Origin of the sequence: Shewanella sp. ENK2 (genome assembly GCF_043568515.1) — a bacterium.
Classification (GTDB): Bacteria; Pseudomonadota; Gammaproteobacteria; order Enterobacterales; family Shewanellaceae; genus Shewanella; species Shewanella japonica.
Map to the genome: position 1 here is coordinate 173,015 of NZ_CP171406.1, position 461,373 is coordinate 634,387.

Consider the following 461,373-nt stretch of genomic DNA (forward strand, 5'->3'; position numbering starts at 1 on the left):
AAAATTATCAGTCCATTTCTGCACTTCAATGCCATTAAAAGCGGCGCCAAATATCTCAATCAATAGTAAATATATAAAAGCCCAAATTAGACCTAATAGTAAAAATATACAGATAGAACCTATAATCTGATTCGTGGATATTTTGCCGCTGAACAATACTTGTTTTGCTGCGCGATAGGTTGCAACGACGAGAAAGGCCAAAATTGTTAATAAGCCAACAATATCAAGGTTAAGTAATTCAAAAACCGAGCCAATACTGGCAAATAACAACGTCGTGATCATTAAGCCAAAGGTTGATCGAATCCAGCGTTTATTCTCGCCTAGACCGATAACAGCAATAGACAAGCTCATGACTGTGGTACCAACAATAATCATTTGCCCAGCTTCAAAAAACTGCTCAACCAAAGCTGCACTTAACAGCACTAATATTAACGAGCCAAGAAGGTAAATAAAGTTATCTTCTTGGGACATATGTTTATTCATTAAGCTTTACCTTTACTCTTTTTCTGCATCTGGTAACACAGATTCACTATCAAGCTCAGCCGTTTCAACCACAAGCCAAGCTGAGAAAAGTTTGTAACTCAATGCAAGAACAACGGCTCCAACAAATAAGCCAACAATGCCAGATAGAATCATCCCACCAATTGCACCTAGCAATATCACTAACATAGGAATATCAACGCCGCGCCCCATTAACATAGGTTTTAAAAATGCGTCACTGGCACTCACCAAAATACTCCAAATCATGAACATAATGGCTACCGTTGAAGATTCCACGGTAAATACATACGCAATAATGGGGCCCAAAATTAAAATAGGCGGCAGCTGAATAATGGCTAAAATAAGAACCAGTAACATCCAAATACCCGTACCCGGTACACCTGCTAAACCTAAGCCAATACCCGCTAAAATGGATTGAATAAATGCCACGCCAATAACGCCTTGCACCACACTACGAACCGTAGCGACTGCAAGTTCAGAAAACTCTTCACCATGTTTACCAGCAAGCCTTACCGAAACCTTATGAAACATCTGGTTTGAGCCTTGGGCCCGAGACATGAATACACCTGCAATAATTATCGAAATCAGAAACTGTAAGACGGTCATCCCAAAACTGCCGAATATACTTGCAGCCTTAGACGAGAACCCTTTGATTTCATCAGCGTAGGTTCTGACAACTTTTTCTAGGTCAGAAGAAACCGAAGACCAAAAGTTATACAGCTTTTCACCAACTAGCGGTAGATCAGCTACAGATTCTTTGGGCGCTGGAATCACTAAAGTACCGTCATGGACTTCAGCGATAAAATCTTGAGTGCCTGACACTATCGCGCCAGAAAAAAGGAAAGTTGGAACTAGTAGTAATGACAGAGCAAGTAACGTGACCAGCAAGCTAGACTTACCCACTGATAGTTTTACTTTTTTGCTGAGTAATATCACCACTGGATAGAGTGCAATAGCAATAATACCACCCCATAGAATCGGCATGATAAACGGCTGAATAATTTTAAAACACCAAATCACCATAATGAAAATCAGTGCAATTTTAATCGCAGCATCAACTGCTGCATGAGTAAATCCTGCAGGCGTTGAAATGTTCTTGTCACTCATAAATTGTCTATCCCTGGTTTAGTGGCATTCCATTGAATGAAAGGTAACGCCACAAGATGTCATCAATGTGTCGCTAACTCGCTTAAACAAAAGTAATTTCAATAATATTTAGTTTAAAAATATAGCTTATGTTTGTTAACTTTTCACCTGTTACAAATTAAAAACAATGATTACACTCAGTAACAGGAAATAACCTGTATTTTCTACTAAACAAGTAAAATTTTACGATATAAAACCTGCATTTAACTTATAGCAGTTGCCGTTTATATTTTCGCACAAACATGCACGATTAAACCTTAGTAATTAATTGGCAGTACTAGTGCTCAATTAAACTGTTGCGAAACGCCCTTGGTGACATACCAGACATACGTTTAAAAGCACGAGAAAAGTGTGCAACATCAGCATATCCCAAGGTTGCTGACACTTGGGTCACTGCAATGTGACTATCAGCCAACATTGTTTTGGCTTGTTGAAAGTAAATATCATCCACCATTTGCCTGTAACTCATGCCTTCTTCAGATAGCCTACGTTGTAATGTGCGCACACTTAACCCCAATAAATCGGCTGCTGTCGTAACGGATAAGCGACCAAGCGACATGTAAGGTTGTAAAGCAAACTGCAAGCTGGCTACAAAACCTTGAGGGCTTTCTATTGCAAGCTTAATAGTGGGATCCCAGCCTTCTTTCAGTTTCACTTTACAATTTAACACTTCATCAGAAATGCTTAATGCTGTGACACGTCTAGAGTAATAAACCTGTGGCTCATCAAGCTTTAACACTTTCAAATATTCGGCTTCACGAGATGACTGTAATCCGATATCAATTGGTTGCCAGTGAGTTTGAGTCACGGCTCGTACTAACTCGACCATCATGGTTAGCGCAAATTGTTCTGAAAGGTCTATTTCAATGGGATCATCTTTTTGACGAAAACGGGCAAACCATACCTTACCTAAAGCAGTTTTCAATTGAACATGGGTTTGTTTAGACTCCAAGTTAACCACATGAGTAAAGTCAGTTAATGCTTGTCTTACGGTACCTTTTAGGGAGATTTTAGCTAAATGCTGAGGAATAAATATTGAGCGAGCCACCTGAAATAACCACTCGGAAAAACGCTCTTTTCCAAGCCTCTCTGCCATGAGTTTAAGTAAATTCATAACAGCTTGTTCAGATACGTAATCATATTTATCAGTTAACAAACTTTCAGGTAAGCCAGCTTGTTCAATAATGGGGTAAATGTTGTTTTCGAAATCTTTTAAGCGCGCCACAAATGGAGCAATATATTCTGCTCTAAGCAGAGGAATAAAGGGACTTTGATTGTCGATATCTTCAATCTGCGAATCATTAGTTACCGCAGCCACATTATGTGAATTGCTACTGGTATTTTCGATATCGTTATAAGACTTCTGTGACGGCATTTCTCACCCTCAATTTCTCATCATGTATTCCCATGACGCTCAATTTAGATTGCGGTTCTTTTTTGTAAAAATTTCCAATTACGGGTTTCAAGATAAAAAGAAGCCACCACCATATACACTCCAACCATAAATAACTGCGTAATACGAATATAGAAGTTGGTAGCAACATCTGCATCTGTAGATGATGCCGTAGAACCCACAACCACTAACAAAGCTGAAAATATACCCGCAAAAATGGGCGCTTTAACTGGATCAGCATAGATTTTTTGACTAAATAGCAAAGCACAAATCATCGCAAGGCCAACGTAAAATGTTAGCTCTGGCACGATGACCAGCAAGTTATAAAATACAATGGCTAATACCCCGCCTATGCCATTGGTTATTAATAAAAACAGGCTGACTTTTACACTTTTACTTCCAGCTGATTGCAACGATAAAATTGCAATAAAAATCATCGTGAGCAGCGCACCTGTAATTTCGAATAAAAAGAAAAAAGTAATCACAGGAAAAGCGATAATTAACGCACGAACAGACTCATATAAGCGCTCATCTGTAGTTAATCCTGCAGCGACATGGGTTTCGCGGTTTGGCGATAAATCAGGTAGTAAAATATGAAGTAAAGCGAAAATCAGCACAGCCACTAAGCCTGAAAAGCTTAAGCCGACACCAACAAAAATCGCAGCGCCAGGGTGTAAAATTCCAAGATATGGAAGTACCAATGTTGAAATAATCAACATCGTGGCAAAAAAGTTCCACTTAGGATCTGAAAACAGGTAATAAGCCCATAGCATCATCACAGCTAGCAGTGGTAACAGCACCATAGGATATTGTACTGGGCCGAAGCTCACTATCCATGCAATTGCGATCGTCACTACCATCGAAATCAGAAGCTCATACACTGTTTGAACCGTTGGCTCGGTTCTGTCGACTAAAAATTTAGCCACAAAAACAGGAACAATAAAAGCTAATTGCCAAGCAAAGATAGCAGCAATAGCCACCGCCAGCCCCACACCTAACGTAAAACGTAATACCCTGCGGGTAAAAATCGCTTCCTCAAGCTCTGGGTCGATGGCTTGGCTAGTGTTATCTGACATAAGAAAACCAGCTAACTAAGCGGATCCAGAATTTACCAAACAAGTTCATGATTGAACTTTCTTGGGTATACACCATGACATCAACTTGACCACCAACACGTCGTAAGCCTTGAGCCTCTTCTTTTTCAAAAACAATGGTGACAGGGAAACGTTGTGACTGTCTTAACCAACCTGTTTGACCTGTAGTTTGGGCAAGCTTACCTGTTTGTTCATTTTGGCCCCAATCTACACCGTAATCGATGTAAGCGACTTTGCCAGTGAAGACTTCACCAGGTGCATAATCCAATGCAAATTCCACTTTATCGCCAGGTTTCATATTACCAATACTGTTTTCTCTGAAGTTAGCTTCAATCCATACATCTTCAGAAGAAATAAACGTCATGACAGGCTGACCGGCACTGGCATAAAAGCCTTCTTTTAAACGAAAGTTAGAGGCAACACCATCAGTTGGCGCTTTGATTTCGGTTCTCGCTAAATTTAGCTCCGCCTGTTCCAGCGCTAACAGGGCTGATTTTACAGCAGTATTATTCTCACCTTCTGAGCCTAAACGTTCTTCAGCCTTGGCTAAGTCGGCATTGGCTGCTGCAACACCCGCTTCAGCACTGGCTAATTCAGCACGAGCATTATCAGCATCAGCTTTAGACATAACATTTTGGTCAACCATGGTAAAAATACGCTTTGATTGAACTTGAGCATTGGTGTAGTTAGCTTCAGCATTCGCCACTTTTGCTTGTGCCGCAGTGACATTGGCTGTTAACGCCCCCATGTTTTGACCTGCTTGGGTCACATTCTGCTGCGCAGTAAATAGTGCGATTTCGTAATCACGTGGGTTAATGCGCGCCAATACCTCGCCTTCTCGTATTAAGGTGTTAGGCGTAGCTAAAATTTCAATCACCTCACCAGAAACCTGCGGCGTTATTGGCACCACAAAGCCTCGAATTCGGCCTAAATCTGTAGAAGGGATATATCGGTCGGCAAATAAATGAAAGACAAACAAAAAGCACACCACAAGCAAAATGATATTGGTCACTTTTCGAATCTTTTGATTTTTGGCTTTATCTGCAGCCGTATCAGCTGCGGGAGCTTGGTCCACTTTAGCCTCTTCAGCTTGAACGGCTACCTCTGTTGAAGACACTTCTTTACTCTTATCAGTCATAACCTTCCCTTGAATCGACAAATATTCAGCTGCTAAATAGCACCGTTAACTTGGCAGAATGTTAACAGCAAATTAGAGACTTGTTAGTATAAATGCAGTATAGAATTAATTTGATATGGAACTCAAATATAACCATGAAATTAGCAAGTTATATTATGAATCTTGGATTAAGCGGATATATGATTAATTAACAGCAAACAGATTATTATGCGGAAAAACAACAATGTGAATAGCATAATAATCCAAAAGTATTCATTAGCTATGCTTTAAAAGAGTAAAACTAAATCACAACGCAGAAAACTCGTTTAAGGCTGACATTGCAAGTGATGCTTTATCTACAGGCACAAAAATATGGTCATGATAATAAGCAGCGATAACATTGGCACTGATGCCATTATCAGTCAACTTTTGAGCAACGGCAGCGGTGAGTCCTACCGCTTCTAAGCTAGAATGCACAGTTAAGGTAATTTGTTTAAACCTCGCCTCAAATGGTAAATAAGCTTGAATAGCTGATTCAGCTGCAAGTACTAATGTGAGCCCTTCTTGCTCTTGAAAAAAGCATAAGGGATTTAAATGAGCATAATCAGCTATGCGCCCTTTAACACTGCAAAAGACAAATTCTCCTGCTTGTAGCTCTGGTGACATACTTGATAGTAGCTTTGATAAATCCGTTATGCCTGACATCTTAATTCCTTGGTTGCTCTTAGCTTATTTAGCACTTTACTTAGCTTTCTACTTAGCTCTTTACTTAGAATAATGCCTAATCACTGACACCTTGCCATTGTCGATTTCAAGCACTTCAAATGAACCATTATCATGATGGGTAACTTGGCCATTATCTGGGTGTACTCCTTTGGCAACGGTATGAAACTCAATCATAATCACATTATGTCCATAAGCTTGATTAGTGAGTTTGGCTGAATACTCATCGTGTGATGCTAAGTAGTAAGTCATTCCTTTACGCAGTGCAGCTTTGCCATCTGGCTGACGACTATCATCATCACTCCAAGGTAAATGTTGATAACCCACATCATCAGTTAAAAAAGATAAATAATGTTCTAAATCTTCTTTGGTGGCATCAGGTTTTTGTGAACCCTTCCATGCTTCAAAGTAATCTTGAGTAAACGCTTGATAGTCAAACTCAACTGCAGCCGGTTTATCTTCAGCCAGTGCTTTAAACGGTGTAATAGCAAGTAAAGACAAAGCCAACAACATCTGCAGCGATACACGTAATTGAGCCATAATTGAGCCATATTAGTTAAAAAATTCCAGTTAAAAAATTCCATTTCATCATATTTTCCTTAACGCTAAGAACCATTACATCTGATTTCACTAATTTAAGTCTGTAACTTACTGAATAAAAAACTGAACTGCAACGGCTGTTAGCTAAGGTCGTCACAAAGGTCATTACTAAGAGCGTAAACCAAGGCTAAAACGAAGGGATAATCAAGGTAGATAAGCGGAGCAATTAAACTAAGGAATGAAAAATGAAGAAAGATGTGTAATTAAATCGTTTTTTGGTACTCAAACAACCAAAAGTTTTCATTGGGTTCTGGTTGAATTTCACCGACCTTTTTATAACCTAATTTTTGATAAAAATGGTGATTACGAAAGGCTTTATAGGGAGTCACTAGTGACCAATTAAGCACATCAGGATAGCGTTTTTCCAGTAAAGCAATAGTGCCAGAGCCTATGCGTTTATCCTGAAATGCTGGCGTAATAAAGAAGTACTTCACTTCAATGTCTGTCAGGCTTTTTGGTACCAATAAAATGCCACCAGCAGTCTGACTATCATGCTTAATAATATAATAGTGACCAGACTCAATACTTTGCTGATGCCAAGGTGTAGATTCAATATGCGGCGGAAAACTACCGTACTGTTCAAAGTCAGCTTGAAACGCTTTAACTACCAGTGCTTTTAATAAAGAGGCATGTTGAGCCTTCGCTAACTCTAAGGTCACTTTTGACATATTCACAATTCTTAATTAAGTAGAAATGATTGAAGGTGCAGGATAAATCCAGCACCTTCAACTAACTCAGCAGTTTTAGTTTATAACGATTTATTTACTGTGATTTAATCGCTGAAATAATTGGATCTTCGTTACTTGCCATGATTTTGGGATTCACACCGTAATGACGAGTAGTAAAGGTAAAGTCAGTTCCATTGGTATCGATATTATTGCTTGCCGAATCGCCGCAATTAAATGAAATGGTGATTGTACCGTCCTCATTCTTATCCCAAGAATGAGAGTTGATATTACGAACACCTTCCATCAAGTATTTATCCTTATCATAAGCAGTGATAGAGGTAAAAAAGGTATTCTCAGGGTCTTCAAACGTTGTCGAATAACATACACTCGCATCCATTTGAGGACTGTTTGAGTACTTGTTACCAACATTTGCTTCAGGGCTCGCCCCGCCCCACCCCGCTGCATTCTCTAAATTCCATTGATGAAGGTCAGTTACCTTGTCAGATGTTCGAGGGAAAGTATAAGTAAACTTATCCATGCTATTCACTTCTTGGGTAAACTTTTTCACCCATGCTTCAACTTCAGCGTAATCATAAGGCTGGACTTGGTAATCAACTGCAAAATTGAAGTCCGTCGAGTCAACTTTATCCAGAGCAACTTTAGCAGCATCTATCCCATTTTCTGTGCCTGAACGATAAATAAGCAAAGCAAACTCAGACTCTACAGGGAGGTTATATTGACCATCTTCAACAACGTAATGTTGACCATGACCACGCTCAGTTACAACCTGCACAGCCATGTAGTTTTTAGTCTCTGGTATAGAAAAACTAGCCTTACCATCTACAGTTTTAACGATGGCGACACCATATAAAGTATCGTCATTCATTTGCACTGTTGGAGCAGCTTTACCACGAGGAGGTAAATCACTCATTTTGAAAAACTCTTGAGTAGCCCCTTTGCTCCCCCAGTTACGGTAATTACGAGCAGTTTCAGCATGAGTAAAATTTTCATTTGTCACAGAAATAGTTTCAGGTGCTTGTGCAGCAATCGTTCCACCAGAAATTAATGTACTTGTAATCAGAGCTAGTGTGGTTAAATTTAAATTTTTCATACAGCCTCTTTTTAAGTCTATGTAACGAAGGGAAATCCTTTTCAACGCTATTACAATTAGTTAATAGTATTATTAGCGTATAGACAGTTTTCTAGGCTAGTGAATTTAAAAACTAAATTCAACCTTTCGCTAATATTCTAAAGTTAAATATACAGACCTTTTTCCATATCAATAAATCATTAATTGTAATTACTGATATACCAAAAACGCATATCAATATACACACAACAAATCCAGTGATATTCATCTTGGGCATATCAGACATTAAAAAACATCATTTGCTGTTATGGGAAATTAGAAATACATTATTTAGCACTTAGCATGTTAAGTTGATGATTCAATAACATCACAGCTATCTAATTTGTCTTAATTACATTGAGGTTTAAATGAAAAAACTGATTCTTGCTGCAATTGTTTCTTCACTTGCTGCGCCTACATTTGCAGCCCCTGAATATAGCGCTCAGGTTCCTAGTGAAGTGATTACACCAGATAAAGTTCAATCAAAATATCTGGGTGAACTGAATTACACTTTTGGCGCTCCCAACCAAGATACCTTCAATAAGACTAGAGACTTTATCGATACCGCCACAGCTGTTCGAGTATTCTTATCTGGAATTCAAGTCGCATCAATGCAAGGAATGTTTGCAGGTCACGAAAGTGTTGGCATGAAACCCAATCATACTGTTGGGATTTCTGAAGGAATGCTCAATGCCCGCAGCATTTGGTTAACCCCCAATACAACCACTCCTTATGTCACCAGTGAAGTAGATGTAAAAGATGGTCCTGTCATATTGGAACTAAGCACTCCAGTGTTAGGTTTACTTGATAATGCAGCCTTCAACTTTGCCGGGAAAGTGGGTGTAACCCACCCTGAGGATCAAGGAAAGGGTGGGAAATACTTTATTTATCATCAATCTTACAAAGGCGATATTCCTCAAGGATACATTCCAATTGAAACAGAAGGTTTTCAACACTGGTTGTTGTTACGTATCGTCGGTGATAAGTCAGCAGCTAAAACTAATATTGCAGAGCTAAAAGATACTTTAAAGCTGTACCCGTACGGTAAAAGGAAGCTACTGAATTCATTGACTTAACGGATCTAAAATACAATACAGTTCATGCAATGAATCATAAATTTTATGATGAAGTCAACGCATTGATTCAATATGAGCCTAGCTATATTTGGGATAAAGAATGGATAGCAATGGCTAAAGATCTTGGAATAGAAAAAGGCAAACCATTTTCACCAGATCCACGTATGAAGAATATTTTTGATGAAGCTTCAAAAATAGCATCAGTTGAAGCTAGAGCAACTTACTTCTATCCAGAAGAAAGTATGAAAGTTTACGATGATCGCTATTGGTTTACCTCCCTAATATCAGGCCATGAATTTAAAGATGACAATGGTGTTGTCTCAATTGACGGACGAACGTCTTTTCACTTTATGGCAACAGGGATCACTCCTGACATGGTTGCAAATAAAATCGGTCAAGGCTCCGCTTATTTACTAGGAACCCGAGATAACAAAGAACAATTATTAGATGGCGGCGAGCATTACACCGTAACTTTACCTAAAGATATACCAGTAGCCTCATTTTGGTCATTTATGGTTTACGACAACCAAACACGCTCTATGCTAGAAACAGATCAAAAGTCAGCTGGAGTAGATGGCTTAGGAGAAAATATACGCAAGAATGAAGATGGCTCAATAACCATTCACTTTTCACCAACACCACCAAAAGGCTGGGAGAATAACTGGGTGCAAACAATGCCAAATAAAGGCTTCAATGTGATATTTAGAGCTTACGGACCTACAGAAGCTTGGTTCGATAAATCATGGAGACCTAGCGACCTTCAAAAGAAATAGCCGTTAAAATCTATTGAAATGCAGATAAACCTCAAAGCTCGCTAACCAGCGAGCTTTTCTTTTGGAACTAGCTTCTTTTTAATAGCGACGCCTAGGGGCAAATCCATCATTAAATATATGAGTAAAATGCCACGAAATATGAAGAAGAGATAGGGATTTGAACGTTACATTGATGCGCAACAAACCTTTTACTCTTTGGCCGAACTAACTCAAATTCCAGAAAGCAAAAAGCCCACTATAAAATAGCGGGCTTTTCTAAATATGGCGGAGAGATAGGGATTTGAACCCTACATTGACGCGCTACAAACCTATTCATCGACTTTTCTTTAAATTTCAAAATCCAGACACAAAAAAGCCCGCTACTGCTAGCGGGCTCTTTCGATAAATATGGCGGAGAGATAGGGATTTGAACCCTAGATGGGCTACAAACCCATGCCGGTTTTCAAGACCGGTGCATTCGACCACTCTGCCATCTCTCCGAACGAGCGAGATAATAGCTATCTCCCTCGCTGGTGTAAAGTAGAAATTGAAATAATTTGTTCATTTGGCTATTTGAGCAGCAATCTCGGCTTTAATGCCTAAAATTAACACTATTTATCCATTTTTACTGGCGTTAAACCTTTTGCTCTATCTTCAACTGCATCATCTAATTCAAAGCCTGCTTGCTTCCAGGTTCCGGCTTCTTCTGGATTAAATTTCTCTTTTGACCAATCCGATGCTGACTCGACATCAAAACTGGCTGCACTCCACTGCTGGGATTGCTCGGCATTAAAACCACTTTTACTCCATGTTTGCGCTTTGGCGGCATCAAACCCAATGGCTTTCCAATCAGCAATTTCTCGCTCGGACATACCTTTCCATGACGGTGCAGATGCGCAGCTAAACAATAAACCAGCAAGTGCTACAACAAGTAACTTTTTCATTTAATACTCCTTCAACAGTAAACTTATGTAACTGATTAAAAAAACACCAAACAAACTATAGTTAGCGATATGCTCAGTTTCAAGAAAGCGGCAAGTAAATCTGAGTAACCCTAACTAGCATTCACAATGACATGCAATGAAGTAATAAAAAGGCCACCTTAGGTGACCTTTCTGATTCGTGAGTTTAGTTGACTTGTATCACGTTGAATAATGATGCTTAACTACGTTGACGAGTCGATTTAGGACGCGCGGCAGTTGTTTTGTGCTTTCGTACTGCTCGGCGAATTTTCGCACCTTTAACTTTAGCACGTGCAACACTGTGCTTATCAGTACCTAATAAAGTACGTGTTTCTGGCTCTAATCCCGCAAGCTGGCGTAAGTAGTTAACCTGTTCCATATCCAGCTCTGTCCAACCACCACGTGGTAAGGCTTTTGGTAACTCAACCATGCCATAACGCACACGAATAAGTCGGCTTACCTGAACCTCTTGAGATTCCCATAAACGACGGACTTCACGGTTGCGCCCCTCTTTAAGAGTCACATGCCACCATTTATTGAGTCCTTCACCACCAGCAGGTTTGATACTGTCAAAGTTTGCTGGCCCATCTTCAAGAGTCACCCCTTTACGAAGACGTTGCACAGCGGCTTCTGGCACATCGCCAAAGGTACGCACTGCATATTCACGGTCGACTTCATTTGAAGGGTGCATTAGACGGTTAGCTAATTCACCATCAGATGTGAATAATAATAGACCTGAGGTATTGATATCCAAACGCCCTACCGCAACCCAACGTGAATCACGTATTTTAGGTAAACGATCAAAGACGGTTGGTCTGCCTTCTGGATCTTTTCGACTACAAATCTCGCCTTCTGGCTTATGGTAAGCCAACACGCGACAAATAATATCATCTTCAGTTTTGATAACGATGGCACGGCCATCAATGCGTATTTTAGCATCTGCTTCAACGCGATCACCTAAACTGGCAATTTCTCCGTCTACACTAATACGGCCTGCAGCAATCCATGCCTCCATCTCACGACGGGAGCCATGGCCTGCACGGGCCAAGACTTTCTGCAATTTTTCGCTCATCTAGTTCGACTCTTCTGTTTGTTGTGGCGCTAATGAAACCTTTTCAAACAACGCCTGCAATGACTCATCATCCGTTAGCGACGGTAAGTCTGCTAAGGTTTTTAAGCCAAAATAAGATAAAAACTCTGTCGTGGTTGCATATAATGCAGGTCGCCCTGGCACTTCTTTATGACCAACGGTTTTTACCCAATGTCTATCAGCTAAACTCTTTATTATGTGGCTGCTGACGGCCACACCTCTTACATGTTCAATATCACCGCGCGTTACTGGCTGCTTATAAGCAATCACCGCTAGGGTTTCTAACGTCGCACGTGAGTATTTAGGGGATTTCTCTTGCCACAAAGGTTGTAAGAATTCACTCAACAACTCTTGGGTTTGAAAGCGATAACCACTGGCAACTTCAACCAGTTGTACCCCACGCTCTTGATAATCTTGCTGTAACTCATCAAGACAGCTTTTAATTCTGACTCGTGATACATCAAATTTGACTAAAACGGTTTCTTTAATCGCTTTAATACTTAACGGTTTACCCATCACAAACAAACTGGCTTCGATTAATTGCTTTAATTGAATATCATTTATTTGCATGATGTCCTTTCTCATATCAACACTTGGTTGTTAAAACGCTTTAACGTAAATCGGTGCTAACGGTTCGTTTTGCACTAAATCAACCAACAACTCTTTGACCAATTCCATTAACGCTAAAAAACTCACTACCACACCAGCCTTTCCTTCACTGACATCAAATAAATCAGTAAATGGCACAAAATGTTCTGTTGAAAGTTTAGCTAATATTTGGCTCATTCTCTCGCGTGTCGATAACGCTTCACGCTTAACATGATGATGTTCGTTCGCATCAATGCGTTTTAACACTTCCGAAAACGCTTGAGCAATATCAACTAGCGATACTTCTGGCGGCATGATGACTGGCTTGATATTCGGTGCTGTTTTAGCTTGTGCTAAAAACACATCTCGTTCCAATCGCGGCAAACCGTCTAAGTCAGCAGCTGCCTGCTTTATCACTTCATAAGCTTTAAGTTGGCGGATAAGTACCACGCGAGGATCTTCTTCATCTTCCTCTGCGGTCGCGACTTTAGGTAACAGGAGTCGAGACTTAATTTCTGCCAAGGTTGCTGCCATAACTAAATAATCAGCAGCGAGCTCTATGCGTGCTTCAGTCAAAATATCAATATAAACTAAATATTGAGTCGTAATTTTTTCAATTGGCAGGTCAACAACATCCAGTTTTTGCTTGCGAATTAAGTACAATAATAAATCGAGAGGACCTTCAAAGGTCTCCAAAAACACTTCCAGTGCTTCTGGCGGAATAAACAAATCGGTCGGCATTGCATCAATTGCTTCGCCGCGTACAATCGCAAGAGGTAAACTTTTTTGTATCCCCTGCATTGAACAATTCCTTTATTAATATTCTCAATGTAATAAGTTTCAGCGAGTTACATAAAAACAGCTAAGCTATTTAAAAGTAAACTTGCCGCTGCGACTCTTACTACTAGCGCATATTGTTGAAGCTAGAAATTACCAAACGCGCGATTATACGCACTATTGGCAAGGGTTGAAACAACTATCCATTAATCTTGTGGCTAAAATCTAACACTTGTCGGTGGCATTACACCAAGCATCAAGCGCAGGCATCTATCAACACCTGCAACAAAGACTTACTCAAATAAACTCGTATCACCCGCACCTTCACGGATAATATCAATGTCACCTTCTGACATATCAATCACGGTGGTTTGGTTTTCAGCTAAATAACCCCCATGAATAATTGCGTCTACGCTGTGTTCTAATATATCTCGGATATGTTCAGGATCTGACTCTGCAAACTCTTCATCAGGCATCACTAAACTGGTCGACATAATTGGTGCTTCAAGCGCCTCTAATAAAGCCAAGGCAATTAAGTTATTTGGCACACGAATACCAATGGTTTTCTTTTTATCGCACTGTAAACGGCGCGGCACTTCCTTACTCGCTTTGAAGATAAAGGTATATGGACCTGGCGTGCAGCTTTTCAGTAATCGGTAAGCTTGATTGTCCACACGAGCAAAATTAGCCAATTCAGATAAATCTCGGCACATTAGTGAGAAGTTATTATCATTTTCAATTTTACGAATACGCACCATACGGGTCATGGCATCTTTTTCGCCAATCATACAACCCAGTGCATAACCTGAATCTGTCGGGTAAACAATTACCCCACCTTGCTTTAAAATGTTCACCGCTTGGCTAATTAATCTTGCTTGCGGGTTTTCGTCATGTATATAAAAAAATTGGCTCATGTTCGCTCCGTCCAAGATTCTGTTTGCCACACCCACTGCACACCAGCAGGTTGGAATAAATTTTTGCCTAACTCAATCCAATTGCTTGGGAAATGAAAATCACTGCCAATTGAACCCGCTAGGTTGTTCAAATGACTTAAAGCGACTAAGTTAGCGCGATCATCAATGCTCTGTTGGCCTAATACCACTTCCATGGCATCGCCACCAGCCTCTTTATACTCACGTACTAAGCGCTTTAACCATTTAGCTGAAAGCTTGTAACCACTGGGGTGTGCCAATACCGCTACGCCACCAGTTTGATGAATAATGTCAATCGCATTGGCCATGTCAGCCCAATTATTGGGGACATAACCTGTTTTACCTCGCGCTAAATAGCGCTTAAAAACACTCGGCATATCTTTAGCATAGCCGTTTTCTGCTAACCAACGAGCATAATGACCGCGACTAATAGCTGCGCCTGCGGCAGACTTTTTAGCGCCATCATAGGCACCTTCAATTCCGGCTTTGGCTAAACGGTTACCAATTTCTTGGGCTCGTTCTTCACGTAATTCACGTTGACGAGTTAAAAATTTCAGTAAAATTGAGTTTTCTTTATCCATATTTAAGCCAACAATATGAATATCGAAGTTGTTCCATCGAGTAGAAATTTCAACACCATCAATTAATTGTAGTGGTGTTTCATGTTGTTGGTTAAATTGATGCGCTTCAGCAAGTCCTGCCACAGTATCGTGATCTGTGATGGCGAGCATTTGAACGCCCTTTTCGATGGCACGTTCAACGAGTTCAGAAGGAGTAAGTACGCCGTCAGATGCGGTCGTATGGCTATGAAGATCGGCCAAGAGTGTGTCTGTTATCATAACGTTATTGTACTTTAATCTTTGTTGAAAAGCTTAACCCTATCGTGATTATTTGCTACATATTCAGCAAATTGATGGCCCTTTAACCTCAATGAATAAAAAAAGCTAAATTTGAGAAATATTCAATTGACATTAAACGCCAGCTAAGGTCTTCTATAAGGCATACGTTAGCCAAAGGCATTTTGCTAACTTTTTAGATAACGACTACATTCAAGAGAATTAATTTACATGACCAACTTTAACGCACGTAACATCAATTGGTGGTGGCACTTCCCAAATTAACGGGTGGTGTGAAGCGTTGTGGTTATTTAAATAACACAAGATTTTACTAGAAAGCCCGCAGAGATGTGGGCTTTCTTGCTATTTACGGCTTGCACTCTGAAATAAAAACTAACGCAAACCAAGCACGAAATTGCTTTAAAAAGAGTATCGAGTATGAAGAATCAATATCAGAGAGAGGCGCAATAAGCATTATGGAACATCAGTTTGCCCATGTCGTCACACAAAAACAATCGTTAGCATATCATGCTGATCCGCTTAGTCTTTATCAACATGTTACTGCCAATGCGCCGCACACCATGTTACTTGAGTCGGCTGAAATCGACAGCAAAGATCACTTAAAAAGTATCGTGCTCACTCACGCTGCAATGATGGTGAGATGTGACGGTTATAAGCTTACATTCAGCGCGTTAACCGATAATGGTGCTAGCTTACTTTCTCCTATCAGTGCCTTTTTCAAATCAAGTGAGCAGCAACAGCAAGACAAGGTACTCACCGTACATCTTGCCAAGGCTCAAGAGCGACAGGATGAAGACGCACGATTAAAGTCTACCTCGCCGCTTGATGGGTTAAGAATGTTTATTCAGCACATTCAGACCGACAAAAAAGATGCTTTTGAAGATTTATTTTTAGGCGGAGTCTTAGCTTACGATTTAATCGATACCGTTGAACCTTTGCCTGAAGTCCCCAATGCCGATAACGATTGTCCTGATTACTTATTTTATCTCGCAGAAACCTTGATATTGGTTGATCATCAGCAACAAGATGCAGAAATCATTACTCACCAATTTTCAACCGATACTCAATTCGCTAAAACTCTTGCTCAGCGGGCAATCGATGTTAAACAGCAGTGCCAAAAACTTGCCCCCGTTCAACCATTAGTTGCCATCGACGCTGAAACTCACGTCAATATCAGTGACGATACTTTCAAGCAAACGGTTGTGGATTTAAAAGAGCACATTGTTGCAGGCGATATTTTTCAAGTTGTTCCCTCAAGAAGCTTTAGTTTACCTTGCCCAAATACTTTAGGGGCATACCGAGCGCTTCGTTTGACCAACCCTAGTCCATATATGTTTTATTTCCGTGGGCCTGATTTCACTTTATTTGGCGCTTCGCCTGAAAGCGCACTTAAATATGATGCCGCCAGTAATCAAGTTGAAGTTTACCCTATTGCAGGTACCCGTAAGCGCGGTAAAACTGTCGATGGCCAAATTGACTATGATCTAGACAGTCGTATTGAACTTGAGTTGCGTCTTGATAAAAAAGAGCTCTCAGAGCATTTAATGTTGGTTGATTTAGCCCGAAACGACATTGCACGAATTAGCCAAAGTGGCAGTCGTAAAGTGGCAGAGTTGCTTAAAGTCGACCGATACTCACATGTTATGCATTTAGTTAGCCGTGTGACTGGGCAATTACGAGAAGATTTAGATGCTCTACATGCTTATCAAGCTTGTATGAACATGGGCACCTTAGTAGGCGCCCCTAAAGTGCGTGCATCCCAACTTGTGCGAGAAGCAGAGCAAGCTCGCCGCGGCAGTTATGGTGGTGCTGTGGGATACATTAACGGTCTAGGTGATATGGATACCTGTATCGTAATTCGCTCTGCTTTCGTTAAAAATGAAGTGGCCTTTATTCAAGCTGGTGCTGGTGTGGTATTTGATTCCGACCCACAAGCCGAAGCTGACGAAACCCGCCAAAAAGCACAAGCCGTGATTTCAGCGATAAAAATGGGCGGTGGACTATGAGCACTCAACAAGCAAACGCTAATATGATGAACACGAATAATATGAGCATTAGCAATATGAAACTGTATCTATTAGATAACTTTGACTCATTCACCTACAACTTAGTGGATCAATTTCGTAGTTTAGGATTTGAAGTACTCATTTACCGTAATGATGTCAGTGCCGATTATTTAGCTGAAAAACTGATAGCAGAGCAAGGCCAAGCAGCATTAGTATTATCACCTGGCCCTGGCGCACCACATGAAGCTGGCTGCATGATGGAGTTAATTGCAAAAGTCGCTGGTAAAGTACCTATGTTAGGCATTTGTTTAGGGCATCAAGCTATGGTCGAATATTATGGCGGTAAAGTTGAGCGTGCGCCATTTGTCGTTCACGGTAAAGCCAGCCCTACAATTCATAATGGCGAAGGTGTATTTGCAAACTTGCCTTCTCCACTACCAGTGGCTCGTTACCATAGCCTAGTAGCTACCCAAGTCCCTGATTGTTTGTCTGTCATTGCGACCACTGAAGACATGCCAATGGCTGTGATTCACCCACAAGATAAAGCGGTTGGTTTTCAGTTTCATCCTGAATCAATTTTAACCACGCTTGGCAGTACGCTACTGACGCAAACCCTGACTTACCTCACCCATGCAATTGCAAGCCACAATAACCCCAAAGGAGCCTTATAATGTCTCAGCTTCAACCACTATTAGACTCTCTTTATCAAGGTAACGCCCTTACCCGTGAACAAAGTGCACAATTATTCAGTGCTATTGTCGAAGGTGAAATGGATCCTGTTGCCATGGCAGGTATGCTAGTTGCCCTTAAAATGCGCGGCGAAACGATTGAAGAAATAACAGGCGCTGCAGATGCCCTTCGTCAAGCTGCAAAACCATTTCCTCGTAGCGCAAAGTCGCTCGCTACTGGGGTGGTTGATATTGTTGGTACGGGGGGGACGGTCATAACACCATTAATATCTCAACAACGGCCTCTTTCGTCGCAGCTGCAGCTGGCGCCAAAGTCGCTAAGCATGGTAATCGTGGCGTATCCAGTAAATCTGGCGCATCGGATGTGTTGTCACATTGCGGCATCGGCTTAACCATGACACCAGAAGCCGCCAGTCAATGTATCGAAGACTTCGGCCTATGTTTCTTATTCGCGCCACACTACCATGCAGGCGTACGTCATGCTGTTCCAGTAAGACAAGCTCTGAAAACCCGTACTATCTTTAATATCCTTGGCCCGTTAATCAATCCAGCCAAGCCAGAGTCAATGCTGCTGGGCGTATACTCACCTAAATTAATCGCTCCGATCGTGAACGTGCTTAATGCACTCGGTGTTAAACGTGCCATGGTAGTTTACGGAAGTGGCCTTGATGAAGTCGCCCTGCACGGTGAAACCCAAGTGGCGGAGCTTAACGACGGCAACATTCGTTTTTATAAGTTAACCCCGCAAGAGTTAGGGGTAGAGCCTGCTGAAATTTCAGCCCTTGAAGGCGGTGAGCCAAGTGATAATGCGCTGATTACACAAGCGATATTAAAAGGTGAAGGTCAACCAGCCCATCGAGATGCTGTTGCCATTAACGCAGGTTGTGCGCTTTATGTCAGCAGAGTGTGTGACACAGTGCAGCAAGGCACTCAACTTGCCCTTGAAACCATCAATAGCGGCAAAGCTTACGCCGTATTAACGCAACTTGCTGAAGCAAGCCAGCAAGAGGAATCTTAATCATGCCTGAAGTTGCTAATCGCACAGCGAAAGAATCCAATGTATTAACCAAAATTGTTGATACTAAAGTCGCGCATATTGCTTCATTAAAGCAGCGTTACCCAGAAGCGACTCTGCAGCCTAAAATATCAGACCGCAGTCTATTTGACGCCCTTAAAGCCCCTAATGCGGGATACATTTTTGAATGCAAAAAAGCCAGCCCATCAAAAGGGCTTATTCGCCCAGATTTTGATGTCGAAGCCATCGCTGATATTTATGGTAAGTACGCTGCTGGGATTTCTGTGTTAACTGACGAGCAGTTCTTTCAAGGCGATATTGATTACATTCCACTTGTGCGGGCTCGAGTCTCTCAGCCTATCTTGTGTAAAGACTTCTTTGTCGACCCATATCAAATCAAACTGGCAGCCCATCAAGGCGCCGATGCTGTATTGTTGATGCTGTCTGTCCTTGATGATGAGCAATACAAATTACTGTCTGCAGAGGCGGCTAAATACAATTTAGATGCCTTAACCGAAGTCAGTAACCAAGCAGAACTTGAACGTGCCATTGATCTTAATGCGCGGATTGTAGGTATTAACAACCGTAACTTACGTGATTTAAGTACCGATTTAGCCACCACTGAAGCTTTAGCACCGCAAATACCTAACGATAGAGTCATTATTAGCGAGTCAGGTATCTATACCAACCAACAAGTGAAACGACTCAATCCATTGGTAGACGGTTACCTTGTTGGCAGCTCTATCATGGCGCAAGACAATATTGACCTTGCCTGTCGACAGCTCATTTTTGGCAATAACAAAGTGTGCGGTTTAACCCGTCTTGAAGACATCAAAACCGTCACCCAAGCTGGCGCAGTGTTCGGTGGATTAATCTTCCACCCTAAATCACCTCGTAGCGTAACTGTTGAGCAAGCAGCTTCATTAGTTGAGCAAAGCCGACAAGCACTAACAGAATCAGAAGCGAAAACAAGTTTGAACTTTGTTGGTGTATTCGTCAACAAGCCTAACCCAGAAATCGTAGCAACCGTTAAGGCTGTTGGTTTAGCTGTAGTGCAGCTTCATGGCAGCGAAACCAGTGAAGACATTAGCGAGCTAAAACAGTTACTGGCTGAAGCTGAACTTGATTGCCAAATCTGGAAAGCGGTCAGCGTCGATACTGCAGCCGACGCTAATTCTGTAAGCGCCAATAATGCATTAGGCGATAAGCCACAAGGCTGCGATCGATTCCTTTTCGATAGCAAAAATATCACTGGATTTGGCGGCACAGGCGAAACCTTTAACTGGCAATCGTTACTCGACACTTCTGCTATGACTTCTTCAGAACGAGAAAACAGCATGCTTGCAGGTGGGCTAACACCTGAAAACGCATTTGATGCTAACCAGCAAGGTTTTTACGGATTAGATCTCAACTCTGGTGTTGAGTCAGCACCAGGCATTAAAGATGCGCAAAAAGTTGCTTTGGCATTTGCCGCAATCAGAAAAAATTAATCACCATGGCTCAGAAGTAGCCCTGGCATCAAACAGTTAACAATATTACGAAATAGCCAATATGGATATTTCACCTAAATTTGATAAGGAAGACCCAATGACAAAGCTTAAGCTTGACCCTTATTTTGGCGAATATGGCGGCATGTATGTACCGCAAATTTTAGTTCCAGCGTTAAAGCAGCTAGAAACCGCATTTGTTGACGCCCAAGAAGATCCTGAGTTTCAAAAAGAATTTACTGAGTTACTGAAAAACTATGCCGGTCGCCCTACCGCATTAACCTTAACCCGTAACTTAAGCCCTAACCCTATGGTTAAAATCTATCTAAAACGTGAAGATTTACTCCATGGTGGCGCGCACAAAACTAACCAAGTGTTAGGTCAAGCATTGCTGGCTAAGCGTATGGGCAAAAAAGAAATCATTGCTGAAACAGGCGCTGGACAGCACGGCGTTGCAACGGCACTAGCCTGTGCACTGCTAGACCTTAAATGTAAGGTTTACATGGGCGCCAAAGATGTAGAGCGTCAATCGCCAAACGTATTCAGAATGAAGCTAATGGGCGCTGAAGTGATCCCTGTTACATCAGGTTCTGCCACACTGAAAGATGCCTGTAACGAAGCCATGCGTGACTGGTCAGCAAGTTATGACAAAGCGCATTACCTGCTTGGCACAGCCGCTGGGCCGCATCCATTTCCGACAATAGTGCGTGAATTTCAACGCATGATTGGTGAAGAAACTAAAAAGCAAATTCTTGAAAAAGAAGGCCGCTTACCAGATGCGGTTATCGCATGTGTTGGTGGTGGTTCAAACGCTATTGGTATGTTTGCTGATTTCATCGATGAAAAAGAGGTTGAACTTATCGGCGTTGAACCTTCAGGTAAAGGCATTGATACGCCAATGCACGGCGCACCGCTTAAGCACGGTAAAACGGGTATATTCTTTGGTATGAAAGCGCCATTGATGCAAGATAGCGACGGTCAAATTGAAGAGTCATATTCTGTGTCAGCGGGTCTTGATTTTCCGTCTGTTGGCCCGCAGCATGCTTACCTTAATGCCACTGGTCGCGCACGATATGAATCAGCAACCGATGATGAAGCCTTAGAGTGCTTCCAACTGCTTGCTCGCTCAGAAGGGATTATTCCTGCGCTTGAATCTGCCCATGCCATTGCTTATGCAGTGAAAATGGCAAAAGAAGCCACTAAAGAAACAATTCTGGTGGTTAACTTATCAGGGCGTGGCGATAAAGATATCTTTACCGTCTCTGACATCTTAGAACAACAAGCGTCAGCAGAAGCGGCGAAATAAGGACTTATTATGACTACTCGTTATCAAGCCGCTTTTGACGAATTAGCGCAAAAACAACAAGGTGCATTTGTACCGTTTGTCACCTTAGGCGACCCAAGTGTTGGCCTATCTTTAAAGATCATTAAAACCCTAGTGGATAATGGCGCAGATGCCCTTGAACTTGGCTTCCCGTTTTCAGATCCACTAGCTGATGGCCCTGTTATTCAAGGTGCTAACTTACGTGCGTTAGATTCTGGCACCACAGTTGCCGATTGTTTCTCGCTGCTTTCACAAGTACGTGAATTATACCCTGAGATGCCTATTGGCTTATTGCTTTATGCTAACCTAGTGTTCGCCAATGGCGTTCATGAGTTTTATGCAAAAGCCAAACAAGCGGGTGTAGATTCAGTATTGATTGCTGATGTGCCTGTTGAAGAGTCTGCGCCATTTAGCGAAGCAGCGCATAAACATGGGGTTGCTCCAATCTTCATTGCGCCGCCGAATGCGGACAGCGACACCTTAAAAATGGTGAGTGAGCATGGCCAAGGTTATACCTACTTGTTGTCACGTGCAGGTGTAACAGGTACGGAGTCAAAAGCAGGTCAGCCAATTAATGAAATCCTTGCCAAGCTTGCCGAGTTTAATGCGCCGCCTCCGTTATTAGGTTTTGGTATCGCCGAACCACAACAAGTAAGCGAAGCCATTAAAGCGGGGGCAGCAGGTGCAATTTCAGGCTCTGCAGTGGTTAAAATCATCGAGCGCAATAAAGACGATGAAAAAGCCTTACTTAGCGCGCTAGCTGAGTTTACCCGCAACATGAAAGCGGCGACGTTTAAATAACAGCTTTTAAGTAACGGCTTATAAGTACCAGTTTTAAGAGCCGCTCAAAAATAGCGAATAAAATAGTGGGTTATACCGCTCATTATTAAGCTTGATTTAAGACTATCAATGCCACTCATTCGAGTGGCATTTTGTTATCGCCTTTATGAATTTTTATTAACCCTTATTACGACTAAATCCAATAAACAAGCCTCTACTGCCCTTCATATCAACCTAGCTGCCATGCTAGACTCTGAGCCTACTATTTCCATCATGATTAATACCCAAGCCAAGCTCAATAAGGCAAGAATGGCTATTAATCAGTAAATTGACTTTTTTATTTAGGCTGTCGCATCATATGAAACAATTGCTCGATTTTCTTCCATTGGTCATCTTTTTTGCCATATACAAGTTTTACGACATTTATACCGCCACAGGTGCATTAATTGCCGCCACAGCGGTGCAATTAATCGTCACTTATATTCTGTACAAGCAAGTTGAAAAAATGCACCTCATCACTTTTGCAATGGTGACATTTTTCGGTACCTTAACGCTTATCTTCCATGACGATGCCTTTATCAAATGGAAAGTCACCATTGTTTATGCCTTCTTTGCTATCGCGCTGCTAGTTAGCCAATTGATTGGCAAGCCAATCCTTAAAAGCATGCTGGGTAAAGAGATGAAATGCCCTGACAAAGTTTGGGCTAATGTCACTTGGTATTGGGTCGCCTTCTTTGTTGCTTGTGGTTTAGGCAACATCTATATCGCCTTTAGCATGCCGTTAGAAACCTGGGTAAACTTTAAAGTATTTGGTTTAACCGCCCTTACCCTAGTGAATACTGTTATTACCGTTATGTACCTGTATAAACATATGGAACATGATGAATCGGAACAAATAAAATAATTCAAGGAACCTATCTATGTGGTACATGATTTCGTCACAAGATGTTGAAAACAGTCTAGAAAAACGCTTGAGTGCCCGCCCTGCTCATTTAGCAAGGTTAGAAGCCTTAGCCGCTGAAGGCCGCTTATTGGTTGCAGGTCCACACCCAGCGATTGATAACGAAAACCCAGCAGAAGCAGGGTTTACCGGTTCACTTGTAGTTGCCGAGTTTGAGTCATTAATTGCCGCGCAAGCATGGGCAGACCAAGACCCATACATCGATGCTGGCGTATACGCTAGTGTGATTGTTAAGCCATTTAAGCGAGTACTTGTCTAATGAAAATTGTCTCATTCAACATCAATGGTATTCGCGCGCGCTTACATCAACTGCAAGCACTTATCGACAGCCACCAACCTGACGTTATCGGTTTGCAAGAAACTAAGGTTCACGACGAAGCATTTCCAGTAGCAGACGTTGAAGCTATGGGTTATCACGTGCATTACCATGGCGGCAAAGCCCATTACGGCGTTGCTATGCTGTCAAAAGCTGAACCAATCGAAATCATCAAAGGTTTTAAAGATGATGCTGAAGATGCACAGCGCCGAATGATCATGGGTAAATTCACCCAAGCAAATGGCCGCGTCATTACCGTGATGAATGGCTATTTCCCACAAGGTGAAAACATCAACCATGAAACCAAATACCCAGCTAAGCGTAAGTTCTACCAAGACCTAATGCAGCACCTGGCTGACAACCACACCCCAGATGAAGACATCGCCATTATTGGTGACATCAACATCTCACCAGTGGATTTAGACATTGGTATTGGTGATGTGAACGCTAAGCGCTGGCTTAAAACCGGTAAATGTAGCTTTCAGCCAGAAGAGCGTGAATGGCTGCAGCGTCTAAAAGACTGGGGCTTAGTCGATAGCTTCCGTGAATTACACCCTGAGCGCACTGAACGTTACTCGTGGTTTGACTACCGCAGTAAAGGTTTTGTCGATAACCGCGGCCTGCGTATTGATGTGGTGATGATAACCAAGTCATTATTACCACGCCTGACTGAATCAGACGTAGATTACGATTTACGTGGCATTGAAAAGCCATCTGATCATGCGCCGATTTGGAGCACCTTCTCTGACTAGAAATGAGTAATTAGTTGAGAGTGACAGCTCGATATGAGCTGCAAACCCCAAAAGCCTAACGTTAATCCGTTAGGCTTTTTGTTTTGAGGCGAGACAGAATACCTCTCAGAGTATATTTTCACGCACTTCCCTATCTTGTAAGGTTGATTGGCTAAACCTATGCAAATAGTATTTATGCTATTATGTTTTACATTAGGAAGTGGTTATATAGCTAGTTTAGCTGTGAATGGAGCCACAACTATAAAAGGACTTTATAAGTTGAAGCATATCAAATACCCCAAAGCCTCAAAAACTAAGCATGTATTTGTTAGCTTATTCATCTATGTGACGCTTATATTTACAAGTCAGCCCATTCTCGCATCTGAAGAAAAAGCCATCCACTTTACCACCAGTAATAGCATCGAACCCTACTTTTTTGTTGATAAGAAAAAGCGGCCTGCAATATGACTTATTAGATGCGGCTTTAACTACGAGCAGTTTGCAGCTTGGAGAAATTACCTTTGCGACCAACCTCAGGGCTTTGCGATTAGTCAAAACCCAAAAAGTCGACTGCATTATCAACTCCCCTTCAAATAGCGACGGATTATTTTTAACCCAAAGCTTATTAGAGTATCAAAACAGTGTTTATTTTCTTTCTAAAAACAAGCTTAAAATAGACACGATTCAAGACCTTAAAAACTACTCTTTGGTTGGGTTTCAAAATGCCAATCAATACTTAGGGGCAGAGTTTTCAGAGTTATCGAAAACACATAAGAGTTATCATGAAATTGCCAGTCAAAAAAACCAAATCTTGATGCTATTCAGTGAGCGTATTCAAGCTATCATTCTTGAACAACGGATTTTCGACTATTATCGCAATCAAATCGACGAGCGAATCAAAGCACCTTTTGAAGTCACTAAGGTCAAATTATTCGACCAAGCGCCTCGCTATATTGCTTGCCATGATCCCCATACCGCTATGCTAGTCAATGAGGCTATTTCGCAATTAAAACAAACCAACTTATATCAAGATATTTTGCTCAATGCGGAGCGGAGCTATTACAAGGTGACTGAATTAACGAAGTAAACTTTAAACTAGGGGCTGATATTGAAACTATTCAAAAATTAAATGTCTTTATAAATAGTTGGTAGTTGGTGCAGTGCCAAAATGAATAACAAAAGCGGCGCCTCAAAAGCAAACGCAGCTTTCATTCAAGGATTGAGGCTAGCAACGTTTCGTTGCTGCTAGAAAAACCAAAGAAAGTAGCTATTTACGCCATAGTTTCATGTTAGATTTATTTACCAAATACGCCACCATGGCTTTTTAATACCATCATGTTTAACTGTTAAAAACTGAGGTTCGCTTTCAGCTCCTGATGCAGAAACACCAATAATTTTAACTTTAATGTTAAAAGCCTCTTGTTCGTAGCTGTTTCCATCGAACCAAATAAATGAAAAATCCTTTTTATTTTCTACGTATTCAGAAGGTGTTACAACTTCGCCAGTAAATAAACTATCTTCAAAGTATCCTTCACTGACTTCAAATTTATAACCTTGCTTTTTCGCCGGCATATTCTGTAATTTTAAAGTGAGAATACCCGCATCTGATGTCGAATAGGAATTACCATCGTCAGTACCTCTTTGAATTGTCTTAACTACGAATGTTGGTTTTTCTGCTGCGATAATTTCTTTTGAATCAACTACAAATGTATCAAGTAGTGGAATGAAAGAACCTGAATAGGAAAGGCTACTAACGAATAGTAATGATAATATTGCAAACCTCAAAATATACTCCAATTTGAATGCAGCTAACGAATGATATGGACTCCCCTTACCAATTGGCCGCTATGTGCCATATTGAAAGTGCAAATATTCAATCAAGGAGAGTCCATATGTCCTTAATTAAAGCAATTGGCATCACTCTTTATTAAATCAAAAGCGCCAAATTAGTTTTTAGCATTCATGGTGTAGACGAATACGGTAAAACCAAACTAAAGCAAACAGTTAAAAGAAACAAGTTATTAGAGAAAATCGCTAACATTCCACCTTGTATCATTGGAATGGAAGCTTGTTCTGGTGCGCATTATTGGGCAAGGGAATTTACTAAATACGGTCACGATGTACGTATCATGGCATCTAAATTTGTTATCCCTTATCGCCAAAGTGAAAAGAACGATGCCAATGACGCTGAAGCAATTTGTGAAGCAGTTACAAGACCTAAAACACGCTTTGTCAGCATTAAAAGCGAAGAACAACAAGCCGTGCTATGTCTACACCGCATTAGGCAAGGTCAAATCAAAGACCGTACAGCCATGATTAATCGGCTTCGTGGTCTATTATCTGAGTTCGGTATTATTATGCCTAAAGGCCGTTATCCCGCTCAAAAACACATTGTTGGCATTCTTGAAGATACTAACAACGCTTTACCTGCTTTAGCACGCCAATTACTCGATGACCTATGGCAAAGCATCAAATTACAAAATCAAGACATATTGAAATCTGATAGAAAGCTTTATGCCCTTGCTAATCAAATGAAAGATGCCAAGCGATTAATGACTATTCCAGGCATCGGCGAAGTCACTGCTACAGCAGTTGTAGCCACAGTCAGCGATGCAAAACACTTTTCAACTAGTCGCCAATTTGCAGCGTGGATAGGCTTGGTACCTAAGCAGTATTCAACAGGCGGAAAGCCTACGTTAGGCAGAATAAGTAAACGCGGTGAGAAGCATATCCGCACCTCCTTAATACATGCTGCTCGCGCTGTCATCGCAAACTGTACTAATAAAATGGATAGAACCAGTTTATGGATTAAAGCCATTATTGAACGAAGAGGTTTTAAACGAGCCGTAGTCGCTTTAGCGGCTAAAAATGCACGATTAATTTGGTCTCTGCTCCAGTCAGGTCAAGAATACCAAGTTAACTATGTAAAAACGTAAAAGGTTTAACCAAAACGGTTAACCCCACCGAGTCGACGCATTAGCAATTGACGATAACACGGTCAGACCGAGAGTAATTGAATCTGGTTAGTTGGGAAGTACATCTTGCTTGAAAAAGTCAGTAATACTGTTTAACGAATGAGATCTTTGCTCAAGCGCAAATCATCAGGGCTATAGCCAAAAGCTGTTTAGGCAGCAAGCTAAACAAACGCCGAATGTAGAGCTGCTGTCAGATCCACTGTTGTTGTCGGATTACTATTGCTTGACAAAGGGGAGTCCATGTAGCCAATCTAAGCGAAAAATTACAGTTAGGCTAAACTGCGCGGAGCGCGAGCCAACTGTAATTTTTCCGTTTGAACGCCTTGTTATAATTCACTTATCGCATGTAGCTTACTAATAAAGTCTTTATCAGTTCCTAAAGTAAAACACTTAGATAGTTCCTTGTTAACATTATTCTTAGTCGAGACGTCAGGAGAGTACCCCTTTACTAAAAAAGCTACTTTTTGAAACTTATCAGCTGAGTATGTACTCATTTCAACAACACCTGTAGTGACCTTTCGAATCTCGGTGGTATCTATACCCTGTGATTTAAAATACCAAAAAAAACAGTTTGATTTAGCAAACTTAATTAGATCATCTTCACCCTTAATTTGCTTTGTGGCACAAGAAGAAAGACTTAAGATCATACTAAAAGCAGCAATTAAATTTATGTACTTCATTATGATGCTTCCCAAAAAAGTACTTTATGTGAAACACTGCCGTAACCTTTATATACACATTTTGTTCCATCCCAAAGGTCAGCATGACCTGTAGCATCAGAACCAACCATGCACCTCATAAATAACGATCCCCTTACGGCCATTCAGTTTATTTGTATGCTCAGCAGGTGAATAAACCTCAGGCTTGCCATATTTTTCTGTTAAATATTTGTTTAAAATTTTAACTCTGAAAATATACCAATGTTTATTTTTGCCGGATGATACTTGACCTTCATACTTTCCATTTGGGCCAACTGCTTTATAAAAAGGAATTAAATGTGTTCCCCCTGACATGTTTAGAGCTTTAGAGACCCTTGTAGCACAAGCATTTCCAAAGATTCCCATATCAAAATTAAGCTCAACTTTACCACCGATTTGTTTGAAGACAACTGGTGCAGGAAGTGCGGGATAATGAGATTGTAACGTATTCCATTCTGGTAATTTATTCAAAACTTACTCCTTAAGTTTGTGTGAATTATAACGCCCGCTTAAGCGGACGGAAATAGTTGGCTAAAATGGTGAGCGATAGCGAAACAGCCAACTGTTTTTGTTCCGTTTAAAGCGTTTGTTAAATTACTTTTCCATCACGGAAGCTAGACAACTCACAAGCTTTTTCTAGCTCATCAGGTGATGCATTAGAGCCACTAAATTGAAGCACCACTTTTTTGCCTGCCAATTGTTCCCTTAACTTCCATGCAGCCATAATTGTTGAACTTCCAGCGCCCTCCACTAAGTTTTTCGTGTGATGAGCTGCTAAAGCTATGCCTTGTAAAATTTCTTGCTCTGAAAGAAGGACAAAGTCATCTAATTTGTCACGATAAATATTAAATGTAGTGTCATAAGCTGTTCCAGTAGCAAAGCCACCTGCAAAGGTTTGATTACTGCTTTCAATAATTTTTTTACTACTCCATGACTGATAAGCAGCTGACGATAGCTCAGCTTGAACAGCGTAGACGCTAATTTGAGGTGATATTGATTTTAAAACACTAATCCCTGAAGCAACTTCACTACCACCACCTAACGGTAAAATTACAACATCAACGTCTGGAATATCTTCGATAATTTCAAGAAACTCAGTACCAACACCATTTACTACAAGGGGTTCATTAGCAGGGTGAATGTAGTAATAACCTTTCGTTTCATTAATATCAGCCACAACCTTAGCCGCCTCATCGAAGTTTTCACCAGCTTCAATGACTTCAGCACCTGCACGTTTTATCAACTCAATTTTCACAGGGTTAGAGCCAATTGGCACTACTACAATTGCTGGCATATCAAATAGTTTTGCTGACGTGGCAACAGATAAGCCATGATTACCTGTTGAAAACGTAACAACACCATTCACTTTAGCTTTTTTGAGATGTGACATAATATTTATACCACCTCTGATTTTGAAACTTCCCGTAATGTTTTGATTCTCATGCTTCACGTAAACCTCACAACCAAGTAATCGGGATAAACCATCATACTTAATTAGAGGTGATGGCTTCATGTATGCTGAAACCACCTTTTTAGCCTTATATATCTCATGAAGTGAGATAGGATATTCCTTTAAACTTTCCACGATACCTCCTTGTAATTTAACGCCCGGTTATGGGGCGGATAATGCTTGGCTAAAATTAGCGAAGAATGAGCGCCAGCCAAACATTAAGACGTCCCATCCATAAACCGCTTGTATGGATAATAAACCCACCTAATTTACAAATACTTCCCTGTTTCGGGTAATGTGAGACCCAGGCTTTAGCTGCAACTAAAGCTTTCCTTGTCGTAGTTCGATTGAGCGATGGTTCCTCTATTGAGAGACCGATAACAAGAAAGAACGCGACAAAGGACTCCAAGCAAAACACTCGAATAGTCTACTGGGTCTCGAACCCGCATTTGCAAGCAAGAGTTAGCTTATTATGAATTCAAAAACTAATCAAAACATTAACATCGGTGTCGATACGGGTAAGTTTCAGCTCGATATATATATTCGACCACTCGATATCTTTTTCACCGTCAAAAACGATGAGAAAGGAATTAAAGAAGCTGTTAACTTAATCAAGAAACACCATCCTGAACGTATCGTTATTGAAGCAACAGGTCGCTTAGAAATGCCATTTATTATGGCCTGCGCTGAAGCAAACCTTCCCTTCGTTATTGCGAACCCAATACACATAAAACGCTTTGCAGGTGCCATTGGTCAAAAAGCTAAAACAGACAAGCTCGATGCGCAGCTCATCGCCCACTATGGCGATGCGATTAAGCCTAAGCTATCTACTTTAAAGCCTGACATCATGCAGGCTATGAGCGATTTAGTCTCAAGACGTAATCAAATTATGGCAATGCAAACGATGGAGAAGAACAGGCTGCAAATTCTGCCGAAAGAGCTTGCGATGACCATCAAACCTATCTTAACTGTATTTAAAAATCAGATAGAAAAGATAGAAGCAAAAATAGTTAAACTCATCGAGTCCAACCCAGCCTCTCGTAATAAATCAGCCAAGCCAAAAATATCATTCTACAAAGCATGAAAGGAATAGGTAAAATCGCCGCTGCTTCAATCATCAGTAACCTGCCTGAACTTGGATATATTAATAATAAAGAAGCGAGTTCATTAGTTGGTGTTGCACCAATGAATAAAGAAAGTGGTCGCTTCAAAGGCCAACGAAAAATTCAAGGTGGACGGCATCAGGTCAGGACTGTTTTGTATATGGCAATGATGTCAGCCATACAATCAAACCCTGTTTTTAAAGAAACTTACCAACGCTTAGTCGCAGCCGGAAAACCAAAGAAAGTAGCTATTATTGCCTGTATTAGAAAGATGGTCGTGACGCTTAATTCAATGCTAAGAGATGGTGTGATGTGGGAAGCGCCAAAAGCTTGAAATTAGCTATTGACGCCATAGTCTCTTGTTAGCTTTTTAACTGATATTTACGACGAACTTCATTTACCAAACGATGACGAGAGCTTTTGAGCCTTTCGTGTGGTGCAAATAATGAACTAGCTGAATCTAAGAGATCAACAGCTAGAGTTAGCTTATTAAGTTGCTCAGGAGTTAACTCATTATGCTCTGACAACTCATTTATTACGAGAATTGATAACTCCTTAGCAGCTATATCCTCTGGTAATCCCGATTTAGTACATAAACCATAAATTCCATTTAAAAAATGGCTCCATTCTTCTTTAATATGTTCATTAAGTTCTGAGGTGACTTTAGAATTGGTTGAATAATATCCTTGCTCTTTAAGGCGTTCGATAGCAACTTTATAACGGTTAGCAAATACTGAATAAATCGCTTCTGTTGAATTAAGTGATTGAATTATAGCTAACCAAGAAGAATAACCTTTGGCGTAATATTCAATTTCTTGTTCATCATCGTGCAAGCCGAAAAATGAATCACTTTTAATATTTAGGCTCAACTTATAAGAGCATTTGGGCATCAGTCCATCTTCTTGATATTTCAATAAGTCTTGTTCTGTGATTTTTGTAATATCAAGAAGTTCTTGCTGAGTAAAAAAATATTTATTTAGATATTTGATTAATTCCACTTACTTTGAATCTCCATAGCTTAAAAGTTGTGCACTTGGAACGTGAATTCAGCTTGTGCATGCTAACGCAGCATTAAGGTGTGAGCAACGCAACCACGAAACCCAAACCATACCACCATAAACACAAAACCCAACGATGGAATGAAAAATGCCAAGCGTTGGGAATCACTCTTAAATGCTTTGTTATATTTCTGTACTCATTACGAATCTTTCTTTTTTGCAGCCTCTCTAACAGATATTCGCGTTGCTTCATCAAGCGCAGCATTTTTTATAACTTCTTTTTCTTTTCGATGCTTCATTGAGTTAGATGCTACGACTAGAGCTCGTTTTGACTTTTCTTTTGCAACTTTGAACTTCCGTACAAAAAACTTTATTGCAAAGAATATTGCGATTAATCCACCAATCACTGATGCTGCAATACCTAGTTTCTCAAGCAATTCTCTTTGCTCGATCTCAGCCATTTGAGAGTGATACTTGTTTTTACATCTCTCTATTTCAAGAGACTCAGACTTGATTAAGTTTTGGATCGGTACTAGATCGATTTTTCCCTTAAATTTGTCGTCGTAATCATACAAAGACACATATTTAGAGTTCATAAAATCATCGAACGATGCTGTATCTCGGTAACGTGCAATAGACTCTTCGAATGAAAACTTACTAAAGTTACTACCATAAAACCGCACATTTTCGACAAGTCTATCGTATGAATAAATTGCGTGGCAATTATAAGAAACTTGAACGGTACCCTGCTCATATTGATCACGAACATGTAAATGCCAACCACTACTTGCATCAATGGTCAACTTTGCTGATACACTTGGTGCGATAAGTATAAAAGATAATAACAATAATAATCTGTACATCGTAAAAAGCCGAAACTGAGTAAATATCAAATTTTACCAGATGTCATTTTAAAAAACACGTTTCCAATAGAAACATGATGAGTTGCATGATGTTAATTTGAAATATAACGCCTCACTAAGAGGCAAATAATAGTTGGTTAAAATACGCGACGAAGGAGCAAAAACCAACTGTTATTTGTCCTTTTAAGTGACTTGTTAGCGGTTTAAGCCCTCAAGCCAATATTCACCCGAATAATAGTGAGGAAAAGGGTTAATATTGCCCTTTTTAAATATTCCATCACATTACTTAAAGTCGTAATGCAAAGGTTCTCGATAAACTTAGTAGGATAAACCAATTCAACTTTTGTTGGCTGGAACCCATCACTATCGGTAAATTTATTTATAACTTGATAAAACGGCTCCTGAGGAAGATATACGCCTAACTCAGTACCTTTAGATTGAAATTGATGTACAAGTGAGTTTCTAAGTTTGTAAAGTAAGGCTGAATATTTAAAATCATCAAGTTGATATTCGATTTTTGAATTTTTAGTTGGCTGTGACCAATAGTCTTTTACTTCATTAGAGTTTGGTAGCTGTTCTAAGGTAATACAGCCTTTCCCATCTTTTTTACTTAATAGAAGCTCAACTTGTTCATGGGAATATAATCTGATTTTTTCTAATGCAGGATCTGAATTCAAAGAGCAAAACTTAGCTAAATGCAGTAAACAAATATCATTTCGTTTGTCCCAATTAGAAAATCGGTCGATTAAAGCAATAAAGCGATCTTTATTGCCTCTATTAGGAAAAACTGAAGCTGCTAAAGAATCAAGAAAAGTGACGAATAATATTTTTTAAATAGTCGGCTATCATCTGACTCAATTGAGCAAATATTTCTTAATTTTTCGTTAAGAAATTGATTAAAACTTTCAATTTTTTCTTCGTTATTCTGAATAATCATACTCAATCCGAGAGAAACCGCTAACAGCTTATTAGCGAGAATTCCGATAAACACTCTTGGGAGCTTTACCAAACTTTAATCGCATAAAGCTTTATTTATTAATAATTTTAATAACTTAACAGCCACCATTAACTAAATCAACCAGCTTAACTATGGATAAAAGCGAGAATTGAGTTAACCGAGAATTATTTGGGGTCGTTATGTAAACAATTATGATAAAAATTCTTTTTATTTTCATATACTTAATATGTGATAAAAATTTAAAATGAGAATTTGGTTATTTACATAACGAGAAGCAAAGTTTGCATTTAAGCAATATTGACATATAACTGTATATACATACAGCACTATACCAGTAAGGGATTTATGTCTTCGTCGCCATTTATTGAATCTGTTAGAAAAGAATTACGTACTCGACGCTACAGTATAAAAACTGAGAAGGTTTACTTATTTTGGATTAAGGCATTTATTATATTTAACGATAAGAGACATCCGAATATCATGGGAAACCAAGAGATTGAGAGGTTTTTAAATCACTTAGCTGTCAATAAACAAGTTAGTGGCTCATCTCAAAATCAAGCATTATGCGCCATCATTTTTTTATATAGATATATTGTTCAAAGAGAAATTGTCGACTTAAGGTATTCATTCACTAAACGCGAAAAGGCAATGCCAACGGTACTTACTCATGATGAAGCCAAACTAATCATCTCTCAATTAGCTGGCAAATATTGGCTTGTAGCATCACTTTTATATGGTTGTGGGCTAAGAATAAATGAAGCACTACAACTAAGAATAAAAGACATTAATTTAGACGATAACACTCTGTTCATTTATAGAGGTAAAGGTAAGAAAGACCGTTACACACTATTGCCTAAAACATTGAAACTTCATATATCAGAACAAATTAGCCAAGTGAAAACCAAACACTCGCAAGATTTGTCTCAAGGGTTTGGGTTAACTTCTCTACCTCCAGCTTTATTGAGAAAGTATGGAAGTGCAGCTAAAGATATTTCATGGCAGTATTTATTTCCCTCCTCTACTCGATGTACTCACCCCTATGATGGGTATATTTGTCGACATCACATTCATGAAACATCCTTTAGAAAACAGCTTAGAAAAGCTGTAATGAATGCTAAGGTAGAAAAACAAGTCAAAGCACATACCTTTAGGCACACATTTGCCACTCAATTATTACTTCAAGGTACAGATATTAGAACTGTTCAAGAGCTATTAGGCCATACAGATCTAAAAACAACTGAGTTATACACCCACGTTATTGGAAGTCGCTTTAGCCATACGGTAAGTCCTGTTGATAGATAGGCTATTAGGTAGATAAGTAACGACCTAAAATCACCCATTTCATTTACCTCCCACCTAATTATTTTCCAAAAAATGCCCAAGCTATTGCTAACTTGGGCATTGATATCATTCTCTAGAATTAAGCTACATCTTCAACACTTTACTCAGTGGTAAATCGCGATAACGTTTACCTGAGGCGGCAAATATTGCATTGGTTAAACTCGGTGCCACTGGCGGCACGCCGGGTTCACCTACGCCTGCAGGTTTGGCATCTGACTCAACAATAATGGTTTCAATTTCTGGTGACTGACCGATGCGTAGCAGCGGATAGTTATGGAAATTTGACTGCTCAACTTTACCGTCTTTGTAACTAATTTCGCCCATCATTGCGAGGCTTAACCCAAATATGATCGCGCCTTCCGTTTGCGAGTGCACTCTATCAGGGTTCACCACTGTGCCTGCATCAATGGCGGCGATACTCTTCAGAACCTTTAGCTTATCGCCATCCATTTCAACTAATGTGGCGACAGCAACATAACTGACGAAGCTGCGATGCACGGCAAAACCCCAGCCTTGATTAGCTTTGATTTTAGGCTGTTTAGCCATAGCCTTTTCAACGGCATCAATCACATCTAAATAGCGGCCAATATCAATGGGGAAGTCCTCTAGCGTCTCACCATAGTTTCCGTATTTAACCAGTTGGTTTTCAAGCTTTTCTTGTCGCGGTTTGCCCAATAGCTCACGCCACATGCTAATACAGGGTTTACCTGCATTAACAGCAAGTTCATCGACAAAGCTGCCGACACCAAAACCATGCTGAATATTACACACTGAACGCATCCAACCGATACGGGAATGCGCAGTAGCTTTGACTGATTCCAATTGAATTTGGCTTAAGTTAAACGGCATATCCGAAAAACCAAGATCTAACTCCCCTGCTGATGGCATATCGACGCCTTCTGCAAAGGTTGAGCTAATTGATGGAAAACCTGTACGGGCAAGTAACGCCGTTGGGGCGTTATTGCCATCTAACTTAGCTTGATAATGCTGCGCACTAATCGCATGGTAATACCCGTTTTGAATTTCATCTTCACGGCTCCATAACAGCTTTACAGGTTTGGCGATTTTTTGTGATAACCACGCGGCCTCGGCGCTAAAGTCAGGTTTTGATTTACGGCCAAAACCACCACCGAGTAAAGTGACATTCACTTTAACTTGTTCATCTTTTAAGCCTAAAACGCCAGCGACATTCTTTTGAGTACTTTGCGGCGTTTGTGTCGATGCCCACAACTCACAGCCGTCTTCGGTGACAGATGCCGCAGCCGCTGGCGGCTCCATCATGGCATGAGTTAAATACGGCACGGTATAAACCGCTGACAAGCTATTATCATCGCTCCAATCGGTCACTGAGTCACCTAACTGTCGAATCACAGCTCCAGGCTCACCGACCCGTTTAACAAGCTCTGCTAAATCGGCATCCGAGTCATATTGGCTGTTTGCTGATTCTGTCCATGTGATGTTTAAGGCTTTTCGTCCTTGCAGCGCACTCCAGCTATTGGTTGCGATAACGGCAACGCCCCCTAATGGCTGAAATAACGGTGCACCTTTTGATATCGGGATTTGAATCACATCCAACACCCCAGCGACTTGACGGGCGGCGCTATCATCTAAAGTAGCCACATCACTACCTAATACTGGCGGGCGAGTAATTGAGGCGTGCACCATTCCTGCTACTTTGACATCAAAACCATATTCAGCTTGGCCGTTAAGCATATCGTCCATATCAACAATCGTGGGCGATTTTCCGATATGGGTAAATTTCGACGCAGGCTTTAATGTGACACTATCAAGTGCGGGTGTTGGCAAAGCGGACGCTGTAATCGCGAGCTCACCAAATGATAAGCTTTTACCATTGGTTTTGTGATGCACTTTACCCGCTTTTGCATACACATCTGATGGGGAGACTTGCCATTGGTTAGCGGCAGCTTGCTCTAGCATACTTCTTGCTGTTGCGCCCATTTGGCGCATTCTTTGATAATGCTTTCGAATACTGCGGCTGCCATCGGTGTTTTGACTACCAAACTCTTCATCTGCCAGGCCTTGTACGACAACTATTTGATCCCAATCCGCTTCTAATTCATCAGCTAATACTTGCGGTACGCCAGTTCTAATTCCTTGTCCCATTTCGGAGCGATGACAGGTTAAATATACTTTATTGTCTTCACCAATGGCGATGAAGATATTTAATTGCGCTTGTTTGCCTTGTGCAATAGCACCTTGAGCGATAGCCATAGGGCTCCAAGCTAAACCTGATGCCCCTAATGCTAAACCGCCTCCTACTGCACCAAACAGCTTTAACACATTACGGCGACTAATATTCTCTACTGCGGTAAATGTGGTCATGGTTATGCCTCCACTTTACTATTGTCTGCAGCGGTATTGATCGCAGCTTTAATACGGGGATAAGTGCCGCAGCGACAAATGTTGCCTGACATCGCATCATCGATTTGAGCGTCAGAAGGTTTGGCTGTGGTACTAAGTAATGCAGCAGCAGACATCAGTTGCCCAGCTTGGCAATAACCACATTGCGGCACATTGTGTTTCTCCCATGCCGCTTTTAACTTGTCAGCTTCAAGTCCTTCAATGGTCGTTACAGACTTACCTGCGGCCTGCTTAATGCTGGTTAAACAACCGCGAACAGGTTTACCATCAACATGCACAGTACAAGCCCCACATAGACCGGCACCGCACCCATATTTAGTACCAGTTAATCCTAAGATATCTCGTAGTGCCCACAATATCGGCATATTCGGATCTGCATCTAAGGTGAAGCTCTTTCCATTAATTTCAAGTGTTTGCATCTCTTGTGACATCACTTACTCCTTGTTAGCCAACCACCAATTAAGATCGGCTTTAGTATCAATATCAATGGCAGCTTGCTCTAACGGTAGTACTGCCAAGCTTTGATTTGATAAATGTTGTAATAATAATTTTTTAGCACCAGCATCACCTGGTAATTGTTGTAGTTGTTGAAAATCTTCAGACAAAAATATCGCAGGAACTCCAGGGTTTTGTTGGTAATACGCTGCTGTGGTTTGACCAAAAAGGCAAAACACACGAAAAAGGCTCATATAGTGTTGATGAGTGATAGCAACTTGATCAGCCAGCGATAGCAATAAAGCATCGGCATGTTGTGCTTGGGCATATTCCGCCGCCATCGCAACTGAACTGCCAATACCTGTCTGCCAATCTGGGTTGACTAGGTACTCAGTGTTACTTGGTAATAAAGGAAGCAAAGTATCTTTATGACCACCGAGCATCACAGCTGGTTTATCCATGCCCATCTGCTCAGTTGCTTGCGTCAGTTCATCTAAGCTGTGAGCTAGCAAACTTTGGTTTTTAGCCTTGATATCAGGATCGTTCACTTCTGGACCTGACACCAAAGCAGCAAGCTTAGCACCATCAAATCGGCTGCTTTGTCCTGCCGCTAACATTACTGTGGTAATTTTGGGAATAGAAGACAAAAAAGTCATCAGTCCATCACCCTATCAAGTCTACTGACATCATCTTGTTGCGCAAAATGATGATGAAGTACCCCATGACACTGAGATAAAATACTCAAAGCGACTGAGCTCGGTAGCTCGCCACCAATCGCTAATCCGGCTGGTGCTGAGATAAATCCACTAAAATCTTGTGGGCGTAAACCTGCCATGGCAAACACTTTGTCACGTCGATGACCAGGTCCAAGTAATGCAATATATCTGATTGCTGTCGGCAGTAACGCCGTTAATGCATCGCTATCTAGCTCAAGATTATGGTTCATCACAACGGCAGCATCTAAGTGAGAAAAATCACTCTGCTGGCATTGTGTTAATGGGGTTTTATTAATTTTGGCAGTTGGAAAGTCATAACTTCTTGCATAGGCCGTGCGGCTATCAAATACGGTAACTTTCCAGTCTAACTGATTTGCCATGGCTGCTAATGGTTGCGCATCTAATCCACCACCAAAAATACCAAGATGAAAAGGTGCTCTAACTGGCACTTGTAGAAGTTCACCTTGCTCGTTTGTTATTTGGGTTGTTTTAGTTAACGAAGAGGATTGTAACTGCACTGCAGGAATAAACTTCCCTCGAGTATTTGCGGCATGGGAACCGTCGTCATTCAGTGATAATTGATAATAGCCCTGTTGGCCGACAGTGAGTTGCTGATGTAGCTCATGCAAACCTAGGTATTGGTTATCAGCCAGTAAAGGAACCATCATAATGTGCACAATGCCGCCACAGCCTAACTGATAGCTGGTGTCATTTTCATCGGTAGCATCATAGGTAAGTTGCAATACTTGTTGTGATTGAATCGCATGTTGGGCATGACGACGTAAATCAGCTTCTAAACATCCACCGCTGAGCATTCCTAATGTTTTACCCAAAGGATCGAATAACATCATTGCCCCAGGCTTACGGTAAGATGAACCTTCAACAGAGGTAATAATGGCTAATGCCCAATCTAGTTGCGGCTTTTCAGCCCAAGTATCTAACAATGATAATAAGTGATGTGCCATAAATCCTTGCCTATCATTTTAATTCCTTTTCGCACTTATTGCGCTAACCTCAAAAGGCAGCTGGCAGCATAACGCTGCCAAAGCGAACTGACCTTTGCACCTCAAGTCATTGGATATAGACAAACGAAAATGAGCATACTGCAAAGCGAGTCTGTATAAGCTAACAAAGGATTGGCATAAAGCAAAGATTAGTAACGCCTAATAAAAATACCGTTTACGATTTAGTCGGCGTATTACCAGCAAGACGGGGCTCTTGCTGGCTTATGAAGTAGAAGTAAAAGCGTAATAAAATGTAACAATAACTGAATCAATGACCCATTAATTATTGATAACGGTTTAACCAAGCAGCTGATCTGCTACAAACGGGTTATGCTGACGTTCTTCTTCAAATGTTGACATCGGCCCATGGCCCGGAATAAAGCTGACTTTATCGCCTAATAGCCAAAGCTTTTGAGTAATTGAATGAATTAATTGCTTATGGTCAGATTGCGGAAAATCAGTGCGACCAATAGAGCTTCTAAATAACACATCGCCAACCCAAGCTAAATGCGACTCTGCAGAGTGAAATACAATATGGCCAGGTGTATGGCCGGGACAATGCAATACCGATAAGGTTTGTTCGCCGATTGTCACCTTATCACCTTCATTGAGGTATTGTGTCGGCTCAAAGGGGTCGATATGCGGAAAACCAAAGTTTTGACTCTGTTTAGCTAGATTATCAAACCAAAACTTGTCGGCACTATGTGGGCCAACAATATCAATATTTAATTGATTAGATAACATTTTGGCGCCGCCAACATGGTCAATATGCCCATGTGTTAATAATATTTTCTCTAAAGTGAGTCCAAGTTTTTCAACTTCAGTGACGATGCGGTCAATGTCACCACCAGGATCAACGACTGCAGCGAGTTTGGTTTTTTCACACCAAATCACACTACAATTTTGCTGGAACGGGGTCACTGGAATGATTTGGTATTTCATGTCTTACATCCTCACTTTAGCAGGCGTTTGCTTTGTCGCTATTATGCGTTAAGTGGCGCAAAAAAGTTTGATCTATCTTTGCAATCAACAAAATAAATTGACGAAAAATGATATTCAAAAGCCACTTGAATTAAATCACTCGGTTATTAACACGTGAAAAGCGATTAAAAGGTCAAATAATCAACAAGTTAAAAACGCTGTAAATGATAACAAACATAAATCAGTAAAAGCGAAAGGTAAATTACTAATATACCCTCAGTTTTTGATTGTGATTGATAGTTAAGCTTTCTACAATACTACCTTTCTCTAGCCTTTATTCACAGGTACAGCATGCAAATGGATAGCATACTTTCAGGTATTGTTTCAAAGAAACATTTTTTCTCGGTTCCCTTAAATTATCAACAACCTGAAGGCGAGAAAATTACTGTATTCGCCCGTGAAATTGTTAGCACTGAAAACCAGCATAAAGACTTACCTTATTTGGTTTATTTTCAAGGTGGGCCGGGCTTTGGCGCTGTAAGACCTGTTGAAAACAGCGGCTGGATTAAACGTGCATTGCAAGAGTTTCGTGTTATTTTACTCGATCAGCGTGGCACTGGCTTATCAACCTTATTAAATCATGTCACCCTGAGCCATTTATCCCCTGAAGCACAAGTTGAATATGTCAGCCAGTTTCGCGCCGACAATATTATTCGGGATGCTGAAACGATTCGATTGCAGCTAACTAACAATACCCAATGGAGTATTTTAGGCCAAAGTTTTGGTGGTTTCTGTGTGCTGCAATATTTATCAGCGGCGCCAGATTCAATTAAAGAAGCCTATATTACTGGCGGCATTCCTTCATTAACGCGCCAAGCTGACGATGTCTACCAAGCCACTTATAAGCGAGTGATTAAAAAGAACAATGATTTTTATCGCCGCTTCGGTGACGCTGCCAAACTGACTGCCGAATTAGCTGAATTTATTGAAAACAACAACGTTATATTAGCCACGGGTGAGCAGTTAACGGTTGAGATGTTGCAGTTATTAGGCGTTAACCTTGGTATGGAACAAGGGCCTGAAGCAGTTTATTACTTGTTGGAACAAGCCTTAATCGACACCGCAAACGGTAAACAAATAAACCCTTTATTCTTGCATCAATTTTGCCAATTGTTAGATTTTAACACCAATCCAATTTTTGCTTTAATGCATGAATCAATCTATTGCCAGCAGTTCCATCAACGTGGCGCAAATTGGTCAGCACATCGTGTGCGAGAACAATTTCAGCAATTTAACTATCAAAAAGGTCAACGATTACTCTTTACTGGTGAAATGATATATCCATGGATGTTTGAACAATTTAATCAGCTTAAGCCTCTTAAAGACTTAGCTGATGCTGTTGCAGCTAAATCTGATTGGACTAATTTATATGACGTCGATATTTTGATGCAAAATACGGTGCCGGTAGCTGCAGCTATTTATAGCGAAGATATGTACGTTGATATGAACTACAGCCTTGAAACAGCGGCATTAGTCGATAACTTACAGTATTGGGTGACTTCGGAATATGAGCATAATGGGATCCGCATCGATGGCGAGCACATTCTAGATAAATTGATTTCATTAAATCGCTCTAAGAGCCTGAGATAAATACTTTTAAGCTGAAAGCAGCGTCAGATCACACTATTGAACGCTAAATTAATCTTCAGTTAAGTAAGTGCATCCATACTCAAACCTGTTCCGCCCTTTATGTTGTGAACTAGTGAATTTTATGAGTAGGTTCTTAATGAGCTTACTCATTTTTTTGCCTTCAATTTATTGAATTTAAAAATAAAGATTATAAAGCAATAGGTTGGATTAACCTTGCACTGTAAACACAAATAAAAAAGCCAAAGCAAACTCAGCTTGCTTTGGCTAATCAGAAAATACCTTATCTAGCTGTCATCAGTTATCAAATCAACTAAGTTGATTTTACCTAGGCAATATCGCTCTTTATGCAGTGGTCTCTAATTCGTTGTCACTCGGCTTATCACGCAATGAAAAGTATATTTTTGACACAATAAATTCAGCAATCAAAATACCAAAGACCAGAACAAAGAACGCAACCAAGCCATCAACAGGCCCCGTAAAGGTAATGGCATCACCAAATGCTAAGTTAATTGCTTCAAGCATGATTATTTTTGAAAAGAACAAAATCGCCCAAGTGCTTAAAGCGCGATAAACTTTTGGTGCAGTTCCTGGTTTACTTTTAAAGTAATCAGCTAACTTATGTTCAAAAGCAATAGTGAGCTTAAGTAATAATTGCAGCAAAATAGCCACAAGTAATGAAATCGAAAATGATGACACGTTAATGTGTTGCCAAAACTCATCAAGTAGGTTCAATACCGTTAAATCGACTAAAACGGCGAGAGTGTAACCCACGAAGTACCGTTGAGGACTATTAAAACCATGTAAGGGTCTTGCTAAAGTTGTTTGCTCTTCAGACATCATAAACCTCTAATATTTAATCAAATAACACCACTTACATCACCCTAACAAGTTGACAACAATTTTCAATCTAAAATTCCGTTTATATTGGGCTATATTGGTTTCTTTTTACTGCAAACTCGAAGCTGATTAGAATGCGCCAAAGTAACTCTTCATAGCTTTCAGTCTTAATGATGATTAGAATGCGCCAAAATAACTCTTCATGGCTTTTAGTCTTAAGGTTGCTGCGCCTAACATGTCAATCGGTCCAAGTAACGAAAAAGGTTTCTCAGTTGATATCCAAGCAGACCCTCGGGCGCCTATTGGAATTTCAATGCCCTCTGGATCAGTAAACTCAATTAGCACTGTGCGGCCAATATTTTTAGCGTTACTCACTAACTGCTGTGCTACGCCTTGCTCTTGGCTACTATGACTGCCTCGTGCTTCACCTGTTGCCAATGACACAGAATGGACTCGTCCTCTAAAAATATGGCCTGGATACGCATCGACATAAAACTCTGTAAATTGACCTTGTTTGACTCTGCTCCATAGCTGATCTGGAATACGCATTTCTAAAATTTTTGTTTCAGTATTCCACAGTTGGATGTTACCAACCCTTGACCCTGCAGCGGTATCAAGGCGGGTGACTGCACCATCAAATGGAGCTCTGATTTCAAGTTGGCTTGCTTCGAATTCCACTTGTTGTTTTTGAGCAACTAAAGACTCTCGATCAAATTTCAAAGCATTCAGTCTTGACTGATACTGGTCAATATCGCGCTTAGCAACTACGTGTTCAACTTGCGTTAATCTAGCTAAATCTTGCTCAGTTTGGCTGATTTCAGTATTTAAACTGTTAATTTCAGCCTCTATTTTGCGCAAGTTATTCGTTTCTTCATTGTTGACCAATGTATAAAGCAACTGATCTTTTTTAACCTTCTGATTATGCTGCACATAATATTGGTCAATCGACTCTGTAATTGGGCTTAACACTGCCGTTTGCGCCCGAACAACCGATGAGTCAGTTAAGTCGACTGGTGAATAAAAGCGATGCGCAAAAAACACAGCAAGGTTAATAAGTACACCTACCACTACCATTGAAATGTAGTTAGCAGTGGTTTTTTTCACTAAACCGGTTTTTATTAAAATCCAGCAAATTAAAATGTATGGGTAAAGTAATTCTTTCATTATGCTTGTCTCGCTTTTATTACTGCAGAAATTTTCTTCCAATCTGTCACCACGATAAGGATGGCCGCTATCCATAACTCGTTATAAAAAAAGCCGATCGTACATAGCCAGAACACTAACTTGGCTTGCCCTGTATGTGCCGCATATTTTTTAGGCAGTGAGTGCAATTTCCAATACCCCCAAATCGCTAAGCAAATTGTCACTATTAACATCATTGTTAATGCGCCAATAAAGACTTCAGTGTCTAAGAACTTGTCTTTAAGTGCTGATGTTGTTGTCCAGTAATCAGCTGGAATATCTTGATGATGGACAGTAAAGCCACTGGCCAAAAATACCGAACCAAGAGCCACTGTGATTAATGCCAATAAGATAAAAAACTTAGCTTTATGACGAGCAAAAAAGCCGTTAGCTGACTGAGTGTTAGGATGCGTTGTAGTAACTGTATCTGTCATAACCTGCCTTAACGTAATGTGAATGAATCATCGGGTATGGCAGAAATTATAGGGAGTGCACGCGTGCTAAACTTACCATTATGCGCCACAATTTTTTACTGGATAAAATCGGTCGTAATACATTGGAGCAAAAAAAGCGCAATAGTAAGACTATTGCGCTTATCGATTGTAGCTATTGGCTATTCAGGACTGAGCTGGATTTAATTACTTTTAGTCTCACGAATATCCATAATAGGCATGACCCCCTCACCCATCATGGTGCTAGGCAACTTACCATCCCATGCTTGGGCTTCTGTTAACTTCACAATTAGTGGATTGTTTTTAAGAGCTTTCGCCTTTGCTTCAATGGCTTGTGCTTCTGCTTTACCTCTTAACAGAATTGATTGCGCCTCAGCTTCGGCTATTTTTAAAATACCTTTTGCTTTAGCATCTGCGGTATTCACCGCACGTAATGCTTCTAGACGCTGTCTTTCAAGCTTATGCTCTTCAGCTGCAGCTAAGTTCTTCTCAGTTTGTTTAATCTCAATCGAGTTAATGTATTTTTGCGGAAGAATAATATTCTCGATTTGAATGTTATCTACAACCACTGGGAAGTTTGCCATTTCTTCTGATAAACGACGCTCAATCCCTTGTATTGCACTGGCCCTATCTTGAATTAACTGCTCAGCTTCAAACTGTGGGATCGTATCTTTGGTCGCAGAACGAAAACGAGGATCTAAAATACGCTGTTCAAATTGACTTAAGCCGCCATAACTTTTAAACAAATCTAAAGCGGCTTCTTTATTGACAGTCCAGTTAACCGATACTTCGATGGTTACAGGCATTTGCTCTTTAGTGCTTGAAGCCATTTTTTCCGCATTTTTACGGGTTCTAACTTCAATGACTTCGACAGTTTCAATAAATGGGATTTTAAAATGTAATCCAGGGTTTTGTTGATCCATTGCTTCGCCAAAGCGTTTAACAACCCCTACATGCCCCTCGATAACGATGTAGTAAGAGTTAAAAACTGCAATGATTAATAATAAAAAAGGCAAGGCTTTAAATAACGAACCTGTGCTAAAAACATCCTTGATATTCATAAACTTCCTTTTGATTTAATGACGTAGTTAAATTAAAGGCGCTAGATTACCTAAAACAAACAAAATCGCAACATCAAATCAAAAAGAACCTTGTAAAGCTTGTATTCGCACGCACGTTACTCAGTGACAGTAACGCTATTCGATCAACACTAAGCTAATCAATAGCCATACCTTTATATTGCTTGGCTTATTCCATAAAACCAATTAACTCGTCGTCTTCTTAGGTAGCCTTTTCTTAGAGGCCGATTTTGCACCCGTTGTGGACTTGCGTTTATAACCCGTTTTAGCGCCGCTTCGGCGTTTTTTGTAACCAGGACCTGTCACACCCGCTAAGGCATTAGGTAACTGATTAGCAGCTTGAGTAACCAACTCATTGAGCTGGGTAATTAACGGAGACATAAATGCGTCGTAACGTAATTGCTTTTGGCTAATGGCATCTAAACTACTTTCCCATAATGCGGTCATATCAGGTGTGGTCGCACTTTCTGGTAGTGAATGAACGAGTCCGACTCCGACTTGGGTTGCCACAATTGACTTCCCTTGACGCTGCAAATAACCTCGTTTAAATAATAATTCAATAATGCCTGCACGAGTCGCTTCAGTGCCGAGTCCATCGGTATCTTTAAGGATTTTTTTACTTCGCTATTGCTCACAAAACGATTAATCCCTGTCATGGCGCCAAGTAATGTCGCATCAGTAAAATGCTTCGGTGGTTGGGTGGTTTTCTCAAGCAGTTCACCACGAGAGCAATGTAATTGCTGACCATTTACGAGCGGAGGTAAGGTGCTGAGTTCCTCTTCATCTTTATGCCCACTTGGGCCATTTATATTACTCATGCTTGTTTTGCTCGATTGGCTTGAAACAAATAGTTGTTTCCACCCCATTGCAGTTTCTTGTTTCGCTTTAGTGGTAAAGAGTCCTCCAGCGATGGTCACTTCCACTTGGGTTTCATCATAAAGATAAGCTGGATAAAACTGGGCTAAATATTGCCTCGCAATGTGCGAGTACAATTTCGCTTCTTTGCTCGACAAAGAGGTTAAATTAGCCATTTTTTCAGTGGGAATGATGGCATGGTGAGCGTCGACTTTTTTATCATCCCAAGCTTTAGATTTAAGCTTAGCGTTTGGCGAATCAATTTTTGCAATTAACGTCGCGTCATTACTGACAATTGCTTTTATCACCTGCGGTGCGAGGCCGTGTTGTTCAGCAGGTAAATAACGACTATCTGAGCGCGGATAAGTAATCAGTTTATGGCGCTCGTATAAGCTTTGACAAGTATCTAAGACGTCTTTTGCGCTCATACCGAAACGTTTAGCTGCATCAATTTGCAGTGACGACAAGCTATAGGGCAAAGGTGGATTTTGGCGTTTACTTTTAGCTTCAAGCTTAGTCACTTGTGCAGGCTGTTCAGTAATTCGACCAACAACATTTTCAGCTAAGCCCTTTGCTAACACGCGACCTTCTTCATCCATATATGGCTGGCACGCTTCACTTGGCTTCCATTTAGCGGAGAATGATTCATTTTTGTCAGTTAATAAATGCGCAAGTACTTCATAAAAAGGTTTAGGGACAAAATTGGCGATTTCCTCATCACGCCTCACGACCAAACCTAAAACCGGTGTTTGTACTCGGCCAACCGACAATACCCCCTGATAACCCACTTTTTTGCCTTGAATGGTATAGGCTCGGGTCATATTCATGCCATATAGCCAATCAGCACGGCTGCGAGCTAATGCTGATGTTGAAAGCGGAACGAACTCTTTATTGCTGCGCATTTGTCCTAGTGCTCTTTTGACAGCGCTAGGGTTCAAGTCGCTAATCAGCAAACGTTGGGTTTGGGCAAGTTTGTCGGCTTTTACACCCGCATGTGCTATCACTTCATCAACCAGCAATTGCCCTTCTCTATCTGGATCGCCCGCATTAACAAGACTTGAGGCTTGTTTTATCAATTTTTTAAGGGTGGATAACTGCGAACGCGTTTTAGATTTAGGCTTAAGCTTCCAACTGTCAGGTACAATCGGTAAATGTGCCATTTGCCAGGACTTGTAGGCTGGATCGTAAGCGTCTGGCTCAGCTTGCTCCAGCAAGTGCCCGACACACCAAGAAACATAGTTGCCATTAGCATCCATGATATAACCGTCGCCTTTTTTATGGGGCTTTGGCAATACATCGGCAATAGCGCGACCTAAGCTGGGTTTCTCGGCAATATACAGGATCATTCAATTCAAACCGTTTAAATCAGTTAAGCCTTTTAATGCAGGCTTTTTAATATCATGCTGATACTGTATATAATTACAGTGGACAATTACAGTAATTATTTAAAGTTTTTTTACTTTATCCATAAAAAATTTAGTTTGGTAATCGATGGCAATAAATGACGCCTGTACGACAAAATATTACCTTCAAGCATGTTAACGAACTAGAATTGGCGAGTTTTACTGTTTTTTTTGTAGTTTATTTTCATAACCGAAACATAAAGAATATGAAATCGCCCCAACTGCCATATAATTGACTTTTTACACCGCAAAAAACAAACGTTTCTTCTAAATTAAGATGATTAAAGCTGAAATAAAGTTGATCTGGATCATCATTGTTAATGAATTCTTGGGATAGGTTTAGTTATCGCAAATTTTGAGCTCAGGAGCCCGTTATGGAATTGAAACAATGTGAGAAGTGTTACACAGACGTCTGCGTTAACGGGAAATGGTTTCATCATGATCATTTGACTACAAGTGCTTACATGTTAAATGGTGGCTCACCAGAAATGGTTGAACTTGAAAAAATGCCAACCACTGAAACTGAGTTAATCGATATGCTGACCAGCACTTTCTAAGTAAAGTTTGCTGATTTTATAAAGCTAAAAGTGGCAACAAAGCCCTATGAATTTTGATAAAAGAGCAGTGCTAACACTGCTTTTTTTATGGCTGCTATTTAAGCTCCTAACCAGAGTGTATTTTGGCTTTAGTGCTATTTTTAATGATAAATTAAGTGCAATGTCGTAAAGAACGATGTGCAAACTATTTATCCCCTAATCTGCATTGTCGGCCATTTGCTGCGCTTTCATAGTACGTACCATTAAAATAACAATAGCGGTGACAGCAGGACTCAATATCGTCAGTGCAGTTTTAGTTGACCATACCATTATCAGTACGTCGAGATCGTTATGAGATGTGTAATCATTGACAGGAAAATAGAAAATCAGCAACCACAATGGTATTGAGCTTAAGACAATATGAAGTATGTACTTGCTGTTGACCTCTCGCTGCTTAGCTTTTTTATTGCACAGATGAATAACCCCTATAGTGATAGCAGAAAAAACTACTGTCACACCCCATAAAATAAAAGCAATCACCATTCCCATTCATTACCTCAATAAACGAATATTAAACTTAACCACTGCATTTAACGCAGCTTAGAATAGGACTGTTATCGCTTTATTAAACAGGCTTATTCAACACGCTTAGTCAACTTACGAATTCAACTGCAGTAAGTCCCATTTATTGCCGTATAAATCTTGAAACACCACGACTGTGCCATAGTCTTCTACCCTAGGTTCTTCATTGAATACCACTTCATTGGCCTGCATTAACTTATAGTCACGCCAAAAGTCGTTGGTTTGCAGAAACAAAAATACCCGCCCACCAGTTTGATTACCTACCGATTGCTGTTGAGTTTCATTGCTGGCTTGGGCTAATAGCAACTTGGTGCCATTACCATTTGGCGGTGACACTAACACCCAACGTTTGCCATCGCCTAAATCGGTATCTTCTACCAAGGTAAATTGTAGTTTTTGGGTGTAGAAGGCAATAGCGTCATCATAATCGTCAACGACTAATGCAATCATTCCGATTTGCTGTTGAGTGGAAGTCGACATGCAATGTCCTTTTAATTGAATGTGAAATTATCACTAAGATTGTACGGCTTTAATTAGAAAAAATCTGATTTATTTTATTGATATAAAACAAGTTAAATAAAAACTGGCAGGCCTAAGTTCAATGCAGAATAAAATAAGCCACTCATTGATGAGTGGCTTATTTTGAATTAATTGGTCAACAAATAGTAAAGTGGTTTAGCGACTATTTAGCCCTTTCAACCACTTTTAACTACTGACGAGAGAATGGAAAAACCTATCTTGTCTCGGTAAGTAGTAATTATCATAATTAAAAGACATCACAACAGTCCTTGTACGTCCAATGATTTCATTACGAGGGACAAACCCAATCACTCGTGAATCGGCACTGTTATCCCGATTATCCCCCAATACGAGATAATAACCCGATGGAACAGTAACCTCATTAAAGTTTGAGCGTGTTGAGCCAAATTTATTCACTCTAATTGAATGCGCCACGCCGAGTAAATCTTCAATCTTATCCTGCGAATCATGGCTGCTTATTATTTGGCTTTCTTGCTCAGTATCGAATTCAAGATTTTGAGAAGCTTTACCTGTTAGTGCTAAATCATCTTGATAGCTAATGCTTTGATTATTGATAACCAGTTGATTGTTGTTTAGCGAAACTGTGTCACCAGGGACTCCAACGACACGCTTTACCAGTCTATTTCCAGCAGCCTCGGAGTCAAAAATAATGATATCACCACGAACTGGATCGCCAGTTTTATATAAAGAAACATGAGTAAAAGGAATGCGAACATCGTACGCCATTTTGTTTGCAAGAATCCTGTCACCAATTAATATGCTTGGCTTCATTGAGCTTGTCGGCACGGTATACCAATCAGCAACTGCACTTCTAAATACACTCATTAACGCAATAAAAATTAACAGTGATTTATACTCTTTTAGCAACTTTGTGAGTTTGTTTATCATCATAATCCCTTATGTTTAGCGATGAACCTAGTGCTAACGCTAAGCTTGCGGCTTTACGCTTACCGTTTAATGTAATGCACTTTTTGTAATGCACTTTATGTAATAATTTGAGCACTTGGTTAAAGCAATTATAAGGCCACTATTATTTACTAATAAAATCAGTAGTTTAATATTTTTAGGGTTAACTAAAATGAGTAATATCACCACCTTTTAGTCTTTTAACCTAAACAAGTGATACGTCGTAATATGAAAATGAGTTAAACAAACCACTCGTTCAAAATTTTCGCATTAAAAAGGAAGCCGAAGCTTCCTGTTATTGTGGCACCATCAATGACGAGTCGTTAACTTAATTTCTCTGTAAAAAAGCTAATGGTACGATCCCATGCCAGTTTAGCGTTGGCTTCATCATAGCGACCTGTCGAATCGTTATGAAAACCATGCTTGGCGCCTTTATACATATGCATTTGATAAGGCACTTTATAACGCTTTAAATCAGCTTCGTAGTCAGACCATGATTTATTAACCCGTTCATCTTCTTCACCAAGTTGTACCATTAATGACGCTTTAATATTTTCTCGAAGCTCTTTCTTAGCGGGTGTCCCGTAAAAAGGCACCCCTGCGGTAAGCAAGTCAGATTCGACTGCAGCAAGATAATTGACGATATAGCCGCCGAAACAAAAACCTACCGCGCCTAGTTTTCCATTACTGTTTTCATGGGATTTTAAGAACTTGGCTGCGGCAATAAAGTCCTGCTGAATTTTATCGCGATCCATTGATCGTTGCATCGCACGGCCTTCGTCATCATTACCAGGATAGCCACCAAGTGGATACAGCGCATCAGGTGCGAATGCAATAAAACCTGCCTTAGCTAGGCGGCGAGCGACATCTTTAACATAAGGATTTAAGCCACGATTTTCGTGAATCACTAATACAACAGGTAATGGACCTGTTTTATTCGCAGGTACCACAAAATAACCTTGACCTTTACCGTGGCCCTGTGGCGAGTCAAATGTCTCATAAGTCGCTTTAATATCTGCATCATTAAATGATATTTGCTCAGCAAGAGCATAATTAGGTAAAAGCGCAGATGTCAGAACACTCATGGAGTATCCCACAGCGACTAAAGTGCCCAGCTTCTTCATGAAGGTTCGACGGTCCATACCACCGTGGGCATATTCATCATACCAATCAAACGCTTCTTGCGGGATATCATCTCTTTTGGGTTGAGACATTGTTTTTCCTCCATCAAAATAATGATACACAGATCACGATTTATCTAACCTAGTGGAGTGAAGGAAAAAAGTAAATAGCGATTCCCATTTCAGTTAGTTGACGTCTTTTTCAATACCATAAATGTCTTCATCAATTGTTTCTATACGAGCCTCAAAAATAGTCCTTGCATCGTGTAAACCTTGGTTGTAAAAATACGCGCCAATATTTTTGCCTAAAAAATCTAACAAGAACTCTGCTTCAAATTGACCTAAGTCTTGGTCTAGCTCATCTTCAAAATAACGTTGAAGCTTATTCACCATCACTTCTCTTTGTTCTGCTGTCAGTTCAATTTTAGACATTAAGCCCTTCTCCTAAACCACAATATTGTGGGGGTAACGATGTAAAAACAGGTTGTATTTAATCTTATATCATAAATGTTTGATTGGGTTTCAGATACAAAAAAGCCAGCTTTCGCTGGCTTTTCAAATGCAATGACGTCACGTCAAATTAAGGATGACAAACGTTGTGCATCTCTAAGTTAGTACCAATGTCTTTGCTATTTGCTTTAGCATCGTCATTACGCAACTGTGTTAGGTGATCTAAGTAAGCTTGGTCAACATCGTTAGTGATGTATTGACCATCAAATACTGAGGTTTCAAAACGTTTAATTTCTGGATTTTCCATGCCAACTGCATCAACTAAGTCAGTTAAGTCTTGGAAGATAATACCGTCAGCGCCAATGATTTTAGCAATTTCATCAGCATCACGGCCATGAGCAATAAGCTCATTAGTGGTTGGCATATCAATACCATAAACGTTAGGGAAACGGATTTCAGGAGCAGCAGAAGCAAAGTAAACTTTCTTTGCGCCAGCTTCACGAGCCATTTCAATAATTTGCTCAGAAGTGGTACCACGTACAATAGAGTCATCCACTAACAATACGTTTTTGCCTTTAAACTCAGTGTTAATAGCATTGAGTTTACGACGAACAGACTTCTTACGCTCTTGCTGACCTGGCATGATGAACGTACGGCCAATATAACGGTTTTTAACGAAACCTTGACGGTAAGGAAGATCCATACAACGTGCTATTTCTAACGCGATATCACATGAGGTTTCAGGAATTGGAATAACAACATCAATGTCGTGATCTTCCCATTCTTTTTGAATTTTAGCGCCCAACTTTGCGCCCATATTTACACGGCTACCGTAAACAGAGATTTTATCCATTGACGAATCAGGACGTGCAAAATAAACAAATTCGAAAATACATGGTGCATAGCTTGGTTCAACTGCACATTGGCGAGTAAATAGCTGACCATCTAATGAGATATAAATCGCTTCACCTGGCGCAACATCACGCATCACTTCAAAGCCTACGGCATCTAATGCAACGCTTTCAGAAGCGACCATATACTCAGTACCCGTTGGGGTTTCGTGCTTACCAAGCACTAACGGACGGATACCAAACGGGTCACGAAATGCAACTAGGCCCTGACCGATAATCATCGCTGCAACAGCGTAAGCACCACGAGTTTGTGCATGAACTTTAGCCACAGCATCAAACACTTCATCAGCGCTTAACGTTAAGCTTCTTGTTTCTTGTAGTTCGTCTGCTAACAGGTTTAACAACACTTCAGAATCTGATGTGGTGTTAACGTGGCGACGTTTTTTCACTAGGCCTTCAGCCAACTCAACTGTATTGGTTAAGTTACCATTGTGAGCCAATGAAATACCAAACGGTGAGTTAACATAAAACGGCTGTGCTTCTGAAGCACTTGAGCTACCTGCGGTTGGGTAACGCACGTGTCCAATACCGGCTTTACCTTGTAGGCGTTGCATATGTTTTACTTCGAAAACGTCTTTAACTAGTCCATTTGCCTTACGTAAACGAAACGCGTTCTTGTCAACAGTCACAATACCTGCTGCGTCTTGACCACGGTGCTGAAGCACGGTCAATGCATCATAAATGGTTTGATTAACCGATGACTGACCAACTATTCCGACGATACCACACATGGGTAAGCTTCCTCATTGTAAGATGTTTTATATTTATATTTTGGGTACAAAGCTGGAGGTATTTTCCAGATAGTCAAAAAACCACTGAATAACCACACCAAATTGGGGTACAAGTTCTGATTCTTTCCACCAGTCCTGATTTGGCGAACCGGTAAAAGCATCAAGAAAAATAATATCGCGCTGACAATTAATGCCCCGCGTAATGCACCAAAACACAAGCCTAAGACTCGGTCGGTGCCTGATAAACCGGTTTTAGAAACCAGTTGACCAAGTAAATAGTTAACTAACGCGCCAATGATTAGTGTGGCGATAAATAAGATGGCAATGGCTACGCCATTTCGCATAGTTTCGTCGCTCATTTGAGTCAAATGAACGGCTAAATCTTGATAAAATTGGCTAGCAATAAAGAAGGCAGCAAACCATACCACTAAAGACATGGCTTCTTTGGCAAATCCGCGAACCAAACTGATGACAGTTGATATGCCGATGACGATGAGAATAGCGTAATCAATCCAAACCATTGAGATGGGGATCCGGTATAGATGTTAAGACGGCGCGATTCTAACAGAGACAGAAAACTTTCTCACCCACTGCTAGATAAATTGACTTTGCGCTGTACCAAACAATAGTGAATAGTTAGTTTTCTAGGGGATTGTATTTAACAATTTTACCTTGAAGACCCGTTATTTTTTTAATTTTCTGTTGCTGAGTTTTTAGCTTGTCGGCCGATAAATCTGGGCCAACAAACACCTTTGTGAGCGAGCCATCAATTGGTTTTGCAGGTAAGGTATAAGCGGTAAACCCATTTTGTCGCAGTTGTTTTACTAACCCTTCAACATTTTTGGCATTATTAAAACCACCGAGTTGTAGCGTATAACCCGCTTTAATTGGGGTCGCTTTTTTCTCTACAGGCTCAGATTTAGCCACTTGCTTCGTTTGAGTATTCGTTGGTTTTTTAGCAGGTTCAGTTTGAGCTTGCTCCACAGTCTCTTCTTCAGAAGAGCTAACCAAATCTTGAGTCTGCGCTATTTCTTCGACTTCAAAAGTCTCAGGTTTATACCCTTCACCGATATCATCTTTAGCTTGTTCAGTGATAACAGGGCGAAGTGGGATCTCGGTAAATTGTTCGACTTCTCGTTGTTTTTTCCCATCGAGCAAATCAGGTAAAAAAATCACCCCGAGCGCCACAATTACGACAGTTCCAACTAAACGATTTTGAAATTGAGCAGACAATGTGTATTCCCTTTTATAATAATTCGCTAAAGCCAGCCACAGTGTAAAATGAGCCAAAAACAATTACCACATCATCAGTGGTAATATTTACATTAAGACTTTGCCATGCTTGATTTATCGAAGAAAAATGTGATGATTTTAGCGGTGGTTCATGTTGTGCAAGCATACCAGCTAATGCAGTGGCCTCTAACCCTCGTTCCACTGGTAAATCGGTAAAGTACCATTCATCAATAACGCCTTTCAGTTCAGACAAGACTGCGGCTGCATCTTTGTCTTTTAACATGCCACATAAAGCAATAATACGTGCAGGTTTATATTGCTGTAACTGAGAAGCCAAATATTTTGCTGCATGTGGGTTATGCGCCACATCGACTAACACTTTTGGGCTGTCTTGTACTTGCTCTAAACGCCCAGCTAATGATGCTCTAGCAATACCCGTCATAATATCTTTAGGGCTAATGCTTGGCCAAGTTTGCTCTATTACTGCAACAGCTGTGGCGGCATTGGCAAGCGGCAGTTTTGGTAAAAGCAACTTATGAAAGACACAATTAGCACCAATGTACTGCCAAGTGTCACCATTAAGGTGGTAATTAAAGTCATGGTTAACACAATAAACATTCGCATTAATTTCTGCTGCGTAATCTAACACCGTGTGAGGCAGGTCAGGCTCGCCGATAATGGCTAGGCATTCAGGACGAAACACGCCTGCTTTTTCACGCCCGACTAGCTCGCGGGTATCACCTAAGTATTCTTGATGGTCAATATCAATCGAGGTGATCACACTGACATCAGCATCAATAATATTGGTGGCATCTAAGCGCCCACCTAGCCCAACTTCCAATAGCACTACATCAGGCTTTTCAATATTAAATAAGTACAGGCCAGCTAAGGTTGCATATTCAAAGAAACTCAAGGATATAGTGGCACTATCTGGCAAAGTTCTCGCTGTTTCGATTGCATTAAATGCTGCTATTAATGCGCTGTCAGAAACATCTTGCTGATTAATCCGCACTCGCTCATTAAATTTTAACAAATGCGGTGAGCTATAAACGCCAACGGTAAAGCCAGCTTGCATTAATACTGACTCAATCATGGCGCAGGTTGTCCCTTTACCATTTGTGCCAGCGACAGTAATCACTTTTGATTGAAGGGATAGTACATTTAATCGCTTAGCGACCTCCGTTACACGCGTTAACCCCATTTCAATTTCGGTTGGATGAATAGATAAAAGATAATCCAACCACTGAGACAAGCTTGCCGAATCTGTCGGTGCTGAACAAGGTTGATTGTCACTAACTGAACTCATGTTATTCCTTAACTCAATGTCATTGATTAGCGGATGGATTAATCAATCCAACATAAATAATGGCCCCATAGGTGGCTTAGGTAACTCATAATGCTCAGGGTAAGTTACATCCACTAAATATAGACCATTAGGCTTAGATGTTGGTGCGGCAAACTTGCGATCTTTTAGCGCCAAAAGCTCATTGACCCACTCGACTTTTTGATTAGATTGTCCAATCTCGATGAGTGTACCAACAATATTTCGCACCATATGATGTAAAAAAGCATTCGCTTTAATATCCACAATAATGAATGCGCCTTGGCGAGTGACATTCACAAATTCTATCGTTCTTACTGGACTACGAGCTTGGCACTGTAACGCGCGAAAACTAGTAAAGTCATGTTCGCCAACAAAAAGTTGCGCCGCTTGATGCATTAATTGATGGTCAAGTGCGTAATGATAGTGACTTAATCCGTGACGTAATATACCAGGCCTAAATTCACTATTATCAATAATATAACGATATCGACGCGCCGTGGCAGAAAAGCGAGCATGAAATGTATCATCGACTTCTTTTGCCCATCGAATGGCAATATCATCTGGTAATTTGGCATTGACCCCTAAGGTCCACGCCGACATTTGACGTGTAGATTGGGTATCAAAATGGACCACTTGTCCAGTACCGTGCACACCTGAGTCTGTTCGACCTGCACAAATAATTTCAATGGATTCATTGGCTATTGATGATAAAGCGGCTTCGATTTTTTCTTGCACAGACACAACTTCTTTTGTCTTTGCCAACCGAAATATTGACTACCATCGTATTCGACACCTAACGCCACTCGCATTGAAATTACCCTCAGATTTAAAGAGCGCGCATTTTAGCACAAAAAAACGGCGCATGCATTTAGCGCCGTTTGTTCGTGATGAAATAGGAAATTATAATCGAATGAATGATGGTTAATTAATTTCCAGCTTAACTCATCTCGTCAAGTAGTTTGCCAGCTTCAGTTTGCTGGCGTTCATTACCATCAATTTGAACTTCTTTTAAGATTGCTTTTGCTGCATCTTCATCTTCAATTTCAATGTAGGCTCTAGCTAAGTCTAACTTAGCGTTCACTGAGTTTTCTTCATCGTCAACATCAATCATTTCAGCATTACCAATGAGTGAGTTCACTTCGCCCATTTCAACAGCAACATCTTTATATTGATCGCTAATTTCGACATCTTCATCAGCATCATTTAACAATTTATCTATGTCGATAAAGCCATTTTCTTGCTCGAAGGTATTTAGCGCAGTATCTGAAACCATGTCAGATGGCTCATCAGAATCTAACCTAACATCCTGATTATTACTTTCTTCTGCATCAAGGGCTGCTAGCGCTTCATCAACCGTTAAATTGTCATCGGTTAATTGGAAGGTCTCATCATCGATATCATCAACTTGCGCTTCCGATGCTGGATGATTTGACGCTTGTTGGAATAAATCAGCTTCCCAATCAAGACTCGCTGCATCCGCTTTTTTAGATTTTAAATCGTCGAAAAAGCCTGACTCTTTCGACAATGCCTCTGTATCAGGTTGTTGTTCGATGATGGTATCTGGCTCATCGGCAGATAATCCCGCTAACATGGCATCAAAATCTTGTTCTGAGATGCTGTCCTGCTCATTTATTTCTTCATCAGATACAAATAATGGAACGTCATCTTGTTCATTAAGTTCAAGCTCATGAAGATCAGTCTCAAGTGTGTCGGCCACCTTTGGAGCAGTAACTTCACTGTTGCTATTATCTAACTCACTTTTGTCTGAATCACTCTTATCAATATCAAAGTCTTCAACATTGAAATCAGCCAATAATGCATCCAATTCATCAATATCAGAGTCTTGCTCATCATGACTTTGCTGCACTTGTTGATCGGCATGCTCAGCTGCTAATAACTCAGCAACTAAAGGATCCTCTTGCTGCTCACCGGTCTGTATATCATCTTGAATATTCAGTGTTGATTCATCACCCGGTGCAAATTTCAACTCACCTGAAGATTCGGTATTATTTACCGAAACTGGCTCTATTGCTTCAACATCGGCTAGCAACTCATCTAAATCTAATTCAGACACCGCAGTGCTTTCTTCTAACGTTTCAGCAAACTGATTTTGAGCTTCATTTGCAGAGTCCGTTTCTAAATCAGAAATAAGCGAGTCAATATCATCATTATCAGTGTCAATGGCTAACTCAGATTCAATTTGCTCAAGCTCTGCTGTCAAAACTTGTTCAACATCCAATCCGTCGTTGTTTAATGGAGCAAACTCTTTCTCTGTATCAACATCAGCAAGGAGGTCATCAATATCGGACGATTCATCCAAACTGACAGCAACATCCTCTTCGAGCTCTGCGGCAATCTCTGCAGTGAAATCTTGCTCTTGTTCTGCAGGTACATCTATTGAAGCAAGTAAGCTGTCGATATCATCTTCTGCACCACTTTGAGTATCTATTTCAGCTGACTCTTCTTCGGCAGGCTCATCAAAGCCAGCCAGTAAGCTGTCGATGTCATCTTGCGCATCACTTTTACTATCTATTTGAGCAGGCTCTTCTGCGACAGACTCATTAACCGCTGGTTCATCAATTGCTGGTTCATCAAAGCCTGCTAGTAAATTGTCGATGTCATCTTGTGCATCACTTTGACTATCTATTTGAGCAAGCTCTTCGGCGACAGACTCATTAACCGCTGGTTCTTCAATTGCTGGTTCATCATTTGCTGATTCATCAAAGCCAGCCACTAAGCTGTCGATGTCATCTTGCGCATCACTTTTACTATCTATTTGAGCAGGCTCTTCTGCGACAAACTCATTAACCGCTGGTTCATCAATTGCTGGTTCATCAAAGCCTGCTAGTAAATTGTCGATGTCATCTTGCGCATCACTTTGACTATCTATTTGAGCAGGCTCTTCTGCGACAGACTCATTAACCGCGGGCTCTTCAATTGCTGGTTCATCAAAGCCTGCTAGTAAGCTGTCGATGTCATCTTGTGTATCACTTTTACTATCTATTTGTACTGGCTCTTCTGCGGTTGACTCATTAACTGCGGGCTCTTCAAAGCCTGCGAGTAAGCTATCAATATCATCTTCTGCAGCACTTTCATCTGAGTCACTGTCGGCAGGAACACTGTCAACAGGTAATGGTTCTTCCAATGAAGTCTCAATGACATCATCATTGGTATCGAGCCCTTCAAGAAGACTATCTAAGTCATCCTCATCCGCTTCAAGCGGCTGCATGTCCTCTTCTTGCTCTTCCATCGCCTCAGCCCAAAGATCATCTAAAGAAGTGCCTTCATCAGATTCTTCCGCTGGTTCTTCTTCGGTGATATACATATCAGCATCAGATTCACCATCGAGAGTGAGCTCTCCTGTATCTTGGTTATCTAGATCTAATAAGTCTTCAATGTTTTCTGGCGATTTCTCATCTTCATCTAAGTGAACCGCTAAATTATCAATATCATCGACTTCTGATACGGTCTCTTCACCAGCTTGATCAATCACAGGCTCTGTTTGAGCTGCAGACTCAGGTTCTGTTTTATTTTTACGACGCATGAGCCAGAAGATAGCGAGGAAAATAATAATCAGTGGTAATGCTGCAACAATTGCTAGCAAAATCATATTATCTGACAATGAGCGCCAAAAATCTGTTGGCTCTTCAATAACCTGAGGCTGATTATTTTTTCAACTAATGCCTGATGTTCTGTATCTAATGCTTGATACTTCTCGGTAAGTAATTGCAAATCCTCTTGCATTGCAGATAACTGCAAAGTGAGCTCTTGGATTTTTGCTTTCAATGCATTGTTATCTGCATCTTTGACTAATAATGTATCCTCAGCGCGAGCAAGTTCATCAGTCAGTGACAATGCTTTGGTTTGCGCGTCTTCTAATTTCGCTGTTAGCTCGTCAATTTCAGGCTGCGCTAATAAAGCCGCTTGCTGAGCCAATTCTTCAGCTGTCGGTTGCTTGGCAACAATTTGTAATGGTTTTTTACCCGTAGCAGGCACTGATGTTTCAACGGCAGTAGTAATGTTCGTTGCAGGTTTAGCCGGATTAGCGTTGGGTAATCTCTTGTCATTATTTTCGGCGCGTAACTTAGCATCTGCAGCACTGATCTGTGCCATCACATCAGCCGATGGCACGAGTAGGGTCATGCCACGTTCAAGTGAGTTGTAATTATTACTACTGAACGCATGAGGGTTAGCATCAAATAATGCCGCCATCACTTGATAAACAGAGACGTTCTGGTTTGGCCTAACTTTTTGGGCAATACTCCAAAACGTATCCGAAGAAGTCGTTGGCCCATATTGACGGGTTGGAGCGTTGACAACTTCTCCATTGGGGCCGGTAATTTTGAGCGTTTCTGCGTGGGCAGGCTCGATAATTTGAGATGCAGAAACAGCGGCCAATGCACAGGCCATCATGCCAACAAAATAAGAGGTTCGAAAAATCATCAATCTTTCCCTTTGAGCGCGATCGGGTTGTCTTCATGACAACTGGCTTTAGGTAATTGTTTTTATTAATTACGACTATAAACCAGAATTAGTCACCCTGCTACTGCTGACAGCGGTAAAACGAAAAAAGCCTGCAGGCTGCAGGCTTTTTAGTCTAAATAACTCTATTCATAGTAGATTAATAATAATCTCTGATCAGAACTTCAGCTATTTGAACACTGTTTAAAGCAGCACCTTTACGGATGTTATCGGCCGTAACCCATAAATTTATACCGTAATCGTGAGAAATATCTTTTCTTACTCGGCCAACAAATACAGGGTCGGTACCTGCTGAGTCAGTTACGACAGTAGGATAGTCTTCATCATTCTCGAAAAGCACCACACCTTCAGCGTCACGTAAAACCGCTTTAATTTGTTCAGCTTCAACAGGTTGACGAGTTTCTAAGTGGACTGCTTCTGAGTGACCATAGAACACAGGAACACGAACAGCAGTTGGATTAACAACGATATCGTGGTCACCAAAAATCTTTTGAGTTTCCCACACCATTTTCATTTCTTCTTTGGTGTAACCGTTTTCCATAAACACATCGATTTGTGGTAACACATTGAAAGCGATTTGCTTTGGATAAACTTTATTTTCAGCAGGTAAGCCTTGTAACAATTTAGCGCATTGCCCTGCTAATTCATCAATAGCTTGTTTACCTGAGCCAGACACTGATTGGTAAGTTGCCACGTTAATACGTGAGATACCAAATGCATCATAAATAGGTTTTAATGCCACTAACATTTGAATGGTTGAGCAATTAGGGTTTGCGATAATGTTTCGATTACGGAAGTCAGCAATCGCTTGTGGATTAACTTCTGGCACAACTAACGGTACGTCAATGTCGTAGCGGAAATGTGAAGTATTGTCGATGACCACACAACCATGCTCCGCTGCTATTGGCGCCCATTTAGCTGAAACGTCACCACCAGCTGAGAAGAAACCAATTTGTGCTTGGCTCCAATCAAACGTGTCCACATCAAGAATTTCTACTTGTTTACCATTAAAGCTTACGGTTTCGCCAGCACTGCGGCTACTCGCTAATGGGTATAAGTTTGCGACTGGGAATTTTCGCTCTTCAAGGATCTCAATCATAGTTTGACCCACTGCGCCCGACGCACCTAAAACAACAACATTAAATTCCTGTGACATAATTAACGCTCGACTCCTGAAAAACCTAATTTAAACATCCAATCTACCTCACAATGCCCCGTGTTGACTAGCGACAATGCACTAAATTCACGCCGATGAGTGTGATTTTTTCTCATATGGTCAAACCCATGGTTATTAAGGAAGCTATTTCTAAACAAATAGTCGTCATCTGCGAGGTTGTAGACCAATCTTGCTAGCGTGAGTAATTGAGTTTCAGATACCTTGTCAGTGATGTGTAATTGACTAATGTTAAATTTAGGCAGTAAGTTCAACAGCGATTTTTGGTGTTCAAGACCAAAGATTTCACACAGTTTTTCGAACAACATATAAGTGCCGCGAGCTTTACCTTCTAAGCTGTATCCTGCGATATGTGGCGTCGCAAACTCAACAAGTGGCACTAATTCTGGCATAGGGTTAGGCTCGCCTTCCCACACATCGAGTACCAGTTTGAGATCATCCCGTTGTTGTTTCACCTTAATCAAAGCGCGATTGTCAATAACCTCACCACGGCAACAATTCAGTAACCAAGCATGCGGTTTTAATTGATTCAATTTAGCTTCATCAAACAAGTACCAGGTTTTGTGTGGTCCAGTTTTAGTGATAGGCACATGTAAGCTAATTATGTCAGCTTGCTCAATAATGGTGTCTAACGACACAAACTGACGGGAATTTTTGTCGCTGATATTAGTCGCGCTGCGGTTCGCTAACTGCTGTTCCTCAAGTAATGGATCGCACAACAAGACCTTCATACCATAAGCATTAAGACAATGCTCAAGTGCGCTACCTGTGTTACCCGCGCCAACAATTCCTACCACTTTGTCTTTTAAAGGCTGTTTGAATCGTTTAGCTAATTCCAGCATAGCAATAAAGGCAAACTCCCCCACTGCTGCTGCGTTACAGCCAGGTGCATTAGTAAAAGGGATATGACGTTGTTCTAGTAAGGCTAAATCAATATGATCAGTACCGATGGTGGCACTACCAACAAATTTAAGTTTATTGGCTTGTGATAACAACTCTGCATTCACTTTAGTGACAGAACGGACTAGAAGAACATCAACATCAATAAGCTGCTCTGGCGTTAACTGGCGACCATTTATACGGGTAATCTCTCCGATTTCACCAAATAACGCTTCGACGTACGGCATATTCTCGTCTGCAACTATGTTCATTCTAATGTTTGACCTTATTTATGTGAGTTATCCGATCATTCTATCAACTAATGACACTCAGCAGTTATCTACAAAAAGAAATAAAGTGTTCTTAATTGGTAATTTGACTGACTGTCAAAGTGGGTTAATTGCAATAAAAAAGCCTTTAGCATTCAGCTAAAGGCTTTATCGATATCAAAACACTAACCTACGCCAGCGATGAGATAATATATTACTTCATTTTACGCATAACTAATGTGGCATTAGTTCCGCCAAAGCCAAAACTGTTACTCATTACAGTCGTCAGTTCTGCATCACGATATTCTGTAACCAATGGGATGCCAGCCGCTTTTTCATCTGGAGTATCAATATTGATGCTAGGTGCAATAAAGCTGTTTTCCATCATTAATAAGCTGTAGATGGCTTCATGAACACCTGCAGCGCCCAAGGCATGACCAGTCATAGACTTAGTCGACGCTACTGGTGGAATATTGTCTTGGAAAACTTCATGAATCGCTTCAAGTTCACGAACATCACCTACAGGAGTCGATGTGCCATGAGTGTTGACGTAATCAATCGGAGTATCGACATCAGCAAGTGCCATTTGCATACAACGCACAGCGCCTTCACCAGAAGGTGCCACCATATCGTAGCCATCTGATGATGCACCATAACCAATGATTTCAGCATAAATTTTAGCGCCACGAGCTAATGCATGCTCAAGCTCTTCAACAACAACGATTCCGCCGCCACCAGAGATAACAAAACCATCTCGGTCTGCATCATAAGTACGCGATGCTTTTTCTGGGGTTTCGTTATATTTAGTTGATAATGCACCCATTGCATCGAAGCCCATTGTTAGGGTCCAATCCAATTCTTCTGCACCACCAGCAAACACCATATCTTGCTTACCCATTTGGATAAGCTCAGCTGCATGACCAATACAATGCGCAGAAGTTGCACAAGCAGAACTGATTGAATAGTTCATACCTTTAATTTTAAATGGTGTGGCTAAACATGCACTTGCCGTACTCGCCATAATACGAGGAACAATGTAAGGACCAACACGTTTTACGCTTTTTTCACGTAACGTATCTGCCGCTTGAACTTGGTTTTTAGACGAAGCACCACCTGTACCAACAACTAAGCCAACACGATGATGAGAATATTGTTCTTCTGTTAAGTTGGCATCACTGATCGCTTCTTGCATTGCAATGTATGCATAAGCGGCAGCATCACCCATAAAGCGTAACGCTTTACGATCAATGTGGTCCGCTGGGTTTAATTTAATATCACCCCACACATGACTGCGTAATTTCATTTCTTCGAATTGGTCAGAATGGGTAATACCACTGCGTCCAGCTTTTAGTGAATCTGTCACTTCTTGCTTGTTATTACCGATGCTAGAAACAACACCTAAACCTGTTATTACGACTCTTTTCATTATTTGCTATCCATTTTGTACATGTCAGTACCTAATTTTGCTGCCGCAATGATATCCGCTTTAGACGAATAAAGTGGTCAGCTTTCAATAAACATAGGTAAAATAATCTCAATTGAACCACATTGAGTAATGAGCTTTGACCCAAATAACCACTGACTTCCCTATAGTTACCCGAGATTGTGCAACAATATCGACTAATTTTCCAAGTAGTTACTGTCAAAACCCTAATTATGCAGCAAGCATAAGGCATTATTATGAAACTGTCTTGTCCAACAAGGCAAACTCAACTAAAAGCTGCTCGATTGGGCAAATTGGCTTCGGTAACGCCATGGAAATCATGTTGTTGTGGCAATTATCTCAACAATTAAAACGTCCTGTAAGGCTGAGTGTTTTTGACCCCTATTCAATTAACAGCATTGAGTTAGGTCAATTTTTAGCAATGCCGCAAAATCAAGCAACGATTAATTCACAGCACTTAGCGGAATTTTCACAGCAGTTACAGACTGCTTGCATTGCCAATATTCAAGGTTGTCAGCGGCTCATATTTGATCATGGTCAATTCATTGTTGATATTTTTTTGGTGATATTGAGCATAACCTTAAAGGTATTCAAAGTGTCGAAGCTGATGCCGTTGAGTATTGGCATTGCCTTCCTCATACGAGCTCAAATGAGTATATAGATCACCATATTTCAGAAAAATTGTTTTGGCAGATGGGAAGGTTAAGTAAAGATAATGCATGCTTTTATGCTTATCCGCAGAAAATTGACCGTGTTGAATGTTCAGCGATAACAGTATTAGCGAGTCAATCAGGCTTTATCATCAATGCGCAAAGTGGCAATAGAGATGACATTAGCAATACCAGTGAACGCTCAAGTACGCCAGATTGCGACATTCCTGCAGCTGAAAGAAAAGCATTAAGGTATTCCCATCAGCGCCAGTACACTTATTGCTTACCCAGTGCAAGCGCTCAACCTACGAATACATCGACTTCAAAAGAGAGTGTGGCCATTATCGGCGGTGGTATTGCAGCGGCTCACCTTGCACTATCGCTCGTAGAAAAAGGCAAAAACGTCACGATTTATTGCAAAGACAGTATGCTTGCTGATGGAGCTTCAGGTAATAAACAAGGCGCTATTTATCCGCTTTTAACGCCTGATAACAACTTAATGAGCCAATACTTTCAGCAGGCTTTTTTATTCAGTCGACGTAGGCTTAAGCAACTTGAAAATGCAGGTTACGCTGTTGAGCACCAGTTTTGTGGCGTGTTACAAACGGGGTTTGATGAGCGTAGCGATGCAAGATTAACTAAAATCATCCAAGGACAAGCTTGGCCAAGTGAAGTTGCAGCCCAAGTGTCACCAAGTGAAGCTAATATGCTCGCTGGTATCACCATAGATAAGCCTGCCTTTTACTACCCTTGGGCTGGTTGGATTTGTCCGCATCAATTCGCTCAATCGGCCGTAGACTATGCGCAAGCTATTGCGAAAAACAAAGGGCTTACAGTCGAGATCAGACTTGATACCCCAATTAGTGAACTAACTCGTCAAGGAACCCTTTGGCAGTTAAACACGACTGAGCAAACCTCAGACTTACACCCTAAATGCCCCCCTAACTCGAACAAAAACTCTGCGGTACAATCATTTATTCATTCTGAGGTCGTTGTTGCATCAGGGGCGCAACTCACTGAGTATCAACAAACAAAACAACTACAAGTCACAGGCTTTAGAGGGCAAGTAAGCCATATTCCGTCAAAAGGACAATTAACTAAACTTAATAGCGTTATTTGTGCTCATGGTTATTTAACCCCTGAAAATAATCAACACCATTGTGTTGGCGCTAGTTATGTAAAATCGCCTGATGACTTACGTTTTTGTCCTAGCGAGCAACAAGAAAATGCGCAAAAAATGCATCATAGTTTTCCACAAAGAGACTGGGTTAGTGATATTGATGTATCAGACAACAACGCCAGAGTGGGTGTCAGAATGGTCACAAGAGACCACTGTCCTATGATGGGGCTTGCACCAGATATTGACGCCATATTAAATCAATATAATACCGAGCCTTTGGATCAACATCAGCTCACTGTAGCCAGTCGTGACTTTTGGCGTCATCACTCCGCACCAGTATATAGCGGACTTTATGTTTTAGGTGGGCTCGGCTCAAGAGGACTAAGTTCAGGACCTTTGGCTGCAGAAGCTTTAGCTGCAATGATTTGTCATCAAACCCCACCGATCAGCTATGACATGTTTGCAATGCTAAACCCAAATAGAATGTGGTTAAGAAAACTATTGAAAGGTAAATCTTTGCTTAGCTAAAACCCCGATAAAGGAATAACAATGAATCAGCAAATACATCAAGCGTATCTAGGCGAACTGTATGGCATTGCCTTTTTTACGTTATTTAAAAATATTGAAGAAGACGCCACGCGTATTGCGTTGTGGGATAAATTAATTGAAGTTGAAAGCATCACTGCGGAGATACTGTTGTCTCACTTATTAAAACAACCTGAGACATATCCCTTTGACGTGGTAACCATGACTGAAAAAGGTCAGCAAGATGCACGCAAATGGCTACACCTTCCCTGGGAAGAGTTATTAAAAACACTTTATGATTGGGCTAAACCCTACGAGCAAGAATACCGTAACTGGCAAGCCTCTGCGACTGAGCATCAATCAATCATGACTATCATCGCACAACATGAAACAGCCATTTTGAACTGTTTTTCAGCTGAATTACAACAAAAAAATGGCCAAGCATATCTTGACCATTATTTAGAAAACACCCAATTATTATCTAGCATCAAAAGAGGCTGAAGTTACTTCAACCATTTTTTGACTTTAGTTCGATTATTGTTATCTCGGCTTTCTTTGATCAGTTCATCATCTGCTGTCACTTGAGCACTTTTCGATAAACGATCATAAAGCAACACATTGACTGAGGCCGCAAGGTTCATACAACCAACAGTTGGCACATAAACCACCTCATCCGCAGCATCAATAATTTGCTGCGGTATGGTGCCATCCTCAGGACCAAAAATATAAAAGGCATTTTGAGGATGTTCAAATAAAGGCAATGGCGTTGCGCCAACAACAAGATCAACACAGACCAACTTACTGTCTTCAGGTACTTGTTCCAGCAATGATTCAACGCGAGTTAATGGAATGGTTTTAGCTGCATTTTTAGTATCAACGTCATACTGAGCCTCACCTGAACGGGCCGCTAATTCATATCTATTTCCGGTATAGAAAACTGAATTAGCTTGATAACAACCAGCCGCGCGCATGATGCCACCTACATTTACTGGCGTTTTAGGGTTAACGAGGCCAATCATGGCACTGTGCTTTTGAATAGATTCAGTCATGCCATTTTACTTATTTAATTTCATGCTTATTTAATTTCACTGATAATTTGACGCAATTGTTGCCAAGCCGATTTTACCAGTTCAAAGTCAGCGGTTTCTAATTCATCATCAGCCAATCCCAAGCAATCTACCATTTTTTCGTCAAGCGACTCTATGTTTGTAGATTGTTCCTGTTCCAGTTGAGACAAGACGACAGCGATGTGACCTTGTAGGTATCCACAGGCAAATAAGGCATCATCATCGCCATTAGCAACCGTATTTTCAATCCACCCTTCTAATGCTGCATCATACTTCTCTAACATGGTCTAACTCTCCAATAAATCTGGGTTGGCAACTTGGTACATCACGTAATCATGATATCCAGTGGTAATTTTATAATAACCACTTAATGCACTATCTAATTCTGGGTCGCCACTATCCACAATTAATGGCCTTCCTTCAAGTGCTTTTAACTTAGTTTTTGTCGCAAGAATAATTATATTGTCTTTTCCTATCCGTTTTATCAGTTCAGGAGACAATTGCTGATTACCCCGTCCTAGAATATGTCCTTGCCCACCGATCAAGGTGATCACTAATTTCGTCGGCTTATTTTGGGTCAGCTCGAGTAATTGGTTTGCAGTAACATCACTGGCAACGATCTGCTGCTCATGAATAACATCAACACCCAATAAGGTGTTATCTAAATTAAGCTCTTCCATCACTGCTGCAACAGTGGAGCCACTGCCGATGATATATAACTCATCTTCCATTTGGTTTATAACATCTGCTGCGATATCAGCTAATACAAGCTCATCGACTTCTTTGCCGCCCATTTTTACCGCTTGGATATATCGTGGCTCTGCAGGAACAAGCATTTCACCAAATCGTTTGGCTTTTACCGTTCCTTTTCTGAATGCTTCTTCGTCAATATCCATCACATCAGCGGTCATCAAACTCACTAACTCACCTTGAAGTAGCATGCTCACGACAACCCCTGCAGCGTTAGGGGTAATTGCGTACACACCGGAATGGATTTTTACTCCAGCAGGCACGCCTAAAACAGGTAATGAGTCATCAACGACTGAATAAATATCTCTAGCAGTGCCATCGCCACCAGCAAACAGTAACAAGTCGAGTGATTCATCTTGCAACGCTTTTACAGTTTGCTTGGTATCCGTTGCAGAGGTGTTGTTATTACTTCCCCTGGTGATATCTGATGAACACACTTGACCGAAAAGCCTAATTCAAGCGCTAAAGTTTCGCCCATATCACCACTGGCGGTCACAATATCAATTTGTTCGCTAAAGGGCTTTATGACAGTTAATGCTTGCTTCATTCTCAATCCGGCTTTAGCTTCAGCCCCTCTTGAGATCGCCAGCTCTGCCACATTATCAGACCCCTTTAACCCAACACTGCCGCCTAAACCTGCTAAAGGGTTAATAATTAAACCTAACCTAAAACGCTTCACTGCATACAATCCTTTCATTTATATCTAAGCTGGGCGATAAAGCCCTTTCTTTGTCACCCTTTGCCCATCACTTTCTATGGGCTAATACTGTCACTTTTTATAATGGGTTTTGGCTCAGTAATCGCTAACGCTGCAATGAGTGATAATCCTGCACACGCTGCGGCAAAAAACCAAGTATGGGTTGAGCCTGAGCCATCCCCCCAAATAACGCCACTTATCCAAGTGCCAATTGCGCCACCTAAACCAAAACTCAAACTGGCATATAGCGCTTGGCCTTTACTGCGGTGGGCAATGTCAAAATTGCGATGAATAAACTGGATTGAGGCCGCATGGGTTAACCCAAATGTAAAGGCATGCAACGCCTGACTCAATGAGAGTAAAGCAATATTATCCACACCATATGCTAACAAAACCCATCTTAATACCGTTAACAAGATACTGACTAGTAGAAGTAATTTAACCCCAAATCGACCTAATAACCTCGGCGCCAACATGAACATTAAAATTTCAACGACAACACCTAAAGCAACAAATAAACCGGCAACGCCCTCTGAATAACCAGCCTGTTTTAAATACAATACAAAAAAGCCATAAAATGGCCCGACACTCATTTGAAGTAAAATGGCTGAAATAAGAAACCATACAACTGCAGAAGATAATTTAAGTGGCGGTCTTGGTGCTGAACTTGACAGTTTGACGCGATTACTCGGCAGAGCCATGGCACAAATAAACATGCCGATAAATAATACCATTCCAAGCGCTGGCACAATCTCAGCGCCAAATTCACCAATAGCAAATCCTGCTGCAATCACCAAGCATATATAACCGACACTTCCCCAACTTCTAATTGCACCGTAACGATGGGATTCATCGCCTAACGACTCTAATGTAATCACCTCTAGCTGAGCTAAAATTGCATTCCAAAAAAGTATAAATCATCAAACTGATGGCAAGGTAAGTCAAACTGCCATCAAAGAAAAAACTGACATAAGTGATAGCAGCTGCCGCTGAACCAAACTTGACTAGCTCTGAACGCATTCCAGTTCTGTCAGCAACCATTGCCCAAACATTAGGTGCAACAATCCGAGTTCCCATCAATATCGCCATAAGAAAGCCGATTTCTTGCGCATTAAAGCCACGGTTATCAAAAAAGACACCGAGATATGGAACCATTAAACCGAGAATTGAAAAAAGAAAAAGTAACAAGCGCTGAGCCAACGGGCGTTGGGCTCAGCAGATACAGCCTTGGGCATTTATTTCATACCAATAACAGGAGTTTGTGAAACAACATCTTGGTTTTGAGCGCGATGACGAAGTAAATGATCCATTAACACAATTGCTAACATGGCTTCAGCAATAGGCACAGCGCGAATACCGACGCATGGGTCATGACGACCTTTGGTAACAACATCAGCAGTTGTGCCTTGTGCAGTCATGCTTTGTCCCGGCACTGAAATACTGGAAGTCGGTTTAAGAGCAATATGCGCCACTATCGGCTGACCTGAAGAAATACCGCCTAATACTCCACCAGCATGATTTGACTCAAACCCTGCAGGTGACATTAAATCACGTCCTTCAGACCCTTTTTGGGTTACCACACCAAAACCATCACCAATCTCAACGCCTTTAACTGCATTAATCCCCATTAGAGCATGAGCTATATCGGCATCCAGTCTATCGAATACCGGCTCACCTAAACCTACTGGTACACCTGTCGCTGCAACAGTGATTTTAGCCCCAACAGAGTCACCTGACTTTTTCAAATCACGCATATATTCATCAAGTTGCTCTAATTTTGATGCATCAGGGAAAAAGAATGCGTTTTGTTCTACTTCGTTAAGATCAACCGATTCTGCACTGATTGGGCCCAGTTGCGACATATAACCATTAATCTCAATGCCATGAACCTGCTTGAGGTATTTTTTCGCAACCGCACCAGCAGCAACCCGCATGGCTGTTTCACGGGCTGAAGAGCGCCCACCACCACGGTAATCACGTAAACCATACTTTTGTTGGTAGGTATAATCTGCGTGACCTGGGCGGAACAGATCTTTAATGTTTGAATAATCTTGACTACGTTGATCGGTATTTTCAATCAATAAACCAATGGATGTCCCCGTGGTTTTGTCTTCAAATACCCCAGACAAAATACGCACTTCATCAGGTTCACGTCTTGCGGTTGTATAACGAGAGGTACCAGGGCGACGACGGTCTAGATCGCGTTGCATGTCTTCAACAGTTAATTCAAGACCTGGTGGGCAACCATCAATAATACAACCTAATGCAACACCATGACTTTCACCGAAAGTCGTTACGACAAAATTCTGACCTATGCTATTTCCTGACATGCTATCTGCTTACCTCAACGTAATTCATTTAATCGTTATTATTCACTATCTTTATAGATGGCGAAAAGTGATTCATTTTCAACTAGCTGGTCGTAGGTGAGAACAAATACGCCATCGCCGCCAAATTCAAATTCAACCCAAGTGAAAGGAACATCAGGGAATTGCTCAATTAAATGAACCATTGAGTTACCCACTTCGACTACTAATAACCCATCTGGAGTCAAATAGTCAGCCGCGTTCGCTAAAATACGCTTAGTTAAATCTAAACCATCACGGCCAGATGCTAACCCAATAGCAGGCTCATGGTGGTACTCATCAGGCATATCACCAATATCTTGTTCATCTACGTATGGTGGATTAGATACGATCAAATCGTATTGTGGCCCTTTAGGAATCGCTGAGAAAATATCTGATTGAATCGGGAATACGCGGTCAAGTACATTTAACGATTCAATATTAATTTGCGCAACTTCTAAGGCATCTTCACTAATATCAAGTGCATCCACCTCAGCATCTTCAAATGCATAAGCACAAGCTATCGCAATACAGCCGCTTCCAGTACATAAATCCATCACACGATTAACAGGTTTATTGTATAACCAAGGACTAAAGCCATTGTTGATCATTTCAGCAATGGGTGAACGAGGCACTAATACTCGTTCATCGACATAGAACTCTAAATCAGCAAAACGCGCTTTATTCGTTAGGTATGGCACAGGTAAGCGCTCACGAACACGACGAATAATTAATTCAACGATTTTGTGTTTTTCGCTACTGGTTAAATTTGAATTTACCACCTGTTGGCCAATCTCTTCAGGAAGGTGTAATGCATGAAAAACCAAAGAAATCGCTTCATCCCACGCGTTATCAGTTCCGTGCCCATAATAAATGTTCGCATCATTAAAACGGCTAACAGCCCAACGCAACATATCGCCAACGGTTCTTAATTCGGTGACAGCTTCATCTACAAAGATTTTATCCAAAACATAACTCCTGAAAAATTGTTCCTGACCATTGTAACTGAAGTCTATTAAGATGACCTAGAATTCAATACAATAGCGCCATGAATAAAGAAAATAATCCCGACTTTGCACTGTTTTCAGAGCAATTTGGCGGTATTAAGCCGTTAAATCAAGACAAACATCATTTTAAACAGTCGGTCAAATCCAAACAACAAGTCGAAGTAAAAGAACAGCAGGTTTATGCTGACAGTTACTTTTCGGATAATTATCAACCTATTTTGCCTGTTGAAGGTCCAATGCGTTGGCTAAACGACAACGTGGATAAAATTGAGCTCAAGCGTTTAAGACGTGGAGATTATCAACCGGACCTGCTACTAGACTTACATGGTATGCGCCAAGCAGAAGCCAAACTTGAACTAGCTGCATTATTGCAAGCTTGTGTCAAACAGCGCGTGCTTTGCTGTTGTGTTATGCATGGTTATGGCTCGGGTATTTTAAAACAACAACTGCCGATGTGGTTGGCTCAACATCCTAAAGTCAGCGCCTTTCATCAAGCACCTAAAGAATGGGGAGCAGACGCAGCATTATTGGTCTTAGTGGATATTGATGACAATACCAAAGGGTAATCAAACGAATCTGAAAGATTGGCTGTGCAAACATTAGTGACGGCATGTAACAAAAATGGCAACGGTCGCTGCCATTATTTATGATAACTCAGTTTAAGCACTCATTTGCGCAGGTGTTTGCATTAAATCAAAGTGACCACCATGCTCATTACGCTCAATAGATGCTATCGCTGAAGTCGCAAAAATGGGCGGTTCCATACCAGCAACTAGCTCGCTAACCATATAACCTAAAATAGGCATGTGAGCGATAACTAACACTTTTTTTGCTTGGTAATGTTCAGCATAAGCCAAAATCGCATCAACGGCAATTTGCGGGCTACCCGAAGGGGTAATGTCGTCCAGTACTAACCATTTGTTTGGCTCAGGCAAATGTTTTGCCACCTCTTGCCACGTTTGTTGTGCTCGTAGATAAGGGCTAACAATAACTAAGTCCACACTGCTGACTTTTTCCGTTAACCAATTCGCCATTGCGTTAGATTGAGTTCGACCAAGTTGTGATAGCATTCTTTCTCTATCGGACGGTGCATCGAAACCCGCTTCACCATGTCGCATTAAAAATAGCTGCATACTTCTCTCGCTACTCATTATTATTGTGTTTATAGGTTAATTGTAGCCTTAAATAACTCATCCACAAAGAAACAATGAAGGATATTTAATTAGTCTTTAGTCGATATTTTCATTAGTTATTTGCTAAAAAGCCGCAACGAGATCAATATATAGCTAGCCTTCTTATCTGGAGCATCATCTTGACCATAAAACCAGACATCGAATTAAAAACTGTAGACAACATAATAACAAGTCCAAATGACCATCGACACTATCGTCATGTCGTGTTATCGAATGGATTAAAAGTCTTACTTGTAGAAGATAAAACAGCAACCCAAGCTGCTGCTTCGATGACCGTGTCTGTCGGCCACTTTGACGATCCTGTTTCACGCCCTGGTATGGCACATTTTCTTGAGCACATGTTATTTTTAGGCACTGAAAAATTTCCTGATTCAGGTGAATACCATCAATTCATCAATCAGCATGGTGGTTCAAACAACGCATGGACTGGCACAGAACAAACAAACTTTTTTACAGTATCGACGCAGAGCATTTCGAAGAATCTCTTGATAGATTCAGCCAGTTTTTTATCGCACCCAAGTTTGATTTAGAACTAGTCGACAGAGAAAGGCATGCCATAGATTCAGAATACAGTCTTAAATTAAAAGATGACATTAGACGGGTTTATCAAGTTCAAAAAGAGTCTATTAATCCTCAGCATCCATTCAGTAAATTCTCCGTGGGGAATTTACAAACCTTAGCAGGCGATGAAGCAGAAGTGCGTCAAGAGTTACTCGACTTTTACCGTTCTAAATACAGCGCCAACATCATGACCTTATGCTTGGTATCTCCACACTCTCTTGATCAACAAGCACAATATGCGCAACATTTTTTTGCCAGCATTGTAAACCGTAACCTTACATCCAGTTATCCAGATACCGCATATTTAACTGATAATCAGCGCCTTACCCATATCAACATTTCCCCGGTAAAAGACCAGAAAAGGCTGAACATCAGTTTTGCGCTACCCTCAATTGAGCAATTTTATAAGCGTAAACCACTCACTTTTATAAGTCATTTACTGGGTAATGAAAGCCCTGGAAGTTTGTTGTCATATTTAAAAGAGCAAGGTTTTGCTAATAACTTGTCTGCTGGAGGTGGCGTCAATGGCTATAACTTCAAAGATTACAGCATTAGTATCCAACTCACTGATAAAGGTTTAGAACAACTCGATACCATTATCGAGTGCACGTTTGAATATATAAAACTAATCACTACTGATGGAATTGAATCATGGCGTTATCAAGAGCGAGCCAGCTTGTTAGCCACAGCATTTAAATATCAAGAACAAATCAAGGCGCTCGATCTGGCCAGTCATTTAAGCATCAATATGCAGCACTATGATATCGAAGACGTCGTATACGGCGATTATCGTATGGATGCAATGCATGCAGACGAGACTCTCGCGCTATTGGCATTGTTATCTCCTGACAACATGAGAACACAATTAGTTTCCAAAGAAGTAAGCACTAACCAGCAAGCACAATGGTACTTTACTCCCTACTCTGTTGAAAAAATTCCAGCAGAAAAAATTGCACAATGGGGAAAAGTAACCCCAAGGAAAGCGCTAACGCTTCCCACTAAAAATCCATTCATAGTCGATAACCCAACATCAAGAGTAGAGCACAGTGAAAGTGATGTACCACTAGTGGTTGCAGAAGATGCAGGATACAGAATTTGGCACCGAAAGGACGATGAATTTAATGTCCCCAAAGGCCATATCTTTTTGTCATTAGATTCTGAAAATGCAAGCCCAACACCTAAACACGCAGCATTAACCAGACTTTATGTTGAAATGGTATTGGACTACATGACTGAGGCCACTTACCAAGCTGAGGTCGCAGGACTAAATTACAATATTTACCCTCACCAAGGAGGGATCACTCTGCACTTAACAGGTTTCACCGGTAACCAAGAAACACTACTAGCATTGGTTATTGAAAAGGCTAGAGAAAGAAACTTCACACAAGATCGGTTTAAGCTAATTAAAAAACAACTACTCAGAAGCTGGACTAACGCCTCACAAGCTAAGCCGATAGCGCAATTATTTACCAGCTTAACGGTCACCTTACAAAAACGTTCCTATGAGCCTGCTCGCATGGCAGAGATGCTTGAGGACGTCACTCTCGATGAGCTTCACAACCACGTCAGCGCGTTTTACGAGAAAATATACGTAGAAGGTCTTGTTTACGGTGACTGGTTAGTTAACGAAGCCCAACAACTCGCTAAACGGTTAAAACAAGTCTTGTCACTTGTCACTAAACCCAGTTCAGAATCGAGTAGAGAACTAATAAATATTGCAGGGCAAGGGACGTTATTACGTGAACTATCGGTTGAACATCAAGACAGTGCCATTATTGTTTATTACCAATCTAGTGACACTTCTGCTCATAAAGTAGGCTTATTTAGTTTGCTTAACCACACAATGTCGTCTACTTTTTTCCATGAGCTTCGTACAGAAAAGCAACTCGGTTATATGGTCGGAACGGGATATCTGCCACTCAATCGCCATCCAGGGATGATATTCTACATACAATCACCAACCACAGGTCCAAGAAACCTGCTTGAAGCCATTGATGAGTTTATTGCAGACTTTAATTATGCAGTGATGCAGATAACGAAAGAGCAATGGGAAGCGACAAAGCTTGGCTTAATCAATCAAATACTTGAAAAAGATGCCAACTTAAAAAGTCGCAGCCAACGTTATTGGGTCTGCTTGGGCAATCGAGATTACGACTTTAAGCAAAGGGAAAGAGTCGTTGAAGAGATTAAAAAGTTCACCCGAGCAGATCTCATCAAGTTTATTGTTACCAATATGCGCAGCAAGCATAGCGATAGATTAGTGATGTTCAATGCTGGAGAACAACATGATCATCTTGACCCCTTGCCTACAGCGACGAAAATTACTGACTTAAAAGGTTTTAAAGCGCAAGCAAATAAATTTGAGTTTTAGAGGGGCGACTGTCGAGCTTAAATTTTATTACAACTTTTACAAAGTATTTAAATCGACAGATAAAACAGCGAAAAAAACCGATTTTTAGCAGTAAAACAGTGATAATTGCGTAAAAGTTAAACGAGCAAGCACTTACGTAGTATAAAAAAAGTACAACCGTAAAAAATATTTATTTTATTTACACTTACGATTTTTTGACAAAGTATTAACTTTCTGAAAAAGTGGAGTATTACCTTGAATAATTCTCGAATACAAAAGACAAAAGTATACTTTATATGCAATTACTAAGACGGTTGTTAATTTGTACAACTCTTTTAATCCAAAGCTTTTTGGGTTTAGCTTTGGCTGATTCAGGGACAAATTATGACCTTACACTCAGTACAGAAGTATACAATACTGAGGATGGCCTCTCTCAAGTAACAGTTACAAGTATTGCAGAAGATGCAGAAGGCTTTGTCTGGCTAGGGACTGTTAATGGTTTAAACAGGTTTGACGGCACAAATTTCAAACACTTTTTCGCTGAAGATTTGAATTCCAAATTGCCTAGCTCATTCATAAAAAGTCTCTTTATTGATAAGAATAACCGCCTAATAGTAGGTACTGATTCAGGCTTAGCATTGTACCGTGGAGATAAAGAAACATTCGAACCTGTTATTATTGATAACCAACCCATTACCCAATCAATATGGTCAATATCAGCCTTATCAAAAGGATTAGTCGTTGGTCTCGATAATAAGATAATTATACTTAATGAAGATTTAACTCGAGCCATGTGGGACTTCCAAAGTGAAGTTTTACAAGAAGTCAAAAAAGTAATAGAAGTTAATGGATCACTATATATTAGAAACTACAATGGTATCGTTTTTAAACTTGAAGAAGACCAACTTACAACAGTTGCCTTCGAATCTAATGATATTGGTATAATTTCTGATAAATTAATTATTTCCACTCAGGAAGGCCTGTTTAGTATCATTAATAACAAGAAGGAAAAAATTTCTGATGAAATTATGACCTACCTTGAGCCTTCAATATCAGGAAATGAACTAACATCAATTATTGACTCGGATATTGTTAGAATAAACTCTGAAAACGTGATCAAAAAAATTGGATTTATAGAGCAAGATGCAGCTAGAAAACGTCCATATATTAAAGAGACTAAATCTTCAATTTTCATTACTGATGTGAATTTAGGTGTTATTAAAATTGATCGTAATAGAAACTTAATTAAAAGCTCTAAATTCATAACAGACAATATTTGGGCAATAACACAAACTGAAGAAAATATATATTTAGCAACTGATTCTTTTGAAATCAGAGTTTTGGATAAATCACTTCAATATTCCCACTCTATTTCAATTAAAAATGCTTCAGGCCCAAAATCAATCAAGGTTCTCAACAAACATTTATATACTGGTAATATAACTGGTTTAACAATTACTGACCTCGAAACCTTAGAAACTAGCAAGATACTTGAGCGTCATATAAGTAATGTACAACTAAGTGAAGATAAAACTAAACTCTATGCCTCTACAATCAATGGGAAAATATTCGTCATTGAAGGTGATGAGGTTATTGAAACACTTACTACGGGTGAACGTTATCCAATTTTTGATCTCGTTGAGAGAGATAGTGCCCTATGGGTCGCAACTCAAGGTGGCCTATTTAAAATAACTAATGGGAATTCTGAAAAAATTTACTCAGAAAGCATGGTGACAACATTAAAATTTGACGAGAATTACCTTTATTTTGGTACAAGAAATTCATTATTACAGTTAGAAATAATATCAAACCAACTCAAAGAAATTTTCAAACATAATAAATTAGTTTACTCAATAGAGTTATTTAATAACTTTTTAGTTTCATCATCAGCAATGGAACTCAACATTACAAATAAAACAAACTTTAAAAATTTGAAATTGTCATCTAGAAATGGAGCTCAAGGTGACTACAACTCCCTAGCTTCAATTCGTTTGGATGATTACTCTTTATTTGGTGGTGCTAAGGGACTAAGTATTGTTAACCCCAATGAAATCTATAATGAAATACTTATTTCTGGAAGTACAGATGTTGCTTTAATAGATTTTTCATTATTTAACGTTTCTGAAAAAGTTGGCGGGGACATCCTGCAGCAACCGATTAATAAACAAGAAAATATTACTTTAAAATATTCTGACTACCCTTTCACATTTACTTTTGTAACTCCTGGTCAAGACTTAGATGAATTTGAGTTTTTCTATCAAATGCAAGGCCTAAACGATAGCTGGCTTCCATCTCAATATATTAACTCAGCAACTTATACCAACTTATCAGCTGGTGTTTATCAATTTAATGTTTATGCAATTAATAAACTTTCAGGTAAGCAAGGTAAAACGAAGTCTATAACAGTGACTGTTACACCACCGTGGTATTACTCTTTTGAAGCTAAACTAACCTATACACTTCTGTTTTTACTATTTTTATTAGTCGTATCTAAAATTCTTTTACGTCGTCGAGAAATTCAAAAGCAGATAGCTCTCAGTGAAGAACGACTAAAACTGTCTCTGTGGGGAAGCGGCGATGAAATGTGGGATTGGGATATTGAAACGGGCGAAATCTACCGCTCTAACATTTGGGGAACGCTTGAGTTTCCGCAAGATGGTCGACGCTCAGGCAAACCCGGTGAAGAAAGTAATATCCACCCTCTTGATCAACATCGCGTCAAAACTGCGTTAAATGATCACTTCAAAGGGCTTACAGATCACTTCGAAGTCACTTACCGAGTTAAAAGTCGCGAAGATTTATGGATGTGGATTCTTGATAGAGCCAAGATTGTTGAAAGAGACCACAAAGAAAACCCTGTTCGAATGACAGGTACGATTAAAAACATCAATAATTTAAAACAAACCGAAGAACAATTACGTTTATTTGAGCGAGCCATTGAAAACATCTCCGAAGGCATGTTTATTCTTGATGAAAAGTACCGTTTTGTCGAAGTTAACGATGCCTGTTGTGTATTAACAGCACAGCCTCGAGAAGAGTTTATAGGCCAGCTATTTACCTTCGGTCGTTACCCAGAATCATACTCTAATCAAGTGCACGCCTCATTGTCCCAGCAAGGTTGCTGGAGTAATGAATTAGAAGCAGATAGAGGAGACGGTAGTCACTTCTTAATGGAGCTTACCGTTGATGCGATTTATAACGAGCAAGGTGAAACAACTCATTATGTTGGAGTGTTCTCTGATATTACTCGTCGTAAACAACAGGAAGAAGAGCTACGTAAATTAACCAATAGTGACTTACTAACTGGGTTGCCAAATCGTTCAAGCCTGCAAGTTACACTGAATAATTTGGTTAAGAAAGATATCCATCACACGTTAATGGTTTTAGATTTGGATAACTTTAAGCGAATAAACGACTCGTTAGGGCATCAGATCGGTGATGAGTTGTTAGTTGATGTCGCCAAGCGTATTCAAAACAATGTTCCTAAGCACGTTAGTCTTTATCGACTTGGTGGTGATGAATTTGCAATATTAGTTGATCAAAACCCTGATATCGGCTCTTGTGCTGCTATAGCATCAAGAATAATAGATTCATTAAAAGAAGAATTTAAAATTGATAGAGAGTCCTTAGTTGTTGGCCTCAGTATTGGTATTGTGCTGTATCCAGAAGATGAGCAAAATGAGCAAGCACTATTAAGAAAAGCCGATATTGCGATGTACCACGCGAAATCTGGCGGCGGCAATCGTTATCAGTTTTACTCAGAGTCTTTAAACCAAAATGCACTTCGTCAGTTAGAAGTTGAAAATCTCATTCGCGAAGGCTTAAAAGAAGACCTATTTGAGGTTTACTATCAACCCAAGGTCGATTTGAAAAATGATAACCTTGTTGGAATGGAAGCACTGGTTCGCTTAGTTCACCCAGACTTTGGCGTTATCTCTCCCAACGAATTTATTCCATTAGCAGAAGAAAATGGGTTGATTGTTGAGATTGGTGACTTAGTGCTCAGAAAAGCCTGCTTTGCAGCTCAAAAATGGCGTGAACAAGGCATCTTCACAGGCCGTGTCGCAATTAATCTATCTTCTAGGCAGTTTGCCCTACCAGATCTGCAACAACGCATTTCAACAGTATTACAGCTAACTAAATTACCCGCTTGTCATTTAGAGCTAGAGATCACTGAAAGCACCATTATCAAAAACCCTGAAAATGCTATCAAAGTCATGAATCAACTTTCTAAAATGGGCGTGACCTTGGCACTTGATGATTTTGGTACTGGTTATTCCTCTTTGTCTTATTTAAAACGATTCCCGATCCACTGTCTAAAAATTGACAAGTCATTTGTCGATGATATTAGTAAATCAGATCGAGATCTTAAAATGGTCGACAGTATTATTACCATTGCTCATAACATGGGGCTATCAGTCGTTGGTGAAGGTGTCGAGGACGATGCCCAACTCAATATACTCAAAGCACTAAAGTGTGAAGAGATACAAGGCTACATATTCAGTAAACCTGTTCCAGAAAAAGATTTTACTGAATTACTCAATATCAATTTCGATAAACAGGAATTAAAAGCACTACAAAGTTGACATTGGCACAACAAGTGCAACTAGCAGTTCAGACGTCAAATAAAAAACTTTTTTATTAACCCTGAACTGAGAGATTAATACAATGATTAACGGAATTATCATAGCTGCACTTTTAACTTCTACTTCTACTGCCGCTAATATGACAATGGAAGTTTCACAGTCAATTGAGTCAAATAACAATTACATTGTTGGTCTACCTAATATCAAGTTTATTGACACGCAAGTCGCTGGCCTACCGAATATTAAGTTTGTAGACACACAAGTTGCTGGTTTACCAAACATCAAGTTTGTTGATACCCAAGTCGCTGGTCTGCCAAACATCAAGTTTGTAGACACACAAGTCGCTGGCCTACCAAACATCAAGTTTGTTGATACCCAAGTCGCTGGTCTGCCAAACATCAAGTTTGTAGACACACAAGTCGCTGGCCTACCGAACATCAAGTTTGTAGATACACAAGTTGCTGGTTTACCAAACATTAAGTTTGTTGATACCCAAGTTGCTGGTTTACCAAACATCAAGTTTGTTGATACCCAAGTTGCTGGTCTACCAAACATCAAGTTTGTTGATACCCAAGTTGCTGGTTTACCAAACATCAAGTTTTTTGATACCCAAGTTGCTGGTCTACCAAACATCAAGTTTGTTGATACACAAGTTGCTGGTCTACCAAACATCAAGTTTGTAGATACCCAAGTTGCTGGTTTACCAAACATCAAGTTTGTTGATACTCAAGTTGCTGGTCTACCAAACATCAAGTTTGTAGATACACAAGTCGCTGGCCTGCCAAACATCAAGTTTGTTGATACCCAAGTTGCTGGTCTACCAAACATCAAGTTTGTTGATACCCAAGTCGCTGGCCTACCGAACATCAAGTTTACTGAAACACAAGTTGCTGGCCTGCCAAACATCAAGTTTGTAGACACACAAGTCGCTGGCCTACCGAACATCAAGTTTGTAGACACACAAGTTGCTGGTCTACCAAACATCAAGTTTGTAGTCACACAAGTCGCTGGCCTACCGAACATCAAGTTTACTGAAACACAAGTTGCTGGCCTGCCAAACATCAAGTTTTTAGACACACAAGTCGCTGGCCTACCGAACATCAAGTTTGTAGACACACAAGTCGCTGGCCTGCCAAACATCAAGTTTGTAGACACACAAGTCGCAGGCCTACCAAATATCAAGTTTACTGAAACACAAGTCGCAGGCCTACCAAACATCAAGTTTACTGAAACACAAGTCGCTGGCCTGCCAAACATTAAGTTCAGCAACTCAAGCATCGCTTAGGAGATTCATTATGTTTAATTCTTTAAAGAAAGTACTTGGCATTGCGAAACCACAACGTAAAAGAGTTAAGTTGCCAGAAGGGCTAGAGCACTTAGAAGTGATTCCAGCAAAAGCTTGGTGGAGCTAATACTGCAATTAGCCACTTCATACAGACAATAAAAAAGGAGCTTACGCTCCTTTTTTTAGATCTACATCTATTTAAAATGAACGTTTATGTTCATTTGGGTTAGATATCTTCTTCGTTAATAAATACTTATGACTATTAAATAATGGATAAGCAAGCGGTCCCATAAGCATTCCAGCTACAGACCATCTTTTAACAGCCATCCCATTTACAAAAGCTTGATTACCCAGAAAATATCCTGATAAACACGAAATCAACAAGAGTAGAAATATCACTGAAACCTCAATAATTTATTCAGTTAACAACATTCCATTTTTTTAATTCTTTATCAGCTATCTCACCCTGCTAATAACGGCGATATTATAACCAAGAACTAAGCTGTTAGCTATAAGAGTAGCAAATAAGACTATTATACTGGAAAGTAAAAAATAGACATATAGACTATTTATTAGGCTAAAACATGCCACTTTAGAATGAAAAAGCGGCAACATGTTGCCGCTTTGTTAATTTAAATCAACCATAAAGTATGACTTATGGCTAATAGAAAGTGCTGCCTGACTCAGCCATGTTGACCAACCTTTCACAAGGTTCAAATCTATCGCCATGTTGTTGTTGATACTGACGTAATTTTGACACTAAGTTAGCGATTCCCATACTGTCCATGTATTTAAATGGACCGCCTAAGAAAGGTGGGAATCCAATCCCGAAGATTGCGCCAATATCACCATCACGAGCACTGGCAATAATACCCTCATCTAAACAGCGAACGGCCTCATTGAGCATTTGGACCACGCAGCGCATGGCAATATCACTACCCGAACCAGTAGATTGATTATTGACACCAAGTACCTGATAAACGGACTCATCAACCAATTTAGCTTTAGACTTCTTATTACCATATTGATAAAAGCCCTTGCCATTTTTACGACCTTTTCGATCGTCTCCTAACAACTTGTCAAACGCATCTGGGGCTTTGAACCTTTCACCTAACTCTTGGGTTAAGATCGGCGCAATTTTAGCTCCAACATCTATTCCGACTTCATCTAATAATGTAATGGGTCCCACAGGGAAACCAAATTTTACGAGGGCTTTATCTAAACTTTCTACTTTTTCGCCAGACAATAAAACTTGAGCGGCTTCATTCATGTATAAAGCAAGAATACGGTTCACATAGAAACCCGCACCGTCTTGAACAACAATCGGAGTTTTGCCTTGCTTACGCGCAAATGCAACCGTAGTTGCAATCGTCTCTGGTGATGTCGTTTTATGGGCAATCACCTCGACCAGCGGCATTTTTTCAACAGGTGAAAAATAATGAAGACCAATCACGTTTTCAGGACGGGAAGCTGCCTCTGCAATCTGTCCAATCGGTAACGAAGACGTATTTGAAGCGAAAATAGTATTTTTATGACATTCACGCTCAACATCTTTTACCATTTGATGCTTAAGAGCTAAATCTTCAAAAACGGCTTCAACGACAATATCGGCATCCTTAACACCTTTATATTCAGTCGTTGTCGTCATCAATGCCATTAAATTATCTCTAACAGCTGGAGTCATATGACGACGTTTAACGCCTTTAGCCAATAATTTATAAGCATAAGCTAACGCGTTACTTAACCCTTTTTCATTAATGTCTTTCACACGTGCAGGGATTTTAGCTTTAGTCGTTGTCACAGAAGCAATACCGCCTCCCATCAAACCACCACCGATAACTAAGGCTTTATTAACCTTACGCGGCTCAGCTCCATCGGCACCTGTTTCTTTTTTCATTTCTGTCGTAGCAAAGAAAATGCTGCGAAGTGCTTCTGACTCAGACGACATGACTAATTCGGCAAAATGACTGGCTTCAACTTCAAGCCCTTTAATCATGCCTTTGTTCATGCCTTGTTTAACACAGTCAATAATTTTGGCTGGCGCTGGGTAATTACCTTGAGTCTTTTTAAGGACTTGTTTTGCAGCTTGATCAAAAATGATATCGCGAGTTGCGCTTGTTGATTCAAGCACCTTATTTAATGCACTTTTTTAGCGACTTTTGCTGCTGACTTACCTTTTTTAGCCATTGAAATAGCAGTTTCTAATAAAATAGACTCAGGTACTACGTCATCAACCAGTGCCATTTTAAGCGCTTGTTTAGGGCGAATTTGTTTGCCTGTTAGCATCATATCAAGTGCAGTGGTAATACCGACTTTTCTCGGTAAACGTTGTGTTCCCCCCACCAGGTAGTAAACCAAGTTGCACTTCCGGCACACCCATGATGGTTTTTTTGTCATCAGTACAAACACGTAAATGACACGCTAACGCTAACTCTAAACCGCCACCTAGACATGCACCATTGATAGCTGCTACGACAGGAATCGATAAATTTTCAAGCTCATTGAATACAACATGCCCTTGCTGAGACAGCTCTTTAGCAGCTGCAACGCTCGTGCATGCATCTAACATGCTGATATCTGCACCAGCAACAAATGAGTCAGCTTTACCCGAGATAACCACAAGCCCTTTCACACTGGCATCATGTTTGATTTCAGCTAGTATTTCGCTGATTTCTGGACCAAATTCTGCTTTTAAGGTGTTCATGGTTTCACCAGGAACATCCATTGTTAACACTGCAATTCCGTCTTCGCGGCGAGATAAATTAAATGTCTTTTCCATCAGAATTACTCCACTTCTACAATCATTGCTGCGCCAAGACCACCAGCAGCACATGCTGTAGCCAAACCAGTACCACCGCCACGACGTTTAAGTTCACGACATACTTGGGTAATTAAACGTGTTCCAGTTGCTGCAAATGGATGTCCATAAGCAAGAGAACCACCTAATACATTAAACTTGCTCATATCAATCTCACCAATGGCGCGATTTCTACCTAGCTTTTCTTCCGCAAATTTCTTAGAACCAAACATTTGCATATTGGCTAATGTTTGTGCTGCAAATGCTTCATGCATTTCAATTAATGTTAAATCTTCTAACTCCATGCCAGCACGCTTTAGTGCTAATGGTGTTGCGTATGAAGGTCCCATCAACATGTCTTGCCACACATCAATTGCAGTAAATGCATAACTTTTAATATAACCGATAGGCTCGTAACCCAATGCTTTAGCACGGCCTTCGCTCATTAGAATAACGGCAGAAGCGCCGTCGGTTAATGGTGTACTGTTTGCAGCTGTTACAGAGCCGTGTTTACGGTCAAAGGCTGGACGTAATTTGGCATAAGACTCTAATACTGAGTTTTCACGAATATTATTATCACGATCAATAAACTGCTTGTAAGGAGGAACATGGGCTGTAATTACCTCATCAGCAAGATTACCTGAATTCCATGTTTCAGTTGCAAGCGTATGAGAACGGTGTGCTAGCGCATCTTGATCAGCTCGGCTAATACCGTATGTTTTTGCCATTTGTTCAGCTGTTTGGCCCATTGATAACCCAGTTGAGTACTCAGCAACCGCCGGAGGTACTGGCATTAAGTCTTTTAAACCGAGTCGACGTGCAATGGCAAACTTTTGTTTAAAAGTACGTGCTTTATTTAAATCAACTAAGGCATGTGCCAGTTTTTTTGAAACGCCAATAGGTAAAACAGACGAGGAGTCTGCACCGCCAGCAATACCGATTTCAACATTACCAGTCATAATTGATTCAGCAACATTGACCGCTGATTGAAAACTTGTGGCACAAGCTCTAGTCACACTGTATGCATCTGTTGAGACATCCATACCCGTTCCCAGTACAATCTCACGTGCTATATTTGGCGCTGCAGGCATTTGAACAACCTGACCATATACCAGTTGCTCAATTGTTTTAGGGTCAAGTTCTGAACGAGACAGCAATTCATTAACCACCATTTTGCCCATATCCAGTGCTGATACACCGTGAAAAGCAGTTGCTTGCTTTGCAAACGGGGTTCGAAGACCCGCCACAATAGCGATACGCTCCCCACGAGCGTTGGTTACTTGTTGTCTATCACTCATTGTTCACCCTCTTTTAATTGTTTAGCCTTATCTGGCTTGTCAGTGAATACTTAAATTATGTCAGACAGATCTGGTCTGACCATAAAAGTGTGATCTGATTCTAACTTTTAATTGCGAAGTTTTAAACATCCGTATGAAAAATAGCAGTAATTATCATCAAAATCACTGACCGAACCAATAAATAATCATTAATAATCATACAATTAAAATATAGAGCATTAACTTTAAAATATTCCTAATTTCGCTATATTTGCTCTTTCCCAATGAATAAATTCACAAAATATCACTCAGAATTAATTAAAAATGAAAATCTGTTAATGCTACTAGCCAAAGGCTAATGAAATTCATTAACATAGGTTTAATTAGATAAATTTCTGAAATTAATTGAGTATCATCATGCCTTTGAGTCGATTTCATTCTTTACGTGCCTATTTAGACAACGTCATTTTGGGACAACCTGTATTAACTGAAAACCTACTGATTGCATTGATTGCAGATGGACACTTATTAGTTGAGGGCCCGCCAGGTCTTGCAAAAACACGTGCTGTGAAAGCGTTATGTGATGGCGTTGAAGGTGATTTCCACCGTATTCAGTTTACTCCGGACTTATTACCTGCAGATTTAACCGGTACCGATATTTACCGTGCGCAAACAGCCACATTTGAATTTGAAGCAGGGCCTATATTCCATAACCTCATTTTGGCTGACGAAATTAACCGTGCGCCAGCAAAAGTGCAATCGGCGTTACTTGAGGCAATGGCAGAAGGCCAAGTTACGGTGGGTAAAAACAGTTACCCCCTACCAAATTTGTTTTTAGTCATGGCAACGCAAAACCCACTCGAAAACGAAGGGACTTACCCACTTCCTGAAGCACAACTTGATCGCTTCTTGATGCATTTAAATCTGGATTATCCAAGTGCCGATACTGAGCGTGAAATTTTAAGACAATCGCGCAAAGAAGCGATTACTCAAACATTACCGACTATTGAGCCTGTCGCCCAGTCAGATGTATTTGCCGCACGCGATCAAGCCATGGAGCTTTATCTAGCAGAGCCTCTAGAAAGTTACATTGTTGAGATAATTATGGCGACACGCCAACCTGAGCGCTACAGTCCAGAGCTAGCTAAATGGTTAGAATATGGCGTCAGCCCTCGTGCTTCAATATCATTAGAGCGATGTGCTCGAGCTAGAGCGTGGCTACAAGAACGTGATTATGTCTCACCAGAGGATATCCAAGCAGTTGCTCCGAATGTGCTAAGACACCGTTTATTATTAAGTTATCAAGCACAAGCTGAAGGAATTAATGCAGATCATGTCATTAGCCATATTTTAAGCCAAGTGGCTGTACCTTAAATCCGGACTGCAAAGATGCCATTTGAACAAGCACAAGTTTCCCCGTTACCGTTATTCAGTAATGGGGTCAATTTGACCGAGCAAGAGCTATTCAGCTGTCAAAGCACAGCTCGTGCAATGCCCGATAAACGCAGCCGTGCTAAAGCAAGTCAAGCAGGACACAGAAGTAGCTTGATAAAAGGTCGCGGAATGGAGTTTGCTGAAGTTCGTCATTATCAAAATGGCGATGACGTCAGAACCATTGACTGGCGAGTAACGGCAAGGACAGGAAAAGCGCACACAAAACTTTTTGTAGAAGAACGTGAACGCCCTATTATTCTCTTCATTGACCTTAGTCATAGCTTGTTTTTTGGTTCACGCCTATTAATGCAATCAGTACAAGCTGCACATGTGGCAGCAACACTAGGTTGGAATGCAATTAATCATGGCGATCGACTAGGTGCATTCATAGCCAGTGAAACTGAACATCTCGAGCTCAAGCCTCGAAGCCGTCGACAAGGTATATTGCAGTTAACATCAGCCTTAATGAAGGTACATGGTAATCAGTTAAATCATTTTGATGAGCTACCCCATGATCCTCAACACATACTCCGTGCTTGCCAACGCTTGCAACGTATCGCTAAACCAGGCTCATTAGTATGGATTATTACCGATGGCCAACATTTTACTCAAGAATGTTTAGCCGCATTAACTGAACTCAAACGCCATTGCGATGTCGGAGCATTTGTCATTAGTGATCCATTAAGGCAAGGCACGTTAGCACTTCCAAAGCGCTTTTCATTGCCAGTACGTGATGGGAAGCAGCAACTAACATTAACTCGTCATAGTTATGATACTTGGCTTGAAAACCAACTTAAAAATCAACAACAATTTATTGATTTAATGAAGATGATTAAAGTACCCACACGATTTATTGACGCAGGGAAACGATTAAGTGACCAATTGGAAGTACTACGCTAAATGAATTCAGCTCAAGCAAATCCAGCTTTAATGCAATTAGAAGATATCGTGCTGCCTCAGCAAATTTCTCAATGGCCAATGGCGCCAGGTTATTGGATACTTGCCGCACTCGTCATCGGTATCACCATAGCAATGGTGGTTAAGCTTAAACGAGATAAAAAGTACCATGCTCCAAGAAAAGCGGCTTTAGATGTATTAAACCAATTAGATATTGCCAGCCCACAGTATGCAACTGAAGTGAATAGCCTTCTTAAACGAACAGCGATGAGTTATTTCCCACGACAAGATTTTGCCAAACTTGACGGCAACCACTGGTTTGCTTGGCTAGAACTACGCTTACCAAAACAGCATCACGGTCAAATTGGATTATTGCTCAATAAACGATACCAATCGCAAGGCTTATCCCAAGAAGAAACGAAGCAATTGCAACAGCTTGCTCATGTTTTTCTTGCCAAATCAGCCCGCTTAACAGCGTTTAACCCTAACGAATTACCGCCATCTATGATAGCAAAGCAAAATGACAAGGAGGACTCATGTTCTCAATAACATGGCCTTGGTTGTTATTGCTTTTACCATTACCGTTTTTTATTAAATCTAAACAAGTTAGCAAGAATACTGGTGGTCATTTACAACTTCCCGGAATCAGTGAAGCTCAAATATCGGTATCTAGCACGCCTAAAAAACCTAATAGAAAAGCCTATTGGTTCATGTGGTTATGTTTAATTTGCGCATTAATTAGACCACAATGGCTCGGTGAGCCAATCGAGCTGCCCTCTGAGGGGCGAGATGTCATGCTGGCAGTGGACTTATCTGGCAGTATGCAAATTGAAGATATGGTGATTAATGGTAAAACAGTCGATCGACTCACCTTAATAAAACATGTTATTGGTGACTTTATTGAACGTCGTAATGGCGATCGACTCGGCCTCATTTTGTTTGCCGATCATGCATACTTACAAGCGCCGCTGACTCAAGATAGACGCTCTGTTGCACAATTCCTCGCTGACAGCGAAATTGGCCTCGTGGGCAAACAAACTGCCATTGGCGAATCAATTGCTTTAGCTGTAAGACGTTTTGATATGGTCAACGATAGTAACCGTGTGTTAATTCTCCTCACCGATGGTTCAAATAATGCTGGCAACATCGAACCTGAAGTCGCAGCAAGAATAGCGGCAAAACGAAACGTTACCATCTATACCGTCGGTGTCGGTGCTGAAGTATTAGAGCGTCGCAGCATTTTTGGTACCGAACGAGTTAATCCTTCACTTGATTTAGATGAAGAACAACTACAAAACTTAGCTGACATGACCAACGGCCACTACTTCCGCGCAAGAAATAGTGAAGAGCTGGCTCAGATTTATCAAAAAATTGATGAACTAGAACCCGTAAGCCGCGATCAACTCACCTATCGCCCTAAAAGTGAATTATTTTATTGGCCATTACTATTCGCTATTTTAATGAGTGTCGTAATAAGTATTCACAGCCAATTCTCATTTAGCAAAATATCATCACGAGGGGGCAAATAATGGAATTACACTTCATTCGTCCTGAGTGGTTACTATTACTTATCCCATTATTAGTGCTTGGGCTGCTCCTATGGCGTAGCCAAAAACAAAATCTAGCTTGGCAGCAATATATTGCGCCACATTTGGCCAAAACACTGATTACAGAGGCTGCTCAGGTTAAAAAGCAGCCTAAGTGGGGATTAATTATCTGTTGGATAATTGCAGTCGTGGCACTTTCGGGGCCAGCTGTGAACAAACAGAGTTTACCTGTTTATAGTAATGAACAAGGCCGAGTATTAATCATGGATATGTCTTTATCCATGTATGCCACAGATCAAAAACCTAACCGCTTATCTCAAGCCAAATACCGTGCAACGGACTTTATTGGTAGTTTAACTGAAGGTGAAACAGGCTTAATCGCATTTGCTGGCGACGCATTTACCATTAGCCCGTTGACTCGTGATAATGCAACTTTACTCAACCTGCTTCCAACACTTTCTCCAGATATCATGCCAGTGAGAGGCTCAGATTTATCTTCTGCACTCGCGCTAGCACAGCAATTGCTAGCCCAGGGTGGGCATATCAGTGGCGATATTATTGTAATGACAGATGGGGTGAATCCTAGGCAATATGCCGATGCAGCTAATGCACTAGAAGGCAGTCGATATCGAGTTTCTGTGATGGCATTTGGTACTGCACAAGGTGCGGCTATTCAATTACCTGATGGTCAACTTTTACGAAATAATAGCGGTGACGTGGTTATCGACAAAACTGACTTTTCATTACTGGAAAAACTCGCTAAACCTACTGGTGGGATTATGATCCCGGCGACTGCAGATGGACGTTCGTTAACTCAGTTGCAAGATTGGTTAGCTAATGACGGCGATGCCAAAGCCACTGAGTTAGAAGGTGAAGCTTGGCAAGATTTAGGGCCTTATATTGCATTATTGTTGCTTATCCCTGTGTTATTAAGCTTTAGGTTTACCCTATTACCCATTATGTCGTTTTTCACATTAGGTATGATGCTGCAACCGGCGCCAGCACAAGCTAATACTTGGGATGATTTATGGAAAACCTCTGATCAGCAAGCTAGCGAGCAATTTATGCAAGCGCAATCTGCAGAAGATTTTGCCCAAGCCGCTAAAAAGTTTAATCAGCCTCAATGGCAAGCCAGTGCCCAATATAAAGCTGGGGATTATGAAAACGCCCTCGCAGGGTTTGAGCAAGATAGCACAGCACAGGGGCTATATAATCAAGGCAATAGCCTGATGCAACTCAATCAACTAGATGAAGCTATTGCGCGCTATCAAAAAGCATTGACTCAACAACCGGACTTCCCACAAGCGCAGAAAAACCTGCAAATTGCTGAGCAAATGAAACAGCAGCAAGAGCAGCAAGAGCAGCAAAATAGTAATAATGAAAATAATGATGACAGCCAGTCTGACAATAAATCAGATGGTTCTGATGCTAATAATCAACAGAATCAATCCAACGATTCTGAACAAAATCAGATCGATGATAGTCAATCAAATGACCAATCACAGCAGAACTCAGACGACAGCGCATCAAAAGACCAGTCTTCACAAGAGCAGTCCCAAAATGAGCAAGACGACCAAGATGCCGATTCATCTGAATCAGATCAGGCTCAACCAGACAACGCCCAAGAACAAGAAGATGCACAGAGCAATGCTACTGAGGATCCCAAGCAGGCTGCGAATAATGATGCAAAAATGGAAGCTAAATCAACTTCAGAGCCAGAACCGACTTCAGAAGATGCGTCAAATGAATCGACAAATAACGCTTCACAGCAAACGTCAACCACAACAGAACCTGAGCCTACTGAAGATTCCCCTAGTCAAACTCAATCTGTTGCAGCCAGTGAGCTTACAGAAGAACCGTTACCAGCAGATTTAGAGAGAGCATTGCGTGCCGTTAGTGAAGATCCGCAAGTGCTTATCAGAAATAAAATGCTATTAGAATATCAAAAGCGTCGCCAAAGCGGCCAATTGCCTAAGGATACACAACAGTGGTAAACAGAATCGTTTTCGCCCTTCTTACTATTCTTTTTACGGGGCAAGTTTTTGCAGTCAGTCAAATTCAAGCAACAGTTGATCGAAACCCTGTCATGCAGGGTGAGTATTTTGTTTTAAATGTCACTGCTGATGCTGATTTAAACGCAGGCTCATTAGACACGTCTGTGTTACTAAAAGACTTTGTTGTCGGCCGAACAAGCGTTGGCCGCAGTACAAAGATGGTTAATTTTGACACAACAAAAGAAACCCGCTGGCAAGTGTTATTGTCCGCTAAAAATGCAGGCATTGTGACCATTCCGCCATTTACAATGGAAGGTGTAACATCTAACCCCATTACGTTAACCGTCGCCAAAGCGGGCAGCCAACCGCAACAAATGCGTAATTTGTTTATTGAAGGCGAATTAAGCACACAAGAAGCCTATGTTGGTCAACTTGTGACATACCAAGTAAAACTATTTTTAGCCGCTGAACTTCAACGAGGCGTCATCAGTTCACCTGAAATATCTGGCGCTGAAATAAAACAAATCGGTGAAGATAAAGATTCAGTTGAAATAGTTGATGGGCGTCGATTTCGAGTTATCGAACGTACTTACTCAATCATCGCTGACACACCTGGTACTTTGGCTATAAAAGGTGCTGGGTTTTCAGGAGATATTTTAGTTGAAGCTCCAAGGCGTGGCGGGATGTTTGGTTTTAATGAAAGCCGCCCAATGCAAGCGAGTGCAGAAAACACTCAAATTGTCATTAACCCTATTCCTCAGCAATATCAAGGTGACTGGTTAGTCAGTGATTTATTAATTGCTAAAGAAGTATGGCCTGAAGAAAATGATAATAATGCGTTTGAAATTGGAACTCCAATCACCAGAACCATTAATATTGTCGCCTCTAATGCTGACAGTAACAGCTTACCAGATATAAAAATTACGATGCCTGAAGGCTTGAAAGCCTACCCAGAAAAACCAGTCAGACAAACCGTTGTACGTGAGAATCAAGTCATAGCTCAATACAGTTTAACCACTGCAATAGTGCCAACCCAACCTGGTACTTTTACCTTGCCTGAAATTTCAGTGCCGTGGTGGAATCCACACTTACGTCAGCAGCAGTATGCCACTATCCCCGCAAGAACTGTCACCATCACAGGTTCAGCCCCTATCAATCCTGTTCAACCTACAGTGGCAGAACAGCCACAAGCGACCTCCTCAACAGCAGGATTATGGCCTTGGTTAACCTTGTTATTTGCGACACTATGGCTATTAACCTTGGCGCTTTGGTTAACAGCCAGACGTCAAAAGCCGTCCCAAATAGCCGATACCACCTCAGTACAAAGCGCTGTAAAAGCGGCAATTAGTTTACAAGATATAGAAGATGCTTGTGATAATAATGATGTATCGAAAGTGATTGCTTTACTACAAAAATGGTATGGTTCTCAGTTCAATAAACCGATAAATTTATCTGCTATAGCAAAATTATCGCCTGAGTTATCAGCGGCAATTGAACAATTTCAACAAGCCAAATATAGCCAAAACAGTGTCGTGATAGATAAACAGAAACTGATTAATGCGATAAAGAAAACTCAGTTAAATCAAACACAAAGCGATGCTTCACCTTTAAGTAGCTTGAACCCATAGCAGTAAATAAGCTTGCTATTCACAGCCAACCTTTTAAGCTATCGAACATAATATTTAACAATAAGTCATAAAATGTTCGATAGCTTGCGAAATAAAAAGTCCGAACCCACGGTCTTATCTGACATGCTAACTAAACAGCGACGATACGACAGCCTCGTCAGGGCACTTCATACTGATATCTACCGATATGCCTATTGGTTAATCGGCGATAAACATGTAGCTGAAGACGTCACTCAAGAAACGTTTCTACGCGCTTGGCGTGCTTTAGACTCTTTAAAGGATGATAAGGCGGCAAAAGCTTGGCTCATTACGATTTTACGCCGTGAAAATGCTCGCCGCTTTGAACGCAAGCAGTTTGATTACAGTGACGTAGAACAAGAGTTGCTAGAAGATGAAAAGTCTTCCACAACCGAAGAGCAGACCGAACAATATTGGTTACGCAAGCAAATAGGTCAATTAGAAGTCGAGTATAGAGAGCCACTATTACTGCAACTTATCGGTGGATTTAGTGGTGAAGAGATTGCTGATTTATTAGAGCTCAACAGAAACACAGTTATGACGCGACTATTTCGCGCCCGGAATCAATTAAAAGACGCCTTAGAGTCTCCTGAAGTTAGAGGTCAATCAAATGGATGATCTAAAATTTCGTCGCCATGCCTATGGTGACCCAAATAGCCAAGATGAAGAATTTTTGGCCCAGATTGAAGCGTCTGAGTCTGATGCCAAACTCGTCAACGACTTGAAAGCATTAGACAGTAAGCTTACCAGCGCACTGAATATCGATGTGCCTGATGATCTGGCAGAGAAACTGATTTTACGCCAACAATTAGGTAAACATCAGCAGCAGAAAAAGCAAACACGTTATTTAATGGCGATGGCAGCATCCGTTGCGCTCGTCATTGGCTTAAGTGTTAGCATGCTTAGATTTACGCCTGTTGCCTTAGCAGAGCATGCATTAGAGCATGTATACCATGAGCCTAAAGCATTATCAGTAGATCAAAATGTTGGCTTTGAAGACGTTAATTTTAAACTGGCAGGTATTCGCGGTTTAGAGAATGCGAAATTTATCCAACAACCAGGTAAAGTGTATTACACCTCTTACTGTGACTTCCAAGGCGTTAAAAGCTTACATTTAGTCATGGAAGGCGAACAAGGTAAGGTGACACTCTTCATTGTCCCCGCTGAAAACCGTATGGTTACGGAAGAATCGTTCGCTGACAAAAACTATCAAGGTTTAGGTTTTCAAACTGCAGACACCTTCATGTTACTCGTTGGTGAACAGGATGCTGATTTGCAATTTGTGAAAAATGAAATCGAGCAAACTTTCATTTAACATTCACTCTTTTAAGTAACAAAACGGCTAGTGAATTTTCACTAGCCGGTCAATAACTCTTCACACTTCCTTTCAAAATTGTGCACTAGGTCAAACATCTGTTAGCATGTCGCACAATAATCAGAACAATACGGAAGTAGCATGGCAATTGAAGCTCCAATCCTCATTACCTTTATTGGTTATCTCGCACTTATGATGGGCATAGGCTATTGGGCCTACCGCAAAACAGACACCGTTGACGATTATATTCTGGGCGGCCGAAAAATGGGTCCAGCAGTGACAGCATTAAGTGTCGGTGCATCAGATATGTCAGGCTGGTTGTTATTAGGTTTACCTGGGGCTGTTTATTTAGGTGGCTTAGGTGAAGCTTGGATTGGCATTGGTTTAGTTTTCGGTGCTTGGTTAAATTGGCTATTCGTCGCTCGACGTCTTCGTATCTATACTCAAGCAGCTGATAATGCACTTACCCTACCCGACTTTTTTGAAAAACGCTTTGAAGATAAAAAAGGCATTTTGAAATTAGTCTCTGCGTTTACTATCTTAATATTTTTCACCTTCTATACCTCTTCAGGCATGGTCGGTGGTGCCATTTTATTTGAACAAATATTTGGCCTTGATTACACCATCGCCTTAATGATTGGTTCGATTATTATCGTGGCCTACACGTTTGTTGGTGGTTTTTTTGCTGTAAGTTGGACTGATTTTTTCCAGGGTTGTTTAATGTTACTTGCATTATTAATTGTCCCTGTCGCCATTTTCAGCAAACCAGATACGCAAGTCGCATTAGAAACCTTAGACCCTAAAATGCTGTCGCTGCTACACAGCAACATGACCACTATAGGTTTAGTGTCATTGCTTGCGTGGGGCTTAGGTTACTTTGGTCAGCCACATATTCTGTCACGCTTTATGGCCATTGGTAGCCCTGATGACATTCCTTTGTCACGTCGAATCGCCATGAGTTGGATGCTAGTAGCTTTAGTTGGTGCGTTAGCGACTGGTATTGCCGGCACTATCTATTTTGCCGATGCTCCTTTAGCTAATTCAGAAACCGTATTTATCCATTTAGCACAAGTGGCATTCAACCCTTGGATTGGTGGTATTTTAATTGCGGCAATTCTGTCAGCCATTATGAGTACTATCGATTCTCAATTACTTGTATGCTCAAGTGTTATTACAGAAGACTTCTATCGTAAATGGTTACGCCCCGAAGCATCGGATAAGGAGCTCATGTTAGTTGGTCGTTTTGGTGTTCTTGCCATTGCAATAATTGCTATCGTCATCGCCTTAAATCCTGACAGTAAAGTTCTCGATTTAGTCAGTTATGCTTGGGCTGGTTTCGGTGCGGCATTTGGACCGGTCGTATTGCTAGCATTATTCTGGAAAGGCTTTAGCCGAAATGGCGCAATTGCGACAATCGTAGTCGGTGCGTTAACTGTTGTGATATGGAAGCAACTGTCAGGCGGATTGTTCGATTTATATGAAATTCTACCTGGATTCTTATTTGCTAGCATCGCTGGCTTTGTATTCAGTAAGTTGTCGCCTCCAACCGACAACATTAAGACTCAATTCGATAATTTCAAAGCTTCTCTTTAATCTTCAATAGACCCAATTATTGTGAATTTTCAATAATTGGGTCTTTCAGCATACACCCGTACCATTTTTTAAAAATAACCTTGCTGCCCACTTGTTGCAAAATTAACCAGCTAGCAACATTTTAATTTATCAATAAAATCATAGAACCCATACAGTTCAGGCGTTATAGAGTATTTACTCAAATTCTATAAAATACTCGACTATGCACAATTAACTTAAAGTTAACAATAACTAGCAACTGGTCGGAGTTGCAGGGATGACAACTGTTACCTAATATGCCCGCATTATTAAAGTTGGTGTTAATTGGGGACTTAAACGGCAGCGTTTAGGAAATTAATAAACTGACGTACAACGATGAGAAAAAATGATGACTAAATTCAACAAGACCTTGCTTGCGATGGCAGTGACATTAGCTAGCACACAAACCATGGCAGCTGGATTCCAACTTAATAGCCAATCAGCTACAGGTATTGGCCGTGCAATGGCTGGTGATGCAATCATTGCAGATAATGCATCAGTTTTAGCACGTAACCCGGCAGCAATGGCATTATTTGATGAAACAGCAATTTCTGTAGGCATGACCTATGCTGACATCAATGTTGAAGTTAGCGATGTTCAATATGACACTATACTCGGTGGCACGAACCACTTAGGTAGCTTAGATAATGCTGCTGAAAATAAAGTTATCCCTAACTTTTACTACATCAATCCAGTAAATGACAAAATCGCTTTCGGTTTTGCCGCATTCAGCAACTACGGTACAGGCACGGATCTTGGTGAGTTAAATAATAACCAAGACTTCAACACCCCTATTGATTTGTTAGGTAACACCGAAGTTGTCACTATCAACTTAAATGCAAGCATGTCATACCGTATCAACGATTCTTTAAGCTTAGGTTTAGGTTTAGATATCATCCAAGGTTCTGGTACGTTAACCCGTTCAGGTGATTTAACTCTGGCTCCAGGAATGGATCCTATTGCTTTAAACCTTGTTGATGTAGATGCTGATGGCTGGGCTGTAGGTGGCATCATTGGTTTAGCTTACGAAATTAATGAAAACCACAGATTTGGCTTTAGCTACCGTTTCAGCCCTGAGATGAAAGCTTCTGGTGACATCTCTTACAATGCGAACCCACTAACACCTGCTGAAAATTTTGATGAGATTGAAATCCCAATGGCTGACATTGCTCAGTTCGCTGGTTTCCATCAGTTAACTGAAAAATTTGCTGTTCACTATACAGCGCAATGGACTCAATGGAGCACATTCGACCACATCGGTTTAGTTGATGGTGATGCAGGCTCAAGTGAAGCAATCTTAAAAGAATACAACTGGAAAGACTCGTGGTTCTTAAGCTTTGGTGCAACTTACGATATCAATGAGAATTGGACAGTAAGAGCGGGTATCGCAAATGACCAAGGGGTAGTGGGCGAAGTATCATCATTATCAATTCCTGATTCAGATCGTATCTGGTATTCAGCTGGTTTTACTTACAACATCAACCAAAACTCTAGCCTAGACTTTGGTTACACCTTAGTTGACGGTGAGAAAGTTCATGTTCTTGAGCAAAGTGCATTAGTTGGACAAGTCAGTGCTTATACTGAATCAGGTGCTAACTACTTCTCTTTGCAATACAACTACAACTTCTAAATTTAACGATTCGATCGTTAACATGAATGCGATGAAAACGCCTAAGTTTACTTAGGCGTTTTTTTACGTTTAATTTGTACCATTGACACCTTCCATTAGATTTTTCTCATAAAGTGATTGCCACAGCATAAAAAGTCCATTAGAATTTTCTTATAGATAATTATTAATGGTGTCATCATGCTTTTAAAATGGGTTTTCTTTATTGGGCTATTTATAGGTAACGCTTCACTGTCCCCTGCGCAAGCGAGCGATGATATCAGTACAGAGCGCCATCCTAATCAATCCAGCATGCAGACATTAACAATAAGAACTGTTGAACAGGCTCAGCAGCTATATTTTGATGGTCAAATTGAAGCGGTAAAAGCCGCAACAGTATCAGCTCAAACGGCAGGACGAATACTTGCGCTTCATTACGATATTAACGATTTAGTGCCTGCGGGTTCACCATTATTAGAAATCACCAGTAAAGAACAAGGTGCGAGTTTTGCTGCTGCTGAAGCTGAATTAGCAAGAGCGGAAGCTAAAAACATTGAAGCACAAGCCCAGTTCACTCGTTATCAGGCCCTTTTCCCCAAAGGAGCCATATCTAAAGGCGCAATGGATGAAGCCACCGCCAATGCTACTGCCAGCTTTCAAGCAGTTTCCGCAGCAAAAGCTCAATTAATTACCGCCAAAGAAACCTTAAATTACACCACTGTGAGCGCGCCATTTAGTGGACGAGTAACACAACGCTTTGTCGAGCAAGGCGAAACCGTTACTGTTGGTCAGCCACTTTATGCAGGCTACGCTATCGACGATATGCGCGCAGTATTTCAGCTTCCGCAGCAATATAAATCATATGTCACAACTGATACTAAGGTTACTATCGAGCTAGCTTCAGGCGTTATCATTCAATCAAGTGATATTATTCCATTCTCATTTTTGCAGTCGCCAAGTCAAACCTACCAGATCAGAGTAAATTTACCTGTTAGAGAAACAGAATACACAGCGGGTGAATGGGTAAAAGTCGCGATTTCAGGCAAAAAGCAACCACACATTGTCGTTCCAGAATCGGCCATCTTTAGACGGGGTGACTACACTGCAGTCTTTATGAAACAAGCTGACAACTTTGTGCAGACTCAAGTCAGGGTCAGAACTATGGCTAATAGTAGCGATAAGCCAAGCGTAATTATTGATGCTGGATTGATGGATGGCGATATTATTCTTGCTCAAGCAAGCCAGTTCATACTCCAGTCTACCAACAACGATAAATAAGCCAGGAAGTAGTTATGACCAAATCACAGACTCTTGGTATTTCTGGAAAAATCGCTCAGGCTTTTCAGTCAAGCGCGATGACCCCATTAATTGCATTACTGGCAATATTACTGGGCTTATTCGCTATTGTTGTCACACCAAAAGAAGAAGAACCGCAGATTGATGTGACCTTTGCTGATGTCTACATTCCTTACCAAGGTGCCACTCCAGATGAAGTAGCAAGGCAAGTCACCTTACCGGCTGAAAAAATCATCTCTGAATTAAAAGGCATCGATACCCTTTATTCTTTTTCAATGAATGATGGCGCATTAATTATCGCTGTATTTGATGTCGGAGTACCTAGAGATCACGCTATTGTCAATTTATACAACCAGCTCCAATCAAACCAAGATAAGTTCAATCAAGCGGCAGGAATTGGTTCACCATTGATTAAACCGCGTGGAATCGATGATGTTCCGATTGTCGGATTAACGTTATGGTCGAAAGATGAAAATGTAACACCAGAGTCTCTTACCATTGTGGCAACTGAGCTTGAAAATGAATTTAAGCGCATTAAAGGCACACGCGAAATTTACTCAATGGGCCGCCAAGAGCTAGCAGTCAATGTCAGGCTTGATCCCATTAAAATGAATCATTATGGCATTAGTTTTTCCCAGTTAAGGCAAGTTATTACCAGCAATAATTATATTTCATCGCCAAGCGACTTAATCCAAAATAATCAACTTATTAAAGTACAAACGGGGCAGTTTTTACAAAGTGCTGACGATGTTAGAAATTTGGTTATTAAGGTGGCTAATCAAGAAGAACATCAAAGCCCGGTGTATTTATCTGACATTGCCGAGGTTAATTTAGCAACTGATATTGCAACTCAACATGTCCTGCATCTAGATAAGTCAGGTGTTTACCCTGCAGTAACTATCGCTATCGGTAAACAAAGTGGCGAGAATGCCGTCGATATAACCGCTCAAGTTCTTGAACGTTTGAATAAAGTCGACAACCTGCTGATACCAAATAATGTCGAAGTCACGGTTTCAAGAAATTACGGAGAAACTGCAGGTAATAAAGCCAATACTCTGATACTGAAGTTAGTCTTTGCTACCTTAGCGGTTGTCATATTGGTGCTGATAACAATGGGAAGGCGTGAAGCAATGGTTGTCGGCATTGCTATTATTATCACCTTAGCCATGACCTTATTTGCTTCTTGGGCATGGGGGTTCACCCTCAATCGAATCTCGCTTTTTGCTTTAATTTTTTCTATCGGAATATTGGTCGATGACGCCATTGTCGTTGTTGAAAATATTCACCGTCATATGGCGTTAGACAATAAAGACTTCAAAAACCTTATCCCTTTAGCTGTCGATGAGGTTGGCGGTCCGACAATTCTAGCAACGTTTACCGTAATAGCGGCACTTATGCCAATGGCGTTTGTTTCTGGCCTTATGGGGCCTTATATGAGCCCAATTCCGATAAATTCCAGTATGGGGATGCTTATTTCGTTAGTCGTTGCATTTGTTGTAACCCCTTGGCTGAGTTTAAAACTATTAAGGCATGGAGCAAACCATCGCCAAAATCTGAGTGAAAACCTTAGCCCAAATAACAGTCATTCAGAGCCGACTAACCTTACTTCAGAACAGCCTGTGGCGAACAAGTTCGCAGACCAACAGCCGTTATCCACTAAAGGTAGTCAATTACAGCGTCTATTTACCTGGCTGATGACACCGTTTTTAATCGGCGAAAAAGCAAGGTTAGCCCGCTTAGGACTCACTGGTGCCATCATCTTTTTAATTGCTATAGCGGTTGCATTACCTATTGGACAAGCAGTTATTTTAAAAATGCTGCCATTTGATAATAAATCAGAGTTTCAAGTATTAGTCGATATGCCTGAAGGGACGCCTGTGGAACAAACACAGCGAGTACTAAAAGCATTGGGTGATCACTTGCTCACAGTTGATGAAGTTGACCACCTTCAGCTTTACGCTGGTACGCATGCACCAATTAACTTCAACGGCCTTGTAAGGCATTACTTTATGCGCCAAAGCCAAGAGTTAGGTGATATTCAAGTCAACTTGGTCGATAAAGCTCATCGAACCCGAGATAGCCACCAAATTGCCACAGCCGTACGCAGCCAATTACAACACATTGGTGCCCCTTACCAAGCCAATATCAAAATTGTTGAAGTCCCTCCAGGTCCACCAGTTTGGTCACCAATACTGGCTGAGGTTTACGCACCCACAACCGCACTGCGTGAACAAACAGCCAACAAGCTTAAACAGCGATTTGAACAAACTGAGCATGTGGTCGATGTGGATATTTACCTTCCTGCTCAGGCATCTCAATGGCGAGTGTATATTGACAGAAGTAAGGCGCAATTAATGGGATTACAGTATCAAGATATTGTAACCACCCTTGCGAGTGCAATAGAAGGTGAGCATGTTAGTTACATTCGAAACCAAGACTTTCAGGTGCCCGTTCCCATTAAGCTGCAAGCTTCTGAGCAAGCTAAAATTAATTTACAACAGCTTCTTCAATTAACACTTAACAATAGTCACGGAGAACCCGTTCGCCTTAATGACGTAGTTAAGGTCGAGCACGGTAATATCAATACCCCTATTATCCATAAAAACATGCTGCCAATGATCATGGTTGTGGCTGATATGGCAGGCCCTACAGACAGCCCGCTATATGGCATGTTTTCTATGTATGCCGATATTGAAAAAGACAATCTAAGTGGCGTGAACCCTATCCCTGTACAGCAACATTTGATCAATCAACCAGATGGATTAGACACCGTAGCCATTTTGTGGGATGGCGAATGGAAGATTACTTATGAAACCTTCAGAGACATGGGAATTGCCTATGCCATTGGCATGATTGCAATCTATTTGCTTGTTGTAGGACATTTTAAATCTTACTTAGTGCCTTTGGTCATCATGGCACCTATTCCACTGACCATCATAGGTGTTATGCCAGGGCATGCGCTGCTTGGTGCTCACTTCACAGCCCCATCGATGATAGGCATGATTGCACTTGCAGGCATTATTGTCCGTAACTCAATCCTATTAGTGGACTTTATCAAACTAGAAACGGCTAAAGGTGTACCACTTGAGCAAGCGGTTATTCAATCTGGTGCGGTCAGAGCGAAACCGATTATGCTCACCGCTTTTGCTGCGATGATTGGGGCTTTATTCATTATTGATGACCCCATTTTTAATGGATTAGCTATTAGCTTAATTTTTGGCATTTTTATATCCAGTTTGCTCACGCTGGTTGTTATCCCGATTTTGTATTACAGCGTAATGAAAAATCGACCATCAAACTAAGGAGATAAGCATGTCTTTGGAACGCATAATTATGGCTTTTGCAGGCTTTATGGTATTGCTATCAATGGCGTTAACAGCTTGGATAAATCATAATTTTATCTGGCTAACGGTATTTGTAGGCGCTAATCTATTACAAAGTGCTTTTACTGGTTTTTGCCCTGCAGCAATATTATTTAAAAAACTCGGCGCTAAGCCTGCTGCAGAGTTGGCAATGACCGACAAACCATAGAGGATTCATTGTGCAACAACACCCTACACGCTTTTTAAATCAAGTCGCTTTACTCCTATTCGCTGGCTTAGCACTGGTGCTGTCGACAGTATCTATTGCTGATGAAATGCCTCCAGCGGTCGCTTGGGATAAAATTAATAATGGCGCCATGATCATTGACGTGCGTACAGAGCAAGAGTTTGCAGCTGATCATTTAGATGGAGCGATTAACATTCCTTTTGAATTGGTACTAAAGCAATTAACCAAACAAAAGCTTGATAAAGATACGGCGATTGTATTGTATTGCAGAAGTGGAAGAAGAAGCGGTATTGCCAATAACGACCTTGTGGAAGCAGGTTTTACCCAAACCTATAATGGCGGGGGCTTTGAACAGCTTATCGCACATCAGTAAAATAATAATATGGCCACAACAAAAAAGCCTCACTAAGAGGCTTTTTTTGTTTTGGGTTAATGATGAGTATACAGGCTGCTTCATAAGACTGTTTCATCACAGCGCTTCATCACAAGAGCGCTTTCGTCATAGGTAAGCAAGTTAATTCAATGCCTCTAGGCGAGTAAAAAATAGCCTCTCGCTGTCCTTCAAAACCGCAAGCACGATAAAAGTCGACAGCGTTGAGTGACGCATCCAAAGATAATTTTTTGCATTGTGCTTTGCGTGCTTGTAATTCAAGGTACTGAATCATCTGTTTTCCAAATCCTTGACCAATATACTCTGGCTGCACAAACATAGCATCGACAATACCAGTGGTTAGGTTTATCATCCCCACACCCACAATATTGTCATTCATAATGGAAACATAGCCATTAGCGGCAAAGTCTGTCACAAAGTGTGCGGGAAGGCTGCCTTCGGTCCACTTTTGTAAAGTTTCATCCTCATAGTGGCCTTTACATTGAGCTAAAATCGCAAGTTTACGAATTTCAAATGCAACGGCAGCATCATCCTTGGTCGCTTTTCTAATGTGCATAAATCATTTATTTAGAGGGCTTTATAATACGATATTATTTTTGCTCATTAAAAACAATACGTTGCTGATTAACTGGCAAGTTTAACTTTTTCAATGCTATCGAATATTTCCATAAAGCTTGGGTTTTGATTTACATCGATAGAAAGCTTGAGCTTTCTGACAATGTCATTTGCAGAAATAAGCCCTCTAATCACATTCAACTTATTATCAACCACCAAACAATGTTGATGTTGAGAGCGTTTCAGCGTCTCGACCACATCACTGATTCTCGCATTAAGAAGATCTTCAAAATGGATCGCTTTAAGCGCACTTTTGGGCAACATAAAGTCAGAAAGTAATAATTGCTCGCGTGGGAAGCCTTGAGCCACATGTTTTTGCATTTCTTGACTATGGAGCATTTGTAAACTTACTAAGCCCATAAAGTGCCCTCTTTCATCGATAACAATTTTAAGCCTGACATGGGACTGCTTCATTAAGTGTTCAACATCTACTGCAGCAGTGTTTAACTTAATAACCAATGGTTTGAGTAATTTAAAATCAGTAAATACAGAGGTTGCTGCGGAAAATAAATTAATATGTTCTGAGACTTCTGGTTGGGCAAGAAGATCGATTTTATCGACCCCATGTAATGATAACGTCTTCATCGTCACTTCCTTAATAGACTGAACTAATACAAATTCCAATTCGTTATCGAGTCTTTTAGGTTGTTTCAATGTAAGTTAGCCTGAATCAGGTGATATAGATATGGTTGCAATATGCCTTTAATCAGTTAGTTAACGCTATCACAGTTATCATTAAACAATCACTTACTTCGATTGGTAGGCCATCGATGAATAATCCGAACTAACCTAGATTAAGATAAATCTAGGTTATTATTAAATCGGTGCTCGTCGTTTTACAAAGACTTGGTAACCTACAAATTATAGTCCAAATTTGCTGCGATATTATTTAAGCCGTTGTGGCAGGATCATCAGACTATTACTGTCATCAGATAGCCAAATTTCGCCATCACTGATACTGACTTGTAACTTCATATTGCGATTAACAAAAACTGCCATCGCTTTAACGGCTTCTTCGTCAATATTAAACACTGACAGATTTTTATAACGTTGTAATGCTTGCTCATTTTGCTGCCACCAAATCGGTACGCTGCGGCCAGCATAAGTAATTAACTGAACCTGTTTTGAGCGACCACATGCTTTACGCAGCCACTTTTCATCAGCCTGGCCAAACTCAATCCACAGGTTAATTTCATCAGATAAACTTTTTTCCCATAACTCAGGTTCATCATCAACACACAAACCTTTACTGAATTGCAGCGAGTCCGACGCATTCATAATGAAAGCCAAAATACGTACCATCATTCTGCTGTCAGTTTCAGAAGGGTGTTGTGCAATCGTCAACTGGTGGTCAGCATAATAATGTCTGTCCATATCAGCAATTTGAAGAGCGGCTTTATAAACGGTAGCTTTGGGCGCCATGGGGATTCCAATAAAATAAAAAAACCGAGTTTATACTGTTTAACTTCAGTATGAAACTCGGCTTGAACTTATCTCTGACTCGATCACCTAGCGTGTTAACATGGTCAGTTATCGTCAGCGCTAAATAATTGGCAAGTTGTGATTAAAGAGCGCCTGGTTGCAGGTGTTTTGCCATAGGAAAATGCGCCTTTAATTTGTTTAACATACTGTCGTCTACCACCAGTAAGACTTTATCACCATGATTATACTGTTCAGCTAATTGGCTTAAACTGGGAATGATTTCTCGACTTGCATCTCGACGAACAAGCTCGTTAATTGTATTTGTCGACTCGTCTCGCTCTGCTTCGGTATAAAAAATGTCAATTTTTTGCAGTAATGGCATGGCCGCTATAGGCAGCAAATTGGCATCATCATGTTTATTGAACAGTAGAATTTCACCTTGATGAGATATTTGAGAAAACGCTTCTTGATAGTGACTTTCGGTGACGGTGTCATACCTATCATTATTTTGCTGAAAAAAACGTTCCCAAAACAAGCGCCTCTCTTTACCTGATGTAATTCGCTGCTGCACTTCTACCCGCTTTGAGGCAACAAAATCAAATAAAGGGTTCAATGATTGCGGCAACATAGTTTCAAGGCGAGAGCGAATGGTACGAGCAAATACAGGAGCAGCCCCTGCAGTACTAATAGCAACGACTAATCGGCCTCTGTCGACAATCGATGGGGTGATAAAACGGCAATAGCTTGGATTATCAACAACATTTACCCAAATGCCTTTTTCACGGGCAATAACGGCATAATCCATATTCAGCTGTGCATTAGCTGTAGCCATGTAAAGTAAATCATAACCTGTCATATCATCCGTATTGACACTTCGCTGAAATAATGAAATTCGACCTCGCTTTTGATAGGCCTTGACCTCATCAGCAATTTCAGGGGCAATAACGTCAATATGGGCTTCGGTGCGTGAGAGTAAATCTAATTTACGAGTAGCGACTTCACCAGCGCCAACCACTAACACTTTTAATTCTTTTGTATCCACAAACAATGGAAAGTATTGCATTTATCACTCTCAAAAAAATCACAATGACTGAAAACAGTCGTGAACAATATCACTCACTATCCCATTAACTGACTCAGTTGTCCTAGTCAATTTTGCTATCAAGAATAATGATTGATTATAGATTAATTATGAGGAGTACTTTGTGGGGAGCTGCATTGCCAGCATAATTCAAAACTGCCCTCATTCATTTCATGGCATTGTAAGCATTGCCATTGTGGACGTTCCATATCATGGGACTCTAATAAGTTACGGGCTTTTTCAACTTGATGTTGATTCACCCATAAATCGACAGTTTGCATTTCGGTTGGTAACTCACCAACACCGCCGACAAGCGCTTCACCCGTGAGTTCAACCATAATGCCATGGGTCTCGAGTAAGCCTTTCCACGTATGGGCTTGAAGTAAGTTTCCACCGGTGAGTAATACTTTTCTATCTTCCATTATTATTCCTACAGCTATTGCTCTGCTGGCAAATTTTTAATCATCCTACTTGTAAATGGTTCTTAATGTCGAGCATTGATTAAACTTTATACTCAATATATGCTCAACAAGGTACTTAAAGGAGTGCACTCAAAGGAGATTGGTATGACACTTCATATATCAGGCATTTTTCAAATAACCAGTTGGGATGAAACCACTGATATTCAGCACCCAGATGGAGCAAAGCAAACATCAGCCAGTATAACCCAAATGTATTCTGGTGATCTTGAGGGCGTCAGTCAGCCCAAGTACATTATGTGTTATACAACCGATGCCCAAGCGGTATTTTGTGGCTATGAAAATGTCGAAGTCACTATCAACGGCAAGTCTGGTAGTTTCGTATTGCAGCATAACGGTAAGTTTGAGCAAGGCGTCGCAATCAGTAGTTTTATCATCGTGCCGAATTCAGGACAAGGAGAGCTAGCGAATATTGACGGCAAAGGCAGGTTTACCTCTGGTGAAAAGGGGCAAGCTAACTACCAAATGGAAATAACCTCACTGTGATACCTTTCAATATCAGTCGATTGCACACAGAAGTCGGAATTGTGCAATTAAACGGACATTGGGTGCCAAACTCAGATTACGAACAAAAGACCGCCTTACACATAAATCTTTTATCACAACTTTCAACAGACGGTTGGGTAGAACTTGATATCAACCACAACGACAACATAAAATTCATTCAACAGCTACAGCCGTTTGTCGTGCAGCACTTATTAGCGCAACTGCAGTGCTAATTGAGCGCTAATTGCAGAACATAAATGGCATACAGCAACACACTTTAGCCATCAAAAACCTTAATTTATATACAAAAAAGCCACTCAATAGAGTGGCTTTTCTAGATTAATACTGTTTACGGCATCATTGAAGGTTGGTCAGCACCTTCTTTTTCAATCTCAACAGGCATCATGTGCTCACGACAGATACCCAGTTTAATTGCAAGGTAACTTGCCACATAGATTGAAGAATATGTACCAACGAAAATACCGCATAATAACGCTGTCGCAAATCCGTGGATCATACTACCGCCCTTTAGGAACAAGGCGATGACAACAACCAGCGTAGTACCTGTTGTGATAATGGTACGGCTCATTGTTTGGGTAATAGACGTATTTACCACTTCATTTGGTCCGCCTTTACGCATCTTAAGGAAGTTCTCACGGATACGGTCATAAACAACAATAGTATCGTTTAATGAGTAACCAACAACGGTCAATAAGCCAGCTAGAACTGTCAAATCAAACTCAAGTTGTAAAATTGAGAAAATACCTAATGTTACGATAACGTCATGGGCAAGTGCGGCTACAGAGCCCATTGCCAAACGCCATTCGAAACGGAAAGATACATAAATAAGAATACAGATTAATGCTACGATAACCGCAAGGCCACCCTGCTCTGCAAGCTCTTTACCCACTTGTGGACCAACAAACTCAACTCGCTTTTGAATAACACCAGCATCGATAGTTTGTGCGCCATCCATTACAGCTGCAACTTGAACTTCACTTTTCAGATCCTCAAGTACAGGTAAACGGATTAACACATCTCGGCTTGAACCAAAGTTTTGAACCACGGCACCACTTGCGGCATCAGTTTCGTACTGAGCACGAAGTTCAAGTAGATCAACAGGTTTCGAAAACTCAAGTTCTACGACAGTACCGCCAGTAAAATCAAGTCCCCAGTTAATCCCTTTTACACCTAAAGAGGTTAAAGAGGCGATAACCAAAAACATTGAAAAAATACTGATGACTTTCGCATGCTTTAGGAAGTCGATCATTTTGGTAACTGAAAATATTTGTAACATGGTCAACTCCTCCCTTAGATAGATAGTTTCTTAACGCGTTTACCACCCCACATGAGATTCACAATTACGCGAGTTCCCACAATAGAAGTAAACATAGACGTTGCGATACCAATCATTAGAGTTACAGCGAAACCTTTTACAGCACCCGTACCCACAGCAAACAAAATCAAGGCTGTCATAAAGGTGGTAATGTTCGCATCAGCAATAGTAGAAAATGCGTTACCGTAACCTTCATGAATCGCTTGTTGCACACTACGGCCTGCCAGTAATTCTTCACGAATACGTTCGAAAATAAGGACGTTACCATCAACCGCCATACCGACAGTCAGTACCATACCAGCAATACCAGGAAGCGTTAGTACCGCTCCAGGAATCATTGACATCACACCAACAACCATCACTAAGTTAGCAGTAAGCGCTAAGTTAGCAATAACACCAAATGCACGGTAATAAACCAGCATGAAGATAAGTACGATTGCCATACCCCAAATCATTGCCATTTTACCGTTTTCGATGTTTTCAGCGCCTAGACTTGGACCAATTGTACGTTCTTCAACAATCGTCACAGGCGCAATCAAGGCACCGGCACGTAACAATAATGCCAGGCTTTGTGCTTCGGCATGATCAAGGCCATTAATCACAAAGTTACGACCAAGACGCGCCTGAATCGTAGCAACAGAAATGACTTCTTCAATCTTAGTCATTTTTACCGTGCCGTCAGGGTTACGTTGCCCGCTATCTTTATATTCAATGAACAACGTTGCCATTGGCTTGCCAATGTTATCTTTGGTCACGTTAGAGAAAATATTACCGCCTTTCGCATCTAAGTTAATAGACACTTGAGGACGACTGTATTCATCAAAAGAAGGTTGTGCACCGGTAATATGATCACCCGTTAACATGACTTCTTTTTCAATACAGCAATACCGCCAGAGCGACGAGGGTATACTTCAGAAGATGCTGGTACTCGACCGTTTGCAGCTGCGGCTTGATCCGCATTTTCGTCAACCATACGAAATTCAATCGATGCTGTTGCACCAAGAATTTCTTTTGCACGAGCAGTATCTTGAACACCAGGAAGCTGCACAATGATGCGCTCTGCACCTTGACGCTGTACCACGGGCTCAGCTACACCTAGCTCATTAACACGGTTACGGATAGTCGTAATGTTTTGCTGAAGAGCTTCTTCCTTAATTTGCTTAAGGTATACATCACTCATATTTGCGTGAAGCATATAGTTTTCACCAACACTATTGTCGGTAAATACCATGTCGTTACTTAATGATTTTAAGTAGCGCTCAGCTTTTGCCAAGTTATCAGCATCACGGAACTTAATTTCCAATCCTTTTACTGTTTTTCTAACACCAGCATAACGAATCTTTTGCTCACGTAATTGACTTCTAAAGTCAGCAATTTTGGCTTCTTCCATCTTACGGATGGCTTCCCCCATGTCCACTTCCATTAAAAAGTGAACACCGCCACGTAAATCTAGACCTAGCTTCATTGGCGTTCCGCCAACAGCTTCAAGCCACTCTGGAGTAGCAGGCGCTAGATTTAACGCAACGGTATATTTATCACCTAAACTTTCAGCAATGGCTTCTCTTGCTAACAATTGCTGTTCAGCATTTTGAACACGGACAATTAATTGCCCGTCTTCGAGCTCAGCGCGCTTAACCGCAATGCCTTTACTCTCAAGTAATCCATTTACTGACGATAGTGTTGAAGCCGTGACTTCCGCGCCACGAGTCGCTACGACTTGTACCGCATGGTCCTCACCAAAAAGGTTTGGAATTGCATAGAAACCACCAATGGTGATGACAAGCAACACCATGATGTTTTTCCACATTGGGTATTTATTTAACACACCTGAGCCCTCTTGGCTTACAACGACTGGATAGAGCCTTTAGGCAATACCGCTGCAACATAATCCTTTTTAATAGTGATTTGGCTAGTTTCATTAATGCTTAATAAAACGTAATCACTGTCGTCACTGATTTTAGCAATCTTGCCTAAAATGCCGCCGCTTGTTAGCACTTCATCACCTTTACTTAATGCTGACATTAGGTTTTTGTGCTCTTTAACGCGCTTAGACTGAGGACGGAAAATCATGAAGTAGAAGATCAAGCCAAAAACTACTAGCATGAAAATCAGTTCCATAGTGCCGCCACCTTGTGGAGTGCCTGCTGCGTTTGCGTATGCATTTGAAATAAACATATTACTCTCTTCTTGTTTTCTAAATTAAAAATCAGTCTTTTAACTCTGGTACAGGTGGAACTTCACGACCTAACTTGGTGTAGAAATCTGTCACGAAGGCGTCTAATGTACCCGTCTGAATAGCACCACGCAAACCTTCCATCAAAATTTGATAGTAACGTAGGTTGTGAATGGTGTTTAAACGAGCACCTAGAATCTCATTACAGCGATCTAAGTGATACAGGTAAGCACGTGAGTAGTTCTTACAAGTATAACAATCACAGCTTTCATCTAATGGCGATGTATCATCACGATGGCGAGCGTTTCGAATTTTAATCACGCCTTCTGATGTAAATAAATGGCCATTACGGGCATTACGTGTAGGCATTACACAATCGAACATATCAACGCCACGACGAACACCTTCAACTAAATCTTCAGGTTTACCTACGCCCATTAAATAACGAGGTTTATCTTGTGGTAACTGAGGACATACATGCTCAAGGATGCGGTGCATATCTTCTTTAGGCTCACCAACGGCTAACCCACCAACAGCATAACCATCAAAGCCAATGTCTGTTAGCCCTTTAACGCTTTCATCACGTAAATCTTCGTAAACGCCACCTTGAACGATGCCGAACAGCGAATTAGGATTTTCTAAGCGATTAAACTCGTCACGTGAACGTTGTGCCCAGCGCAAAGACATTTGCATCGATTTACGCGCTTCATCATGTGTTGCTGGGTAAGGAGTACATTCATCAAAAATCATCACAACATCACTGCCTAATGAGTTTTGAATTTGCATCGACTTTTCTGGATCTAAAAAATCTTCTCACCATTAATCGGAGAACGAAAGTGCACGCCTTCTTCGGTGATTTTACGAATATCACCCAAACTGAATACTTGGAACCCACCCGAGTCGGTTAAAATAGGACGTTGCCAATTCATAAAGTCATGTAAATCACCATGCTTACGCATGATTTCTTCACCAGGACGTAGCCACAAATGGAACGTGTTGCCCAATAGAATATCAGCACCCGTTGCACGGACTTCTTCTGGTGTCATACCCTTTACAGTACCGTATGTACCAACTGGCATAAATGCTGGGGTTTCAACCGTACCACGTTCAAAAACTAAACGACCGCGACGTGCGCGTCCGTCTGTTGTGTCAAGTTCAAAATTCATATTTCACCTTGCCAGATAAACAGTCTGACTCGTTGTTGTTGCATAAGACATAAGGGCATTAGAGATAACTTCAAGGTTAAAGCTAAAATTAACCCAAAAAATACCCACCTCTGTGGGCGGGTATTTTAGATCAAAATCAAACGTTACGGGGCTTTTTTAGTTAAAAACATGGCATCGCCATAGCTAAAAAAGCGGTATTTTTGTTCGATCGCGTGTTGATAGGCATTCATCACATTGTCAAAACCCGAAAATGCACTAATTAACATAATCAACGTCGACTCGGGTAAATGGAAATTGGTCACCATTGCGTCAATCACTTTAAATTCGTATCCAGGAAAAATGAAAATATCCGTATCGCCTTTGAACGCGGCAAGAGGAGCCTCCCCACTTGCTTTAGCTGCACTTTCAAGTGAACGAACCGAAGTGGTTCCTACGGCAATCACGCGATTACCCGCTGCTTTGGTTTCAGCGATTAAACCGACAACTTCTTGCGAGACTTCAGCCCACTCAGAATGCATCACGTGCTCGTCAATCGTATCAACTCGAACAGGTTGAAAGGTGCCAGCACCGACATGCAAAGTAACAAAAGCAATGTTAACCCCTTTATCTTTTAACGCCGCAAGCATGGCATCATCAAAATGCAAGCCTGCAGTTGGCGCTGCGACTGCACCTGGGGTTTGATTATAAACCGTTTGATAGCGCTCTTTGTCTGCATCTTCATCAGGGCGGTCGATGTATGGCGGAAGCGGCATGTGGCCCACTTCTTCTAACACTTCTAAGATTGTCTTATCAGCGTCTAATTCAAGTTCGAATAATGCGTCATGACGCTTGAGCATTGTCATTTCATAACCGCCATCTAAGATAACGATTGAATCAACTTTTGGGGATTTTGAGCAACGCACATGGGCTAAAATACGCTTATCATCCAACATTCTTTCGACAAGTATTTCTAACTTTCCACCTGACGCTTTTTGGCCAAACAAACGTGCAGGAATAACGCGAGTGTTATTAAACACCATTAAATCGCCACGATTAACCTTTGATAATACGTCAGTAAATTGCTGATCCTCTAATGCACCGCTATTTCCATCAAGCGTTAGTAATCTTGATGCATTACGTTCTGCCATTGGGTAACGAGCAATAAGTTCATCAGGTAAATCAAAAGAAAAGTCAGCAACGCGCATATCTATACTCTATTCAAAGGACAATAAAAACGGGCGCTAGTCTAGGACTACCAGCCGTTAATATCAAGTTTCTCGCAATAAATAGTGCTTGAAGATTACACAGTAAATCCGATGCCCGAATATTAATCATCGGCTTGAGTGAAAAGCGAGTAACAGCCAAAGTCGTTAATACAATGAAGTCTACTATCTATGAGTAAATCGTTATTTGGAATTAGGTGATTTAAATTGACTCACATTACTGTCTAAATCAGGGATACCGGAATGGGTTTTAATTGAATCGTTTTCTTCGGCAAGCGCTTGGGGTTCAGGGCGAAAGGATTGCTTTTCAAAGCGGAGATCAATTTCGATTTTTGTGCGTTTACGATTAGGTTGCTGTCCCAATACTGACATTATCCAGTTTTTCATCATCCGTGATCCTTAAACCGATTATTTATTATGTCGCAACGTCCCTCAGAAATAATAGCAATGACATTTGAGTAGAAATCTATATGATTGATTCTAGACTTATAAAAAATGCTAATTGATGGTTAATTTCTGTCTGCGTGATTTAGCATCATACTGAAAAACTCAAAAATTAAAAGTACAAAATATGAACTTTCTTGCACACCTACATCTAGCCGATATTAGTGATACTCATTTGGCAGCCAATCTCGCTGGTGACTTTGCAAAAGGCGATATAAAACACTTCCCAAAACATCTTCAACAAGGAATTTGGCTACATAGACAAATTGATAAAATTACCGATAGCCATGAAATAATTGTGGATTTAATTAAATTGTTCCCTAAATCCTCTAAAAGAGTTGCTCCCATCCTTATCGATTTAGCATTTGATCATTACTTGGCTTTTTATTGGGAAGAATACCATCAAGACTCACTTGCCGATTTTACTAAGAAGGCATATCACAGTTTAGACACCACAGAAGAACTGCCTGAAAAGCTGCAACTTATTGCTCCTAGCATTATCGAACAAGACTGGTTATCCGCCTACCAAACTAAACAAGGGATGAATAAAGCCATCGAAGGGGTTAGCCGACGTATATCAAAGCCAGAACTCTTCAAAACGGCCATTAAAGATGTCGATAAGTTGTATGTTGATATTGAAATCGCATTTAGAACCTTCTACCCGCAGTTAATGGCATACAGCCGTATTTACAGTCGAAAAACACCAGAACAATACCTGCCATAAATACCCACCTCACCTCTAAGTTGCAATTATTACCCACATGCTGTGTGTTTAAGCGTTACTGCACAGCTAAAAGTTTGCTAAAATAGCCGATTATTCTTGTAAACCGATGCCACTTAATGCAAATTTTTGATTACCAACCACCTAGTATCCCTTGGCTTGATATTCGCTACAAAGACCGCGATATCATTGTGATTAATAAGCCAGCTGGGTTACTTGCTAATCCAGGTAAAGCACTAGCAACCCACGATTGTGCTATCACACGTGTTCAAAAGCTGTTCCCCGAGGCTATTTTAGTACACCGCTTAGACTGCGATACTTCAGGCATTATGGTGTTTGCACGTAATAAAAAAGCAGAATCTCATTTAAAAACCCAATTCCAAGACCGTAAAACTAAGAAGGTCTACATCGCTGAGGTGAAAGGACGAATTGAAAATGATTCAGGTACAGTCGATTTAGCATTAGCTGCAGACAAAAGTAATCCGCCATATCAGGTTGTTTCAGAAGCTGGCAAGGCCGCAATTACCCATTACGAAGTCATTGAAAGACATCCAGAACATACCCTAGTTAAATTAATACCGGAAACGGGTAGAACTCACCAGCTGCGTGTTCATATGCTTGCACTCAACCACGTGATCCTTGGTGATGCGTTTTATGCAGATGAGCAAACTATCGCACTAAGGGATAGGTTAAGTTTGCATGCGCAAATGCTAACCATAACCCATCCGTACACCCAAAAGCAGCGCACCTTTTTCAGTAAGCACCCTTTTAGCGACTAAGTTTATTCTTAGATGTACTGACTAAGCTGTAGAAAAACTGTAAATTCAAAACAAAAAAACCGCTCATACGAGCGGTTTTTTAATGCTTACAATAAGCTTTAGCTGTTTTCTTTTGCTTCAGCAGCTTCACATGCAGCAGCAGTGAATACCACGTCAGTAGAACTATTAAGCGCGGTTTCAGCTGAGTCTTGAACCACACCAATAATGAAGCCCACTGCAACCACTTGCATTGCAACGTCGTTCGAGATACCGAATAAACCACATGCTAATGGGATCAGTAGTAATGAACCACCTGCAACACCTGAAGCGCCACATGCAGAAACTGCCGCAACTACACTCAATAACACAGCAGTTAGAAAGTCTACTTGAATACCTAAGGTATTTGCAGCAGCTAATGTCAGCACTGTAATCGTGATTGCCGCACCGCCCATGTTAATGGTTGCACCTAACGGAATTGATACTGAATAAGTGTCTTTATGAAGCTTTAACTCTTCACATAAGGCCATGTTGACAGGAATGTTTGCCGCACTTGAACGAGTGAAGAATGCCGTCACACCACTTTCGCGTAAACACTTTAATACTAATGGGTAAGGATTACGGCGAATTTTCAGGTACACAATAATTGGGTTAACGACTAATGCAATAAACAACATCGCGCCAACGAGTACGGCTAATAACTGTGCGTAACCTGCTAATGCATCAAATCCCGTTTCTGCGATAGTGCCTGAGACTAAACCAAAAATACCAATTGGGGCGAAACGAATAACAAAGCGAACAATCTTAGTCACACCGTCACTTAAATCCGACACGATTTTTTTAGTTGATTCACTAGCATGATGTAACGTGATCCCCAGCCCCACTGCCCATGCCAAAATACCAATGTAGTTGCCTGTTAATAATGCATTGACTGGATTATCAACAATTTTAAATAACAATGTATTTAATACTTCGGCAATGCCTTGTGGCGGATTAGAACCTTCAACACCGCCAGCCAACAGTAACGTTGTTGGAAATGCAAAACTAAATGCCACAGCCGTTAATGCCGCCGCTAAAGTACCGACTAAATATAAGCCAATAATAGGGCGCATATTAGTTTGGGTATTTTTCTTTTGATTTGCTATCGATGAAGCAACGAGAATAAAGACTAAAATAGGTGCAACCGCTTTCAGTGCTTCAACAAACAAACTTCCTAAAAAAGAAACTTGTGTGGCTGCTGAAGTTGAGAAAGTAGCTAAAATAACACCCAGAATAATACCGGCGAGAATTTGTAGCACTAAGCTACCGCTAGCGACCCGCGCTAACAGAGATGGATTTTGATTCATTGCTTGACCTATGATTATTATATTTATGGCTTTTAGTAAGCTCTAATATTTGTGCGGCTTTTAATAAGCTCTGATAGGTATATATCGGATGAATTGGCTAAAGTCTAGTCTAGAGAAGAAATGATGCGCTAATATTACTCGCTATTACCAAACAAACCACATTTAGCCAACATGTGACTAATTATGATGCAGTGGGTTAAATCATTTAAAAATTGTTATTTCGCCCCTCGTAGCATGGCTTCGATTAATTCATGGGCATCAAATTTGGTTAAGGCTTCGTTGGCGCCAACTTGATGTGCCTGACTCACACTTATCTCACTCGATAATGACGTGTGTAAAATGATATAGGCATCAGCCAAATCAGGATTGTTTTTAACTTCAAATGCCAACTCGTATCCATCAAGCCCCGGCATTTCAATGTCACTAACTAAGATATTAATTGGTTTTTGTTGGTTGGCCGCTTCTTGCATAATGGTCAATGCATCATGACCATCAGCGGTAACGTCATAAGCAATGTTGATTGAATCAAGGGCGTCAGATAATTGCTTTCTAGCGACTTTTGAGTCATCGACAAGCAAAATCCGCATAGGCTTTAATCGCTCACGCTGAACATCGGTGAGCATTGCGCGACTTGTTGCTGGATCTTGTGGGAATAGTTTTGCCATAAGCAACTCAACATCCAGCAACTGCACTAGCTTATCATCCACTCGGGTTACCCCGGTTAAAAAGCGGAATGACCTAAATTAGCCGCTGGCGCTTCAATATCACGCCAATTACATTCAATGATCTTATCGATGCCACGAACCAGAAAACCAATCACCATACGCTGACAATCAGTAATAATTACATAACACTTTTCTTGTTCATATTTAGCGATCGGTTTAAATCCAATTGCACCTGCCATATCAATAATGGCAATGGTTTTACCACGCACAGTTAATGTGCCAAGAATATAAGGATGAGACTGAGGGATTTTCGATAACGCGCTAAAAGGCACTATTTCACGAATTTTTAAAGTACCGAGGGCAAACTGCTGCATTTGGGTTAAATGAAAAAGGAGTAACCCTTGTGACTGGCCTGCTTTGCTCTTCATAAACCATCCAATAAAAGCTGTGCTAAGTTTACAGCAACACTAACATAATCATTCGCAGGTAGCTGATACAAAAAACGGGTGCTCATGAACAAGTATTCTGCTAAAAACAGTAACACTCAGCACCATGTCGAATTGAGTTAATCACAACCTAAATGGCATAGCAAATCACAGTTTAGGTTTATGATTGAGAAAAGTTAAAGTTGTGACTCTATTGGCAACAATGATAAAAAATCTGCCATAAACTTACGCCAAAAACCCGCACCAGGCTCAGCATAAATCACTTTATCATTGAGGTTATCAAGCCAGACTAAGTCACCTTCTTCAATACTGAGTTCGTAAGCTTTTTCATCTGCAGTAATGGCTATCCCATTTAATATATCTTGAGCGAATTGCGCGTTCTCGATAACTAAGCCCATTTCTGTATTAATTAAAGCCGAACGAGGGTCGAAATTAAACGAACCGACAAAAATTATCTCTTCATCTATGACAAAGGTTTTAGCATGTAAGCTGGTTTTACTGCTCCTTTCCAGCTCGATTTTTTCTCAGTTGCATCGCCTCGAACTTCATAAATTTTAACGCCACCTTCTACTAATTTTTGACGATATTGTTGATAACCAGCATGAACAGCAAGGACATCGGTCGCGGCAAGGCTATTGGTGACAATGGTAATTTTTTTACCTTCTTTGACCGCACTAATTAGTCCATTTGTGGCTTCATCACCAGGAACAAAGTAAGGCGATACTATTAACAACTTATGCTGAGTTTGATTAAAAAAGAAAGCTAAATCATCAAGTAAAATGCCATCTTCACGGCCTTGTTCAAGCTTATTTGGCGGGTCGAACACCACATGAGCTTCTCCCCAATACCAATCTAACGTTTTATTTTTAAGCCTCTCAATCAAGCTACTGTTTTCAAGGCGTTTGACGTACTCACCTTGGGTTAATGTGGCTTCAAACTCTGCAGCCTTTACCTTTAGCATCTCAAGATCAGAATTAAGCTCATTTGCATCAGCAAGCTGCTGAATGCTTTGTACCTGTTCAGAGTTCCAATAGGTATCGAACTGATTTGAGACTTCATCAACAGCTTCGCCTACAGCCAGCACATCTAAGTCACCAAACTCAACATTCTCATTGGCGGAAAAGTACTCACCACCAATATTTCGACCACCAACAATGGTTACGAGGTTATCAATGGTCAATGATTTGTTATGCATCCGATGGTTCATGCGGCCAAAATCACTTAAGAATGCTAAACCACGATACTGACGTTCGTATGAGGGATTAAATAACCTGATAGAAATATTAGGGTGATTTGCAACAGCCAATAACCCATCGTCATGGTTAGCAGTCGTCAGATCATCAAGAAGGATACGAACTCGAACTCCACGCTCAGCTGCATTATATAAAAACAAGGTAAGTATTTTCCCAGTTTCATCATTTCGATAAATGTAATATTGCAGATCAATACTCTTTTGCGCGCTATCTATCATCGCCAGCCTTGCGATAAAGGCATCAATACCATCTGATAAAGCTTTTATACCTGTTAAGTTTGGCTTTTTCTGAGAGTTTATATAGTTAGCGAGGGATGTATCGGTTGGCGGGTTAAACTTATACTGCTTTTCAAGGGGGCAAAATCGACCTTGGAGGCACAGCCGGACACAATAAAAGCAAACACATAGCAAAGCAGTAATATGTATTTATTTTTAAGCATCAAGTTTCCCTTTCTCGATTATTTTATATTCGATTTATAACGCTTCGAATAACAGCAGTTTATTGTTGAGGGCTATATTAACGTCAACTAGCCCTCACTTAATTTAATCTTGCAGCGCGTATAGCACATCAAACACCAGTTGGTCCCAGCCTTCAGCGCTAAATGCAATATCACGAACACTGCGAACTTGGCTGACGGCATGAACTGGCGCTGCGCCATTATCCATTAAATAATATGCCATCATTATCCCAGTTCTGTCTTTACCTGAGCGACAATGGATCATCACGGCGACATTGTCAGCTTCACATTGCCTGATAAACGCTAGCGCTTTTCTTGCTTGGCTAACACAAATCGCCACATCTTCCTCTTGTGGAGGAATGTTGCGTGAAAAAGGAGTACACAAATAGCGTAAACCTTGTTTCTCAATCTCATCAGTATCAACATTATCCCCGTTATTGACCGATAAAACTGCGCCCACTCCGGCGGCTTTTAATTCTGCTAAATCCCATTCATCCTTATTAGGGCCACTACGACCGGCAATCACGCCGTCAACTAACCAAAATAACTGCTTCATATTTAATGGTTGCTCTTATTTCATAGGTAGGATGTAAAACCCTGACAGCCTCATTGAACAGATACATCACGCATTCTGCCCATTAAGTCGCCAGTATTATTGTTTATCTTTTGCAGCTGAATGCCAAATATCAACATTCACTGGTACTTTGTTTTTTTCTTCTTTTTGCCTGTTCCTGCAGGTTTTGCCATAGGCTTAGTAACGTCTTCATCTTCAGGCGCCTCTTCGTCAGGTTCAAATCCAACAAAGGTTTCACGTTCTAAACGAATTTTGTTTTTCTTTTCAATCACACTAAAGTGATGGAAGTCAGCGTGTGCAATTAACGAAATGGCCAAGCCGACTTCACCAGCACGACCACTTCGACCAATGCGATGCATGTAATCAGCGGGGCTTCGAGGTAAATCAAAATTAATGACCACTGGAAGTTTTTCGATATCGAGTCCACGAGCGGCAATATCGGTAGCAATTAACACTTCAATATCGCCCGCTTTAAACCCATCAAGAACTCGATTACGTGCACCTTGGCCTTTATCCCCGTGGAACACTTCTGCAGTAATCCCCCGCTTAGAGAGTTTTTCAGCTAAGTGTTTACAACTGTTTTTAGCATTGACGAAAATCAGTGCTTGGCGCCATTGATTTTGTTTAATCAATTCGGCCAGTAATGCGGTTTTCTTTTCACGGTTTACGGCAAAAACACGCTGAACTAACGTGCTTGCGTCGGCGCTTTGTAATTGAATTTCTACTGGCGTGGTGAGCAAGCTATCTGTAAGGGTGCGTACTTCTTCAGGGAACGTTGCCGAAAACAATAACGTTTGTTTTTTATGAGGCATTAAGGCTAACAGAGCGGCTAACTCTTCAGTAAAGCCTAGACTCAGCATTCTATCTGCTTCATCAAGCACTAAGGTATCAACGTTATCGAGCTTGATAGCATTACTAGAAATCAAATCTAGCAATCGCCCTGGTGTTGCAACTAATACATCAGTGCCGCCACGCAATGACAGCATTTGAGTATTGGCTGATACGCCACCAAAAACTGCGGTTGATTTAATAGCACCATTAAAATACACAGCATAAGATTTAACGCTATCAGCGACTTGCTTAGCAAGCTCACGAGTAGGAACTAGCACTAATGCTGAAACAAAGTTACCTTTGTCTTTTTTCTCCGTTTGTTGTGCTTGATGAATTTTTTGCAAAATGGGTAAAACAAATGTGGCCGTTTTGCCTGAGCCAGTGTTGGCACCCGCTAATATATCTTTTCCTGCAATCACACTTGGAATAGCTTGCGCCTGGATCGGCGTTGGCGTTCTATATTCCATTTCCTTTAGACGATTGGTAATGGGTGCAATTAGGCCAAGTTCGGCAAAGTTGGCTGCACTGTTGTGTAAAGCTTCAGGAGAATGATTAGCTGATGTCATTAAATTAGGGTGCTCAAATATAAATATAAATCGAATAAAACAGTAAGGTTTATTTTAGCTTATTTGAGCCGGTTAAGTTAGCGATATTGCGCAAGTTATGAGTAATTAATAACCTTAATCGGTATTAGATACAGATATTTCCCATCAAAAAGCCAAACACCCAATTTAAACTCATATGCAAACCGTCTTGAGCGATAACAGTGTATCAGTATCATCGGTGGTCAAATAAGCGGTTAAACGGCCACCAGTTTATCATTCGAAAAGTTTGACTGAATACCAATCGTTTAGCTCTAATTGAGAACTAACGACTTTCAAGATTTAATAAAAATTGCTTCATCTCAAGTCCATAAGCATAACCAGTTAAGGTACCATTCTTACCGATAACTCGATGACAAGGCACGATAATAGCTATTGGGTTTGCCCCATTTGCAGCGCCAACAGCACGCACCGCTCTAGGGCGCTCAATTTTATTGGCAATATCACCATAACTGCAGACTTTGCCAAATGGTAAATCAACTAGCGCTTGCCAAACCTGTTGTTGAAACTCTGTCCCCTTGGCAGCAAGTGGCACATCAAAGTGAACTCTTTGGCCTGAAAAATACTCTTCGAGCTCGTGAATAGCTTGTTCAATCCATTGTTTAGCTTGGCTAATGTCTGCGCCAGTCGCTGCTTTTATTTCAGAGGATAATGAATAATTTGCGGCAGGTGAGTCTTTATCAATCACTTGCAAATGCGTTAAACCTGCCACTGAAGCTTGCAGCATTAAATCGCCAACAGGACTTTTAAAAATAGATTGATGCAAGGGGGTAACATATTAATTTTCATTTTGGCTCCACAATTGAAACGTGAGATAACTGCCCCATGGGCTAACTTGCTTAGCGAGGTTGTTAACGAATGTTTGATACAACTTAGGGGTAAACTCACCCTTATTTGCTATCGCAAACGGGTTGTTATCAGGCAAGTCATTTAAGGCAAACAAGAGGGCTTTAATTCGATTTTTAATCACTAAGTCTCCGCCCAGAAACACATCAGGGTTACTCTCTCCTCGCATTTGAGCATAAGCAATAGTCCAAGGACCTATGCCTTTTATATCTATCCATTTACTAGGGCAAGCAAATGGATTTTTAGCAACAAAGTCACCAAGGCCATTTAGCGCACGTTTTCGAGATTCAGGCATTTTAAATTCATCTAAACTCGCTGCAGCGATGGACTCAGCGCTAGGAAAAAACTGCACTTCCCTACCTCCAACTCGCTTAACGGCACCATAATTTTTAACGAGTATATTGAGAAGTTTACTGGCTTGAATCACACTCACTTGCTGGCCAAGTACCGCGCGACACCCCGCCTCAAATACAGAAGCAGTACCAGGAATTCTCAAGCCTTGTTTCACCTTCATACCTAAGTTCAGCAGCGGCTCAAATGATTGTTCAATCACGTCCATATCCGCGTCTAAATCTAGTCGCTGCCTGATAAATCGCACGGTTTGATGTAAATACCGGATATGTTCAGTCTGTTCAAATTCAACTGTTAACGCTAATTGATTCTTGCCTTTGACAGGAACAACTTCATAGACACCTGTCACTGTTTGCTCATTGAATGAAAAAGCAAAACTTCTCCCATAAGAAAAAGTTGTTTCATTCAGCCACTCCATACCATCTACTGCACGCAATTGATAAAACGACCAAATATCCTGCCATGAATACGGTGGCCGATAATCCAACAATAACTTAATACCTTGCGAGTTAGTTTCTGCAGACTTGTTTACTTTTTGGGTTTTGCGCAGCTGTGTTGGCGTCAGTAGCAGTTGTGATTTAAACACTTCATTAAAGCGTCTTATGCTATTGAAACCTGCCGCCATCGCGACGTCCGTTATCGATAAGCTGGTTTGATGTAGTAATTGTTTCGCAAACATCAATTGCCTGTATAAGGCATATCTTTTAGGTGAAGTCCCGAGTTGTTGATTAAATAAACGTGACAAATAACGGGAGCTTATCCCTAATCTTGCTGATAATTCCGTTAAAGACTGCGCATTCTCACCAGAAAGGCTGCCACCTTCGATTAACGAAATAGCTCGCTGCAAACTAGTGCTTGTACCCTGCCATGCATTAGATTGTGGAGCACTGTCAGGTCGGCAGCGCAAACAAGGCCTCAGCCCAGCTTGAGAAGCCTTTATCGCCGAATCAAAATACACCACATTTTGCTCTTTTGGAGGCGATGCAGGACAAATCGAACGGCAATAAATTCCTGTCGTTTTTACGCCAATAAAAAAGCGACCATCAAAGCGTGCGTCACGACTTAACCTCGCCTGTCTGCAAACATCATTCGGCAAATAACATGCAATTGAAGGTTCTGGCACCGGATCGAGCTCGTTATCTGGATGTGGCTGGTTGTGTTTACTAGTCATCATATGTCGATACGTCAGTGATGGAGATAATGTCACTTTACCCAAAGTTTACCTTCACAACTAGCGGAAAACGGAACTGAATGCTGATTAACTTCGCACAAGGATTGTCACAATCTATTCAACACTTGCATCATAAGTTACGGTATCCTAGCAATAACTAATATTCATTCGAGTTGTTGATGTTTAAATTTTTTGAATCTTTAACGAACCCTTTGCCTCAAGAAGAGCCCACCAAGGCACCTAAAGGCGTGTACGCGTTTTGTCGCCATTACACCCGAGGGTTTGAAAAACACCTGATTATTATGTCGATGTTGACTGCCACACTCGCCATTTTAGAAGTCTCGCTTTTCGGGTTTATGGGTAAGTTAGTCGACTGGTTAGTCACTAAAAACCCTGAAACCCTATGGCAAGATGAAGGTAACACGTTAATTGGCATGTCTGTCATTGTACTGGTAGTGATCCCGCTACTCGTATGGTTACATGCCTCTATCGTGCATCAAACTCTATTAGGCAATTATCCGATGGCAATACGCTGGCAAGCACATCGATATCTGCTTAAGCAAAGTATTTCATTTTACCAAGATGACTTTGCGGGTCGTATTGCCACTAAAGTCATGCAAACTTCTCTCGCAGTTCGTGAAACAGTGATGAAATTACTTGATGTATTGATGTACATCTTGATTTATTTCACCTCTATGCTGGTTATGATAGCCAGTGCTGATGTCCGTTTAATGCTGCCTATGCTTGTATGGTTATTTGCTTACATCGCCATCCAATGGAAGTTAGTACCAAAATTAAAAGCAATTTCAGCCAAGCAAGCTGATGCTCGCTCGACAATGACTGGCCGTATTGTTGACAGCTATACCAACATTTCGACTGTAAAATTATTCTCTCATACGAAACAAGAAGCCGATTATGCTCAAGACAGTATGATGGGCTTTTTGCACACTGTTTATGGTCAAATGCGCCTTGTCACGATTATTAATGTGCTGGTGCAAGGGATTAATTACTTACTGGCATTTACCATTGCTGCCGTTTCGATTTGGCTTTGGGCTGATGATGCTATTACCGTTGGTGCTATCGCTATTGCAGTAAGTTTAGCATTACGTTTAAACGGGATGTCACAGTGGATCATGTGGGAAATCAGCTCACTTTTTGAAAACATCGGTACTGTCACTGACGGAATGAACACCTTATCTAAGCCTATTGAAATTGAAGATAAGCCTGATGCCAAAGATATTTGTGTCGACAACGGCAAAATCGATTTCAATGATGTTAGCTTTAACTATGGTGAAGACTCTGGGGTGATTAACGATTTAGATCTCCATATCAAAGCGGGTGAAAAAGTCGGCTTAGTTGGCCGGTCTGGTGCCGGTAAGTCAACATTAGTTAACTTACTCATGCGATTTCATGATGTCGAAAAAGGCCATGTTGCCATCGATGACCAAAAAATTACTGATGTTACCCAAGACTCATTACGTTCAATGATAGGGATGGTCACTCAAGACACCTCATTACTCCATCGTTCGATTAGGGAAAATATACTCTACGGCGATCCAACTGCAACTGAAGCACAGCTAGAAGCTGCGATTTCGCAAGCACAGGCTACTGACTTTATTAAGGATTTATCAGATCCATTTGGTAATACAGGCTTAGATGCACAAGTGGGTGAGCGTGGTGTTAAATTGTCTGGTGGTCAGCGTCAACGTATCGCTATAGCCCGTGTTCTACTTAAGAATGCGCCGATTCTTTTACTTGATGAAGCGACATCGGCATTAGATTCTGAGGTTGAAGCTGCGATTCAAGAAAGTTTGTATGAGTTGATGCAAGGTAAAACGGTAATTGCTATTGCTCATCGCTTATCAACTATCGCTGCAATGGACAGATTGATCGTATTAGATAAAGGCAAAATAGTTGAGCAAGGTACGCATCAAGAATTAATCAAATCGGGTGGGATCTACGCACAGCTTTGGGCACATCAAACAGGTGGGTTCTTAGGGATCGATTAAGCTTAAATTGAGTTTATAAAGCACAAAGCCGTTCAATGTAATCACTGAGCGGCTTTTTATGGCTCAATTACCTACTCAAAGAGTGAATATAGATTATCAGTACAGTTAACAACCTAGGCCATGAAGTTTTTGCTTAAGCTTGCCAACAAATCATGCGGAATAGGCTCTGATAAAGGAAGAATTTATAGATTGCCGCAAAATAAAATGAATAATCAAAACAGAAAAATTTAATATTTGAGAAATAAATAAGGTTTGAGAAATTAATGAGATAAAGCAGAAGAAATGGTGGTCGATACTGGGCTCGAACCAGTGACCCCCTCCTTGTAAGGGAGGTGCTCTCCCAGCTGAGCTAATCGACCTGGGGATTTCGTAATGTTTTAATTCTTTACAAAAACTCTTTACAGTAAAGAATGGTGGTCGATACTGGGCTCGAACCAGTGACCCCCTCCTTGTAAGGGAGGTGCTCTCCCAGCTGAGCTAATCGACCTGGGATTTCGTAATGTTTTAATTCTTTACAAAAACTCTTTACAGTAAAGAATGGTGGTCGATACTGGGCTCGAACCAGTGACCCCCTCCTTGTAAGGGAGGTGCTCTCCCAGCTGAGCTAATCGACCTGGGATTTCATAATGTTTTAATTCTTTACAAAAACTCTTTACAGTAAAGAATGGTGGTCGATACTGGGCTCGAACCAGTGACCCCCTCCTTGTAAGGGAGGTGCTCTCCCAGCTGAGCTAATCGACCTGGGATTTCGTAATGTTTTAATTCTTTACAAAAAGAATGGTGGTCGATACTGGGCTCGAACCAGTGACCCCCTCCTTGTAAGGGAGGTGCTCTCCCAGCTGAGCTAATCGACCTGGGATTTCGTAATGTTTTAATTCTTTACAAAAAGAATGGTGGTCGATACTGGGCTCGAACCAGTGACCCCCTCCTTGTAAGGGAGGTGCTCTCCCAGCTGAGCTAATCGACCTGGGATTTACACAATGATTTAATTCTTAAAAAATAATGGTGGTCGATACTGGGCTCGAACCAGTGACCCCCTCCTTGTAAGGGAGGTGCTCTCCCAGCTGAGCTAATCGACCTCGCTGTGTGGGGCCGTATTATAGGGAGCAACAAAATACTGTCAACGACTTTTTCACGAAACAAAGCTTAGCAGCGCTAAAAACGTGCATACTGCTGAATTGTTAAACGCTTTAAACCCATAACAGACATGAATACTTAACCTTTTGATGCATTATTAAGCAAGTGCTTAGGGTCATAAGCTTTCATGTCTTTTCTTTTTCTTACTTTCGTCATTAACCTTGTATCAAGAATTTAAGCTTTAGCATTAATTTTAATCGCCGAGCTTTATCCAGATTAAACCTATCTTGTGCAATCAAGAACTCATTCAGTAATTAGTAAACTTCAAGCAGCAAGACATTCGCTTGTTAGCTATAGTTTTTCTTCACAAGAACAATATCACTTAAGTAAAGCGACCCAGCTTATATAATCAAAAGTGAAACTCGCATAATAAGGTAGTTTAGGTATAGAATATCGCCCACTTTATTATATCTGTCTTTATATAGACGTTTTTGAAATAGGTTAGTGTCCCATTATGACAACTAAGACGCGTTTTGCTCCTAGCCCAACAGGCTTTTTACATGTAGGTGGTGCTCGAACAGCACTTTATTCTTGGCTTTATGCCCGCGCAAACCAAGGCGAGTTTGTTTTACGTGTAGAAGATACTGATATTGAACGTTCAACACCTGAAGCATGTGCAGCCATTCTTGAAGGAATGGAATGGTTAGGACTAACTTGGGATGAAGGTCCGTATTACCAAACTAAACGTTTCGATCGTTATAACGAAATCATTGCGCAGATGCTAGAAGATGGTACTGCTTATAAGTGCTATTGTTCCCGTGAGCGTATTGAAGCAATGCGTGAAGAACAAGCTGCGAATGGTGAGTCACAAAAATATGATGGTCACTGTCGTGATCTTGAGCCTCGTGATACTGATGAACCATTTGTCATCCGTTTTAAGAACCCGACAGAAGGCAGTGTGGTATTTGATGATCATGTACGTGGTCGTATCGAATTTGCTAATGACACTTTAGATGACTTAATTATCGCCCGCACAGAAGGTACGCCGACTTATAACTTCTGTGTAGTTGTAGATGATTGGGATATGGGTATCACTTGCGTTGTACGTGGTGAAGACCACATCAACAACACCCCTCGTCAAATTAACATCCTTAAAGCATTAGGTGCACCAGTACCTGAATATGCTCATGTATCGATGATTTTAGGTGATGACGGTGCAAAATTGTCAAAACGTCATGGTGCTGTTGGTGTAATGCAATATCGTGATGATGGTTACTTACCAGAAGCACTGCTTAACTATCTTGTACGTTTAGGTTGGTCACATGGCGACCAAGAAGTGTTTTCGATGGAAGAAATGATCTCGCTATTCAAACTAGACGATATCAATAAAGCCGCTTCTGCCTTTAATACAGAAAAGCTGAATTGGTTGAACCAACACTACATTAAGGAGCTTGCTCCAGAATATGTAGCAAAGCATCTTCAATGGCACATGGATGACCAAAAAATTGATACAGCAAACGGCCCAGCATTAGCTGAAGTTGTTACTGCATTATCTGAAAGAGCAAAAACCTTGAAAGAGTTAGCAGCTTCTAGCCGCTACTTTTACGAAGACTTCGATGGTTTTGACGAAAATGCCGCTAAAAAACATTTACGTGGCGTAGCCATGGAGCCGTTAAAGCTAATTCAGCAAAAAATTTCTGCATTACCAGAGTGGACAGTTGAAGCAATTCATCAAGCAATTGAAGATACAGCTGCAGAACTTGAAGTGGGAATGGGTAAAGTCGGAATGCCTTTACGTGTAGCCGTTACAGGCGCTGGTATGTCACCTGCTGTAGATTTAACCTTATTTTTGGTTGGAAAGGCTCGTTGCGAACAAAGAATATCCAAAGCGATTGAATTTGTAGCAGATAGAATAAATTCTTAAAAAACGAGTTGACACTTTTGGCGAGGCTGCATAGAATGCGCCTCGCAGTTGAGACACAACGTGATTATTTATCGCAGCATGTCCAAATGTATTAAGTATAGTTGAGGGGCTATAGCTCAGCTGGGAGAGCGCTTCGCTGGCAGCGAAGAGGTCCACGGTTCGATCCCGTGTAGCTCCACCAATTATATTTAAATCAAAGCATTAAGTTTTAGCCTACAGAGCTTAATGAGTTATTCACTCTTTGGTAGAGTATAACGCCAGTCCGGGTCCCCTTCGTCTAGAGGCCTAGGACACCGCCCTTTCACGGCGGTAACAGGGGTTCGAATCCCCTAGGGGATACCACTATTTTATTTTTCTTGATGAACTTCGAGAAAATAAAAAAGCGTTAAGTTTTAGCCTACAGAACTTAATGAGTTATTCACTCTTTGGTAGAGTATAACGCCAGTCCAGCTCCCCTACGATTAAAGAAGAGAGAGCCTAGGACACCGCGCTGTTATTACAAGAGCACGGCGGTTTCACTTTAATAGCCTTCTAAAGTGTTACTTATAGGTCTTCGTTATGTTGGAAGTAAAACAATATGTCCGGGTCCCCTTCGTCTAGAGGCCTAGGACACCGCCCTTTCACGGCGGTAACAGGGGTTCGAATCCCCTAGGGGATACCACTATTTATTTTTTCTTGATGAACTTCGAGAAAATAAAAAAGCGTTAAGTTTTAGCCTACAGAACTTAATGAGTGATTCACTCTTTGCAGAGTCTAATGCAGTCCGGCTCCCCTTCGATTAAAGAAGAGAGAGCCTAGGACACCGCGCTGTTATTACAAGAGCACGGCGGTTTCACTTTAATAGCCTTCTAAAGTGTTACTTATAGGTCTTCGTTATATTGGAAGTAAAACAGTATGTCCGGGTCCCCTTCGTCTAGAGGCCTAGGACACCGCCCTTTCACGGCGGTAACAGGGGTTCGAATCCCCTAGGGGATACCACTATTTATTTTTTCTTGATGAACTTCGAGAAAATAAAAAAGCATTAAGTTTTAGCCTACAGAACTTAACGAGTTATTCACTCTTTGCAGAGTCTAATGCAGTCCGGCTCCCCTTCGATTAAAGAAGAGAGAGCCTAGGACACCGCGCTGTTATTACACAAGAGCACGGCGGTTTCACTTTAATAGCCTTCTAAAGTGTTACTTATAGGTCTTCGTTATATTGGAAGTAAAACAATATGTCCGGGTCCCCTTCGTCTAGAGGCCTAGGACACCGCCCTTTCACGGCGGTAACAGGGGTTCGAATCCCCTAGGGGATACCACTATTTATTTTTTCTTGATGAACTTCGAGAAAATAAAAAGCGTTAAGTTTTAGCCTACAGAACTTAATGAGTTATTCACTCTTTGGTAGAGTATAACGCCAGTCCAGCTCCCCTTCGATTAAAGAAGAGAGAACCTAGGACACCGCGCTGTTATTACAAGAGCACGGCGGTTTCACTTTAATAGCCTTCTAAAGTGTTACTTATAGGTCTTCGTTATATTAGAAGTAAAACAATATGTCCGGGTCCCCTTCGTCTAGAGGCCTAGGACACCGCCCTTTCACGGCGGTAACAGGGGTTCGAATCCCCTAGGGGATACCACTATTTATTTTTTTGATGAACTTCGAGAAAATAAAAAAGCGTTAAGTTTTAGCCTACAGAACTTAATGAGTCATTCACTCTTTGCAGAGTCTAATGCAGTCCGGGTCCCCTTCGATTAAAGAAGAGAGAGCCTAGGACACCGCGCTGTTATTACAAGAGCAAGGCGGTTTCACTTTAACAGCCTTCTAAAGTGTTACTTATAGGTCTTCGTTATATTGGAAGTAAAACAATATGTCCGGGTCCCCTTCGTCTAGAGGCCTAGGACACCGCCCTTTCACGGCGGTAACAGGGGTTCGAATCCCCTAGGGGATACCAATATTTATTTTTTCTTGATGAACTTCGAGAAAATAAAAAAGCGTTAAGTTTTAGCCTACAGAACTTAATGAGTTATTCACTCTTTGGTAGAGTATAACGCCAGTCCGGGTCCCCTTCGTCTAGAGGCCTAGGACACCGCCCTTTCACGGCGGTAACAGGGGTTCGAATCCCCTAGGGGATACCACTTTCTTAACTCTGAGTTATCAAACTGAGTTTTAAGTAATATCAAAGCCACTTAATTGTGGTTTTTTTATCTCTGAAATTTATCGCTAACTCAAAAAGACCTCTCTAAATGAATACCTATACGTAACGACTATAATGTCAACGCCTAAAGTGTTAGTTAGTAACGCCAATCAAATCAAGATGAACTCTTAATAATTACATAATCTATCTAGGATACTTAGTGAGTTGAGGCTTTAGCTATTCTTTAAAGTTCGCTCTAAAATGAGTGCTGAACAATTAAAATCAAACATTACGTATTGTATTTGTACATGAGGTACAAAGTGAATGTAATAACTGGAAACTAATTTGTTTCAATAGACAACTCAGTTTTGAACGTAGAGCAGGCTTAGCGCAAGAACAAACAACAAAAAAGAGGCCTTTAGGCCTCTAATTCAAAAGGTAGAAAACTTATCTATGTCGTTACTGTGTTTGCGTATTAAGCTCTTGTTCAGCTGCCTTAGATTGATGATGTGTCAACCTTAAAATAGCCACTAATAACAGAGACAATAACCCTACCGAACCAATAACAACACCTTGCCACTCTGATTGATGCCAAAATATCATCAAATAAGGGCCTCCAAGGGACGCTCCTAGATAATAACTGCAAAGGTATAGGGAAGTCGCCTTAGCTCTATGAGTCGATGCTCTTATCGCCACAAACGAATTACAGCAACTATGAGTTAAGAAAAAACCACTCGCAGTCAGTAAAAAACCAATTGTAATGCAAAGTAGATTATCCATTAAGGTCAATAACGTGCCAAGCAACATCACAACCAATGCACCTTTGAATAATCGTTGAGCACCAAATTTAACCACCCACTTGGCAGATAAATAAGACGTTAATGTTCCACTTAAATAGCAAAGAAAAATTAAAGTCGCCGCAAAACGGCTAAAATTGTATGGGTCGGCCATCAAGTGTAATTGAATAAAGCTGAACTGATTCACCATCATCATAAAAGCAAGTCCACCGATGGCATATACAAGCCGCATCTGGGGATCTGTCAAATGATAAATAAAACCACCGATATCGTGCTTTATTTTATTAATGACGCTCGTTGAGTGGTGGGTTGCCGCGCACTTTATTTCTCTTCTTGGTAGCAAATATGTGACTATAGAAATCCCAATCAAAGTAACCGAAAAATTCACCATCATGGCTTGTTCCCAGGTAAAGTATTGAGACAAAAGCCCTCCCATTAACCTGCCACCAATGCCGCCTAAACTATTTGCCATAATGTAAATACCAGCCGCTTTTAATAAAAAACCTGCTGGTAATTGCTCTTTAAAATATGCCATTGCAATGGCAGGTACTGCTGCGAGTAATACCCCCTGCAATAGCCTAACCAATAATAAAGCATCAAAGTCTCGAGCAAAAATAAGTAATAGATTGGAAGCGACTAACATCCATAAGCTGACCATAATTGGCGCTAAACGGCCTACTCGGTCTGAAATTACCGCATAAATAAGTAACGAAAAAGCCAGCGAAAAACTGGTAACAGACAAGATCAATGTTGCTTTAGCACCACTGACATTAAAATGCTCAGCAATTAAGGGCAGCATGCCTTGTACTGCATATAAATTGATATAAACAACGATAGATGCAAGACACAATGCCCAAATTAATCTTTGTTCGCCACCAGATTGGTTTTCAGGGGCTTCTTTGGCAAGTAAATCAGGCACAACATAAGCCTCGATTAAATAGTTAACTGAGCATTGATTATTGCTCGATGAAGACCATAAGCAATTTGAGAAAGTTAAAGATGTGAGTTATGTCTTAATTTGTCAGCATAATCATTAAGACATAACTTAAAGTTCGAGCAATATTTTTACTATTGAACCCTGTTGTTTTTAAGCAGATGTAAAGTGATCAGTTTAGCGCTCTACCTTTTTCATAATAACTTCAGTGGTGAACTTATCATTATTGATAACCGGAAATTTCTCATAGGTTTGAAAAATAGGTCTATCTTGATACAGAATCATCGCAACAACCCCATACTCAATATCTTCATCAATACTGTCCGCAGGTAACGTAAACTTAAACGGTACTGGTGCTCTGGCAATATCGAACGTTTTTTGCGAGATAATTAAACCTGGGGTATTAAGACCAATAATCGCAATGTTAATTTTACAGTTTTGAGGTAATACAATTTTCTCAAGATAACCCGCATAGCCATTAATAATAACCGGCTCATCTGGGGTAACGGTTACACACGCAGTCATCATAAATGTCATCAACGCAAACATTGCTGCTTTTACACCGAGCTTCATATTTTTATCCTTTCGTCATTCTTAATAAGCCTTCTTGTGTTGCAGATGCAACCAAGCGACCCTGTTGATCAAAAAACTGCCCTTTAACAAAACCGCGGCCACCGCTGGCATTGGTACTTTCTACACTATAAAGCAACCAATCTGAAAAATTAAACGGCCTATGGAACCACATAGCATGATCTATCGTCGCCATTTTAATCCCTGGCGTTAAAAATGACACACCATGAGGCTGAGCCGCAGTCACCAGAAAGTTGAAATCTGACGCATATGCGAGTAAATATTCATGAACACTGTGATCACTTGGAATATGGCCATTCGCTCGCATCCAAATATACCGCTTGGGTTCAGTAGAGTCTGGAGCAATAGGGTGTATTGGATTAACCAAGCGCATTTCGATTGGCGAGTCAGCCATGAATTTTTCAAGTATGTTAGCGGGTACTTTATCGCGCATTGTAGAAGCTAATTCTTGCTGATTTAGTAATCCGTCTGGACCATCGACGACTGGCATTTCAGCTTGATGTTCAAAACCTTCTTCAGGAGCTTGAAACGAGCAAGTCATGTAAAAAATAGGGCGGCCTTTTTGAATCGCTTTTACTCGTCTTGCACTGAAACTGCCCCCATCACGCATGTTTTCAACATCGTAGACAATAGGAAGTTTCTCATCACCCGCCCGCAAAAAATAAGAGTGTAATGAATGCACATGCCTATCTTCACTTACCGTTTGCTTTGCAGCACTTAACGCTTGCCCCATCACTTGCCCGCCAAAGACATGACCGAAGCCTAAATCCTGACTTTGCCCACGGAACAGCCCTAGTTCGATTTGCTCTAATGAAAGCAGTGATAATAAATCGTTTAAAACTTGACTCATAATTTCCCTAACGTCTGCACAATCTGACTCAATAAACTTAGATTACCTTAGAACCACACGCCTAGCGTAAATATATTCTCGAATTTACGTACAAATAAACAAAAAAACGATAAAATTCAGCACAATTAGTAACAAGATTTTACTTAATTGCGCGATCACAACCTCGTACTTAATCAAAAAAAGTTGCTATGCTATTAGTCTATCCTAATTTAACTCGATATCTTGAAGCCTTAACAATATGCAATCTTGGATTTTAGCCATTAGACCTCGCACTTTACCTGCTGCCATTGGTCCATTATTAATTGGTAATATTTTAGCCCTACACCTTGAGCAATTCAGTTATACCATTGCTTGCATTTCAATGTTATGTGCCATTTTATTGCAAATTGCCGTCAATTTAGCCAATGATTATTTTGATTTTAAAAATGGCATCGACACAGAAGAACGAGTAGGGCCTGTCAGAGTGACCCAAAGCGGAATGTTATCACCTAGCAGTGTACGCAATGCCATGGTTATTTGCTTATTGCTTGCATTATTGGTTGGTTCAGCACTTATTTTTCATGGTGGCTGGCCTATTGCGATATTAGCCGTGGCATCCTTACTTGGTGCGGTATGTTACAGCGGTGGACCTTACCCTTTAGCATCACATGGTTTAGGTGAAGTGGCAGCATTTGTATTCTTTGGACTTGTTGCCGTCGTTGGTAGTTATTACTTACAAGCAGGTGACACGAGTACCAGTGCTTGGCTGTTAGGAAGCGCTATTGGCATGTTTAACGCAGCGATTATGCTGGTAAATAATACCCGTGATATTCAAACAGACACCAAAGCAGGTAAAAATACCCTTGCTGTCAAAATTGGGCAAGCTCAAGCTAGAGTCTTATATCAAGCATTAGTCTATTTACCTTTTGGTCTTATTATTGGTGGTTTTTTAATGGGTAACCTTGCAGGCCTTCCAGTGCTGCTAGCAGGTTTATCATTAATCTACGCTCGTCAACTCAGCGGAGAGTTCAGTAATACCAGTGGTGAAGCCTTAAACCCAATCTTGGGGCGAACAGCTAAGTTAACAATGATTTTCAGCCTATTGTTCAGCATAGGGTTAATCTTTAGTTTGCCAATGTAACTGACCGCTCGCCCAATAAGTCTTCCTATGAACTTGCTTTAACATTAATACAAGCATGTCATAGGAAGCTTTTTACCTTATTAAGCCTATACTTAATCCTGTAATAATTTCCCTTTTCTTCCCTCTTCATGCCATTCAAGAATAGCACTATCATCCAGCCTAGAAAGCGGATAATACACAGCTTCATTTGGTTTAAATGCTTGATTAGTAATTGCATTGTAAGCACATATCATCGACCATCTAGGTTTATCTGAGCGATTTTGATTTGATTTATGCAGCAAGTTGCAATGAAAAAACAGAACATCCCCCGTTGCTAACTCAACATTGACTAAAGGATGATACTTCATTGCTTCTTCGACAAAAGTCATGTCTGCGCCTTTTTGATCGCCAGTTTTAGCGTGATCTAACCTTCCTATATGATGTGAGCCTTTTAGTACCTGTAAGCAGCCATTTTCAACTGTTGCAGGGTTGATGGCAATCATGCAGCTAATCGCTTTTGGGTACAGCATAAGGTTATCTTGATGCCAATAACCGAAGTCTTGATGCCATTCCCAAGCGCCTCCAACCAATGGCTCTTTCATCATGATTTTGGTACTCGTATGGTAAGCCTCCTCTTCTATTATCTTTTCTACTGAATCAACAAGTCGTCGGCCTCTAGAAAACATACTGTATAAGTCATCACCAGTTTGCTGCCAAATGCATACCTTGCTTAAGGCACCTTGACTGTCTTTCTTATTCCATGCTTGTTGGTACAAACCCTCATCATTAAAAGCGACTTGCTGCAATTTCGCCATTTCTTGTTGAGAATAGTACCCCTTTACAATGACATAGCCATCACGATTAAAATCTTTAATCTGTTCAACTGTTAATTCAAGCTTACTCATCTTCCATACTTCCTTTTAATTGCTAATGTTAGTTCCGTCTTTATTCATCTTGCTCGATAATGGCAAAATAAACGCCTAAATAAATCAGGTATTGTTAACAATAATCAATTAAACTTATTAAGATCGCAAGTTTTCATTTGCATATAAATATTAAATTTATATAAGTATTGGGTTTATGAATAAATGCCCTGTCGGTTTTTATGCAAATTTTGCCAAAATAGCCTTACCTACATCTCAAAGAAAAAGGCCAAGCGAACAATTGGACACCATTAATAAAAGGGAAAGGTGATATGCCAGCAAGTGTTAACTTAATAGCAGAACCAAAATACTCTGTGCCAGCATTGGACAAGGGCTTTGATATTTTGGAATTTTTAGCTGAGCAACAAACCCCTTTACTTCAATCAGAGATAGCCAAAGGTATTGGGCGTAAGCCAAATGATATCTATCGGGTATTGGTTAACCTTGAAGCTCGGGGATATCTTCATCGGGATGAGTCTTCTGGCCGATATCAGCTGTCTTTGAAAATATATAACCTCTCAAGAGGAATATCGCCGATTGATAAAGTGAGGCAAGCAGCGCTGCCGTTAATGGAGGATTTGGCGGTTACCACAGGTCAAGCTTGTCACTTAAGCATGCTTTACCAAAGTCAGGCAATGGTTATTGTACAAGCAAAAAGTCACTCCCCAGTGTCAATCAACATAACTGAAGGAGCAATGTTCTCTACCGTTTCATCAACTGCTGGTAAGGTATTACTGGCAAACAGTAACCCTGATGTCGCCTTGATGATACTAAAACGAGATGCACTTTATTTAACAATGAATCAAAAACAGAAAATGGCTTTATCTGCTCAACTGGAAGAAGTTAAGCAACAAGGTTTTTTGTTTACGCATACAAGCCATATTGAAGGTATCGCGGAATATTGCGCATTGATTGGAGAACCAGAAGGACAAGTGATTGCCGCACTTACCTTTTCAGTGTTACCCAATGTGCTAAACCACACAGAGCTAAACCTGCTTCAAAATGCGCTGAAGCAAACAGCGAAACAAATTACCCACCAGTTAATAAGTTAAACGCAATCCGCTTAATACGCCTTTCCTTATATGGGAAAAGGCGTTTTGGCATAGGTAAAAACTTAGCACTGTAGACTTTTAAGATTCAACTTCTGCCGTTGCATTGGCCGAGATCTGTTTTCGGTCAAAATCATCATTAAGCAAGATCATGTCGGCTAAAGAAGCTCTTAACTTCACTGATGCAGGTGCTTTAGCTGCCGTTCTTTGACTTAACGATTCCCTTAGCAGTACGACTTCAAGTAATTTTTCTAGTGCATCATTATTGTCAATTTCAAGGGGGGAGTTTTTTGGCAGCATTTTTGGAGTATTGTTCATATTCAAACGTGACGCTTTCTATCGCTTCGGCTATTCGTTTCTTTTTATCAGCTTTTGTCGGCATTATATTCCCTCATAACTATGAATTTTTACTTACAAACCTTACTGCTTATAGTTGAACCTATAGCAGTCAAGCCGCAGTTACAAGTTTTGCTTACCCGCTTGATTGGGTAATATCGTTATTCTATACACAAAAAAGCACTTCTAAATAGAAGTGCTTTTTAATCAATAGCCAGCTAAAGCTGTCATTCAAAGTCGATATCAGACTTTTGATAATGTGCGTTGCTTAGCACTCCAATCTAGATGATATTTTTCACCTGCTGGTTTATCGGTACGTTCAAATGTATGGGCCCCAAAAAAGTCACGTTGGCCTTGGAGTAAATTTGCGGGCAAGGTTTCACTGCGATAGCTATCATAATAAGCCACTGCAGAACTAATGCAGGGTGCAGGGATCCCTTGCATGACAGATGCCGCAACGGTCTTGCGCCAATTCATATGCTTAGCTGATAAACTCTCGCTAAAGGTATCCGCCATGAGTAAGTTTGGAAGCGCTGCATCATCTTGATAAGCTTTAGTAATTGACTGTAAGAAAGTGGCACGAATGATACAACCCGCACGCCAAATCTTGGCGATTTCAGCAAAATCTAAATCCCAATTTTGCTCTTTAGCTGCCATCGCCATTAATTGAAAACCTTGGGCATAACAACATACCTTGGCGCAATATAAAGCATCTTCCAGGTTAGCGATAAACTCCGCTTTTTCGGCATCGTTCAATGGTATTTTTGCAGGACCAGAAAGCTTACTGCTTAAATTAACCCGCAAGGTTTTTTGCGTACTCACCGCACGTGCATAAACCGCTTCAGCAATTGTTGGCGCAGGGCAGCCAATTTGTAAGCTGCTTACCGCAGTCCATAGACCTGTGCCTTTTTGACCCGCTTTATCTAAGATCATTTCAACCAGAGGTTGACCGGTTAACGGATCATCTTGTTGTAACACCTCTGCGCTTATTTCCATAAGATAGCTATTTAAACTACCTTGGTTCCAAGTATGGAAAATACTACCAACTTCATGAGCAGATAAACCTAAGCCATCATGCAATAATTGATAAGCTTCGCAAATGAGTTGCATGTCAGCATATTCAATACCGTTATGCACCATTTTAACGTAATGGCCAGAGCCCGCAGGACCTATGTAAGTCGTGCATGGTTCCCCTTCAATCACTGGATTGCCCGGCTCAAACCGCTCAATAGGCAAGCCAGTTTCAGGATCAACTTTTGCTGCCATTGCTTTCCATACAGGTGCCACGTATTGCCAAGCATCTTTATCACCACTAGGCATTAAAGAAGGTCCAAAACGTGCACCAACTTCTCCACCTGAAACAGCAGAACTAAAGAATACAAACTTACCTTTAAAGCGCGCTTCACGCTCCACAGTATCAGTCCATAGACTATTACCTGTATCAACAATGATATCGTCTGATTCGATACCTGCTTCAATAAGCGCATTACACACGCCATCAACAGGTCCACCAGCAGGCACAGATAACACAATGACGCGAGGTTTAGCTAAAGAATCAAGCATTTCAGTAAGATTATTACAGCCTAGCATTCGGGGAGCTAAGTTTGCTTTTCTTTCTGCTTGTTCTTGATTTATTGCGGTATTCACTTTGTCGCTGTCGAGGTCGAAAGCCGCGACCTGGTAGCCATTATCAGCAATATTTAACGCGAGATTCTTGCCCATTACACCGAGGCCGATAACACCGATGTCTGAACGAAAGGGTTGGGTAGTCATTATTATTTTCCAAAGGTCACAGAGATTAATCGCGCGTAGCGAATCCATTTGGACGGTGATTATACTGATTTATGTAACTAAATTACAGTCGCAAAATGTGCACACACAATTGCATAATTAGGAAAGCAAACTAATAAACAAGTTTTAGCTAATAAACACAGTGAGTTAGAATAAATTAAAACGGATTGTAAATAATCGTTACAACATTTAATCCAGTAGTCTGAAAATACAAGATTTTTGGTTAAATAACCAAGCCAGCGACCTTAATAAAACATGATTAATGAGCTCACTTTAGCTTAAAAGTAACTAAAAAAGGTTGTATAAGCTAATCTAAGCAAGCTAACTCATACAACCTTTAACACATTGATGAACGATTTAGTTCAGTCCGTGCATCACATCAATACCTAAGCTTTTCCCTTCGCCATGACAGGTTTGGCATGACTCATCACCAGGCTGATATATTGCGCCAGAGCTTGCATCTTGTTGGAATACACCGCCGAAGCTTTCAGCATGAGCAGCCCAGCTTGCTTCAGTGTTATGGCATGAGGCACACACAGCAACAGTCGGTGAATATTCAGAAACTTGACCCGATGAGGTCGCATCACGAGCTGCCACTATGACAGAGTCTTGCGCAGCAAGCGTATCCATTTGGAGCTGACCTTTATCATGACAAGCACGACAATCGTTTGCAGAAGCCGGATACGTCATTGCTTCACGTTCACTACCGGTATAGCCTTTGGTTGTGCGAGTATTTGCATGCAGTGAATGCACTAACTCTCGATAACCTAGACTATTATTAATAGTTCTAAATGCTTTAATACTTGCATCACCTGGTGTGTGCTTACGTGTCGCATTCATGTATTTAACCATGTCGTTGGTATGACAGCTTTGACAGCTACCATCCGTTAAGGTTGTCGCAACTTGTGGCGAGTGACAAGCACCGCAAGTTGCCCCATTAGCTGGTGTAGAGATTTTACTGTGAGCTTCATTCACTCGTTGCTGGAACTGTTCATCATGGCAAGCAATACACTTTTGGTTATTCACTAATTCAGTATAAAGCTCAACATTCGTGGTTAATGGTATCGCGGCATCAGCTGGGACCTCAGCAAGCACGATACTTGATTCCGCCTCTAGCGCCTCACATGAAGCTGCTAAACCCGTTAGTTTGTCTCCGCAAACCATAACCTTCGCATATAAGGTACCCGTCGTATTCAGCCCAAGATCGGCAACACCAGCATTGTTAATCGTCACAGTAACAACTGAACTCTCCCTAATTAACGTGATATCTTCTGAGCTTGATACTAGGTCCCACACTTTACGCTGGCCATTGTTTTCAGGCATAACATCTTGTTGCGGATTACCTGATGCCACCAGCCAAAGGTTATCTATAGCGGGATCAGCATCTGGGTTCGTGCTTAATTGGTTAAAAGTTAGGGTAGCTGTTAACGTGTCTTGCGCCTCATCTAACACACTGTCAGTTAACGCAAACTGATATTGCTCAATCAAGGAATCTGTCACACTCACAGTAGCATTGTGGAAAATGGCCGAACCTAATGGATTATTACTATCTGGGTGACAACCACTGCAGCTCATCGCCCATGCATCAGGAAACGCATCTCGATCGTGAAATAAGCCTACCGCAGTCCCATTCCAGGTGTCAGGTGCATATTTCTCATGACAGCTTAAACAGGTTTCTTGACCAGGGTATTGGTAAAAGTCAGCTTGAGGCACACCATCTTCAATATGACATTGCTGACATTGATGCATATCACCAGGATAAGTCAGATCGCTATAATCATGGACAGATCCTTTATAACCAATGACCAAATAATCACTTTTATGGATTCTATGTACTAAGCTGGCCATGCCAATGCTCACGCCTGTTTCAGGATCGCCAGAATAACTGGTATGACACATCACACAGCCTTCGTAATCAAAGCGTTTATTGCCATGCATTAATAAGCTATTGTCAGCACTTAAGTCATTTGTATGGCATCGATAACAACTCTGCTCCGCTGTCAGTAACACCCGAGTATCTTCTGCTGGAGCGTTTACGCCAGTGGTCGGGTCAAAGTCAAATGTGGTGTTCACCAACATCGTACTGATGTCAGCATCGGAAAAAGGCATTAACTCTAAATACACCCGATGAATATTTTCTACATTGTATTCAGTATTAATTCCATCAATATTTGAATAGCTATCTAAAGGCTGTGAAAACGTATAGCGATATAAACCGTTTCCAATAGCTTCAATACAAGCTTCTTTACAATCCGACTCAATACTTGCTTGCCATTGAGTCCCTTTGTGCTTGTCCCAGCCCTCTTCTAAATCATTGTCCGCAACGTCTCCAGGCTCAACCACGTTATTGATATAACTCGTCCATTGTGGTGATAAATCAGTTTCAGCAGTTGTCACAACAGTAGCGCTACCTGCTTCATTCAATGGGCGCACGCGCCTTTGTTGAACTCCGAGCTTAGCAATGCCTGCCCCTAAAGTTGAAATGGACGCCACATCGGCTAAACCACTTACAGCTACACCGTTGGCATTACTAAGATAAAACTCAAAAGAAACCTGCAACGACTCATCAATCGTGACCTTTTCAATTTCAGCTTGTAATGATTTTGCCGATGAAATTGCAATGTTAATGTCACCAGACTCTCCATCATCGCCATTTTTTCCGTCATCACCGGAACATGCAGTAAGTGCAACCATTGGAACTAAAACAAGCGGTGTTATCCACTTCTTATATTTCCTAATTAACAATTTGCTCATCATTATTATTCCTTTTATTAATTCACGGCATTTTTAATTTTTAGTAATAATTATTTATTTATAAAAATCTTATTGTGATAAAAATCATGAATCCACTCAAAATATTAAAACAACAACTAACAAAACAGTACATTCCACAAAGTAAAATACTCAGTTCAAAAGTAACAATTCCCAAAAATGGAATCGAATAGGATTTTTCAATAATTAAATAGAAAAGCAAATTTTAATAAATGAAATACACAGCAAAAAAATGTGACTTAAGATATATATTAAGACTAATTAGAAAAACAAGAAAACAAACGTGATCATAATCAACTTGTTTTTAAATTAATTAAATAATACTCGAATCATAAATATAAACATAAAAGCAATATTTATAATTAAGAGGAAACAAATATGATTACAAGGAGAGCACTACTTGCTAATGGCGCTAAGGTCGCTGTCGGAACCGTTTATGGTGGAACATTAGTCGGTTTTTTAACTGGGTGTGGTAGCAGTGATGACGCAGAAACCCCAATAGTTGAAGTCATACCCGGTGGACTCATGGTCGTCAACCCTATCTTATGTGTAGGTTGCCGACGTTGCGAAATAGCCTGTAGCTGGAGCCACGGAAAATCAGCTGTCAGCCCAAGTACCTCAAGAATTAAAGTTGCCAAAAACCTCAATTTTGGCCCCCATGGCGTGCAGCCAAACTATCAAGACCAGCGTGGTGAACAAGGTGATAGCACCATTGTGCCATCAACCTGTCGTCAATGTGATGTTTGCATGACCGTTTGCCCTCAAGAAGCGATTACCGTTAACGAAGAAACGGGAGCCAGAGTGGTCAACGATGACTTATGTGTCGGTTGTGGCTATTGCGCTGACAAATGCCCGCAGCAAGTTATCACCATAGATAAAACCACTCGAAAATCTCTCAAATGCGATCTCTGTGAAGGCAGTCCTAATTGTGCCCAAGTTTGCCCAACTGGCGCAATTAAGTTTTATACCTGGGAAGACGCTGTTGCCGAAGTTGAACTTCATGAAAAGTATTTAGAATTAGTTTAAAAACTAAAAAGGAATAATTATGACTACTACATATGGTGGCTGGGCCGGTTATATTTTAAGAGTTAACTTAACAACAAAAGCTATTACTAAAGAAACAACAGAAACCTATCACGATTATATTGGCGGAATGGGAATCGGTTATAAAGTTTTATGGGATGACCATGTCGACGGAATTAAAGCAACTGATGAAGAAAACCAATTAGTTATTTCAGCGGGGCCATTAAGTGGCTCAGGTGCAATATGTTCGGCTAGAACAACGATTACTTCTCGTAACCCTGTTATTCGAAATCACTTAATCACTGATGGCCACTTTGGCGGTCACTTTTCACCAGAGCTTAAATTTGCTGGTTACGATGCAATTATTATTGAAGGTAAATCAGAAACCCCTGTATGGCTAAAAATTGTTGATGACACTGTCACCCTCGAACCCGCAGATTCTTTATGGGGAGTAGGCATATTCGATACCTTTGCCAGCATCAGTAAATTAATGGGACAACAAGCTCAGGTTGCAGCAATTGGCCCTAGTGGTGAACACCTTGTAGCTCAATCAACTATTCAAACTCAAGGTGGCCACTCAGCAGGCGGTCATGGGGCTGTACTAGGCTCTAAAAAACTTAAGGCCATTGGTATTATTGGCACTGGTACAGTCGATATCGCAGAATCGACAACCAATGAGCAATTACGTGCATTAGATGACCATATTCTTGGGATCATTGGTGCTAACAATCAAGGAGTTGTTCCTAATCAGCCGCAATCTTGGGCAGAGTATAGCTCTACAGGCAGTCGTTGGCGAGGCGGTCCAGGCGTCACATGGGGAGCTGCAGACAATCCTGTTGATGTGGGTGAAACACCATGGGATGACCGCCAAAAAGTGGGCATGCGCACCTCAATGGCCGAAATGTATTTTGGCCGTGATGAAGCCAATAAAATCTTTAAACGTCCAGGAGGCTGCCACTCTTGCCCTATTCGCTGTTTTTGTGAAGTTAAAAACCCAAAAATGAAAACCGAATACAATCTGCCAACTGAAAACATTACCAATGTATGTTTAGGTTTTCTCGATCCTTGGTACGCCATGGGGAAACCAAGCAATGGTGAAAAACGAACCGACATTCAAACGGTTGGTGCCTATTATATGGATGATAATGGTATTTGGAGTGCTTACGGCCAACTGTCCCATTTAATGCGAGAGTTTACCGCCCGCGGCTTTTGGGAAATCATTCTACCAGCTGAAGAATATGCTGCGATTAATTGGGCACAATACGCTGATCTCGATGCGCATTTTATGCAAGATTTCTATACCCGTATTGCCTACAGTGAAGATTATCCTGGCTCAAATATTCTAGGGCGCTGCCTAGGCCGTGGCTTACATGAATTCATTAATGAAGATGGTGAACTGTACAACGTTGAAGATATTCTTAATGAGGTAGAATCCCCTCGTATGGCGGAATTGACCTTCGAGTTAGAATCTGATGCAAATTATGATTTAGTCGGTAAAACCTACAGTGTATTTCTCGATAAAAACATGAAAGTGTTTAACCGTTCTATGGTGGGTGGCGTTCACCACGCCAGTGAATCAGCAGGTCAAGTAGGAGCCCTGCTAAACACAGTATTTAACCGTGATCCGCAATGTCACTCGCACATCAACTTAATTAACTGTGGCCTTCCCCACGCCAAGATCGCCGAAGTAGCCGCGTCACTATGGGGCGAAGGCGCATTTGATCCAGTTCAACATTACACCGCCATGAATACCTCCAAAGCAAAATTTGCTAAATGGTGTTTAGTGAAAAATGTATTACATGATTCATTAACCCTATGTAACTGGATGTTCCCACTCGTTGTCTCACCAGATGCGAATCGAGACTATATCGGTGACAGCTCAATCGAAGCACAAATGTTCAGCCTTGTCACAGGCATTGAAACATCAGAAGCCGAACTGGACGCCATGGCAGAAAGTGTCTTGCAATTGCACCGCGCACTTACCGTGTTGCAAATGAATGAAATTGATCAGCGAAATAAACATGATGTCTTGTCTGAATGGGTTTATGACTTAGATCATGACAAGAATTTCGGCGACGAAGGCACGATTAAAATGGATCGAGACGATATCCAAATAGGCTTAGACATGTTTTACGCTGAAATGGGCTGGGATAAGGATACTGGCGTACCGACTCGTGCAACATTAGAAAAATTCAAACTGGGTTACGTCGCTGACAAGCTAGAAAGCTTGGCGTTGTTACCAGCATAGGTAAATCAAATATGATTGAACTGGTTGATTATATTCGCTTGCTAAGTAAGGACGGTCGTCTGGTGACGGCCGAGCAAGTTATTGCTGTCGCAGGCCTTGATGTAGAAATAGAAGATGTTGAACTCGCTCATCAACAATTGATTGAAGATAGCCAATATCACGATATCGCCATTATAACGGGAGAAAAAGAGCACTATTTTTATTCTAAAAGGTTCATTGTAAGAAGTTACGCCATCCAATGGATTGGGGTGAAAGATAATAAGTTAATTGAAACAATGGCGGATTATATTCGCCGTTATTCAGCAATGGGCGAACTCGTTGCAGCAGTTAACTTTAGCTATCCACCTTATAAACTTGAACTCAGTGAATTAACGACATTAATTGATAAATTTAGCCAAACAGAGGGGTGTGAAGACATTCATTTTCAAGCCGATGCCAAGAATCATGAAACCCAAACTCATGGTTATTACTTCTCCATAAAAACCATGACCAACACTTATGCCAAAGTGTTGGCTGACCATGATCCATTTGAGTGGTCTGCTTAGGTAAACGTTATTGCCTTATATGCCGTTTATAAGGCAATAACACCCCAATAAAATCAATATAGGCTAAATTTCTTATTTATATTTAAGCCAGTTTAGCTATGTACAGAATAAACTTTTGACTGATTTTCGCTAATCTTATTCGTTAGTTAACACTTCAAGAATAAAAACGCCGCTTTATCGTGACTAAGGTAAAACTTATCTAGTTTTTAACTCCTAAATTACCTCCTAGTTGGTACATTACTCATACATGATTCCAACTAAGTGTGATATATGAAGCCAACAACTACACAAGAAAGTCTTCTGCATCTTGATTACATGACTTTGCTGGTATTTCTTCGACTTTACGAGTTTCAAAGCGGTAAACTCACAGCTGAGTCATTTAACGTTCCCCAATCAAAAATAAGTCGTTGCCTGTCTAGGTTACGAGAAGCTTTTGATGATCCCTTGTTTATCAAAAAAGTGTCAGGCTTAGAAATAACCGATAAGTCTCAGCGCCTTTACCCTATCCTTAAACGTATTGAAATCAACCATATCGATCTTGCACAAGAAATAGATAAAAGCATCGAAACACTTAACAGTGAAATTGTCATTCATGCGCCTTCTGGTTTTACAAATGGCGTGCTAAGGAAACTGTATAACTGCCAATGTAATAACGCGTGTATGAAACCCTGCGTTAAATCTGCAGTATTGCAAGACAACGGCGCAAATGACGAAGAAATGTTATTGAATAGTCATTGCGACATCGTCATTACCTGCAATCCGTCCATTCATGTTGGCATACAAAGTCAGAAAATTTGTGAAGTTACCGACACCTTTGTAGTCGCAAGAGAAAACCACCCAATTTGGGATGAGATGTATAAGCCAATTTTAGATCGTGTGCTTAATTACCCTGTAATTTTGACTGAAGTGCTGCATTTTAATAGCGAACTTGAAGCGACACCGCTAAAACAGTTTGCCGATTCTCGTCAAAGAGAATTACTCGTTGCCGCTAAAACAAACAACCTCAATGAAATTTCTGACTTCTTAGTCGGCACTGACGCTATTACTTTAGTGGTATCTCAAGGTGCGGTAGATTATTTAACCCATGATGACACCATCAGAGCGCAAATTGTCCCACGAAAAGAACGTGAAGAATTAATGCGTAATAAGCCCAATATGACGCTCTACATGCAAACCAGAAAGTCTGAACGTAAGCTATCTGAATGTGTAAAAAACAAAATTGCAGAGCTCATCACCACAGGCGCAAATGGCTGCATTAAAGCTTGTCAATTTGAGCGCTAAAATGATTGCCTGATAGTTGGTTAACCTAATACAAATAAACAAAATACCAGAAAGACTCATCAGCTAAATACTGAAACCTTACTCTATACACCAGCCACAATGGCTGGTGTTACCATGCTTTGCCATCACTTCCCTTTCAATCACAAAACACGCAAAAGCCATCGCAAGGCTCATTTCTAAATACGCCTGACAACTCGAGATACTGGTTCCGTAAGATTTCAGCAGTAATCTACCGGCCCACGGTTTAAATAACATCGTTATTATTCACTCAGATTTGACACTTGTTTGGAATGTCCGCAAGATAATTTGAGCTTTTGCTCTTTTCTCATCCAATCGGTTGAAAAACAGCAAGAAATTTATCGATAAAAATAACACAGAAACAACGTTAAGTTTTCTTGTTCGTGTTTAATCAGAATGGAATCAAGATGCATAGACAAAATATCATTATCACAGGGGCAAGCTCAGGTTTAGGTCAAGGTATGGCTATAGAGTTTGCTAAACAAGGCTGCAATCTAGGACTTTGTGCTCGTAGAACCGAACGATTAGATGCATTAAAAAGTCAAATCGAGTCGATTAATCCCAATGTCAACGTCTGGTTATTACCGCTAGATGTCAATGACCATCAACAGGTGTTTGACGTGTTTGAGCAATTTACTCAGTTAATGGGGCAAGTTGATCGCATCATAGTGAATGCAGGTATGGGAAAAGGTGGATCAATAGGTACAGGATTATTTGAAGCCAATAAACAAACTGCACAAACTAATTTCATCGCTGCTTTAGCTCAGTGTGAAGCTGCAATGAGTATATTCCGTAAACAAAACGCGGGCCACTTAGTCACAGTTTCCTCAATTAGTGCACTGCGAGGTTTTAGACGAGCAATGACCGTTTATGCAGCAACTAAAGCAGGATTAAGCTCGCTTTCCGAAGGCATACGGTTAGATGTAATGAATACACCGATTAAGGTTACTTGCGTACACCCTGGTTACATTAAAACAGAAATTAACGATCACGCCGATGGGGCATTATTTATGGTCGATGCTGAAACAGGCTGCAAAGCGATGGTCAAAGCAATCAATAAGGAACCTGCAAATTGTTATGTGCCGAGTTACCCTTGGGCGATGATTCAATTAATCCTCCGTATATTACCTGATAAGTTTTTACGTAAAATGAGCTAGAAAATCGCTTACTTTTCAGCTTGTCGTCATATGTTGTTTACACTAAACCGCAAACATAAAAGAGCAATAAAACAACACATTGCAGATATATCAAACTAAAAGCGCACAAAACTGTTCATTAAATAATTTGATACCAGTTCATAAAAATAAAGTCAGAAACATAAAAAAGAGAAGCGTAAAGCTTCTCTTTTTTATGTTCAAAATACTGAAACAGGATTACTTTAGCTCAGTAATATTAATCGAGCCTTTGCCATAGGTAGGATGGCCTTTTTGTTGTTCTTCAGGTAATTGATTTATGCAGTAATTAATATAAAAAATATTAAAAATTACCGTGAAAAGCTTATTCATTTTGTAATCAATATCGAAGTTAACGTGAGCATAATCTTGAATCGCCGCTCTGGCACGAAAAGACCAAAAAACATAAAGACCAAATGCGATCAGCAGCATCATATTTCCGACAAATCCGAATAATCCCATATCACTGTGGGTTAGCACGCCGCCAAGGCCAAAACACACAGCAATAGTTATCACGAAGCTGTCGTCAGCAGTGCGAATTGAGGTGATATCATCCATTTTAGGGTATTTCGCAAACAACCAAAGAATGGGATAAATACCGCCAGTGAATACCGTTAACCAAAACAAACGACTTGTTTTAGTGTTAATTTTTTCAGGCAATTCTTTAATATTGGAAATCATGAATGCTAAAACCTTTTTAATCGAATAAGCTGCTAACAAAAACGGATTGTATTAGCTTATTATAAAACTAATTTGCAGTCGTTATTATCATGCAAAGTAAAATTAAATAATAAAATCAGTGTTTAGCTCTCATTTTAGACTAATAATGTCGCTTCGCCAGTCATGCCATATTGAGTCACTTTTTAGCGACGAACCCGCAGCGTTAAACGAGATTTCAGGCAATTATTCATCAAGGCGCAAAACTCATCAAAAAAAGCTGAGCGTAGATTAAACTCAGCTTGCTCCCAAACGCATATTCTTGTCACAGCTATACCACAGTGTAACTTAAGAGGCTGTGAGCTCCTTTGCTAACGCATCGGCATATCCCATCTTAGTTAACGCTGAGCGCACAATATCTAAAGTCATGGGATCTTCGATTGTGGCAGGCACAGTAAAGGCACTATTGTCGGCAATTTTGCGCATCGTCGCCCGTAATATTTTACCTGAACGGGTTTTAGGCAGCTTTTGCACCGCACTCACCAATCTAAAAGAGGCAACAGGACCTATTTCATGGCGAACTAAGGCTAATAACTCCTTATATAATTGCTCATCAGAAATATCGACACCATTTTTTAATACCACTAACCCTAGAGGCACTTGGCCTTTAAGTTTATCTTGCACACCAATCACTGCCGCCTCAGCCACAGCATCATGCTGACATAATACTTCTTCAAATCGACCTGTCGATAAACGGTGCCCAGCAACATTTATGATGTCATCAATACGACTCATAATATAAAGATACCCGTCTTCATCGATGTAACCAGCATCACCCGTTAAGTAATAACCGTCATACATGGATAAATAACTGTCGACGTACCGGCTGTCGTTATTCCAAAGCGTGGTGAGATTTCCTGGCGGTAATGGCAATTTAATCACGACATTACCGCTTTCATTGGCAGGCACTTGCTCACCCATAGCATCAAGTACTTCAACTTGGTAACCCGGTACTGGCCTTGCTGGCGATCCTGCTTTAACTTCAATAGGATCGGCTCCCATTAAATTGGCAGCAACTGGCCAACCAGTTTCAGTTTGCCACCAATGATCAATCACTGGCTTGTTCAACTTTTCTTGCGCCCAGTAAAGCGTATCAGGATCGCAACGCTCACCCGCTAAAAAGACTTGCCCAAGACAAGACAAATCAACGCCGTCTAATCCATCACCATTAGGGTCTTCTCGTTTAATTGCGCGAATGGCCGTAGGAGCGGTAAAAAACTTTTAACGTTATATTGTGCGATAATTCGCCAAAAGCCCCAGCATCAGGCGTGCCAACGGGTTTGCCCTCATACATTAAGGTTGTCGCTCCCGCCATTAACGGTCCATAGACAATGTATGAGTGGCCTACAACCCACCCCACATCCGATGCAGCCCAAAATACATCGCCCGCATCAATATTATAAATATGTTTCATTGACCACATCATGGCGACTGCGTGGCCACCGTTATCTCTTACAACTCCTTTTGGTTGCCCTGTGGTACCTGAGGTATATAACACATATAAAGGGTGAGTTGACTCAAGGGGAACACAATCAATTAATGGTGCATCTGCTACTGCTTGCTGCCAATCAACATCGCGCTCACTCAGTAATTCAGCTTGATATTGTGGCCTATTTAAAATGACACAATGATTAACTTGGTGAGTCGCTTGCTCTAACGCTTCATCAAGTAGCGGTTTGTATTTAACAACACCAGATGGCTCGATACCGCATGATGCTGATAACACTAGCTTAGGTTTAGCATCGTTAATTCTGGTCGCAAGTTCATTAGCAGCAAAGCCACCAAAAACGACAGAATGGATTGCACCGATACGAGCACAAGCCAACATTGCATAAGCGGTTTCTGGCACCATGGGCATGTAAATGACGACTCTATCGCCTTTTTTAATACCAATGGATTCCATGTAACCTGCTAAACGACTGACTTGAGATAACAATTCTTGATACGTAATACTGTAGTGATTTTGAGTCACAGGACTCACATACTCGATGGCAATACGATCGCCATGACCCGCTTCAACATGCCTGTCGACAGCATTAAAACAAGAGTTCATTTTGCCACCAGCAAACCACTGATAAAAAGGGGCATTCGACTCGTCCAACACAGTGTTAAAGGGGGTAAACCAAGTCACTGCTTGTGATGCTTGTTGCCAAAACGTCTGCTTATCTTGTATAGATTGCTGATGCATCTTCATCCCTAATCCAGCCATATGCTATTCCTCTATCAGTTTTTTATTCGCAATTGATATTTTTATTTCTGATCATAATTTTTTCATTATGGCGTGGTTAAAAAATAAACCCTATTAGACCAAGGGATATAGAAATAGCGATAAATCCCGCTGCAATTAGCATAGAAATAATTAACTAACTAGCTGAAATTAAAACAGTCGTATAAATTTTCATGATAAACAGCAGCAAAAATTTGCTACACTTCGCTCAATTAAACACAAGCCTTTTCACCTCAACGAAACTGAGATTTTGTCAGTATTGGCAAGCTCAATTTACAACTTCATCAAGCGAAAGCACGTCACAAACCGGTGACAAACTTTACCTTTACGTAAACTTCATATATCTTGCATCAAAAGACGTATTTTTGGTGAGATGATGAGCGCGAACATAAACCCACAATCAACCTATTCAATTAGTGATTTATCAAAAGAGTTTGATATCACGACTCGGAGTATTCGTTTTTACGAAGACCAAGGGCTTATTAAACCTAAACGCCGTGGGCAAACCCGTATTTACAGCTTAAAAGACAGAGTTCGTCTAAAACTGATTTTGCGTGGTAAGCGATTAGGCTTTTCGTTAGCTGAAACCCGTCGGTTATTCGAACTGTATGATGCGGATAAAAGCAGTACGTCACAATTACATACCATGCTCGACTTAGTAGAAGAAAAGAAAGCTTCCTTGCAGCAGCAAATGGATGACATCAAAGTCGTACTCATGGAGCTAAATTCTGCAGAGCAGCAATGCCGAGCGGCGCTAGAACAAGATTAAATAATTGGGGGAGCCCCCTCAAAGCATCACAATTAACAACTAAGCTCAAAACGTCGCACTCATCGACTCGATATAACGTTAAACCAAGCAATTAGTCACTAAGAACTGATGCTTAACCAATACAAAGCTCAACATAAAAATTATAAGCCTAAGAAACAACATAGTTTCACGGTAAAAGTACCTAATATTCAACAGGACACAAGACAATGACATCACTCTACACAAGCCTTAATTTCGGCCTGGGCGAAGACGTGGATATGCTTCGCGACGCCATCAATGATTTCGCAACAAATGAAATCGCACCGATTGCTGCGCAGGTCGATCAAGACAATACATTCCCTAACCATATGTGGCCAGTATTAGGCGAAATGGGACTACTAGGCGTTACCGTACCTGAAGAGTTCGGCGGCGCTAATATGGGCTACCTTGCTCATGTTGTAGCCATGGAAGAAATCTCCCGCGCATCAGCTTCAATTGGCCTTAGTTATGGCGCACACTCAAACCTTTGCGTTAACCAAATTAACCGTAACGGTAATGCTGCTCAAAAAGCCAAGTACCTGCCTAAGCTGGTTAGTGGTGAGCACATTGGTGCCTTAGCCATGAGCGAACCTAATGCGGGTTCCGATGTGGTATCGATGAAACTTCAAGCTCGTAAAGAAGGCGACCGCTACATTCTAAATGGCAACAAAATGTGGATCACTAACGGTCCTGATGCCGACACTTTAGTGATTTACGCTAAAACCGATATCGATAAAGGCCCTCACGGCATTACCGCTTTTATCGTTGAAAAAACCTTTAAAGGTTTCAGTACCGCTCAAAAGCTAGACAAACTCGGAATGCGTGGCTCAAACACCTGTGAGCTTGTTTTTGAAGATTGTGAAGTCCCAGAAGAAAACATTCTAGGCGGCCTAAACAATGGCGTAAAAGTATTAATGAGCGGCTTAGATTATGAACGTGTCGTATTATCTGGTGGCCCATTAGGCATCATGAATGCGTGCATGGACATTGTTGTGCCCTACATTCACGAGCGTGAACAGTTTGGTAAATCAATCGGTGAATTTCAGCTTATCCAAGGCAAAATTGCTGATATGTACACCGGTATGAATGCAGCAAAATCATACGTTTATAACGTGGCGAAATCATGCGATCGCGGTGAAACCACTCGTAAAGATGCCGCTGGCGCTATCTTATACAGTGCAGAGTTGGCCACGAAAATGGCGTTAGATGCGATTCAATTACTCGGCGGCAATGGCTATATCAATGAATATGCCACAGGACGATTATTACGAGATGCCAAGCTGTACGAAATCGGTGCTGGCACATCAGAAATTCGCCGCATGCTAATTGGCCGTGAACTGTTTAACGAAACAAAATAGTCAAGATAGCAACACGCTATCGTAAGCACATAACCTAAGCCGTTCAAACGGCGGGCATCCGTAACTAATCGGTAAATCGAAAGTGTTTTGCGTAGCGTGGTTGAGAGTTTCCCCCATTGTCTCAGCCATGCTAACGCCTCACTTGATTCAATAAGGATATGCATTGTGACGCAACTGAGCAGCCGTATTAACTCCCGTAGCGATGAATTTAAAGCCAAACATAATGACATGGCTGCCATCGTAGACGACCTAAAACTCAAACTCGCTAAGATTGAACAAGGTGGCGGCCCTGCTGCACTTGAACGTCATCTTTCGAGAGGTAAATTGCTCCCTCGCCAACGTGTCGAAAAGCTACTCGATCCAGGTTCACCTTTTCTGGAAATTTCTCAATTTGCAGCGTACGAGGTGTATGATGAAGCCGTTCCAGCGGCTGGGGTCATTGCAGGTATTGGTCGTGTTAGCGGTGTTGAATGTATGATTATTGCTAATGATGCAACAGTCAAAGGTGGAACCTACTACCCCATAACAGTGAAGAAGCATTTACGCGCTCAAGATATTGCAAGTCGCTGTCATCTTCCTTGTATCTATCTGGTTGATTCTGGCGGGGCAAACTTACCGCGCCAAGATGAAGTCTTCCCTGACCGAGATCATTTTGGCCGTATTTTCTACAATCAAGCGCAAATGTCAGCAAAAGGGATCCCGCAAGTGGCAGTGGTTATGGGGCTATGTACCGCAGGCGGCGCATACGTTCCAGCAATGGCTGATGAATCAATTATCGTCAAAGAGCAAGGCACCATCTTCTTAGCTGGGCCACCATTAGTTAAAGCAGCTACAGGTGAAGAAGTCACAGCAGAAGAACTTGGCGGCGCTGAAGTGCACACAAAAATTTCTGGTGTGGCAGATCATTTAGCGCAAAATGACGATCACGCATTAGAGCTTGCTCGTAAATCCATTGCGCGCCTTAATCATCAAAAAGACATTGCTGCGCAGCTGAGTCCTGTGAAACCACCTAAATTTGATATCAACGAGCTTTACGGCATTGTAGGCACTGACCTTAAAAAGCCATTTGATGTAAAAGAAGTGATTGCTCGTGTCGTTGATGACTCTGACTTTGATGAGTTCAAAGCGAATTACGGTAACACCTTAGTGTGTGGTTTTGCCCGTATTCACGGCTACCCTGTTGGTATTGTCGCCAATAATGGCATTTTATTTTCAGAGTCAGCACAAAAAGGCGCTCACTTTATTGAGCTATGTTGTCAGCGCAAAATCCCATTATTGTTCCTGCAAAACATCACTGGCTTCATGGTCGGTAAAAAATATGAACATGAAGGCATCGCTAAGCACGGCGCTAAAATGGTGACAGCTGTTTCTTGTGCCAATGTGCCAAAATTTACCGTGATTATTGGCGGCAGTTATGGTGCAGGTAACTACGGCATGTGTGGCCGTGCATTCGAGCCAACGATGATGTGGATGTGGCCAAATGCCCGAATTTCCGTCATGGGCGGCGAGCAAGCTGCAGGCGTTTTAGCTACCGTTCGTCGTGACGGTTTAGCTCGTAAGGGACAAGAATGGTCAGATGAAGACGAACAAGCCTTTAGAAAACCCATTGTTGAGCAATACGACAAAGAAGGACATCCATATCATGCGAGTGCACGATTATGGGATGACGGCATTATCGACCCAGCGCAAACCCGCGATGTGGTAGGTCTTGCTTTATCGGCGGCACTAAATGCGCCTATTGAAGATACCAAATTTGGTGTATTCCGCATGTAATTGCGGTTTAACAATAGGAGTACATGATGACTGATACAGTGACACTACCGCTTTCTTTTCAACACATCGCATGTCAGCTTAACCAAGGTATTGGTGAGTTAATACTTAATCGTGTTGAAAAGCATAACGCCTTTGATGAAGTGATGATTAATGAAATGATCACCGCAATTGAGTTTTTTGCCAATAACGAAACTTGCCATCAATTAATTCTACGAGCCAACGGGAAAAACTTCAGTGCAGGCGCAGACCTTAATTGGATGCGCAAACAAGCTCAAATGGACTTCGAGCAAAATCTCGATGACGCCCATGAGCTAGCCAAATTAATGCATGTTTTAGACAAATTTCCCAAACCGACCATTGCCTTAGTCAATGGCGCTGCCTTTGGCGGTGCACTTGGCCTTATATGCTGCTGTGATATCGCCATCGCCAATGAGCGTGCAAGCTTTTGTTTAAGCGAAGTCAAACTCGGCCTTATCCCTGCGGTAATTAGCCCTTATGTTGTCAGAGCAATGGGGAACCGCCAAGCAAGACGTTACATGCTCACAGCTGAACGTTTTAGTGCTGACGTTGCGTTAGCTCATCAAGTTATTCACGAAATTAATGATGATTTAGATGCCGCAGCAAAACCCTTTATCGATGCTTTTAACGCGAATAGCCCCCAAGGCATGGCATGGGTTAAAACCTTAGTATCTCACCTCGAAGATGGTGTTATTAACGACGACACTCTTGCCTACACTAGTGAGCAAATCGCCCGTATTCGAGTCTCTGATGAAGGTCAAGAAGGTCTTAACGCCTTCTTTGAAAAACGCCCTGCTGCTTGGATTACTGCCAGCAAAAATAATAACGATAAAAGCACCCAAGCAAGCACCAAGAATGCTGCACAAGGAGTTCAGTAATGTTTACCAAATTATTAATTGCTAATCGCGGTGAAATTGCGTGTCGCATTATTAACACCGCCAGAGATATGGGCATACGCACAGTCGCTTTATACTCTGACGCTGATGCCAATGCCCGTCACGTTGCCATGGCTGATGAGTCATTTCACATCGGTGGCAGTGCCCCTGCTGACTCATATCTAAAAGCAGATTTAATTATTGATATTGCTAAAAAATCAGGCGCCGAAGCCATTCATCCTGGTTATGGCTTTTTATCAGAAAATGCAGAATTTGCTCGCAACTGTGAACAAAATGGCATTGCTTTTGTCGGTCCAGGTAGCGATGCAATTGATGCCATGGGCAGCAAAAGTGCCGCTAAAATCATTATGGGGGCGGCCAATGTACCATTAGTGCCTGGTTATCATGGCGATGACCAAAGCGATGCGACATTACTTGATGAAGCAAAAAATGTTGGCTACCCAATGCTCATTAAAGCCGCTTATGGCGGTGGTGGTAAAGGGATGCGCATTGTTGAAAGCCAGACCGACGTGCTTGAAGCCATTAACTCAGCACGTCGTGAAGCAGCATCATCATTTGGCAATGACAAACTATTGATGGAACGCTACCTTCGCCAACCTCGTCACGTTGAAGTGCAAGTCTTTGCTGACACTTTTGGCAACACGATTTACTTATCCGATCGTGACTGTTCAATTCAGCGTCGCCATCAAAAAGTGGTCGAAGAAGCACCAGCACCAGGCCTAAGTGATAGTTTACGCAAACAAATGGGTGAAGCGGCAGTCGCAGCAGCAAAAGCTATTGATTATGTTGGCGCTGGTACGGTTGAGTTCTTACTTGATACCGATGACAGCTTTTACTTCATGGAAATGAACACCCGCCTGCAAGTTGAGCATCCAGTGACAGAAATGGTCACAGGGCAAGATTTAGTCAAATGGCAATTGATGGTAGCAAGTGGCAGCGAATTACCTTTGTCTCAAGATGAGGTGCGGGTTCACGGCCATGCTTTTGAAGTGCGTATTTACGCCGAAGATCCCCGCAATGAGTTTTTACCAGCTGCTGGTAAATTAAACTTCCTACGTGAGCCTGATCAAAACCGTCATGTACGCATTGATTCGGGTATCCGTGAAAACGATACCATCAGTAACTTTTACGATCCGATGATTTCAAAACTCATTGTATGGGACGAATCTCGCCCTCGCGCATTGCAGCGTTTAACCCACGCATTAAGCTCGTACCAAATCAGCGGTCTGAAACATAATATCGAATTTTTAGCCAATATTGCCGAACATAAAGCCTTTGCAGAAGCCGACTTTTGCACCGACTTTATTGAGCGTTACTCAAATAGCTTAATTGGCGATGTCACCGATGAAACTGAAAATGCACTTGCATTAGCTGGTCTTTACCAGGTATTGGCCCGTCAACAAGCTGCAAAAATCAATGCCACTAATAGCGATGACCCTTACTCGCCTTGGGGTCAAGTCAGCGGTTTTAGGCTCAATAGTGCCAGTGTGCATCATGTTGCATTGCTGCATGTCACAGGCGCAGATGGCGAACACGAACTGCAAAACCTAGTGATAACTGATTTAGGAGACTCGCTGCACCTTGGTTTAAATGGTCAAGCTCTTAAACTGGCTGGCAGCATCAAAGATGAGGTCTTACTGGCTGAAATTAACGGCCATAAAAGTAAAGTACCAGTTAGCCATGAAGGCGATGAGTTCACGCTATTTTTACCTTCTGGTAGTTATCACTTTAAAGCGGTTCTCGCCCAAGAAGCCGAAGAAACAGTTGATAGCGCAGAAAAACTAAAAGCCCCAATGAATGGCACTGTGGTAACACACTTGGTTGAGGTCGGTGAAACCGTCGTTGAAGGACAAGGGCTACTAGTCATGGAAGCCATGAAAATGGAATACACCATCGAAGCCCCTTTTGATGGTGTCGTGAGTGAGTTTTATTTTCAAAGCGGCGAGCTCGTCACCGACGGTGTTCAGCTTTTAAATGTCGAACCAACGGCTGACGCCGAACAAGCATAAGGCGTAAATAATGTTGCCGCATAAAGTCAGTATTTTTGAAGTTGGAGCCCGTGACGGATTACAAAATGAGCTTCCCGTCAGCACGCAAGACAAGTTAACGCTCATCGACCAGTTAGCTGATGCAGGTGTAACGCGAATTGAAGCGGGTAGCTTTGTTTCCCCTAAATGGGTGCCACAAATGGCCGACTCGGGTGATATTTTTAAGCAATTAACCCGCAAGCCAGATGTTGTTTACTCCGCTTTAACCCCTAACTTAAAGGGGCTGGAACTTGCGCTTGACGCTGGAGCAGATGAAGTTGCTATTTTTGGCGCAGCATCAGAAACCTTCAGTCAGCGCAATATAAACTGCTCTATTGAAGAGTCTATTGCACGCTTTGAGCCAGTCATGGCAATGGCTAAAGCCCGTAACATTCCAGTACGAGGTTATGTCTCATGTGTCCTTGGCTGCCCTTACGAAGGTGACATTGAGATTGATGAAGTCGCTCGCGTGTCTGAAATACTTTACAAAATGGGTTGTTACGAGATTTCACTTGGCGACACCATTGGTGTTGGCACCCCCACTAAAGCCCGTAAGATGGTTGAAGCCGTGGCTAAATTAGTGCCTGTTGAAAAACTGGCGCTACACTTCCATGACACCTATGGCCAAGCGCTTGCCAATATACAAGCTTGTTTAGACACGGGCATCAGTGTGATTGACTCATCTGTGGCCGGCCTAGGTGGTTGTCCATACGCTAAAGGTGCATCTGGCAATTTAGCGACAGAAGATGTTGTATACATGCTTCATGGTATGGGGATTGAAACCGGTATCGACTTACACAAATTAGCTAAAGCTGGCCAACAAATTAGCGCCGCTTTAGGCCGACTAACGGGCTCGAAAGTTGCTCAAGCAATTTGCAGTGAATAACCAAGGTTATTCTGGCCCCAATAATTTGCACTTAACGCAAGATAGAAAAGGACAAGATGATGGCAGGACTCAATAAAGTCGTTCATAGCTACGAAGAAGCCTTAAACGGACTCACCAATGACATGACCATCATGGTTGGTGGCTTTGGCCTTTGTGGTATTCCAGAAGGGTTAATTAACCACATGGTAAAAATGGGTGTAACTGGATTAACCGCCATCTCAAACAACGCTGGTGTTGATGATTTCGGCTTAGGCCTTCTGCTTAAAGAACGCCAAATCGCCACCATGATTGCCTCGTATGTGGGCGAAAACGCCACGTTTGAGCAGCAAATGTTATCGGGAGAGTTAAACGTTATCTTGACTCCACAAGGCACATTGGCTGAAAAAATCCGTGCTGGCGGCGCTGGAATTCCTGCGTTCTTTACCGCAACTGGATACGGAACTCCTATTGCTGAAGGCAAAGAAACCCGTGAAATAAAAGGTCGACATTACGTGCTTGAAGATTCACTGACCTCTGACTTTGCCCTTGTTCGTGCATGGAAAGCTGACACGATGGGCAATCTGATCTTTCGTAAAACGGCAGCGAACTTTAACCCTATGATGGCAACTGCGGGCAAGATTACGGTCGTTGAAGCAGAAGAGATTGTCCAGCCGGGTGAATTAGATCCAAACCACATTCATACCCCAGGTATTTATGTTGACCGCGTCATACAAGCAAGCTTTGAAAAACGCATCGAACAACGTACTGTCAAACCAACTGACGCAGCTGCAAAATAAGGAGCAAGAACATGGCTTTATCAAGAGAACAACTTGCTCAACGTGTAGCACAAGAAATGCAAGACGGCTTTTACGTTAACTTAGGTATCGGTATTCCAACATTAGTCGCTAATTACATTCCAGACGGCATGAGCGTCATGCTTCAATCTGAAAATGGCTTGCTGGGTATGGGCGAGTTCCCAACCGAAGACACCATTGATGCTGATTTAATTAATGCAGGTAAACAAACGGTCACCGCTGTTGATGGCGCATCTTTTTTCTCATCAGCAGAAAGCTTTGCCATGATCCGCGGCGGTCATGTGGATTTAACCGTACTAGGTGCATTTGAAGTGGATGTTAATGGTTCAATTGCATCATGGATGATCCCAGGAAAATTAATTAAAGGCATGGGCGGCGCAATGGATTTAGTGGCTGGCGCTGACAATATTATCGTCACCATGATGCACGCAGATAAAAAAGGTAACTCTAAGCTACTGCCTTTATGTGAGCTGCCATTAACAGGCTACGGCTGCATCAAACGTGTCATGACAGACCTTGCCTTTATGGAAATCAAAGACGGTGCATTCCACTTGTTAGAGCGCGCACCAGGAGTGTCGGTTGAAGAAATTCAATCTAAGACAGCGGGTAAGTTAGTCGTGCCAGAGCATGTACCAGAAATGGTGTTTTAAATTGAATGGTGATTCAATTTAACTTTAGATAAAAAATCAAAAGCGAGCTTCATTGGAGGCTCGCTTTTTTATTGGTGATTTGCAATTCAATTGGGATTTTATTAGTTACAAAGATAAAAGCAAAATCAAGGTCGTGGCGCTTCGCCCACCCCAGACGAAAGGGAAACAACAGCATTTCCCTTTTCGATATCCCTTGCCGCTCCAACGAAGTTATTCTGAAAAACGAATAAGCTGCGATCTTATTCGAAAATAACTAACGCTTCCGATGGGGCGTCCCTTCCCCTCGAAAGCTAGCCAGACATCCGTGTCTGGACTTACGTTATTTTCTTCAACGACCACAGCAACTTCGAATGGAGATTGTTGTGGCTGCGGCTAACTTGGAATTAGATAGAGTTAGCTTAAATTGACCTGATTTGTCAAAGTACAAATATATTAAGCTTAAACAAATTAGGCTCTAAAATTCAAAAAACACCTGTCATATTTAGCACAATAAAGTTAATATTTTCTATATCTAACCTATTGATATAGGTCGTATCGTCTATTAGGAATTTTTAATGTACCTGAAAAAGATAAATGGAATTATTCCCTTTACTGAGAAACAAATTGATATCACCCTTAATGGCGGTGATTTAATCATTACAGGGAAAAATGGTAGCGGTAAAACTCAATTATTAGATGCTATTTTTAGTGTGTTAAGTAATGCTAAAAGCTATAACAGCCAATATTTAAATTACATAAGGAATCAAGAAACTCATAAAGATTCGTTAGATAGAAATTTAATGTCTGTTAAAGCTAAATTTGAAAAGAATAAGAGCAACCTTCAACAGCATATAGATAATACCGAACTTTCATTAAAACAGCTCAATTCACAGTTAGTATCAAGGCCGAAAGCCCAACAAGCTCAATTCATAAGACAGATAGAACAACAAGAAAAACGGCTAGAAGACTATAAAAAAAGTATTGCACCTGAAACTCTGCAAATACAATTAGAGCAACTGCACACACAATTCAAAAATCAAGAACAACAGCAACGAAAACAGTTTGAACAGTTTTTGACACTTAAACAAGTGAATCAAAAACAGAAAGTGATTAAGCACCTTGATATTTGTTATGACACTGATGCAATAAATTCTGAAAATAACTTGGAACTGATTTTATTTTTTGCTGCAAATAGGTCTTCATCTTTTCAGGCTGTACAGAACATAGGTTCTTTAGAGCAAGAAAAGAAACAAATAAAGGCGCAATCAAAAAAAGGGAAAAACTCTAATGCAGGTTCACTTATTGAAAGATTCTTGGCTAATTGGGAAGTTAAAAGCGCTTTAAGGGAAAAGAAAAAGATTATTCAGTAACAGAAGAATTAAAAGAATGGAAAGCTCAATTTGTAAAATCATTACGTGTACTTTTAGATGATGATTCTACTGATATTGAATTCAATGATGATACTCTTAATTACGAAATAATTCAGAAAGGTAAAGAGCCTTTTTCATTTAGGGACTTATCATCTGGTTATTCTGCGATACTCAAAGTTTTTGTTGAGTTATTGATGCAAACGGAAGTTTCAGAATACTCTCCTCACTCTATTTCAGGTTACGTGATTATTGATGAAATAGATGTTCACCTACATGCATCTCTTCAAAGGAAGGTGCTACCTTTCCTTTCATCACTTTTTCCAAAAGTACAATTTATCGTTTCTACTCACTCTCCATTTGTCCTGATGTCGGGAGATAATGCCGTTATTTTTGATATGGAAAAAAATGCACAAATGGATGAAGACTTATCATTTTATTCCTACTCAGCAGTTTTAGAAGGTGTTTTAGGGATCAAGCCAACATCATTAATACTGGAAAATACTATTTCTAAACTGTCAGAAATAACAAATTCTCAAGAAGTTGATCGTTCAAAACTTGAAGAATTAATTAATACAATAGAGCCTTTGTCAGACAAGTTGAACAATAGAGAGAAATCATTTTATTTACAGGCAGTTAATGTTCTAGCAGACATGGATGAAGAGTAGTGTTTAATGTTGAAAGGGTGGCTCCTGCGCCAGCAAGCCTTAATAGAAATCAGTACAACACTCAGGATGTTATAGATATTCTGGAACCTATGTTTCATGGTAAATGCTACTTATGTGAGCAAGATGAGCTAACAGATCCAGAAATAGAACATTTCGACCCTCATATGGGAGATGTGACTAAAAAATATGACTGGGGGAACCTTTATTATTCTTGTGGCCGCTGTAACAGTATTAAAGGAACCCGGCATACTAACCTTCTTGATTGCTGTGATATAAACATTGATGTTCTTAGGGGAGTTAAATGTCTACTACCTAGCTGTCCTGATTCTGATATCGAAGTTACAACTCAGCTTAATACCGCTCAGGCAAATAACACTGTTGAGTTACTGAATAGGTGTTACAACGAGAAAAATACACCATTAAGAGGTGTAACAAGAGTTGTTCTTATGGATAAGTTATTTGAGTTACATGTTGAGTTTCAACAATATCGATTAATATTAAAAAAGAAAAGACATACACCAGATGAAAAAGCCTTAGCAAAAGCACGGTTAACAGAAATGGTTGGAGCGCATTACCCATTTTCTGTTTTTTGGAGGTGGCATGTACTATCAGATACTTTCTTAAGCCAACAGCTAGATGATGTTATTGATTTTTGAAAAATAAGCGAAGTAAGTGGGGTCAGAGTCTGACGAACCCCACAAAAGACAAATAGAAATAATGAGATAGGCAAAAACAAGTTAAGTCGGGTCAGATCAAACTTTCTCTATCCAACACCAAATGAACTTGCAGGCTCGATGCTCTCCGTTGGAAGTGTCTGAATGCGTTAAGCTCATTTGCGTGATGGAGGCTGGTCATTCTCGTGCATCCATGCACCACATGACATTCAGGCATCCTGCCTATCGACGCCGACATAGCCTCAGTTAAGCCATGGTCACTCTTAGCATCCCAGCTAGAGTCACATTAAAAAATATTAGGCTTCTATCACAAAGCTGCCTTGCATAATCGCCCAGTGACCTGGAAATGAACAAAAGAATCGGTAAGCGGCTTTGCTATCTAACCCCTCAATATTAAACGTTATTGATGTTGAGCCACCGCCGCCAATAACGTCAGTATGGGCTAACACTCTTTCATCACCCGCTTTTATATAGCTGTTATCAGCACCTGCGGTCATGCCGTCATTCGCAATAGCTTGAACATTGTCAGCAGTGCTTAGTACCCAGTTATGGCCCATTGCTGATTTAGGTAAACTGCCAGAATGATGTAAGTTTAAGGTCACTTCTTTGCAGGTCGCTGGCACTGATAAACTTTTCTTATCAAATTGCATCGCATCATTGGCCGTAATTGTTAGTTCGCACTCACTTGCGTTAACGTTTAGGCTCATTAACATTACGCCTAGTGCAGCTGTAGCTTTAATCATGTTGGTCATATCATTTCCTTGTGACGGTATAGAATGCATTGTTATTAAAAACGAAAGCATACTAAAACAAACCGCAATAAATGAGAATGATTATCAATTGTAAATAAGTTAAATATTGATTAGCACTTAGCGAATAACCCTTTAGGAGAAATCAAAAGAGTTTGCGTATTCTACTCTTCTAGGATGCTTACTTCATATGTCTGCGTATATAAAAATATCGATTAGGTGGCAAAAGAGCACTGTAATTTAATCTTTAATTACCGCTTTGCATGTAAGATAGTGGGTTAATCTTCCCAAATAGGCTCTGCCCTATTGCCATTGTTAGGCTAATTTCATGACGTTTGATATTTTATTACTGTTACTTGCTGGTTTTTTTGGCGGCGTTTTAAACTCGCTAGCTGGCGGTGGCAGTTTTATCACTTTCCCTGCATTAATATTTGTTGGTGTGCCACCGATTATGGCTAATGCAACCAATACTTTTTCGTCCTTTGCTGGATATCTCAGTGGTGCATTTGCATTTAGACGAGAGCTGCTTGCTCATAAAAAAGAGATTAAAACCATTATCATCACCAGTTTATTTGGTGGCGCTTTCGGCGCATGGCTATTACTCATTTCTCCAGAGACCGTGTTCCAACAAGCGATTCCTTGGTTACTATTATTTGCAACCTTACTGTTTATTTTTGGCTCTAAAATCAATGCCTTTTTCAGTCGTTTATCGAATCAACATAAGTATGCCTCTCAATTGGGCGCGGTAATGTTATTTTTAGTGCTACTAGCTGTCTGTATATACGGCGGTTTTTTCAATGCGGGGTTAGGCATTATCGGTTTAAGCTATTTGGCATTAGCTGGGCACACTAATATCAATGCGATGAATGGCATTAAGCTAGTCATTTCTTCATCGGTTTCCTTAATCGCTATTATTTTATTTATCTACAATGATGCAATTGCTTGGTTCGAGGGGGTTACGGTACTGGTTGGTACTTTAATTGGCGGTTATATGTCAGCCCATATTGCTAACAAGGTATCCCAAGTACGCATGAGGCAGTTTGTGATTGTGATGAGTTGCGCCATTACGGTTTATTTCTTTTACTCCACATATTCTAACCCTCTGTAAAAACTAGATGCAGCTTGTTTTTGTAATGAGCTTTAACAGTTCGGTGTATTTGTTTTACACCACATATTTATACCTCCCCCAAAAAACTAGATGCAGCTTGTTGTTGTAATAAGCTGCAACATTACGGTGTATTTCTCTTACTCCACTTATTGTCATCCTCTCAAAAAATGAGATACATGTAGTGAGTGACTCCTATTCCAGTTTCATTCTTAACAACAAAGCGGTGTTAATTACAGATATAAGGTTATCGTTTCTGGCAGGTCACCGCTTTGTTACCGAAGTAACAATTCAGGGTTTAAGCAAAGTAAAACTCACTACTAAGCTTCAGCCAAAAGTCCCATATCGAAGAGGCTTAAACTAAAATAAAATGAAATAATTCTGTAACAAGCAATAAACCCAATGAAAACCCAGACACATATAGTAAATGGAATTTACGATACTGAAAAAATGTACCTCACGATTGGTAAAGACTCAGTAGAGAAGCATTTTAAGCCTTACCGAAAATACATTAGCCGTTATAACATCGAGAAAGAGTCATTAGTTAGGCTTCAAAATATTAATGGTATCCCCAATTTAATCGACAGTGATGATGGTAAAAAAACGCTGGTGATGTCAAAGATTTCAGGTAAAACCCCTGCCCAATTAAACCGTGATAACTTAAAAGATTTGATTGTCATAGTGAACAAAATGCTCGATGCAGGTGTTGCCCGTCACGCATTACCCATAAGAGACATCATTGTTGATGATCAGAACAAATTAGGCTTAGTAGACTTCGAACGCTCGACTTTACGTGGCTCAATCATCCGCCTTGATTGGTATGTGGCCAAAAAAGTCACTCACTACCATTTATATCGATTAATTGCTCAATTCCAGCCTGATTTACTCTCTAGCAAACAAGCCTTAAAGCTTAATTTTGTCACTAAAGTCAGACAAGTATTTAAGCGATAACGGGGTAACACTGCTAATATAAGTCATGACCCAAAAACAACTATTATAAAGTATTACAATACCTTACAGTTTCTTCAAACCTATAGAGATACAAATCACCAGTTAGTCTTATTGTGGTTAATTATTAATCATAATATAAATTCAATTAGCCCCTGAAAAGCAAATAGCTAAGGTAGCCACTTTAGCTATTTGTGAGTACCAAAGAAAAATGATGATATCCGAAACCATAAACTCACTATGGTAAAGCTTGCCGATTTACCTATTTTTTGACCTTAAAAATGGTCACCTAATGAAACAATAGGTGGTTCGACAATTTCTAAGGAGAGAAAAATGTCCAATAAACTAATAGCCCTACTCATCTCAAGTTTACTGTTGGGTTGCGGTGGTAGCGATGACCCTGAAACTCCAACACCTGAACCTGAAATACCCCAGCCTGAAGAAGAAACGCCAGCTCCTACGGCGATTGAGGGGATAATTATCGATAGTGCAGTCATTGGTATTGGTTACCGAACAGAGACTCAAACTGGCGTGACCGACGATGAAGGCAGATACAAGTATATAGAAGGCGAAAGCGTCACTTTCTTTATCGGCGACCTAACCTTCCCTGCAACACCAGCATCAGGAATTGTCACCCCTTTCAATATTGCGGCATCTGAAAGTGTTGATGACAATCAAGTAGTAAACATCGCAAGGTTGCTACAAACGCTTGACCAAGATGGCGATACTTCCAATGGGATTACCATTACCGATACCGCTATCGCAACAGCTGAACCGGTTGATTTTAATTTAAGCACAGATGAATTTGCCGACGATCCTGCGGTTAAAACCACTATTGAAAATGGCGGTCAAGATACCGCTGTAACAGACTTAATTGATGCAGACGATGCTGTCGACCACTTAACCGAACAAGTTGCGGCGAATGGCGTTCAGGTTGGTATCACAGGCACTTGGCATTATCCAGATGACGATAATGATTTACTCACGTTAGTGTTCTTTAACGACGGCACCTATGCGCATTTTGAAGTTGACTCAGAGGATGAAGAGGAAGAGTCAGGAATGGAATGGGGAATGTACAGCCGTGACAGCGAAACCAACCGTGTTATTGCCAGTCAAACATTTGATGAAAATGGCGATACAGGCCTAACTGATTTTACTGACGTAGATGGTGCACCTTTATTATTTGCCGAAGTTATGGAAGAACAATTAGTCCTTTCAATCGACGAAGATGCCAATGACTCAATTGATGAAACACTTAATTTTGATAAGCAAGGCAGCGAGGGCGTTGTCGGCACTTGGTTAGTAATAGCAACCGATGATCAACCCGGTGATGAAAATGACTTGTTGATGTTGTTATTTAACGATGATGGAACATACATTCATGCAGAAATAGACCTAGATGGTGCGGCCGAAGAGTCAGGCATGGAATGGGGAACCTACAGTATCGATAGTGAAAGCAATATGGTCACAGTAACCCAAACGTTTGATAGTAATGGAGACACTGGGTTAACTGACTTTGTCGGTGAAGATGGGCCTTCCCTATCAATGTCGGCACAAGGCAATACATTGCTTTTATATATCGACGAAGATGGTGATGGCGACGTTGATACTCAGATGTTATTCCAGCGTCAATAAACAATGTACACAAGCTAACTCAGTAGATTCAATCTACACCTTTAAGAATGCGCAATACACGCCATGCTTGAATCTGCTGAGTTTTATTACCCCACCATAACTAAGGCTTTATCATTACGAGTTAATCAATAACGACACATTAATTGGTCGTTAGTAGCGAATACACATGCAATAAACTCAAGTAGCCATTCTTAAAAAATAATTCTTTAGGGAAGCAAGGGGTTTTGCTTCCCTCCTTATCTAATAAACTGCTAAAAATGATACCTAACGCCACCAATAGCCTCTAATTCTACTTTGACATCATCAATTAGGTACAATGTAGGTTGCGCTTCGATGAAAAAAGTAAACCGTTCTACTTTAGTGTGAGCACCAAATACCGCTCTTGCGCCCAATTTAATATCATCATTTTTTTTATCAGCAATCTTGCCGCCCACGCCCCAATAAAAATGTGGGTGGTCCTTAAAATTAAATGTTTTATCTAAGGTAAATGAAAAGTCATCAAAACCCACCCCAAACTTATACTCATTCATTTTGACATTAATGCCTGAGTCGCTACCTACCATTAAACCGACCTCAGGCGCAGCATTGGCCTTAGGTGTAATAATAAGCAGAGAAAGCATGATTGAAACAAAGACGGTGACAAACTTCATGATGGACCTTGTTAGAAAATAAAAGGCGACATCCTAGCGAGTTTGCTTTTAAGAGTAAATTTGACGAGTAACATTGGGACATTTTAAACAAATAACGCGAGTAAAGCGCCAGTATACATAACGATTTCATAGCGAATTTGCATCATGTGTTTCAATGCTAGGCAAAATAACACACAATAAAATTAAGGCGTATATGAAGCATGGATGCCAAAGTAGCATCCGGGTCGGAACCTATTCAAACTCGTCAGTAAATCATGAACAAGTCCCGATTATCTTACTTCAAGATAATTTCTCGCATTCTATACTCCCCTGTTAAGGTTCTCACTTCGGGGTATTTGGCAGAGATTTCGTTAGACATTTTTTCATCCGAATCACTCCATTTCTGCATAAATTGTTTGTACTTCTCCTTATTGGGTTCAATATCAGCTGCATTGTCAAAAGTCACCACCAGCAACATATTAAAGTCACCACTGGTTGCCAGATCGCTGCCGTATATTTTCCAATCTTTAATAAAGCCAAGCTCCTTTTGAATATTAACTGCTTTAACCCAGCTACTGCGTAAACCCGCTAAGTAAATATCACCCATATTGGGATCCACTTTTACCGTGGTCATCATCATGATTTCGCTGCCGAGATCGTAATCTTCATATACTTCTAATCTATCCTTTGAAAATACAGAACTACTAAATAAAACACATAATGCAATTATTAAGGTCTTGTTCATGTCGTTCACTCCTAATTGTTAACTTAATCCACTGGTCACTTTTTAACCAAATTAAGCTTTAAGAGTATAGTCGAAAGGGTTATAAAAGCAGGAAAAATATAAACCTGAAAGTTATCAGTTCATTAGCGCTGAATATAAAAAAGAATAAAGAAATAAGTCAGTCTAAAGTTATACAAACGACTGAGATTAAAGGATAAAAACCGCACATAAAAAAAGAAATAAAAATGGTTATAGAAGTACCTTTAACGTATTTAAAGTAAAACACCGCCCGAAGAGCGGGTTTTCACCGCTCAAAAACGTATCACTTTAGACTTACATAAAAAGAGTTGTTAATTAAGCATCTTTAGCGGGGCTGCAGTAAATAACCCCTGAATTTTCGGTGTGATACTAATAAGTTGATTGGTCACTAAACTCATGCTGTAACCCAGCATGGCGCCCAATAATAATGGCGGTAGAATAGCTGCTAAATCAGCGCCTAATGCAAATGTAATACAGCAGCCAATAAACGCACCTGGGATAAACGCCAGTTTTTGATAACTCGCCTGTAAACACATCGCAGCAGTGGCAACACCGGTAAATGCGTAACCTACCATCGGTGAAATAAAGAACCCACTCCCCGAGATAATAAGCCAACCCCAAAAAACACCTGACAGATTCGTACTCATGGCCATCAGCATTCCTTTAAGGCCAGTTTCTGTTTGAGCAAAAAAAGTGCTACAGCTTAAAAAACCAACCCAAGTCACTAACTGGAAAACATCGGCAACCCCAGCCCATAGCGCTGCGAGTAGACCTGCTGATATTGCTATTTGCCAACGATGTTCCATATTGCCCTCTCGAATGTTACCAAAATAAAACGTAGAGTTTATAAAATAATACAATCAACACGTAATCTACGCTATTTAGCGATGAAACAAAAGTGATCTAGAACAGATTAATGAGCAAAAAACAGTCAACCAAAGCGATAAAGCTGCCAATACATTAAATATTACTAATTCAAGATACACTTAGTATTAAGGATTTTTATCCTCCTCAATGAAGTAAATCTGTAAATCTATCGACAAAAACCATAACACTTGTCACTTCCAAACAAGCTAAAACCATTCATAAACGAACTATTTAAGTGATACCGTTCAAATTTTTACTACAAGAACACCGAGTTTATGTAGCTAATTGTATTTTCTTGCGAGAGCTATCATTTTCTATTCTTTGACTCCTCTAGTCTGATATTCAACAAGTCATCAACAGCAAAGCTGCCTTATTGGACTCAACAAAACCAATAGTCATGACAATAATTTGAGGAACGCCTATGAAAAACTACCTATCAAACTCAAGATTAAATCTTGCGACAAATAGTCTTGACTGGGTCATGGGACACACCATCAAACAATCGCTAAGTCTTAAAGATGCAGTGCCTTTAGATGGGATTCAGCAATTAGCGGTACCAGAAAAACCGATTGAGACCTTATACATTCACATTCCTTTTTGTCATACATTGTGTCGATTTTGCTCGTTCCACAAAATTAAGTTTAATGAAGGCGTCGCTAAAACTTATTTTAAAGCCCTAAGACAAGAAATTCGCACAGTAATTGCACAAGGATACCGATTTAATCGAGTGTATATTGGCGGCGGCACGACCACGATTTTAGAAGATGAATTAATCAAAACTATCGAACTGATTAAATCTATTACCACGATAAGAGAAGTCTCTTGCGAGAGCGATCCGATATACTTTAAAGAAGGTAATCCACATTTACTTAAAGGATTAGTGGATCGCATGTCTATTGGGGTACAAAGCTTTGATGACAAGATTTTAAAAGCCAGTGGTCGATTTGAAAAATTTGGTAGTGGATTACAACAAGCCGAATACGTTAACCGTGCGATTGAAGTAATACCAACGGTTAATCTCGATATGATGTACGGCTTTAAAATGCAGACCCCAGAGACTGTAGCCAATGATTTAGCCCAAACAATTCGTCTCAGCCCAGATCAAATCACCACTTATCCGCTTACCGTAGGCATTGGTCAAAACCGTAAAAAAGCGGGTTGCCTTGCTGGCCAACCCGAAGAACTTTGGCCACAATTTTTAGCGGTAAAAGAAGCACTGGCTGAGCGATATATTATGGAATTCCCATGGACTTTCAGTCGTAACTTTGGCCAACCCGTTGAAAATAAGTATGTATTAGATGGCGAAGATTGTTTCGGTGTTGGCTCTGGTGCTTTCGGGCGTTTTGGCGAGCAGTTCAGGATCTCAAGCTTTGATATCCCAGACTATATTGAGCGTATCCAATCTAATCAAACCGGAACCAGCTACACCAAACCATTAGATAACAAAGCATTATTACAACATCATTTAATGATGATGATGGGGCATGGACTATTGGATAACGCCCAATTTAAAGCACATACGGGTAAAACATTGTGGCAAGCGTTCCCACTTGAGATGAGTTATTTGATTTCAGCAGGCGCACTGAATAAACAAGGCAGTAACTATGTGACCACACCAGCAGGTCAATTTATTGGTTTGAAAATGTTCTCAGGCTTTTTAGCTGGGATGGACTTCTTACGTGAACAAGCAAGAGAACTGCCCTTATCAATAAAATCTGACAGCGAAGCATCTGCTAATAACAGCATCGCTAATGAAACAAAAACAGATTCAGGCATTATTGTTTAATACAGGCTCTGCGGCTTACTATTTAAGTCGCAGAGCAAACATCCCTTAAATTTGCTAAGACTTAATTAGCTTATAAAAGGATAACTAAACGGTATTACGGCGTAAGGATATATTCTATGGCTTGAGCTAGTTTAGGCGAGTCAGGGTCGGACACTTGTGTCACCCACACCACTTCCCCACTTCGGTTTATAAATACGGTAGTTGGTGTACTTTTAACGCCATATAAGTCGGCCACACTGTCACCATTTATCAGCGTTTGCATCTCTATCCCTCGGCTTTTTAACACGCTCTGCGGTTGTGCGCCCTTATCTTCACGAAAACTAATCGCTATCATCTCTAAATCAGTATCTTGATAAGTTTGCCGTAATCTTTCTAAACCAGGTTGCAGCTTTTTGCAGTAAGGACACCAAGTCGCCCAAAAGTGAATGACAACGGGCTTGCCAACAGTCGATTCAAGTGACCATTGTTTGCCATTAGCATCAAACAGCGCAAAATCGGCGGCTTTGGGAAATTGATACCCTTTATCACCTTGCTCATCAGCGCCCCATGCTAGCGATGACAATAAAACACCTTGTATAACTGCCGCAGCGAATAGTAACCATTTGGCGAGTTTTATATGGTCACCGTTATGGTGAATATCAATCACATTCATACAGACAAACCTCGGAAATATTAAGAATGATTTAACGCAAATGTCATCTAAATTCTGTCTTAAACGCTCTCTTAAATTCGGCCTTTAATTCGGCCTTGCTTAAGCACTTATATACAGACCGAGCTACCCGCTTATTGCTTTCATCACTATTCATTTTTAACTGAGCTTGTCACAGAAATCATGTTCGTTTATCCAAGTCAACAGCCATTTTACAAACTGGTCTAATCAGGTTACCTTGGCATAAAAGGTAAATGGAGTTCACATGCCGACATTGACTGACTGGCAACAAGATAGCTATTTTCAGCAATTTTCTTTTGCCAAAGAAGCTGACTATTCTATTTTCGTAAAACATGCAGGAGATACCAATAATCCCGCGTTATTACTGATTCATGGCTTTCCCACCAGCAGTTATGATTGGCAGCCTATATGGCAAAGTCTCAGCGCTCAGTTTCATGTCATTACCTTAGATATGATTGGCTTTGGATTATCAGATAAACCCACCCAATTTCACTATTCGTTCGCCGCTCAAGCCAATTTAATCGAGCAACTACTCGCGTCACTCAAGATAACTAATGTGCATATTTTGTCTCATGATTATGGCAACACAGTCACACAAGAGTTACTGGCGAGGCAACAGCACAATCAACCCAATTATCGAATACTGAGCACAGTGTTATTAAACGGCGGTATTTTCCCTGAAGTGATTCACCCAATTCTTATCCAAAGATTGTTATTAAGCCCACTCGGCTTTTTAGTCGCTAAAGGAATGGGATTCAAAGCATTTAAACGTAACTTTGATACCATTTGCACAATCAACATTTCAGAAAGCGAACTACAAAAACATTGGCAATTGATTAAACATCATCAAGGTGAGCGAGTGTTTCATAAGCTTATTCAATACATGAAAGAGCGAAAGGTGAATCGTGACCGTTGGGTCAATGCGCTTATTGATAACCCAACGCCGATGCGCTTCATTAATGGACTAGATGATCCTATTTCTGGCCAAGATATGCTTGAGCGATATGAAACTCTGATTGATACTCCAGATGCTATCAGCCTGCATGATGTTGGTCATTACCCTCAACTAGAAGCGCCAAGTCTAGTATTGAAGCATGCAATGGCATTCTGGCAGCGCCACCAAATTATTGGTTAATCTGCGTTAATAAAACCAAGCAATGCATGAAGGATAATGGCGCTCAAGCAACACAAATTATTACCGCTTAAATTAACTGAGTTTTTACTCAAAGTTCGCTAAAGTAGACTAAGTTATAACCAGTCGCTGAAAAACTTATTCAATAATTAATAACAACCACGACGACTCTACAACCACAACTATGGTGCGAAAAAACGCAAAAAACAAAGGACCGTATTATGCCGATTTATCAAGCCCCACTGCGTGATTACCAATTTATCCTATCTGAGCTGCTATCTATCTATGATCAAACCGAACTCGCAGGCTTTGATGAAATAGACCCAGAGCTAACCGACGCTATTTTGCAAGGCGTCGCCGATTTCACCACCGACATCATGTTACCTTTAAATGCCTCAGGCGATCTTGAAGGATGCCAACTTAAAGATGGCAACGTCATTACGCCTAAAGGTTTTAAAGAGGCTTACCAACAATACATTGATGATGGCTGGGCTACGCTCACCTGCGATCCTGAATATGGCGGTCAAGGCTTACCTGAAGTCATTGGCACCTTTGCCACCGAAATGAAAACCGCCACCAATATGGCTTTTGCCATGTATCCTGGGTTAACCCATGGCGCTTATTCAGCCATCCATGTCCATGGAAGCGATGCACTGAAACAAAAATATTTAGCAAAATTAGTCAGTGGCGAATGGACTGGAACCATGAACTTGACTGAATCCCATGCTGGAACCGATCTTGCCCTTCTTCGTACTAAAGCAACCCCCGTTGCTGATGGCAAATTTGCAATCAGTGGCGAGAAAATTTTCATTTCATCAGGGGATCATGACTTAGCTGAAAACATTGTCCATTTAGTTTTAGCCAAACTGCCTGATGCACCAGAAGGGGTGAAAGGTATTTCATTGTTCGCGGTGCCAAAGTTTCATGTAAACGATGACGGCAGCTTAGGTGAAGCCAATCAATTATGTGCCAGTGCGTTAGAGCACAAAATGGGGATTCATGGTAACTCAACCTGTGTCATGGTGTTTGATGGCGCTGTAGGAGAGTTGGTTGGCGAACCTCATCAAGGTCTAAAAGCCATGTTTACTATGATGAACCAAGCTCGCCTTGGCGTTGGTATTCAGGGCTTAGGCGTATCTGACATCGCTTATCAAAATGCGCTGGTTTATGCTAAAGAGCGCATTCAAGGCCGAGCGCTTTCTGGAGTTAAACAGCCACAACAAACTGCCGACTCGATTATAGTTCACGGTGATGTGCGTCGTATGTTGTTATCTCAAAAGTCATTCAATGAAGGAACGCGTGCATTAATGGGCCAACAGGCTTTATGGCTTGATCAGGCAGAGCGACACAGCGATCCCGTAAAAGCTAAACAAGCTGCTGCGCTTGCAGCCCTTTTTACGCCAATCGTAAAAGGGTTTGTGACCGATCAAGGCTTTAAAGCTTGTGTTGATGCTCAGCAGATCTATGGCGGACACGGCTATATTAATGAATGGGGTATGGAACAATTTGTACGTGATATTCGAATTGCGATGATTTATGAAGGCACAAATGGCGTACAAGCACTCGATCTTGTTGGGCGTAAATTATTATCAGATAAAGGCGCAACACTGACATTATGGTCAGATATGGTTAAAAGCTTTATTGGTGAGCATAGTAATCATGACACGATGAAACCTTACCTTGCAGGGTTAATGGATGCAGCCACGGATTTAGAAAAAGCCACAGGCTTTATTGCACAGTCAGCGGCTAAAAATCCCGATATGATTGGTGCAGCCTCAATGCCATATATGCAGTTATTTGGCATTAGTGCCCTTGCATGGATGTGGGCACGAATTGCAGCGACGTCAATTGCCGCCCTTGATGCAGGTACAGATGAGTCTGATTTTTATCAAGCTAAGTTAAATACAGCCGAGTTTTATATGCGATATTGGGGATGCCAAACGCGCAGTTTACGCAAGCAAGTCGAAATGAGCAGCGCGCAAATTGCAACCTTTGATGAAGCCGATTTTTAGTCTGACTTAATTCTATGTGAGCTATAAAAAAACAGCGCCTTTAGGCGCTGTTTTTGTGTTTCTGGAAATAACCTTTAATGACTAATCCCAGATGAATTCTCTAAAATGCTTACGACACACTGACTCGTAGCTTTCATTACCACCAATAGCAACCTGCTCACCTTCACGCATAGGTTTTCCATTACCATCAAGGCGAACGACCATATTGGCTTTGCGACCACAGTGACAAATGGTTTTTAACTCAACCAATTTATCTGCCCAGGCGAGTAGATATTGACTACCGCTGAACAGCTCCCCTTGGAAATCCGTTTTCAGGCCGTAACACAATACTGGGATATCAAGGTTATCCACCACATGAGTTAATTGCTTCACTTGTTCTTTACTTAAAAACTGGGATTCATCAATTAAAATGCAGTGTAATTGCTGAGATTCAAGCTCAGCTTCAATCATGGTCGATAAATTATCGTTTGCTCCAAATACTTGAGCATCTGTTTCAATCCCTATTCTAGACGCCACTTTTCCAACACCGTATCTGTCATCAATTGACGCTGTCATAACAAGCGTATTCATGCCACGTTCACGGTAGTTATAAGATGATTGGAGAAGCGAAGTTGATTTGCCGGCATTCATTGCCGAATAATAGAAATAGAGTTGTGCCAAAACAGAAGATCCTTATTGTTATAATCGAGGTTAGTCTACCATTGAATCGATTTAGAGATAAGGCATGTGAGGATTAAATAGCGTGAACTTGCTAGCACTATTCCTTGATGATGAATCCCCTTTATCATCACAGTTAATTTGCTTTTCCTTTTGATGGTTAACTCCCCTCCTCCTTATCCGTTTCTCAAGAGAATATCGCACAAAGCCAAAGCATGACTGATGATAAGAATGTATTCCAAACAAGCATCTATTAACATAATTTACATTTTGCAATAAATTAGATCACAGTTTTCAAGCTCACTACCAGCACAACATATACAGGCATCACGAAACGACAAAATCTTCATATACGATTAAGAAACAATTGATAAATTGCATAAACAATTATAATTAAGGAAGTAGAAACACAATGCATAAAACAATTGTCGCTGCCGCGATTGCTGCAACATTCGCATTAAGTGGTTGTAGTCATACTCAAACAGAAAACACCACTCAGGGCGCTCAAGTGCAAACTCAAAATCCATTGATGCAAGCAAGCGTACTCCAGTATCAAGCACCTGACTTTAGTCAGCTTAACAATGAGCATTTTCAGCCAGCGCTTGAGCTGGGAATTGAACAGCACCATCAAGAAATCCTCAAAATTGCTGCTAACCCTGCCTCACCGACATTTGAAAATACCATTGTCGCTATGGAAAAAAGCGGTGCATTACTCACTCGTACCTCAAGTATTTTCTATAACTTAACCGGCTCAAACAGCAACCCTGAATTACGTAAAGTACAAGGCATAATGGCGCCTAAGATGGCGGCACATTCAGACAATATTAATTTAAATCCGCAGTTATTCAGCCGTATTCAAGCAATTTATGATACTCGCAATAACAGCTCGTTAACTGCAGAAGAAGTTCGTTTAGTAGAGGTTTATCATCAGCGATTTGTGCTCGCTGGCGCCAAACTAACTGAAGCGCAAAAACAAAAGATTCGTGAATTAAATGAAGAGCAATCAACACTCACCAATGAGTTTGCACAACGACTGTTAAGACTCAGCAAGGAAATTGCAGTAAAAGTAGACGATGAAGCCCAACTGGCGGGGTTATCACAATCCGCTATTGCAGCAGCAAAAGCAGATGCTGAAGCGGCAGGACTTAAAGGCCAATATCTACTCAATATCACCAATACCACACGCCAACCGGTTTTAGCTCAACTAGATAACCGTGAGCTGCGTCAGCAAGTTTGGGAAGCGTCAGCAAATCGTGGCTTAACGGGTGACAACGAAACCGCTTCATTAGTCGCTCGTTTAGCGCAGCTTCGTGCTAAAAAAGCCAAACTACTTGGCTTTGACACTTGGTCTGATTACCGTTTAGCACCGCAAATGGCTAAAACGCCAGAAGCGGTTTACGACATGTTTGGCTCAATGGTGCCATCTGTGGTGGAAAACACTCAAAAAGAAGCCGCTGATATACAAGCCATGATAGATAAAACTGGCGGTAACTTTACCCTAGCACCATGGGACTGGGCATATTACGCAGAGTTAGTCCGTAAGGAAAAATATGACCTCGACTCAGCGTCTATCAAACCTTACTTTGAGTTCAATCGTGTTTTAGAAGATGGCGTATTCTTTACCCTAGAAGCATTGTACGGTGTTACGTTAAAGCCACGTCCAGACTTACCGGTTTATCACCCAGACGTAAAAGCTTACGAGATGTTTGATGAAGATGGCAGTAGCATGGCTATCTTCTATGCAGACTACTTTGCTCGTGAAGGTAAACGTGGTGGTGCGTGGATGAGCTCGTTTGTCGGTCAATCTGAGTTATTAAATCAAAAACCTGTCGTCGTAAATGTCATGAACATTAAAAAGGCGCCAGAAGGCCAGCCAACCTTTGTGAGCTACGATGAAGCGACGACCATGTTCCATGAAATGGGCCACGGTACTCACGGTATGTTCTCTAAAGTGAAATACCCATCTTTAGCAGGTACTGCTGTATCTCGTGATTTCGTTGAATTCCCTTCAACTTTTGAAGAGGACTGGGCTGCGCACCCTAAAGTACTTGCAAACTACGCTAAACACTACGATACAGGCAAACCTATTCCTGACGATTTACTGCAAAAGCTATTAGCTTCTCGAAGCTTTAACCAAGGCTTTGACACCTTAGAATACATGTCAGCTGCGCTACTTGATCTAGAATGGCATGCACTGGATGCTGACGCGCCGCTGCAAAATGTTGAAAGCTTTGAAGCTGCTGCGCTTAAAAAACATGGTGTCGACTTACCAGCAGTACCACCTCGTTACCGCTCAACTTACTTTGCTCATGCCTTCCCTGGGGGATATTCAGCTAGCTACTATGCATACATGTGGAGTGAAATTCTTGCTGCTGATGCCTTTGCTTATGTGCAAACTCAAGGCGGGCTGAATCGAGAAATCGGTATGAAGTTTAGAAAAACTATCCGTGAAGTCGGCAATAGCGTGCCGCCAATGGAAGCCTATCAAAACTTTAGAGGCCAAGCGCCTACCACTGACGGCTTATTAGAGCGCCGTGGCTTAAAGTAACTTAGCTCTGATTAACGAGCAAAAAATGCCACTCAATTGAGTGGCATTTTTATTGTTAGATTTTAGCCTAAACTGGGATCTGACTTTAACAAGTCGAGCTCTTATTAAGTCACAAACTAAATCCAAGTGCTTAGGACTACTTAGTGGCTATTTTTAGTCCTAAGATTGCTAATACGAACAATACAGAACACGTAATAAAGCCCATCGCAACAGAACCAGAGAAACCAAGCACGGTATAACCCACAATACTGATAACCGCTACGATTATCGCGTAAGGCAATTGTGTCATAACGTGGTCAAGATGGTGACAGCTCGCTCCTGTCGAAGACAAGATAGTGGTATCAGAAATCGGTGAACAATGATCTCCAAATACCGCACCAGAAAGCACAGCGGCAAGCATTGGTAACATCATAGTGCTATCACTGCCCATCGCCATATCGGCAGCGATTGGTAACATAATACCAAATGTACCCCAGCTAGTGCCGGTTGAAAATGCGGTTAAACCAGCTAATAAAAATAGCACTGCAGGCAGTAATGCAAATGGAATATTACCCGTTGCCAAGCTCGCCATGTATTTGCCCGTTTCAAGCTCGCCAATCACTGACGCAATTGTCCAAGCAAATAACAAGATATAAATAGCTGGCAACATTGACTTAGCGCCAACTTTGATTCCAGTAAACATCATGCTGGTGCTAATTTTTTGCTGCATGGTTAATGCAATCGTCACCACTAAACCCACTAATGAGCCATAAAATAATGATTCGCTGACTTCAGTGTTTTCAAATGCACCTAAAACACTAAATGGTAAACCTTCACCCGCCAGCGCATCAGCACCGGTTGAAACCATAAAGTAAATAGTTGCAGCCACAAGCACAAAAATCGGCAGGAATAACCCCATGATTTTACCTGTATCAGCTTCTGGTAAATCAGCGGTCGCGCCTGGAGGTAACCCTTTGCTTTCGTCAAAGAGTTCGCCTTTTTGCGCATTACGCTCATGTTGGCGCATTGGGCCAATGTCTAAACCAAAGATAGCAACACACAATAAAAGTAATAGCGCAAAAATGGCATAAAAGTTCATCGGCACCATTTGTAAAAACACGCTTAAATGGCCGGTATCAGCAAAACCATGTGCCGTTAAAATACCGCCAATTAGGGCAATAATGTATGCCCCCCAGCTTGAGACTGGAGAGATAACACATACTGGTGCAGCAGTTGAATCTAACAAGTAGGCCAGTTTTGCACGTGAAATATGGTAGCGATCAGTAATAGGACGTGCGATTGAGCCAACCACGATACTGTTGAAGTAATCGTCGATAAATACCACACAACCTAAGAACATGGTCATGAGTTTGGCGTCACGTTTATTGCGAATACGTTGGTGTGCCCAATCAGCAAACGCACGTGCTGAACCACTCACGGTAATTAAAGCGGTGATCATCCCCAGCACTACCAAGAAGCCAATAATTTGTAAATTCCAGGCATTGAGTGCGCCGTCATCCCACACTAAACTGGTGACAGTACTCACTAAGTGGCTTGCAGCTCCAGTAAAAGAGAAATCAGTCAGCAATATCACGCCAGCAATAATACCTAAACCTAATGAAAGAAGTACTTTGCGTGTAACTACTGCTAATACAATTGCCACAACAGGAGGCAAAAGAGAGAGTGCCGAATCGGCATAACTTGTTATCATCATTTATATATTTTCTTCGTTGAGTACGAATGGAGGATAACTGATAAGGCAAGACATCGCATAAAGCGAAGACAAGAATCTTTTCAGTAGCACTCCACAGTAATATCGATATCAACATCGATATCCATTGTTTTATCCTCACGGATAAAAATTACTATGACAGTGCAGCCCCTTTCGGAAACTGCCCCAGCAAATGGTATTGATCGTACCGATTCACTTCGGCACCAAATCCTTTCAAATTAAGTTATTGGTATCAACCAACTTAACCATACTGATATTTGATGCGCCTCTACTTATGTATACGACAGTTTAAATGCTTTATAAAAGCTCACTGCCACGACACAAGACCATACAAACATAAGCACGAGGTTAATTACCAGATAAAACTAGCTTATCTTGTGAGAAATAACATCACAATCAAAAAACAACACAAGACGATATCGACACCGTAACGAATTGTTAGCAAGCGAGGAATTATCCATCAATTAACGACAGTGAGATTAATATGCTTAAAAAATCTGATTATTGAATTAATTCAGGTGTATTTATATCGTTCAATAGGTTTAGCAATGATAAAGCTGAAAAACAATGTCATTTAATACGCACTGACACTAAAACAAACTATCGAATAATCACGCCATAAACTGCGACCCAAAAAAAGGTTTTTGCCTAAAAGACAAAAACCTTTTTCTACAATCAGTTTATAATTACAAAGATTGAGTTAACTCTGGAATCGCATCAAATAAGTCAGCTTCAAGTCCATAATCAGCCACTTGGAAAATTGGCGCTTCAGGATCTTTATTGATAGCCACAATCACTTTAGAGTCTTTCATACCCGCTAAGTGTTGAATGGCGCCAGATATACCGACAGCGATATACAGATCAGGAGCAACAATTTTACCTGTTTGACCGACTTGCAAATCGTTAGGAACATAACCAGCATCAACAGCGGCACGTGAAGCGCCAACGGCAGCGGTTAGCTTGTCAGCTAATGCTTCTAGAATAGCAAAGTTCTCACCGCTACCCATGCCACGACCACCAGAAACAATCACTCCAGCGCTGCCTAATTCAGGGCGCTCAGATTCTGTGAGAGTTTGCGAAACAAAAACTGTCTTAGCTTCTGCAACAAAATCAACGTTAACCGCTTCAGCATTGCCATCGTTGCCTGCAGCATCAAATGCACTGGTACGAACCGTCATCACTTTTTTGTCATCTAAGCTTTGTACTGTCGCCAATGCAGAACCTGCATAAATAGGACGTACAAATGTGTCAGCACTCACCACATCTACGACTTCAGAAATTTGCGCAACATCTAATAATGCTGCCACACAAGGAAGAGTATCTTTACCTACACTGCTTGCAGCTGCTAGCACGTAATCGTAATCACTGGCGACATTAACAATTAACTTAGAGAGGTTTTCAGCCATTTGCGCTTCATAAGCAGCATTGTCAGCGACAAGGACTTTACTCACACCCGATAGTGCTTGTGCAGAAGCAACCACAGCACCAACATGACTACCAGCAACAAGCACATGGACATCGCCGCCAATTGCAGTTGCTGCACTAACGACTTTGGCCGTGTCTAATTTTAAACTTGCGTTATCGTGTTCTGCTAATACTAAAATAGCCATAATTAGATCACCTTCGCTTCATTTTTTAACTTTTCAACAAGTTCAGCCACCGAACTCACCATGACACCTGCTTGACGTTCTGCAGGTGGCGTCACTTTAATCACATTTTGATGTGCTTTAAGGCTTACACCCAAGTCATCAATAGATAAGGTTTCAAGTGGTTTACGCTTTGCTTTCATAATATTAGGTAATGAAGCATAACGAGGCTCATTTAAGCGTAAGTCCGCAGTCACCACCGCTGGTAACGGCATTTTTAATGTTTGTAACCCACCATCAACTTCACGAGTCACTTCAGCACTGTCAGCAGTTAATGTTAATTCAGAAGCAAATGTTGCTTGTGGCATATCAGTTAAAGCAGCAAGCATTTGGCCTGTCTGGTTATTGTCGCCATCAATTGATTGCTTACCAAAAATAATCACATCAGCTTGTTCTTTTTCTTGAACCGCTTTTAAAATTTTAGCAATTGATAACGGCACTAAATCTTCATCAGTCGTCACATGAATGGCACGGTCAGCACCCAAAGCCATTGAAGTACGTAACTGCTCTTGTACTGATTTGGCACCAATACTCACCACTACAACTTCTGTGACACTTCCCGCTTCTTTTAGTCTAACGGCTTCTTCTACCGCGATTTCACAAAATGGGTTCAAGGCCATTTTCAAATTAGCAGTATCAACATCTGTGTTATCAGCTTTTACTCTGACTTTCACATTGGCATCGACTACGCGCTTTACAGGCACCAATACTTTCATGGGATTTCCTTCTACACCTTCAATGTATGTGGATGGCACATTGGCTTCAGCCAATGCAATATGGCATAACTTTACGTCCTGTTAACGTTAACGTCAACCAAAGTCAAACACTTGTTTATATAATTTTTAGTTAAGAGACTGCTGATAAATAACTTATATATGCAAATAAAATATTACTTTTAGACTTAATTAACGCTTTTTAATTAAAATTTGCCTATTTAAAGGTTTTTTTATTTGATCCAATCAAATTTACTTTCTATTATTAAGAGCAATTCAAGTAACCGTGCTTTTTTTACTATCTTTTTTGTTTTAACAATTTAAATAGTCGCATCAATTTACACTCTAGTTTGATAACAATTAACCAATTTAGAGTATTGATAGGTATTATTTAATCATCACAGAATTACTTGAGATACTTATTAATTAAAATCATTAGGATGCACATTGATATGAGTGACTTTTTAGAAATTTTGACACATGGTCGTCGTTTTAAAGCTGCTGTAAAAGAGTTATCACTAGATGAATTACGTGAACTTTCTACTAAGCTTGAAAAAATCATTACAGAAAGAGAAGAAGACGAAAAAGCTGAATTAGAAGCCAATGCTGAGCGTAATGCCCGCATTGCTGAAATATTAGCTCAAATTGAAAATAGCGGTTTATCTATTGAAGATTTAGGTGAAGTAACAGCAAAACCTGCACCTAAAAAGCGTGCCCCACGCCCTGCTAAATATCAAATTGAAGTTGATGGCGAATTAATTCAATGGACTGGTCAAGGCCGCATGCCAACTGTATTTAAAAACCAAGTAGATAATGGTAAAACAATGGAAGACTTCTTAATTCCTGGTATGGAATAAGTCTTAATCTACGATATGATAAAAAGCTTACTTCGGTAAGCTTTTTTGTTATCTAGGATGAGTAAACAGTATTTCCTCGACGCCATAAGCCATGTAAACTAACCCCTTCGCAGCACACCACTCAATTAGGCCTGTATTATGAATGTTTCTCGTCCAATGATGTCTTTCGCACTAGTATCAAGCTTTTTATTATCAGGCTGCGCAAGTGATTATACTTTTAATAGTAATTTAGACAGTAAAGCCATAGATGAGTATTTCAAGCCAACAAGCGTTGAACTATTTAAAGACGGTGAACGTCCAACTGGCGCATTTGATATTGTTGCCCTAGTTGAAGGCGAGTCTTGCCAAGAAACGGAAACTGGCGTACCCGCTAATGTCGCTGATGCCCGCACACAAGCTCGTAAGAAGGCCAATGAACTGGGTGCTAATGGACTTATCGTTAAGAAGTGTCTATTAACAGAACAACCAACAGAAACTTGCTTTACCCAAGCATTCTGCGTCGGCCAAGCAATTAAAATGCACAATGTGCAATAACCTTTTTACTATTATTTAATTCATGACTACTCATTCTGACCAGCCGTTTCAATCTGATATTGAAGCGGTTGCAATTTGTCGCACGCCATATAAACAAAAGTTTGGTATTCCTAGGCAACCTGGCCTAGTTAATGTCAAAGGCTGGGTTGAGTTAACCCCCAAATTTAACCAACTCGATGCCGTCAGGGGTATTGAACAATATTCACACCTTTGGCTACTTTTTTGTTTTCATGAAAACTTAGCACAAGGCTGGAAAAACACCGTTAGACCTCCTCGACTAGGCGGAAATGAAAAGCTAGGCGTATTTGCTACCCGCTCTACTTTTAGACCAAATGGCATTGGCCAATCTGTAGTTAAATTACATTCAGTTGTTAGACGCAACGGTAAAGTCTGCCTAGAAATATCTGGAATGGATTTATTAGATGGCACACCAATCATTGACATAAAACCCTATATTCCATTTTCTGACGCCATTGATAATGCAACTGGAGGCATTGCTCAATCAGCACCAGAATTAATAGAGGTTCAATATTCATCATTAGCTGAAACACAAGTTTTGGCTCACTCTAAAGCGCTTGATATATCGCATTTACAACAAGTAATTACGGATGTTTTAGCGCAAGACCCGAGGCCTGCATATAAAAAAGCCAAAATTGATCTTAAAATTTATCAAGTGGCTTTATTTGATATAGATGTATTTTGGCGAGTCAATGATAAAACGATTGAGGTGATTGAAATTAAACCGACTAGCGTATGTTAAAATAAACTTAGCTTTTCGATTAACTATGTCATTTTCACCCAATTTTAGGCGAATTGATTTATCTAACAATGTTTTAAATCTAACGGTCATAATAATAATTTCGTTAACTTAATCTTAGGCTTAATAATGAATAATAAACCTGATTATCAAACTCAGCATAAAAAACGCCTATCTTGGATGCCTTGGCTTTATTTTTCGTTAAAAGAAAAACACTTAGTCTGGGCAAAGCCTTGGCAAGACGAGATCCAACAACATTTAACCCAAGTTGAAACTATTCATATTGGTGAGCACAGTTTTATCGCTCCTGAAGCCAACCTTTTTGCAGAACGTGGGCGTGACATTCATATAGGTAACCAATGTATGATTGCAGCTGATGTGTTCCTCCACGGCCCTATTAAACTGGGTGATGAGGTCGCGATTAACCACGGCTGTTCATTTGATGGCGGAAAAGTAGGTATCACGATCGGCAATAAGACCCGCATAGCAAATAACGTGACTATTTACGCATTTAATCACGGGATGTCCGTCGATAACCCTATTTACCAACAAGCTGTTACAGCCAAAGGGATCACTATTGGTGATGATGTTTGGATTGGAGCACAAGCTGGTATTGTTGATGGTGTCACTATTGGTAATCAAGCCATTGTAGGTATGGGCAGCATTGTCACCAAAGATGTCCCGGAGTTCGCTATTGTTGCAGGAAACCCTGCTAAAATAATCGGCGATAGGCGCGATAAGTAGATAAAAAATGCTGCACAATAACGCCATGTCGTTCAATTTTCCTTGCTAACATAGCGATGTTAAACCAGCGTCTTATTGGTTTAATTATTTCAATGCCCTTGTTCCATATATTAAAGCCAAGATGTTGTTAATTATCTGGTGACAACATCGTTGCAAGTGCTAAAATGTCGCCCATTAATAGCTACTAAGTGGACATTGGGAATGCGAGTTAGCAATTACCTGCTTTCAACACAAAAAGAAACTCCTGCAAATGCAGAAGTGATCAGTCATCAATTAATGTTACGTGCAGGTTTTATCCGCCGTAATGCATCTGGCCTTTATTCATGGCTGCCCAGCGGATTACGCGTATTGCGTAAAGTTGAGGCGATTGTTCGTGAAGAAATGAATAATGCTGGTGCTGTTGAAATCTTAATGCCCCTAGTTCAGCCTGCCGATTTATGGGCTGAAACTGGTCGCTGGGAAAAATTCGGTCCAGAATTGCTCCGCTTTCAAGATCGCCACAATCGCGACTTCGTATTAGGTCCAACTCATGAAGAAGTCATTACTGACCTTGTACGTAAAGAAGTTAGCTCTTATAAGCAATTACCATTGAACTTATATCAAGTTCAAACAAAGTTCCGTGATGAGGTTCGTCCTCGTTTTGGTGTGATGCGTGCTCGTGAGTTCTTGATGAAAGATGCTTACACATTCCATTTAAGCCAAGAGTGTTTAGATAACACCTACGCACAAATGCATAATGCATACAGTAAAATTCTTGAGCGTATGGGGTTAGCTTTCCGTCCTGTTATCGCAGATACAGGCTCAATTGGCGGCAGTGCTTCACATGAATTCCATGTACTTGCAAATAGCGGCGAAGATTTAATTGCTTACTCAAACGGCAGTGATTACGCAGCCAATATCGAGAAAGCAGAAACAGCTGAGCCTACAACAACGTTAGCTGCACCAACTCAAGAAATGACTTTAGTTGATACGCCAAATGCTAAAACGATTGCCGAGTTAGTTGAACAATTTGACGTTGAAATCACTAAAACAGTGAAAACACTGATTGTTAAAGGTGCGACTGAAGAAGCGCCCCTTGTAGCGCTAATCGTACGTGGCGATCATGAGCTCAATGAATTAAAAGCTGATAAGCACGAACTTGTTGCTGCACCACTTGAATTTGCAACTGACGCAGAAATCAAAGATGCCATTGGAGCAAGCACTGGCTCTTTAGGCCCTGTAGGCTTAACAATGCCGACCATCATTGACAAAGATGTTGCTGTAATGAGCGATTTTGCAGCGGGTGCCAACCAAGATGGAAAACATCATTTTGGTATCAACTGGGAACGTGACTTACCAATGGCGCAAGCGATGGATCTTCGCAATGTTGTTGAAGGTGAGCCTACGCCTGACGGTAAAGGGACTTACGAGTTTGCACGTGGTATCGAAGTGGGTCACATCTTCCAACTGGGAACCAATTACTCAGAAGCCATGGGTGCAACCGTACTTGATGAAAACGGTAAAGCAAAAGAAATGCTGATGGGTTGTTATGGTATCGGTGTCAGTCGTATTGTTGCTGCAGCAATTGAGCAAAACCACGACGACCGAGGCATGATGTTGCCAGTGACCCTTGCCCCATTCACTGTGGGTATTTTACCGATGAACATGCACAAATCGCATCGTGTAAAAGAAATGGCAGAGCAGTTATACAAAGATTTGAGTGCTGAAGGCATTGAAATCTTACTGGACGATCGTAAAGAGCGCCCAGGTGTCATGTTCAATGACATGGAGCTAATTGGTCTACCTCACGTTGTCGTAATTGGTGACCGTAATATCGACGCAGGTGTATTTGAATATAAAAATCGCCGCACTGGTGAAAAGCAAGAAATTCCTTTTGACCAAATCATTGACTTCATTAAGTCATCTATTAAAGGCTAAACCTTTACTCAAACCTTCACTAGGCTAGCTAAAATCTGCCTCAGTGAAAGACATTAAACGCACCTTAGGGTGCGTTTTTTTACTAAAAATTTATACGATGGTGTAAAAAAACCTTCATTAACTCGTCTAACCAGATAATATTAACCATACTGATATCATGATGTTAAACACAATAAGGAGATAAACGTTGTCAGAGACTATTGCACTGGTATTAGGTGGCGGTGGCGCTAGGGCTGCATACCAAATTGGTGTGTTAAAAGCCTTAGTACAACTGTACCCTCGTAATCACCACATTCCATTTGCAATCCTCAGTGGTTCTTCAGCTGGTGCAATTAATGCCACTTCGTTAGCAACCCATGCATCGTGTTTTCATTTAGGCGTTAAAAAACTCGATTGGGTATGGCGTCATTTTGAAACGAAAAAAGTATATCGCTCTTCTTTTTGGGATGTATTCAAACACCTTTGCAAGATGGCATTAAAAGGCTTACAGACTGATAAAATGAACACTGATGCCGGTAGTTTGCTCGATAACTCTCCGTTACGTCAGTTACTTAACCAACTAATAGACTTCCAACGCATTGAGCGAAACATTGGCAGTGGCGCACTAAAAGCAATTAGTATTGACGCTTCTAGTTATAACGACTCACATTCATACAGCTTCTACCAAGCCCATAATAGTGTCGATGATTGGCAAAGAGCCAGACGGCAAGGAAACCGCTGCACACTGACGACCAACCATTTGATGGCAACATCAGCTATTCCTTTGGTTTTTCCGTCAATTAAGCTCAATCAAGCTTACTTTGGCGATGGCTCAGTGCATCAATTATCCCCGCTATCAAGTTCAATTCATTTGGGGGCTGATAAAATCATGGTTATTAACCTCGATAGCCCACATAAAAAACCGCAACACGAAATTGATGCTCACCCAAAAGCTGCCACCATCGCAGGTCACTTACTCGATACCATTTTTTCTGACACCTTAAACAGTGATCTTGAGCGGCTTGAAAGAATTAATACCACCTTAGATTTAATTCCTGGCGCAGATGTGGAAATGATAAACCTAAGGAAGATTAATACTTTAGTTATAAAGCCTAGTGAAGACCTAAGCGAAATTGCAGCAAGATATTATAAAGATCTCCCCCTCGCGATAAGGATGCTCCTCAAATTCATTGGTATAGATAGTCAGTCAGACTCAAGTGTGGTTTCTTACCTATTATTTGAAAAAGCCTACACAAGTGCTTTAATTGATTTAGGTTATCAAGACGCAATGATACAGATAGACACCTTTAAGGACTTTTTTAATATCAAGACTACCTAGCTGGATAAAAGGAATGTTATGGACGCAATAAGGATAATTGCTCTAGCAACTTTGCTGATGTTAGCAGCCTGCAATGACACTAAGTTACAATTTGACCCCGATCCTCTCAAAGGCAGCTTACATACGGTTGACTGGGCAGGCACTTACCAAGGCGTTTTTCCTTGTCCAAGCTGCAACGGAATGAAAACCATACTCACCTTAATTGCCCCTAATCAATACACCATTTCAACAGAGCACTTAGGACAAGACCCTAACCCATTTGTCAGTTCAGGTGAGTTCAATTGGGATAGTACAGGAAATATAATCTATTTAGATCGAGGGCAAATTTACCAAGTTGTAGAAAGCAAAATGTACTTATTGAATGTGGAAAGTCAACGAATACGTGGGGAACACGAAGAGCAGTACATTGTTCATAAAATCAGTTCATAAAATCAGCTCATAAAAAAGCCTTCCCCTTATATGTCCAACAGTATGTCCAGTCGTCGATATACATTGTTAGCAATTAGCTTCCCGGCTACCGCCTAACATAAGCGAATGATACCAGATATGTCGGAAAGAATTTTTCACCAACAAAGCACATATATTTTGCTTTCGCTTCAAAATAAAATTCGGTAAAAAGTACGGGTAACCAGTCATGATATACGCTATGACAGCCCTAAAAACTCAGCTGTAGTAGCATCACTTTGGAAAGAGTTATGTCTCAAAACTATAAATTTGATATCGACGATCTTCTTTGGGATGAAGAAGTTGAAACCAAGCCCAAAACGAAAAAAGTCAATCATCGTAGAAAGGATACCAAAAAACGTTATGCCGATGATTACGCTGAATTAGATTTTGAGGCGAACCAATATCAGTGACAGACTGCCATAAAAAAAGCAAGTTGCTCAGCAACTTGCTTTTTTATATATGAACGACCAACGATGAAAGTGCTAGAATTTTGCCGTACCGCCAATATAGAAACCATCATCAAATGAGCGATCTGAACGGTCGTCATATTTGAATGTTAAGTTACGGTAACCTACAAACAATGCCATATTCGGGTTAAAGCTATACTTCACTTTTGCACCTAGCTCGGTGTAGCCATCGACGTTAGAAAAAGATAATACAGAAGGTGCGTAATAAGCATCACCATGTAATGATAAATTGTTATTCAGCGCCAAGCTGTAATGACCACCCACTGATATCACACTGCCATTTGGACTATCATCAAACCAAACTGAAGACCATTTAGGGCCTACTTCAATAGTATGTGGACCAGTTTGATGAACCATGTGCATCGCAAATTCAGCCAAATGTCCTTTTTTATCAGAATAAATGTAGCCCGCTTCAAGGTTGGTATGCTCATTAAGGTAAGATTTTAAATCAGCAGAAACCACATGTTCGCTTATACCAAACGTTAATTCGGATGCACTTGCATTCAACGATAGTGCACTTACTGCCGCTATGGCTGTAGCTTTAATGGTTTTGCTCATGTTAATACCTCAATCAAGAATCATAATTTGCCGAGATTATACTGACCATTATTATTAAGTCTTTATAAATCAGTCACGCTAGTGACAAATCAATCACTCGCATACAAACTTCAAACGCGTTAATAACAATTTAACCAAATGATTCATACTTGCTACTTATAAATATTGATGACGACATTGCTAAAAAATAAACGAAATATCAGTGTTTTTGATATCTAACTCACAACAAAAAATTAAATTGCACACAATTTAATTGTGCTATTAGAGTTGATCAGATATAGTAAGAACAAATCTATGAGGAGTAAGCTATGAGTCAGTCTTTTTACGATCAGTCAGCAGTTGATATTCAAGGTAATACCGTTTCAATGGCACAATTTAAAGACAAAGTTGTGTTAGTCGTTAACACCGCTAGTGAATGTGGCTTTACTCATCAATACAAACCACTGGAGCATTTATACCAACTCTACAAAGATCAAGGTTTTGTGGTATTAGGTTTTCCGTGTAATCAATTTGGTAAACAAGAAAAAGGCGACGAAGCAGCTATCAGTGAATTTTGTGAAATTAATTTCGGGGTCACCTTCCCACTATTTAGCAAAATTGATGTAAATGGCCCAGATTCAGCACCGCTATATACTTTCTTGAAGTCACAAGCTAAGGGATTATTAGGTAGCCAGTCGATAAAATGGAACTTTACAAAGTTTTTAATCAACAAAGATGGCAAGGTTCTCAATCGATATTCACCAACAACAAAGCCGGAAAACCTAATGAGTGAAATTGAGGGCTTATTAAAATAAACATCAACCCACTGAATTTAAATACAAAAAATTTATCAAAAGTCATATCAAAATAAATTGTATTTTTTTTGAACTATCCAGAGAAGGGAGAGTCTTACTTACTAAGACAGTGTGATTTCACTTTCATCATCTCCCTGGGACTTCTAGCGCGGTCCCCTTGATCTCAAAGTGGATCGATAGGCAATCATTTGATTGCCTTTTTTTATGGCTCTAAATACGTAAGCCAATACATCGACATCTCAACCATAATAGTACTCCTCTCCGACTAGCTAAAACTCATAAAAAGCGACGTAATGGCAAGACTCTAGGTCATCAAAAATCAGTTTTTTTATATTTTTATAAAAAATTTTAAATTTATTTGAACCTTTTTGAATAGCAACGCTCTGAGTATATGTAGCAAGTTGGTAAGCGTTAATGGTAAAGCAAACCCTTCATCACGGTTTACTTCACAAGACAATTTATCAACATGGTCTCATCAACCAATGCTAACCGAATTATTTTTAAGACTGCTTTACTGGTTTTTGAATTGTTCATCATCATCCCCCTTTCGGGAACCTGTTAATCTGCTAGCGCTTGATTAACTTATGTCCCACAAGAAATACTTCTGGCAACCCATTGGGTTGCCATTTTTTATCTGTGCTTTAATCAATACAAAAATCACCCTCCATACACAGCACGCAAGCTTATGTTGGTATGAGATAAAAATGAATGTTGGATATAAATAGAATGAAAAGATCATTTTTTTATAAAATCATTGAACCTTTTATTAAACCACCACTCTGAGTAACTGTAGCGAGTTGATAATGGTTAAGTAGATTCTTACTTACCCAACATCTCAAGTTTGATTAGCCCTTCATCACGGCAACATCAAATGATCGCTAACCGAATTAGTTTAAGACTGTTTCATTGTTCATCATCCCCCTTATTTGGGAACCTGTTAATTCGCTAGCGCTTGATTAACTTATGTCCCGCAAGAAATACTCCTGGCAACCCATTGGGTTGCCATTTTTTTATCTGTGCTTTAATCAATACAAAAATGACCCCTTCCATACAAAGCCCGCACGCTTATGTTGGTATGAGATAGAAAGGAGTGTTAGATAAAAATGAATCTTGGATATAAATAGAATGAAAAGATCATTTTTTTATAAAATCATTGAACCTTTTGTTAAACCGATACTCTGAGTAATTGTAGCGAGTTGATAATGGTTAAGTGGATTCTTACTTACCCAACATCTCAAGTTTGATTAGCCCTTCATCACGGCAACATTAAATGATCGCTAACCGAATTAGTTTACGACTGTTTCATTGTTCATCATCATCCCCCTTATTTGGGAACCTGTTAATCCGCTAGCGTATGATTAACTTATGTCCTACAAGAAATACTTCTGGCAACCTATTGGGTTGCCATTTTTTTATCTTAAATTCAGCAAATAAAATTTGAGGTTAATCGGGCAAGTTTCGTTCAAAGCAAGAAGAGTAGGGTTAATTTTAAACAGGTCTCTTTAAGCTAAAGAATTTTTCCTAAAAAATGTATTTTTTTACTCATGATATTGAACCTTTTGATAAACCGATACTCTGAGTAAGTGTAGCGAGTTGATAATGGTTAAGTGGATTCTTACTTACCGACTATCTCAAGTTTGATTAGCCCTTCATCACGGCAACATTAAATGATCGCTAACCGAATTAGTTTAAGACTGTTTCATTGTTCATCATCATCCCCCTTATTTGGGAACCTGTTAATCCGCTAGCGTATGATTAACTTATGTCCCACAGGAAATACTTCTGGCAACCCATTGGGTTGCCATTTTTTTGTTCGTTATTTAGCTAAGGAGTATTGAGGTAACTTGAGTTTGATGAAGTAAGCATAACATCCAGTTGTACTTGTAATGATGGGTGATAGCTTGCTCTTGTTTGCTGATAAATATCTGACACAAAATCCACATAGCCAGCAATAAGCAATTCACTGTAGAGGGGTTTTACAAATTTTGCTCGTCCAATACTTCCTAAGAATTCAGCGACGGTTGGCAGCACTATCTCGTAATGGTTTCGAATGGCGACTCTAAGCCAGTCACATGCAAGCTCTGCATTTTTGCTCTGAGTAAAACCAAAGGTCATATCCAAATCTTTCAACTGAACCTGCGTTAATTGAAATGGCAATTGGTTGATAAAATACTGCCAATGGTGCACTCGCCAGCCTGCCACATTCAATTGCTTTGCATGCCCTCCTGCGCAAAATTGTGTTAATGCCGATGTCACTTTGTCTAAGCTACTTGATGTTGGGCCCTCGAACCACTCAGGTAGGCCCTCACCATAAACCCAAGTGAGTAATTCACCCTCTGATATTTTATCGCCATGCTGGTGTAATAAGGTTTGTTTGGCATACGCTACAAACGTCTCTGTTGTAATAGCCTCAAACTTAAATTGCTGAACATAATTAAATAAGAACACATCAAAATCAGCGCGTCCTAGCCTCGATTCAAGCTCATGTACAAACATAGAGGCTTTATCATAAGTGAATCGATTAAATGAGTCGTTAGCATCTTGAAACTGGACATTAGCTGGCAAAGTTTGTGAACTTAGTGGCATTGATAGCATTTCTTCTTTTAAGCGACCATATTCAATCACCCACTCAAGTTCCGCTTGTTCTTGGCCATATATTTTTTCAACCAAACGATTGGTGAAATATGTGGTAAAACCTTCATTTAGCCATAAGTCACGCCAGGTTGCATTACTGACTAAATTGCCTGTCCAAGAGTGGGCTAATTCATGCGCCACAGTTGACACTAAGCTTTTATCACCTGCAATCAATGTTGGAGTAATAAATGCTAAACGTGGGTTCTCCATTCCACCAAAAGGGAAACTAGGTGGCAGCACTATCATGTCATAACGATCCCAAGGATAAGGCCCCAATAAAGATTCTGCAGCCACAATCATTGATTCGGTATCTTCAAACTCCTTGAGCGCCTTATCAAGCATGCCAGGTTCTGTATAAATAGCGCATCGATGGCTAATCTCACCATAAGCTAAATCGCCAACTGCAAGCGCAAGCAAATGAGTTGGAATGGGTTTTTCCATTTCAAAAAGAATTGACCATCTTGAGGTATAGCAGAAGAATTAGCGGCGCTCATTACTGCACGAAGACCGTTATTAACTTTGACACTCGCATTGAAAGTGATTCTGGCCTTCGGACTGTCTTGCAGTGGGATCCAGCTTCGGGCATTAACAGGCTGAGATTGACTAAATAGATAAGGGTGTTGTTTACCTAAGGTTTGCTCAGGAGTTAACCATTGTAATCCTTGGGCGATAGGCGAAGTATGATAATGAATAACCACTTCGGTAATCTCTGTACCGATATCAACAGTGATTTGCCCGCCTTGAAACTCGCTTAGGCTTTCATATGAATAGTGACACTGGTTTCCATGGATATCTGTCACGGCATCAATCATCAAATCACGGCTATCTAGCACCAAATGCACAGCGGATGTTTGCCGTTTAAATTGCAAATTAACCTGTCCATGAAGTTGCTGTTTGTCAAAGTCAACATCAAGGAAAAGCGTCATATGATGCACGATAATGTCATCAGTGTTAGCAACAGAATGGTAGTCACGAGTGAAATCTAATTGTTCAGCCACATCAAACCCTTATTGGAATTATTATCGGGTTATATTAACTCACTTAGGTCTTTTCATCGAGTCTATTAAACGGACACAAAAAAGCCTCACGAATGAGGCTTTTAGTGTCAAAAGTGGGATTGTATTACAGCTTAATTCCAGCTTTTTCTAGGTCTTTTGCAACAACACTACGAGGTAGTGGTACATAACCGTCTTTTTCTACGATTTGCTGACCTTGCTTAGATAACACGTAACGGATGAATTCACGATCCATTGGTGATAAATCTTTGTTAGGGTGCTTGTTGATGTAAACATATAAATAGCGAGATAATGGGTAAGTACCATTTGCAGCGTTACCTGCTGTTGCATCAATGTATTTAGTGCCTTTCTTAGAGATTGCTACAGCTTTAACACCTGCAGTCTTGTAACCGATACCTGAGTAACCGATTGCATTAAGGCCTTGAGACACAGATTGAACTACTGAAGCTGAACCCGGTTGCTCGTTTACGTTTGCTTTGAAATCACCTTTACAAAGTGCTTTCTTTTTGAAGTAACCGTAAGTACCTGATACTGAGTTACGACCGTACAACTGGATGTCTTTCTTAGACCAGTTGCCGTCTAAACCAACATCACCCCAACGATTTACGTCGTTACCGCCACATTTCTTAGTTGACGAGAAGATAGAATCGATTTGCTCGATGCTTAAACCTTCAATTGGGTTATCTTTATGTACGAAAACTGCTAATGCATCGATTGCTACACGAATTGCCGTTGGTTGGTAACCGTAATGCTTTTCAAATGCTTCAACTTCGTTAGGCTTCATTTGACGGCTCATTGGACCGAATTGTGAAGTACCTTCAGTTAATGCTGGTGGTGCAGTAGAAGAACCAGCAGCTTGAATTTGGATATTTACGTTAGGGTAAATATGTTTGAACTCTTCAGCCCATAACGTCATCATGTTAGCAAGTGTATCTGAACCCACTGATGATAAATTACCTGAAACACCACTTGTTTTTTCGTACACAGGTAATGTTTTATCAATTGCTGCCATCGATGTTGCTGAAAATACACCAGCTGCAGTAAAGGCAATAGCGCCAACTAGCTGTTTAAGTTTCATTGTAATGCTCCGGTATTATAAGCGTTGTTATTTAAGACACGCTCAGTATCAATTGCTACGATGACAAGTCTATGACCAATATGTGACAGTTGTATGACAATCAACATTTTTGACATTCTTGTTACACCTGCTGCAATCCCGCAAATACTAACTTAAAATACTATTTAAACAGTGACTTATAGAGGGTTACTTTATCTTACCCTAAATACGCACTCATTTTTTATTGACGTAATATGACAATCTTTGTTGATTTCAATTAAAAACGGCGCCCAAAACCGATAATTAAATGCTGCCAATTTAAAAAGCCATACTCAGCATATAAATTCCATTCATTTTTCGGCCCGAAGTCATAGTTCATACTCAATGACATATTTTTAGTTTCTTCTTTGGCCAAATCGATATCAAATTTCACCTCTTCCATTAAAGGCTCAAGCTCTGTGCCAACAAAGGAGTAATCACCGGTGACATTCTGATCAACACTTTGATGGCTGAATGCTAAAAACCAAGCTAGCTTGTCGGTGCCTACATCAAATCGTTGCCCTACTCTTACTGAAGCAATTTTAGTTTTAATGACACTATCAGTTGTATTTGTGTTGGCTTTCACTATTGCCCCCACGGCCATCACAATCACAGGAGTATCACCAATAATGGGATCTATTTGTCCCGCAAGCACAGTACCGATACCGTAATTTTTAGCGGTATAATTAATAGGAATTGGCAGTACCACGCCATTACAGGCCTCATCACAAGGCAAACCTTCAACATTATCTAACTTAGCCAAGATATCTTTGTTGCCTTCGGTATACCCCAACAAAGCATAGACATTCCAAAACGGTAATATCCACGCATCAATTTTAAGCTGCACACTTCTATCAGAACCTGTAATACTGACATCTTCAGCAGGCACGACGTAATCATTGGGGCCACGAAACCCTAATAAACCACCATCTACTTGAACCTCAAAGTCATTAACAGCGATGTAGTCGGCATCAATGTTGTTATAAAAAAGGCTCACGCCTACGGGGATGGGTAACTCATAGCCTCGCTCAGTCGCTTTATCAGACAATAAGGGTAAACCACTCCAGTGAGAAGGCTTAGTCTGTTGTTGTACCACAGTGTTAACATCGTTGTTGGCATTAGCAGTAAAACTAACACCTGAAAGTAAAACACTGGCCAATAACACCGATTGAGATTTAACTGAGTAATTAAACATAATTCCGAAACAAAAGTAATTAAATGAGGTTCAGCCAAAACAGCTGAGCGAAAGCGTCACAGAGAAAGCGCCTTGATACATACTGTAGAGCATGTTAATGAATTGCGTGATACTTTACGACTTACTCTGAGCGGGGATGTTAACTGCATCACAAGCAGCCTAATCACAGGCAGTTAAAACGATTAGCCTATAAATTAAAAAGCCAACTTGCATTGACATGAGTTGGCTTTATTAAATGAAGTAATACTAGCAATTAATTACTTGTGTTGTTTTTTACAACCAAGTTTATGGGGATAATAAAACTAAAACAGCTGCCTTTATCAAGCTCACTAGTAATGGTTAACTCACTGTAATGATGGCTTAAAGCATGCTTTACAATAGCTAGGCCTAGCCCACTACCGCCCGTCTTACTTGAACGTGCATTATCCACACGATAAAAGCGTTCGGTTAAACGATTAATATGCTGTGGAGCAATACCAAGACCTGTATCAGTCACACTAAATTGGGCGCCTGCTGGTACCATTTCCCAGCGCACAGTCACCTTACCACCAGGCTCGGTATAACGAATCGCATTAGAGATTAAATTTGTGCACGCGCTACGTAATTGTAACTCGTTACCGTGGCAATCTAAGCCGTCTTCGCAATAAAAAGATAAATCATATTGATCAAGGGCTAGCGCTGAGGCTTCATCTTTTAAGATATCTAACATCGCTCTCATATTGATGGTTTTTTCCAAATCAATATCGGCACCATCTTCGATACGAGACAAAGCTAACAATTGCTCGACCATTGATTGCATACGTCTTGTTTGTTGTTGCATCAGGTTCAATGGTTTATGGTTCATGCTGTCTGGCTCTTCCATGCTTTGCATGATTTCTAAATAGCCTTGAAGCACTGTTAGCGGTGTCTTAAGTTCATGGGATACATTCGCTACAAACTCTTTTCGCATCCCTTCTAATTGATTAATTCGTGTGACATCGCGAGCGATTAATAATAATTGCCTGTCACCGTAACTCATTAAGCGGATTTCTAATAAACGCTGCTCTGACACTGGAGATGCTAATTCAAGCGGTTCATTAAATTCACCTTTTTTAAGGTATTCAGAAAAATCTGGGTGACGGATTAAATTATCGATTCTTTGACCATTATCTTGCGGCCAAACAAACCCTAAAATCAGTTGAGCAAGCTTGTTACACCATAGAATATTCAACTCGGAATCTAGTACAACTGCAGCATCAGGCAGTGCTTCTGCACCTTGTCTAAAGCGGCTCAATAACGAAGCGAGTTGGCCGACTCTACGACGGTTTTTACCTTGTAAGCGATAGATACCATTGAAAATACCTTCCCAGCTACCCGTCCCTTGAGGAGGCGTTAATTTTCTGTCTTTCCAAAGCCAAAAATTAAGACGACTAATTTGTCGGTAATGCCATCCTAATAAAAGAATACTGCCGATAATAAGGGTGAGTGCGACTTGATTTATCAATAAGCCGATAAGGGCGAATACAAGCTCAATTCCGAAGAGCCGTAATAGCAAGCGAGATCCTGAATAAGATCGAAACATAAGTAGCCTAAAATTAATGTAAATAATCCAGTTTGCGGATTATTACCTAATTGTTGGTAGGTAAATATTGGCTCACAAGATAGCGTAAAATGAAATCTCTGACCACGACTAATTGTTAAAAAACCACTGAGAGATTGTAAAATACAACAACATACTCCTTATGTCGTTACTCAATGCAATCTACTGCAGTAGTTTTTTATCTGCGGCTTTAAATATTACATTCTGGTCGAAAAACGGTAACCAGCACCACGTACGGTTTGAATTAACTTATCATGCCCAGAGTCTTCAACGGCTTTACGTAAACGACGAATATGTACATCAACAGTTCTGTCTTCTACATAAACATTCGTGCCCCACACATTATCTAATAACTGTTCACGGCTATAGACACGCTCTGGGTGAGTCATAAAGAAGTGCAGCAATCTAAACTCGGTTGGCCCCATGTCTAGAACCGACTCGCCTACCGAAACGCGATGACTGACAGGATCCAGTAACAACCCTTGCACATCAATGGTTTCTTCTAGACGCGTAGGTGCACTACGACGTAAAACGGCTTTAATACGTGCCACAAGCTCTTTAGGAGAGAAAGGTTTAGTGATGTAATCATCAGCTCCCACTTCTAAGCCTTTTACCTTATCTTCTTCTTCACCGCGAGCAGTGAGCATGATGATAGGAATTTGACGTGTAAATTCATCTTGCTTTAAGCGTTTAGCCAATTGTATGCCACTGCCGCCAGGGAACATCCAATCCAACAGGATGAGGTCCGGGTAAGGCTCTTGCAATAGCTCAACGGCTGAATCAAAGTCTTCAGCAGCAGATGTGGTAAAACCATGTTGTTCCATAACAAAGGTCAGCATCTCACGAATGGCTGACTCATCTTCTACAATTAAAATCTTAGCTGTCATAATCTTTTCTGTGTTTAGTAAGCCGCTTGAGTATTATTGGTCAGTTTTATTACAGAAATATGATCTTAGCACTCAAAAAAGCTATAAAATCATATTTTTGTCATAAATCTATCATTCTTTTCAATCTAACTTGTTAACAGTGCAACGTATAGAGAGCTAACTCACTATTGCTGCAATAAAAAATAAAGGAGACTAACGCCTCCTTTATTATCAAGAATCTAGCTGAAGCATTGATTAAATGCTTAATTTAGAACTTGTGTTCAATACCTACAGCGAAGTAGCTTTCATCGATAGAGATATCGATGATGTCACCATTGTCTTCTTCTACTGTGCCCATTGAAGTACGGTCAGTGTAGAAAGCGAATAGTTTTGTAGGCTTACCTAACGAGTAATCTGCACCAATTGACCATGAATCACCTTTGTCTTCCATGTCTTGGTATTGTGCTTTTAACGTTACTTCTTTAATTTTGTAAGCTGCACTTAGTAAGTAACCATCGATGCTTGAACCGCTATCAACTTTTTCTTCTTGCTGGTACATACCGCCTAATACAAAACCAGCGATTTTACCTTGAACAGTACCACGAACGATGTCGTAACCGGCAACTTCAGAGTCGTAAGCAATTGCAGCATAAACTGGGCTTTTCTTTAGACCAGAATCACCGTACATAGCCGCAATACTGAAACCATCACTTTCTTCTTGCTTGCTATCACCTTCAGCAGCGTAAGTTACACCAACTTGAAAATCACCAAACTTTGGCGTTAAGTAAGTTGCAGTTTGCGCTAGACGGTTTTCACCTTTGAAAAGTGCTTTTAAATCGCCTGAGTAATCGTTAAATAGGTCAACTTTACCTTGTGATTTTTTCAGCATAGTGTCGTTACGACCCACAGCGAAAGAACCAAAGTTACCTTTTAAACCAACAAACTGGTTACGAGCAGTGAAGTTATCTGAACTAGCATTGCCAGTATCAACTTGGTATTCGATAGTGTAAAACGCTTCTAAAGACTCACTTAATTCAAATCCGCCTTTTACACCGAAACGTGATGCATTACTTTGAATTTCAGTTACTGAACCGTCACCTTCGTCATTCGACTGAACTGACACATTCAACTTACCATATACTTCTAGAGGTTCTGCAGCATGGGCAGTTGAAAGCGTAGCAGTGGCAATAGCAGAAGCAACTAACGTTTTATAAAAAGCATTCATCATTTCATCCTTTAGACATATTTTTTGGTGTTTTACACCATTTTTTGTGCTGCTATCAGGTTGGAACAAGCAGATATTTGCTGCCTAATAGCTTGGGAACGATGCGAATAGTGCACGCCTTTTGTTGCAGAAATATTTCAAAAAGCCAAGTTTATTAAGCTAAAGCTAATTCAGTAAAAGCAAAGAACAAACAAACTGCTGATTTTTAATGGATTTAATTAGAAATTGTGAAATATTACAGTTTAATGAATTCTGAATATGGAACAATCAAGCTGCAGTATTTTGATGGTTTACCCCAGCGCATGGATCCCGTAAACTGCATTTTTAATTTTTGATGAGTGTCTTTTTATGTGGTTTAAAAATCTCACCCTTTATCGTTTCAATAAACCTTTCACTACCGATACCGAGGCACTAGAAACAGCATTAGCTGATTTCACTTTCTCGCCATGTTCTAGCCAAGACATCAGTAAATTTGGATTTTCAAAAGCGTTAGGTAAACAAGGCCATGCATTGGTGCACAGTGCTGAAAATCGCCACCTCATTTGTGTGACCAAAGAAGAAAAGATTCTACCAGGTCAGGTGATTAAAGAGGCTTTAGATGAAAAAGTGGCATTAATAGAAGATCAAGAAAGTCGCAAAGTCACCAAGAAAGAAAAAGATGCGATGAAAGAAGAGATCACTATGACGCTTCTGCCTCGGGCATTTTCTCGTCGCAGTCAAACTCATGCGTTAATCATGCCAGAACTTGAGATGATTCTGGTTGATAGCTCAAGTGCAGCAAAAGCTGAAGAATTACTCGCATTATTACGTAAAGCGCTCGGTAGCTTACCAGTTATACCACTTCACTTTACTACGCCAATTGAAACCACATTAACTGAATGGTTACGCAATGGTTCATCGCCACAGCCATTTGAAATGCAAGATGAAGCAGAACTAAAATCAGATTCAGATGAAGGTGGTATCGTGCGCTTTAAACAGCAGGTACTTCAAGAAGATGAAGTGCTAGCACACCTTGCTACAGGCAAGCAGGTGCACAAGTTAGCGCTACATTTTGGCCAATCTATCGCATTTTTATTGCAATCAGACGCCAGCGTGAAGCGTCTTAAATTCTCAGAAGAATTCAGAGCGGCAACTGATGATGTTGGCACGGAAGATCCTTTAGCCAAATTAGATGCTGACTTCGCACTAATGGGCGGAGAGCTTGTTGCCTTTATCAATGCATTACAACAAGCATTAGGCCCAATAGAAGAGAATATCTAAATGACTTCCACTGCTTGGATAATAAGCAGCGGTTAAGATTATTGATACATAAAAAAGCCCTCAACGCATTCGCATTGAGGGCTTTTTAACAATTAATAACTAGATGAATTTACCTGCATCATCAAATGGCCAATCAATACCCAGCCAAGCTTTTAAGAATGCTTTTTGCGCATTAGTCGGATTAGACACACCTTCAATCGCTAAGTCACCTTTAGGTTGCTCTTCTAGTGTCAGTGAAACTTGGGTTAACTTATCATTATTAAAAATAGTCAGTTCAATTTCGTCACCTGCGTTAAAGTCTTCTAAACGCTTTTTGAACCCAGCTGCAGTCACTTTTAATCCATTAACCGCAATAATTTCATTGCCCGCCACAATACCCGCCAGCCATGCAGGGCTGTTACGTGTCACATGAGCAAGCGTGAGTTCGTTATGCTGACCAGTTAATGTAAGACCGCTGTAAACGGTCGCTTTTTCACTGTCGCCATAAGATAAGACCAATCCAGCTTGAGCCAGTAATGAGTCAAACTCTAAACTAAATGGTGATGTAATATGTGACTGCCACCAAGGTTGATAATCTTTACCAGAAAGCGATGCTAATATGTTTTTCACATCATCAACGTTATACCCTTTAGGTAACTTGAAGTCTTGATATAACTTACGATGAACATCACGATAAGAATGAGCAAGCTCAGTGTCTGCTAACAGGTTAAAATCTAAAGATAAAGAAGCTAAATAACCTTCAGAATAAATATTAACACCATGGTTAATGGCATAATCGCCACCTGTATTAGTCCATTCATTCAAGCTAGCTTCAGCAACAGATTGAATTTCCCGCCCAGGTTTGTTGAGATTTCTATCAATACGTTTTGCTAAATCAGCAAAAAACTCTTTTGGCGTAATAACGTCAGCACGAAGCAATAATTGATTTTGGAAATAACTGGTTGAGCCTTCGGCCATCCACAATAACTCAGTCATGCTTGCCTTTTGATAGTCGTAAGGTACTAACCCTTCAGGACGGTAGGCTTTCACATTCCATGTATGGATAAACTCATGTGATGCTGTACTAATGAAGCGTAAGTAATCCTTTCGCTCACGAAAGTTAAACCTTGGCAGTTGAATAATGGTCGAATTTAAGTGCTCAGTTGCACCACGTGCGCCACTGGTAGCGTGGATCATGTAGACGTAACGTTCAAAAGGATAATCATCCCATATGACTTCCGCTGTGCTACTGATTTTTGTTAGGTCTGTAACGATCTGTTCAGCGTCATAGTTACCTTCCCCCCAAAAAACCACTTCATAATCACGTCCATCAGCTTCAAAGCTGTAGTGTGTGTTTACTCCAGTTTCGATTGGAGAATCGATCAATACATCATAATTATCAGCAACAAAAGAGTGCTTACTACGTCCTGATTCCATTCCTGAATAACTTTGCCAGCCTTTAGGCACCGCCATCGAAACATTCACCTTATCTTGGCGAAACTCAGGGCTATACATAAATACCCCACTGGCATCTAAATAAGCATGGGATTCATCAATATGGCGAACACGAGTTCCTAAATCATTAGCGTAAAGCTGATAACTCACATTGACCTCTGTCGGCTCTTGTAGCTCAATCGTCCACTCACCTGTTGCAGTTCTCTGCCAATTTAGTGCATTACCATCGTCATCTGTCGCCTTAAATAAACGCACACCATCTGCAAGTGGAAGCACTGCATATTTACCAGTACGCCAAACCGGTAAATTTACTGTAAGCGTATCTGCAGATGACTCTGGAAAGGTCACATTCACTTTTGCAAGGTGATGTTGTGGCTGTGTGAGATCAATCTGATATTGCACTTCAGCCATGGTAGCAGCTGAAAAAATATCCCTGCGGTAAAAATAGCCAGTTTTGAGACTTTCACTATCGATTCCTTCTGTTATTATTCTTGTTATATTTTTACACGCTGTAGTTAAGCGTTTTCAACATCATATAGATTTGTTGTAATAAATATTACATTAAATGAGGTGGCATTATAACAAGAGCTTATTGTAGGCTCACCCACTTCCAACAAAAGCTTACAAAATAATAAGGTCACTGTTCTTACATGCGAAAATTGATACCAAACTGCTTGGCCTTTATTTTATTAATAATTTCAATTCCGGCATTAGCAATCGATCCACAAGAACGTGAAATTGAATTCAATGAAACACCGCAAGCGCTATTTGACCAACTATTAGTTCGAACACAATTTCCGCTTTCATTCAATAACCGCCAAGAATTTGAGTTAATAGCAAAAGAACTCAAATATACGCCAGATGAATTACAAGCAGACCTCGAAACTTTGGCTCGTCTGTATATGGAAACGGTTGTCAGAACACCAAATAAAACTGAAAACTCTCGTTTATTGACTCAACAGTTAGAATCAATTGCAGTAACCCCAATGCAAGAAGCAATGATATTGCTACTTGAAGCAAGATTTCGCGGTATTGAAGATCAGCAGTACAAACAATCCATTATTTTATTTAAAGAAGCTTTGAAGAAAATTGCTTCAATACGTGATGAGCACAGCCTCACCTTACAATTTGTTTTACATGGCGGTTTAAGCAGCCTTCACGCCATATTAAAGCAAGATACCCAAGCCCTATATCATTATAAAAGTTATCGAGAAATTGCTTACCAGCTGCGAAATGACTATTTTATTGCCCAATCTGAAACCGCTATTGGTAAATATTACACTGGTAAAAACCAGCTAGCGAAAGCGCTGCAACATCATAGCGAAGCCTATCGAATTTCCAATCGATTGAATTACCCAGTAATTCAAGCTCACGCTCAATTTCAGCTTTCAAGGGCTTATCGAGATTTAGGCCAATGGGATGAAGCATTAAAAAATGCAAATGAAGCTGCCATTAGCTTTCAGGAATTAGGACATGAAGCCTTACAGTCTAATGCCATGACAGTCATAGCCATGGTCTACGGCAACCAAAAACAATGGAATAAAGCCATTGATTATTATTTAAATGCACAACAGCTCGATAAAAAAATAATCAGGTTATTAGCCAAGGACTAAATTTCCATAATATTGGCGAAGCGTACATGTATCTAGACAACTACCCGTCTTCTGTCAGTTATTTGAAAATGGCCAACGAGATTTTTAAAAGCCGTAGAGTCATGCATTATTTGGTATACAACGAGTTGCTGTTTGCTGAAGTGATGTCAAAACAAGCCTTATGGGAAGAAACGATTACTCATGCCAAGGCCGCGCTAGTCATTGCAGAAGAGAAGCAACTTATTGATGCGCAAAAAGAGGCCCTTTCTTTTCTTTCCAAAGCTTACCGCGGGATAAAAGATGATTCCTCAGCGCTTGAAATGATGGATAAGCTTGTAGCGATAGATAACGAACAGCAAGAAAATATTGTGGATGAAGCGGTAAACTCTAACCTGAATGAAGAAAAGCTCAAATTTGAAATAAACGTTTATCAAAACAAGTTAAATGGCTATATCAAGAGCAGTAAAGATCAGCAAATGGCGATTATCATTCTATTGGCCGCTATCTTTATTTTGTCGTTTGTGTGGTTATATAGCTTAAAAAGAATTAATACATTAAAACAAAAACAACAGTCATTAACCGCCAAAGTCATTCAAGACCCACTCACCGAAGTAAAGGGCTACAGAGGGATGCTTGACTGCATGTCCACTGGCACATCGCCTAAAACTGTTGCCTTAGTTAACATCAAAGCACTTACCGATTTAGATATTGACTTTGGGCTATCGGAATCAAAATTAATTACAGAAAGCTTAATCCAGCAATTTGAGAAAGACCTTCCAGCTTGTGTTTATGTCATTAAGCCAGGCGAATTTGCTTTTTGCTTTAAAGAAACATTCACAGCGAATGAAACACTCAAAAAGATTGAAGCAAGCTTGTCTTCGCAAGATTTAGCAATCAATACCAATATTCCTAATTACTCGGTAGTAAAACATGACCCCCTTGAATGCATCATGGGTCATATTAATCTCCCTTTATTGGCGAACCCTGATTTACGCCTTACCAACGACCTTCAATTTGAAACGGTACAATATGCCCTTGCAGCAGCAAAAACCATTGATAAAGGTAGTACTTACGTCAGTATACGTACACTAAACTTTGCTCCAGCGGCCATCTTTTTCAAACCTTTATATTTAAACCTTACTCATGCATTGCAAAGAGGCATTATCAGAGCTGAAAGTAATAGACCTATCGCTGAGATAAAATGGCCTACAAATTAACCAATAAACACAAACATCATTAATCTTTCGTCCACAGCGGCCGATATAGGTATATAGTTAATAATATTATTTCTATAAAAATACCAAATACAGTATTATAAACGTCACTAATCAATCAAATAGGTGATTGATGTTGTTAGTTATTTGATTGATTTAGGAAGCTCATAAGCATGAAAGATTCTTCGACGGCAGTGTCACAAGTTTCACTTTTGAAACAGAAACTAAACTCTGCCAAGTTGGCGCTTGAAGAAATCCATGAGGATCGTAATGAAAAATTACGCACCCTAATTCAATTTTTAGGTCATTTAAGCCTTGCCTGTAAAGGTCAAAATCTAGAACTTGATAATCGATTAGCCAAGCTAAGACATCATTTACAAGGTTATGATCAAATTGATGAAGCCTTGCCTGAGCTCGTTGAAATTGAGCGCCTATTAAAAGGCCAATACAATCATACAATGACTCAACTTGAAGAAAGCCGTACCAGCCTTTCTCGAGTTATCAGCCAAATTCAACGTGTAGACTCCGCCCCAGAAGAAATTAAAAAAGAAATTAATTACTTCAAAAAGATCTCAATAAACCGATTCATACCATTTGGGAGTACATCCCTAAAGTTGAACAAGTCATCGGCTTTTACGAGCATATTTTACAAAAGCAATTTGCAGGTACTGATGAACACGTTATTTTGCCTCAGCACCTTATTTTAGCCAAAGAGCTAGCCCAAAAAATTTCTGAGATAGAATTTAGAAAAGAACAGCGTGATCAAATTTTGGTCATGAAAGAAGTATTAATGGGTGATATTAAACTCAATACCCTGCTTGAGTCGTATCAAACAATATTAAGCCTTTTACTCAATAACATCGCACGTGAAAAAACAGCGTCCCAAGACTTTTTATATGCTTTAAATGATGCCATTAGTGTCGTTAGAGATGTGGTAAGTCACACGGCTAATAACAATGAACGTTCACAGCAAATAAAAAGCCAGCTTAACAAAGAGATTAACTTACGTGTCGACAATGCCGATGGCATTTTAATTGAGTCAGATGATTTAAACGCATTAAAGACAGCGCTGACAATTCAATTATCTTCGCTTAAAGATGCGCTAAGCCGTAAAGAAGCATTGGAAAACAGAGAGCAAACACTGCTCAGAAAATCCATAGAGTCAATGCGAAAAGAATTAACCAGTATTACCAAAGAGGCAAATAGTTATAAAGAAAAACTATTTGAACATCAAAAGCTTAATTTACTTGATCCATTAACACAATTGCCTAACAGAACCGCACTTGAGGATAGAATGGAGCAAGAATATCGCAACCATAAGCGTTTTAATGCACCGCTTTGGGTTGCTGTTACTGACATAGATTACTTTAAATCAGTCAATGATAACTTTGGTCACAGCACCGGTGATAAAACATTGCAAGTCATTGCGATGGCGCTAAAAAACTCATTGCGAGAAAGCGAGTTTGTCGCACGATACGGCGGTGAAGAATTTGTTTTATTACTTCCAGAAGTCAATGAAGACAATATTGGTTTATTATTAAATCGTGTCAGAGAGAAAATTAAGAACATTCCATTTAAATTTAAAAATCAGCGAATTACAGTTACATTATCAATAGGTGCTGCGCAAGTAATGGAAAATGAACGTATCGAAGAAACCTTTGAACGTGCCGATGCAGCCCTATACAAAGCCAAACACAATGGCAGAGATAGAGTCGTAATCGATATCTAACCTTCGATGCAACTCATCTCAAGAGGAGTTGCATATGATAGTAAAAATAAGCCCTCGCGGAAGTTTAGATCAACTTTCACAAATGGAAGTTAATCGACTCAAACAAAGCGCTAAGAGTGATTTATACCAACTACTTCGAAACTGCGCCCTTGCAGTGCTTGCCTCAGGATTACAAAGTGATAATTCTGAGGCTCTATTTGATAAATACACCAATTTTGACATCAATGTACTCCAGCGCGAACGAGGCTTATTAATTGAATTGATTAATCCGCCAGAGCAAGCCTTTGTTGATGGCGAGATTATCGCTGGAATTCAAGAGCATCTTTTCGCCGTTCTTCGAGACATCGTCTATATCGACAATAAATACGACGACCTTAAACACATCAATCTTACTAATGCGAGCCATATCACCAATGTTGTGTTCGATATTTTACGCAACGCAAGAGTCATCTCACCGATGAAAGATCCTAATGTCGTCGTTTGTTGGGGAGGCCATAGTATCAATCCTATTGAATATCAATATACCCGTGAAGTGGGCTATGAACTTGGACTGCGTGGACTCGACATTTGTACAGGCTGCGGCCCTGGAGCAATGGAAGGACCAATGAAGGGAGCAGCCATTGGTCATGCTAAGCAAAGGGTTAATAACGCTCGTTATATTGGCTTAACTGAGCCAAGTATCATCGCCGCAGAGCCGCCAAATCAAATTGTTAATGAGCTAGTAATATTACCCGACATCGAAAAACGTTTAGAAGCCTTTGTGAGACTAGGCCATGGTATTGTTATCTTCCCTGGTGGTGCAGGCACAGCCGAAGAACTGCTTTATATTTTAGGTATCTTACTTAACAATGCTAACCAATCCTTACCCTTCCCTTTGATACTCACAGGTCCTATTGAGAGTGCCGATTACTTTACCGAGATCGATGCGTTTATTGGGGCCACTTTAGGACCTGATGCTCAAGCTAAATACCAAATCATTATCGATGATCCCGTCAAAGTAGGTCAAATCATGAAACAAGGTATGCAAGCCGTTAAAAACAGCCGTAAAGAATTGGGCGATGCATATCAATATCAATGGTCTTTAAAAATAGAGCCCGAGTTTCAGCTACCATTCGATCCGACCCATGAAGTGATGCAAAACCTGCATTTATATTTCCAGCCTAATAAGGCCGAGCTAGCAGCGACCCTTCGACGTGCTTTTTCAGGGATAGTCGCTGGCAATGTGAAAGGAGACACCATAAAGCTCATTGAAGAGCGAGGTCCCTTTGAGATCCGCGGTGACAAGCAATTAATGATGATGATGGATAAACTGCTCAATGCATTTGTTAGCCAGCAACGAATGAAATTACCAGGCAGTGCATACGTGCCTTGCTATCGCATAATGAATAAAACGGAAAATGAAACGGAATCCCAATAGAGTTCCGTCAATATCTGTCGCTTTAATGGTGGTGATTGTTTAACAAAACGTTAAATAGCTATATGATTAGTCATCATAAATTAAAACTGAATTTAATCACCTATATGGTGAGCTAAAACTATTCAATCTAACGTGGGCTCACTTGAGCCTTACCACCAGCGACGAAAATAAACATGAACAAACTGTTGATCATTGATGGTCTGAACCTTGTTAGACGTATTCATGCAGTACTACCAGATGAAAATGATATTGCCAGCGTCAAAGAACGTACGTTAGCCGCAGCCAAAAAACTGTTAGTTCACCATGAGCCGACCCATGCGATTGTCGTCTGGGATGGTGATGAAGAATCTTGGCGAAAACAGTTATACCCTGATTATAAAAAAGGACGTAAGCCGATGCCTACGCCTTTAAAATCAGGATTAGCCGATATTAAAGCGGCGCTTTCTGAAGCACATATACATTCTCATGACGCCGTCTCAGAAGCAGATGATGTCATCGCTACCCTAGCGACTAAAATCACTGAAAATAAAGGTAAAGCAATTATCGCCTCTACTGATAAAGGTTTCAGCCAAATCATTGATGACAATATCGTCATATGGGATCACTTCAAACAGCAATATTTCGATTTAACTGAATACGAAAGAAAGCTTGCTGTACAACAAAGTCAGATACTTGATTTTATCGCGCTAGCTGGAGACAGCGGCAATAAAGTACCAGGGATAGCAGGTATTGGGCCGAAGTCAGCAGCCGATTTATTAAATAAGTTCAGAAGCTTAGCAAATCTATACAAGTCCATTGATAACTTAGGTGCAAAACAAGCGCAAAAGCTCATTGATGGTAAAGACATGGCGAGAGTGAGTTACAAGTTAGCCCAATTACAATGTCATATGCCCCTCAATATCAATCTCAAACAATTCAGAGTCATTAGCAATAGCGAAAGGAATACCTAAGCAAATGAATTCAAAAATGTCCTTTATCATCGCCTCCATGTTCATTGCCTACATCGTCTTCGCAATTGCCGTTGTGATGGTTTATGAACCGAAACCAGAAGATAGAAGTTGGCAAGAAAGACAAGAGTTTAACCACAATATGCTCAGTGAAATCAATATAGGCCAGCCTATTGAGAACATTAGAAAATTAATGGGTCGAGCGGACTTTACCGAAGCGAAAGCAACTGACAACGCTAACTTTCAGATCATGTTTTATCGAACCCATCATGTTAAATCTGACGGCATCACCACTAAAGATGAGTGCACGCCATTGTTATTTAAAAATGGAAAATTGATTGCGTGGGGACAAGAGACTTACGATCAGTTTTTACAAATTCCCATTTTAAATAATGTCATCCCAGCTTCTCCCCCTGCAGTCGCCGAAACAGATTCTGATGACCATAAGACCCCTTTATCAGAAGGTGAAAAGTAAACTGATAATTGACCCTAATATCTCAGTTTTAAAACGAGAATTCGACTGTCAGCCTATTGAGCCACAATCGTGTGCAAGGTTACTTTAGCCATAAAAAATGCCACATAATGTGGCATTTTTATTAATCATAATTAAGTCTATTTAACTGTTATTGATACTCTTTATAAGCCTCACCTTTCTCTAACCATTCAGGGGCTTTAGCACCTTTAAGATAATGGTCAAAGTACTGCTTCATTCTGATTGTATAGTCGAGTTTATTCGGATATTTCTTCAAATGATGCGGCTCGTCTTCATATTGTAAAAACACGACATCCTTACCAGTGCGTCGCATTGCAAGGTATAACTCAACGCCTTGCTCCCATGGCACCGCATCATCTTTATCACCAAACATGATCATCATTGGTGTCTGAATACGTTCAGCATAAAATACTGGTGAATTCTCAATATATTTTTGTGGGGAGTTAAATAAACTTTCTCCAATTCGACTTTGGCCTGTTTCATACTGGAACTGTCGAGCTAAACCAGAACCATGACGAATACCACTATATGCACTCGTCATATTAGACACAGGGGCCCCCGTTACAGCTGCTTTAAAGATATTGGTTTGGGTAACCGCAAATGCAGTTTGATAACCACCCCATGAGTGTCCTTGAATACCGACAGCATCAGGATCTGCAATGCCCATATCAATTAACTTTTGCACACCAGAAGTTAACCCTTTAACCGCTGATGCACCTGGATAGCCAACTTCAAATCGAATGTCCGGTAAGAAAATCGCATAACCATTGTCAGCGTACCAAGCGAAGTTAGGACGATGATTAATAGCCATATGCGGGAATGAATGTAATCGGTCGCTCATAAAGCGATAGAAATACACCATAACAGGATACTGCTTACCTTCTTGATAATTAGTCGGCTTAATCAATACACCGTCAGTTAATCGGCCATCTGCATCACGCCATTGCACTAGCTCGGCACTGGCCCAATTAAAATCATCTCGCTGTTTATCTAACGCCGTTTGCTTAACACCATCTTGTGGTGCTGCAATGTCAGCGGTGTAAAGATCAGGATAAAGATCATAACGCTCTTTTGAATACACGATAGTGTCAGCATTTTTACTTTTTGCTAGCACTTTCACTTTCGCATCGGTTTCCATCAAGGTTGTTAACCCAGGCACACCCACAACGGCACTGTATAAGCTATCCGCTTTGGTTTTTTCGTTGTAACCATGCACCAACACCGTTTGCTGCTGTGCTATCGTTGCTGGGACATTCTTGTCTTCATACAACCCTTCAATTCTCATTTGCGTACTGGTTTTACGCCCCTCACCGGCCGTCAGCATAAAGCCATCGAATGATGCACTGCTAAATTGCCAAGCATCATACTTGTCGTAAGCAATAATACCTGAACCATCAGCTAACCAAGGGCCAAAGCCATAACTCGGTGCATTACCTGGGTAGTCATGATCTTCATTGGCAAAGCTCACGCTAATGTCTTTAGAGATGGTATGCCTTCTTACTCCTGCAATGTCATAGAGAAAGAGCTGACCTTGCTGATAATAAGCCACAAATCTCGCATTAGGTGATAGCGTCGGCATTTCATTCGTTGGGTGCTGGGTTAAAAGCTGCTGCTTTCGGCCTGTATTTAAGTCCACTAAATACACATCTTGATAAAAACCAGCCCAAGTGATCATTTTTTGATAAGGCACATCTGATGTGGCCAAAAGATATCGTTTTTGCTCACCATATTGCACATTTGGTACATCTTTATCTGCTAGTTGCACAATACGGTTGGCATTGACGTGAAGAACAGCTAAGTAAGTACGTTGTAATTCTTTACTGTATTGTTTGACTTCATGGGGCTTAATTTTAGGATCATCCCCGTGCCATACTTTCAGGTTTCGTAAGGCGGTTACGACTTCAGTATCAAACAAATCAGCTTGCTGTTTTATTTCAGGTAAAGAAACCACTTTATCAACCTGTGGTACTCGACCTACAAATAACCGCAAACTATCTTCTGAGAAGAAGATTTTTGAATATTGATTAAGTGTCCATTCATCCGTTGTAGGCGTTGGCTTAACTTGACTATTTTTCAAATCAATAATAGATAACTGATACTCACGTTCATCTCGCTTAACGGCGGCATCACCACTGGTAAACGCAAGCCATAATCCGTCGTCAGATACGCTTAACTCTCCAAATTGTTGAGTTTGGCTTTGGTGTAGTTGGTTTAAGGTATTATTGATTAAATTAACTTTTTTAATGGTGTGGCGCTGATTATTGATATCGTTGCTCGCAACAACAAAGTTTTTACCGACTCTGTCAAAAGCAAACTGTGTCACATGCTCAAACTCATGAGTATTATTATCAGCTAGATGAATAAGTTTGATTTTACTGCCAGTGTCTTTCTCATCAACTTTGGCTTTATCGTCTTTATCCGCCTCCTTATCAGCCTCTTCGGATTCTTCAGCTTCAAACCATATCGCGACAAACTCACCATTAGGGCTAAATTCTGCGTGTTTTACCTTTTCAAACTGCTGTTGTTCTCCAGTGCTGGTATTTAACAATACCAAACCACTATGAAGCTCAGACTTTTTGAGGGTCTCTGCAGATAATAAACTCGGCTCAATTTTCGCTATTGCAAAAGAGCCTTGGCTATTAAGCTGAAGTGCCGAACCACCATCAATAACGTACTGTTTTTGAGTCGCGGCAATATTCACTAAGGCGCGACTGTCGCCTCGATCAGGCATCGCTTCAACCGCAATAACACGACCATTATCAGAAATAACTGGCTGTTGCAGGGTTTCAAAATGCATGATGTCATTTAAGCTTAACGTTTTTGGCTGCTGCGCAGCGTTTACTGCAACGGACGCGGCGAGTAACGTCAGTGGGAGAAATGTATGTAACTTCAAAGTCATCCTCGTGAGTTATTATTATCGAGCAATTAAACAAATGGATCTTTATTCAATCAAGCGCTTTGACACATACGCAATGAATACGAGCTAACATTTAATCGACTTGAGTGATGTTGAGGTAAACCATCCAGCTATTTACTGGTGCATTTTTAACCTGTTAGACCAAAGTCGTCTGTAAAAATATTCTTATCTACCTAAGCTACTCAGGTAAAATCATTGCCGCGCCAACCTTTTTGCAACATGTAAAGTGTATTTATGACGCTAATTGAATCTTAAATTTACGCTATTGTGAATATATTAAAGCAATCAGCTGAGGATTAACTTAAAAAATACAAAAAATATGTGATTAAACTCACTAAATCCTGTAAAAAAATTCTAAATTCGTTAAAATGCGGCGCATTAAAACGTTAGTAAATCGTTCTGTTACAAGCTTGTTAACGTAAACAGAGAAATGCAGTAACTACTAGGTGGAAGGACTATCCATGCCAAAACGTACTATAACCGTAATCCCAGGTGACGGGATTGGACCAAGCATTATCGATTCCGCTTTAAAGATTCTCGACAAAGCTGGTTGCGACTTTGAATATGAATTTGCAGACGCCGGTTTAGCCGCTTTAGAAAAACAAGGTGAATTAGTACCTCAGCGTACCTTAGACCTTATTGAAAAAAACCGTATCACTCTTAAAGGTCCATTAACCACTCCAGTGGGTGAAGGCTTTACTTCTATCAATGTTAGCTTGCGTAAAAAGTTCAGCTTATACGCAAACGTACGTCCAGTGCTTTCGTTTAAAGGTACTCAAGCACGTTACGACAATATTGATATCATCACCGTTCGAGAAAACACCGAAGGTATGTACTCTGGTTTAGGCCAAAAAGTATCTGAAGATGGTGCTACTGCAGAAGCAACTAGTATCATTACTCGCCAAGGTGCTGAACAAATTACCACTTTCGCTTATGAGCTTGCTCGTAAAGAAAACCGTAAAAAAGTAACGATTGTTCACAAAGCAAACATCATGAAGTCGACTTCAGGTTTATTCTTGAAAGTGGCGCGTGAAGTAAGCCAGCGTTACCCTGATATCGAAACAGAAGAAATGATTGTTGATGCAACATGTATGAAGTTGGTCATGAATCCAGAAAATTTCGATGTATTGGTAACAACTAACTTATTCGGTGACATTTTATCTGACTTATGTGCAGGTTTAGTGGGCGGTTTAGGTATGGCACCAGGTGCTAACATCGGTAGCGACGCTGCGATTTTTGAAGCCGTACATGGCAGTGCACCTGATATTGCGGGTAAAAACTTAGCAAACCCAACTTCAGTTATTCTTGCATCTATCCAAATGCTTGAGTATCTAGGTATGGCTGATAAAGCTGAAATGATCCGCAGTGCAGTATCTGCAGTGATCGAAGAAGGCGACCGTACGACTCGCGATTTAGGTGGTACACACGGTACGACTGACTTCACTCAAGCCGTTATTGACCGTTTAGGCTAATCTTTGCATTATTAAGCTAAATTGATAATAAAAAGCCCTTAGTGGGATTCACTAAGGGCTTTTTTATAGCTGAAACAATAAACATCACAAAACAATGCCAATATCGCTTCAAGGATTAATTAAAGTTCCATGGTGTATTTGGTTTAACCCATAAATGCACTGTCACTTCATCACGGTCATGATAAAGATGCTTACATTGGATTTTAAAATCTTCGATTTCGTTTTCTTTTAAAATCTCAGCCATAGTATCGAGGATTTGTCTCACCTCTTTATAACGGCTTTTCATTGGTAGCTTAAGGTTAAAAATAGCTTCTTTAAACCAACCATTTATCGCCCATGCTTCCATAAGTTCTGCAACCCGTGAAGGCTTCTCAACCATGTCACACACCAGCCAATAGATGTTCTTTCGCGGTGGCTCAAAACGGAAACCATCAGCACGGTAGTGACGAACCTGACCTGTATCCATCAACTTTTGATCCATAGGACCATTATCAACAGCAGCGACAAACATACCGCGGCGAACGAGCTGATAGGTCCACCCGCCAGGACATGCCCCTAAATCAACAGAATGAAGACCTGAGCGACAGCGCAGCTCTTGTTCTTCTTTCGTTAAGAAGTGCCCAAATGCTTCGTCTAATTTCAAACTTGACCGGCTAGGTGCATCAGCCGCCATTTTAAGACGTGGGATCCCCATAAAATAAGGCGAGCTATTATTAGTTAGTGAGTAACCAACGTACGCTTGACCTGGCCCAACAAAACAAACGTGAATAATGGGTCTTTTGTCATTTTCTTGAGCAAGCAATGAGCCTGACTTTTTCAAACCTTGCCTTAGTGGCACGGTAAACTTACGACAAAAACCCGATAATTCCTTCGCTTCATTAGTATCCGGCGTTTCAACACGTAACTCTCCCGCTTTTGACACTTCCGCTAAAGCTGCAACAATTGGAGAGACACGGTCTGATTCAGGCAAATCTTTTAGTAAATCATTTGCCGCAAACATTTGTCGCGCGAACACCAAAGAGTTGAGCTCAATTCTTTTTGCTAGTTGTTCACCACCATCTTCTTCAAAGCTTTGGAAAATAACATAAGCATCATTGGTATTGGTTTTTACAAAACCACCAATATTCAATTCAGCTGCACGCTGTTGAATTTCTGCTGCGCAATCTTTCTCATAGCCTGCACGGCAGAATAAAAATAGGTTTTTCATGATGAACCTTTGGTGTCGATAACGAGACTGTACGTTCCATTAGAATAATGACGTCAGTGCTTGTGATTAAAAATAATTTGCTGGGCTGCATTATACGCAAAATTCATAATTCTGTGTGAAATGAAACGAGAAATACAGAAACTAAAAAAGCAGCTAAAACGATGTTTCAGCTGCTTTTAATAAACTCATATGGCTTTTCAGTAGGTTAACTCATTAATCTTTCTGATACTTAGCAATGGCAACTGCAAATAATATCCAACCGATTAACATGCATCCACCACCCATTGGAGTTATTGGTCCGATCCACTTAGCCCCAGTAAAGGCATAAAGATACAATGAACCAGAAAACAGTAAGATGCCGATAAAAAACAGATACCCAGCCCAATCAAGTAACTTTGACGAGATCCAATGGCCTGCAAACGCAACAGCGATAATCGCAAAGGTATGATAAAAGTGATAATCAACGCCTAAATTAAAAATGGCAATTAACTCTGGTGAGGCAATATTTTTTAATCCGTGTGCACCAAATGCACCAAGCGCAACGGCTAAAAAACCATTTAGCGCTGCTAAAAGTAGTAAACCTTTTTCATCATGATTGCCTTTAAATGATCAATTTATATGTGCATTAATGAAATGCTGACATTGTTGAATACAAGTTTGCAGATTATCCTCTAATGTGGTCCCTGACGACTTCCGTGGTTTAAAACTATGATCGCCATCCTTAATCCACTGTATTTCAATCGACTTGTTTAAAGGCCATTGCGGGAGTTCTTCTTTACCGCCAAATTTGTCCCGCTCTCCTTGCATAACTAATAACGGTACAGTGCAATCATTGACTGGTGCTAACCTAGGTTCTCCACCTTTTAATGGAACAAAAGGATAACCAAGGCAAATCACGCCTTTGATCAATTTAGCGAACTCAGAAAATTCAGGTACAAGTTCGACCTTCGCCATTTCACCTAACTCTGGCGTCATCAATGTGGCCGACATTCTGCCCCCCATAGATTTCCCCATCAAAATGATATTCTCAACCGCTAAGGTTTGCTGTTTATTTTGCGCTAGTACTTGCTGCAATACTTGTTGAAAATGATTGAGTAGTTTTGGCGCCCTATCTGGAGGTCTGCGTTTGCCATCTTGCATGTTGGCTTGCATATACAAAAAGTTAAAACGTAACACTTGAACGCCAGTTTGGCTCAGTCCAGTTGCCACAGCCTCCATAAACTCATGATGCATATTAGCGCCAGCACCATGAGCAAAAACCACTAAGGTTTTGCTCTGCTCACCTTGTAAAATATATTCTATTGCTTGACCATTGATTTCACTAGAGCACAACTTATCTGTCATTGATTGGGGTTCACTTATTGATGAATAATTGTTGAATGGTAAGTTGAGGCCTCTTAGCAACACTTTGCTTTAAACGCCTCATAGTTTCGTGCAGCTTAAGCACAGCAAGTAATAAATCACTTCTAGAAAGTAACGACTTATTTATCTAACCAGCTAATAGCTCACTGCGTGACTCTTCAGCAAACATATCTACCATCCATTCTCTGAAAGCTGCCACTTTTCCGAGCTCTGAGTGGCTCTGCTGACACACAAGGTAATAAGCGTCTTTACTGACTAATACTTCCGAGAACGGACACACAAGTCGACCGGCTTTAATATCAGGCCTTGCCAATACGCTATACCCCAATGCCACACCTTGACCATGAGCCGCAGCTTGCAATACTAATGATGAATGGCTGAAGATAGGACCAGAATTAACATTAATTTCACTAATCCCGCATTGTCTAAACCAAGCCTGCCAATCTTGACGACTCGAGTCGTGTAATAAGGTGTGATTTTTTAAATCGCTGGGTTTTTCAAGAGGCTTAGGACCGCTCAATAACAGCGGTGAACAAACAGGAATTAACACTTCATTACGAAGTTTATCTGCACGTAGCCCAGGCCAATTACCTTGACCATAATAAATAGCGACATCGACATCATCAGTCAATGAGTCGACCTCGCTATCTACAGCTTTAATTCGCACATCAATGTCGGGGTTTTTCTCACTAAACTTTGCAAGTCTTGGCACAAGCCATTGAATTGCAAAGCTTGGCGACATGCTTACCGTTAACGAACCAATCGCGCTTCTGGCTAATAGCCTATCGGTAGATTCGCCTAATTGGATAAAAATATCTTTGATATCGAGGAAGTAGCTTTGACCTTCTTCAGTCAATAATAGCGAGCGATTTTTGCGTCGAAATAGTTTTAAGCCCAAAAATCTTCCAGTGCTTTTATCTGGTGACTGACTGCTGCTTGCGTGACAAATAGCTCTTCTGCCGCTCGAGTAAAACTTAAGTGCCTCGCAGCAGCCTCGAATGCTTTGACTGCATTCAAAGGTGGCAATCTTCTCGACATAGTGATCAATCTCTCGTTTTTTAATTAGTTTTTCTAATGATTATCGTTATTTTTTGTCGTTTGTAAAGAACACTGTGTTCGTTTAAATTATAACCATTGAAATTTAGTGAGTTGGACAATCTCTACCAGGTAATAAGGGAGTGTCCGACAGTGTGATTTGTCACCTCGGAGGCGACCCTTTATGTTTAACTTAACAACGTTAGCAACAGCTGCTTTACTCTCTTCATGTGCATTTATGGCTACAGCAAATGATACCACAATTGATATCAGCGACCTTCAAGCATCAATTAATGCTGAACTTGAGCAAAGCATGAATGAAATGCAAAACAACATCGATGTTAACGTGAAAAACACGCTAATCGAAGAGAAAGAAGACAAAGCGACAATCAAAACGGCTGAAACACGTATTGCTGATTAATTTACTGTAAAAACCGTTTCAAAAAAACCGCATTAACCATTTTATTGGTAATGTGGTTTTTTTATATTCAATATTCACAGCTATTTCAGGTAAAAAAATAGCCACTAGAATTAATCTAATGGCTATTTAGCATTAACATAGTTTATCCGAATAATTCGAATCGACGAATCAATTAAGGACGGTAAACCTTAACGTTAGTGTAGCCTTGCTCAGTTAAATACAGAGCTTGTAATTTACTCATCACACCACGTTCGCAATACAATAGGTAAGTTTTTTCTTTACTTAAGTCTGCAAATTGAGTGGCTAGTTTGAAGAAAGGGATCTTCAATATTTCTGTATCAACTATTTTTAGCGGATTTTGCTCTTCTTCATCTTGAGCACGAATATCAATAACCACTTCGTCGTTATCGATTGCAGCGACTGTTTCAGTTTCACTTACCGTTGTTTCGACCTTTTCTGCAATTTGCTTGATATCAATCACGACAGCGTCATTAACGACTCTATCGACAAGATCTTCTGAAAACTTCAATTCTTCAGCTTCAATTTTAGATAAAATGGCTTTCACTGTTGGTTTCTGTGAAATCACACCACAATATTCAGGAATAGCTTTAGCAAAATCTTCAGTGCCAATTTTACGGCTTTCATTAATGATATCTTGCTTATCCATGGTGATCAGTGGACGCAGAATCAATAAATCGGTACAACGGTCGATTACATTGAGGTTAGTCAAGGTTTGACTTGAAACTTGACCGAGACTTTCACCTGTAACTAGTGCTTGAATACCGTACTTCTCTGCAATTTTAGTGGCCGCACGCATCATCACACGCTTTAAAATAACGCCCATTTGACCATTGTCGATTTTCTCAAGGATCTCTTCTACAACTGGCTCAAAAGGCACTGTGATAAAGCGAACTTTATGAGATTCTCCATACTTTTGCCATAAGTGATAAGCAACTTGTTTAACGCCAATCTCATGTTGAGCGCCACCTAAGTTAAAGAAACAGTAATGTGTACGTGCGCCCTTTTTGATAAACTGATAGCTAGAAACACCAGAATCAAAACCACCCGAAATTAGTGATAACACATCTTCTTGAGTCGCCATAGGGAAGCCACCTAGACCTTCAATACGACGTACAACCATGTATAGCTTTTCATGATCAATCTCAAGATTCACTGTCATATCAGGATTTTTTAACTTCACGCCAACAGCGTCAGTGTGCTGGTTTAAACCACCACCGACATAACGTTCGACTTCAATTGAATTGAAATCATGTTTACCTGTTCGCTTAACACGTACACAGAAGGTTTTACCAGCTAGTTCATCTTTATATACAGGCAAAACTTGCTGGTAAATGTCATCAATTGACTCAAATGAGTATTCATCAACTTGAATCACATGAGCAATACCAGGGATACATTCTAATCTAGCTGAAATCGCATCAATTCTTGCCTGTTCATCGCTCGCTACATGGATCATGATACGATCCCATTGGCGTTGCACTTTTACATCGTCATCAACTTTTTTAAGTACATTGCGAATGTTTGTTTCAAGGATTTTAGTAAAACGCATTCTCACCGTTTTACTTTTCATCATGATTTCTGGGTATAGCTTTACGATAAACTTCATTGGATTTCCGCGGGCTTCTGTTTCGGTATTACCTTACTAGCAAACTAAACCAATGATATAAAACAAAAATATATCAAAATTTAATATGTAAAAAGGCTTAAAAATGATGGCTAGAAAAGCAACCAGCCATTAAAGGCGGGATTATAACAAAAATTGTCTATTTACCAAACACAATAAATCACCAGATTTGAGCACAGGCTTATTGATTTATCAGGCTTCAGGCCAATAAAAAAGCCGCAGTAATAACAGAATTAATCTGATACTAAAACGACTTGATAACTCACCATAAAAACAATAATCAAAACAACAAACTTAACAAAAACGCCACTGATAATAATCCAACCACAGGTTATTATTAAGCCACTGTATGTCGCTAAAAACTATGGTGCAAAAACTATGGCGCAAAATCTATGGCGACATAACCTCAATTTCATCTGACTCTTTAGCTTTACCTTGCTCAATGGCAATTTCCACTCGACGATTACGACTGCGATTTTGGTTAGAGTCATTGGGTACTAACGGGGCGTTGGATGCCATACCAACCACTTGCATTCTCGCTTCATCAAACCCTTTCACTTTTGCTAGCTCATGGGCGACAGCAACAGCACGTTTACTAGACAAGTCCCAGTTAGAGCTATAAAGCTCATTACTAATATGCATTCCATCAGTATGCCCCGAAACCGTGACAATACCAGGAACATCTTTTAATAACTCACCAATTGAACGAACCACAGGCTTAAAACGAGGCTGTAGAAAACCAGATCCCGAAGCAAAGGAGCCTTTCTCACGAATTCGAATAATAATTTGCTGACCTAATGATTCAATTTCTATGGCACCATCAACAATCTCTTCATTGAGTTTTTCAGCCATTTTCTTAACTTGATCGTTAATATTCTCTTGTTCTGATGAAGCTTGAGATTGCTGAGCTTGAGCTTGTTGCTGCGCAGTAGCAGAAGAATTGCCGCCTCGGTTTTCACCTTGTTGCTTTTGAACGCCGCCAGCACTGGCATCTTCACCTGCTTGATACTCAATCGTTTGTTGAGTCATCTCGTTGGTTTGCTGGTTAATAATTTCAATCGGGGTAGGATCGGGCTTGCCTGGGCGAAACTCCAGCGCAATCACAGAGGTACCTTTGGGAATATCTTTCACTTCGACTTTATTTTGCACCCCGAAGGCGTATTTCATTGAACCGGCAATTTGCTTGAACTTCATCACATCCATTTCGGAAAAAGCCAATAACAGTACAAAGAAACACATTAGCAGCGACATTAAATCAGCAAATGTCGCTAGCCATAAAGGGGCGCCAGGTGGCGGACAATTACACTTGGCTTTTTGGCCATGAGTTACTCTCCGTCCGTGGTATCGATTTGACGTTGTTTTTCAGCTAAGTAGTTTTTCAAAAATCCTTCAATTACACGTGGATTCTGACCATCTTGAATCGCTAGTACAGCATCCATGATTAAATTACGATTGAGGAGTTCTTCACTCATTCTTAACTGCAATTTATCCGCGATTGGAATAGCAATCATGTTGGCAATGATTGCACCGTAAAGTGTGGTTAATAATGCCACAGCCATCGATGGTCCAATAGATTTCGGGTCATCCATATTTGATAACATGGCAACCAAACCAATCAAGGTACCGATCATCCCCATTGCAGGTGCTACATCACCTAAAGATTTAAAAATGCCGATACCGGTTTTATGACGTTCTTCGGTCAAGGCTATGTCTTTTTCTAAGGCTTCTCGTACGACATCGCCATCATGACCATCAACCAGCATATCAACTGCTTTTTGCATAAAACTGTTGGTGATTTGAGCTTCCTCTAAAGCTAAGAAACCACCTTTACGAGCGGCATCTGCCATATTGACTGATTGCTCGATGAGATCTTCTGGCTTGTCAATTTTGAACATAAAAGCTTTAGCACCAATTTTAACAGCGCCAAGAAACTGCTTTAAATTGTACTTCATCATGACCACAAACAATGAACCGATAAATACGATCATAATCGACGGCACATCAACAAAGATGGAAATACCACCACTGCTGACCATTGACCCAATAATAAATGCAAATGCGCCTATCAAACCGATTAGGGTTGCTAAATCCACAATGTCTCCTTGATTGCAGTCTTAAAATGCTGCCTTAGCTGATAAATCACTACCAACGCAGCACTTATCTTTTCAGTATCAATGTAACACCCTGTGCAACAGGGATAATAGTTCAAATATCAAAAAACACTGAAAAAACAGCATTCGATTATAAAATAACGGCCAGTGCTAAAAAATTCATCAATTATTAGGTCACTATTTACGAGTGGGCCATCAATTAAATGAATGCGAATGAAGGAAACTGGCTTTCGTTATAGTTATCGGTCAAACTTAGCCCAAGTTTAGAGATTTTTTACTAATTGTATAAATTTTCAGTCTTAAAGCGTGCTATTGAGCAAATAAACAACGACTGAATTTGACCCTTAGGTCGCCCTGATATACCTTGTCATCCGCAAATCAGAAGGAATCATAATTGTGGCTAAAAAACCTGAGAATCTAAGTTTTGAAGAATCGTTATCGGAGCTTGAAAACATCGTCGCAGATCTTGAGCAAGGTGAAGTCACACTAGACAATGCCCTCAAACAATTCGAGCGCGGAATTAAGCTTGTACGTCAAAGCCAATCTAAGCTTGAACAAGCCCAACAAAAAGTATCTATCCTACTTGATGAAGATGATACGAATCTGACCCCATTTACCGTTGAAGGCGAATAAGCGTGTTAGACCAAGCTATTGAAAAATATCAACAACGTGTCAATCGAGTTCTTGAAGCAAAACTAAATGAACTTGATGATAATGCTCCCCAATTAAAAGCTGCGATGATTCATGGTGCTTTACTTGGCGGCAAGCGTATTCGTCCATTTATGGTATACAGTATCGGTGAAATGCTTGGTGCTGATAATCGCATACTCGATAATGCCGCAGCGGCCATTGAGTGCGTCCATGCTTACTCATTAATCCATGACGATTTACCCGCTATGGATGATGATGCGCTTCGTCGTGGCCAACCAACCGTACATATTGCTTTTAATGAAGCAACGGCGATATTAGCAGGTGATGCACTACAAACACTGGCATTTGAGCTCATTTGTCAGCCAGTCGAAGGGATCAACCCACAGCAACAATTGGCAATGGTAACGGCACTAGCTAAAGCCTCAGGCTATAGTGGTATGTGTGGCGGACAAGCAATTGATCTGAGTTCGACAGATAAACGTATTAATATTGAACAGCTGACCCAATTACATAACAAAAAAACTGGTGCGTTAATAAGTTGCGCCGCAGAATTAGCGTTAATTGCCGCTAATGCCTCTGACACAGAGCAGCAAATCATCAGAGAATTCGCCGAAAATATTGGTTTAGCTTTTCAAGTTCAAGATGACATTTTAGATATCACTGCCAGCACCGAAGAGCTTGGTAAACCACAAGGCAGTGACGAAGAAGCCAACAAAAGCACTTTCCCGAGCTTACTTGGACTTGACGGTGCTAATGAATGCGCCGAAAAACTAATTAACGATGCACTTTCAGCGCTGGCTAAATTGACCTACAATAGCCAGTTAATTGCAGACTTCGCCCGCTATATCATTGCGCGAAGATTATAAAAGAGACAGTTTATCTCATTATGAGTTTCGATAATTCTCAATTTCCAGTGTTAGCACAAGCTAATACGCCTGAAGATTTAAAAAAGCTACCGCAAGGTATGCTGCCACAGCTGTCTGATGAGTTAAGACAATTCTTACTAAAATCAGTAAGTAATTCCAGTGGCCATTTTGCATCAGGCTTAGGCACAGTCGAATTGACCGTGGCGCTTCATTACGTCTATAACACGCCATTCGATCGTTTAGTTTGGGACGTTGGTCATCAAGCTTACCCGCACAAAATTTTAACTGGTCGTCGTGAACAAATGCATACTATTCGTCAAAAGAATGGTTTGCATCCGTTCCCATGGCGTGAAGAAAGTGAATACGATACGTTCAGTGTTGGTCACTCTGGCACGTCAGTTAGCGCTGCTTTAGCGATGGCAGTGGCTGCTGAAAAAGAACAAAAAGATCGTAAAGTTGTTGCCGTTATTGGTGATGGTGCTATGACAGGCGGCATGGTGTTTGAAGCCATGAACCACGCCGGTGATTTACACAATGACATGTTAGTTGTGCTAAATGACAACGAGATGTCAATTTCTGAAAACGTCGGAGCACTCAACAACCACCTGGCACAATTAATGTCGGGCCGCTTTTACACCACGATCCGTGAAGGCAGTAAAAAAGTCCTCAAAGGTATGCCGGTCATTAAAGAAATGGCAAAGCGCACCGAAGAGCATCTTAAAGGCATGGTTGTGCCTGGAACACTATTCGAAGAACTTGGATTCAACTACATCGGCCCTATCGATGGTCATGATGTAGATTCGTTAGTCGAAACATTGCGCAATATGCGTGACCTTAAAGGTCCACAAATTCTTCATATCATGACCAAGAAAGGTCGTGGTTATGAACCTGCAGAAAAAGATCCTATCGGCTGGCATGCTGTCCCTAAATTTGATCACACTCAATTTAGAAAGCCTAAAGCGAAACCTAGCTCACCAACCTTCTCGCAAGTGTTTGGTAAATGGTTATGCGATGTTGCCAAAGAAGATGAGAAGCTTTTAGCGATTACGCCTGCAATGCGTGAAGGTTCGGGAATGGTTGAGTTTTCGCAAAAATTCCCTAAACAGTACTTTGATGCCGCCATTGCAGAACAACATGCTGTCACCCTCGGGGCTGGTTTTGCGTGTGAAGGGTTCAATGCGGTTGTGGCAATTTACTCAACTTTCTTACAACGTGGCTACGATCAAATCATTCATGACGTCGCCTTACAAAAACTGCCAGTACTATTTGCCATAGACCGCGGTGGTATTGTGGGTGCCGATGGTCCTACACACCAAGGTGCATTTGACCTAAGTTTTTTACGTTGCGTACCTAATATGGTCATAATGGCACCATCTGACGAAGATGAGTGCCGCCAAATGCTTTATACAGGTTATTGCTATAAAGACGGTCCTACCGCGGTTCGATACCCTCGTGGGAGTGCTACTGGCATTGAGCAAACTGAAGTTATGACTGCTCTGCCAATTGGTAAAGGCTTGATAAAACGTCAAGGCAAACGAATTGCCATTGTTAATTTTGGTACGACATTGGCCGCAGGTTTAGAAGCTGGCGAAGCGCTTGACGCTACCGTTGCTGATATGCGCTTTGTTAAGCCGCTCGATGAAGCTTTACTGGCTGAATTGGCCACTAGCCATGATGTGATAGTGACATTAGAAGAAAACGCCATTATGGGCGGTGCTGGTAGCGGTGTTATTGAAGCATTGCAAAAAATGAAAACCATTAAGCCTGTTTTACAAATTGGTTTACCTGATGAATTCATTAAGCACGGCGCACCCGATGAGATAATTAAAGAATTAAAACTCGATGGTGAAGGTGTACTCGCTCAAATCAATGCCTATTTAGATTAACTTACTTCTTGTTCGATTGCCTCGTCAGTTAAACGATTGAAGCGAGTATTTTATTTAAATGGCGATAAGAAGACATAAAAAAGGACTGCAATTGCAGTCCTTTTTTTATGATACTTAATCGCTGTTTTAAAGCTTGAATAGTCTCTTCGTTTGAGCCTATTCGTTTGAGTCTCTGCACTTAAGTATCTATGCTTGAGTATCTACGCTTGGGCCACCTTGAGAAACCATAACCATAGCTGGACGGAGTAAGCGTGAATTTAAGGTATAACCCTTCTGCATAACCAACATGACAGTGTCTTTTGGATATTCTGCGCTAGGTTGCATACCAATTGCTTGGTGATGTTCAGGGTTAAATGCTTCGCCGATTGGGTTAACTTGTACCACTCCGAATTTCTCTACTGAACCTAAGAAACCTTTCATGGTTAATTCAACACCTTCAACGATAGCTTTAGTCGCTTCATCTTCAGGATTAACACCTGTTAACGCACGCTCCATGTTGTCCAACACAGGTAGCAGTTCGTTTACAAACTTCTCTAAAGCGAATGCACGTGCTTTTTCAACATCTTTAGCCGCACGAGTACGGATATTTGCTGTTTCTGCTGCCGCACGAATTTCTACATCTTTACGTTCAGCTAATGCTGCTTCAGATGCCGCAAGTTGTTGTTCTAACTCTTCAATTCTAAGGTTAGCTTGAGTTAACTCATCAACTTCTTGTGTTGCTTCAGTTTCAACTTCTGTTTCGATTTCAGTGGTTTCAGCTGCATCAATAACGTCTTGATCTGCTTTATTTGACTCGTTGCTCATTTTCACTCCAGCTAAAAATGCTTTGTTTCTGATTACTATGGGCATATTATGGGGATCAATTTCTTTGTTTCAAGCCTTTGAGCAAATCAAATACTAATATGACCAAAAAGTTCCAAACAATTGGCCTAATCGGCAAACCACACCACAAGGGTACAAACCTCACTTTGAAGCGTTTGCATCATTGGTTGTCGATGCAAGGTTTCGATATTTTAGCCGAAGAACGTGTCGCTTCAGAACTGAAAGTCGACATTGAATCGGTTGATTTAACAGAATTAGGTGAGCGTTGCGATTTAGCCATTGTGGTAGGCGGCGACGGAAATATGCTTGGAGCTGCCAGAGTATTAGCTAGGTTTGATATTGCAGTGATTGGTGTAAACCGTGGCAATTTAGGCTTTTTAACTGATTTACCTCCAGATAACTTCGAAGCGTCGTTGTCGAAGGTGTTAGACGGACAATATGACACTGAGTACCGTTTTTTGCTTGAGGCAGAAGTCCATCGCCATGGCATGCTCAAATCAAGTAATACCGCTGTCAATGAGGCCGTATTGCATCCAGGTAAAGTGGCGCACATGATCCAGTTTGAGGTCTATATTGATGATCAATTCATGTATAGTCAGCGGGCTGACGGCATGATTGTCTCAACGCCTACAGGCTCGACCGCGTACTCATTATCTGCTGGCGGCTCAATTCTCACCCCTAACCTGCAAGCATTAATTTTAGTGCCAATGTTTCCACACACCTTATCTTGTCGCCCTATTGTTGTGGATGCAAGCAGTACAATTAAGTTAGTCGTCTCGCCCGATAATGGCGAAAACCTTGAAGTAAGTTGTGATGGGCATGTGCATTTATCTGTACTGCCTGGTGATGAGATTTTAATAAGCCGCAGTGAAGACAGGCTTAGAATGATTCACCCTAAGGGGCATAATTACTTTAATGTGTTAAGAGCTAAATTGGGCTGGGGCAGTAAGTTATTTTAAGGTGCTGAAATATTGATGCGCGCAGAAGGCGCATCAATACTCCCTGTGTTAACTGATTTAATTTGCTGTTAAGCAAGCGAGCAATTGCTCGGTAAGGGTTGTTTCATCTAGTGCAGATAGCGAAATTATCTCGATGCGAGAATCCATCGCATCATCCAGTTCCATCACTGATAATTTGCCATCAGACATATTAAAACCCGCAATCCCTTCTTCAGTGATCATCACAGCCTTAATACGTAACACATTCTGTGCAATTAATTGATTAATGAAACTAATAAGCTTATCAAATTCAAAACATAAACGAGGTTCAAAAATCCAACCAATACTAAATGCTCCCTCACCTTGATTAGATTTAACCCAATAACCACCTTGATTAAACTCGACAGGCTGCGGCAATGGCTCTGATGAAGAAACAGGCTTAAATATTGAAGCTGAACCTTGTGTTAATGACGTGCTTTTACCCAAGCTAGTAGATTGCTTAATTGGTGTTGTCGATTTAGCGCGAGGTAAAAGTGGCTTATCAATCTCATTTAATAACAATTTAATCGCACTTTCAGCATTGGCGCTAATTAGTATCGATTCTTGGTTAACTCGGCCAATTAGTGCCGATAAGCTTTCAAGCTCTTGTGCTTGATATAAGTCAGCTTTACTTGCATAAACAATATCAGCAATGCGTAGCTGCTGATTAAAATTTTCATTATCACGATAAGCTTCAATGAGCACTTTACGTGCATCAATCACACATACCGTTTGATTGACCGATAGTACTTGGCGGTTATATTCGTTGGTTAATACCTTTAAAATCTCAGCTGGATGCCCTAAACCTGTAGGCTCGATAAAAAGTCTGTCAGGTTTGGCTTTTTGAATCAGTTGGTTAATAGCAACTTGAGTCGGGATCCCAGCAGCACAGCACAAACAACCACCAGCAACTTCTTTAATCACCACTTGCTCGGATGAGTGAGTGCCAGCCATTAGACTGGCATCAATACCAATTTCACCAAACTCATTAACTAATATGGCCCATGTTTCATTTTCAGGTTTTAACTTGAGTAAAGACAAAATAAGGCTAGTTTTACCTGCGCCTAAAAAACCCGTAATTACATTTGTTTTGATAGTCTTGAGAATCACCCAACATTTCCTTGTTCAATTAGTACTTAATAAAGCCATAATGATCACTTAGCTTTTTTAGCATATTTACCTTGTCGACTTGGTTTGGCTTTATCATTGCCACGATGACCATTTGGTCTTTTATGTTTAAAAGATTTCTTTGGCTTAACCGCTTCAACTTCACGGTATCTGGCTGGTAAAGGAGCGCCAGCTTCATAGCCAGGCTGAACATGGACTTCTATTTGGCATTGAATTAGCGACTCAATATCACTTAATAATTCCATTTCATTTTGAGCGACTAACGAAATTGCCTGTCCAGCAAGTCCTGCTCGCCCTGTTCGACCAATTCGATGAACATAATCTTCAGGCTCAGGCGGTAACTCAAAGTTAATCACCAAAGGTAAAGCCTCAATATCTAGGCCTCGAGCAGCAAGATCGGTAGCAATCATGACACGCAGTTTACCGCTTTTAAATTCTTCTAACGCTCTATTTCGTGCTCCCTGAGTTTTATCGCCATGAAACACTGCAGCTTTAATACCGTCTAATTTCAACTCTTTAAGAAGGTGTTCCGCAGTTTCTTTCATACTGGTGAACACCATTACTTGTTGCCAATTATTACGGCCAATCAGTTCTGATAACAACTCTGCTTTACGTCGTTTGTCCACTTGAAATACCGATTGAGAAACCGTATCGGCAGTGGCTTGATTTGACACATGCACAAACTCAGGCGACTTAAGCATTTTTGCCGCTAAGCTTTTGACATCTTCTGAATAGGTTGCTGAAAACATCATGGTTTGATGTTGACGATTGACTAAACGTTTTACCTTCTCTATGTCTTTGACAAAACCAAGATCAAGCATCCTGTCAGCTTCATCAATCACTAAATGAGTGACAAAAGATAAATCCAGATCGTACTGGCCAATAATGTCAAATAATCTACCAGGCGTAGCAACGAGAATGTCTACCCCTTTATTTAACGCTTTACGTTGGGGGTTAATGCTTGCCCCGCCATATACTGCTACGCTCTCAAACGGTAAAAATTGTGCGTAATCAACAATGTTACGCTCAATTTGGATTGCTAACTCTCGTGTTGGCGTCATAATTAACACACGGAGTCTTTGCCAAGCAGTTTTAGTCTCTTGTTGCTCAATTTGTTGCGACAACAATGATAATAATGGCAACGAAAACGCAGCTGTCTTACCTGTACCTGTTTGAGCACTTGCTAAAACATCTTTACCTTCAATCACAAGTGGCATCACAACCTGCTGTACTGGCGTCATTTTGTCGTAGCCGCACGCCTTAACCGCATCTAAAATAGGCTGTGAAAAGCCAACAGAATCAAAAGTCATATTTTTCTCTAATCTACACAAGTAATGATGGCGCTATTGTAGCGGCTCAATGACATTTAAGCGATGTATTCAAGGCTGGATCAGTCCCTTTCACTATTAAATACACAAAATTCAATAAATACTGTTTTTAAGTGCAAAGTAACAGTTTGTATCTTGTGGTTTTTTTGTTGATTTACTCAGACCAATTAAGCAACATAACCGCAACAAAAACAAAACACAAAAAAGGCCCACAATGAAATTGATGTACCCGTTGTTATTTGCATTGACCTTATCTGCATGTGGTGGAAGTTCAGATTCAAGCACAACCGATCCAGTAGAACCTGTCGATCCAAATCCACCTGTAGAAGAAAAAGAGCTTCAAGCTGATATTTGTTACATCATGTCGACATCGCTAGGTGACATTACACTTGCTATCGATACAACAAACACACCGATCACTGGTGAAAATTTTAAAACCTATGTTGAAGAAGAGTTCTACAATGGCACAATTTTTCACCGTGTAATTCATAACTTTGTTTCGCAAGGTGGTGGCTTCACATCAGGATTAATCGCAAAACCAACTAATGATCCCATTGAATTAGAAAGTAACGTCGGCTTATCGAATGCTCGCGGCACCATTGCAATGGCAAGAACCAACGTGGCAAATTCAGCAACATCGCAGTTTTATATTAACGCGCTAGATAATACACAGCTGGATTACAGTTCAAGTACAAGTCCTGGTTATGCTGTTTTCGGTCAAGTTGTACAAGGAATGGAAGTCGTTGATCAAATCAATATCACTGATACTAATAGTAGTGATGTGCCGACGACAGATATCGTCATCAACACAGTAACTGAAACCACTTGTCCTCAAGTTTAACGACCTGAATGATAGCGGGTATATTCTAGTTTTATCGCTAACGGTTTCTCTTATTTAAATGCTGATAACGCTTTTAGTTATCAGCATTTTTTTAGTGGATAATGTGCTCAATATCTCGCAAAAAACTAAAATAAGCGCCAAATCCCCATTTCGTATTAAAACTACAAAATGACAAAAATTTAGTATCAATATATGATTTTCATCACAAACCACAGTGCATTTGGTTGTTACTTTAACGACAGAAAAGAATTTTAACTTTATTAATTTCAAGCGTTGAAGAGGTTTATTATGGCGACTAAATTTTTCATTCCAAGTGTAAATGTTCTCGGTCAAGGTGGTGTTGATGAAGCAATTAATGACATTAAAACATTAGGCTTCAAACGTGCTCTGATAGTCACTGATACGCCATTAGTTAACATTGGTTTAGTAGATAAGGTCGCTGCTAAACTCATCGATAATGGCATTACAGTATTCATCTTTGATGGCGTACAACCTAACCCAACAGTGAGCAATGTTGAAGCCGGTTTAGCCATGCTAAATGCACATGAATGTGATTTTGTTATTTCATTAGGTGGCGGTTCACCGCACGACTGCGCCAAAGGTATTGCATTGGTCGCAACCAATGGCGGCAGTATTAGTGACTATGAAGGTCTGGATGTATCAACTCGTCCACAATTACCTTTAGTTGCTATCAATACAACAGCCGGTACGGCCAGTGAAATGACGCGCTTTTGTATCATTACTGACGAAACTCGTCACATTAAAATGGCTATCGTCGACAAAAACACGACACCAATTTTATCAGTAAATGATCCTGAGCTTATGATTGAAAAGCCGGCGGCATTGACTGCGGCTACTGGTATGGATGCACTAACGCACGCAATTGAAGCATACGTTTCAATCGCTGCCACTCCCATTACCGATGCTTGCGCGATTAAAGCAATCGAGTTAATTCAAGCCAATTTAGTCAATGCGGTAGAGCAAGGCGATAATATTGACGCTCGTGAACAAATGGCATACGCGCAATTCTTAGCGGGTATGGCATTTAATAATGCAAGCCTTGGGTATGTCCATGCTATGGCGCATCAACTTGGTGGCTTTTACGACCTACCTCATGGGGTTTGTAATGCATTGTTACTGCCGCATGTTCAGGCATACAACGCAAAAGTGGTTCCTGGTAAGTTAAAAGACATCGCTAAAGCAATGGGGGTAGATGTTGCTCAACTATCCGATGAACAAGGTGCTGAATCTGCAATTGAAGCAATTAAAGCGTTATCTGTTGCAGTGAATATACCTGCTAACTTAACCGAGTTAGGTGTGAACCCTGAAGACATTCCAGTCTTAGCTGACAATGCGTTAAAAGATGCTTGCGGATTGACTAACCCGCAACAAGCAACACACGCAGAAATTTGCGAAATTTTTACCAACGCTCTATAAGTTAATAAGTACCTAATCAGCATAAGCTGACTCATTGTCTAACATGATGTGTTAAGAAAGACAGAAATTGTACTGCGGCAAACTAACTTGGTTGCAGCAGTACGATTTTCATTCAAGTATCGAGCTAAAACAACTGGCAAGTTTGGTATACCTCCTTGGCAGTAATGCACGCGTGTGCTTATAGGCAAACTATCAATATTAAGCGTCAAAAAATAAAGTACCAATCACAGATAAAAACACATAAACAACTGTTTAATATACACTTTTAATCACCATCATTTAAGAACTGTTAACTGGCTCTAACTTCTATAAATAACCATTGACCAAAGTTAAATTAGCAGTCTATGATGAATTACATTCTTAAAAAAGTAGGTAAGCTATGACAGCAATCACTCATGTGTATAACTACACCGTAAGATGCCCTCATTACAAAGAAAATGAAAAACCAGCAAGCTGGTTAAATCATGTCGAAATTAACCAATCTAGTGAAATCGCACTAAATAGAATTACTAAGTGGCACTGTGAGCCAGGCTCAAAAGCATTCGAAAATGGTGAGTTTGTGGTTAGAAAATCTGACACTGACGATACCTACTATGCAATGCAAAGTAACCGCATGTTAAATAACGCCCACTCACTGGTGACGTTTAAAATATTCTTAGACCAATGCTGCCAAGATGCGGATCCCGAAAAAATTGTAGCTCACCTTGTTGAAGATTATAACGGCCGACTGGCTAAAGCTCAGTAAATCAGTCATGACAACTTAATGAAGCACAATTGTTTTCCAAAATCTCCACTGACTCGTATATCGTTCTAAATGGAAAACAGTCATATCAACCCGACAATACATTGCGATTGTCGGTGTTGTTTTAACTGTAATTAACTTTCCAACTCTGCGCACATTTTGTGATCGACTCTTCGTTTTTGGTAACAGCATTGATATGCGATCACAGTTTATCGATCAAAATCTGACGAACTCCCCTGTATTACTATATAAACACTGCTCAAATTTCTATTTTAATATCAGAACACAGTGAACTTACAGGCTCAGTCAATTGAACTTAGTCTCACTGAAAACAAGTGATTTAAAACGCGTTTACAATTAGCCCAGCTTTATCAAACTTATCCTTACATTATAAAGATAAGACGAGTTGATAAGGTTCAATATGGCCAAGCTTTTCGATTTCTGCCATTAACCAAATTAACAAGTGAGCTAATTGGCGTTCATCTAACGCCCCAAATAGAAATTAACTGAATTTTTAAACTTACCTTTATAGGAGCATCATCAGATGCAAGCAGTTCCAAATATCGTCATTATTGGTGGCGGCGCAGGTGGTATGGAAATCGCCACAAAACTTGGTCATAAAGTTGGCAGAAAAGGCAAAGCAAAAGTCACATTAATTGATTGCGCCGAAAGCCATGTGTGGAAGCCGTTATTGCACGAAGTGGCAACAGGCGCATTAGATATTGGCCTCGATGCAATCAGCTATCGAGGCCACGCATCAGCCCATGGTTATCATTTCCAACAAGGTGCGATGATTGATATTAATCGAGACGAAAAACAGATTGTTTTGGCGCCAATTAATGACGAAGAAGGTCAAGAGCTGTTACCAGCGCGCCATATTCCATATGATTATGCCGTAATCGCAATTGGTAGTGTTGCAAACGACTTCAATATACCAGGCGTTAAAGAACACAGTTTATTCCTAGATAACACTGAACAAGCCATGTCTATTCGTAAAATATTACTGAATAAATTCATGCGCTACGCAAGCCACCATCAACTTGATGAAAAAATCAAAATTGCTGTCGTTGGCGCTGGTGCTACAGGTGTGGAAATGTCAGCGGAAATGCACCATGCAGTTGAACAGCTAAGTGGCTTTGGTTATAAAATTGATACTAGCTTGCTTGAAGTGACCTTAATTGAAGCTGATGAACGTATTTTACCAAAAGTCGATAAGGTAGAGATTTCAAATTCAGTTACCCGTGAGCTGAAACAGCTTGGCGTAAACGTGATGACAAATACGCGTATCACACAAGTAACCCCTGAAGGTTTATCAACAACTGAAGGCAACTTAATTCCTTCAGACATGGTTATTTGGTCTACTGGTGTAAAAGCACCTGACTTCCTGAACAATATTGGTGGCCTTGAGAGCAACCATATCAATCAGGTGATGGTAAAGCAGAACATGCAAACGACGCTAGATGATCATATTTTCTCAATTGGAGACTGTGCAGCGTGCCCACAAGAAGATGGCAGCTGGGTACCGCCTAGAGGTCAATCAGCAAGACAAATGGCGTTAATGACAGCCGATAACATTATATTAATGCTTGATGGCAAAGCACCTAAGAATGAATATGTGTATAAAGATTTAGGCTCTTTGGTAAATTTATCTAAGTTTCATACTGTCGGTAATTTAATGTCATTCATGGGCGGTGGTGTATTAGTGGAAGGTAAAATTGCCCGTTTCGTTTACACTTCTTTATATCGTCGTCACTTGATTGAATTACACGGTATAGTTAAAGGGACATTAATGATGTTGGCTAAAGGCATTGGTCGCATCATTCATCCACATTTGAAACTACATTAAAGGCAGGTAAGCGCTGTTAGGCATTTAATGCGTTTTAACAAAAGCCCATTTCAATATTGAGATGGGCTTTTTTGTTTTAAGCCTTACGCAGCATTCGCTCTGATCCCATGTGGCACAGGCAAACCACGTTCATTGATATTCACAAAAACAACTTTATCAACCACCGCAATAGGCGCGTTTGTTGATTGATTTCGTGCTTTACAGCGAAGTGTTATAGAGCTTTGACCTAAGCTAATAATTTCCATTCCAAACTCAACTACATCACCCAAGCTTGCTGAGCACATAAAATTAATTTCCGACACTAGCTTGGGCATCAATAATTTACTGTGCATTTCACATCGAGCATAAAGAGACGTTTCTTCATTTAGCCACTTCATCAACTGGCCACTGCATAATTTCTTATCTGAATTTAAATCAACTAATTTGACAATATGACGGCCTAAATATTCCATGATATTGATCCTTTTATAGAGAATACCCCTAAAGAGGTAGCAACATTGATACCACTAAGGTAAATACATGAAATATAAGGAATAGAACAAAATAAACTTAACCCAAAAGAGATGGCTTGCGCTACAAATGAGCATAACATGAGTAAGATTGCACGATAAAAGCGCAACGATAGTCGCTCGCTACGCTTTGTCTTTGATTGGCAATATTTTAGATAAACTACTTAGTGAGAGCCTGAGGCAAACATGCTTTAAGTGCTTTAACAAACGTCAGTATGTCTTGTCGGCTAATATCTTTATGGGTCACAAAGCGAAGAGAATAACTAGAACTGATTAATATCCCTTGTTGTGCGAGTAACAAGGTTAAATGCTTTACATCAAAGCGTTTATCTAACGTCGCAAAAACCATATTAGTCTGCACTTGTGAAATATCTACGTTAAGCTCAGGCATCTCAAGTATATGTTGCGCGAGTAAAGCTGCGTTATCGTGATCTTCTGCTAATCTATCAACCTGATCGGTAATCGCAAGTTCTGCGGCAGCTGCGATTATCCCAGCCTGACGCATACCACCACCTAACATTTTACGCCATCGAATTGCTTTATTAATTAATCGCTCATCACCTAACAATATTGATCCAATTGGCGCCGATAACCCCTTTGATAAACAAATAGAAACAGAATCAAAATATTGGGTAATATCACTTATCGCTATATTTTGAGCCACTGCAGCATTGGCAACTCTAGCACCATCAAGGTGAATTTTTAAATTATGATTAAACGCTAACGCTTGGGCATCTGCCAAATATTGTTGCGGTAGGACTTTTCCGCCAATAGTGTTTTCAATGCTCAGCAAGCGAGTTCTGGCAAAGTGCACATCATCGGGTTTAATTGCTGCTTCAATATCCGTTAATAAGATACTGCCATCAGCTTGATTATTTAGCGGTTGCGGTTGAATACTCCCCAGAACGGCAGCCCCACCACCCTCAAATTTGTAATTATGAGCCTGCTGACCACAAAGGTATTCATCGCCTCGGTCACAATGGCTTATCAAGGCCAGTAAATTGGCTTGAGTGCCTGAACTAACAAACAAGGCACTGTCAAAGCCGAATCGCTCAGCGGCCATGTCTTGCAAACGATTCACCGTCGGGTCATCGCCATAAACATCATCGCCGACTTCAGCATTCGCCATTGCCGCTCGCATCGCATCGGTAGGTTTTGTGACTGTATCACTACGAAAATCTATCATGTTTGTTCTCATCAACATCAAGCTTGTAATAAGCAGCTAAATTAAAGGCATTCATTCTACCTTAATTAATCATGCCTTCATTATTTAATGTCACACCATTTGAACCAATTCAGCCTATGTTGATTAAATTTGTCACAAAAAAACCAGCAACAAGTGCTGGTTTTTTTAAAAGAGTTACCGACTTATTTGGCAGGCATCTCTTTTAAGTGAAGATCCATTTGTGGGTATGGAATTTCAATATTCGCTGCATCAAGTGCATTTTTAATTTGTTCAAGTAGTTCGAACTTAGCACCCCAATAATCTGGTGTCTTTACCCAAGGACGTACAACAAAGTTAATTGAAGAATCAGCAAGCTCAGCCAGTGCGATTGTGTACGCAGGATCTTTTAAGACATAGGCATTGTTGTCTAACACTTCAGTTAATATTTTCTTGGTTTGAGCAATATCAGCACCGTAGCCAACACCAATAACCATATCGATACGACGTTTTTCTTGTGCAGAATAGTTGGTAATTGTGCCATTCATCATTGCTGAGTTAGGAGCAACAATCACCTTGTTATCAGGCGTTAAAAGACGTGTTGAAAAGATAGTGATTTCATCAATCGTACCAGAGACACCTGCCGCATCAACGTAATCGCCTACGCGACATGGACGAAATACAACCATAAGCACGCCAGAAGCAAAGTTTGATAATGAACCTTGAAGCGCTAAACCTACCGCTAAACCAGCCGCACCTAATACAGCAACCAATGACGCTGTTTGCACGCCAATTTGGCCTAAAGTGGCGATAATGGTAAATACAAAAACAACGCCCCAGACTAAGTTACCGACAAAAGAGGCAACTGTTTCATCAATTTTACGACTTAGCATCATCTTAGTGGTTAAGTTCTTAGCCACGTTTGATAAGTACTTACCGATAATAAAGATAACAATTGCCATGACCACTTTCAGTCCATAAGTGACTATAAATTCTGGCGCTTGTTGCATTAAGCCTTCAATATTTTCCATTGTTTAACTCCCTTAATATAAATTATTTTGTACTTTTACTATTTAATAAAATGTCTACTCGTCTATTTAATTGACGTGATTCTTTAGATAAATTATCAGTCATAGGCTGACTGCTTCCCTTGCCTAACACTTCTATAAACTCTGTATTAACGCCATACTCTTTACTTAGTAATGACTTCACTGCTTTAGCCCGTGCTAAAGACAAGGCGTTATTAAACTGCTCTGATCCAATATTGTCTGTGTGCCCTACCAACAACACCTTTGCGGAATGCCTAATCTCTGGTAAAAATGCCTGTAAAGAAGCTCTCTGCGTTTGCGATAAGTCTGCGTGAGCAAATTCAAAGAATAGCCGCATTGGAGATTCAATAGCTGAAACTGAATAACCTTGCACATCAGCAACACCTGCAGCTTTTTCATCGATGACATTCGTTTCACTTGATAACAAAGTAAGGTCCTGGCAGCCATTGGCTAACACAACCGCATCAGCGGGTGTATCAGGACATGCATCTTTTTTATCTGGTACGCCGTCTTTATCGGTATCAACCCACGCCGAACAAGGTAAACTCAAACTTAATAAGCAAGCTAAGACAAATACTTTGTAAAACATCTTGCCTCCACGCTTATAAATCCAAGATTAGGCATGCAAAAACAGCACATGTTACTAACAGGTAAATCAAACAATTGAATATCTAATTAAGTAAAACAGATCCAAAGAGTTACATTTTATCTTGTTGTTAACAGATTGCAAAGCAATTAACCAAACTTACTCTAGTATAGGTAGGATTTTTTAACTTGCTTATCCTTAGCCCCTCTCGCTTCAACACTGCATTAACCAAAACAGTGAAATACAAGCTTGAACCTGCACCAGCGTTAAACGAATACAAACCCACTACAAATCTCAACAAAGGTATCTAAAAATCCAACGAAGTTGTGATTTTATACAAGTATTTACAGAGCCAGATGTCGCATTAGCATTGACTTTTAAGGCCTTTAAAGGGTATATAAGGTTAGCTTTTTGAGGTTTTAATGATTAAAACTTTAAAATGATGACATTTAATATAATAAATAAACAACAAAGTGATTAATTTTATAGCAACTAAATTGAAACACTAACGGGCGTAGACCCTTAAATAATCAATACGTTGAAATTAATCACCATTTGCAGACAACAATTTCTGTGGCGACCCTTGTCCCGCAGGCAATCACAAGCTTAAGGTGGAAGACTTAATGAGCAATGCAAAACCACAGGGGACCATGCTTGGTCATCCCAAGGGGCTTTTCCTGCTGTTTACAACAGAATTATGGGAAAGATTTAGTTACTACGCAATGCGCGCCATTTTGGTGCTCTATCTAGTCGATAAGGTTCAATCAGATGGTGGTCATGGTCTTGGTTGGACACAAGCAGATGCAATCTCTCTTTATGGTACTTTCACAGGTCTAGTATACTTAACACCGCTTATTGGTGGTTGGTTAGCTGATAATTATTTAGGTCAACGTAAAGCCATCATGATTGGTGGTGCATTAATGGCTGCAGGTCAATTTACTTTGGCATTTCCTCATAGTTGGGCACCAGGTGCCGAAACGACTATTTTCTATATCGGTCTATTTACTCTTATCATTGGTAACGGCTTATTTAAGCCAAATATCTCTACTATGGTAGGTGACTTATATGAAGAAGGTGATCACCGTCGTGATGGTGCATTTACTATCTTCTATATGGGTATCAACGTAGGTGCATTCCTTTCAGGTATTATTGTTGGTTCGGTTGTTGCAGCTTACGATGGTAACTTCCAAATGGGCTTCTTGTGTGCAGGTATCGGTATGGTACTTTCACTGATTATTCAATTTGTTTTTGCGCAAAAATTATTAGGTGACATTGGTCGCTACCCTGCTGCAAAACTTGAAAAAGAGAAGCAAAAAGAAAAAGGTGATGTACGTAAAGAGCCATTAACTAAAGTTGAGCGTGACCGTATTAAAGTGATTATGGTTATGGGTCTGTTCACCATTATCTTCTGGGCTGGCTTTGAGCAAGCTGGTGGTCTGATGAACTTGTTCACTAATGACTTTACTGACCGTATGATTGGTAGCTGGGAAGTACCAACAACTTGGTTCCAGTCTTTAAACGCTATGTTTATTGTTATTTTTGCGCCAGTGATAGCCTCTATTTGGGTACGTCTTGGTAAAAATGAGCCTAACTCACCTGTAAAATTTGCTTTAGGTTTAGTATTACTGGGTATTGGTTTCCTATTCATGATTGGTGCGGTATTAGAAATGGGCGGTGACGCCAATGCCAAATCAAGCATGTGGTGGCTTGTAGGTGCATACTTCTTCCATACTATGGGCGAACTTTGTTTATCTCCAATCGGTCTATCAATGGTAACTAAACTTGCTCCACTGCGTATTGCTTCTCTAATGATGGGTGCTTGGTTCCTATTCGTTGCTATTGCAAACAAAGTTGGCGGCATTGTAGGTTCATTCATTGGTCATGGTGGCGAAAAAGAAGAGCAACTTGCTAATGCAATGGCTATTTTCGCTGGTATCGCAATTACTTCTGCTGTATCAGGCATTATCCTTTACTTCATGGCTGACAAGCTCGTTGACTGGATGCATGGCGCTGAAGGACACAATGAAAGCGAAGAAGAAGCATTAGCAGAAGAAATCGCTGTTACTGCTGAACATGAAGCGATTAAACCAAGTTAATCGATAAGTGTTAAAAAGCTAAAAACCTCGCAATTGCGAGGTTTTTTTATTTTACTTTCTTAATGCTTGTTGGCTAATGACTTATCACTTATTTATAAACTTGAAACAGCCCTAAATAAACCCACCTTGTCTTATACTAGTAACCCACTAGTTAACCGCTAACTCAATAAAACCACCAGCAGGAACAGTTTCATCATAATATAATCCGTCAAATTCATTATTCAAAAGTTTATTACGATGCTGACTAATATTACTGGCGATACAAATTTTTTCTTCAGGCATTAACGTTCTAAACTGCATACTTGGTTTATTCCATTCAACAGTTCCCAGCTGTAACGATTCAGACATTGCCAATGGCGCAAGCCCATTATTATTACGTAAATAACAGCGTAAACCGCTACCAGCCTGCCCTATTGCCACTCTAAAGTTACTTAAATCAATGCAGACATAAACAATATCTACAAATAAATTAATGCCAGAATTAACCATACGGTCATTTAGGTAGCTCAACATATTAAACGGCTCAATGAGTGTGGTGCTCAATCCATTTCTAAATAACTTTAGTTTTTGATTTACGAAACTTCTTAATAGTACGCAGCCAAATGCAGCACGATTATCCTCGGGATGGAAATGAGCCATATACATCATTAAGTGATTGTCACCCACCATCGTTGAGTCAATAAAGTAGGCACTGACATCACTATTTTTGCAGAGGCTATAATGAATTTTAGCTGATGGATAACACACATTTGATGCAGGAAATAATTGCTGCTGAACACTTTTAGCCGCTTCTGAATTATGTTCAAGCAAACTGAAATTATCGGTTAACTCTTGGTAGGATAAATCCTGACTCATGTTTGCCGCTGAATTAATCACCGCGTCACTATCATTAAAATCGAGATGTTCTAATTGCGTGTTTTGTGGGGAAATAGCTTGCAAGATGGCTTGTTCGATAATACTAAAATCAGCCAAAGGTTTAACCAAATAATCACTGGCGCCATATCGCAAAGCCTCAACAACATCGGCCATGACATTGTTTCCAGAAATGACAATTGAAGGCACTGCTGGATTAATTTTAATAATTTGCTTGAGCATCCCTAACCCATCGAGTTTAGGCATACTCAAGTCTGCAATCACAATATCAACAGTATGAGCCTGAAACTCACTGACACCTTCGTTACCATCTGCGGCTTCGAATACAACGGCACCTTGCTGGACTAAAAAATCGGCCAACAATTGCCTAAAAACTGAATCATCTTCAACTAACAGCACAGCGACATCTGTTAATGCCATACTTTTCCCCGGCAGATTATCTACCGGCGAAATAATTAGTCCGGCAGGTTTACTCGAGCTCTAATAGGTATTCTTCGAGTAACTCGTCATCGTCTTGTTTTGAAGGCACATTGCCGTCATAAACTTTATAATCCATATACTGAAAATAGGCTTCTTTTACAAAGGTATATGGATCAAGCGCATTATCCAATAAGCGTTCTTGATCAATAGCAGCAGCACGAGAATCAAGGTTTTTTAAACCCCATTTCAAAATGGACTGCCATAACAAGAACTCTGATAAAGGAAAGTATAGACCATCAACCCAATCTGAGGCGAGTTCCCTTGTCACATAGGGACCAAAAAAAGGCGCCATAAAATAAGGCCCATTTGGTACACCGTAATAGCCCAAAACTTCGTTAAATTGATCTTGTTTTCTTACCATCCCCATCATGTCAGCAACATCAATGATGCCGAATAAACCTAAGGTGGTATTAACTGTGAAGCGGCCACCAGCATTGGCAGCCCAGCCCCATTTTCCTTGTAATGCATTATTCACAAGTGAACTTGGCTCTTCAAAGTTACGTACAAAGTTATTGACACCTGATTTAACGGGCAAGGGTAAATAGTCGTTGTAGCCGTGGGCTATGGGGCGAAATAAATGCCTGTCTAGCACCAAGTAATTAAAGTCCCACATTGCACGGTTAAAACCTTCAATGGGGTCTCTTGGGTCGTTATAAATAACTTCAACTGCTGGTTTTACGGTTGATTGAGGTGCATTGGTTGAAGCTTCTTCAGCGTGCGCTAAAAAACCGAATTACCCAACATCAAAGAAAGTAACATCCATTTATACTTCATACATCTCTCTTTAGGGAATTAGTAACTACCAGCAAATGACAATATTTATGATACTAATGAGTACGTTATATACATATGATGAGATCAAATAGAGACTACAAAGAAAGTTGGAAATCATCATATTCTTGCTGATAGTGTTAAAGCTTAATCTTAGTAAGTCGATAAAAGAGCACTGAGGTTATAACTTGTTCATTGAGCTTATCGGCAACGATAAATAACAAAGTTATTTAAACAATAAGTCAATATTTGTAAGTTTAGCAATGTTACAAATACCACCAAGTGACTTACGATTAGGCTACACAATGACTTTTAAGGATACGTGTGGCCAACAAGATATCAACCATTAAATTGTAATAGAACATATTATAAGGTGCTATTGCCCTGTTATGACAACTATCAAAACAAGTGCACATATAGACAAAAGTGAAATAGGTGCCGCATTAAAAAATGCAGCTAAATCCCACAGTCTAGACTCGTCCTCGTCAAGGCCAGCATCATCACAATTAGAGCAAGGTACTGTGCTGGTTCCTGCTAAAATAATTGCTGATAAACCAATAGCTAATTCTTCAACAAGTCGTGCGCAAGTGGATAAGCCTCAACCAGCAGCAGCGAATCCAAGTCAAGTTACACTTGATATAAAAGGTAAACAGATACAATTTAAACCGAGCCTGCAAGTCAACCAACTGTTGCAGGCTGGCGCTAAAGTCATGATTAGCGCCGAGCAAGTCACTCAGTTGTCAACCAGCACACAGCCAAGCCCAACACAAGCCGTTAATCTAGGGCAACAACAAATTGTCATTGTAGGCCAGCCTGTTAGGCTTAACTTACCGGATGAAATTTTAAATATTGCCTATTCAAATGGAATTTCATCCAAGCAGCTTTTGACGTTAGCATCTCGACCACAAGGTTATCCGCTACCAATTGTAAACATCAATACCAATGTAATGAGATTCGATAATGGCACCAATGTCACTGTTTCAACATTACCCACACTACCTAGTGGTACCCAAGTTGCCTATGTATCTCAGATCGCAGGCAAACTGCAGCTCATATTAAGCCCAGTAAGACTTATAGAGTCGGTACCAATGACACTAAAAGTCGACCATATTACCGATGCGAGTACTAAGGCTGCGCCCAGCTTGACCTCCCAATTAGACCAACGAATTATCACTCGAAATGAGCCGGTCCAGGTCTTATCGCAATTTTTAAAAAAGCTTGAGCACATGCCTGCAGCTATAGAGAATAGTCATACCAGACCGGTACAATCTAATACAACCACGTACCCAGTGCAGAATCCTGCTACAGAGTTGATTGCAAAACAAAGCCATCAAGAACAAGCTTTGTTTATAAAAATTAAAGATGTATTAACGAGTCCTTTCAATAACAGAAGCATTGACCTTCTCAACAGCAATGTTTCGCAATTATTATCTAAAGGGGCATCGTTATCTCCAGATCAGTTTAAACAACTCACCAACCTTATTCTGCAAATGGCTCAATCAAGCAATGCTGGGAGCTTGAGGGTGACGCAGGATCAAATAGCTGCGATTACTACGCAGGTGAATAAGTTAACCCCTCAAGCTAAGCTTGATGCCGCTCATATTAGCGCAGCAACTAAACTAACTGGCGAAACTGTGGCGAATACAGTCTCGAATAACACTGTGGCTGGTAATAGCCTAATTAGTCATAGTAAGTCACCATTTGAAGTACTAAACCAAAATTTATCTAAAGCTGGTGCAATGCCCTCTCAGCAAGCCGATACTACTCAATCACAAAGCCTAGCATCACAACTATTAAAAATACTGCCTAAGCTCGATCCATCGCCAATAACTGAGTTAGTTAATCCTCAACTTCTAAAGGCTGAACTAACACAGCTTGCAAACCTTAACCTGAGCCAGACAGCATCTATTCCAAATAGCGCACTAATGGGCGGAGCAATAACAAGTCTATTTCAATTATTGCTCGGATTTAAACTCAAAAGTGTTAATACCAGTATGAGCCCGAAGCTGCAAAACTATATGGCTAAATTACAACAGAAAGTTATTAGTTCAATGACCGCCAATCATCCGATGCTAGCAGCATTAGATAAAGCGGGCAGCTTAGAATCACTCACTAAATTTGCATCAAGTGTGAACCTTTACCAACAAGCCAGTAATGAAAACAGTCAAACGCAGACTTGGTATTTTGCTTTACCTTATTCTATTGGGCAAAGAAATGAGCAGTTTGAAGGCAAATTTGAACAGTCCACAGCTAAGGATGAAGATGAAAAACAGCAAGGTTGGCGTCTTCAGCTTAAGTTTAACCTTGCCCACGGCCCATTACTAATTAATGCCCATAAACAAGGTGAGCACCTAGACTTAGCCTTCACTGGTGACAATCCTGCTATTTTGTCAAAAGTGGATTCATTTCAAGAAGCTTTAGCTGAAAAAATAAACCAAGCAGGCTTACAAGCGCGAGAGATAAAAACCACTGTAGCCCCAGTTGCCGCGACCTTATTACCTGGCGACCATTACTTGGTGAAAACCAACGCTTAATAAAGCTGGGAGAGTAAAACCAGTACAAGTGAAATCAGTGTTTAGTCAAAACACGTTTTTAATTGAAAGCAAAATAAAGAATAGGATATGTATGAGTAAGATTAAGAAAGCGGTTGCGTTGAGCTTTGATGGAAAAGAAGCGCCAAAAGTAACAGCAACAGGCAAGGATTTAGTCGCGCAAGAAATCATTGCTTTAGCAGAAGCAACGGGGGTTTATATCCATCAGGATGAGCATTTAAGTGAGTTTTTACAATTGCTAGAGCTAGGTGAAGAAGTTCCCAAAGAGCTCTACACGCTAATCGCAGAGCTCATTGCATTTGTCTATATGCTAGATGGTAAATTTCCTGAGCAATGGAACAACCTTCATCAAAGGATCCTAGATAAAGCCTAATGACAATGTACGCTATTTTTTATGTAAACGAATGATAAGTTCAGCTTCGGCTTTCGGTAATTCACATTCTTCCATTAATTCTTGTACCCCAGCGCCTAACCCCACCATTTTTAATGCGCGAGAATATAACTTAGACTGGGGATCTTGCTGACTGGCCTCTTCAATCATATCTGATTGTTTAGCAATCTTTTGCTCGAGTTCTAATACTCTTTTACCTACCCCTATGGTGCCACTTCTTAGCTCTTGCAGCTCGCGCTTAACCGACTCGCGCTGTCGATCATTTTCTTTCACTAACAAGGTAAGTGCATCAACTTTGCTTTGCAGCTTAGCTGTTTTTTTACTAAACACAGCCCAAAAAATTGCCCCTGCAACAACAATAATAGCGGTAAGAATCAGCAACTCTTGTGACATTTATTTTCCTTGGTAAATTTTTTAGTCATTAAAACACAAAAGCCAGCAAAAAATAATGCTGGCTTTCATTGGTATAGCGTTAACACTATAACTGAGTGATTTCAGCCCACTCATCATCCGATAATAATTTATCTAAGTCGACTAAAATAAGTAACTCATTGTCACGGTTGCTCACACCTTGGATAAATTTAGCACTTTCTTCAGTGCCGACATTCGGTGCATTATCAATTTCAGAGCGGCGTAAGTAAACGACTTCAGCAACGCTATCCACTAAAATACCAATAACTTGTTTTTCAGCTTCAATGATCACGATACGAGACGAGTCATCGACCTCAGTGGAATCAAGGCCAAAGCGCGAGCGTGTATCAATAACAGTAACCACATTACCACGAAGATTAATAATACCCAGTACATATAATGGCGCACCTGGTACAGGGGCGATTTCAGTGTAACGTAACACCTCTTGTACTTGCATCACATTAATGCCGTAGGTTTCATTATCTAACTTAAATGTTACCCACTGTAAAACTACATCTTCTTTACCCGTAGCAACCGCTGCTACATTTCTTGAGTCTGTCATAAATAACCTCAGTCAATCGAATCTTGACAACCTAATCCTGCATCTAGCATTTCAATAAGCGCTTGCACGTTTAAAATGCCACACATTTGTTCTTTTACCACACCAGCAAGCCACGGACGCTTACCAGGTTTTTCACGCCAATTAACTTGTGATTTATCTATTTTTACAGCGTTAACTAATGACTCACAAGCCAAGCCCCAATCACTGTCTTCTAGCATTACTAAATACTGATAATCTACGCTTTCAGCCAATTCTTTAGTGTATTTCTCTGGCATAACCCAGCGGCAACTATCCACTACATTAACTTTTTGCTCCCTGCGTGTTTGTACTCCTAAAAACCAATCCGGGCGACCTATTAGATGACTAATATGCTCTATTTTAACAATACCACCTAGACTTACCAATGGCACAGCAAGTGTCAGCCCTGCAACATTAAAAAACAGTACCTGAAACTCATTATCAAGCACTTCTTGCAAGTTTTGAGTGACACTTGGTGGTGTTGCTCCAGTTTGTAAAGCAGGAGATGACTCTCGTTTACTATCAAGGGTGCCTTCCCTTGAATGGTTTTTCTTTAATGATATATCGGCAGTTTTTTCAGATACTTTACTGACAGATGCGCCAGAAGTGTCAATTTTTTTATCTAGGCTGTTTACCTGAGTTTCAGGGCTTGCTTGGCTAAGCTTTTCCCTAAATAACTGTGCTTTTAATTTAATATCATCTTGAACCTTGCTACTTGACGGTTGTTTAATATCCGCAGCAAGATTTTCTTGTGCTTTTTCTAATGTAGGCTCGACAACACCTTGCTTCTTAATCGTTGCACTAGCGGCTGGTTCAGCATGTTTCGACACGACTGAAAGTAATTTAGATAAAGCCGCTTTATCAACTGGAGGTTCAGCAAACGCTTTGCTCTGTTGTGATGTGCCAGCAACCCTAGCCTCGTTGAGCTGCGGAACATCGTCAGTTGGAACGACAGGCTTGTGTACCACTTTGCTGTGCTTTTTCTTGAAATCTACTGAATTGATATCTCGAGGGTTAGCTGCTGTTTTTTCATTTATTAATGCCTCGTGAGTATCAATAGTCTTTTTCGTTGCGGCTATGGAGTTAGTTGCATTGTCTGTTTTAGCAGTTGTTGAATTAGATAAGGGAGTTTCGGAGTCAGCTACGCCTGCCGGCTCTTCTGGAGCTTCTTGTAATAAAACAGAAAAAAAATCAAAAACAGTTTCGTCAACCGATTTTGACATGCTTAAACTCCTTGGCGAGCAAAAAATCTAATAGTCGATTATAAGCTTTCATTCCTCGGCTGCTCGGGGAGTAGTGAGAAGCAGGGACATGCGCAAGACTCGCATCTCTAAACTTTGTATCGACAGGAATAACATCTGGCCACAAGGTATCAGGATATTTTTCCTCTAACGACTGCAATGCAATAGGTGATGCTTTGGTTCTTCTATCGAACATGGTAGGTAAAATGGTAAAACTATAGGTCGTTTTTTTAGAACGCCCCATTAACCCCATTGTTTTAACCATACGTTCTAAGCCTTTAATCGCCAGAAATTCTGTTTGCACAGGAATAACAATATGCTGGCTCGCAGCCAAAGCATTGACCATCAACACCCCTAAAATAGGTGGACAGTCGATGATAGCCACATCGTATTTATCTGCAAGTAACGAGGTCACATTTCTAAGTACTAACCCCATCCCCTCTTGATGACCGAGCGCTCTATCTAGGGTAGCAAGGGCCATTGAAGCAGGAATAATATCCAATCCATCTATGGATGTGGGGACGATATGCTTTTCAACACTTTCAAGAGTAAGGGTCTTATGTGAAAGGAAAATATCATATAGTGAACTTGGGATTTCTTCTGAATCAATGCCGAGATAGTAACCCAATGAAGCATGAGGATCAGTGTCAATCATAAGCACTTTTTGGCCACGTTTTACTAACGCACCCGCTAAACTTGCCACCGTTGTGGTTTTGCCGACACCACCCTTTTGATTAGCAATTGTCCATACTTTCAAATCACGCCTCATTACTCATAAGTGTTTGCACTATATTATTGTTATTGCTTGTTATTGCTATTACTAGGCTCAACCTCACGTGTGGTAACTCTGATCCCCCCATGGGGTAAGGTAATCACTTTCACACCTTGTGCATTTTCAGTTACAACTCCGTTTGAAATGACTGAGTTTGAAAATTGCTGCTCAGCATTAGTGTTTGCCGCGGGTTGTGATGAAACCGCATCACTCCCTGGGCCAAACGTCATTGTTATTCCTTCTCCATCAGCCGCTCTTGCGGCCAAAGCTTTAGTTTGATCAGGGTATTTCGCTAACCAATTGGCAATATCTGCAGCCTGTTCATCGGGTACCATCAATAATACTTGCGATGCTTTAAGCTCTTCTACTTGTTTTGTTAATTCTCGATTTTCTTTAGCAAGATCAAAATAAAGTGCGCCAAGCGCAATCACTCCAATAACCAACAAAAACACGACAAGCATGTGCTGGGTCGACATTGAATGGCTCGCTTTAGCCACGAGCTGTCTCTTTCATAATCGCTTCAGCCATACTGTCTAAGGCTATAGAGTGTGATGATATTCCCGCTGATGTAACGGCTTGAGGCATGCCATAAACAACACAACTCGCCTCATCTTGTGCCCAAATAGTGGCACCAGCGGCCTTTAACATTCTAGCACCTTCACGGCCATCTGCTCCCATTCCTGTTAGCACAACGGCCATAACATCGCTGCCAAATGCTTTTGAAGCAGAAGCAAAGGTAATATCGACACTGGGTTTGTAGTTCATGTCAGTATTACCTGCAATCACTTTTAATCGACCTAGCGTCCCCGCTTTTTCTATCATCAATTGCATGCCACCTGGCGCTAAATAAGCACAACCGGGTTTCAAGGTATCGCCAGTTTGTGCTTCTTTCACGTCAATTTTACATAAGCTATTAAGTCGACTGGCAAATGCTGGAGTAAAAGCAGCAGGCATATGTTGAATTAGCAATATTGGATGAGGATAACTAGCAGGAAATGACGTCAAAATTTTCTGCAGTGCGACTGGACCACCTGTCGATGTGCCGATTAGCAATGCTTTATATTTTTTACCACTTGCTCTAATGGATGACACAGATGTGGCATTAACTGGTTGTTCGCTAGCTCCACTCGTTTTTGAACGCAGTGATGTCAGCGAACTGGTAGGCTTGCCTGTTGAATGACTACTCAACGGACGAGAAGTCGCATTGGCACGAGCGATAGGTTTATACAGTCTTCTACGACCTAACGCTTTTACCCTTTGTTGTAGTAGCTTAATCGCATCATCTTTATTAGATGCGATATCTTCAAATCGTTTAGGTAAAAAGTCTAACGCACCCGCATCTAATGCATCAAGCGTCGCCTGCGCACCATCATGGGTTAATGATGAAAACATTAAGATCGGTGTTGGATTCGAAGCCATGATATGGCGCACGGCAGTAATACCGTCCATAACAGGCATTTCAATATCCATAGTAATCACTTGAGGCTTAAGCTTCTCAGTCATCTCAATGGCTTCTTTGCCATTAACTGCAACACCAACAACTTCTAGGTCAGGATCTTGATTAACAATCTCACTGACCCGTCGTCTAAAGAAACTTGAGTCATCTACAACTAATACTTTGGTAGCCATTTAAGTCCTTAAAAATTGGAACTCTTACTTCTTATTCTTGGCGTAATATTTCAACAATCCAGGTACATCTAAAATAAGTGCAATACCACCATCAGAAGTAATTGTTGCCCCAGCCATTCCTGGCGTACCTTGTAACATACTGCCAAGAGGCTTAATCACAACTTCTTCTTGGCCGATCAAGGCGTCAACGACAAAACCAATTTGCATTGTCCCTAACTGAACAATCACTACATGGCCTTGCTGCTTATCACCATGAGTAAAGTTGGTCTTATTTCGATGTAACCATTGCTCTAGATAGAATAGCGGTACCGCTTTATCACGCACAATGACAGTTAATTGACCATCTACTACATTTGTTTTAGTTAGATCGAGATGGAAAATTTCGTTAACACTTGATAACGGTAAGGCAAAGACTTGTTTAGCCACATCCACCATCAAGGTTGGCATAATTGCTAACGTCAGTGGCACTTTAATTTCTAAAATGGTGCCTTTACCCTTCACAGAATCAATATGTACGGTTCCGTTAAGCTGGGTAATACGTGTTTTAACGACATCCATACCAACACCACGGCCGGAGATGTCTGAAATTTCAACTTTGGTCGAAAAGCCTGGTGCGAAAATCAAGTTATAAGCTTCATTATCAGTCATTCTAGCGGCTGAATCTTCATCCAATACACCACGACTAATAGCAATTTCTTTTAACTTATCAGCATCCATTCCAGCGCCATCATCTTCAATTTTGAGAAGAATATGGTCACCTTCTTGGCTTGCCGACAGGGTAATTGTACCTGCACGTGACTTGCCATTGGCTTCACGAGTGATAGGCATTTCAATACCATGATCCACTGAGTTTCTCACCAAGTGAACCAAAGGATCGGCTAATGCTTCAACCAAGTTTTTATCAAGGTCGGTATCTTCACCCACCATGACTAAATCAATTTCTTTATTTAATGTTCTCGCTAAATCACGTACAACTCGAGGGAAGCGACCAAACACTTTCTTGATCGGTTGCATACGTGTTTTCATCACTGCGCCTTGAAGGTCAGCAGTAACAAGATCGAGGTTAGCTAAAGCTTTAGACATCTCTTCATCATCGCGAGAAATACCTAAACTTACTAATCGATTTCTAACCAGAACCAACTCACCGACCATATTCATAATTTGGTCGAGTCTCGAGGTATCTACGCGAACAGTTGTCTCACCTTGAGGCATTTGCGCTTTTGCAGGCTCTGCCTTCTTAGCCACTGCAGCTGCTTTAGGCGCTGCTGGCGCTTTTGCAACCGGAGCAGCTTTCTCTACTTTAGCAGCAGGAGTTGCAACTGGTTCAGCAGCTTTAGCTTGGGTAGTTTGCGCTTTATCTGCAGCTGACTGACTTGCGTTTGATGGCGATGAGCTTGTTGCTGATGAAGCAGGCTTTGAAGATGTCGATGCTGCAGGTTTAACGGCCGCTGGTGCAGACCCCTTTCCATGCAACTCATCTAATAATTTTTCAAATTCGTCATCAGTAATATCATCGGCATCTACGGCAGGTTCTTGTTCAACTGGCGCAGGAGTCGCTTTCGCTGTTGGCGCGGCATTAAAACCACTTGAACCATGAAGCTCATCTAATAGCGCTTCAAATTCATCATCGGTGATTTCATCGCTGCTGGCAGCAGGTTCAGATTCAGCAACTGGCGCAATTGCAGGTTCAGGGTCTACTTGAGACGTTGGACTTTTTCCTTCACCATGAAGTGCATCAAGTAAAGCTTCGAATTCACTTTCGTCGATATCATCAATAGAACCTGACGCATCTGAGATTTCGTCATCTAGTTGTGCTTCAACTGCAGGTTCTTCAACAGTCTCTACAACGTCTTCAGAAATTGATTCAATAAATTCTTCGACAACTTCAACTTCATGATCGGCATGAGTTGCACTGCCTGCAAGCTCTGATGGCAAAGGCTCACCAGAACTTAATAATTTGAGTTTTTCCAACAACTCAGGGTCAGCATCATCTTGTTGCTGACCTTGCTGAGTTTGTTCGAACATGCTGTTGATGGCATCAACTGCTTGCAGAATAATATCCATTAATTCTGCATTTACTTGGCGCTTGCCCGTTCTTAGTAAGTCAAAGGTATTTTCTGCCTCATGACACACATCGACCATTGGGCCTAAACTTAAAAATCCAGCACCACCTTTAACAGTGTGGAACCCTCTAAAAATAGCATTCAGTAAATCAGCATCATCAGGATTATTTTCAAGAGCGACAAGTTGCTCTTGCAGAAGCTCTAAAATTTCACCAGCTTCAATTAAAAAGTCCTGGAGTATCTCTTCATCAACATCAAAAGACATTAAATTTGACTCCTAGTTAGAAACCCAGACTTGAGAGCAGATCATCCACTTCATCTTGGCCAGTCACCACGTCTTCACGTGTTTCAGCATTCAAGATAGGGCCTTCTGCTTCAATTTTATTTTCATCAACGACCCGTGCCGAGTCAGCTGCATTTTCGCCAAAGATGGTTAGCATTGACACTAAACTGCTTTCCACTTCTCTGACTAAATCAATAACACGACGGATCATTTGCCCGGTTAAGTCTTGGAAATCTTGCGCCATCAATATCTGATTGAGCAATTCTCTTAATCGACTTGAGTCATGTTCGCTATGAGACATGATATGTTGGACGTCATGACACAGAGCCTTAAACTCATTAAGAGCAATGTCTCTACGCATCAATTTATCCCACATTGGCGTGACCGATTGAATGTTATTTATTATTGTATCGGCCAAAGGTAAACATTCTTCAACTGCATCCATGGTTTTATTTGCAGCTTGCTCTGTCATATCGATGACAAAGTTCAATCTTTCTTTTGCGTCAGGTATTTCGTTGTTGGCAAGTTCGGCTAAACGCGTATCTAATTGGAATTCATTTAATGAACTGTGTAATTGACGTGTCAATTTACCCACTTCATCAAACAACTCTCTTTGAAGCGGCGCTGATAAGTCACGAATGACGTCATCAGCTTGTTCTTGTTGTCCATCTTCAAGTAGTGCTACGAGCTGCTTGGCTTGCTCAAGGTCGATTAACCCCGATATTGCTGCCTGCATAACTTATCCTTAGCTTATGCTAAACGCTCAAAGATTTTATCGAGTTTTTCTTTTAGCGTTGCAGCGGTAAACGGTTTAACAACATAACCATTCACACCAGCTTGCGCTGCTGCGATAATTTGTTCGCGTTTTGCTTCTGCGGTCACCATTAAAACAGGTAAATGTTTTAATGAATCATCAGCACGAATAGCCTTTAGCAAATCAATTCCTTGCATGCCTGGCATATTCCAGTCAGTGACAACAAAATCAAATTCGCTTTTTTGTAACATTGGTAAGGCGGTTGAGCCATCATCTGCTTCTTGGGTATTATTAAACCCCAAGTCTCGCAACAAGTTCTTGATGATGCGTCTCATTGTTGAAAAGTCATCAACAATAAGAATCTTCATATTCTTGTCCAAGGTTTCCTCCGGTGAGCTTCACACTGTGCTTTTATTAATAATTATACCTGTGTCCAATGCTTAAGCTTGCCTTTAAGACGCAGCATTGCCTGACTTAATATCTGGCTAACACGCGACTCGCTGACCTCAAGAATGGCACCGATTTCTTTTAAATTTAATGCTTCGTCATAATATAGCGACAAAACTAACGCATCTCTTTCGGGTAATGTTGTAATTGCTTCGGCTAACGCAGATTTAAACTGAGTTTCAGCTAAGGAATCAAAATTTTCATCGTGAGTTGTTTCCTCACTTACAATCACATCTTCAGAAACACCAAGATCTTCTATTCCGATGACTTTACCGACTGACACATCATTGAGAATATGGTGATATTCTTCTAATGTCATTTCTAGCTTTTCAGCAATTTCGGTATCTCTAGCATCACGGCCAAGTTCTTGTCCTAGTTCATCAATAACCTGAGCCACTCGGCGCTGATTACGGTGCACAGAACGAGGAACCCAGTCTCCGCGACGGATTTCATCAATCATAGAGCCACGAATTCTGATGCCTGCAAAGGTTTCAAATTTTGCCCCTTTGTTTCCATCAAATTTCGTTGATGCTTCTAGCAACCCCATCATCCCTGCTTGTAATAAGTCATCTAATTGCACTGATGCTGGCAGCCTTGCTAGCATGTGATGTGCAATTCTTTTTACCAACGGAGCATACTGTTCAACAATTGAAGTTTTATTATCAAACTGAGTATACGCGGCGGCTTTATTCACTCGTAGTATCCTCTTGTGGATCTTTACGCTGAACTAAACGTTCAACAAAAAATTCAAGATGTCCACCAGGCTGTTGCGGTATCGGCCAGCTCATAATTTTATTCGCTAAACCATGGTATGCAATGGCCGCAGGAGACTTAGGAAAGGCTTCGATAACTAATTTTTGTTTACGTACAGACTTACGTAAGTTCTCATCGAATGGCACCGTAGCAACCAATTCTAAAGCCACATCTAAGAATCTATCGGTTACTTTACTCAGTTTGGCAAATAACTCCATACCTTCACGTAAACTTCGTACCATATTTGCTACAATTTTGAACCGGAACACACCATGTTCACGACTCAGAATTTTTATCAAGGCATATGCATCGGTAATTGATGTCGGTTCATCACAAACCACAATCAATACATCTTGTGAAGCACGAGAGAAACTTAACACCATATCTGAAATACCTGCTGCCGTATCGACAATCAGTACATCAAACTGGGTTTTCATTTCGCTGAAAGCACGAATTAATCCAACATGCTGAGCTTGAGTCAATTCAACCATCGCTTGTGTACCTGAAGTGGCCGGTACAATACCGATCCCTTTAGGACCACGAACGATAATATCATCCAGTTCAGCTTCGCCAGACAGTACATGAGATAAGTTACGTTCAGCTCGAATACCGAGCATCACATCGACGTTCGCTAAGCCTAAATCGGCATCAAGTACGAGTACTCGTTTACCTTTCTCAGCAAGGGCAACAGCTGTATTAATTGACACACTGGTTTTACCCACGCCGCCTTTACCGCCACTTACTGCGATTACTTTTACTTTGTCGTTATTTGGTTGATTCATCATACGTAAACCACTTGCTTGATCTCGGGTCATATTTTTACTCGAATGCGTAGGCCATGTCATTTGACCACGCAGTGTCAGGTGACGTTTGAGGTTTGGTGTCGTTTAATGCTGCTAACGCTTGTTTTGCTAACATTAGCGTATCTGCAACTTGCATATCTTCTGGAACACGTTGACCATCAGTTACATAACTTAATGGTAACCCATTTTGAATCAATACACTTAATGCGCCGGCAATCGATACGGATTCATCTAGTTTTGTCAAAATAACTCCCGATAACGGGATGCGTTTAAAATGCTCAACAGCATCTTGTAACACTCTGCGTTGTGAAGTTGCTGACATCACTAAATAACTTCTAATCGGTATTCTTGTATTTGCCATTAAATCATCTAATTGCTGATATAGGCGTAAATCACGTTGTCCCATACCTGCAGTATCTATTAATACTAACTTACGATTCTTAAACTGATAAAGAATTTGTTCTAATTCAGCTAAATCATGTGCCTGTTTAACAGGACAGCCCATTATTTTGCCATAAGTTGCTAATTGCTCAAAGGCTCCAATACGATAATGATCGGTTGTAATTAATGCAACTTGCTCTGGGCCATGATGTGCAGCAAATCGAGCAGCTAGTTTTGCTAGTGAGGTCGTTTTTCCAACACCTGTTGGACCAACAAAAGCAACAACGCCACCAGTGCGCACAATATCATCACCTTGGTTATCTAATAAGTTCGCTAAACTCTGTGGTAATGCTCTAACCAAATCTGCTGGGGTATATTGTTGACTAAGCCCTGCTAATTTTGCGGCGACAGCAGGAGAAAACTCAGCATTAATGAGTTTACTTTCAAGCATAGCCCCAACTGGGTCTGTACGTTTTTTCTGATCCTTCATCAATGATGAAACTTGATGGGTCAACAATCCTCGTAATGACGCCATTTCTTCGCGCATGGCTTCCATTTCTTCAGATTGACTATGATTTCTTGATGAACTTCTTGGTTGGTCGAATTGCGGCTGCGGTTTACTGTCAGCTTTAGCGGCTTTAGTATCTTGAAGCTGTTTTGCCCAATCAGGTAATTCCGTTTCTTCTACTCGCTGAGTCATCTGTTGCTGTAAACGATTATGCTGCTTTTCTAATAACGCTTGCAGAGAGTCTGCCGCTGGTGGTGGGCTCACTTTGGTCTGGGCTTTAACTGATGGCTTGTTGATTCCTAACGAAACTTGGTCATCACTCACGTCCATAAAACCAGGAACAGGTGAATTCACTGCAACATCAGCTTTTGGCTCGTCGTAATCAACAGCTGCAACAATTTCTATACCACCAGTGACTTTCTTATTTGACATGATCACAGCATCTGACCCCAAGGTGTCTTTCACTTGAGCTAATGCTGAACGCATGTCTTTGGCAAAAAATCGTTTAATTTTCACTTAACACCTCTTTCAAACAGAAAGTCATCGCTATTGCCCTACTGCAGATACTATGCGTATTTGCTTTTCATCAGGAATTTCTTGATAAGAAATAACCCGTAAATTCGGGATAGTATATTTAACAAATCGTGACAGCGTTGACCTTAGCATACCTGATGTCAATAAAATGGCTGGCTGACCGACCATTTCTTGCTTCTGAGAAGCGTCTAATAATGACTTCTGCATGCGTTCTGCAAGGCCTGGTTCAATATTTGGCCCTTCACCGCCTGTCGCTTGCATAGACTTGTGCAACATCTGTTCCAACTCTGGCGCCAATGTTATGACAGGGATTTCTAATTCTGGTCCAGATATCTCTTGAACAATCATTCTCTTCAATGCAATCCGCACTGCGGCTGTTAATACTTCAGTATCATTACTCTTTGTACCGTATTCTAACAGTGTTTGCACTATTGTACGTAAATCTCGTATAGAAACACCTTCATTAAGAAGGTTTTGCATCACTTTAACCACTGAGCCAAGTGGCATGATGTCTGGAATAAAGCCATCAATAAGTTTCGGAGAGTTTTTAGCTAGCATGTCCATTAATTGCTGTACTTCTTCATAGCCCAGTAATTTCGCAGCATTGTTCGTCAATAACTGACTAATATGAGTCGCTACTACCGTTGCGGTATCCACGACCGTATACCCTAATGTTTGGGCATGTTCACGCTGCTCAGGTGCTATCCATACCGCTTCTAAACCAAAGGCTGGGTCAGTTGTCTCAATGCCATCAAGTTTACCGTAAACTTGCCCTGGATTGATGGCAAGTTCACAGTCATGCCTAACTTCAGCCTCACCAACAACAACCCCCATCAGCGAGATTCGATAACTATTTGGTGATAAATCCAAGTTGTCGCGAATATGCACAGCAGGAACAAGGAAGCCTAACTCTTGAGATAGTTTTTTACGCACCCCTTTAATACGGCCAAGTAATTCGCCGCCTTGACCTTTATCCACAAGAGGAATTAAGCGATACCCCACTTCTAGTCCAATAGTGTCAACATGTTGAACATCTTCCCAGCTCAATTCTTTGGGTTCAGCATCTTTAACTTCTGCTGGGCTGCTCACAGCTTTTTCAAGGGCCGCTGTTTTAGCGTCATTATTACGTTTATAAATCATGTAAGCTGCAATCCCAGTAATCACAGCAAAAGTTAAGAAAGCAAAATGAGGCATTCCAGGGACAATACCCATGATGAACAATACAGCAGATGCAATCGCCATTGATTTATGACTATCAAACATCTGGCTAATCATCATACCGCCCATGTCACCAGATTCATTTTGACGAGTGACCATTAACGCTGCAGCAATCGATAGTAACAATCCTGGAATTTGAGCAACTAAGCCATCACCAATAGTGAGCAGAGTATAAATTTCAACGGCACTCGAAAAATCCAGCCCATGTTGCACCATACCAATAACAAAGCCACCAAGAATGTTGATGACCAAAATCATGATACCCGCTATGGCATCACCTTTTACAAATTTTGACGCACCATCCATCGCACCGTAAAAGTCTGCCTCTTTAGTCACTTCAGCACGTCTAACTCGAGCTTGGTCTTGCGTCAATGTACCTGCGTTAAGGTCAGCATCAATCGCCATTTGTTTGCCGGGCATTGCATCCAATGTAAAGCGAGCACTGACCTCAGAAATACGTCCAGCACCTTTAGTTACAACGGCAAAATTGATAATAATCAAGATAAGGAAAACCACTAAACCGACAGCATAGTTACCACCGATAACGACTGAGCCAAATGCCTCAATGACTTTACCTGCAGCATCTCCACCGTTATGGCCTTCTAACAATACAATCCGAGTGGAAGCGACATTGAGCGCTAGACGTAATAAGGTCGCAACGAGAAGCACACTAGGGAAAGCAGCAAAATCTAATGGACGATCAGAATAAATAGCAACTAACAGCACGACCAGAGCAAGTGCAATGTTAAATGAAAACAAGATATCGAGTAAAAATGCGGGCATTGGTAGCACGACCATGCCGAGTGCAGCAAGTACCAATAGCGGTGTACCAACACCTTTGAAAGTACTGAATCTAACTTGTTTAACTTGGCCTAATGCTGCTTTTACATCCATCAGTAGGAAACCTTTATAGTAATATTCTTGACGCTAACGTCTCTAATTAGCAATTACTACGCCAAAAGAATGGTTCAAACAGAAATACTCAGCTGAGTGGCCAAGTTATAACCAAAAAACAATTAATAAATCTCAGTTAGTGTTTTAAGTCATCGGGGATGGGTTGATTTAAAGGAATAGGTTTAGGGCGCTTCCCTTTGCCTTTTTGATATTGTTTAAGCTGAAAAACATAAGCAAGAATTTGAGCGACAGCAGTAAAGAGCCCTTCTGGCACTTGCTGTTCAATTTTCGTCGTATGATAAATGGCACGGGCTAAAGGCGGTGCAGAGACAATCGGTACTTCATGCTCTCGAGCAATTTCGCGTATTTTAAATGCGACATCATCCACACCTTTCGCCACTAAAAAAGGCGCAGATGATTGCATAACATCGTATTTTACAGCCACAGCGTAATGCTCGGGGTTTACCACAATAACATCGGCATTAGGGACTTCAGACATCATGCGCTTATTCGCCATTTCATGCTGCATTTGCCTAATACGCCCTTTCACTTCCGGCTTACCTTCAGTGTCTTTATATTCATCTTTTACTTCTTGTTTGGTCATTTTTAATTGTTTGTTGTGATTCCATATTTGAAATGGCACATCAATAATTACAATGAATAACATCGAAGAACACAGTAAAATAAACATCCACACTAATAGCTCTAGCGCATGATATACATTGCCAGGCAAGTGGTCAGTCGACAGTGTCAAAATGTCAAAGAAGTAAAAACTTAACAAGAAATAGGCTGAAATGGCCACCACAGAAAATTTGGCAATCCCCTTAGTCAGCTCAACCAATGCTTGAGTACCAAACATCCGCTTAAACCCTTTAGCAGGGTTCATTTTACTGCCTTTAGGCATAAACGCTTTAACAGAAAACGTCATACCACCAAGAATGATATTACCGATAAATGCAATGACAGTTAAAAAGCCAATAAAGCTGAATAACGGGAACGCGAGCTCTGTGCCAATAATTCCCCAAACGAGAAACATGGAGTTGGTATCAAAAATCTGGTCTCGTTCCATGGTCAAAATTTGCGTCATGATGGTGTGCAGACTTCGCGCAAGGTTTGGCCCCACAATAGCAAAGCCCACTGCTGATGCGAGTAATACCGCCGCAGTACCTAATTCTTTTGAACGTGCCACCTGCCCTTTATCACGCGACTGTTGCAGTCGCTTGGCGGTGGGTTCCTCGGTGCGTTCTTGACCTGTATCTTCTGCCATCAGTAATTTACCGAGTTATCGAGCCGTCAGTTTGACAGGTCAGTTGCAAAATATCACACATCAATACTTGGCCTTGCAGCCAAACCTCATCGAAATGAGACATGATGGGTCCTAAAGTTAACCACAAAATAAGCAATCCACTCACCATAGTGACTGGGAAACCAATTGCGAAAATATTTAATTGAGGTGATGCACGAGTCATTACCCCAAAAGAAAGGTTTATTAATAATAAGGCGACAATCGCTGAAATTGACATGGTGAGTGCAGCGCCAAACATATAGCCACCAAACTCAGCAAGTCTGCGATAATTTGTAATTGTGAAGCCCTGATTTGAAATAGGAATCGTATCAAAACTCGCCACCAGCATAGTAAACATCAGCAAATGCCCGTCCACGGCAAGAAAAATCAATGTTGCCAATAATAAAAAGAAATTACCTACAACGGGTGTCTGCTGTCCTGAGCCTGGGTCAACCATTGACGCAAAACCCAAACTGGTTTGCATACCAATAATTTGTCCAGTTAATACAAAAGTTTGCATGACCAAAATAGTGACAAACCCCATTGCAGTACCGATAAGGATTTGTTGTGCTGTAATAAACACTGCACTTAACGAAAATAGCTCAATATTGCCAACGGGTTCAGGTAACACAGGCGCCACAGCAATGGTAATGGCGACTGATAATAATAAGCGGACTCTTGCTGGAGTGGTGTTAGCGCCAAATACCGCCATGACCATCAACATTGAGGAAATTCTAAATAACGGCCAGACATAAGCTGCTATTGTTTGGCTAATTTCCTCAAATAGAATCTCCATCAAGCTAGCCTATCACTTGCGGGATCATATCAACCATGGTGTAAAAGAAATCCATCATGGTTTGCACTAACCAATGGCCTAAAAACATTAATGAAAAAAGCGTCATTAACAGCCTTGGTAAAAAGCTTAAGGTTTGTTCATTAATTGAGGTGGCCGCTTGAAACACAGCGACAATTAAACCGACAAAAAGACCCGGTAAAATAATCGCTGATACGATCAATACAATAACCGACAGCCCTTCGCGAAATATATCAATTAACGACTCTGGTGACATAGTTGGCCCTTACGTGCCGAAACTGTTGGCAAGTGTTCCCATGACTAATCCCCAACCATCAACTAATACAAACAACATAATCTTGAATGGTAAAGAAACAATCATCGGCGATAACATCATCATACCCATCGCCATCAAAATACTCGCAACCACTAAATCGAGCACCAAAAATGGCACAAACAACATAAAGCCAATTTGAAAAGCAGTTTTTAATTCGCTGGTGATAAAAGCAGGTACCAGAACACTCATAGGCACTTGCTCTGGAGATGAGATATTGGTGTAACCAGAAATTTCAATAAAGGTTTCTAAGTCTGTGGTTCTGACTTGAGACAGCATAAATGCCCTAAGTGGCTCTTTGCCTACCTCATACGCTTGCTGCATCGTCAGTGATTCATTGATATATGGCTCAACCGCTTGGTCGTAAATTTTGTCGAAGACTGGCGCCATGATAAAAAATGTCATGAACATGCTCATACCAATCAACACTTGGTTTGAAGGGGTTTGCTGTAATCCAAGCGCTTGACGCAAAATAGAAAGCACGACAATGATACGGGTAAATGAAGTCAGCATGATGACCATGGCTGGAATAAAGCTCATCGCCGTCATCAATAACAAAATCTGCATTGTTACTGAATATTCAGTGCTACCATCGGCCCCTGTTGTGACTGTGACGGCTTTTAAAATACCGTCTTCTGCAAAGCTATAAGGGGTGAAAAATAATGCCGTCAATAATGTCAGAACAATCCACTTTTTCATTATCGTTATTCCTTGGAAGCTGACTTAGCTTGCTCTTTGGCTTGCTTTAAACGGCTTGCAAATGAAGTGGTTTCAACTTGTACTGCGCTGTCTAATTTTTCAATCAGATTCACTTGCTGCGCGGTCACGCCGAGTAAATATTGTTGGCCTTCTAGCTCAACAAGCACCAGTTTTTCTTTTGCCCTAACGGCGTCATTGCAACGGTTTTTATGACACCTTGGTTAGATTGAACGAGGTTTAGCTTTTTAACGATGTATGCCAGAACAAAAATGATCGCAATCACTAATATCAGGCCCCCCATCATACTGGATAAGGCTGCAATATTTGATGTTTCCGCCCCCCGAGTAGCCACCACGGGTGACGCAGCCTCATTGACAGCAGAACTCGCAATGGCGAACAAACTAACAGCATTTAACACAAATAAATCCTTTACTAATTGATGGGTGTTTTATCTCTATTTTACTTAAGCTTTTTGATCCGTTCAGTTTGGCTGATCACATCTGTTAGGCGAATACCAAATTTATCATTCACCACAACCACTTCACCATGGGCAATCAAGGTACCATTAACCATAACATCTAATGGTTCACCCGCCACCCTATCAAGCTCAACAACTGAGCCTTGGTTAAGTTGCAGTAAATTACGAATACTAATAAAGCTTCGCCCTACCTCCATCGAGATGGTGACAGGAATGTCCATGATGCTATCAAGTTTTTCTGCTTCTTCTTTTGAAATAGGCGCAGATTCATCAACTAACTCATCAAGCTCGACTTGTTCAGCAACATTTGCTTCTTCAAGAGCTTGCTCTGCCATCGCTGCTGCCCAATCATCAGTATCATCACTCATTACTTCACCTTATAATTCTGAAATATCACGCGCTTTACCTTTCTTACGCGTAATTAATTGTAGTTCCGATTTAGCGGTTTCTGGTCGAGGTATTTTCTCGCTGATTTTTAACGCTAAGTTATCTCTAGATTTACCTAATTTACATCGATAAGTCGGTAAATCTTCGATTCGCATCATGATGTGTTCTGGTAATTCAATCGGTATCACATCACCAGCTTTAAACTCCATGACATCTCTAAGAGTCACTTCATGTTCAATAATATTGGCATCGATTCCAACCTGCACGTCCATGATTTCATCACGTAATGCTTGGCCCCAGCGCATGTCGGTATCTTGTTTATCACTTTGAACACCCGCATCTAATAATTCTCGAATCGGCTCAATCATTGAATACGGCATCGTGATATGAAAATCACCACCGCCGCCATCCACTTCAATGTGGAATGAGTTAATCACCACAACTTCAGTTGGGCTAACAATATTCGCCATTGCAGGGTTAACTTCAGAGTCAAGGTACTCAAATTCGACATCCATCACTGGCGCCCAAGCATCCTTGTAGTCTTCAAAAATAATTTTCAGTAATAGTTGTACAATGCGACGCTCGGTCGGGGTAAATTCACGTCCCTCAATCTTGGCGTGGAAACGTCCATCACCACCAAAGAAGTTATCAACGAGAATAAATACCAGACGTGCTTCCATCGTGATAAGTGCAGTCCCTTTTAGCGGACTGAAACGCACCATATTTAAACTTGTTGGCACAAATAACGTATGCACGTATTCGCCGAACTTGAGCATTTGTACGCCATTAATCGAGACTTCGGCTGCACGGCGCATCATATTAAACATGCTAATGCGAAGATGACGAGCAAAACGTTCGTTTACAATTTCCAGCGTCGGCATTCGCCCACGCACAATTCTATCTTGAGATGAGAAGTCATATACCCGAGTATCGTCATTCTCATTAATGTCATCTTCATCGACATCATCAACACCATGGAGTAGCGCATCAATTTCGTCTTGGCTTAATAAATCACTCACGTCATCACCTTGGCTTTTTCACTGGCGTTATTGCATTACGAAGCCAGTAAATAGTACTTTTTCGACTATTTTTCGACCCGCTACAGGTTGCAATGTATTTTGCACGTTTAGTAAGGCCATTTGTCTTAACTCGTCTTTTCCAGCTTGAGTACTGAGCTTTTGAACATCAGCAGCACTAAATGTTGTCAGTAACGCATCTTCAATTAAAGGAATATGCATTTTAGCTGTTTGACCATCGTCGCCACGTACCATTAGTTGAACTTTAATTTCAACTAACCTTGCTCTATCGACTCCTGGTAAATTAAACAAAAACGGCCTAGGCATACCGACGTAGTTCGCTTTACCTTTGGTTGAATCATCTTCCACCACTTCACTTGTTGCTGCTGTGCCCGGTGTCGTTGAAGCAGACTCTTCATCTCCAACTAAAAAGAACATTGCAGCACCTGCGATAACCGCAAGCAACACCACACCTATCACAATAAAAATGATGAGCTTCTTTTTACTTTTAGGTTGGTTCTCTGTGGTTAACTCTAAAGACTCTTCTTCAGCCATAATTCATTCCATTTATTTATTGCGCTGCCAGTAAAATTATTAACATTCGCTATAGCGCACCAACAGTCTTAACTTGTTGGCTATAGATTACCGACTTAGGCGTAATAATCTATAGCAGAATTGCTACTCAGTGAATGTTTTGCTGCAATGTCGAGTTCTTGTGCTGATATTTCATCCAACATCGCATCACCATTGCTGTTTTGTTCATCATATTCAGATTTCGACTCGTTATCACCATCTTGAGAAACATGACTATCAGCAAGTTGAAGTCCTTCTTCAGCTAACATTTCGCGTAACTTAGGAATCGCTTGTTCGACGAGATCTCTTGTTTGTGATTGTGCGACTTGGAACTGTACTTGAGTTTGCTCACCGTGAACTTGAACTCTCACGACCATATGGCCGAGCTCGGCAGGATCAAGTCGAATTTCAGCATGTTGAACGCCTTGTCCAACCATAGTGATTAATTGCTGCTTCATCACTGGAGCAAATTTTTGAATCATATCTTGCATGTTCACCGCAGCTTCAGCCCCTTGGCGTAAAGATAGCTGGAATTGTGGGACATCACTTTTATGTTGCGCCGTAAAGCTGCTTTGATTTTGTAATGCTTTTACTTCAGTTGACTCTGGTGTTAACTCAGACGTTGCTGCGCTAGCAGCTGAACTGGCCAACACTGCATTTTTAGCTATTTGTTTATCCATTGACACAGTTAACTCAGCTTTGGACAAATTGATTTGAGGCACCTCTTTAGAGGATGACTTCGTCTCTGCTTGGCTTGCTTCGCCTATTATCGTGCCTTTTTCGGCATTGAGATTCGCCTCTGCAGTATTTTTACTGGCTTGCATTTCAAGTGTCGTATTAACCACTGACTGAGGATTCACTAATGATGCATTATTTGTTTGATTGGTATTAGCTTGCGTATTGGACGCTAAATTAGCGACGTTTTTAACTGAGTCACTGTCAGCCGCACCTTCATTAGCATTTGCAAGCACAGCTTGCTTATCTGTCAGAGCCATTAAAGGCAAAGCTTGTTCACCGCTTAGCTGATGCTGACGATTGAAATCAGCAATCAATTGATTAAGCTGCGCTGGCGTGAGGCTCGCTAACTTCTCGCTATCCATTGATGAAAACTCACTTAACTGAGTGAGCTGTTCAGCCGTCAACGATGATAGAAAAGCGTTGACGGTTTCATCAACCTCAGTCTCAAGTTGTTCATCAGAGTTGATTGTCTGAGTATTTGCCAATAATTCAGAATCCAGCATATCAGAATCTATTGCTGAGCCTTCGTCCGCTAAAAGTTCTTCATCTAACGGCAATTCTTTGCCACTTGGATCTGAAGGCCCGGCTTTATCAAAATTTTCAGACATGCCAATTTGCGCAAAAATTAACTCTACATCAGCCTCTTCAATTGCGACATCAGACTGCTCTTCTACATTTGTCTCGCTACTTTTTGCCAACTTGGTCTTTTCAACATCCATTTGTGACGCTTGGTTAAAAACAGATAGAAAAGATTGATTATCAGCACCTTGCGATTTATCTGAACCAGTAACACTTGCAACTTTACCACTATTGCCTAATAAAATATTACTCATCTGCTGCATAACCAACTCCAAATCACTCCCCTAATCGAAACCATTAACAAGGTCATTTCTGGGGTTTATCCATTGTCACAAAGCTGACACTTTGCGAAGTTAATACAAGTAACAAGCAAATTAAATGCCAAACTTTTATCTTTGTAAAAAGTTGCAAATGGGTAAGACTAATGACAGTAAACAGTGAAATGAAACTAATGATGAATTGATAAAAATAATAAAAAGACCTTAGCGAGATTTCTTGCGGATAAACTGCTGCATAGCAAATTCATCTGATGCTTTTTGTTCCTTTTTATTGGCAAGCTGTTGAGCTTTTTGGGCGTTTTTTTCAAGTAACAATTCAACAGCTTTGCGCTTTTGTTGTTTCTCTTGCCAGTGAACCTGACGATAACCCGTTTGTTTCTCAGCCTCTTTTACCGCATTAACTTGTTGTAATAAGGCTTGATCGACTTGCTTTATAAATTCATGAAAAGAATGATACTGGCTTGCGCTGAGGGTTTTTCCTTGGTTTTCGCCCATTTGTTTCATGTATTCAAGCCGATAATTATTAAGCGCATCAAGTTGGCTTTGATGTTTTTGTTGTTCAAGCTGAGCAGACTTGAGCTGAAGCGCAGCTTGCTCTTCAGCTTCTTTGTTCAACTTTAATACGGTTAACAAGGGATCAGTTCGGCGCATTATTTACATTGAGCAGCAATCTGCCCAACCATAGTTTGACTATCATCAAAAGTAATTACATCTTTAAAGCCTTGCCTTAAAAAGGCATTCATAGCCGGTTGTAGGCGAATCGCATTATCAATTCGAGGATCACTCCCTTGGGAATAAGCACCTATCGAAATAAGATCTCTGTTTTGCTGATACAAGGAATACATTTGTTTAACCAGTCGCATCGACTCAAGGTGTTCTGCTGAAATAACCATAGGCGCAACACGACTAATAGATTGTTCAATATCTATTGCAGGGTAATGCCCTGAATCTGCAAGAGTCCTTGATAACACAATATGGCCATCTAAAATCGCTCGAGACGCATCTGCAATGGGATCTTGTTGATCATCACCTTCGGTTAATACCGTATAAAACGCAGTAATAGAACCTTGCCCCGGTCCACCATTACCGGCTCGTTCCACTAAACGTGGCAGCTTGGCAAATACTGAAGGCGGATAACCTTTGGTTGCTGGCGGCTCCCCGACAGCAAGGGCAACTTCACGTTGCGCTTGAGCATATCGAGTTAAACTGTCCATTAATAACAAGACGTTATAGCCGAGATCTCTAAAGTATTCAGCTATTCGTGTAGACGTTTCACACGCTCGAAGTCGCATTAACGGTGAAGTATCTGCTGGCGCGGCGATAACGACCGAACGAGCTCGACCTTCAGGGCCCAAAATTTCTTCAATAAATTCTTTTACTTCTCGACCACGCTCTCCCACTAAGCCAACAACAATAATATCTGCCGTAGTCCCCCGGGTCATCATGCCAAGTAGCACACTTTTACCGACACCAGAACCAGCAAATAATCCCATACGCTGACCTTTACCTACGGTTAGCATGGCATTAATCGCTCTGACTCCCACATCCAAGGGTTCTGAAATAGCCCGTCGAGAAAGCGGGTTAATCGGTGGTGCATGTCTTGATGCTTGCTGTTCAGTGTTTAATGGGCCTAAACCATCCAACGGTGCCCCACTACCATCAAGCACGCGCCCTAATAAACTTAAACCGACATTTAACCCAGATTGCTCCCCCAAAGGTTGAACTCTTGCTCCTGGTAACACACCTCTTAATTCTTCTACCGGCATCAAATACAAGAGCTCATCATCAAATCCAACCACTTCAGCAATTAGCTCACCAGCCATAGTTTCAATTGAACATAAACTACCGACAGGTGCACGACAGCCCGTTGCCTCTAGCGTTAACCCTACAACACGCACCAATTGCCCACTTGCAACAGGGCGCAAAGGACTGACTTTTTGGCTTTGTATTTTAAGTTTATTCAGTAGCTGATGTTGACGGCTTTGCATCGTCGATATCCTCAGCAGTTACAGAAGTGTCAGGAGCTTGACTCGCTTCCTCTACAGGCGCGTCCGATGCTGCTAGATTGGCTATTTCAGGGGACTGTTGGTTTGGCGACAATGCAGCGTCAGGCTCATTCTCATCTGCAATCGTTGTTTCTGATTCATTTCGAACTGGTGAAGATGTCGTCATTGAATCCAAATCTCTTGCTGGTAGTTCATCGACAATATCAGTTTGATAAAGGTTGGAATCCGATTTCACCGTTTGAACATTATGTTGAATACCTTGTGCTTGCTCTTGAAGCTGAGAGAGCACCTGCTTCATTCTCTCTTCAACTCGCAAGTCCACGCTTGAACGTAAGCTATTAATAATACAGTCACCGGAATTCAGAGAAGGATCGGCATCGATTTCCCAATGGTTTTTTGCTAACTGAGCATCACTGTACATTTTGGTGACTAAGGTGGCGTCGTCAGGATGTAATCGAAGTTTTACTTGCTGTTCTTTAATAGGCAGTGAGTCAACACCTTGGCGTAACACAGATAAAATATGTTCTGGATGAGTTTTTAGCTCATGGCCCACAATGGATTTTGCCAGATTAATAGCAAGGGTGAGCATTTCTGACTCAATTTCAGCGTCGAGAATCATTAACGGTTGCTCAAACTGTTGCACAATGCCTGTTAAGCGCTCCAACATCTCATGCGCTTTATTCAATCCCTCTTCATAGCCTTGTTGCTCGCCTTGGCTAAATCCTTCTGAGTGACCTTGTTCTAACCCTGCTAATTTCCCTTGCTCAAGCCCTTGGTTATACCCATCAGCTTTGCCTTGTTCAAACCCTTCTTGCTCTGCCTCTGCTCGAATTTGCTCAATCTCAGCCATGGTTGGCGGTAATAACGGTTTGTCATCCGCTTGCGGTGGCGGATTATTGGCACCTAAGTGACCAAATAAGTTTGACGGAGCATCAGCTTGAGATTCAGTCACATCAGGTAATTGCCAGTGACTAAAATCATGTTCTTCATTTTCAAGCGGTTTGTTGGTTTTAGCGTCCGTCATCTTAATGGCCTAATTGACTGCAAAAATACTGGTTAAGTCGGTGATGTCACTCACTCGTTTAGCACAAGTGATTATAAGAACTCTTCTCCACCACCGCCGCCAAGCATAATTTCACCACTATCACTCAAGCGTCGTGCAATTGCGAGAATTTCTTTTTGAGCCACTTCCACTTCACTGATCCTAATCGGTCCCATAGCCTCAAGATCGTCACGTAGTAACTCACCTGCACGCTTAGACATATTACCCACGATTTTATCAGATAACTGGTCATCGGCCCCTTTCAAGGCTTTCATAAGTACATCTTGTTGTACTTCTCTGAGCAAGACTTGAATGCCACGGTCATCAACGTCAATCAAGTTTTCAAATACAAACATTAAGTCTTGGATCTGTTGTGCCATTTCCTCATCAGATTCACGCATGGTTTCCATAATCTGACTTTCTACGCCGGTATCAAGGAAGTTCATAATATTCGCAGCTGCTTTTAAGCCACCCATTTTAGCTGCTTGTGCGCCGCCTTGGCCTGCAAACTGTTTCTCCATGATGTCATTTAACTCTTGCAGTGCAGCAGGTTGCACTTCTTCCAAGTTAGCAATACGCATCATTAAATCTAAGCGGGTGTTTTCTGGGAACTGACTAAAAATTTCAGCCGCTTGATCGGGCTCTAAATAAGATAAAACAATAGTTTGGATTTGCGGATGCTCGTTCTGAATAATGGTGGCAACCTGACGTGCATCCATCCATTTCAAAGAATCCAAACCTTTGGCACCACTGCCCATGATAATTTGTTCAATCAAATTACCCGCTTTATCTTCACCAAGTGCCGCTGTTAATGCTTTTCTGACAAATTCTTCACTATTAAAGCCAATAGATGAGAATTTTTGGATTTCTTCAAGAAATAACTTATGAACGCCAATGACTTTTTCTTGGCCAAACTCTTCCATAGCAGCCATTGCCATACCGACTTTCTGGACTTGCTTAGGTTCAAGGTGCTTTAAAATCGAAGCTGCATCAGCTTCGCTTAGGCTTAACAGCAAAATAGCCGTTTTCTCGATACCCGTTAAGTCATCAGGGTTAAACCCTTTAGTTGCCTCTGCAACTGCTACGTCATCATTTGCCATCTTCTTGTAACCAACTCTTAATTACTTGGGTAGAAAGTTCAGGTTCATTAGCCACTAATGCCCTAATCGACTTGATCATATCATCATCTTTGTGCAGGTTCGGAATTTGAATCGAACCGTCATCAGCATAACTGTAATCAGCTTGCTGAGTATTTAACATGCCTAATGTGTCTGCAGCGTACTGATCTTCAATTTCAGCAAGCTCATGGCCCAAACGTGTTTCTTCAGGCATCTCAACTTCGTTAGATTTCAATAACCTGTTTAGCATTGGACGAATAACAAATAATATCAGAACTAGCACTAATAATGCGCCTAGTATTAGCCTTACCGCTCGCCAAAACCATGGTTGCTCCCACATTTCTAGCGCTGGCAATTCTTCAATTAGTTGGTCCATAAATGGAACGGTTACTACCTCCAACGTATCACCACGTTGACTGGTAAACCCCATCGCCCCTTCTAATAAACGTCGGATATTAGTCAGCTCTTGTTCGGTTCTAGGTACTCTTGTTACCACACCATTTTCATCAACTGGTCCAGGCTTGTAGTCGATGGCGACCGATACACTTAACCTTCTAACCACACCAACTTGCTGACGAGTATGGCTAATAGTGGTATCAAGCTCAAAGTTACGAGTTGCTTCACGGAAACTGTCTCCAGTAGCCGCTGTGGCTTCAGATTCACCCACTTCTTGTGGAATATCAGACTCCATAGGTGGTTGGTTTGATAATGCACCTGGAATACCACCCATTGCCTGACCCGATGAATTACGCTCAATGGTCATTTCGCTGCGTACTGCTGGTAAATCAGGAGAAAAACGTTTTGCTGTTTGCTCAACGGCAGTGAAGTCCATATTGACATCCACTTGCGAGGTAAAGTTTTCAGGGCCTAAAATCGGCATTAAAATAGAATCAACCTTATTACGGTATTCAGATTCTTTTTGTTGAACTAACTCTTGTTCACGGCGAGCTCTTGCTGAAGCGCCATCTTGGCTTCCAGAGTTAAGTAAACGGCCATTAGAGTCAGTCACTGTGACTCGAGTAGGCTCTAAACCCTGAACAGCAGAAGCGACAATATCAACAATGGAATCAATTTCTTCTTGGCCTAAGCTGCCACGGCGCACGTTAACGACTACGGTTGCGCTAGGTTTAGATTTGTTTCTGGCAAATACATTTTCTTTTGGTAACGCTAGAATCACTTTGGCACGAGTAACACTTTTAAGCTCTTCAATTGCACGAGCTAAATTGACTTCTTGGCTTTGTTTTAATCTCGCCTGCTCCATGCGTTGACTCACACCAAAGCCGCTATCTTTACTCAAATAATCAGTTGGTTGGCTTGAGGTTTCAACACCTGCACGGCCTAATAGTAATTTTACATCTTGATACTTATCTTCTGGAATACTGACTACATCACCAGAAATTTTATAGGCAATTTTATTTTTATCGAGAACGTCCAGAACCTGGATCATTTCATTGGTTTCCATCTGACCTAGAGGTCTAAACTCAGGCTCTTGCGCCCAAATCATCATGAAAACCGCCAGCACCAAACAGACTGCCAACGCTAATATCATGGTGATTTGACGCATGAAATCAGCACTGCCAAATGAACTCATTAAGCCAGATTTGTTCTCTTGCTGAATCCCTGTGCTATCAACGGTATCTGAATCTAATACGAGATCTGTGCTCACAATAATTACCTACTTTCTAATCTGATAAGAGCCTAAACAGGCATGCTCATAATTTCTTTATAAGCTTCAACAAGCTTGTTTCTTACTTGCACAGTTGCTTCAAATGCCACACCTGACTTTTCACGAGCTATTACGGTATCTGACAGTGTGACTGTCGAATCACCCATTTCTAAACGTGTCGCTAGGTTGGCGGAATTTTTTTGTAAAGCAGTAACACTTCCAACGGCTTGAGAAAGTAACTCTCCAAAATCAGCCCCTGATGTATTACCCACCTTCTGAGTCATATCCGGTTGAATTGGAGAACGAAGATTAGGTGAAATTTCACCACGAAGTGATTGCATTTCTTGTAAAAAAGGATTTCCGCTAACCTGCATTGTAAACTCCTATTCGTCGGATATTTGACGACTAAAAACCAGTTACAATAGATTTAGCAATTAGGATGCCAATAATATAAAAATGCCTATTAACAATAGATATTGGGGGTAAAAAGCAGTGAGTTTGCTCAATGTGTGCGCAGCAATCGTCATTGTAGATAAGAAAACCTAGCGAAAGTGCTAGGTTTTCTGGCTGACGTTAACAACAGATACGTTAACAGGAGAAAATTAAGCCGGCACTTGAATGCCCATATCGCGCATTTTCGCCATTTTATATCGTAAGGTTCTTGCGCTAATTCCCAGCTTTTCAGCTACCGCTTTACGGCTGCCATTACACTGATTTAATGTTTCTAAAATAATCACATGTTCTTGGGCTTTTAATTCTCCCCCTAAGCCATCTGTTTCTGTGCTCGGTTTAGCTTGTTGCTCAGTAGGCTGCAGCGGCACTTCGGCACTATCAAGCACAATATCATTGCTTGTCACCTCTTCACCTGTATGCAATATCAGCGCTCGTTGAATGACATTATCAAGCTCGCGCACATTACCAGGCCAGCGATAAGTCAGCAGCCTTCTACAAGCCACATCATCGATTGTGGGTACTGGTGAAATATTCGCAAGCTTTGCATGTTTCACAATCAAATGACGAGCAAGCGGTAAAATATCAGCAGGTCGCTGATTTAATGCAGGCCAAGTAAGCGGAAACACATTAATGCGATAATATAAGTCTTCTCTAAAGGCTCCTGAAGATGCCATTTCTTTCAAATCACGGTTGGAAGTTGCTAACACTCGAACGTTTAGCGATATCGTTTTACGACCGCCAAGGCGCTCTACTTCCCTTTCTTGCAGCACACGTAAAAGTTTAGCTTGCAGACCAAGCTCCATTTCAGAGATTTCATCTAATAAAATCGTCCCGCCTTGTGCCTGCTCAAATTTACCAGGACACGCCTGATAAGCGCCAGTAAAGGCGCCTTTTTCATAACCAAATAGGGTTGCTTCAAGCATATTCTCAGGTATAGCGGCGCAGTTAATGGCAATAAAAGGCTCATCTGCTCTGGCACTGTTTTGATGAATATATCGTGCAAGCACTTCTTTACCTGAACCGCTCGGCCCCATTATCATCACTGATGCATCGGAACTTGCGACTCGTTGTGCAATTGACAGTAATGCCAAACTTTTGTCATCAGCGACAACAGGTTGATCGAGGTTTTGTTTTAACGGCAAGTAGCGTGACACTTGATTGAGCAGCACCTCTGGCGCAAATGGCTTCGCCAAATAATCCACCGCGCCTAACTTAATGGCACTGACCGCATTATCAATGGTGGCGTAAGCTGTCATTAATAATACTGGAATCTTATTATTATTTTGCTGGAGGTAATTTAATAAGCCGATGCCACCAATGCCATCCATCTGAACATCACTGATTACCAGATCAAAATCATTAGATTTTAACGCTATGATGGCTTCTTCGGCTGAACCAACATCAACACAATCGTAATGAGCTAGCATCAATGTATCCAGTAATGCTTCTCTTAACGATGCATCATCCTCAACGAGTAGTAATTTTGCTTCACCCATGAGAAGTCTCCGTTTGAGTTAAACTTGCCTTAGCATTGACTTGTTCATCAACATTATGCACTGGGAATGAAAGCCTGATAAGGCAACCTTTATCGGGTTGCGATGACACCTGCACCGTGCCGTTATGGTTTCTCACAACGGTTTGCACTACTGCAAGCCCAAGTCCTGTACCTTGGCTTTTTGTAGTAAAAAAGGGTTCAAGTATTTGTTGCTGCATATCAGCAGCTAGCCCTTTACCATTATCAATCACATCAATATTCAGACGATGATCGGTTGAACTGGTTATGATACGTACTTCAGTTGCATTGGCTTCTAAGCTGTTCATCACTAAATTGTTAATCGCTGAACTTAATGCATTGCCATTAGCTAAAATCGCATCACTAGAATGATTAAAATACTGTAATTTACACGACTTGTTTTCAGCAATAGGTTCACAGTTAGCTAACACAGGTTCAATAATTGCTTCAGCCAATAAAGCCTCTGAGACATCATCTTGTTTATTCTTAGCCATTAGCAGCATGTCATTGACTTGTCGCTCAAGTTCATTAAGGCGATCAACTAACTTAGACTGAAAGCGTTTTTTAGCCGTTTCAGCCAACTTAGGGCTGGCTAAATTCGACGCATATAACATTGCAGCAGAAAGCGGAGTTCTGACTTGATGAGCCAATGTCGCGACCATTTTCCCAAGCGCAGATAATCGCTGTAAATGCGATAAATTCTTTTGAAGTAAGCGGGTTTCAGTTAAATCCGTCAGTACAATTAACTGACCAGGCTCCGGTGTTAAAGGGGTAATTGCTAACTTAACTCGACGACCATTTTTAAGAGAAACCTCATGACCATCATCTTCTTGGGGAGAAAAAGCGCGATTAATAATTTCAAACCACTTGGCACCTTGTAAAGGTCTGCCTAATAATTCAGTGGCCACAGGGTTAGCAAGAGTGACAACACCATCCCCATTAATAATCACAACGCCAGATGGCATAGCTTGTAATATATGCGCCATTTGATTTGACATATTAGCCGCCTTTTGCGGAACCGCTCGCTCATTTTGTTCAATAAACTGCTGATTAAAAGGCACCGATGAACTGACTGAGCCAGTTAAGTCAATTTTAGCAGTGCTTTGCTGAACTGAATCGTCATCTATATTAAAGGCATAGTGCTCTGCTGATGCTTGCGCCGTTACTGATTGTTCTGAAACTAGTTGCGCTGAAAACATAGCCACTCCGTCAAAATATTTACTTTTAACAGGCTAATGCATTTGGTATGCCACTTTAATCAAACTTATCAAGAGGCATAAAAAAGCATGCCAAAAGGCATGCTTTAATAGAACATTTTTGCGCGATGATACTAGTCTTTACTCATACCGTATTTACGCATTTTCTCAACGAGTGTCGTTCGGCGAATACCAAGCATTTCTGCAGCCCTTGCAACTACGTTATCTTGCTGCTCAAGTGCTTGACGGATCATATCGATTTCAAGTTCGGCTAATAAATCTTTTAAATTCACGCCTTCAGGAGGTAATTCGCTTGGGAATCGTGTTTCAGGGATTTCGATTGGCTCATCATCACTGAAAATTGAAGCTAAGGCGTCACGCTCTTGTTGCTCCTCACTGATCTCCACGCTGTATTCAGGCACATCAATATAACGATACTTACGTGGTAAGTCATTTACATCGACAAGCCCGCCTGGGAATAAAATGGTTAGCCTTTCAACTAGGTTAGACAGTTCACGTACATTACCAGACCAGTTATGTTCTTTTAATGACTCTATCGCACGTTGGGTAAAACGAATTTTACCGCGACCTTCATTAAACACACGGCTAACTAATTCTTGCAGTAACAGTGGTACGTCATCACGTCGTTCACTTAACGACGGCATTTCAATTGGAAATACGTTTAGTCGATAGTATAAATCTTCACGAAACTCATTCTTATCAATCATGGTTTCAAGATCACGATGAGTCGCAGCAACCACGCGCACATCTGTTGTAATCGTTTTAGAACCACCGACACGTTCAAAGACTTTTTCTTGCAATACACGTAATAGTTTTACTTGCATCTGCAGCGGCATATCGCCAATTTCATCTAGAAATAATGTGCCGTTTTCAGCTAATTCAAAGCGACCTTTACGGGTAGAAATCGCGCCAGTAAAAGAGCCTTTCTCATGGCCAAATAACTCACTTTCTAATAACTCAGGTGGAATAGCACCACAATTGACAGGAATAAACGGTCCATCACGTCGCTCTGACATATAATGAATATTACGAGCAACCACTTCCTTACCTGTACCAGATTGGCCCAGCACTAACACAGTGGCATCAGACGTTGCGACTTGGCTTATTAGGTGACGAACATTGGCAATCCCTTCACTACGACCAACAAGTGATCTAAACAGTTTGGTTTGATTGGCGCTGGTTGGTATTTGAGGTTGCTTAGCTTGACCGTAAATTTGGCAAAAATGAAGCAGCTCAGTGAGCTGAGGATAGTTTATTGGCTCTTCGATTGTACCAAGTACATTCACGCCATTAATCTCTTGCGAACCGATTAATAGAACGGGTTGCCAAGGAATTGAGGATTGCACATCTTTAATGAATTCAGCTGAAACAGATTCAGTGTCGATAACTAAAGCTCTAAAACGAGAGTCACGAGTTAACGGCGCAAGATCATCAGTTGAAATGAGGTGATGTTTTTCATCTAAAAATTCAAAAATACAACAAAGACGAGACACGCGCTCAGAAGGTTCAGCAACAATTAAAATTCGTTGTTCTATTTGCATCATTAAGAAGGCCAAAGCTCTAGTTATTAGTAATTCAGAGTCAAAATTCTTCGTTATCAAAAATCAATAACGCTCACCTGACTTGAATGTAGTTTATCACGCTATATTTCTATGAGTCAGATGACACAATTATAATATAAACATTAACATAGAAGATCGCGAACACATATTTTTTAATCTTTACTTAAATATAGCCAAAACTGCAATAAAGTTTAAACGAATACGCAAAAATAAATACTGTATTATCAGAGCAAGAGAATCAAGCTTGATCAGTCAATATTCTACCATGCTATTGATTTAAGTCACTAACAGCTGTTTTTATATACAACCAATACGATAAGCCAGACTGGAAATGCCATTTATGGACGACAAAGGACGCTCATTTTTACATGTCGAAATACAAAAAAGGCGCCTATGGCGCCCTTTACAATGATATCAAAATTAACTCGCTTCTGACGTCATTTGATGCATCTCAGCAGGGATTGCATCCCAACCTTCTTTAATCGTTCTTAGGATGTTTGTGACATCATCAATGGCTATCACATCATTATTCACGTTTGCCTCTGAAATACGGCGTAACATGAAATCATAAAGATCACTTAAATTGCTTGCAACAGAGTCTTTGACGTCCATATTAAGACTATTATTCAAGCCATTTATGATACCTATTGCTTTGTTAATCGCGACACCTTTAGCCTGTAAATCATGATTTTCAATTGCGTATCGGCTTTGCGCTAATCGTAATAAAGCACCATCGAACATCATTTGAATAATTCGATGTGGAGAAGCAACAGCTATCTCACTGTCGATTGATACCTTTTGGTAAGATTTAATTGATCCTCTCATAGGGTTCACCTTTGCTACTTATTTGAGTCTATAGATTGATAAACATTAATTTGGCGCTGATTTTTCTTTCTAGCCTGAAGTAAAGATTGAATGTGTTTTTGCAATGCTATGACCTTCTGCTCAAACACTTTGCCAATAGAAATCTGTTGTTCTAACATTTTTCTTTCAGTTTCTTCATCTTCAAATTTCAGGTTATCGAGTAAAATTTGACGCTCACCTATAAGTACTAGCAAGTTAGATACCAACTCATCAGAAGATTCATTTTCTGAAGGAGTATTATCAATATTTTTTAGCAATTCTTCTATTTGCAGGTTTTTTTCAGATAGTTGTTTCATATAAATTAGCTACTTGGCACAGAGCCTGGTAATGAATTTAATCGCTCAGTTAATCCAGAGCTTTGTTGATTCAATGATGCAACGACCAAATCCATGGCATTAAACTGTTTAAATAAACGTGCTTCAAGTAACTCCATTTTCAAACTAAACGCATCACGCTGATCGTCTAAACGGCTTTTCTCACTGGTTAAACTATTATTACGGCTATCAATTAACCCACCCGTTTTAACATAACCTTCGACCATGGTATCTAATTGGCTTGCAATACCTGTGTCAGGAGTCGCAAATAATCCTTCAACTAAATCCATGTTTTCACTGATAGATTCATCTAGTTTTTCGGTATTAATTGACATTTTTCCGTATCGATCAGTTTCAATACCAATGTCATATAATGCAACGCTCTGTCCGTCAACATCGACTCGATTACTGATCATGCTTCTCATTTGGGATTCTATCGAACGAATCATTGAATCCCCTTGCAGCGCAGCGGCTTCTTCTTTTTCAGTGTCATATTTAGACATATCACTGATTGAAGTCACTAACGTATTGTATGCATCCACAAATGCTTGCACATTTTCTTTAACTAGCTCGTCATCTTGCTCTATTTTTAATGTTGAGGTTTTTGATACATCAGCATCAGTTAGCGAAAGCGTGACACCAGCAATGGCATCGGTAATTTCATTAGATTGAGAAGTAACCTTTTGACCATCAATATAGATGACGGCATTTTCCGCATTTTGAAGTGTCGTCAAATTTCCAGCGCCAAACATGTCATTTAACCCTGACCCGGCAGTATCATTCGCAGTAATTGTCACTTCATTGTCGGTACCTGGCTCATCAGAACTAAACACGATACGGCTACCATCATCACTTTTAATGATCGTTGCAGTTACACCAGAGTTGTCTGTAGCGCCATTGATTTTTTTGGCGATATCTTCAAGTGAGTCGGTGGCTTCAATATCTACTGAGAAAGCTTCACCATTAACCGATAAATCCAGGCTACCAGTTCCCACCCCTAAACTCGGGTCGGCCACATTGGCTCCAGCCACTTTATGAGAAGAAGCCAGCTGTTCTACTTGAATTTGATAACTGCCAGATTGTGCATTCTTATCGGCTGTAGCGCCAAAATAAATGCTTTCGCCAGTCGACACTTTACGAATATTAAGTGCATCTGGGTCACTCAACTTCTCTAGTGCATCTTGGAATGTCGATAATTTACTTTTCAACGAACCAATGGCTGACACTTTTGCATCTATTGTCGCTTCACTTTTATCGAATAATGCTTCTTTAGGGAGTTTTTCAGCATCGACGAGTACACCGACAATGGTGTTGATATCAAGACCTGAGCCAATACCAGTTGCTGTTAATGCCATAAATTCCTCACCTATTATTCAATAATTCTTACATTAATATTAAAGCAAAAAAACGCCTTAATTATGCCTCTGTATTAAGCAAAATCCCTGCCACTTCAGCTAATTTTTTCGACAGTTCTAACGCTTCTTCATTAGGTATTTGCCTAATGACATCACCAGAGTCAATATCCATGACACTGATCACATTTTTCCCAGAGTCATCATCCACTTTAAAGGCAAGCCCTTTACGCATTATTGACGCCATATCATTTAGGTCATCAGTAACTTCGGCTAACTCTTGATTATTTGACTCTTTATCAACATAGTCTTTAGCTTGTTGATCTGACTTTACTAACTCAGCAACTTTGGTTTTTTCTTCTGCGACCTGAGCTTTACTCTCAGTCAGTTGACGAGTCCCCATATTATCAGTAAGGGTATTTGAGGTACCAGTAAAATTGATATCCATAGCCATCTTACACCTCTTAATTAGTTTAGTACGATAATCAATATCAAAACGACAAAAGGGAGACCTAACAAGATCTCCCTTCTCTAATCATCAAAATTTAATTAACTAATCAAATTATAGAAGAGATAATGCCACTTGAGGTAACTGGTTAGCTTGTGCAAGCATCGCAGAACCTGTTTGTTGTAACACTTGGTTTTTAGTCATTTCAGCGGTTTCTTTCGCGAAATCAACATCTACAATACGTGATTTAGCATCTGCAACGTTTGCTTGTGTATTTGCACTGTTAGCGATGTTATGTGCAAGACGGTTTTGTTTCGCACCTAAATCTGCACGTTGACTATCAATTGTTTTGATAGCTGCATCAATTTTGGTAAGAGCTGAAGCTCGACCCGCAGAAGTTGCGTTAGTTAGTGAGGCAACTGATAAGCTTGTAGAGTCACTTGTTTTAACTGTAATAGTGATATCTTCGCCATCTTGGTGACCTACTTGGAAGTTTTTACCACCTGAAAAACTACCATCTAATAATTTAGTTTCACCAAATGCGGTGTTATTACCAATTTCAGTAATTTCTAGCGCAAGTTCGTCCATTTCAGCTTTAAGAGCCGCTAAATCTTCAGCACTATTTGCACCATTCTCAGATTGTACCGTTAAGTCACGCATACGCTGAAGCATGTTTGTTTGCTCTTGCATTGCGCCTTCAGAGATTTGAGCGATTGAGATTGCGTCGTTAGCGTTACGCATACCCACTTCTAAACCACGAACTTGAGAGTTCAAACGGTTCGAAATAGCTAAACCAGCCGCATCATCTTTTGCGCTGTTAATACGTAAACCACTTGATAAACGCTCCATTGAGGTTGCTAAGTTACCTGTAGAAGCATTTAAGTTCTTTTGCGCTTTCATTGATGTTACGTTTGTATTTACTGTAATAGCCATAATTTGTTTCCTCTTTATACCTGGCTTTAAAACTTGCCTGTCTCTATTGCCAGGCGGGTCTATTGGGTTACAAATACTTTAACGGCAGCAATTTAGGTTACTTTAGAATTTTTTTGAACATTTTTCGCACACAAAGTCTTAATCACATAAAATCAATAACTTAAATAAAAAAAGCCATACTTGTTATTATTTAAACAAGTATGGCTTAATTTTTAGCCCGAAAGATTTTATAAAAAGCTTTAGGGTGTTAACTTGGTGTCATTAACCTAATAATGATAGCGCCACTTGTGGTAATTGGTTAGCTTGAGCCAACATTGAGCTACCCGTTTGTTGCAACACTTGGTTTTTAGTCATTTCAGCGGTTTCTTTCGCGAAATCAACATCAACAATACGCGACTTAGCATCTGCAACGTTAGCTTGCGTATTTGCACTGTTTGCAATGTTATGTGCTAGACGGTTTTGTTTTGCACCTAAATCTGCACGTTGAGTATCAATATTTTTAATTGCGGCATCAATTTTGGTTAGCGCTGATGCACGTCCTGCTGAAGTCGCATTTGTTAATGCTGCAACAGATAGACTTGTCGCATTACTTGTTTTAACTGTAATGCTGATATCTTCACCATCTTGGTGACCAACTTGGAACGTTTTACCAGCAGAAAAGTCACCTGTTAATAATTTCGTGTCACCGAAAGCCGTACTATTACCAATCGCGGTGATTTCTTCCGCTAATTGATCCATCTCAGCTTTCAATGCTGCTAAATCGTCAGGGCTGTTTGCACCGTTTTCAGATTGAATAGTCAAATCACGCATACGCTGCAACATGTTTGTCTGTTCTTGCATCGCACCTTCTGAGATTTGCGCTATCGAAATTGCATCGTTCGCATTACGCATACCAACCTCTAACCCACGAACCTGCGAGTTCAAGCGGTTAGAAATAGCTAGACCGGCCGCATCATCTTTTGCACTGTTAATACGTAAACCACTTGATAAACGTTCCATCGAAGTACTTAAATTTTGCGTCGACGCATTTAAGTTCTTCTGTGCTTTCATAGATGTAACATTGGTATTTACTGTAATAGCCATAAATAAATCCTCATTCTTAGTTTTGTTGCCAAGACTTTGGAGCTTGGCTAAATTTTACAATTTAACGTTGGTCTTTCTTGCTTTATTTATCTTGCAAGATCTGAACGCCTTACTAGATATAATCAAACAACGAAATAGAACCGACTTTGCCGAACACACTCGACACGGCATTTAATGCCAGTTGCTGTTTTTCAAATTCAGTTATTGCTGCTGCATAGTCCAAATCTTCAAGCATGGATAATGCGCTATCATTAACGATTTTTTCTTCAGCGTGATTCGTAGAGATACTCTCTAAACTTTTCAAGCTATTGCCAGCAATACTTCTTGCTGTACTGACTTGATTTTGACCACTATCGATATTATTCAATAGCTGTGCCAACTTTGAGTTTCCTTGAGAAGTATTTGGAATAGTAGGATCTTCAAGCATCGCAATCGCTTCATTAAAGGTATCTAGAATACTGACGGTTTCTTGAGGTTCCATGGTAAAAGAGTCACCTGCGACAGGCTGACCTGACAGTTGAACTTCTATGCCGTTAAAACTTACCGGATTGCTAGGATCAAAGTTTGCAACCGTTGATACGACTGTGCCGCCCGAATCTTCAATTTGTAAATCAAGGACACCTGCGTTATCAACAAACTTAAAGGTATAGGTATCTTCTACGTGTGCGGCAGAATCAAAAATGGCCGCCTTATCAACAACAAAATCACCCTGTTGAGATGGCAAATAATTGACACCATAATCACCAAGCGGATTAGGTGCGTTCATAAACACAGTGTCACCTGGCACATTTGTTCCGATGGTAACACCCGAGGCAACGATACTTTGCCGCTCGCCACTGTCACCGCTGTAAATTATTTGACCATTATTATCAAACGCAAAAGGTGGATTATTAGTATTGTTGCCAGCAAAGATATAATTACCCGATTCGTCTTTTGTGTTGGCAATCGACATTAACTCTTCGAGACTATCTTTCATTTCATCGGCAATCATTTGCCGTTCCGATTGAGATAGGCTGCCGTTTGCGGCGCGCTGTAGTTGCTCACGCATACTACTCATAATTGTTTCTGTGCTGCCTAACTTACTTTCGCTTAATCCAAGGTGCTTTTGTGCATAGTCAATATTCTTGACGAATTGATCCACCAAGGCGTTTTTCTGTTTTAAGTTATCAACACCAATAGCTGCAACCGGATCGTCTCCCGCGGTATTGAGCCTTTTGCCACTTGCCAGTTGTTCCAAAATTTTATTGGTTGAAGACTGACCTTTAGACAGACTTAAAGTATTTTGATGAAACATTTGAGCAGTTGAAATACGCATGACTAATTCTCCTAACGAACAGAACTAAGCAATGAATCAAACATTTGCTGAGCTGTTGTCATGATCCTGGCTGAAGCTTGGTAAGATTGTTGATAACGCATTAAGTTGGCAGCTTCTTCATCTAAGTTCACTCCCGACTCACTTTGTACACGGTTATATGCTTGTAGATAAACAGCTTCATTTGATTCAAAAGACACGGCAGCGGCTTTGGTTTTGCTAGCAATATCAAGCTTACTACCTTCAAACACGCCAGCTAAGGTCGTTGTGCCGCCATTCATTAATTTTTCATCTGACAGTTTCGCCATTTCTATCGCATTGCTGTTATCTCCTTCTGCAAATGATAAATCGAAGGTATAACTGTCGGTTACGCCAGCTGTTGACGTGTCGCTAATTTCAAAATCAAAGCCATAAGGTGTACTAATTTGTGGAGGAGTAAATGCCGTTGGGCCACCAATTGCTGCGCCACTGGCGTCAAAAGCTTGATAAGTATTTGTAACGGTATCGATTTGAATAGTGATTTCACTATCAGTCACAGGGAAATTAGCATTTGCTCTATCTATGCTAGTTAACTTAACACTGGTATCACCCGAGTTAGTGGGTTCACCAGTAATTTTAGGGGCAGCTGCTGCAATACCTTTGGGATCGGTCATTTCGACACCAATACCTGCTGCGGCGCCTGCATTCGGTCTAATTTCAAACTTATCACCATCTGCAAAACCTGCTGGCACCGAGTCAATTTGGATACTGAATCCATCTGCGCCCGTTAACTGGTTATTGACAGCATCATAGGTCAAAGCTTGTACTTCACCTGTTTTAGTATCTTTTAACTCATAGGTTGAAGGGGCAGTAAACGACAGCTCATATGAACTTCCTGTCAATTCACCGACATCATCTATGTTGACTCGGATTTTGGCTGTACCAGTATTACCGTCAAATTCACCGACACGCCCAGCTGACATCAGTGGATCATTTATATCAGTAAATATATTTTGACCAATTTCACCATTTAAATCATAGCCATTTGACTGCATTTCATTGAATGCATCAGCAATACCTAACGCTAATTGACCTAATTCTTGGCCAACAGGCACTAAGGTTTCATCGCGAAATTTAAATAGCTCCCCAAGTTGACCGCCTAATTTTGATCCATCAATAACTAAACTTTGATTACCAGTGGTCGTGGTCAAACGAGATTCATTGGGATAAGGGTCTCCAGTAGTGGTACCGATTTGCATTGAAACTTCACCAGACACCAGCATCACAGAGCCGCCTAACATGACACTTTTAGCACCATTCTCAAGCGGAATAACGTTGACTTCGGAATACTCACTTAACTCTAAAATAAGTGCATCTTGTTTATCTAGTAACTGGCTGTCTGGACTTTCGCTTTTCATTAGCTCTAGATTAATGCTAGCCAGCTCATTGCTGATTTCATTGATGCGATCAGCCATCGCACCGATTTGACTATTAGTCTGTTTCATCTGTGAGTCGAGATGAGACTGCATTTGATTTAGGCTACTTGCAGCTTGTTGCGCTGCGCCAAGCATACTGTCACGCATACCGATATCGGTTGGTAAATCGGCCACACTATTAATGCTTGAGAAAAAGTCATTTAATCGATCTGGCACCATTGAACCAATTTGTGAATAGAGCTGATCCATCTCATTCATTTTGGTATAACGAGTCTCTGCGGCGCTCATTGAGGTTTGGCCTATACGCAACTCTCTGGCAGCAAAGTCATTGTAGATCCGCTTTACATCAGTAACGTAAGTACCCGTACCATAAAAGCTGTTACCAATCTTTTGGGATTCTAACGACGACTGCTCGGCAACTTGACGGTGATAGCCAATCGTATTGGCGTTAGCAATGTTATTACTGGTTACGCCCATTTGAGATTGAGCCGCCAGTACGCCTGTGCGGGCGATATTTAATAAATCAACAGCCATTAGTTAGTCTCTCCTGGTAATGCAGACTTAAGTCCATTAGTCACTGTTTCCATCACTTTTAGCACTTTCTTTGCGTATTGAGGATCAGTGGCGTAGCCAGCTTTTTGTAACTCGTTAATAAATTTTGCAGGTTCTGCAGCCACTTTTTTGGCCTCTTGGTAACGTTCACCATTGGCAATAAAAGACACAAAATCATTAAAGCTTTGTTCAATACTGTCGTACATTCTAAAGTCAGCTCTTTGTTTAACAGCCTTGCCTTGCTCATACTCCAAGGTGTTCACCGATGTCTTATCACCCTGCCAGCGAGTGTCGGCTTTAATGTTAAACAGGTTATTACTAGCCGTGCCGTCTTGACGTCTGATCATTTTCTGACCCCAGCCTGTTTCAAGTGCTGACTGAGCAAGCAACACTTCAGGTGTTGTTCCCAGAGCTTTAGCTGCTTTTTCAGCATGAGGATAAAGCGTATTAACAAAATGCGCAGGGTTGCTAAATTCGGACGGCGCTTTATTGACTGATTGCGGCAATTGATTGCCATTAGCGGCAACTGAAATGTCATTTTCGCCTGCCAGAATTTTCGCCATTGCTTGCTCATCGATCACCGAGTGATGACTGGCAAGCTGATTAACATTTACTACTGGTTCATTGGGTGTTTTTTGTGCAAATGACGTTATTGGACTGACCGCAATGTCTGCTGATTTGTTATCAAATAAACCATGTTGAATGTTTGCATCAATATCGCCACGAAGGACAGAGGCAGGCTTAAATGGTGTATCTTGAGGTGATAATTGCTGAACCATTAAATCAGCAATGCCCAGCATACCTTTATCAGACAAGTCCACTGACATTTGTTGATCACGCATGTTCTCAAAAAACTCAGTGGTTTGACTGTTCATTGGACTGTCTGATTTAAAAGCTGCGTTAGCATCACGCATGCTTTTCATCAGCATTTGAATAAAGATACCTTCAAACTGTTTAGCGACTTCTTTAAGTGCCGCTTTCTCGTCTTTCTGAGCCTGAGAACGTAATGAATCTAGTCCTCCTAGATCCAGAAAGTGCGATGAATTTGACAGCTTTTCCATAGTCGTACCGACAATATTTAGATGATGATAAGTTCACCATGCAAAGCGCCTGCCATCTTTAACGCTTCTAATATTGCAAGCACATCAGAAGGCGCTGCGCCAACCAGGTTTACTGCTCGTACTAGCTCATCTAATGTCGTACCTGGGTCAAACAAAAACATTCGACTGTCTTCTTCAGCAACATCAATGGTGCTATCTGTAGTGACAACCGTTTGACCATTTGCAAATGCATTTGGCTGCGAAACTTGCGTTGCTTCTGCAATGGTGACCGTTAATCCGCCATGCGTCACAGCTGCAGGCATTAAACGCACATTTTGGCCAACGACAATGGTGCCAGTGCGAGAGTTAACAATCACTTTCGCAGATTCATCAGCTATCTCGACTTCAACATTTTCTAATGTCGCTAAAAAGAAACTCGCTGTGATGCATCACGAGGCGCACTGACTTGAATAGAGGTTGCATCTAACGCTCTTGCCATACCTGGACCTAAAAAGTCGTTAATTGCATCTGCCATACTTTTAGCGGTAGAAAAATCTGAACGACGTAGGTTAAAAGTTAGGTGATCCCCAGTCGCAAATGGACTCATCACACTGCGTTCAACAATCGCGCCACCAGGAATACGCCCAACTGTTGGCGTATTTTGAATCACTTGCGAACCATCTAGACCTTCTGCACTGAAACCACTGACCACTAGACTACCCTGTGCAATAGCGTAAACATTGCCATCAACCCCTTTTAAAAAGGTTTGCAGTAGAGTACCACCGCGTAAGCTTTTTGCTTCACCTAAACTCGATACGGTAATGTCAATATTTTGACCGGGCTTAATAAATGCTGGCATCTCTGCATGCACCGCTACCACGGCCGCATTCTTAGTTTTAGGGTTCACATTATCAGGTAAATTAATGCCAAAGTTTTTCAGCATGGTTCTGAATGTTTGTTCAGTGTATTTGGTTTTTTCACCAGTGCCGGGCAAACCAACCACAAGGCCATAACCAATCAGTTGGTTACTACGTACACCTTGAACGTTGGCAATATCTTTAATTCGCTGCGCTTGAACTGGCGCAGAAAATACCGTTAATGCAACTGAGGCGGTAAGGGCAATGGAGATAAATAAAGATGAAATTTTCATGGCATACTCCTTAGAAAGGCCACCATTCGCTCATAAAGAATGAGCTTAACCACCCTACTTTTTGAACATCTGCAAATGTACCCGTTCCGCTATATTGAATGCGGGCATTGGCTACTCGAGTTGACTGAACTGTATTCTCAGGAGTGATATCTTGACTTCTTACCATGCCGGTAACACGAATAAATTCATCGCCATTGTTAATCGAAATCCATTTTTCACCACGGATAACCAAGTTGCCATTACTGAGCACTTGCATCACGTTAGCTGAGATACTGCCATCAAGGCTGTTAGATTGGTCAGCATCAGCTTCACGCTTGGTGTCCATCGCATCAGAATAACGTAAATCAAGTGGTACACCTTTAATCGTCACATTGCCGCCTCCAGCATAGATAGGGTCAACACTCAAATTAGAGTCTTTTTTGATTTCGTTATTGGCGCTTTTTTTAGCTTGAGTCGATTCATTTAACAGCACTGTGATAATGTCACCGACTTTATGTGCTCGTATATCTGAATATAAGCTAGACGATTGATGGTCCATGTAAATCGACCCCGTCGACACCATTTTAGTTGGTGGTGCTTCTGGATACACTGGCGCATAAAATGGATCATCAGGTATAGGTTTTTGTTGCGTTGAACTACAACCGGCAATGAAAATAACGGATGCTAACGCTAGGTATTTATTCATAATCCAGTTCCTTTCAATAACAGTTATAGGTTCTGAGTCACGTAAGACATCATCTGATCAACAGCTGATATCACTTTAGAGTTCATTTCGTAAATACGCTGACTTTGAATAAGGTTTACTAGCTCTTCAGTCACATTAACGTTTGATGTTTCTAATGCCCCTTGGCGAATAGCGCCTAGGCCATCTAAAGAAGCTGTTCCCTGAATAGGCGTTCCACTTGCGCCAGTTTCGGTATACAAGTTTTGCCCTAATGGATCTAACCCTGATGGATTAATGAAATCGCTCATGGCTAACTGTCCAACAACTGTGCTTTCTGTCGCGCCAGATAATTTTACTGATACTTCACCTTCGGCAGAGACTGTAATTGAAGTTGCATCATCAGGTATGGTGATTGACGGTTGCACGACATAACCAGAACCTGGAGTCACAATCTGGCCATTTTCATCTAAGCTAAATTGACCATTTCGGGTATAAGCAGCGGTGCCATCAGGCATCTCGACCTCAAAAAATCCAGGGCCTTCAATCATTAAATCTAAAGAGTTATCTGTGGTTAACATGTTACCTTGGGTGAACATTTTTTGAGTTGCCACGACCTTAGTACCGGCACCAATGTTCAAACCATTCGGCAGCTTAGTATTATCAGCACTTATACCACCAGCTTGATTGACTGTTTGATATAGCAAGTCTTCGAATACTGCACGGCTTTTTTGTAGCCTACGGTGCTCGCATTCGCCACGTTATTAGAAATAACTGCAATATCGGTTTGTTGGGCATCTAAGCCTGTTTTACTGATCCATAAAGCGGGATGCATAATTATTACTCCTAACTAACTCTCATTAAGGATGATGAAGCACGGTCTAGCTCTTCGGCATTTTTCATCATCTTCACTTGCATTTCGTATTGACGCTGGATATCAATTAACGCCACCATTTCTGAAACAGCGTTAACATTACTGCCTTCAACAACCCCTGTTTCGATATTCACATTAGGATCGTTCGGCGCATTTAAGCCCGAAGTCAGCCTAAATAACCCATCTTCACCACGCATCATTTCTTCATTTGATGGATTAACTAATTTAATTCGTGCCACTTCTTCAACCACATCCGCAGTTGCACCCTGAGGTCTTACAGAAATAATGCCATCAGGCGAGATTTGAACTTTGTCGATTGGTAGCGGCAAAACTATCGGTCCAGCCTCTCCCATAACAGGGTTGCCTCGACCATTAGTTAATAAGCCTGTACTGTCAAAACTTAGACTACCGGAGCGGGTATACGCTTCGCCGCCATCGGCACCTTGCACTGCAATCCAACCTTTATCTTTAATCGCAATGTCTAAATCACGACCCGTAGTTTTAATTGGGCCTGAACTAAAGTTTTGCCCAGGGCTTTCAGTCATAGAAAAGACCCGTGTCGGTAAGCCTTCCCCAAATGCTTGCATAGAGCGAGCTTGAGCCAAATCAGCTTTGAAACCATCGGTATTCGCATTGGCTAAATTATTGGCACGAACAGCCAAAGCATTCATATTTTGCTTTGCCCCACTCATGGCAACATACAGTAATTTGTCCATCTGCCGCTCCGTCAAACTTTTTACATAACTAAAGATATAACTAGAACTAGCAATGAGTGTGCCAATATATAAATTGTGAATAGAGAATGGCTAACTAAATGAAATGTATTTGAAAAGCAGGAAGTGAAAAGAAAAACAATAAAAGGCAAAAAATGAAAAGGCAAAGAGTTGCCGTTGCGGCAACTCTTTGTCAAAACAAGTCAAACTTATCGAATTTGAAGAATCGACTGATTTAACGTGTTATTCACTTCAAGTGTACGAGAGTTCGCTTGGAAGTTACGTTGTGCAGAAATCAAATCCACTAACTCAGTGGTCAAATCAACGTTAGATTGTTCAAGCGCCGATGAACGAATACTACCAAAGGTACCACTATTTGCTTCACCTGCTAGCGCTGGACCAGAATCTAAGCTGGCTTTCCAAGAAGTATTACCCACTTGGGTTAAACCTTGCTCGTTAGCAAAACGAACCAAAGCAACTCGAGCTAATGGTTCAGTCGAACCGTTACTGTAACTTGCTGTCACTAAGCCATCTTCGCCAATACCTACGTTAGTCAAACGACCGACGGTGGTACCATCTTGAGTTAACTCAGTCACTTCAAATGGAGATGCATATTGAGTTGGATTATTAAATCCAACGGTGACTTTTTGACTGCCATCAGCGCCAGGGCCTAATACGTTAGCACCATTAACACCCAGCTCAACAGTTTCAACTACCGCAGGATCTGAGCCTGTATATGCGCCCGCATCATTGAACTTTAATACCGAGCCTTTCCAACCTGATGCATTTTCAGCAAACCTTGTCGTATCAGCAACACCGTCACCAGTCGTATCAGCGCCGTATGAACCACCATTTGCTTGGTCAAGGTCAACTTGTTTTCCATCTACAGCATAGAATGCAACCCAGTTACTTTCACCGGTATAAGCCCCTTCTGTCGGCTTAACAAAATAGGTGGTCATAATGTGCGATTCACCAAGTGAGTCATAAATCGTCACTGAAGTCGATTTATTAAACGTGTCAGGATCGTTGGGATCAAAGTTAGCAGGATCTAATGGCGTTTCACCCACATCAAGGTTCATCTGTAGGCCAATATTCTCAGTTTTCACTGGGCTACCTGCCGTATCAGGGATCTTAATTGGTTGAGTCGTCGTTAAACTAACCGAGGTAGAGTTACCGTCAGCATCGACAGGGAAACCTTGTAAATAGTTACCAGCAGAATCAGTCATGTAACTTTCTGAGTTAACTTTAAATGCGCCAGCACGAGTGAATGCGTGATCTTGAACTCCCACACCTGATGATGTCACAAAGAAACCACCGCCACTTATCGCCATATCTAAAGAGTTACTAGTAAACTGTAAACTGCCTTGCTGAAATTGCTGTGCAACCTGAGTCGTTGTCGCACCGCCACCAACAGCAGTTTTGCTGTTTGAGAAAATTGAATTAGCATATACGTCAGCAAACTCGGCACGAGATTCTTTAAAGCCTACGGTGTTAACGTTAGCAATGTTATTCGCAGTGGTATTGAGATCTTTTTGAGCTGCAGAAATACCACTCAAAGCAATGTTAAACGACATAATTCACCCCTTTCCTACTCATTCTGTTTGTTTTACTGACTGCTACAGCTGCCAGCTTTAAATTTGATAAGCTAATTAACTTTCAGTGACAGCTAAGACATCTGACAACTGAATACCACCAATACCACGTAGGTTTAATATTGCTCCTGTTGTGGTGTTACCCAGTGACACGCTCGTCACATGCGCATAGGTCGATACTGCTAAATCTTCTGATTTTCCATCAATTTTGCCGTTCGCTTTTATCGCGTAATTGCCTTCAGGAGCTGGGTCGCCATTTTTATCTAGCCCATCCCATGACACATCAATGTTACCGCCAGCAGAGCCGTCAACTTCAAAGGTTTTAATAACTTGGCCACTTTCATCTTCAATACTGACTGTTATCGTATCGATAGAAGTTGGTGTACTTATCACGCCATTGACTTCTGGACTATCTGACGATATGTGCCCCGTATCAGACGGAATTAACACTTTACGGCCTACTAAACTTGAAGCCTGCAGCGCCTGACTCGAACTGGTTAAGTTATTTAAGTTGAGAATTTCTTCATTCAACTTGGCAATACCGTCAACGGTTGAGAATGATGCCATTTGCGAAATCATTTGATCGTTTTCAACAGGCTTAAATGGATCTTGCATTGATAACTGTTGACTCAATAAAGCAAAGAAATCTGATTGAGTCAGTTCCTGGCTATTAGGTTCAGGTGTTTCTGGCTCTCCTTGTAAGGCCACACTGTCTAAAAATGCATTCCCTGTACTGGCTGTTTCTTGTGTATTGGATGCAATACCAGTACTACTAGCAGATTGAGTCTGTGGTAAAGACTGACTGCTGTAAGGATTAATGAGGCTCATCTTTTACCCCCACAAAATTCATATTACTTACCCATACGAAGTGTTTGTTGCAGCATTGATTTTGCCGCATCAGCCACTTGGACATTCATTTGATAAGAACGAGATGCTGAAATCATATCCGCCATCTCTTCCATCACATTGACATTCGGTTTGTAAATAAAGCCGTCACCATCAGCCATAGGATGATCAGGAGAAAACTCCTTTAATAACGGTTTATCACTTTCAACAATGCCCTTAACACTGACACTGTGAGAACTATTTTGCTCATGGCTTGCTTTGGCCATTTCAGCTTCAAAAATCGGATGACGAGCCTTATAAGTTTGATCAACACTACTGGAAACTGAATCAGCATTGGCAATGTTACTGGCGGTAGTATTAAGTCGCACTGATTGTGCTGACATACCAGAACCCGACACATTAAAAATATTAAATAGACTCATGATTAATCACCTCTAATAGCTTTACGCATGCCTGAGAACTTGCTTTCAAGAAAACCCAGTGACATTTGATATTCCAAGGAGTTCTGCATAAAGGCCGCTTGTTCTTGTTGAGAATCAACGGTGTTGCCATCACCTGTATCTGGTTGATTAGGCACTCTAAACTTTACATTTTCCTGGCTTAACGCTTTCAAGTCGAAATGTTTGTCAGTTGTTTGACTCATCTGTAATCCACTTTGCTTAGCGCGTGCGCTGTTCATTGCTGCAGCAAAGTCGACATCTCGAGCTTTATAACCTGGCGTATTAGCATTGGCGATGTTGCTGGATAGCACTTCAGCCCGTTGTGCACGTATGCCCAAAGAGTATTGATGTATACCTAAACCATTTTCAAAATTAATCGCCATAAAATTGCCTCCACCAGCTAACTGACAGAATTAAAGCAAAGCTTATGCCAAAAAAATTAGATTATTAGAAATGAAATGATAAAAATGAAAATGCCAACGAACGCTGGCATTAATAAATAAAAATATTCAACTATTACAACAAATTATAGCTAACTCTTCTTCTGGTAATATATACCAGGGTTGCACCTAACCATATTGAACTCGTCCGTTAAACCCGAGATAGACTCTGACGCCCCTAAAAACAAAATACCGTTAGGGTTTAAAGCGGCAGCAAATTGCCGCAATATTTTTGCTTTTGCCTCTGGGGCAAAATAAATCAGAACATTACGGCAAAAAATAATATCAAACTTTCCTAAAAGGCTATAACTTTCAAGAAGATTGTGTGCCCTAAAGTTTACCAAACGCTTCACATTATCTTTCACTTTCATGTTACCAGAAGGCAAAGGATCAAAAAATTGGCGCTTACGCTCAGGTGATAACCCTCTAGCTAGGGCTAAACTATCGTATTCAGCATTTTTACAACGCTCAAGCATTGACGGAGATAAATCTGTCGCTTGAATGGTTGCATTTCCAGGTAATGCGCCTGGTTTACGTTGCTGGTATTCCAAAATCGTCATCGCGAGTGAATAAGGCTCTTGCCCTGAAGAACAAGCAGCAGACCAAATTTTTAACGGTCTTCCTAAGCGACTGTATTCAGGTAATAACGCATTATTGAGCAACTCGAACGGATATTTGTCCCTAAACCACAAGGTCTCATTCGTTGTCATTGCATCAATGACTTCCGCCCTTAAATGCCTTTCCGTTGGCTTCATCGACCTTTTAACTACTTCTGATAATGACGGCAAATCATATTTACCCATCAAAGGAGCTAATCGGCTTCTTACTAAATATTGCTTGTTGTCACCTAATACAATGCCGCTGTGCTGTTCTAAAAAGAGCTTAAACTGATTATATTCTGCTTCAGCGAGTGATTTATTCGTCACATTTACATCCTATTATAAGAAATGACACTAGCGTCACTTCAGAGTGAACAGGTTACTTTTATTAACTTATCACGACTATCGACAAGCACAACGTATTGCTCACAATAACTGTCTGACTATCTATTTAATCATAGTCAGACTTATCAATATTGCTTATAAAATTAGGTGTTTATTTACAGCAGATGCTAATTCATCTGGATTAAACTTGGCGATAAAGTCATTGGCACCCACTTTCTCAACCATTGCTTGGTTAAATACACCACTAAGGGATGTATGAAGTACCACTTTAATGTCTTTCAACTTAGGATCGTCTCTAATTTCAGCCGTTAAGGTATAACCATCCATTTCTGGCATTTCGATATCCGAAATAATCAAAGGAATTTCGTCAGCAACATTATCCATCTCAGTCGCAATCGCTTTAAGCTTTTCTAGCGCATCTTTACCATCAATGGCGGTATCAATTTGCAAATTAAGCGACTCAAGCGAACGAATAATTTGTTTACGGGCCACTGCAGAATCATCAATGACCATGATGTGATAATGCTGGTCACGATCAATGGTTAACGCTTCATTAGCTTCTTCACTTATTTCAGTCTTAACAGGTGATATCTCGTCTAAGATTTTTTCAACATCTAAAATCTCAACCAATTCACCTTCGATTTCAGTTACCGCAGTTAAATAAGAGTTACGCCCAGCCCCTTGTGGTGGTGGCATAATCGATTCCCAGTTCATATTGATAATACGTTCAACTGAACTGACTAGGAACCCTTGAATACTTCGGTTGTATTCAGCAATGATAATAAAACAATTCTCTGTCGATGTAAGAGGACGACCACCTGTTGCAGCACTCAAATCAATCACAGAGATGGTTGAACCACGGATATGGGCAATACCTTTAATCAGCGGACTCAAACGAGGTAATGTCGTTAACGGAGGACATTGCAGCACTTCTTTTACTTTAAATACGTTAATGCCAAAACGCTGACGTCCATTCAACTTAAATAGTAACAACTCTAATCTGTTTTGACCTACAAGCTGCGTACGTTTATTAACTGACTCAAGAATACTCGACATAACCCTGCCTTGTTTTATTTATACTGCCCCTAAGGACTTTATTACTTATGACTTAAAGCGACCATAAGCCATATTTGTCAAATTGTAGCATACGCTGCAATTATTTATGTCACGATGACTATCGCATTTAGGTAATAGGCATACTTATTGCTTATTTAAACCGTATCGGTGCTTTCAGGCGAAAAAGTCAAACTTATGACTCTTTATTTACCCGATAACCATTTGTCCAAAATCAAAGCGTTGTTAGCTTAACTTAAAAGTATAGAGGTATTCTGGCCACCACCGCTAGAAACAAGATATGAAGAAAAACACATTACTGTTATTGCTCATTCTTTGCATTCATTTACCGGCTTTTGCCAGTGAACAAAGCACTATTACCTATACTTTATCGACCATCACCGAGCTAGCTAAAGAGACAGTTGCAAAAAAAATTGCAACCAGTCCAAATGCCAACCCCAATGCGAGAGTGAATATCATTCCCCAAAGCTTAGAAGGAAGGTTAACGCCACCCGCTTGTTACCCTCCTCTTTCTGTTGCTATGGCAAGCGACCGACCGATTAACCGAACCAATACCGTTAAAATTAGCTGCATCAGCCCAGACTACGATTACCCTTGGCAAATGTACTTATCGGTTAAAGTCGAAGTCATGTACCCCGTCGTCACCGCAATTGGCATCATTGAAAAAGGTGAGCTCATCACTCCTGAAGCCATCGAAATTAATTACGTTGACCAACACAGTATCCGAGGACAGTTTTTCTCAAACACAAGCAACATAATCGGCACCCGCTCTAAAAGACGTGTCGCAGCTAAAGCCCCATTGCTGAATAATAACCTATGTTTTGTCTGTAAGGGGGATTCGGTATCCATTTACGCAAAAACAAATAGCTTTGAAATAAAAACAGCTGGTGAAGCACTAAGAGATGGCAATATAGGCGATGCAATAAGAGTCAGAAATGCCAACTCAAACAGACGATTAGATGTCATTGTCACCGGAGTTGGCGAAGTTGAAGTTAGGATGTAAAATATTCCTAAAGTTTTTTCCAACAGGGTCGATAGCCTGTTAGGAAAACCATAAATTACGCTGGAGCCTAAAATGGCAATTGATATTAACAATCTTAAAACAGCATCACATACTCAGTTGCGTACTAATCGTGACTCAGGTGCTGCCCCAAAAGCTGCCGAGTCAGCTGGGCAACAGGCTGCACCTATTAAAAGTGATTCGGTCAGCATTACCTCGCAAGCACAGCAGCTGCAAGGAGCCCAAACTAACATGGCATCTTTACCTGAAATTGATCAAAGCAAAGTTGATGCAATAAAGTCAGCCATTTCAGAGGGACGTTATAAAGTCGACCCTGAAAAATTAGCGGCGAATATTGCAAGCTTTGAAGCTGACATGAGCGGACTAAATTTCGACCAAGAGTAGCGTCATACCTGCTCTTGGATAAACAATCATCATCGCATTACGCCTTGTCGTTATGATGTGGGTTTTTATAAAGAGTAAATTATGAATGAATTACTACAGCTGTTATCTTTTCAGCACGGCACTTTGTCGTCGCTGAAAAAACTTGTATCTGCAGAAAAGCAGGCCTTAGCAGATCAAGATGCCGACACCTTGCTAGCACTTGCACGCGAAAAAGTGGAGTGTTTGAATACGCTTCAACAAAATGATGAGAAATTAGCTAATCATCCTGATAAATCTTTGCTCAATTCAGAGCCTAAACTCATTGAGAAAGTCGCTGAAGCTAAAACCATTCTCGAAGAGTGTAAAGACATCAATAATCAAAATGCTAGCTTAATCGAACTGAATATCGCGAGCTTAAACCGCTTTTCTCAAGCCATGCAAATGAGTAGAAATGCCACCAGTTTAACTTATAACGACAAAGGCCGAACGTCGACAATTTCATCTTTAGGCCAAAACCTCAAAGCCTAAAACTAATATCGATTTAAGCCATGTAGTCAGTTCATCCAAGGTCAACTGCAATCTCTCCAATGGCAAATCAGAATCGCTAATGCTAATGCTAATGACAAACATAAAAAAACCGCCTTTATTGGCGGTTTTTATATCTGTCGGAATTTACATTAAAAGTATGTCACTTCTTTTACACGACGGGGGCGGTTTTGTTGCTGATAAAGATCCCACACCTGAGCAAAATCCAGCTCTAACTCAGTCACATACATATCACCCGCAGGATAGCTTTTAACTACTTTCGCGCCTTTAATCATTCCTGACACATTGGCAGAAACGGTTTCGTTATTGAGCATCCAGTCGCTCATTTGACTATGAGCATCAATCTGTTGACCATATACCTGCTCTGCTAATTCTCGATATGCCGCGATTTTTGACGCTTGCATGGCCATTAGAACTTTATGTGACTGCTCTTTCGCAGGCTGAGTCGCTAAAGGCGCATAACCAATTGCAGTTAACTTAGGGAACTGATCTGGCGCTTCTGTTTCCCATTGCACATATTTATCATTACTTGCACAACCACTTATCGAGATTGCCAATAATGAAACCAATAGAACAACTAACTTATTCATAATTTCGCTCCCAATACTACGGCATTACCTTGACCAGACGCTTCATGGCGAAAAAGCAATCCATCTTGAAAAATGACTTGATTTGAAGGTGATAAATAGCCAGGTAGACTATTCATATTCACAAAAGTTTGCACTGCTGACACCACCCGATTATTAGTCACGTTAACAATTCTTGCATTAAGAACTAAGCCCATTGGTGTGGTATCCATAGTCGAAACGACAACATGAGAGACAGGCAAATCAGACGGAAGTAACTTCCAATCTCGACTTAAAATAAACTCGCCCTGCTCAGTTGAACGTAATGCATTCGCCACGTTTAAATCGACCAAGTTAAATTCATGACTATGAAAAGCGGCAACAAAACCTTGCTGTAACTGTAAGCCTAAAGCATCCGTTTTGCTGTAATCACTGGTATTAACCGGAGTGGTTACAAGTAAAGGTTGGTCAGAGCGTAAACTGTCATTTTGTAATACCAATTCATTTACGACTTTTTCAGCCAATATATTCACATGTGATTTAGGGGCTAGACCGGCTTTAGTAATGTCATATTGTAAAGGCGCAGGCTGCACTTCAGGTTCATCACTAAACCAAAAGCTAGTTTCAATAGGCTTTTCTACATAAGCTAACTCATTTGTCGACACAGGCGGCTCGCTAGCGCAAGCAGCCGCTAGCAACGCAATGGGAAAAATGATTAAACGGCTCATGGCTTATTCCTTATTACAATGACGTCTCAGCATTGATGTGATGTTAGGTTCAGTAATGTTGCCGCTAACTGGCTTTAGGCCCAATCAGAGCACACATTAAACACACTATAGATAGTGTATCGACCACACATTCAAAACCTTTACCTTGAAATGAAGAATTTATCTCCATCTGTTCACTGCTAAAAGCTCATACAGGCATGGTTTTTGCTTTTATTATGATAATTAATTTAAGTCGTGCTAAACCGTCATAGAGTTGGCACCCTTTTTCTTCGATATTGTGAAAAGCGAACATGAACATGCCAAACGTTAGCTCTAAATATTTGACTATTATCATGCTGGTTATTCTTTCAGCTTGTTTCAGTCACTCTGTATTAGCGCAAAGAGTTGAAGTGTCAGGAAAAGCCAAAATTATTGACGGCAATATAGATAAAGCCCGCGAGGATGCGATTAATCAAGCATTAAACTATGCCAGCTTAAAAGCGGGTGTAAACTTTAATAGCCAGCAAAGTATTAATCAGGGCAACTTAACTCAAGATGCATTTCAAATAAAACGCATGGGTCAAGCTAACGATATTGAGCTCGTGTCTGAAATCATCAGCGCATCAGATATCACGGTTATGTTGCGGCTCAATCTTGAGTCTAAACCCCGAGCACAGCAATGCCACAGCCAACAATTAAAAGCGGCAATAATGATCCCTCAAGCCATCATGCGTGACCGCTCACAACTTCGATACGGACAACTTGCTAACTTTGAACAAGCTTTATCACAGCAGTTTGGCAATTTATTAAATAATGGCTCTGACTACAGTTTTGCTCGTATGCACGCCGAGGAGAAGCTTGACCATACCAACCAACTCATCAACTTCAAAGGCCAACGCATACCAAGCTGGCTTGGCGAAATAACCGACAGCCAATATATCTTACAACCTGAAATCCTGGATATTTCAATTGAGCCATACTCGAGTTCTTTATTTGGATTATGGGATGAGACACCTTTAAGGCAAATTAATTTACGGTTTACCATGTTCCATGGCATTAGTGGTGAAAAAGTGTGGAGCAAAGACTATCAAGCAGAAGCTGAGTGGGATTTTGAACGAGATGAAACCGTGTCACCTTCAACCCAACGGTTTTGGGGCTCAACTTATGGTCAAACTATGAATCAGCTTTTACAACAAAGCACTCAAGATATTGATAATTTACTAAATTGTCGACCTTTACTCGGTCAAATCGTTGCTAAGCAAGGTAATAGAATCATCATTAATTTAGGCCGTCGAAATAACGTCAAAATGGGTGATAGCTTCCAAATCGTGTTACAACAAAATATTCCTGATAGAGTGAATTTAATGCGAGCTGTTGCGACTAAAAATAGAGCCACGGTCACAATAGAACAAGTTTCAGAAGAAAGCGCCACAGCCTTACTAGAAGGTATTGAAAGCTCTGGCAACATACAGATCCAAGATATTGTGATTAAGATTTAAAAATCAGTGAACGTGAATCGATAAAACATATACCAATAAACAAGAAGGTTTTACTTACAATGGCTACATCACACTCAGTTTTTAATAATCAGTTCGCCATTAGTCAATTTGATGAGTACTACTTGCCCTGCATCAACAGGAATACCTTTGAAAAAGAAGACTCTATAACCGCTTTTAAAAAGAAGTATAAACACGATATTTTTAAGGAAGATACATTACACGTCATTCTAGGTCTCGATTCTGGCTTATTGGTTAATTATATTCTTGAGTCTCCACAGGTAGCAGGAAGTAAATACATTTTTGTAGAGCTACCAGAAGTCATGTCGATGTTAAATATTGATATACCAGAGGAGCAGCAACACTACCTTAAAGTGCTAAGTCTTGAAGAACTTAATGAACATATAGAATCGGGCGAAGATGATTTATTCCTTATAAAAGATCAAATCGCCATTACACTCTCATTAGCCGCCTCTGCAGGCGTGGTTGAAGAATATTCAGGCTACTACAGCCAAATTTATAAGTTAATAAAACAACAAACCACCTCACATAAAGCAAATTTTACTCAAAAGTCATTCTTTGTAGAACAATTTTTCAATGTTGTCGAAAATAATCAACCAGCTTCGATATTGAAAAATCAATTTGCAGGTAAAACTGCAATAGTGATTGGTGGCGGCCCATCACTTGATGAACATATTGATTGGATTAAAGTTAATTATGAACAGCTTTTCATTCTTACCGTATCAAGGTTCGCATCAAAATTGTCGGCTGCTGGGATCCCAGCTCATATTATTGTTTCGGTAGATCCTCAAGATACAAGTTTTGAGGTTAACCGCGATATGATGAGCCTCGCAAATGAAAGCCTGTTTATTAACTCACATCATGTCAATCATCGAATCATTGCTCAGTGGAATGGAAAATCATTGTTCTTAGGCAATCGATTCCCATGGGAAGAAACTAACAACATTCTTACCATTGGTCCTACGGTAACCAATAGTGCTGTCAGAGTGGCAATTGAAATGGGCTTTAAACAAGTGCTTTTAAGCGGTGTTGATTTATGTCACTCCTCTGCAGGGGTCACTCATGCAAAAGGAAGCGTTGAAGCCAGTGCCGGAAGTAATAACAGTATTATTCATGAGTGGGTAGAAACCTACTCAGGTAGCATTGCTGAAACGCCCATTCAATTGATACATGCAGCACTCGCGCTAAAAGAAGAAGCTGAGACTTACCCTAATGTTGAAATCGTTAACCTATCTATAAATGCAGCTAAAATTCAAGGTATTACCCATATACCAAAAGAACAAGTTTCAATTGTTTCAGCTGATTGCAATCCAAGTCAGTTACTCGAAACGGTTCCATCTGCTAGTGAAAACAAACAAGAAAAATTACAACTTATTCAAACTGAATTATCTGCTGCTAACGAGGCTTTTAAAGCAATAAGCAAGCTGGCTATCAAAGCCTTACACATTAATAATGAAGCTAAAAAATTGAAACAGCACTCTGCAGCGTTTCAAGCTAAAGCGAGTGAAATCGATAAAATTGAGCAAAAAATAAATAAGAAATTTCCAAAATATAATATGTCGATAAAGGTATTCGGCTATTTTGAGTTTACGCAATTTCTGACAACAAAGAAGACTCAGGATTGGTCCTTTAAACAAATGAATACAATGACTCATTTGTACTATAGTGCTTATCAAATCATTACTAAACAGCTTCAAGAGTTAACTGAGACCGCGCTAGATATTGTCAAATTAAGACGTGAAGAAATAAGCGACACACCATCAATAGAATTGATTACCGAAGGCTGGAAAAAGCACAACCAACCGGGACGAGTCAATATTTTTCAAGCAATGCTCGACAACACTGTCGCTAGCTCTTTGACACCAAATGAAAAATCCAAACTAAAATCAGCAAGTGACAGCTATCAAGAACAACTTACAAGCTTTGCTCATCCATACTTTTCGATGAAGAAAAAGAACCAAAATTTAGACAATACATTAGCCAAAATTTTAGATTTGAAACAACATAAGAATATCGATGGTTTAACACTACTCACTAACAATATAGAGCCATTAATTGCCAATGATACGTTTGCACATAGGTTATTCCATCTCGCGTTGCATTATGTACATTTTTTAGAAAATAACTTTGATGCAGCTTTAACTGCGTTACTGGAAATTGAACCCACAAGCCGAACTGAAGTCGAATTAAAGCAGCAGTTATTGCTGGCGCTTAAACTACACAAAATTGACTTAGCTGAAGAAACAATAACGTCTTTGGCTCAGTACAGTGACGAATATTACCCTCAGCATGCCCACATATTGTCCTTACAAGGTAAAAACCAGCAAGCATTGGATTTGTATTTAAATTATTTAGACAAATACCCTACTGACGAAAGTACATTGATTAAACTCGGCGTCTTTTTAGCAGGGCTTGGGCAAATCGAAGGAGCTAAATCAGCTTTCGATAATGTGATGCAAATCAATCCTGATAATGTCACCGCTAGAAACTACCTAAATCAGTTAGCAACAGGTAATGCATCTTAAAAGTCTATGATGTTGAAACTATGCGTTAGTTGACGATTAAAGGTCAACTAACTCAACTGCTTAACTATTAAGCATTTAAATTTGAAGCCTTTTAATCATATTAAAAGCTTGTATAATTGCCCTGTCTCCCTATAGCTCAACAGGATAGAGCAGTCGCCTCCTAAGCGATCGATCAGGGTTCGAGTCCTTGTGGGGAGACCATAACATCTTATTAAGATGCCAATAACTCCCCGCTCTAACTCTTATGTGAACTTTACTTATAAAGACTTAACCCAAACTCTTGTGTTTATAGAGTCGTAATTCTGAATTAAATCCGTCTACCGTTTCAAACCCAAATGGATGAACATTCGTTGATACCAACTGATAATCAGGTAAAAAGGTATCGTAATCATCACCTTTGATTTGCTCTTTAACCCCTGCATGGCTGCCATCTGTTGCCAATTGTTTTCCTTCACGTAGATTTCGTAAAAGCACGTATTTACAGTTGAGTCTGGCAACATGTTCAAGATAGTTCTTAACAATATCAGGCTCCATTTCTTGAAAAGAAATAAAGTTAACGAACAAGTCTAAATCGCCGCTCACCTGAGGCAATTGCCATGGACACAAAACGGCCCCTTTATAACGTTCAGAAAGGTTAGGTAAAGATGGTTCTTGCATCGATTTAACCGTTTGATAATCAGCAATATTATCTTTTCCAAAATGCGTTTGGAGGTAGTAAGTCGAAAATAAGCAGGTCGGTGCAATATCAACATTCATATAGAATGTGTTGTTACGGCTATCGCTTAATAAAATCTCGCCGAGGGATCCAAAACCACCACCGATTTCAAGCACTGTATTAATTGGGACATCTTTAATTTGCTGTTTAAGGAAATTAAGACCCAATAAATAATTCAAACTAGAGCGACTAAACTTACGGTTTTCGAACTCAAAATGTTCAATTGGTGTACCTACCGAGCTTTCACTGAACTTATCAGTAAACGGCTGTTTGTTACTCTCACTTGCTTTATACACTCTAAAATCACTTCTCGCATGGCTTTCACCCGACAAGAAATCCTGCATAGATAGAATTGCTTTTTGATCTCCCGCTAACTGAGTTTCGCAAACTCCGACCAAGTCTTGATACTTTTCAGGACGCGTCGCCCAACCATGAAATTTATAGGTTGGTACAAAAAACGATAATGCACTCTTAAGACTTCGGAAATTTTCAATACCATGAGTTTCAATATCTTGCTGCAAGCCATTAGCACCAAATTGCCAAAAGCTGGTTGGCAAATATTTGGAATCAACTTGCTTCATATCTTTACTGATTATTTCAATTTGTTCAGTCCACATGGAACATCACCCTTTCATTTTTTATTATTAACGTCCTGTTAAAGTTAACAAAAACAATAAATCAGGAAATATGTAAAATTCATTTTAGCGAATAGCCCACACACAACGACTCCATTGCGTTATGACCAGTTTCACTATTGTTGCAGAAAATCTTTTTTATCAAGATCCTCAGCCAATACTGGCTCACCAACATTGACGCTGCGAGTCAATGTTGCCCCAATTAAAGACTTCATATGCTTTGGATGTAGACCACTGCCATTACGCAATACTTTAATATCCCCTTCACCTATCAGCTCACCGGCAGAGCGGTCGCGGCAATAAAAAATTGAGCGGCGGCGAAGTTTATCTTGTTCAGACACACTGTAATTGACTTTACCTAAACATGATTCGACATTTCTGATCTGATTTACCATGTCACGAAACTCATCAGGCTCCATTGAAAAAGCAGAATCTGGGCCGCCATCATGTCTGTCTAATGTAAAGTGTTTTTCAATGATTCTGGCTCCCAGGCTCACAGCTGTCATCGGCACTAATGAGCCCATGGTGTGATCGGATAACCCAATCGGCACGTTAAACTTTTTCTGCATATCGGTGATCATATGAAGATTGGCATCGTTTAAGCTTGCAGGATATTGAGAGGTACATTTAAGTAAAGCAACATTAGTATTGCCTGCTTCGAAACAAGTCTTAAGCGCTAACTCAATGTCCTTATCATCCGCAACGCCTGTGGAAATAATCAGAGGTTTGCCTGTACGTGCAGCTTTATCAATGAGCGGAATGTGGTTAATTTCGAAAGAAGCAATTTTATAGTAAGGAACATTAAGTGTTTCAAGGAAATCCACACCCTCAAGATCAAACGGACTTGAGAAAAACGCCATACCTAACTCGTGGGTAAGCGCTTGCAATGGCTGGTGCCATTCGTAGGGCAATGCGGCTTCTTGATAAAGACTCCACAAGGTACGTCCTTTCCACAAACCCGCTTTCCGTTTGCCAAAATAGTCATTATCGACATCTAGACATAACGATTCTGGACGGTATGTTTGAACTTTAACAATATCCGCTCCAGAATCAGCCATCGCCCTTACCGTGTCGCAAGCTCGTTGTAAGCTACCATTGTGATTGGCTGACAATTCGGCAATCACTATGGCTTTTTTAGGTAACCAATCAGTCATTTAATTTACTAAAATAAGCGATTAAAGCGGCTGGGGAAGTTAACTGGTCAATCAGCTCATCAGGAACTTGATGACCTGTAAGCTGCTCAAGTTCAACAAATAAATTAAACATATCTAGGCTATCAAACCCTGCTTCTTCAAAGGTTTTATCAAGCACTAGACCTTCGGTATCAACTGCTGCACCTGACTCTTCTAAGGCTTTTTTTATTACGTCTAAATTGACCATTTTGGCCTCCTAATTATCTATACATTAATGCACTGGCCCACGAGAAGCCTACACCAAATCCACTTAGTACAATGTTATTCCATTCACTATTCATTGCATGCTTTTCTATCAAAAGAGGAATAGAAGAAGAAACCGTATTGCCCGTGTCCTTTAAGTCTTTAATAAAGCGCTTTTTGTCCGTAAAACGCCGTGCAATGGTATCCACAATCGCAGCACTGCCTTGGTGAATTAAAAAGCATCCACTTCAGCCTCTGTTAATTCGCAAACGGCCAACAACTCTTTGATATGCTTAGGGACATTCATAGAAGCAAAGTTGAATACTTGTCGCCCATTCATCGACAAAATGCCTTCTTGAACTTGTAGGCTTTCTGCCCCCTCTCCGTCCGTGCCGAACAGGACAGGGCCCAGTTTGAATACAGGATTTTGTGAAATCCAACTCACAGTAGCAGCATCGCCAAATAACATGGAAGTGACTCTGTCAGAAGTATCAATAACCTTCGAATAAGGATCTGCTGTTATCAACAAAGCTTGTTTCATTCCAGCAGCTTGCAACAACCCTTTAATAATATAAAGGCCATACACATAGCCTGAACAGCCAAGCGATACGTCAAAAGCGGCAATCGTTTTTGGTAGCCCCGCTTTTTGTTGCACTATTGCTGCGGTATGAGGCAGTTTTTCACCATCACCATTTTGCGTCACGACAATCAGAGCATCGATTTTCTCTTTATCAAAACTCGGCTGTTGCTTAACGAGCTGTTCAATGGCTGCGACACATAAATCAGAACATTCTTGATCTTCGGCCTTACGAGGCAACTTAACGGGGCCTAATTTAGACTCAACAAAGTCAGCAGTTTCGCCAAAGTGACTACCTTGCTCTACATTATCAATTGAGGTGGTAGGGATATAACTTGCAATAGCTTGAATACCGATTTCCATTATTGTCCCTCCACAATAAATCTAATTTGACCTAGCTTTACTCCGTCTAGCCACACTTCAGACACCGAAAATTTGCCATGTAGCATTGATTGAAGCTTTATTTCTGCGCTTTGATATTCTGTCGGTAAATTTTGAGTCAGGTTTAACTGGCCGAACAACCATTTCCCTTTGCTAAGAGGAGCAATTTGGTTATGCATTTTTTTGGTCAACGCAACAAGCACTTCAATACAGGTGTAATCGTCAACCGGTTTGTGCATCTTTATTGTTGCTGGTGATATCGTTAGTTCCGCATTAGCAACTAACTCATCTTCATCAAATTCATAACGGCCTTCAACAAGAGTATTTCCCTCAACCCACCATAATGGAACTGTGTCACCATCACTGAGGCTAAATTTACCTGTTGCCACTACCGTGCCAGTATCAGGTCTTTGGGTTGTTAACTCACATTGAAACCGAGCAAGCTTTCTAAAACTCAGTTGGCTCAACCTTGTGTTTTCTGGCATGTGTTGAGCGACATAATCAAGCGTAAACCGATAAAAATCAGTCCCGTGTAAGTAGTTTCGGTTACCTTTAAATTCAAACATATAACCACCTCTTATCTAGCTGACTCGACGGGCTGGATTTCCAAGCCATGTAGTGCCTTCGCCAGCATCTTTTAACAGCGCAGAGCCCGCTCCAATAACAGAAAAAGCTCCAAGGTTTAAACCATCACGTACTACGGCATTGGCAGCAACATGTACCCCTTCTTGCACGCAGGCATATCCACACAAACACACATTAGGACCAATATCGACATAATCAAAGATTTGTACATCATGCCCCACATTCGCTCCAGCTCGAACAAGCACATTGCTGCCGATTTTAACCTGAGGTTGAATGGATACATTCGAGCAAATCACACTACCAGCGCCAATTTGCGAATCAAAACCTATCATTGCACTCGGGTGAATTAAGGTCGCCATCCGCTTAGACGGAATGCCCAGCGACTTTAATAAATCAGCCCTTTCTCGCATTTTCCCAACACTTAACAAAGCAAATACAAAGAGTACATCTTGGTCTAAGTCGCGCCACTGTGAAGGTTTCCCTAGCACTGGCCAATGAAACAGTAATTCATCAGTAGTTTGATGATCATTAAGAAATCCGGCTAGCTCAATATCATCACCAGCGCGCTGCATATCCAGTATAATTTGCGCTAATACTGCCCCATTTCCGGCGCCACCAATGATAACGATTCGCTTTTTACCCATACAATTTTATTCCTAATTTTAATCACTTAGTTGAGTATCTGTGTCATCCAAGTATTTTTCTTATCCCACCCTAACATGACCTTTTTTGCACTCGCAGACATCGCTGACAATATTTCGGGTTGTGCGAATAATAAAGCCATCTTTGACTCAAGTTCGTGCGTTAAATTTTCACTCACTTTACCGAGATGAATAATGGCATTTAAGCTGGCTAGTTGTTCATTAGGTACGGTCTGATTATCTGCAATCGTCCAACAAAGCGCTGGCAATGCTGCGGCGCAACGTTCCCAAGAAATCCCGCCACCAGCACCAATGGCTAAATCAGCATCTGCCATCAGTTTTGATATTCGTGTCGATTGAACTTCAAGATTCAAATAGCCTGAATATTGCTGGCATAACGCACTAAGTCGCTCAATGTGAGGGTATGACGATCCAACCACAACATCGACTTTTTCTAACTTGTTTCGAAATGACGGCTGGGTTAACACATCACAAACTTGTCCCGTGATGTCATCTTTATCAACGCCACCAAAACACACAAACACTTTGTTAAGTTCAGTTCTTCGTTTCGGATTAATCTCGGTAAATTCCTCACGAAGGGGAATGTGCCAAGGGCCAAAAAGTACCTGACCTTCTCCAGGTGTAGCAGAACGTTTATTTAGTGTTGGATCAATAAGAAGCTGACATTCATGTGGCCTATCTCTGAGTCCATCAATGACCAAAGCATGAGCGTGGGTTTCTGATGTTAACTTTTGCTCCCAGATTGCACCTAAAGAGAAATGGTCAACGATGACCCAATCAGGCTTTATACCAGCTCGTGTTAACTCACATATCGTCTGCTCAGCATCTTTTTCTTCTGTGCATCCCAACCAATGACTATGAGGATATTCACCATGCTCCTGGGTATATTCTTCAGGCTCTGGCAGCATGACAAGCGGAAACGCTCTCAAAACGTCAGATTGATGACCAATATGATTACGACAACAAAATGTCACTTCTGCACCCAGTTTTTTGAGTAACTTTGCAATAGTCAAACAACGCATGATATGACCGCTGCCGATATGGCGGCCACTATCTGCACGGATTACGACTCGTTTCACATTTTTCCCGCTAGAAATATACGTTCAGCAAACACCCAATCTTCTTCAGTATCAATATCTTGCACTTGATACCTCGGCACAATAAAAGGCGTAGCATGGTTGGAGTACATTATATCTCCTCGTAAAAAAGCTTCAGCTTTACCCCAATAAAACTGCCCGGCATCGTGATAGGCCTCAACGAGATCTTGAGAGCGAGTTTGTAATTGATGCGGGGTAAACATTTCAACATGACCAGCGTCATTCATAAATAATGCACGCTGGATAGGTGAGGCAAAACTTGTCACGGTAAAGCAAAAGTCTGTCCCCACTTCCATAAGTTGAGCAAAACTTTGCTTTATCGCTTTGGCGGTTACAAACGGTGCTGTTGCATATAAGCAGCAAGCATGCTCAACATCACCTAAGTTATCGTTGACCCAATTAATGGTGTGATTTACCACCACACGCGTTGTCGCCACATCATTTGATAATTCAGCGGGTCTAACAAAGGGAACTTCAGCGCCGTAATCTTTGGCAATTTTTGCGATTTCCTGACAATCAGTAGACACAATAACGTGATCGAATAATTCAGATTCAATCGCCGCTTCAATCGATCTTGCAATGATTGGCTTACCGCAAAAAGAACGGATATTTTTCTTTGGAATACGTTTACTGCCACCACGAGCAGGAATAATTGCAATTCTCACTTGATTAACTCCTTTAGAGTGTCACAAATGAATGCTAATTCCTCGGAGGTTAAATCAGGAAACAAAGGTAAAGTGAGGCAAGATTGATAGTAAGCTTCAGCTTGCGGAAAATCACCTTTCTTAAAGCCAAGCTCCTGATAGTAAGGCTGCAGGTGAATCGGGATATAATGAACATGCACACCAATGCCTGCTTCACGCATCTTTTCAAAAATTTGTTTTCTGTTGCAGCCTTTTGGCAGCCTTACAAGCAACAAGTGATAAGCACTTAAGGTGTATTCTAAAGGCGTAACGACTTTAATTTGAGTATCGTTAAACTGTTGCAGGTACTCCAAAGCAAGCGCATTTCGCTTACTTATAAACGTACTCAAAACATTAAGCTGACTATTACCAAGTGCCGCTTGCAAATCCGTCATGCGATAGTTAAACCCTAAAGCGTGTTGTTCGCAATACCAACCTCCTTCATCAGGATTGAGCAATTCGGTTTGTTTTTTGGTAATACCATGACTACACGTTAGCGCCATTGATTTGGCCAATAAAGGATCATTCGTTGTCGCAACGCCACCTTCACCTGTGGTGATAATTTTGACTGGATGGAAACTAAAAACGGTAATATCACTATATTGGCAACTACCAATAGGCGAGTTTAGATAATGGCCACCAATAGCATGGGCAGCATCTTCGATAACTTTAACCCCGTACTGTCGCGCGAGTGCCGAAATCTGCAACATATCGCAACTATGGCCTGCCATATGAACTGCAATAATGACTTTAGGCAAAGCCCCTTTTTTCTCCGCAATGGTCAATTTTTCGGCTAACGCAATCGGACACATGTTTGCAGTTTGTGGGTCGATATCAACAAAATCTATTTCAGCCCCGCAATATAGGGCGCAATTTGAAGATGCAACAAAAGAGATAGGGCTTGTCCAGACTATCGCTTTCTCGGTCACTCCTAATGCAATACAGGCGGCATGTAATAAAGAGGTTGCACTGTTGGCTGCGACCGCGAATGATGACTTAGTGATGTCGGCAATATTTTGTTCAAATAACGGCACTTGCGGGCCTTGGGTCAAAAAATCCGAATGGAGTACCGAAACAACTGCGTCGATATCTGCATCAGAAATGGATTGGCGCCCATATGGAATCATTATTACGCCTCATCCAGATTTTTAATTTGTTCAATCGATAAAAAATCAGGGTTCTTACCGGAATCATACTCAAACCCGAGTTCTACTAACTGCCCTTTCTCACCGAGTTTATTGGTTGAGTAATCGTTATCTCTGCCAAAAAAGTAATACTCGGGGTAATAACAAAGTGATCATCAAACTCTAAAGTATGGTGAGAATCATCTCCTGGGCACATCACTTCATGCATTTTTTCACCGGGTCTAATCCCCACAATGTCTTGCTTAAGACCTGGTCCACATGCTTCAGCTAAATCAGTAATTCGTACAGAAGGAATTTTAGGGATGAATATCTCACCACCTTGCATTCGTGAGAAGTTTTTCAGCACAAAATCAACACCATCTTGAAGTGTGATCCAAAACCGTGTCATATCAGGGTGAGTAATAGGTAGAGAATCAGCGCCGTTGGCAATGAGCGATTTGAAGAAAGGGACAACCGAACCACGAGAGCCGACGACATTGCCATAACGCACTGCTGAAAAGCGTGTTCTTCCATCACCAACAATGTTGTTACCAGCAACAAATAACTTGTCTGAAGCCAACTTAGTTGCGCCATATAAATTGATTGGGTTAGCCGCTTTATCGGTTGATAATGCGATGACTCGTTTCACATTATTAGCAATCGCTGCCTTAATGACATTTTCTGCGCCATGAATATTGGTTTTGATGCATTCCATCGGATTGTATTCAGCAGCCGGAACTTGCTTAATTGCCGCTGCGTGAATGACATAATCTACATCTTTGAATGCTTGCATCATTCTATCTGCATCACGGACATCACCTAAAAAGTAGCGCATGCAAGGATCATTATAGACTTGCTGCATTTCGTACTGCTTTAGTTCATCCCTTGATAGGATAATCAACCTTTTTGGCTTATAGCGCGCTAAAATAGTCTTTGTATATTTCTGTCCAAACGAACCAGTACCGCCTGTTATCAGAATAGATTGATTATCAAACATGCACTCTCCAAATCATTGTAATTATGTCCATGCGGTAGGCTGAAAACCCATTAAACTTATGCAATATATGATTAAAAGCAAAAATCACACCACAATAAGCTTACTTAACGCACTCTGGGAAAATTTCTAGCCGCGTATTTCTAAGCCTGTATTTTTTGAGTAATTAACCAACAATAATATGCATTATTTTTAATTACTTAACTAAACCTACCGCTAGCTTGAGTCTATCATTCTATAAGCTCAACTAACTATCGACTTAGGCATTTTTTTATCACCCGAGTCTAAAAAGGTGGTATTTGAAGCTCACATTTTCGCATGTAGCCGCCTTTGTCAAAATGTTGACTAACGAAATTGAATACTCTGCACACAGCAACTGACTAATATTTCTAGCATAGAAAATTTAATTCATTCAATCTTTAACAATAATATAGTTGAGCAGCATCACCGAAAGCTTGGCATTTGGCCTTATTTCGGCCATAAAAAACGACATAGGGAAACCATATGCCGTTTTATTCACTCAATGAGCTCAATTGATATTCTTTACTTTGGTTTTCTAAATACCAAAGTGAATCTGTCCGTATTGCCAGTCACGGTTTTACGCCCAACCTCGTAACGTAATTCGTCATCAGGGCGGTAAAACATATTCGATGATTTCTCTAACAAAAATCCTGCGGCTTGCACTTCTAAAATCACATCGACAGGATCTTCGCGGCGACGCATTTCATCAGTTTCAGGCATCATGTGGCGTCGAGTATGATCAACAATCACATAAATCCCCCCGGTTTTAACGCATCAAATGTGGCTTTATTCAGTTTAGTTTTATCTTCTACATTGAAGTTATGGTACTCGCGAATACTGAGCATCATATCGGCATCTGTCATACCAAAATCAATATTACCTAATGTGTAACTTCTTGCTTTTGGGTTCCAGTCCAATGCTATAGGTAGCTTTTGCGCTTTACTCATAGCATCTTTTGCTAACAGATCATTCAAACCTTCTAACCATTCTGCTTTATAGGCTAAGTGCAATTCACCTTGATCTTTTAACAGCGGGGCCAGTATTTTGCTATACCAACCATCACCAGGAGCGAATTCAATAACCTTCATCTCTTTTGTTAAGCCAAAAAATTCCAACGCATAATAAGGAGCACGATTATCATCTCTTTGCTTATCGGCATCTGTACGATGCTCCATTTTCATCACTTCAATGACATCTTGTTGAAATGGCGTAAGGGCAGCAAAAGATGAAAAACTACACAACAAAGAGGTTCCTGCTATCACTGCAGCAATCCAAGTCTTACTCTTATCAATCCTTAACATGTCAATCTTCCTTTTCCGCTCAATGTAATGAGTTGCTAGTCAAACTCGCTTAGGTTAAACAATTATCTTAGTTATTGTATGCCGTAATTGTATGCCATAACGACTATACGTCACTGCCGTTATATGCGCATACACTAATATGTTGCCAATTATGTCTATATTTAACCGACTTACGAGAGAGACTAACCACTATTGCGCATCGTAGAATACAAAAAATAACGTTGTAAAAAACACTCTTAGCAACCAGTTTGGTTTGCAAAAAAACTCGGTTCGGTAGCGCCAGGAAATGCTAAGTAAAAAAAGTAGCAAGTATCAGTGAAGGTATAGCCTTTTGGAAATAACAACACCAAGATCCCTGCAATTTCAAAGGTGCCCCAATCAGCAGTGATCTCAGCATTAAGGTTATTTACTTGCTCAAAACTTCCCTCTATCGCATTTTCAATATTGTCAGCAGTAGGCGAAATAAAACCAAAGCTTGTGGTGATAGTTTCTCCGTTAAGTTCAATAGAGGACGAAGAAAGTTTTTCTTTACCTTCAATTGCCAGCTTAGAGTAAACAATTGAATTAGCGGACTTTATGGCGGCCTCTAAGCTATTGAGGCTTGCAATGGATGCATCGGTTTTCAGGTTTAAAAACTTGGGGGCAGCGATGATTGCAAGCACGGCTAAAATAATGATAACCACAACCATTTCAATCAATGTAAATCCCGCATTATTTGACTCAATCAGGTTAAATTTTTTCATAGCTCACCTAAGCGGTTATAAAAAGCAAGGTCAGATTTGTTCAATAAAAAATCATTCTAATATCAGTTATAACCCTACCTAACGCCTTATTCAAGCTAAGAAAACCAATGACCTATATCCATAACCACATAATAAAAAACCAACACTATGCTGGTGTTGGTTTTCTAGTTGGGCGACATTTATTTCAGTAATAAGCTAGGCTGTGAGTAATCGCCACCACATCCCGGGTAAACTGGTAAAGCCGGTGGTGTAATATTGCAATTCACCGTTTTTAAATACCATGACAGTTGGCGTCACTTGCACAGACCACTTACGAGATAAGAAACCTTGTCGATCATTTATCGTACTTAATGTATATCCTTTGTCAGACAAAAAGTGCTTCATTTTTTCATCACTGCCTGAGCTCATTGCGACCGAGACCACTGAATAGTGTTCACTGAGTATATCTACTGCTGGAGTCACAAATTGACATACAGGACACCAGGTTCCCCAAAAGTAGACTAACACAGCATCGTCATGGCTCATGGCCAACACATCAACAAGGTCACCATTTAAGTCGACTGCAGTCATCGTTGGTAATGACTCTGTTGGTAAATCTTTTCCTCGCCAAAGATCAACCACTGTCGATACCAAAATAAACAATACCAACATAATTGATAATTGTTTCAAACCACTGAGTAGTTTCTTACCCCATGTTTTCTGGTTGGGCTCTTTCATCGTTATCTGGTGTTCCAATGTCTTATCGTGTCTAAGAAGGCTCGGTTATCGCAATACAGGTTTTACTACTGATTTCAATTCTAATATTCAGACTCAGGTTTTTACTCAGTATTGCGACTGCTCGTTGACTAGACCGCCAGACTCAACATTTGTATTCACATTGGTTGATAAAAACTTATCGAGCTGATGCTTGCTCAATTGCAGCAAGCACTTGTTCTGTCGTTAAAATGACCGGGAGCTTTATTCCATCTGGTGCATTAGGGCCGTAAACCACGTTAAACGGCACCCCAAATCGGCCATGACTTTGTAAGTAATCAGTAATCGGTTGCGATGCTGTTGTCCAATCACCTTCCACTAACGCCATATGGTCTTGTTTTAGCGTTGAATAAACAGGGTCTTGTAAAATCACCCCAACCTTGTTGGCTTTACAGGTAATACACCAATCAGCAGTTACATCCACAAATACCGTTTTGCCTTGAGCCACGCTACTTGCAATATCTGTTTGCTCAAGAGGCGTCCAAGCGAGATCCGTTGGCAGCGGATTTGACCAGTCGTCAGACGTTGCAAATGCGCCAATAGCAGCAAACATCACCACTATGCTAAAACTTGCAATAACAGCTGGAACGCCATATTGCTTGGCCATAAGCCCAAAGAAACCTAACACTAACACAACCGCAATGACCCATAGAGCTATGACATTGATAAAGCTTGATAATAGGTTGATTAGCCATAAACTGGTCATCAACAATAGCACCGAGAAGAACACTTTAACGATATTCATCCAGCGCCCTGGTTTAGGGAAATAACGGGCTATTTGCGGAAACATAGCCACTAATAGCCAGGGTAGTGCCATTCCTATTGCTAATGCAGTAAAGATGACCACTAAGCTAAGTACATCAGCCCCTAAGGCAAAAGCCACTGCGGTCCCTAAAAACGGGGCACTACAAGGGGTGGCGAGTAAAGTGGCAAACATGCCTTGTAAAAAATGACCTCGATGATCATTGCCACCCGTGGTAGCAAGTTTAGTCTGCAAACTCGATGGAAGATTAATTTCGAATGCACCAAGCATATTAAGCGAAAATACAGAAGTGACAATCACCATAAACCCAATAAACCAAGGGTTTTGGAATTGCACGCCCCATCCCACAGCTTGTCCCGTAACCTTCAGCATAATCACAAAGGCAGCCAACAGCCAAAACGACACAATAATGCCAAATGCAGAAGCGATAAATTGAGTTCTTATTTGATTTTTCTGCAAGTCAGGCGCAGCAATAACAGAACTTAACTTCATCCCTAATACAGGTAATACACAAGGCATCACATTAAGAATCAACCCGCCTAGTAATGCAAAAAATAGCATAGTCAGTAATGAATTATCTGACATATCAATTGAGGCTAACTGAACATTCGCTGCGTATTCATACGCTCGCTGATTATCACTTACCGTAATATTCAGTTGTTTCTTATCCAATTGGGCGTCTTCGTTCCAAGTCGATACCTCAAAAAAGCCGTCCATACTTTCGAGCCATCATCACGTGTTTGTCGACTTACGCTAATAGGATTGAAATTGGTTTCTTTATCGCCATCAACAATGACCTGTGGCTGACGCCAACTGTCATCTAATAACGTCACTTGGAGTAGGTTTTGCGCTTTGTCCCACCCCACATTAACTTGATCATTAGCCGTATCAATATCCACTAATTGTGGCACTGCCGAAATGGCTTTATTGAACTCAAACATCGCTTCTGTGTCTGCTTGAAGTTGATTCGCGGTTAAATCTAATTCGAGCTGATAATCCGTCAGAACACAGACAGTCGTGCAAGATGATAAGGTAAATTTGCCCATCAGTGACGTTGGCGCATTAATATCTTCGACCTTCAGCGCAATAGGGAATACCACCTCACCTTGATAACCTTGGGTTTTATAACCCATGATGGTGTATTGCTGAGGCGTCGGCCATTGCCAATTCACGTCTCCAAGATTAGATGACTCACTCCAATCTATTTTCGGGGCAATGCCGCCCTCACCCGGCGTACGCCAGTACATCTTCCAATCATCATCTAATTGCACATCTAAAATGGCAGGAACCGTATTGGTTTTTTCATCAAGCTCTCCGGTCAGCATAAAGCGAACTTTTACTGGCGGATGATTATCATTGACTAGCCAACCTGTCGTAGCAGCATTGGCCAATGGAGTGATGCTTGCCAGCATCAACATCAAAGTAGAAAAAATGATCGTTTTGACAATATTCAACAAACTTTCCTTATATTGCCCTCATTCTGCTCGAGCAATAAATACGGTTGTAAAATGACAATAAAAAAAGCGTCACCAAGGACATAGACAATGGCAGCTTAATAGACCGAAATAATGACAAAATAGTTCATCTAATGTCACTAAATTAGTGGATAAAGTGTAAATCTGTGAAGCGGTACTTTATTTATTGATTTTCATGACAACCCACCCATTTTACCCACTCTCATCTAGCGCTTTATTTCTGACATAAACTGAAACAGGTTAAATATAGACATACGTTTGAATGATTGCTTTAATCGAATCAGGTGTTTTTGTTGTATTTCGATATTGTGGCCCTAAAGGCTTAACTGCTCTGAAGTTGAGACACCAAGGAAAGGCAAGACTCACTCATTTATCAATAAAATGAGACAACAATAATAAGGATAATTTTCCATGAAAGTAATGCATTTGAATAAACACATGCTAGCTATTGGCGTTGCATCTTCAGTTTTTATCGCTGGTTGCGGCAATGACACCGACTACTCTCGCTCCCCTGAAGTTACCCCTGAACCTGAAGTCACACAGCCACTGCAAGCTTTTGCACCAGACGGGATGCTTAAAGCACAAATTCGTCGAACTGCTTATGGCGTTCCACATATTCAAGCCGACAACCTTGAAAGCTTGGCGTTTGGCAGCGGGTACGCCCAAGCACAAGATAACTTATGTATACTTGCCGATGGATTTATCAAAGCCAATTCTGAACGCTCAATGTATTTTGGACCTCACGCCTCAATTGACTTTGCCACAGGACTTCCAACAGCTGAAGATAACGGCAATTTAATTTCAGATTTTGCGTATAAAGCACTTAAAATTCGCGAGTTAGCCGAAAACCAATACTCACAATTTAGTTATAACTCACGTGCATTAATGGAAGGCTTCAGCGCAGGATACAACCAGTATCTTGCTGACGTCGATGCTGGGGAACAGCAAGCTTCCCCTTTTTGCGCAGGTCAACCTTGGGTTAAGCCCATTGAAGGGGTCGATGTTGCAAACTATTTATTCTCTATCGCCTTATTACCGGGCGCAGCTAACTTTTTAGATTTGATCTTTTATGCTAATCCTGGTGATGCTGAAGAGTACCTGCCACGTATTGTTGGCCCAGCGCCATCAGCAATGCAAACCGCCTTTATTCAAGATGTGAACACCAAATTAATCGCTCGTGCCAATACCATTACTACACCAGATACCAACCCTCGTGATTTAGGCTCAAACGGCTGGGGACTCGGTAAAGATAAAACTGAAAATGGCAAAGGAATGGTGCTGGGTAATCCGCATTTCCCTCATACGGGCAACTTGCGTTTTTGGCAATCGCATATCACGATTCCAGGCCAGCTTGATGTCATGGGCGGATCACTCGTTGGCATGCCAGGGTTAATCAATATTGGCTTTAACAAAGACCTAGCTTGGACACATACCTTCTCAACTGCCGAGCATTTTGTGATGTATAACCTTGAGCTAGTCAGTGGCGATCGCATGCAATACCTTTATGAAGGTAAACCCATGCCAATCAACAAAGAAACCGTGCAAGTCCTCGTTAATGGCGGACCTGCAGGTATGCTCATTGCTGAAAAAGACATCTACACCACGGCTAAAGGGCCAATTGTAGAAGCCCCTGTCGGACTTGCTCCTTTTGGTTGGGATGATGGCCAAGCCTTTATGATTCAAGATGCCAATATGGCAACTAAAGATCCTATCGATCATTGGTTTGCAATGAATCGGGCTACCAATAAAGATGAGTTTCAACAAGCCTTTAAGAACTATGACGGGGTTATTTTTAATAACACCATGTACGCCGATAAAGAAGGTAATGCCTTTTACATTGATGACTCAACAGTGCCGGGCTTAAGTGACTTTGCCGTATCTTTGCTAAAAACCAACCCGGATATTATTGCGGCTAGAGAACAAGCAGGCTTTACCATCTTACCTGGTAACACCTCTATTTTTGATTTCGACAGCCCAATGCCGTACAACCGAGCGCCAAAGCTTGAACGTACTGACTTTGTGCAAAACTCTAATAACTCATTCTGGTCAACTAACCTTGATGAGCCATTAGAGAATTATTCACCAATGTATGGCCCTGAGCGAGGCCAACTGTCACTTCGTACCCGCATGGCACTCACCTTAATGGAAGATGCAGCAGGTGATGATGGTAAGTTTAATATTGATGAGCTAGAGACCGCGCTGCTGTCTAACCGGATATATTTAAACGATCTTATTTTTACTGACCTAATCAGCCAGTGTGATGCACAAGCTGACACGCCAGTCATGGTGACTGATTCGATTTCTAAAGATATCAGTAGCGCTTGTACTGCGCTAAAGGCGTGGAACGGTAAACAAGATAACGACAGCGTTGGCGGCGCATTAATTCGTGAGTTTGCACATCAGTTTGATCAAAACAGCATGTTAGCAGTGCCATTTGACTACAACAATGCCGCAACTACGCCCCATACCTTAACCACAGATGGCAGTGCGCTCGTAGCACTTGCTCGTGCAACTCTTAATGTTGAAGCGGCAGGATTTGAAGTTGATGCGCCAATGGGGTCTGTTCAATTTGTTGAAAAATCATTGCCTGATGGCAGCGCTTCTGGCACTAAACTACCTTGGCCTGGAACCCACAATGCAGAAGGCGGATTTAATGTATTTTCTACCAGCTTGTCAGGCGATGATACTTTAATACCTCAGCATGAATATGCCGCAGTGATGGACGCGGTATCAGGGACACCTTTGGCTTCAGGGTTAACTGCCGAAGGCTATCACATTCGCTATGGTTCAAGCTGGATGATGGCGGTGAGCTTTACTGATGATGGCCCTGTGGCTAAAGGAATCTTAACTTATTCTGAGTCGAATAATATTCTTAGTCCCTCTTTTGCCGATCAAAGTGTGCTGTATTCAACAGAAAAGCAATTGCGTCCGTTTCTATTTAATGAAGCTGATATTGCCGCATCCGTTGAGTCAACGACTGAACTAAGCTTTCAAAAAGGTGAATAGCTTACTGTTAACTCGTTAATAATCACTTAGCGGCATCTATTGATGCAGCTTTCGCTGCATATAAGTTGTCATCAATACTAAGCCCGCATTTCGCGGGCTTTATATTGATACAAGTACAGCTAAAAAGCTCAAGACGTAATGGTAAAATCAATTTAATCCAACAGCGGCCCACTCAATTAAGCAACTCGCAATAAACACCAACAAAACCAACCTAAGCGCAACCCGTAATAAACACTCAAGACCCAATTAAGACACAAACAGATCTACGATTAACCCCACATTTACATTGGTATATTTTATTTGTAGCCCCTCATTACACATGGCTAAAATCTCGCACAATTCCCAGTAAAGGGAATACATAAATAATAAATGGGGTTCAATATGAAAATGTTTAAAACTGCTGCAGCTTTAGCTGTCGGTGTAGCGTTGCTTACGGGTTGCAACGACGAAACAAACAACTACTATCCAGGTGAGCCAGCACCTGAAACAACAGATGTACGCATTGGTGCTTATAACTTGTCATTTGACAGAAACACCTTTGAAGATCTTGTCGCTGAAATGGCGTTAACCGTCGCAGAGCAAGATGAATTAATGGAGAAATGGTTCGATGAGTCGCTTAGCGACGAAGAACTAGCTGTAGCAGAAAAGGTTATTCAAATTCGCAACGTTGCAGCAATTATCCAAACTGAACGACCTGCAATCTTATGGATGGGTGAATTCAATAACGATGGGACAGCAGAAAGCCAACAAGCAATTCAAGGTTTCCGTTTAAACTACCTGACTGTGCCACAAAATGCGTTAGGTTCAACATCTGAAGAATTTGAAGCCCTTGAGCCAATACAGTTTGGTTATTTTGAAAACTTCGCCACAAATACTGGCCTATTAAGTGGTCACGACTTGAACCACGATGGTAAAGTTGCCCTTCCTGATGATGCTTGGGGCTTTGGCTTCTACCATGGTCAATATGCATTCAGCTTACTATCTCAATACCCAATTGATACAGATAACATCCGTACTTTCCAAGACTTCAAATGGAAAGACATGCCAGGTGAAACCAACCCAACCATCATTAACTGTGAAGACGAAAGCAATCCGATCCCAGAAGGAAAGGCATGTGGTGATGAATGGTACAGCGCTGAGGCATGGGCAGAAAAGCCAATGTCATCTAAGAACCATGTTGATGCACCTATTATCATTCCTACAGCAGATGGCGATAAAGTCATTCACTTATTAATGTCGCACCCAACACCACCTATTTTCGACACTGTGACTGAAAACAACAAGTTACTTAACCGTGCTGAAATCAAATTCTGGGATGATTACACATCTGGTGAAGGTAGCTATATTTACGATGACGAAGGTAACAAAGGCGGTATCGATAGCGATGCATCATTTGTGATCTTAGGTGATTTGAATGCTGATCCAGAATCTGGTGATGGCTACTTAGATACCATCAAAGACTTAATGTACAGTGACCAAGTTAACCAACTTGCTACTCACGGAATTTACGCACCAAGTAGCTTAGGCGGACCAGAGTGTTTGTCTAACGGTGAATGTAAAGAAGAAAACTGGGGCACTAAGTACCCAGATCTTGTGACCAGCACATCTGGTTTACGCTTAGACCACGTTATCCCTTCAAGTGACTTGAATGTGACTGATTCAGGTGTATTCTGGCCAGCGACTTTTGAAGAAGGTCGTCTAATGATGAATGACGAGCGTGTAGGTAATTGGGGCGGCGGCGGAAAGTCAGTTTCTTCTGATCACCGTTTAGTCTGGATTAACGTAGAACTTTAATCCGTCAATATAGTAAGCTGAAACAGTTTATTTCTAATACAAAAGCCCGCAAGCATTGCGGGCTTTTTTGTGTCAATTTAGTGATGAAAAATCAGTATCAATTTCTTGCTGTAATTTCTCTAACTCATCTAGGATGCGTAAAAACTTTTGGCCAAAGTCAGTTACCTTGTACTCAACTCTTGGTGGAAGCTCGTTGAAAGTGATTTTTTCTAAAATACCAAACTCAACATTTCGCTTTAAACACACATTGAGCACTTTTGTGGTTAAGCCTTCAACATGACTAACCATAGCCCCAGGTCGATTGATACCATTTGCCAATAACTGATACACAGTCAGTGACCACTTACATCCATAAATCGCTTCAACCATACGCGCACTTTTATTGGGTGCTGACTTCTTTGAAAATAAATTTTCTTTTGTTTTCATAAATATGTACCAATAAGTACCTATGACACTAAATTGTGCCTACTTTTCAATAGCCTAAAGCGTTTATTAAACTGAGTCTATAGGCAATATAACTCAAACAATTTGGAGTCAACTGATGAACAATTTAACACCATCACTCGAAGCGTTTTCAGCCATCATCTTAGGCGGTTCAAGTGGCATAGGGTTAGCAAGTGCTAAGCGTTTACTTGCTCAAGGCATCAACACCTTAATTGTCGGCAGTTCAGTAGATAAATTAATCGCAGCTAAAACCGTATTAGATGAAATACCTTCAACAGCCTCACTACAAACCCTGCAAGCAGATTTATATCAAAGTGATGATATCGCACGACTCATCAGTATCATTGAACAAGCACACCATCACATTCAATACTTTGTTAACGCAGCAGGTAAATTCATCCCAACCGCCTTTTTAGACCACCAGCAATCAGATTACGATAGTTATATAAACCTGAATCGTGCGAGCTTTTTTATCTCCCAAGCAATCGCTAAAAACATGCGTCAATATCAAGCTGGCGCAATTGTACATGTTGGCTCAATGTGGGCTAAACAAGCGATTAAAGCAACGCCATCATCTGCTTACTCTATGGCTAAAGCGGGTTTGCACTCACTAACTCAGCATATGGCAATGGAGCTAGCTGAATACAATATTAGAGTGAATGCAGTCTCCCCTGCAGTGGTCAACACCCCTATCTATGGGGCATTTATTGAACCTGATGCAATGGATGAAACCTTAGCCTCTTTTAATGAGTTTCACCCCATCGGCAGAATTGGTACCTCAGATGATGTAGCGGCAACAATCGACTTTTTACTCAGTGAGCAATCCAGTTGGGTTACAGGCGCCATATGGGATATTGACGGCGGAGTAATGGCAGGTAGGAATTAACCACAAAACAGAATATCTTCTCGATTTTCTAACCAAAGCGGATGTTTAGTCATGACTTTACTGAACATCTTGCTTTGCAAATAACGGTTCAGCCAAATACGTAAATGAGGATATGGAGCGTGTAGATACCATTGCCGCTCAACCCGGGCAAATTGACGAATAAACGGCAGTATTGCAATATCTGCTAAGCTTTCTCTATCAGCCATTAAAAAGCGATGCTGTGACAGTAATTCTTCCAACTTAACGATGTACTTTTCGCAAGCTTGTCTGCATTCCACAATATTAGATTCACTATAACGTTTAGCGCATTTGTAGTTTTCTAAACAGCGCTTAAACTCGCTATCAAAGGTGTAGATTAACGCCAGCATGCTATCTAAAGTGTCATCATCAGCAAACAACAAGTCATCAGGATCGCCTTGGGTCAACGCCCATAACATCACCTCAAAACTTTCTTCTATAATAGTACCCGTTGGGGTCACAACGACTGGCACAGTGCCTTTAGGCGATACCGATAGCATTTCAGCGGGTTTGTCGCTTAAGACTAAGTCACGCAGTAATACAGGCTGTTTTGACTTATAAATGGCAATACGAGCTCGCATTGCAAAAGGACAATTTCTGAGCGAGTAGATTACAGGTAAATCCATGATTTTATTCATTGTTGTCTTACTTCCCTTACAACTTATATACGGGTTTACTAATTAATTATGTACTTTAACCATATTCATTCGCAACATATACGGGTAACATCCCCCCATTAAAATTAACTGAGAACCTTATAAAGCATGAAACCTAAGATTGAATTATTAGCCCCAGGTGGTGATGTCGATGCAATTAAAGCGGCCATTATAGCTGGAGCAGATGCTGTTTATTGCGGCCTAGATACTTTTAATGCCCGTAACCGTGCTGCTAATATTTCATTCGATCAGTTAGTTGGGATCATTAGATTGGCTCATCAATATGACTGCCAAATATTTTTAACCTTGAACATTGTGATTTTAGAGCAAGAGTTCAAAACACTCATAAAACTACTCAACAAATTGGTTAACACCACATTAGATGGCGTTATCGTTCAAGATATGGGCTTACTGTACGTATTGCGTAAGCACTTCCCTACGCTGGATATTCATGCATCAACTCAGCTAACCACTCATAATGCTGGCCAAATTCCATTTTTAAAGACCTTGGGTGCAACCCGAGTTAACTTATCTCGAGAATTAAACTTAAGAGAAATAACCGCACTCGCCACGGTAGCAAAAGAGCACGATACCTTATTAGAGGTGTTTGTTCATGGCTCATTGTGTGTGGCATTTTCAGGGCTTTGTTACTCAACCTCTGCCAGTGCGGGTAATTCAGGTAACCGTGGCCGCTGCAGCCAAGCTTGTCGTGAAGAATACGAAACCACAGAGTCGGGCAATAACTTCCCGTTAAACATTAAAGATAACTCAGCATTTTTTGACTTACCTAAACTCATTGATGCGGGTGTTTATTCCTTTAAAGTTGAAGGTCGGATCAAAGGCGCAAGCTACGTCCATACCGTTATTGACAGTTTCCGTAAGCAAATCGATGGCTATATAGAAACTGGAGAACTCACACAAGATGGCGAGCGACTTTATAAAGTCTTTAACCGTGATTTCACCAATGCATTTTTACGTGGTGACTTAAACCAATCGATGTTTATTGATAACCCTCGTGATAACTCTAAAAATCACTTGGTCGATAAGCTTAAAGCCGAAAAAGGCGAATCGATTTCAGTAGTCCAAATCCATGACGCACAGCAACAATTGCAAGTGGATAAAAAACAAATCAATGCCTCGGTCGATGACAAAATTGCGCATTTGAGTATTGAAAAAACTAAACTCAAGTTAACGTTTGCCTGCGAACAAGAAAAGCCCTTAACACTGACAGTAACCACTGAGCAAAATAGCAGTGATTTAAGTGATATTGACTCGAAGACAATTGTGTTGAGTTCAACCAGTTTAATGCGTCCGAGTGAAAAATTAAGCGTTGATCAAGAAGCCATTGAAAAGCGCTTTAAAAATATTAATAACGCCAACTATGATTTAGTCGAGTTAAACACCCAAGACCTCACTGATGGCATGAGTATCCCTTATCGTGAAATAACCACGCTGAAAAATGAGTTATTAGCTTATTTAAACGATGGTATTGAAGTCATCCCAGAAGTGGAATTGCCAAAGCTTGCACGCCACCCAAAACCTGAAGGCCAAAAGCCGGCGCTTTCAATGTTGATTTGTGATGAAGCCGACGCAGATTTAGCCAACATCACTGAAGGGGATATTTATTTTAAATTACCCGATGCTTATAAACGTGGTTGCACCAAGTATGTCGACTTTTTACAGCAAAATCCTCGTCTAATACCTTGGTTCCCGCCTGTGCTAATTGGTAAAGATTACGATGTCGCATTGAATATTCTTGAGCAAGTGAAGCCGCCGTTAATCGTTACGAACAATACTGGTATCGCTTATCATGCTAATCGATTAGGCATTAAGTGGATTGCTGGGCCCTTCCTAAATACGACTAATTCATATGCACTATTAGCATTACAAGAAGGCTTTGAGTGCAGCGGCGCCTTTATTTCAAACGAAATCAATCGCCAACAAATTAAGCAAATAGCCAGACCAAATAACTTTAAGATGCTCTACAGTATTTATCATCCAATTTTATTAATGGCTAGCCGTCAGTGTTTCTTCCAGCAAAGTGTTGGCTGTGAAAAGCCAAGAATTGATAATGGCTGTATGTTGTCCTGTGACAAATCAACTAGCATCAAAAACCTGAAAGGCGACTCATTTGCCATTGATAAACAAAAAGCAGGTTACCCAAGTATTTATAATCAAGATCAATTTTTAAATACTGACATTATTGAAGATTTAAGCCATATGTTTGATGGCTTTATGATTGATCTAACCAATATTGGTGCTGGCGATAGAGAATCACCTGATAAAGTGGCGCTCATTAAGCAATTTGAAGCCTTACTCGATGGGCAACGTAATGCCAGTGATACGTTAGCCCAAATGGTGCCAGAGTCTACTTATCTGCAATACCAAAATGGTTTGTAAGTCTGACGGCATTATGAGTTAGCATTCAATATACTATCTAGCCCTGCTTATATTTTTCAGGGCTTTTTTATGCTCATAACAAACTGAAAACCTTAAATTTAACGCCAGCCCACACAAAAACCTGCAACAAATTGTATCACCCAACATTAACTCAATTGTTCATTAATCCCGTTTAAACACTTGTTTAAATTAAGGTTTTTATACTCCTTAGCATATCCTCCTAAAAAATACCTCTAAGCAGTTGTTTTAGCTACTTTAAATCTCATTAAGTTTGCATTACATTCTTGACACATTTTGAGATAAACATCACGTTTAGCTCATTTTTGCGACGTCAGCAGTTAATAATAAGAAGAACTATGAACACTCATACTGCAAGCAATAAAGAATATTTATTTCCATCAGATACCCACTCGTTTCCAGTACCGATCCCAAAGGGATTATTACCCATTGCAACCAAGCTTTTATCGATACCAGTGGTTATAGCCGCGAAGAGCTCATTGGTAAACCGCACAACCTAGTTCGCCACCCTGATATGCCAGCAGCCGTTTTCGCCACCATGTGGAAGACACTTAAAGCAGGAAAAGTGTGGATGGGGCTAGTTAGAAACCGCCGCAAAAATGGCGATTACTATTGGGTCAGCGCGTTTGTTACCCCAGTATATGATGGCAAAACCTTAGTGGGTTATGAGTCAGTACGGGTTAGCGCCGAACCATCAGAAAAACAGCGAGCAGCCAAGGCTTATTCACGGATTCTCGCAGGGAAATCAGCAGCCCCATTAATGACTCAGCTAGGTCATCATACGGCAAAGATACTGCCAATTGTTCTACCTAGCCTAGCGCTGATGGGATACTTCGGCTTTCAAGGCAATCACACTGGGTTATTTGCAACGCTGGCAACAGCTTTGCTTAGCAGCTTATGGAGTCTTAAACAACAAGCCAGTCATTGGCAGCACCTACTGGATATCAGCCCTAAATCGTTCGCAGACGTTACCGTAGCCCAAACCTACTTTGACGATGTCGGCATGAGTGCTCAAGCAAAGCTTGCCTTTATCAGCGAAATAGCAAGGTGCCGCACCGCGTTAACTCGCATTAACGAGTCGGTTTCGGCTTTAGGTGACATCTCCAATATCAGTAAAACCCAAGTCGCCGTAACTCAGACCTCCGTAGAACAACAAGGTATTGCCACACAACAGATTGCTTCAGCTATCACCGAAATGTCTCAAGCGATTCAAGAAGTCGCCCAAAAAATTGAGGAAAACTCTCATAGCGCTGAAAACGCCATTCAATTTGTGGATGCAGGTTCAAAGCTGGCTGATGAATCCTTGTCATCGATTCATCAACTCAGTCATACCGTCGACAGCATTGCTGTTACCGTTAAGGAATTATCTGACTCAACCGCTGAAATCGGTCAAGCTGCTAATCTCATTTCATCCATTGCAGATCAAACCAACCTATTAGCGTTAAATGCTGCTATTGAAGCGGCTCGCGCGGGTGAGCAAGGCCGCGGTTTTAGTGTGGTTGCTGATGAAGTCCGCGCCCTCGCATTAAAAACTCGCGAATCAACCGACCAAATTCACAGCGTCATTAACCAGCTCTCACAAAGAACCACCAGCGCTGTAGAAATGTCGACCCAAGGTGAGCTTGCAGCAAAACACGGTGTGGAAGTCGTTGAAAATACCCGTAATGCCCTGAATGAAATTAAAGATGCGGTGGTTAATATTACCGATATGACCTTTCAAATGTCCTCTGCTGTCGAAGAACAAAGCGCCGTGGCCGAACACATTAACCAACAGATTATCGATATCGCAGACGGCGCATCTGAAACTGCCAATGCAGCGAATAAATCGCTTACAGCGAGTGAATCACTTGAAAACACTATCGGCATTTTTCATTCGCTGATCAGACGATTTAGAGTTTAAAAGTTTGGTGCGCGGCGCGCTACACTCCCCCGTGAGTGCTGCGCATCAAGCTTTCTTGTTGTATTAATATAACCCTGCCCTACAGCCCTAGCACTATGATGACCGAGTCGTTATAATCCCTGTCTTAATGCAGACCCATCTCTTTCAGACCTAGGAGCTATTTTTGGCACACACTTACATCCCATTAGATGCATACAAGCGCAAGTGGATTTTTAACCATAAAGATTTACCTGTGTTAGATACAGATAAAGCGTTAATCAAGCCACTTACCGATAAGAGTGCAATGACTGTCTGGAATCAATGGATAAGTAATAAGTGTAATCGTGCTGAATTATTCTCTAAAGGTGACTGGGCGGCCAAACAAGACGCTTGGAAACAAACTGAACATTGGCAATCTGCATGGGACTCTGATGACAATGCATTGCTAGAGCCCATTGCTGAATTTATCGATTGGGACGACGATACCCAAGTGTTCTTCTGCTACGAAAAATATCAAATTATTGAAACCACTTGGGCGGTGTTTGCCCGTAATTGGAAAGCATTTTTGTTTTTCGATGACGGTCCAATCCTGATTGCTCCCAAGAAAAAACAAGCAATCATGTTTGAACAAAATGGACAATATAAGCTAGGGATGCGCAGCTAAAAACCGATTAGCCACGTGTACTCAAACTTATCAACGTGGTTATCAATACAATTATAAAATGAGTCCTCTATGAAAGCATTTTCAACAATCGCTCTAACCGCTGTTCTTTCAACAAGTTTATTTTCATCGACGCTAGTACAAGCTAAAACCGTATCAGGTGTCGAACTTGAAGATAACCTGACAATCGCAGAGCAATCTCTTGCATTAAATGGCGCAGGTGTACGCAGTAAATTCTTTATGGATTTGTATGTTGGCAGCCTTTATATCGCAACGCCAGCAACCGATTTAACGTCTGTATTAGCGCAACCAATAGCAGTTGTTCGCCTTAACATCACCTCAGGTATGATCACCTCAGATAAAATGGTCGATGCCATTAACGAGGGTTTTGATAGCGCAACTGACGGTGACATTAGTCCAATACAAGCTGAAATCACTCAGTTTATGGGCCTATTTACTGAAGAAGTCAGCAAAGGGGATCAATTTACCTTTGTTACTCATAAAAGTGCTGGCGTAACCAGTTTTAAAAACGGCGTTGAACAAGCCACTATTGAAGGCGAAGCGTTTAGACAAGCATTGCTGAAGATTTGGTTAGGTGACGACCCAGCTCAAAAGAGCCTACGCAAGAATATGTTAGCGAATTAGCCCTCGCTATTCTTGCAATAAAAAAAGCGACCTAATGGTCGCTTTTTTTATTGTTCACAACAATCTAATTATTGACTGATTAAAACTTTATATCGAACGCTAAACCAATTGCGGCTTGATTTTCTAGCTCATCAGTCACTTCAGGCTGACTTAACTCCATTTCGCTGTTGAAGAAGTATCCGCCGTAAACATTCACTGTCGCTTTATCACTGATATTCCAGCCCGCTCTTAAAAAGCTCACCCACTCTTCCACTTCAATGGTTTGCTCTGCATCTGAAATCAAAAAGCGCTCTGTGCGTCGAGATGTCCCTAAACCAAAATCCCACTTTTCATTCAAATTATAAGTCAACTCAAGACCAGCAGGTCCACTAAAGCCCGCTTCAAAGGGGTTACCTAGCGTTAACTTATCAGTAATTTTCCAGCGCACAGCAATGTAAGGTACGGTTTTAACTTCTGAAATATCATTAAGATATGCCACACCAAAGCCGAGCATGTTGCCAGACTCAAAACGATACATCGCCGAGCCAACTACACCATAGCTTTGTGCATCAGAAGATGAAGCAGTATTGGCATAAGAGTATTGCAGTTTAGGCGCGACCATAAACATCCAACTGGCATTTGGACGGTAGATAAGTGACAAGCCAGCGCTGTATTTATTGATTGAGCTCCAAGGCGCAACCTGATTATTCAGGAGACCTGAGTCCACACTTTTAAAACCATAGTCTAGATTATCGTAGCCAATATTAGCTCCGATCATCCATTCTTTATTGATAGGCATAGAACCGGATAACTTTAAGCGCCAAACATCACGTTGTAATTCGGTATTAGTTTCGCCTACCTGCGCCGCTTCAGTTGAGGTGCGCGATACATGAAATTTAAAAGGAGAGTAATCTCTCGCGATAACTTGAGGTGCGAGGAGCAGGCCAGCAAGCGCTGTTAACTTGACTGCTTTTTTAACAGAATTTACATCAAGCAGATTTGCCTGGAACAAGCTGGGAATAACTTTCATTAACGGCATCCTTTCTCATTATTATTGTGGTCGAAATGATTAATACTCAATAGCAAAAGGTAATACCAAGGCACTACCAATTTGGATCACAATTTCAATATATTATGAGATATTACACAGTTTTAGCATGACACAAAAGCACTGATTTACATTCAAATCTTAAATACGGTGAGCCGTTAAAAATAGGTTAACGCTATCGTTGATATATTGCTCTCGATCTGCAATTAAATCGCTCACATCTAAGCCTAGCTCTAGTCGAAGCTTTACCTCACCAAACAACATTAAACATAACCTCACAGCACAGTCATGCGGCTTTTCAAAATAAAAAACGCCTTGTTTGTTGACTTCATCCAAGTACTCACTTAATAAGCCCAATATGTGTTTTGGGCCAGCATCAAAATAAAGCTTGGATAAATTCGGGTGAGTTTCAGCATGAGCCAAACAGGTTTTGAATACAGCAACGACTTCATCACTAATGATTAGCTCGCCAAACTGGTGCGCAAAGGTACGAATTGTATTTTCAGGATTTGTCGCGTCTTCTAGTAAATTGCCCGTTAACTGATGAACAACACATTTAGATTCGATAGCAGCAATAAACAACTCATCTTTAGAGCCATAGTGAGAATAAACCGTTTGCTTTGATACGCCTGCCTTCTTCGCCACCATATCCATACTGGTGCTCGGAAAGCCTTGAACACAAAAAAGCTCAATGGCCGATTGCAGTATCGTTGCTTTTTTTGCTCACTTCTTGTTCGCGGCAAGTCATGATTACATGTCACTGGAATATCAGAAATTTTGCTCATAAACTCTTCTTTTTTGTCTCAACAGGCGCACCTTATCGCTTTACAACTAAACAACAACGATAACATTTAATCACAAATTAGACTGGACAGTCTAGTTTTTTGACCATAAACTAAGCCTAAAATGGACTAGACAGTCTAGTTTTAATTATTGAGCATCACACAGATGTCATTAGCAGGTCAATACAATAGCTATGATTTGCCTTGGAAGTTGCATTAGCAATAGGAATGTTCCCATGAAAACAGCGACGCGTTCATTATCCGCACTCAGTATTGTCATTTCATTTTTGCTGCTAAGTGGTTGCGGCAATGATGAAACCATCCCAACGCCTTCTGTGGCTGTGCCGAATGTCATCACCCAACCCTTACGGTTTAATTCAAGTTATCAACATCAGCAAAGTTACACAGGCACTGTCCGCTCAGCTGATACCACAGGTGTAGGATTTGAACTTGCAGGCAAGCTAAGTGACATTATCGTCGACAGCGGTGATGCTGTGATTAAAGGGCAAAAGCTTGCCACCTTAAACACCCAATTACTTGAAGCTGAGCAGCAACAATTAAGTGCATCACTGCAACAAACCCAAGCGGATTTAGATTTAGCCCAAAGTAACTTGGAACGCTCCATTGAGCTCAAAAAAAGCAGTATGTTTCTGAGCAGCAATTCGATGAAACCCAGCAGCAAGTCGCTAGTCTTTTAGCCAATCAAAAACGCCTTAAAGCCTCGCTATACGCCACAGAACTTAAACTTGAGAAATCAACATTAGTCGCTCCATTTAATGGCACCATCAGCAAACGTCATCATAATTTAGGTGAAGTGATCGCGTTAGGTAGCCCAGTATTTACCTTAATCGGCACAAATCAACAGCAAGCCTATATTGGTGTTCCCCATAGCGTCGCTCAAACGCTTGAATCAAATCAAGTCGTTGATATTCGCATTGGAGACAAAACCCATAAAGGCTTAATCGCTGGTATCAGCGCCGAAATAGACCCTGTCACTCGTACTGTTCAATTACGTATCGACTTACCCAACAATAGCCAAGTGATTAATGGCGAAATTGCCTACCTTGAGTATCAACAGCAAATTGCTGATGCGGGATATTGGGTGCCAATCTCATCGCTTACCGACGGTGTTAGAGGCTTATGGAATGTCTTTGTGGTCACGAAAAATGAACAAGGACAAGCCCGAATAGAACGCCGAGACGTTGATATTTTATATACCACAGAAAAACAAGCTTACATCAATGGTGCGATTCAAAAAGACGATGTAATTATTACTCAAGGCTTGCATAAACTGGTGGTAGGACAGTGTGTAAATCCCACTTCTGAGACTGTGGCGAGGTCATTATGATTAAGGCCTTTGTCGAAAACGGCAGACTCGCCAGTCTTATGATTGCATTACTATTGGTGGCTGGTTTAGGCGCTATTAGTAGTTTGCCTCGCACAGAAGATCCCACCATAACCAATCGCTTTGCTTCGGTTATTACCCAGTACCCTGGCGCTTCAGCTGAACGTGTCGAAGCGTTAGTCACTGAAGTATTAGAAAATGAGCTGCGCCGCCTAGAAGAGCTAAAGCTGGTTCAATCCACTTCCCGTCCTGGCATTTCAGTGATTCAATTGGAGTTAAAAGACACGGTACTTGATACTGCTCCCGTATGGTCTAGAGCCCGAGATCTCATTGCAGACAGTAAATATCAACTGCCTACATCGGCGCAAAATAGTTTACTGGACGATCAAACAGGCTATGCCAACACTGCCATTTTAGGCTTGGTATGGAACAGCGACACCCCCATCCGTACTGATGTGCTAAACCGCTACGCTAAAGAATTACAAAGCAAACTTCGGGTATTAAACGGCACTGACTTTGTAAAATTATCAGGCACACCTGATGAAGAAATATTAGTAGAACTTGATGGCAATAAAATCAGCCAACTCAAGTTAACCCCAGCAAGCATTGCAAGCATTCTGTCAAACGCTGACAGTAAAATTTCAGCAGGTGAAATCAATAACGCCACATTTAAAGCCTTAATTGAGGTATCAGGTGAGCTAGATTCCATTACTCGGGTCAGCGAAGTACCGCTAAAAATTGATGCAAGCGGCCAGATTATTCGCCTTGGTGACGTGGCGAATGTCAGTCGTCAACCGAAAACCCCTGCTACCAGCATCGCCTTAATTAATGGCGAACCTGGGGTACTAATCTCAGCACGTATGATTGATAATAACCGTGTTGATAAATGGCAAGCGCAAGTGAGTCAGGTAGTTGAAAGCTATAGTGCAAACCTGCCTGCTAACATTGAGGTGCAATGGCTATTTGATCAACAAGGTTATACCAGTGTTCGTCTTGGCGACTTAGTCATCAATCTGATCCAAGGCTTTTTGATCATTCTTTTTGTACTAATGTTAACACTCGGGCTGCGTAACGCCGTTATTGTGGCGCTATCACTACCACTAACTGCGCTCTTCACCCTTGCTTGCATGAAATACACCGGCTTACCCATCCATCAAATGTCAGTCACAGGCTTAGTGGTTGCTCTTGGGATCATGGTCGATAACGCCATTGTGATTGTCGATGCCATTGCCCAGCGCCGCAAGCAAGGGCTAACCAAGCTTGAGGCTGTGAGTAAAACCTTGCATCACCTTTGGTTGCCTTTAGCAGGCTCTACTATCACCACGATGTTAGCTTTTGCGCCAATTGTACTCATGCCAGGCGCTGCTGGTGAATTTGTTGGTGGCATTGCTATTTCAGTCATGTTCGCTTTGTTAGGGTCTTACCTCATTTCCCACACGATTATTGCAGGCCTTGCGGGACGCTTTAGTCAAGATAACGAGTCCATGGCTTGGTACCAAAAAGGCATGGCCTTTCCTCGCCTAGGACACGCTTTTAAAGTCAGTTTACGCTTTGGCTTATCAAAACCCTTACTCACAGCCATACTCATCGGAATATTACCGGTATCGGGCTTTTATGCTTCGACTAAAATGACCGAACAATTCTTTCCGCCTTCAGACCGAGATATGTTCCAAATTGAAGTCTATTTAGCGCCTCACGTCAGCCTAGATAACACCCTTAAACAAGTTAAAAGCATTGATGAACGTCTTGAGTCGATTGACGATGTTGAAATGATCACTTGGGTGGTTGGCGGTAATACACCTTCGTTTTATTACAACCTTACCCAACGTCAGCAAGGGGCAACAAACTATGCTCAAGCTATGGTGAAAGTCACTGATTTTAACGCTGCCAATAGATTGATTTTATCGCTGCAACAAGAATTTGATGCTGACTTCCCTCAGGCACAAATCTTGGTCAGAAAGCTTGAACAAGGCCCACCATTTAATGCACCAGTAGAACTGCGGATCTATGGCCCGTCATTGGATACATTAAACCAGTTAGGCGAGCAAGCCCGTGGCTTACTAATGGAAACAGAGGATGTGATTCATACCCGTGCCACCTTGAGTGCAGGATCACCTAAAGTCTGGTTACAAATAAACGAAGATGCCAGCTTAATGAGTGGTCTCAGTTTATCTGATATCGCTAAGCAAATAGAAATGGCGACCACAGGTATTATTGGCGGCAGCATTTTAGAGCAAACGGAGTCATTACCTGTTCGAGTTAGGCTTGCTGATACGTCTAGAGAAGAAGCAACGCGTCTAGCAGAACTTAACTTAGTCTCTAGCCAAGGGGACACCATCCCGCTTTCAGCAGTATCACAAAACCAAATTAATGTTAGTCGTGGCGGTATTCCTCGCCGTAATGGCGAGCGAGTGAACACAATAGAAGCATACATTGTCAGTGGGGTTTTGCCCGGTAAGGTGCTTAATGACGTTAAAACAAAGTTAGAACAAATTGAGTTACCGTCTGGTTATCATCTTGAAATTGGTGGTGAAAGTGCCAAACGAGACGAAGCCGTTGGTAATTTGCTGTCCAATATCGTCGTGGTAGTGACACTGCTATTGGCCACTGTAGTGTTATCGTTTAACTCATTTAGATTAACCGCCATTATCTTACTCAGTGCCTTCCAATCTGCTGGGCTTGGCTTACTAGCCGTTTATCTGTTTGGTTATCCGTTCGGCTTTACCGTCATCATTGGCTTATTGGGCCTAATGGGTCTGGCAATTAACGCTGCTATTGTGATTTTAGCTGAATTAGAAGACGTACCAGAGGCTCGGTTAGGCAATAAAGACACCATTATTGCCTTAGTGAGTGGCTGTGGCAGACACATTGGCTCAACCACTATCACCACCATTGGCGGCTTTTTACCCTTGATCATTGCTGGCGGTGGATTCTGGCCACCCTTTGCCATTGCAATTGCGGGCGGCACATTACTAACCACCATGCTGTCACTTATTTGGGTACCCACCATGTACCTTATTTTAATGAAGAAAAAACAACAGAATTCTGAAATGTTGTCGCCGGTACAAGTTTAATATAATCAACTACTAACCAACAAAAAAACGACGCATTAATGCGTCGTTTTTTATTATAGAATCGCCAATTACTCATTCACGAATTTACTCAATCTAGACATGATCTCAATCAAGTCATCTTGGTCTTATTTGCTCTAGATTGGAGTGACCTTTAATTCGGAAACTATCAAATGAACTATCGAAGTTGGTCTCTAACAAAACAAATAACGTACTTTTCTTTAGCGCTGACGGTGTTAGTCTTCAGCATCATTTCTTCCGTGTCATATTTTAGCTCATCAAACGTATTAAAAGAAAAAGCCATCGACTCGATGAACGAGCAAATGCAGAGCAATGCAGCGCTAATTGAGCTGCAGTACACAAGCTTACTTGCCCTAGCCCGCCGTAATGCCGACATACTACGTGCAATGTACCCTGGAAACTTTCACAAACCAGATCGCACCGTCAGAGTTTACAGCACTCAAACACCTGCCCTAGTACATGAAAAAGAGCAAATTAACGCCACCAAAAGTAAAGTAGATCGTTTTTCAAACTTAACTGGCGGCACAGCCACCATTTTTGTAAAAGACGGCGATGACTTTCTTCGTATTTCGACTTCACTGAAAAAAGCCGATGGTAAACGGGCATTGGCAACTTACCTAGGTAGTAGCCACCCAGGCTACCAAACATTGATAAACGGTAATGAATATGAAGGTTACGCCAAACTATTTGGTAAAGACTACATGACCGTTTACCGACCAATCAAAAATGCCAGCAATGAAGTCATCGGTATTTTGTATATTGGTTTTGATATCACCGACTCAATTTCCGAACTGCAAAAGACAATTAATAATCTCAAAGTTGAAGAAACGGGTCATTACATGTTGGTGCGCAACAATGACCAACGACTGATTTCGCATCCCAACTTCGCCACGGGTGAATCATTAAATAGCGACATATTAAATGGCCTAGACATCAACCAATTATTGGGCCGCCACCAAAGCGTTGAATACGTTAACCACCAACAACAGCAAATGTTTGCTAACAGTATCAATATACCGGGGTGGAACTGGACATTAATCGGATTAACTCAAACCGCTGAGCTTAATAATGAGAGCCTACAACTCTTGTATATTACCACTGGTGTTGCCGTATTAGGAATACTGCTAATAAGTGGGTTATTAGCTGCTCTGCAAATAAAAGCATTAGCGCCTTTGCAGCGTTTCCAGCAACAACTGAAAGCCTTAGGTAAAGGTGATTTATCCCAGCAATTTGAAGTCAGTGATCCTAATAGCAAGAACGAAATTGATTTAATTACGCTCAGTGCTGCCGACATGTCAAACAACTTAAAAGAGCTGATTTTCTCGCTGCAGCACTCAGTGAAAAACCTTGATTCACAGGCTCAAAAAGCCCAAGAGATGGCAAGGTTAAATGGCGATGAATCGGCATCATTAATGATGCAAACGAACCAAATTGCCACAGCAATTGAAGAGATGTCAGCCTCTATTCGTGATGTGGCAAATCATTCCAATGAAGGTGCGACTAAAAGCCAACAAGTGGATCAATCCTCTCGTAGTGGTCATAAGCAGCTTACTGACGTTGTTGAGTCGCTGAATGCGCTTAAAACCCAGCTTAATGAAAGCCAAGATAACATTGAAAATGTCAGTAAAGAGAGTGAAGCGATTAATCAGGTCACAGAAGTGATTAATAGTATTGCCGAGCAAACTAATTTGCTCGCACTAAACGCTGCTATTGAAGCTGCTCGAGCAGGCGAGCAAGGACGAGGTTTTGCTGTTGTCGCTGACGAAGTAAGATCGTTAGCACAGCGCACGCAAAGTTCGATTTCCGAAATCAGTAAAACCATTGGCCAACTGCAAGCGCAAGTTAAGGTTACCAGCCAGCAAATGTCAGACAGCCATAGACTCGGCACTGAATCGGCAGAGCAAGGCTTTGAGACCAGTGAACAGTTAAGCCAAATCACCGTAAGTATTGGTGAGCTTGCCACCTTCACTAGCAGCATTGCGAGTGCAACAGAGCAGCAAAGTGCAGTCGCTGACGAAATCACCCGTAACCTACATCAAATATCGACACTCGCAAACGAAGGACAAGAACGCGCTAGCGAAACCGTCGATGTGGCTGATGGACTCAGTTCTCTTGCCAGCGAACTGAATACTAAAATTAATTTCTTTAAAATCTAATGCGTTTCTTTGAAATAATATCCTGATAACTCAGGTCTTTATAAAGGCATGTCCCATAGGTACATGCCTTTTTTATTTGAACAAACAGCCTAACACACAGTGTATTTGATGTTAGTCCATGGTGTTAAAAACGGAATCAATATGAAAAAACGAACTCTCGCTGCCCTTCTCGCATCTCACACTTTGGCTCTTGCTATTGGTTTTGGTGGTGGCATTTATGCCTTACCGATTTTAACTGCGCCTGATGCGCCTTCAAGTGAAAAAGTCGCATCGTTAGATACCCAACAACGCTACACAGCAGAGTTCACTCGAGACCTTAAAGACAGCGATGCACTGCACTGGGGAGAAGGAACAGTGATGATTGGCGATGATTACATTACCTTAAACGGTAAGCTATCGCCTGGGCCTGACTTTAAGGTATACCTTGCTAAAGAGTTTGTTGAAACAGAAGCCGACTTTAACCGCCTAAAGTCCTCTATGGTGCAAGTGGCTGACGTCAAAACCTTCGATAATTTTTTAGTGCCAATTACAAAGGATATTGATGTTGGCGATTACAATACCGTCATTATTTGGTGCGAAAGTTTCGGCCAATTTATTACTGCTGCTCAATATCAATAAAAACAATTAACCCATAATCAATTCGCGTTTTAGAGTGTTCCTATTAAGAGTTAACATGAACAGCTGGCCTTCATTGAGTTAATAAAGCAATAAAAAACCCTGCACTATGGCAGGGTTTTTTATCAGCTCAAATTACTTACTTATCTTTTGCATCAGCTTCGCTGATACGATCTAAGTTTTCAGTGTTTTCAAGCCAAAGCGCATTAATGATGCCAAAAGCACAGGCTAGTAATACACCTAGTATCCAAGAGAAATACCACATAATGGCTCCTTAATTAATAAAGTGACGCTTTGTTCTTTTCAATAAACTCACGGTTTAGACGACCATACATCTTGAAGTACGTCCAAATGGTGTAGCTTAATACGATAGGTACAAAGATAATCGCAGCCCAAGTCATAACGTTCAGAGTCATTTCACTTGCTGTGGCATCCCACATCGTTAAGCTCACGTTTGGATCAAGCGATGAAGGCATGATGAACGGGAACATTGCTGCGCCACATGTCACGATAATACCTGCAATAGCGAGTGAGCTAAATAAGAATGCAAAGCCACTACGATTCAAACGACTAGCGAGCAATACAAGAATCGGCATAACTAGACCCAATACAGGGAATAACATTGTTAGCGGGTATTTATCGTAATTAGCTAACCAAGCACCAGCTTCAACAGCAACGGTTTTAGTCGTTGGGTTTGAAGGGCCCGCAGTGTCAATTACCGAAGTAATAACATAGCCATCAATACCATTAACTAACCAAACACCTGCAGCAGCAAATAGTACCGTCACAAGTAAGCCACAAATTTGCGCCGCTTTAGCAGCACGAACACGTAGCTCACCTTCAGTTTTCATTTGTAGCCATGATGCACCTTGCATCATCACCATTAATGCACTGATTAAACCAGCAAGTAAACCGAATGGGTTTAATAAACCAATTAAGCCACCGTGGTATGTCGCACGTAAAAATTCGTCAAAATTAAACGGTACGCCTTGGAGTAAGTTACCAAACGCAACACCGATAATCAGTGGTGGAACAAATCCGCCAACGAATAACGCCCAATCCCACGACTTACGCCATCTTGGATCTTCAATTTTTGAGCGGTAATCAAAACCAACAGGGCGTAGGAATAACGCAAACAGTACCAACATCATAGCCACATAGAAGCCAGAGAAAGATACACCGTAAACCATAGGCCAAGCAGCAAATAACGCACCACCAGCGGTGATTAACCAAACTTGGTTACCATCCCAGTGAGGAGCAATGGTGTTGATCATAATACGGCGGTCAGTGTCATCTTTACCAATGATAGGTAATAACGCACCCACACCCATATCAAAACCATCTGTCACAGCAAACCCAACTAGCAATACGCCAACCAGAGCCCACCAGATAAATCTTAGCATTTCATAATCAAACATAATCAGGTCCTCAGATTAAGCATCTTGGTTTTCAAAATGATATCTACCAGTCTTAAGGCTTGATGGGCCAAGACGAGCAAACTTAAACATTAAGAACAATTCAATCACTAATAGAATCGAGTAGAACACAGTGATAGAAATGATACTGAACCATAGATCAGACGTTGTTAGACTTGATGCAGACATAAAGGTCGGCAACACTTCTGAAATCGTCCAAGGTTGACGTCCGTACTCAGCCACGAACCAACCACACTCAATCGCAATCCAAGGTAGTGGTAAGCTGTATAGCGCCGCTTTAAGTACCCAAGGTTTTTCTTCAATCTTATGACGCGTGCTTTGCCAGAATGCCGCAGCAAACACGAATAACATAATCACACCAGCACCAACCATCACACGGAATGACCAGAACATAGGCGCAACGTTAGGGATAGAGTCTTTCGCAGCAGCTTTAATTTGCTCTTCTGTCGCATCAACTACATTTTCAGTATAACGCTTCAACAATAAGCCATAGCCTAAGTCGCCTTTTACCGCTTCAAAGTCTTCACGTAGTTGTGGACTTTCGTCACCTGCACGTAGTCTTTCAAGGAATGAATAAGCAATCATACCGTTACGAATGCGCACTTCATGTTCATCAATTAAGTCGATGATACCTGTGACTTGCTCATCTAAAGAACGCGTAGCAATGATACCCATCGCATAAGGGATTTTTAGGGCAAAGTCAGTTTCCATTTTTTCTTGATTCGGGAAACCTACCGCAGTAAATGCAGCTGGAGCTGGCTCAGTGTGCCATTCTGCTTCAATTGCCGCTAACTTAACGCGTTGTACTTCACCTACTTTATAGCCAGATTCATCGCCCAGTACGATAACCGATAAAATCGCTGCCATACCGAAACTTGCTGCAATCGCAAATGAACGACGCGCAAATGGTAAGTCACGGCCTTTAAGGATGTAGTATGAACTAATTGCAAGAACGAACATTGCACCGGCAACATAACCTGATGCAACCGTATGAACGAACTTAACTTGTGCTACAGGGTTAAATACCACTTCAGCAAAACTAGTCATTTCCATACGCATTGTTTCGTAATTGAATACTGACCCAACTGGGTTTTGCATCCAACCGTTTGCGATCAAAATCCATAGCGCTGACATGTTAGAGCCAATAGCAACTAACCAAGTTACAGCTAAATGTTGGCGCTTACTGAAACGATCCCAACCGAAGAAGAACATACCCACTAGAGTAGACTCTAAGAAGAATGCCATTAAGCCTTCAATTGCTAATGGGGCACCAAAGATATCACCCACATAATGTGAGAAATATGACCAGTTAGTACCAAACTGGAATTCCATTGCTAAACCGGTTGTTACACCGAGTGCAAAGTTAATCCCGAACAACTTACCCCAGAACTTAGTCATATCTTTATAAATTTGATTATCAGTCATCACATAAAGTGACTCCATGATCGCCAAAATAAAGGCTAAACCTAAGGTTAAAGGTACAAACAGAAAGTGATACATGGCTGTTAGCGCGAACTGCAATCGTGACAGCTCTACAACCTCTTCAATAATCATTGGCGACTCCTTACTCGGTACATCCAAATGCCATGATGATTCCCATCAATCACAACAAGTGCCATTGCAGGAAAAAATTTAAAATACTTTAAGTAGCAACATTGCCACGTTAACAACTTGTTAAACACAAGCTTTATTTCATCTCAATCTCGTGGGTAGTTTATCTTGTTAAAACACCTCGTAAATGAGACATTTATCACACTTAAGCGCAAAAAGTGACTTAACACTACAAAACTAAAACCACCAATAATGATTAATCATTAAATATCAATAACTTAAACAAAAAACCAAATACTGTAGACCTGTAATTTATATCACCGAAATTTGACTCCAATCAACATATTCAGCAATAAAAATGTGGTTTTTTACGGGTTTTGAGCATGGGCGCAAAGTACCACTTATTAGGTGTTGACCTAAACCCAAATAACTGCTAGGGATTTGTTTACATTTTTGTAAAATCAACATCTCTAAACCACCTAAAACTAATCAAAGCCCTCCTAAAGCAAAAAATAAACATTTAACATTTAAGGCTTAGATTATCTACACCTAAACAGATGCCGCCCAATACCAAATAACGTTAAAAATCAGAAATATAAAAACACAAAAAACATTTCAACCAATATAAATCTTAAGTTTCGGATAAGTTATACTAATAGCTAAGATTAATTTATTTCGTTTGAGTGTTTTATAAGGAGAATATAGAATTCTCCTTGTATTCAGAGAAGGTCGATTGGACTTGAACAAAATGGACATCAAGTTGCATCCCCAACTCTACTAATTTTAATATTACTGAGTGGAGATTTAGCACATGACTAAATTATTTGAGCGTTTCATCAACAGCTACAAAAAAGTATTTGTTGAAATGTACCAAGCGTACTAAACCGTTTTATATTGTTGCTCTCGTTTGTGTCTTAGCTTTAGACACCCATTAGCAGCAATACAACGAAAGATAGAATAAGTATGCAATTGCTTGCTGACGCTATTGGACGTTACCCTTGATGTTTTGTTAGCGCAAAACAGCTCTTGCAGATGACTTGCAACAAAGAGCATTGACTAGCCCTTTAGAGTTTCGATTCTAAGGGGCTTTTTAATACCCCCTCATCAATGTCTTTCTTTATCTCAAGTTTCTATATCTAAAGCTTCTATATCTAAACTTTCTAAATTCAAAGTAAGAACTATTCAAACATACGTTTGATATTAAGCTTTTGATCAACTTTGGGCTGTGATTTGAGCTATTGCCCAAACTCCGTTTGGATTAAGGTCGTGGGCTTTCGCCCACACCTGATTCTGATATCTGGGTTTAATCCTAAATTTCCAAACTTCGTTTGGATTAAGTCAACGTCGTGGCGCTTCGCCCACACCAGACGAAAGGGAAACAACAGCATTTCCCTTTTCGATATCCCTTGCCGCCCCAACGAAATTACTCTTTCAAAACGAGTAAGCCTCATGCTTATTCGAAAATATCTAACGCTTTAGACAGGCCATCCATGGCCAACTAAAGCTAGCCTGACATCCTGTCAGGCTTACGCTATTTTCTTCAACGCATTTCAGCAATTTCAATGGGGATTTATTGCACCCGCAGGTTCATTTGTATCCACAATTATTTTCTGAAATTATTCTTGGGCTTGAATGCTCAATTCAAATTGAGTCTTTTAGCTCTTTTAATTGTCACGAATGCAGTCAAATCGAAGAGACAATAACCCCAGTGTAGATGCAGCAGCGAGCATCCAAAACATGGATGTTTTGGCAGAGCTTACAGGGATGTACTTGCTGCGTCTCGCAGTTGTATCTGCGCATAAGCCTGCGGCAGGCAATGGATTAGATTGAGATATTGACCTTAAGAAAATGAGTCAATTTAATTGAAGTATAAAGTTATTGCTCGTAACTCTTTTTTGCCCCATTGTGAGTTGTAGCTGTTCCAAGACTCAAGTTATGGAAATCCCTTTTGACATACTTTTCATCATGCTAAGCTGAAAGACATCATACTCAATTTGGAAGTTTAAGCTTTAAGAACAAAAAAATAGCCGTTAAATCTAGCGGCTATTTACGAAACATCAGTCTTTAAACTCTATCTTCTCTAACGCTTCCATCAGAATCTTCGCCGTCTTTGTGTCGTCGTTATCCAGAGCTTCTTTAATCTGAGTCTTTAGTGCGGCAATCGCAGCATTGTCGCCCTCGATAGTAGTACGAACGGTCTGTCGAATTGCTTCTTCTTTGGCAATCTTACTGACCTTGTTCTTCTCTAGTTTATCAGCCACTTCTTTGCTTGTTTTACTAATCTTATTCGCACCAGGCTTTACGACGTACTTCCAAACCCCACAACCACCACCAAAGACCGCGATAGAAAACAGAATCAGCATTAACGCCCTTTCTTGGTTCTGAGCGTCAAACTTAGCATCGAACTCGGCTTTGGCTGCACCCTGAATATCGTTGTAAGCATCATTGAAGCCAACCAACTTAACGGACTTTTTAACTGTGTATGTTGGGTACTTGTCGTGCTCGCCATGGTAATTAGATTTAAGCCCCTCAAGCTTGATCAACTTGTCATCAGGTATCTTTCCATAACCACTAACGCTAACTATAGGATCGGACTCCCCTAACATAGACTGAATTAAGTCACTCTCTTTCTTGTAATCAACCCTATTGAAAGCGGTGTTCGTACTCACGCCAAGTTTTCCATTAGAAACCGTCACGGAATAACTGTTACCAAAACCATTTCTCGAACCGATTGCCATAGTGCTGCGAACATATAGGGAGTTTCGGCAACGACTCTCATCGTATGAAGTGAAAGTGTCGCTCCTATCTGCATCGCAGTATCGAGACAAAGAGAATGTTGTGTCCTCATCTATCTGCCATACATAGGATGAGTCGTAGTTCTTTGTTGCAGGTACTTCAGTTACTGCATCTTTTGCCATTGCCAAAGCTGGTACTAGCAATAAAAGTGAAGCGAGTTTGGTCTTATGGATTCTCATTGACTGTATATCTTTTGGAACGGTTAGAGTGGCAGGCAGTATACTAGAAATAAGATACGGATGGTCTGTTATTAATATAAGCAGTTTGTAGTTTTTGGATTTGCCGCCCGTATAAGAATAGGTTGCATTATGTGTATTGGCTGAGTGAACTTGGTCACTTAGTTAGCGGTTTTGTAATACCCGTATTTATTCATAAATTACTAATTTAGGAAAGTGGCTGGCAAAGTTCTGTCCATTTCCTTCTAACTACAATCGTGATGACCAATTAAATAAGGAGGTCATCATGATGTTTTATAGCAAAACGAAACGAAGTGGCGTCAAAAAGCCTTTTCAACTGGAAGAGATTTGGCGAATCAGAACTAGGCTAGAGATTGAAAATAGTTTGATGCAACTTGCGTTACTTAACTTAGCTATCGACAGTAAACTTAGAGCTAGTGACTTGCTCCCCCTCAGGGTTTGCGATATTTCTTCGCAAGATAGAATATTTAATCGTGTTAAGCATATTCAGCGAAAAACAGACATTGAAGTTCAATTTGAAATCACGACAAGAACTCAACAAAGTTTAATGAAATGGATTTTGATTGCTTCTCTAAATTCTAACGATTTTCTTTTCCCAAGCCAAAGACGGAAGCAGCAACCAATTAGCTATTCGTACTATCGATGCCTTGTTAGAAAGTGGGCATCTAATCTTGGTTTAGATCCAAACTTGTATGGTACGCACTCGATGAGACGAACCAAAGCGACATTAGTTTATGCGAAAACGAAAAATATCAGAGCAGTACAACTTTTACTTGGGCATACAAAGGTAGATAATACAATCCGCTACCTTGGTGTTGAACTAGAAGATGCATTGTTACTTTCGGAAAGCACTGATTGTTAGTTGAAATGAACCCTATCTCATAGGGTTCTCACTAGCTGATATTCAAACAAGTTGTTGCCCCAAAGTTAGTTAGAACCAAAGCTCTATTTAACAATGCTTCTCTTCGTTTTCCATACAACATTTAATTGAAATTGCTCTTTTACAGTTGCCTTCATTACAGCCTAGATTGCACAATCTAATGAACTGTTTTTATATACAGGTATAATGGAATTTGGCTTAATTTAAATCAAACAGCTCACTAAATAAGTCTAAAGTCGTAATTCATGCTTAACTAAAAATCTATAATTGTCTGATAATGTTGGAAATAAATTTGATCACTTATTTTTTAAGCGACTTTAACGCGCAAGCTCGGTTTGATTTAGGATACCAAGAGATTTTTATTGCTTTACATCAATGAGATAACAAATGTAGGATGTTATAAATCAATAACTTAAACGGCCGACTTTATCAGGCGAGCCGTATAATAAGCTGTTAGGTATACACATGAGTCTTCTGCCAATGGCTGATGCAGTGTCCGATGAAAAGGACGTGAAAGAAGCTAAAAGGATCATTGCTGAAAAGCAATTAGTTGGTGCTGCCAACAACACAAAATGGAATGAACTCATCTCAGAAATGCGGGAACTCCCTAATCCACCTTGCTACCGAACTAAGGTTGTTAATGGCTACATATCGGGCTGGGATAGTGAGTGGTATTATCACTTACCATTTCCACTACTTTGCGTTGAGTGGATGGATATTGAGCTAACTGAAAGTGTATTAACTTTTGTCAGTAAAATTGGCTTTGAGTTCGAAACTACTGAATCAACAATCAGGATTTGGGGTTACTTTCCAAAGTGTTACGAGAATTTCGGTGAAGAGTATACCTAACAAGAATTTAAAGCGGGACTGCTAACAGTTTGCTCGGTTTCGCTTCGCTACACATTTTAGCAAACTATTATCAGCCCCTTAAATAGGCGTTATACGTTTCAATAGTTCGGAGTCAAAATGTTAAAGTTTTTTTCCTAATTCTATTTGTTTTTTCAACTTCAATCATAGCGGAAGAGCAAGTTACAATTTTTGTAAATGAATCAAGTTATTCTCTAGTAGGTAACAAGAAAAAGTTAGATTCAAAGTCTTTGATAAACGAATTAAGAGAACAAAACGTAAAAAGTGTTTTGTTAGCCGTAGACGTGTGTGCTGGTCCAGTCATTCTTGCAAATGTATATGTTGCACTTAGTGAGCTAAGCGTTACTGCTATCGACGTAAAAGGCGTTGGCAAGCTAGAGAAAGGTAGCTGTAAAAACGTATAACAAGAGACTATGGCGTCAATAGCTAATTTTATACTTTTGGCGCTTCCCACATCACACCATCTCTTAGCATTGAATTAAGCGTCACGACCATCTTTCTAATACAGGCAATAATGGCTACTTTCTTTGGTTTTCCGGCTGCGACTAAACGTTGGTAAGTTGATTTAAAAACAGGGTTTGATTGTATGGTTGACATCATTGCCATATACAAAACAGTCCTGACCTGATGCCGTCCACCTTGAATTTTTCGTTGGCCTTTGAAGCGACCACTTTCTTTATTCATTGGTGCAACACCAACTAATGAACTCGCTTCTTTATTATTAATATATCCAAGTTCAGGCAGGTTACTGATAATTGAAGCAGCGGCGATTTTACCTATTCCTTTCATGCTTTGTAGAATGATATTTTTGGCTTGGTAGTCGGGGTTGGACTCGATGAGTTTAACTATTTTTGCTTCTATCTTTTCTATCTGATTTTTAAATACAGTTAAGATAGGTTTGATGGTCATCGCAACCTCTTTCGGCAGAATTTGCAGCCTGTTCTTCTCCATCGTTTGCATTGCCATAATTTGATTGCGTCTTGAGACTAAATCGCTCATAGCCTGCATGATGTCAGGCTTTAAAGTAGATAGCTTAGGCTTAATCGCATCGCCATAATGAGCGATGAGCTGCGCATCTAGCCTGTCTGTTTTAGCTTTTTGACCAATGGCACCAGCAAATCGTTTTATATGTATTGGGTTCGCAATAACGAAGGGCAGATTTGCTTCAGCGCAGGCCATGATAAATGGCATTTCTAAGCGACCTGTTGCTTCAATAACGATACGTTCAGGATGGTGTTTCTTGATGAGGTTAACAGCTTCTTTAATGCCTTTATCATCGTTTTTGACGGTGAAAAAGATATCGAGTGGTCGAATATATATATCGAGCTGAAACTTACCCGTATCGACACCGATGTTAATATTTTGATTAGTTTTTGAATTCATAATAAGCTAACTCTTGCTTGCAAATGCGGGTTCGAGACCCAGTAGACTATTCGAGTGTTTTGCTTGGAGTCCTTTGTCGCGTTCTTTCTTGTTATCGGTCTCTCAATAGAGGAGCCAGCAATCAATCGAACTACGACAAGGAAAGCTTTAGTTGCAGCTAAAGCCTGGGTCTCACATTACCCGAAACAGGGAAGTATTTTTAAATTAGGTGGGTTTATTATCCATACAAGCCAATTAAGCGGGACTGCACACAGTTTGCTCGGTTTCGCTTCGCTACACATTTTAGCAAACAATTTTTAGCCCCTTATTGGAGCGTTAGCTGTACAGGGAAATCTGATAGCAGATGTCTAATAAATCTATATTACAACGATTACTTGTTGAAATAGACGAGTACAACGATTACAAAATAGATCGAGATGGTTTTGCCAATAGATTTATAAATTCAATTGAGGCACTTGAATCAATTCCGTATTTAGTAATCCAAGAGTCTAGAGATTGGCAATACCGTATTGAAACAGAAGGTTATTTCGTAGAAGAAGGTTTTGAGTCAGTAAGCGATAATATCATTCCTCATTTAAAAAGCTGGGTTAATGAGCTTATTACAAAGTACAACTAACAAGAGTTCAAGCTGTCAACTTTAACTAGATACTTCTAACTCATTTCTGTCCAAAAGTGAGTTAGCTATACTCTCCACACAAACCCCATCCAATAAAAAAGGCGACCATTTGGTCGCCTTTTAGCTGTTAACTCAATACTAGGTTAAGTTACAACTTAACCTAACTTAACGCGTGCGTTACGGAACATACGCATCCATGGGCTGTCTTCTGCCCACTCGTCTGGGTGCCATGAGTTAGCAACGGTTCTGAATACACGCTCTGGATGCGGCATCATGATGGTTACTCGGCCATCTGTTGTCGTTAGTGCAGTAATTGCATTTGGCGAACCATTCGGGTTTTGTGGGTATTGCGTTGCGATTTGACCGTTACCGTCAACATAACGCAGTGCCACTGTACCTGATGCTTCTGCAGCTGCTAATGCTTCAACAGATTTAAATTCAGCGCGACCTTCACCGTGTGATACGGCGATTGGCATGCGTGAACCTTCCATTCCTTCGAAGAAGATTGAAGGACTCTTTTGCACTTCAACCAAACTCGCACGGGCTTCAAAACGCTCTGAACGGTTACGGACAAAGTGTGGCCAATGCTCACTGCCCGGAATGATTTCTTTCAGATTAGATAACATCTGACAACCATTACAAACACCCAGCGCTAATGTCGCATCACGCTCAAAGAACTGAGAAAACTCACTGCGAGCACGCTCGTTAAATAAGATTGATTTAGCCCAGCCTTCACCAGCGCCCAGTACGTCACCATATGAGAAGCCACCACAAGCTACTAGACCTTGGAACTCTTCAAGACTAATGCGACCCGACAAGATGTCTGACATATGAACATCGCGGCTTTCAAAACCTGCGCGGTCAAATGCGGCTGCCATTTCAACGTGAGAGTTAACGCCTTGCTCACGAATAATCGCCATCTTAGGTGCTGCGCCTTTTAAGATATAAGGTGCTGCTACATCTTCACTAGGGTTAAAGCCTAATTTAACTGTTAGACCTGGGTCTTTAGCTTGCTGTTTAAGCTCAAATTCTTCTTTGGCGCATTCTGGGTTATCACGCATGGCTTGCATACGGTAAGTGGTTTCTGACCACATAGTACGAAGCGATACACGGGAATCACTGAATACTGCACGTTCACCGTCAACCACTGTGATGTTATCGTCAGTCGTTAATGTCGCAACGCTATGGCAATCAACGCCAGCAGCGGCAAATTGCGCTTTAATCGCTGCGCTATCAGATTTAGCCACTTGGATAACCGCACCTAGTTCTTCGTTAAATAAACGTTCAAGGTCGTTACCTTTAAGCGCTGCTAAATCGATATTTAGGCCAGTGTTACCAGCAAATGCCATTTCCACTAATGTGGTGAATAAGCCACCATCACTGCGGTCATGGTAAGCCATCACTTTTTGCTCAGCGACTAATGGCTGAATGACTTCAAAGAATCCACGTAAGCTTGCAGCATCATCCAAGTCTGGCGCAACATCACCCAGTTGGCTGAATACTTGTGCTAAACAAGAACCGCCTAAACGGTTTTGACCTTTGGCCAAATCAACCAATAACAGCTCAGTTTCGCCTTTGTTTGTGCGAAGCTCTGGTGTAACAGTATGACGAATGTCTTTTACCACACCAAAAGCAGTGATAACTAACGACATTGGCGATGTGACTGTTTTGTCTTGACCTGCATCATTCCACGCAGTCTTCATCGACATTGAGTCTTTACCCACAGGGATAGTTAACTCAAGCTCTGGACAAAGTTCTTCACCGACAGCTTTTACTGCTTCATAAAGACCCGCATCTTCACCTGGGTGACCTGCTGCTGACATCCAGTTAGCTGACAATTTAATGTCTTTGAATGAGCCAATATCAGTACCAGCAATGTTTAAGATTGATTCTGCTACAGCCATACGCGCTGATGCGCCAAAATCAAGTAGTGCAAGCGGTGTACGCTCACCAATCGACATAGCTTCACCAGCGTAGCTGTCAAAGCTTGATGCAGTAACAGCACAATCGGCAACTGGAACCTGCCAAGGGCCAACCATTTGGTCACGGTTAACTAAACCTGTCACTGAACGGTCGCCAATGGTGATAAGGAATGATTTATCTGCAACCGTTGGTAAATGTAGGATACGAGAAACCGCATCTTTTACATTTATTTCTGCTTGATTAAGCGCTGGCGATTTAGCTTTAGCCGAGACCACATCACGGCTCATTTTAGGCGCCTTGCCTAATAGCACTTCAAGCGGTAAATCAATTGGCTTGTTATCAAAATGGCTGTCTTCAAGGGTTAAGTGCTGCTCTTCAGTCGCATCACCCACTACAGAAAATGGAGCACGTTCACGCTCACAAATCTGTCTGAAGGTTTCTAAGTTTTCAGGCGCAACAGATAACACATAACGCTCTTGAGATTCGTTACACCAAATCTCAAGTGGGCTCATGCCTGGCTCATCTGAAGGCACATTACGTAAATTAAACAATGCGCCACGATCAGCGTCATTCACAAGCTCAGGGAAGGCATTTGATAATCCGCCAGCACCTACGTCATGAATAAATTGAATTGGGTTGTCATCACCCATCTGCCAGCAGCGATCGATCACTTCCTGACAACGACGTTCCATTTCTGGGTTTTCACGTTGTACTGAAGCAAAGTCTAAATCTTCACTAGACTGACCTGATGCCATTGATGAAGCAGCGCCGCCGCCTAAACCAATGTTCATTGCAGGGCCACCTAATACGATAAGCTTAGCGCCTACGGTGATTTCGCCTTTTTGAACATGGTCTTCACGGATGTTACCTAAACCACCAGCAAGCATAATAGGCTTGTGGTAACCACGGACTTCAACACCGTTATGGCTTGATACTTCTTGCTCGTAAGTACGGAAGTAACCCACAAGAGCTGGACGACCAAATTCGTTATTAAAAGCAGCGCCACCTAATGGGCCTTCTGTCATAATTTCTAACGGAGTAACAATACGGCTAGGTTTGCCGTAATCGCCTTCCCATGGCTGTACAAAACCAGGGATTTTAAGGTTTGATACGCTAAAACCAGTTAAGCCTGCTTTAGGTTTTGAGCCACGGCCTGTAGCGCCTTCATCACGGATTTCACCACCTGAACCTGTTGCCGCACCTGGGTATGGGCTGATGGCTGTTGGGTGGTTATGGGTTTCAACCTTCATCAAAATATGCATTGGCTCAGTGTGATAGTTATACACACCGTCTTGATCAGGGAAGAAGCGACCCGCAACGCTACCGTTCATTACCGCAGCGTTATCTTTATAAGCCGATAACACGTTATCTGGTGTCACCTCAAAGGTGTTTTTAATCATTTTAAATAATGATTTTGGCTGAACTTCACCGTCAATAGTCCAGTCAGCATTGAAGATTTTATGACGACAATGCTCTGAGTTCGCCTGTGCAAACATCATTAATTCGATGTCGTTAGGGTTACGATTTAAACGTACGAAGTTATCGACTAAGTAATCAATTTCATCTTCTGCTAGGGCTAAACCTAGTTCTACGTTGGCAACTTCTAATGCACGGCGACCTTCAGCAAGAATATTAATACTCTTAAACGGTAGCGGCTCAGTGCGTTCAAATAACACTGATGCTGCGGCAAACTCAGGTAAAATCACTTCAACCATACGATCATGGATTAAGCCTTTTACTTGCTCAAGTTGTTCGGTAGTTAATGAGGTACCGGCAACGTAATAAGCTACACCACGTTCTAAGCGTTTTACTTTGCTTAAGCCACAGTTTTTAGCGATATCGGTTGCTTTAGATGACCAAGGAGAAATGGTGCCAGGACGAGGGGTAACAAAAAATAACGAACCTTCTGGCGCATGAGATTCGATAGCAGGCCCGTAAGTTAAAATCGTTTCAAGCTGCTGATACTCTTTATCGTCAAGCTTGTCACTTAAATCGGCTAAATGGATATACTCAGCGTAAATTTGCTCAACAGGAAGGGCTGCGCTTTCGCAGGCCTCCATAAGCTTTTGAACTCTAAAAGCTGAAAGTGCTGGGGCTCCGCGAATGATCTCAATCACGTCAATTCACCTTATTGATTATATTGGTAGGGTAAGAATTGGCGCTATTATAGGGAATCAGACTATATAAATCACCTAAGAAGGCTTGCTAGAACAGTGTTTCCCGTTAACGAAAACAATCAAAAATAAACTGCTGAATATCGTGTTATTATTTCAGCAACAAATTATGATAATTTTATTTTTTTAAATTCGAATTTACTAATAAATTCAACCGTATATTTTAACAGTTACCACCAGCAGACTAGGTGAAATACAAAACTACTGCTACAGTATATTTATACCGTAAAGGTTAACGCTGTTATGTTAATTCAGGTTATGGACAATCTGAATAGCAAACCAGCATCGATATAGGCATAAAACTAGCCGCAATATCAGAGCAAGCAACACTTAATCTTGCCTAGCGATACGCAGCCATAACAAGACTATTTATCATTAACGGATTTAACAAAGAGGGATATGAGTAAACTCTTAACGATAGTCTCTATCATTTCAATCAACTTTTTACTCAGTGGGTGTCATCGTGCTGACATTACTATCACTGAATATGTTGAACAGATCCCGCAGCGTACCGTGTTAAAGGTAGGGACGCTTTACGGCTCACAAACTTACCTTAATTCAGACCAAGGTGAGAGTGGCTTTGATTATGAAATGGCCGCTAAGTTTGCTGAATATCTCAATGTTCCTCTTGAAATGGTGCCCTACCACAATCGTCAGCAGCTATTTGAAGCATTACGCCAAAATGATATTGATATTGTGGCCGCAGCGATCACAACGACTAACAATCGACGTGAGCAGTTTCTTCTCGGTCCCACATTATATGAAGTCAACCAAGTCTTAATATACAAGTCAGGGAACCTTAAACCACGAGACTTTAATGACCTACAAGGTGACATTAGCGTTATCTCAGAGTCTGCCGCGGTCGATACCTTAATTAAGTTAAAGCAATCCAACCCGAACTTGTCTTGGAAACAAATTGTTGATGGCGACAATGAAGAGCTATTTTCAATGGTCGCCTCAGGCGAAGTGCTTTATACCATTGCAGATTCCAACAGCTTACTGATCAACCAACGCTACTTACCTGAATTACGTGCAGGTATTGTCCTTGATGAGAAAACCCAAGTGGTGTGGTTACTGCCACCAGTTAACAGTGATTATTTACTGAGCTCATTACTGTCTTTTTGGCACATTCAAAAACGTAATGGCACCCTAGAGCACCTTAACGAAAAATACTTTGGCCACGTAAAGCGTTTTGACTATGTGGATACTCGTGCTTTTATTCGTGCTATCGACAATGTATTACCAGAGTATCAAGCGCTATTTGAAAAGCATGCTGGCGATTTAGATTGGCGTAAACTTGCTGCAACCGGTTATCAAGAGTCTCATTGGAACCCGCACGCCCGCTCTCCTACCGGTGTCCGTGGCATGATGATGTTAACCCAACCAACGGCAAGCTCTGTTGGTGTCGATAATCGACTTGATGCTGAACAAAGTATTCGAGGCGGCGCGATATACTTACAAAAAATGATCGATCGTTTGCCTGAGTCTATTCCTGATAGTCAGCGAATTTGGTTTGCTCTTGCGTCATATAATATTGGCTTAGGTCATGTTGAAGATGCACGTAAAATCACTCAAGGTATGGGGAAAGATCCCAGCGCATGGCGTGATGTAAAACAAGTTTTACCGTTATTGCAGCAGCGTAAGTATTACAAAAATACTCGTTATGGTTACGCAAGAGGCAACGAAGCTGCCCATTATGTTGATAATATCCGTCGTTATTACGACACCTTAGTTTGGGTTGATAATCAAAACAAAGAACAAGCGATGCTCGCAGAGTCAAAAGCCAAAGAGGCAAGCGAGCAAGAATCGACTACCGAAGAGCAGCAAGATGATAAGCCAAACGAGCTCCTTAAATCATCGGCGCAATAAGCTCATGCACACGTTAAGAAGTGTCATTTAATAAAGCATTCATAATTACTTGGTATTAATAGTGTCAGGGCATGATACTGACGTTTGAGTGCCCTACTGAATGAGAACGTCTGACTCGCCATTAACGTTAAGCGACAGGGCTTTAGTGATGTAATTAAAAGGAAGATTCAGGGTTTATAAGACATTCGTTCTAATGTCTTCACTTATACCTTATGTTCTAATAGCTTATGTTTTAACACCTTAGGTTTTAACACATTCGATTTTATTACCTGAGATTTTAACGAATAACTTTTAACGAATAACTTTTAACGAATAGATTTTAAATAATAGATTTCAACAAGTTAACAGGTGAAATATGAAAAGAAATAATAACGCTCGCCGCCGTAATATCATTAAGCTAAAGCAGCGCAAAATGCTTAACCGTCAAAAACTATTCTTCGCCTTTTTGCAGCAACAAGTCTGATTGCGCTTTTAATTGTTTTTTTAACGCTTTTTTCTCTTCCCGACGTCGCTTAAAAAACTGACTTAATTGGCTCGCGCACTCATCAGCTAATACGCCTGAATTCACGCTAAGTTGATGATTAAAATGCGAGTCTTGTAGTAGGTTTATCACACTCCCCGCCGCGCCCGTTTTTAAATCTTTAGCACCAAAGACCACTCGTTCAATTCGGCTGTGGATCATCGCCCCTGCGCACATTGGGCATGGTTCTAAGGTAACGTACAACGTGGCGCCTAACATACGGTAGTTTTCAAGCACTTTGCCTGCCGCTCTTATGCACTGCATTTCAGCATGGGCACTGGGATCATGCTCAGTAATACTTAAATTAAATCCTGATGCAATAAGCACATCGTCTTTGACCAAGACAGCTCCAACAGGCACCTCACCTAATTCTTCAGCTTTAGTCGCCAGCGCTAAAGCCACTCGCATCCACTTTTCATCTTGAGCTGCACGTACCGCTAACTCTTCAGCAGTTAATGGCTTAGCCTGACTCCTTTGCTGCTTTTGGCTGATATGGACTTTGTTTTCTAACGTCATGAGTGTCTCTTAGGCTTTGCTATGTTTAACTTACTGAATATAGCTTAATCATTAAATCTTATCGTGAATGGCAATGCATCCAACTTCACTAGATTATACGGCAAACAGCAATAAATTTATCTCAATAAAAAAGGCGCCTAAGCGCCTTTTTTAATTAATGGAAACTTATTCCCATTCGATTGTCGCAGGTGGCTTACCCGAGATATCGTAAACCACACGTGAAATACCATCGATTTCATTAATGATTCGGTTCGATACACGACCTAAGAAGTCGTATGGTAAGTGTGCCCAATGCGCCGTCATAAAGTCGATAGTTTCAACTGCACGTAGTGAAACAACCCAGTCATATTTACGGCCATCACCCATAACACCTACAGAGCGTACTGGTAGGAATACAGTAAAGGCTTGGCTGACCTTATGGTAAAGATCTGCTTTATGCAGTTCTTCAATAAAGATAGCATCAGCTAAACGCAGTAAGTCACAGTACTCTTTTTTCACTTCACCAAGAACACGCACACCTAAACCTGGTCCAGGGAATGGGTGACGGTAAAGCATGTCGTATGGCAGACCTAGCTCTAAACCAATCTTACGGACTTCATCTTTAAATAATTCACGTAAAGGTTCTACTAAACCCAGCTCCATATCATCTGGTAGTCCGCCTACATTGTGATGAGACTTAATCACATGGGCTTTACCGGTGGCGCTGCCTGCTGATTCAATAACGTCAGGGTAAATTGTGCCTTGCGCTAACCATTTAGCATTGACACATTTCTTTGATTCTTCATCGAAGATATCAACAAATACATGACCAATAATTTTACGTTTAGCTTCTGGATCAGCTTCACCAGCCATCGCGTCTAAGAATCGATTTTCAGCGTCAACATGGACAATGTTCAGTCCGAAGTGGTCACCAAACATTTCCATCACTTGATTAGCTTCGTTTAAACGTAGTAAGCCGTTATCCACGAACACACACGTTAATTTGTCACCAATGGCGCGGTGCAGCAGCATAGCGACTACTGATGAATCGACACCACCTGATAAGCCTAAGATAACTTCATCATCACCGATTTGTTTTTTCAAACGTTCAATTGCATCTTCGATAATTGAAGAAGGTTTCCAGTTGGCATCACAACCACAAATGTCTAATGCAAAGTGCTCAAGCATGCGCTTGCCTTGACGAGTATGGGTAACTTCTGGGTGAAATTGAACGCCGTAAAAACGCTTGTCTTCATTCGCCATTGCAGCATATGGACAGGTTTCTGTTTTAGCGACAGTAACAAAACCTTCTGGGATTTCAGAAACTTTATCGCCGTGACTCATCCATACATCAAGCAAAGGTTTGCCTTCAGCGCTAATCGCATCTTCAATGCTTTTAAATAACGCCGATTCAGTTTGAATTTCAACTTGTGCGTAGCCAAACTCACCTTCACCTACACCTTGAATCACTTTACCGCCAAGCTGCTCAGACATAGTTTGCATGCCATAACAAATGCCTAAGACAGGCACACCGGCATTGAATACATACTCAGAGGCACGTGGTGAGTTTTCTGCGGTCACACTTTCTGGACCACCTGCTAAGATGATGCCGTTTGGAGCAAATTCTTTAATTTGCTCCTCAGATACATCCCAAGCCCAAAGCTCACAATAAACACCGATTTCACGAATACGGCGGGCGATTAACTGCGTGTATTGCGATCCAAAATCTAGGATCAGGATTTTATGCTCATGAATGTTGCTCATGGGATACCTTATATCTGGGTTTACTTTTAAAAACAGTATTCTTCGTAGGTGTACTTCAACCTTGTCTCATTGTGTATTGTTAGTCACCACTGACGAGAAAAGGTTGAAAAAAACGGCATAACAATATGCCGCTTTATGATTTAAGAACCGCTACGATAATTCGGCGCTTCTTTACTGATCGTAACGTCATGAACATGAGACTCGCCCATACCCGCTGAGGTAATTTTTACGAATTCAGCTTTTTCATTTAATTCTTTAATGGTGGCGCAACCCGTCAGACCCATACAAGAACGTAAACCGCCCATGTGTTGGTGAATGATTTCTTTTAACTTACCTTTATAAGCAACTCGCCCTTCAATACCTTCAGGTACTAATTTGTCAGCAGCGTTATCGCTTTGGAAGTAACGGTCAGAAGACCCTTGAGTTTGCGTCATCGCACCTAATGAGCCCATACCACGGTATGACTTATAAGCTCGGCCATTGTATAGCTCTGTTTCACCCGGTGCTTCTTCAGTACCCGCAAACATTGAACCTGCCATGATGCATGATGCACCAGCAGCTAAGGCTTTAGCTAAGTCACCCGAGAAACGAATACCACCATCAGCAATAACTGGGATATCTAAATGTTTAACCGCTGCTGCAGCGTCAGATACCGCTGTAATTTGTGGCACACCCACACCAGTAACGATACGAGTGGTACAAATAGAACCTGGACCAATACCCACTTTAACGGCATCAACACCAGCGTCTACTAAGGCTAAAGCGCCTTCAGCTGTTGCTACGTTACCGCCAACAATTTGTAAATCAGGGAATGCAGCACGAGTATCACGAATACGTTGTAAAACGCCTTCTGAATGGCCATGTGAAGAGTCAATCAGCAATACGTCAACACCCGCTTTAACGAGCGCCGCAATACGCTCTTCGTTGCCAGCACCTGCGCCAACAGCTGCACCAACACGTAAGCGACCTAATTCGTCTTTACATGCATTAGGCTTACGCTCTGCTTTTTGGAAATCTTTAACCGTGATTAAGCCTTTTAGCTTAAAGTTATCGTCAACCACTAATACTTTTTCAACGCGGTGTGAATGCATTAGTGTTTGCACTTCATCTAACTTAGTCCCTTCAAGCACAGTCACTAGACGATCTTTCGGCGTCATAACTTGCTCTACAGTACGGCTCCAGTCAGTAATGAAGCGAACGTCACGGCCAGTAATAATACCCACAAGCTCATTAGCATCGTTAATCACTGGATAACCAGCAAAGCCATTGCGTTCAGTTAATTCTTTTAACTCAGCAAGTGTGGTGCTTGGCGTGACGGTTACAGGTTGTTGAACGATACCCGCTTCGTAAATTTTAACTTTACGAACTTCTTCAGCTTGTTGTTCAATCGTCATATTTTTATGAATAAAACCTAAACCACCTTCTTGCGCCATGGCGATCGCTAAGCGAGCTTCAGTGACCGTATCCATTGCAGCAGAAACGATTGGGGTGTTTAATTCAATTTTTTTAGTCAGACGAGTTTTTAGAACAGCGGTATTTGGGAGGACGGTTGAGTGAGCAGGCACAAGTAGTACATCATCAAATGTTAGTGCGTCATTTCTTAATCTTAACATGCAACATCTCCCAGAAAGTGTAGGGGTTGGAAAGGGTAAATATTGCGGCGGGATTATACCTTGCATATTTAGGTTGGTAAATGGAAAATAGTTAAAAAATACTCTTAGTCGGTTGAATTTGATGAAAAGCTCGAAAAATAATGTTTACACGGTTTCCCGTTTAAACGGCGAAGTCCGCCAGCTGCTTGAAGGTGAGCTAGGTAAGGTGTGGCTTGAGGCCGAAATCTCGAACTTTGTTTCCCCAAATTCAGGTCATTGGTATATGACATTAAAAGACAGTCGCTCACAAATTCGCTGTGCGATGTTTAAAGGTCGTAATCAAACCGTGCCATTTAAACCTATTAATGGCCAACAAGTATTAGTTAAAGGTTCTATCAGTGTTTATGAACCTCGTGGCGACTATCAATTACTTTTAGAGTCAATGCTGCCAGCTGGAGATGGATTACTTGCACAGCAATATGAAGCGCTTAAGCTTAAATTAGCTGCCGAAGGCTTATTTGCAACAGAAACCAAGCGACCATTACCGCAAAATATTCAACGAATTGGTGTTATTACCTCTGCCACTGGTGCTGCGGTTAGAGATGTGGTTAAAGTGCTTTCTACTCGCGACCCGTCAATTGAAGTGGTGGTTTACCCAACCCAAGTACAAGGCGCGACTGCAGCGAAACAAATCATTAAGGCAATCTCCACGGCCAATAGACGTTTAGAGGTCGACATTTTATTGCTTACCCGCGGCGGTGGCTCTTTAGAAGATTTATGGTGCTTTAACGATGAAGACTTAGCCCATGCTATTTATAATAGCGCCCTGCCCGTTGTCAGTGCGGTAGGTCATGAAATTGATACCACTATCAGTGATTATGTCGCAGATGTAAGAGCTCCGACGCCTTCTGCTGGCGCAGAGTTATTATCAGATGATAAAGGTAATAAGACCCAAAAGCTTAACTCGACCTTTTCACGGTTACGACAATCAATGCGTCATTACTTATTACATCAAAGCACGCAACTCAGTGAGTTAAGCCACCAGCTACAACGTGAAGATCCTAAAAGGCAGCTACAACAACTTGAGCAACGCTTTGATGAAATACAGTTAAAGCTTGAATCAGCCCTGCGTCATAAGCTTGCTAATGCAACATTAGCTCAGCAACAACTTAAGAGTCGACTGCAACAGCGATCACCCGCTCATAAGCTAACCTTAGAGCAAAACAAAGTGAGTTATCTCACCAATCGTTTAAAAGAAGCAATGAAAGCAAGGCTAGTCAATGCCAATCAGCAAGTGAATTACAGTGCGCATCAACTAGAAACCGTTAGCCCATTAGCGACATTAAGCCGTGGTTACAGTATTACCCGTGATGGTAAAGGCAATATTTTACAAAATGCCCAACAGGTAAAAGCGGGCGAAACGCTAACGACCAAGCTGTATCAAGGTGAAATTAAATCAGTGGTAGTGTAATTGGCCCCAAACGGCCAATGATAGAAATCACTGATAACAAAATCCCGCATTAAGCGGGATTTTGTTAATTGATTTATGACGTTCCATCGTTGTAAGTTTAATCAGTATTGTTATTTAATCGCTTTGTTGTTAACACTGCTCGCTGAACACCCAACAACAAGAGTATGAGTAACGAAGTCCACGCCATACTGCCGCCACTGACATGCACCTCTGTTTCAATCACTTCAATGTATTCTTCCTCATAAACCGCATCTCTATCACTACTTTCTAATGGTAATGCATATAATCCATCAGACTCTTCACTACTTAATGTCGCCACAATGTCCTCGTACCCCAGTTCATATAAATCAATCAACACATCGTAATAATCAGTTTTATAACCTTGAGCTAATGTCGTTAATACTTCGTAATCGTCATCGGTAGCATCACCATAGATAGTAAACACATCGGTAGAATAATAATGCTCCCAAGGGCCTCCATTACGACTTAAATAAAGTTCGGCATAAACATTAGCAGCCTCTCCTTGAGTAAAACCATAAACATCGGCATCAAAGGTCACGCTAAACGTTTGGTAAAAACCATCTTCATCTAAATCATCAAATAAACGACTATAAGCGGCATAAATGTCAAAATCTCGATAACCGACGATAGCCTGCTGATTTACCTGAGCCTTTTGTATTTTACTTAGCCCTGTACCATTCGATAAGCTTTGCGCAGCAGGCGAACCTTGTTGCACTTTTGCAGACATGACACCACTTGCCCGAAGCGCTATGATCTCGCTGCGGCTCAGTTTCTCTGCATGATTTTTTCCTGCGGACTCACCAGCTTGTCGCTGTTGCTTCTCTTTTAACACAAGTTCATTCAGGGTACTTTTTTGTTGTTCAGTCAATACGCCATGTTGAGCCTTAGACGGATCCCCCTGCTCAATGCTTGAGAGTTGACGCCCCTCACTGACAATTATGCTTTGCTGTGAAGTACTTGCCATTACTGACATCGAAGCAACGCCCATCACTAGCATCAAAAAACGACTTATTGAGCTTATAGCGAACAATCTAATACGTCTTAAACATGGGTATTGTCTATTCATGTGTGTTCCCTCTTAATTGATATCACAGCCATCAATGGGTGATTGAATCACCGTGATTCCGTATCGTTAATGAGGGTTATTTAAGAACACTGAAAATGAATGCAAGCTGAACAGTAGAAGTAGAATATTGACAACAAGTTCTAGTTAACCATCAGAAATTGGTGATTAAATACAATTAAACGACCATTCATCTTACATTCATATTAGCCGCGCAATACTTCATTTCACAAAGGGAATGCAACTTCATACATAGCAGATGTTTCTATATTGAAAGGGATCTTTTACACTGATGACTGATTTCAAAGATAAATATTGAATTGGATTTGGCAATGAGCAAAGTAACAATGAAATTAAGCATACCTGTGTTAACGCTAATGTTGAGCTTTCTCAATATTGGATTAACCCAAGCTGCGCCTATTTCAGCTGTTTCTTCTATCGCATGGGGACAATCAACTCATCATGCTTCTCATCAAGCACCGAACCAAAATAAACGAAATCAACCTAAGAAATTAGCAATCAACAGTTCACAGCAAGCGGCACAAGTTGCTAAAAGGCAATACGCTGCCAAAGTGCTTTCTGTTCAGTCAACATCAGTGAATGGTTCTCCTGGCTATCGAGTCAAACTGCTTTCTAATAAAGGCATGGTGTTTTACGCCACCGTGAATGCACGTACCGGTTCAGTTTCGAGGAATTAACCATGAGAATATTGTTAGTTGAAGATGATTTAGGCTTGCAAAGAAACCTAACCGAGCATTTACAAGCCGCAAATTACAGTGTCGATATATCATCGGATGGTGAAGATGGCTTGTTTCAAGCAACAGAATATCCCTACGATGCTGCTATTATTGATGTGGGTTTACCTAAGATTGATGGATTGAATTTGATTACTCAGTTACGCAATCAACAAATTGATTACCCTATTTTGATCCTCACCGCCCGAGATGGTTGGCAAGATAAGGTCCTAGGGTTAGATTCTGGCGCCGATGATTATCTTACCAAACCGTTTCAGCCAGAAGAGCTGGTTGCTCGCCTGAATGCGCTTATTCGCCGCTCAGTCGGTCAGGCAAGTCCTATTGTTTCTAATGGTCCATTTAATTTAAATACACGCACGCTTGAACTAACCCATAATCAAGAGTCAATTATTCTCAGTAGCTCTGAATTTAAATTATTCGAATATTTCATGTTGCATCAAGGTGAAGTGATTTCTAAACCAACTTTGATAGAGCATATTTATGATCAAGATTTTGATTTAGACTCAAATGTCATTGAAGTTTTTATTCGCCGTTTACGAAAAAAGCTCGACCCTAACAGTGAATATAAATTGATTGAAACCTTGCGTGGGCAAGGCTATCGCTTACGCGCGTTAAGTTAATCTTATGCGCACTAAAATGACGAGGTTTATCGCAAATCAATTATCTAAGTTGACTCGTTTAGTGCAGCTTAAGAACAAGTCATTTTCGTTAAAATCTGCCCAGCTAGATTCGCTTAAGTTAAGGCTAATGCTTAGCGGGTTATTGCTAATTGTGGTGTTATTGCCATTAATTGGTGTGACAGTTAATAGCGCTTTTCAGCATCAAATAACGCAATCAATTAACCAACAATTACGTGCTTATGTTTACTCTGTGTTAGCTGTAGCAGAAGTGAAAGATGATAGCGTAGTCATGCCTAATTATTTACTCGAAAATCAATTTAATGTGATCGGCTCAGGTCTATATGCCCTTATTACTACTGATAATCAAATGGTGTGGCAGTCAGAGTCTTTCTTTGGATTAAGCCTCCCAACGCCAGCTAAAACAGAACTCGCGCTGCCTACTCCACCTATGGGGGAAGGAAAGCTGACTCAAGTAAGCTTTGATGACTTGGCAGGCAATGGCGATAACAATCATGTGGTTTATAGTTTCAGTGTCAGTTTTGAAACACCCAATGCGCCGCTACCTATTACAGTCCATATCATTAAGGACGATGCTGATTATCAAAAACAGATCAGCGAATTTAGCGCTACATTGTGGACTTGGCTGATTATTTTGATGCTTGTATTAGTGCTAATCCAAGCAATTTGGCTATTCTGGACGTTAAAACCCTTAAACCAATTTACGCGTGAGCTCGCCTTGGTAGATCAAGGTCAGCAAACTCGACTGAACTCTAACTACCCAGCTGAACTAAATGCAGTCGCAAAACAGCTCAATGTTTTACTCAGCACTGAACAACAGCAACGTCAGCGATATCGAAATGCATTAGTCGATTTAGCCCACAGCTTAAAAACCCCATTAGCAGTATTGCAAAGCCAAAGCGATTTAAGTGAAGACTCTAAAGAGCAAGCAAGCAACATTAATAACATCATCAGTTATCAGCTAAATAAAGCAAAAATGTCAGCCAATACTGCATGGCATTTAGGGGTAAGTATTGATGAAGTCGCAGGGAAGCTGATTAGAACATTATCGAAAATTCATCAACACTCATCATTAGATATTGATTATCAATCACAAGCTGGGTTGATATTTAAAGGTGATGAAACGGATCTAAGCGAAATGTTAGGTAATTTACTCGATAACGCCTGCAAAGCTGCGAAGTCTCAAGTGTGCTTGTCAGTAACGCAATCAGAGTCATGTTTATTTTTTATTATTGAAGATGATGGTAAAGGCTTAACGGATCAACAAAAAGAGACCATCTTTGAACGTGGTATGCGTGCTGATACTTACCATCAAGGTCATGGCATTGGACTTGCCATTGTGAAAGATTTAGTCACGAGCTATGAAGGTACACTCACTGTCAGTAAATCCGCTGAATATGGCGGCGCTAAATTTATGCTCAGTTTTGCTCGCTAATATTATTGGGAAGCTAACCTGCTGCTAGACTTTTGCTAAGGATTGCTAACCTATTATCATAAATGGCTAGCGTATTGCTAAAAACTGCCGCTAATGCTTTCTTCTAAAAACTCGTTTAACTCAATCTCGTAGCTGTTACTGCCGCTATGTTTTACTGCATATAGTGCTTTTAATTATTTGTTGCTCATCCTTGTGGTCACTTTTCTATTAATTTCTACGCTCATAATGGCCGCTTTCATCTTACGTTCATTTTCACTTGGTTAAGCTAGTTCTATCATTCGCAAAGTATCGATATTCGATATCTGGAGATTTTATGAGACGACTGCATTTTCCACATAAGCTACTCAAGGCTGGCATTATCAGTCTGAGCTTGCTGGTGCCTTTCTCGGTCATCGCCTCTGACAATAATGACACGCAGTATCAACAAACTCTGCCATCTGAAGCTGAATTGGCGCAAATGCTCGCGCCAATAGCGCTTTATCCTGATAGTTTACTGACGCATATTTTAATTGCATCGACATACCCACTAGAAGTTGTACAAGCTCGTCGCTGGGAGGAACAACACAAGCATTTATCAAGCGAGCAGAAGATGCAGCAAGCTGAATCACAGTCATGGGATCCAAGCGTGACCGCATTAGTGGCCTTTCCTACAGTACTTGAAAAGCTCAATGAAGACTTAGCCTGGACTCAACATTTAGGGGAAGCATTTTTACAAGATGAAGCAAGTGTTCTTGCAAGCATTCAAACACTAAGACAACAAGCAGATGATGCTGATAGCTTCGATAATATGGATAACATGACCGTTACCCGCGTTGAAAAACAAATCATTATTGAACCGGCAAAACCTGAAGTCATTTACGTGCCAGTTTATGACCCAAGAATTGTATACGGTCACTGGCGCTGGCATGCTTACCCACCAGTCTATTGGCATTACCCCGCTTACGCCTACTATCGACCACATCGCCCGATATATTGGGGGCCGAGTGTTTACATCAACTTTAATTATTTCTTTGGTGCAGTCCACTGGTCACATCATCGAGTTGTCGTGGTTAATCACCGTCACACCCGATATTACCGCAAGCCACATAAAATAGCTTATAGCAGCGGCTCAAAGCGTTGGAAGCATAGTCCGACTCATAGACGAGGTGTTGCGTATAAGTCGCCGAAAGTCAGCCACCGTTACGATAAGCTACGTCATAACAAGGTCAAGGTGGCTCATCATTCAACTAAGCATGGCATCAAAAGCAGCCAGCTTAATAAATCACATTATGCCAAGCAGTCGCAGCAAAGAGTCAATAAAGCGCTGAAGCACAATAAGGCGCATGCTGTCAGTAAATCGGTTAAATCCGATAAAGCATACAAGGCAACAAAGGCGAATAAAGCGGCGCATTTGAACAGAAGCACACATGTGAACAAAAGCGCCCATGGAAATAAAAATACCCATAAGTCGACAGCCTATAAAAGCCCGTCGAACGCAAAAGCATCAAGCCATCAAAATAAGGTGAAATCACATCAAATGAAAAGTGCAGCGAGCTCAAAACAGTACGCTTCGAATCGTACAAGTGCTACCCGTTCAAGTCATAATAAGACGATGACCCAATCAAGAAATTCATCTTATAAAGCGTCAACTCCACGGATGTCGTCTCAAAGAAGTACTGCTCAACGAAGTCATCGTACAAGTGCACCTAAACAAAAAGTACGTTAAATAGTGAGCTATAAATTTATGCCATAAAAAAAGCCTGAACATCATTCAGGCTTTTTATTGGCAATAAATAGCGTTTAATACTACTTTTTACGGCTGTTAATATGGCTCATAGCGCGTTTACGTCGACGCTCTTGGCTAATGGTTAGCTTTTCGTTCTTACCTTGGAACGGGTTCGCACCTTCTTGGAAACGAATTTGAATCGGCGTACCAATCACTTTTAATGAACGACGGAAGTAATTCATCATATAGCGTTTGTATGAATCCGGTAATTTGCTTACTTGGTTACCATGCACCACGACGATTGGCGGGTTATATCCACCTGCGTGAGCATATTTCAATTTAACACGGCGACCATGCACTAACGGTGGCTGATGATCATCTTGTGACATTTGCATAATACGTGTCAGCATTGAAGTACTCACACGACGAGTCGCACTGTCGTAAGCTTCTTCAATAGACTCATATAAATGGCCAACGCCTGTTCCGTGAAGTGCTGAAATAAAATGAATGCGGGCAAAATCAATAAAGCCTAAGCGGCGATCAAGTTCGCTTTTAACACTTTCTTTAAAGTCTTGGTCAAGACCATCCCATTTATTCACTGCTAATACAATTGCACGCCCTGCGTTTAACGCAAAACCTAATAGACCAAGATCTTGCTCTGTAATACCATCTTGCGCATCGATAACAAGTAGAACAACGTTTGAATCCTCAACCGCTTTCAGGGTTTTAATAACAGAGAATTTTTCGATTGTCTCATGCACTTTGCTACGGCGGCGAACACCAGCAGTATCAATCAACACGTACTCACGACCTTCACGTTCCATAGGAATATAAATACTGTCACGAGTCGTACCAGGAGCATCATAAACAACAACACGTTCTTCACCTAAAATACGGTTAGTCAGCGTTGATTTTCCTACATTGGGTTTACCGATAATAGCCAATTTGATTGGCAAACTTTGCAAGCGCTCTTGCTCAGCTTCAGCTTCTTCTTCAGTATACTCACGAACGTCTTCGTCTTGCTCATCTGTTTCTTCACGCTTGATACCCATCGCTTCTGCATACGGTGCTAGTGAGTATTCAATCATATTTGTGACACCACGACCTTGAGCCGCAGCCATTTGGTAAACTTCACCTAAACCCAGTGACCAAAATTCAGCACAAGCAGAATCAGCATCAATACCGTCAACTTTGTTTGCAACAACGAAAGTCGTTTTATCACGGCTTCGTAAATGCTCAGCAATGGCTAAATCCGCAGCTGTTAAGCCGGCACGAGCATCCGTTAAAAACAGTACAACATCAGCTTCTTCAATCGCCGCTAGCGACTGTTCAGCCATTTTGGTTTCGATCCCTTCTTCAGTGCCATCGATACCGCCAGTATCAACCACAATAAATTCGTAACCAGATAAAAAAGCACGACCATATTTACGGTCACGAGTTAAACCTGGAAAATCGGCGACAAGCGCATCTCTTGTGCGAGTAAGACGGTTAAATAAAGTTGACTTACCAACATTAGGTCGCCCGACAAGGGCCACTACAGGGATCATGATTTTGCCTCTAAAAACTTTTAAATAAAAAGCCCCCGGAACACACTTCCAGGGGCTCTAATAGGGTTTCAGGTTTAATTATGGCAGAACAACAGTCGCTAGCTTTCCGCTACGACCTTGTACATATACCTTGTCTCCAACCACAACCGGTTGTGAGAATAAACCATCACTATCAACCTCAACTCGCCCAGCGACTTCGCCAGTGTTGCGGTCGATAAAGTGTAGATAACCTTCAAAGTCACCTACAACAATATAAGAACCAATAACGGCAGGAGATGTTAAGCTACGGTTTGTTAACGTAGTATTACTCCAAAGCTCTAAACCATTTCGTCTGTCTACTGAATAGATACGACTATGGTCATCGACTAAGTATAGTCCAACACCTGCATAGGCCAATTCATTAAAGCTTGAATACTTACGTGTCCAAACAACACGACCCGTTCTCAGCTCCATTGACACTAGGTTACCATTGTAACTTACCGCGTATAAATTATCGCCCAAAATTAACGGTGTCATGTCCACATCGGCCATACGAGTAAACTCGTTACCACCGGTTGGATTATATACCGCTTGTTCCCAAGCAACTTGACCGTTATTTTTTACTACTACCGCTATTTTACCATCAGCCGTACCAAGGAAGAAACCACCAGAATCATATGCTGGAGCACCTGTTCCACGAAGGGTCAAGTTAGGTAGTTGCATTTCATGACTCCATAATTTGGTGCCATCTGCAATTGAAAAAGACTCCAGGTTACCATCACTGGTATGCACTGCGACAGAATCTTCCGATACCGTAGGAACTGACAGTAACTCACCACTTGCGATAGCGCTCCACTGGGTTTCACCCGTTTTTGCATCTAAAGCAACTAATAAACCTGACTCACCACCCACAAATACTTTGTTACGGCCAACGGTTACACCCGCAGCGATACGTGCTTCTTTTGTTTTAGCCAGCGCAGTATCTTTAAATTCTGACGCTAAATCTTTACGCCAAGCGACTTCACCAGTTTCTTCATTATAAGCAACAACTGTCCCATTACGATCAGCGGCATACACGTGACCATAAAAAATAGCTGGTTTTAACTGCGAGTAGTAATCGCCTACACCATTGCCAACGTTTACTTCCCAGTTCACTTCAGGAAAGACAGTCGCTTGAATTTCTGTAAGTTCTGTTACGACTTCTTCTTCGGTATCACTTGAAGAACAAGCCGATAGCATTGCGACACTTAATCCAGCAGCAAGCAAGGTTTTGCATAAAGACTTCATTCGGCTAATTCCTTATGCCTTGTTTAAATTGTCTAGCTTCATTTGTAGCGCTGGGCTTGCTAATGCACCGCCATTATCAATTGCAGCTTGATAAGCAACTCGTGCTTTATCCATATCGCCTTGACGTACTAAAAAGTCACCTTTTAATTCATCACGCTGGGCATTAAATGCTTCATCTGTCACTTGATCTAATGTTGCAAGTGCAGTGCCTAAGTTACCTTGCTCTGCTTGAACTCGTGATAAACGAATTGTTGCTAGTGACGCTAAAGAAGCACCTGGATTTGAAGCAATAATTTTTGTAAAAGCAGTTTCTGCTTTATCTAAATCACCCGCTTCAACAGCTGCTTTTGCCGCCATTAACTCTAGCAACGCTTGGTAACCTTGTTGATCGTGTTGTTGACCAAACTCGCTCACTGCAGCCATTACCGCTGCGCTATCAGCTGAATTAGCACTGATACTTTGGAATGCTTCAGAAGCGGCTTCTGCATTTTCTAATTTGACGTCAGAATAATAGTTCCAACCGTATAATCCACCCAGACCTACTACAGCGCCAACAATGATTGAGCTGCCGTAATCTTTCCAGAACTGCTTAATAGCATCGACTTGTTGTTCTTCTGTGCTATAAATTTCCACGCGCACTTCCCCTTTCTATTCAGTTCTGTTTTATATCAGCGTCACGCTGACATTAAAATAATGATTTAATCGTGGTCGCCAAATCAGCTCGGGCAACCAAAAGTTGTTCGTTTTTATTTCTCAATGGTTTAACGGCGACTTGCTGGTTAGCAATTTCATCTTCACCAATGATAAGTGCGTATTCAGCACCACTTCTATCTGCACGTTTCATCTGCTTTTTGAAGTTACCGCCACCACAATGAGTCATGACTTTAAGCGTTGGCAGGTTTTGACGCAACTCTTGAGCAATTTTAATTGCTTCAACAACACACTTTTCACCCATTGCTGTGACATAAACATCAACAACAGGTGCCACATCTTTATCAAGCTCTAGCGTTTGCAGTAGTAATACAATGCGCTCAAGGCCCATTGCAAAACCAACAGCAGGCGTATCTTTACCGCCTAACTGATCCACTAAGCCATCATAACGGCCACCAGCAAGAACAGTACCTTGCGAGCCTAAGCTGTCTGTTACCCACTCAAAAACCGTACGATTATAGTAATCTAATCCACGAACAAGACGAGGGTTAACTGTGTATTCGATGCCAACCGCGTCTAAGAGTTCACATAAGGTTGAAAAATGTGTTTTTGATTCTTCACCTAAGTAATCCATCAGTGCTGGTGCATCAGTTAAAATAGCCTGAACCTGCGGTGATTTAGAATCTAATACTCGTAATGGGTTTGAGTACATGCGACGCTTAGAATCTTCATCTAATTGTTCTTTGTGTTGCTCTAAAAATGCAATTAGCGCATCACGATAAGCAGCACGTTCCGCTGTATCACCCAGTGTATTCAGTTCCAGTTTTACGTGTTCTTTAATACCAAACGAATCCCAAAGGCGTGCAGATAACATTAATACTTCAGCATCAACATCAGCACTTGGAATACCATACACTTCTACACCAAACTGGTGGAATTGACGGTAGCGGCCTTTTTGAGGGCGCTCATGGCGGAACATGGGACCCATGTACCATAAACGTTGCTCTTGGTTATACAGTAAACCATGCTCATTACCAGCACGAACAGTAGACGCTGTACCTTCTGGACGCAGCGTTAAGCTGTCTTCATTGCGATCAGCAAAAGTGTACATCTCTTTTTCAACAATATCGGTGACTTCACCAATTGAACGTTTAAAAAGGTCAGTAGACTCAACAATTGGAGTTCGAATTTCGCTGTAACCATAAGCACTAACCGTTGAGCGGATAACCGACTCGACTTGTTGCCATAATGGGCTTTGCGTTGGCAGAATGTCATTCATTCCGCGGATTGCTTGGATCTGTTTTGCCACGTTGATTCGCCTACTTACTTGCTCTATTAGATCGATTAATAATCGATGACCGAGAGCATTAATTTATTTTCACGCCTTACACAAAAAAACACCTACCATCGCTGGTAAGGTGTATTTTTCATGTAAAGCAAACTTATTCTGTTGCGTCTTTGATATCGATTCGATTTTGCATCATCGCCGCTTTTGCACGGATTTTGGCTTCTAATGAATCCACCAAATTATTGTTATCAAAACGCTCTTTTTGACGTTTACCATCGTCATAGTAACCACTTTTACCATGGCTACCTGTTAGCCCAATATCTGATACTAATGCTTCGCCTGGGCCATTAACCACACAACCAATAATAGAAACATCCATTGCAGTGGTAATGTCTTCTAAACGCATTTCAAGTGCATTAACAGTATTGATCACATCAAACTCCTGACGAGAGCATGAAGGACAAGCAATAAAGTTAATACCACGACTGCGAATACGTAGCGACTTTAAGATATCAAAACCGACTTTGATTTCTTCAACGGGATCGGCTGCCAATGAAATACGCAAGGTATCACCAATACCTTCAGCTAATAGCATTCCTAAACCAACAGCTGATTTAACTGAGCCAGCACGAGCGCCGCCAGCTTCAGTAATACCTAAGTGCAAAGGCTGTTTGATTTGCTTAGCCAATAAGCGGTATGACTCAACCGCTAAAAAGACATCCGATGCTTTAACACTGACTTTAAACTGGTCAAAGTTAAGGCGGTCTAAAATATCCACGTGTCGCATTGCAGATTCCAGCAATGCTTCTGGTGTTGGCTCATGGTATTTATCCATTAAATCTTTTTCTAATGAACCACCATTAACACCAATTCGAATTGGAATATTCTTATCACGCGCGCATTCGACAACGTTGCGAATACGTTCTTCGTTGCCAATATTTCCTGGGTTAATACGTAAACAATCAACACCGTATTCTGCAACTTTGAGTGCAATACGATAGTCAAAGTGAATATCTGCCACCAAAGGCACGTTGACACTTTGCTTGATCACTTTGAATGCTTCAGCCGCATCCATAGTTGGCACAGAAACACGCACAATATCTGCACCGACTTTTTCAAGTGCGCGAATTTGTGCAACCGTAGCTTCGACATCAGTCGTTTTAGTATTCGTCATCGACTGAACTGCAATAGGTGCGCCATCACCGATAGGGACATCGCCGACATAAATGCGGCTCGAAGGACGACGTATGATTGGAGATTCGTTATACATAATCTGTTGCTCTACTGCTTATCTAATTACAATCAAGGTTACACTTTCGGCAAGGTTAATCGCGCTACACTGCCTTCTGAAAAGTCAGCTAAACTGACATTTTCACCATTAAATTGAAGGGTCACAACTTGTGGAGCCCCTAAGATCAATTTGAACGGAGCAACGCCTTGTGCTTCAACCACTCTATCAACACCTTTGACACCATCAACAATGGTTTTGCCTGTTGCGTCAACGATATTCACCCAACAATCAGCACTAAAGCTCATAGAAATAGCATCTTGTGCAGCAACATTATCAGCAACCAAAGCGGATGCTGATTGTAACGCAGGCTCGACCACATTTTGTTGCGCATTATCAAGCATTACAACATCAGTACTCGCTGGCTCTACAGGTTGAACTGATGATGCCGGCAAATCTGAGTTGTTGCTTTGTTCATTTTGCAGGGCAGTCTGTTCATTTAACTGATCCGCTGGCTCTACATACGCCATGTTAGGGTCGATTTCTGGCTCTAATAAATCTTCTGTTTGACTAACAACATTTGCAGCTGCAACTTCTTCTACGGTAGGTTTGGATAAATCTATCCCACTTAACATAGAGTCTTTTTGCACCCACCACACTACTAGCAGCGCTAACAAGGCAAGGACAATTAAATATGTCACTATTGTTAAGCGGCTATCACGGGCTTCACGTGTGGTTTTGCGAGAAAAACTCTGCATTGCTGCAGTTTCATCTGGCAATTGTTGCGCTAAACATTGATGCACTGCATCTACATCTGCTTCGATGTATTTGGCATAGTTTTTCGCATATCCACGTGCATAGGTTGCTGAAGCAATATTATCAAATTTATCATTCTCAATATCTTCGATGATGCCAGGACGTAAATGTAATTGGGTCGCAACCGCATCAATCGATAACCCTTTTTCTCTCGAGCTGTACGCAGCAACATACCAGCAGTAGATACTGCTTCAAGTATATCTGCCTGTTCAGCGTCACTCCCATTTTTTGGGATGTTTGATTGTTATTTGTCATTAATGCAAAGTAGCCCTGTATTCTTTCGCTTGTTCTGATGTCGGGTATTTGGCAATTAAGGTAATACCATAGCGTTTAACCGCATCCTCATCTGCTAACTCGCGCGATATTTTTATTCCTAAAGCTAAACTTTCAGGCGTTTGCTCTGCCACTCGATGAAGACGGCTTAAGTTGAATTTAGCGCTATCGTAGTCATTCTCTAAAATAGCTAAATCAATTAACTCCATTAAAGTGGACTTTCTTCTTGGGTCATAACGTAATGCATTTTCAAAGTACTGCTTCGCCTTTTGAGGCTCACCTGCAGATAAACTGCACACGCCAAGGTTTTCATAACTTGACGCGGTACGTGTGTATTCTTTTGCATTAATCGCATTTTTGAACATAGCTTCAGCTTGCGAATATTTTTCTTGTTGGCATAAAAATACACCAAAGTTGTTCATCGCATCACCCGTTGCATCACTGGTGTTAATTGCTTTTCTGTATGATTCTTCTGTGCGCTCATTATCACCTACAGTCTGGTAATAATAGGCCATCGCTGTGTGAACTGCGCTTAATTGCGGCGCATACTCAACAGCACGGTTTAAGTTGAACTTTGCCTGCTCCATATTGCCACGGTTAAGGTAAGTTAGGCCTAATTGCATTCTTTCTTTTGCAGCAGACTGTTTATCCAAGGTTCTTTCAGAAACAGGGATATCCGTACCAGTATACGTTCTTTCCGTTACACAACCCACTAAAGGCAGTGATAAAGTAGCAATCATTAAAAGCTTCGGCAATCCGTGCATGATTTTTACGCCTATTAATCTATACAAACAATGAGTTAATCCATTGTGACCGAAATAGCACTCTCTTGCATGCGTTTTTTCGCAAGACGTTTAGTGCGGTCACGAATATCACCCGCTAATTGACCACAAGCAGCATCAATATCATCGCCACGTGTTTTACGAACGATAACAGTCAGCCCATATTCCATTAGCACTTTCGAGAATCGGTCAATTCTGGAATTAGAAGAGCGACCATAAGGCGAACCAGGATAAGGGTTAAATGGAATTAAGTTAATTTTACACGGTGTGTCTTTCATTAACTTGGCTAACTCGTGTGCTTGATCAGTGCTGTCATTGATATGATCCAACATCACATACTCAACCGTTACACGGCCACGGTTAGCGTTTGATTTTGCTAAGTAACGACGAATACCAGCAAGGAACTCTTCTAATGGGTATTTTTTATTAACTGGAACTAACACGTCACGCAGTTCATCGTTTGGCGCATGAATACTCACAGCCAGAGCGACATCTAGCGCATCACCCAGTTTATCAAGCGCTGGAACAACACCAGAAGTTGATAAGGTGACACGACGTTTTGACAAGCTAAACCCAAAATCATCTAACATGATGTCCATTGCAGGGATCACATTAGCTAAGTTAAGTAATGGCTCCCCCATGCCCATCATCACTACGTTTGTAATTGGTCGTTCGCCTGTTTCTTTTTGGAAACCTAAAAATTGCGATACTCGCCAAATTTGCCCAACAATTTCGCCAACCGTTAAGTTACGGTTAAAGCCCTGTTGAGCTGTAGAACAGAAGGTACACTCTAGCGCACACCCCACTTGAGATGACACACATAAAGTGGCTCTGTCTTCTTCAGGAATATAGACAGTTTCCACTTCTTGGCCTTGGCCTACATTGATAGCAAACTTAATCGTGCCATCTTCAGATTTTTGGAAGCTAGAAATTTCTGGCGCAACCACTTCACACTTACGGGCTAATTTAGCGCGTAGTGCTTTGTTAATATTGTTCATTTCTTCGAAGTCGCTAACACCAAAGTGATAAAGCCATTTCATCAATTGATCAGCACGGAACGGTTTTTCGCCCATTTCGGTGAATAACGCTCTCATTGCCTTTCGATCAAGATCCAATAAATTGATCTTTTTCTCACTCATCTTGTGTAACCTCAAAAAAACCTAAAACCTGCTAGCGGGCGGCGAATTATACAGATCCTTACAAAATTTCGCCAGTGTCACTGCATTAAAGCTTTGATACTTTCACGACTGTGCTAAAATTTCGTTGGACTAATATTGGTCTGCCATATGGAGGTGTAATTCCACCTTTATGATAACTCTTATCATTATAGTATTTATCGCCATTGCAATCTCGTTTCTTTGCAGTGTATTTGAAGCGGTATTACTGTCTGTTACCCCTAGTTATATTGCCAACTTGGCAAAAACTAACCCTAAAGCCGCGAAACGGCTTGATAAACAGAAACAAAATGTGGAATCACCACTAGTTTCTATTCTGACATTAAACACCATCGCCCATACCGTGGGTGCCGCTGTTGCAGGTGCTCAAGCTGCAAAAGTCTTTGGTGATGAAATGCTTGGAGTATTCTCTGGTGTGCTTACCTTCTTGATTTTATTCTTTTCTGAAATCATTCCGAAAACATTAGGTGCTAACTATTGGCGTTCACTCGCTGCGCCTGTGTCTTTGATTTTGGTTTGGATGGAAAGATTAACTAAACCGCTAATTTGGATGTCTTCTCAAGTGACCAAATTAATGGGGAAAGGCGATGAAGGCCAATATATCAGACAAGAAATGAGTGCGATGGCTGAAATAGGCTTGCGTTCAGGCGAACTAGACAAACAAGAGTCATCAATTTTGACCCAAATGTTGTCAGTAAAAGAAATGCCAGTCTCTGCAATCATGACGCCAAGAACGGTCATGTTTAAATTACCAATTCACTTGTCACAAGGTGAATTTGTACAGCAGTTTCTAGCGAAACCTTTTACGCGTATTCCTGTCTACGAAGATGATCCGGATAATATTATCGGTTACGTTAACCGTAATAATATTATTCAAGCAGAACGATACACTCCAAAAGAATCTATTGGTGTGTTGAAAAAGAATCTGCTTGTGATCCCTGAAACCGCGAAGATATTACCGATTTTCGAGCTCATGATTAAGCGCAATACAAAAATTGCCATGATTGTGGACGAATACGGCTCAGGTGAAGGTATTGTGACATTAGAAGATATTGTCGAATCTTTACTAGGCTTAGAAATTGTCGATTCAAACGACCCTGTCACTGATATGCAGCAATTAGCGCGTAAACTGTGGGGCACGCGAATGAAACATAAAGGCATCGTATTATCTGATGATGGCGAGTTTACAAAACAAACAACCCAGCATACACCAGATCCCGAGGTTGCGGCCAAAAATAGTACGATATAAAACAGTTTGATATTTCAATAAAAAGGGAGCCTAGCTCCCTTTTTTGACTATGATTATTACGACTTTGCCAATAATAATACCCTCACAGCGTATTTATTTTTTGAGTCGTTTCCCAAAAAGGGGTTAACGCATTATCATGTCGCCAAGTTAATTACTTAAGCATTTACTAATAAGGGCTAATATCCAATTCGCTCTTTCCATTTTTTGAGGACGAAATGCCGAACACCTATTCTTTATCACTTGCCCATATCAATGACACGCATTCAAATTTCGAGCCGAGTCAGGTTCAATTCTCCTTGTCGTTTAATGAGCAAACTTACCTTGCTGAAACGCAAACCGGCGGCTATGCCCGTTTGGGCCACCAAATTGAAACGGCAAGAATCGCGGCGGTGAAAAACCAACACGAATTTATGTTTCTTCATGGCGGCGACAGCTTTCAAGGTACATTGTACTTTCGTGAATTTCAGGGTGCAGCAAACGCACATTTACTGAATATGCTTAAGCCAGATGCCATGGTATTAGGTAATCATGAGATTGATGCAGGCAATAGTCCTGTGTTGGCATTTTTAAATCGAATCGAATTCCCTTTGTTAGCGGGCAATATGGATTTAAGCCAAGAGCTTGAAGATAAAGAAGGTCGCTTAAAGCACCATCCAATGTTATTTGACTACGACACTGAGCAGCAATGTGCCAAAGTGCTAATCAAACCCTTTTACGATAAACAAATTGCAATTATTGGGATCACTCTAGATCAAATGCCACTCATTGCTAGACCTGATCCTGACACCCACTTTATCAATGCTATCGACACCACTAAAAACACCATTGCAAAACTTCATCAACAAGGGATATACCACATTGTTGTACTCAGTCATTTAGGGTTAGATCAAGACCGTGAACTGGCTGAAAAAGTGGATGGAATAAGTGTTATTGTTGGCGGCCACTCTCACACGCTTCAAGGTGAATTTTCAGATTTAGGACTAAGTCACACAGAATACGGTGAACGTATTAACAATACTCCTATCATTCATGCCAGTAAATATGCAGAAGTACTCGGGCTCGCTCAAATTGAGTTCAATGAAAGTGGTCAATGCCTTTCATTAAATGGCAATAATTACTTTATGATTGATGAACAAATTAAAGTGTCACTCGATGCCAAACAGGCGAAAAAAGCTGATTTACAAGACATCAGTCAAGCTGAAATTGATGCAGTCACCTCCCAGTTGTTAGCTCACCCAGGAATATTGAATAATGCCGCAAATGATGAGGTTCACCAAACCATTATGCGAGATTACCGCCCTGCCTTAAATGCACTTGAAGAACAGGTATTGGCACATATTCCTCGAGATTTAATTCATACACGCCTTCCGAGTAAACACTTTCCACATGGCAGTGAAATTGCGCCTTGGGTGTGTCGAAGTATGTATAAAGCCACCAAACTATCAGAACCACAACTAGACTTTGCGCTGCATAATGCTGGCGGTGTTCGTCAGTCATTAATCAAGGGGAACCTGTCATTAGCTGACGTATTAGGGCGCATTTTGCCGTTCGAGTTACCTTTGGTGAAATATCAAATTCAGGGAAAGTTCTTATATCAAGCTTTGGAATCTGCCATTAACTCGGCAACAAATAATGGGGTAACAGGTACTGGCGCAGGAAGCTTTCCCTACACTTATGGTATTCGATACTTTTATGATGGCACTTTGCCTATGAATCATCGTATCACCTTAATTGAAGAGTTCACTCAAGGCGAATGGCGAGCGATTGATTCACAGAAGCTATATATTGGCGTTTCAAGTGCTTATACCGCTGCGGGTAAAGAAGGTTACGATGCATTGTTAAAGGCGCATTGGCAGCAAGATATGGAGTCCATGACATTACCTGAAGCGTTTGTCGATTTTGTGTCGCAGCACGGTAATTTGATTGAAAATCCGTTACAACCGAATGTTCATTACATCAGTCACCGTTAATGTAGCTGACTTGGGTAATCGCTGAGATTACCATTACTGAAGTTAACAGCAATTACACTTTTACTATGACTTGCCAGTTATTTCGTTAATTGTTGGTAAGCAAACTAAGATGCCAATCAACATAAGTCAGTCGTGCATTAGCCTAAGTTAATATAATTTATGATAATGTAGACTTCACAAATCTGCAGCGGATCACAGACCCAATGATCGCTTCATGATTTAATGATGTATCTTTATGTGGATTCATGACTTGAATCATTGCAAATTTTAGCCTAATCAAATAGGAAACAACTTCATGAAAGCAAAACTGATCAAATTAGCTGCAGCAGCAACATTAGCACTAGGCGTATCTTCAGCTTGGGCTGCAGGTATCATGCACCAGGGTGAAGTATTAGAAACAATGAACAGCGGTGGATACACTTATGTTCAAGTTAAAGGCGAAGACAAAACATTCTGGGCTGCGGGTCCACAGGTTGAAATCGCTAAAGGCGATACTGTCAGCATGAATGAGCAAATGTGGATGAATGACTTCACCAGCAGCACGCTAAACAAAACATTTGACGAATTATTATTTGTTGGAAAAATCGAGAAGAAATAATTCGATTTAACCTCAAACAAGACATAATCGGTTAATGATTTCATTAGCCGATTTTTTTGGTTAAACTGCCGTAATACGCATCAACATAAAGCAGCATTAACAAAATTTATGGAAAACACAGCTAACCAATCAATAGCACCTTTTAGCCCACAATATGCTAGTAACGTTAGCCTGCTTGTCCACGAATGTATTCAGCACATTGACCATCCTCGCTACACACAAGCACATCTAGATGCGTGGTCAACTGCCCCTCGCTCAGCCAGACATTGGCGCCAACGCCTTTTGCGCAGTCAAAGCTGGCTATTATTAAATAACGGCCCATCACAGCCGGAAGTGATTGGTGTCATTAATGTTGAAACGGATTTTAACCATCGTGGGTATATTGATAGTTTATATATCAGCCCAGGTAAGCAGCGACAAGGCTTAGCTGGCAAGCTTTATCAAACACTTGAGCAATGGGCTATTGCTCAGGGTTATCATGAGCTCAGCGTGGATGCATCCTACTTATCTAAAGGCTTCTTTTTAAAGCAAGGGTTCCAGCAAGTGCAGCCAAGCTATCAAATCACAAAAGGACAGGTCATAAACGGTTTTTACATGAAAAAAGACCTCACATAACTCACACTACTTTTTAAGTAATGGCTGCAGCATTTCTTCTAAACCATTAAGTTTAACTTCATACATTAGCGCTAACTGCTCACCTAATTTTCCTTCAGGAAAGCCTTTACTGTGAAACCAGACTAAATAAGGCTCAGGAAGTTCTAACAATTTACGTCCAGCATATTTTCCAAAAGGCATTTTCTGGTTAATTGCTTCTAATAATAACGCTTCATTCATTTTGACTCTTCCTAACTAATTAGATAATAGATTCGTATCTCGCTTATTCTGCTAAGGCAGTGCGCTTTGCTCATCAAGGTAACGGGACGAATCATACCGTGAGTGATGGCATAGTAACATTACTCATTACCACTTATAGCGTTTAACAATGTACTATCTGTAAGCTTCTAGGTTAGTTTTTGCATATTTTGTACCACAAGATATATACCGATTAGGAATAACAAAACTCTAAAAGGCAGCTTTTAGCTATTAAAGTTACCCAGACTTTTTTGCAAATACACAAGAACAGAATACAAGCATCCCCTCGTCAATATTTTTACACGCTAACCTACTAAAAAATAATAAGTTCAGTTACCGTTTTATGACAAGAAACAAACCTGTCAATAAGTTGCCTCTAGTCAGTTTTTGTCAAATAAACACCATCAAGTCAAAATGACTTTTTAGTCAATATACTGCCAATTGACCCGTTACAAAACTGCACATAAAGTTAATATCATTGAAGTTAAATGTTGCTATTTAATGACTGATTTAATCGAAGTTTGAGCTGTTTATCATCTCAATAATTCGGCTTTCAAATCGCAGTTATTGCATCATACCCTTCTCACCAGGTTCACTGCAGCGAGTGTTTATATAGCCGTTCTCGTTACACCTATCAGGAGATGTTGAAATGATCATATTAGTTGGCGGAGAGAAAGGTGGTAGTGGCAAAAGTTGCCTTGCACAAAATATTGCCGTTTTTCTCGCAAAAGATGCTAAATCAAGCATTATCATGGTTGATTGCGATCCACAAAGAACAACTTCAGATTGGATCCAAGCAAGAAATAACAACCCAGAATTACCCGGGATTAATTGCGTTCAACTATACGGAAAAATTCGCAACGATCTTTTAAGCCTTGAGCAGCATTATGATTACGTTATTGTTGATTGTGGCGGACAAGATAACCTTGCACTGCGAGCGACGTTATCTGTCGCATCTCATGTATTGATGCCATTAAGACCTAAGCGCCGGGACTTAAAAACGGTCAGTCACATGGACGACATCATTGCCACCTGTAAAATGATTAACCCTAAAATGAGAGCCTCATTTGTCATCACTCAATGCCCAAGCTTACCGAACCAAGCAGGGCGTATTGTCGAAGCTAAAGAAGTCTGCAACACGTTCGATATCAATGTACTAGATGCAATTACCTATAGCCGCAATATTTACGATGACAGTGAAGAGTCTGGCTTATCAGTTATCGAAATTGACCCAACAGGCAAAGCTGCAAGCGAAATCAGGGCAATTGCCTGCGAGCTTCTAGAGGTACAAAACGCCGAACAGATTATTCAGCAACGTAATGATGCCGCTAATGTTACTCAACTGAGGGGGACCTATGGGGCTAGCAGATCTCAAGAAAAACGTTACGCCATGTAATACGATGTTTGAGCCACAAATGTCAGTGGATGATTTTATTGAGGCTGCCAACTTGTATGCAATGGGAAAACAGCATTCAAGTTCAAACAGCATTGAAAACGCAAATAAACAAGCAATGGAAAAGTTACTTGCGTTAACAGAAGCTAACGAGCCATTAGCTAAAAAGCCAGCACCATTTAAACGGGCGACCTTTACGCTAAGTGAGGATGCGATTAATCAGCTAACGCTACTCAGCCAAAGTAGCCATACAGCAAAATCGAAATTGATCCGTCAGCTGATACAACAGCATTTCTCACTGCCAGTGGCGGAGCAACGAGAAATTGAACAACAAATACAAATAAGGTAATGAACTCTAACCAGGATTGACAACACTAGCATTGTGACGCAAAAAATAATAAATCTCCCTCCCCTCCTTTACTGGCAGCAACGTAAGTTGTTTGCCAGTTTTTTTACTCGCAAATCGCATCCTTGATATTATTTTTATTAGCTATACCTAAAATAAGCTTAGCATCTACAGATTAACCCTTGAATTATGACAACTTGCGCCCAATAACTATTTTAGGTTCAGGATATTTTATCTATGATGACTTAACACAAGGAAGGCAAATGTTTGCTCTTATCGCTTTGATTATCGTCTCAACGATTGCTATTGGTTTGATTATCACTAAGCCGAAACGCAATCAAATAAGACGTGCAAAGATCACTAAGCAGGCTTTCCCTAAACAGTGGCGTCAAATTCTCAAACATCGTTTCCCTTACTTTAAAGCTATGCCAACGGATCTACAGTTACAGCTCAAAAAGCACATACAAGTATTTATCGAAGAAAAAGAATTTATAGGCTGTGATGGCTTTATTATCACAGATGAAGTGAGAGTCACCATTGCGGCACAAGCTTGCCTACTATTATTAAATCGAAAAACAGACTACTACCCTAAACTCAGACAAATTTTAGTCTATCCTTATGCTTTTATAGTGGAAAAGCAGGGAACTGATTTTGCTGGAGTTCAGTCAAACCAACGTAATATTCTTTTAGGTGAGTCATGGGGAAATGGTAAAATCATTCTTTCTTGGAAAAGCACCATAGATGGCGCTGCTGATCCGACAGACGGACAAAATGTCGTCATACATGAGTTTGCACATCAACTCGATCAAGAAAACGGCCAAGCAAATGGCGCGCCGCCGCTGCGAGATATCACGTCCTATTCAGCGTGGTCAACGATTCTCGGGCAAGAGTTTGACAGATTGCAGCGCTGCGCGAGTCAACAACTCCCATCACTGTTTAACTATTATGGCGCTACCAACCCAGCCGAGTTTTTTGCCGTTATCACTGAAACCTTTTTTGAAATGCCCCATGATTTTTACCAACAGCATCCTTTGCTGTATAAAGAACTAAGCCGTTTTTATCAACTAGATCCAATTCATTGGCATTAGTCGTGAGACCAATATCCGCTAACTTAAGTAACAGGAACTCCCATGCAAAAAGCCATTCTTACCTTATTACTCACCAGCAGTTTATGGGTTATGTCATCCCTCCCATCATCAGCCACAGTGGCGATATCAACCGAATCGAAACAACTCGCTGACAATGTACTTAACCAACTGCATCAAGATGCTAGTGCGGCAAATTGGGATAGTTATTTTTCTTTATACGATACTGATGCAGTCTTTTTAGGTACCGATGCGACAGAGCGATGGGATATGAAAGAGTTTGAAGGTTATGCCAGACCAACTGATGGTTGGCACTATGAGGTGCAATCTAGGCAACTATTACAGTTCGACAATACCATTGTATTTGATGAGCTATTGAACAGTGCCAGCTATGGTTTGTGTCGAGGTACTGGTGCTCTGCAATTAACAGATCAAGGTTGGAAAATCGTCCAATATCATTTGAGTATTGCAGTCCCAAATGAAAACGCCAAAGCCGTTGCTAAGTTAATTGGTGCGGCTAAATAATCGATTACACAAAGCTCAATGGCCAGCATGTTTAAGCGCTGGCTATTTTCTTTGTATAGAGCTTGAGTAAGCTTTTACAAGGTAAAGAAACGGTAGTAAACCTTAAAACTGCATATGCTCACTGATGATATTGACGATTTCATCTTTAAGCCATTGCGGCCCGTAGTCATTCATATCGTTATGTTTAGCATCTTTTATGGTCACCACTGAAATAGTTGTTACTTGTTCACTCGGTAGTGGCAAAACACCTTCATCAGCAGGGTAATCGCTCGCTCTAATCGAAAGCTGCGTGATATTGGCATTACGCGGTAACGGAACTCGTCGATGATCCAAAGTAATGATTCGCGCGATGTAATCAGCATAGCCTGTTGATGATACTGGTTTTAAATTGCTCTCACTCTCACTATCACTCTCACTAGATAGTGAAATACCTTGGGTTGCTAGCCAAACTGAAATATCACCACCATTTGAATGGCCGACCAATGTCACATGCTCAAAGTCGAACTCAGGCAAGTATTGACGACTTTGCTGCAAAATAAAATCAACAGTATTAGCACCTCGTTGCCAATTTTCAGCGCGTGTTTGGATAAATGGCGGCGTTCTTGATAATGCAGGATCTGTGGCTAACTCATGCTGAATCGCCACCACTAAGTATCCATTTTGCTGAAATAGCTGACTAATAAATTGATAATCTGTGTGTAATAACCCATATCCGGAACCAATTATCATCACAGGACACTGCTGCTCGACATGGCAGGCAAAGCTTTTTTCGGGGAGATATAACTCTATTGGAATCTCTCTTTGTCTGAGAGTATCGACAACTATAAGAGATTGCGACTGAACTTGTGCTTTATCGATTTGAGCCATTGAATTCACAAGTGAATTCGCAACTGAATTACCTGCAATAACACTCAAAATAACAGCCAATAAGATTAACGTACAATATTTGAAAATGTAGGAGCTTTTACCCTGTGATACTAATGCTAATTCCATTTAATTCGTCTTTAATAAAATGATTAAAATATTAACTGATGGCAATACTGGCTAATGTCATTAACTTAAGTTTTTAGCCTAAACCTTGCACAATCCCAAGCTTACTTCATTGTTAAACCAAAACATAAATTAGCCAGCTGACTCAAATGGCAAAAACCATCAAAATCCTGCTGAGACAAAGGTCTTTCGGATGCATGCTTATCGGCATAAAACACCCCTATTACTTTGTCGTTTACGACAATTGGCGCAACCATAAAGCCTAAAGCAAAATTCACTTTGCTATTAAGCTCTTCATTTTTTCCTTGTTGAACCAACATTAGTTGGCTATTTTCAGCTGAGTGAATCAAGCTTGGTTTTTTAGCGTCAACGACCTGTGAAAATGGGTTCAACTCCCCTTGCATATCAATTAGTAACTCTTGCTTAAAAAACTCTGCACTCTCGCCAAACACAACCCGAGCAGATAGCTGCTTTCGATTAAGCGATAGCAACATCACCGCGCATCTATCAACACCAACCCCATCTAAAATACCTTCTAATGCAGTCTGCACCACTTGATTAAAGTCCGCATTTTGAATGGCATGCTCAGTCAATTCACGCAGTTTTTTCAATTGCAGCACTAAATCGGCATCACGAAATTGCGGTTTTTGTTCTGGCTTATCTAAGCACAAAATGATTTCTGCAGTATCGGGAAGGTATTGAATTAACTCAGTAGCCCCATAATCTTCAGCTAACCTCATTGTGGCTTCTGCGCAGCGACTGATCCTCGACTTACATTGCTCAAGACTAATTCCTTGAATTTCTGCAGCAGCTAAGAGTAAATCATTGAGCTTTTCTGGGTTAACATGAGGCTGACTCAACGCTTCAGAAATTTCATTGGCTAGAAAAATAGTCCTTATTTCAGGCATTCTCTCATCAGGGTGAGACAGTGATGTGGTTAATACGTCACCTAAGCCCCAAGCTCGAGCAATGCTTTGAGTTAATTGCGAAAATGATGTCCCAAGATGCTCACGCACAATAGCCTTTTCATCTTTTACTGATGGGGAGACTAATATCGCTTGATCTAAGTTATCAACAAATTCGCCACCAATGCTCCAAAATGCACTTTCACCAATGCGATATAATAACGAAGCGATAAACACTTCTTCACGAAGTGCTTCATCATAATCTTTAATCATCACCCGCGAAATCATGGCAGCTTGAAAAGAGTGCGCCATGAGTTTGATTAATCGTTGATACACAGACTCAGATAAATTGTTATTTTCTAGCAAGCTGGTGAGTAGTTTGGCGGTAATACAAATATTGCGAATGGTATCAAAACCCAGCACCACGGCAGCTCTACTGACCGTTGTAACGTGATTAGTGCCTTTATTATAAATAGCACTGTTGGCCACACGTAATATCCGAGTGGTAAGCGCATTATCATGCAGCACACTACGACCTAATGTCGCTAATGATGACACATCATCTTTTGCCAGCTTTTCTAAATCCCTGACGGTTGAACACAAAGCAGGCATTTCTTGTTCACTGATACGCTTGGTCCAGTAGTCGACGCCTTTAGTGATAGGTAAAGAGTTTTTCAATGCTTAAGTCACCAATTGTTACAATAGTTTTACTATAACTCTTTATGTGAGCGGATGAAGCATTCTTAGCAAAAATCATTCGAAAAATTAATCAAAAAAAACGGCTCCGAAGAGCCGCAACACAAGCGATTGGTTGAAAACTTACTGGGTAGGAAGTTAAAAATCCTCGCATTAAGAACGACAACTAGCTTGCGCTAATATTCCAAATACTGGATAAAAACCCGGTGAAACCTGTAGGTGAGTAACACCGGGGAAATCAGCTGCAAAGCAGCTAAACTGTTACAAGGTTAATAAAGGTTAAAACTGCTCTTCTTCGGTAGAACCAGTCAATGCCGTCACTGATGATTTACCACCTTGGATACAAGTCGTTACTTGGTCAAAGTAACCTGTACCCACTTCTTGCTGATGCGATACGAATGTGTAACCTTTTTCAGCAGCGGCAAATTCAACTTCTTGTACTTTTTCAACGTAGTGCTTCATACCTTCACCACGAGCGTAGTCATAAGCTAAATCAAACATGTTGTACCACATGTTATGGATACCCGCTAACGTGATGAATTGATACTTGTAGCCCATATCTGAAAGCGCTTGTTGGAATTTAGCAATTGTTGCGTCATCCAAGTTTTTCTTCCAGTTAAATGACGGTGAACAGTTATAAGCAAGTAACTGATCTGGGTATTGTGCGTGAATAGCGTCAGCAAACTTCTTCGCTTCTTCAAGACAAGGTTTTGCCGTTTCACACCAAATCAAATCAGCATATGGCGCATAAGCTAAACCACGTGAAATCGCTTGGTCGATACCAGCATTCACACGATAGAAACCTTCTTCGGTGCGATCGCCGGTGACAAAGTCACGGTCATACGGATCGCAATCTGAAGTCATTAAATCTGCAGCGTTTGCATCAGTACGTGCAATGACTAATGTATCAACACCGCTAACATCTGCTGCTAAACGTGCAGCAACTAACTTTTGTACAGCCTCTTGAGTCGGCACTAATACTTTACCGCCCATGTGACCACATTTTTTAACTGATGCTAATTGGTCTTCAAAGTGAACCCCAGCAGCACCTGCATCAATCATAGATTTCATTAATTCGAATGCATTTAACACACCGCCGAAACCTGCTTCAGCATCTGCTACGATTGGTAGGAAGTAATCAGTGTAATTCTCATCACCTGGGTTAACTTCTTTGCCCCATTGAATTTGATCAGCACGACGGAATGAATTATTAATACGTCCAACGACTGCAGGTACTGAGTTAGCTGGGTATAATGATTGATCAGGGTACATAGTGCCTGCTAAGTTAGCATCTGCAGCGACCTGCCAACCAGAAAGATAAATAGCTTCAATACCGGCTTTTGCTTGTTGAACCGCTTGACCACCCGTTAATGCACCTAAAGAATTAACATAGCCTTTTTTAGCGCCGCCATTAACAAGATCCCATAGTTTTTCTGCGCCACGTTTAGCAATGGTATTTTCAGGTACCACAGAACCACGTAGTTTCACTACTTCTTCCGCTGTAAACGGACGCTTAACACCTTTCCAACGAGGGTTTTCAGCCCAATCCTTCTTAATCGCATCAATTTGTTCTTGACGAGTTAGTTGCTTATTAGTGTTAGACATAGTGTTACTCCTTCCTGTGTAATTCGTTATGTTTTACTGATTAATATCGGTGCTCACACCCCAATGTGAAGCACCATTTTTTAAGCGGTTAACAGCTCATAGCCTGGTAACGTTAAGAAATCGACAAGTTCATCTGAGGTGGTAATTTCATCAAACAAACAAGCAGCTTGATTAAATTTACCTTGGTTAAAACGTGCTGAACCTAGTTCCTGCTCAACATTAGCGAGCTCTTCACTGAGCATCTCTTTGAATAACGCTTTAGTGACAAGTTTGCCGTTAGACAGTGATTTTTCATGCTGGATCCATTGCCAGATTGAAGTACGAGATATCTCTGCAGTTGCCGCATCTTCCATGAGTCCGTAAATTGGGACACAACCGTTACCTTGGATCCACGCTTCAATGTATTGCAGCGCAATGCGGATATTTAAACGCATGCCATCTTCGGTACGTTCCCCATCACAGGGGGTGAGTAACTCGTCCGCTAAGATAGGCGCATCAACATCACGAGTAATGTGCAACTGATTAGTGCCTGCACCGATATAATCGTTGAATATGGTCATTGCTGTATCAGCAAGTCCAGGATGAGCGACCCATGTACCGTCGTGACCATTACGTGCTTCAAGTTCTTTGTCGCCTTTAACCTTTTGCAGTACTTGCTCATTTGCTTCAGGTGTTTTAGCTGGAATAAATGCTGCCATACCGCCCATCGCTAACGCACCACGCTTATGACAGGTTTTAACTAACAAGCGTGAATATGCACTTAAAAATGGTGTGTCCATCGTAACGGCTTGTCTGTCAGGCAATACACGGTCTGCATGCTTCTTCAGTGTTTTGATATAGCTAAAGATGTAATCCCAACGACCACAATTTAATGCCACAATGTTTGAACGTAACTCATAAAGAATCTCATCCATTTCAAATACGGCAGGTAAGGTTTCAATCAAACAAGTACATTTAATCGTGCCAGGTTTTAGACAAAAACGTTCTTCAACGAAAGCAAACACTTTTGCCCACCAACGTGCTTCAACATGGCTTTCCAGTTTTGGAATGTAAAAGTATGGACCGCTGCCTTTAGCTAAAAGCTGATGATAGTTGTGGTAGAAGTACATGGCGAAATCAAATAAGCCACCTGGGATAGCCTCACCTTTAAATTCGACATGCTTTTCTTTTAGATGCAAACCACGTACTCGACAAATTAGTACAGCAGGATCTTCATCTAAGCTGTAATGCTTACCGGTATTTTCGGCTGTAAAACTGATGTCACCTCTGACGGCATCTCGAAGGTTAATTTGGCCTTGAACCACTTTCTCCCAACTCGGCGCTAATGAGTCTTCAAAATCTGCCATAAACACTTTTACGTTCGCATTCAGAGCATTAATAATCATTTTACGGTCTACTGGACCGGTTATCTCAACACGACGATCTTTCAAGTCGTCTGGCATGCCTCGAATTGACCACTCACCGTCTCTAATAGCACGAGTTTCAGGTAAAAAGTCTGGTAATTCACCATTATCAATTCGTTGCTGTTTTTGCTGACGCTTACTTAGTAGTTCAGGCACTTCTTGAGTGAACTCTTCACAAAGCGCAGCTAATAAAGATAAAGCACCATCATTAAATATCGTATCTTGTCCTGGGACCTCTGGACCGATTAATGCAAGTTCTGCACTTGTTGGTAATTCAGTATCAGCACTTGGCTGGGATTTCGCATATCTAGCCACTAATTGTTCTGCTGTCATATTAAGCCCCTTGAGCATAAGTCAGTTTCAAAAGAGAGAAGGTAGTCGTTAAATGTCATTCATCGTTAACTTGTCTAAGGTTGCCTTACCTAACCTTGGAAACTTGATGTACTCATTGTTATCCAGTCCTAAGTTAGTAAAAGAAGTTACGTAAAACTCAATAAGTCGTCTCAATGACAGTCTTACACGAACTCTTTAGGCCTTGCTCCTTTCCATCTCTATCTTCAAAACAAACTAGCCAATATTTAACCGTCAAATGTTTGTTTCGTACTAAAACCTAACGACAAACCTTTGCATTTGCAACAGCTTGAAATTGCTCCCGAGCGAATAAAAATAGCAATATAAATTGGTATGACCACAACAAACCAAAAGATAAGTACCTGATTAAAAACAACTTAAAACAAATCCATTTTGTTTTTATTTTTTTATTGGTCAATTGTCTTACAAGTTAACCAAAGACAAACCAAAGAAAATTAATCCGTAATTAAAATACGCAATGTAAATCTTTAATTACAGCTTTTTTCGGGTTTTATACCAAAGTAGAATTAGATGTTTGTTTTGAACTGCCCTTAAGGTAAAGCAATTAAAATCAACAAATACAATATATTAGCTAAAGCACCACCCCAAACCAATTCAAACAACCGTTTTAATTTTACGTTAACGTAAACGTAATTAGCGATGTAGAATATTTACTCTAGACAGTAACCGATGTAGTCCGATCAACATCACAAAAAATATTGGTTTAGCTGAAAAAAAGACGTTTTTTTACAAAAAAGTTAAAAAAACTGTGATTTCGAGTTTTACACTGAAAAAGCGCCATTGTGAGCAGCAAAAAAGAACACCATGCGTTAGCGATAGAATGAAGGGGTCATTGGTATAAGCTCAAAGATGCAACTCAAGATAGTGGCAGTGTCCCCAGGTTTAGCTGTTAGCTAAAAAACATACTCCTATTTGAGGTTCTACTCGTCGCTGCAAACATCGAGAACAATAAAAAGTAAGCAGTAAGCAGTAAGCAACGAAGAAAATACGGCATATTAATGTTTTGAGTATCAATATGAGCTCTGGTGAGGCGAGAGTGTTACCCCTTCCCCCTCTTCCTCTTTCATTTGGCTTTTCTATTCACACGATTAAGCGATACCGTTAAAACTTAAGATTGCGATAAGATGACGATAAGATTGCACTCAAGCGAGTAAGCTCTTAGTGCTTTAAAGATGCAAAGTAGCCGAAAGATAAAGCGCGAGTTACCATGCTTGCAAGCAGCCTATACGTAGCGTTAAACAGCGGGCTTTCGTTAAATTATCTACTGTTAAATGCGCTATCGATAAAGCACGCGATAACTTAAGCGCAGTGGTTGAGCCAAAGCTCAAAACATCACCAGTATTGAGATGTTAAATATATCAATAGAGAGCGAGTTTTCTTTTACGAGATAAATGGGACAGCTCATCGGTTGAAAGCAATAAAGTGAGATAGTTTTTAGTTTGGCAGTTTTGTAAGTTAGAAGTGTTATAAACAGACGACCCTATTTCGTCCATTAGATTTGGCCTGATAAAGCGCTGTATCAGCCCTGTTGATAATAGGATCTAAGCTTAAATCCTCCTCCGCTTTATCACTGACTCCTATACTGGCTGTAATGGTAAATTGGTGACCAGAGTATCGAGTGTTAATGTTAGCAAAAGCCTGACATACATTCTCTGCCACTTCATTAGCTAACATTTTATCCGTGTTAGGCATAAAAATAGCGAATTCCTCACCACCTAAACGACAAGCAATATCGGTACTACGTTTATATTCATTGATGGTATCTGCCACTTTCTTTAACGCCCAATCACCAGTAGCATGGCCAAAGCTGTCATTGATTTTTTTAAACCAATCTAAATCGATCACTACAACGCTGAAAGTTCCACCACTGGCTAACGTTTTAATAAATTCATTCTCAGCCTTATCAATCCCTGCTCCACGATTAAACAAACCCGTTAATGAATCAACTTGAGCTTGCTTTCGGAACTGATTTCGTTGATTCCAAGCGGTATAAAGGAGTAAAGCCAATAACGCTACCGTACCTGCAAGTACCGTAGAAAACATAAACGAAGCGCTTTTCTCATTGTTTAAAATGCTACGCTGTTTGGCAATCATCTCGTGATCTTGTACTAACTTGTTTAACTCTCTGGTTTTTTCTGCACTATCAAACTTAACCATTTGGTAGGCATTTTCTTTAACCTTTTTCTCGTCTAGTAGTTGCACGCCAATAGCATGAGCTTGCACTTGATATTGATAGGCTTCTTTAAACTTTCCTTGCTTACTTGCGATCATCGATTGAACGTGAAAAGTTCGTTTCTTGCCTTTTAAATTCATCGGTTCATTAGGGAGTTGCTCAACAAGCTTGGCATACGTTAATGCTTGGTCATAATCTCCTAGATGAAAATACACTTCGCTTAAATAAGCATGGCTATCATGTATTTCTATATGAAATTTAAACGCTTGATAGCGCTCTAACGAATCCAAATACCCGCTAAGTGATGCTTGGTATTGGCCAGTTTCAAATAATACGTGTGACTGGCCTTTAATAGCCATCGCAACAATAAGAGGAAAGTTATGCTTATTACAATACAGTTCGGCTTCTTTGAACTGAGAAGCGGATAATTCAAAATTTTCTAACTTTAGGTTTGCAACAGGTAAATATAATTTTGCGTAACATTCGTTTTTCTTATTTTCGCCTTTGTTTAAACTTAAAATCTCAGTTGCAGTGGTGAGCATTTCTTCAAATGCATCAAGCTCCATATACACGTTCATTAAGCGAATATACGCGTTTACTTTTATCTTGCTGTCATCATAACTATCAATTCGGGCTAGACTTTCTTCCAGTAATTGAAATGCTTGCTGATAATTATTCAGCCCAATGTTGGCAGTGATTTTATACATCGAGATTTGCGTCATTAACTCGTTATCAGGCTTGAACAACAGCGCCTTATCGAGCGTAAACAAGGCTTGTTCAAATTCACCTAAATATAAATGTTTAATACTACTAAGCGTATGAAAACGCGCTAACTGCAGTTGAGACAATTGGTTTTGTTGCTTTTCTAATGTTTCAATTTGCCTTTCTGATTCGGTTAAATCTACTTGAAGCGCTACCTCTAATGTGTCCAGTTGCTGATCAAAATCCACAGCAGCATTAATGGCATCACTAACAAGTAACGCCATTAAAACGACTGTGAAACGTAAAAAATGATTAAGCACGGCTATTTTGTATGATTTGATATCAGCAAGAATGCTTTCATTTCAATATCACCCGCTAATGCACTCACTGCTTTAGCATCACCAGATAATACTGCTTTGATTTCATTTTCAGATAAACCATAGTTTTTCATTGTCCCCTCAGGGTCTTTTTTATAGGTTTCTAATAATTTCGCATTAGTATTAAGTTCGGTAAAAAACTCCGTTAAATTTGCCATTCTATTTCCTTATTAGTTATTTCAGGTTTGGTTTACGTTATCCGATATCACACGCACTGATCCCAAGCTTTTCGAGAATACTCAGATTAAGGCTTAGTGTTTCTGAAGGTGGGATCATCAAAGTCGAGATCATTTCTAAACGAGCATTGGGTAAGTTTTTCAAGGGTAATCGCTCGACTCTTGGTGTTTGTGTCGGCAAATTAGCAGCTTCATAAATCACGACTTCATGATCTAGCGGATACCACTGAGATAAATGGGCGACTAAAATGTCTAAGCGTTCGCGTGTGGTAGAGAATTCAGTTAACGTATGCTCGCCAGCTAATGCGATTTGCCACAGCAATAAATGGGTTTTGGGGTTTGGAGTATGCTGATACAGCATAAACTGAGTTGCTTCGTAGCTTTGGTGCCCTGAATGGCCAGGGTCAATACCTAAATCAGCCCATAGACAAGCCTCTGCAGAAATCCCCGGTAGCATGTCAGCTGGATAACCTTCTTCACGAGCTTGTGCAATAGCAAGATGTGAAATGCAAGCAAACACGCCAGGGTGACCATATAACGCCACCACCACATTTTTATCTAACCTGAGTTCGTTAAGAATAGCGTCAACCATTTGTGCATAGGTATCTCGGCGATTTTTAACTTCACCTTTTTGAGCATAAAAAGGCTGTAATGATCGATGATTATCATTCAGGCTTTGAATCCAACGTTCAGTAAAGCCATCTGGCACTAGAGAAAACACAATATCGGCATGTTCAATATAACTTTGACTCAGCACACTAATGTGCCCAGCAAGTTGCAGACCCGTGCCGACAAAAACTAACCGACCATCTTTGGTTTCAGTATGCTGTTTTACGTTATGTTCAGAGTAAATTGGTGACATTATTTATCATTATTCTTTCGTCAAAAGTTAATTACTTAACAAACCTAACCGCCAATTAAATCCTATTAATTTCTATATGATTCAAATTTTGCATAAGCGCTTATATCAAACTTATAGAATTACATTCAGATTTTCCATGATTTTCTACATTTTCGTAACATCATCAAGCGTAAAAGAATTTATAACTAAGTCATTTACCGATAGCATCATTGAACTATATCTATAATATCGACTCTATTATTCACATCGTTATAGCATTCTCAGCGAATAGCCCCTTGTCAGCATAGGGACCCCTTGGGTATGATGTCGTCAGATTTTTAGGAAGTAGCACAGACAATGATAAACAAAAAACAAAGTCTTACCCTTTTAGGCGCAGTTGCGCTTTCAGTTTCTTTAAGTGCGTGTAGTGTTTTTGATTGGCTGATCTATAAGCCGGATATCGCACAAGGCAACTACATGGAATTACAGCAAGTTGAAAAGCTGCGTGTAGAAATGACCAAAGAACAAGCTGAGTACATTCTTGGCCGCCCAGTTCTTCGTGATAGTTTTGCCGATAATGTTTGGTATTATGTTTATCACTTCAAAAGTGGCCGTGACGCAAGTATCACTCACAAAGAGCTCATATTGTTCTTTGAAGATGATTTACTTGTCAAAGTTGAAGGCGACTACAAACTCAGTGAGGACTTTGACACTCCTCTAGAATCAGGTGCCTTGCCTTCGATTTCATCTCCTACTGTTGAACCTTTACTTCCAGAACAAGATCCTGCATCAATTCGTCGTGATGCTAAACCTCTGGTTGAAGAGAACCGTCTAGAAAAAGAAAATGACGTGCCAACAGGAAATGAGAATATGCCAAAAGGCGAATAAGCATTAAGTGAAAAACTGACTTATACAAAAAAGCGGAAAGACACGTCTTTCCGCTTTTTTATTGTGAAAAATAATCTAAGTACACAACAAATTATGACACAGCTTCATCATTGTGCTTGGTCAAGCTCAGTGCCCACTGTGTAACGTTGAAAATTTCGCTAAATTTTCGCACCAGTAATCTTGTTGCTACGTCCCTCTTCTTTCGCTTTTTCTGCACGCTTACGGCGAACATCTTTAGGATCAGCAATCAAAGGGCGGTAAATTTCAATTCGTTGTCCAGGTACAAGCACCTCATCGTGCTTTGCTTGTCGACTAAAAACACCTAATTTTACTTTAGCTAAATCGATATCTGGAAAGAAACTTGCCATGTTGCTTTGCTTTACCGCGTCAATAAAGCGAGTACCAGGCGCAACATTAACCGTAATCACCTTTTGCTGCTCAGGTAATGCGTAAATAACATCAACTGGAAATAAGTCTGTCTCATTTGTCATGGTAAATCACCTTAGCTCGGTCAGTAAAAGCAGTTACCATTGAATTCATCAACTCTTTAAAAACACGACCAAATGCAATATCCGCTAGTGGGTTGGAAAACTCAAAATTTAAATCGAACTCCACTTTACAAGCATCGTCAGTTAACTCAGTAAAACGCCACATGCCATCTAGGTTTTTAAATGGGCCATTTTCTAATGTTAACGACACACTTTTACCTGGCACCACTTGATTACGAGTGGTGAAAGTTTTTCGGATCCCAGCCTTTGAGACATCAACAGATGCAACCATGGTTTTGCCATCAAACTCAATGACTTTACCGCCAACACAACCTGGCAAGAATTCATGGTATGACTCAACGTCATTAACCAAGTCATACATTTGCATCGCACTAAAACGAACCAACACATTTTTTGAAATTTTTGGCATGAATAACAACACTATCGATAACAATGAGGCAATTTTAACACGCTTACAGTAAAACGCATCCATTACCCTGATGATTAAACTCGCATCTTTAAGTGGTTTGGGTATAATCCCTTGATTAGTTTTTCTCTCCCCCATATCTACCACGGTAAGCATAAGTGACTAGAGTTTTTAAATGGGATAACAGCGGGCATTAAACGCGATTATGGTAAAAAAGAATTCAAAAAAGTCAAAGAATCCACCCGCTACGATTACACGTAATAAGCGCGCGACCTTTGAGTTTAAAATAGAAGATAAAATCGAAGCTGGGTTAGAGCTTCAGGGCTGGGAAGTAAAATCCTTGCGTATGGGCAAAGTCACGCTTGCGGACTGTTACGTTTATATCAAGCATGGTGAAGCGTTTATGCATGGCTGCACAGTACAGCCTTTAAATACCGCATCAACCCATGTGGTTTGCGATCCAATTCGTACCAAAAAACTGTTATTAAAGCGCAGTGAAATTGATAAGCTTGAAGGCCTAATTGAGCGTCAAGGTTATACATTAATCCCCCTTTCACTATACTGGCGCAAAGGCGCTTGGGTAAAAGTTGAAATTGGTTTAGGTAAAGGTAAAAAAGACCACGATAAACGCCAAGACACTAAAGAACGCGAATGGAAAGTAGAACAATCTCGCGTAATGAAGAAGTCTAGACTGGACGGATAATGTACAAACGATTGTTAATTGGTGAAATGCACTAGGTATTTTGGCATTTAACCGATACAATCAACAAACTTTGGGGGCGATTCTGGATTCGACAGGATTCACGAAACCCTGGGAGCATGTCGAGGGGCGGTTGGCCTCGTAAAAAGCCGCACTGTTATAGTTGCAAACGACTCTAACTACTCTCTAGCAGCTTAGGCTAGCTAGCCATCAACCACACGTCTTGCACATGGGCAGTGGATTTTGATGGTCATCTTACATCGTGCTAGCGAGGGAACCTTGTCTGGGGGTGAACCGCGAAACAGTACCGGACTCGCCTTGTAATATCCTGTCTTTCGGAGCTTGCAAGGTTAACCAAAAGAGAGACTAAACATGTAGCGCCTTGGATGTAGGCTTTCTGGACGCGGGTTCAAGTCCCGCCGCCTCCACCAAATACTTAAAATGGCGGTAACTCTTTGAGTTACCGCCATTTTTATTTTTTCATATCAATAGACAAGCTATTTGTACTAAAACTTGGTACTAAATATGCGCTATTTAACCCTTTCAAAATCTGGAACTTGGTACTTTAGATATCAGTTACCTTCCCAATACAGACAGCTCTTTAATGGACGTGTAGAAATTAAACGTTCACTTAAAACATCATCAAAGAGCCAAGCCAAAATCCTTGCTTTGGAATTAGAGCTAGATATCAGAAGAACTTTAGCAACAGGCTTCAAAACGATGCCAAAGCAAGCAGCTTTACTTACACCTTCCCCCAAAATTCATGTTTTAAGAAAACCTAAGCAGTCTTGTCCCTATCTAGCTCTAGATAAATTCTATAGGTATAAATCTGATCACATATCACTAAAAACAGCAGACAGTTTAAATGCAAAATGTCGAACAGTTCTTGAACTTATCGGCAAAAAATCAATTGAAAAAATTAGACGGAATGAGGCTGAAGCAGTAAAACAGAAACTAGCACTTGTTCCTACAAACATAAGAAAACATGGTGAGTTCAACTCATTAAGTATTTGTGAAGCTATAACATTAAACGCAAAACTGAAAAAGGATACTCTCAGTGAAGAAAGCGTTAAGAACTACATTCATAGTACCTCATCATTTTTTGAGTGGTGTGTTTTAAATGAACTTACTGACGTAAACCCATTCAAAGCAATTAGATTTAGAAAAAATACTAGAGATTGTGATGCTAAAAATGCTTATACACCTAATGAGCTAATTAAAATTTTTTCACACCCTATTTTTACCAACAGCAAATCCCTTCACCCCCATTATTACTGGCTTCCCTTACTTGCGAAATTCACAGGGGCTAGGCTTAATGAGCTATGTCAGCTATATAGAGATAATATTATCTGTATTCAAAACATTTGGTGTATTTCAATCGAAGCTAGCAGACCAGATCAGAAACTTAAAAACTCTCAGAGTCGGCGGCTTATCCCCATTCATGATGAATTAATAAGCCTAGGTTTTATTCAATATACTAACTCATTGAACTCAGACCAACTATTCCCCGAATTGAAAAATTCGAGAGATGGTTATGGCTCAGCCCCATCTAAATGGTTTAGCAGATTTAAAACTAAACTAGGATTTGATAAAGGGCATGACTTCCACTCAATTAGGCATACTGTAGCCACAGAATTAAAAAATGAACTAGTTAGTTCGGAAGTTGCGTCCGCACTGTTAGGGCATTTATCAAATAATATTACTTACGATCGATACGGAAAGGGTTTTCACTTGTCAGTTCTTAGGGATGCTATCAACAAAATCCCCACTAAAGCTGTGATAAATGTAAAAAAATTCTGTTCTTTGACTACTCCATGTGTTAGCCCTGTTCATTAATGTGCTTTTTCATTAAGCATTTATGTGTATTAACCTATTAAGTAGAACTATAAAAAACAGAAACATCCAATTTATTACTGTTTTTACGTGATAATTATCACAAGCTGAATCATAAGTTTAGAGCATTTTTTAAGCGCTATATTTTCGTTTAAAAAATGCTTTTTGTGGAATTCATGTATTTACCTATACATTTCATCAACTTAAAAAATATAAACACCTTTACTTTCAATAACTTGCAAGTAAAAATTACTCGGCCAAGTAATTTTTACTTCGTTTACTCGCATATAGAGCGATGGTAAAGTTCTCACACTTAATAAAAACAAGTTAGTTAAATAAATGATTAAATACTTTATATCTATTTTCACGTTAATAAAACCAAGAGTATATGCAGATAAAATAAATAAAAAACCGATTCCAAAAAGTAAGAAACTCAAAGTTAAATACAACAGCTTACAGTTGCGAGACAAATATATAGATTCCAAAACTCGCCTTGGTAAAATAACTAAAAAAACAGTGGATGATTACTATAAAAATATAACCTTAGTGTTGGACTTATATGATAACCAAGATCTTAATGAGATGGATAGAGAAAATGCAGAGTTAATTAGGGATGCTTTATCCGAATACCCAAAGAACAAATCAAAACTTAAAGAGTTCAATAAAACAATTGGCTTTGATGTTATAGATAAGAACAAAGAATTAAAAAAGGATACATTAAGCCCGAGGAGAGTAAAGAAAATAATTCATGATTTTTCTGGATTTTGCGAATGGTGTTTTAGTCATGAATATATAAATAAAAATTATTTTTATAAATTACCAACTCTACCTCCAAGGAAAAATGACATTAGACACGAATTCAATGACCAACAATTAACATTAATTTTTAACATGGAGCAATATATAAAAAACAGATTTAAACACCCTTATTATTACTGGGTCCCTTTATTACTAAGGTTTACAGGAGCGAGGTTAAACGAAATTTGCCAGCTTCACATAAAAGACATTATTGAACTTAATGGAGTACATTGCATTTACATTAGAGATGAACAAGTTGGACAAACCTTAAAGAGCAGAAGTTCATATAGAAAAATACCGATTCACAACACATTAATTAATAAAGGGTTTATTGAATTCACTAAAAATTGCAATTCAACAATGTTATTTCCAGAGCTTAAATTAGTGAATGGTTACTATTCACATAATGCTTCTAAGTGGTTTTCTAGAAGAAGAGAGAAGCTCGGGTTATCAAAAGGTTTCGACGCTCATTCATTTCGTCATAGCTTTGTGAATGAGCTAAAACAAAAAGGAATTAAAACTGAATTAATACAAAGCATTGTCGGGCACTCAAGTAACTGTATCACCCTTGATGTTTATGGAAAGTCGTACGAACCCCAAATATTATTAAAAGCAATTAGTAAAATAAGCGATGAACATGTAAGACATATACAACCATATAATAAATCACAAAACATATAAATTAATATTTAAAGTATAACCTCACATTAAATTACGGATATTCAATGATAAATAATTTTAGAAACATATTTAAAACAACAAATAAAGATAAAGTAAAGCCTAAAAAGGATAATCAACAAAATAAAAAGTTTACTACCTCTGATTTAAATGAAGTAACAAAAGTTCGCCCAACATTAAACAAGAATGGATTGGCTGGATTGTTAGGCGATATTACTAACTTACTAAGTAAAAAAATGAAGCTATCGCTGAATTTATAGCAGCTTATTTATTAGTTAGAATTTCTATTTCTATACCACGAGGTAATATTACACTCCCATTTGCGGCAATCAAAACTGTACCGCGCCTGAATGCTCTTCTAGTGTTACCAACAGGATTAGGAAAAGGAAATACTGAAAAATTACTTAATGTGATAATTAGTCTAGCTGAAAAACTAAATAATAAAAAAATATCGAACAATCAATACCACTTCACGCTCGAGTTCATTCAGGTGGCTTGTCAACGGGTGAAGGTATCGCCTTTGAGTTAAGAGATGAAAGCATTGATAATAAAGGAAATAAGGATAAAGGACAAAAGGATAAACGTTTAGTTATTGTTGAACCCGAATTTGCTAATACTTTAGTTAAATGCAATGCCAGAAATAGCATCCTTAGTGGCACTATAAGAAAGCTGTTTGACGGTGATCAACTTGAACCTTTAACTAAAACAGACAGAACGTCCTGTAAAGAACCCCATGTTGGTATTGTGGGGCATATTACTCCCCGTGAATTAGTTCTTAGGTTAGACGATGTTTCAATCTCAAACGGATTTGCAAATAGGTTTCCGATATTTTGCGGTATGGCACAGGAATTACACCCATTTCCGGAAGTTCCATGTCATGAAAAAATGACCGAATTAGCAAAAAAATTAAATGATGTTCTTGACTGGGCTAATGAAGAAGAAAGAACTTTGATTGTTAGTAATTGCTATAAAGAGCTTTGGATAAATAAATATGAATACCTAAAAAAACTTGGAGCTAAAGACTCAATTGAGCAATCGCTATTAACAAGAGCACCTCATTATACGACAATGTATGCAATGCTTTTGCAACGCTGGAAAAATCTGACAAAGTGACCTCAAAACACCTTGAATCTGCATTAGCATGGGTAGAATATTGGCATGAGTCAGTAGTTTATATTTTTGACACAGAGAAAGAGAAAGCAAAAGCTGCCGAAAATGAAACTCTTGCACAAGATGTCTTACTCATCATAAAGAATTTAATCAATGAAAATGACGGTGAAGCAATTACTCGTACACCTTTAAAGCAAGCTTTGGGTAAAAGGTGCAACTCGACACAACTTTCAAATGCACTACAGTTTTTACAAGAGTTGCCATTACCACCAATAAAAGTGAAAGTAGGAAATCATAATCGACATCTTATTTCATTAATCAATAATAGATAAGTTCATACTACTCAAACTACTCAAACTACTCAAACTGATCAGTTTGAGTAGTTTGCGCATAAACATATAAATCAATATTTTAGTTATTTAGGCTCATAGTCAGGTAAGCTTCTCATTATTTTTTCAATTAAAATTTCCACTATATTACTCGCTACTTTTCTCTTATAAATCATGAATTCATTTACATTCGAAATGGATAAATTTATAGGACGTTTTATTTTTGTAGTATTTTCTAGAGCTTCAGCTTGAATACACAATTCAGTTACTTTTTTAACCCATAAAACTTTTGGTTTTTGTTCTTCCGAATCTAAACTTTCAATAAATTTTGATTCTAAACAAAATTCAAGAACAATATCTTCAACTGTTGTGCATTCACATTCTTCAACTTTATAAGCTAGTAATATCGGTGATTCAGAACTCTGGTTATTCATAGTTTTATTTAATAATACATATATTTCATAAAATAAAAACCCCATAAGGATTTCATTCAATTAAATATAATCAAAATTTTCGTTGTATTAAGGGTAGTCAAGAAGGGTTTCCCTTTTGCAAGGGGATAACATAAGAACGAAGTGAGTTGTCCTATCTTGAATACTGCTAAATAACAGAGCTTTAAGTGCATTATTTGCAGCTTAGAAAATGATTTTCTAAACTTAAATAAAAGGATGATTAAAAACTGGACGGTAACAACTCAAGCAGTAAAAAATGGCAGCGATGGTGTAATAACGCGTGAACGTTATCTACTATCACAAAAACACCCAAATCATAAGCACACAGAAAAGCTAATTTCAATTATAGGTAATGCCAGAACATCTCAACGTATAGCTATTGCTGGAGAACAATTTAAACTACACCAGAAGCTAAATAACACCCGTGGAGGACGACCACTTTCAAGCTACGCAATAGAGTTTTGTCTAACACTGCCCAAAGGACATCGCCCAACGTCAAAACAGTGGCATTCAATCGTCAGTGATTGCTGCCTAGCATTAGCTAAAATGCTCAAACTTTCCCAAGAAGAACGTGAACAATATAAAACTCAAATTCGAGCAGTATTGCATCAACAACCACAAGAAGGCCGAACAGGAACAGGCGATCACGTACACCTAATTATCGGTAAAGTCATTGGAAGTAAAGTACTTAAGCAGTTACAACAAAAACAGGCTACTAAACTAATAAAACTGGCTTTCAACGGGGCAGTGCTGAAACATGTTGGCATTGACCACCGAGAATATAAATCTTATGAATTAGATCGAGGAAAAAGACTAGAGATGTGGAAATATCAGCAACAGCAAGCTCAAGATAGTCTTTGGATTCAAAACCTGATTAACAAACTACAGACACAAGCTGACAAGTGGTTTGAAGCATTAAACAAAGATGATAGTCGACAGCAAATACGTCAACATAATCGATTGCTGAAGACATTTAAGGAACTCTCAAGCTGTTCATTATCTATAGAGCAACAAGGTAAAGTAAGCGACTTGAAAGTTAAAGTAGGTATTAACTAGTTTAGCTATCAATTAAATATACTTAAAACATGTACATATAGCTACCATATGATAGCTATATGTAGGAATAAGAGAACAAGGTGACGCTTCCCACTCTCATAAGAAAGACACAAAACAAGGCCTAACCATCGAATACAACACATTTTCATACACCAGTTTTTAAATATGCGTACTACAGTCGATACAACTATAGATTACTCGATATGCTTATTGTATATTAAAATAATTATACAGAATAAAACTATCGTAATATGAATGAGTTGGCATACATCCCAAGGCACTTTAGACGCTGCGTAAAATACAAAAACCTCATCAAAATTGATGACTTCAAAGACGAAGATAAACTTTCTAGTTCTTGTCTGAGTGCATATAAAAAGGTGCAAACAGGAAATGAATGGAAAAACTCTATCAAAAAAACTAGAGTAAAAAGTAAAGCTGCTTACTCACTTGATTCTCCTGAATCTGTACTACTCCATAATGTTCTAGTTAATAATATTGATGCTAGATATCAAACAAAATGTGCTGACAGAGACACAACGATTCGACTCCTCATTTCTCATATCAAAGACTCATATGCATTTACTGTACATAGACTTGATGTAAAGTCATTTTATGAATCTTTTAATAGAAGAGGAATAATTAACAAATTGAAATCTGACGCTAGACTATCAAGAAAAACTTTAACTACTCTACAGAATTTATTTACAGAGCTAGAAAGACTAGACGTAAATGGTTTACCAAGAGGTCTAGGTTTAAGTTCAACATTATCAGAAGTTATGATGAACAATTTTGATAATTACTTAAAAAACATGGAAGGGATTTTATTCTATTGTCGATTCGTTGACGATATTATCATCTTAACAACACCAGCAATCACAAAAAGTAAAATCAGTGAAATTTTGGAACACTCATCACTGCCTGAGAAGCTCGAGTTTCATAGAACAGGTAATAAAGTGGCTCATAAACTCATAAGAAAAACATCTCAAGACTCTGAACGTAAAGAAATATTTGACTTTCTTGGCTATCATTTTAAGGTTACCTTCAAAGAACAATTATCAGGAACTAACTTAAAGGTAAAACGAAGGGTTTTAGAAGTAGAAATATCAGATGAAAAAATTGATAAGATAAAAAAAGAATAACCCAGTCTTTCTGTAAGTATATTTCAAGCAGCCAAACTTCTGCAGTTAAACTTTCATTACTAAGAAAGAGATTAAACTTCCTTTCAAAAAACTACCCATTAGTAAATGCATCAAACAACACTCAGGTTTTATCTGGGATTTATTTCAATTACAAACATATATCAAACCCTAATAAAATATCGGAATTAGATATTTTCTATAGAAGTTTACTATTTGGAAACAAAAGTAATCTTAGTAAGAGAATAAGATCAAGTTTAAGCTATAAGGATAGACTTTGTCTTTCTAAGATATGTTTTTTAGAAGGTTTTAAAAATAAAAAATTTTGTAAGTTTTCTTATAAAGACTTCAAAGAGATAAAACAGGCGTGGATGTAATGAAAGAACTTGTAAAAAAAGGTGATTACAACCGAGTGCTTCTCTCTGAAACAGCTCCGATAGATGTACCTGTTATATTCTCTAATAATTGGTTCTATCAACACATGTCGGAACATGAGTCAAACACTTCATCAGAAGTAAAAAAGAGAATAGTTAATCATTTATTTGTATGCACTGATCCAGAAAAAGACTTTGTTCCAATAAAATACTCCATCCTAAAGTCAAATGGTGGTGTTAGACACCTTGGTCTTTTGCATCCAGCAAGCCAAACACAGGCAATTGAATTATACAGAATGTTTTCAGATCGAGTGATTCATGCGTGCAGTAAAAGCTCTTACTCAATAAGGAAACCAATTGCGATATCATCATGCTACTACCTTAAGAGAAACAAAAGCAATAGTTCCAATATTATGCAACCATCTACTTTTTTAACTTATGGTAGTTATAACAAATTAAATAAGTTCTTTGATTCAAAAGAGTTTTTATTACTTGAGAGAAAATTTAATTTATTTTGGTCTATAGATATTTCTAAGTTTTTCGATAGCATCTACACTCATTCGATATCTTGGGCTTTAAAAAGCAAAAGTTTTGCAAAAGAAAGTCGAGATAAAAGTGACTTTTCTTCTTTTTTTGACAGGTTAATGCAAAGGTCTAATTATAATGAAACCAATGGTATTGTAATAGGCAACGAAGTTAGTAGAATATTTGCAGAAACCATTATGCAAAGCATCGACTCAGATTTAGAGAAAGAACTCGAGAGTAATTACAACCTAGTTTATGGAAAAGACTATTCAATTCGCCGCTATGTTGATGATTTTTTCATATTTGGCAAGACAAACTCTACTCTAGAGTTAATACAATCTAGGCTAGTTGCAAAATTACGCTTATATAAATTGCATTTAAACGATGCTAAATCTATTAAAAGAAATCGCCCATTTATAACTAATATAACCAGAGCAAAAATTGATACTCAAGAGTCCATTTCTTGGCTCTTTAATTTAATTTTTGGTTCACAAGATGATGATGTAAAACTAGTAAAAAAACCTAATATTGTAAAAAGAAAATTCATAGATAAAATAATGGCTGCATCATACCAAGACCATCAAGCTTATAGTGTAATGTGTAATTACTCTATTGCAGCTTTAGAAAACAAAGTAGATAAATGTACAAAAAGCCCTTCATTTATTGCATCTGACTTTAACTCTCAAAAAATGCTTTGATTACCTTATTAGATATAGCATTTCATTTATTCAACATATCACCAAACTCTTCTAACAGTTTAAAAATAAGCAATATTTGCTACCTATTATATAAATTTTTTAACGATAAACATCCCGAAGATTTAGATTTATTAGCATTGGAAGTTAGCCATCAAATTGAATGTTTTTTTACAAGCAGTTCTTTTAACAGTATGACATCAAATGTTAATTCGTTTGTTCCTATAGAGTTTTCGAATATATTATGTATATCAAAAGTGATGGGTAACCATTACCTTTTACCTAATGCTACGTTCGCTAATGTATTCAATATAAAAGGACTAAAAGCAACATCGAACGATTACTTAAATAATGAAGATTGCTTCGATTATTTCCATATAATGACAGCTTTATACTATGCTGGAGGAGTCGATGAATATAGCTCATTTATAGATTCACTATCTAAAGAAATTGGTAAGCGGTTAACTAACCTATCTAGAATAAAATATGATGCAAGACTGTGTTATTTATTACTAGACTCTATGTCTTGTCCTTATATCGAAGAAAGAAAGAAAAGAGTATGGGCAAAAAAATTAGAGAAAGAAATTTTCCAAAGTGATTTAGAAGACGATAAATCAGAGGAGTTTTTCCAATGCCTTGCTTCAAATACTTGGTTTATATGCTGGGACACAAATACAGTGCTTGAAAATTTATTAGAAAACAAAGACTTGCTTTTTGGGTACAGCTAAATTATTATCTCAATCGAATGGTGATATCTGTGTAAAGTAAGAGTTTTTTGCTTCACAGTCGAACCTCAGCAGTAATTCTGTTGTGTTGTTCGACTGTCCCATTGTTTGTTAGGGTTTTCTCTTTGGGGTAATCCAAGCAAACACTGCGGTGCAGTGTTAAATACTGCACACACACCTAACAGTGTCACCATTCCCTTCGGGGGGGAAACTTTAAACATCCCCTAATGGCCGTCAATATATATGACTCCAAAAACTTGATTTATCATTTAATGAATTTCAATTTATTCATCCCGCAAATTACTATTGTATTACTCATTTCTAAAGTTACTAATTCGAAAACCTATGAATCTTAATAAGTTAAAGGCATAGGTTTATAGTATTTACTTACGTATAAGCTAACCTTGTAGGCTTACGCAGGTTAGATCTACTTATCCCTCATTAGATGTGCTTCATTTAAGTTAATTCAAGGTTTTGTTTCAGATTCCACTTTGGGACTCAAACCCGCGTCTAATATTTATGAGAAATCTAGTAGCTTTGTCTTTTGTTATTATTGACAACCGAAAGACAGCAATAAATAATAAATAAAAACAATAGCTTACCAAAACAATTAAGTATTTATTCGTTATCGAATCAGTAACCCCAAGTATTAGCCAGAAACCTGGTAATTATGTGAAATTTAAGTAACTTGTAAAAAATAATTAGTTGTCCTAAAATCTTGTACTAATTGAGATAAAACAACAATTTCAAGTAGCTATAAACTATTGATAGAAATTAATTCTTTAGATTTTAGTGGTGTGTCCCGCCGCCTCCACCAAATACCTAAAAAGGGCTTAGCAGCAATGCTAAGCCCTTTTGTTTGCCTACAGATTTATTTTTGCCTGATAATACCAATCAATGCGATACTTAAAATCCCATACCGCATTATGTACCTGCCGCACATACATCATGCTGTTGTATATACATAGTGCTGTTGACTTGGCACATAAAAAAACCTGCACTTAGCAGGTTCTTTTTATTATTATTTGAAAGCTAAATTTAGTTTTGCTTTCTTACAAATTTAGACTTCAGCATCATTTGGCCATGGCCATCTACTTTGCAATCAATATCATGATCAGCATCAACAAAACGCTTAATAACGGCTTTGGTGCCTACTTTAAGCACTAATGAAGATCCTTTTACTTTAAGATCTTTAATCAGTGTCACTTTATCGTCTTCAGCAAGTAAGTTACCCACTGCATCTTTTAAAATGATGGCATCAGGATCGATGATTTCTTCGTTTGGGTTCCATTCATGAGCGCACTCAGGACAAATAAGTTGCGAACCATCTTCGTATACATAGACAGATTCACATTTAGGACAAGGTGGGATAGCGCTCATGGTCAATTCTCTTTAATCAAAATAAGTGTGATTCAGTATAGGGTTAACTACTCAATCGATATCAGGACATTATAATCAATATATCTAATATCAGCTAGGCAGCAACTGTGCTCTTGTTAACAGCCTTGAGCATTCAAAGGCAATTTTTTCATTTTGCAGCTAAGTTAATACATGAATTTGATGTGATTTTAGTTGCAACAGTTTTCCCCTAATTATCTTATTCGCTGGCACTTCAAGCTGATAATTCACTCGCGGCAAAAAAATCCAAATACTAAATGTTATTCATTAGTACCTTAACGTTGTAATCGAATTAACTAAAAACCGCTAATAAAATACTGTTCATGCTGTTGACCTAGCTTAAAAATCAGCCCATATTGATAGATAATTGTTAATAATTACATAAACTTCACAATTTTCAGTGATTGAGTTTACGTTATAAAATTCAAGCTTAAATACTGTAAAAGTAAGGTTCCTGATTGAGTTTACTTACTCATTATTTACATAAATGGAAGAAAAGGCTTGGGATACTCTTAGCCTTACTTTGCTTGTGGCCGCTACAAACTTGGGTCGTCTCGCTCCTTGCAACTAATGCACTCACCCCTTACGACATAACGTTATCCCTCCCGCTTTCCGAAAAATTAAATCAGCAATTTGGTCTGTCACCTACAAGTAAAATCAATAAGGTATTTGTCAGCGGTAATTTTTCAGACTGGCATAGTGATGATCCCTTTTATCAAATGCAGCTCACAGGTAAAAATCAATGGCAGTATCAGTTACCGCTCCATCCTGGAGATATAGAATATAAACTGGTATTAGAAATTGAAGGGCAAGCGAATCCAACATGGATTGTAGACCCAACTAACCCCAACACAGCAATTAACCCATGGGGCGATGAAAACTCCTTAATAGAAGTTGCCGATTGGCCAAAAGTTGCGGTCATTAGCCAACTATTAACCTTAGCGGTGATTGGCGCGTTTTTATTATATTGTGTGTTAGAACCATTATTGTATTGGTTATTGCACTTAAAAATGCCGCTTTATCGCAAACTTATGCTATCTAACATTCTGATTCTAATCTGTATTCAAGTCATTTTTTTCAGCTATCAACTCCACCAAAACAGACAACTCATTAAACTCAGCATAAGTGATACTTTGCATAACATGCATTTGGTATTAGCCAGTAACCAGATTGATTTTAGCCAGCTTAACAATCAAAAAGATGAAATCGACACAGCTATCGATCAGTTCTTCGCTCAGGCAACCACGCGTATAGACAAAAAACAAACCAGCCTATTTCAAATCACTTTATCTGACTTTGCCGTTTTAGATAAAAACGGTGAACTTATTTCGTTGCATCATCGCCTTCAAAATCAATCTATCCAGCTTAATCGAGCCCAAAAGCTCGGGTTTGATAATACGCACGATTATTTTATTAAAGGAATGTGGGCAAGCTTGATCCCCAACGCATTGAGTCAAGCGACGAATGGCCAACTTATTACAGCAAAACGCCCTGCTGCAATTCGTCATGTTGAAACGAATAAAACCCGCCAAAGTGAATGGGTTTTAGGCTTTAGCCAAGTTATGCAGCCCATCATTTCACGTGGGCAGTTACAAGGGTTTTATGGCGGTTCAATTCAGGTCAAACTCTATGGAGAGGAATTACTCAATACCTTATTTTTTCAGCTACTGCTGCTATCTGGGGTCTTGTCTTTAGCCAGCTGGTTATTAATGAGTGTGGGTAAAATTGTCACCTCGGATATATTGACACTAACCAATTGGACACAAAAAATTGTCAGGGGTGATTTAACCCAAAAGCTAACCTTAAATAGCCAAGATGAAATTCAGCAGTTAGGTGATAACTTTGAAGTCATGCGCCAATCCTTAGCGGATAATTTTCATAAAATTGAACAGCAAAACAGTAACCTTTTTAAAGAGGCGTACTTTAACAACTTAACCGGATTACCTAATAGAAAAAAACTGTACGCTGATTTACACCAACATCAAGCCTCCTCATTAATCGTCTTCAATATTAATGACTTTGGGCAAATTAATGATTTTTATGGTGTTAACGCTGGCGATTTGATTATCATTGAAGTGGCCAATAGTTTAGAACTCGTTTCAGCCCCTCATCACCTTTATAAAACTGGTGCTGATGAATTTGTCGTGCTCACCCACTCCCAATTCGATGATGCCCAGTTACAACAACTTGCTGTTCAAATCATTGATTATGTTAGCCATAAAGCCATTGCCATCGATGGTAATGAAATTTATGTCACATTAAGCGCAGGCGGTGCACACTGCGTCAATGACCAATATACTCAGTTACATCAACAAGCTGATTTAGCAAGGCGTATTGCTAGGCGGCATTTTCAACGATACCAACTATTTACAGCTGAAATGTCTAACCCTGAAGCTTTTGAAGCAAACATGCATCAAAGCCGCATGCTTGTTGCAGCAGTCACCCATGATTGGGTCACGCCTTATGTGCAATTAATTAAGCCAATAACTGAAAACTTGCAACCTAAGTTTGAGTGCTTGATGCGAATATGCTTAGACGATGGCACAGTGTTAACGCCTGCTCAGTTTATGCAAACTGCAGTGCGCTCCCGATTATATCCACGTTTAATGGCCGCGATGTTAACCAAGTCTTTTGCCTTGTTTAAAGGTTTACCCTATGCCTTTTCAGTTAACATTTCACTCGAAGATATTGCTGATACAGAAAGGGTTGAGCAATTGCTAAAATTATTAAAAGCCAATCCAGAAACATCAACTCGCTTAACCTTAGAGTTATTAGAAAGCGAAGAGATTACAAATTATGATTTGGTGCATGACTTTATTGAAAAAGTTAAGCCCTATGGCTGTAAAATCGCAATTGATGACTTTGGGGCTGGATATTCAAACTTCGTTCATTTAATGCGTTTGGATATTGATATCATCAAAATTGATGGTTCATTGATCCAGCATTTAGATCAAGATACTAAAGCACAGCACCTAGTAGAAACCGTATCAAGTTTCGCGAAAAAAATGGGCATTGAAACGGTTGCAGAATTTGTTGATTCTCCCCAAGTACTTGAGCGCGTGAAACACTACCATATCGATTATGCCCAAGGTTTTTTACTCGGAAAACCAGAGGCGAGCATTGCAGAAGCCTTATCCATAAGCAAACTTGAATCGCGCTAACTTATTAATGATATACTCATTAAAAAGGCAGCCTTGCTGCCTTTTTAATACGTCTAACCTAGCTGTTTAGCAACTTACCATCGCATTGTAGGCATCAAACTAGCTCAGCTAACATGGCATCATCGTAAGCAGTCAGCTCTTCTCCACGACGTACCTTGCTCACATAATCAGGATTCGCAATAAACGCCCTGCCAATCGCCAACAAATCAAATTCATTCGCCTCAATGGCTTTATTGCCAGTTTCAGCGGTATAGCTACCAACCCCCACTAAGGTTTGATTGTAATGCTTTCTTAAATACGCGGACGCTTTACCATCTAGGTAGTCAAACTCCATTGCATCATCAAATATTCCTAAATGAATAAAGGCAAGTTGACGAGACTCTAATTGTTTAAGTAGGTAATCAAATACTGCCCGATCGCGGCTATCGGGTTCCATATTAAAATACGCCCCAGGTGATAAACGAATAGCCGTTCTCTCGTGGCCAATTTTAGCCACAATCCCATCTACTACTTCAATGGCAAAACGTGCCATATTTTCTGGTGATTCACCATATTCATCTATGCGGTTATTACAGGAGTAATGTAGAAATTGATCAATGAGGTAGCCATTAGCACCATGAATTTCAACGCCATCAAAACCGGCCTTGAGCGCATTGTCTGCTGCGGTTGCATAATCTGCCACCAGCTGAGTAATATCCTCACTGGTCGCTGCTTTAGGCTGTTGATACATTAACTCTCGATTGCGGGGTATTGTGCCTTCTATGCCAATGTTTGATGCTGATAGCACTTCACCATTACCTTCACCAAAAAAGAATGGATGAGCAACACGTCCTGTGTGCCAAAGCTGAGCAAAAATTTTACCGCCTTTATCATGCACGGCCTTGGTGACAACTTTCCAGCCATCAATTTGTGCCTGGGTATAAAGTCCAGGTGTATTGATATAGCCCTGGCCATCGGGACGAATAATGGTCGCCTCACTAATGATAAGTCCAGCATCGGCACGGCGAGCATAATAATCAGCCATGGTTTGCGTTGGAACTAAATCATCATCAGCCATGCAGCGAGTTAACGGGGCCATTAATATTCTGTTGTTAAGAGTCAACGTGTCATTGAGTTTATAGGGAGTAAATAACGAGGCTGGCATAATGCTTCCTTGAAAATGAGATCGTTAATTGGTGTGGTAAATAAGTCACCGCGTTTAATGGCAGTATATACATACTTTGTCTGCCAGTTTAACAACAGATTAAGTTTGTCATATTTTATGTTTAAGCAACTAAACGATTATCTCAAACATCTAGGTCAATGATTCAACATAGATGCTCGTCATAAGTATGAAATGAATATTGAGACTCACTTTTTACAGTCGATTAGTTTGCCTCAAGATTACGAAGAAAGGAGGTAGAAAGTTCAGATTGATTGGCATTAATCAAATAACAATAATTAGTTACGGCTAAAGTACCTTTTAAACAAGGTTTTTTTGCGCATAAACACGCTCGCCCAATGAGTTAAGAATTTTACACTCGCCATCAAGTACAGCAATGATTGATTTACCAGCACGAAACTCATTTGGCAGCATTACCCTACCTGTTTCACTTACGTCAAGATCAGTCAACACAGTATTCTTCATCAGTAAGCCAACTGGGGCCTCGTAAAATAGCACGGTTACCGTGGCTTTGTTATTATCATCCGTGGTGGCAACTTCCTGGCTAACATCTGTCATATAGAACTCTCTTATTAATGCTGACTTATCAATGCAATCATATCGTTACTTCCCTCCAAGTTTAGCGCATTTTTACTATAGAGGGTTTCTCACACAGCTTTGAGTTTAGATGATAATTAAGTCTATTTCCGCATTTTAGTAATCAATATCTTACACAAATTTAACAGTAACTATGTTAAATTGAATGCATTAACCCTATATCGGCTGATCTGTATCAATAGCTCTGCTCATATAGACTAAACAGCTGCGATTATTTTTGTTAGAATCAGCGGCAATTTTTCGAAATTTAAAACGAGATCAAGATGGGAAGAGCATACCAAAACCGCAAAGAATCTATGGCAAAGACTGCCGGCCAAAAAACGCGTTTATACTCGCGTTATGGTAAAGAAATTTATGTTTGTGCCAAAAATGGTGGTGTTGACCCTGACGGTAACCTAGCGTTACGCAGCTTAATTACTCGCGCAAAGAAAGACCAAGTACCAGCACATGTAATTGAACGCGCAATCGAAAAAGCGAAAGGCGGTGGCGGTGAAGATTACGATACTGCACGTTATGAAGGTTTTGGCCCTGGCGGGTGTTCAGTTATCGTTGACTGCCTAACCGATAACGTAAAACGTACCTTTACAGAAGTACGCCAAGCATTTGTTAAAAACGATGCTAAGTTAGGTGGCCCTGGCACTGTTGCCCACAGCTTTGATCATCAAGCCGTATTCGTATTTGCAGGTGATGACGACGAAGCCATTTTAGAACTGCTAATGATGGCGGATGTTGATGTCACTGACGTTGAACTTGAAGATGGCATGATTAGTGTATTTGCGCCAATTACTGAGTTTAACAAGGTACGTGTTGCACTGACTGAAGAAATTGCCGATATCAACTTTGAAGTTGAACACATTACTTTTGTGCCACAAGCAATGACCGAAGTTACTGGTGAAGATGTTGAAACGTTTGACAAGTTTATTAACGCATTAGAAGATTGTGACGACGTGCAAAATGTTTATCACAATGCTGAAATTAATGATTAAACATCATTAGTTAACGGCCACAAAAAACGCAGTCATTTGACTGCGTTTTTTTATTTCGTTAGAAAGTCTTGGACTATTTCAGGTCCATCTCTTGCACTCTTTCATAAGCAATTTCAGGCGCTGTCACTTCAGGCTTGGCGTGTAAATCAGCTTTTAGCTGACCTTTGCGGTGTTTAAGAGCTGCATCAAGTTTTTTACCTGCACTTGAAAGTGCTGGATACATAACAGGATCTGAGGCTTTTGCTGCGATACGACTGCCTTCATAATTTGTCGTGATTTCAACTTCAAATTCGCCGTGTTCTTTTGAGATGATAATATCGAGTGATATTAGCGTTGGGAAATGGCTGGCAATTTTGGTGAATTTTGCGCTAACGTCTTGTTTTACAGTATCTGTAACATCAACATGGTGACCCGAAAGATTTATTTTCATAGATAACTTATCCTTTAATAATATAGCAAGGCTATATACTTCACTTTCTAGCAGATATTTATTCTTACATAAGTAGATTTTGGGGCGTGTGTCCTAGATCACAAGGGCCGTTGTATAAATTTTTGTTAACTTAGCTAACAACCTGCCTTCTTTTAATACTACTGTCATTTTCTTCCTTTACAGCTTTAGTATAGACACAAAAACCAAACAAAATCTGCAACTTTTGTCGTCTTTACATCAAAAATGCATTTATTGTCATTTTTCAGACAATTAGCCCTCTTTTTTGTTTAAATTTCATTCAGAGCAAGCCAGTTAACAAAGTAATGTATTACTGTTCGCCCCCTTAAAAGACGCTTTAAAACAGTTTTAGCACAAATAACATTGGGCTGCTTTTACCGAGAACCCTGCTATTTAACACTGAGTCATCCTGATGAAACATAATTAATAAAGCACTACCGACCAGCACGCTAGGTGTCATTCACAACACGTATTGCGGTTTTTGAACACAAAAAAAGCCCAGCTTTCGCTGAGCCTTTTACCATCCACACAATTATCTAGTTAACACTATTAACGGTTAACGTAGGTGAACTTGAACTTGGGCCTGTTACCGTAAAGCGATAAGTACCTGCTACAGCAACATCAAACAGCATATTTGCTCCTTTAGAGGCTAAGGTTTTCATATCGCCTTCAATCACTGCCTCTTCACCAGCTATAGCGCCAAAATCTACCGTTGACCAGTCTCCTGTGGCGATTTTGAACTCAGCAGTTCCAGCGTCAAGTGCAATATCGACAGTATATACAGATGATCCCTGATAACTGAGTGCATCCACTTCCCCCCACCCATTCATGCCACCACGAATGTAAACGGTATTACCAGCAAACATATCAGTTTTGTTTACTGTTAACACAGGTTCATTGCGATTAGTCATGTCTAGAGTGAAGGTATACATTTCTTCAGTTTCAAAGTTCAGGCTCATATTGCTACCAGAAACAGCTAATGCTTTTTCAGTCCCTAGTGTGACTGAACCATCGGCATCTAAGCTACCAAAATCAACAGTAGACCAATCAGCTGATGCCACTTTAAACTCATGGTTTGCTACAGATACCAAAATTTCAGCTTGATAAATACTACCGCCCATATATGTGAGCTCGTCAGTTTCACCCCAACCGTTCATGCCACCACGAATATAAACGCTAGTCCCCACAAACGGCTCTTCGTTGTATACGGTAAGCACTGGGTTATCTTTATCTGCCGCATTGAGTGAGAACACGTAAGTTGCATCAGTTGCAGCTGTAAAGCTTAAGTTTGCACCACTTGGCGCAAGTTGCTCTGCTACGTCTTCATCTACACCTGCTTCAGCATCTGATACGCCGCCAAAATCAACGGTACTCCAATCTGCTGACGCTACTTTAAAGTCATAGCCACCCGCAGCAAGTGTAATCGCAACACGATATTCACCACTCCCCACATAGGTAAAGCTATCCACTTCACCCCAACCATTCATGCTGCCACGAACAAAGACTTCAGTGCTGCCATAAGGTACAACATCAGGTGCTCCTGCAGTGGCATCAGCACTTAATCCTGTCCCTTGGGTATCTCCTTGGTTTTTAACAAACACAGCTGTGGTATGAGCTGGAACGGTAAAGGTTCCTTCCTCAGTGCCTTCACTAAAGTTTGCACCTTGAACTGTTGAGTCAACTGACATAGCTAACGTTGGATGCAAACTAAAGCCCGTTGCTGTTGAAACAGTATGAGATTGCTCACTATCACTACCATTTATCATCACCACCATGGCATCAACCGCAGGGTCAACATCCACTAGGCCAGCACCATCGTCAACACTCATCACGATAACGCCTTGCTTTTGGTTTTTACCAATATTATGGAAACCAACTCGATCAATAATGTCTTGTTCGGTAGTTAACCGCAGTAAAGGGCTGCTTTTACGTATTGATAAGAACTCATTAAACACGCTTGAAGCAAACTCAATTTCAGACATTGATGGGGCTGAATTAGGATTACCTGCTAGTGCGATAATTTGTTCCATTTTCTCTGCATTATCTTGCTCTAACGGTAATCCAACATTCCAGTTATTGCTTTCCTTAGTAAAGTCGACCCAGTTAAACCAATCACCAGAGTCATAGGTGTTACGATCCAGTGATTTTGACCGCAACATATCACCACCCATTTGGAAGAACGGGATACCTTGGCTCATTAATGGAATCGTTGCAGCAATGTTTTGCACACGAACTCGAGTATCAAGCGACATACCAATGTCATTTGAGTACTGCAAAATATCCCACAAGGTTTCGTTATCATGCTTTGACACATAGTTAATACTGTCAGCAGGATCTAAAGTATAAGCAGTAGGCTGGGTGTTCCAGCTAAAGCTGCTACCTGTTGCTGTATTACCATTAAAGTCTTTTAAGACATAGTTTTGTAAGTTACCAGCCATTGATAAACGCAGGGTGTCTTGGTCGCGTAAGTAGTCATCTTTTTGCTCCATAGCAAATAATGCACCGCCACGAACTGACTCACGAATACGATCATTAAAGGTACCGACTTCACTGCCAGCCATATTGGCCTGAACAGCTTGTTCAAATAAGCGGTTATCTGCGACTTCACCAAAGTTCCAACCTTCACCATAGAAGTAGTTATCAGGATCAACCGCTTGAACAGCCTCGCGAGCATCTAAAATACTGCTCTTAGGCATATGACCCATCACGTCGAATCGGAAACCATCAAATCCATACTGCTTGGCAAGAATGACCATGGAGTCTGAAACAAACTTATCCATCATTCGATGCTCTGTTGCAGTATTATCACAACAAGTCGATGACTCAATTTTACCGGTAATTTCGTTATAGCGGTGGTAGTAACCTGGCACGACTTTATCCAGTACCGAGTTATCCCAAAGTCCCGACGAACTCGTATGGTTATAGACCACATCAAGTACCACGCGTAAACCGAGTTCATGTAATGCTAAGTTCATTTCTCGCAGTTCTTTAATACGAGCAACACCTTCAGCATTAGTCGCATAACTTCCTTCTGGGGCAATAAAATGTTGCGGATCGTAACCCCAGTTAAAGCTGTCATAACCACGCATAGCATTAACGAGTGCTTGCGCATCTTTAGAGCCTGGTAATGTTCCTTCTAAAATAGACTGAATAGTTGCCGACTTATCCTGAGTCAAACACGCATCTGCATTGTCATCAATCTTGTCACATAAGGTGCCCAAGGTATCTGAAATATCAACGCGCTCAGCTGGGTCTTCATTGACTGTGGCAATGTCATTGATTGGCAGCAAATGAAAATGTGTTACACCACTTACAGCCAGCTTTCTAAGATGCTCAACAGGGTCACTTCCCTCTTCAGTAAAGGCTAAATACTTTCCTCGATTAGCTTCAGACGTGCTTGCATCACGTGCACTAAAGTCACGTACATGACCTTCGTAAATCACGATATCCTCAGGATTTGCCACCGTCATAACTTCGTGGCCATCCCAACCTTCAGGTTTTAAATCTGCATCACTCAAGTTAACAAATTGGCTGTAACGGCCATTAGTTGAGACATTAAGTGAATAAGGATCCGTTGACTCGAGTGTTTCAATAGCCTGAGTAACAGGATGATAAACTACTAATTCATAGCGGTAATACATTCTGTCTAGGCTCATATCACCACTGAATGACCAAATACCCGTGTCAGCATCAAGGCTCATCGCTTCTGTAGAGGTTAAGTTTTTCGCCGCGTCATAAACCTTTAAGTTTACCGACTGCGCTGTTGGCGCCCAGACATTAGCAATGATGTTACTACCGTCATATTTTATGCCTAAATCAGCTTCGTCAGCATCGTTATCACCTGAGGTATATAACGCATCCAATACTTTTGCCACTTGAACATGACTTGCCGCGACAGGTTTATTATCACTGTCATAGGCCGCCATCACCAATTGATTTTTAGCAATAGACTTAGCTTCTTCTGCAGTAAAATTCGCTTCATAGGCAGGCCAATCAGCTAAATGTGGAACTAAGGCTTTTTGCACATCAGTTAGCTCACTGGTCATCACTTCAACCTGAGTACCACTGATGTTGCCATCATTATCAGCAGCAATTCCAGCTGATGCTGAATGATGAATGACGAACTTGGCAATGCCGTCGGGATCTTCATTCCATACAAAAGTGTTTTGATCTAACCAGTGAGCACTTGCACCAGCAATGGAAAAACCAACATCTAGAATCGGATAATCATACACATCACTTTCACCATGGATGGTAAAATTAGTACGGTTAAAGTTTGCTTCAGGCTCGCCGTCTTCGGCTAACACTTTAAGGTTCATGACTAAGTCACCATCCCCCAGTGCTTTACCTGAACCTTCAGTACCGATATGAACAATAAAGTTGGCACATTCGCCATAGCCTTCTTTAAGATTAATGATCCAATAGGCACCATAATTAGGGTCAATACCATCAAACGAATGACCATTTGCCCAATCAGTTGAATCAAACGGCGGCGCATAGCTATCACAGGTGTCATTATTCCAAGTATGCAGCTTATAACCTGGGTAATTAGGGTTCGAATCAGTATTATCGTTATCTTTGATTCGGTTGTAATACAACACAGCTTGGTTTTCACCAGCGTAAGCTACAGGCTCTGGTAGCTCAGGGTTATAGCCCACAATACAGCTTTCATTTTTTGCATCTGGAAATTTAGGTGCAGGACAGCTTAATGGCGGCGGTGGTACACATTCGGTGCCCGCTGCATTAGGGATATTCGGTACATTACACGTTAACAGCACTTCACCTGGCTCAGATGAATCCCCACCACCACAACCTGCAAGCGTCGCTATACTGGCAGCAACTGCACATAATTTCACGACTCTAGAAATACTCATCATGAGTGACTTCTCCCCATAGAATGTTGATTAAATTGCGTCATCAGTTTGTTGTTATTAATTTGATGACCCATCACACGAATTAACTGGATATTGTTCTTATTATTTTTGTTACATGGCATAAGTGAACCCCAAGTAAAATTCGCGGCCAAAGTACTGAATGGTGCCGGTTTTGTTTTCAGTGCCGAAGTAACTTTTAGTTGGCTCATCGGTTAAGTTATTCACTTGAAATAACACTCCTAAGCCATCAGTCACTTGGTAAGACGCTTGATAATCAAGCACTGTTTCACCGTCAAAGTTCACCACTTGTTCGTTAATCGCGACTTGCTCAGATACGAAATCATCACGGAAGCGACCACTTAAACGAGTTTCGAAGCCTTCGTAAGAGTAAAAGAGCGTGGCGCTGACCACATTGTTAGATAACCCAGGTAAATCTTGCGTTGCCGTGTCACCACCTAAGTTAGTAATGGATTGCACTTCAGACTCGGTGTAAGAGTAACTGGCGTTAAACCCTAGCCCTGACCATCCAGCTGGTAGTGAAGCAAACACTTGGGTGTAAGCTAATTCAAGACCACGAATATAGCCGCCTTCAGCGTTATTGACTGCTGTGGTGTAAGTACCGTTAGTGGTTTCAATTTGCTCACCACTATCTTCATCAATAATGTAATCAGGGACGTTAAAACCGTTGCCTTTAAAGTCGAAGTTATCAATCGCAATCGTGTCAATGAATGAGTCAATATTCTTATAGAAGACAGCAGCGACGAGAGCCCCTTCATCAAAGTAATACTCATAAGATAAATCGTATTGATCTGCATAGAACGGCATTAAGAATGGGTTATTGGTACTTGAACCATTGATTTCACCATCATCTGAAACCGATGCACTAATATCACCAGCTAAGCGATTAATCGGTGGGCGAGACATCACTTTTGCAGCGGCAAAACGGACCTGTGAGTCATCAGTGACTTTAAAGTTTAAGTTGATAGAAGGCAGGTAATCGGTGTAATCCACACCTTGTACTGTAGGGGCATAGTTTTGGTTAATAATGCCAATTTCATCAGTAATATTTTGCGCACCTAATGTTGGGTCGCCTTCTACATTTTGAAGCATGGTCGCTGACTGGTCGGTATTAACCACACGAACGCCAAAGTTACCCGTAATTGGTAATCCACCAATTTCAGTATCAATGTTTGCCATGACATAGCCAGACAAGACTTCTTCATACACCTCGCCACTTTGCAGCACTGACCATGAATAGTTAGTTGTGTAGCCTTGTGGATCGATGACTCCACCCGCATTACCCCAAGTTTGCACAGGCTGTGGCGTGCCATCTGGGAACCATGCATTGAGCGCTTTATCTAAATCAATGGCTAAATAAGAAGGGAAATATGAAAAGTCACCATCCCAGTCAACAACCGTTGTCATATCATCGGTAAGTTTGAGTGGCGGCTCAGACTTTGAAAATGCACCATCATTACCGTATTCAAATACTGAGCGATCGTTTGAGTAAGTGCGATCTGAATAGCGTGCGCCAAACTCTACACTTGCGATAAAGTCATTATCTAACTCATAAGTAAAATCTACTCGGTATGCTTTCACTTCATCTTCGTTTTCAAACGGATAAATACCGTATTTACTGACCATCACTCGGTCGATATCAGAAAATGCATCCGCTTGATTAAAGCCAACATCGGGTAAATCTAAACCATTTAATAAATAACTTACTGAGACATTCTCATCAAAAATAGGCGCATCCGCATTCGCATCAACAGCGACATTTGACCAAAGTAAGCCGTTTCTGAAATCACTTTTAGCCGCTGATAACGACACATCGACATTGACGTTTAATCTGTCTGTTACCTGCCAATCACCATTGATACCAAAGCTGTCGACCTCATCAAAATCTTGGTTATCATCATTGACGATTTCGACACGAGTGTAGCTTTTAGAAGTGCGATTAAACGTGCCGCCGATAACTGAATTACCATCATAAGTTGGATTTGAAACACTGGCATCACGGCCGCCAAATTTGGTACGAAAACCACGAGCAAATGATTCGCTGTCAAAGCGGGACATAAAGGCATCAGCCTTTAACACAAAATTGTCTACTGGTGCCCACTCAATGGCGGCCATGTAACCATTTCGAATTTCAACACCACCTAGATGTTGTACCTCAAAACCTTCACTGATGTATTCGTTCGCAGGGTTATCTTCAGGTCCATTGGTATCCCCTTCAATGCCGTCGACATCCTTGGAATCATTGTAAGCAAGGCCAATAAATTGAGTTGCGACACTCGGCTGTTCAAGACGAGCGTAACCCACTGCCACACCTAAGGTATCCTCTAGGAATTTACCTTGATATGAAAAACTTAAACGAGAACCAAAATCTTCGGCACCGTACACTTCATCGGCACGATCGTTATACATACCACGCACATTGGCAGTAAAGTTATGTTGTTTATCTTTGCTTAGAGGACTGACGGTTGTCAGCTCAACAGTACCCGCAACACCGCCTTCAATAAGCGAGGCTTTAGGCGACTTGTAAACCGCTGCAGAACTAATTAATTCAGAAGGGTATTGGTCAAACTCAATACTACGAGAACCGCTCGTTGATACTTGTTCACGTCCATTTAAGGTTGAAAAAACAAAGCCACCCGACATACCACGAATGTTAATTTCAGCAGCTTGACCACCAGTACGAACAGCAGAAATACCAGGTAAACGGGTCAATGCATCGGCCATTGAAACGTCAGGTAGTGCACCTAAGTCATCGGCAGATAATTGCTCAGAAACGGTATCCCCATAACGTTTTGAGTTAAGTGAATCAATCAAACTACGACTATAGCCTTTCACACTGATCCGCTCGATGTCAGTTTCAGCTTCCGTATCATCCGCTTCATTGCTAGCTAACGCATTTGTGGGTTGTGTATTCTCTGTGGCACTCACTTCGACATCAGCTGTCGATGATTGAACCGTTTCAGTTTTTATCTCATCGGCCGCAAATGCGTCATTAGGAGTCAACATAATACTGACTCCTGCCGCTGCTAGCGCTAGTGATAACACACTAGGTTTACAATTGAACATTGAGTTTCCCCTCACCTTACTGACTTTATAGTCACCCAACATTCAGTTATACGACTCAGACTAATGGAATATCAGGCATTATTATCGAGTTATAGTAGTCATGGATAAGTATTAGTCTCAATTTTTTGCATACGTATTCATAACAAACCATTAACAAACAAATTCAAAAACGCTTACATAAGCGAATGAATTAATGTGCAAAAAACAAACAAAGTGAAATGCAAAGGTATTTTTACGAATACAATAGAATTGAATTTTCTAAGCTTTAGTAGATTTCATCAGGTACTCAGGTAAAATGCAGGCTCGGTAAAAATGTATTTAAGGTAAGAACGCTAATTTATTTAGCAAACAATCGACTTTAAGCATTTGAATTGGCTAATAAAGGAAGCATTAATGGGTTTTAAGCTAACGGTAAACTGGCAAGCGGATCATTTTGAACATACCGCACCTGAATTTAACCGAGATCACCAAATTGAGTTTGGTTCAGGGCAAGTGATACAAGCTTCTTCAGCACCTGAGTACAAAGGTAATGACGAAAAAATTAACCCAGAAGAAAGCCTTTTGGCCGCCCTATCTTCGTGTCATATGCTGACATTTCTAGCCATTGCGCACTTAAAGCGATTAACTGTCGTATCTTATCAAGATAATGCCCGTGCTGAACTTGGTAAAAACGATTCAGGAAAATTGTCTGTCACTAAAATGCTCTTAAACCCGCAAGTAACGTTTGCTGAAGGCATTGAAGTCAGTAATGAAGTATTGCAAAAAATACACGATAAAGCCCATGCTAATTGCTTTATTGCGAACAGTATTAACTCTGAAGTATCAATAAATATCGATTAATATTCATTACCGAGTTAAGACAGATTTAACCTCTACTCAGCAACCGAGTAAGACATAAAAAAGCCAATCATTGTGATTGGCTTTTTTAGTGTCTAGATGACTTATTAGTAAAAGCCCTCGTCAGATAAATTTCAATTTACGCAACTAAAAACAATGACTTAAATCACCAAACAACCGTATTCAGTTCAGCTTGGTCACTTTTAAAATCAGTCTGTGGTTTAGGTAAAATATCCTCTGCAGTGCCTTGTTGTGGAATAGGTTTAGCACGTAAAGGTAGGATCGGCGTTTGTTTTAGTTCCTCTTTAAGGTAACTAATGGCCTTTTCAAGCTGCGCATCAGCACCGGTAAACGTTGCATAAGGCAAGTTATCAACTTCAATATCAGGTGTAACACCGTAGCCTTCAACAATCCAACGACCATCCATTGCATATTGAGGATACTCAGCGACGCGTGCCATTCCATTATCAGTCACTCGATTACGCCCTGATAACCACACTCCAGCACCAGCAGTTTGCTTGCCAATAATAGGGGCTAAACCTAATGCTTTAATCCCTGCAGAAAAGTTTCACCATCTGAGTACGTCATTTGATCTGCAAGCACCACTAAATGGCCTCTAAAGGTTTGTTGCATGTTGGTATTTGCTGAACCATGAGTCGGCTGCCAAAATGCCCAAGCACGGCGAAGCAGTTTTTCAATTATCCAGCTATCAATGTTTCCGCCTCGGTTTCGACGAACGTCGATAATTAAGCCATCCTTATCGTAATTGGTGTAAAACTCACGTGCGAAACTTTCGATATCACCCGAACCCATAGCATACAGGTGCAAATACCCCATTTTGCCATCACTGGCCTTAGCGACTTTTTGCGCATTATTGTTAACCCAATCTAAGTAACGTAATTTAGCATCTGCGCCATTGCTATGAGGCACAACAATGGTTTTATGGCTATCTTTGCCACGCTTTAAATCAAGCAGTACCTGTTTTTCGGCTTGGTTTCGCAAGCTATGCGTTACATCCGCAACCGAGTTAATGGCTTTGCCATTAATGGCGACAATGATATCCCCTGGTTTAGCATCCACATTAATTCGCCCAAGGGGTGAAGCTTGAGAAGGCAACTCAGGATCATTCTGATAAATATGACCGATAATCACTCCTTTATCGGTTTGTGATAATCGCGCCCCTAAACTAGCCGCAGTTGCAGTCTCATTTTTAGTGACATCACCACCACGAACTTGGGAATGCAATGAATCGAGTTCCCCCATCATTTGCTTAAATATGTCATTAAGCTCGTTACGATCGGTCAATCTTTTTAATAAAGGTTGGTATTTTTGTTTAATGGCAGCCCAATCTTTACCTCGCATGCCTTTATCGTAAAAAGAGTCTCGATGCATCAACCAAGCATCTTCAAAAATTTGCTGCCACTCTTGCATAGGTGAGATAGCCAGCTGCCATTGAGCGGTATCAACTTGAGTGTTTTTAAGTTCAGTAGGTAGCTTATCGCCTGCGGCAACAATATGCATTTCAGCAGGGTTAGACTGCTTAGTAATGAGTAATTTCTCGCCGTCAGCAGACACAGCATAACCACCGATATCAGCCCCAAACTCGCTAATTTCAGCAGATAGATGATCAAATTTAATGAGCTTTAAACTGGTCTTATTGGCATGAGTGTCCAATAAATACAACTTATCTTTTAGCACAGTTAAATTAGCATAATTCCCTGATGCAACGGGTACTTGCCAAAGACGCTGAGTAATCCCTTTCCAGTCAATTCTGACTTTTTTAGTTACGGTATTGGTCGCTTCTTCTTTATTTGCAATGGTACTTGCATTGAGTTCAGTCGGTTGTTCGAATGGAAATAACGCCTTCTCATTGAGTGCAATCGCAAACACTTGGGTGCGTTTATCAAAAATCGGCCCCATGTTTCTATCACCCCAAGGTGAACCTGGTGTTGCATCAAAGTGGCGATTAGATAAGAAATATAACCACTGCCCATCAGGGCTAAAACTAGGTGAAAATGACTCATATTTATCGCTAGTTAATGCTTGTGCTCTTTCATCTGATAAGGAGTACAACACCACCTGTGGACGCTGCTTACCAATTTCAGACTTAGTCACGGCGATAAGCTGACTGTTCGCAGACCAAACAATGTCCGCATATTCGCCTAACCCTTCTCCATTAACGATAATTTTTTTATTCTTGCCTTTTTTCAAGTCCAATAGCCACACGTTGCCGTCATAATCATCGTGAGCAATATAACGACCGTCTGGTGAAAGGTGTAAGCTGGTTCGTAGCGATGATCCATCTTTGGTTAATTGCTTTGCACCTTCGCTACCATCCGCTGGGAATTGCCAAATCTCTTGTTGGCCTGAAGCATCACTGATGCCGTAAACCCATTTTCCGTCGACACTAAGAGCACCATTACGAACTCTAGCATCAGCAGGGGTTTTAATTTGAATCAGTCTACTGCCGTCATGACTGGCAACGGCGACATGACTACGTGCTGTAATAACCGCTTTATTCCCCTTTGCAGCAAAAGCAACTGACGTGGCATATTGCATTGGATCTGCAATCCATTGCTCACGACGATGAGGAAAATCTGAAGTCAAACTAACATTGACGATGGACGAACTATTATTACTAATATCAAATACGTTAATGTCTGCGCCATGTTGAAACACAATACGTCCCTGATTTAATTGAGCGTCACGCACTTGCCACTCTGAAAATTGAGTATGCTGAGTCATGTCCTTGCCATCAACTGACATAGACCAAATGTTATCGTTGCCAGATTGATCACTGACAAAGTACACGCGATTTTGCCACACCATAGGTTGTCTTACAGAACCCTGATGGGAGGCGGTAAGCTTTTGCGCTTCTTTTTTGCTACCCAGCTCATAGCGCCAGATTTCGCCTAATGCGCCACCTCGATAAACCTTGGCGTTATCTCCACTGGCTTGTAGACCAAATTGAGTGAAGTAAACATATTTACCTTGCGCATCAATCGCACCTTCAATGGCATCAGCTAGGGGAAGATCGGTTACGATTAATGACGATGGATTAACTGTTTTTAGTACCCAGTAATTTGCTGGACCATTGGCATTGTCAGTGGCATATAGAATCTCACCAGAAGCAGTCCAACCTTGCAGGCGAACCCGGCTATTCTCAAAGCTCACTCGTTTTGCAACACCGCCGGCCATTGGCATAACATACACTTCAGTTGCACCGTCATAATTGGCAGTAAAAGCCAACCACTGACCATCTTTTGAGATAGTCGCGTCTAACTCTTCTGCTGCTTGAGTCGTCAATCTTGTCGCCGTAGTTTGGTTTAACTGACTGGTCCATAAGTCGCCTTCAGCGGTAAACACAATGGTTTGGTCGTGCAATGCTGGCGCACGATAGTATCCTTGATTTTCACTACTGACCGCTTGAAAAGCGATTCCTGAAAGCCCAAGGGCCAGCATGCAAGCGGTAACGGATTGACGAAGTTTCATGGTCAGAAAAGTCCTTGTAAATATTATTATTTTCAAGCACTCAAATTAGCAAAAAAATGCAACTTATCAGTATCAAAATACGTTAATTAATGATTTATCCTCGATGAATTTGTAACCGAATACGTTAGTAAAAATACTCATCAAAGAATAAGGATTAACATGATTAAGTTAAGATAAAAAAAGGTAATAATATCAATTAAATATTATTACCTTTTTAATATTATGGCTTTGCGTTCACGGCGGCACTATTGAGTAGTCAACTGCCTTTTTAATTGCTGATACACTTCATGTTGTGGATGTTCTAATTCCACAATCCTAGGGAATCGCTGTTCAATCGTTTGTAGATATCGTTCAGCTTGTTGCCAATCTTTATCTTTAACTAATTGTGTTAATGTTTCCAAAGCTTGTTCGACTGAGTCATGTTGCATTAAAGGTTGTGACTGCATTTTATCTATCTTGCTAATACCTTGTGCTTCAGACAGTTTCATTTGACTTCGAGCGATATCTGAAGCGTGTTCCGTACTCACTTTCGGTGCTGCTTGTTGTTGAGTTAATGCTTGTATGGCTTGAGTCTCTTGCTGTGCTTGAGCCATCGTTTCAATATTCTGCTCAATACTTTGCTCACTTCCCTGCTCAATACGTTGACTTGAACTTGCTGGTTCATCAGCAAAAGTATTGGGCTCTGCACGCATCATAGCTGGCGAAGATGTCGTTTGATTAACCTCTGTCGCCATTGGAATCGCCTCTTCAATATCTGTCACAGCATGTTGATTAAACTCAGGATTGAGTAACATAACCGATGCTATGATCATCACTGATGCAGCACTTGATAATGGCAATTTATGCTTATGCCAAAAACTCACCTTAATCACATTGGAGTTGGAATTCTGCTGCGTTGTCTGTGTCGAACGTATTTTTGACTGAGCCAAAATTGCAGCATCAATCGCCGCAGAAGGCCGCTCTAAATTTTGTAGCTTATACAAAGCAGAAATGTCTTGCTGCAACGCCGCAAAAGCTTCGTCAGTCATAGGTTCAGAGTCATTATTATCATGCTTACTCATGAGTCATTCCCTCCCACTTATTGGCGACACATTGTTTGATACTTTGATACGCATAGCGAATTCGGCTTTTAGTGGCTTCAACGGTAACATTAGCAATATCACTGATGGCGCTGGCTGTTAAGCCTAACTCGATGTTCAACAGAAATGCTTCTTTTTGCACCGCTGGTAATTTAGCTACGCAGGCTTTAAGTAATTGCGCTTGATGCTGTTGCTCTAAAACTTCATCTGGTCGCCCATTGAATTGTTGATTACCAATGTTGGCATCATACTCATCCATGCCCTGCTCACCTAATTCATCAAGCTTATCTAATGGTTTTACAGCTCGGACATGATCGATTAATAAATTATGTGCAATACGGTATAACCAAGTAGTAAATTTAGCAGTAACTTGGTAATTATCAGCGGCATTAATCACTTTGCCCCAAGTATCTTGATATAAATCTTCTGCTAAGGTGTTATCGCTTATTTGGCGTACAAAGTAGCGATAAAGCGGCCCTTTATGTTTACTGTAAAGCGCTTCAAAAGCGTGAGCATCACCTTGCTGATAGTCCAACATTAATTGTTCATCGGATCTATCAACAGCTCTATTAGCTTGCTGATTTATTTCGTTATCTGTCACCACTGACTACCTTGGTTATAGGCTATTTTCGCATTAAACCAGTTTGCCCAGCGACGTAGGTAATGTCCACTTATTCACTGCATTGAGTCATAAAAAACCTCATTCAATCTTCAGTTAACTTGAAATTAATGGTTTTGATTCTTTGTTTGCTTACCCTCTAATAACTCACCCTGTTTTGGTGGCAAAATGGGCTGCGGCATTGGATAAGGCGTGACCTGATTGGGAGGACGATATTGTTTACCTTGTTGCGACTTGGTTAGCTCATAAACCGAGTTAACAAGCGCTAAAAACTCAATTTTATCGGTTGATGCGTTATCGCCCACAATTTGATTTAGTTCATTCACCGACTGGTTAGCAATATGCACTAATTCGTCATAATTAAACTGATGCACATAATGATTGTGATTTATAAGCTGACCCAGTCCAGCCACCGCAGTCGCAAATCGAAACTCAGGGCTAGCTTGTTCAAAGAACTTATGTTGCTGCGATATATCAATCGCATATTCAGGTATTAACTGCTGTTTAGCTGTGGATCTGGAATCCAAAATGACTAATTCGGCCATCGTTGTTGCGCTAAAACCTTGGTGCACACCACGATTACCAGCAGTATCACCCTCAATATTATTAACACCTACACTCATGGTTTGCTCGTTATATCTAAGCTCATATAACGCAACAAACTGTTTGGTATCACTCTGTTTGATATGAGGTTGAACATGTTGTGCAGACCCCTTTCTACTATTAACTGCGGTATTGGTTTCATAGCCAATTAAACGATACTCAGACACTAATCTAGGGTTAAACCTCACCAAAGTCTGTAGCCAATTAAAACCCAATGCGGCTTTTTCGCTGGCATTCGCGGTCAATTCAACATTCACAAGTAGTAGAAACGTGCTTTGATTGAATGGCGATGGCGCAAGTTCTGTGGTCACTTTATAGTTTTTTGACAACTCGCCGCTGTTAGCTAATGTGTTGTCGAATTGATAATCGAAATGGTTAACTAATTGATGGCTACTAACTGCGTTTCGTAAAGGTAACTGGCCTTGAGCTATCAAGGATTGTAGCGCATCGTAATCAGCATCATTAAAGGAAAGTCGGTATCGCGACAGCGGCGTTTCCCCTGTCACCATATTACCACCATGACCATCAATGCTCAGCTGCCCTTGATAAAGCCCAGGTTTAACTGGCGGCATCGTCGGTTTTTTAGGAAGAATAATCGGATCAATTGGCTCTGCTTGAACGGCATTAGGTTTGTTCGTGACCTCAGCTCGCACATGTAGAGTAAGATTCACTAACAACACCAATAGTAATGTCAGACCAACTAAAATAGACCGCCATAAACGCCCTTTATTGAAGTAATAGCCCTCCAATTTTTGACGTGATAACTTCGATGATGTTCCCATTTTTAGCCCCTTAACCGTTTTCACCTATTAGTAATAACGGATAACAAATCAAAAAGGGTTAAATTTTTTAAATAATATCAGTATTGCCACGACTCAAAAAAATAATAACGGTTATTACTGACTAAAAACACGTTCTAATTCAGGAATTAAAATGGCTTGTTCAGCTTCACCAAAAAAGTCAGCATGCATTTGAATAAAAGCTTCTTGAAAACTTTGTAGACCCATAATTCGGTCAATTTCAGCAATGACTTTTTTACCTTTTTCGCCTTGTGAACAAACGATGTAGCCATAAATAGGCTGAGTCACATGGCGAATAGGAATAGATTGATAATCTAAGCTCTGGTTATTGTCTCGTAAAAAGGCATCGACCACTTCACTGTACTCGATAATCCCCTTTACTCGCTCTGCTTTAAGCATTTTAATTAAACTGTTTGAAGAGCCCATCCCGCCACGAATATAGTATTGATGTGGGTTTCTTTTTATTCTCTCATCAATAAAGTCGCCATAAGCTCTATCTTTGACGACCCCAAGTTGACCATGTGTATCTGCAGGAAAATTCGCTAAATCAAACTCTTTGGGAAAGAGTTCCCGATTATGACTCATTACGATTAATCTAAGTGGAGGGTAAACACTGATAGGATATTTGGAAAAATGAGCGACGCTTTCACGTTCTGCGGTTTTTATTTTATTAAACATGCAACTATTTTGCTGTTTAGATAATTCTAACCAACCACGAGTCATGCTAACTTGTTCTTGGTCAAATGTTAGCTGCTCATCACTAAACTCTGTTAATAATGCAATTGCTTCCATCTCTTCATTACCAGAAATAGACACTATCGTTTCATCAACTTCCGTTAACATAACGGCATGAGTTGCAGCTATAAGCTGCTGATTAAATGTAGTAAAAAAATACAGTGCAAAAAACTAGTCCCTTAGTCTTTAACCTTTCGAATGCCATAAAGTACCCTCGAGTTCAAAGCCTATGTCATTAACAGTAGAGTACCCTGTTAGCATTCGCAATCAGAAACTGAGTTTCAGCCGCAGAAAACACTGAAATGCAGCGAAAATAGAGCCAGCATGCTATTATCTAGCCCCTTTTTTATCGTCATGATTTTCATGGTGATAAGCCCTGTACCCTACGCAGGGAAAAGTAAGAAATAACCTAATAATATAAGTGTGTTAAGGAGTTATCATGCAAGCCCTTGTTGCCGTAGTAATGGGATCTAAGAGTGATTGGCCCACCATGGAAGCCGCCGCAGAAATAATGGATAAGCTTCAGGTGCCATATCATGTTGAAGTTGTCTCAGCGCACCGTACTCCTGACAAACTAATGGACTTTGCAAGCACTGCTGCCGATAAAGGTTATAAAGTGATTATTGGTGGCGCCGGTGGTGCTGCTCACTTACCTGGTATGATCGCTTCAAAAACCCGTTTACCCGTTCTTGGGGTGCCAGTACAAAGTAAGGCGCTTTCAGGAATGGATAGCTTACTGTCAATCGTTCAAATGCCTAAAGGTATAGCAGTGGGTACCTTAGCAATCGGCACGGCGGGTGCATTTAATGCTGGCTTACTTGCAAGTCAAATCCTTGCTGTAACGGACGCTGAACTGGCTGCTCGTCTTGATGCATTTAGAGATGATCAAACTAACACCATTCTTGAAAATCCAGATCCGAGGGAAGCTTAATAATGGCTCAGCAAAACCCTAAGCAACATAATGTCTGGGTACTTGGCGATGGCCAACTCGGCGCCATGCTTTCCCATGCTGGTCAACCTTTAGCAATCAATGTCCAACCTGTGGACATCATGACGCCATCTAATGAGCGTTTACCGCTGAAAGATACTGATATTATCACTGCAGAGCGTGAGCAATGGCCAGAGTCATCCCTAAGCCTGCAATTAAGTGAACATCAGCATTTTATTAATGGCCCCGTTTTTGGGCGTTTGGCTGACCGCTTCACCCAAAAAAGCTTATTGGATGAACTGTCGGTTCCGACATCGCCTTGGGAATTAGTTGATGACAATACCGATACCTCAAACTTGCATCAGCAATATGGTGATAGAGTATTACTTAAACGCCGCACTGGCGGTTATGACGGCAAAGGTCAGCATTGGTTAAAGCAAGCTGAAGGAACAGAAATCCCCGCTGATTGGCGCAATGAAGCCATTGCAGAGCAAGCAATCAATTTTGATGAAGAAGTATCAATTATTGGTGTCAGAACCCAAAATGGTGAATGTGTTTTTTACCCATTAACCCTTAACTTACATCAAGATGGTATTTTAATGGCTTCTATTTCGCCATTAAGCCGATTAGACCACCTTCAACCACAAGCTGAAGCAATGTTAACTAGCGTCATGGATGCTCTCGATTACGTGGGAGTTATGGCGATGGAATGTTTCCGTGTCGGTGATGAGCTACTGGTGAATGAGTTAGCACCACGAGTGCACAACTCAGGGCACTGGACACAGTCAGGCTGCCACATCAATCAGTTTGAATTACACCTGCGTGCATTGTGTGATTTACCGATCCACACCCCACAAGTTAACTATAAATGTGTGATGGTTAACTTAATTGGTGTGGATAAAGACGACCGCTGGCTAAGCTTACCGAATGCAGAGCTATTCTGGTACAACAAAGAAGTCAGAGTGGGCCGTAAAGTGGGTCATCTCAATTTATCAGCACACAATAAAGCGATGGTTGACGACAGTATTGCACTATTACAACAGTGGATGCCTGAGCAGTACCAAGCCCCTCTTGCTTGGATATTGGCTGAATTCGAGCGTTAAATTGTAGTGAGTCATGTTCGCTATAAAGCAAAAAAGGAGCCTAAGGCTCCTTTTTTATTTGCTACCTTTAAGCTTGTTAAATACACACTCGGGTTAGTACTTGTTCAAGGTTTTCAGAGCTTGCCTTTTGTTGTTGTGCTCTTAATGAAATCGCTTCGAGATTTAATTGCACCTCATGGCTTAAACGTGAAATTTCAATCGCACGATTATTAATGCTTCCCGTTGAAGTTTGCTGACCTTGAATACTGTAAGTCATATTGCCAGCAACACTGTCTAATTGCTCAAAGACGTGTCCTATATCGCTAAAGGCTTGGGTCACACGCTGACATTGTTGTAGGCTTTCTTGGGTGACACGCTGACTTTCTCCGATGGCACTGACCGCATTTCCAGCTTTAGCTTGAAGCTCTAGCACAATTGATTGAATTTCAACTGTCGATTCTTGTGTTCGATGCGCTAAGGCTCGCACTTCATCTGCTACAACAGCAAAGCCACGCCCTTGCTCACCCGCTCTAGCAGCCTCAATTGCAGCATTTAGGGCTAACAAGTTAGTTTGCTCGGCAATACTTTTAATGACTTCTAAAACGTTTCCAATCTTCTGGCTATCACTGTTCAGCAAATCTAAATCAGACACCATGCTCTCAATGCCATTAGCAAAGGTCGTCATTGAGCTTTGGTTATTTTGTGCATCACTTGTTCCTGATGCTAATAGCTCTTTAACTTGAACTGATGTCGACTTAAGCTCTTCAGCATTAGTAAATAATTCATCCGCAGTGTGAACAATCTCAGTTAAAGAAGCACTTATTTGTTCATTCTCTTGTGTGCTTTGACTCATTGATGACTCAGCAGCTCCCATTTGAGAAGCAAGTTCATATGATCCTGAGCGAACATCATTAGCATCGGCTCGAATCTCATCAATAACAGCTTTCAAATCTTCAATGAAATCGCTTAATCCATTACTGATATTAGCAATTTGGTCATCTCCATTATCCTTTAATGGCTTATCGGGCGCTGTATGAGTACTGACCACTAACGCTAAATAATGGCTCAATACATTTAAGCGTTTTTGTACTTGCTGCTGGTAAACATATAGCAAGGCAAACGACTGCGCAGTCCCTAAGCAAACAAGCAATATGACCAATTGGAATGTGGAGATTTGATCAGGAAGAAACAGTGAAACAACAATGGCGAGCAAGACAAACGACATGACGGGTAATAATAACCTCGTCTGCAATTTATTATTATCATTATGAGTTTGCATATAGGGTTCCGAAAACGAATAAATTATTTTAAACCTAAGTGGTTACAATTTTTATTATTGATAAATCGTAAGATGTTAAATCCTGTGCAACATTAAAGAATTAACACAATATCTACAATTGTTATCGGACATTGTCGCTGAAAGTTTAGATTTATTATTGTCAGTGTTTTTATACAAATGAAATAAAAAAGCCTCGCATTGGCGAGGCTTATGGTTCAAGGCGATGGATTACCCAAAGAATAAACGCCATAACCAAGAAGAATCTAAGTCTTCTTTACAAGTGTGATACTGTTGAGCATAGGTTTTTGAACGTGCATCGACGCGATTGGCGACAGGGCCTAGCCACGCTTTGGCTTTATAAGTTCCCCGTTTGTAACCGCCCCATCCTTCGTGATAATTCAAATATTGATTTTTTGCGTCCCACTTAGAAATACCATTGATTTTATTAGTTTTATAAATAAACCACCCCATAAAATCCATCGCATCATCAAAGTTACTTCGACTCGACCATGAATTACCTGTTTCTCGTACGTAATCATCCCAAGTCATCGTTTTCGCTTGCGCATAACCATAAGCATCACTGGCACGCCCAATAGGAATAAAACCGAGGAAATATTCCATAGGCGGTGCAGCATTATGTTTAAATGAGCTTTCTTGATACATCATGGCTAAAGGCACATGAACCGGTACGCCCCATTTATCACGAGTATTGACAGCAGCTTTATACCAAGAGCGATTTTCTTGGAAAATAGAACACAGGTTGTCAGGCTCTTTTGGTGGAGGTGTGGCACAACCAGTTAGTTGTAATAATAAAATGGTGCTTAAAGCACGAAAAAACCACTTCATAAAAGCCCTTATAGCAAATGAAAACAACTGAATATGAAAATCCAAAGACGGGTAGATTCTCACATCAAAGTGACAGAGATGCAAACCGCTTTATCATAAAAAAGCTGACGAAGTCGTTATAATAAAGCGACAGAATATCCCATGACTTAACTGACGATTAGACAGTGTCGCTTAGACGGTTATGGACTATCACGGATTGATATCATCACAGCACATATAGGCTATTAACGATATTTTGAGGTCGCTAATTTTAAGAAGGCTAGTTTATGAGGCTAACTTTAAGTCACTTTGCTAAATGATTTTTCAGTCACTTTTTAAATAACTGCGTTGAAGAGATAAATGTAAAGCGATTAATTGAACACAAGGAGAATGAAAAATAGGTATGGGACGAAAAATGACTAAGCATTATTCCTTGATGCAATTATCGCTTGGGGAGCATTGAGTATTTATCCCATCTTATCGGTAAATACACATTCATAAGACGTTTGCTTCCAAACCACTGGCTTCCAATAGTCGCTATTAAGCCCTGTATATGTTTTATCAACTTTAAGTTCAGCTGCTAAATGATAGCGCTGCTCACGTTCAACCACAATATCCAGCTTTTTGGTTTGTCTGGCTGCGAGTTTAACTTTCAATTCTGGCGACTCTATTAGCTCAGCTAAAGTAAACGTGTGCTTACCTGCTGTCAGTTTATAATAAGGACGCGAAATAACAGCTTGACCATCAAGATGTGTGACAACCACCCGATATAGGTTGTCTGCACTCGGCGGCGTAATGTAACTCGCAACCGAACCACACATAAACTCATCATCTGATGAACTTGCACACCCTTGAAGCAGTGCAAGCATCATCAATAATAAGGCCGTTATCTTCATTGATTAACGGCAACTGCTGGCTGCGCTAAATCAGCAAAATAATCCGCTAAAAACTCATCAAAGCTCACTGCGGGTTGTGCTTCAATATCTTGCTGCACTCTTAGAGACTCTTGCGCTTCAGCTTCATATTCAGCCAGAGTGTTGGCTGATAACGGATAATTAGACAGGTACTCATGGTACTGTTTTGCAAGTTGTTTCACCCACACACCATGATCAATACCTTGATTAACTACATCTTCAAGCACACGACCAGATAGTGTTTTACTTGGGTCGTTAATCGCTTCTTGCCACTGTGATAATGCTTGTTGGTACTGATTACCCTTACCATCAAGTAAAACAGCAAGTCGTGACATTGGCTCAAAAATATCACTTAACCATTCAGTTAACTTAACGTGTTTGCCCTTTCTACTTAAGGTTAAGTCAGGTTTACGACCTTCAAGTACAACAGCTTTTAAGTTAGCGGCTATTTCAGCCTCTCCTTCAACATCTGTTTTATCGGATGAAAGTAATAAACAATAAAGCAAGAACAAATCAAGGAACTTAACCTGACTAGCATCAATACCAATAGGGCTATAAGGGTTGACATCAAGAGCACGCACTTCGATATATTCTACACCAGCTCTAGCAAGCGCTTCAGATGGTTTTTCACCTGACTTAGCAACGCGTTTAGCCCGAATTGGCGAATAAAATTCATTTTCGATTTGTAAAACGTTGCTATTCAACTGGCGATATTCATTGCCAACCTTAACCCCGATTTTTGCAAAGCTTGCTGAAGGCATTCTAATCGCTTCGCCTACACCCGCTAGATACTCAGGTAGCGAGTTATAACTAATATCTAGCTGCTCCTGCTCTTTATTGGTGTAACCTAAATCACTCATACGCAATGACGTTGCGTAAGGTAAGTAAAGTGTCCCTTTACCTGTTTTCTTAAAATCAAAATCAACTGGCTGTTCTTTAATAAACGAACTACATAGTGCGGGTGAAGAGCCAAAAAAGTATGGCAATACCCATACCAAACGGCGATAGTTACGGATCATGCCAAAATAAGATTCTGAGATAAAATCTTGTCGAGAAAGCTGTTTATCACTTTTCTCGTACAAAGCATCCCACAGTTTTTCTGACACTGAAAAATTAAAGTGAACCCCTGCAATAATCTGCATTAAAGGTCCATATCTATGAGTTAGCCCTTGACGATAAAGGGTTTTCATTTTTCCATTATTTGAACTGCCGTAACGGGCGATCGGAATATCTTTCTCATCGCCAACATAACAAGGCATGCTGACAGGCCAGAGTGTTTGGCCATTCATATTTTTAACACTGTAGGCATGAGTTTGAGTCAAGCCATCTAATAAAGTGTCAATATTAGAATTAACTGGAGTGATGAACTCTAAAAGAGACTCACTGTAATCTGTGGTAATACGAGAGTGAGTTAAGGCTGAACCTAACTTTTCTGGGTGACCGTCTTTTGCTAATTGACCAGAGTCATCGATTCTTAAAGCTTCACGTTCAATGCCCCTTAACATACCGAGCAGTGATTCACGACCTTGGTCGTTGGAAAGGTAATCGATTATTTCATTGAATGAGTTCAATTTGCTGTTCTCTTATTGTAACCCGAATTAATAACTCGAATTAATCACTCGAATTAGTCAGCCGCATCGGTTCATATTGCGACTTACAATCTGCTAGACCTGCTATTAAACGATATTATTTCCAACAATGCATAATAAAATCTGCTTCATTGAATAAATTTACGTTCAATCGTCTTAAAATAAAAAACGGTAACATCATTATTGTCACCGTTATGTGGTCTTTCATCATATCAGACCCTATAAAACCTATATAGGGTCTATATTTTTAAAAACAATAGCGAAACCTATTTAATCTCTTTTATAGGATAGCCTAAAGCTTCAAGTTTAGGTGAAATCACCGTTTTATCGCCAACAATGACCATAATCATACTCGATAAATCTAACTGCGCTTTAGCTAACTGGTTAAGTTCATCTTTACTGATTGTCGCCACAATATCAGCCTGTTGCTCAGTAAAATCATCTGCCAATTGGTAACGCTGTATCATGCGCATAAAGCCCGCTTTTTGATATGGGGTTTCATACTCAAGCGCTTTGCCTTGAGAAATAGAACTGCGCATGAAAGCTAACTCTTTATCCGTCATACCTTCAGCTTGAAAACGTTTTATTTCATTCACAAACTCAGTCACTGACTCAGCCGTTACATCAGTGCGAACACTGGCAGTTGCTTCAAAACGACCGATAACATCATTACCATTAAAGCCAGTTCTTGCCCCGTAGGTATAGCCTTTATCTTCACGTAGATTCAGGTTTATACGACTATTAAATGCTCCACCTAATGGGTAATTCATTAAGAAAGATTTAAAATACTCCCCAGTCGCATCATAAGGTAATGCTCGCTTACCTATCTTAATCACTGATTGAGCCGCACCGGGTTTATCAATAACGTAAATAGTGCCACCAGCAAGCGTTGGGAATGTTGGTAAGGCTTCAGCATTATTTGCACTGCCTTGCCATTTCTCCAGTACCGAAAGTTCAGACATCACCTGCTGTTGAGGTAAATCAGACACTAACACCATCTGTGCATTACCTGCTTTATATTGGGTTTGATAGAACTGCTTTACGTCATCTAATGTCAAAGCAGAAACTGTCGCTACACTGCCTGAGGCTTGAACGCTAAAGTGAGTATCTTCGCCAAAAAGTAATCCTGAAAATGCTCTACGAGCGAGATAGTTAGGATCTGATTCTTGGTGTTGTAACCCTTGTATTTCCTGTTGTTTTAGACGCTCAAAATCAGCCTCAACAAAACCTGGCGAAAATAACTTTTCTTGTAAAATTGCCAACGTAGGTGTCAGATTTTCAGTCAAACTCGATACTTGAATGTAGCTCTGAGTAGAGGTTGCTCCAAATGAAATACTACTGCCTAGCATTTCAAGTGCGCCTGCTAATTCTTCTGTTGTTCGTTTTTGACTCGACTCATTTAACATTGAAGCCGTTAAAGAGGCGACACCTGCTTTTTCAATTTCAGGTAACCGATTACCGCCATCAAGGTAAATTAATAACTCTACCGTTGGGGTTTCATGGTTTTCTGTTCCCATGACCTCGATGCCATTTGCTAGTGATGCATTCCATAGCTTTGGTACTTTAAGCACGGGCGCAGCGCCTACCTTCGGCATCACGGTGCGATCAAAGCTTGAGGTAATTTGACGAACATTCTCTGTTCCTGTTACCGCTACATCGGCCACTGATTGCGTTACCGGAGTAAAGTTATCCTCTTTAGCGATAAGCTGTTTAGCCCCTTCAGGAACCACACTCATTACGACCATTGGTTTATCTTTGATATAGGTTTTAAAAACCCGCATCACATCTTCTTTGGTAACACTGGCATAACGAGCTAAATCACTGGCGACCATATTAGGGTTATCAAAAAAGGTTTGATTGTAAGCCAGTGTAGAAACTTTGCCTTTCACACTTTGCATGCCGTAAATGGTATCGGCTTCAAATTGCACTTTTACTTTTTGTAGATCGTCATCGGTCACACCACGCAGCTCAAACTCGGCAATCGAGTCATTAATTTTTTGCTCTAATTTAGCAAGGTCGGTACCTGATGCAGGATTTGCCAACGCATATAAAGTCAAACGACACGATAACTCTTGGCAAGGATGACCGACTGATGCCTGCACAGCAAAGCCATCTTTAACCAGATTTTTGTATAACAGCGATGTTTTACCGCCGCCTAAAATGTTGGCCAATAAATCTAATGCAGCTTCATCTTCATGACGGGCATAAACTGTTGGAAAACCCATATAAATCAGAGGTAGATGCACCTTATCTTCCATCGAAATATATCGGGTTTCATCGAGAGTAACAGGGGTTTTAGGATCGGCTTTAACTTCAGGGCCACGGGCTAACTCACCAAAGTACTTATTAACCATGGCAAGCGTTTGCATTTCATCAAAATCCCCACCAATAGTTAACGTAGCATTGTTAGGCCCATACCAACGTTTAAAGAAATTACGAACATCATCAACCGTTGCGCGTTCTAGATCTTCTGGCCAGCCAATCACAGGCCATGAGTAAGGGTGTCCCTCAGGAAACATGGCTTGATTAAAGCGTTCATTCAAACGGCCATATGGTTGGTTGTCGATACGTTGAGCACGTTCGTTTTTCACCGTTTCACGCTGAACTTCAAATTTTTCACTGGTCAATGCTGGCAACAAAAAGCCCATTCGGTCTGACTCTAGCCACAACATTTTTTCGAGCTGGTTACTTGGCACGGTTTCAAAATAATTTGTTCTATCGGTATTAGTCGTTCCGTTAAGCGTACCACCAGCTTCTGTGACGACTTTAAAGTGTTGCTCATCTCCAACATGCTGGGAGCCCTGGAACATCATGTGTTCGAATAAATGAGCAAAACCACTGCGGCCTTCTACTTCACGAGCAGACCCCACATGGTAAGTAACATCAACATGAACAAGAGGATCTGAATTGTCCTGATGCAAAATAACTGTCAGTCCATTCTCTAACAAATATTTTTTATAAGGGATACTCACCGCGTCAGATACACCAACGGTTTCGATTAAAGTCACGCCTTGAGGCAAACTGGAGGACGTTTTTACGTCATGTGCGCAGCCACTTATGGCAATAGAGATCGCCGCTGCTAAGATCCATTTCTTCACTTAAACTTCCTTTAAAAAATTAATAGCATAATAGTATGGGCTTACGACCCTGCTTTATTCAGATAGTTTCCAATAGTAGTGATAATTGCGCTATGGCTTGCAAAAATACAATCTAAAGTGTTTGAAAGTTATATATTAATATTCAATATGATGGATACCCTACCTCGTAGGGTCATTATTACCATGCCAACATAAATGCTGCCACAATTAAAGAGTAACGAATCGTTTTACCGATGAGTATCATGATAGTCGATGGGACAATAGGTAACTTTAGCCATCCTGCGATTAAACATAAAATATCGCCGATTAATGGCAGCCAAGATAGCAATAATGCCCAATAGCCATATTTTTCGATTAATTTTAGTCCATGTTGGTATTTTTAGAGGCAAAGTCCTCTGGCGTCTTCGCAAAGCGGCCTAAATAGCCTAAGTAATAACTGGTGATTGCCCCTAACGAATTACCAATACTGGCCACAACAAGCAATGCAAACCATGTTTGTGGGGCTTCATTCAATAAAGCGACAAGTAAAACTTCTGAGCCTCCTGGTAACAAAGTTGCTGCTAAAAAGGCCCCGCTAAACATTAACCATAACGCTGTCATTTACTTTACCTGATGATATTTATAGAGTTTTAATCACTTTGAAGTCACACCTTACCAAGGGTTAGCAAGTTGTTGAAATTTAAAGTACATTTAACAAGTCTCAAAAATGGTATAAGTTATATCAAAAACGGTTTGTCCCGTTATGATTGACTCAATACAATTCGAAAATTGCTCCACCGAGAACTGTAGATAAGCAATATTAAAATAAGCTGAACCTTAATGATGTGAACCATCGTATTGCTTATGCAGCGTAACTTCAGCAATGACTATTCAATAGCCTTTGTGTAATTGTGTTCGGTTATTGAAATAATAATCCCCTTGCTGAAAACAACGGCAAGTATAATAAATAGTTGGAAATTTAATGATTTTTCAAACCTTGAAACGTATTCCTTTTTGGCAAAAAGTCCTCGCAGGTTTTGCTTTTGGTATCATGGCGGGTGTTGCTTTAGGCGAAAGCGCCGTAATGCTGAAACCACTCGGTGACTTGTTTATCAGTGCCATTAAAATGTTGGTCGCACCCTTAGTTTTCTGCGCCATTGTCGTTAGTATTACTTCTTTAGGTTCTCAAGCAAACCTTAAACGTCTTAGCTTTAAGACCTTAGGCCTGTTTATGCTAACAGGCACGGCTGCATCATTCATAGGTCTTGCCATTGGTAGTTCTTTTGATATGGGCGGCAGTATTGAGCTGGCGACAACGGAAGTGAGAGACCGTGATATTCCAGGGTTTGCTCAAGTCTTATTAAATATGATCCCAGTTAATCCTTTTGCCTCATTAGCAGAAGGAAAAGTACTGCAAATTATCGTATTTGCTGCATTAGTGGGTATCGCTATTAATGCTGTTGGCGAAAAAGCTGCACCACTTAAAAATACCATTTCAGCTGGCGCAGAAGTCATGTTTGAACTCACTCGTATGGTATTAAAACTCACCCCAATAGGTGTATTTGGTTTAATGGCTTGGGTTGTGGGTGAGTACGGTTTATCAACCTTATTGCCATTAGGTAAGTTCATTATCGCAATTTATGTCGCAGCGCTCATCCACATCATTTTTGTCTATGGTGGCTTAATTAAGTTTGTCGCTAAACTGAGCCCGATACAATTTTTCCGCAAAGCCATGCCTGCACAGTTAGTCGCATTCAGTACTGCATCTAGCTTTGGTACATTACCAGCAAGTACTAAATGTACTGAATCAATGGGCGTATCTAAACGCTATAGTGCTTTTGTTTTACCTCTTGGCGCAACCATGAATATGGACGGTTGTGGCGGTATTTACCCTGCTATTGCGGCAATCTTCATTGCCCAAATTTATGGTATCCCATTAGAAATCAGCGATTACATGCTTATTGCTGTGACAGCAACAGTAGCGTCAGTTGGTACTGCAGGTGTACCTGGTAGTGCAATGGTTATGCTAACCGTTACCTTAGGTGTTGTTGGTTTACCGCTTGAAGGAATCGCATTTATTGCGGCAATTGACCGTGTAATTGACATGATACGTACAGCAACGAACGTCACTGGCGATATGATGACAGCGGTTGTGGTTGGTAAAAGTGAAGGTCAATTTGATGAAACGCAGTTTAATTCAAATGAAAAAGTCATTGAGCAAACAGCATAGTTAATGACGTAATTAAGGATTTGGTTAAAGATTCAGTTAATTTGCTACCAAACCTACAAAACGGCAGATGAATTGTTCATCTGCCGTTTTCATTTTATAGCCCAACCTATTTAAAAGTCGCGACTAACATTAGGCTAAAACTTTGCGTTAAACCATACCCACGCTTTGTCAGTATCCACTTTACCTGCTGCAACATCACCAGCTGAATAAGCCGCATATTTAACGCCAACGGTATAGTGGTCATATAATGGCATACTAAAGACGGCGTTGATTTCTGAGCCTAAATCGTCCACCGCTGCACTTGATTCATCCGCATCAAACTCGTGATAAGCCACCGCCCATTTACCACCAATCACACTACCACCAATAGATGCATACAAGTCAGCCAAGCCTTCTTTAGGTGTTGTTAAGAATTGGTCGGTCCAACCATTAAAGCCATGTAGTGTTGCAAGTGGAGTCGAGAAACCATAATCGCCACCATCTGAACCTAACAGCTCGTAGCCTACTTTGAAGGTAACCACTGAAAAACCAACGCCCCCTCAAGGCTCATATAATCTGCAGAATAAGATTGCCCTGCTGTATCTGAATCCTGAGTGGCATATTCCGCTGTATAAAGTAACTTAATATCACCAATATCAGCTTTACCGGTAAAGCGAAGACCATAAGTGTCTAGACCGTTTTCAATATTAGTATCTTCTTCTAATAGGTAGCCATAGGCGCTTAACGTACCAAAACCCGTTTTTAATTGAGCATTGATTAAATTATCTTTTGAATCAATATCTTTTGCTTCTGCAAAAATACGATTTCGCTGAGTAATATAACCATAATCAATTTGGAACATATCATTGAACTTATATTCAAGCATGACGCCATCAAACGTCTGTCTATCTTGACGCCAACCCACATGTCCCACAAAACGCTGATTATCAAAGGTGATCACTTGTCGACCCCCTTTAACACTAAAACCTTCGTATTGGTATTTTAAAAATAGTTGATCAAGTTCTGTGGTTTCAGGATCGGCAATCACAGAATAATCAGGATTGTTTCCTAAAGTATCGTTATAGTCATCAACACCCGCTACGACACGTGAATCTTCGAACTCGACTAACGAACTAAAACCATAGTAATCAGCTGTGGCGTAAGTTAATCGGGTACGTAACGTAAAGGCATCTGCATCTTTTAATGCGTTATCTTGCTCTACCATTTCATAACGCAGATTTAAATCGACTTTCACTTTCCCTTCAGTCACAGCTTCTGCAATCGTCGTTGCTTCTGCAGCATGTACTTGGCCCATCAATGCCAAAGATGCTGGAGCAATGATGGTTAACGCTGATTTTGCTAACCTTTTATTGATAAAACTCGCAAGTTGATTCTTTCTCATCATATTTCCCTTGTTGTAATTAAATCTTGTCCATCAGAGTAATCTTAGCCAACATTAGCAGTTTCATCGTTACTAATTGATGAATTGCTAATATTAATGGTCTCAACTTTTCGTTGCTTCTCGTATAAGAACTTCAATACTTCAGCACGTAGACGGTTATATTCTTTGTCTTCTGCCAGTGCTAACCGCTCTCTTGGTCTTGGTAAATTAACGTCTAAAATTTCACCAACCGTCGCTGCTGGGCCGTTGGTCATCATGACAATTTTATCAGATAGTAATACGGCTTCATCCACATCATGCGTAATCATAATAACGGTGTTATTCAGCTCGTTTTGAATTTCCATTAGCGAGTCCTGCATGTGCGCACGCGTTAGTGCATCTAATGCGCCAAACGGTTCATCCATTAGCAAGACTTCGGGTTCCATTGCCAATGCTCTTGCAATACCTACTCGTTGCTTCATACCGCCTGAGATTTCGCTAGGAAGCTTATGCATTGCATGTTCCATATGTACCAGCTTTAAGTTGTATTCAATCCAGTCCTTAATTTCAGCTTTGGATTTTTTATTCTTAAATACTTGTTTAACTGCTAGCTCGACATTTTGATATGACGTGAGCCATGGCAGTAATGAGTGGTTTTGAAACACAACGGCTCGCTCAGGCCCAGGCTCTGTTACTTCTGCGCTGTTTAAAATCACTCCACCTTGAGTGGCTTGATAAAGACCCGCTACGATATTTAGTACAGTTGACTTACCACACCCCGAATGACCTATGAGCGATACAAACTCACCTTTATTGATCTTCAGGTTCACTTCTTTAAGCGCTTTAAATGGACCATTAGGGGTAGGAAAATCCATATCGATATTACTGATATCTAAAAATACACTCATAATATTTACTCCTTGCGTCCCAAATTAACGGGCTTTATCCCATGAGAACCAAGCTTGTAGTGCAAGCATTGCTCTATCTAGTAAGAAACCAATAAACCCAATCACAATAACGGCTGCCATAATGCGAGATAACGACTCTGAACTTCCGTTTTGGAACTCATCCCAAACAAATTTGCCAAGGCCTGGGTTTTGCGCCAACATCTCTGCTGCAATTAACACCATCCAAGCCACACCGAGTGATAAACGCATCCCCGTGAAAATTAACGGTATTGATGCTGGTAATACGATTTTCTGCACATGAGTAAAGGCTGATAACCTCAATACTCGACTGACATTTAATAAATCAGTATCAATAGATGCGACTCCGATTGAGGTGTTAATGATCATTGGCCACAAACTACATAAAGTGACTGTGAGTAACGAATTGATAAACGATTTCGATAACATAGGATCTGGAGAGACATAAAGTGCGCTCACCACCATAGTAACCAGTGGCAACCAAGCCAATGGCGAGACGGGTTTAAACAGCTGCACAATAGGGTTTATTGCCGCATTTAAATTTTTGCTCAGCCCCATCCAAATACCCAATGGAATTGCGATAATCGCGGCTAATAAAAAACCTGACATCACGGTAATCAAACTCGTAACAATCTGATCAACAAAGGTTTCTTTACCTGTATAAGCTCGTGTCTTTGGCACATAAGTTGGATCTTTTGCCACGCGAGCTTCATTACGCACTTTTTGACGCTCATAGAAAGCTGCCGCTTTTTCTCGTTCAGCCACATGTTCTTGGTAAAGCGAGTCGAACTGAGCTACAACAGCCACTGGCCCCGGAAACTTACCCAACGAAGTGTTGATGTTATTTGCGCTGATAGACCATAAGACTAAGAACACGGTTAAGCCAATAATGGGTAACAGTAACGTTTTACTCATTTGACCTAGTTTCGAAAGCAACACGTTGGCAGATGACTTATCCATAGGAAGCCTCTGGGTAATTTTTGCAATGGTTGACATAGCTCTATCCTCACTTCGATAGCTGTAAATTACAGCTTATCGCCTTGTTTTAGACCAATGCTGAACTTATTGATGTAAGCATTAGGCGCGCTCCCGTCATACACGATATCGTCAATAAAGTGCTGCTGAGGTTTTTTAAAGCCAGTTTCAGTTGCAAAGTCTGGGAAATGTTTTGCATCAATGGTTTTGTCATCAATTAAGGATTGAGCAGCTTTAGCATAGATATCTGGGCGATAAACTTTCGCAGCAACATCTTTGTACCAATCATCAGGTTTATCTTCAGAGATCTGCCCCCAGCGACGCATTTGCGTTAAATACCAAATCGCATCTGAGTAATATGGGTAAGTTGCGTTATAACGGAAGAACACATTGAAGTCTGGAACCGCTCGCTTATCGCCTTTTTCATATTCAAATGTGCCGGTCATACTATTAGCAATGACATCGTAATCAGCACCAACATAATTAGATTGCGATAAGATTTTTACAGCTGCTGGACGATTGGCATTGTTATTATCATCTAACCACTTAGCCGCCTTAATCAGGGCGCGAGTTAAACGAATCGTCGTGTTAGGATATTTTTCAGCAAATTCAGCCGTGATCCCAAAAACCTTCTCTGGGTTGTCTTTCCAAATTTCATAGTCGGTAACAACCGGCACTCCAATGCCTTTAAATACGGCTTGCTGATTCCATGGTTCACCCACGCAGTATCCATAAATAGTGCCAGCTTCAAGCGTTGATGGCATTTGTGGCGGAGGGGTTACAGAAAGAAATGCTTGCGCATCTAATTGACCCGAAGTGTCACCTTTATGAGGCGCATAGTATCCTGGGTGAATACCACCAGCAGCTAACCAATAACGTAGTTCGTAGTTATGGGTTGATACAGGAAATACCATGCCCATTTTGAACGGTTTACCAGCTTCAGTGTATTCCTCGACAACAGGTTTCAGCGCATCAGCTTTAATTGGATGAACAGGTTTGCCATCGCTATTTTTAGCGATGTTAGGTTTCATTTTTTTCCAAATATCATTGGATACCGTAATGGCATTACCGTTTAAATCCATCGAAAAAGGCGTAATAATATGCGCTTTAGTACCATAACCAATAGTGGCAGCTATTGGCTGCCCTGCCAGCATATGTGCGCCATCTAAGCGACCATCAATAACACCGTCTAATAACACCTTCCAGTTAGCTTGGGCTTCAATCGTGACGTATAGGCCTTCTTCTTCAAAGTAACCATTCTCATAAGCGATAGCGATAGGCGCCATATCAGTTAATTTAATAAAACCAAAAGTCAGTTCTTCCTTTTCTGGAAACCCGACCTCAGCCATGGCTGGCAATACGGCAGAAAAAGACATCACCAGTAATGTCTGTTTAAGTGCTTTTTTCCAATTCATCTTTAAATCCTTGTTAAGTGTTAAATAGGTAAAACAAAAAAGGCGCTAACTACCCCCTAAGGAATAATTAAGCGCCTTTGCTTAAATTAATTTACGACTAAAAAATGATTAATTTTCACGTTTAAGACCAAAAACAATCAAAAACGGATAAATAAAATACAATTATAATCAGCCAATATGTGACCATTACTATTCAGCTAACGTGCCAACTTACTAAGATACTGTTTTAAATACAAATTTTAAAACACCCCTCCAACATACCTATAAAGGGTAGTGCTAATTTAGTGCAAAATAAATAAAATCGCACCTAAATGGGTATAAAATACGAGTCGTTATATGGATTGAACAACAATGGAGCAATGCAAGCCTTAATATTGGATTAGGCTGATAAATCGACGTCCCTTAAGCCTTGCTAATCGAGTAAGAAAAGAAATTAAAGAAAGGCTTATGAGTTAAATGCTAAGTGAAGATAGTGAGAGAGTGAGAAAACTAAAACCCTGATACAGACGCGTAATAGATGGCACTATCTTCTGTTTATACATATAAGATTAAGATGAACTCAGGCTCAATATGACCAATGTGTTAGCAAAAAAACCACTGCTTAGCAGTGGCTTTAATATAATTTACAACAAACAGAGTTAACGCATGGTATTAACCTAGAACAGCCAACAATACACCAGCAGCAACAGCGCTACCCAGTACACCAGCAACGTTTGGTCCCATAGCATGCATCAATAAGAAGTTTTGTTGGTTTGACTCTAAACCTACCTTATTTACAACACGTGCGGCCATAGGTACAGCAGATACACCAGCTGCACCAATCAATGGGTTAATCTTACCACCTGAGACTTTAGACATCAGTTTAGCCATCAACACACCAGCAGCTGTACCGATACTAAATGCGACAGCTCCTAAGACTAAAATACCTAAGGTTTCGATACGTAGAAACTCTTCAGCCTGCAATTTAGAGCCTACAGCTAAACCAAGGAAAATAGTGACAATGTTAATTAATTCGTTTTGAGCAGTGCTTGATAATCTATCTACCACGCCACATTCACGCATTAAGTTACCTAGACAGAACATTCCTACTAAAGGCGTTGCTGCTGGTAAAAATAAAATGGTCATTCCCACTACCATCAATGGGAAAATAATTTTCTCTTTTTTGCTGACTTCACGCAGCTGTTCCATCTTAATGGTACGTTCAGATTCGTTAGTCAATAAACGCATAATTGGTGGTTGAATTAACGGAACTAACGCCATGTACGAGTACGCAGCAACTGCAATTGCACCCAATAAATCAGGGGCTAGTTTAGAGGCTAAGAAAATGGCTGTTGGGCCATCGGCGCCACCAATAATCGCAATTGCCGCAGCATCTTGCATAGTAAACTCAAACCCAGGCACTAAATTTAATGCAATTGCACCAAGCAAGGTCGCAAAAATACCAAACTGCGCCGCAGCACCTAATAGTAAGGTTTTCGGATTAGCAATCAGCGCTCCAAAGTCAGTTAACGCCCCCACGCCCATGAAAATCAGTAATGGGAATATGCCTGTTTCAATACCAACATAGTAGGCATACCAAAGTAGACCGCCTTCGTCGGTAAACCCCGCATTAGGAATATTCGCCAGGATAGCACCGAAACCAATCGGCACTAACAAGAGTGGCTCGAAGCCTTTAGCAATGGCGAGATATAACAATGCCCCGCCAATTGCCATCATAAATAGTTGATCAGGTGCGAAGTTAGCAATACCTGTCTCAGACCAAAAGGCCATTAATCCTTCCATGCTATCTCCTACCTCTTACGCTAGTGCCAGTAATGGTGCGCCAACTGCAACTGCATCGCCTTGTTTAACCGCGATATTTCTGATCACACCTGTCGTTTCTGCTCGAACTTCGGTTTCCATCTTCATTGCTTCAAGGATTAATACCACATCACCCTCATTCACATGGTCGCCATCATTCACCATCACTTTGAAAATATTGCCTGACAGCGGTGCGTTCATCGTGACTTTAATTTCATTACTCGCCGGCGTTAATGGTGCAAGCGGAGCTGGCGCTTGAGAACCAGCTGATGATGAAGTGGGTACAATTTGGCTAATATCTCCACCTTCACTGACTTCCACCACAAAATTTTGCCCTTGGACATTAACGGTATAGGTTTCAGGCCCTTTGTCTTTTTTATCAGCAACAACCGCCATGTCATCGGCACTTGGAATAGGCTCAAATGCGTCCGGATTACCACGGTTAGTTAAGAACTGTAATCCAATTTGATTAAATAACGCATACGTCATCACATCATCATCAGTTTCTGCCGCCAAAGTAATATTGTCTTTCTTCGCGATATCAGCCAACTCTTGGCGTAACTTATCTAGCTCTGGTGCAATAAGATCGGCAGGGCGACATGTAATCGCCTCACCACCGTCTAGCACTCTAGCCTGAAGTTCAGCGTTAACTGGTGCAGGTGTTGCACCGTACTCACCTTTTAATACGCCTTCAGTTTCTTTAGCTAGGGTTTTATATCGCTCACCCATTAAGACATTAATTACTGATTGAGTACCTACAATCTGTGACGTTGGCGTCACCAAAGGTAAGAAACCAAGATCTTCACGTACACGAGGGATCTCTTCTAATACAGCATCCATTTTGTCCGCAGCGCCCTGCTCTTTGAGCTGGTTTTCCATGTTGGTTAACATGCCACCTGGCACTTGTGCACGTAAAATGCGTGAATCAATACCTTTCAGTGCACCTTCAAAACGAGCATACTTTTTACGAACTTCTCTAAAGTAAGCTGCAATTTCTTCTAACAGCGCCATGTCATAGCCAGTTGAGCGGCCATTATCTTCAGCCATTGCGACTAAGGTCTCTGTCGCTGAATGTCCATATGTTTGGCTCATTGACGAAATGGCGGTATCAAGTACATCAATACCCGCTTCAATTGCTTTTTGATAAGTTGCAGTGCTTAAACCCGTTGTAGCATGACAATGCATAGACACTGTTAAATCCGTTTGAGATTTAAGTCTGCTAATTAGGTCAAATGCTTCTATTGGTTTGAGTAGACCTGCCATGTCTTTTATACACAATGACTCACAACCCATGTCTTCAAGGTTTTTAGCCATATCAACCCAAGTATCAACGGTATGAACTGGGCTAGTTGTAAACGAAATAGTCCCTTGAGCATGGCCACCAACCTGTTTCACCGCTTTAACAGCCGTTTCTAAGTTACGAACATCATTCATTGCATCAAATACACGGAACACGTCAACACCGTTAGTATGCGCACGCTCCACAAAGCGAGTTACTACATCATCAGCATAATGGCGATACCCCAAAAGGTTTTGACCACGTAACAACATTTGCTGCGGCGTATTTGGCATGACTTTTTAAGTTCTCGGATACGATCCCACGGATCTTCTCCTAAATAACGAATGCATGAATCGAAGGTCGCGCCTCCCCATGATTCAAGTGACCAATAACCGATTTTATCCAGTAAAGGAGCGATAGGTAACATATCGTCTAAACGTAGGCGTGTTGCCAAAATAGACTGATGGGCGTCTCGTAATACTACATCTGTTAACGCTAAAGGCTTGCTCATAATTACTCCTAAACTATTAATCTTTGGCACGGTACTGATGAATAGCAGAAGTGATTGCTGCTACTAACTTAGGGTCAAGTGTTGCTGCTGATGCAGGTGCTTGCGCTATTGGCGCCGACGCTGCTGCAACTTGATTTTCTGACTTGGTTAATCTGGCGACGATAGTGATACCGACGATTAACAAGCTTAAAAAATAAAGACTAAGCTCATCCCCATTATCATCACGCCTAAGGCGTTAAATAATTGCTCAGATATTGAAGTCATACATCCTCTCTTGTCTTAGTGTTCAATCAGTCATTGCACACAGGATCCGTTCTGATTACATACGCCAATAATGAAGTCATATATGAAATTAACTCACGCACCAAAAGTAGGCATTCATTAATTCACAAACGGCATACAGAATAAATATTCAGTCTATCTTAACTAATTTATGATTATAAAAAAGCTAATCAACCAGCTAATTTAGTTATATCAAATTCTTCATTGACGAAAAATATAACTAATCTATAACAATTAATCCAACGCTTTGTAAATTGGTCAGACCAAAAATTATAAAATTAAAAGGGTATAGGTGATAATTCGATAATTAAAATGAGACTTTTATGAGAATAATTTAATTTTGATGGGTTTATGAAGAAAATGACAAGATTATGACGACTTCTAACTAAAAAGTGATATCAAGATAAAGAACAACCAATCGCCCTAAAGAAGTGCAGATGATGTAAAAAGCATAAATATGCCAATTTTATCGTGATTAATTGACTATTTATTACAATCGAGCAGTTACATGGTAAATCATGCTCCTTAGTGTGCCTGTTGCCAATAGATCAACGCTGATGATCCATGTTAAGAGTGATTTCACCTAAAAGAGTACCAATATAGATAATGCGTTTGTTGAGTTGCAAAAAAGATCCCTCTTAGCCGTAGCCTCTATATTGTAGTGGCATAGTGATTTTGGCCACCTAATTAGAGGATGTTATGATTAATTCATAGCAGTATTAGGTGAAGATAATGGCTAAGAAGTCACGTAAAAATTTCAGTCCAGAATTTAGATTGGAAACGGCACAATTGGTGGTCGACCATGGTTACACTCATGAAGAAGCAGCCAAGGCCATGAATGTTGGTTTTTCAACAATTGGTAAGTGGGTTAAACAGTTAAAAGAAGAGCGCCAAGGTAAAGCCCCGAAAGCGACACCTATGACCCCTGAGCAGCTTAAGATACGTGAGCTTGAGAAGAAGATTGAGCGCATTGAATTAGAAAAGGAAATTCTAAAAAAGGCTACGGCTCTGTTGATGTCGGACTCACTGAACAATTCGAATTAATCGAAAAACTCAATCAGAGCCATAAAGCCAGATATTCGATTCAAACGTTGTGTGATGTATTTGATGTCCATCGCAGCAGTTATAAATACTGGTGCTTGCGTGATACGTCATTGCCTCCAGAAGAAATTAAGTTGCGAGCTGAAGTAAAGTCAGCGCATGAACTAAGTGGAGGCTCCGCAGGTGCAAGAACCATTGCTGAAATTGTAACGCAGCGTGGTTTTCAGTTAAGCCGATATCGCGCGACAAGGTTTATGAAAGACCTAGAACTGGTTAGCTGCCAATTGCCACAACATGCTTATAAGAAAGGCTCTAAAAAGCATGTGGCAATCCCTAACTTGCTAGAGCGTCAGTTTGATGTTACTGAGCCAAATCAAGTCTGGTGTGGTGATGTGACTTATATTTGGACTGGCAACCGTTGGGCGTACTTAGCAGTGGTAATTGACTTGTTTGCTCGTAAACCTATTGGTTGGGCTATGTCACATTCACCTGATAGTGAGTTAACCGCCAAAGTATTAACGATGGCTTATGAGCTTCGTGGTAGACCTGATAACGTTATGTTTCATAGTGACCAAGGAAGTCATTACACAAGCAGAAAGTTCAGGCAACGACTGTGGCGTTACCAGATAACACAAAGCATGAGTCGTCGCGGTAACTGTTGGGATAATGCACCAATGGAACGGTTCTTTAGAAGTTTGAAGACCGAATGGGTGCCAACGGTAGGCTATCGAAGTTTTAATGAAGCTAAGATAGATATAACGAAATATATTATTGGCTATTACAGCCACGTTAGGCCGCATCAACATAATGGCGGTTTAACACCAAACGAGTCAGAGAAAAGGTACTGGCTAAACTATAAAACCGTGGCCAATTTAACTTGACCACTACAATATAGAGCTCAAACGCATGCAAACCAACATCAAGCGAATTAAAAGCTGTTAACACATATAGGTTGGCCGAAAATATAAACAGCATTAAAACGACGCTGGCAGCCTAGAAAGGAAGGTAATTGAATTTAACACTGTGAAGGCTTTGCTCTATTACGCAAAGTGAAAATAGAAAAGTGACACTTAAATTGACCAGTACGAACCAGCAATAAAAAATGCCCTGTAGCAAGCTACAGGGCATTCTCTAATAATGGTGCGCGTGGGAGGATTCGAACCTCCGACCGCCTGGTTCGTAGCCAGGTACTCTATCCAGCTGAGCTACACGCGCAAATCTTTTATATCGCTCGCTTAGCACGAGCTTGCTCATTGCTAATGAGCTTAGTTGCATGGTTTAGATTATGCAAATAATGGCGGAGAGGGAGGGATTCGAACCCTCGATGGGAGTTAAAGCCCATACTCCCTTAGCAGGGGAGCGCCTTCGGCCACTCGGCCACCTCTCCGAACAATAATGGTGCGCGTGGGAGGATTCGAACCTCCGACCGCCTGGTTCGTAGCCAGGTACTCTATCCAGCTGAGCTACACGCGCAAAATTTGGTACAAAAGCAAATAATATCAATGGTGCGCGTGGGAGGATTCGAACCTCCGACCGCCTGGTTCGTAGCCAGGTACTCTATCCAGCTGAGCTACACGCGCATCGTATTGATATTGCTTTTTTAATAGTAATGGTGCGCGTGGGAGGATTCGAACCTCCGACCGCCTGGTTCGTAGCCAGGTACTCTATCCAGCTGAGCTACACGCGCATCGTTTACTACTTTTAAGAAATGGCGGAGAGGGAGGGATTCGAACCCTCGATGGGAGTTAAAGCCCATACTCCCTTAGCAGGGGAGCGCCTTCGGCCACTCGGCCACCTCTCCGTTTTCTTGGGCGGTATATTACTGTTTGAAGAAAATAAGTCAAACCCTTTTTCAGAAACTATATTCATTTGAACTGTTTTTAATCACATTGCCGACATATGCCACAATATTTATCAATTCTTTTACCCGATTTTTGTTTTTATAGATAAAAACAATAAACCATCATTTTTGTAGCCATCGTCGTCATTCATTAAAATGAAGTAGATAAACCTGGCCATAAACTAAAAATCAGCTTATTTGAGAATAATTGTGTGCATAATGATTAGAGCAAATAAATGAAGAACGAAATAATTAAAGGGTTAGGACAACACTCAAGCCGTCAACGACTCAAAGATAAAAAAGAAGCGTCACAGCAATGATGATTAAAAACGCTTAAAAATGATTAAAGCAACAGCGATAGCTTCCATTGATCCAGCATTATTTACCATCCAAAAACAATAAAGCCAGCTTTCGCTGGCCTTATTCGTATAGCTAACAATTCTGATTTATCAGAAATTGCCCCCTTCTGGGGTCGTATTGCCAGATTTTTCTGACTGGATACGTTGGTAAATTTCTTCACGATGAACTGATACTTCTTTAGGTGCGTTTACACCGATACGTACCTGATTACCTTTTACGCCAAGCACAGTAACTGTAACTTCATCACCTATCATTAATGTTTCGCCTACACGGCGAGTCAAAATCAGCATTCGATTGCTCCTTTAGTCCAATCAGCATACACCAGCTTCTATCCGTAATATGCGCGTTTTAATATAGTTAGCTTAATACAAATCATTAGTAACGACACTAAATCAATAAAATTTTTAAGCTTTTTACTGTAAAAAATCAAAAAATAAAGAAATTCGGTATTTTTAAAGTCCGATTGTTTCAAGCTGTTAACATTTGACGTTCATTCTTTAGACAAAGCTAAAACAGAACCTTCAAAACAATTTGTCGCTTTCATAACCAAATAAGCATAAAAAACTATACTTACATGATTTTCAGTGCGTTAAATCTGTTTTTATTCAAAAATGTGGTTTCGTAATACCGCTGTCATTATTACGTTTCTACTATGCCAAACCTTGAACAATCACTCAAGCCATAAAGCAACTAACAATCACTGGTAAATCAATCACATTTTTACCCGCTACCGATATTAGATGCTTTATGTTCATTGCTCTATGAGAGTGACTTTAATCTTAATTAACCGTTAGCCTAAACGCTCTGTTAACCAAGGTTGAACTAATGCTAATGCATCATCAAGTTTCTCTGGTTGCGTACCGCCAGCTTGAGCCATATCAGGACGACCACCGCCTTTACCACCAACTTGCTGAGCGACCATAGCAACAAGCTCACCAGCCTTCACTTTACCGACTAAATCTTTACTCACACCAGCAATAAGATTTACTTTACCTTCATTAGCAATACCAAGCACAATAATGGCTGAGTTTAGCTTCTGCTTAAGCTCATCTTGTAAACCACGTAATGATTTAGGATCAACGCCTTCAAGCTTTTTAACTAGAACTTTTACGCCGTTTAGTTCAATGGCTTCACCAGCAATATCTGCACTAGCTGCAGCAGCTAACTTATCTTTTAGCTGCGACATTTCTTTTTCTAGTTGCTTCACTTTATCAAGTTGCGCTTTAAGCTTAGCAACAACTGAAGCTGAGTCAGACTTTAACAATGAAGCCGCTTTATCAAGTTGTGCTTGCTGTTCAGCAACATACTCCATTGCCGCAGCGCCAGTCACCGCTTCAATACGACGAATACCCGCCGCAATACCGCCTTCAGAAGTGATTTTGAATAAACCAATATCACCTGTACGGCCAACATGTGTACCACCACAGAGTTCAATCGAGAAATCACCCATAGTCACAACGCGTACTTCACTGTCGTACTTTTCGCCAAACAAGGCCATAGCGCCCTGCTCTTTTGCCTCATCAATACCCATCACAGCAGTTTTTAGCTGATGGTTACGACGGATTTGGGTATTAACCATATCTTCTACTTGCTTGAGCTCTGCAGCAGTTACGGCTTCAAAGTGCGCAAAGTCAAAACGTAAACGCTCAGGGTTAACTAAAGATCCCTTTTGATTTACGTGAGTACCTAAAACATTACGAAGGGCGGCATGTAATAAATGAGTCACCGAGTGATTTAACTGTGTACGGTGGCGTAATTTCTTATCCACTTCTGCAGTGACTTTTTGGCCTACAGTCAATGTACCTGCCGTTAACTTACCTTCGTGACCAAATGCTTGACCAAAGATTTGCGTATCAGCAACTTCAAAAACATTTTCGCCAATTGAAAGTAAGCCTTTATCACCTACCTGACCACCTGACTCAGCATAAAAAGGCGTGTTATCTAATACGATTACCGCTTCTTGACCTGCTGCTAACGTCTCGACTGATTCACCACCAACATAAATTGCAGAAACACTGCCTTCACCGTTTAATTCGGTGTAACCACAAAACTCAGTTTCACCTTCGATTTTAAGACCAGTATTATAATCAGTACCAAAATTACCAGCAGCTTGTGCACGGCTTCTTTGCTCAGCCATCGCAGCTTCGAAACCGGCTTCATCAACGGTAATATCACGTTCACGACAGACGTCAGCTGTTAGATCCACTGGGAAACCATAGGTATCGTAAAGTTTAAAGGCTGTTTCACCATCTAAAACGTTAGTATCTAACTCGTTTAACGCTGCATCTAAAATACCTAAGCCACGCTCTAGTGTTCTGGCAAATTGTTCTTCTTCAGCTTTTAACGATTTTTCAATAATCGCTTTAGCTTCAACCAAACTTTTACCCGCATCGCCCATGACTTCAATTAGGGTAGGCAGTAATTTAAAGAAGAACGTATCGGTTGCACCTAATTTATTACCGTGACGCACTGCACGACGAATGATACGACGCAATACATAACCACGGCCTTCATTCGACGGCATCACACCATCAGCAATTAAGAATGAACAAGAACGAATATGGTCAGCAATTACGCGCAGTGATTTATTTTCTAGATCTTCAACCCCAATAATTTCCGCCGCTTCTTTGATTAACGCTTGGAAAATATCAATTTCGTAGTTTGAGTGAACGCCTTGCATGATAGCTGCAATACGCTCAATTCCCATACCGGTATCTACTGAAGGTTTTGGTAGCGGTTTCATTTCACCGTCAGCTTGACGGTTGTACTGCATGAAAACGATATTCCAGATTTCAATGAAGCGATCGCCATCTTCTTCTGGTGTACCAGGGCGGCCGCCCCAAATGTGCTCGCCATGATCATAAAAGATCTCTGAACATGGACCACAAGGACCTGTATCACCCATTTGCCAGAAGTTGTCAGAGGCATAAGGAGCGCCTTTGTTATCACCAATACGAATAATATTTTCAGCAGCAACACCGATTTTCTTATTCCAGATTTCAAAGGCTTCGTCATCAGTATCGTAAATAGTGACACAAAGTTTTTCTGTTGGTAATTTCAGTGTTTGGGTTAAGAAGTTCCACGCATATGAAATGGCTTCTTCTTTAAAGTAATCACCAAAACTAAAATTACCTAACATTTCAAAGAAAGTATGGTGACGGGCGGTGTAACCTACATTATCTAAGTCATTATGCTTACCACCAGCACGAACACAACGTTGCGATGTCGTTGCACGTGAATAACCACGATTTTCCAATCCTAGAAAAGCTTCTTTAAATTGGTTCATACCCGCATTTGTAAATAATAACGTTGGATCGTTATGTGGTACTAACGAGCTACTGTCGACAACTTGGTGTCCGTTGTTACCAAAATACGCTAAAAATGCGCTTCTTAATTCTGTGGTGGTCTGAAACATGAAATCGCCCTAAATGGATAAATTCTATTTATCATGAAGCTGAATATCAGCTTTAAATTGGCAACATTATATACTTAAACAAACTGAAGGTGCGAGATCCAAGCGTATTTAGATTAGCGATTTTCTTGCTATGAGGGGCGATTACTGCAATCGGTTAATTGGTTTTTAATAATCTGTGCCGTAATACGAGCTAAATGACGTCTTTAATGAAGTCATTTCCTTACGCGCGGCGTTCGATCACATATGACAGTTAATAGAGCACTTACAAAAAAATCGCGGCCGACTCATGTCGACCGCGATAGTTATTTTCATTACTGTTAAAACGTGATTAGAACACTTCACCTGTTTCTAAATCGATGTTTTCATCCGACTCAGCTGGTGCCGCTTCTTTTTCAGTGCTTAATAGCATTTGACGTAAATTTGCTTCAATTTCTTCTGCTACTGCAGGGTTTTCAACTAGGTATTTCCCCGCATTTGCGCGGCCTTGACCAATCTTGTTGCCTTGGTAGCTGTACCAAGCACCAGCTTTCTCAACCAGCTTGTGTGCTACACCTAAATCAACGAGCTCACCAGTACGGTTAATACCTTTACCGTAAAGAATTTGGAATTCAGCTTGTCTAAATGGCGCTGCAATTTTATTTTTAACGACCTTTACTCGAGTCTCGTTACCTACGACAGCATCGCCGTCTTTAATAGCACCTGTACGACGAATATCTAAACGTACAGAAGCGTAGAATTTAAGTGCATTACCACCCGTTGTGGTTTCAGGGTTACCAAACATAACACCAATTTTCATACGAATTTGGTTAATGAAAATAAGTAGCGTATTTGACTGTTTTAAGTTACCTGCAAGCTTACGCATTGCTTGGCTCATCATACGTGCGGCAAGGCCCATATGAGAATCACCAATTTCACCTTCAATTTCAGCTTTTGGTGTTAATGCTGCAACAGAATCGACAATAATTACATCAACAGCACCTGAACGTGTTAGCGCATCACAGATTTCAAGCGCTTGCTCACCAGTATCAGGTTGTGAACATAATAGGTTATCAATATCGACACCTAGATTTTTTGCATAGATAGGGTCTAGAGCATGCTCAGCATCAATAAACGCACACGTTTTGCCTTCACGTTGTGCTGCAGCAATAACTTCAAGTGTTAACGTTGTTTTACCCGATGATTCTGGACCGTAAATTTCAACGATACGTCCCATTGGTAAACCACCAGCACCTAAGGCAACATCCAACGAAAGCGAACCTGTAGAAATGGTTTCAACATCCATTGTGCGATCAGCGCCCAACTTCATGATTGAACCTTTACCAAATTGCTTTTCAATTTGACCTAATACAGCATTCAGCGCTTTCTCTTTATTTGGATCTGCTTTCATTCTCTTTATCCCTTTAAGGTGACTCAGTTCGAATAACGAACTTGGTAACGAATAAATTTGTCTGTTTCGTAATATGAGCTCAGTATACTGTATAATCATACAGTATCAATAGTTACTGTATAATTTTTTTCCTTTTTTTACCTTACTATTATTTACACATTAAAAATCATACAGTTAATAACAATAATATATTAATAACGATAAATAGCAGACAAACAAAACCACTGTATACAGTACTTCTAGGTTGGGTAAATACTTGAGTTTACAACAATAAGTATTGTTCAAAAAATCAGTAAACAAGGGCAAGACGGCATAGCATCGTTGCGATTCTATTGGGTATCAAATCAATTGTTGTTAAGATGACCGCCTATATTGACCCAGACTTAGCCTAATTCAAAATAAAGTAAGAGCAATCACTTAATGACCGTAAATGAAGACCCAAATTTAGAAAAGCACACTCCCATGATGCGCCAGTATTTAACGCTGAAAGCACAGCATCCTGAAATGCTGTTGTTTTATCGTATGGGAGACTTTTATGAATTATTTTATGAAGACGCTAAGCTGGCATCTGAACTGTTAGGTATCTCATTAACTGCACGTGGAAAAAGTGGTGGTAACGCGATTCCCATGGCAGGGCTTCCCTACCACGCCGTTGAAGGTTACCTCGCAAAATTGGTTCAAATTGGTCAATCTGTCGCTATTTGTGAACAAGTCGGTGACCCTGCTACAAGTAAAGGACCAGTTGAGCGTAAAGTTGTAAGAATTGTTACCCCAGGTACCTTAACCGACGAGGCCTTACTACAAGAAAAGCAGGATAACTTACTTGCTGCGGTATATCAGGGTAAGAGTGGATTTGGCTACGCGACTTTAGATGTTTCGTCTGGTCGATTTGTTATTGTTGAACTTGAAAATGAAGAAACACTGGAAGCTGAACTGCAACGTACCAGTCCTGCAGAATTGCTCTACAGTGAAGATTTACTTGACCGCCAATTAATTGAAAATCGCAAAGGCATACGTCGAAGACCTGAATGGGAGTTTGATTACGATACCAGCATTCAATTACTTCTAGAGCAATTTGGTACCAAAGATCTTCATGGATTTGGTATTACAAATGCTAGGCTTTCGCTTCAAGCAGCTGGCTGCTTAATGCAATATGTCAAAGACACACAAAAAACAGCTTTGCCTCATATTAATAGCATCACCATGTTTAATCAGGCTGATACTATCATTCTTGATGCTGCCACCCGCCGAAACTTAGAGCTTACTATTAATTTATCTGGTTCACGTGATAATACCTTAGCTTGGGTACTCGATAAGACAGCGACGCCGATGGGAAGTCGTATGTTGCAGCGATGGATCCACCAACCGCTGCGTGACCAACAGCATATTAGCCAAAGGCAACAAGCAGTTGCTGAGTTAATTGATACGGGGTTATATGCAGATTTACACCAGCAATTAAAAGCCCTTGGCGATATCGAACGTATCATGGCGAGGCTAGCTATTCGCAGCGCACGCCCACGAGATTTTGCCCGTCTTCGCCAGGCGTTGGCTTTATTACCTGAAATTCAGCAAACTTTAGGTCACTGTCAACAAAGTGAACTCCAACGTCTAGCCAATTTATTAGGCGAGTTTCCAGAGCAGCAACAGCTATTGGAAAATGCGATTGTCGATAATCCGCCTATGCTTATCCGTGATGGCGGCGTAATTAAAGCGGGTTACAACGCACAACTAGATGAATGGCGTGGCCTAAGTGAAGGGGCATCTGATTATCTAGTACAATTAGAAAACCGTGAAAAAGAACAAACAGGCATCAATACCTTAAAGGTCGGCTACAACCGGGTTCACGGCTACTATATCGAAGTGAGTCGCTTACAATCAGATCAAGTTCCTTTGAGCTATCAGCGTCGTCAAACACTAAAGAATACCGAACGCTACATCACACCAGAGTTAAAAGAATACGAAGAGAAAGTGCTATCTAGTCAAGGAAAGGCATTAGCGATTGAAAAGCAGCTTTGGGAAGAGTTATTTGATTTACTTTTACCTAAATTGCATGAACTACAACTGTTTGCCCAAGCTGCATCCGAATTAGATGTGCTAAGCAACTTTGCAGAGCGAGCTGAAACACTGGATTATCATTGTCCAGAAATCAGTAATGACATTGGTATTCATATCGAGTCTGGCCGTCATCCTGTGGTCGAATTAGTTAGCCAAACACCATTTATTGCCAACCCAGTCAACCTCGCGCCTAAGCGAAGAATGCTTATCGTAACAGGGCCCAATATGGGGGGTAAGTCGACTTATATGCGTCAGGTTGCGTTAATCACGCTTATGGCTCATATAGGTAGCTTTGTACCTGCACAAAAAGCAATTATCGGCCCTGTAGATCGAATATTTACACGTATCGGCGCCTCTGACGATCTCGCTTCTGGACGTTCTACTTTTATGGTCGAAATGACAGAAACCGCTAACATTCTTCATAATGCTACAGAGAAAAGTTTAGTTTTAATGGATGAAATCGGTCGAGGTACTTCGACCTATGACGGTTTATCTCTAGCTTGGTCAGCAGCAGAGTATTTAGCTGAAAAAGTGGTTGCATTAACCTTGTTTGCAACCCACTATTTTGAGCTAACACAATTGCCAGAACAGATTAATGGAACCGCTAACGTGCATTTAGATGCCGTCGAGCACGGGGACACAATTGCCTTTATGCATGCAGTTCAAGAGGGCGCTGCGAGTAAAAGTTATGGCTTACAAGTTGCTTCACTAGCAGGGGTACCAGCCCACGTCATCAAAGCGGCGAAACAAAAACTGCATATGCTTGAAAGTCGTGACTTTGCTAATAACAATCAAGTACCGATTCAAGAAGCATTAAACCTGACATTACCTGAACCCCAGTCATCTGCTGCAACAGACAAGTTAGCTCAGATAAACCCAGACAATTTAACGCCTAAACAGGCTTTAGATATGTTGTATGAACTTAAAAGGTTAGCTCAGCTTTAATACATCTATTTATAGACTCAATACAAAAAACGCTGCGATGATTTCGCAGCGTTTTTTTATTCACTAACAGCATTGAGTATAGCCTGGTCACTTCTCTAATGATTTTAGGCTACTCGTATCAACTCCTTTCATGACTTCTCGCTCTAATGCATGTTGCTCAGCTAACTCATTACTCTTGGTCTGTTGCTGTAATTTCTGTTGCTCGATGCTCATTCTTACTTGGCGCTGTATTGATTCTTGCTCAGTTTCACACTGTCTAAATCCATCGGTCCAGCCTTGAGCATAATCCTGCTCCTGATTAAAGCGATTGACATCTTTTTTAAACTCATCAAACAAACTTCCGCCAGCCTTGTTACCGCTATCGCACCCATCCTGAAAACCATCGGCATAAGCTAGGGGATAACCTTGTTCTATCATTGTGTCTCTTGTGCTTTGACAACCAGTCAATATCACAACACATACAATACTGATAAAACTAATGACATTTTTATTCATTGTTTCTTATTCCTCGTTTTCAACAGACAATAAAAAAGGACATGATTAATGTCCTTATTCACTGAAAGCATACTAAAGCTTATTCCAACAAATTAGCTTCTGAATAACGCTTCAACTGACAAGCCTTGTGCACCTAAAACATCTTTCAATCGTTTTAAAGCTTCAACTTGGATCTGGCGGACACGTTCACGCGTTAGGCCAATCTCAGCACCCACATTTTCTAATGTAGAAGGCTCATAACCTAATAAACCAAAACGTCTCGCGAGCACTTCTCTTTGCTTAGTATTTAGCTCATTTAGCCAACCTACTATCGAATTTGATAGATCTTCATCCTGCACTTTGTAATCAGGTCCAACCGAATCATCATCAGCAATGACATCTAATAAGGCTTTATCATTTTCGCCGCCTAATGGCGTATCTACAGAAGTGATTTTTTCGTTTAGCTTTAACATGCGGCTTACATCGCTAGTAGAAACATCTAACGTATCTGCGATTTCTTCAGCCGTGGGCTCATGAT

General features: G+C 40.7%; 372 protein-coding genes, 23 tRNA genes, 1 other RNA gene, 33 pseudogenes and 1 riboswitch (2 of these 430 only partly in view). Of the genes and pseudogenes, 162 read left to right on the forward strand and 267 right to left on the reverse strand.

Features of this window, described 5'->3' with window-relative positions:
* The 9 genes from ACGEDC_RS00805 to ACGEDC_RS00845 form a co-directional block, all read right to left on the reverse strand.
* Window positions 1-483, reverse strand: partial view of a potassium channel family protein gene (locus ACGEDC_RS00805; RefSeq protein WP_394495840.1) — the 5' portion only. The gene continues 177 nt to the left of window position 1, outside the view; 483 of the gene's 660 nt are visible here — the first part of the coding sequence; it begins with the start codon at window positions 481-483; the stop codon falls past the left edge of the window.
* A gap of 12 nt (window positions 484-495) precedes the next feature.
* Window positions 496-1,608, reverse strand: coding sequence for an AI-2E family transporter (locus ACGEDC_RS00810; protein ID WP_394495842.1), 1,113 nt, complete (start codon window positions 1,606-1,608; stop codon window positions 496-498).
* A 316-nt stretch (window positions 1,609-1,924) separates the two neighbouring features.
* A complete protein-coding gene (locus tag ACGEDC_RS00815) occupies window positions 1,925-3,022 on the reverse strand; it encodes a helix-turn-helix transcriptional regulator (RefSeq protein ID WP_394495844.1) in 1,098 nt (365 codons plus the stop codon).
* A gap of 44 nt (window positions 3,023-3,066) precedes the next feature.
* Window positions 3,067-4,116: a DUF2955 domain-containing protein gene (locus ACGEDC_RS00820; protein WP_394495846.1), complete on the reverse strand. Its 1,050-nt coding sequence runs from the start codon at window positions 4,114-4,116 to the stop codon at window positions 3,067-3,069.
* The gene (locus tag ACGEDC_RS00825; RefSeq protein WP_394495848.1) at window positions 4,106-5,272 is read right to left on the reverse strand and encodes an HlyD family secretion protein; all 1,167 of its coding nucleotides are present in this window, start codon (window positions 5,270-5,272) and stop codon (window positions 4,106-4,108) included. Before ACGEDC_RS00825 ends, ACGEDC_RS00820 begins: the two co-directional genes overlap by 11 nt.
* A 285-nt stretch (window positions 5,273-5,557) precedes the next feature.
* The gene (locus ACGEDC_RS00830; protein ID WP_394495850.1) at window positions 5,558-5,956 is read right to left on the reverse strand and encodes an ACT domain-containing protein; all 399 of its coding nucleotides are present in this window, start codon (window positions 5,954-5,956) and stop codon (window positions 5,558-5,560) included.
* 60 nt (window positions 5,957-6,016) lie between these two features.
* On the reverse strand, window positions 6,017-6,514 hold the full coding sequence (locus ACGEDC_RS00835; protein WP_394495852.1) for a nuclear transport factor 2 family protein: 498 nt from the start codon (window positions 6,512-6,514) through the stop codon (window positions 6,017-6,019).
* A gap of 263 nt (window positions 6,515-6,777) precedes the next feature.
* Window positions 6,778-7,242, reverse strand: a complete 465-nt coding sequence (locus tag ACGEDC_RS00840; RefSeq protein ID WP_394495854.1) for a GNAT family N-acetyltransferase — start codon at window positions 7,240-7,242, stop codon at window positions 6,778-6,780.
* Between the two features lie 94 nt (window positions 7,243-7,336).
* A complete protein-coding gene (locus tag ACGEDC_RS00845; protein WP_394495856.1) occupies window positions 7,337-8,353 on the reverse strand; it encodes a hypothetical protein in 1,017 nt (338 codons plus the stop codon).
* 386 nt (window positions 8,354-8,739) lie between these two features.
* On the opposite strand from ACGEDC_RS00845, the gene ACGEDC_RS00850 reads away from it, so the two are divergent.
* A complete protein-coding gene (locus tag ACGEDC_RS00850; protein ID WP_394495858.1) occupies window positions 8,740-9,447 on the forward strand; it encodes a DUF1254 domain-containing protein in 708 nt (235 codons plus the stop codon).
* Between the two features lie 29 nt (window positions 9,448-9,476).
* Entirely contained in the window at window positions 9,477-10,220 is a 744-nt protein-coding gene (locus ACGEDC_RS00855) for a DUF1214 domain-containing protein (RefSeq protein WP_394495860.1), read from the forward strand.
* Window positions 10,221-10,608: 388 nt separating this feature from the next.
* Here the strand turns inward: ACGEDC_RS00855 and ACGEDC_RS00860 are convergent.
* The 7 genes from ACGEDC_RS00860 to rnm all read right to left on the reverse strand — a co-directional run bounded on the left by ACGEDC_RS00860 (window position 10,609) and on the right by rnm (window position 15,387).
* A tRNA-Ser gene (locus tag ACGEDC_RS00860) sits at window positions 10,609-10,699 on the reverse strand.
* Between the two features lie 111 nt (window positions 10,700-10,810).
* Window positions 10,811-11,143 (reverse strand): hypothetical protein, encoded by a 333-nt coding sequence (locus ACGEDC_RS00865; protein ID WP_394495862.1) that lies wholly within the window; start codon window positions 11,141-11,143, stop codon window positions 10,811-10,813.
* A 217-nt stretch (window positions 11,144-11,360) separates the two neighbouring features.
* On the reverse strand, window positions 11,361-12,233 hold the full coding sequence (gene rluB / locus ACGEDC_RS00870; RefSeq protein ID WP_055026457.1) for a 23S rRNA pseudouridine(2605) synthase RluB: 873 nt from the start codon (window positions 12,231-12,233) through the stop codon (window positions 11,361-11,363).
* The gene (gene scpB / locus ACGEDC_RS00875; RefSeq protein WP_055026456.1) at window positions 12,234-12,821 is read right to left on the reverse strand and encodes an SMC-Scp complex subunit ScpB; all 588 of its coding nucleotides are present in this window, start codon (window positions 12,819-12,821) and stop codon (window positions 12,234-12,236) included. It lies immediately after the preceding gene.
* 30 nt (window positions 12,822-12,851) lie between these two features.
* A complete protein-coding gene (locus tag ACGEDC_RS00880; protein WP_065110624.1) occupies window positions 12,852-13,640 on the reverse strand; it encodes a segregation and condensation protein A in 789 nt (262 codons plus the stop codon).
* Between the two features lie 269 nt (window positions 13,641-13,909).
* The gene (locus ACGEDC_RS00885; RefSeq protein WP_055026454.1) at window positions 13,910-14,530 is read right to left on the reverse strand and encodes an L-threonylcarbamoyladenylate synthase; all 621 of its coding nucleotides are present in this window, start codon (window positions 14,528-14,530) and stop codon (window positions 13,910-13,912) included.
* Window positions 14,527-15,387, reverse strand: coding sequence for an RNase RNM (rnm, locus tag ACGEDC_RS00890; protein ID WP_394495866.1), 861 nt, complete (start codon window positions 15,385-15,387; stop codon window positions 14,527-14,529). Before rnm ends, ACGEDC_RS00885 begins: the two co-directional genes overlap by 4 nt.
* A 473-nt stretch (window positions 15,388-15,860) precedes the next feature.
* On the opposite strand from rnm, the gene ACGEDC_RS00895 reads away from it, so the two are divergent.
* The 11 genes and pseudogenes from ACGEDC_RS00895 to ACGEDC_RS00945 all read left to right on the forward strand — a co-directional run bounded on the left by ACGEDC_RS00895 (window position 15,861) and on the right by ACGEDC_RS00945 (window position 25,801).
* Window positions 15,861-17,411 carry an anthranilate synthase component 1 gene (locus ACGEDC_RS00895; protein WP_394495868.1) on the forward strand — a complete coding sequence of 517 codons (1,551 nt, stop codon included), beginning with the start codon at window positions 15,861-15,863 and terminating at the stop codon, window positions 17,409-17,411.
* A gap of 56 nt (window positions 17,412-17,467) precedes the next feature.
* Window positions 17,468-18,082 carry an aminodeoxychorismate/anthranilate synthase component II gene (locus ACGEDC_RS00900; RefSeq protein WP_394498198.1) on the forward strand — a complete coding sequence of 205 codons (615 nt, stop codon included), beginning with the start codon at window positions 17,468-17,470 and terminating at the stop codon, window positions 18,080-18,082.
* Window positions 18,082-19,118, forward strand: a pseudogene (trpD, locus tag ACGEDC_RS00905) (anthranilate phosphoribosyltransferase). Before ACGEDC_RS00900 ends, trpD begins: the two are co-directional and overlap by 1 nt.
* A gap of 2 nt (window positions 19,119-19,120) precedes the next feature.
* Window positions 19,121-20,605, forward strand: a complete 1,485-nt coding sequence (trpCF, locus tag ACGEDC_RS00910) for a bifunctional indole-3-glycerol-phosphate synthase TrpC/phosphoribosylanthranilate isomerase TrpF (protein ID WP_394495870.1) — start codon at window positions 19,121-19,123, stop codon at window positions 20,603-20,605.
* A gap of 97 nt (window positions 20,606-20,702) precedes the next feature.
* Window positions 20,703-21,908: a tryptophan synthase subunit beta gene (trpB, locus tag ACGEDC_RS00915; RefSeq protein WP_394495872.1), complete on the forward strand. Its 1,206-nt coding sequence runs from the start codon at window positions 20,703-20,705 to the stop codon at window positions 21,906-21,908.
* A 9-nt stretch (window positions 21,909-21,917) separates the two neighbouring features.
* On the forward strand, window positions 21,918-22,727 hold the full coding sequence (gene trpA, locus ACGEDC_RS00920) for a tryptophan synthase subunit alpha (RefSeq protein WP_394495874.1): 810 nt from the start codon (window positions 21,918-21,920) through the stop codon (window positions 22,725-22,727).
* Between the two features lie 108 nt (window positions 22,728-22,835).
* Window positions 22,836-23,033 carry a hypothetical protein gene (locus tag ACGEDC_RS00925; protein ID WP_394495876.1) on the forward strand — a complete coding sequence of 66 codons (198 nt, stop codon included), beginning with the start codon at window positions 22,836-22,838 and terminating at the stop codon, window positions 23,031-23,033.
* A 31-nt stretch (window positions 23,034-23,064) separates the two neighbouring features.
* Complete coding sequence (locus tag ACGEDC_RS00930) at window positions 23,065-23,610, forward strand: septation protein A (protein ID WP_394495878.1); 546 nt, start codon at window positions 23,065-23,067, stop codon at window positions 23,608-23,610.
* Between the two features lie 16 nt (window positions 23,611-23,626).
* A complete protein-coding gene (locus tag ACGEDC_RS00935; RefSeq protein WP_394495880.1) occupies window positions 23,627-23,926 on the forward strand; it encodes a YciI family protein in 300 nt (99 codons plus the stop codon).
* On the forward strand, window positions 23,926-24,735 hold the full coding sequence (gene xthA, locus ACGEDC_RS00940; protein ID WP_394495882.1) for an exodeoxyribonuclease III: 810 nt from the start codon (window positions 23,926-23,928) through the stop codon (window positions 24,733-24,735). The genes ACGEDC_RS00935 and xthA overlap by 1 nt, the downstream gene beginning before the upstream one ends.
* Before the next feature lie 415 nt (window positions 24,736-25,150).
* Window positions 25,151-25,801, forward strand: a complete 651-nt coding sequence (locus ACGEDC_RS00945) for an amino acid ABC transporter (RefSeq protein ID WP_394495884.1) — start codon at window positions 25,151-25,153, stop codon at window positions 25,799-25,801.
* A gap of 212 nt (window positions 25,802-26,013) precedes the next feature.
* Here ACGEDC_RS00945 and ACGEDC_RS00950 read toward each other — a convergent pair whose 3' ends face one another.
* Complete coding sequence (locus ACGEDC_RS00950) at window positions 26,014-26,499, reverse strand: hypothetical protein (RefSeq protein ID WP_394495886.1); 486 nt, start codon at window positions 26,497-26,499, stop codon at window positions 26,014-26,016.
* 146 nt (window positions 26,500-26,645) lie between these two features.
* Between ACGEDC_RS00950 and ACGEDC_RS00955 the strand changes: the two genes are divergently transcribed.
* Window positions 26,646-27,650, forward strand: coding sequence for an IS110 family transposase (locus tag ACGEDC_RS00955; protein ID WP_394498200.1), 1,005 nt, complete (start codon window positions 26,646-26,648; stop codon window positions 27,648-27,650).
* Window positions 27,651-28,015: 365 nt separating this feature from the next.
* Here ACGEDC_RS00955 and ACGEDC_RS00960 read toward each other — a convergent pair whose 3' ends face one another.
* From ACGEDC_RS00960 to ACGEDC_RS00970, 3 genes are all read right to left on the reverse strand, one after another.
* The gene (locus ACGEDC_RS00960) at window positions 28,016-28,369 is read right to left on the reverse strand and encodes a hypothetical protein (RefSeq protein ID WP_394495888.1); all 354 of its coding nucleotides are present in this window, start codon (window positions 28,367-28,369) and stop codon (window positions 28,016-28,018) included.
* Between the two features lie 96 nt (window positions 28,370-28,465).
* Entirely contained in the window at window positions 28,466-28,858 is a 393-nt protein-coding gene (locus tag ACGEDC_RS00965) for a T6SS effector amidase Tae4 family protein (protein ID WP_394495890.1), read from the reverse strand.
* A gap of 118 nt (window positions 28,859-28,976) precedes the next feature.
* The gene (locus ACGEDC_RS00970; RefSeq protein ID WP_394495892.1) at window positions 28,977-29,972 is read right to left on the reverse strand and encodes a threonine ammonia-lyase; all 996 of its coding nucleotides are present in this window, start codon (window positions 29,970-29,972) and stop codon (window positions 28,977-28,979) included.
* Window positions 29,973-30,309: 337 nt separating this feature from the next.
* Between ACGEDC_RS00970 and ACGEDC_RS00975 the strand changes: the two are divergent.
* Window positions 30,310-31,274, forward strand: a pseudogene (locus ACGEDC_RS00975) (IS110 family transposase).
* A gap of 28 nt (window positions 31,275-31,302) precedes the next feature.
* On the opposite strand, the gene ACGEDC_RS00980 reads toward ACGEDC_RS00975, so the two are convergent.
* The 3 genes from ACGEDC_RS00980 to ACGEDC_RS00990 form a co-directional block, all read right to left on the reverse strand.
* Entirely contained in the window at window positions 31,303-31,938 is a 636-nt protein-coding gene (locus ACGEDC_RS00980) for a DUF6058 family natural product biosynthesis protein (protein WP_394495894.1), read from the reverse strand.
* Between the two features lie 200 nt (window positions 31,939-32,138).
* The gene (locus ACGEDC_RS00985) at window positions 32,139-32,801 is read right to left on the reverse strand and encodes a hypothetical protein (protein WP_394495896.1); all 663 of its coding nucleotides are present in this window, start codon (window positions 32,799-32,801) and stop codon (window positions 32,139-32,141) included.
* Window positions 32,802-33,004: 203 nt separating this feature from the next.
* Window positions 33,005-33,478, reverse strand: coding sequence for a hypothetical protein (locus tag ACGEDC_RS00990; RefSeq protein ID WP_394495898.1), 474 nt, complete (start codon window positions 33,476-33,478; stop codon window positions 33,005-33,007).
* Window positions 33,479-34,104: 626 nt separating this feature from the next.
* Between ACGEDC_RS00990 and ACGEDC_RS00995 the strand changes: the two genes are divergently transcribed.
* The gene (locus ACGEDC_RS00995) at window positions 34,105-35,061 is read left to right on the forward strand and encodes an integron integrase (RefSeq protein WP_394495900.1); all 957 of its coding nucleotides are present in this window, start codon (window positions 34,105-34,107) and stop codon (window positions 35,059-35,061) included.
* A 123-nt stretch (window positions 35,062-35,184) separates the two neighbouring features.
* Here ACGEDC_RS00995 and ACGEDC_RS01000 read toward each other — a convergent pair whose 3' ends face one another.
* From ACGEDC_RS01000 to ACGEDC_RS01020, 5 genes are all read right to left on the reverse strand, one after another.
* Complete coding sequence (locus tag ACGEDC_RS01000; protein ID WP_394495902.1) at window positions 35,185-37,443, reverse strand: xanthine dehydrogenase family protein molybdopterin-binding subunit; 2,259 nt, start codon at window positions 37,441-37,443, stop codon at window positions 35,185-35,187.
* Window positions 37,444-37,445: 2 nt separating this feature from the next.
* Complete coding sequence (locus ACGEDC_RS01005) at window positions 37,446-37,913, reverse strand: (2Fe-2S)-binding protein (RefSeq protein WP_055026096.1); 468 nt, start codon at window positions 37,911-37,913, stop codon at window positions 37,446-37,448.
* Window positions 37,914-37,916: 3 nt separating this feature from the next.
* The gene (locus ACGEDC_RS01010; RefSeq protein WP_394495905.1) at window positions 37,917-38,573 is read right to left on the reverse strand and encodes a nucleotidyltransferase family protein; all 657 of its coding nucleotides are present in this window, start codon (window positions 38,571-38,573) and stop codon (window positions 37,917-37,919) included.
* Entirely contained in the window at window positions 38,573-39,598 is a 1,026-nt protein-coding gene (locus tag ACGEDC_RS01015) for an XdhC family protein (RefSeq protein ID WP_394495907.1), read from the reverse strand. The genes ACGEDC_RS01010 and ACGEDC_RS01015 overlap by 1 nt, the downstream gene beginning before the upstream one ends.
* Window positions 39,599-39,934: 336 nt before the next feature.
* Window positions 39,935-40,579 (reverse strand): MBL fold metallo-hydrolase, encoded by a 645-nt coding sequence (locus ACGEDC_RS01020; protein ID WP_055026099.1) that lies wholly within the window; start codon window positions 40,577-40,579, stop codon window positions 39,935-39,937.
* A gap of 330 nt (window positions 40,580-40,909) precedes the next feature.
* Here ACGEDC_RS01020 and ACGEDC_RS01025 point away from each other — a divergent pair, with 330 nt between their 5' ends.
* Window positions 40,910-42,208, forward strand: a complete 1,299-nt coding sequence (locus ACGEDC_RS01025) for an alpha/beta fold hydrolase (protein ID WP_394495910.1) — start codon at window positions 40,910-40,912, stop codon at window positions 42,206-42,208.
* 342 nt (window positions 42,209-42,550) lie between these two features.
* Here the strand turns inward: ACGEDC_RS01025 and ACGEDC_RS01030 are convergent, their stop codons facing one another.
* The 5 genes and pseudogenes from ACGEDC_RS01030 to ACGEDC_RS01050 form a co-directional block, all read right to left on the reverse strand.
* Window positions 42,551-43,048, reverse strand: a complete 498-nt coding sequence (locus ACGEDC_RS01030; protein WP_225442077.1) for a hypothetical protein — start codon at window positions 43,046-43,048, stop codon at window positions 42,551-42,553.
* A 174-nt stretch (window positions 43,049-43,222) separates the two neighbouring features.
* The gene (locus tag ACGEDC_RS01035; RefSeq protein WP_394495913.1) at window positions 43,223-44,209 is read right to left on the reverse strand and encodes an HlyD family secretion protein; all 987 of its coding nucleotides are present in this window, start codon (window positions 44,207-44,209) and stop codon (window positions 43,223-43,225) included.
* Window positions 44,209-44,661, reverse strand: coding sequence for a hypothetical protein (locus ACGEDC_RS01040; RefSeq protein WP_055026103.1), 453 nt, complete (start codon window positions 44,659-44,661; stop codon window positions 44,209-44,211). Before ACGEDC_RS01040 ends, ACGEDC_RS01035 begins: the two co-directional genes overlap by 1 nt.
* A 200-nt stretch (window positions 44,662-44,861) precedes the next feature.
* Window positions 44,862-45,740, reverse strand: coding sequence for a prohibitin family protein (locus ACGEDC_RS01045; protein ID WP_394495915.1), 879 nt, complete (start codon window positions 45,738-45,740; stop codon window positions 44,862-44,864).
* 204 nt (window positions 45,741-45,944) lie between these two features.
* Window positions 45,945-47,959 (reverse strand): annotated as a pseudogene (locus tag ACGEDC_RS01050) (DNA topoisomerase III).
* Between the two features lie 431 nt (window positions 47,960-48,390).
* Here ACGEDC_RS01050 and ACGEDC_RS01055 point away from each other — a divergent pair.
* Complete coding sequence (locus ACGEDC_RS01055) at window positions 48,391-48,573, forward strand: hypothetical protein (RefSeq protein ID WP_394495917.1); 183 nt, start codon at window positions 48,391-48,393, stop codon at window positions 48,571-48,573.
* Between the two features lie 195 nt (window positions 48,574-48,768).
* Here the strand turns inward: ACGEDC_RS01055 and ACGEDC_RS01060 are convergent, their stop codons facing one another.
* The 15 genes and pseudogenes from ACGEDC_RS01060 to fabB all read right to left on the reverse strand — a co-directional run bounded on the left by ACGEDC_RS01060 (window position 48,769) and on the right by fabB (window position 64,580).
* Window positions 48,769-49,095, reverse strand: a complete 327-nt coding sequence (locus ACGEDC_RS01060) for a hypothetical protein (protein WP_394495919.1) — start codon at window positions 49,093-49,095, stop codon at window positions 48,769-48,771.
* A gap of 114 nt (window positions 49,096-49,209) precedes the next feature.
* Window positions 49,210-49,614, reverse strand: a complete 405-nt coding sequence (locus ACGEDC_RS01065; protein WP_394495921.1) for a VOC family protein — start codon at window positions 49,612-49,614, stop codon at window positions 49,210-49,212.
* Window positions 49,615-49,839: 225 nt separating this feature from the next.
* Window positions 49,840-50,562, reverse strand: a complete 723-nt coding sequence (lepB, locus tag ACGEDC_RS01070) for a signal peptidase I (protein ID WP_394495923.1) — start codon at window positions 50,560-50,562, stop codon at window positions 49,840-49,842.
* A 341-nt stretch (window positions 50,563-50,903) separates the two neighbouring features.
* Window positions 50,904-51,794 carry a dienelactone hydrolase family protein gene (locus tag ACGEDC_RS01075; RefSeq protein ID WP_394495925.1) on the reverse strand — a complete coding sequence of 297 codons (891 nt, stop codon included), beginning with the start codon at window positions 51,792-51,794 and terminating at the stop codon, window positions 50,904-50,906.
* A 93-nt stretch (window positions 51,795-51,887) separates the two neighbouring features.
* On the reverse strand, window positions 51,888-52,133 hold the full coding sequence (locus tag ACGEDC_RS01080; protein WP_394495927.1) for a DUF2164 domain-containing protein: 246 nt from the start codon (window positions 52,131-52,133) through the stop codon (window positions 51,888-51,890).
* Between the two features lie 148 nt (window positions 52,134-52,281).
* Window positions 52,282-53,793 (reverse strand): amidophosphoribosyltransferase, encoded by a 1,512-nt coding sequence (gene purF, locus ACGEDC_RS01085; protein ID WP_055026113.1) that lies wholly within the window; start codon window positions 53,791-53,793, stop codon window positions 52,282-52,284.
* Window positions 53,794-53,826: 33 nt separating this feature from the next.
* Window positions 53,827-54,314 (reverse strand): annotated as a pseudogene (locus tag ACGEDC_RS01090) (CvpA family protein).
* A 115-nt stretch (window positions 54,315-54,429) separates the two neighbouring features.
* Window positions 54,430-55,026, reverse strand: coding sequence for an SPOR domain-containing protein (locus ACGEDC_RS01095; protein ID WP_394495930.1), 597 nt, complete (start codon window positions 55,024-55,026; stop codon window positions 54,430-54,432).
* 13 nt (window positions 55,027-55,039) lie between these two features.
* A complete protein-coding gene (folC, locus tag ACGEDC_RS01100; protein WP_394495932.1) occupies window positions 55,040-56,332 on the reverse strand; it encodes a bifunctional tetrahydrofolate synthase/dihydrofolate synthase in 1,293 nt (430 codons plus the stop codon).
* Between the two features lie 42 nt (window positions 56,333-56,374).
* Window positions 56,375-57,159, reverse strand: a pseudogene (gene truA, locus ACGEDC_RS01105) (tRNA pseudouridine(38-40) synthase TruA).
* A gap of 128 nt (window positions 57,160-57,287) precedes the next feature.
* Complete coding sequence (locus ACGEDC_RS01110; protein WP_394495934.1) at window positions 57,288-59,972, reverse strand: FimV/HubP family polar landmark protein; 2,685 nt, start codon at window positions 59,970-59,972, stop codon at window positions 57,288-57,290.
* Entirely contained in the window at window positions 59,957-60,793 is an 837-nt protein-coding gene (locus ACGEDC_RS01115; protein ID WP_394495936.1) for a FimV/HubP family polar landmark protein, read from the reverse strand. The genes ACGEDC_RS01110 and ACGEDC_RS01115 overlap by 16 nt, the downstream gene beginning before the upstream one ends.
* A gap of 178 nt (window positions 60,794-60,971) precedes the next feature.
* Entirely contained in the window at window positions 60,972-61,988 is a 1,017-nt protein-coding gene (locus ACGEDC_RS01120) for an aspartate-semialdehyde dehydrogenase (RefSeq protein WP_055026119.1), read from the reverse strand.
* Window positions 61,989-61,990: 2 nt separating this feature from the next.
* Complete coding sequence (locus tag ACGEDC_RS01125) at window positions 61,991-63,157, reverse strand: 4-phosphoerythronate dehydrogenase (RefSeq protein WP_394495939.1); 1,167 nt, start codon at window positions 63,155-63,157, stop codon at window positions 61,991-61,993.
* A 211-nt stretch (window positions 63,158-63,368) separates the two neighbouring features.
* Window positions 63,369-64,580, reverse strand: a complete 1,212-nt coding sequence (gene fabB, locus ACGEDC_RS01130) for a beta-ketoacyl-ACP synthase I (RefSeq protein WP_065110650.1) — start codon at window positions 64,578-64,580, stop codon at window positions 63,369-63,371.
* Between the two features lie 265 nt (window positions 64,581-64,845).
* Here fabB and ACGEDC_RS01135 point away from each other — a divergent pair, with 265 nt between their 5' ends.
* The 3 genes from ACGEDC_RS01135 to ACGEDC_RS01145 are packed head-to-tail and all read left to right on the forward strand — an operon-like array spanning window position 64,846 to window position 67,394.
* Window positions 64,846-65,259 carry a hypothetical protein gene (locus ACGEDC_RS01135; RefSeq protein ID WP_394495941.1) on the forward strand — a complete coding sequence of 138 codons (414 nt, stop codon included), beginning with the start codon at window positions 64,846-64,848 and terminating at the stop codon, window positions 65,257-65,259.
* A gap of 32 nt (window positions 65,260-65,291) precedes the next feature.
* The gene (mnmC, locus tag ACGEDC_RS01140; protein ID WP_394495943.1) at window positions 65,292-66,896 is read left to right on the forward strand and encodes an FAD-dependent 5-carboxymethylaminomethyl-2-thiouridine(34) oxidoreductase MnmC; all 1,605 of its coding nucleotides are present in this window, start codon (window positions 65,292-65,294) and stop codon (window positions 66,894-66,896) included.
* A gap of 21 nt (window positions 66,897-66,917) precedes the next feature.
* Entirely contained in the window at window positions 66,918-67,394 is a 477-nt protein-coding gene (locus ACGEDC_RS01145) for a hypothetical protein (RefSeq protein WP_394495945.1), read from the forward strand.
* A 2-nt stretch (window positions 67,395-67,396) separates the two neighbouring features.
* Here ACGEDC_RS01145 and ACGEDC_RS01150 read toward each other — a convergent pair whose 3' ends face one another.
* The 6 genes and pseudogenes from ACGEDC_RS01150 to prmB form a co-directional block, all read right to left on the reverse strand.
* A complete protein-coding gene (locus tag ACGEDC_RS01150; RefSeq protein ID WP_055026124.1) occupies window positions 67,397-67,942 on the reverse strand; it encodes an RNA methyltransferase in 546 nt (181 codons plus the stop codon).
* A gap of 26 nt (window positions 67,943-67,968) precedes the next feature.
* Window positions 67,969-68,244 carry a YfcL family protein gene (locus ACGEDC_RS01155; RefSeq protein ID WP_394495947.1) on the reverse strand — a complete coding sequence of 92 codons (276 nt, stop codon included), beginning with the start codon at window positions 68,242-68,244 and terminating at the stop codon, window positions 67,969-67,971.
* A 3-nt stretch (window positions 68,245-68,247) separates the two neighbouring features.
* A pseudogene (locus ACGEDC_RS01160) lies at window positions 68,248-69,389 on the reverse strand (ATP-NAD kinase family protein).
* Window positions 69,390-69,463: 74 nt separating this feature from the next.
* Window positions 69,464-70,642 (reverse strand): annotated as a pseudogene (locus ACGEDC_RS01165) (MFS transporter).
* On the reverse strand, window positions 70,643-71,737 hold the full coding sequence (aroC, locus tag ACGEDC_RS01170) for a chorismate synthase (protein ID WP_055026128.1): 1,095 nt from the start codon (window positions 71,735-71,737) through the stop codon (window positions 70,643-70,645).
* 38 nt (window positions 71,738-71,775) lie between these two features.
* Window positions 71,776-72,720: a 50S ribosomal protein L3 N(5)-glutamine methyltransferase gene (gene prmB / locus ACGEDC_RS01175; RefSeq protein ID WP_055026129.1), complete on the reverse strand. Its 945-nt coding sequence runs from the start codon at window positions 72,718-72,720 to the stop codon at window positions 71,776-71,778.
* An 80-nt stretch (window positions 72,721-72,800) separates the two neighbouring features.
* Here prmB and smrB point away from each other — a divergent pair, with 80 nt between their 5' ends.
* Window positions 72,801-73,325, forward strand: a complete 525-nt coding sequence (gene smrB, locus ACGEDC_RS01180) for an endonuclease SmrB (protein ID WP_065110656.1) — start codon at window positions 72,801-72,803, stop codon at window positions 73,323-73,325.
* A 93-nt stretch (window positions 73,326-73,418) separates the two neighbouring features.
* Here the strand turns inward: smrB and sixA are convergent, their stop codons facing one another.
* Window positions 73,419-73,892: a phosphohistidine phosphatase SixA gene (gene sixA / locus ACGEDC_RS01185; RefSeq protein WP_055026131.1), complete on the reverse strand. Its 474-nt coding sequence runs from the start codon at window positions 73,890-73,892 to the stop codon at window positions 73,419-73,421.
* A 197-nt stretch (window positions 73,893-74,089) separates the two neighbouring features.
* On the opposite strand from sixA, the pseudogene ACGEDC_RS01190 reads away from it, so the two are divergent.
* From ACGEDC_RS01190 to ACGEDC_RS01200, 3 genes and pseudogenes are all read left to right on the forward strand, one after another.
* Window positions 74,090-76,884: pseudogene (locus ACGEDC_RS01190) on the forward strand (insulinase family protein).
* 275 nt (window positions 76,885-77,159) lie between these two features.
* The gene (locus ACGEDC_RS01195) at window positions 77,160-81,449 is read left to right on the forward strand and encodes an EAL domain-containing protein (RefSeq protein WP_282167722.1); all 4,290 of its coding nucleotides are present in this window, start codon (window positions 77,160-77,162) and stop codon (window positions 81,447-81,449) included.
* A gap of 82 nt (window positions 81,450-81,531) precedes the next feature.
* Window positions 81,532-82,734, forward strand: a complete 1,203-nt coding sequence (locus ACGEDC_RS01200; protein WP_394495952.1) for a hypothetical protein — start codon at window positions 81,532-81,534, stop codon at window positions 82,732-82,734.
* Window positions 82,735-83,395: 661 nt separating this feature from the next.
* On the opposite strand, the gene ACGEDC_RS01205 is transcribed toward ACGEDC_RS01200, so the two are convergent.
* From ACGEDC_RS01205 to fadI, 3 genes and pseudogenes are all read right to left on the reverse strand, one after another.
* Window positions 83,396-84,865, reverse strand: coding sequence for a 3-hydroxyacyl-CoA dehydrogenase NAD-binding domain-containing protein (locus tag ACGEDC_RS01205; protein ID WP_394495954.1), 1,470 nt, complete (start codon window positions 84,863-84,865; stop codon window positions 83,396-83,398).
* Between the two features lie 5 nt (window positions 84,866-84,870).
* Window positions 84,871-85,567: pseudogene (locus ACGEDC_RS01210) on the reverse strand (enoyl-CoA hydratase-related protein).
* Window positions 85,519-86,829: an acetyl-CoA C-acyltransferase FadI gene (gene fadI, locus ACGEDC_RS01215; RefSeq protein ID WP_394495956.1), complete on the reverse strand. Its 1,311-nt coding sequence runs from the start codon at window positions 86,827-86,829 to the stop codon at window positions 85,519-85,521. The pseudogene ACGEDC_RS01210 and the gene fadI overlap by 49 nt, the downstream one beginning before the upstream one ends.
* Before the next feature lie 396 nt (window positions 86,830-87,225).
* On the opposite strand from fadI, the gene ACGEDC_RS01220 reads away from it, so the two are divergent.
* The 14 genes from ACGEDC_RS01220 (at window position 87,226) to ACGEDC_RS01285 (ending at window position 104,076) form a co-directional block, all read left to right on the forward strand.
* Window positions 87,226-88,182: an AAA family ATPase gene (locus ACGEDC_RS01220; RefSeq protein WP_055026198.1), complete on the forward strand. Its 957-nt coding sequence runs from the start codon at window positions 87,226-87,228 to the stop codon at window positions 88,180-88,182.
* Between the two features lie 15 nt (window positions 88,183-88,197).
* Window positions 88,198-89,142: a DUF58 domain-containing protein gene (locus ACGEDC_RS01225; RefSeq protein WP_080916166.1), complete on the forward strand. Its 945-nt coding sequence runs from the start codon at window positions 88,198-88,200 to the stop codon at window positions 89,140-89,142.
* A complete protein-coding gene (locus ACGEDC_RS01230) occupies window positions 89,143-89,688 on the forward strand; it encodes a DUF4381 domain-containing protein (protein WP_394495959.1) in 546 nt (181 codons plus the stop codon).
* Complete coding sequence (locus ACGEDC_RS01235; RefSeq protein ID WP_372038142.1) at window positions 89,676-90,668, forward strand: vWA domain-containing protein; 993 nt, start codon at window positions 89,676-89,678, stop codon at window positions 90,666-90,668. The genes ACGEDC_RS01230 and ACGEDC_RS01235 overlap by 13 nt, the downstream gene beginning before the upstream one ends.
* A complete protein-coding gene (locus ACGEDC_RS01240; RefSeq protein ID WP_394495962.1) occupies window positions 90,668-92,680 on the forward strand; it encodes a VWA domain-containing protein in 2,013 nt (670 codons plus the stop codon). Before ACGEDC_RS01235 ends, ACGEDC_RS01240 begins: the two co-directional genes overlap by 1 nt.
* Window positions 92,674-94,308, forward strand: coding sequence for a BatD family protein (locus ACGEDC_RS01245; protein WP_394495964.1), 1,635 nt, complete (start codon window positions 92,674-92,676; stop codon window positions 94,306-94,308). Before ACGEDC_RS01240 ends, ACGEDC_RS01245 begins: the two co-directional genes overlap by 7 nt.
* A 72-nt stretch (window positions 94,309-94,380) precedes the next feature.
* The gene (locus ACGEDC_RS01250; protein ID WP_055026193.1) at window positions 94,381-94,944 is read left to right on the forward strand and encodes a sigma-70 family RNA polymerase sigma factor; all 564 of its coding nucleotides are present in this window, start codon (window positions 94,381-94,383) and stop codon (window positions 94,942-94,944) included.
* Entirely contained in the window at window positions 94,937-95,641 is a 705-nt protein-coding gene (locus ACGEDC_RS01255; RefSeq protein ID WP_394495966.1) for a DUF3379 domain-containing protein, read from the forward strand. Before ACGEDC_RS01250 ends, ACGEDC_RS01255 begins: the two co-directional genes overlap by 8 nt.
* A gap of 141 nt (window positions 95,642-95,782) precedes the next feature.
* Window positions 95,783-97,234 (forward strand): sodium/proline symporter PutP, encoded by a 1,452-nt coding sequence (gene putP / locus ACGEDC_RS01260; protein WP_394495968.1) that lies wholly within the window; start codon window positions 95,783-95,785, stop codon window positions 97,232-97,234.
* Window positions 97,235-97,601: 367 nt separating this feature from the next.
* Window positions 97,602-98,882, forward strand: coding sequence for an OmpP1/FadL family transporter (locus ACGEDC_RS01265; protein WP_055026206.1), 1,281 nt, complete (start codon window positions 97,602-97,604; stop codon window positions 98,880-98,882).
* A gap of 177 nt (window positions 98,883-99,059) precedes the next feature.
* Window positions 99,060-100,136, forward strand: coding sequence for an efflux RND transporter periplasmic adaptor subunit (locus ACGEDC_RS01270; protein ID WP_394495970.1), 1,077 nt, complete (start codon window positions 99,060-99,062; stop codon window positions 100,134-100,136).
* A gap of 14 nt (window positions 100,137-100,150) precedes the next feature.
* Window positions 100,151-103,456: an efflux RND transporter permease subunit gene (locus ACGEDC_RS01275; RefSeq protein ID WP_394495972.1), complete on the forward strand. Its 3,306-nt coding sequence runs from the start codon at window positions 100,151-100,153 to the stop codon at window positions 103,454-103,456.
* A gap of 10 nt (window positions 103,457-103,466) precedes the next feature.
* Window positions 103,467-103,685 carry a YgaP family membrane protein gene (locus ACGEDC_RS01280; RefSeq protein ID WP_119969679.1) on the forward strand — a complete coding sequence of 73 codons (219 nt, stop codon included), beginning with the start codon at window positions 103,467-103,469 and terminating at the stop codon, window positions 103,683-103,685.
* A 10-nt stretch (window positions 103,686-103,695) separates the two neighbouring features.
* The gene (locus tag ACGEDC_RS01285; protein WP_394495975.1) at window positions 103,696-104,076 is read left to right on the forward strand and encodes a rhodanese-like domain-containing protein; all 381 of its coding nucleotides are present in this window, start codon (window positions 103,696-103,698) and stop codon (window positions 104,074-104,076) included.
* Between the two features lie 109 nt (window positions 104,077-104,185).
* Here the strand turns inward: ACGEDC_RS01285 and ACGEDC_RS01290 are convergent, their stop codons facing one another.
* The 5 genes from ACGEDC_RS01290 to ACGEDC_RS01310 form a co-directional block, all read right to left on the reverse strand.
* Window positions 104,186-104,650, reverse strand: a complete 465-nt coding sequence (locus ACGEDC_RS01290; protein WP_394495977.1) for a GNAT family N-acetyltransferase — start codon at window positions 104,648-104,650, stop codon at window positions 104,186-104,188.
* A gap of 68 nt (window positions 104,651-104,718) precedes the next feature.
* Complete coding sequence (locus ACGEDC_RS01295; RefSeq protein WP_394495979.1) at window positions 104,719-105,294, reverse strand: CBS domain-containing protein; 576 nt, start codon at window positions 105,292-105,294, stop codon at window positions 104,719-104,721.
* 300 nt (window positions 105,295-105,594) lie between these two features.
* On the reverse strand, window positions 105,595-106,131 hold the full coding sequence (locus ACGEDC_RS01300) for a YaeQ family protein (RefSeq protein ID WP_065110671.1): 537 nt from the start codon (window positions 106,129-106,131) through the stop codon (window positions 105,595-105,597).
* A gap of 142 nt (window positions 106,132-106,273) precedes the next feature.
* On the reverse strand, window positions 106,274-107,194 hold the full coding sequence (locus tag ACGEDC_RS01305; RefSeq protein ID WP_055026184.1) for a precorrin-2 dehydrogenase/sirohydrochlorin ferrochelatase family protein: 921 nt from the start codon (window positions 107,192-107,194) through the stop codon (window positions 106,274-106,276).
* A 122-nt stretch (window positions 107,195-107,316) separates the two neighbouring features.
* Window positions 107,317-107,634, reverse strand: a complete 318-nt coding sequence (locus tag ACGEDC_RS01310; RefSeq protein WP_055026183.1) for a DUF2007 domain-containing protein — start codon at window positions 107,632-107,634, stop codon at window positions 107,317-107,319.
* Window positions 107,635-107,778: 144 nt separating this feature from the next.
* Between ACGEDC_RS01310 and ACGEDC_RS01315 the strand changes: the two genes are divergently transcribed.
* Both ACGEDC_RS01315 and ACGEDC_RS01320 read left to right on the forward strand, forming a co-directional pair.
* Entirely contained in the window at window positions 107,779-108,177 is a 399-nt protein-coding gene (locus tag ACGEDC_RS01315; protein WP_394495982.1) for a DUF3224 domain-containing protein, read from the forward strand.
* Entirely contained in the window at window positions 108,174-108,410 is a 237-nt protein-coding gene (locus tag ACGEDC_RS01320; protein WP_394495984.1) for a hypothetical protein, read from the forward strand. Before ACGEDC_RS01315 ends, ACGEDC_RS01320 begins: the two co-directional genes overlap by 4 nt.
* 116 nt (window positions 108,411-108,526) lie before the next feature.
* On the opposite strand, the gene secF is transcribed toward ACGEDC_RS01320, so the two are convergent.
* The 6 genes and pseudogenes from secF to ACGEDC_RS01350 form a co-directional block, all read right to left on the reverse strand.
* Complete coding sequence (gene secF, locus ACGEDC_RS01325) at window positions 108,527-109,474, reverse strand: protein translocase subunit SecF (RefSeq protein WP_055026180.1); 948 nt, start codon at window positions 109,472-109,474, stop codon at window positions 108,527-108,529.
* A gap of 14 nt (window positions 109,475-109,488) precedes the next feature.
* A pseudogene (gene secD / locus ACGEDC_RS01330) lies at window positions 109,489-111,338 on the reverse strand (protein translocase subunit SecD).
* Window positions 111,339-111,355: 17 nt separating this feature from the next.
* Complete coding sequence (gene yajC, locus ACGEDC_RS01335; protein WP_055026178.1) at window positions 111,356-111,688, reverse strand: preprotein translocase subunit YajC; 333 nt, start codon at window positions 111,686-111,688, stop codon at window positions 111,356-111,358.
* A 31-nt stretch (window positions 111,689-111,719) separates the two neighbouring features.
* Window positions 111,720-112,852, reverse strand: a pseudogene (gene tgt / locus ACGEDC_RS01340) (tRNA guanosine(34) transglycosylase Tgt).
* 143 nt (window positions 112,853-112,995) lie between these two features.
* Complete coding sequence (gene queA, locus ACGEDC_RS01345; RefSeq protein WP_394495987.1) at window positions 112,996-114,036, reverse strand: tRNA preQ1(34) S-adenosylmethionine ribosyltransferase-isomerase QueA; 1,041 nt, start codon at window positions 114,034-114,036, stop codon at window positions 112,996-112,998.
* A gap of 201 nt (window positions 114,037-114,237) precedes the next feature.
* A complete protein-coding gene (locus tag ACGEDC_RS01350; RefSeq protein ID WP_055026175.1) occupies window positions 114,238-114,444 on the reverse strand; it encodes a hypothetical protein in 207 nt (68 codons plus the stop codon).
* A 181-nt stretch (window positions 114,445-114,625) separates the two neighbouring features.
* On the opposite strand from ACGEDC_RS01350, the gene ACGEDC_RS01355 reads away from it, so the two are divergent.
* A complete protein-coding gene (locus ACGEDC_RS01355; protein ID WP_065110676.1) occupies window positions 114,626-115,222 on the forward strand; it encodes an ACP phosphodiesterase in 597 nt (198 codons plus the stop codon).
* A 116-nt stretch (window positions 115,223-115,338) separates the two neighbouring features.
* Complete coding sequence (locus tag ACGEDC_RS01360; RefSeq protein WP_394495990.1) at window positions 115,339-115,998, forward strand: RluA family pseudouridine synthase; 660 nt, start codon at window positions 115,339-115,341, stop codon at window positions 115,996-115,998.
* 98 nt (window positions 115,999-116,096) lie between these two features.
* Here ACGEDC_RS01360 and sstT read toward each other — a convergent pair whose 3' ends face one another.
* The 9 genes and pseudogenes from sstT to ACGEDC_RS01405 form a co-directional block, all read right to left on the reverse strand.
* Window positions 116,097-117,320 (reverse strand): serine/threonine transporter SstT, encoded by a 1,224-nt coding sequence (gene sstT / locus ACGEDC_RS01365; RefSeq protein ID WP_394495992.1) that lies wholly within the window; start codon window positions 117,318-117,320, stop codon window positions 116,097-116,099.
* 215 nt (window positions 117,321-117,535) lie between these two features.
* Window positions 117,536-118,413: pseudogene (locus tag ACGEDC_RS01370) on the reverse strand (chemotaxis protein CheV).
* 194 nt (window positions 118,414-118,607) lie between these two features.
* A complete protein-coding gene (locus tag ACGEDC_RS01375; RefSeq protein WP_394495994.1) occupies window positions 118,608-118,829 on the reverse strand; it encodes a hypothetical protein in 222 nt (73 codons plus the stop codon).
* 18 nt (window positions 118,830-118,847) lie between these two features.
* A pseudogene (locus ACGEDC_RS01380) lies at window positions 118,848-118,898 on the reverse strand (hypothetical protein); the annotation flags it as partial.
* Entirely contained in the window at window positions 118,895-119,902 is a 1,008-nt protein-coding gene (locus ACGEDC_RS01385) for a phospholipase D-like domain-containing protein (protein WP_394495996.1), read from the reverse strand. The pseudogene ACGEDC_RS01380 and the gene ACGEDC_RS01385, both read right to left, overlap by 4 nt.
* Window positions 119,903-120,226: 324 nt before the next feature.
* Entirely contained in the window at window positions 120,227-120,697 is a 471-nt protein-coding gene (locus tag ACGEDC_RS01390; RefSeq protein ID WP_394495998.1) for a dual specificity protein phosphatase family protein, read from the reverse strand.
* Window positions 120,698-120,793: 96 nt separating this feature from the next.
* Window positions 120,794-122,112, reverse strand: a pseudogene (locus ACGEDC_RS01395) (DEAD/DEAH box helicase).
* Between the two features lie 301 nt (window positions 122,113-122,413).
* Complete coding sequence (locus ACGEDC_RS01400) at window positions 122,414-122,914, reverse strand: methylated-DNA--[protein]-cysteine S-methyltransferase (RefSeq protein WP_394496000.1); 501 nt, start codon at window positions 122,912-122,914, stop codon at window positions 122,414-122,416.
* Window positions 122,915-122,926: 12 nt separating this feature from the next.
* Entirely contained in the window at window positions 122,927-124,519 is a 1,593-nt protein-coding gene (locus tag ACGEDC_RS01405) for a DNA-3-methyladenine glycosylase 2 family protein (RefSeq protein ID WP_394498203.1), read from the reverse strand.
* A 176-nt stretch (window positions 124,520-124,695) separates the two neighbouring features.
* On the opposite strand from ACGEDC_RS01405, the gene ACGEDC_RS01410 reads away from it, so the two are divergent.
* A complete protein-coding gene (locus tag ACGEDC_RS01410; RefSeq protein ID WP_394496002.1) occupies window positions 124,696-126,525 on the forward strand; it encodes an ABC transporter ATP-binding protein in 1,830 nt (609 codons plus the stop codon).
* A gap of 283 nt (window positions 126,526-126,808) precedes the next feature.
* On the opposite strand, the gene ACGEDC_RS01415 is transcribed toward ACGEDC_RS01410, so the two are convergent.
* From ACGEDC_RS01415 to ACGEDC_RS01445, 7 genes are all read right to left on the reverse strand, one after another.
* Window positions 126,809-126,884 (reverse strand) — tRNA-Val (locus ACGEDC_RS01415).
* A 52-nt stretch (window positions 126,885-126,936) separates the two neighbouring features.
* Window positions 126,937-127,012 (reverse strand) — tRNA-Val (locus ACGEDC_RS01420).
* 51 nt (window positions 127,013-127,063) lie between these two features.
* A tRNA-Val gene (locus ACGEDC_RS01425) sits at window positions 127,064-127,139 on the reverse strand.
* Window positions 127,140-127,190: 51 nt separating this feature from the next.
* Window positions 127,191-127,266, reverse strand: a tRNA-Val gene (locus ACGEDC_RS01430).
* Window positions 127,267-127,303: 37 nt separating this feature from the next.
* Window positions 127,304-127,379 (reverse strand) — tRNA-Val (locus ACGEDC_RS01435).
* 37 nt (window positions 127,380-127,416) lie between these two features.
* Window positions 127,417-127,492: transfer RNA gene (locus tag ACGEDC_RS01440), tRNA-Val, on the reverse strand.
* A gap of 36 nt (window positions 127,493-127,528) precedes the next feature.
* Window positions 127,529-127,604: transfer RNA gene (locus tag ACGEDC_RS01445), tRNA-Val, on the reverse strand.
* 512 nt (window positions 127,605-128,116) lie between these two features.
* Between ACGEDC_RS01445 and gltX the strand changes: the two genes are divergently transcribed.
* The 9 genes from gltX to ACGEDC_RS01490 all read left to right on the forward strand — a co-directional run bounded on the left by gltX (window position 128,117) and on the right by ACGEDC_RS01490 (window position 131,640).
* Complete coding sequence (gltX, locus tag ACGEDC_RS01450) at window positions 128,117-129,526, forward strand: glutamate--tRNA ligase (protein ID WP_394496004.1); 1,410 nt, start codon at window positions 128,117-128,119, stop codon at window positions 129,524-129,526.
* A 105-nt stretch (window positions 129,527-129,631) separates the two neighbouring features.
* Window positions 129,632-129,707, forward strand: a tRNA-Ala gene (locus tag ACGEDC_RS01455).
* A gap of 85 nt (window positions 129,708-129,792) precedes the next feature.
* Window positions 129,793-129,868: transfer RNA gene (locus ACGEDC_RS01460), tRNA-Glu, on the forward strand.
* Window positions 129,869-130,111: 243 nt separating this feature from the next.
* Window positions 130,112-130,187 (forward strand) — tRNA-Glu (locus tag ACGEDC_RS01465).
* A gap of 241 nt (window positions 130,188-130,428) precedes the next feature.
* A tRNA-Glu gene (locus ACGEDC_RS01470) sits at window positions 130,429-130,504 on the forward strand.
* A 243-nt stretch (window positions 130,505-130,747) separates the two neighbouring features.
* A tRNA-Glu gene (locus ACGEDC_RS01475) sits at window positions 130,748-130,823 on the forward strand.
* A 242-nt stretch (window positions 130,824-131,065) separates the two neighbouring features.
* Window positions 131,066-131,141: transfer RNA gene (locus tag ACGEDC_RS01480), tRNA-Glu, on the forward strand.
* Window positions 131,142-131,380: 239 nt separating this feature from the next.
* Window positions 131,381-131,456 (forward strand) — tRNA-Glu (locus ACGEDC_RS01485).
* 108 nt (window positions 131,457-131,564) lie between these two features.
* Window positions 131,565-131,640 (forward strand) — tRNA-Glu (locus ACGEDC_RS01490).
* Window positions 131,641-132,098: 458 nt separating this feature from the next.
* Here ACGEDC_RS01490 and ACGEDC_RS01495 read toward each other — a convergent pair.
* The 3 genes from ACGEDC_RS01495 to tesB all read right to left on the reverse strand — a co-directional run bounded on the left by ACGEDC_RS01495 (window position 132,099) and on the right by tesB (window position 134,811).
* Entirely contained in the window at window positions 132,099-133,355 is a 1,257-nt protein-coding gene (locus tag ACGEDC_RS01495; RefSeq protein ID WP_394496006.1) for an MFS transporter, read from the reverse strand.
* Window positions 133,356-133,547: 192 nt separating this feature from the next.
* On the reverse strand, window positions 133,548-133,943 hold the full coding sequence (locus ACGEDC_RS01500; RefSeq protein ID WP_394496008.1) for a YbaY family lipoprotein: 396 nt from the start codon (window positions 133,941-133,943) through the stop codon (window positions 133,548-133,550).
* A 4-nt stretch (window positions 133,944-133,947) separates the two neighbouring features.
* The gene (tesB, locus tag ACGEDC_RS01505; protein WP_055026088.1) at window positions 133,948-134,811 is read right to left on the reverse strand and encodes an acyl-CoA thioesterase II; all 864 of its coding nucleotides are present in this window, start codon (window positions 134,809-134,811) and stop codon (window positions 133,948-133,950) included.
* A gap of 238 nt (window positions 134,812-135,049) precedes the next feature.
* Between tesB and ACGEDC_RS01510 the strand changes: the two genes are divergently transcribed.
* Window positions 135,050-135,931, forward strand: a complete 882-nt coding sequence (locus ACGEDC_RS01510) for a 1,4-dihydroxy-2-naphthoate polyprenyltransferase (protein ID WP_055026087.1) — start codon at window positions 135,050-135,052, stop codon at window positions 135,929-135,931.
* 92 nt (window positions 135,932-136,023) lie between these two features.
* Here ACGEDC_RS01510 and ACGEDC_RS01515 read toward each other — a convergent pair whose 3' ends face one another.
* Window positions 136,024-136,815, reverse strand: a complete 792-nt coding sequence (locus tag ACGEDC_RS01515) for a phytanoyl-CoA dioxygenase family protein (RefSeq protein ID WP_394496011.1) — start codon at window positions 136,813-136,815, stop codon at window positions 136,024-136,026.
* 290 nt (window positions 136,816-137,105) lie between these two features.
* Between ACGEDC_RS01515 and ACGEDC_RS01520 the strand changes: the two genes are divergently transcribed.
* Entirely contained in the window at window positions 137,106-137,885 is a 780-nt protein-coding gene (locus tag ACGEDC_RS01520; protein ID WP_394496013.1) for an IclR family transcriptional regulator, read from the forward strand.
* Window positions 137,886-137,963: 78 nt separating this feature from the next.
* Here ACGEDC_RS01520 and ACGEDC_RS01525 read toward each other — a convergent pair whose 3' ends face one another.
* The 3 genes from ACGEDC_RS01525 to ACGEDC_RS01535 all read right to left on the reverse strand — a co-directional run bounded on the left by ACGEDC_RS01525 (window position 137,964) and on the right by ACGEDC_RS01535 (window position 142,766).
* Window positions 137,964-138,200 (reverse strand): hypothetical protein, encoded by a 237-nt coding sequence (locus tag ACGEDC_RS01525; RefSeq protein ID WP_394496015.1) that lies wholly within the window; start codon window positions 138,198-138,200, stop codon window positions 137,964-137,966.
* 261 nt (window positions 138,201-138,461) lie between these two features.
* Window positions 138,462-139,991, reverse strand: coding sequence for an NADP-dependent phosphogluconate dehydrogenase (gene gndA / locus ACGEDC_RS01530; protein ID WP_192021277.1), 1,530 nt, complete (start codon window positions 139,989-139,991; stop codon window positions 138,462-138,464).
* A 375-nt stretch (window positions 139,992-140,366) separates the two neighbouring features.
* Entirely contained in the window at window positions 140,367-142,766 is a 2,400-nt protein-coding gene (locus ACGEDC_RS01535; protein ID WP_394496018.1) for an OmcA/MtrC family decaheme c-type cytochrome, read from the reverse strand.
* 393 nt (window positions 142,767-143,159) lie between these two features.
* On the opposite strand from ACGEDC_RS01535, the gene ACGEDC_RS01540 reads away from it, so the two are divergent.
* The 5 genes from ACGEDC_RS01540 to ACGEDC_RS01560 all read left to right on the forward strand — a co-directional run bounded on the left by ACGEDC_RS01540 (window position 143,160) and on the right by ACGEDC_RS01560 (window position 149,053).
* Window positions 143,160-143,807, forward strand: a complete 648-nt coding sequence (locus tag ACGEDC_RS01540) for a 4Fe-4S dicluster domain-containing protein (RefSeq protein WP_055026082.1) — start codon at window positions 143,160-143,162, stop codon at window positions 143,805-143,807.
* 19 nt (window positions 143,808-143,826) lie between these two features.
* Window positions 143,827-146,052, forward strand: a complete 2,226-nt coding sequence (locus ACGEDC_RS01545) for an aldehyde ferredoxin oxidoreductase (protein ID WP_394496020.1) — start codon at window positions 143,827-143,829, stop codon at window positions 146,050-146,052.
* Between the two features lie 11 nt (window positions 146,053-146,063).
* Complete coding sequence (locus ACGEDC_RS01550) at window positions 146,064-146,597, forward strand: hypothetical protein (RefSeq protein WP_394496022.1); 534 nt, start codon at window positions 146,064-146,066, stop codon at window positions 146,595-146,597.
* A gap of 270 nt (window positions 146,598-146,867) precedes the next feature.
* Window positions 146,868-147,878, forward strand: coding sequence for a LysR family transcriptional regulator (locus tag ACGEDC_RS01555; protein ID WP_055026079.1), 1,011 nt, complete (start codon window positions 146,868-146,870; stop codon window positions 147,876-147,878).
* Between the two features lie 425 nt (window positions 147,879-148,303).
* Window positions 148,304-149,053 (forward strand): SDR family oxidoreductase, encoded by a 750-nt coding sequence (locus ACGEDC_RS01560; protein WP_080916190.1) that lies wholly within the window; start codon window positions 148,304-148,306, stop codon window positions 149,051-149,053.
* A 216-nt stretch (window positions 149,054-149,269) separates the two neighbouring features.
* Here ACGEDC_RS01560 and ACGEDC_RS01565 read toward each other — a convergent pair whose 3' ends face one another.
* On the reverse strand, window positions 149,270-149,749 hold the full coding sequence (locus ACGEDC_RS01565) for a hypothetical protein (RefSeq protein WP_394496025.1): 480 nt from the start codon (window positions 149,747-149,749) through the stop codon (window positions 149,270-149,272).
* A 324-nt stretch (window positions 149,750-150,073) separates the two neighbouring features.
* Window positions 150,074-151,994, reverse strand: a pseudogene (locus tag ACGEDC_RS01570) (propionyl-CoA synthetase).
* A 394-nt stretch (window positions 151,995-152,388) separates the two neighbouring features.
* On the opposite strand from ACGEDC_RS01570, the gene ACGEDC_RS01575 reads away from it, so the two are divergent.
* The 11 genes and pseudogenes from ACGEDC_RS01575 to ACGEDC_RS01625 all read left to right on the forward strand — a co-directional run bounded on the left by ACGEDC_RS01575 (window position 152,389) and on the right by ACGEDC_RS01625 (window position 163,871).
* Window positions 152,389-152,781 (forward strand): MerR family transcriptional regulator, encoded by a 393-nt coding sequence (locus ACGEDC_RS01575; protein WP_055026075.1) that lies wholly within the window; start codon window positions 152,389-152,391, stop codon window positions 152,779-152,781.
* A gap of 206 nt (window positions 152,782-152,987) precedes the next feature.
* Entirely contained in the window at window positions 152,988-154,157 is a 1,170-nt protein-coding gene (locus tag ACGEDC_RS01580) for an isovaleryl-CoA dehydrogenase (RefSeq protein ID WP_394496028.1), read from the forward strand.
* 165 nt (window positions 154,158-154,322) lie between these two features.
* The gene (locus tag ACGEDC_RS01585) at window positions 154,323-155,930 is read left to right on the forward strand and encodes a carboxyl transferase domain-containing protein (protein WP_055026073.1); all 1,608 of its coding nucleotides are present in this window, start codon (window positions 154,323-154,325) and stop codon (window positions 155,928-155,930) included.
* Window positions 155,931-155,953: 23 nt separating this feature from the next.
* Window positions 155,954-156,826 carry an enoyl-CoA hydratase-related protein gene (locus ACGEDC_RS01590; RefSeq protein ID WP_394496030.1) on the forward strand — a complete coding sequence of 291 codons (873 nt, stop codon included), beginning with the start codon at window positions 155,954-155,956 and terminating at the stop codon, window positions 156,824-156,826.
* Window positions 156,826-158,853 carry an acetyl/propionyl/methylcrotonyl-CoA carboxylase subunit alpha gene (locus ACGEDC_RS01595; protein ID WP_394496032.1) on the forward strand — a complete coding sequence of 676 codons (2,028 nt, stop codon included), beginning with the start codon at window positions 156,826-156,828 and terminating at the stop codon, window positions 158,851-158,853. The genes ACGEDC_RS01590 and ACGEDC_RS01595 overlap by 1 nt, the downstream gene beginning before the upstream one ends.
* 10 nt (window positions 158,854-158,863) lie before the next feature.
* A complete protein-coding gene (locus ACGEDC_RS01600) occupies window positions 158,864-159,757 on the forward strand; it encodes a hydroxymethylglutaryl-CoA lyase (protein ID WP_394496034.1) in 894 nt (297 codons plus the stop codon).
* Between the two features lie 59 nt (window positions 159,758-159,816).
* Window positions 159,817-160,533 carry a CoA transferase subunit A gene (locus ACGEDC_RS01605; RefSeq protein WP_065108484.1) on the forward strand — a complete coding sequence of 239 codons (717 nt, stop codon included), beginning with the start codon at window positions 159,817-159,819 and terminating at the stop codon, window positions 160,531-160,533.
* An 11-nt stretch (window positions 160,534-160,544) separates the two neighbouring features.
* A complete protein-coding gene (locus tag ACGEDC_RS01610) occupies window positions 160,545-161,201 on the forward strand; it encodes a 3-oxoacid CoA-transferase subunit B (RefSeq protein WP_055026068.1) in 657 nt (218 codons plus the stop codon).
* A 554-nt stretch (window positions 161,202-161,755) separates the two neighbouring features.
* Window positions 161,756-162,550 carry an ATP-binding protein gene (locus tag ACGEDC_RS01615; protein ID WP_394496037.1) on the forward strand — a complete coding sequence of 265 codons (795 nt, stop codon included), beginning with the start codon at window positions 161,756-161,758 and terminating at the stop codon, window positions 162,548-162,550.
* A gap of 38 nt (window positions 162,551-162,588) precedes the next feature.
* Window positions 162,589-163,215: pseudogene (locus ACGEDC_RS01620) on the forward strand (AAA family ATPase); the annotation flags it as partial.
* Complete coding sequence (locus ACGEDC_RS01625; RefSeq protein WP_394496039.1) at window positions 163,215-163,871, forward strand: HNH endonuclease; 657 nt, start codon at window positions 163,215-163,217, stop codon at window positions 163,869-163,871. The pseudogene ACGEDC_RS01620 and the gene ACGEDC_RS01625, both read left to right, overlap by 1 nt.
* A 314-nt stretch (window positions 163,872-164,185) precedes the next feature.
* Here ACGEDC_RS01625 and azu read toward each other — a convergent pair whose 3' ends face one another.
* Window positions 164,186-164,632, reverse strand: a complete 447-nt coding sequence (gene azu, locus ACGEDC_RS01630; RefSeq protein ID WP_372038793.1) for an azurin — start codon at window positions 164,630-164,632, stop codon at window positions 164,186-164,188.
* 334 nt (window positions 164,633-164,966) lie between these two features.
* Between azu and ACGEDC_RS01635 the strand changes: the two genes are divergently transcribed.
* The 3 genes from ACGEDC_RS01635 to ACGEDC_RS01645 all read left to right on the forward strand — a co-directional run bounded on the left by ACGEDC_RS01635 (window position 164,967) and on the right by ACGEDC_RS01645 (window position 168,326).
* Entirely contained in the window at window positions 164,967-165,746 is a 780-nt protein-coding gene (locus ACGEDC_RS01635) for a sulfite exporter TauE/SafE family protein (protein WP_080916198.1), read from the forward strand.
* Window positions 165,747-166,145: 399 nt separating this feature from the next.
* Window positions 166,146-166,694: a hypothetical protein gene (locus ACGEDC_RS01640; protein ID WP_394496041.1), complete on the forward strand. Its 549-nt coding sequence runs from the start codon at window positions 166,146-166,148 to the stop codon at window positions 166,692-166,694.
* A gap of 330 nt (window positions 166,695-167,024) precedes the next feature.
* Window positions 167,025-168,326: a hypothetical protein gene (locus ACGEDC_RS01645; protein ID WP_394496043.1), complete on the forward strand. Its 1,302-nt coding sequence runs from the start codon at window positions 167,025-167,027 to the stop codon at window positions 168,324-168,326.
* Window positions 168,327-168,577: 251 nt separating this feature from the next.
* On the opposite strand, the gene ACGEDC_RS01650 is transcribed toward ACGEDC_RS01645, so the two are convergent.
* The 3 genes from ACGEDC_RS01650 to ACGEDC_RS01660 form a co-directional block, all read right to left on the reverse strand.
* Window positions 168,578-168,976, reverse strand: coding sequence for a hypothetical protein (locus tag ACGEDC_RS01650; RefSeq protein ID WP_394496045.1), 399 nt, complete (start codon window positions 168,974-168,976; stop codon window positions 168,578-168,580).
* Window positions 168,977-169,250: 274 nt separating this feature from the next.
* On the reverse strand, window positions 169,251-169,700 hold the full coding sequence (locus ACGEDC_RS01655; protein ID WP_055026061.1) for a hypothetical protein: 450 nt from the start codon (window positions 169,698-169,700) through the stop codon (window positions 169,251-169,253).
* A gap of 329 nt (window positions 169,701-170,029) precedes the next feature.
* Window positions 170,030-170,524, reverse strand: coding sequence for a DUF1097 domain-containing protein (locus ACGEDC_RS01660; protein ID WP_394496048.1), 495 nt, complete (start codon window positions 170,522-170,524; stop codon window positions 170,030-170,032).
* A gap of 482 nt (window positions 170,525-171,006) precedes the next feature.
* On the opposite strand from ACGEDC_RS01660, the gene ACGEDC_RS01665 reads away from it, so the two are divergent.
* Window positions 171,007-172,371, forward strand: coding sequence for a coproporphyrinogen III oxidase family protein (locus tag ACGEDC_RS01665; protein ID WP_394496050.1), 1,365 nt, complete (start codon window positions 171,007-171,009; stop codon window positions 172,369-172,371).
* A 94-nt stretch (window positions 172,372-172,465) separates the two neighbouring features.
* Here ACGEDC_RS01665 and ACGEDC_RS01670 read toward each other — a convergent pair whose 3' ends face one another.
* Entirely contained in the window at window positions 172,466-173,023 is a 558-nt protein-coding gene (locus ACGEDC_RS01670) for a TlpA family protein disulfide reductase (protein WP_394496052.1), read from the reverse strand.
* A gap of 262 nt (window positions 173,024-173,285) precedes the next feature.
* On the opposite strand from ACGEDC_RS01670, the gene ACGEDC_RS01675 reads away from it, so the two are divergent.
* Together ACGEDC_RS01675 and ACGEDC_RS01680 are read left to right on the forward strand one after the other, a co-directional pair.
* Window positions 173,286-174,176 carry an alpha/beta fold hydrolase gene (locus ACGEDC_RS01675; protein WP_394496054.1) on the forward strand — a complete coding sequence of 297 codons (891 nt, stop codon included), beginning with the start codon at window positions 173,286-173,288 and terminating at the stop codon, window positions 174,174-174,176.
* 218 nt (window positions 174,177-174,394) lie between these two features.
* Window positions 174,395-176,185 (forward strand): acyl-CoA dehydrogenase C-terminal domain-containing protein, encoded by a 1,791-nt coding sequence (locus ACGEDC_RS01680; RefSeq protein ID WP_394496056.1) that lies wholly within the window; start codon window positions 174,395-174,397, stop codon window positions 176,183-176,185.
* 81 nt (window positions 176,186-176,266) lie between these two features.
* Here ACGEDC_RS01680 and ACGEDC_RS01685 read toward each other — a convergent pair whose 3' ends face one another.
* Window positions 176,267-176,845 (reverse strand): thymidine kinase, encoded by a 579-nt coding sequence (locus tag ACGEDC_RS01685; RefSeq protein ID WP_055026057.1) that lies wholly within the window; start codon window positions 176,843-176,845, stop codon window positions 176,267-176,269.
* Window positions 176,846-177,254: 409 nt separating this feature from the next.
* Between ACGEDC_RS01685 and ACGEDC_RS01690 the strand changes: the two genes are divergently transcribed.
* Complete coding sequence (locus ACGEDC_RS01690) at window positions 177,255-179,390, forward strand: M3 family metallopeptidase (RefSeq protein WP_394496058.1); 2,136 nt, start codon at window positions 177,255-177,257, stop codon at window positions 179,388-179,390.
* 136 nt (window positions 179,391-179,526) lie between these two features.
* Here the strand turns inward: ACGEDC_RS01690 and ACGEDC_RS01695 are convergent, their stop codons facing one another.
* The 3 genes from ACGEDC_RS01695 to ACGEDC_RS01705 form a co-directional block, all read right to left on the reverse strand.
* Window positions 179,527-181,083 (reverse strand): Na+/H+ antiporter NhaC family protein, encoded by a 1,557-nt coding sequence (locus tag ACGEDC_RS01695; RefSeq protein ID WP_055026055.1) that lies wholly within the window; start codon window positions 181,081-181,083, stop codon window positions 179,527-179,529.
* Window positions 181,084-181,159: 76 nt separating this feature from the next.
* Window positions 181,160-181,380, reverse strand: a riboswitch (Lysine riboswitch).
* Window positions 181,381-181,787: 407 nt separating this feature from the next.
* Window positions 181,788-182,711, reverse strand: coding sequence for an electron transfer flavoprotein subunit alpha/FixB family protein (locus ACGEDC_RS01700; protein ID WP_065108496.1), 924 nt, complete (start codon window positions 182,709-182,711; stop codon window positions 181,788-181,790).
* A 2-nt stretch (window positions 182,712-182,713) separates the two neighbouring features.
* The gene (locus ACGEDC_RS01705; protein WP_055026053.1) at window positions 182,714-183,463 is read right to left on the reverse strand and encodes an electron transfer flavoprotein subunit beta/FixA family protein; all 750 of its coding nucleotides are present in this window, start codon (window positions 183,461-183,463) and stop codon (window positions 182,714-182,716) included.
* Window positions 183,464-183,912: 449 nt separating this feature from the next.
* On the opposite strand from ACGEDC_RS01705, the gene ACGEDC_RS01710 reads away from it, so the two are divergent.
* The 8 genes from ACGEDC_RS01710 to ACGEDC_RS01745 all read left to right on the forward strand — a co-directional run bounded on the left by ACGEDC_RS01710 (window position 183,913) and on the right by ACGEDC_RS01745 (window position 190,444).
* Entirely contained in the window at window positions 183,913-184,317 is a 405-nt protein-coding gene (locus ACGEDC_RS01710) for an H-NS family nucleoid-associated regulatory protein (RefSeq protein ID WP_055026052.1), read from the forward strand.
* Window positions 184,318-184,455: 138 nt separating this feature from the next.
* Window positions 184,456-184,851: an Rcs stress response system protein RcsF gene (gene rcsF, locus ACGEDC_RS01715; protein ID WP_055026051.1), complete on the forward strand. Its 396-nt coding sequence runs from the start codon at window positions 184,456-184,458 to the stop codon at window positions 184,849-184,851.
* A gap of 22 nt (window positions 184,852-184,873) precedes the next feature.
* Entirely contained in the window at window positions 184,874-185,611 is a 738-nt protein-coding gene (gene tsaA, locus ACGEDC_RS01720; protein WP_394496062.1) for a tRNA (N6-threonylcarbamoyladenosine(37)-N6)-methyltransferase TrmO, read from the forward strand.
* A 126-nt stretch (window positions 185,612-185,737) separates the two neighbouring features.
* Complete coding sequence (locus ACGEDC_RS01725; RefSeq protein ID WP_394496063.1) at window positions 185,738-186,352, forward strand: acyltransferase; 615 nt, start codon at window positions 185,738-185,740, stop codon at window positions 186,350-186,352.
* A 201-nt stretch (window positions 186,353-186,553) separates the two neighbouring features.
* Window positions 186,554-188,269 (forward strand): proline--tRNA ligase, encoded by a 1,716-nt coding sequence (locus ACGEDC_RS01730; protein WP_394496065.1) that lies wholly within the window; start codon window positions 186,554-186,556, stop codon window positions 188,267-188,269.
* A gap of 187 nt (window positions 188,270-188,456) precedes the next feature.
* Window positions 188,457-189,587, forward strand: coding sequence for a patatin-like phospholipase family protein (locus ACGEDC_RS01735; protein ID WP_394496067.1), 1,131 nt, complete (start codon window positions 188,457-188,459; stop codon window positions 189,585-189,587).
* A gap of 18 nt (window positions 189,588-189,605) precedes the next feature.
* On the forward strand, window positions 189,606-190,016 hold the full coding sequence (locus tag ACGEDC_RS01740) for a copper resistance protein NlpE (protein WP_055026046.1): 411 nt from the start codon (window positions 189,606-189,608) through the stop codon (window positions 190,014-190,016).
* Window positions 190,017-190,282: 266 nt separating this feature from the next.
* Window positions 190,283-190,444: a small highly charged protein gene (locus ACGEDC_RS01745; protein ID WP_119968964.1), complete on the forward strand. Its 162-nt coding sequence runs from the start codon at window positions 190,283-190,285 to the stop codon at window positions 190,442-190,444.
* Between the two features lie 72 nt (window positions 190,445-190,516).
* On the opposite strand, the gene ACGEDC_RS01750 is transcribed toward ACGEDC_RS01745, so the two are convergent.
* Entirely contained in the window at window positions 190,517-191,059 is a 543-nt protein-coding gene (locus ACGEDC_RS01750; protein WP_394496070.1) for a YfaZ family outer membrane protein, read from the reverse strand.
* 308 nt (window positions 191,060-191,367) lie between these two features.
* Here ACGEDC_RS01750 and ACGEDC_RS01755 point away from each other — a divergent pair, with 308 nt between their 5' ends.
* Entirely contained in the window at window positions 191,368-191,853 is a 486-nt protein-coding gene (locus ACGEDC_RS01755; RefSeq protein ID WP_055026044.1) for a glutathione peroxidase, read from the forward strand.
* Between the two features lie 1,824 nt (window positions 191,854-193,677).
* Here ACGEDC_RS01755 and ACGEDC_RS01760 read toward each other — a convergent pair.
* The 6 genes and pseudogenes from ACGEDC_RS01760 to ACGEDC_RS01785 all read right to left on the reverse strand — a co-directional run bounded on the left by ACGEDC_RS01760 (window position 193,678) and on the right by ACGEDC_RS01785 (window position 201,467).
* Window positions 193,678-195,485, reverse strand: a pseudogene (locus ACGEDC_RS01760) (M1 family metallopeptidase).
* 124 nt (window positions 195,486-195,609) lie between these two features.
* Complete coding sequence (locus tag ACGEDC_RS01765; RefSeq protein ID WP_055026437.1) at window positions 195,610-196,581, reverse strand: PstS family phosphate ABC transporter substrate-binding protein; 972 nt, start codon at window positions 196,579-196,581, stop codon at window positions 195,610-195,612.
* Window positions 196,582-196,837: 256 nt separating this feature from the next.
* Window positions 196,838-197,794, reverse strand: a complete 957-nt coding sequence (locus tag ACGEDC_RS01770) for a hypothetical protein (RefSeq protein ID WP_119968967.1) — start codon at window positions 197,792-197,794, stop codon at window positions 196,838-196,840.
* A 253-nt stretch (window positions 197,795-198,047) separates the two neighbouring features.
* Entirely contained in the window at window positions 198,048-199,355 is a 1,308-nt protein-coding gene (phoR, locus tag ACGEDC_RS01775) for a phosphate regulon sensor histidine kinase PhoR (protein WP_394496073.1), read from the reverse strand.
* Window positions 199,356-199,570: 215 nt separating this feature from the next.
* Window positions 199,571-200,260: a phosphate regulon transcriptional regulator PhoB gene (gene phoB, locus ACGEDC_RS01780; RefSeq protein WP_055026434.1), complete on the reverse strand. Its 690-nt coding sequence runs from the start codon at window positions 200,258-200,260 to the stop codon at window positions 199,571-199,573.
* A 247-nt stretch (window positions 200,261-200,507) separates the two neighbouring features.
* Window positions 200,508-201,467: a porin gene (locus ACGEDC_RS01785; RefSeq protein WP_211030944.1), complete on the reverse strand. Its 960-nt coding sequence runs from the start codon at window positions 201,465-201,467 to the stop codon at window positions 200,508-200,510.
* Between the two features lie 345 nt (window positions 201,468-201,812).
* On the opposite strand from ACGEDC_RS01785, the gene rdgC reads away from it, so the two are divergent.
* Entirely contained in the window at window positions 201,813-202,724 is a 912-nt protein-coding gene (gene rdgC, locus ACGEDC_RS01790) for a recombination-associated protein RdgC (protein ID WP_055026432.1), read from the forward strand.
* A 99-nt stretch (window positions 202,725-202,823) separates the two neighbouring features.
* Here the strand turns inward: rdgC and ACGEDC_RS01795 are convergent, their stop codons facing one another.
* Entirely contained in the window at window positions 202,824-204,569 is a 1,746-nt protein-coding gene (locus ACGEDC_RS01795) for a M61 family metallopeptidase (protein WP_394496077.1), read from the reverse strand.
* A 239-nt stretch (window positions 204,570-204,808) separates the two neighbouring features.
* Between ACGEDC_RS01795 and ACGEDC_RS01800 the strand changes: the two genes are divergently transcribed.
* From ACGEDC_RS01800 to ACGEDC_RS01825, 6 genes and pseudogenes are all read left to right on the forward strand, one after another.
* Entirely contained in the window at window positions 204,809-205,771 is a 963-nt protein-coding gene (locus tag ACGEDC_RS01800) for a tetratricopeptide repeat protein (RefSeq protein WP_394496079.1), read from the forward strand.
* A 26-nt stretch (window positions 205,772-205,797) separates the two neighbouring features.
* Complete coding sequence (locus ACGEDC_RS01805) at window positions 205,798-206,967, forward strand: hypothetical protein (RefSeq protein ID WP_394496081.1); 1,170 nt, start codon at window positions 205,798-205,800, stop codon at window positions 206,965-206,967.
* 170 nt (window positions 206,968-207,137) lie between these two features.
* Window positions 207,138-208,693: pseudogene (locus tag ACGEDC_RS01810) on the forward strand (GGDEF domain-containing protein).
* Window positions 208,694-208,727: 34 nt separating this feature from the next.
* Window positions 208,728-210,110: a nucleotide 5'-monophosphate nucleosidase PpnN gene (gene ppnN / locus ACGEDC_RS01815; RefSeq protein ID WP_394496083.1), complete on the forward strand. Its 1,383-nt coding sequence runs from the start codon at window positions 208,728-208,730 to the stop codon at window positions 210,108-210,110.
* A 173-nt stretch (window positions 210,111-210,283) separates the two neighbouring features.
* Complete coding sequence (gene xni / locus ACGEDC_RS01820; protein ID WP_394496085.1) at window positions 210,284-211,060, forward strand: flap endonuclease Xni; 777 nt, start codon at window positions 210,284-210,286, stop codon at window positions 211,058-211,060.
* 4 nt (window positions 211,061-211,064) lie between these two features.
* On the forward strand, window positions 211,065-211,532 hold the full coding sequence (locus tag ACGEDC_RS01825; RefSeq protein WP_065108508.1) for a DUF3192 domain-containing protein: 468 nt from the start codon (window positions 211,065-211,067) through the stop codon (window positions 211,530-211,532).
* 148 nt (window positions 211,533-211,680) lie between these two features.
* Here ACGEDC_RS01825 and ACGEDC_RS01830 read toward each other — a convergent pair whose 3' ends face one another.
* Window positions 211,681-214,443 carry a S9 family peptidase gene (locus tag ACGEDC_RS01830; RefSeq protein ID WP_394496088.1) on the reverse strand — a complete coding sequence of 921 codons (2,763 nt, stop codon included), beginning with the start codon at window positions 214,441-214,443 and terminating at the stop codon, window positions 211,681-211,683.
* Window positions 214,444-214,928: 485 nt separating this feature from the next.
* Here ACGEDC_RS01830 and ACGEDC_RS01835 point away from each other — a divergent pair, with 485 nt between their 5' ends.
* Window positions 214,929-215,939, forward strand: coding sequence for an isocitrate dehydrogenase (locus tag ACGEDC_RS01835; RefSeq protein WP_055024975.1), 1,011 nt, complete (start codon window positions 214,929-214,931; stop codon window positions 215,937-215,939).
* Between the two features lie 115 nt (window positions 215,940-216,054).
* Here ACGEDC_RS01835 and rlmM read toward each other — a convergent pair whose 3' ends face one another.
* The 4 genes and pseudogenes from rlmM to ACGEDC_RS01855 form a co-directional block, all read right to left on the reverse strand.
* Window positions 216,055-217,146, reverse strand: coding sequence for a 23S rRNA (cytidine(2498)-2'-O)-methyltransferase RlmM (rlmM, locus tag ACGEDC_RS01840; RefSeq protein WP_394496091.1), 1,092 nt, complete (start codon window positions 217,144-217,146; stop codon window positions 216,055-216,057).
* Between the two features lie 213 nt (window positions 217,147-217,359).
* A pseudogene (locus tag ACGEDC_RS01845) lies at window positions 217,360-217,731 on the reverse strand (DUF423 domain-containing protein); the annotation flags it as partial.
* 24 nt (window positions 217,732-217,755) lie between these two features.
* Window positions 217,756-218,490 carry an alpha/beta family hydrolase gene (locus ACGEDC_RS01850; protein ID WP_394496093.1) on the reverse strand — a complete coding sequence of 245 codons (735 nt, stop codon included), beginning with the start codon at window positions 218,488-218,490 and terminating at the stop codon, window positions 217,756-217,758.
* A gap of 145 nt (window positions 218,491-218,635) precedes the next feature.
* A pseudogene (locus ACGEDC_RS01855) lies at window positions 218,636-219,546 on the reverse strand (transcriptional regulator GcvA).
* 181 nt (window positions 219,547-219,727) lie between these two features.
* Between ACGEDC_RS01855 and ACGEDC_RS01860 the strand changes: the two are divergent.
* Window positions 219,728-219,964, forward strand: coding sequence for a hypothetical protein (locus tag ACGEDC_RS01860; RefSeq protein WP_394496095.1), 237 nt, complete (start codon window positions 219,728-219,730; stop codon window positions 219,962-219,964).
* Window positions 219,965-220,136: 172 nt separating this feature from the next.
* On the opposite strand, the gene thiI is transcribed toward ACGEDC_RS01860, so the two are convergent.
* The 3 genes and pseudogenes from thiI to pomA form a co-directional block, all read right to left on the reverse strand.
* The gene (thiI, locus tag ACGEDC_RS01865) at window positions 220,137-221,591 is read right to left on the reverse strand and encodes a tRNA uracil 4-sulfurtransferase ThiI (RefSeq protein ID WP_394496097.1); all 1,455 of its coding nucleotides are present in this window, start codon (window positions 221,589-221,591) and stop codon (window positions 220,137-220,139) included.
* 408 nt (window positions 221,592-221,999) lie between these two features.
* Window positions 222,000-222,923: pseudogene (locus tag ACGEDC_RS01870) on the reverse strand (flagellar motor protein MotB); the annotation flags it as partial.
* 11 nt (window positions 222,924-222,934) lie between these two features.
* Window positions 222,935-223,702 (reverse strand): flagellar motor protein PomA, encoded by a 768-nt coding sequence (gene pomA, locus ACGEDC_RS01875; RefSeq protein ID WP_055024983.1) that lies wholly within the window; start codon window positions 223,700-223,702, stop codon window positions 222,935-222,937.
* Between the two features lie 414 nt (window positions 223,703-224,116).
* Here pomA and xseB point away from each other — a divergent pair, with 414 nt between their 5' ends.
* Genes xseB through dxs form a run of 3 tightly spaced genes read left to right on the forward strand, consistent with a single transcriptional unit; the run spans window position 224,117 to window position 227,123 of the window.
* Complete coding sequence (gene xseB, locus ACGEDC_RS01880) at window positions 224,117-224,353, forward strand: exodeoxyribonuclease VII small subunit (protein WP_055024984.1); 237 nt, start codon at window positions 224,117-224,119, stop codon at window positions 224,351-224,353.
* 2 nt (window positions 224,354-224,355) lie between these two features.
* Window positions 224,356-225,237, forward strand: a complete 882-nt coding sequence (ispA, locus tag ACGEDC_RS01885; protein WP_394496100.1) for a (2E,6E)-farnesyl diphosphate synthase — start codon at window positions 224,356-224,358, stop codon at window positions 225,235-225,237.
* A 20-nt stretch (window positions 225,238-225,257) separates the two neighbouring features.
* A complete protein-coding gene (gene dxs, locus ACGEDC_RS01890; protein WP_394496102.1) occupies window positions 225,258-227,123 on the forward strand; it encodes a 1-deoxy-D-xylulose-5-phosphate synthase in 1,866 nt (621 codons plus the stop codon).
* Between the two features lie 186 nt (window positions 227,124-227,309).
* On the opposite strand, the gene grpE is transcribed toward dxs, so the two are convergent.
* On the reverse strand, window positions 227,310-227,927 hold the full coding sequence (gene grpE, locus ACGEDC_RS01895) for a nucleotide exchange factor GrpE (protein WP_065108516.1): 618 nt from the start codon (window positions 227,925-227,927) through the stop codon (window positions 227,310-227,312).
* Between the two features lie 98 nt (window positions 227,928-228,025).
* Between grpE and nadK the strand changes: the two genes are divergently transcribed.
* The gene (nadK, locus tag ACGEDC_RS01900) at window positions 228,026-228,904 is read left to right on the forward strand and encodes an NAD(+) kinase (RefSeq protein ID WP_055024988.1); all 879 of its coding nucleotides are present in this window, start codon (window positions 228,026-228,028) and stop codon (window positions 228,902-228,904) included.
* 57 nt (window positions 228,905-228,961) lie between these two features.
* Here nadK and ACGEDC_RS01905 read toward each other — a convergent pair whose 3' ends face one another.
* On the reverse strand, window positions 228,962-230,032 hold the full coding sequence (locus ACGEDC_RS01905) for a CobW family GTP-binding protein (RefSeq protein ID WP_394496105.1): 1,071 nt from the start codon (window positions 230,030-230,032) through the stop codon (window positions 228,962-228,964).
* 44 nt (window positions 230,033-230,076) lie between these two features.
* A complete protein-coding gene (locus ACGEDC_RS01910) occupies window positions 230,077-231,360 on the reverse strand; it encodes a DEAD/DEAH box helicase (protein WP_055024990.1) in 1,284 nt (427 codons plus the stop codon).
* Between the two features lie 232 nt (window positions 231,361-231,592).
* Between ACGEDC_RS01910 and ACGEDC_RS01915 the strand changes: the two genes are divergently transcribed.
* From ACGEDC_RS01915 to ACGEDC_RS01930, 4 genes are all read left to right on the forward strand, one after another.
* Window positions 231,593-232,219: a peptidylprolyl isomerase gene (locus tag ACGEDC_RS01915; RefSeq protein ID WP_394496108.1), complete on the forward strand. Its 627-nt coding sequence runs from the start codon at window positions 231,593-231,595 to the stop codon at window positions 232,217-232,219.
* 288 nt (window positions 232,220-232,507) lie between these two features.
* A complete protein-coding gene (gene yiaY, locus ACGEDC_RS01920) occupies window positions 232,508-233,656 on the forward strand; it encodes an L-threonine dehydrogenase (protein ID WP_394496110.1) in 1,149 nt (382 codons plus the stop codon).
* A gap of 379 nt (window positions 233,657-234,035) precedes the next feature.
* On the forward strand, window positions 234,036-234,401 hold the full coding sequence (locus tag ACGEDC_RS01925) for a hypothetical protein (RefSeq protein WP_055024993.1): 366 nt from the start codon (window positions 234,036-234,038) through the stop codon (window positions 234,399-234,401).
* A gap of 541 nt (window positions 234,402-234,942) precedes the next feature.
* Complete coding sequence (locus ACGEDC_RS01930; RefSeq protein ID WP_394496113.1) at window positions 234,943-236,244, forward strand: NAD(P)/FAD-dependent oxidoreductase; 1,302 nt, start codon at window positions 234,943-234,945, stop codon at window positions 236,242-236,244.
* Window positions 236,245-236,327: 83 nt separating this feature from the next.
* Here ACGEDC_RS01930 and ACGEDC_RS01935 read toward each other — a convergent pair whose 3' ends face one another.
* From ACGEDC_RS01935 to ACGEDC_RS01950, 4 genes are all read right to left on the reverse strand, one after another.
* A complete protein-coding gene (locus ACGEDC_RS01935; protein WP_055024995.1) occupies window positions 236,328-236,696 on the reverse strand; it encodes a hotdog domain-containing protein in 369 nt (122 codons plus the stop codon).
* Between the two features lie 217 nt (window positions 236,697-236,913).
* Window positions 236,914-237,939: a low-specificity L-threonine aldolase gene (ltaE, locus tag ACGEDC_RS01940; protein WP_394496115.1), complete on the reverse strand. Its 1,026-nt coding sequence runs from the start codon at window positions 237,937-237,939 to the stop codon at window positions 236,914-236,916.
* Window positions 237,940-238,121: 182 nt separating this feature from the next.
* Window positions 238,122-238,946, reverse strand: a complete 825-nt coding sequence (locus tag ACGEDC_RS01945; protein WP_055024997.1) for a mechanosensitive ion channel family protein — start codon at window positions 238,944-238,946, stop codon at window positions 238,122-238,124.
* Between the two features lie 22 nt (window positions 238,947-238,968).
* Window positions 238,969-239,553 (reverse strand): OmpA family protein, encoded by a 585-nt coding sequence (locus tag ACGEDC_RS01950; RefSeq protein ID WP_282166695.1) that lies wholly within the window; start codon window positions 239,551-239,553, stop codon window positions 238,969-238,971.
* Between the two features lie 620 nt (window positions 239,554-240,173).
* Between ACGEDC_RS01950 and ACGEDC_RS01955 the strand changes: the two genes are divergently transcribed.
* Window positions 240,174-241,646: a peptide MFS transporter gene (locus ACGEDC_RS01955; protein WP_055024999.1), complete on the forward strand. Its 1,473-nt coding sequence runs from the start codon at window positions 240,174-240,176 to the stop codon at window positions 241,644-241,646.
* Window positions 241,647-241,793: 147 nt separating this feature from the next.
* Here ACGEDC_RS01955 and ACGEDC_RS01960 read toward each other — a convergent pair whose 3' ends face one another.
* Together ACGEDC_RS01960 and ACGEDC_RS01965 are read right to left on the reverse strand one after the other, a co-directional pair.
* The gene (locus ACGEDC_RS01960) at window positions 241,794-242,939 is read right to left on the reverse strand and encodes a response regulator (RefSeq protein ID WP_055025000.1); all 1,146 of its coding nucleotides are present in this window, start codon (window positions 242,937-242,939) and stop codon (window positions 241,794-241,796) included.
* 49 nt (window positions 242,940-242,988) lie between these two features.
* Window positions 242,989-243,773: pseudogene (locus ACGEDC_RS01965) on the reverse strand (MlaA family lipoprotein).
* A 386-nt stretch (window positions 243,774-244,159) separates the two neighbouring features.
* Between ACGEDC_RS01965 and ACGEDC_RS01970 the strand changes: the two are divergent.
* Together ACGEDC_RS01970 and ACGEDC_RS01975 are read left to right on the forward strand one after the other, a co-directional pair.
* Window positions 244,160-246,304 (forward strand): hypothetical protein, encoded by a 2,145-nt coding sequence (locus tag ACGEDC_RS01970; RefSeq protein WP_394496119.1) that lies wholly within the window; start codon window positions 244,160-244,162, stop codon window positions 246,302-246,304.
* 91 nt (window positions 246,305-246,395) lie between these two features.
* A complete protein-coding gene (locus ACGEDC_RS01975) occupies window positions 246,396-246,695 on the forward strand; it encodes an EscU/YscU/HrcU family type III secretion system export apparatus switch protein (RefSeq protein ID WP_055025003.1) in 300 nt (99 codons plus the stop codon).
* Window positions 246,696-246,707: 12 nt separating this feature from the next.
* Here ACGEDC_RS01975 and ACGEDC_RS01980 read toward each other — a convergent pair whose 3' ends face one another.
* From ACGEDC_RS01980 to ACGEDC_RS02230, 51 genes and pseudogenes are all read right to left on the reverse strand, one after another.
* Window positions 246,708-247,106: a DUF2802 domain-containing protein gene (locus ACGEDC_RS01980; protein WP_055025004.1), complete on the reverse strand. Its 399-nt coding sequence runs from the start codon at window positions 247,104-247,106 to the stop codon at window positions 246,708-246,710.
* 85 nt (window positions 247,107-247,191) lie between these two features.
* A complete protein-coding gene (locus tag ACGEDC_RS01985) occupies window positions 247,192-247,686 on the reverse strand; it encodes a chemotaxis protein CheW (RefSeq protein ID WP_394496122.1) in 495 nt (164 codons plus the stop codon).
* An 8-nt stretch (window positions 247,687-247,694) separates the two neighbouring features.
* Window positions 247,695-248,927, reverse strand: coding sequence for a chemotaxis protein CheW (locus ACGEDC_RS01990; protein WP_394496124.1), 1,233 nt, complete (start codon window positions 248,925-248,927; stop codon window positions 247,695-247,697).
* Entirely contained in the window at window positions 248,911-249,702 is a 792-nt protein-coding gene (locus ACGEDC_RS01995; protein WP_055025007.1) for a ParA family protein, read from the reverse strand. The genes ACGEDC_RS01990 and ACGEDC_RS01995 overlap by 17 nt, the downstream gene beginning before the upstream one ends.
* 41 nt (window positions 249,703-249,743) lie before the next feature.
* Window positions 249,744-250,214 (reverse strand): membrane anchored protein in chemotaxis locus, encoded by a 471-nt coding sequence (locus tag ACGEDC_RS02000; protein ID WP_394496127.1) that lies wholly within the window; start codon window positions 250,212-250,214, stop codon window positions 249,744-249,746.
* On the reverse strand, window positions 250,207-251,346 hold the full coding sequence (locus ACGEDC_RS02005) for a protein-glutamate methylesterase/protein-glutamine glutaminase (RefSeq protein ID WP_394496129.1): 1,140 nt from the start codon (window positions 251,344-251,346) through the stop codon (window positions 250,207-250,209). Before ACGEDC_RS02005 ends, ACGEDC_RS02000 begins: the two co-directional genes overlap by 8 nt.
* 24 nt (window positions 251,347-251,370) lie before the next feature.
* Entirely contained in the window at window positions 251,371-253,674 is a 2,304-nt protein-coding gene (locus ACGEDC_RS02010) for a chemotaxis protein CheA (RefSeq protein WP_394496131.1), read from the reverse strand.
* A 16-nt stretch (window positions 253,675-253,690) separates the two neighbouring features.
* On the reverse strand, window positions 253,691-254,428 hold the full coding sequence (locus tag ACGEDC_RS02015; protein ID WP_055025011.1) for a protein phosphatase CheZ: 738 nt from the start codon (window positions 254,426-254,428) through the stop codon (window positions 253,691-253,693).
* Window positions 254,429-254,442: 14 nt separating this feature from the next.
* On the reverse strand, window positions 254,443-254,826 hold the full coding sequence (cheY, locus tag ACGEDC_RS02020; protein ID WP_080916243.1) for a chemotaxis response regulator CheY: 384 nt from the start codon (window positions 254,824-254,826) through the stop codon (window positions 254,443-254,445).
* A gap of 41 nt (window positions 254,827-254,867) precedes the next feature.
* The gene (locus ACGEDC_RS02025) at window positions 254,868-255,587 is read right to left on the reverse strand and encodes an RNA polymerase sigma factor FliA (protein ID WP_394496134.1); all 720 of its coding nucleotides are present in this window, start codon (window positions 255,585-255,587) and stop codon (window positions 254,868-254,870) included.
* Window positions 255,580-256,461 carry a MinD/ParA family protein gene (locus tag ACGEDC_RS02030; protein WP_055025014.1) on the reverse strand — a complete coding sequence of 294 codons (882 nt, stop codon included), beginning with the start codon at window positions 256,459-256,461 and terminating at the stop codon, window positions 255,580-255,582. Before ACGEDC_RS02030 ends, ACGEDC_RS02025 begins: the two co-directional genes overlap by 8 nt.
* 4 nt (window positions 256,462-256,465) lie before the next feature.
* Complete coding sequence (gene flhF / locus ACGEDC_RS02035) at window positions 256,466-257,854, reverse strand: flagellar biosynthesis protein FlhF (RefSeq protein ID WP_065108527.1); 1,389 nt, start codon at window positions 257,852-257,854, stop codon at window positions 256,466-256,468.
* A gap of 30 nt (window positions 257,855-257,884) precedes the next feature.
* Window positions 257,885-259,984 (reverse strand): flagellar biosynthesis protein FlhA, encoded by a 2,100-nt coding sequence (gene flhA, locus ACGEDC_RS02040; protein WP_055025016.1) that lies wholly within the window; start codon window positions 259,982-259,984, stop codon window positions 257,885-257,887.
* Window positions 259,985-260,120: 136 nt separating this feature from the next.
* Window positions 260,121-261,251, reverse strand: a complete 1,131-nt coding sequence (flhB, locus tag ACGEDC_RS02045) for a flagellar biosynthesis protein FlhB (protein WP_055025017.1) — start codon at window positions 261,249-261,251, stop codon at window positions 260,121-260,123.
* 7 nt (window positions 261,252-261,258) lie between these two features.
* On the reverse strand, window positions 261,259-262,065 hold the full coding sequence (fliR, locus tag ACGEDC_RS02050; protein WP_055025018.1) for a flagellar biosynthetic protein FliR: 807 nt from the start codon (window positions 262,063-262,065) through the stop codon (window positions 261,259-261,261).
* Between the two features lie 4 nt (window positions 262,066-262,069).
* A complete protein-coding gene (gene fliQ, locus ACGEDC_RS02055) occupies window positions 262,070-262,339 on the reverse strand; it encodes a flagellar biosynthesis protein FliQ (RefSeq protein WP_055025019.1) in 270 nt (89 codons plus the stop codon).
* 9 nt (window positions 262,340-262,348) lie between these two features.
* Window positions 262,349-263,095, reverse strand: coding sequence for a flagellar type III secretion system pore protein FliP (fliP, locus tag ACGEDC_RS02060; RefSeq protein WP_055025020.1), 747 nt, complete (start codon window positions 263,093-263,095; stop codon window positions 262,349-262,351).
* Window positions 263,096-263,100: 5 nt separating this feature from the next.
* Entirely contained in the window at window positions 263,101-263,262 is a 162-nt protein-coding gene (locus ACGEDC_RS02065) for a flagellar biosynthetic protein FliO (protein ID WP_394496139.1), read from the reverse strand.
* Window positions 263,247-263,513, reverse strand: coding sequence for a hypothetical protein (locus ACGEDC_RS02070; RefSeq protein ID WP_394496141.1), 267 nt, complete (start codon window positions 263,511-263,513; stop codon window positions 263,247-263,249). The genes ACGEDC_RS02065 and ACGEDC_RS02070 overlap by 16 nt, the downstream gene beginning before the upstream one ends.
* A gap of 41 nt (window positions 263,514-263,554) precedes the next feature.
* The gene (gene fliN / locus ACGEDC_RS02075) at window positions 263,555-263,941 is read right to left on the reverse strand and encodes a flagellar motor switch protein FliN (protein WP_055025022.1); all 387 of its coding nucleotides are present in this window, start codon (window positions 263,939-263,941) and stop codon (window positions 263,555-263,557) included.
* Between the two features lie 9 nt (window positions 263,942-263,950).
* The gene (fliM, locus tag ACGEDC_RS02080) at window positions 263,951-264,979 is read right to left on the reverse strand and encodes a flagellar motor switch protein FliM (RefSeq protein WP_055025023.1); all 1,029 of its coding nucleotides are present in this window, start codon (window positions 264,977-264,979) and stop codon (window positions 263,951-263,953) included.
* Window positions 264,980-265,006: 27 nt separating this feature from the next.
* Window positions 265,007-265,531: a flagellar basal body-associated protein FliL gene (gene fliL / locus ACGEDC_RS02085; protein ID WP_394496144.1), complete on the reverse strand. Its 525-nt coding sequence runs from the start codon at window positions 265,529-265,531 to the stop codon at window positions 265,007-265,009.
* A 95-nt stretch (window positions 265,532-265,626) separates the two neighbouring features.
* Complete coding sequence (locus ACGEDC_RS02090; RefSeq protein WP_394496146.1) at window positions 265,627-267,129, reverse strand: flagellar hook-length control protein FliK; 1,503 nt, start codon at window positions 267,127-267,129, stop codon at window positions 265,627-265,629.
* Between the two features lie 219 nt (window positions 267,130-267,348).
* Window positions 267,349-267,795, reverse strand: coding sequence for a flagellar export protein FliJ (gene fliJ, locus ACGEDC_RS02095; protein WP_055025026.1), 447 nt, complete (start codon window positions 267,793-267,795; stop codon window positions 267,349-267,351).
* Window positions 267,795-269,132: a flagellar protein export ATPase FliI gene (fliI, locus tag ACGEDC_RS02100; protein ID WP_055025027.1), complete on the reverse strand. Its 1,338-nt coding sequence runs from the start codon at window positions 269,130-269,132 to the stop codon at window positions 267,795-267,797. The genes fliJ and fliI overlap by 1 nt, the downstream gene beginning before the upstream one ends.
* Window positions 269,101-270,174, reverse strand: coding sequence for a flagellar assembly protein FliH (gene fliH, locus ACGEDC_RS02105; protein ID WP_394496149.1), 1,074 nt, complete (start codon window positions 270,172-270,174; stop codon window positions 269,101-269,103). The genes fliI and fliH overlap by 32 nt, the downstream gene beginning before the upstream one ends.
* A gap of 71 nt (window positions 270,175-270,245) precedes the next feature.
* Window positions 270,246-271,292, reverse strand: coding sequence for a flagellar motor switch protein FliG (gene fliG / locus ACGEDC_RS02110; protein ID WP_055025029.1), 1,047 nt, complete (start codon window positions 271,290-271,292; stop codon window positions 270,246-270,248).
* Window positions 271,282-272,901, reverse strand: coding sequence for a flagellar basal-body MS-ring/collar protein FliF (gene fliF / locus ACGEDC_RS02115; protein ID WP_218919256.1), 1,620 nt, complete (start codon window positions 272,899-272,901; stop codon window positions 271,282-271,284). The genes fliG and fliF overlap by 11 nt, the downstream gene beginning before the upstream one ends.
* A gap of 107 nt (window positions 272,902-273,008) precedes the next feature.
* Window positions 273,009-273,350, reverse strand: coding sequence for a flagellar hook-basal body complex protein FliE (gene fliE / locus ACGEDC_RS02120; protein ID WP_055025031.1), 342 nt, complete (start codon window positions 273,348-273,350; stop codon window positions 273,009-273,011).
* A 228-nt stretch (window positions 273,351-273,578) separates the two neighbouring features.
* Window positions 273,579-274,925, reverse strand: coding sequence for a sigma-54-dependent transcriptional regulator (locus ACGEDC_RS02125; protein WP_065108531.1), 1,347 nt, complete (start codon window positions 274,923-274,925; stop codon window positions 273,579-273,581).
* Complete coding sequence (locus tag ACGEDC_RS02130; protein ID WP_394496153.1) at window positions 274,918-276,141, reverse strand: sensor histidine kinase; 1,224 nt, start codon at window positions 276,139-276,141, stop codon at window positions 274,918-274,920. Before ACGEDC_RS02130 ends, ACGEDC_RS02125 begins: the two co-directional genes overlap by 8 nt.
* A 131-nt stretch (window positions 276,142-276,272) precedes the next feature.
* On the reverse strand, window positions 276,273-277,703 hold the full coding sequence (locus ACGEDC_RS02135; protein WP_055025033.1) for a sigma-54 dependent transcriptional regulator: 1,431 nt from the start codon (window positions 277,701-277,703) through the stop codon (window positions 276,273-276,275).
* A 438-nt stretch (window positions 277,704-278,141) separates the two neighbouring features.
* A complete protein-coding gene (fliS, locus tag ACGEDC_RS02140; RefSeq protein WP_055025034.1) occupies window positions 278,142-278,546 on the reverse strand; it encodes a flagellar export chaperone FliS in 405 nt (134 codons plus the stop codon).
* 14 nt (window positions 278,547-278,560) lie between these two features.
* On the reverse strand, window positions 278,561-278,881 hold the full coding sequence (locus tag ACGEDC_RS02145) for a hypothetical protein (protein WP_055025035.1): 321 nt from the start codon (window positions 278,879-278,881) through the stop codon (window positions 278,561-278,563).
* A gap of 5 nt (window positions 278,882-278,886) precedes the next feature.
* A complete protein-coding gene (fliD, locus tag ACGEDC_RS02150) occupies window positions 278,887-280,254 on the reverse strand; it encodes a flagellar filament capping protein FliD (RefSeq protein ID WP_055025036.1) in 1,368 nt (455 codons plus the stop codon).
* Window positions 280,255-280,315: 61 nt separating this feature from the next.
* Entirely contained in the window at window positions 280,316-280,699 is a 384-nt protein-coding gene (locus ACGEDC_RS02155; protein ID WP_119969042.1) for a flagellar protein FlaG, read from the reverse strand.
* A 114-nt stretch (window positions 280,700-280,813) separates the two neighbouring features.
* A complete protein-coding gene (locus ACGEDC_RS02160) occupies window positions 280,814-281,632 on the reverse strand; it encodes a flagellin (protein WP_394496157.1) in 819 nt (272 codons plus the stop codon).
* Between the two features lie 261 nt (window positions 281,633-281,893).
* Window positions 281,894-282,715, reverse strand: a complete 822-nt coding sequence (locus ACGEDC_RS02165) for a flagellin (RefSeq protein ID WP_065108534.1) — start codon at window positions 282,713-282,715, stop codon at window positions 281,894-281,896.
* A 112-nt stretch (window positions 282,716-282,827) separates the two neighbouring features.
* Entirely contained in the window at window positions 282,828-284,030 is a 1,203-nt protein-coding gene (gene flgL / locus ACGEDC_RS02170) for a flagellar hook-associated protein FlgL (RefSeq protein WP_055025040.1), read from the reverse strand.
* An 11-nt stretch (window positions 284,031-284,041) separates the two neighbouring features.
* On the reverse strand, window positions 284,042-285,976 hold the full coding sequence (flgK, locus tag ACGEDC_RS02175; protein WP_394496161.1) for a flagellar hook-associated protein FlgK: 1,935 nt from the start codon (window positions 285,974-285,976) through the stop codon (window positions 284,042-284,044).
* Window positions 285,976-287,055 (reverse strand): flagellar assembly peptidoglycan hydrolase FlgJ, encoded by a 1,080-nt coding sequence (gene flgJ, locus ACGEDC_RS02180; RefSeq protein WP_119969001.1) that lies wholly within the window; start codon window positions 287,053-287,055, stop codon window positions 285,976-285,978. The genes flgK and flgJ overlap by 1 nt, the downstream gene beginning before the upstream one ends.
* Before the next feature lie 17 nt (window positions 287,056-287,072).
* A pseudogene (locus ACGEDC_RS02185) lies at window positions 287,073-288,184 on the reverse strand (flagellar basal body P-ring protein FlgI).
* Between the two features lie 10 nt (window positions 288,185-288,194).
* The gene (gene flgH, locus ACGEDC_RS02190) at window positions 288,195-288,869 is read right to left on the reverse strand and encodes a flagellar basal body L-ring protein FlgH (RefSeq protein ID WP_055025043.1); all 675 of its coding nucleotides are present in this window, start codon (window positions 288,867-288,869) and stop codon (window positions 288,195-288,197) included.
* A gap of 23 nt (window positions 288,870-288,892) precedes the next feature.
* Window positions 288,893-289,680: pseudogene (gene flgG / locus ACGEDC_RS02195) on the reverse strand (flagellar basal-body rod protein FlgG).
* Window positions 289,681-289,691: 11 nt separating this feature from the next.
* Window positions 289,692-290,435, reverse strand: coding sequence for a flagellar basal-body rod protein FlgF (gene flgF / locus ACGEDC_RS02200; protein WP_394496164.1), 744 nt, complete (start codon window positions 290,433-290,435; stop codon window positions 289,692-289,694).
* A 206-nt stretch (window positions 290,436-290,641) separates the two neighbouring features.
* A complete protein-coding gene (gene flgE / locus ACGEDC_RS02205; RefSeq protein WP_055025046.1) occupies window positions 290,642-292,006 on the reverse strand; it encodes a flagellar hook protein FlgE in 1,365 nt (454 codons plus the stop codon).
* A gap of 75 nt (window positions 292,007-292,081) precedes the next feature.
* Window positions 292,082-292,852 carry a flagellar hook assembly protein FlgD gene (flgD, locus tag ACGEDC_RS02210; RefSeq protein WP_055025047.1) on the reverse strand — a complete coding sequence of 257 codons (771 nt, stop codon included), beginning with the start codon at window positions 292,850-292,852 and terminating at the stop codon, window positions 292,082-292,084.
* Between the two features lie 23 nt (window positions 292,853-292,875).
* Window positions 292,876-293,292 carry a flagellar basal body rod protein FlgC gene (gene flgC / locus ACGEDC_RS02215; protein ID WP_055025048.1) on the reverse strand — a complete coding sequence of 139 codons (417 nt, stop codon included), beginning with the start codon at window positions 293,290-293,292 and terminating at the stop codon, window positions 292,876-292,878.
* A 2-nt stretch (window positions 293,293-293,294) separates the two neighbouring features.
* The gene (gene flgB, locus ACGEDC_RS02220) at window positions 293,295-293,693 is read right to left on the reverse strand and encodes a flagellar basal body rod protein FlgB (RefSeq protein ID WP_065108539.1); all 399 of its coding nucleotides are present in this window, start codon (window positions 293,691-293,693) and stop codon (window positions 293,295-293,297) included.
* A gap of 149 nt (window positions 293,694-293,842) precedes the next feature.
* Window positions 293,843-294,676 (reverse strand): CheR family methyltransferase, encoded by an 834-nt coding sequence (locus ACGEDC_RS02225; protein WP_055025050.1) that lies wholly within the window; start codon window positions 294,674-294,676, stop codon window positions 293,843-293,845.
* 153 nt (window positions 294,677-294,829) lie between these two features.
* Entirely contained in the window at window positions 294,830-295,750 is a 921-nt protein-coding gene (locus ACGEDC_RS02230) for a chemotaxis protein CheV (RefSeq protein ID WP_055025051.1), read from the reverse strand.
* A 298-nt stretch (window positions 295,751-296,048) separates the two neighbouring features.
* Here ACGEDC_RS02230 and flgA point away from each other — a divergent pair, with 298 nt between their 5' ends.
* The 3 genes from flgA (at window position 296,049) to ACGEDC_RS02245 (ending at window position 297,680) form a co-directional block, all read left to right on the forward strand.
* A complete protein-coding gene (gene flgA / locus ACGEDC_RS02235; protein WP_394496170.1) occupies window positions 296,049-296,771 on the forward strand; it encodes a flagellar basal body P-ring formation chaperone FlgA in 723 nt (240 codons plus the stop codon).
* 72 nt (window positions 296,772-296,843) lie between these two features.
* The gene (flgM, locus tag ACGEDC_RS02240; protein ID WP_055025053.1) at window positions 296,844-297,173 is read left to right on the forward strand and encodes a flagellar biosynthesis anti-sigma factor FlgM; all 330 of its coding nucleotides are present in this window, start codon (window positions 296,844-296,846) and stop codon (window positions 297,171-297,173) included.
* Window positions 297,174-297,254: 81 nt separating this feature from the next.
* On the forward strand, window positions 297,255-297,680 hold the full coding sequence (locus tag ACGEDC_RS02245) for a flagella synthesis protein FlgN (RefSeq protein ID WP_055025054.1): 426 nt from the start codon (window positions 297,255-297,257) through the stop codon (window positions 297,678-297,680).
* Window positions 297,681-297,829: 149 nt separating this feature from the next.
* Here ACGEDC_RS02245 and ACGEDC_RS02250 read toward each other — a convergent pair whose 3' ends face one another.
* Complete coding sequence (locus ACGEDC_RS02250) at window positions 297,830-298,288, reverse strand: LPP20 family lipoprotein (protein ID WP_065108543.1); 459 nt, start codon at window positions 298,286-298,288, stop codon at window positions 297,830-297,832.
* Entirely contained in the window at window positions 298,285-298,992 is a 708-nt protein-coding gene (locus ACGEDC_RS02255; protein WP_394496173.1) for a FlgO family outer membrane protein, read from the reverse strand. Before ACGEDC_RS02255 ends, ACGEDC_RS02250 begins: the two co-directional genes overlap by 4 nt.
* A 296-nt stretch (window positions 298,993-299,288) precedes the next feature.
* Between ACGEDC_RS02255 and ACGEDC_RS02260 the strand changes: the two genes are divergently transcribed.
* From ACGEDC_RS02260 to ACGEDC_RS02270, 3 genes are all read left to right on the forward strand, one after another.
* Entirely contained in the window at window positions 299,289-300,470 is a 1,182-nt protein-coding gene (locus ACGEDC_RS02260; protein WP_394496175.1) for a flagellar assembly protein T N-terminal domain-containing protein, read from the forward strand.
* Window positions 300,471-300,529: 59 nt separating this feature from the next.
* A complete protein-coding gene (locus ACGEDC_RS02265) occupies window positions 300,530-303,013 on the forward strand; it encodes a 6-hydroxymethylpterin diphosphokinase MptE-like protein (RefSeq protein WP_394496177.1) in 2,484 nt (827 codons plus the stop codon).
* A 125-nt stretch (window positions 303,014-303,138) separates the two neighbouring features.
* Window positions 303,139-303,214: transfer RNA gene (locus tag ACGEDC_RS02270), tRNA-Arg, on the forward strand.
* A 66-nt stretch (window positions 303,215-303,280) separates the two neighbouring features.
* Here ACGEDC_RS02270 and ACGEDC_RS02275 read toward each other — a convergent pair.
* The 16 genes and pseudogenes from ACGEDC_RS02275 to ACGEDC_RS02350 form a co-directional block, all read right to left on the reverse strand.
* Window positions 303,281-304,345 carry a putative sugar O-methyltransferase gene (locus ACGEDC_RS02275; RefSeq protein WP_080916268.1) on the reverse strand — a complete coding sequence of 355 codons (1,065 nt, stop codon included), beginning with the start codon at window positions 304,343-304,345 and terminating at the stop codon, window positions 303,281-303,283.
* Window positions 304,346-304,479: 134 nt separating this feature from the next.
* Complete coding sequence (gene pseI, locus ACGEDC_RS02280; RefSeq protein ID WP_282166720.1) at window positions 304,480-305,517, reverse strand: pseudaminic acid synthase; 1,038 nt, start codon at window positions 305,515-305,517, stop codon at window positions 304,480-304,482.
* Entirely contained in the window at window positions 305,510-305,743 is a 234-nt protein-coding gene (locus ACGEDC_RS02285) for an acyl carrier protein (RefSeq protein WP_394496180.1), read from the reverse strand. The genes pseI and ACGEDC_RS02285 overlap by 8 nt, the downstream gene beginning before the upstream one ends.
* Before the next feature lie 13 nt (window positions 305,744-305,756).
* A complete protein-coding gene (locus ACGEDC_RS02290; RefSeq protein WP_394496183.1) occupies window positions 305,757-305,948 on the reverse strand; it encodes a 3-oxoacyl-[acyl-carrier-protein] synthase III C-terminal domain-containing protein in 192 nt (63 codons plus the stop codon).
* Window positions 305,949-305,971: 23 nt separating this feature from the next.
* Window positions 305,972-306,679: a ketoacyl-ACP synthase III gene (locus tag ACGEDC_RS02295; protein ID WP_394496185.1), complete on the reverse strand. Its 708-nt coding sequence runs from the start codon at window positions 306,677-306,679 to the stop codon at window positions 305,972-305,974.
* Complete coding sequence (locus tag ACGEDC_RS02300; RefSeq protein WP_394496190.1) at window positions 306,679-307,263, reverse strand: hypothetical protein; 585 nt, start codon at window positions 307,261-307,263, stop codon at window positions 306,679-306,681. The genes ACGEDC_RS02295 and ACGEDC_RS02300 overlap by 1 nt, the downstream gene beginning before the upstream one ends.
* A gap of 15 nt (window positions 307,264-307,278) precedes the next feature.
* Window positions 307,279-307,926: a NeuD/PglB/VioB family sugar acetyltransferase gene (locus ACGEDC_RS02305; protein WP_394496192.1), complete on the reverse strand. Its 648-nt coding sequence runs from the start codon at window positions 307,924-307,926 to the stop codon at window positions 307,279-307,281.
* Window positions 307,927-307,952: 26 nt separating this feature from the next.
* The gene (pseG, locus tag ACGEDC_RS02310; protein WP_394496195.1) at window positions 307,953-309,023 is read right to left on the reverse strand and encodes a UDP-2,4-diacetamido-2,4,6-trideoxy-beta-L-altropyranose hydrolase; all 1,071 of its coding nucleotides are present in this window, start codon (window positions 309,021-309,023) and stop codon (window positions 307,953-307,955) included.
* Window positions 309,020-309,706 carry a pseudaminic acid cytidylyltransferase gene (pseF, locus tag ACGEDC_RS02315; protein ID WP_394496197.1) on the reverse strand — a complete coding sequence of 229 codons (687 nt, stop codon included), beginning with the start codon at window positions 309,704-309,706 and terminating at the stop codon, window positions 309,020-309,022. The genes pseG and pseF overlap by 4 nt, the downstream gene beginning before the upstream one ends.
* Window positions 309,703-310,851, reverse strand: coding sequence for a UDP-4-amino-4,6-dideoxy-N-acetyl-beta-L-altrosamine transaminase (gene pseC / locus ACGEDC_RS02320; RefSeq protein ID WP_394496199.1), 1,149 nt, complete (start codon window positions 310,849-310,851; stop codon window positions 309,703-309,705). The genes pseF and pseC overlap by 4 nt, the downstream gene beginning before the upstream one ends.
* Window positions 310,852-310,853: 2 nt before the next feature.
* Window positions 310,854-311,845: pseudogene (gene pseB, locus ACGEDC_RS02325) on the reverse strand (UDP-N-acetylglucosamine 4,6-dehydratase (inverting)).
* Window positions 311,846-312,385: 540 nt separating this feature from the next.
* Window positions 312,386-312,613, reverse strand: coding sequence for a hypothetical protein (locus ACGEDC_RS02330; RefSeq protein WP_394496201.1), 228 nt, complete (start codon window positions 312,611-312,613; stop codon window positions 312,386-312,388).
* The gene (locus ACGEDC_RS02335) at window positions 312,610-313,164 is read right to left on the reverse strand and encodes a hypothetical protein (RefSeq protein ID WP_394496203.1); all 555 of its coding nucleotides are present in this window, start codon (window positions 313,162-313,164) and stop codon (window positions 312,610-312,612) included. The genes ACGEDC_RS02330 and ACGEDC_RS02335 overlap by 4 nt, the downstream gene beginning before the upstream one ends.
* Window positions 313,165-313,400: 236 nt before the next feature.
* Window positions 313,401-313,907 (reverse strand): prepilin-type N-terminal cleavage/methylation domain-containing protein, encoded by a 507-nt coding sequence (locus ACGEDC_RS02340; RefSeq protein ID WP_394496205.1) that lies wholly within the window; start codon window positions 313,905-313,907, stop codon window positions 313,401-313,403.
* 195 nt (window positions 313,908-314,102) lie between these two features.
* Complete coding sequence (locus tag ACGEDC_RS02345) at window positions 314,103-314,624, reverse strand: protein disulfide oxidoreductase (protein ID WP_211030914.1); 522 nt, start codon at window positions 314,622-314,624, stop codon at window positions 314,103-314,105.
* A 175-nt stretch (window positions 314,625-314,799) separates the two neighbouring features.
* Window positions 314,800-316,877, reverse strand: a pseudogene (locus ACGEDC_RS02350) (protein-disulfide reductase DsbD family protein).
* Between the two features lie 441 nt (window positions 316,878-317,318).
* Between ACGEDC_RS02350 and ACGEDC_RS02355 the strand changes: the two are divergent.
* The gene (locus ACGEDC_RS02355) at window positions 317,319-319,904 is read left to right on the forward strand and encodes an acylase (protein ID WP_394498206.1); all 2,586 of its coding nucleotides are present in this window, start codon (window positions 317,319-317,321) and stop codon (window positions 319,902-319,904) included.
* 381 nt (window positions 319,905-320,285) lie between these two features.
* Window positions 320,286-321,698, forward strand: coding sequence for an endonuclease/exonuclease/phosphatase family protein (locus tag ACGEDC_RS02360; protein WP_394496208.1), 1,413 nt, complete (start codon window positions 320,286-320,288; stop codon window positions 321,696-321,698).
* Window positions 321,699-321,770: 72 nt separating this feature from the next.
* Here ACGEDC_RS02360 and ACGEDC_RS02365 read toward each other — a convergent pair whose 3' ends face one another.
* On the reverse strand, window positions 321,771-322,124 hold the full coding sequence (locus ACGEDC_RS02365) for a winged helix-turn-helix transcriptional regulator (RefSeq protein WP_055025080.1): 354 nt from the start codon (window positions 322,122-322,124) through the stop codon (window positions 321,771-321,773).
* Window positions 322,125-322,239: 115 nt separating this feature from the next.
* Between ACGEDC_RS02365 and ACGEDC_RS02370 the strand changes: the two genes are divergently transcribed.
* Window positions 322,240-323,028, forward strand: a complete 789-nt coding sequence (locus ACGEDC_RS02370) for an SDR family NAD(P)-dependent oxidoreductase (protein WP_394496211.1) — start codon at window positions 322,240-322,242, stop codon at window positions 323,026-323,028.
* Here the strand turns inward: ACGEDC_RS02370 and ACGEDC_RS02375 are convergent.
* Window positions 323,025-323,684 carry a glutathione S-transferase gene (locus tag ACGEDC_RS02375; RefSeq protein ID WP_055025082.1) on the reverse strand — a complete coding sequence of 220 codons (660 nt, stop codon included), beginning with the start codon at window positions 323,682-323,684 and terminating at the stop codon, window positions 323,025-323,027. The two genes, ACGEDC_RS02370 and ACGEDC_RS02375, sit on opposite strands and share 4 nt — an antisense overlap.
* 126 nt (window positions 323,685-323,810) lie before the next feature.
* Between ACGEDC_RS02375 and ACGEDC_RS02380 the strand changes: the two genes are divergently transcribed.
* From ACGEDC_RS02380 to ACGEDC_RS02395, 4 genes are all read left to right on the forward strand, one after another.
* Window positions 323,811-326,102, forward strand: coding sequence for a peptidase U32 family protein (locus tag ACGEDC_RS02380; protein ID WP_394496214.1), 2,292 nt, complete (start codon window positions 323,811-323,813; stop codon window positions 326,100-326,102).
* A gap of 397 nt (window positions 326,103-326,499) precedes the next feature.
* Entirely contained in the window at window positions 326,500-328,020 is a 1,521-nt protein-coding gene (locus ACGEDC_RS02385) for a methyl-accepting chemotaxis protein (RefSeq protein ID WP_394498208.1), read from the forward strand.
* Between the two features lie 163 nt (window positions 328,021-328,183).
* On the forward strand, window positions 328,184-328,663 hold the full coding sequence (locus ACGEDC_RS02390; protein ID WP_055025085.1) for a DUF2947 domain-containing protein: 480 nt from the start codon (window positions 328,184-328,186) through the stop codon (window positions 328,661-328,663).
* 69 nt (window positions 328,664-328,732) lie between these two features.
* Window positions 328,733-329,305: a chalcone isomerase family protein gene (locus tag ACGEDC_RS02395; protein ID WP_055025086.1), complete on the forward strand. Its 573-nt coding sequence runs from the start codon at window positions 328,733-328,735 to the stop codon at window positions 329,303-329,305.
* 79 nt (window positions 329,306-329,384) lie between these two features.
* Here the strand turns inward: ACGEDC_RS02395 and ACGEDC_RS02400 are convergent, their stop codons facing one another.
* Together ACGEDC_RS02400 and ACGEDC_RS02405 are read right to left on the reverse strand one after the other, a co-directional pair.
* Entirely contained in the window at window positions 329,385-330,314 is a 930-nt protein-coding gene (locus tag ACGEDC_RS02400; RefSeq protein ID WP_394496217.1) for a DUF6268 family outer membrane beta-barrel protein, read from the reverse strand.
* A 159-nt stretch (window positions 330,315-330,473) separates the two neighbouring features.
* Window positions 330,474-330,980 (reverse strand): TetR/AcrR family transcriptional regulator, encoded by a 507-nt coding sequence (locus ACGEDC_RS02405; RefSeq protein WP_394496219.1) that lies wholly within the window; start codon window positions 330,978-330,980, stop codon window positions 330,474-330,476.
* Between the two features lie 370 nt (window positions 330,981-331,350).
* Between ACGEDC_RS02405 and ACGEDC_RS02410 the strand changes: the two are divergent.
* The 4 genes and pseudogenes from ACGEDC_RS02410 to ACGEDC_RS02425 all read left to right on the forward strand — a co-directional run bounded on the left by ACGEDC_RS02410 (window position 331,351) and on the right by ACGEDC_RS02425 (window position 338,325).
* A pseudogene (locus ACGEDC_RS02410) lies at window positions 331,351-332,462 on the forward strand (efflux RND transporter periplasmic adaptor subunit).
* Window positions 332,459-335,533: an efflux RND transporter permease subunit gene (locus ACGEDC_RS02415; RefSeq protein ID WP_394496221.1), complete on the forward strand. Its 3,075-nt coding sequence runs from the start codon at window positions 332,459-332,461 to the stop codon at window positions 335,531-335,533. The pseudogene ACGEDC_RS02410 and the gene ACGEDC_RS02415 overlap by 4 nt, the downstream one beginning before the upstream one ends.
* Before the next feature lie 170 nt (window positions 335,534-335,703).
* Window positions 335,704-337,707: a methyl-accepting chemotaxis protein gene (locus ACGEDC_RS02420; protein ID WP_394496223.1), complete on the forward strand. Its 2,004-nt coding sequence runs from the start codon at window positions 335,704-335,706 to the stop codon at window positions 337,705-337,707.
* Between the two features lie 141 nt (window positions 337,708-337,848).
* Window positions 337,849-338,325, forward strand: coding sequence for a DM13 domain-containing protein (locus ACGEDC_RS02425; RefSeq protein WP_055025092.1), 477 nt, complete (start codon window positions 337,849-337,851; stop codon window positions 338,323-338,325).
* A gap of 136 nt (window positions 338,326-338,461) precedes the next feature.
* On the opposite strand, the gene cydX is transcribed toward ACGEDC_RS02425, so the two are convergent.
* From cydX to ACGEDC_RS02440, 3 genes are read right to left on the reverse strand one after another with little or no spacing between them, the layout of a single operon-like run.
* Window positions 338,462-338,587 carry a cytochrome bd-I oxidase subunit CydX gene (cydX, locus tag ACGEDC_RS02430; RefSeq protein WP_063124246.1) on the reverse strand — a complete coding sequence of 42 codons (126 nt, stop codon included), beginning with the start codon at window positions 338,585-338,587 and terminating at the stop codon, window positions 338,462-338,464.
* Window positions 338,588-338,600: 13 nt separating this feature from the next.
* A complete protein-coding gene (gene cydB / locus ACGEDC_RS02435; RefSeq protein ID WP_055025093.1) occupies window positions 338,601-339,740 on the reverse strand; it encodes a cytochrome d ubiquinol oxidase subunit II in 1,140 nt (379 codons plus the stop codon).
* Window positions 339,741-339,755: 15 nt separating this feature from the next.
* Window positions 339,756-341,312, reverse strand: coding sequence for a cytochrome ubiquinol oxidase subunit I (locus ACGEDC_RS02440; protein WP_065108577.1), 1,557 nt, complete (start codon window positions 341,310-341,312; stop codon window positions 339,756-339,758).
* Window positions 341,313-342,986: 1,674 nt separating this feature from the next.
* Here ACGEDC_RS02440 and ACGEDC_RS02445 point away from each other — a divergent pair.
* Entirely contained in the window at window positions 342,987-343,139 is a 153-nt protein-coding gene (locus ACGEDC_RS02445; protein ID WP_394496227.1) for a hypothetical protein, read from the forward strand.
* Between the two features lie 227 nt (window positions 343,140-343,366).
* Here the strand turns inward: ACGEDC_RS02445 and ACGEDC_RS02450 are convergent, their stop codons facing one another.
* Window positions 343,367-344,227 carry a hypothetical protein gene (locus tag ACGEDC_RS02450; protein WP_394496229.1) on the reverse strand — a complete coding sequence of 287 codons (861 nt, stop codon included), beginning with the start codon at window positions 344,225-344,227 and terminating at the stop codon, window positions 343,367-343,369.
* Window positions 344,228-344,570: 343 nt separating this feature from the next.
* Between ACGEDC_RS02450 and ACGEDC_RS02455 the strand changes: the two genes are divergently transcribed.
* Both ACGEDC_RS02455 and ACGEDC_RS02460 read left to right on the forward strand, forming a co-directional pair.
* Entirely contained in the window at window positions 344,571-345,164 is a 594-nt protein-coding gene (locus tag ACGEDC_RS02455) for a tyrosine-type recombinase/integrase (RefSeq protein ID WP_394498210.1), read from the forward strand.
* Between the two features lie 483 nt (window positions 345,165-345,647).
* On the forward strand, window positions 345,648-346,031 hold the full coding sequence (locus tag ACGEDC_RS02460; protein ID WP_394496231.1) for a DUF6678 family protein: 384 nt from the start codon (window positions 345,648-345,650) through the stop codon (window positions 346,029-346,031).
* A 450-nt stretch (window positions 346,032-346,481) separates the two neighbouring features.
* Here the strand turns inward: ACGEDC_RS02460 and ACGEDC_RS02465 are convergent, their stop codons facing one another.
* Window positions 346,482-347,432 carry an IS110 family transposase gene (locus tag ACGEDC_RS02465; RefSeq protein WP_394496233.1) on the reverse strand — a complete coding sequence of 317 codons (951 nt, stop codon included), beginning with the start codon at window positions 347,430-347,432 and terminating at the stop codon, window positions 346,482-346,484.
* 343 nt (window positions 347,433-347,775) lie between these two features.
* Between ACGEDC_RS02465 and ACGEDC_RS02470 the strand changes: the two genes are divergently transcribed.
* A complete protein-coding gene (locus ACGEDC_RS02470) occupies window positions 347,776-348,048 on the forward strand; it encodes a hypothetical protein (protein ID WP_394496235.1) in 273 nt (90 codons plus the stop codon).
* A 155-nt stretch (window positions 348,049-348,203) separates the two neighbouring features.
* Here the strand turns inward: ACGEDC_RS02470 and purL are convergent, their stop codons facing one another.
* Window positions 348,204-352,085 carry a phosphoribosylformylglycinamidine synthase gene (purL, locus tag ACGEDC_RS02475; RefSeq protein WP_394498212.1) on the reverse strand — a complete coding sequence of 1,294 codons (3,882 nt, stop codon included), beginning with the start codon at window positions 352,083-352,085 and terminating at the stop codon, window positions 348,204-348,206.
* Window positions 352,086-352,544: 459 nt separating this feature from the next.
* Between purL and mltF the strand changes: the two genes are divergently transcribed.
* A complete protein-coding gene (mltF, locus tag ACGEDC_RS02480) occupies window positions 352,545-354,014 on the forward strand; it encodes a membrane-bound lytic murein transglycosylase MltF (protein WP_055025665.1) in 1,470 nt (489 codons plus the stop codon).
* 430 nt (window positions 354,015-354,444) lie between these two features.
* Here the strand turns inward: mltF and tadA are convergent, their stop codons facing one another.
* The 3 genes from tadA to guaB form a co-directional block, all read right to left on the reverse strand.
* Window positions 354,445-355,050, reverse strand: a complete 606-nt coding sequence (tadA, locus tag ACGEDC_RS02485; protein WP_394496237.1) for a tRNA adenosine(34) deaminase TadA — start codon at window positions 355,048-355,050, stop codon at window positions 354,445-354,447.
* Between the two features lie 165 nt (window positions 355,051-355,215).
* On the reverse strand, window positions 355,216-356,793 hold the full coding sequence (guaA, locus tag ACGEDC_RS02490) for a glutamine-hydrolyzing GMP synthase (RefSeq protein WP_055025666.1): 1,578 nt from the start codon (window positions 356,791-356,793) through the stop codon (window positions 355,216-355,218).
* 140 nt (window positions 356,794-356,933) lie between these two features.
* Entirely contained in the window at window positions 356,934-358,406 is a 1,473-nt protein-coding gene (gene guaB, locus ACGEDC_RS02495; protein WP_394496240.1) for an IMP dehydrogenase, read from the reverse strand.
* 121 nt (window positions 358,407-358,527) lie between these two features.
* On the opposite strand from guaB, the gene xseA reads away from it, so the two are divergent.
* On the forward strand, window positions 358,528-359,856 hold the full coding sequence (xseA, locus tag ACGEDC_RS02500; RefSeq protein ID WP_394496242.1) for an exodeoxyribonuclease VII large subunit: 1,329 nt from the start codon (window positions 358,528-358,530) through the stop codon (window positions 359,854-359,856).
* A 97-nt stretch (window positions 359,857-359,953) separates the two neighbouring features.
* On the opposite strand, the gene ACGEDC_RS02505 is transcribed toward xseA, so the two are convergent.
* Window positions 359,954-360,943 carry a choice-of-anchor H family protein gene (locus tag ACGEDC_RS02505; protein ID WP_394496244.1) on the reverse strand — a complete coding sequence of 330 codons (990 nt, stop codon included), beginning with the start codon at window positions 360,941-360,943 and terminating at the stop codon, window positions 359,954-359,956.
* Window positions 360,944-361,272: 329 nt separating this feature from the next.
* Here ACGEDC_RS02505 and ACGEDC_RS02510 point away from each other — a divergent pair, with 329 nt between their 5' ends.
* From ACGEDC_RS02510 to ACGEDC_RS02525, 4 genes are all read left to right on the forward strand, one after another.
* Window positions 361,273-361,638: a PepSY domain-containing protein gene (locus ACGEDC_RS02510; RefSeq protein ID WP_394496246.1), complete on the forward strand. Its 366-nt coding sequence runs from the start codon at window positions 361,273-361,275 to the stop codon at window positions 361,636-361,638.
* A 2-nt stretch (window positions 361,639-361,640) separates the two neighbouring features.
* Entirely contained in the window at window positions 361,641-362,315 is a 675-nt protein-coding gene (locus tag ACGEDC_RS02515; RefSeq protein WP_394496248.1) for a response regulator transcription factor, read from the forward strand.
* 127 nt (window positions 362,316-362,442) lie between these two features.
* Entirely contained in the window at window positions 362,443-363,768 is a 1,326-nt protein-coding gene (locus ACGEDC_RS02520; RefSeq protein WP_394498214.1) for an ATP-binding protein, read from the forward strand.
* Between the two features lie 313 nt (window positions 363,769-364,081).
* On the forward strand, window positions 364,082-365,473 hold the full coding sequence (locus tag ACGEDC_RS02525; protein ID WP_394496250.1) for a DUF3300 domain-containing protein: 1,392 nt from the start codon (window positions 364,082-364,084) through the stop codon (window positions 365,471-365,473).
* 80 nt (window positions 365,474-365,553) lie between these two features.
* Here ACGEDC_RS02525 and der read toward each other — a convergent pair whose 3' ends face one another.
* The 9 genes and pseudogenes from der to ACGEDC_RS02570 form a co-directional block, all read right to left on the reverse strand.
* A complete protein-coding gene (gene der, locus ACGEDC_RS02530; RefSeq protein ID WP_372037692.1) occupies window positions 365,554-367,020 on the reverse strand; it encodes a ribosome biogenesis GTPase Der in 1,467 nt (488 codons plus the stop codon).
* 78 nt (window positions 367,021-367,098) lie between these two features.
* A complete protein-coding gene (gene bamB / locus ACGEDC_RS02535) occupies window positions 367,099-368,286 on the reverse strand; it encodes an outer membrane protein assembly factor BamB (RefSeq protein ID WP_055025673.1) in 1,188 nt (395 codons plus the stop codon).
* Between the two features lie 12 nt (window positions 368,287-368,298).
* A complete protein-coding gene (locus ACGEDC_RS02540; protein ID WP_055025674.1) occupies window positions 368,299-368,919 on the reverse strand; it encodes a tetratricopeptide repeat protein in 621 nt (206 codons plus the stop codon).
* A gap of 52 nt (window positions 368,920-368,971) precedes the next feature.
* Window positions 368,972-370,246, reverse strand: coding sequence for a histidine--tRNA ligase (gene hisS / locus ACGEDC_RS02545; RefSeq protein ID WP_394496254.1), 1,275 nt, complete (start codon window positions 370,244-370,246; stop codon window positions 368,972-368,974).
* Between the two features lie 133 nt (window positions 370,247-370,379).
* A complete protein-coding gene (ispG, locus tag ACGEDC_RS02550) occupies window positions 370,380-371,495 on the reverse strand; it encodes a flavodoxin-dependent (E)-4-hydroxy-3-methylbut-2-enyl-diphosphate synthase (RefSeq protein ID WP_055025676.1) in 1,116 nt (371 codons plus the stop codon).
* A 38-nt stretch (window positions 371,496-371,533) separates the two neighbouring features.
* Window positions 371,534-372,256 carry a RodZ domain-containing protein gene (locus ACGEDC_RS02555; protein ID WP_394496256.1) on the reverse strand — a complete coding sequence of 241 codons (723 nt, stop codon included), beginning with the start codon at window positions 372,254-372,256 and terminating at the stop codon, window positions 371,534-371,536.
* Window positions 372,257-372,268: 12 nt separating this feature from the next.
* Window positions 372,269-372,454: pseudogene (locus tag ACGEDC_RS02560) on the reverse strand (helix-turn-helix domain-containing protein); the annotation flags it as partial.
* Window positions 372,455-372,523: 69 nt separating this feature from the next.
* A complete protein-coding gene (gene pilW / locus ACGEDC_RS02565; RefSeq protein ID WP_394498216.1) occupies window positions 372,524-373,309 on the reverse strand; it encodes a type IV pilus biogenesis/stability protein PilW in 786 nt (261 codons plus the stop codon).
* A 32-nt stretch (window positions 373,310-373,341) separates the two neighbouring features.
* Window positions 373,342-374,463 carry a bifunctional tRNA (adenosine(37)-C2)-methyltransferase TrmG/ribosomal RNA large subunit methyltransferase RlmN gene (locus ACGEDC_RS02570; RefSeq protein WP_055025678.1) on the reverse strand — a complete coding sequence of 374 codons (1,122 nt, stop codon included), beginning with the start codon at window positions 374,461-374,463 and terminating at the stop codon, window positions 373,342-373,344.
* A gap of 169 nt (window positions 374,464-374,632) precedes the next feature.
* Here ACGEDC_RS02570 and ACGEDC_RS02575 point away from each other — a divergent pair, with 169 nt between their 5' ends.
* The 4 genes from ACGEDC_RS02575 (at window position 374,633) to ACGEDC_RS02590 (ending at window position 378,931) form a co-directional block, all read left to right on the forward strand.
* Window positions 374,633-375,748 carry a CNNM domain-containing protein gene (locus ACGEDC_RS02575; protein WP_394496259.1) on the forward strand — a complete coding sequence of 372 codons (1,116 nt, stop codon included), beginning with the start codon at window positions 374,633-374,635 and terminating at the stop codon, window positions 375,746-375,748.
* A 215-nt stretch (window positions 375,749-375,963) separates the two neighbouring features.
* Window positions 375,964-377,718 carry a bifunctional metallophosphatase/5'-nucleotidase gene (locus ACGEDC_RS02580; RefSeq protein ID WP_394496261.1) on the forward strand — a complete coding sequence of 585 codons (1,755 nt, stop codon included), beginning with the start codon at window positions 375,964-375,966 and terminating at the stop codon, window positions 377,716-377,718.
* A gap of 295 nt (window positions 377,719-378,013) precedes the next feature.
* On the forward strand, window positions 378,014-378,316 hold the full coding sequence (locus ACGEDC_RS02585) for a hypothetical protein (RefSeq protein WP_055025681.1): 303 nt from the start codon (window positions 378,014-378,016) through the stop codon (window positions 378,314-378,316).
* 108 nt (window positions 378,317-378,424) lie between these two features.
* The gene (locus ACGEDC_RS02590) at window positions 378,425-378,931 is read left to right on the forward strand and encodes a GNAT family N-acetyltransferase (protein WP_394496264.1); all 507 of its coding nucleotides are present in this window, start codon (window positions 378,425-378,427) and stop codon (window positions 378,929-378,931) included.
* 6 nt (window positions 378,932-378,937) lie between these two features.
* On the opposite strand, the gene ACGEDC_RS02595 is transcribed toward ACGEDC_RS02590, so the two are convergent.
* Window positions 378,938-379,150: a DUF3820 family protein gene (locus tag ACGEDC_RS02595; RefSeq protein ID WP_055025682.1), complete on the reverse strand. Its 213-nt coding sequence runs from the start codon at window positions 379,148-379,150 to the stop codon at window positions 378,938-378,940.
* 667 nt (window positions 379,151-379,817) lie between these two features.
* Between ACGEDC_RS02595 and ACGEDC_RS02600 the strand changes: the two genes are divergently transcribed.
* From ACGEDC_RS02600 to ACGEDC_RS02615, 4 genes are all read left to right on the forward strand, one after another.
* Window positions 379,818-380,564, forward strand: a complete 747-nt coding sequence (locus ACGEDC_RS02600) for an AAA family ATPase (protein WP_055025683.1) — start codon at window positions 379,818-379,820, stop codon at window positions 380,562-380,564.
* Window positions 380,524-380,910: a hypothetical protein gene (locus tag ACGEDC_RS02605; protein WP_065108595.1), complete on the forward strand. Its 387-nt coding sequence runs from the start codon at window positions 380,524-380,526 to the stop codon at window positions 380,908-380,910. Before ACGEDC_RS02600 ends, ACGEDC_RS02605 begins: the two co-directional genes overlap by 41 nt.
* A gap of 260 nt (window positions 380,911-381,170) precedes the next feature.
* On the forward strand, window positions 381,171-381,995 hold the full coding sequence (locus ACGEDC_RS02610) for a zinc-dependent peptidase (protein WP_394496267.1): 825 nt from the start codon (window positions 381,171-381,173) through the stop codon (window positions 381,993-381,995).
* A 42-nt stretch (window positions 381,996-382,037) separates the two neighbouring features.
* Entirely contained in the window at window positions 382,038-382,517 is a 480-nt protein-coding gene (locus ACGEDC_RS02615; protein WP_055025686.1) for a nuclear transport factor 2 family protein, read from the forward strand.
* Window positions 382,518-382,619: 102 nt separating this feature from the next.
* Here ACGEDC_RS02615 and ACGEDC_RS02620 read toward each other — a convergent pair whose 3' ends face one another.
* From ACGEDC_RS02620 to ACGEDC_RS02650, 7 genes are all read right to left on the reverse strand, one after another.
* On the reverse strand, window positions 382,620-383,510 hold the full coding sequence (locus ACGEDC_RS02620) for an alpha/beta hydrolase (protein ID WP_394496270.1): 891 nt from the start codon (window positions 383,508-383,510) through the stop codon (window positions 382,620-382,622).
* A gap of 101 nt (window positions 383,511-383,611) precedes the next feature.
* Entirely contained in the window at window positions 383,612-385,090 is a 1,479-nt protein-coding gene (locus tag ACGEDC_RS02625; protein ID WP_394496272.1) for an HDOD domain-containing protein, read from the reverse strand.
* Between the two features lie 297 nt (window positions 385,091-385,387).
* Window positions 385,388-386,713 (reverse strand): isocitrate lyase, encoded by a 1,326-nt coding sequence (gene aceA / locus ACGEDC_RS02630; RefSeq protein ID WP_055025689.1) that lies wholly within the window; start codon window positions 386,711-386,713, stop codon window positions 385,388-385,390.
* 80 nt (window positions 386,714-386,793) lie between these two features.
* Window positions 386,794-388,449: a malate synthase A gene (gene aceB, locus ACGEDC_RS02635; RefSeq protein ID WP_082972227.1), complete on the reverse strand. Its 1,656-nt coding sequence runs from the start codon at window positions 388,447-388,449 to the stop codon at window positions 386,794-386,796.
* Window positions 388,450-389,952: 1,503 nt separating this feature from the next.
* Entirely contained in the window at window positions 389,953-391,647 is a 1,695-nt protein-coding gene (locus tag ACGEDC_RS02640; RefSeq protein WP_394496275.1) for a GGDEF domain-containing protein, read from the reverse strand.
* 38 nt (window positions 391,648-391,685) lie between these two features.
* A complete protein-coding gene (locus ACGEDC_RS02645; RefSeq protein WP_394496277.1) occupies window positions 391,686-391,898 on the reverse strand; it encodes a hypothetical protein in 213 nt (70 codons plus the stop codon).
* A gap of 37 nt (window positions 391,899-391,935) precedes the next feature.
* Window positions 391,936-392,778 (reverse strand): SAM-dependent methyltransferase, encoded by an 843-nt coding sequence (locus ACGEDC_RS02650; protein ID WP_282168119.1) that lies wholly within the window; start codon window positions 392,776-392,778, stop codon window positions 391,936-391,938.
* Between the two features lie 336 nt (window positions 392,779-393,114).
* On the opposite strand from ACGEDC_RS02650, the gene ACGEDC_RS02655 reads away from it, so the two are divergent.
* The gene (locus tag ACGEDC_RS02655) at window positions 393,115-393,645 is read left to right on the forward strand and encodes an outer membrane protein assembly factor BamE (protein ID WP_055025693.1); all 531 of its coding nucleotides are present in this window, start codon (window positions 393,115-393,117) and stop codon (window positions 393,643-393,645) included.
* A gap of 158 nt (window positions 393,646-393,803) precedes the next feature.
* On the opposite strand, the gene ACGEDC_RS02660 is transcribed toward ACGEDC_RS02655, so the two are convergent.
* Complete coding sequence (locus ACGEDC_RS02660; protein WP_065108602.1) at window positions 393,804-394,136, reverse strand: RnfH family protein; 333 nt, start codon at window positions 394,134-394,136, stop codon at window positions 393,804-393,806.
* Window positions 394,126-394,563, reverse strand: a complete 438-nt coding sequence (locus ACGEDC_RS02665) for an SRPBCC family protein (protein WP_065108769.1) — start codon at window positions 394,561-394,563, stop codon at window positions 394,126-394,128. Before ACGEDC_RS02665 ends, ACGEDC_RS02660 begins: the two co-directional genes overlap by 11 nt.
* A 202-nt stretch (window positions 394,564-394,765) precedes the next feature.
* On the opposite strand from ACGEDC_RS02665, the gene smpB reads away from it, so the two are divergent.
* The 7 genes from smpB (at window position 394,766) to ACGEDC_RS02700 (ending at window position 400,011) form a co-directional block, all read left to right on the forward strand.
* Window positions 394,766-395,263 (forward strand): SsrA-binding protein SmpB, encoded by a 498-nt coding sequence (gene smpB, locus ACGEDC_RS02670; protein WP_055025695.1) that lies wholly within the window; start codon window positions 394,766-394,768, stop codon window positions 395,261-395,263.
* A 72-nt stretch (window positions 395,264-395,335) separates the two neighbouring features.
* Window positions 395,336-395,691: a transfer-messenger RNA gene (gene ssrA, locus ACGEDC_RS02675) on the forward strand.
* Window positions 395,692-395,785: 94 nt separating this feature from the next.
* On the forward strand, window positions 395,786-397,096 hold the full coding sequence (locus tag ACGEDC_RS02680) for a tyrosine-type recombinase/integrase (RefSeq protein WP_394496281.1): 1,311 nt from the start codon (window positions 395,786-395,788) through the stop codon (window positions 397,094-397,096).
* 336 nt (window positions 397,097-397,432) lie between these two features.
* A complete protein-coding gene (locus ACGEDC_RS02685; RefSeq protein WP_394496284.1) occupies window positions 397,433-398,572 on the forward strand; it encodes a site-specific integrase in 1,140 nt (379 codons plus the stop codon).
* Between the two features lie 44 nt (window positions 398,573-398,616).
* Window positions 398,617-398,829: a hypothetical protein gene (locus tag ACGEDC_RS02690; protein WP_394496286.1), complete on the forward strand. Its 213-nt coding sequence runs from the start codon at window positions 398,617-398,619 to the stop codon at window positions 398,827-398,829.
* Window positions 398,830-399,064: 235 nt separating this feature from the next.
* Entirely contained in the window at window positions 399,065-399,682 is a 618-nt protein-coding gene (locus ACGEDC_RS02695) for a hypothetical protein (protein ID WP_394496288.1), read from the forward strand.
* Complete coding sequence (locus ACGEDC_RS02700; protein WP_394496290.1) at window positions 399,679-400,011, forward strand: hypothetical protein; 333 nt, start codon at window positions 399,679-399,681, stop codon at window positions 400,009-400,011. Before ACGEDC_RS02695 ends, ACGEDC_RS02700 begins: the two co-directional genes overlap by 4 nt.
* A gap of 83 nt (window positions 400,012-400,094) precedes the next feature.
* Here ACGEDC_RS02700 and ACGEDC_RS02705 read toward each other — a convergent pair whose 3' ends face one another.
* The gene (locus tag ACGEDC_RS02705; protein WP_394496292.1) at window positions 400,095-400,487 is read right to left on the reverse strand and encodes a hypothetical protein; all 393 of its coding nucleotides are present in this window, start codon (window positions 400,485-400,487) and stop codon (window positions 400,095-400,097) included.
* Between the two features lie 189 nt (window positions 400,488-400,676).
* Here ACGEDC_RS02705 and ACGEDC_RS02710 point away from each other — a divergent pair, with 189 nt between their 5' ends.
* From ACGEDC_RS02710 to ACGEDC_RS02725, 4 genes are all read left to right on the forward strand, one after another.
* The gene (locus ACGEDC_RS02710; protein ID WP_394496294.1) at window positions 400,677-401,516 is read left to right on the forward strand and encodes a hypothetical protein; all 840 of its coding nucleotides are present in this window, start codon (window positions 400,677-400,679) and stop codon (window positions 401,514-401,516) included.
* A gap of 251 nt (window positions 401,517-401,767) precedes the next feature.
* Window positions 401,768-402,655, forward strand: a complete 888-nt coding sequence (gene drt3a, locus ACGEDC_RS02715; RefSeq protein ID WP_394496296.1) for an antiviral reverse transcriptase Drt3a — start codon at window positions 401,768-401,770, stop codon at window positions 402,653-402,655.
* 373 nt (window positions 402,656-403,028) lie between these two features.
* The gene (gene drt3b, locus ACGEDC_RS02720) at window positions 403,029-404,249 is read left to right on the forward strand and encodes an antiviral reverse transcriptase Drt3b (protein ID WP_394496298.1); all 1,221 of its coding nucleotides are present in this window, start codon (window positions 403,029-403,031) and stop codon (window positions 404,247-404,249) included.
* On the forward strand, window positions 404,246-404,974 hold the full coding sequence (locus ACGEDC_RS02725; protein WP_394496300.1) for a hypothetical protein: 729 nt from the start codon (window positions 404,246-404,248) through the stop codon (window positions 404,972-404,974). The genes drt3b and ACGEDC_RS02725 overlap by 4 nt, the downstream gene beginning before the upstream one ends.
* 1,035 nt (window positions 404,975-406,009) lie before the next feature.
* Here ACGEDC_RS02725 and ACGEDC_RS02730 read toward each other — a convergent pair.
* Window positions 406,010-406,351 (reverse strand): zinc ribbon domain-containing protein YjdM, encoded by a 342-nt coding sequence (locus ACGEDC_RS02730; protein WP_055025696.1) that lies wholly within the window; start codon window positions 406,349-406,351, stop codon window positions 406,010-406,012.
* 476 nt (window positions 406,352-406,827) lie between these two features.
* On the opposite strand from ACGEDC_RS02730, the gene ACGEDC_RS02735 reads away from it, so the two are divergent.
* The gene (locus ACGEDC_RS02735; protein ID WP_394496303.1) at window positions 406,828-409,530 is read left to right on the forward strand and encodes an EAL domain-containing protein; all 2,703 of its coding nucleotides are present in this window, start codon (window positions 406,828-406,830) and stop codon (window positions 409,528-409,530) included.
* Window positions 409,531-409,624: 94 nt separating this feature from the next.
* Here the strand turns inward: ACGEDC_RS02735 and ACGEDC_RS02740 are convergent, their stop codons facing one another.
* Complete coding sequence (locus tag ACGEDC_RS02740; protein WP_394496305.1) at window positions 409,625-410,674, reverse strand: alkene reductase; 1,050 nt, start codon at window positions 410,672-410,674, stop codon at window positions 409,625-409,627.
* 318 nt (window positions 410,675-410,992) lie between these two features.
* Complete coding sequence (locus ACGEDC_RS02745) at window positions 410,993-411,250, reverse strand: TIGR02922 family protein (RefSeq protein ID WP_055025699.1); 258 nt, start codon at window positions 411,248-411,250, stop codon at window positions 410,993-410,995.
* A gap of 302 nt (window positions 411,251-411,552) precedes the next feature.
* Here ACGEDC_RS02745 and ACGEDC_RS02750 point away from each other — a divergent pair, with 302 nt between their 5' ends.
* On the forward strand, window positions 411,553-412,275 hold the full coding sequence (locus ACGEDC_RS02750) for a YebC/PmpR family DNA-binding transcriptional regulator (protein ID WP_055025700.1): 723 nt from the start codon (window positions 411,553-411,555) through the stop codon (window positions 412,273-412,275).
* A gap of 73 nt (window positions 412,276-412,348) precedes the next feature.
* Here ACGEDC_RS02750 and hpf read toward each other — a convergent pair whose 3' ends face one another.
* From hpf to ACGEDC_RS02765, 3 genes are all read right to left on the reverse strand, one after another.
* Window positions 412,349-412,705, reverse strand: coding sequence for a ribosome hibernation-promoting factor, HPF/YfiA family (gene hpf, locus ACGEDC_RS02755; protein ID WP_055025701.1), 357 nt, complete (start codon window positions 412,703-412,705; stop codon window positions 412,349-412,351).
* Between the two features lie 554 nt (window positions 412,706-413,259).
* Window positions 413,260-417,600, reverse strand: a complete 4,341-nt coding sequence (locus tag ACGEDC_RS02760) for an alpha-1,6-glucosidase domain-containing protein (RefSeq protein ID WP_394496309.1) — start codon at window positions 417,598-417,600, stop codon at window positions 413,260-413,262.
* A gap of 108 nt (window positions 417,601-417,708) precedes the next feature.
* Window positions 417,709-420,681 (reverse strand): TonB-dependent receptor, encoded by a 2,973-nt coding sequence (locus tag ACGEDC_RS02765; RefSeq protein WP_394496311.1) that lies wholly within the window; start codon window positions 420,679-420,681, stop codon window positions 417,709-417,711.
* A 393-nt stretch (window positions 420,682-421,074) separates the two neighbouring features.
* On the opposite strand from ACGEDC_RS02765, the gene ACGEDC_RS02770 reads away from it, so the two are divergent.
* A complete protein-coding gene (locus ACGEDC_RS02770; protein WP_055025704.1) occupies window positions 421,075-421,521 on the forward strand; it encodes an OsmC family protein in 447 nt (148 codons plus the stop codon).
* A gap of 163 nt (window positions 421,522-421,684) precedes the next feature.
* Here the strand turns inward: ACGEDC_RS02770 and ACGEDC_RS02775 are convergent.
* The 6 genes and pseudogenes from ACGEDC_RS02775 to ACGEDC_RS02800 form a co-directional block, all read right to left on the reverse strand.
* Window positions 421,685-425,010 (reverse strand): annotated as a pseudogene (locus ACGEDC_RS02775) (S41 family peptidase).
* Window positions 425,011-425,255: 245 nt separating this feature from the next.
* Entirely contained in the window at window positions 425,256-426,071 is an 816-nt protein-coding gene (locus ACGEDC_RS02780) for a hypothetical protein (protein WP_394496314.1), read from the reverse strand.
* A complete protein-coding gene (locus ACGEDC_RS02785; RefSeq protein WP_372037771.1) occupies window positions 426,064-426,627 on the reverse strand; it encodes a sigma-70 family RNA polymerase sigma factor in 564 nt (187 codons plus the stop codon). The genes ACGEDC_RS02780 and ACGEDC_RS02785 overlap by 8 nt, the downstream gene beginning before the upstream one ends.
* Before the next feature lie 188 nt (window positions 426,628-426,815).
* Complete coding sequence (locus ACGEDC_RS02790) at window positions 426,816-427,568, reverse strand: YfbK domain-containing protein (RefSeq protein WP_394498219.1); 753 nt, start codon at window positions 427,566-427,568, stop codon at window positions 426,816-426,818.
* Between the two features lie 15 nt (window positions 427,569-427,583).
* Window positions 427,584-428,093 (reverse strand): annotated as a pseudogene (locus ACGEDC_RS02795) (VWA domain-containing protein); the annotation flags it as partial.
* Window positions 428,094-428,207: 114 nt separating this feature from the next.
* Entirely contained in the window at window positions 428,208-428,954 is a 747-nt protein-coding gene (locus tag ACGEDC_RS02800) for a hypothetical protein (RefSeq protein WP_394496316.1), read from the reverse strand.
* A 331-nt stretch (window positions 428,955-429,285) separates the two neighbouring features.
* Here ACGEDC_RS02800 and purE point away from each other — a divergent pair, with 331 nt between their 5' ends.
* Both purE and purK read left to right on the forward strand, forming a co-directional pair.
* Window positions 429,286-429,777 carry a 5-(carboxyamino)imidazole ribonucleotide mutase gene (purE, locus tag ACGEDC_RS02805; protein WP_055025709.1) on the forward strand — a complete coding sequence of 164 codons (492 nt, stop codon included), beginning with the start codon at window positions 429,286-429,288 and terminating at the stop codon, window positions 429,775-429,777.
* A 2-nt stretch (window positions 429,778-429,779) separates the two neighbouring features.
* Window positions 429,780-430,877 carry a 5-(carboxyamino)imidazole ribonucleotide synthase gene (gene purK, locus ACGEDC_RS02810; RefSeq protein ID WP_394496319.1) on the forward strand — a complete coding sequence of 366 codons (1,098 nt, stop codon included), beginning with the start codon at window positions 429,780-429,782 and terminating at the stop codon, window positions 430,875-430,877.
* A 76-nt stretch (window positions 430,878-430,953) separates the two neighbouring features.
* On the opposite strand, the gene ACGEDC_RS02815 is transcribed toward purK, so the two are convergent.
* The 6 genes and pseudogenes from ACGEDC_RS02815 to ACGEDC_RS02840 all read right to left on the reverse strand — a co-directional run bounded on the left by ACGEDC_RS02815 (window position 430,954) and on the right by ACGEDC_RS02840 (window position 439,161).
* Entirely contained in the window at window positions 430,954-432,135 is a 1,182-nt protein-coding gene (locus tag ACGEDC_RS02815) for a methyl-accepting chemotaxis protein (protein ID WP_055025711.1), read from the reverse strand.
* A gap of 228 nt (window positions 432,136-432,363) precedes the next feature.
* Window positions 432,364-432,981 carry a hypothetical protein gene (locus ACGEDC_RS02820; RefSeq protein ID WP_080916340.1) on the reverse strand — a complete coding sequence of 206 codons (618 nt, stop codon included), beginning with the start codon at window positions 432,979-432,981 and terminating at the stop codon, window positions 432,364-432,366.
* A gap of 446 nt (window positions 432,982-433,427) precedes the next feature.
* Complete coding sequence (locus ACGEDC_RS02825; protein ID WP_394496322.1) at window positions 433,428-433,856, reverse strand: hypothetical protein; 429 nt, start codon at window positions 433,854-433,856, stop codon at window positions 433,428-433,430.
* On the reverse strand, window positions 433,853-435,445 hold the full coding sequence (gene gshA / locus ACGEDC_RS02830) for a glutamate--cysteine ligase (protein WP_394496324.1): 1,593 nt from the start codon (window positions 435,443-435,445) through the stop codon (window positions 433,853-433,855). Before gshA ends, ACGEDC_RS02825 begins: the two co-directional genes overlap by 4 nt.
* A gap of 284 nt (window positions 435,446-435,729) precedes the next feature.
* Window positions 435,730-438,561 carry a M16 family metallopeptidase gene (locus tag ACGEDC_RS02835; protein WP_394496326.1) on the reverse strand — a complete coding sequence of 944 codons (2,832 nt, stop codon included), beginning with the start codon at window positions 438,559-438,561 and terminating at the stop codon, window positions 435,730-435,732.
* A gap of 178 nt (window positions 438,562-438,739) precedes the next feature.
* Window positions 438,740-439,161, reverse strand: a pseudogene (locus ACGEDC_RS02840) (YqaA family protein).
* A gap of 361 nt (window positions 439,162-439,522) precedes the next feature.
* On the opposite strand from ACGEDC_RS02840, the gene ACGEDC_RS02845 reads away from it, so the two are divergent.
* Window positions 439,523-440,770, forward strand: coding sequence for a dicarboxylate/amino acid:cation symporter (locus ACGEDC_RS02845; RefSeq protein WP_394496328.1), 1,248 nt, complete (start codon window positions 439,523-439,525; stop codon window positions 440,768-440,770).
* A gap of 134 nt (window positions 440,771-440,904) precedes the next feature.
* On the opposite strand, the pseudogene ACGEDC_RS02850 reads toward ACGEDC_RS02845, so the two are convergent.
* The 7 genes and pseudogenes from ACGEDC_RS02850 to ACGEDC_RS02880 all read right to left on the reverse strand — a co-directional run bounded on the left by ACGEDC_RS02850 (window position 440,905) and on the right by ACGEDC_RS02880 (window position 449,220).
* Window positions 440,905-442,151: pseudogene (locus ACGEDC_RS02850) on the reverse strand (alginate export family protein).
* A gap of 44 nt (window positions 442,152-442,195) precedes the next feature.
* Window positions 442,196-443,038 (reverse strand): ABC transporter ATP-binding protein, encoded by an 843-nt coding sequence (locus tag ACGEDC_RS02855; protein WP_055025718.1) that lies wholly within the window; start codon window positions 443,036-443,038, stop codon window positions 442,196-442,198.
* A gap of 24 nt (window positions 443,039-443,062) precedes the next feature.
* On the reverse strand, window positions 443,063-444,052 hold the full coding sequence (locus ACGEDC_RS02860; protein ID WP_394496331.1) for an ABC transporter permease: 990 nt from the start codon (window positions 444,050-444,052) through the stop codon (window positions 443,063-443,065).
* Between the two features lie 29 nt (window positions 444,053-444,081).
* Window positions 444,082-445,446, reverse strand: a complete 1,365-nt coding sequence (locus tag ACGEDC_RS02865; protein ID WP_055025720.1) for a CmpA/NrtA family ABC transporter substrate-binding protein — start codon at window positions 445,444-445,446, stop codon at window positions 444,082-444,084.
* Between the two features lie 651 nt (window positions 445,447-446,097).
* Complete coding sequence (locus tag ACGEDC_RS02870) at window positions 446,098-447,228, reverse strand: sodium ion-translocating decarboxylase subunit beta (RefSeq protein WP_055025721.1); 1,131 nt, start codon at window positions 447,226-447,228, stop codon at window positions 446,098-446,100.
* Between the two features lie 15 nt (window positions 447,229-447,243).
* Window positions 447,244-449,036: pseudogene (gene oadA / locus ACGEDC_RS02875) on the reverse strand (sodium-extruding oxaloacetate decarboxylase subunit alpha).
* A gap of 16 nt (window positions 449,037-449,052) precedes the next feature.
* Entirely contained in the window at window positions 449,053-449,220 is a 168-nt protein-coding gene (locus tag ACGEDC_RS02880) for an OadG family transporter subunit (protein ID WP_394496334.1), read from the reverse strand.
* An 830-nt stretch (window positions 449,221-450,050) separates the two neighbouring features.
* Between ACGEDC_RS02880 and ACGEDC_RS02885 the strand changes: the two genes are divergently transcribed.
* Window positions 450,051-451,240, forward strand: a protein-coding gene (locus ACGEDC_RS02885; protein WP_394493236.1) for an IS3 family transposase whose coding sequence is annotated in 2 segments (ribosomal slippage) — window positions 450,051-450,309 and window positions 450,309-451,240 — 1,191 coding nt in all. Because the reading frame shifts where the segments join, the coding sequence is not laid out codon by codon here.
* A gap of 257 nt (window positions 451,241-451,497) precedes the next feature.
* Here the strand turns inward: ACGEDC_RS02885 and ACGEDC_RS02890 are convergent.
* From ACGEDC_RS02890 to recA, 9 genes are all read right to left on the reverse strand, one after another.
* Window positions 451,498-451,574 (reverse strand) — tRNA-Arg (locus ACGEDC_RS02890).
* An 80-nt stretch (window positions 451,575-451,654) separates the two neighbouring features.
* Window positions 451,655-451,746, reverse strand: a tRNA-Ser gene (locus ACGEDC_RS02895).
* 9 nt (window positions 451,747-451,755) lie between these two features.
* Window positions 451,756-451,832: transfer RNA gene (locus tag ACGEDC_RS02900), tRNA-Arg, on the reverse strand.
* A gap of 30 nt (window positions 451,833-451,862) precedes the next feature.
* Window positions 451,863-451,939, reverse strand: a tRNA-Arg gene (locus ACGEDC_RS02905).
* 30 nt (window positions 451,940-451,969) lie between these two features.
* Window positions 451,970-452,046 (reverse strand) — tRNA-Arg (locus ACGEDC_RS02910).
* A gap of 22 nt (window positions 452,047-452,068) precedes the next feature.
* Window positions 452,069-452,160 (reverse strand) — tRNA-Ser (locus ACGEDC_RS02915).
* A gap of 488 nt (window positions 452,161-452,648) precedes the next feature.
* A complete protein-coding gene (gene csrA / locus ACGEDC_RS02920) occupies window positions 452,649-452,849 on the reverse strand; it encodes a carbon storage regulator CsrA (protein WP_055023781.1) in 201 nt (66 codons plus the stop codon).
* 500 nt (window positions 452,850-453,349) lie between these two features.
* Entirely contained in the window at window positions 453,350-455,974 is a 2,625-nt protein-coding gene (gene alaS, locus ACGEDC_RS02925; RefSeq protein WP_394496337.1) for an alanine--tRNA ligase, read from the reverse strand.
* Window positions 455,975-456,302: 328 nt separating this feature from the next.
* The gene (recA, locus tag ACGEDC_RS02930) at window positions 456,303-457,361 is read right to left on the reverse strand and encodes a recombinase RecA (protein ID WP_055023779.1); all 1,059 of its coding nucleotides are present in this window, start codon (window positions 457,359-457,361) and stop codon (window positions 456,303-456,305) included.
* Window positions 457,362-457,781: 420 nt separating this feature from the next.
* Here recA and mutS point away from each other — a divergent pair, with 420 nt between their 5' ends.
* Entirely contained in the window at window positions 457,782-460,361 is a 2,580-nt protein-coding gene (mutS, locus tag ACGEDC_RS02935) for a DNA mismatch repair protein MutS (RefSeq protein ID WP_394496339.1), read from the forward strand.
* Window positions 460,362-460,448: 87 nt separating this feature from the next.
* Here the strand turns inward: mutS and ACGEDC_RS02940 are convergent, their stop codons facing one another.
* Both ACGEDC_RS02940 and rpoS read right to left on the reverse strand, forming a co-directional pair.
* The gene (locus ACGEDC_RS02940; RefSeq protein ID WP_055023777.1) at window positions 460,449-460,856 is read right to left on the reverse strand and encodes a hypothetical protein; all 408 of its coding nucleotides are present in this window, start codon (window positions 460,854-460,856) and stop codon (window positions 460,449-460,451) included.
* 92 nt (window positions 460,857-460,948) lie between these two features.
* Window positions 460,949-461,373, reverse strand: the 3' end of a protein-coding gene (gene rpoS / locus ACGEDC_RS02945) for an RNA polymerase sigma factor RpoS (RefSeq protein ID WP_055023776.1). 556 nt of this gene lie beyond the right edge of the window; 425 of the gene's 981 nt are visible here — the last part of the coding sequence; the start codon falls outside the window, past its right edge — the gene reads right to left on this strand; it ends in the stop codon at window positions 460,949-460,951.

What these genes read in the sequence shown, in the direction of transcription:
- ACGEDC_RS01805 (WP_394496081.1), top strand. Translation starts at nt 205,798, where the DNA reads ATGTATCTAGACAACTACCCGTCTTCTGTCAGTTATTTGAAAATGGCC.
- ACGEDC_RS02515 (WP_394496248.1), top strand. Translation starts at nt 361,641, where the DNA reads ATGAGAATATTGTTAGTTGAAGATGATTTAGGCTTGCAAAGAAACCTA.
- ACGEDC_RS01915 (WP_394496108.1), top strand. Translation starts at nt 231,593, where the DNA reads ATGAAATTGATGTACCCGTTGTTATTTGCATTGACCTTATCTGCATGT.
- ACGEDC_RS02130 (WP_394496153.1), bottom strand. Translation starts at nt 276,141, where the DNA reads ATGTTTTCAGCGCAACTAGTTTCAGAACAATCAGTAACGGCGCAAGCA.
- ACGEDC_RS00810 (WP_394495842.1), bottom strand. Translation starts at nt 1,608, where the DNA reads ATGAGTGACAAGAACATTTCAACGCCTGCAGGATTTACTCATGCAGCA.
- rlmM (WP_394496091.1), bottom strand. Translation starts at nt 217,146, where the DNA reads ATGAAAAACCTATTTTTATTCTGCCGTGCAGGCTATGAGAAAGATTGC.
- ACGEDC_RS01500 (WP_394496008.1), bottom strand. Translation starts at nt 133,943, where the DNA reads ATGAAGCTCGGTGTAAAAGCAGCAATGTTTGCGTTGATGACATTTATG.
- gltX (WP_394496004.1), top strand. Translation starts at nt 128,117, where the DNA reads ATGACAACTAAGACGCGTTTTGCTCCTAGCCCAACAGGCTTTTTACAT.
- ACGEDC_RS02155 (WP_119969042.1), bottom strand. Translation starts at nt 280,699, where the DNA reads ATGGATATCAATTTTACTGGTACCTCAAATACCCTTACTGATAATATG.
- ACGEDC_RS01015 (WP_394495907.1), bottom strand. Translation starts at nt 39,598, where the DNA reads ATGGCACATCACTTATTATCATTGTTAGATACTTGGGCTGAAAAGCCG.
- fadI (WP_394495956.1), bottom strand. Translation starts at nt 86,829, where the DNA reads ATGAGTGATAGACAACAAGTAACCAACGCTCGTGGGGAGCGTATCGCT.
- ACGEDC_RS01280 (WP_119969679.1), top strand. Translation starts at nt 103,467, where the DNA reads ATGTCTTTGGAACGCATAATTATGGCTTTTGCAGGCTTTATGGTATTG.
- ACGEDC_RS02825 (WP_394496322.1), bottom strand. Translation starts at nt 433,856, where the DNA reads ATGAAGATAACGGCCTTATTATTGATGATGCTTGCACTGCTTCAAGGG.
- ACGEDC_RS01235 (WP_372038142.1), top strand. Translation starts at nt 89,676, where the DNA reads ATGTTCTCAATAACATGGCCTTGGTTGTTATTGCTTTTACCATTACCG.
- ACGEDC_RS00880 (WP_065110624.1), bottom strand. Translation starts at nt 13,640, where the DNA reads ATGCAGGGGATACAAAAAAGTTTACCTCTTGCGATTGTACGCGGCGAA.
- guaA (WP_055025666.1), bottom strand. Translation starts at nt 356,793, where the DNA reads ATGAGCAACATTCATGAGCATAAAATCCTGATCCTAGATTTTGGATCG.
- purE (WP_055025709.1), top strand. Translation starts at nt 429,286, where the DNA reads ATGCAAGCCCTTGTTGCCGTAGTAATGGGATCTAAGAGTGATTGGCCC.
- aroC (WP_055026128.1), bottom strand. Translation starts at nt 71,737, where the DNA reads ATGTCAGGAAATAGCATAGGTCAGAATTTTGTCGTAACGACTTTCGGT.
- sstT (WP_394495992.1), bottom strand. Translation starts at nt 117,320, where the DNA reads ATGAATCAAAATCCATCTCTGTTAGCGCGGGTCGCTAGCGGTAGCTTA.
- ACGEDC_RS02160 (WP_394496157.1), bottom strand. Translation starts at nt 281,632, where the DNA reads ATGGCTATTACAGTAAATACAAACGTAACATCAATGAAAGCGCAAAAG.
- ACGEDC_RS01520 (WP_394496013.1), top strand. Translation starts at nt 137,106, where the DNA reads ATGCCAGCAAGTGTTAACTTAATAGCAGAACCAAAATACTCTGTGCCA.
- ACGEDC_RS01075 (WP_394495925.1), bottom strand. Translation starts at nt 51,794, where the DNA reads ATGTCTCAACCCAAAAGAGATGATATCCCGCAAGAAGCGTTTGATTGG.
- nadK (WP_055024988.1), top strand. Translation starts at nt 228,026, where the DNA reads ATGACCAAAAAGTTCCAAACAATTGGCCTAATCGGCAAACCACACCAC.
- ACGEDC_RS01125 (WP_394495939.1), bottom strand. Translation starts at nt 63,157, where the DNA reads ATGAACATAGTTGCAGACGAGAATATGCCGTACGTCGAAGCGTTATTT.
- ACGEDC_RS01315 (WP_394495982.1), top strand. Translation starts at nt 107,779, where the DNA reads ATGACACTTCATATATCAGGCATTTTTCAAATAACCAGTTGGGATGAA.
- ACGEDC_RS01945 (WP_055024997.1), bottom strand. Translation starts at nt 238,946, where the DNA reads ATGGAAAATATTGAAGGCTTAATGCAACAAGCGCCAGAATTTATAGTC.
- ACGEDC_RS02125 (WP_065108531.1), bottom strand. Translation starts at nt 274,925, where the DNA reads ATGGGTGAAGCAAAATTACTACTCGTTGAGGATGATGCATCGTTAAGA.
- ACGEDC_RS01960 (WP_055025000.1), bottom strand. Translation starts at nt 242,939, where the DNA reads ATGGCATTAACAGATGTCGCTGTGCTGTTAGTTGAAGATGATTCAGTT.
- ACGEDC_RS02335 (WP_394496203.1), bottom strand. Translation starts at nt 313,164, where the DNA reads ATGTTAAGGATTGATAAGAGTAAGACTTGGATTGCTGCAGTGATAGCA.
- der (WP_372037692.1), bottom strand. Translation starts at nt 367,020, where the DNA reads ATGATCCCTGTAGTGGCCCTTGTCGGGCGACCTAATGTTGGTAAGTCA.
- yiaY (WP_394496110.1), top strand. Translation starts at nt 232,508, where the DNA reads ATGGCGACTAAATTTTTCATTCCAAGTGTAAATGTTCTCGGTCAAGGT.
- ACGEDC_RS02665 (WP_065108769.1), bottom strand. Translation starts at nt 394,563, where the DNA reads ATGCCAAAAATTTCAAAAAATGTGTTGGTTCGTTTTAGTGCGATGCAA.
- ACGEDC_RS01600 (WP_394496034.1), top strand. Translation starts at nt 158,864, where the DNA reads ATGTTGCCGCATAAAGTCAGTATTTTTGAAGTTGGAGCCCGTGACGGA.
- ACGEDC_RS01770 (WP_119968967.1), bottom strand. Translation starts at nt 197,794, where the DNA reads ATGTTTAATTACTCAGTTAAATCTCAATCGGTGTTATTGGCCAGTGTT.
- flgA (WP_394496170.1), top strand. Translation starts at nt 296,049, where the DNA reads ATGAAGAAAAACACATTACTGTTATTGCTCATTCTTTGCATTCATTTA.
- ACGEDC_RS01005 (WP_055026096.1), bottom strand. Translation starts at nt 37,913, where the DNA reads ATGTCACAAGAGATGCAAACACTTGAAATTAATGGAAAGAGCTTCACC.
- ACGEDC_RS00825 (WP_394495848.1), bottom strand. Translation starts at nt 5,272, where the DNA reads ATGACTGATAAGAGTAAAGAAGTGTCTTCAACAGAGGTAGCCGTTCAA.
- xthA (WP_394495882.1), top strand. Translation starts at nt 23,926, where the DNA reads ATGAAAATTGTCTCATTCAACATCAATGGTATTCGCGCGCGCTTACAT.
- ACGEDC_RS02415 (WP_394496221.1), top strand. Translation starts at nt 332,459, where the DNA reads ATGATTAAGGCCTTTGTCGAAAACGGCAGACTCGCCAGTCTTATGATT.
- ACGEDC_RS02260 (WP_394496175.1), top strand. Translation starts at nt 299,289, where the DNA reads ATGCCAAACGTTAGCTCTAAATATTTGACTATTATCATGCTGGTTATT.
- flgH (WP_055025043.1), bottom strand. Translation starts at nt 288,869, where the DNA reads ATGAATAAATACCTAGCGTTAGCATCCGTTATTTTCATTGCCGGTTGT.
- fliJ (WP_055025026.1), bottom strand. Translation starts at nt 267,795, where the DNA reads ATGCGCCGAACTGATCCCTTGTTAACCGTATTAAAGTTGAACAAAGAA.
- flhA (WP_055025016.1), bottom strand. Translation starts at nt 259,984, where the DNA reads ATGGATGTAAAAGCAGCATTAGGCCAAGTTAAACAAGTTAGATTCAGT.
- fliN (WP_055025022.1), bottom strand. Translation starts at nt 263,941, where the DNA reads ATGAGTGATGATACTGATGATTGGGCAGCAGCGATGGCAGAGCAAGCT.
- ACGEDC_RS00995 (WP_394495900.1), top strand. Translation starts at nt 34,105, where the DNA reads ATGTCTTCGTCGCCATTTATTGAATCTGTTAGAAAAGAATTACGTACT.
- ACGEDC_RS02575 (WP_394496259.1), top strand. Translation starts at nt 374,633, where the DNA reads ATGATAACTCTTATCATTATAGTATTTATCGCCATTGCAATCTCGTTT.
- ACGEDC_RS00960 (WP_394495888.1), bottom strand. Translation starts at nt 28,369, where the DNA reads ATGAAGTACATAAATTTAATTGCTGCTTTTAGTATGATCTTAAGTCTT.
- ACGEDC_RS01745 (WP_119968964.1), top strand. Translation starts at nt 190,283, where the DNA reads ATGTCTCAAAACTATAAATTTGATATCGACGATCTTCTTTGGGATGAA.
- ACGEDC_RS00820 (WP_394495846.1), bottom strand. Translation starts at nt 4,116, where the DNA reads ATGTCAGATAACACTAGCCAAGCCATCGACCCAGAGCTTGAGGAAGCG.
- ACGEDC_RS01535 (WP_394496018.1), bottom strand. Translation starts at nt 142,766, where the DNA reads ATGATGAGCAAATTGTTAATTAGGAAATATAAGAAGTGGATAACACCG.
- ACGEDC_RS01740 (WP_055026046.1), top strand. Translation starts at nt 189,606, where the DNA reads ATGGACGCAATAAGGATAATTGCTCTAGCAACTTTGCTGATGTTAGCA.
- gndA (WP_192021277.1), bottom strand. Translation starts at nt 139,991, where the DNA reads ATGACTACCCAACCCTTTCGTTCAGACATCGGTGTTATCGGCCTCGGT.
- ACGEDC_RS00835 (WP_394495852.1), bottom strand. Translation starts at nt 6,514, where the DNA reads ATGGCTCAATTACGTGTATCGCTGCAGATGTTGTTGGCTTTGTCTTTA.
- ACGEDC_RS01680 (WP_394496056.1), top strand. Translation starts at nt 174,395, where the DNA reads ATGCCGATTTATCAAGCCCCACTGCGTGATTACCAATTTATCCTATCT.
- grpE (WP_065108516.1), bottom strand. Translation starts at nt 227,927, where the DNA reads ATGAGCAACGAGTCAAATAAAGCAGATCAAGACGTTATTGATGCAGCT.
- ACGEDC_RS01850 (WP_394496093.1), bottom strand. Translation starts at nt 218,490, where the DNA reads ATGACAGATAAGTTGTGCTCTAGTGAAATCAATGGTCAAGCAATAGAA.
- ACGEDC_RS01255 (WP_394495966.1), top strand. Translation starts at nt 94,937, where the DNA reads ATGGATGATCTAAAATTTCGTCGCCATGCCTATGGTGACCCAAATAGC.
- ACGEDC_RS01155 (WP_394495947.1), bottom strand. Translation starts at nt 68,244, where the DNA reads ATGTTAGAGAAGTATGATGCAGCATTAGAAGGGTGGATTGAAAATACG.
- ACGEDC_RS02285 (WP_394496180.1), bottom strand. Translation starts at nt 305,743, where the DNA reads ATGGTCAATTTAGACGTAATAAAAAAAGCCTTAGAAGAGTCAGGTGCA.
- ACGEDC_RS02585 (WP_055025681.1), top strand. Translation starts at nt 378,014, where the DNA reads ATGAAAGCAAAACTGATCAAATTAGCTGCAGCAGCAACATTAGCACTA.
- ACGEDC_RS02600 (WP_055025683.1), top strand. Translation starts at nt 379,818, where the DNA reads ATGATCATATTAGTTGGCGGAGAGAAAGGTGGTAGTGGCAAAAGTTGC.
- ACGEDC_RS02520 (WP_394498214.1), top strand. Translation starts at nt 362,443, where the DNA reads ATGCTTAGCGGGTTATTGCTAATTGTGGTGTTATTGCCATTAATTGGT.
- ACGEDC_RS01970 (WP_394496119.1), top strand. Translation starts at nt 244,160, where the DNA reads ATGACAACTATCAAAACAAGTGCACATATAGACAAAAGTGAAATAGGT.
- ACGEDC_RS01990 (WP_394496124.1), bottom strand. Translation starts at nt 248,927, where the DNA reads ATGTCAAAATCGGTTGACGAAACTGTTTTTGATTTTTTTTCTGTTTTA.
- ACGEDC_RS02610 (WP_394496267.1), top strand. Translation starts at nt 381,171, where the DNA reads ATGTTTGCTCTTATCGCTTTGATTATCGTCTCAACGATTGCTATTGGT.
- ltaE (WP_394496115.1), bottom strand. Translation starts at nt 237,939, where the DNA reads ATGATAGATTTTCGTAGTGATACAGTCACAAAACCTACCGATGCGATG.
- ACGEDC_RS01755 (WP_055026044.1), top strand. Translation starts at nt 191,368, where the DNA reads ATGAGTCAGTCTTTTTACGATCAGTCAGCAGTTGATATTCAAGGTAAT.
- ACGEDC_RS02275 (WP_080916268.1), bottom strand. Translation starts at nt 304,345, where the DNA reads ATGTGGACTGAACAAATTGAAATAATCAGTAAAGATATGAAGCAAGTT.
- ACGEDC_RS02745 (WP_055025699.1), bottom strand. Translation starts at nt 411,250, where the DNA reads ATGACAGATGTTAGCCAGGAAGTTGCCACCACGGATGATAATAACAAA.
- lepB (WP_394495923.1), bottom strand. Translation starts at nt 50,562, where the DNA reads ATGATAAACAAACTCACAAAGTTGCTAAAAGAGTATAAATCACTGTTA.
- ACGEDC_RS02405 (WP_394496219.1), bottom strand. Translation starts at nt 330,980, where the DNA reads ATGGTGGCGAAGAAGGCAGGCGTATCAAAGCAAACGGTTTATTCTCAC.
- ACGEDC_RS01540 (WP_055026082.1), top strand. Translation starts at nt 143,160, where the DNA reads ATGATTACAAGGAGAGCACTACTTGCTAATGGCGCTAAGGTCGCTGTC.
- purK (WP_394496319.1), top strand. Translation starts at nt 429,780, where the DNA reads ATGGCTCAGCAAAACCCTAAGCAACATAATGTCTGGGTACTTGGCGAT.
- ACGEDC_RS02365 (WP_055025080.1), bottom strand. Translation starts at nt 322,124, where the DNA reads ATGAAAACAAAAGAAAATTTATTTTCAAAGAAGTCAGCACCCAATAAA.
- aceB (WP_082972227.1), bottom strand. Translation starts at nt 388,449, where the DNA reads ATGACAGCAGAACAATTAGTGGCTAGATATGCGAAATCCCAGCCAAGT.
- smpB (WP_055025695.1), top strand. Translation starts at nt 394,766, where the DNA reads ATGGTAAAAAAGAATTCAAAAAAGTCAAAGAATCCACCCGCTACGATT.
- drt3a (WP_394496296.1), top strand. Translation starts at nt 401,768, where the DNA reads ATGAATGAGTTGGCATACATCCCAAGGCACTTTAGACGCTGCGTAAAA.
- ACGEDC_RS01385 (WP_394495996.1), bottom strand. Translation starts at nt 119,902, where the DNA reads ATGATAGATAGCGCGCAAAAGAGTATTGATCTGCAATATTACATTTAT.
- ACGEDC_RS01700 (WP_065108496.1), bottom strand. Translation starts at nt 182,711, where the DNA reads ATGGCTATTTTAGTATTAGCAGAACACGATAACGCAAGTTTAAAATTA.
- ACGEDC_RS01925 (WP_055024993.1), top strand. Translation starts at nt 234,036, where the DNA reads ATGACAGCAATCACTCATGTGTATAACTACACCGTAAGATGCCCTCAT.
- rnm (WP_394495866.1), bottom strand. Translation starts at nt 15,387, where the DNA reads ATGATAACAGACACACTCTTGGCCGATCTTCATAGCCATACGACCGCA.
- ACGEDC_RS01055 (WP_394495917.1), top strand. Translation starts at nt 48,391, where the DNA reads ATGGAATTGAAACAATGTGAGAAGTGTTACACAGACGTCTGCGTTAAC.
- ACGEDC_RS02770 (WP_055025704.1), top strand. Translation starts at nt 421,075, where the DNA reads ATGGGTTTTAAGCTAACGGTAAACTGGCAAGCGGATCATTTTGAACAT.
- ACGEDC_RS01725 (WP_394496063.1), top strand. Translation starts at nt 185,738, where the DNA reads ATGAATAATAAACCTGATTATCAAACTCAGCATAAAAAACGCCTATCT.
- ACGEDC_RS02010 (WP_394496131.1), bottom strand. Translation starts at nt 253,674, where the DNA reads ATGTCTTTTGATGTTGATGAAGAGATACTCCAGGACTTTTTAATTGAA.
- trpB (WP_394495872.1), top strand. Translation starts at nt 20,703, where the DNA reads ATGACAAAGCTTAAGCTTGACCCTTATTTTGGCGAATATGGCGGCATG.
- ACGEDC_RS02615 (WP_055025686.1), top strand. Translation starts at nt 382,038, where the DNA reads ATGCAAAAAGCCATTCTTACCTTATTACTCACCAGCAGTTTATGGGTT.
- ACGEDC_RS01150 (WP_055026124.1), bottom strand. Translation starts at nt 67,942, where the DNA reads ATGACTGAATCTATTCAAAAGCACAGTGCCATGATTGGCCTCGTTAAC.
- ACGEDC_RS01835 (WP_055024975.1), top strand. Translation starts at nt 214,929, where the DNA reads ATGCCAAAACGTACTATAACCGTAATCCCAGGTGACGGGATTGGACCA.
- ACGEDC_RS02570 (WP_055025678.1), bottom strand. Translation starts at nt 374,463, where the DNA reads ATGAGTGAGAAAAAGATCAATTTATTGGATCTTGATCGAAAGGCAATG.
- ACGEDC_RS01935 (WP_055024995.1), bottom strand. Translation starts at nt 236,696, where the DNA reads ATGGAATATTTAGGCCGTCATATTGTCAAATTAGTTGATTTAAATTCA.
- ACGEDC_RS02605 (WP_065108595.1), top strand. Translation starts at nt 380,524, where the DNA reads ATGGGGCTAGCAGATCTCAAGAAAAACGTTACGCCATGTAATACGATG.
- ACGEDC_RS01955 (WP_055024999.1), top strand. Translation starts at nt 240,174, where the DNA reads ATGAGCAATGCAAAACCACAGGGGACCATGCTTGGTCATCCCAAGGGG.
- ACGEDC_RS00985 (WP_394495896.1), bottom strand. Translation starts at nt 32,801, where the DNA reads ATGTACAGATTATTATTGTTATTATCTTTTATACTTATCGCACCAAGT.
- hpf (WP_055025701.1), bottom strand. Translation starts at nt 412,705, where the DNA reads ATGAAAATAAATCTTTCGGGTCACCATGTTGATGTTACAGATACTGTA.
- ACGEDC_RS01860 (WP_394496095.1), top strand. Translation starts at nt 219,728, where the DNA reads ATGTTTAACTTAACAACGTTAGCAACAGCTGCTTTACTCTCTTCATGT.
- ACGEDC_RS02690 (WP_394496286.1), top strand. Translation starts at nt 398,617, where the DNA reads ATGATAAATAATTTTAGAAACATATTTAAAACAACAAATAAAGATAAA.
- flgM (WP_055025053.1), top strand. Translation starts at nt 296,844, where the DNA reads ATGGCAATTGATATTAACAATCTTAAAACAGCATCACATACTCAGTTG.
- ACGEDC_RS01375 (WP_394495994.1), bottom strand. Translation starts at nt 118,829, where the DNA reads ATGGGCTTAGTTATCGAGAACGCGCAATTCGCTCAAGATATATTAAAT.
- ACGEDC_RS00925 (WP_394495876.1), top strand. Translation starts at nt 22,836, where the DNA reads ATGCCACTCATTCGAGTGGCATTTTGTTATCGCCTTTATGAATTTTTA.
- ACGEDC_RS01765 (WP_055026437.1), bottom strand. Translation starts at nt 196,581, where the DNA reads ATGAAACTTAAACAGCTAGTTGGCGCTATTGCCTTTACTGCAGCTGGT.
- ACGEDC_RS01310 (WP_055026183.1), bottom strand. Translation starts at nt 107,634, where the DNA reads ATGGAAGATAGAAAAGTATTACTCACCGGTGGAAACTTACTTCAAGCC.
- ACGEDC_RS02305 (WP_394496192.1), bottom strand. Translation starts at nt 307,926, where the DNA reads ATGGGTAAAAAGCGAATCGTTATCATTGGTGGCGCCGGAAATGGGGCA.
- ACGEDC_RS02760 (WP_394496309.1), bottom strand. Translation starts at nt 417,600, where the DNA reads ATGATGAGTATTTCTAGAGTCGTGAAATTATGTGCAGTTGCTGCCAGT.
- alaS (WP_394496337.1), bottom strand. Translation starts at nt 455,974, where the DNA reads ATGTTTCAGACCACCACAGAATTAAGAAGCGCATTTTTAGCGTATTTT.
- ACGEDC_RS01635 (WP_080916198.1), top strand. Translation starts at nt 164,967, where the DNA reads ATGACGTTTGATATTTTATTACTGTTACTTGCTGGTTTTTTTGGCGGC.
- ACGEDC_RS01950 (WP_282166695.1), bottom strand. Translation starts at nt 239,553, where the DNA reads ATGTTTTACAAAGTATTTGTCTTAGCTTGCTTATTAAGTTTGAGTTTA.
- ACGEDC_RS02425 (WP_055025092.1), top strand. Translation starts at nt 337,849, where the DNA reads ATGAAAAAACGAACTCTCGCTGCCCTTCTCGCATCTCACACTTTGGCT.
- ACGEDC_RS01710 (WP_055026052.1), top strand. Translation starts at nt 183,913, where the DNA reads ATGAGTGACTTTTTAGAAATTTTGACACATGGTCGTCGTTTTAAAGCT.
- ACGEDC_RS02445 (WP_394496227.1), top strand. Translation starts at nt 342,987, where the DNA reads ATGCAGTCAAATCGAAGAGACAATAACCCCAGTGTAGATGCAGCAGCG.
- ACGEDC_RS00865 (WP_394495862.1), bottom strand. Translation starts at nt 11,143, where the DNA reads ATGAAAAAGTTACTTGTTGTAGCACTTGCTGGTTTATTGTTTAGCTGC.
- flgC (WP_055025048.1), bottom strand. Translation starts at nt 293,292, where the DNA reads ATGAGTCTATTTAATATTTTTAATGTGTCGGGTTCTGGTATGTCAGCA.
- putP (WP_394495968.1), top strand. Translation starts at nt 95,783, where the DNA reads ATGGCAATTGAAGCTCCAATCCTCATTACCTTTATTGGTTATCTCGCA.
- ACGEDC_RS02360 (WP_394496208.1), top strand. Translation starts at nt 320,286, where the DNA reads ATGAAAATGTTTAAAACTGCTGCAGCTTTAGCTGTCGGTGTAGCGTTG.
- ACGEDC_RS02660 (WP_065108602.1), bottom strand. Translation starts at nt 394,136, where the DNA reads ATGACAAATGAGACAGACTTATTTCCAGTTGATGTTATTTACGCATTA.
- ACGEDC_RS01670 (WP_394496052.1), bottom strand. Translation starts at nt 173,023, where the DNA reads ATGAATGTGATTGATATTCACCATAACGGTGACCATATAAAACTCGCC.
- ACGEDC_RS02460 (WP_394496231.1), top strand. Translation starts at nt 345,648, where the DNA reads ATGAGTCTTCTGCCAATGGCTGATGCAGTGTCCGATGAAAAGGACGTG.
- ACGEDC_RS00850 (WP_394495858.1), top strand. Translation starts at nt 8,740, where the DNA reads ATGAAAAAACTGATTCTTGCTGCAATTGTTTCTTCACTTGCTGCGCCT.
- rdgC (WP_055026432.1), top strand. Translation starts at nt 201,813, where the DNA reads ATGTGGTTTAAAAATCTCACCCTTTATCGTTTCAATAAACCTTTCACT.
- ACGEDC_RS02505 (WP_394496244.1), bottom strand. Translation starts at nt 360,943, where the DNA reads ATGAATAGACAATACCCATGTTTAAGACGTATTAGATTGTTCGCTATA.
- ACGEDC_RS01115 (WP_394495936.1), bottom strand. Translation starts at nt 60,793, where the DNA reads ATGATTTTTCGAACCTCTTATTTTGTTGGCATGATGGCCTGTGCATTG.
- xni (WP_394496085.1), top strand. Translation starts at nt 210,284, where the DNA reads ATGAACAAACTGTTGATCATTGATGGTCTGAACCTTGTTAGACGTATT.
- ACGEDC_RS02420 (WP_394496223.1), top strand. Translation starts at nt 335,704, where the DNA reads ATGAACTATCGAAGTTGGTCTCTAACAAAACAAATAACGTACTTTTCT.
- aceA (WP_055025689.1), bottom strand. Translation starts at nt 386,713, where the DNA reads ATGTCTAACACTAATAAGCAACTAACTCGTCAAGAACAAATTGATGCG.
- ACGEDC_RS01645 (WP_394496043.1), top strand. Translation starts at nt 167,025, where the DNA reads ATGTCCAATAAACTAATAGCCCTACTCATCTCAAGTTTACTGTTGGGT.
- ACGEDC_RS01405 (WP_394498203.1), bottom strand. Translation starts at nt 124,519, where the DNA reads ATGATGACTAGTAAACACAACCAGCCACATCCAGATAACGAGCTCGAT.
- azu (WP_372038793.1), bottom strand. Translation starts at nt 164,632, where the DNA reads ATGATTAAAGCTACAGCTGCACTAGGCGTAATGTTAATGAGCCTAAAC.
- flhB (WP_055025017.1), bottom strand. Translation starts at nt 261,251, where the DNA reads ATGGCAGAAGATACAGGTCAAGAACGCACCGAGGAACCCACCGCCAAG.
- ACGEDC_RS02780 (WP_394496314.1), bottom strand. Translation starts at nt 426,071, where the DNA reads ATGAGTAAGCATGATAATAATGACTCTGAACCTATGACTGACGAAGCT.
- ACGEDC_RS01295 (WP_394495979.1), bottom strand. Translation starts at nt 105,294, where the DNA reads ATGAAGACGTTATCATTACATGGGGTCGATAAAATCGATCTTCTTGCC.
- ACGEDC_RS02090 (WP_394496146.1), bottom strand. Translation starts at nt 267,129, where the DNA reads ATGCAGCAGATGAGTAATATTTTATTAGGCAATAGTGGTAAAGTTGCA.
- ACGEDC_RS02015 (WP_055025011.1), bottom strand. Translation starts at nt 254,428, where the DNA reads ATGCAGGCAGCAATATCGGGGTTAATCGACCTTGAGCAAGCCAAGCAG.
- fabB (WP_065110650.1), bottom strand. Translation starts at nt 64,580, where the DNA reads ATGAAAAGAGTCGTAATAACAGGTTTAGGTGTTGTTTCTAGCATCGGT.
- smrB (WP_065110656.1), top strand. Translation starts at nt 72,801, where the DNA reads ATGAATAAAGAAAATAATCCCGACTTTGCACTGTTTTCAGAGCAATTT.
- flgB (WP_065108539.1), bottom strand. Translation starts at nt 293,693, where the DNA reads ATGGCGATTAATTTTGAAAATGGTTTAGGTATACATCAATACTCTTTG.
- ACGEDC_RS02685 (WP_394496284.1), top strand. Translation starts at nt 397,433, where the DNA reads ATGATTAAATACTTTATATCTATTTTCACGTTAATAAAACCAAGAGTA.
- ACGEDC_RS02440 (WP_065108577.1), bottom strand. Translation starts at nt 341,312, where the DNA reads ATGATTATTGAAGAGGTTGTAGAGCTGTCACGATTGCAGTTCGCGCTA.
- ACGEDC_RS02580 (WP_394496261.1), top strand. Translation starts at nt 375,964, where the DNA reads ATGCCGAACACCTATTCTTTATCACTTGCCCATATCAATGACACGCAT.
- fliL (WP_394496144.1), bottom strand. Translation starts at nt 265,531, where the DNA reads ATGGCTGAAGAAGAGTCTTTAGAGTTAACCACAGAGAACCAACCTAAA.
- ACGEDC_RS01390 (WP_394495998.1), bottom strand. Translation starts at nt 120,697, where the DNA reads ATGAAGCAGTTATTTTGGTTAGTTGACGGCGTGATTGCCGGTCGTAGT.
- ACGEDC_RS01785 (WP_211030944.1), bottom strand. Translation starts at nt 201,467, where the DNA reads ATGATGAATGCTTTTTATAAAACGTTAGTTGCTTCTGCTATTGCCACT.
- ACGEDC_RS01580 (WP_394496028.1), top strand. Translation starts at nt 152,988, where the DNA reads ATGACATCACTCTACACAAGCCTTAATTTCGGCCTGGGCGAAGACGTG.
- trpA (WP_394495874.1), top strand. Translation starts at nt 21,918, where the DNA reads ATGACTACTCGTTATCAAGCCGCTTTTGACGAATTAGCGCAAAAACAA.
- ACGEDC_RS02855 (WP_055025718.1), bottom strand. Translation starts at nt 443,038, where the DNA reads ATGAGTGTATTTTTAGATATCAGTAATATCGATATGGATTTTCCTACC.
- ACGEDC_RS02135 (WP_055025033.1), bottom strand. Translation starts at nt 277,703, where the DNA reads ATGATGCAAATAGAACAACGAATTTTAATTGTTGCTGAACCTTCTGAG.
- ACGEDC_RS01275 (WP_394495972.1), top strand. Translation starts at nt 100,151, where the DNA reads ATGACCAAATCACAGACTCTTGGTATTTCTGGAAAAATCGCTCAGGCT.
- fliE (WP_055025031.1), bottom strand. Translation starts at nt 273,350, where the DNA reads ATGCAGGTTAGCGGAAATCCTTTTTTACAAGAAATGCAATCACTTCGT.
- ACGEDC_RS01305 (WP_055026184.1), bottom strand. Translation starts at nt 107,194, where the DNA reads ATGCAATACTTTCCATTGTTTGTGGATACAAAAGAATTAAAAGTGTTA.
- phoR (WP_394496073.1), bottom strand. Translation starts at nt 199,355, where the DNA reads ATGTTTCGATCTTATTCAGGATCTCGCTTGCTATTACGGCTCTTCGGA.
- pseC (WP_394496199.1), bottom strand. Translation starts at nt 310,851, where the DNA reads ATGATTCCATATGGGCGCCAATCCATTTCTGATGCAGATATCGACGCA.
- fliP (WP_055025020.1), bottom strand. Translation starts at nt 263,095, where the DNA reads ATGAAAAAGTGGATTGTTCTGACATTATTGACGGCATTATTTTTCACC.
- flgL (WP_055025040.1), bottom strand. Translation starts at nt 284,030, where the DNA reads ATGCGTATTTCAACTGCTCAAATGTTTCATCAAAATACTTTAAGTCTG.
- ACGEDC_RS01550 (WP_394496022.1), top strand. Translation starts at nt 146,064, where the DNA reads ATGATTGAACTGGTTGATTATATTCGCTTGCTAAGTAAGGACGGTCGT.
- ACGEDC_RS02620 (WP_394496270.1), bottom strand. Translation starts at nt 383,510, where the DNA reads ATGGAATTAGCATTAGTATCACAGGGTAAAAGCTCCTACATTTTCAAA.
- ACGEDC_RS02765 (WP_394496311.1), bottom strand. Translation starts at nt 420,681, where the DNA reads ATGTTCAATTGTAAACCTAGTGTGTTATCACTAGCGCTAGCAGCGGCA.
- ACGEDC_RS01980 (WP_055025004.1), bottom strand. Translation starts at nt 247,106, where the DNA reads ATGTCACAAGAGTTGCTGATTCTTACCGCTATTATTGTTGTTGCAGGG.
- ACGEDC_RS00895 (WP_394495868.1), top strand. Translation starts at nt 15,861, where the DNA reads ATGGAACATCAGTTTGCCCATGTCGTCACACAAAAACAATCGTTAGCA.
- ppnN (WP_394496083.1), top strand. Translation starts at nt 208,728, where the DNA reads ATGATAGTAAAAATAAGCCCTCGCGGAAGTTTAGATCAACTTTCACAA.
- ACGEDC_RS02145 (WP_055025035.1), bottom strand. Translation starts at nt 278,881, where the DNA reads ATGAAACAACTATCTGAAAAAAACCTGCAAATAGAAGAATTGCTAAAA.
- ACGEDC_RS02940 (WP_055023777.1), bottom strand. Translation starts at nt 460,856, where the DNA reads ATGAATAAAAATGTCATTAGTTTTATCAGTATTGTATGTGTTGTGATA.
- thiI (WP_394496097.1), bottom strand. Translation starts at nt 221,591, where the DNA reads ATGAAGTTTATCGTAAAGCTATACCCAGAAATCATGATGAAAAGTAAA.
- ACGEDC_RS01040 (WP_055026103.1), bottom strand. Translation starts at nt 44,661, where the DNA reads ATGACAGATACAGTTACTACAACGCATCCTAACACTCAGTCAGCTAAC.
- ACGEDC_RS02595 (WP_055025682.1), bottom strand. Translation starts at nt 379,150, where the DNA reads ATGAATGAAGCGTTATTATTAGAAGCAATTAACCAGAAAATGCCTTTT.
- recA (WP_055023779.1), bottom strand. Translation starts at nt 457,361, where the DNA reads ATGAAAGCAGATCCAAATAAAGAGAAAGCGCTGAATGCTGTATTAGGT.
- ACGEDC_RS01910 (WP_055024990.1), bottom strand. Translation starts at nt 231,360, where the DNA reads ATGACTTTTGATTCTGTTGGCTTTTCACAGCCTATTTTAGATGCGGTT.
- flgF (WP_394496164.1), bottom strand. Translation starts at nt 290,435, where the DNA reads ATGGACAAATTACTGTATGTTGCCATGAGTGGGGCAAAGCAAAATATG.
- ACGEDC_RS01225 (WP_080916166.1), top strand. Translation starts at nt 88,198, where the DNA reads ATGCCATTTGAACAAGCACAAGTTTCCCCGTTACCGTTATTCAGTAAT.
- ACGEDC_RS02800 (WP_394496316.1), bottom strand. Translation starts at nt 428,954, where the DNA reads ATGTTAACGGAAGTTGATGAAACGATAGTGTCTATTTCTGGTAATGAA.
- ACGEDC_RS01595 (WP_394496032.1), top strand. Translation starts at nt 156,826, where the DNA reads ATGTTTACCAAATTATTAATTGCTAATCGCGGTGAAATTGCGTGTCGC.
- ACGEDC_RS00930 (WP_394495878.1), top strand. Translation starts at nt 23,065, where the DNA reads ATGAAACAATTGCTCGATTTTCTTCCATTGGTCATCTTTTTTGCCATA.
- ACGEDC_RS00830 (WP_394495850.1), bottom strand. Translation starts at nt 5,956, where the DNA reads ATGTCAGGCATAACGGATTTATCAAAGCTACTATCAAGTATGTCACCA.
- ACGEDC_RS02870 (WP_055025721.1), bottom strand. Translation starts at nt 447,228, where the DNA reads ATGGAAGGATTAATGGCCTTTTGGTCTGAGACAGGTATTGCTAACTTC.
- fliD (WP_055025036.1), bottom strand. Translation starts at nt 280,254, where the DNA reads ATGGCATTAACAGCAACTGGTATTGGCTCAGGTCTTGATATCAACACC.
- drt3b (WP_394496298.1), top strand. Translation starts at nt 403,029, where the DNA reads ATGAAAGAACTTGTAAAAAAAGGTGATTACAACCGAGTGCTTCTCTCT.
- ACGEDC_RS01290 (WP_394495977.1), bottom strand. Translation starts at nt 104,650, where the DNA reads ATGCACATTAGAAAAGCGACCAAGGATGATGCTGCCGTTGCATTTGAA.
- ACGEDC_RS02860 (WP_394496331.1), bottom strand. Translation starts at nt 444,052, where the DNA reads ATGTCAACCATTGCAAAAATTACCCAGAGGCTTCCTATGGATAAGTCA.
- ACGEDC_RS01030 (WP_225442077.1), bottom strand. Translation starts at nt 43,048, where the DNA reads ATGATGTCTGAAGAGCAAACAACTTTAGCAAGACCCTTACATGGTTTT.
- ACGEDC_RS00935 (WP_394495880.1), top strand. Translation starts at nt 23,627, where the DNA reads ATGTGGTACATGATTTCGTCACAAGATGTTGAAAACAGTCTAGAAAAA.
- mltF (WP_055025665.1), top strand. Translation starts at nt 352,545, where the DNA reads ATGAGTAAACTCTTAACGATAGTCTCTATCATTTCAATCAACTTTTTA.
- ACGEDC_RS01025 (WP_394495910.1), top strand. Translation starts at nt 40,910, where the DNA reads ATGCAAATGGATAGCATACTTTCAGGTATTGTTTCAAAGAAACATTTT.
- ACGEDC_RS01020 (WP_055026099.1), bottom strand. Translation starts at nt 40,579, where the DNA reads ATGAAATACCAAATCATTCCAGTGACCCCGTTCCAGCAAAATTGTAGT.
- ACGEDC_RS01565 (WP_394496025.1), bottom strand. Translation starts at nt 149,749, where the DNA reads ATGATTTCCAATATTAAAGAATTGCCTGAAAAAATTAACACTAAAACA.
- ACGEDC_RS01695 (WP_055026055.1), bottom strand. Translation starts at nt 181,083, where the DNA reads ATGATGATAACAAGTTATGCCGATTCGGCACTCTCTCTTTTGCCTCCT.
- fliG (WP_055025029.1), bottom strand. Translation starts at nt 271,292, where the DNA reads ATGGCAAATGATGACGTAGCAGTTGCAGAGGCAACTAAAGGGTTTAAC.
- ACGEDC_RS01240 (WP_394495962.1), top strand. Translation starts at nt 90,668, where the DNA reads ATGGAATTACACTTCATTCGTCCTGAGTGGTTACTATTACTTATCCCA.
- ACGEDC_RS01605 (WP_065108484.1), top strand. Translation starts at nt 159,817, where the DNA reads ATGGCAGGACTCAATAAAGTCGTTCATAGCTACGAAGAAGCCTTAAAC.
- trpCF (WP_394495870.1), top strand. Translation starts at nt 19,121, where the DNA reads ATGCCTGAAGTTGCTAATCGCACAGCGAAAGAATCCAATGTATTAACC.
- ACGEDC_RS01350 (WP_055026175.1), bottom strand. Translation starts at nt 114,444, where the DNA reads ATGATGAAAAACTGGATAATGTCAGTATTGGGACAGCAACCTAATCGT.
- ACGEDC_RS01660 (WP_394496048.1), bottom strand. Translation starts at nt 170,524, where the DNA reads ATGGAACATCGTTGGCAAATAGCAATATCAGCAGGTCTACTCGCAGCG.
- ACGEDC_RS01665 (WP_394496050.1), top strand. Translation starts at nt 171,007, where the DNA reads ATGAAAAACTACCTATCAAACTCAAGATTAAATCTTGCGACAAATAGT.
- fliI (WP_055025027.1), bottom strand. Translation starts at nt 269,132, where the DNA reads ATGCAAAGCCGTCAACATCAGCTACTGAATAAACTTAAAATACAAAGC.
- ACGEDC_RS01515 (WP_394496011.1), bottom strand. Translation starts at nt 136,815, where the DNA reads ATGAGTAAGCTTGAATTAACAGTTGAACAGATTAAAGATTTTAATCGT.
- ACGEDC_RS02395 (WP_055025086.1), top strand. Translation starts at nt 328,733, where the DNA reads ATGAAAGCATTTTCAACAATCGCTCTAACCGCTGTTCTTTCAACAAGT.
- ACGEDC_RS01750 (WP_394496070.1), bottom strand. Translation starts at nt 191,059, where the DNA reads ATGAGCAAAACCATTAAAGCTACAGCCATAGCGGCAGTAAGTGCACTA.
- purF (WP_055026113.1), bottom strand. Translation starts at nt 53,793, where the DNA reads ATGTGTGGTATCGTCGGAATAGTTGGTCAGTCATCGGTTAATCAAACC.
- ACGEDC_RS00885 (WP_055026454.1), bottom strand. Translation starts at nt 14,530, where the DNA reads ATGAGCCAATTTTTTTATATACATGACGAAAACCCGCAAGCAAGATTA.
- fliS (WP_055025034.1), bottom strand. Translation starts at nt 278,546, where the DNA reads ATGAGAGGATCAATTAAATCTTACCAAAAGGTATCAATCGACAGTGAG.
- ACGEDC_RS02165 (WP_065108534.1), bottom strand. Translation starts at nt 282,715, where the DNA reads ATGGCTATTACAGTAAATACCAATGTTACATCTATGAAAGCACAGAAG.
- ACGEDC_RS01610 (WP_055026068.1), top strand. Translation starts at nt 160,545, where the DNA reads ATGGCTTTATCAAGAGAACAACTTGCTCAACGTGTAGCACAAGAAATG.
- ACGEDC_RS01230 (WP_394495959.1), top strand. Translation starts at nt 89,143, where the DNA reads ATGAATTCAGCTCAAGCAAATCCAGCTTTAATGCAATTAGAAGATATC.
- ACGEDC_RS01590 (WP_394496030.1), top strand. Translation starts at nt 155,954, where the DNA reads ATGATGACTGATACAGTGACACTACCGCTTTCTTTTCAACACATCGCA.
- bamB (WP_055025673.1), bottom strand. Translation starts at nt 368,286, where the DNA reads ATGAAGTCTTTATGCAAAACCTTGCTTGCTGCTGGATTAAGTGTCGCA.
- ACGEDC_RS02470 (WP_394496235.1), top strand. Translation starts at nt 347,776, where the DNA reads ATGTCTAATAAATCTATATTACAACGATTACTTGTTGAAATAGACGAG.
- sixA (WP_055026131.1), bottom strand. Translation starts at nt 73,892, where the DNA reads ATGCAGCTATTTTTAATGCGACATGGTGAAGCGGGTTTCGATGCACCG.
- queA (WP_394495987.1), bottom strand. Translation starts at nt 114,036, where the DNA reads ATGCGCGTTGCTGACTTTTCTTTTGATTTACCTGATGAACTTATTGCT.
- ACGEDC_RS01145 (WP_394495945.1), top strand. Translation starts at nt 66,918, where the DNA reads ATGAATCAGCAAATACATCAAGCGTATCTAGGCGAACTGTATGGCATT.
- ACGEDC_RS02705 (WP_394496292.1), bottom strand. Translation starts at nt 400,487, where the DNA reads ATGGGGTTTTTATTTTATGAAATATATGTATTATTAAATAAAACTATG.
- dxs (WP_394496102.1), top strand. Translation starts at nt 225,258, where the DNA reads ATGAGTTTCGATAATTCTCAATTTCCAGTGTTAGCACAAGCTAATACG.
- guaB (WP_394496240.1), bottom strand. Translation starts at nt 358,406, where the DNA reads ATGTTAAGATTAAGAAATGACGCACTAACATTTGATGATGTACTACTT.
- mutS (WP_394496339.1), top strand. Translation starts at nt 457,782, where the DNA reads ATGACCGTAAATGAAGACCCAAATTTAGAAAAGCACACTCCCATGATG.
- ACGEDC_RS01655 (WP_055026061.1), bottom strand. Translation starts at nt 169,700, where the DNA reads ATGAACAAGACCTTAATAATTGCATTATGTGTTTTATTTAGTAGTTCT.
- tesB (WP_055026088.1), bottom strand. Translation starts at nt 134,811, where the DNA reads ATGAGTCAAGTTTTAAACGATTTATTATCACTGCTTTCATTAGAGCAA.
- fliF (WP_218919256.1), bottom strand. Translation starts at nt 272,901, where the DNA reads ATGAGTTCATTTGGCAGTGCTGATTTCATGCGTCAAATCACCATGATA.
- ACGEDC_RS02255 (WP_394496173.1), bottom strand. Translation starts at nt 298,992, where the DNA reads ATGAGCCGTTTAATCATTTTTCCCATTGCGTTGCTAGCGGCTGCTTGC.
- ACGEDC_RS01985 (WP_394496122.1), bottom strand. Translation starts at nt 247,686, where the DNA reads ATGACAGACTCAAGAAATGTAGCAGCGGTTGCTACGGGTAAAGAAGAT.
- ACGEDC_RS01120 (WP_055026119.1), bottom strand. Translation starts at nt 61,988, where the DNA reads ATGTCACAGGAATTTAATGTTGTTGTTTTAGGTGCGTCGGGCGCAGTG.
- ACGEDC_RS01220 (WP_055026198.1), top strand. Translation starts at nt 87,226, where the DNA reads ATGCCTTTGAGTCGATTTCATTCTTTACGTGCCTATTTAGACAACGTC.
- ACGEDC_RS01000 (WP_394495902.1), bottom strand. Translation starts at nt 37,443, where the DNA reads ATGACCACATTTACCGCAGTAGAGAATATTAGTCGCCGTAATGTGTTA.
- pseI (WP_282166720.1), bottom strand. Translation starts at nt 305,517, where the DNA reads ATGACTGATTGGTTACCTAAAAAAGCCATAGTGATTGCCGAATTGTCA.
- ACGEDC_RS02785 (WP_372037771.1), bottom strand. Translation starts at nt 426,627, where the DNA reads ATGTTGGACTATCAGCAAGGTGATGCTCACGCTTTTGAAGCGCTTTAC.
- ACGEDC_RS02345 (WP_211030914.1), bottom strand. Translation starts at nt 314,624, where the DNA reads ATGAAAGAGCCCAACCAGAAAACATGGGGTAAGAAACTACTCAGTGGT.
- ACGEDC_RS01690 (WP_394496058.1), top strand. Translation starts at nt 177,255, where the DNA reads ATGCATAAAACAATTGTCGCTGCCGCGATTGCTGCAACATTCGCATTA.
- ACGEDC_RS02680 (WP_394496281.1), top strand. Translation starts at nt 395,786, where the DNA reads ATGCGCTATTTAACCCTTTCAAAATCTGGAACTTGGTACTTTAGATAT.
- ACGEDC_RS01355 (WP_065110676.1), top strand. Translation starts at nt 114,626, where the DNA reads ATGAACTTTCTTGCACACCTACATCTAGCCGATATTAGTGATACTCAT.
- ACGEDC_RS01200 (WP_394495952.1), top strand. Translation starts at nt 81,532, where the DNA reads ATGATTAACGGAATTATCATAGCTGCACTTTTAACTTCTACTTCTACT.
- ACGEDC_RS02525 (WP_394496250.1), top strand. Translation starts at nt 364,082, where the DNA reads ATGAGACGACTGCATTTTCCACATAAGCTACTCAAGGCTGGCATTATC.
- ACGEDC_RS01270 (WP_394495970.1), top strand. Translation starts at nt 99,060, where the DNA reads ATGCTTTTAAAATGGGTTTTCTTTATTGGGCTATTTATAGGTAACGCT.
- ACGEDC_RS02355 (WP_394498206.1), top strand. Translation starts at nt 317,319, where the DNA reads ATGCATTTGAATAAACACATGCTAGCTATTGGCGTTGCATCTTCAGTT.
- ACGEDC_RS01510 (WP_055026087.1), top strand. Translation starts at nt 135,050, where the DNA reads ATGCAATCTTGGATTTTAGCCATTAGACCTCGCACTTTACCTGCTGCC.
- ACGEDC_RS01975 (WP_055025003.1), top strand. Translation starts at nt 246,396, where the DNA reads ATGAGTAAGATTAAGAAAGCGGTTGCGTTGAGCTTTGATGGAAAAGAA.
- ACGEDC_RS01545 (WP_394496020.1), top strand. Translation starts at nt 143,827, where the DNA reads ATGACTACTACATATGGTGGCTGGGCCGGTTATATTTTAAGAGTTAAC.
- ACGEDC_RS01825 (WP_065108508.1), top strand. Translation starts at nt 211,065, where the DNA reads ATGAATTCAAAAATGTCCTTTATCATCGCCTCCATGTTCATTGCCTAC.
- ACGEDC_RS02815 (WP_055025711.1), bottom strand. Translation starts at nt 432,135, where the DNA reads ATGCAAACTCATAATGATAATAATAAATTGCAGACGAGGTTATTATTA.
- ACGEDC_RS01930 (WP_394496113.1), top strand. Translation starts at nt 234,943, where the DNA reads ATGCAAGCAGTTCCAAATATCGTCATTATTGGTGGCGGCGCAGGTGGT.
- flgJ (WP_119969001.1), bottom strand. Translation starts at nt 287,055, where the DNA reads ATGGAAAAGCTGTCAAATTCATCGCACTTTCTGGATCTAGGAGGACTA.
- ACGEDC_RS01250 (WP_055026193.1), top strand. Translation starts at nt 94,381, where the DNA reads ATGTTCGATAGCTTGCGAAATAAAAAGTCCGAACCCACGGTCTTATCT.
- ACGEDC_RS02265 (WP_394496177.1), top strand. Translation starts at nt 300,530, where the DNA reads ATGGCTACATCACACTCAGTTTTTAATAATCAGTTCGCCATTAGTCAA.
- ACGEDC_RS02730 (WP_055025696.1), bottom strand. Translation starts at nt 406,351, where the DNA reads ATGAGCGCTATCCCACCTTGTCCTAAATGTGAATCTGTCTATGTATAC.
- yajC (WP_055026178.1), bottom strand. Translation starts at nt 111,688, where the DNA reads ATGTTTATTTCAAATGCATACGCAAACGCAGCAGGCACTCCACAAGGT.
- ACGEDC_RS02655 (WP_055025693.1), top strand. Translation starts at nt 393,115, where the DNA reads ATGATAAACAAAAAACAAAGTCTTACCCTTTTAGGCGCAGTTGCGCTT.
- folC (WP_394495932.1), bottom strand. Translation starts at nt 56,332, where the DNA reads ATGAGTTCAGTTAGTGACAATCAACCTTGTTCAGCACCGACAGATTCG.
- ACGEDC_RS02375 (WP_055025082.1), bottom strand. Translation starts at nt 323,684, where the DNA reads ATGAATAAAATCATGGATTTACCTGTAATCTACTCGCTCAGAAATTGT.
- ACGEDC_RS01640 (WP_394496041.1), top strand. Translation starts at nt 166,146, where the DNA reads ATGAAAACCCAGACACATATAGTAAATGGAATTTACGATACTGAAAAA.
- ACGEDC_RS01650 (WP_394496045.1), bottom strand. Translation starts at nt 168,976, where the DNA reads ATGAAGTTTGTCACCGTCTTTGTTTCAATCATGCTTTCTCTGCTTATT.
- flgE (WP_055025046.1), bottom strand. Translation starts at nt 292,006, where the DNA reads ATGTCGTTTAACATTGCTTTGAGTGGTATTTCTGCAGCTCAAAAAGAT.
- fliH (WP_394496149.1), bottom strand. Translation starts at nt 270,174, where the DNA reads ATGACGGACGCTAAAACCAACAAACCGCTTGAAAATGAAGAACATGAT.
- ACGEDC_RS01045 (WP_394495915.1), bottom strand. Translation starts at nt 45,740, where the DNA reads ATGAATATCAAGGATGTTTTTAGCACAGGTTCGTTATTTAAAGCCTTG.
- ACGEDC_RS01525 (WP_394496015.1), bottom strand. Translation starts at nt 138,200, where the DNA reads ATGAACAATACTCCAAAAATGCTGCCAAAAAACTCCCCCCTTGAAATT.
- ACGEDC_RS01035 (WP_394495913.1), bottom strand. Translation starts at nt 44,209, where the DNA reads ATGAAAGAATTACTTTACCCATACATTTTAATTTGCTGGATTTTAATA.
- flgK (WP_394496161.1), bottom strand. Translation starts at nt 285,976, where the DNA reads ATGGCTGTTGATTTATTAAATATCGCCCGCACAGGCGTACTGGCGGCT.
- flgD (WP_055025047.1), bottom strand. Translation starts at nt 292,852, where the DNA reads ATGAGCCTCATTAATCCTTACAGCAGTCAGTCTTTACCACAGACTCAA.
- ACGEDC_RS02740 (WP_394496305.1), bottom strand. Translation starts at nt 410,674, where the DNA reads ATGCCAGCCTCGTTATTTACTCCCTATAAACTCAATGACACGTTGACT.
- ACGEDC_RS02250 (WP_065108543.1), bottom strand. Translation starts at nt 298,288, where the DNA reads ATGAATAAGTTAGTTGTTCTATTGGTTTCATTATTGGCAATCTCGATA.
- fliQ (WP_055025019.1), bottom strand. Translation starts at nt 262,339, where the DNA reads ATGTCACCAGAGTCGTTAATTGATATATTTCGCGAAGGGCTGTCGGTT.
- ACGEDC_RS02005 (WP_394496129.1), bottom strand. Translation starts at nt 251,346, where the DNA reads ATGGCTACCAAAGTATTAGTTGTAGATGACTCAAGTTTCTTTAGACGA.
- ACGEDC_RS01195 (WP_282167722.1), top strand. Translation starts at nt 77,160, where the DNA reads ATGCAATTACTAAGACGGTTGTTAATTTGTACAACTCTTTTAATCCAA.
- ACGEDC_RS01800 (WP_394496079.1), top strand. Translation starts at nt 204,809, where the DNA reads ATGCGAAAATTGATACCAAACTGCTTGGCCTTTATTTTATTAATAATT.
- ACGEDC_RS02030 (WP_055025014.1), bottom strand. Translation starts at nt 256,461, where the DNA reads ATGACCCGAGATCAAGCAAGTGGTTTACGTATGATGAATCAACCAAAT.
- ACGEDC_RS01575 (WP_055026075.1), top strand. Translation starts at nt 152,389, where the DNA reads ATGAGCGCGAACATAAACCCACAATCAACCTATTCAATTAGTGATTTA.
- ACGEDC_RS02865 (WP_055025720.1), bottom strand. Translation starts at nt 445,446, where the DNA reads ATGAATTGGAAAAAAGCACTTAAACAGACATTACTGGTGATGTCTTTT.
- ACGEDC_RS02590 (WP_394496264.1), top strand. Translation starts at nt 378,425, where the DNA reads ATGGAAAACACAGCTAACCAATCAATAGCACCTTTTAGCCCACAATAT.
- rcsF (WP_055026051.1), top strand. Translation starts at nt 184,456, where the DNA reads ATGAATGTTTCTCGTCCAATGATGTCTTTCGCACTAGTATCAAGCTTT.
- cydX (WP_063124246.1), bottom strand. Translation starts at nt 338,587, where the DNA reads ATGTGGTATTTCTCTTGGATACTAGGTGTATTACTAGCCTGTGCTTTT.
- ACGEDC_RS02295 (WP_394496185.1), bottom strand. Translation starts at nt 306,679, where the DNA reads ATGGAAATCGGTATTCAAGCTATTGCAAGTTATATCCCTACCACCTCA.
- ACGEDC_RS02510 (WP_394496246.1), top strand. Translation starts at nt 361,273, where the DNA reads ATGAGCAAAGTAACAATGAAATTAAGCATACCTGTGTTAACGCTAATG.
- ACGEDC_RS02465 (WP_394496233.1), bottom strand. Translation starts at nt 347,432, where the DNA reads ATGAATTCAAAAACTAATCAAAATATTAACATCGGTGTCGATACGGGT.
- ACGEDC_RS01010 (WP_394495905.1), bottom strand. Translation starts at nt 38,573, where the DNA reads ATGACTTTTTTGTCTTCTATTCCCAAAATTACCACAGTAATGTTAGCG.
- ACGEDC_RS01795 (WP_394496077.1), bottom strand. Translation starts at nt 204,569, where the DNA reads ATGGCTGAAGTGCAATATCAGATTGATCTCACACAGCCACAACATCAC.
- ACGEDC_RS01065 (WP_394495921.1), bottom strand. Translation starts at nt 49,614, where the DNA reads ATGTCGACTTCCACTCAACAGCAAATCGGAATGATTGCATTAGTCGTT.
- ACGEDC_RS02645 (WP_394496277.1), bottom strand. Translation starts at nt 391,898, where the DNA reads ATGGCAAATTTAACGGAGTTTTTTACCGAACTTAATACTAATGCGAAA.
- ACGEDC_RS01265 (WP_055026206.1), top strand. Translation starts at nt 97,602, where the DNA reads ATGACTAAATTCAACAAGACCTTGCTTGCGATGGCAGTGACATTAGCT.
- tadA (WP_394496237.1), bottom strand. Translation starts at nt 355,050, where the DNA reads ATGACGTTAGAAAACAAAGTCCATATCAGCCAAAAGCAGCAAAGGAGT.
- ACGEDC_RS01555 (WP_055026079.1), top strand. Translation starts at nt 146,868, where the DNA reads ATGAAGCCAACAACTACACAAGAAAGTCTTCTGCATCTTGATTACATG.
- ACGEDC_RS01730 (WP_394496065.1), top strand. Translation starts at nt 186,554, where the DNA reads ATGCGAGTTAGCAATTACCTGCTTTCAACACAAAAAGAAACTCCTGCA.
- ACGEDC_RS02380 (WP_394496214.1), top strand. Translation starts at nt 323,811, where the DNA reads ATGAAACCTAAGATTGAATTATTAGCCCCAGGTGGTGATGTCGATGCA.
- cydB (WP_055025093.1), bottom strand. Translation starts at nt 339,740, where the DNA reads ATGTTTGATTATGAAATGCTAAGATTTATCTGGTGGGCTCTGGTTGGC.
- secF (WP_055026180.1), bottom strand. Translation starts at nt 109,474, where the DNA reads ATGTTACAAATATTTTCAGTTACCAAAATGATCGACTTCCTAAAGCAT.
- ACGEDC_RS01360 (WP_394495990.1), top strand. Translation starts at nt 115,339, where the DNA reads ATGCAAATTTTTGATTACCAACCACCTAGTATCCCTTGGCTTGATATT.
- ACGEDC_RS01410 (WP_394496002.1), top strand. Translation starts at nt 124,696, where the DNA reads ATGTTTAAATTTTTTGAATCTTTAACGAACCCTTTGCCTCAAGAAGAG.
- ACGEDC_RS02455 (WP_394498210.1), top strand. Translation starts at nt 344,571, where the DNA reads ATGTTTTATAGCAAAACGAAACGAAGTGGCGTCAAAAAGCCTTTTCAA.
- ACGEDC_RS02340 (WP_394496205.1), bottom strand. Translation starts at nt 313,907, where the DNA reads ATGAAAAAATTTAACCTGATTGAGTCAAATAATGCGGGATTTACATTG.
- ispG (WP_055025676.1), bottom strand. Translation starts at nt 371,495, where the DNA reads ATGTATAACGAATCTCCAATCATACGTCGTCCTTCGAGCCGCATTTAT.
- fliR (WP_055025018.1), bottom strand. Translation starts at nt 262,065, where the DNA reads ATGGAGATTCTATTTGAGGAAATTAGCCAAACAATAGCAGCTTATGTC.
- ACGEDC_RS02300 (WP_394496190.1), bottom strand. Translation starts at nt 307,263, where the DNA reads ATGTTTGAATTTAAAGGTAACCGAAACTACTTACACGGGACTGATTTT.
- ACGEDC_RS01675 (WP_394496054.1), top strand. Translation starts at nt 173,286, where the DNA reads ATGCCGACATTGACTGACTGGCAACAAGATAGCTATTTTCAGCAATTT.
- ACGEDC_RS00845 (WP_394495856.1), bottom strand. Translation starts at nt 8,353, where the DNA reads ATGAAAAATTTAAATTTAACCACACTAGCTCTGATTACAAGTACATTA.
- mnmC (WP_394495943.1), top strand. Translation starts at nt 65,292, where the DNA reads ATGGGAAGGTTAAGTAAAGATAATGCATGCTTTTATGCTTATCCGCAG.
- ACGEDC_RS00855 (WP_394495860.1), top strand. Translation starts at nt 9,477, where the DNA reads ATGAATCATAAATTTTATGATGAAGTCAACGCATTGATTCAATATGAG.
- ACGEDC_RS01705 (WP_055026053.1), bottom strand. Translation starts at nt 183,463, where the DNA reads ATGAAAGTATTGGTGCCTGTAAAGCGCGTAGTCGATGCCAATGTGAAA.
- ACGEDC_RS02400 (WP_394496217.1), bottom strand. Translation starts at nt 330,314, where the DNA reads ATGAAAGTTATTCCCAGCTTGTTCCAGGCAAATCTGCTTGATGTAAAT.
- ACGEDC_RS02820 (WP_080916340.1), bottom strand. Translation starts at nt 432,981, where the DNA reads ATGAAGTGGTTTTTTCGTGCTTTAAGCACCATTTTATTATTACAACTA.
- ACGEDC_RS01300 (WP_065110671.1), bottom strand. Translation starts at nt 106,131, where the DNA reads ATGGCGCCCAAAGCTACCGTTTATAAAGCCGCTCTTCAAATTGCTGAT.
- ACGEDC_RS01615 (WP_394496037.1), top strand. Translation starts at nt 161,756, where the DNA reads ATGTACCTGAAAAAGATAAATGGAATTATTCCCTTTACTGAGAAACAA.
- ACGEDC_RS02245 (WP_055025054.1), top strand. Translation starts at nt 297,255, where the DNA reads ATGAATGAATTACTACAGCTGTTATCTTTTCAGCACGGCACTTTGTCG.
- ACGEDC_RS02710 (WP_394496294.1), top strand. Translation starts at nt 400,677, where the DNA reads ATGATTAAAAACTGGACGGTAACAACTCAAGCAGTAAAAAATGGCAGC.
- ACGEDC_RS02450 (WP_394496229.1), bottom strand. Translation starts at nt 344,227, where the DNA reads ATGGCAAAAGATGCAGTAACTGAAGTACCTGCAACAAAGAACTACGAC.
- ACGEDC_RS02750 (WP_055025700.1), top strand. Translation starts at nt 411,553, where the DNA reads ATGGGAAGAGCATACCAAAACCGCAAAGAATCTATGGCAAAGACTGCC.
- ACGEDC_RS00840 (WP_394495854.1), bottom strand. Translation starts at nt 7,242, where the DNA reads ATGTCAAAAGTGACCTTAGAGTTAGCGAAGGCTCAACATGCCTCTTTA.
- tsaA (WP_394496062.1), top strand. Translation starts at nt 184,874, where the DNA reads ATGACTACTCATTCTGACCAGCCGTTTCAATCTGATATTGAAGCGGTT.
- xseA (WP_394496242.1), top strand. Translation starts at nt 358,528, where the DNA reads ATGAAAAGCTCGAAAAATAATGTTTACACGGTTTCCCGTTTAAACGGC.
- csrA (WP_055023781.1), bottom strand. Translation starts at nt 452,849, where the DNA reads ATGCTGATTTTGACTCGCCGTGTAGGCGAAACATTAATGATAGGTGAT.
- ACGEDC_RS02230 (WP_055025051.1), bottom strand. Translation starts at nt 295,750, where the DNA reads ATGTCGAGTATTCTTGAGTCAGTTAATAAACGTACGCAGCTTGTAGGT.
- rluB (WP_055026457.1), bottom strand. Translation starts at nt 12,233, where the DNA reads ATGAGCGAAAAATTGCAGAAAGTCTTGGCCCGTGCAGGCCATGGCTCC.
- phoB (WP_055026434.1), bottom strand. Translation starts at nt 200,260, where the DNA reads ATGACAGCTAAGATTTTAATTGTAGAAGATGAGTCAGCCATTCGTGAG.
- ACGEDC_RS00815 (WP_394495844.1), bottom strand. Translation starts at nt 3,022, where the DNA reads ATGCCGTCACAGAAGTCTTATAACGATATCGAAAATACCAGTAGCAAT.
- ACGEDC_RS02845 (WP_394496328.1), top strand. Translation starts at nt 439,523, where the DNA reads ATGATTTTTCAAACCTTGAAACGTATTCCTTTTTGGCAAAAAGTCCTC.
- ACGEDC_RS01060 (WP_394495919.1), bottom strand. Translation starts at nt 49,095, where the DNA reads ATGGTGATTGCTTTTATTTTATGGGGTGTGACAGTAGTTTTTTCTGCT.
- ACGEDC_RS02370 (WP_394496211.1), top strand. Translation starts at nt 322,240, where the DNA reads ATGAACAATTTAACACCATCACTCGAAGCGTTTTCAGCCATCATCTTA.
- ACGEDC_RS01080 (WP_394495927.1), bottom strand. Translation starts at nt 52,133, where the DNA reads ATGTCTAAAATTGAACTGACAGCAGAACAAAGAGAAGTGATGGTGAAT.
- ACGEDC_RS02650 (WP_282168119.1), bottom strand. Translation starts at nt 392,778, where the DNA reads ATGTCACCAATTTACTCTGAACATAACGTAAAACAGCATACTGAAACC.
- ACGEDC_RS02640 (WP_394496275.1), bottom strand. Translation starts at nt 391,647, where the DNA reads ATGGCGTTACTTGTTAGTGATGCCATTAATGCTGCTGTGGATTTTGAT.
- ACGEDC_RS01560 (WP_080916190.1), top strand. Translation starts at nt 148,304, where the DNA reads ATGCATAGACAAAATATCATTATCACAGGGGCAAGCTCAGGTTTAGGT.
- ACGEDC_RS00900 (WP_394498198.1), top strand. Translation starts at nt 17,468, where the DNA reads ATGAAACTGTATCTATTAGATAACTTTGACTCATTCACCTACAACTTA.
- scpB (WP_055026456.1), bottom strand. Translation starts at nt 12,821, where the DNA reads ATGCAAATAAATGATATTCAATTAAAGCAATTAATCGAAGCCAGTTTG.